Below are 458,801 nucleotides of genomic sequence, written 5' to 3'. Positions count from 1 at the left end.
CGGAGCGATCGTCGAGATCGCCGGCGAGGACGGCGTGATGCTGCGGCTGCCGCAGCTCGTCCCGTTCGCCCGCAAGCACGGCCTCACGATCATTTCCATCGAGGACCTGATCGCCTACCGCCGCTCCTCCGAGCCGACCGTCCGCCGCGAGGCCGAGGTACGGCTGCCGACGAGCTTCGGCGCGTTCACCGCGTACGGCTACCGCTCCACGGCCGACGGCGTCGAGCATGTCGCGCTCGTCCACGGCGACATCGGCAGCGGCGACGACATCCTGGTGCGGATCCACTCCGAGTGCCTGACCGGCGACATCTTCCAGTCGCAGCGCTGCGACTGCGGGCCCCAGCTCCAGGCCTCCATGCGCCGGATCACCGAGGAGGGCCGCGGTGTCGTCGTCTATCTGCGCGGCCACGAGGGCCGGGGCATCGGCCTGCTGTCGAAGCTGCGCGCCTACGAACTCCAGGAACGCGGCAGCGACACCCTCGACGCCAACCTGGAACTCGGCCTGCCCGCCGACGCCCGGGACTACGCGGCGGGCGCCCAGATCCTCAAGGACCTCGGCGTCCGGAGCCTGCGGCTGATGACCAACAACCCCGACAAGACGGCCGCGGTCCTGCGGCACGGTCTGGCCGTCACCGGCCGCGAGCCGATGCCCGTCCAGGCCGGTGAACACAATCTGCGCTACCTGCGCACCAAGCGCGACCGCATGGGGCACGACCTGCCCTGGCTCGACGCCGCCACGGCGTCGACCTGCGGCAACCAGTGAACGATCACGGAAACGAGCGGTAGGAGAACCATGAGCGGCAAGGGCGCACCCGAACTGTCCGTACGCAACTGCGGCGACCTGCGCGTGGCGGTCGTCGCCGCGCAGTGGCACGAGAAGATCATGGACGGACTCGTCGACGGCGCCCTGCGCGCCCTGCACGAGCTGGGCATCGACGAGCCGACCCTGCTCCGGGTGCCCGGCAGCTTCGAGCTCCCGGTCGTCGCCAAGGTCCTGGCAGGCCGCGGCTACGACGCGATCGTCGCCCTCGGCGTGATCATCCGCGGCGGCACCCCGCACTTCGAGTACGTGTCCCACGGCGTCACCAACGGCCTCACCCAGGTCGCCGTCGACACCGGAGTCCCGGTCGGCTTCGGCGTACTCACCTGTGACACCGAGGAGCAGGCCCTCGACCGGGCAGGTCTGGAAGGCTCCAACGAGGACAAGGGACACGAAGCGGTCACCGCGGCCGTCGCCACCGCCGCGACGCTGCGCACCGTCAGCGAGCCCTGGCGCTGATCGGAGGTCCCGGACCCCGTACTCTAAGGACCATCATGGCGAACAAAACCTTCGAAGAGCTCTTCGCCGAGCTGCAGCTCAAGGCCGCCGACGGCGATCCCTCCACCTCCCGCACCGCCGAGCTGGTGGACAAGGGGGTCCATGCCATCGGCAAGAAGGTCGTCGAGGAGGCCGCCGAAGTCTGGATGGCCGCCGAGCACGAGAGCAAGGACGCCGCCGCCGAGGAGATCTCCCAGCTGCTGTACCACGTCCAGGTGATGATGGTCGCCCGCGGAATCTCCCTCGACGACGTCTACGCCCACCTCTGAGCACGACCTCCGCACCACGTACATCCGCACACCGCACCAGACTCCCTCCTCGCAAAGGAAACCTGACCTCATGCTGCGCATCGCCGTTCCCAACAAGGGTTCACTCGCCGGGCCTGCGATGGCGATGCTCCATGAGGCCGGCTACCAGCAGCGCAAGGAGTCCAAGGAGCTCGTCCTCGTCGACCCCGAGAACGAGGTCGAGTTCTTCTACCTGCGGCCCCGCGACATCGCGATCTACGTCAGCTCCGGCCGTCTCGACATCGGCATCACCGGCCGCGACCTGCTGCTGGACTCCGGCGCCGACGCCGAGGAGATCCTCCAGCTCGGCTTCGCCCGCTCCACCTTCCGCTACGCCACCAAGCCCGGCACGGCCCAGGGCCCGCAGGACTTCGACGGCAAGACGATCGCCACCTCCTACGAGGGCATCGTCGCCAAGCACCTCGCCGACCTCGGCGTCAACGCCTCCGTCGTCCACCTCGACGGCGCGGTCGAGACCGCCATCGAGCTCGGGGTCGCCCAGATCATCGCCGACGTCGTGGAGACCGGCACCAGCCTGCGCAACGCCGGACTGGAAGTCATCGGCGAGCCGATCATGTCGTCGGAGGCCGTCGTCATCCGCCGCACCGGCGCACCGGACGACGACCCCAAGGTGCAGCAGTTCCTCCGCCGCCTCCAGGGCGTCCTGGTCGCCCGCTCCTACGTGATGATGGACTACGACTGCCGCGTCGAGCACCTGGAGCGCGCGGTCGCCCTCACCCCGGGCCTGGAGTCGCCGACCATCTCCCCGCTGCACCACGAGGGCTGGGTCGCCGTCCGCTCCATGGTCGCCGCCCGCGAGGCCCAGCGGATCATGGACGATCTGTACGACCTCGGCGCCCGCGCCATCCTCACCACCGCCATCCACGCCTGCCGCCTCTGACGGCCGGGCGACCACCCCGGAAGACAGAAGAACACCATGTCCGCCCCCGCGTCCCGGCCCGAACTCCCCACCCTCCCGGTCACGTTCCGGCCGACCCGAACCCGGGTGGTCCTGCTGACCGTGGGGGCGGCGATGTTCGTCGTCATCACCGTCATCGCCCTGACCCTGGAGCAGTTGAGCGCGGGGGAGCGGTCCAGCTTCGTCTTCACCGCGCTGCTGTTCTTCGGCGTGCTCGCGCTGCTCAGCCGCCCGAAGATCGTCGCGAACGAGGACGGGGTGACCGTGGTCAATCTCACCCGGACGCGCCAACTGTCCTGGGCGGAGATTCTCCGCGTCAACCTGCGTGTCGGCGACCCCTGGGTCTACCTCGACCTGAGCGACGGGACCAGCATGCCCGCCCTCGGCATCCAGCCGGGAATCGCCAAGCAGCAGGCCATCCGCGACGCCCATGCGCTCCGCGCCCTCGCCGAGAACCACGGCACCGGTACGGAGAACGGCTGAGCCCCTCTGCCCCGTACGGCCTCTTCTTGATTACTCTGGAGGACGGCGGCGCCCGGTGCGTGCCCCGCCCCGCACAAGAGGTCCACGAGACCGGCGGGGCTTTCCTGCGACCCAAGGAGTGACTCCTTCCAGCAATGGACGGATCGTCCGGTAGTATCTGCGCCGCCCCCTCCCCGGAGGCGGCGGCATGACCATCCCCCTGCTGCTTCTGAGCGCGGCATTCCTTCTCATCCTCGCCAACGGATTCTTCGTGGCAGCCGAGTTCGGGCTCGTCACGGTCGAGCGGCCGGACGCCGAGCGCGCCGCCGCCGAGGGCGACCGGCGGGCCCGCACCGTCGTCGAAGCCCTGCGTGAACTCTCCTTCCAGCTCTCCGGCACCCAGCTGGGCATCACCATCACCTCGCTGGTCGTCGGCATGCTCGCCGAACCGGCACTCGCCCAGCTGCTGGACGGCCCCCTCACCGTGACCGGGCTGCCCGACGGCGCGGTCCCCGGCATCAGCGTGGTCATCGGGATGATGGTGGCCTCCGCCGTCCAGATGGTCATCGGCGAACTGGTGCCCAAGAACTGGGCGGTCTCCCGGCCGCTCCAGGTCGCCCGCTTCGTCGCCGGCCCCCAGCACCGTTTCTCCGCCGCTCTCCGGCCGGTGATCAGCCTGCTGAACACCGTCGCCAACCGGCTGGTACGGCTGCTCGGCGTCGAACCCACCGACGAGCTGGCCTCCGCCCGTACCCCGGGGGAACTGGTCTCCCTGGCCCGGCACTCGGCCGAGGCCGGCACCCTCGAACAGGACACCGCGGATCTCTTCGTACGGACCCTGTCGCTCGCCGGGCTCACCGCCCAGCACGTCATGACCCCACGGGTGAAGGTCAGCGCCCTGCAGACCTCGGCGACCGCGCAGGACGTCCTCAACCTCACCCGCGCCACCGGCCTCTCCCGCTTCCCGGTCTACCGGGAGCGCATCGACGAGGTCGTCGGCATGATCCACCTCAAGGACGCGCTCGCCGTGCCCGCCCAGGACCGGCTGCGCACCCCGGCCGGGCGGATCGCCGTACCACCGCTCCTGGTGCCGGAGACCCTGCCCGTCGAACAGTTGCTCCAGCGGCTGCGCAACGAGCAGCCGATCGCCGTCGTCGTCGACGAGTACGGCGGCACCGCCGGAGTCGTCACCCTCGAGGACATCATCGAGGAACTCGTCGGCGAGGTCAGGGACGAGCACGACGCCGAAGGCGCCGACCGGCCCGAACTGGCCCCCGCCGCTCCGGAGGACGGCCGCCCGGCCTGGGACGCCGAGGGCAGCTGCCGGGTCCTGACCCTGCGCCGGATAGGGCTCGACGTCCCCGACGGCCCGTACGAGACCGTGGCCGGACTCGTCGCCGATCTGCTGGGACGCATCCCCGCTCCCGGTGACCGGGCCGAACTGCCCGGCTGGCGGATCTCCGTACGCCAGGTCGGTCACTACCGCGCCGAGAAGGTCCGCTTCGTACGCGCGGCCAAGGCGACCGACCCCCTCACCCCGGCCCCGCTGACCCAGGACGCCCTGGAGGCCGTGCGATGAGCCTGGTCCAGCTGATCTTCGCCGGACTCCTCGTGCTGGCGAACGGCTTCTTCGTCGGTGCCGAGTTCGCCCTCGTCTCCGTACGGCGCAGCCAGATCGAACCCCTTGCGGCGGCCGGGTCGGGCCGGGCCCGCCAGGTGCTGTACGGACTGGAGAACCTGCCGCAGATGATGGCCGCCGCCCAGTTCGGCATCACCGTCTGCTCGCTGACCCTCGGCGCCGTCGCCGAACCGACCGTCGCCCAGCTGCTGGAGCCGGTCTTCCACGCGGTCCATCTGCCCGAGGGGCTCGTCCATCCGCTCGGCTACGTCCTGGCGCTGGTCTTCGTGGTCTTCCTCCATCTCGTCATCGGCGAAATGGTTCCGAAGAACCTCGCGATGGCGGCGCCGGAGAAGACCGCGCTCTGGCTCAGCCCCGGCCTCGTGGGCTTCGCCCGCCTGTGCCGCCCGGTCACCGCCGCACTGGGTGCCTGCGCCGGGCTGGTGCTCCGAGTCTTCGGCGTCGAACCGAAGGACGAGGTGGAGGCCGTCTTCACCAGCGAGCAGCTCAACCGGCTCGTCGAGGACTCCGGCCAGGCGGGACTCCTGGAGCCGGAGGCCCAGGAGCGGCTGGAGGACGCACTGGAGCTGGGCAGCAGGCCCGTCACCGATGTGCTCCTCAGCCGGGCCTCACTGGTGACGGTGGACCCCTCCGTCACCCCCCACCGGATCGAGCAGCTGACCGTACGCACCGGCTACTCGCGCTTTCCCGTGTGCGCGGAGGGCGGCGGTGCGTTCATGGGCTATCTGCACGTCAAGGACGTCCTGGACCTGGAGGACGGCGAACGGGCCGTCCCCCAGCACGTCTGGCGCCCGATGGCGACCGTGCGGGCCGAGCTGCCCCTGGACGACGCCCTGACCGTGATGCGCCGCGCGGCGACGCATCTGGCCCAGGTCGCCGACGCGTCGGGCCGGATCCTCGGCCTGGTCGCCATGGAGGACGTCCTGGAGATGCTCGTCGGCGAGGTGCGCGATCCGGCCCACCGGGTCGCCGTACCGCGCCGGACGGCGGTCACGACGACCGGCACGGGCGAACTCACCGCGTCGTTCCACTGAATCCCGACCGCCGGACGGGCCGACTCCCGACTCGTCGCCCCGTCCGGCGATCGAGGACAACGGCCGGCGGGCATCCCCCCTCACAACGCCGGCGGTTCCTGTGGCCCCTGGTCCACCGGCCCCCGGCCGGACAGCACCTCGCCGTACGCCTGCATCAGATCCGGCAGCCGCAGCGTGGCCAGATCGTCCCGGCTCGGCAGAGCCGCGTAACCGGAGAGCCGCAGATCGCGGTAGGCGCAGCTCTTCTCGTACAGGGTGCGCAGGAACCGCCCGTTGCCCAGCTCGTCGATCCAGCCCTGGTCGACGACATGAGCGCTGATGGAGCGCAGCTCCTCCAGGGACTCCTCGTCCCACGCGTCGCCGTTCTCCGCGGCGAGCACCTCACCGATCGACGTGAGCTCCAGCGGCCGGTAGCTCGGGAAGTCCACCCGGGTGGTGAAGCGGGAGGAGAGCCCCGGATTGGTGGCCAGCAGCCGGTCCATGCCTTCCGGATAGCCCGCGAGGATGACGACGAGATGGTTCCGGTTGTCCTCCGCGCGCTTGAGGAGGACCTGGAGCGCCTCGTCGCCGTACGCGTCGCCCTTGCTGTAGCCGGTGTTGGAGAGGCTGTACGCCTCGTCGACGAACAGCACCCCGCCGAGCGCCGAGTCGATCAGCTCATTGGCCTTGACGGCGGTCTGGCCGAGGAACTCGCCCACCAGATCCGCCCGTTGGGCCTCGACGAGATGGTCACCGCCGAGCAGACCGAGGGCGTAGAAGACCCGGCCCAGGATGCGGGCCACCGTGGTCTTACCGGTACCGGAAGGGCCCGAGAAGACGAAATGGCGTTTCGGCGGCTGTACGGGCAGCCCCTGACCGGCGCGCAACCGTGCCATGTTCATCTGCGCGGACAGCGCCTTGACCTGGCGTTTGACGGGCTCCAGACCGACCATCCGCTCCAGCTCCGCCAGCGCCTCGGCGAGCAGGACCGGATCGCTGGGCCCGGCCGGAAAGGGGGACGCCGGCTGGCCGGGCACCGCCGTCTTGCGGCGCGCGCCGTCGGACGGCGGCGGCCCCCCGCGGCCCACGAGCCCCGGGGTCTCGCCGCCCGGGCGCAGCTCCCGGCCGTCCACCAGATCGGTGCCGAGCAGCGCGTCCCCGTCCGGCTGCGCCTCCGCCACGGCGTCCGCACCCAGCCCGGCCAGGGAGACGGCGGTGAGACCGGCGGCCTCGTCGGTGCCCTCCAGGCCGTCGTAGTCGGCGATCGCGGCGAGCCGGGCCGAGGTGTCCATGAACGCCGGGTCGATCCGGTGCACCGCCCGGTAGAGCGGCAGGGCGGCGGCGCTGCGGCCGGTGCCCTCGTGCGCGCGGGCCAGCCAGTAGCGCAGCTCCTTGCGCTGCGGCTGTTCGCTGCGGCAGCGCATCAGCGCGGTGGAGAGCAGCGGCTCGGCCTGCCCGTACATCTCCAGCCGCACCCGCGCCATCCCGCCGAACAACCCTGCCTCGATGCCGAGCAGTGGATCGTCGATCAACTGCTCGGTGTTGCGGACGAGTTGCTCCCAGTCCTTGACGAGGTAGGAGCGGCAGGCGTGCAGGAAGCGGACCTGCGGATCCGCGTCGACCGGCGGCAGGCCGGCCAGCGCGCGGTCCAGCTCGGGGACATGGCGCCCGTCCAGCCAGTGCGAGGCGTGCGCGAGAAGCAGATCGCGCGGGCTCTCCAGCACCGGCTGCACCCACCAGCCCAGCCAGTACCAGGAGTTGAGCGTACGTCGATGGCGGGTGCGCTGCTCACCGAAGCGTTCGCGATGGCGGTACATGCGCAGCAGCGCCGTCGTCGTGTCGACCCTCAGTGCGTGGAGGCCGAGCCAGCCGTCCGCCATGCCGGGATCGATCCGTACCGCGGCCCTGAACTCCTCTTCGGCCTGTGGGTAGGCGCCCATGGTGTAGGCGTCCACGCCGCGCAGCCAGGCGAGGTCGGCCGGGGCCTGTGCGCCCTGCGTGCCGATGTCCATCTGGTCCCCCACAAACCGTGCCCCCAGGATGTCCCGCCGCACGACCTGCCCGCCGAGGCGCGCCGAATCACTGTGCCACGGACGGGAATTGACCGCACCGAGAGGCATCGTACCTGCGCAAAGAGTGTGCGACTAAGAGCGCCGCAGGCAGAAGGAAGACCATTACGGAGGGTAAGGGGAATCCGGCGAGCCGACGGGGGAATGGGTGTGCGAAGACAGAACGAAGCCCCCGATCACGGGGGAACAACCGGGGGCTTCGTGTCCGCGAGGGCTCCGTAAAGCCGCACATTGAGAACGTAAGACCTGTACCGCCCTCGGGTCAAGCAGAGTTGGGGTACTTCCGTGGCGATTTCTCACCACTCAGCTCGGTGGCGCAACCTGCTCACGTTCCGTGACGGAATGGTTCGTTCCTGCTGTCGCGCCAAGCCCCTCCAGCCACTCGTACCCCATGGGCAACTGCCGTACCAGGGCGTCCGCGTGGGAGCGCGAGGGATCGGCCGAGAAGTGCGCCGCCTCGGCCGCCGTCCACTCGTCCCAGAAGGCCGAAAGAGCCGGTCCGTCCCGGCGGCGGCCCCGCTCCCAGGACTCCGCCGTACCGAGATCCATCCACAACAGCCGCGCCAGATGGGGCCGCAGCGCCCGGCGGCCCGCCCCGACCCCTTCGATCAGGACCACCGGCGCGGGCTCCAGGGCGCGCGGCGCCGCGAACGCCCGCGCGGTCCAGTCGTACGGCGCGTAGTACGCGCACTTCCCGCGCGACAACGGTTGGATCACCTGCTCCCGCAGCCGGTCCACCCAGGTGAAGAAGGATTCATGGGTGGCCAGATCGTCCAGACGCAGTACGGGGGCGCCGTCGAGCGCGGCGGCGAGGCGGGACGCGAAGGTGCTCTTCCCCGATCCGGCGTGGCCGTCGACGGAGATCAGCCGCACCGGTCCGCAGGACGGCGCCAGGGTGCGTAGCCGCGCGGCGAGGAGCGAGAGGTCGTTCATGCCCCCCAGCCTACGAGCTGGTCCGAAGCAAGCGCAGGTCACGCCAGTGGACCAGACCAATATTGGTTTGTCGGCGCGAATCGAATCGCTGGCCGAATCCGGCCACGACCCGCGATAGTTGGCGCACTGTCGTGCACCTGCAGCCTCATTCCGCTTACGACCGGGGGTCTCGCCCATGAACAGACCGACCTCGCGCAGAACCGTGCTGACCGCGGCGCTCGCGGCAGCGGCCACCGCCGGCACGGTGTCGTCCGCCGGCTCCGCGACCGCCGCCGCCCCGCCCACCGTCGGCCCGCCCGCCCCCTCCACGGCGGCCGCTTCCCTCGTGGACAACCACTCCTGGCACACGTACACCGACTGGCGCAGCGGCTCCGGCGCCGGGACGCGCGCCGTCGCGGGCCGCCGCCCCGGTCTGGTGATCGGTCGCGCCGAGGGGAGTACCGACTACACCGATCCGCACACCGGGAGGACCGCCGCCTGGGAGTACGCGACCTGGACCTCGCCGGTCCACCGGTCCGCGGTCCCGGCGACCGAGGTGATCGCCTCGTGGAACGCGGACACCCCCGCGGGCACCTGGATCCAGATCGAGCTCCAGGGCCGCTACTCGGACGCCACCTCCACACCCTGGTACGTGATGGGCCGGTGGGCGGCGGGCGACGGCGACATCCGCCGGACGTCCGTCGACGACCAGACCGACGGCAAGAGCTCCATCTGGACCGACACCTTCTCGGTGGACAACGCGGCGAGCGGCCTGCGGCTGCTCTCGTACCGGCTGCGGCTCACCCTCCACCGCGCCCCGGGCACCCGTCTCACGCCCATCGTGTGGCGGCTCGGCGCGATGGCGTCCGACATCCCGGACCGCTTCGACGTGCCTGCCAGCACCCCCGGTCTCGCCCGGGAACTTCTGGTGCCGCGCTACTCGCAGAACATCCACGCGGGGCAGTACCCGGAGTACGACAACGGCGGCGAAGCCTGGTGCAGCCCCACGTCCTCGCAGATGATCATCGAGTACTGGGGGCGCAGGCCCACCGCCGAGCAGCTCGCCTGGGTCAAGCCCGACCTGGCCGACCCGCAGGTCTGCCACGCGGCCCGGTTCACCTACGACTACCAGTACGAGGGCTGCGGCAACTGGCCGTTCAACGCCGCGTACGCCGCGACGTACGACGGCATGAGCGCGGTCGTGACCCGGCTCGGCTCGCTCACGGACCTGGAGACGCTGATCCGGGCGGGCATCCCGGTCATAACGTCGCAGTCCTTCCTCAAGGAGGAGCTGACCGGCGCGGGATACGGAACATCGGGCCACCTGATGACCGTGATCGGGTTCACCCCGGACGGCGACGTGATCGCGAACGACCCGGCCTCGCCGAACAACGAGGCCGTGCGCCGCGTCTACCGGCGCAAGGAGTGGGAGACGATCTGGCTCCGCACCAAGCGCTACGACGCGAACGGCAGGGTCAGAAGCGGTACGGGCGGCGTCTGCTACGTCTACTGGCCCGCCAAGCCGGCACCGATCCAGCGCCGCGCACTGCGGTCGCTCGGCCTGCTGTGAGCACGTACGGCCCCATGGCCGTCTCGACGACCTGACGGCAGCGCTCCTGGCCGTCCTGCGTGAGGTGGCCGTACTGGTCCACCGTGACCTTGATCGAGCGATGTCCGAGCCGGCGAGACACCTCGTGAATGGACACGCCGCTCGTCAGGGTCACGGTGGTCCACTTGTGTCGCAAGTCGTGCGGATTGTATTCGGGTGGACCGAGTCGCCTGATGGCGCGATCCCGATCCGCCTGTGGCGTACAGCGTGGGAGAACAAGGCCGAGAGGGCTATGTGGCGGGACTCGATGGTGTTGAGGGCCGCCCCCTCCCGGCGCCAGCGTGCCCGCCGCTGACGAGGGCCGCCTGGAGCCCAGCCCGCTGGGCTCCAGGCGGACCAGTCGCTTCATGGTCGACGCCACGCTCGCCGACGACCTGGCGACGGCGTTGCGGCAGGCCCCGGTACCTGAAGAGCCGCTCGCCGCCGAGCAGTTGCTCGCGGCCCTGCTCAGTACCCGGCCTTCCCGTACTCGAACAGGCACCGTTCGCCGAACGGGCGCGCGCGGCGCTGCGCCGGGTCCTGCGCGAGACCGAGCACGCGGACGACGAACCGGAAGACCCCTGGGAGCTGGGCCCGGTGGAGGAACCGGCGCAGGACGACGACGTGCCGCGGCCGCAGCCCGGAGACCTGGCCCGCGCGGTCGTGCTGCTGGCAGCGACCCGTCCACGCCTCTTCCGCGGTCGCCCCGCGTACGTCCTCGGCATCCCCGTGGACTCCATGACCGGCATCCTGGAGGAGGCCCAGCGCTACCTGGCCTGGCTCGGCGCGCAGGGCCCCCTCGGCACGGTCCACCCCTGGGTGGCCCGTCGTCGCCGGCGACCTCGCGCTGCGCACCCTCGGGGCCCGCCGCGGGGCCGGACGGCTGCGGGTTCTTCTCCTGTGCAGCAAGGTCCACTCCGGGGGTCACGATGGCATCGATGGCGTCGAGGATCTCTGCGGACAGGGTGGTGTCAGCGGCGGCCAGTTGGGAGTGCAGGTGGTCCATGGTCCTGGGGCCGATCAGGGCGCTGGTGACTGCCGGGTGGGCGGTCACGAAGCCGAGCGCCATCTGGATCATGGTGATGCCGGACTCGCGTCGGCGAGCGCGGCCAGCTTCTCGACGGCGTCCTTCTTGGCCCGGTTCTCCGGAACGGAGACGTCGAAGCGCTGAGGCATGAATGCGGACCTGCTCGTGGTGACCTCGCGGCCCTCGCGCACAGCGCCGGTCAGCCAGCCGGACGCCAGCGGGCTCCACACGAGCACCCCGAGGCCGTACTCCTCGGCGAGGGGCAGAACCTCGCTTTCCGCACCGCGTTGCAGGATCGAGTAGTTCGGCTGCTCGGTGACATAGCGTCCCAGCCGGTGCTCGCGGGCAGCCCACTGGGCCTGCACGAGCCGGTACGCGGGGAACGTCGAGGTGCCGAAGTAGCGGATCTTTCCGGCGCGCTGGAAGTCGGTGAGCGCCGCGAGTGTCTCCTCGTCGCTGGTCCACGGGTCCCAGCGGTGGATCTGGGAGAGATCGATGTGGTCGACGCCGAGCCGTCGCAGGCTGTCATCGAGGGCCTTGGCGAGCCAGCGACGCGAGGCCCCCTGGTGGTTGCGCTCCTCGCTCATGGGCAGAGCGGCCTTTGTGGCGAGCATGACGTCATCACGGCGCGCGGCGATCGCCTTGCCGACCATCTCCTCCGACTGCCCACGGCTGTACATGTCGGCGGTGTCGATGAGGTTGATCCCGGCGTCCAGGGCGGCGCGGACGATCTGGTCGACATCGTCCTGGGTGGTGCGGCCGATCGCGCCGAAGTTCATCGCGCCCAGCGCCAGCGAACTTTTCTGAACTCCGGTGCGTCCCAGTGTGCGGTACTGCATTGTCGTCCTCCGGAATCAGGTCCCGGCCCTCGGTCACCGGAGAGTGACAGGGACGGGAATATGGCAGGATCGAAGCGGAACATCGATCCGTTTTCGACAATGCGGAACATGGATCCGTTTTTGCAAGCGAACGAGACAGGGATCGCGGTATGCCGGGTGACAAGAAAGAACAGGGATCGTCCCGCCGTCGAGTGGACGTCATACGCAATGAGCAGGCCCTGCTCGGTGCGGCGGCAGCCACGTTCGCCGCGCACGGAGTGGACGCGCCTGTGCGCGCCATCGCGGCACGGGCCGGTATAGGGATCGGTACTGTCTACCGCCACTTCCCTACGCGTGCCGACCTGGTCATCGCCGTGTATCGGCACCAGGTGGACTCGTGCGCCGAAGCCGGACCGGTTCTGCTGGCCTCCGCCGGCTCGCCCCACGCCGCCCTGAAGCAGTGGATCGACATGTTCGTCGACTTCCTGGTCACCAAGCATGGGCTCGCCGAGGCACTGCAGTCCGACAGCGCGCGCTTTGAGACCCTGCACGCCTACTTCCTCGACCGCATGGTCCCCGCGTGCGCGGCGTTGCTTGAGGCAGCCGTGCAGGAAAATGAGGCGCCCGCAGACGTCACCGCGTACTCACTCCTGCGCGGCATCGGCAATCTGTGCATCGGAGCCGATTCCCAGTACGACGCGCGCCGCCTCGTCGACCTGCTGGTCATGGGACTGAGGCAGCAAGGCGCCACCTGAAGTATCCAACAGCTGCCATTACGCACTGGCCGGACATGCTGCGTGGCTTGCCGTGCAGCAGACGGTCCGGGTGGAAGTTGAGGGGCACCCGCAGCGCCGGGTCCACCGGAGGGCCCGACGCCAGTTCCGCGACATGACGAAGGGCCCTTACCTGCGGTGTCCGGGAAATTTCGGAGCTCGTCCGCGCAGTGTCCCCCAAGCGGATCAACCGGTAGCAGTTGGATTCCGCCGGCTCACGGTCCGTCGCGGGCGGCACGTACCACTGTGGTGGTCCACTGCGGCGGCGAACTCGTGCCGCGCCCCGCCGCGCGCCGGCCCCTGCCGTGCCGTGGACGATCGGTCGGGGGGAGGCGGGGGATGCGGGGGTGACCGGTGCGGGGAGACGATGGAGGGAGGCTCCGGGGGCACGCAGGACACGGCAGCGTGGGCCCGAGTCGGGACATCGAGCCGCTGCGGTAGGCGGAAGGGAGTGCCGGGATGAGTGCCTCCGAACCATCCCGGGCGGGGCCCGGCCCGGCAGGGTCTGCTTCGTCCGCGCCCGGCGGGCTGCTCGACGTGCTGGGCGTTGCCGCCGTCGTCCTCGACGCGGACGGGCGGATCGTGCTGTGGAGCCCGCAGGCCGAGGAGCTCTTCGGTTACACCCCCGACGAGGCGCTGGGCCGGTTCGCGGGTCGGCTTCTGGTCCACGAAGGCCACCTGGAGCAGGTAATTGACCTGTTCGCCCAGGTCATGGGGGGCAATGGAAGCTGGGCCGGGGTCTTTCCCATTCGGTGCAGGGACGGCGGCACGAAGCCGGTGGAGTTCCGCAACATGCGGCTGACGGATGACCGGAAGGGCCTGTACGCACTGGGGCTGGCTTCCGACCTGACCACCTTGCGGCGGGTCGAACGGGATCTGGCCCTGTCCACGGGACTGGTGTCGCAGTCCCCGATCGGTCTGGTGGTCATGGACACCGAACTGCGGTTCGCCGCGGTCAACCCGGCGCTGGAACGCATGGACGGCCTGCCCGCCGACGAGCTGATCGGCCGGCGCACCCACGATGTCCTGCCGTTCCTGGACACCGAAGCCATCGATTCCTCGATGCGTCAGGTCCTGGACACCGGCGTCCCGATCCTGGACCTGGAGGTCGTCGGACGCACTGCTGCCGATCTGGATCACGTGCGCGCCTGGTCGGCTTCGTACTACCGGCTGGAGGACCCGGTCGGCAAGGTACTGGGAGTGGCCGGGTCCATCGTGGACGTCACCGACCGTCACCGCATGGCCGCCGAGGCACACCACGCGCGCCGGCGCCTCGCCCTCCTCGCGGACGCTTCCGTACTCATCGGCACCACCCTCGATCTCCACCGGACCGCCCACGAGCTCGCCGACATCGTCGTGCCCGACCTGGCCGACGTCGCCACGGTCGACATCCTCGACACCGCCCTGCACAGCCACAGCACCCCACCGTCCCCGCCGCAGGGGCACGCCCGGTTCCGGGCGCTCGCTGTGAAGGCGGCCTACCCCACCGAGGCCGTCCGCACCGCCGACCCGACCGGCGACATCGCCGACTACGGCGCCGACCGCCTGGTCACCCAGTGCGTCACCACCAGCGACCCGATCCTCGTCCCCCACGTGGACGGCGGAGATCTGCGGCGGATCGCCCGCTGTCCCGAAGTCGCCACTGACCTGGCCCGCGCCGGTCTCCACTCCTACCTCGTGGTGCCGCTCATCGCGCGTGGCGAAGTCCTCGGCGCCCTGGACCTCAAACGTTTCCGCAACCCGCTTCCCTTCGACGACGACGACCTCATCCTGGCCAGCGAGCTGGCCGTCCGGGCCGCCGTGTCGATCGACAACGCACGCTGGTACCAGCGGGAACGCGACGCCGCTCTCACCCTCCAGCGCAGCCTGTTGCCCCAGCACCCGCCGTACCGGCCCGGCCTGGAGATCGCCTACCGCTACCAGCCGGCGGAGGCCGCCCGCGAGGTCGGCGGCGACTGGTTCGACGTCATCCCTCTTCCCGGCGACAAGACCGCCCTGGTCGTCGGCGACGTCATGGGCAGCGGTATCCCCGCCGCTGCCACCATGGGACAACTGAGCAGTGCCACCCGCGCGCTCGCGGACCTCGATCTCGACCCCAGCCGGGTCCTGCACCACCTGGACCGCAGTTCCACCGGCCTCGATCAGTCCATCGCCACCTGCGTGTACGTCGTCTACGACCCGCACCGCGCGCACTGCCGCATCGCGCTGGCCGGACACCTGCCCCCCGCCCTGGTGCGTCCCGGCCGCGCCCCCGAACTGCTCGACCTGCCGACCGGCGTGCCCCTCGGCGTCGGCGGGGTTTCCTTCCGCACCACGCACATCGACCTGGACCCCGGTGACAAGCTCGTCCTGTACACCGACGGCCTGGTCGAAACCCGCGACCAGCCCATCGACGCACGCCTGGCCACCCTCCTCGGCCTCCTCGGTCAACCGGACCGGCCCCTGGAAGCGACCTGCGACCTGCTCCTGCACGCCCTGCGCCACCCGGACGACCACGACGACACCGCCCTCCTCATCGCCCGGTCCAAGCCCGCGCGGGGGCCGGGAGCGTCCTGAACGAGGCGCGTCAGTGGTGGTCTCGTCGCACGTACGCGACGGTGCGTCAGTGGCCGCCGGTGAGTGTCTCGCCGAGCAGCGCGGACAGTTCGCCCGGCTCCACTGCGCCGAGCTCGTTGAAAGCACCGGACCGCCGCCCCAGCACGCCCCCATGACCGCCGCGACCACCATCTCGGCCCGCAGCCGGGGCCGCTCCAGGCCTCTGCCGGCGGCTGCGGGGGCCGCGGCTCGCCGGGTGGTTGGAGGCCGCGCCGGCCGACGCGGTGCCCGCGACGCCCAGCAGGGCGGCTCCAAGAGCGGCGGTACAGGCGGCTGCGGCGAGCGCCCGGAAACGGGCGCGGGAACGATGCGGTCCAGACATCTTGTCTCCTTGTGGGGGAGGGAACTCGCGAGTGGGGGGCGTACGGCCGGCCGTCCATGAACTTGGCATGAATGAGGAAAGGCTGGTTCGAGTGGAACCGCAGATGGACTAGACCAGTTGGGTTAATGGTTCGGACCAATTCCGTTGATCGTCCCGCCCGCCCCCGAGTCGCTCCGTCACCCCGTGACGGATATCGTCCGATCGGGCATACTCAAGCCCCCACAGCCACTGGTCAGCAGCTCTCGTAATCCGAGAGGCGGGCAACGGCTGCGCAGTAGTGCTCTTCCGGGCCCCGCCCGGAAGTCCCCCGGCGGCGCCGTCCACACCCCGCGCGCGCGACCGTCGCAACGCCCGACAGGGAGGAGAGCGCCGTCATGTCCGACCGTGCCCCGCAATTGGTGGAACGCCGTCTGCCCACCGAGGAGTCCAGGCAGCTCATCGCGCTCGTGCGCGACGTCGCCCAGCGAGAGATAGCGCCGCGCGCGGCCGAGGAGGAGGACGCGGGCCGGTTCCCGCGCGAAGTCTTCACACTGCTCTCGGAGTCCGGACTGCTCGGACTGCCCTACGACTCCGCCCACGGTGGCGGTGACCAGCCGTACGAGGTCTACCTCCAGGTCCTCGAAGAACTCGCGGCCGCCCGGCTCACCGTCGGGCTCGGTGTCAGCGTCCACTCCCTCGCCTGCCACGCCCTCGCCGGATTCGGGACCAAGGAGCAGCAGGCCGAACACCTTCCGGCGATGCTCGGAGGGGGCCTGCTGGGCGCCTACTGCCTCTCCGAGCCCGCCTCGGGCTCCGATGCCGCCTCGCTGCGTACGAAGGCCGTACGGGACGGCGACGACTGGGTCATCACCGGAACCAAGGCGTGGATCACCCACGGCGGCATCGCCGACTTCTACACGGTCCTGGCCCGCACCGGTGCCGAGGGCGCCCGCGGCATCACTGCCTTCCTGGTTCCCGGCGACGCCGAGGGGCTGAACGCGGCCGCCCCCGAGAAGAAGATGGGCATGAAGGGTTCGCCCACCGCCCAGCTGAACTTCGACGGCGTACGGGTCGCCGACGCGCGCCGGATCGGCGAGGAGGGCCAGGGCTTCGCGATCGCCCTGTCCGCACTCGACTCCGGCCGTCTGGGCATCGCCGCCTGCGCGATCGGCGTCGCCCAGGCCGCGCTGAGCGAGTCTGTCGCCTACGCCACCGGCCGTCGGCAGTTCGGGCGGCCCATCGCCGACTTCCAGGGCCTGCGCTTCATGCTCGCCGACATGGCCACCCAGATCGAGGCGGGCCGCGCGCTCTACCTGGAGGCGGCCCGGCTGCGCGACGAGGGCAAGCCCTTCTCGCGCCAGGCGGCCATGGCGAAGCTGTTCTGCACGGACGCGGCCATGCGGGTCACCATCGACGCCGTCCAGGTCCTCGGCGGCTACGGCTACACCCTCGACTTCCCCGTCGAGCGGCTGATGCGCGAGGCCAAGGTGCTGCAGATCGTCGAGGGGACCAACCAGATCCAGCGGATGGTCATCGCGCGCCACCTCGCGGGTCCGGAGACGCGCTGACCCGCAGCGGCCGCTTTGACCACACGGGCGTTGCCATGATCCGGTTCCACTCCTGGTCGTGGCGGCCCGGCAGGGTCCGTCCGGTGCTCTCCCAACGACGCAGCAGGGCCCGGTAGATGGGCGGATCGGTGGAGTGCGGCACCGGCCGCGGCGTCGACCGGGGAGGCACGGGCTGCGGCACCGGCTGTGAACCGGGCTGCGGAACCGATTCTTCGGCGGTCGGAGCGGTGAGACGGCGACGACCGGGACCGGCCGTTGAATGCAGCAGGGTCATGACTGGCCAACGGTGCGGGGCGGGCCCTGGTCACTGCCCGGCCGATTCGAGAGCCCGTTCGCCGGGTCCCTGGCGGCGGAGCCTCCGGGGGAACGGGCACCACGCCGGCCGGGCCGTCGTGGTGCGGCGCGGATTCGAGCGGGACGAGCCCGGACGGCGTCCGGGCGGCCTCGCGCGGGGCGTGAGCGGCCCTCAGGCGGCGTCGCGCCGCATCTGCGGCACCCGCAGCGGGCGCGAGCCCGGGCCGCCGGCGTGCGAGAACGGCTGCATTCTCCAGTCGAGCCCCTGAGGGAGCGTCAGCAGCAGGGCCGTCTCCTGCTCCTGGACATCGAGCGAATCGTCGGCGGGCCGCGTCTGCGCCGCCGCGCGGCCCGTACCGGCGCAGACGGTCAGCACGAACGGGTTCCACGGAGTCGGGCACAGTGCGTGCTCCGGCAGCACGTCCTCGTCCGCCAGCAGCGCGATCGGCTGCACGCAGTCCGGGCAGATCACCCGGTACATCTCGAACATGTCGTACGCGTCGGGAGCGGTGTCCTCGACGGGATCGACGGGATCCGGTTCGGTACGTCCGGTGAGCTTCAGGCTCTGCATGGGAAATTCCCCCCTCGGGTGGGCCGACAAGGCGCCACGGCCTCGACCACAGCAAGCACTTCCCGTCGCGCATCCGCCGTAACCGCCAAGGGAGTGGCTACTCGTCCGTAAACCTGTGGTATTCGTCACATGCCCGCCGCAGGTGCCCTCCCGGAGCCCTTGCCGCTGTGCCCGGAGGCACCAGTGGCAATAGGTTGATCCGTATGGAGGAGCTGGACCGACAGATCGTGGAGTTGCTCGTCAAGGACGGGCGGATGAGCTACACCGACCTGGGCAAGGCCACGGGCCTGTCCACCTCGGCGGTTCATCAACGCGTGCGCAGGCTGGAGCAGCGCGGGGTGATCCGGGGCTATGCCGCGGTGGTCGACCCCGAGGCCGTCGGCCTGCCGCTCACCGCGTTCATCTCGGTGAAACCCTTCGACCCGAGCGCACCGGACGACATCGCGGAGCGGCTCGCGGGCGTTCCGGAGCTGGAGGCGTGTCACAGCGTCGCCGGAGACGAGAACTACATCCTCAAGGTGCGGGTCGCGACGCCGCTGGAGCTGGAGCATCTGCTCACCCGGATCCGCTCGCTGGCCGGTGTCTCCACCCGGACCACCGTCGTGCTCTCGACGCCGTACGAGGCCCGGCCCCCGCAGATCTGAGAGGGGCCGCGGACCGCGCGGCTCCGGGCAGGCGCGAGACTGGTCCCATGACCGAGAGCACCGCCCCCCGAGGCGACCACCGCACCGTGCTGCTGCGCGGTGGAGACGTCCACAGCCCCGCCGACCCCTTCGCCACCGCCATGGTCGTCGAGCGCGGCCATGTCGCCTGGGTGGGCTCGGAAGGGGCCGCCGACGCCTTCGCGAGCGGCGTCGACGAAGTGATCGACCTCGAAGGCGCGCTGGTCACCCCCGCGTTCACCGACGCCCACGTCCACACCACCTCGACCGGCCTGGCCCTCACCGGCCTCGACCTCTCCGGTGCCCGGACGCTCGACGAGGCGCTCGGTCTGCTGCGCGCGTACGTGGCGGCGCACCCCGAGGACCGGGTCGTCCTCGGCCACGGCTGGGACGCCACACGCTGGCCGGAGCAGCGCCCTCCGGCGCGCGGCGAACTCGACGCGGCCGCCGGCGGCCGGCCGGTCTACCTGCCCCGTGTCGATGTGCACTCCGCGGTCGTCACCACCGCTTTGCTCGACCTGGTCCCGGGCGTCACCGCGCTCACCGGATACCACCCCGACGCCCCGCTGACCGGCGCCGCCCACCACGCGGTGCGCTCCGCGGCCCACGGCGCCGTCTCGGCGCGACAGCGCGCCGACGCGCAGCGCGCCGCCCTGCGCCACGCCGCGTCGCTCGGCATCGGCACCGTCCACGAGTGCGGCGGCCCGGACATCTCCGACGAGGAGGACTTCGCCGCGCTGCTGAAGCTCGCCGCGGCGGAGAGCGGACCGCGGGTCTTCGGATACTGGGCCGAGCAGGTCGCCGACGAGAAGGACGCCCGCCGCATCCGGGAACTCGGCGCGATCGGCGCGGCCGGGGACCTGTTCGTCGACGGCTCCCTCGGCTCGCACACGGCGTGCCTGCACGAGGCGTACGCCGACGGCCCGGCGGGACACACGGGCGCCGCGCACCTGGACGCGGCGCGGATCGCCGCCCATGTCACCGCCTGCACCGAGGCCGGGCTGCAGGCCGGCTTCCACGCCATCGGCGACGCGGCGGTCTCCGCCGTCGTGGAGGGCGTCAGGGCCGCCTCCGAGACGCTCGGCCTGGCCCGGATCCGGGCCGCCCGGCACCGTATCGAGCACGCCGAGATGCTCACCCCGGAGACCGTCGCCGGCTTCGCGGAGCTGGGGCTGACCGCCTCCGTCCAGCCCGCCTTCGACGCGGCCTGGGGCGGCGAGGAGGGCATGTACGCGCGGCGGCTCGGCGCCGAGCGGGCCAGGACCCTCAACCCGTACGCGGCGCTCCTGCGGGCCGGTGTGCCCCTGGCCTTCGGCTCGGACAGCCCGGTGACCCCGCTGGACCCCTGGGGGACCGTACGGGCCGCAGCCTTCCACCGCACGCCCGAACACCGGATCTCCGTGCGAGCCGGTTTCACCGCCCACACCAGGGGCGGCTGGCGAGCCGTCGGCCGCGACGACGCGGGGACCCTGGTACCCGGCGCTCCGGCCGACTACGCGGTCTGGCGCACCGATGACCTGGTGGTTCAGGCCCCGGACGACCGGGTCGCCCGCTGGTCGACCGACCCGAGGTCGGGAACGCCCGGCCTGCCGGACCTCACCCCGGGCGCGGCGCTTCCGGTCTGCCTGCGCACTGTGATCTTCGGACAAACTGTCTACGTGCGGCCGAACGAGTGACGTCCGGACATTTCGTACCGCCGATCGAAGAGTCCCCCGCTCTGCCGCGACCTGCGGATCTTCGCTACTGACCAGGCAAGTTCCGGGAACATTGCAGGTCAGGCGGCTATTGACAGAACGCGCCCACTGGCCGGTAGGTTCGGCCGAGTCCACCACAGGACGTCCGACCGGTTGAACCTCCACGCAGTCGTCGAACGCCGCTGGGTCATGGGGTGGTGCGCCGCACCGGCGCACCGCTCCTGACAGCCAGGTTCAGCGCCCGCGCCTCGGGGGCGAGGGAAGGTTTCAGCCGGACGGTAGGTGCGACCCGGGTGGGGCCCGGACGTTCAGTAGACAACGGCTCTAGGTCGACCCGCAGCCAGCGGGTCCCAGGTCGGCCCGAAGGGCGCCGGGCCCCCATTCGTAGTCCCCGTACGTTCCCGTCAGGGGGTCTGTCCGTACTTCCCTCCTTCTGTCCGTGGCGGTGCCCGTTCCCGCCCGACCGCGTCGGCATCCGGCCCCCGTCCGCTGGATATGGTGTGCACCTGCGTACGGACTTAAGGGGCAGTAAGTGAACGACGGCGGTCAGCGGCGGTACGGCCCGCTCGGCAGGACCTTGGTGATCATTCCGACCTACAACGAGGCCGAGAACATCAAGCCGATCGTCAGCCGGGTGCGCGCCGCTGTGCCGGAAGCCGACATCCTGATCGCCGACGACAACAGCCCCGACGGCACCGGCAAGGTCGCCGACGAGCTCACCTCCGCCGACGAGCAGGTGCAGGTGTTGCACCGCAAGGGCAAGGAAGGGCTGGGCGCCGCCTACCTCGCGGGCTTCCGCTGGGGCATCGAGCACGGCTACGGCGTGCTCGTGGAGATGGACGCCGACGGCTCCCACCAGCCCGAGGAACTGCCCCGGCTGCTCACCGCGCTCAAGGGCGCCGACCTGGTGCTCGGCTCCCGCTGGGTGCCCGGCGGGCGCGTGGTCAACTGGCCCAAGACCCGGGAAATGATCTCCCGCGGCGGCAGCACGTACTCCCGCCTCCTCCTCGGGCTGCGGACCAGGGACGTCACGGGCGGCTACCGGGCGTTCCGCGCCGAGACCCTGGAGGGCATCGGCCTCGACCGGGTCGCCTCGCAGGGCTACTGCTTCCAGGTCGACCTGGCCCGCCGCGCCATCGAGGCCGGATATCACGTCGTCGAGGTCCCGATCACCTTCGTGGACCGCGAGATCGGCGACTCGAAGATGAGCCGCGACATCCTGGTCGAGGCGCTCTGGCGGGTCACCTCCTGGGGCGTCACCACCCGTACTAACCGGGTCCTCGGCCGCAAGGCGATCTGACCGCGTCGTGTGCGGCGGGCTCCGGCCCGTCGCCCGTGATCACCCCCTTACGCCGCTTGGACGCCCGTACGGGCACACTGGGGACCATGACGACCGGCACACCGCCCCCGACCGCCCCCAGGCGCTCACGCGTCCGTACCCTCGTTCCGCTCGCCGTCGCCGCCTGGGCGGTGCTGGAGATCTGGCTGCTCACCGTCGTGGCGAACGCGGCGGGCGGGTTCACCGTGCTGCTGCTCCTGGTGGCGGGAATCGTGTTCGGGGCCGCCGTGATGAAGCGGGCCGGCCGCCGGGCCTTCCGCAACCTCACCGAGACGCTCCAGCGGATGCCCGGACAGCCCGGGGCGGCCGCCGCCCCGCAGGCGGCACCCTCGGGCACCGAGGGCAACGGCTTCCTGATGCTCGGCGGGCTGCTGCTGATCATCCCGGGGATGATCTCGGACGTGGCGGGGCTTCTGCTGCTCGTGCCGCCGGTCCGTTCGATGCTCGGCCGGTACGCGGAGCGGTCGCTGGAGCGCAGGATGCGTGCCGCGGGCCCCGGCAGCCTCTCCGACGCCTTCCAGCAGGCCCGCATTCACCGGCCGGACGGAAAGATCGTGCAGGGTGAGGTCATCCGTCAGGACGGCGCACAGCCGGGCCCCCGCCCCGACGAGGGCCCCCGGCCGCCGCTGACTCCCTGAGCCGGCCCCGGTACCGGGGCTGCGACCAACGCGTCACGGCCCCGGTACCGGGGCCGTGACGCGACAGAGCCGCGGGCTGTGACACACGCTCGGTGTGTCACAGCCCGCGGCTCCGTCGCACGGCGGTGTCGGGCGGTCAGGCAGACTTCCTGCTGTCCCGCGGATGCACGGCGATGTTCATGGCTCCGGAGCGCAGAACCGCCAGCCTCTCGGCCAGCACCTCCTCCAGCTCCTCGCGTGTGCGCCGCTCCATGAGCATGTCCCAGTGCGTACGCGCAGGCTTGCCCTTCTTCTCCTCGGGGCCATCCCCGTCCACCAGGAGTGCCATGGCGCCGCACGCCTTGCACTCCCACTCCGGCGGAATTTCCGCCTCTACCGAGAACGGCATCTCAAATCGATGTCCGTTCTGGCATGCGTACTCCACCGCCTGGCGCGGGGCCAGATCGATGCCGCGGTCCGTCTCGTAGCTGGTAACCACGAGTCGCGTGCCGCGGAGAGCTCGCTCACTCATGAATCGTGCCTCCCGGGCTTGTCGCCCACAGGACAGGTGTCGCTGTCGTCGTCATCCGGTCAACGTCCGGTCGGCGGTAAAGATTCCCGTTGCCGGTCATGCGTCGCCCGTCGTGCCGCTGCTTCTTCAGGGTTGGGGTACCCGCCAATGCCCGGTTTGTCACATCTGACAGAAGTTGTCACCCAACGGTTTGGCTTCTTCCGCTCGCAGTAACGGTCCTCCGGGCAGGCCAAAGGCGTACACTACCGGCCTTTCACTTCAACGTCTAAATCCGTTCGGGCACGGGATTGCCCGCGGCCGCCACGGCCCGCCGGATCGGCACCCTCGCGAGCAGCACGGAACCGACCACGAAGAAGATCACCAACGAGATGATCGCATCCCGGTAGCTCCCGGTCAGCTGATACGCGAGCCCGAACACCAGTGGCCCCAGCCAGCTCAGTCCGCGGTCGCTCATCTCGTACGCGGAGAAGTACTCGGCCTCCTTGCCGCGCGGCACCAGATGCGAGAACAACGAGCGCGAAAGCGCCTGGCTGCCGCCGAGCACCAGGCCGATCGCCGAGGCCAGCACATAGAAGAAGACCGGTGCGTCGGCGGGCAGGAAATATCCGGCGACGAGAATCAGCGTCCAGACGACGAGCGAGCCGAGAATCGTGCGCTTCGCGCCGTACACCCGCGCCAGCCGGCCCATCCCCAGCGCTCCGGCCACCGCGAGCACCTGCACCAGCAGCACGGCCGTGATCAGTGTCGTCTGGTCCAGGCCCAGTTCCTCGGAGCCGTACACCGAGGCCTGGGAGATCACCGTCTGCACACCGTCGTTGTAGACGAGGTACGCCAGCAGGAAGGAGAGCGTCAGCGGATGGCGGCGCATGTCGCGCAGGGTGTTCATCAGCTGCCGCCACCCCGAACCGACCGCCCCTTCGCCGCCCGGCGTCACCCGCCGGTCGCGCAGTCTGCGCAGCGGTACGAGCGTGAAGGCGCCCCACCAGACGCCGGCCGACGCGAGACAGATCCGCACCGCTTCGGACTCGGAGAGGCCGAAGGAGTCGTGGCCCGTGTACAGCACCAGGTTCAGGACGAGGACGAACGCGCCCGAGGTGTATCCGAACGCCCAGCCGCGCGAGGAGACCGCGTCCCGCTCGTCCGGTTCGGCGATCTGCGGCAGATAGGCGTTGTAGAGCACCATCGACACCGAGATCGAGGCGTTCGCCACGATGAGCAGGAACGCGCCCAGCAGATAACGGTGACCGTCCAGGAAGAACATGCCGGTGGTGGCGGCGGCCCCCACATAGGCGGCGGCCGCGAGCAGTGGCTTCTTCCGCCCCGTACGGTCCGCCGCGGCGCCCACGACCGGCATCACGAGCACCGCGACCACCACCGACACGGAGACCGCGTAGGCGAAGAGCGACCCGGCGCGCACGGGTATACCCAGCGGGTGCACGAAACCGTCGGCGTCGGCGGCAGCCTTGGCGACCGACGTGAGATAGGGGCCGAGGAATACCGTCAGGACACTGGTCGAGTAGACGGAGCAGGCGAAATCGTAGAAATACCAGCCGCGCTGTTCCCGTCTGCGGCTCGCGGCGTCTGCGGAACCCGTCGCGAGTTCCGTCGGCTCGGCGGTGTCCGCGGTCTCGGCGCTCAAAGCGCTCCCCCTCGTCTCTCCCCGTGGAGACCTCGCACGACCGGCGTCAGGCCCAGGCCCCGCGCTCGCTCAGCACCGTACGCAGCGTCTCGATGTGATCGGTCATGATGCCATCCACGCCGAGGTCGAGGAGCGCCGCCATCCGCTCGGGTTCGTTCACCGTCCAGACGTGCACCTGGAGTCCGCGTGCATGCGCCTCGCGTACGAAGCGGCGGTCGACCACCCGGACGCCGTTCTGGCTCTCCGGCACCTGCGCGCACACGGCGCCGGCCCGCAGTGCCGCCGGAACGCCGTACGAGCGCAGCCGCAGGCCCAGCACGCCGCGGACGCCGTAGGAGGTGGCGAGCCGGGGTCCCGCGAGACGGTGGGCCCGGGCGACCCTGGCCTCCGAGAACGAGCCGACGCAGACCCGGTCCCAGGCATTCGTCCGGCGGATCAGGTCAACCAGCGGGACCAAGGCGGAACCGGCCTTGATGTCGACGTTCCAGCGGGCTTCCGGGAACGTCTCCAGCAGCTCCTCGAACAGCGGCAGCGGCTCCCGGCCCGCCACCCTGGCCCGCCGCACCTCGTTCCACGGCAGCTCGGCTATCCGGCCCCGGGCATCCGTCACCCGGTCCAGAGTGGCGTCGTGGAAGGCCACCAGACGACCGTCCGCCGTGGTGTGCACATCGGTCTCGAAGTAGCGGTATCCGGCGTCAGCGGCCCGGCGGAACGCGGCCGTCGTGTTCTCGATCCCGTCGGCGGCGCCGCCTCGGTGGGCGAAGGGGATCGTCGCGGGATGGTCCAGATAGGGGTGGCGTACGGAGGTCACTTCGGCAGTATCGCCTGCTCCGGTGTCGGGGCGGTGACGGTGGTCTCGCCATTGTCCCGCGCGGGTGCGACGGCCGCCTCGTCGGCGGCTTTGGCGGCGGTCTTCCCGGCAGCCTCGCCGCCGATCGCGAAGAAACGCAGGAAGAACTGGGCGAGCGGGCCGATGGCCAGGGCGTAGAGGACCGTGCCCGCGCCGAGCGAGCCGCCGAGCACGAAGCCGGTCGCCACGACCGCCACCTCGATCAGGGTGCGGACCAGCCGGATGGAACGGCCGGTACGCAGATGCAGACCGGTCATGAGTCCGTCGCGCGGTCCCGGCCCGAACCGCGCCGCGATGTACAGCCCCGTCGCGACTCCGTTGACCACGACCCCCGCCACCATCACGGCGATCTCGGCGGCGAGACCGTGCACGTCGGGCACGAGCGCCAGCGTGCCGTCCATGGCGATGCCGATGGCGAAGACATTGGAGACGGTGCCGAGCCCCGGACGCTGCCTGATCGGTATCCACAGCAGCAGAACGACGGCGCCGACGATGATCGAGACGACCCCGATGGACAGCCCGGTGCGCTCCGCCAGCCCCTGATGCAGTACTCCCCAGGGCTCGAGGCCGAGGCCGGCCCGGACCAGGAGCGCCGAACTTGCTCCGTACAGCGCGAGACCGACGTACAGCTGAATCAGCCTTCGGGTGAGGTGCGCCCCGCGAGGGACGGGGGTGATGGACAAGAGGTGCCCCCTGGAGTGGTGGTGGTGGACTGCCGCATGTCACTCTGTGGCAGGGGATTGGCTGCCAACTATGGCCAATCCGAGGAAGGTGGACTGATTTCGATGGCGCAGTGGACTTCGGCAGTCAGTGCGGCACAGCTCGCCCGGCAGCTCCAGGCCCAACAGTCCCGGCCCGTCGGACCGGGCGCCCGCAGGCCGCCCGCCTATCGTGCGCTGGCCGACGGGGTCCGTCTGCTCGTCCTCGAAGGCCGGGTGCCGGTGGCCGCCCGGCTCCCCGCGGAGCGTGAACTGGCGCTCGCCCTGTCCGTCAGCCGCACCACCGTCGCCGCCGCGTATGAGGCGCTGCGCACCGAGGGCTTCCTGGAGTCCCGCCGCGGCGCCGGCAGCTGGACGGCCGTGCCCGCGGGCAACCCGCTGCCCGCACGCGGCCTGGAGCCCCTGCCGCCGGAATCGCTCGGTTCCATGATCGACCTGGGCTGCGCCTCGCTGCCCGCCCCCGAACCGTGGCTGACCCGGGCGGTCCAGGGTGCCCTGGAGGAACTGGCACCGTACGCCCACACCCACGGCGACTACCCCGCCGGACTGCCCGCGCTGCGGCAGATGATCGCCGACCGCTACACCGAGCGCGGCATCCCGACCATGCCCGAACAGATCATGGTCACCACGGGGGCGATGGGCGCGATCGACGCGATCTGTCACCTCTTCGCGGGCCGCGGTGAACGGATCGCGGTGGAGTCCCCGAGTTACGCCAACATCCTGCAGCTGATGCGGGAGGCGGGTGCCCGGCTGGTGCCGGTGGCGATGGAGGAGGGGCTCGGCGGCTGGGACATGAACCGGTGGCGGCAGGTGCTGCGGGACGCGGCGCCGCGACTCGCCTACGTCGTCGCCGACTTCCACAACCCCACCGGCGCGCTGGCCGACGAGGACCGTCGACGCGACCTGGTGGACGCCGCCCGCTCCGCCGGCACGGTTCTTGTCGTGGACGAGACCATGAACGAGCTGTACCTCGACGACGATGTGCGGATGCCGCGCCGGGTCTGCGCCTTCGACCCGGCGGGCTCCACCGTGATCACCGTCGGATCGGCGAGCAAGGCCTTCTGGGCCGGTATGCGCATCGGCTGGGTCCGTGCCGCCCCGGACGTGATCCGCAGCCTGGTGGCCGCCCGCGCCTACGCCGACATGGGTACGCCCGTCCTGGAGCAGCTCGCCGTCAACTGGCTGATGCGCACCGGCGGCTGGGAGCAGGCGGTGCAGGTCCGCCGTGAACAGGCGCGGGAGAACCGGGACTCGCTCGTCGCCGCGCTCCGCCGGGAACTGCCTGACTGGGAGTTCTCGGTGCCGCGCGGGGGGCTGACGCTCTGGGTACGCACCGGCGGCCTCTCGGGCTCCCGGCTCGCGGTGGCGGGGGAGCGGGTCGGGGTACGCGTTCCCTCCGGTCCCCGGTTCGGTGTCGACGGGGCCTTCGAGGGGTACGTACGGCTGCCGTTCACGGTCGGGGGACCGGTCGCGGACGAGGCGGCGGTACGGCTCGCGGCGGCGGCGCAGCTGGTGAGTTCGGGGGCGGGCGCGGGGGTGGAGACGCCGCGTACCTTCGTCGCCTGACCGCACGACGGTGCGGGGGCGGCGGACCGGCCGCCCCCGCACCGACCTGTTCCGTTCAGTCGCCGACCCGCAGGCCCTCGACGGCCACGGCCGCGGTCAGCGGGTGCGGCATCACCGGTTCCGGGACGCTCGGCTCGGCGGGGCCGGGCTCCTCGGCCTCCCCGGCCGGAACCGGTGCCTCGGCCGGTGCCTGCCGTTGGGGGAGCAGACCGAGGACCGCCTGCCGCTGTGCCTCGCTGGTCGCCTCGTCGTACGGATCGGGCGTGGCCGGAACCTGGAGCCGCAGCACGGGACCGGTGCCCAGCCGCGCGTACCCCCGGCCGGGCGGGACGTTCGGCGTCGGGGTGGTGTGCGGCTCCGTGCCGAGCACCGATTCGACCTGGTCGCGGGAGCAGTGGCCGAGCACGACCCGGGCCCGGGTGTGGGTCCTGAGCGTCTCACCGAGGGCGTCCAGGCTGTCGAACTGCTCGGTGACGACCACGGTGACGTTGGCCGCCCTGCCGTGCCGCAGTGGCACCTGCAGCAGCTCCTGGGGATCGGGCCTGCCGTCGGCGGCCGCCAGGTGGCCGAGGACGCTGGGCCGGTCCAGCAGCACCCAGAGCGGGCGCTTGGTGTCGTCGGGGGCGGGGTGGCCGGACTGCCGGGCCCGGTTCGCCGCGATCAGCCGCCGCTCCGTCTCGTGGGCCGCCCACTCCAGGGTCGCCAGCGCGCCGGCCAGGCCGCATTCGACCGCGAGTACGCCGTCGCGCCCGGTCAGGCAGGCGTACTCGCCGGTGCCGCTTCCTTCGATGATCAGGATGTCGCCGTGCTGGAGCGCCTGCAGGGCGATCGAGCGCATCAGCGTGGTGGTGCCGCTGCCGGGCTGCCCGACGGCCAGCAGATGCGGCTCGGTGGAGCGGGCGCCGGTCCGCCAGACGACGGGAGGGGCGTCGCGGGTCGTGTCGCCGTCGCTCACGGGAACGGTGCGCTGCACCGCGTCGCCGTCGGTGAAACCGAGCACGGTCTCGCCCGGCGCGGTGACGAAGCGCTGGGCGCCGATCGAGGTGGGCAGGGCGTCCAGCACGCTCATGACGAGCCGGTTGCCCTCCTCGTCCCAGGAGAAGTGGTACTCGCGGCCGCGGCCCGACTTGGCGTGCAGCAACTGCTCGATCCGGGCACGGGAATCCGCCTCGCTGTCGGTGAAGTAGGCGGGGTACGTCACCTGAAGACGCGTCAGGCGCCCGTCGCCGTCGAATTCGTAGTCGCTGAAGGTCTTGTCCCAGTCGCCACCGTGGGCGAACAGCGGACTGGGGTCGTCGGCCACGGAGAAGTACGGCACGAGCGCCTCGTACAGGGACCGCAGGCGTCCGGTCTCCGCTTCGTCGGGGCCGGTCTGCACGGGGGTCCGCTCCCGACCCTTCCAAGCGGCGGCGCCCATCACCGTGACCAGGGCGAGCACGGACCCGTAGGGGATGAGCGCGACCACCATGACGCAGGCCGCGACGGAGCAGAGCACCGGACCACGCTTGTCCTTGGGCGTCGCGGCCCACTTCTGCCGTCCGGCTCCGGCCAGCAGCCGCAGACCACGGGTGATCGTGATCAGCGGATGGAGGACGTCCGTGGCGTTGTCGGCGGCCGTGCGCGCGAACTCGCGGCTGCGAGTGATCGATGCGGTGCCGCTGCTCAGAATGCGGGGGAGTGGTCGCCGGGCCACGTCGGTCTCCTGAAGGGGTGGGAGCGGTCGCGGAGGGTCAGAATTTGATCCCGCCCAAGAGACCGGCGAGACTCGCGCCGCCCGCGGTGATGCTCGGTGCGATGGCGGTGCCCGCCAGATAGAAGCCGAACAGGGCAGTGACGAGAGCGTGCGATGCCTTGAGGCCGTCCTTCCTGAAGAACAGGAAGACGATGATGCCGAGGATGACGACGCCTGACATGGACAGGATCATGAGAGGTTCTCCTGGTTGGGGGGGACAGTCACCATGAGTCCTTCCAGGTTCACCGGAAGTATCTATACGATAAAAGCTGTATTCGAGTGAAAAGTCGTTATTTTCACTGGATTGGCCGACAGGGGACGCCGGAAGGGTGTCGGCGGAACACCGGGGAGACGGAACATTCGGTGTCGCGCACCGTTCCGCCGTCCTCGGACGTGATCCGCCGCGGTGGGCGGGCCGGGTCGCGGCGCGGTTGAGCAGTACCCTGTCGATTCACTCGTACGGCCCCCACGGCGTACGCCCCCGCAGGTCAACAGTGGTGAAACCGATGAATGGAAGGCGGTCCGTCCGATGAGCGAAACCCCTGATCCCGAGGTGGTCGAGCTGGCGACCAAGGTCTTCGACCTGGCCCGCCGCGGTGAGGCCGACACGCTCGCCGCGTACGTCGACGCGGGTGTCCCCGCGAATCTCACCAACGACCGGGGCGATTCGCTGTTGATGCTCGCCGCCTATCACGGCCACGCCGCCGCGGTCACCGCCCTCGTCGCCCGGGGCGCGGACCCGGACCGGGCCAACGATCGCGGGCAGACCCCTCTCGCCGGAGCCGTCTTCAAGGGTGAGGGCGCGGTGATCGAGGCGCTGCTCGCAGCGGGGGCCGACCCGGCGGCCGGAACACCCTCCGCACTGGACACTGCACGCGTGTTCGGCAAGGCCGACCTGCTGGAACTCTTCGGCGCCCGCTGACCGGGTACGTCGTAAATGTGGTCGCGGTGGCGAAATGGCTGGGTCATCATGACGTCGCGGGCCCGGTTCGGGCCACCGACGAGAGGCAGAGGAAGATGGTCTACACCAAGCAGAAGACGGCGGTCGGCCGATCATGTTGCTGCGCGGCCTAGTGCCCCACCCGGCACTTGGAACTGCACAGTCCCGGTTGCGTCGACAGCTTGATGTGAGGCTTTTTTCATGTTTGATCCGTTCATAGCGCCGAGCGGCACCCTGCTCGGCCTGCTGCAGAGGGGCCGTGGCGACGGCACGCTCCACGCGCTCGCCGCACCACGCCTCGAGGCCCTGGCGGCTCTCAACCACTGCGTCCTGAGCGACCCGCGCCACGACTGGCAGGTGGAGAACCGCTCGCTCTACTACGCACGCCTGTATCTCGACCTGGACGGCGGCATCGAAGAGATCGAGCGCCACCTGGACGCTCCCGACGACCACCTCGACACCGACGACTCACGCACCGGGCTGGCCCTCGCCGTACTCGGTCACCTCGCGTCGTACGGACGGGACGACGCCCTGGCACTGCTGCGGCGGTACGCCGCGACCGGGGCCAACTGGGCCTGGGCCCTCGACGAGCTCGCCCTGCGCGACGACGACGCGGGGCTCCGTGCCCTCGCCGCACCCGTCCTCGGCCGGTTCCCGGCCACCGAGGAGGGGGCCGCCGAGCTGGCCGCCGCCGTGCGGGACGCCTTCGAGCCACGCCCCTGGCGGCTCTGGGCCGACGACCCCCGCGACGAGGTCGGCGTCCGGGTCAGGGCCGCCTCCGAACAGGGCTCCTTCGACCGCTGGCAGCGTCAGATGCGACCCGGCGGCCCCCGCCCCGGATGGAGCGTCCAGGCCGTCTTCGACTGGGCCCAGCGGGCGCTGGAACGAGGCAGCGTCCTCCACGTCCCGGCCGCCCGCTGCCTCACCGCCGTCGCCGGCCCCGAGGACCGGTCCACCATCGTCGAGGCCGCCCGCAGCGGCCCGGACGGCGCGCGCTGCGCCGCCCTGCACTACCTGGCCGAGGCCAGGGAGCCGGCCGTGCTCGACCTGATCGAGATCGCCGTGGCCGGCACCTCCCGCACCGTCGCCGACGCGGCCGTCGCCGCCTTCGAGCGGATGTGCGGCGACGCGGCGGTGGAGCGCGCCAGGCGCTGGGCCCGGCGGCCCGACGCGCTCGGTGCCTCCGCGGCCGGCGTGCTCGCCTGCCGGGGCGGCGCCCAGGACGCCCCATTCGTCCTCGGCGCACTCCGTGAGGCCGTACGGGGCGAGGGCCCGGACGCGCCACGCCTGTGGACCCTCGTCGACGGCACGGGCAGGCTGGGCATCGCCTGCGCCGCACCTGTGCTGCGCCACGTCTACCGGGAGACGTCCTCCTCGCATCTGCGCGGCCGAGCGGCCCGCGCGCTGGCCGTTACCGATCCCTCCTTCGCCACCGGATTCGCCGTCGAATGCCTGTGGGACTGTGAGGAGACCACCCGCGAGGTCGCTGCGCTCCACGCCGAGACCGGCGACATCAGGGTCGCCGAGCGACTGCGCCGGCTCGCCGCGGACCCGGCCGAGGAGGCCGAGGTGCAGACGGCGGTACGCAGCCGCATCGGGCCCGACGCCCCGGCGGTCTGACCGGAACACGCACAGCGCCGCACGTCGGGGGGCGTGCGGAGCCGTGTGCACGGCGGCGCGCGGCGAACGGTCCGCGCCGCGCGGAGAGCACCGCTCGCCGTACCGCCGCACCGCCGCACCGTGTACGGGGAAGCCTGCCGTGCCGTCCGGCCCGTTGTCGGTGCCGCGGGTCAATATGGAGGGATGAGCGGGCGCTGGGAGTTCTGGATCGACCGTGGCGGGACGTTCACCGATGTCGTCGGCCGGGATCCCGAGGGGTACCTGGTCACCCGCAAGCTGCTCTCCCACGACCCGGACCGCTACCGCGACGCCGCCGTGGCCGGAATCCGGGGGCTGCTGGGCCTCGGCCCGGCAGACCCGGTCCCCGCCGACCGGGTCGGCACGGTGAAGATCGGTACGACGGTCGCCACGAACGCCCTGCTGGAGCGGCGCGGCGAGCCGACCGTCCTGGTCATCACGGCAGGCTTCCGGGACGCCCTGCGCATCGCCTACCAGAACAGACCGAGGCTCTTCGACCGCCGCATCCTGCTGCCCGAAGCGGTGTACGAGCGGGTGATCGAGGTCCCCGAACGGATCGACGCCCACGGCCGGGTCGTGACACCCCTGGACCGGGACGTCGTGGCCGAGCGGCTGAAGGCCGCCCGGGCCGACGGCCTGCGCAGCGCGGCAGTCGTCCTGATGCACGGCTACCGCCACCCCGCGCACGAGAGCGCCGTGGCCGCCGCGGCCCGCGAGGCCGGCTTCGCCCAGGTCAGCTGCTCGCACGAGGTGAGCCCGCTGATCAAGCTCGTGCCACGCGGCGACACCACCGTCGTCGACGCCTACCTCTCGCCGATCCTGCGCCGGTACGTCGACGAGGTCGCCCGCGAACTCGACGGCATCCGGCTGATGTTCATGCAGTCCAATGGCGGGCTGCGCGAGGCATCCCACTTCCGCGGCAAGGACGCGGTGCTCTCCGGACCCGCCGGTGGCGTGGTCGGTATGGCCCGTACGTCCGGGCAGGCCGGATTCGACCGCGTCATCGGCTTCGACATGGGCGGCACATCCACCGATGTGTCGCACTACGCGGGCGAGTTCGAGCGCGAACTGGGCACACAGGTGGCCGGGGTGCGGATGCGCGCCCCCATGATGAACATCCACACCGTCGCGGCCGGCGGCGGCTCCGTCCTGCACTTCGACGGCCACCGCTACCGCGTCGGCCCCGACTCGGCGGGCGCGATCCCCGGCCCGGCCTGCTACCGCCGCGGCGGGCCGCTGACCGTCACCGACGCCAATGTGATGCTCGGCCGGGTCCAGCCCGCCCACTTCCCCGCCGTCTTCGGACCGGACGGCGACCTCCCGCTCGACGCGGACCTCGTCCGCGACCGCTTCGACGCGCTCGCCGAGGACGTGGCGCGCGCCACCGGGACGCGCCACACGGCGGCCGAGGTCGCCGCCGGATTCCTGGAGATCGCCGTGCTCAACATGGCGAACGCGGTCAAGAAGATCTCCGTGCAGCGCGGACACGACATCACCCGCTACGCCCTGACCGGCTTCGGCGGCGCCGGAGGCCAGCACGTCTGCGCCGTCGCCGACGCCCTCGGCATCGACACCGTCCTCGTACCGCCCCTGGCCGGCGTGCTGTCCGCGTACGGCATCGGTCTTGCCGACGCCACCGCGATGCGCGAACAGTCGGTGGAGGCGGAACTGAACGAGGCGACCCGGACCGCGGTGGGTGAACTCTGCGACGAACTGGCCGCCCGGACCCGCGCCGAACTGCGCGCCGACGCCATCCCCGACAGCGCGATCAGCACGCACGTCCGCGTGCTGCTCCGCTACGCCGGTACGGACTCCAGTCTGTCCGTCGGCCTGGACACCACGGCCGCCATGACCGAGGCGTTCACCGCCCAGCACCGCGCCCGCTACGCGTTCACCATGGACCGGCCCCTGGTCGTCGAGGCGGTGTCGGTCGAGGCGACCGGGACGGCGGGACAGCACCGACCGCCCCCCGCCGACCACACGCCCCGTGGGAGTGCCGAGCCTCAACCGCACGACCTCGTAAGGATGTTCTCCGACGGCCGATGGCAGGACACCCCGCTCCACCGCCGCGAGGAGCTGCACCCCGCGGACACCGTGACCGGACCCGCCGTGATCGCCGAGGCGGATGCCACCACCGTCGTCGACCCCGGCTGGCAGGCCGCTCTCACCGGCACCGGCCATCTGCTGCTCACCCGGGCCCGCCCGCGTCCGGACCGCACGGCCGTCGGCACCCGGGTCGACCCCGTCATGCTGGAGGTCTTCAACAACCTCTTCATGTCGATCGCTGAACAGATGGGCGTGCGCCTCGAGAACACGGCCCACTCCGTCAACATCAAGGAGCGGCTCGACTTCTCCTGCGCTCTGTTCGACGCGGACGGCAATCTCATCGCCAACGCCCCGCACATTCCCGTGCACCTCGGCTCGATGGGGGAGTCCATCAAGGAGGTGCTGCGGCGCAACGGCGGAGCGATGCGGCCCGGCGACGTGTACGCCATCAACGACCCGTACCACGGGGGCACACACCTGCCCGATGTGACCGTGGTGACACCCGTGTTCGACGTCGACGAGGGGCCCGAGCTACGGTTCCTGGTCGCCTCCCGCGGACACCACGCCGAGATCGGCGGCATCACCCCGGGCTCCATGCCCGCCTTCAGCCGCACCATCGACGAGGAAGGAGTGCGGTTCGACAACTGGCTTCTGGTACGGGACGGCAGATTCCGCGAAGACGAGACGCGCGAGCTGCTCACCACCGCCACGTACCCCTCCCGCGACCCGGACACCAACCTCGCCGATCTCCGCGCCCAGATCGCCGCCAACGAGAAGGGCATCGCCGAACTCCGGCGCATGGTGGAGCAGTTCGGTCCCGACGCCGTTGCCGCATACATGGGACACGTACAGGACAACGCCGAGGAGTCCGTCCGCCGGATCATCGCCGCACTGCACGACGGTACCTACCGTTACGAGACCGACAACGGCGCGGTCATCGAGGTCGCCCTCACCGTGGACACGGTGGCCCGAAGCGCGGTCGTCGACTTCACCGGCACCTCACCGCAGCAGCCGGGGAACTTCAACGCTCCGAAATCCGTGGTCATGGCGGCCGTGCTGTACGTCTTCCGGACCCTGGTCGCCGATGACATCCCCCTCAACAGCGGCTGCCTCAAGCCCCTGGAGGTCAGAATTCCGGAAGGCTCCATGCTGGCCCCCGTCCATCCGGCGGCCACCGTCGCGGGAAACGTGGAGACGTCCCAGGCCGTCACCGGCGCCCTGTACGCGGCGCTCGGCATCCAGGCCGAGGGTTCGGGCACCATGAACAACCTCACCTTCGGCAACGAACACGTCCAGTACTACGAGACGGTGGCGAGCGGCTCGGGCGCGGGCGACGGCTTCGACGGCGCCGACGCCGTACAGACCCATATGACCAACTCCCGCCTCACCGACCCCGAAGTCCTCGAATGGCGCTACCCCGTGCTGCTGGAGAGCTTCCGGGTACGGGACGGCAGCGGGGGCGGAGGGCGTTGGCACGGCGGCTGCGGCGTGGAGCGGCGCATCCGCTTCCTCGAACCCGTCACCGTGGCCCTGCTCTCCGGCCACCGCCGGGTGAGGCCGTACGGCATGGCGGGCGGCGAACCCGGCGCGCTGGGCGACCAGCACATCGAGCGCGCGGACGGCCGGACGGTCACACCGCTGCGCGGCTGCGACACCGCCGAGCTGGAGCGGGGGGACGTCCTGGTGCTCCGCACGCCGGGTGGCGGGGGCTACGGAACCCCGGAGCCCGGCGACGGCCGTACGGAGCCCGGCGACGGCCGTACCGAGCCCGGCGACGGCCGTACGGAGCGCGGCGACGGCCTGACCGGGCGTGGCGGCGGACAGTCGTGATGCCGCGGCCGGCTTCGGGCAAGGGGTCGCTTCTGCGCCGTTTCGACCGTTGTCAGTGTGAGGACCTAATCTGTGCAACGTGACTTCGCCTGCCTACACGGACATCGCTGCGCCCCAGCTCAGCGCGGGGCCGCGCCCCGCCCCGGGCCCGGCCGCCGACGAGGGGCTCTCGCGACGGCTGCGCGCGCTCGCCTGCACGGCTCCGCTGCACGACCTCGATGTGCGCAAGGCGAATCTGGCCGGTGAGTACAGCGTCTACGCTATGGCCGAGGTCGCGCTCGCCGCCATCGACCTGGTCACGCTCAACATGGACTTCGACACAGGGGCCGACCACGACCAGATAGTGACCAGGCTCCTTCCCCGCGTCGCCGCCCAGGCCCCCGGCCGCCCGGCCGCCGAACATGAGCGGGTCGCCCGCTGGGTGCTGGAGAACCTGATCAATGTCGGCAGCGTCGACCGCGGATTCCGTGCGGTATACGGAACTTTCGGACCCGATGGGGTGTATGTCCGGCGTGATTACGACTTCAAGCTGATCGAAGAGGTCCCGGGACACGGCGGCACCGTCTATCTCCGGGCCACCGACGAAGCGGTCAACGTCCTGGTCGGCGCCCTCGACACGGACGTCACCAGCGCCCAGATCGCCGCCGAGGTGAAGCTGGAGGTCCTCATCAGCCGGGGCCGCCTCGCGGACGCGCAGCTCGCCGCCGAACAGGCCCGCTACCGCACCGTGCAGTACGCGGAGACCCTCCGCAAGACGCTGGAGGCCACCCGGCGCAACGTCCGCGCCGTCGACTGGCTCAACGCCGTCCCCGACATGATCGCCGAGGCCCTCGACCACGTCGCCGACCGCTACCGCCACGAGAACGCGATCCTCACCAACATCCGCAAGGCGCGCGACGAGGCGGAGGAGCCCGAGCGAAAGCGGCGCGCCGCCGAGCTCGTCGACATAGTCAAGGACTGCATCCGCCGCCACACCCAACTGCAGTCCCGACTGCTGGAAGCCGGACCGCTGTTCCGCGCCGAACAGGACCGCCAGGCGTTCGCAGCCCCCACGGCCCGCAGCGGCCTCGATCTGTACGGCCAGCTGGTCGCCCCGCTGCTGCCGCTCCCCGTCGAACAGGCCATCCGCGTGACCGATGCCTTCTTCGCCCACGGCACCGGGCTGCGCACCCCCACCTCGGTACGGGTCGGCGACCTCGTCGAGATGCTGCTCACCCCGCCCCTGGAGCGGGAACGCCTGGGCGCCGAAATGCCCGAACCCGACCTGATCGCCACCCCGGACGACAGCAGGTTCAGCGAGGAGCAGCTCGCGAGCGCCATGGAACTCCTCGACCTGGAGCACGACGCCCCGCGCCGGCTCTCCGGGCTCCTCGCGGAGGCCCGACGCCGCGATCCCGAACTGCCCTACCTGGTCGCGCTGCTCGCGGTGCACGCCGCGAGCCCGCCGGTCGGCACCGCCTACCGGCAGGGCGAGCAGCGCCTGTTGTTCTCCGTCGACGACGGAACCCAGCTCGACGACCCGGAGTTCGGCGGCGCGGACCTGATAGTGGGCACGGCCCTGCTGGACGCGGCGGGAATGGCCGCGGACCGCTCGGAGGCGTCATGAACGGCGCGTCTGCGCACGTACCGCAGCCGCACACCGGCCAGGGGCGCCGTCGTCCCGCCGCCGGACCGGCCGGCACCACACCGCTCAGGACGGCTGCCGCGAGCGCCGGCGCCGTCCACCCCGTACCGAAGAGTTTCCGCAACAAGGAGCGACAGTCGTGAGCGACCACCGCGCAGAGCACGCCGACGAGTGGAGCGAGCCGACCGCCGCGTACGCGACCGAGAGCACGGCGCCCGCCGACCCGTCCGGGCCCGCCGCGACGACACCCGTCACCCCGGCCGACGCAGCCGACGCCGCCCGGCTCGTCGCCTTCGGACTGCAGCCCAAACTGCTGCCCGCGCGCGACGCCGAATACGCCGAACTACTCCGCCGCTACCGGGAGGAGCCCGCTTTCGCCCGGCTTGCCGACGCCGTGGCGACCGGGCTCGGCCTGGTCGTGCTGGAGGTGTCCACCCGCGCGGGCATGGCCGTGACCGCCGGTGAGGACTCGGTCTTCGCCGTCCGCATGGGCGACTACGCCCGCCGCGCCTCGTCCGACTCCGCCGACCGCTTCCTGCACGGGCTGGCGCACCTCGCCGTAGCCGCGATGGCCTTTCCCCGCCCCGAGGACCTCGCCGACGACGCGTACATCGGCCGGATCACCGTCAACGGCGTCGACTCGTTCGTCCGCCAGGCCTGCCACCGCCTGGAGGAACGGGCCGAGGAGCACGGCGACAACACCGACCCGGCCACCGACGCCCCCGGACTGGAGGCGGCCTGGCGGACCTACGCCAGGCGCAGCTCCACCGGAGCCACGAAGGACGCCCGGAGGCTGGCCGGCTCCACCACGGGCATCGTCGGCAAGGCCGTCGCCTTCCTCACCGACTCCGGCTTCCTCCAGCGCACCGGGGACGACGCCGGAGGCGCCTTCCGCACCACCGCCCGCTACCAGCTCCAGGTCCGCGACATGGCAGGCAGCGCCGCCATGGCCGAATTCCTGGAACTCGGAGTCGTACCCGTCACCGACGGAACGGCGACGCTCCTGCCGCCGCCCGCCCCCGACGACCTGGAGCTGGCCGTCGACGCCGGTCTGCCGTTCCACGCCTGACCGTCCCGCCCCGCCACCACCGTCTCCCCCCCGCTGCCTGAACGACGAGAGTCCGCCGCCATGTACGAGCTGTCCCGGGTCCGCCTCTACTCCATCGGGCCGGCCGGTGCGCGCTACGCCGACACCGTGCTCGACCTGCGCGGAGTGGGCGAGCCCGTGCCCCGTCCCGCCCCGGCCCAGGCGGAGTTCTTCGAGGAGGAGCCGGTCGGCCCGCCGCGCCGCCCCGCCCCCGCCGGGGTGCTCTTCCTGGAGAACGGCGGCGGCAAGTCGGTGCTGCTGAAGCTGATCTTCTCCGTGATGCTGCCCGGCCACCGCAACACCCTCGGCGGCGCCAGCTCCGGCGTACTGCGCAAGTTTCTCCTCGCCGACGACTGCGGGCATGTCGCCCTGGAATGGCAGCACACCCTCACCGGCGAGTGCGTGGTCGTCGGCAAGGTCAGCGAGTGGCGTGGACGCCAGGTCTCCAACGACCCGCGGAAGTTCGCCGAGGCCTGGTACTCCTTCCGCCCCGGTCCCGGGCTCAGCCTGGACTCCCTGCCGGTCGCCGAGGCCACTTCCGTGCACCGCCCGGTCGAAGGCGTCTCCGGCGCGCAGGGCCGACGGCGCACGATGAAGGGCTTCCGCGACGCCCTGACCGAGGCGGGCAAGTTCTACCAGCACCTCGATGTGCACTGGGAAGAGATCCACGACCGCTGGAACGAGCACCTCGGAGACCTCGGCCTCGACCCCGAACTCTTCCGCTACCAGCGCGAGATGAACGCCGACGAGGGCGAGGCAGCGGGCCTCTTCGCGGTCAAGAAGGACTCCGACTTCACCGACCTGCTCCTGCGCGCCGTCACGGACACCCGCGACACGGACGGCCTCGCCGACCTGGTGAGCGGCTTCGGCAACAAGCTGGGCCGCCGCGCCGAACTGACCGCGGAGCGCGACTTCACCGCAGGCTCGGTCGATCTGCTCGGCCGGATCGTCGAGGCCACCGGCACCCGTTCCCGCGCCCGCGACATCCACGCGGGGGCCGAGCGCCGCACCCGCACGCTCGCCCGCAGGCTCTCCGCCCGCGCCGGCCAGGAGCGTGGCCGGGCCGCCGAGCTGGCCCAGCAGGTCACGGGCGCGGCCCACACCGTCACCACCGCCGAGCAGGCCCGTAGCCGCAGCGCCCTGATCGCGGCCGAACTGGCCTACCGGCACGCCTCCCTGGCCCTGACCGCGGCGGAAAAGAGCGCCGCCGCCCAGCGCCGCGAACTGGGCGATGCCCGCACCCTGTACTCCGCCTGGCAGGCCGCCGAGGCCGTACTGCGCCACCGCGCCGCCGCCGACCGCTCCGCACGGGTCGCCGTCGCCATTCGCGAGGCCGAGCGGGACGCCGCGCCCGCGCTCGCCGCCCGCGCCCGGGCAGCCGCCGATCTCGTACGGGCCCTGCACACCGCGGCGGAGGCCGGTGAGACGCTGGCCAACGAGGAGGAGGAGCGCTCCGACACGCTCCAGACGGCGGGGGAGACCGCGCACCGCGACGCCACCACCGCCGCGACCGAGGCCCAGCGCGCCCGCAGCGAGGCCGGACACCTGCGCCAGCGCCTCGCCGAGGTCGAGCAGGAGACAGCGGAGGCGGTACGGGCCGGCTGGCTCGAGAACACCGCGCCGGACGCCGACCCGGCCCGCGCGGCCCTCGCCGCGAGCGACGCCGAGCAGTCCGCCGTCGCCGCGTGGGACACGGCGCGGGAGGCCGCCCGCGCGGCAGCCGACCTGGCCAGGGACGCCACAGCCGCCGAGAGCCGCGCCGAACTGGCGGCGGCGCGCGCCGCCGATGCCGCACAGGCGGCGGAACAGTCGTACGAGGCCGAGCTCAGGGCCGCCGAGTCGATCGCCGCCGACCACCGTCTGGCCGACCTGCTCGGCCTGCCGTCCGCGCATGGCACCGGCGTACCCAGGCCCCGCCGCGGTGCGGCCGGCCCGGAGACGGCCCCCGACGCCCCGCACGGCGCGGACCACCAGGACCGGCAGCAGGATCACGCCGGTCAGCCGGGCCAGGGCGACCACGCGGGCCGGGGCGGCCGGGCAGGTCGACCCGGCCAGTCCGCGTACGGCTCGCACACCGTCACGGCCGAGCAGTCGGCCGCCCGCGAACAGCCGTTCACCGCCGAGGAGCTCGACCGGAGCGCCGACGAACTGCGTGAGCTGCTCGACCAGGGCATCGCCTCCGCCGAACGTCGCCTCTTCGAACTGCGCACCACAGCCGCCGACGACTCCCGCATCCTCGGCGCGCTCGGCGACGGCGGTCTGCTGCCGCCCGGCCCCGACGTCCTCGCCACCGTCGAGTATCTCGGCGAACACGGCATCCCGGCCCTGCCCGGCTGGCGCTACCTCGCCCAGGCCGTCGACCCCGCCGACCACGCGTCCGTGCTCGCCGCCCGTCCCGAGCTCGTCGACGGCGTGATCATCACCGACCCCGATTCGCACGCCCGCGCCCGCGAGGTCCTGAGCAGCGCCGCCCTGCTGCCGCGTTCCGCCGTCGCCGTGGGCACCGCCGCCGCGCTGCTGGCACCCGTCCCCACCACCGGCTCGGCCGCGAGCACGGAAGGGGTGTTCCTCGTCCCGCCGAACCCGGCGATGCACGACGAGCACGCCGCCGACGAGGAGCGGCAGGCCCTCAGGAGCAGGGCCGCCGCCCGCGACGAGGACATCCGTACCCTCGCGGCCCGTCTCACGGCCGACCGCTCCCTTGCCGCCCGGATCGGTTCGTGGCGCGCCGACTGCCCGCCCGGCATGCTCGCCGAACTCGCCGAGGCCGCCCGTACCGCCCGAACGGCCGCCGAGACGGCGCAGGCAGTGCTCGCCGAGGCCCGTACCGCGCGTGCCGAGGCCGACGAGGCCGCCGCGGACACCGCCCGTGTCCGCGACGAACGCCAGGAGGCCGCTCAGCGCGCCCGCCGCGCCGCCGACGCGCTCGCGGGCCTCGCCTTCCGGCTCCGCGAACGGGCGGGCTGGCAGGTGAAGCTGCGCGAACTGATCGATGAAGCAGCCGAGTCGGAGGCCCGCGCCACCGTCTGCCTGGAACGGGCCCGCGCCGCCGACGAGGACCGCCGGGCCGCCCAGCGCGCCGCCGACGACGCCCGGCGCACGGCCCGCGCGCTGCGCGCCGAACGAGCCGAGATCGCGGGCGCGCCCGAGCATCTGCCGGAGCCCGGGACGGACACCCCGCGCCCCGCGCTCCCGGCGCTGCGGGAGGCCTACCGGGCCGCGTCCCAGCTGTACGAGAAGGTGGGCGTCGGCGCCGACCTCCGCGCCGAACAGGCCCGCGCCGAGAGCGACGAGAGCGCCGCACTCGCCGAGCTGGACCGGCTCACCAACAAGGTCCGCACCCGCGCCGCCCAGCTTCTCGAAGGCACGGACGGCGCCGACGGACCCTCCCGGCAGGCGGCCGCCGCCCGCGCCGAGTCCCTGGTCCAGCTCCTGGAGACCAGGGCCTCCACCGCCAGCGAGCAGCTGGGCCGGCTGCGCGGCGAGGCCGAGCGCCTGGCCCCGGTCGACGGCGAGACCCACCACACCGAACTCCCGGACGAGCTGGTCCCGGCCGACGCCGAGCAGGCCCCGACCCTCCTGCGTACCGCCACGGCCGAACTGGCCTCCGCCACCGCGACCCTGGACACCGCCCGCGCGGCCCACGCCGAGCTGCTGCACGCCCACCGCACCGCCGAGGACTCGGCGGGCGGCTTCGACGAGACCGCGGCACTCCTGCGCGACCTCCTCAGGGACCACGGCGCGGACGACGACACCGGGGCTCCCGAGCCGTACCCGGGCAGCCTCGACGAGGCCCGGCAGTCCGCCGCCGAGGCCCGCCGTTCACTGCGTGGCTGCGCCACCGACCTGTCCGCCGCCGAAAGCGCCGTACGGGAAGCGAGCGACGTCCTCGTACGGCACGCCAACTCCACCCGTTACGAACAGGTCCGCACCCCCGCCCGCCAGCAGATCCGCGAGCTGCCGGCCGCGGCGCTGCCCGAGCACGCCGAGAAGTGGGCCGCCGCCTTCGCGCCCCGGCTCCGGGTCCTCACCGACGAACTTGTCCAGCTGGAGCGCAACCGCGACTCCATCGTCTCCCGGCTCCGCGGCCTCGTGGAGTCCGCGCTCACCACGCTGCGCTCCGCCCAGCGGCTCTCCCAGCTCCCCGAAGGACTGGGGGAGTGGTCCGGCCAGGAGTTCCTCCGGATCCGCTTCGAGGAACCCGACCAGGCGACGCTCACGGAGCGACTCGGCGAAGTCGTCGACGAGGCCACCCGCGCCGCGCTCAAGAAGAACTCCGATCTGAGGAGGGACGGCATGTCCCTTCTGCTGCGCGGTGTGCAGGCGGCGCTGGAGCCCAAGGGCATCGCCGTGGAGATCCTCAAGCCGGACGCGGTGCTCCGCGCCGAGCGCGTCCCGGTCGGACAGATGGGCGACGTCTTCTCCGGTGGCCAGCTGCTCACCGCCGCCATCGCCCTGTACTGCACGATGGCCGCACTGCGCAGCAACGACCGGGGCCGTGACCGCCATCAGCACCGGCACGCGGGCACGCTCTTCCTGGACAACCCCATCGGCCGCGCCAACGCCACCTATCTGCTGGAACTTCAGCGTGCGGTGTCGGACGCCCTCGGTGTACAGCTGCTCTACACGACCGGTCTGTTCGACACGACGGCCCTCGCCGAATTCCCGCTGGTGATCCGGTTGCGCAATGACGCGGACCTGCGGGCCGGGCTGAAATACATCAGCGTGGAGGAGCACCTTCGCCCCGGGCTTCCGCAGCAGGACCCGAACGGCGAGACGGTGCACGGCGAGATCACCGCCACCCGCATGTTCAAGCGCTCCACGACACCGCCCGACACCGCCCGGACACCCTCCCTGAACCCGTCCGACGAGTAACGACGAGCATCAGGGCGTAAGCGGCAAGAAGCGAGAGCCCCGCCCCCGGCCCGATCCACCACACGGGCCGGGCACCGGACGGGCCTGCACCGCTCAACCCGACGCCGCTCAACCCGGCACTGCTCGGGCCCGGCACTGGTCGGGCCCGGCACTGCTCAACCCGGCACTGCTCAACCCGGCACTGCTCAACCCGGCACTGCTCAACCCGGCACTGCTCAACCCGGCACTGCTCGGGCCCGGCGCCGCTCAGGCCCGCGAGAGGCTGCTCGCGCCCCGGCGGCGTATTCGTGCATCGTCCCGCTGCGCGGACCGCGCCGCTCGCCGTGCTCTGCGCCGCTCGCGACGCAACTGCCGCGCCGAACTGCTCGGCACGGAGACCACACCGTTGCGCTGGTTCCAGACCTGTCGGGTGACCCAGACATCCAGCACCGACCAGGTCGCGGCCACCGTGCTGCCCACACTGCTCAGCATCAGCGGAAAAGACAGCCAGGACTCCGTCAGCGTGCACAGGAACGCCACCATGGCCTGGATGATCGTCAGCGACATGATGAGCACGGCACGCACGGCAGCCGTACGGACCGGGTCCGGCATCCGCCGACGTGTCGCGGGCTCTTCCACCCAGAGCTGCCGACGCTCCTGACGTGGGATCTTCGCCCCGCCGGTCGCCGCCGAGGTCGCCGCCGCGACCGGTGCGGACGACACCGGGCTCCGAAGCTCTTCCGTATCCAAGGACTCTCAACTCCCCACCGCTGTCCGACTTCAGGGTTGCTGCCCGGCATGCGCCGTTTCTACGCGGGCGGATCGGACCATCCTGCCCTGAGCACTCCCCGTGTTCCCCCTGCCCCCGTACAGAGAGACGAGTGACCGGCCGAGAAGATTCCCTCGAACCGTCATCGAACGAAGAATTCCAGCCAACTGCCCTCCGGGACAGTGCGGTGCGCTGACCGGAGTCTTCTGCCGCTTTCGCGAATTTCATAGCCCGGAATACCCGGACAACTCCTGATCGACGCCAGGGAGTGAGGCTGAAAAACACCCCGGAAATCTCTTCGAGTTGGCTCGCCGTCAGTAGTAGGCTCACGCCGTTTGTTGACGGAACACGACCCCTGACCCGAGGGGTCGGTATGGGGGAGGCCATGCGCTTTCGCGGGAAGTCCATCCGCAGGAAGATCGTGGCGCTGCTGTTGGTGCCGCTCGTCTCCCTCACCGGGCTCTGGGGATTCGCCACTTTTCTGACGGGGCGTGAGGCAAGCCGCCTGATGAGCGCGAGCACCATCGTGGAGAAGGTCGGCCATCCTCTGGAGGACGTCGTCCGCGCCATTCAGGACGAGCGTCGTCAGACCCTGGTCTTTCTCGCCGACCCGAGGGCGTCCAACGCCCTCCCCCTCCTGCAGCGCCAACGAGCGGCCACCGACCGCGTCGTGGCGGACGTCCAGGACAGCGCACGGCAGAAGGACATTCGCGACGCCCTGCGGCCCGAGGACGAAACACAGCTGAACTCGGTTCTCGGCACGGTCGAGGGTCTCGGCGCGCTCCGCGATTCGGTCGAGAAACGCACCATCGACCGGCTGAAGGCGATGGAGTTCTACAACCGGCTCATAGACCCTTGTTACCGCTTTCTGACCGGGCTCCGCACGATGGAGAACGTGTCGATGGACAAGCAGGTCCGCGCGCTGGTCGGCATCTCACGAGCCCGCGAATTACTCTCCCGCGAAGACGCCCTGGTCGCCTCGGCGCTCATCACCGGCCGGCTCACCGCCTCCGAACTGCGCCAGATCTCCGACCTCGTGGCCAATCGCAAGCTGCTCTACGAGATCAATGGCGAGATGCTTCCCTCGTCGGAGCGTCAACGCGTCGCGCAGTTCTGGGCGAGCCCGGACAGCGAAGCGCTGCGGACCGCGGAGAGCACACTCATCAATGGCGGTCCCACCCAGGACCCGCGCGCGGTCGACGCCGAGCGCTGGCAGGAGGTGGCCCCGTCCGTCCTCGACCGGCTGGCCAACGACTCCACCGAGATGAGCAACCGCTTCCAGGACCGCGGCAAGCCGGCCGGCTACAGCGTCCTGATCAAGGCAGGTATCGCGGGCGTCCTCGGCTTCCTCGCCCTGATCGCCTCGGTGTTCGTCTCCGTACGCATCGGCCGAGAACTCATCCGTGACCTCTCCCGGCTCCGCAAGGACGCCCATGAGGTCTCCGGCGTACGGCTGCCGAGCGTGATGCGCCGTCTCGCCGCCGGTGAACAGGTCGACGTCGAGACCGAGGCACCACACCTCCAGTACGAACGGGACGAGATCGGCCAGGTCGGCCAGGCACTCAACACCCTGCAACGGGCCGCCGTCGAAGCCGCGGTCAAGCAGGCGGACATGCGACGCGGCGTGTCCGAGGTCTTCGTCAATCTCGCCCGCCGCAACCAGGTGTTGCTGCACCGGCAGTTGACGCTCCTGGACACCATGGAGCGCCGCACCGAGGACACCGATGAACTCGCGGACCTCTTCCGCCTCGACCACCTCACCACTCGCATGCGACGCCATGCCGAGGGGCTGGTGATCCTCTCCGGCGCCGCGCCGTCCCGCCAGTGGCGCAAGCCGATCCAGCTGATGGACGTGGTACGGGCAGCAGTCGCCGAGGTCGAGGACTACGAGCGGATCGAGGTCCGCCGACTGCCCCGCATCGGTGTGGGCGGGCCCGCCGTCGCCGACCTCACCCATCTGATCGCCGAACTCCTGGAGAACGCCACCGTGTTCTCGCCCCCGCACACCGCGGTGCAGGTGCTCGGCGAACGCGTCGCCAACGGCTTCACGCTCGAAATCCACGACCGGGGCCTCGGCATGGCTCCCGATGTCCTCCTGGACGCCAACCTGAGGCTCGCCGAAACCCCCGAGTTCGAGCTCTCCGACACCGACCGGCTCGGCCTCTTCGTGGTCAGCCGCCTCGCCCAGCGGCAGAAAGTCCGGGTCTCGCTGCAGACCTCTCCGTACGGTGGCACGACCGCCGTCGTCTTCATCCCCGCGGCGCTGCTCACCGACGCCCCGGACACCCATGGCACCGGATTCCGCCTCGACCGCCGGTCCGAGAAGGCGTTCGGCAGCGACGGCAAGGCGGCGGGCCAGGGACCGGGCAGTGACAAGGACCGCAGGGACGGCGTTCCGGACCGCCGGGCCACCGGCAGGCCCTCCGGCCTCGCCCCCGTGCCCACCGGTCTCGTGGACCCGGCCCTTCTGGACGGTCCCGTGGAGCTCGAAGGGCCCTTGGGAGGGCTGGGCTTCGAGAACGACCCCGTGGTCGATCCCCTCCTGGAACCCCTGCTGGGCGGCGCGTCCGACATCGACGACACCGAGAGCGAACGCGGCGGCAGCTTCCGGGCCCGCGACCTCCGCCGCGACGGGGACCACGAACAGCACCAGCAGGCATCCGACCAGGCGGGCCGGCCCGAGGCCGGGGTACGGACGATGCGCCCGGGCGGCCCGGCGCCGCTGCCCCGCCGTAAACCGCCGACCCTGGTCACCGACAACGGCCGCCGGGTCGACGAGGCGGGCCGCGCCCACCCCACGACCGCCGAGCACGACGGCTCACCCGGCCCCGAGGCTCCCGTTACGGACGCCGGGATCAGGCCCTCGGCCGCCGGCCCGTGGCACTCCGCCGCCGACACCGGTGGGCCCACCGGGCCCAGAGAGCCCACCGGCTTCCGGAAACCCACCGAGCCCGCCCCGGCGGCACAGTCCGCCGCACCCGACGAACCCCCGCCTCCGGCAGCCCCGAACGCGGCCCCCGAGACAGTGGGCGGCCTGCCCCGGCGCATCCGGCAGGCGAGCCTCGCCCCGCAGCTCCGCGAGGTCTCCGGCGGCCGCGATGCGGAGCCGTCCCGTTCGGAGCCGGACCAGGACTTCGAACGCGACGCGGACGAGGTACGCAGCCGTATGGCTTCGCTCCAACGTGGCTGGCAGCGCGGCCGGCGGCAGAACGCCGAGGACGTGACCGGCCCCAGTGACACAGCACAAGGAACCACTCCGGGAGGGGACGGTCGATGACCGCACCGAACGCCGCAGCACCCGACGCCGCACGCCAGGGCTCCGACCGGCTGAACTGGCTGCTCGACGAACTCGTCGAGCGCGTCGCCAGCATCCACAAGGCACTGGTGCTCTCCAGCGACGGCCTCGCCACCGGTACGTCCGAGGGCCTGACGCGCGAGGACAGTGAACATCTGGCAGCCGTCGCCTCCGGATTCCACAGCCTCGCCAAGGGAGTGGGACGCCACTTCGAGGCGGGCAGAGTTCGTCAGACCGTCGTCGAACTCGACGAGGTGTTCCTCTTCGTCACGGCGGCCGGTGACGGCAGCTGCCTGGCCGTGCTGGCCGATGCCGACTCCGACGTCGGCCAGGTGGCGTACGAGATGACGCTGATGGTCAAGCGCGTCGGTGCCCACCTGGCCAACGCTCCCCGGACGACCGGATCGGCCGCCGGGAGGTGAGTGGACGGCATGAGCGCTGACTCCTTCAGATCCCCGGCCACGCCCACGGGCCCCGCATCGCGCTGGTACGACGCCGATGCGGGGCCCGTGGTCCGTCCGTACGCGATGACCAGGGGCCGTACCAGCAGCGCCTCCCGTCATCGGCTCGACCTGATCGCGGTCGTCGTCCCCGAACCCGCGGCTGACGACCCCGGCCGGGACCAGACGCTCTCCCCGGAACATGTGGAGATCGTCGAACTCTGCAGTGACATGCCCCAGTCGATCGCCGAGCTCGCGGCCGGCCTGGACCTCCCCGTAGGGGTGGTCCGGGTACTGGTAGGTGATCTCGTCGAGGACGAGCTGGTGCACGTAACCCGTCCCGTTCCGCCGGCGGAGCTGCCGGACGTGAACATTCTTCGCGAGGTGATCAATGGCCTTCGGGCGCTCTAGCCGCAACAGGCGGCCCGTTGAGCCCGTTACCCTGAAAATCCTGGTGGCGGGCGGCTTCGGAGTGGGCAAGACGACTCTGGTCGGTGCGGTCAGTGAGATCAGGCCGCTGCGTACGGAGGAGAGACTCAGCGAGGCGGGCCGTCCGGTGGACGACCTGGCGGGCGTGGAGGCGAAGACCACCACCACCGTGGCCATGGACTTCGGCCGGATCACCCTCCGCGAGGACCTGGTGCTGTACCTCTTCGGCACCCCGGGGCAGGACCGTTTCTGGTTCCTGTGGGACGAACTGGCTCAGGGCGCGCTGGGCGCGGTCGTGCTCGCGGACACCCGGCGGCTGCAGGACTGCTTCGCGGCGGTCGACTACTTCGAGCGCCGTGCGATTCCGTTCGCCGTCGCCGTCAACTGCTTCGAGGGAGCCGGCGAGTTCGCCACCGAGACGGTACAGGCGGCACTGGACCTCGACCCCGAGGTCCCGGTTGTCATGTGCGACGCACGCGACCGCTCCTCCGCTCGGGACGTGCTGGTGACGGTCGTCGAGCATGCGCTGGCCCGCGTCGAGCACCCCCGCGAGCCCGCCACGACGTAACGGTCCGTACAGCGAGGACAGCGAGGACAGCGAGGACAGCGAGGACAGCGAGGCAACGCGGCCCGCACCCCCGCCGACCGGGGTACGGGCCGCGCGTCTCTGCCTGACCGAGCAAGGATTTTTCCGCTGGCGTGATGGGCCGTCAAGGCTGCTGACAGCAGCGGTCAGCGCTTGTCGGCGAGCGACTTGGCGGCGGTCTGAGCCAGCTCCCGGTCGCGGCCCGCCAGCATCATCCGGATCATCTGTACGTCGCCCCGCAGTGACCAGGCCGGATGCCCGAAGGTGGCCGGATTGTTCTTCTCGATCAGGAAGTGTGCGGGCCAGGCGGTCCCGTACCCGATCAGCGGCAACGCGGCCGCGTACCTCTTGCGTCCTCGCGCCAGGCCGTACGCGGTGACCGCGAGCCCGGTGAGGGTGCCGGTCAGATGGACCCAGCGGGTCGCGGCCCGGGAGTGCATCGCGACGTAGTAGGGCCAGAACTCTTCGTAGGAATCGAATGTCTGTTGTGGCATACGGGCACCGTAATGGCTCGGGCGGCAACCGGAAACGGCCGATCCGCGTCCGAGAGGGAGAACGGGCGGCCGGAACCCACGGGGGTGGTCCCGGCCGCTCTTTCTCCGTACTCGTCTCAGTGCCCCGCGACGGACCTCCTGGCCACCGGGAAGTCGAAGAAGGTCTCCGGGAACAACTCGGGCTTGAAGGTGTAGTGCCACCATTCCTCGGCCAGATTCACGAAGCCGGCGTCGGTGAGCGTCTTCTTCAGGAACTGCCGGTTGGCGCGCTGGGTTCCCTGGATCCGTGGGTCATCCGTGTGGGAGAGCGTGTCGAAGCAGTCGTACCCCGTGCCCATGTCCACCGAGTTGTCCGGGGAGCGCTCGGCCTGGGGCGCGTAACAGGGCACCTGCTTCCGGCCCGGCAGATACGGCCCGGCCGACGTGGCGGGCAGTCTCACCAGCGTCAGGTCCACCGTGCTGCCGCGGCTGTGTCCGGACTTCTCCGCAATGTAACCGTCCGCGAACAGCCGGGTCTTGTCGACGCGGGGATAGAACTCTCCCTTCATCGTCTCGTCGTCGAGATCCTTCGCCCACCGCACGAAGTGGTCGACCGCCCGCTGCGGCCGGTAGCAGTCGTACACCTTCAGCGAATACCCCTGCTCCAGCAGCCGGGTCTGTGCCCGGTGCAGGGCCAGGGCCGCGGGCCGGGTCAGGATGCAGAGCGGCTGGCGATATCCGTCCACCGGAACGCCCATGAAGTTGTGTGCGGTGTGGTAACGCATCTCCTGAATGATCGTCGGATCCACCGAGCGCAGCGCGACGAACTCCTCGGGAGCCTTCGGCTCGGGCCTCGCCTGCGCCACGGGGGCGGTGGCGGTGACGGCGAGCAGGGCGGCGGCAGCGGCGGCCAGGACACGGAAAGCGGAAGCAAGACCTGTCATGGGCACATAATCCAGTATTGCGGGGAGCCCGGCAGGCGATCGGATACAGTCCGCGCGTGTCCGCACCCATGAGCAACCCCGAGAAGCCGACGAAGGACTCCCACTGCGGCAGCTGCGGAGCACCGTACGCCGCTTCGACGTCCCCCGCCGCCTGGCCCCGCACCTGTGCCGCCTGCGGCGACAGGGCCTACCGCAACCCGCTGCCGGTCGCCGTGGCCCTGCTCCCCGTCACCGACCCGGACGGCACCGGACTCGTCGTCATCACCCGAACCATCCAGCCCCGCCGCGGCGGCCGCGCACTCCCCGGCGGCTTCATCGACCACGACGAGGACTGGAAACACGCCGTCGTACGTGAACTGCGCGAGGAGACCGGCATCGAAGCCGACGAAGGGGACGTCCGCCTCGCCGACGCCCTCAGTGGCCCGGACGGCCATCTGCTCCTTTTCGGCCTGCTCCCCGAACGCCCCGCCGGCGCGCTCCCGCCCTCCGTCCCCACCGATGAGACCTCCGGCTTCCATCTGCTCCGGGCACCCACCGAGCTCGCCTTCCCCCTGCACACCCGGGCCGTCCGCACCTGGTTCGAGGGCGGCTACCACTGACCGGTCCGGGCCCCTCGCGTCCTACAACCCCCGCACGCGCACAGGGCCGTTCACCGGCCCCTCCTCACCATCCCGCTCCACCACAACCGTCCCGTCCACCAGACGCGACGTATACCGCTCGACCTCCGCCCGCTCCCAGCCGTCGCCCGCGTCCCGGACCACAAGACCACCCCCACTGCGCCCCGCCCCCGGAGCCCACACCTCCAGCTCCACACCGCCGTCCGCGCCCCGCACGGGCAGCACCGAACCCGCTCGCGCCAGCACCGGCACCCGCGACAACGGAGCGTCGAGCAACACCTGACCCGGCCCCTCGTACACCTCACCCGTCGCCGTGTCGTACCAACGCCCCCGCGGCAACCGCACCGCCCGGCGCTCCGCACCAGGCTCCAGCACCGGCGCCACCAGCAGGGCATCACCCAGCAGGAACGTGTCCTCACAGTCCCGCAACGCCCGCTCACCGGGCGCGCCCCACCAGAGCGGCCGCACATACGGCGCACCCGTCAGCTGGGCCAGCTGCGCCAGGGTCACGAAGTACGGACGCAGCCGCTCCCGCTCCTCCAACGCGGCCCGCGCATGCTCAAGCACCCGCGGCCCGAACTCCCACGGCTCCCGCCGCCCCGCGTCGATCGCCGCATGGGTACGGAACAACGGCAGATACGCACCCAGCTGGAACCACCGCAGATACAGCTCCGGCGACGGCGACCCGCCGAACCCGCCCACATCCGGGCCCGAATACGGAACCCCGCACAACCCCATCCCCAGCACCAGTGCCAGGGAGGCCCGCAACCCGGGCCAGATGGTCTCCACATCACCGGACCAGGTCCCCCCGTACCGCTGCATCCCCGCCCAACCGGAACGCGAGAACAGAAACGGACGTTCCTCCGGCCGCAGCCGACGCAGCCCCTCGTACCCCGCACGCGCCATGGCGAGCCCGTACACATTGTGGACCTGGCGGTGATCACCCCCGCGGCCCTCCAGACAGTGCCGCGCCGACCGCGGCAACGTCGGCTCCCCGAACGCCGCGAACGACACCGGCTCGTTCATGTCGTGCCAGACGCCGGAGAACCCCTGCGCAAGCCGCTCCTCGTACAGCCCGCCCCACCACTCCCGCACCTGCGGATTGGTGAAGTCCGGATACACGCACTCACCCGGCCACACCTCCCCGCGCACCACCCGCCCCCGCGCGTCCCGGACGAACGCCCCGCCGCCACCGACCGCCCTGCCCGAGTCGAACACCGCGTTCCCCGGCTCCGCCTTCACCGCGGGATCGACGATCGACACCAGTCGCACCCCGTTCTCCCGCAGCTCCTTCGCCAGCCCCGGCAGATCGGGAAAGCGCTCGCGGTCGACGGTGAACACCCGATGCGCGTCGTAGTGGTCGATGTCCAGATGCAGCACGGACAGCGGCAGCCCCCGCTCCCGGTACCCGGCGACCACCCGCCGCACCTCCCGTTCGCTCCCGAAGCCCCAACGGGCATGCTGCGGACCCAGCGCCCAGGACGGCGGGAGCGCGGGCGCACCCGTCAGCGCCGTCCAGCCCTGCAGTACGCGCGCCGGCGTGCCGGCCATCACCCAGCAGCGCAGCGGCCCGCCATCCATCCGCACCTCGCACATTCCCGGACGGTCATGGCCCGATCCCGCGCCCTCCTCGCCCTCGCGCAGCGTCACCCGCCCCGACCAGGAGTTGTCGTGGAACACCAGATGCGTCCCCGCGTCGGAGACCACCAACTGCACCGGCATCGTCAGATACAGCGGATCATCACCCGGCCCGAAGCTCCCACCAGGATCCGTGTTCCACAGCCGGTACACGCCGTCCCGCAGCCGCGGCCCGGACGCCCGCCCGCCGAGCCCGAAGAACCGGGCATCCGCCGGCACCTCGGACCGCTGCACCCACCGGGCGGCGCCACCCGCGACCGGCTCCCACCAGCGCGGCGGCAACTCGCGCCGGAGCACCACCCCGCCCGGAGTACGCAGTTCCACGGCCCCGTGCCGCGACACCGCAACGGTCAGCCGCTCCGAGACGACCTGCCAGCCGCCGTCCTTGTCCGGTTCCAGCTCGGCCCGCGGATCCGGCTCGGGCCCCGCACCTGCCAGCGCGTACGACGGCAACGGCTCCGCCCCGTCCCAGCCCAAGAACACCGCCCCGCCCACCGCCACCCGGACCCGCAACTCCGAACGCGCGAACCGCACCACACCCCCGCCCGGCCCCGGCTCCGCCCCCACCACAAGACCCGGCACTCTCGCCCGCTCCGCACCGCGCCGGGGCAGCGCCCGCGCATCCGCATTCCGGCGCCGCCAGGAGGAGCGCACCGTGCGCAGCCCCCGCACCGAACCGACCAACTTCACCGAGCGCACCAGGTCACGACCGTCCATGCAGCTCACCCTGCCACCCGACAGGGCGGGCGCGGGCCGCGTTCAACTTCCGTTCACCCGTGGCCGGACCACATGTCCGGACACGCGACCATGGGTGGTGAACCCTGGTGCGAGAGACGATCACATGGCATCGTCCGTAAAAGCCGCCTCACGCGCACACCCCAGCACGTGTGCGCGCGTCCCACGCCCACCCCGCGTACCCGTACAGTCAGGGAGCCGCCATGACCGCAGCAGCCAACGAAGCCCCCCTCTGGCAGCCCGGCCCCGACCGCATCGCGGCCGCCGCCGTCACCCGCTTCCAGAACTGGGCGGCCGGGCGGTACGGAGCACCGGCCGAAGGCGGCTACCCGGCGCTGCACCGCTGGTCGGTCGACGAGCTCGACACCTTCTGGCAGGCCGTCGCCGACTGGTTCGACGTACGGTTCTCCACCCCGTACGAATCCGTCATCGGCGACCGCACCATGCCCGGCGCCCAGTGGTTCCCAGGCGCCACCCTCAACTACGCCGAACACGCCCTGCGCACCGCCGAGGACCCCCTGCGCGCGGACGCCCCCGCCCTGATCCACGTCGACGAGACCCACACCCAGGTCCCCATCTCCTGGTCCGAACTCCGCCGCCGGGTCGGATCGCTCGCCGCCGAACTCCGCGCGCTCGGCGTCACACCGGGCGACCGCGTCAGCGCCTACGTCCCCAACATCCCCCAGGCCGTCATCGCCTTCCTCGCCACCGCGGCCGTCGGAGGCGTCTGGACTTCCTGCGCCCCCGACTTCGGCGCCCGCAGTGTCCTCGACCGCTTCCAACAGGTCGAACCCGTCGTCCTCTTCACCGTCGACGGCTACCGCTACGGCGGCAAGGAACACGACCGCGCCGACACGGTCGCCGAGCTGCGCCGCGAACTTCCCACCCTGCGCGCCGTCGTCCACATTCCGCTGCTGGGCACCGAGGCCCCGGAGGGCACCCTCGACTGGTCCGCCCTCACGTCCGCCGACACCGAGCCCCTCTTCGAACAGGTCCCCTTCGACCATCCGCTGTGGGTGCTCTACTCCTCCGGCACCACCGGACTCCCCAAGGCCATCGTCCAGTCCCAGGGCGGCATCCTGCTCGAACACTTCAAGCAGATCGGCCTGCACTGCGACCTCGGCCCCGACGACCGGTTCTTCTGGTACACCTCCACCGGCTGGATGATGTGGAACTTCCTCGTCTCCGGCCTGCTCACCGGAACCACCCTCGTGCTGTACGACGGAAGCCCCGGCTACCCGGACGTCAGCGCCCAGTGGCGCGTCGCCGAACAGACCGGAGCGACCCTCTTCGGTACCTCCGCCGCCTACGTCATGGCCTGCCGCAAGGCCGACGTCCACCCGGGCCGCGACTTCGACCTCTCCCGCATCCAATGCGTCGCCACCACCGGCTCCCCGCTCCCGCCCGACGGATTCCGCTGGCTCCACGACGAGGTGGACGACAACCTGTGGATCGCCTCCGTCAGCGGCGGCACCGACGTCTGCAGCTGCTTCGCCGGCGCGGTCCCCACCCTCCCCGTACACATCGGCGAACTCCAGGCCCCGTGCCTCGGCACGGACCTCCAGTCCTGGGACCCCGCAGGCAAGCCCCTCATCGGCGAGGTCGGCGAACTCGTCGTCACCGCACCCCTGCCCTCCATGCCGATCCGCTTCTGGAACGACCCCGACGGCAGCCGCTACCACGACAGCTACTTCGACATGTATCCCGGCGTCTGGCGCCACGGCGACTGGATCACGATCACCGAACACGGCTCGGTCGTCATCCACGGCCGCTCCGACTCCACCCTCAACCGCCAGGGTGTACGGATGGGCTCGGCCGACATCTACGAAGCCGTCGAACGGCTCCCCGAAATCCGGGAATCCCTCGTCATCGGCATCGAAGAACCCGACGGCGGCTACTGGATGCCGATCTTCGTCCACCTCGCCGACGGCGCCGCGCTCGACGACGACCTGCGCGACAGCATCATGCGGACCATCCGGGAGAACCTCTCCCCGCGCCACGTCCCGGACGAGATCATCGAGGTCCCCGGCATTCCGCACACGCTCACCGGCAAGCGCATCGAGGTTCCGGTCAAGCGCCTCCTGCAAGGAACAGCCCTGGCCAAGGCGGTCAACCCGGGCTCGATCGACAACCTCGAACTCCTCCACTTCTACGAGGACCTCGCCCGCCAACGTCACTGACCGGCCGCGTTGTCAGTGCCCTTGATTACTCTGAGTGAGCAATGATCGACAGCGCACTGGGGGAGTCATGGCGCAGACCAGGAACACCAAGCACGGCAAGACCAGCAGGACCAGCGGGTACCTCCGGTCCGGCACATCCATGCGACGCACGCTGCGCCGCGAAGCACCCAGCACCATCGGCCTCCTGGCCGACGAGCAGGACTTCGCGGCGATGCGGCGCTACCGCACCTTCACCTTCGACGACCACACCATCTATCTCCAGCAGGTGGAGGGCCTGCTGAAGGCCCTCGCCGCACAGGGCATGCACGCCACGGTCGCCCTCTTCGACCCCGAGGAGTACGCGGAGTTCTGCACCGAATCCGGAATCGCTCCCGATGCCCCCGCCAGCCGTAGCCGCTTCACCGCCGAAATCGCCTCGGCCGGTGCCACCGTCGCGTACAGCGGCCAACCCCTCGACACCCTGATCCCGCTCCTGATCGGCCGAGCCGTCCGCCAGGCCACCTGGGAGTACGCCACGATGACCCTGGCCGACCTCGGAGCCTGCGCGGACTGCGGTCAGGACATCGGCCGCGCCGCCTTCGACCGGGCATCCCACCTCCTGCTGCGCATGCTGGAGACAGCCGGACCGGGCACCCACCACCTCGTCTGCAGCACCCCCACGGAGAACGAGCACCTGCTCGCGGTCCTGCACACCGAGCGCGACACCATGGGGCCCGCTCGCCTCGAATCGGCGGAAGGAGCCGAGTTCGTCACGGTGCTCGCCGTCGGCATCGCCCTCGAAAAGCCCGGGGGAGTCGTACTCCGAACTAGCAACCCCGGCACCCAGGACCGGGTCCACGGCTGGCGGCTGGCCCGCGGCAGCCTGGTCCCGCTCACCGCCGGCGAAGTCTTCAGCGCCTACTGCACCGATGCCGACACCGGCGAACCCGTCTCCCCGGAGTCACACGTGGAGTACTGCGCAGGCTTCGACCTCGGCGCCGACGAACCGGAGTCGCACCACTGACAGGCCGAAGGGGCTCCCTGCCACCATCGGCAGGGAGCCCCTTCACCGCAGACGCCGCGGGGCTACTCGCCCGACAGCACCGCCTGCGCCGCCACCCGCGCCTCTTCGGCGGAGTCGGCCGCACGCGCGGCGGCAGCGGCCCGCTCGCACTGCGCGAGCGTGTACTTCGCCAGGGTGGCGCGGACATAGGGAATGGACGCGGCACCCATCGACAACGACGTCACACCCAGCCCCGTCAGGACACAGGCAAGCAGCGGATCGGAGGCGGCTTCACCACAGACACCACAGCTCTTGCCCTCGGCCCCGGCCGCCTCCGCCGACAGCGCTACGAGGTCGAGCAGAGCGGGCTGCCAGGGATCCTGCAGCCGCGACACCGCACCCACCTGACGGTCGGCGGCAAAGGTGTACTGCGCCAGGTCATTCGTGCCCAGCGAAAGGAATTCGACCTCCCGCAGGATCGAGCGCGCCCGCAGGGCGGCGGACGGAATCTCCACCATCGCGCCGAACTTCGCCACCAGCCCGGCCGCACGGCAGGCATCGGCAAAGGCCTTCGCGTCCGCACGGTCCGCCACCATCGGAGCCATGACCTCGAGGTGGACGGGCAGACCTTCGGCGGCCTTCGCCAGAGCCGTCAACTGGGTTTGCAGCACCTCGGGGTGATCCAACAGGCTCCGCAGCCCACGCACGCCCAGTGCTGGGTTGGGCTCGTCCGCCGGCGTCAGGAAGTCGAGCGGCTTGTCGGCACCGGCATCCAGCACCCGCACCACGACACGCCCCTCAGGGAACGCTTCGAGCACCGCCCGGTAAGCCGCGACCTGCTTCTCCTCGGACGGCGCCCGCTTGCTGTCATCGAGGAACAGGAATTCGGTACGGAACAGTCCCACGCCCTCCGCACCTGCCTCGACGGCAGCCGGCACATCGCCCGGACCGCCCACATTGGCGAGCAGCGGGACCTTGTGACCGTCGGAGGTCGCACCCGGACCGGTCGAAGCAGACAGCGCGGCCTTGCGCGCCGCAGCGGCACGCTCCATCTCCGCACGCTTCTCGGCGCTGGGCTCGACGAAGATCTCACCGGTGCTGCCGTCCACCGCGACGACCGTGCCCTCGGCCAGCTCACCGGCCCCGGGGAGCGCCACCACGGCAGGCACACCGAGCGCACGCGCCAGAATCGCGCTGTGACTGGTCGGCCCGCCCTCCTCGGTCACGAAGCCGAGCACCAGCGCGGGGTCGAGCAGTGCCGTGTCGGCCGGCGCCAGGTCCCTGGCGATCAGGACATAGGGCTCGTCACTGTCCGGCACACCGGGCATCGGTACGCCGAGCAGGCGAGCCACGATCCGGTTACGCACATCGTCGAGGTCGGCGACCCGCCCGGCGAGGTACTCGCCGGCGTTGGCGAGCAGCGCCCGATAGGCGGCGAACGCGTCGTAGACACCGCGTTCGGCGGTGCTGCCGACGGCGATGCGCCGCTCCACATCAGCAATGAGCTCGGGGTCCTGCGCCATCATGGCTTGGGCCTCGAGCACATGCTGGGCCTCGCCACCGGCAAGATTGCCGCGCGCGATCAGATCGGCCGCCACCGCTTCCACAGCCTGGCGAGCGCGCCCCTGTTCACGCTCCGCCTCCTCGGCCGGGATCTGCTTGGCCGGCGGTTCGAGTACCGCCGTACCCATATGACGAACCTCGCCGATCGCCACTCCGTGGCTCACACCGACGCCTCGCAGCGTTGTCTCCATTGAACCCGTCTCCGGTTGTGCGGCGGTCCATGCCTCCGCGGTGGATATCCAGTCGGCTGTCATCGAGCCGCGTCCGTCACTGCCAACCGAACAACGTGTCGCCCATCTTCACGTCGCCGTCCTCGCGGACATCGGAGAGGGAGTCAGCGGTGGCTTCCAGCGCGACGATCGGGCACACGGGGGACTTGCCGGCGGCCTCGACGCCCGCGGGGTCCCACCGCACGATGCCCTGACCTCGGGTGACCGTGTCCCCCTTGTTCACGAGCAGTTCGAAGCCCTCGCCATTGAGCTGAACGGTGTCGATGCCCAGGTGGACGAGCACACCGTGCCCGTGCTCGTCCACGACGACGAACGCGTGCGGGTGTAGGGAGACAACGATGCCGTCGACCGGTGCTACGGCTTCGGACGGCTCGCGCTCGGGATCAATGGCGGTTCCAGGCCCCACCATCGCGCCGGAGAAGACCGGGTCCGGTACCGCAGCGAGCCCGATGGCACGCCCGGCAAGAGGGGACGTCACAGTGGTCATGGGGAACCTCCCAGGGGTGGAGCTCGAATGGCGCCGTCATGGCTTGCAGGCGACGGCGTGCTGTTCAGCAGAGTAAGTCATAAGAAGTTCCGGTTCCGCCCGAGTCCTGGCGGTTCGCGGCCTTAGTAGGGCACCGGGAACGATTTGCCTCGACTCCCGACTACCTGTACTGTCGTATTCCTGCCTGGCCCCAGCACGACTTTGAGTCGGGGGTCGGCAGCGACTTTTTAAGCCCCGACTCTAACCCGGATTGGCACCTGCATGTCTGCAGGAGGCTGGTCAAGGGGAAAGGAAAGGCCTGATAGAGTCGGACTCGCCGGAAAGGGAAACGCGAAAGCGAAGAACTGGAAAGCAACCCCGCTTCGACCGGGAATTGGACACGAAAGAGTCTGATAGAGTCGGAAACGCAAGACCGAAGGGAAAAGCCCGGAGGAAAGCCCGAGAGAATGTTCTGCGGGTGAGTACAAAGGAAGCGTCCGTTCCTTGAGAACTCAACAGCGTGCCAAAAGTCAACGCCAGATATGTTGATACCCCGGCCTGCTTCGGCAGGTTGGTGGTTCCTTTGAAAGTCCTACAGGGTCACTGACCCGGTGGGCAATTTACACAGCGAGGACGCTGTGGACGATCGGTCTTATTCCGGCTGATCGTTCCGCTCTCGTGTTGTGTTGTCCCGATTACGGGAAAACATTCACGGAGAGTTTGATCCTGGCTCAGGACGAACGCTGGCGGCGTGCTTAACACATGCAAGTCGAACGATGAAGCCCTTCGGGGTGGATTAGTGGCGAACGGGTGAGTAACACGTGGGCAATCTGCCCTTCACTCTGGGACAAGCCCTGGAAACGGGGTCTAATACCGGATAACACTCTGTCCCGCATGGGACGGGGTTGAAAGCTCCGGCGGTGAAGGATGAGCCCGCGGCCTATCAGCTTGTTGGTGGGGTGATGGCCTACCAAGGCGACGACGGGTAGCCGGCCTGAGAGGGCGACCGGCCACACTGGGACTGAGACACGGCCCAGACTCCTACGGGAGGCAGCAGTGGGGAATATTGCACAATGGGCGAAAGCCTGATGCAGCGACGCCGCGTGAGGGATGACGGCCTTCGGGTTGTAAACCTCTTTCAGCAGGGAAGAAGCGAAAGTGACGGTACCTGCAGAAGAAGCGCCGGCTAACTACGTGCCAGCAGCCGCGGTAATACGTAGGGCGCAAGCGTTGTCCGGAATTATTGGGCGTAAAGAGCTCGTAGGCGGCTTGTTGCGTCGGTTGTGAAAGCCCGGGGCTTAACCCCGGGTCTGCAGTCGATACGGGCAGGCTAGAGTGTGGTAGGGGAGATCGGAATTCCTGGTGTAGCGGTGAAATGCGCAGATATCAGGAGGAACACCGGTGGCGAAGGCGGATCTCTGGGCCATTACTGACGCTGAGGAGCGAAAGCGTGGGGAGCGAACAGGATTAGATACCCTGGTAGTCCACGCCGTAAACGTTGGGAACTAGGTGTTGGCGACATTCCACGTCGTCGGTGCCGCAGCTAACGCATTAAGTTCCCCGCCTGGGGAGTACGGCCGCAAGGCTAAAACTCAAAGGAATTGACGGGGGCCCGCACAAGCAGCGGAGCATGTGGCTTAATTCGACGCAACGCGAAGAACCTTACCAAGGCTTGACATACACCGGAAAGCATCAGAGATGGTGCCCCCCTTGTGGTCGGTGTACAGGTGGTGCATGGCTGTCGTCAGCTCGTGTCGTGAGATGTTGGGTTAAGTCCCGCAACGAGCGCAACCCTTGTTCTGTGTTGCCAGCATGCCCTTCGGGGTGATGGGGACTCACAGGAGACTGCCGGGGTCAACTCGGAGGAAGGTGGGGACGACGTCAAGTCATCATGCCCCTTATGTCTTGGGCTGCACACGTGCTACAATGGCCGGTACAATGAGCTGCGATGCCGCGAGGCGGAGCGAATCTCAAAAAGCCGGTCTCAGTTCGGATTGGGGTCTGCAACTCGACCCCATGAAGTCGGAGTTGCTAGTAATCGCAGATCAGCATTGCTGCGGTGAATACGTTCCCGGGCCTTGTACACACCGCCCGTCACGTCACGAAAGTCGGTAACACCCGAAGCCGGTGGCCCAACCCCTTGTGGGAGGGAGCTGTCGAAGGTGGGACTGGCGATTGGGACGAAGTCGTAACAAGGTAGCCGTACCGGAAGGTGCGGCTGGATCACCTCCTTTCTAAGGAGCATCTAGATTCCGTAAGGAATCCAGAGCCACTACGTCGGCAAATGTTCGACGGTGGTCAGCTCATGGGTGGAACGTTGACTATTCGGCACGATGGGTTGTTGTTCACTAGTACTGCTTCGGCGTGGAACGTGGGTGATGGCTTGTCGGGTCGGGCACGTTGTTGGGTATCTGAGGGTACGGCCGTGAGGTCGCCTTCAGTTGCCGGCCCCGGTAAAGCACCGCTTGTGTGGTGTGTGACGGGTGGCTGGTCGTTGTTTGAGAACTGCACAGTGGACGCGAGCATCTGTGGCCAAGTTTTTAAGGGCGCACGGTGGATGCCTTGGCACCAGGAACCGATGAAGGACGTGGGAGGCCACGATAGGCCCCGGGGAGCTGTCAACCAAGCTTTGATCCGGGGGTGTCCGAATGGGGAAACCCGGCAGTCGTCATGGGCTGTCACCCGCTGCTGAACACATAGGCAGTGTGGAGGGAACGAGGGGAAGTGAAACATCTCAGTACCCTCAGGAAGAGAAAACAACCGTGATTCCGGGAGTAGTGGCGAGCGAAACTGGATGAGGCCAAACCGTATGCGTGTGATACCCGGCAGGGGTTGCGCATGCGGGGTTGTGGGATCTCTTTTTCATAGTCTGCCGACTGTGAGACGAGTCAGAAACCGTTGATGTAGGCGAAGGACATGCGAAAGGTCCGGCGTAGAGGGTAAGACCCCCGTAGCTGAAACATTGACGGCTCGTTTAAGAGACACCCAAGTAGCACGGGGCCCGAGAAATCCCGTGTGAATCTGGCGGGACCACCCGCTAAGCCTAAATATTCCCTGGTGACCGATAGCGGATAGTACCGTGAGGGAATGGTGAAAAGTACCGCGGGAGCGGAGTGAAATAGTACCTGAAACCGTGTGCCTACAAGCCGTGGGAGCGTCGCTGTATGTGCTTGCACATGCAGTCGTGACTGCGTGCCTTTTGAAGAATGAGCCTGCGAGTTTGCGGTGTGTTGCGAGGTTAACCCGTGTGGGGAAGCCGTAGCGAAAGCGAGTCCGAATAGGGCGGTTGAGTAGCACGCTCAAGACCCGAAGCGGAGTGATCTAGCCATGGGCAGGTTGAAGCGGAGGTAAGACTTCGTGGAGGACCGAACCCACCAGGGTTGAAAACCTGGGGGATGACCTGTGGTTAGGGGTGAAAGGCCAATCAAACTCCGTGATAGCTGGTTCTCCCCGAAATGCATTTAGGTGCAGCGTCGTGTGTTTCTTACCGGAGGTAGAGCACTGGATAGGCGATGGGCCCTACCGGGTTACTGACCTTAGCCAAACTCCGAATGCCGGTAAGTGAGAGCGCGGCAGTGAGACTGTGGGGGATAAGCTCCATGGTCGAGAGGGAAACAGCCCAGAGCATCGACTAAGGCCCCTAAGCGTACGCTAAGTGGGAAAGGATGTGGAGTCGCAGAGACAACCAGGAGGTTGGCTTAGAAGCAGCCATCCTTGAAAGAGTGCGTAATAGCTCACTGGTCAAGTGATTCCGCGCCGACAATGTAGCGGGGCTCAAGCGTACCGCCGAAGTCGTGTCATTCGTACATGTATCCCCAACGGGAGTACGGATGGGTAGGGGAGCGTCGTGTGCCGGGTGAAGCAGCCGCGGAAGCGAGTTGTGGACGGTTCACGAGTGAGAATGCAGGCATGAGTAGCGATACACACGTGAGAAACGTGTGCGCCGATTGACTAAGGGTTCCTGGGTCAAGCTGATCTGCCCAGGGTAAGTCGGGACCTAAGGCGAGGCCGACAGGCGTAGTCGATGGACAACCGGTTGATATTCCGGTACCCGCTTTGAAACGCCCAATACTGAATCAGGCGATGCTAAGTCCGTGAAGCCGGCCCGATCTCTTCGGAGTTGAGGGTAGTGGTGGAGCCGACGAACCAGACTTGTATTAGGTAAGCGATGGGGTGACGCAGGAAGGTAGTCCAGCCCGGGCGGTGGTTGTCCCGGGGTAAGGGTGTAGGCCGTGTGGTAGGTAAATCCGTCACACGTTAAGGCTGAGACCTGATGCCGAGCCGATTGTGGTGAAGTGGATGATCCTATGCTGTCGAGAAAAGCCTCTAGCGAGTTTCATGGCGGCCCGTACCCTAAACCGACTCAGGTGGTCAGGTAGAGAATACCGAGGCGTTCGGGTGAACTATGGTTAAGGAACTCGGCAAAATGCCCCCGTAACTTCGGGAGAAGGGGGGCCATCACTGGTGAGGAGACTTGCTCTCCGAGCTGGGGGTGGCCGCAGAGACCAGCGAGAAGCGACTGTTTACTAAAAACACAGGTCCGTGCGAAGCCGTAAGGCGATGTATACGGACTGACGCCTGCCCGGTGCTGGAACGTTAAGGGGACCGGTTAGCCGACTTTCGGGTCGGCGAAGCTGAGAACTTAAGCGCCAGTAAACGGCGGTGGTAACTATAACCATCCTAAGGTAGCGAAATTCCTTGTCGGGTAAGTTCCGACCTGCACGAATGGCGTAACGACTTCTCGACTGTCTCAACCATAGGCCCGGTGAAATTGCACTACGAGTAAAGATGCTCGTTTCGCGCAGCAGGACGGAAAGACCCCGGGACCTTTACTACAGTTTGATATTGGTGTTCGGTTCGGCTTGTGTAGGATAGGTGGGAGACTTTGAAGCGGCCACGCCAGTGGTTGTGGAGTCGTCGTTGAAATACCACTCTGGTCGTGCTGGATGTCTAACCTGGGTCCGTGATCCGGATCAGGGACAGTGTCTGATGGGTAGTTTAACTGGGGCGGTTGCCTCCTAAAGAGTAACGGAGGCGCCCAAAGGTTCCCTCAGCCTGGTTGGCAATCAGGTGTTGAGTGTAAGTGCACAAGGGAGCTTGACTGTGAGACCGACGGGTCGAGCAGGGACGAAAGTCGGGACTAGTGATCCGGCAGTGGCTTGTGGAAGCGCTGTCGCTCAACGGATAAAAGGTACCCCGGGGATAACAGGCTGATCTTCCCCAAGAGTCCATATCGACGGGATGGTTTGGCACCTCGATGTCGGCTCGTCGCATCCTGGGGCTGGAGTCGGTCCCAAGGGTTGGGCTGTTCGCCCATTAAAGCGGTACGCGAGCTGGGTTTAGAACGTCGTGAGACAGTTCGGTCCCTATCCGCTGTGCGCGTAGGAATATTGAGAAGGGCTGTCCCTAGTACGAGAGGACCGGGACGGACGAACCTCTGGTGTGCCAGTTGTTCTGCCAAGGGCATGGCTGGTTGGCTACGTTCGGAAAGGATAACCGCTGAAAGCATCTAAGCGGGAAGCCTGCTTCGAGATGAGTATTCCCACCAACTTGATTGGTTAAGGCTCCCAGTAGACGACTGGGTTGATAGGCCAGATGTGGAAGCCCGGTAACGGGTGGAGCTGACTGGTACTAATAGGCCGAGGGCTTGTCCTCAGTTGCTCGCGTCCACTGTGTTTGTTCTGAAATAACGAACGGCCGTGTTGTTCCGGTGTTGGTTAATTTCATAGTGTTTCGGTGGTCATTGCGTTAGGGAAACGCCCGGTTACATTCCGAACCCGGAAGCTAAGCCTTTCAGCGCCGATGGTACTGCAGGGGGGACCCTGTGGGAGAGTAGGACGCCGCCGAACTCCTTTTACGGGAAAGCCCCGTGCCCTTGTGGCACGGGGCTTTTCTGCGTTCATGAGTTTTTGCGATACCCCCGTGCACCCGGTGCCGGTGGCTGAGGGTAGGGTCAGGGGGCATCATTGGCACGTTCTTCACACAGGAGGCCCCCGGGTGGAGGTCCAGGAGACTCGGGTCCAGACGGACCGGGTACTCACCATCCCCAACATCCTCAGCATGGCTCGCCTTGTCGGGGTTCCGCTCTTCCTGTGGCTGATTCTTCGCCCCGAGTTCGGCGGGCCCAAGAGCGATGGCTGGGCACTGCTGGTGCTGATGCTCAGCGGGGTCAGCGACTACCTCGACGGTAAGCTCGCTCGCCGGTGGAACCAGATCAGCAGCCTCGGCCGGCTCCTGGATCCTGCCGCGGACCGCCTCTACATTCTTTCGACCCTCGTCGGCCTGACCTGGCGGGAGATCCTGCCGCTCTGGCTCACCGCGGCACTTCTGGCCCGCGAACTGATGCTCCTCGTGATGGTGGGAATCCTTCGCCGTCATGGCTATCCGCCACCCCAGGTGAACTTCCTGGGGAAGGCCGCCACGTTCAATCTGATGTACGCGTTCCCCTTGTTGCTGCTCAGCGATGGAAGTGGTTGGCTTGCATCTCTGGCCGCCGTTTTCGGATGGGCGTTCGCAGGTTGGGGTACAACGCTCTACTGGTGGGCAGGGATCCTCTACGTGGTTCAGGTCCGCAGACTCGTCAAGGCGGATGCAGTAGCCGATTGAGCTCGTTGACGCGGTGCCGCGCAGAGTGGCCGGCCCGCCGCTGATGATTCGGATAGCGCCCCGACGGGCGAAGTCGGCCAAACCGTCGTCTGTTCAAGGAGGACGTTTCCGACATGAAGGCCGTCGTGATGGCTGGCGGCGAAGGCACTCGTCTTCGTCCCATGACCTCAAGCATGCCCAAGCCGCTTCTGCCCGTCGCCAATCGACCGATCATGGAACATGTGCTTCGGCTGCTCAAGCGACACGGGCTCAATGAGACCGTCGTAACGGTCCAGTTTCTCGCCTCGTTGGTCAAGAACTACTTCGGGGACGGCGAAGAGCTCGGGATGGAGCTCAGTTACGCCAATGAGGAGAAACCGCTCGGCACCGCGGGGAGCGTGAAGAATGCTGAGGAAGCGCTGAAGGACGACACCTTCCTCGTGATTTCCGGTGATGCACTCACCGACTTCGATCTCACCGACCTCATCGCCTTCCACAAGGAAAAGGGTGGGCTGGTGACGGTGTGCCTGACGCGGGTGCCGAATCCGTTGGAATTCGGCATCACCATCGTCGACGAAGCAGGCCAGGTCGAACGTTTCCTGGAAAAGCCCACCTGGGGTCAGGTCTTCTCGGACACCGTCAACACAGGCATCTACGTCATGGAGCCCGAGGTTTTCGACTATGTCGAGGCCGACGTCTCCGTGGACTGGTCCGGTGATGTCTTCCCGCAGCTCATGAAGGAAGGCAAGCCCATCTACGGCTATGTCGCCGAGGGCTACTGGGAGGACGTCGGCACCCACGAGAGCTATGTGAAGGCCCAAGCCGACGTTCTCGAGCGTAAGGTCGACGTTGAGATCGACGGCTTCGAGATCTCGCCGGGCGTATGGGTCGCGGAAGGCGCCGAAGTGCATCCCGACGCGGTACTGCGGGGCCCCTTGTACATCGGGGACTACGCAAAAATCGAAGCCGGCGTGGAGATTCGCGAACACACGGTCATCGGGTCCAACGTCGTTGTCAAGAGCGGCGCTTTTCTGCACAAAGCCGTGGTGCACGACAACGTCTACATCGGTCAGCACAGCAACCTGCGCGGATGCGTGATCGGTAAGAACACCGACGTCATGCGGGCCGCCCGTATCGAGGACGGCGCGGTCATCGGCGACGAGTGTCTGGTCGGTGAGGAATCGATCGTTCAGGGAAATGTTCGGGTCTACCCGTTCAAGACCATCGAGGCCGGTGCCTTTGTCAATACCTCGGTGATCTGGGAATCACGGGGGCAGGCTCATCTCTTCGGGGCCCGTGGTGTGTCCGGGATTCTGAACGTCGAGATCACGCCGGAGCTGGCGGTCCGGCTCGCCGGAGCGTATGCCACAACTCTCAAGAAGGGGTCGACGGTCACCACCGCACGTGACCACTCCCGCGGTGCCCGTGCGCTGAAGAGAGCGGTGATCTCAGCGCTTCAGGCCAGCGCCATCGACGTACGGGACCTGGAGAACGTACCGATGCCCGTCGCGCGCCAGCAGACCGCGCGTGGCAGTGCCGGCGGGATCATGATCCGTACGTCCCCCGGGGTGCCCGACTCGGTCGACATCATGTTCTTCGACGAGCGGGGCGCGGACCTCTCGCAGGCACGCCAGCGGAAGCTGGACCGGGTCTACGCACGTCAGGAGTACCGACGGGCCTTCCCGGGGGAGATCGGGGACCTGCACTTCCCGTCCAGCGTCTTCGACTCGTATACCGGCTCGCTGCTGCGGAACGTGGACACCGCCGGGATCGCCGACGCGGCTCTCAAAGTCGTCGTCGACGCCTCCAACGGCAGTGCTGGGCTCGTCCTTCCCAGCCTGCTCGGACGGCTCGGCGTGGACGCGTTGACCATCAATCCCGGCCTGGACGAATCGCGGCCCACCGAATCCGCCGAAACCCGGCGGTCCGGACTGGTGCGGCTGGGCGAGATCGTCTCCTCGGCACGGGCCGCATTCGGGGTGCGATTCGATCCGGTCGGTGAGCGGCTCTCCCTGGTCGACGAACGGGGCAGGATCGTGGAGGACGACCGGGCGCTCCTGGTGATGCTCGACCTCGTGGCCGCCGAGCGGCGCAGCGGGCGGGTGGCGTTGCCGGTGACCACCACGCGGGTCGCCGAGCAGGTCGCGGCGTACCACGGCACGCAGGTCGAATGGACGACGACATCGCCCGACGACCTGACACGTGTGGGACGTGAGGAAGGCACCATCTTCGGTGGAGACGGCCGCGGCGGCTTCATCGTTCCCGAATTCAGCAGCGTCTTCGACGGCTCCGCGGCATTCGTGAGGCTCCTCGGGCTCGTCGCCAGGACCCAGCTCACGCTCAGCCAGATCGATGCCCGCATTCCCCGTGCCCACGTCCTGCGGCGTGACCTGGCCACACCCTGGGCCGTCAAGGGCATGGTCATGCGCCGGGTCGTGGAGGCCGCCGGGGACCGCAGTGTCGACACGACGGACGGCGTGCGGGTCGTCGAGGCCGACGGGCGATGGGTGATGGTGCTTCCGGACCCGGCCGAGGCGGTCACCCATTTGTGGGCCGAGGGTCCGGACGACGCCTCCGCGCAGGCGTTGCTGGACGAATGGGCAGCGGTCGTGGACAGCGCAGGTCAATGAGGGTTCCACCGGTGTGCCCGGAGGCTTTGAGCGACGCCTCCAGGCACACCGGTGGGGCCATTCGGCGGTAGCAGTGGCGACGTGCGACGATGTGCGGCATGTCGCAGCAGCCCCCCGATCGGAGTACCGCCTCGCGCCCCGACGCGTCCATGTCGCTGCTGACCAATGTGATGGACCACAGCCTCGACGACGGGTACGCCGAGGCATCGGCGCGGCGCAAGGCCGACGGGAGCGCGGGACTGCCCCGCACACTCAAGACCAAGCTCGGCCTCGCCGCCTGTCTGGTGCTCGCTGCCCTTGTCGTCACGCTCGGCGCCGCGCAGGCACGCGTCGCCGCGCCGGTCCTCGCCAAGGAGCGCGAGGAACTGATCGACCGTATCGGTGAGGAGACCGCGGCGGCGGACAACCTCGAGGCCCAGGTCGACAAGCTCCGGGACGATGTGGGCAGTCGACAGCGCAAGGCGTTGGAGAAGCACGGCGGGGACCAGGGGGAGCTGGTGGCGTTGCTCGCCGGAGCGACACCGGTGGAAGGGCCCGGCGTAAAACTCGTCGTCGACGATGCCAAGGGCACCGACCAGGGTGGTGGCGGGCCGAGGGAGACCAGCGGCTTCTCCGACACCGGGCGAGTCCGTGACCGGGACCTGCAGCGGGTCGTCAACGGCCTGTGGCAGTCCGGTGCGGAAGCGATCGCGATCAACGGGCAGCGTCTGACCGCCCTGTCGGCGATCCGCGCGGCCGGCGACGCCATACTGGTCGACAACAGACCGCTCGTGCCGCCGTACACGGTGCTGGCGGTGGGGGACGGGAAGCCGTTGAGCAGCGCGTTCCAGGACAGTGACGACGGCCAGTATCTGCAGGCGCTCAAGGACACCTTCGACATCCGGACGAGCATGTCCGTCCAGGACAGGGTGAGCCTCCCGGTCGCGCCGAGCCTGATCGTACGAACAGCAGAGCCTTACAAGGCCGCAGACACCGGCAGTGGTGCGGCGGAGAGAGGGAAGGGCACATCGTGATCGCCGTACTGGGCCTCGTCGTGGGAGTCGTGGTCGGACTGTTGGTCCGGCCCGAGGTGCCGGCGGTGGTCGAGCCCTATCTTCCGATCGCCGTGGTGGCTGCTCTCGACGCAGTCTTCGGTGGTCTGCGGGCCATGCTCGACGGAATCTTTGTCGACAAGGTGTTCGTCGTGTCGTTCCTGTCGAATGTCGTGGTGGCCGCACTGATCGTGTTCCTGGGCGACAAGCTGGGCGTCGGCGCGCAGCTCTCCACCGGTGTGGTGGTCGTGCTCGGGATCCGGATCTTCTCCAACGCCGCGGCCATCCGCCGGCACGTCTTCCGGGCCTGAGGCCGATGAGCAACGAAGAACTTCCCAGCGGCAAGGAGCAGCCCGGCGAGCAGCCCGCCGACGCTGTCAAGGAGCTCACCGGGCGTCAGCGGCTCATCGCCGGGCTGTGGCCGCCGCGGGTGACACGGGCCCAACTCATCGTCGCGCTGCTGCTGTTCGTCCTCGGCCTGGGGCTGGCCATTCAGGTCCGCTCGAACAGCGACAACAGCGCACTGAGAGGTGCCCGCCAGGAGGACCTCGTCCGCATTCTCGACGAGCTGGACGACCGCACACAGCGCCTGGAGGACGAGAAGCAGCGTCTCGACGCTCAGCGCACGGAACTGGAGAACAGCTCCGACCAGGCCGAGGAGGCGCGCAAGCAGACGGTGGAGAAGGAACGGCAACTCGGTGTCCTCGCGGGCACCGTGGCCGCACACGGGCCCGGGATTACCCTCACCGTCAACGACCCGGGAGACGGAGTCAAGGCGGACATGCTGCTCGATGCGCTCCAGGAGTTGCGTGCGGCTGGCGCCGAGGCGATCGAGGTCAACGGCGTCAGAGTCGTGGCCAATACGTACTTCTCCGGTGACGGCGGCAAGGTCAAGGTCGACGGCCGTAAGATCACCGCGCCGTACGTGTTCAAGGTGATCGGCAAGCCCCAGGACCTGGAGCCTGCGCTGAACATCCCCGGCGGTGTGGTGCAGACACTGGAGAAGGAGCAGGCCACCGTGCGTGTTGAGCAGGCCGACGACATCGTTGTGGATGTCTTGCGACCGGCAGAGCGGCCTGACTACGCTCGGTCGTCGTCCCCGTGAGGCCGCGGCACCGAGGGAGCGAAGGACATGGGCAGGCGGTTGCGGGGGGTCGCCGCATCGTAATGGTGGTGCGTGGTGGAAACTGTCGAGTGGATACGGACGTTGTGAAGATGTCCGGGTCGGCAGGTGTGTTCATTCAGGGTTCGTCCTGCCCCACGGGCGGGTCTATTTCGGTCAAGGGGAATCGCCCGTGAAGTTGTTTGGGAAGTTGTTCGGCAAGAGCGCTCGCGATGAGGCTGCCCGCCATCGCGCACCGCGCCATGGCCAGGCAGATGAGCAGGGCTCGGAGCGCCCGCTCTTCCGCGATCAGGTGTCGGGTTCGGGCAGTGACAATTCGGGTGCTTCCGGCGCGTCGTCTGTTGACCCTGCCGGTGCCGGCCGCATAGGTTTCGGAGAACCGTCAACCTCAGGTACAGGTGGAGGGTTTACCCCGAGGCAGGAGGGTTCGTCCATGCCGGTCTGTACGAGGTGCGGGCATCGCAACGCCGAGGCCAGTCGTTTCTGCTCCAACTGCGGTGCGCCGCTGAAGGGCGGAATTCCCGAGCGTGCCTCGGAGACGACCTCGACCATTTCCATCTCAGGCCTCGAGGCGTACGAGGCGGAGGCCACCGGGCAGACGCTCGCACCGTCCCTCTCGCCCGAGGCGCAGGCCGCTGTCGACGCACTTCCGCTCGGCTCGGCGCTGCTCGTGGTGCGGCGCGGTCCGAACTCCGGCAGTCGCTTCCTGCTGGACAGCGAGCTGACCACGGCCGGCCGCCACCCGCAGAGCGACATCTTCCTCGACGACGTGACGGTGTCGAGGAGGCATGTGGAGTTCCGCAGGAGCCCCGACGGCAGCTTCACGGTCGGGGATGTGGGCAGCCTCAACGGCACCTACGTCAACCGCGAGCGCATCGACTCCGTTGCCCTGTCCAACGGCGACGAAGTGCAGATCGGCAAGTACCGGCTGGTCTTCTATGCGAGCCAGCGGGGCATCTGACCCGTCAGGGAAGGTCCATGCTGAGAACACCGACGGGCGGTGCCGGTCACGGCACCGCCAGCGCGGACGACCGCCCGATGAGCATCGGTACGGTGCTCCTGCAGCTGCGGGACGAGTTTCCCGAAGTCACGATCTCCAAGATTCGCTTCCTGGAGGCCGAGGGGCTCGTCGAGCCGCAACGGACCCCCTCCGGCTACCGCAAGTTCCGTGCGGCCGACGTGGAGCGGCTCGCGCAGGTGCTGCGTATGCAGCGGGATCACTACCTCCCGCTGAAGGTCATCCGCGAGCATCTGGACGCCCTCGCCCGCGGCGAGCAGTCCGCCCTGCCTTCCGGAGGTTGCCCCCGGGACCTGACCGGTGGCGGCTGGGACGCTGACTCCGGGAGGGCGACCGCGGCCCGGATCGGCCGTGCCGAGCTGCTCGCGGTGACCGAGGTCACCGAGAGTGACCTCGATGAGTGGGAGTCGTACGGCCTGGTCGCTCCGAGCGGCGAGGGCGGCTACGACGCCGAGATGGTCACGGTGGCCAAGCTTGTGGCGGATCTGGGCCGATTCGGTCTGGAACCGCGTCACCTCCGGGCCATCCGGGCCGCCGCCGACCGCGAGGCGGGACTGATCGAGCAGGTGGTTGCGCCCCTGCGGCGGCACCGGAATCCGCAGACCAGAGCGCATGCCGAGGCCACCGCGCGGGAGCTCGCCGAGTTGTCCGTAAGGCTTCACTCGGCCCTGGTGCAGACCGCTCTGAAGGTCCGGTTCCACTGATCTCGTCGGTGCCCGACTACCCAAACCTGCCGAGCACGTCCTAGGGTTGCTGTGTGAACGAGCTCGACGTTGTGGGTGTCCGGGTGGAAATGCCCTCGAACCAACCGATCGTGCTCCTGCGTGAAGTGGGAGGCGACCGGTACCTCCCCATTTGGATCGGTCCTGGTGAGGCGACCGCGATCGCCTTTGCCCAGCAGGGCATGGCTCCGGCCAGGCCGCTGACCCATGATCTCTTCAAGGATGTGCTCGAGGCCGTCGGCCAGGAGCTCACCGAGGTCCGCATCACGGACCTGCGCGAAGGGGTGTTCTACGCGGAGCTGGTCTTCGCCAGCGGGGTCGAGGTGAGCGCGCGGCCGTCCGACGCCATAGCGCTGGCGCTGCGCACCGGAACGCCGATCTACGGCAGCGACGGGGTGCTCGACGACGCAGGCATCGCCATCCCGGACGAACAGGAGGACGAGGTGGAGAAGTTCCGCGAGTTCCTCGATCAGATCTCACCGGAGGACTTCGGCACCAACAGTCAGTGACCGTTCTACGGGGCCGCCGTCAGCGCATTCGACAAGCCTTTCCCCCTCGCGAGTCACGGGAAACCACCCTCAGGGTGATTATCACTCGGCGTGCCGAGTGTGGCGATCGTTGACGCACCCCGAGTGACTGCCTACCTTCGAGATGGCAGGTCAAGGACGGAGGTCGGCGTGAGAAGCAGCGGCGACGGTACGGCAGCGGGTGGGCCGTATCCGCAGCAGGGGAGTACAGCCGACCACACCATCAGGCAACCGGTTCAACCGGCGGCGGTGGCGGGGGGCGGCGTGGCATCGGCCAACGACATCGGCTATCGGGGGCCGACAGCGTGTGCGGCTGCGGGGATCACCTATCGGCAGCTCGACTACTGGGCGCGCACGGGGCTCGTCGAGCCGAGCGTCCGTCCGGCATACGGCTCGGGCACACAGCGGCTCTACAGCTTCCGGGACGTCGTCCTGCTGAAGATCGTCAAGCGTTTCCTGGACACGGGCGTCGCCCTGCAGAACATTCGCACCACGGTTCAGCATCTGCGGGCCCGCGGGTTCCAGGATCTGGAGCGGATGACGCTGATGAGCGACGGGGCGACGGTCTACGAGTGCTCCTCGCCCGACGAGGTCGTCGACTTGCTCCAGGGCGGCCAGGGGGTTTTCGGCATTGCCGTGGGCGTGGTGTGGCAGGACGTCGACGTCGCCCTGTCGCAACTGCACGGAGAGCGCGTGGACACCGGCGAGACACTCGTCGGGAACAACCCCACCGATGAGCTCGCGCGACGGCGCAACCGCGCCGGCTGACCGGGGCGAGGAATCGGGCGCGGCGATTGTCAGTGCCATGCGGCAGCATCGATTGATGTGAGAGCCGCGCCCACCATCCTGCATCTCGACATGGATGCCTTCTACGCCTCTGCAGAGCAGGCGGCGAAGCCCAGCCTGCGCGGAAAGCCGGTCGTGGTCGGTGGGCTGGGGCCACGCGGAGTGGTCGCCACCGCGTCGTACGAGGCACGGCGCTTCGGAGTCCATTCGGCGATGCCCATGGCGCAGGCCCGGCGGCTGGCCCCCAACGCGGCCTATCTGGTGCCCCGCTTCCTGCTGTACCGGACGGTCAGCGACCAGGTGATGGAGCTGCTGGGGCGGCTCTCGCCGCTGGTCGAGCCGCTCAGCCTGGACGAGGCCTTCGTGGACCTGGAAGCCGGCGGGGCGGCCGATGACACGGCTTCCGCGCTGGAGATCGGCGGGCAGCTGCGTACGGCCATCAAGGCGGTCACCGGGCTGACCGGCTCGGTCGGGCTCGCCGGCTCCAAGATGCTGGCCAAGATCGCGTCGGAGCAGGCCAAACCGGACGGGCTGCGGCTCATGGAGCCGGGCACGGAGCGGGAGCTGCTCGCACCGATGCCGGTACGGATCCTCCCCGGCGTCGGGCCCGCGACGGCGGACCACCTGCGCCGCGCCGGGATGACGACCGTCAGTGACCTGGCCGAGGCGGGTGAGGCGGAGCTCGTACGCCTGCTGGGAAAGGCGCACGGCGGCTCGCTCCACCGGATGGCGTTCGGGTACGACGACCGGCCCGTCGTCGCGGAGCGGGACGCGAAATCCGTGTCGGTCGAGGACACCTTCGACGCGGACCTGCACGACCGGGTGCGGGTCAGGACGGAGGTGGAGCGGCTGGCCGGCCGATGCGTCCAGCGGCTGCGGGGTGCCGGGCGGTCCGGGCGGACGGTGGTGCTGAAGGTGCGACGGTACGACTTCTCCACGCTCACGAGGTCCGAGACGCTCCGTGGGCCCACTGACGACCCCACCGTGGTCCGGGAGGCCGCCGCGCGGCTCCTGGCGGCCGTGGACACCACCGGAGGCGTACGGCTCCTGGGGGTGGGCGTCACGGGGCTCGCCGATTACACGCAGGAGGACCTCTTTGCGCAGGCCGCCGGTGAGCGGGCCGCGACCGGGGAAGCGGCCCAGGAGGAAGCGGGTGACGAGAGGGACGAGCCGGCCGGCGGTGCGGGGGAGGAGCCCCCCGAGACCGCCGAACAGCTCGCCGCGCGGCGCTGGCCCGCCGGACACGACGTGCGCCATGACGTCTACGGCCATGGCTGGGTGCAGGGCAGCGGTGTCGGCCGGGTCACGGTGCGGTTCGAGGAACCGGAGTCGGCGCCCGGCCGGGTGCGTACCTTCCGGATCGACGACGCGCAGTTGCGGCCGGCCGATCCGCTGCCGCTGGTGCGGAACCCGGCGGACTACTCGTCCTGGCCGGCCAGTCTGCCGAAGTCCCTGTCCGGGCCGGTCTCCTCGGGCGGGGAGTCCAGACCGTAGTGCCGGTAGAGCTGGAGCTCCTGTTCCGGCGAGAGATGGCGACCGACGCCGAAGTCGGGTGCGTCCTTGATCAGTGCCCGGTCGAAGGGGACGCGGAGCGAATCCTCCACGAACTCGCTGGGCTCCAGCGGGACGAACGCGTCCCGGCTGAAAAGTCCGGTGCGTACGGCTGCCCACTCGGGCACACCGGTTGCGTCGTCGAGGTACACCTCGTCCACGGTTCCGATCTTGGTGCCCTTGCGGTCGAACGCCTTGCGGCCGATCAGGCTGCGCGGATCGATGTCGGTCTGCACGGTCCCTCCCACTGGTCGCGGCTACTCCACAAGCACTACAAAAGTGCAGATCCAGGGGGTTGGCCACTCGAGAATTCCGCCACGAACCCCGCTGGTAGGCTGGTGATGGCTGCTGACCCCGTGCGGGAGAGTCCTCCGGAGCGAATCCGGAGGCGCCGAAGGAGCAAATCCTCCCCGGAATCTCTCAGGCCCCCGTACCGCGCGGACGAGGTCACTCTGGAAAGCAGGGCGGGTTCCGTGCGGCCGAGCGCCGTCGGTTCCCTTCCTCACCGACGGTGAAAGCCGGTACGCCACAAGGCGCGCCGGTGAAGCTCTCAGGTTGAGATGACAGAGGGGGAGGCCGTCCGGGCACCCGCGCCGTGGTGCCCCTCGCAGGTCGTGACAGACCAGGAGGCCTCCATCATGACCCCCCGTCGCACTCCGCTCTCCCAGCTGGAGCAGGGTATTCCGTTCGAACAGCGCCACATCGGTCCCGATGAAGAGGCGCAGTCGAAGATGCTCGCCCAGGTCGGTTACGGCTCACTGGACGAGCTGACCGCGGCCGCGGTGCCCGATGTCATCAAGAGCGCGGAGGCACTCCGGTTGCCGGCCGCCCGCACCGAGGCCGAGGTCCTCGCCGAGCTGCGCGCCCTGGCCGACCGCAACCAGGTGCTGGCCCCGATGATCGGGCTCGGCTACTACGGCACCTTCACCCCGCCCGTGATCCTGCGTAACGTCATGGAGAACCCCGCCTGGTACACGGCCTACACGCCGTACCAGCCGGAGATCTCGCAGGGCCGCCTGGAGGCGCTCCTCAACTTCCAGACGGTGGTCGCCGAGCTGACCGGGCTGCCCACCTCCGGCGCCTCGCTGCTCGACGAGGGCACCGCGGCCGCCGAGGCCATGGCGCTCTCGCGGCGCGTAGGCAAGGTCAGGAACGGCGTCTTCCTGGTCGACGCCGACGCCCTGCCGCAGACGGTCGCCGTCATCGAGACCCGCGCCGAGCCCTCCGGCGTCGAGGTCGTCGTCGCCGACCTCTCCGACGGCATCCCGGCGGAGATCGCCGAGCGTGGCGTCTTCGGTGTGTTGGTGCAGTACCCGGGCGCCTCCGGAGCGGTGCGGAACATCCAGCCGTTGATCGAGCAGGCCCACGAACTGGGTGCGATCGTCACGGTCGCCGCCGACCTGCTGGCCCTGACCCTGCTCACCTCACCGGGCGACCTGGGCGCGGACATCGCGGTCGGCACCACGCAGCGTTTCGGCGTGCCGATGGGCTTCGGCGGACCGCATGCCGGCTTCATGGCCGTACGCGAGAAGTTCGCCCGCAGCCTGCCCGGCCGCCTCGTCGGCGTCTCCGTCGACGCGGACGGCAACAAGGCCTACCGGCTGGCGCTGCAGACCCGCGAGCAGCACATCCGCCGCGAGAAGGCCACCAGCAACATCTGCACGGCTCAGGTGCTGCTCGCCGTCATGGCCGGGATGTACGCCGTCTACCACGGCCCGGACGGGCTGCGGACGATCGCCCTGCGCACCCACCGCTACGCGACGATCCTGGCCGAGGGCCTGCGCGCCAGTGGCATCGACGTCGTGACCGGCGCCTACTTCGACACCCTCACCGTGCGCGTTCCCGGGAAGGCCGACGAAGTCGTGGCCGACGCCCGCGAGCGCGGTGTCAACCTGCGGCTCGTCGACACGGACCTCGTCTCCCTCGCCTGTGACGAGACCACCACCCGTACGCAGATCGCCGCCGTCTGGGCCGCGTTCGGCGCCGACGGGGACATCGAGGAGCTGGACGCCGCGGCTGCCGACGCGCTGCCCGAGGGCCTGCTGCGCACCGACGAGATCCTCACCCACCCGGTCTTCCACCAGCACCGTTCCGAGACGGCGATGCTGCGCTACCTGCGCAAGCTCGCCGACCGGGACTATGCCCTGGACCGCGGCATGATCCCGCTCGGCTCCTGCACCATGAAGCTGAACGCGACCACCGAGATGGAGCCGATCACCTGGCCCGAGTTCGGCGCGCTGCACCCCTTCGCGCCGGCCGACCAGGCGTCGGGCTTCCTCACCCTCATCCGTGAGCTGGAGGAGCGCCTCGCCGAGGTCACCGGCTACGACGCCGTCTCGATCCAGCCGAACGCCGGCTCGCAGGGCGAGTTCGCCGGTCTCCTGGCCGTACGGGCCTACCACCGGGCCAACGGCGACGACCAGCGGACCGTCTGCCTCATCCCGTCCTCCGCGCACGGCACCAACGCCGCCAGCGCCGTGATGGCCGGGATGAAGGTCGTCGTGGTGAAGACCGCCGACGACGGCGAGGTCGACATCGAAGACCTCCGCGCCAAGATCGAGACGCACCGCAACGAGCTCGCCGTGCTCATGATCACGTACCCGTCGACGCACGGGGTTTTCGAGGAGCACGTCGCGGACATCTGCGCAGAGGTGCACGACGCAGGCGGTCAGGTGTACGTCGACGGTGCCAACCTCAACGCGCTGGTCGGCCTCGCCAAGCCAGGCCGGTTCGGCGGCGACGTCTCGCACCTGAACCTGCACAAGACCTTCTGCATCCCGCACGGCGGCGGCGGCCCCGGCGTCGGCCCGGTCGGTGTGCGCGCGCACCTCGCGCCGTACCTGCCGAACCACCCGCTGCAGCCCGCGGCGGGTCCGGAGACCGGTGTCGGACCGATCTCGGCCGCTCCGTGGGGCTCGGCCGGCATTCTCCCCATCTCCTGGGCGTACGTACGCCTGATGGGTGGTGAGGGCCTGAAGCGGGCGACGCAGGTCGCCGTACTCGCCGCCAACTACATCGCCAAGCGCCTCGAACCGCACTACCCGATCCTGTACAACGGCCCGGCCGGGCTGGTGGCGCACGAGTGCATCGTGGACCTGCGGCCCATCTCCAAGGCCACCGGCGTCACCGTCGACGACATCGCCAAGCGTCTGATCGACTACGGTTTCCACTCGCCGACCATGTCGTTCCCGGTCGCCGGGACGCTGATGATCGAGCCGACCGAGAGCGAGAACCTCGCGGAGCTCGACCGCTTCTGCGACACGATGATCGCCATTCGCGGCGAGGTCGAGAAGGTGGCCTCCGGCGAATGGAGCGCGGACGACAACCCGCTGAGCAACGCTCCGCACACCGCGGCGATGCTGGGCGGGGAGTGGGAGCACGGCTACAGCCGTGAGGTGGCGGTCTTCCCGGCCGGTGTCTCGGCCGCCGACAAGTACTGGCCGCCGGTGCGCCGGATCGACGGCGCCTTCGGCGACCGTAACCTCGTCTGCTCCTGCCCTCCGCTGGACGAGTACGACAACTGAGGCATGAGCGGCAGGGCGTGACGCGGACATGCGTCGGGGCCGGTGCGGAGTTCTCTCCGGGCCGGCCCCAGTTCGTACAAGCCGGGTCAGGCGGCCTTCATCACCCGGCCGGTCTCCAGGGGCCGGTGCGGGGCGATGATCTGCCCGTCCGGGAGCAGCTCACCGGTGTCCTCGAAGAGCAGGACGCCGTTGCACAGCAGGCTCCAGCCCTGTTCCGGGTGGTGTGCCGTCAGGCGGGCGGCTTCCCGGTCGGCTGAGTCGGCGGTCGGACATGGTGGCTGGTGCTGGCACATGGCTGGGTTCTTTCGCTGCGGTGTAGTGAATGTCCTGCGGCTTGACGAGGTGTTCATGGCCGCTTCCCCCGTATCGATCGGTCCGGTCCCAGTGTTGCCCCACGGGCCTCAATCCGCAGGGATTTCGCAGCAGCACTTCTCCTTCCTCCGAGGACGCGTCACCCGGCCGGACGGTTCACCGCAACTGCACTGTCACTTCGGGTGGTTCGGGGTGGCCGGACCGGGCTAGTCCAGATGGGCGGGACGGGCTCCCCGCAGCGCTGTGCCCCACCACCGGAGAGGGTGGCGGGGCCCAGCGCTGCGGTGTGGGGCGCGGCCGCTGTCAGGCCGGCGATCCGAGCAGGGGGCCGGGGCCCGGGGTGATGCGCAGCGTCATCACGCGGAGCAGATCGGCGACCCGGTGCGGGCGGTGGGCCGCGATTCCCGGTGGGGCTGGGGCCAGCGGCACCAGGAGATCGGCGGGGGCGAGTGTGCCACCGGCCGCGTCGGCATCGGCGTCGCCGTGCAGCCACAGCGCGAGCATGTAGAGCTCGGGAATGGACAGCAGCCGTGGCTGGTAGTGCGGTGTCACCGTCTCGGCCTGGCGCAGGGCGAGCTCGGTCGAGGCGATGTACGGGCCCTCGAAGAAGTGCGAGAAGGTCCAGCCGTCCGGAGTGAGCACGGTGTCCGCCGCCGCGACCGCCTGCTCGGAGCTGCGGATCACGAACCGCCACGCGGTGAGCCGGGTGGTGGGTGCGAGCCCGCTCGGGCCGATCCGCTCCAGTACATGGACGGGGAGCGGAAGTTCGGGGCTCAGCGGCCCGTGGGCGGATCGCAGAGCCGGTGTGCGGGCCTCGCGGACTGCGGTGGGTGAACCGAGTGCCGCGAGAACGCTGCGGAGAGCGGGCGCGGGAGCCGGGGGAACAAGCAGCGGCATAGTGGGTCGCCTCTCACTTCGGAGACACGGTGATGCGTGGGCGGGTGCAGACGGCGCTGTCGGCATGCGGGGCCAGAGGAGGCCGGTGACTGGGCCGGTGCGTCAACTCTCTGCCTCGTCCGCGAAGTTTATACGACACGTGTTCATGCGGTGATTCCACTAGCCGTCGCAGGTATTGCCGACAAGGCGGTATCAAGACTTTATTATGCGGAGATTAAGCTGATTCGTCGTCGACGGCGCAGCCGCCGCCAGGGATATTTCCCTCGATGCGGTCGGCCGAAACGCGTCGCTGTTTTCGCCGCGTGCCTGGTGGTGGAAACAGCGAACTGTGCCATGCCGACGGAATGTGCCCCGGACGGCCGCACTCAGATTACTGGGTGCGCGGCGATCGCGGGGCGTTATGGATCACCCGGCTGGGCATTATCGACCGTGACGCGAGCGGCCTGGGCCGCGGGCCGCCCACTCGAGGGAGGGACGCTTCGATGGGGGAGAAGGTCGTTGGGGGCGCCTTTGATCTGTCCGATCCGCACAGGTACCGGAGGAAGCTCCATCAGTGCCTGGAGGGACTGGAGAGGCTCCTGAAGGAACGGAGGTTCGACCGCCCTCGCAACTTCATGGGCATGGAGATCGAACTGAATCTGGCGGGCGCCGACGGCCTGCCGAAGATGATGAATGGGGAGGTGCTCCCGCGCATCGCGAGCCGTGATTTCCAGACCGAACTCGGGATGTTCAATCTGGAAGTGAACATAGTCCCGCACCACCTGGACGGACGCGTTTTCGATCAGCTGGCCGAAGAGCTCAGGACCGGCCTCGGATATGCCCACCGGAAGGCGGGCGAGGTCGATGCCGGGATCATGATGATCGGAATTCTGCCCACCCTTGGGCAGGCGGACCTCGTTGCGGCGAACCTCTCGGACGCGGACCGCTACACACTGCTGAACGATCAAATGGTGGCTGCGCGGGGCGAGGATTTCTCCCTCGATATACGCGGCGTGGAGCGATTGGTCTGCTCCTCCTCCTCGATCACCCCCGAGGCCGCCTGCACATCGGTTCAGCTGCATCTGCAGGTGACGCCGGCGCGCTTCGCGGCCGTCTGGAACGCGGCGCAGGCCGTCGCCGGGGTCCAGATCGCCCTCGGTGCCAACTCCCCCTTCCTGTTCGGCAGGGAGCTGTGGCGGGAGTCGCGGCCGCCGCTCTTCCAGCAGGCCACGGACACCAGACCGCCCGAACTCCGGAACCAGGGGGTGCGGCCCAGGACCTGGTTCGGCGAGCGGTGGATCGGTTCGGGGTACGAGCTCTTCGAGGAGAACCTGCGCTACTTCCCCCCACTGCTGCCGATCTGCGACGAGGAGGAACCGCTGCGGGTGCTGGACGAGGGCGGGGTGCCGCAGTTGCAGGAACTGGTGCTCCACAACGGCACGGTCTACCGCTGGAACCGGCCCGTGTACGGCCTGGCCGACGGCGTACCCCATCTGCGGGTGGAGAACCGGGTCCTGCCCGCCGGCCCCACCGTCACCGATGTGATCGCCAATGCCGCGCTCTACTACGGGCTCGTACGGGCGCTCGCCGAGGAGTCCCGTCCGTTGTGGACCAGGATGCCGTTCGCAGCGGCGGCCGAGAACTTCGACGCCGCGTGCCGCCACGGCATCGACGCGGAGCTGATCTGGCCGCGTCCGGGCCGCTCGGGCGGGATGACCCGGGTGCCGGCCGTCAAGCTCGTACGGGACGAACTGCTGCCGCTGGCCGCCGCGGGGCTCGATGCCTGGAACATCGAGCCCGCGGACCGGGACCGCTATCTCGGGGTCATCGAGGAGCGCTGCAGGCGACGGGTGAACGGGGCGTCCTGGCAGGTGGACACCTACCACCGGGCGCGGGAGACCGGGCTCGAACGGCATGCCGCACTGGCCGCGACCACCCGCCGGTACGCCGAACTGATGCACAGCGGCGAGCCCGTGCACAGCTGGCCGACGGGCGTTTTGGGGCGGTGATCTCGTCGTGGCGGGTGTCGTCGTGACGGGCAGCCGTTGTGGCGGGCGTCGGCGGGCCGCCACAGCTCCCGGCCGACGTCGTCCGCCGCGGTTCACGTCCGCGCGGAGGGCTACTCCTGGGCGGCGTGGCTGCTCTGCCCGGCCGTCATGACGGCCTGCAGAATCACGGCCTGGATATCTGCGGGGTCGGTGACCTGGTAGCCCCCGCCGCCGGTCACCTTCGCTATCTCGTTCACTTCTTCGCGGTCGGCCTCCGGGCCGACCGCGATGGCGAGGAGCGGCACGGGGCGCTCCGGGTCGGCGATCCGCTTCAGTTCCGCGATCAGGGCGCTGCGGGAGATGGAGCGGTCGTCCTGGTTCGAGCCGTCGGTGAGGATCACCACCGCGTTGAACTTGCCCTTCACATACGTCGCCTGGGCGTCCTTGTACGCGGCCAGAGCGGTGTCGTACAGGCCGGTCGCGCCGCCCGGCACCGGCTGCAGCGCGGAGAAGGCCGCCGCGAGCCTCTCCCGGTGCGTACCGCCGCCCTTCGCCGGATCGCCGAGCCGGCCGGTCGGAACGAGCCTGCGGTAGTCCTTGTCGCCGTCGAGCGTGGTGGCGAACTCCCAGAGCCCGATCTCGTCGTTCGGGGTGAACTGGTTGAGGGCCTGGATCAGGGACGCTTTGGTGACATCCATCCGGGACTGGTTGCGCCCCGGCACGATCGTGGACATCGAACCCGAGGCATCGACAACCGTCGTCAGCCGCGCGCTCTGTACCGTGATCGTCCACATGCCGAGCGTCTGCTGGAGGTCCTCGGCGGACGGCGCCGCGGTGGCCGCGGTGGCGTACGGCTGGGGCTTGCTGCCGCCCGCCGATGCGACCACCGACTCCCCGGCCGTCCCGTCCGCGTTCCTGAAGCCGTGCTTCTTCAGGGTGGCTTGCGCGCCCGGCTCGTTCAGCAGCGTCATGAACCGCAGCGCTGCCCGGCCCTCGGCCGTACTCATCCTGGTCTCGTCGACCAGCGTGTACGGATAGTCGAGCAGCGGGGTGCCGTCCTTGGGGTAGAAGAGAGCGAGCCTTCCGCCGCCGGTCGACTCCGCGTTGTGGGCGAACGCGGCCTGCTCGGAGAGGAGCACCGCCTGGTTGCGGTACGGATTGCCCTGCTCGGCGCCCGAATCGCTCTGCGCCAGTGTTTCCAGCACCTGGGTGTCGCCGTCCGACATGCGTTGCGCGAGCAGCTTGGCGGTCGCCGCGACCCTGGTGTCGCTGTCACCGCCCTGTTTCTCGGAGGACGTACCGATGCTGGAGAGGGCGAGCAGCCCGGTGGCGCTGCGTGCCGGGTCCGCCGAGCCCAGGCGCACCTTGTCCGAGTCCAGGGCCGCGGCCGTCAGTTCGGCCCACGAGTACTTCTTCTTCGGCCAGCCGAGCTTCTTGGCCGCGGACAGCACCATGGCCATGGTGACGGGGGAGGAGGCGATGGAATCACCGCCGGTGATCGGAATGCCGTCGCCGGAGCCCTTGGCCCGGTCGAGCCAGAGGTCGGAGTCGGGCAGCCAGATCTGGTAGTCCGGCGTACGGGTGCCGGAGGCGATGGCGTCGGCGACCTTGTAGGAATCCCGCGCGACGACCCGTACATACAGGCAGCGGCCGTCGGATCTCAGATCGTCCTCGCGCGCCTTGTCGGCGACGGCCCGCACAGCGGGGGCGATGTCCGGAGAGGCCACCATGGTGAGATGTACGGCGGAGTCCTCGCAGGACTTCGAGAACGACAGCAGGCCGCCCCGCGCCGCGACTACCGTTCCCGCCGCCACCGCGAGGACGAGCGTGGTCGCGATCGCAACGGTGCGCCGACGGCGCTGCAGCGGGCCGTCCCCGCTTCTATCGGTCGCGTAGTCGTCGGGCAAGCTGTGACGTCCCATCTCGGTGGTGCCCCTCCTTGAGGATGAACAAGGAAAAGGGGGACCACACCATCGGCAATGGTGGTTGTCCCCCGGCCTGTCGCGCGTGATCTTCGTACCTGCATTCGAGACCCTAGCGGGGCGCGGCGGGGCATGGGGCGTGAATACACAACTCAAGGCAGGTGTACAGGTGGAGGCGGGGCGTGTGGCTGATTCTTTTCCTCAGGAGGCTGTTTCACAACGGATCTTGCGGTCCGAAACGGTGCTGGTGCTGGCTCTCTCGCTGGGGGCCAGCGGGGTGTCTGCCCTGATCAGTTTTGTCGGATCACTGACGAAACCGGGCGGTTTGAAGGAACAGGCCGCGACTCTCAACAGCTCGTACGCGCCGGGGCGCCCATGGCTGGATCTCGCCTGGCAACTCTTCGGTATCGCGACGGCCCTGGTGCCCGTCGCCCTCGTTGCGCATCTGTTGATCAGGGAGGGCACCGGTCTGCGCGCCATCGGCTTCGACCGGTCCAGGCCGTGGCCGGACCTGGGACGCGGCACGCTGGTCGCGGCGGGCATCGGAAGCGCGGGGCTCGCCTTCTATCTGGTGGCTCGGGCAGCCGGTTTCAATCTGACGGTGGTCCCGGAGTCACTGCCCGACGTGTGGTGGAGATTTCCGGTCCTGATCCTGTCCGCACTGCAGAACTCCGTAGTGGAGGAAGTGATCGTCGTCGGGTACCTGCTGCGCAGGCTCGGGCAGTTGGGGTGGACGCCGATGGCCGCCCTGGTGATGAGTTCGGTGCTGCGCGGCTCGTACCACCTGTATCAGGGCATCGGTGGCTTCATCGGCAACATGGTGATGGGCGTGGTCTTCGTGCTGCTGTACCGGCGCTGGGGGCGGGTCGGTCCGCTGGTGGCGGCGCATGCGCTGCTCGACATAGGGGCGTTCGTCGGATACGCCCTGCTGGCCGGGAAGGTGGGGTGGCTGCCTACGCCGTGAGCGGGGTGGGTGTCGGCGGGTGGTGTTCAGCGCGGGCCGTGCTGGGGCGATCCGCGGGCGGTGTTCAGAGCTGAGGGCGTACGGGAGTGGTCCGTACGCCCTCCGTCGCGTTGTCGTCGGAAGGCTCAGAGCGCCGTGAGCAGTTCGCCGTCGATGACCGTGACGGCGCTGCCGGTCAGCAGGGTGCGCTCGCCGCGCAGCGAGGTGCGGACCAGGCCGGAACGGGCGGAGGCCTGTAGTCCGGTCAGCTCGTCACGGCCGAGGCGGGCCGACCAGAAGGGGGCCAGTGCGGTGTGGGCGCTGCCGGTCACCGGGTCCTCATCGATCCCGACGCGTGGGAAGAAGCCGCGGGAGACGAAGTCGTAGCCGCGGGTGGGGTCCTCGGCGGCGGCCGTCACGACGATGCCCCGCCGGGAGAGGCGGGCCACCGCGGCGAGATCCGGAGTCAGCCCTCGTACGGTCGCCTCGTCGGCCAGCTCCACGACCAGGTCGCCGATGTGGGGGCCGGTGTCGTGGACGGAGAGGGGTTCCACGTCCAGGGCGCCGCCCAGCCCGGCCGGGACGGACTCCGGTGTCAGAGGGGCTGTGGGGAAGTCGAGGGTGACTGTGCCGTCCGGGTGGCCGGTCGCGGTGAGGATTCCGCATCGCGCCGTGAAACGTACCGTGCCGCTCGCCGCCCCAGTGGTGTGCAGGACGTGCGCGGTCGCGAGGGTGGCGTGCCCGCACATGTCCACCTCTGTCGTCGGGGTGAACCAGCGCAGTGCCCAGTCCGCTTCGCCACCCAGCGGCAGCCGGTGGGCGAAAGCGGTCTCGGAGAGGTTGACCTCCGTGGCGATCGACTGGAGCTGCGCGTCGTCGGGAAAGGTGTCGGAGTCCAGCAGCAGGACTCCTGCCGGATTCCCGCTGAAGGGGCGGTCGGTGAACGCATCGACGATTCGGATCCTCATGACGCCGACCATAAGTGCGACGGAACGTGGCGGGACAAGGCCAATTCGGTGTCACTGGACCGAAATGCCGGCCGCCGGCCGGGACTTCGAGCGCCTGTCGCCCGATTCCGGCTGCTACTCCGTCCATCAGCCGTGAGTGCCGGGCACGATGCGGCGGACCGGGGGTGTCAGAGGCGGACGGTAACGTCTTGCGCATCGGACCGAGGAGGCCCCGTGGCGACCAAGTGGAGTTTGACGATCGACTGCGCGCACCCGGCAAAGCTGGCCGAGTTCTGGGCGCTGGCACTGGGCTATACGGCGAAGCCCGCGCCCGCAGGCTTCGGGAGCTGGGCGGAATGGTTCGCTCATCACGAGATCCCGAAGGACGAGTGGGATCAGGGTGCGTACCTCTCCGATCCGGACGGGGTGGGCCCCAACCTTTCTTTCCTGCAAGTGCCGGAGTCGAAGGTCGTGAAGAACCGCTTGCATCTGGACGTGCAGGTCGGAGGTGGTCGTGACACGCCCTGGGAGGTGCGATGGCCGCGAGTGGTCCAGGCGGTGGAGCGGCTGACCGCTGCGGGGGCGAACGTGATCCGTGAGGACGAACTGCGGGGCAGACCCGATCATGTGATGCTGGCCGACCCCGAAGGAAACGAATTCTGCCTGGTCTGACGGCGACTATTTCGGTCCGTTGCGGGTCCTGAACAACGCCGAGGTCCAGAAGGCCCGTCAGGGGCCTGCGGTTGCATCGGTGCGGGGCCGCTGCGGGTCCCGTCGAACTCTCACGGATCGCAGTTCGTCTCATCGGCGATTGGGTAAGAAGCCGTTGTTGAACCGGATGCGATCGTTGAATTCCTGCTGTTCAGGCATGGTTTCAGCCGGGGTGAGGGATGGTCTCGACGTTCTGTTTCCGCTTGATCGTCGAGGGGTGCGCGATGGCGTCGATGCTGGGGTTGCTGGAGGCACGGGAAACGGCTGCCCGCGAGCGGGTGGAGGACCTGCGGGAGGAAGCGGCCCGTACGGCCGCGGCGCTGGAGGCCGCCGAGATCGAGTTGGACCGGCGAGTGATCGCGCGCGAAGAGCTCGTCGACGCCCTGGCCGCATCTGCTGAAGAGACCACCGCCGCGACAGAGGCCGAAGGCGAGGAAGCGTCTGCGCCTGTGTCCGCGTCGCTGCCGGGAGCGACCGTGCCGCCCTGGCGGGAAGGGCTGTCGGTGTCGGTGCTCTCGCTGGACAACCAGCGGATCCTGATGCTTCCAGAACACGGTGATCCACCGATCGGCGCGTGAGTCGCGTACCCAGATCCGGGAGACGTCGTAGGGGTCGAAGTGGACCTCCCACAGACCCTTCTTCGCCGTTACCCCCGAGCGCTGGCGGCGCAGTGGGTTCAATTCCGGGCTGTCGTAGGTGTGGTGCGTGATGCGGATGCCGTAGGCGTTGATCGCCTGCCAGCGCTCGGGCAGCAGCTCGACGTAGTCCTCGCCGCCGAGCGGCACTGGGACGTATCCGCAGGATTCAAGCAGCGTGGCGTACTTCTCGTTTGGCGAGAACGCCCGCGCCGGTGCGTCCGGATCGCGCAGCGAGTCGTGGGGCCTGGTCTGCCAGACGGCTTTACCGACCGCGGGAGCTCGTGTTCCGGCTCTGACCTGCGGTGATTCATAGACTACATGTCCGTGACGATGAGTTGGGTTCGTTGCTGTAGCTCGTCTGGGTGGTCTCCGGGTGTGAGTAGTTGCGGTACAGGAAGTGCCGCTGAGATTGATCATGGTCGGCTAGGCGGTGCTCCGGTGATCACCCGACAAAGGCGGTGCGGAGAATGTCGGGTGATCGGGGCCGGTGTCGCCGCACGATGGGGGCATGGATGACACGACCTTGGTATCCCGTTTCCTCCGCGACGGCTTCGTGAAGTTGGAGGGCGCTGTCGCGCCGCGCGTGGCCGCGGACTGCGCGCGGCTGCTGTGGCGAGAGACGGGCTGCGACCCGGACGACCCGTCGACGTGGACGAAGCCCGTGCACTGGGTGGGCGGCATGGCGCAGGGGCCGTTCGCCGCCGCACCCAACTCCCCGTCGCTGCAGCGCGCGTACGACCTGCTCGTCGGCGCGGGACGCTGGGAGCCGCGCTACTCGCTGGGCACGTTCCCGCTGCGCTTCCCGCACGAGGAGGAGCCGGACGACGCGGGCTGGCACATCGAGGGGAGCTATCTGCCGGAGGGCGAGAGCTGGTACTTCACGAATCTGCGCTCCCAGGGCCGGGCGCTGCTGATGCTGTTCCTGTTCAGCGAGGTCGGTGAGGAGGACGCCCCGACCCGGATCCGGGTCGGCTCGCACCTCGACGTGCCGAAGGTGCTGGAGAAGTACGGGGAGGACGGGGCGAGCGGGCTGACCCTCGCGCCCGACCTGGTGGCGGCGTCCGACCACCGGCCACTTGCCCTCGCCACCGGGTCCCCGGGCGATGTCTTCCTGTGTCATCCGTTCCTGGTGCACGCGGCGCAATCGCACCATGGGGTGCGGCCGCGCTTTATGGCCCAGCCGCCGCTGATGCCGGCCGCGCCGTACGAACTGGAGCGGGCCGACGGCGCGTACTCACCCGTGGAGATAGCGATCCGCCGGGGCCTGGGGCAGGACGCCCCCGGTCCGGACGGGGACGGCATCGACCGCAGCGCAGCGTAAACGTGCCTCACGACCATCGCTGGCAAAGTGGCCATGAGGGAATAGGAAGGAGGCCGGGCATGCTGGAGCGGCTGAACCAGGCCATGGAGCACATCGAGTGCCATCTCGACCAGGCCGTCGACGTGGAGGAGCTGGCACGCCTCGCGGCCACCTCGGAGCACCACCTGCGCCGGATGTTCTCCGCGCTGGCGGGCATGCCGCTGTCGGAGTACGTCCGGCGCCGCCGGCTCACCCTCGCAGGTGCCGAAGTACTCGCGGGGCGTGAGACGCTGCTGGAGATCGCGGTGCGCTATGGCTACAGCTCCGGCGAGGCGTTCGCGCGGGCGTTCCGTGCCATGCACGGCATCGGACCGGGCGAGGCCCGACGTACCGGCGCAGCGCTCACCTCCCAGTCCCGGATGGCTTTCCGCCTCACCATCGAAGGGAGCAGCAGTATGCGATACCGCGTTGTGGACAAGGCGGACTTCAACGTCGTCGGACTCAAGACCCGGGTACCGCTGGTGCATGCAGGGCCGAACCAGGCGATCATGGACTTTGTCCGTGGGATCGACCCGCAGACCCTGGAGCGCCTGGAGAAGCTGTCGGACCAGGAGCCGCACGGCATCGTCGCGGTCTGCGACGGCATGGACCCCAGCCGCGCCGAGGGCACTGAACTCGACTACCACCACGGCGTCATCACCTCCCCGGCCGCGCTGGAGGGCACGACCACGTTGGCCGTCCCGGCCGGCACCTGGGCGGTCTTCACCACCTCCGGGCCGGCACCGCAGGCCATCCAGGAGCTGTGGCGGGACGTGTTCACCGAGTGGTTCCCGTCGAACCCGTATCGCACCCGCACCGGCCCTGAGATCCTGCGCACCCGCCTGTCGCCGGAGAAGACTGAGGCCGACGCCGAACTGTGGCTCCCGGTGGAGCCCGAGCGCGGCTGAACACAGCGGCAAGCCCCCGGGCAGGCGTGTGCGAGCGCTTCGGTTGGCCTTTCGCGCCAACCGAACCAGTCGGACGCCGGCAAGATCAATCTCAGCGGCACTTCTTGTACCTCAACTACTCACGCCCGGTCTCGTGGGACGGCCCGTCCACCGGGACGGTGGACGGGCCGTGAGCTGGTCGGCAGGACAGGATCACGTCGCTGATCCCGGGTCGGTGAGGCGGGCTTCGAGGTCGGCGACGCGGCGGTCTTGGAAGCGGAGGTTGGAGCGGGCAGCCTTGAGCCGCTCGTCGAGCGTGCGGTTGTCGGTCGTGAGCTGGCGGACCCGCTGCTTGAGTGTGGTGTTCTCGGTGGTGATCCGCTGGATGGCTTCTTCTGTCCACTCGGCTTGCAAGTCCCGGATCTGGCCGAGGAGTTCACCAGTGCGGGCCCGTTGGGCGATGATCTCGCTGTGAGCCGCTTCGAGGGCATCTTCGGCGTTCAGGGCACGTTCGCGCCAGGTCGCCTCGCGCCCATCGTCCTCATCGGCGAGCAACTGAGTCCGGCGGTCTCCGGTCTCGGCCATCGCGGTGGCGATGGCGGCTCGGGCCTCGGCGTTGTCATAGAGGAAGGTGCGGGAGACGTCCGCGCGGCGGGCGACGGCGGTGACGCTGACCTGGGCTTTCTCGCGCCTGAGTCGGGTGATGGTTTCGCGGACCCGTTGGAGGACGGCCTCGGTCTTGTGGCGGCGGGCGGCCAGGGCAGCGGCGGTGCGGGGTTCCGGAACGGCAGCGGTCTTCATGCGATGTCCTGCTCGGGGTCGTTGTCGGTTGTGCACGTATCGCCGTACTCGCTCTGTTCGTCGGCGCCCGCGTCGGCGAGGTCGGCGGCGCGGAAGGCAGTGGACCACACGGGGTGGAAGTAGTCCTGGGGTTTGCGCAGGTCCAGGGCGAGGGCGTCGTCGAGGAGGCCGAGGCCGGCCAGGGCCTTCTCCAGGCCGTCGATGGCGCGGGCGGTGGGCTCGAAGTAGCGGTGCAGATAGTCGGCGGTGGCGTCGTCAGGGGCCCCTTCGGCCAGCAGTCGCCACTGTTCACGCTTGCGGCGCCAGTAGAGGAGGTCGGCGCCGGAGAGGACGAACTTGTCGCAGTTGTGGCAGTCGAGGTTCCAGGGACATGCGCCACCGTCGACGACCGGCTGGAAGGTGCAGAAGCCGCCCTCGGCGGGGGTGCTGCGGCGGGCCAGATCGATAGCGAGGGCTTGGGCCTGCTCGCGGGTAAGTGGGGTGGTCGGCTCGGTGAGGACTTCACCAGGGCTGGGGCTGCCGGGGCCGGCGACCCAGACGTGCTGGAGGACGTCCTCCAGATCGGATTGGGTCAGGTGGATGTAGTGCTCGGCCATTCGCTCGGAGACGTGGCCGAGGTAGCGGCGGACGTGCGTCAGGCTTGCCCCGGCCCGCAGCAGACTGGTCGCCAGACTGTGGCGGGCCTGGTGGGGAACCCAGCGGCCGATGTCGAGGTCGTCGATCCAGAGCTTGAAGCCCTTGTGGAACCACTTGTAGCTCAGCGGCCGATGGCCGTCGCGGTTACGGATGTTGGTGGGAAACAGCGCCATCTGGGCGCGTTCCTCGGTGGTGGGCGGCCGGTTGTTCCGGGCCTCGAACAGGGCCAGGGTCTTGCGCTGGCGGGCTTGAAGGAGCTGGTGGACCCGCTCCGGGATGCGCAGGGCCTGGTCGTAGTTGCCGACTTTCGTCTGGTCGTGCCAGAGCATGGGGAGTCCGCCGTAGCGGCCGAGGCAGTCCAGACGGAGCTGGAGGACTTCTCCGCAGCGGCGGCCGGTGACGATGATCGTCTCCCAGGCGTCCCGCAGGCCGCGGTCGAACGGGTCGTAAGTCTCGGAGAGGCCGCGCAGGTTGGTCTCGTCGGCGAGCGCGCGGGCGACGCCGTCGGCGAACGGCGGTCGCGAACGGCGGACTGTCCGCCCTGGCGAGGGCATGGCGGCGATGAACGCCCGGTCCAGGCCGATGCGTTCGGCCTCTCCCGACTCCATCGCCCCGCGCAGGAGGCGCCGGGTGCGGTGGAACACGCGCTGGCGGGTGTTGTCGGTCACGATCGACTGCTTGCCCGGGCGCCCTCTGGCCGCGAGCGAGACGAGGCCGTCCCGCTCGCGTTGCCGCTGGTCGGCGACGAACTGATGCATATGGTCTGCCGTCAAGGCTCGCGGGTCGTGGCCACCGGACGGCGCGTGGAGTTCCAGGAAGGTACTCAGCTCCAGACCGGCTCGGCGCATGTCGTCGAAAGTGCTTCCGCTGCGCGGACAGCCGGGAGAGCGCAGGATCGCGACGAGGTGGTCCCAGATGAGGTCGCGGAGCCATCGCTGGGAGACGCCCGTGAGGTCCATGTGAACCGAGCGGCCGGTGAGCTTCCGTCCGAAGTGCTCGGTGAGGATGTATCCGAGCTCGCGCGTATCGGCCAGCGTCACGTAGAGAGGCTGCAGCCAGCCAGCCAGCCAGCCAGCCAGCCAGCCAGCCGGCCACGGCCCGGACGATGTGGACCGCCTCGCGGCTGGCTGCCTTCTGCAGCAGCCGTTCCTCCTCGGGGCCCGCATCCGTCAGCGACCGCAGACCGTGCTCACGGGCGAAGTTCGCCAAGCCCTGCCAGGTGACCAGTTCCCAGCGGCCGTGAGCCTTCTGGGTGTAGGTGAACATGCCCCACTTGATCTCGGCCCGCAGCAGCGGATGCAGCCCCCGAAGATTGACCTGTGCAGGCCGGAGCACGGCCCCGGCACTCCCGCACCAGCGCCGGAACGTGAACTCGTCCTCGTAGCTGACCGGCGTGACCAATCCCCGGCGCCCGAAGCGGGTGCCCCACTGCGACGGCAGCGTCGCTCCTCCGTCCTTCCGCTCGATCCGCTGGACCCTCAAGTCCCCGACCACGATGTGCCGTACCACTCGTCCTCCGTACCGACTCCGGAACATGGCAGACGTTCCGGTCCCGGTCGGTAAACGAGCCCATGACGTCCATTCACAGACCCAGGCGGACATCACGGGCAGCACAACTCACGGTCGGTAAAGCCCACTTTACCGACCGTGGTTTGTGCTGTTCGTGATGTCCGTTCGAGCCTGTGGCGTGGACGTCATGGGCTTGTTTACCGACCGGGTTCAGGACGTTCGTCATGTTCTGGAGTCGGTACGGAGGACGAGTGGTACGGCAGCTTGTTGTTGGGGACTTGAGGGTCCAGCGGATCGAGCGGAAGGGCGGACGAAGGTCGTGGACCATCGTCTGGCCGGAGAGCACGCTCCACGCCGAGGCGGACCGGTTCCTGCGCGTCCATGACGGCTCAGGCACACAGAAAACCTACGCGTACTACCTGGTGGACCATCTGCGATGGCTGGAGCGCGAGTGCCTGGACTTCGCGACGGTCCAACTGCGTGACCTGGAAAGGTACATGGGCATCGTCGGCGCCGAGGTCCATATGCCGCTCGGGGAGCCGTGGCGGGTGGGTAAGCGTCCCTACGGTCGGTCCGCGCTGTCGATCGCGGCCTCCTGCCTGAAGGGCTTCTATCTGCACCAAGCCTCCCTCGGCGTCAACGTGGGCCTTGGTGAGAAGCTCGATGGCACGCGGCTGCCGTCGCGGGTGGACCGTCGCCGCTCGTTCCTCGGGCATGTGAAGTCCGCGATGCCGGCGAACCCGCTCGCGCCGAAAGGACCGCACCGCCGGCACCCGAAGATGCTGCCCGACGGGGCGAGGGAGAAGCTGCTGGAGACGGCGAACTCGGCCCGGGACCGGATGGTGGTGACCTGGCTGGCCGACGGTGGCCTGCGGATTGGCGAGCTCTGCGGGCTGCACCTGGCCGACCTGCACCTGCGCGAGAACGCGTCCTGCGGCGAGTGCCGCACCCCGCACCTGCACGTCTGCCACCGGCCCGGCAACCCGAACCGGGCCGAGGCCAAGACCAAGCACCCCTGGCAAGTCGAACACGGCACGGTCACCGGCGGGCTGATCAAACGGGTCAGCCCGGAGATGGTGCACACCTACTTCGAGTACCTCACCAGCGAGTACCCGCGCGGCGCCGGACACGGCATGCTCCTGGTCCAACTGCACGGTGCCAGCGCCGGACAGCCGTGGGCGCCGGTCGGTGCCCGGTGGATGCTCGGCCGGGCCGGGAAACGCGCCGGGCTCGGGCTGGTGAAACCCCATGCCTTCCGGCACACGTTCACCTCCGCGGTCCTCGACGCTGCCGACGGCAACCTGCTGATAGCCCGGGATGCCGGCGGCTGGGCCTCGGCCGCCACGGTCGACGAGGTCTACGGACACGTCGACATCCACGACCCCGCCTTCGACTCCGCTCTGCGCGCGGTCTGGGGTGAGACGCGGTGACCGCGCCTGTTCTGACCCCCCGGTGCGGGATAGCCGGGAGGGACGGGACCGGTTGGAGATCATGACCGCCCTGGTCAACTCTCCGTCCTTCGACCCCGTGTTCCGCTCGGAGATCGTCGAGATCCCACCGGACCACCCCGTCTACCGATGGGTCTGCCTGGTCACCGATTGCGAGCGACCGAGGGCGGGCCGGGGAGATCTCTGCGGCGCCCACGAGACTGCGTGGCGGCAGCTGCGCGCTGAGCGGTCCCGAGCGGACTTCCTGCGCACCGCCGATCTGGTCGGGCACGGCGAGGAACTGCGTGAGCGACTGTGTCGGCTTTGCCCCGAGCGGCCGTCGCGCCAGTTGACCTTGGAATTGTGTCACCACCACCAGTTCAGCTGGTATCACTACCGCGACCGACACGGAGACGCCGCCGACTTCGACACCTGGCTGGCCAAGCAACTGCCCCGGCCCGGATATGGACGCTGCAAAGCTGTGGTCTGCCCTGACCTGGCGGAATCGCCCCTGGGGCTCTGCTATCGGCACCACCGGCGCTATCTCAGGGAAGGACGGCCGGGCGGGGCGGTGCTGCCAGCGCAGTGGGGCAACCGCTACGAGCGGGTCGGTTCGCCAGTGCCAGTCTCCTACGACAACGAGTCGGACTTCCGGTGGTGGTGCTCAAGGACGGCGCCGGTATCCCGACCGGGTCAGATCAACCTCCGCGGCCTGCACTCGCTCCTGAGAGCCGAGATTCAGTGGGGACTGTTCGTCCATGCCCGTGGATCGGGCAGGCGTTGGGAACTCACCCAGATCCAGAGCCTGGCGGACTACTGCCGCGACCACGGATTTCACTCGCTCACCGACCTGGCCGCCGGCAGCGTGGACCCGGACGAGGAAGGGGGTCGGCTGACCACAGCCGGCCGGGACGCCTCCTACCTCGCCCGGATCCTCATCGACCTGCTCACCCCGCTCTATGTGACGCCGGAGCAGACCCGCGAGCAGGGTTACCTGAACACTGAGCACTTCGGCCGCAGGCTGAACAACCGGTCGCCACGCATCGACCTGACCTCGATATCTCAGCGATGGCTCCGCGACCTGGCCTGGGATCATTTCGCCGCGATACTGCGATCCCCGAGCTGCCCGCGCTCAGGTCACACCTTCGACGGCACCCGGCGAGCCTGCACCGAACTCAGCGCCTTCCTGGAGATCCAGGCCCCCGGCGGCGGTCACGACCCAAGGCTGCTTCGGCCGCACCACGTCCACGACTTCGCCGCCGACCAACGACTCCGCGAACTGGACGGACTGCCGTCCCTGGGAGTGAAAGGCCTGCACGGCAAACCGTCCATCGTGACCGCCTACACCCGCCAGATGGTCTTCACCCGCACCCGGCGGATCCTCCTGGAAGCCCTGGAATCCGGCGAAGCAGAACGGCTCGGCCTCGACCGGGGTTTCGTCACCGCCATGCCTTCTCCGGGCAGGATCATCACCCGGACACGGACCCCCTTCTCCGACGAAGTCGCCCGAGCCCTCGCCGCGGAGACGAACCTGCAGACGCTCGCCGCCTGCCACGACCCGGCCGACCGCGGACTCCGCGACGCCTGGGAGACCATCATCGTCACCGGACGGCGCTGCAGCGAGGTGATCAAACTGCGTCTGGATTGCCTGGGTCGCTACGGCGGGCTCCCCATGCTCTGGCACGACCAGACGAAGGTCGGCAACTACGACGCCGCGATCCGCATCCCTGAACAGCTCCACCAGCGGCTGGAAGCGCGACAGCGCAAGACCCTGGCGTTGTTCGCCACTCGCCACAACCGCCCGCCGACCCCGGAGGAACGCGCCCATCTGCCGCTGTTTCCCAGCAACCAGCGCAACAGCGACAGCCGTCGGCCCCTGTCCTACCAGTGGTTCCACCGGGGCTTCAAAGCATGGATCAACGGTCTCGACATCGGCCGGTGGGTGCCCCATCAAGCCCGGCACTCGCTGGCCACCAGCCTGCTGCGAGCCGGAGCGAGCCTGACCCACATCCGCCGCTACCTCGGTCAGGTATCCGAGCGCATGGCCGAGCACTACGTCCACCTCGCCCAGTCCGACCTGGAGAGCGTGCTCCAGCACGTCTGGGTGGCTGGCCCCGGCGCCGCCAACCCCGGCGAAATCCTCACCGACGACCTCACGCCACTCAACCAAGAACACGCCATGGCCATCGCGATCGACCTTGGCCGCCGCAGCACCCCCGCCGAGGGCGGCTTCTGCACCTTCCAGCCCGTCGTCGACGGCGGGGACTGCCCCTGGAGTCTCAACTGCCATTCCTGCGACAAGTTCGTCCTGTCCGGGGCCGATCTTCTCTACTGGAGGCGCAAGCGCGAGCAGTGGCGACTGCTGGCCGAGGGCGCCCCGGATGACGCCACCGCCGACTACCTGCACGCCTACTTCGAACCCACCGCCCGCGCCATCGACGGTCTGGAGAAGGCCCTGGCCGGCCTCGGCCTGCTCGACGACGCCCTCGCCCTGGACCTGCGCAAACCCCAGGACTACTTCCACCGCGTCTGGTCCACCGCCTTCCGCGCCGCCGACCTCGTCGACGCGGGCGCCGAAGGGGAGAGCGAGTACAGAAATACGTACACACCCGAGGACACCGCCCCCGAACAGGACGTCGCATGAACACCGTCCCCGAGCCCCGCACCGCCGCTGCCCTGGCAGCACGCCGCAGCAGGACCGATTCAGCCCTCCTGCGGGTTCGCGAGTCCATCACCCGGCTGCGGCGCGAGAAAGCCCAGGTCAGCGTCGCTGCTGTCGCCCGGCGGGCGAACGTCTCACGCACCTTCCTCTATGACAACCCCGAGGCCCCGGCCGCCGTCGCTATGGCGATGGCGGAGGCCGGTGACCGGCGGTCCCGGATGCTCGCCGAACAGGACGACGAGCGCGAGGCGACCTGGCGCGAGCGCGCGCTGAACGCCGAGGACGCACTCAAGGCAGCCCAGGCCGAGATCCTCGCCCAGCGCACCCGAATCGGCGAACTCCTCGGCCAGATAAGGGACTTGCAAGCCGAGTGGACCGAAGAGGCCATCCAGCGGATCACCACCGAGAACACCACCCTCAAACAAAGGGTCCGCCAACTGACCACCGACAACCGCACCCTCGACGAGCGGCTCAAAGCCGCCCGCTCTAACCTCCGCTTCCAGGGCCGACGCGTCGCCGACCTCGAAGCCCGCCTCACCGGGCCAGAACCACCGGCCTGATCGCATCCCGCTGATACCTCATGGCCCGTCCACCGCCCCGGTGGACGGGCCCATCCCGTGATCCCGCTGGCCAGGCCGAACGGGCCACCGTCAGATGAGGGGGTGGCGGCTCGTCCGTGCGGTCATTCGTGTCGCGGAAACGCGCCTCATGCCCCGGCGACTCCGTCGATGCGCTCTCGGATCAGATCGGCATGGCCATTGTGACGCGCGTACTCCTCGATCATGTGGACCATGATCCAGCGCAGCGACACGCCGTGATCGCCTACATGGCCAGCTTCCTGTTCGGACAGGCGACCGGAGTCGTCCAGTGATGCGGCGGCGATGAGCTCACGGCCGCGAGCGACTTCCGTTTGCCAGACAGTCGTCGCCTCGTCGAGTCCACGGTCCGGATGAAGACCAAAGCCATCAGCATTGCTCTCCCCGAAGACCGGGGACACGTCCTGGCCCGTGAACACGCGCTGGAACCAGTTGCGTTCCACTTCAGCCATGTGCTGGACGAGACCCAGCAGCGTCATCGACGACGGCGCCACCGAGGCCATTCGTAATTGATCATCTTTGAGGCCCGAGCACTTGAGGGCGAGGGTCGCACGGTGAAAGTCAAGCCATGCTTCCAGCATGGCGCGCTCATCAGCATGCGCGGGAGGGATGGGCCGTCCATCCGGTGTCGTAGTCATGACCGCACTCTGGCAGCAGCGGCCATGACCTGCGACCGTCTTCGCTGGCGACGAACACGCCTGATCGACGCCTCCCGAGGCAAGCCAAAACATCAAACTCACAGCGACAGCCCCATCCCATCGTCACGAACATGTAGTCTATGAATCGCCGCAGTTCAGAGCCGGTGCACGAGCTCCTGCGGTCGGTAAAGCCTGCTGGCAGAACCGCCCTCACGAGGGGCTGCGAGATCCCGACCATCCGGGCCGGCAGTTCACGCCGAACCAGAAGTACGCCGCGCTGGTCGAGGCCTGCGGCTACGTCCCTGTCGCTCTCAGCGGCCAGGACTACGTTGAACTCCTCCCTGCGGCCTGGCGGGCCGTCAACTCCTACGGCATCCGGATCAACAACCGCACCTACGACGTCCCCGAGCTGGGGCCGATGCGGCAACGCGACTCAGGGGTCACTGCCAAGCGTGGGCTCTGGGAAGTCCACCGTGACCCCTACGACGTCTCCCGCGTCTGGGTACGCAACCACCGCGGCGCAGGCGAGTGGATCCAGGCAACCTGGAAGTACTTGAACCGAGCGCCCGTTCCCTTCGGTGACCTCGCCTGGGACCACGTCAGCCACCAGCTGCCCAAGGCCACGGAGGAAGAACTCGCCGAGGCCGTCTCCGCTCTGCTTACCCGCGCCCACGCCGGTCCTGAACAGCCAGCGGCAAACAAGCGGAAGGCCAAGCGGTCCAAGGCGGACCGCCGTGTCACGGCCCGGACCAAGGCCACTGCACCGGCAGCAGCCACACCTCTGCCGCGACCGGAGACGCAACCCTCGCCGGAGCCGCCGGCGGAGGACGAGGAAACGATGGCCGAAGTGATCCCGCTGGGCATCTTCGACCCGCTTGAGGACCCCTGGAGACGTTCGTGAGCACGCCGCTGGCAGACCAGCCGGAAGACGATTTCGGCCGCTACCTGACAGCCCTGCCCGGCTGGCGCGAGTTCATCGCGGGGGCGATCAGCGAGCCGATGGCCATGGTGACGCAGGACGTGTACGACGCCCTGACCAAAGAGGACAGATACCAGTACGACGAGGACCGGCTCGACCACCATGCCCGCCTGCAGGTGGTCGCCACCTCAACCGTCCGGCACACCGTCACCTGCGGACGCCGCCTGGTCATCCTCAACCGCGGCGCCATCAGCGCCCGCCGGGGCCTCATCGTCACCGGCCCGGCCAACACCGGCAAAACGATCGCCCTGACCCAGCTCGGGCTGGCGCATGAGCTGCAGGACCGCCGCCGGCACCCTGGCCAGGACGAGCGCATACCGGTCATCTACATCACCGTCCCGCCCGCCGCGACACCCCGCATGATTGCCGCGGAGTTCGCCCGTTTCCTCGGGCTCCCGGTCCTGAGAAGCTCCAACATCACCGACCTCACCGAAGCCGTGGTCGGAGTCTGCACCAAGGCCCGCACCGGTCTCGTCCTGGTCGATGAGATCCACAACATCTCCCTGCACACCCGCACAGGAGCCGAAGCGTCGGACACACTCAAGTACTTCTCCGAGCGCATCCCCGCGACGTTTGCCTATGCCGGCATCGACATCGAGGGCAGCGGCCTGTTGTCCGGCACCCGCGGCGACCAGATCGCCGCTCGCTTCACCTCGGTGGCCACCCACCCCTTCCCCTACAACAAGGAGTGGAAGGGCCTGGTCGCGCAGATGGAGGCGAACCTCCTGCTGCACCAGCACACACGTGGCACCCTGACTCGCTTGGACCGCTTCCTGCACACCCGAACGGGCGGCATGATCGGCACCCTTTCCCATCAGCTCCGCGGAGCTGCCGTGGATGCCATCCTCACCGGCGCCGAGAAGATCACCAAGCCCGGCCTACTGGCAGTCGACCTGGACATCGCCTCCCGTCGCAGGCACCCCGGCGGGCTCTCGGACGCGGATAAGTGACCCACCCCACCGCGGACAACGAGCCGATCACCAAGCTTCCCTTCCAGGTCCGGCCGATTGCCGGTGAAGGCTGCTATCCCTTTGTCGCCCGCCTCGCCCGCGCCAACTGCCTTCCGCCCGCCTACCTGCGGCGCTTCCTCGCAGGACCGCCCAGATATCAGGGCCGTCCATCTTGGGCACGGATCGCCGCCGTCACCGGCCGTGACCCCGAACAGCTACGGAAGACGCTCGACACCGTCAAGTGCAAGAGATGCGGCTCCGAATTCGCCGTCACCCGCACGTTCGGCGTCATGCCCGTTTACTGCTCGACTCGTTGCCGCGTTCCCCAGAAGCATCACGTCATGGAACCCTGCCGAATCTGTCGGCAGCCGATGAAGATCCAGTTCGGTCAACGTCACCGGCTCTGTTCCTCTGGCTGCCGCAGAGTGGCCTACATCGAACGTCGTTCCCGCGAGGAGGACGCCGCTGACCGGCAGCCCTTCCGCGATTGCGCCGCTTGCGAAGGCCCCATGCCGCCGACCCCTCAAAGCGCCGACAAGCACACCTGCTCGGAGACATGCGAACTGCAGGTCTCCCGCTGGGACCGACTGATCGAGAGGGACGGGCTCCCCTGCCTTCCAGGACATGCGTGTTCTGCGGCATCCCGATAAAAGCGAAGTCGCTCGCCGATCCCCCTCGCCGCTGGTGCAGCCGCCGTTGCCGCACATGGTCGTCTGCGGGCGCTGACCCATCTATCTTCCTCGGGCCGGTGTCCTGCGGCCAGTGCCATAAACCGATTGACCGCCGCAAGGACGGCTGGACCCGACGCTGGTGCTCGCGCAAGTGCTACCGACTGTCCCGCGGCTGGCCTGAGCAGCCAAAGAAAGCTGCGCAGTCGAGCGGCTGATCGAGCAAACCGTCTGGCGCCTTCGCCCGAACGGCTGCCCGGCCCTCGCTCAGCTCTTCCGCTCACCCAGGACACAGAATTCGTTGCCCTCCGGGTCGAGGAGGGTCACCCAGTGCTGCTCGTCCTGCACGGTGTCGGCGCGCCGGGCACCGAGGGAGAGCAGCCGGGCGACCTCGGCCTCCTGGTCGTCGGGGCGGAAGTCGGGGTGGAGCCGGTTCTTCGATGTCTTGCCCTCGGGGACAGGCACGAAGAGCAGCCCCGGCACCTGGTCCGGCTCAGGCCGGATCTCGATGATCTCCTCGGATTCGTCGACCACTACCCAGCCGAGAGCCTCGGCCCACCAGCGCCCGAGGGCGATGGGGTCGGAGGAGTCGACGATGATCTGTTCCCATTCGAGTGCCATGGGGGTGAGCATAAACAGGGTCGGCTGGCTGCCAGGGCTGGGGGGTGACTGCCGTCGACCGCTGGTCCGGTGTGCGGATCGTGTCCCGCAGAGCGGTGAGTAGCGCGATGCGGTGGCAGCAAGTCGCGAGAAGTGATCGCTGCTACACCACTCCAGGGGACACCACCCAGACACGCAGCAAGGCAACAATCACAACGGTCAGCCTGCGCTGGCACAAACAGTCATGTGGTCACCCTTCGCTGACACAAACCAGCTTTGATCAACTCTCCCTGGCAATCGATCAACGATCGCTGTCACAGGTCAAGCAGTGACCGGTCGCGACGATTGCCAAGCGACCGGTTCCGATATATCGTTGATGCATCGTGACAGATCAGCAATGGAAGGAGCGTGGCGATGCGTTCACGTGGGCACGAGCATGACCACGGGCATGGACATGGGCACTGCGGGCCCGGGCATCACGGCCGGGGTGACTTCGAGGGGCGGCGGGCGGCCTTCGGGCAGTTCGGTCCGCCGTTCGGTGGCGGTCCCTTCGGGGGTGGCCCCTTCGGCGGCGGCCGCGGCCGGGGGGGTGGCCGGGGGAGGGCGCGCCGCGGTGACGTGCGTGCGTCGATCCTGGCGCTGCTGAAGGACCGGCCGATGCACGGGTACGAGATGATCCAGGAGATCGGCGAGCGCAGCGGCGGGGCCTGGCGGCCCAGTCCGGGCTCGGTCTACCCGACTCTCCAGCTACTGGAGGACGAGGGTCTGATCATCAGTGCCAGCGAGGGCGGCAAGAAGCTGTTCACGCTGACCGACACCGGTCGCACGGAGGCGGAGTCGGGGCCCGATGCGCCCTGGGAAGAGGCCGGTCGCGGAGTCGACTGGGAGAGCGTCAATGAGGTCAGGCAGGCCGGTTTCGGTCTGATGGAGGCGTTCGGTCAGGTCTGGAAGACCGGCTCGGCCGACCAGCGTCAGAAGGCGCTCTCGGTCATCAATGACGCCCGTAAGAAGCTCTATCTGATCCTCGCCGACGAGCGCTGAGCCCGTGGGGCGAGGTGTGAGGCGAAAGGTGCAGAGTGTCAGGGGCCTCGCGGCCGAGCCGCGAGGCCCCTTCCCCGTTCGTCCGGTGGCTGTCAGGCCGCGACCAGCCCGCCCAGTTTGCGCAGTGATTCGACGAGCGCGGCGGTCGCCGAATCCTTGAGTTTGCCCGCCATCAGGGAGACCGCCGCGCCGGTGAACTCCCCGTCGATCCGTACCGTGGTCGCGTCTCCGTCGGGAGTCAGTGAGTAGCGCATGGCCAGGTTGACGCCCATCGGCCCCTTGCCCTTGGTGGTCAGCAGGCGCGCGGTCTCCAGCTCCGCCACCGTCCAGGTCACCTCTGCGGGGAAGCCCATGAGCTTCATGTTCTCCTCGTAGGTGGCCGCGACTTCGAGTGCCGCCGGGCCTCCCTTGGGGAAGCTGGTGTGGGTGGCGTTCCACTGGCCGTACGCAGTGAAATCCGTCAGCTGGGCCCAGACCTTCTCGGCCGGCGCTTCGATGCGTGCCTCTGCGCTGACTTCGGCCATGCGACCACCCCTTCTCGGCGGGTTACGGTGTCGCGGAACGTAGCTGCAGTGACGACAACATTCAATAGTGATGAACCGTCAGATCTATGGGAGCCCGTCCTCCGGTCCCGTCCGCCAGATCAGTGCGGCATCGAACCGGTCGCAGGCGCGCGGGTGCGGGCCGTCGTCGTGGCGGTGGAACGCGGCCCAGAAGAGGTCGGCGCGCAGTGCGTCCGCTGGCGCGTGGACCCGGTAGACGTACTCCCGCCCGTCGAGCGCCGGCAGGGCGACCAACCAGGACACGTCCGCAGACTCCCTTCCGGTTGCCGTAGGGGTGGTGTGGCCTGTGGGACGTACGGGGGCGGCTCCCGGTTGCTGCGTGAGTCACTGTTGCAAGGCGGCGCGCGCGGTTCTTCCGGATCGGATCTTGAGACGGCGAGATCTCATCCGTAAGGAGGAGGAGCCGTTCGGGTGTGCCCAACTTGCGTGGGATGCCTAAATGGGCCCCTCCGGCGATGCTTCGGTGCTGTGGGACTGATGGGGTGAGAGGTGTGCAAAACCGGACGCCGCGGATCCCTCAGCAGCCCGCACCGAACCGTGCTGAGTTCGACGCCAGACTCACTGTGGAGCTGGCCGCGGTGGTGACGGGTGCCCGCAGGCGCGCACTGCGCGACGGCGACCGGCAGATCGACACGGCGCATCTGCTGCACTCCCTCATCGAATCGGACCCCGAGGTGCGGGCGGCCTTCGAGGGCGGACCCCAACTGGCCAAGGTGCTCGGGTATCTCGTCCAGCGCAGTATCGGCTACGGGCTCCGCTGGCAGAGTGCGGTGGAGGACTCCGGCGCTGTTCCGGTCGTCCGGGGCCCGGACTCCGCTGTGCGGGACACGGGCGTGGAAGGCTGGTCGCCCTCGGCCGCCACGGCGATGGCGGGAGCCCTGGAGCGGGCGGAGCTGCGGGGAGAAGTGAGGGCCGGCGGGCTCGATCTGCTCGCGGTGCTGGCCAGGGACCACGAGTGCCGGGCCGTCGAGGTGCTGGAGCGGGCCGGTGTCGACGCGGAGCAGCTTGCGGCCCGGATCGTGGGGGCGTCCGGCCAGGGGTGGCGGGGCGCCGGGGACTGACGGCCCGAGGTGCGGGCGCCGATTCAGCGTGGCGGTTCGGTCAGGGACTTGAAGGCCGGGCGGAGCAGGGCGGCGATGCGGTCGGCGGGGGCGTCGCGGAGGACGTCGAGGCCGAGGAGTTGGTGGCCGATGGTGACGCCGATCATGGTGGTGACGACCAGCGCGGCGCGCAGTTCCGGATCCTCGGCCTCCGGCAGCGCCGCCCCGATGCTGCCGATCTGTCGGCCGAGGCTCGCGCGGGCGTGATCGGCTGCGGCCGGATCGGTGAGCATGGAGCGCATCATCGCCAGCGTGCCGTCGGGGAGACCGCCGAGCTTGAGGCCGAGCGTGGCGATCAGCTGATCCACCAGGGCGTCGCCGTCGCTGTCGGTCGGCAGCGACGGCGACGCCTGCACGGCCCGGGTGAACAACTCGCGTTTCGACCCGAAGTACTGCATGACCAGAGCCGGATCGACGCCGGCAGCGGCTGCCACGGCGCGGATCGTGGTGCGATCGAAGCCCCGCTCGGCGAACAGCTCACGGGCGCCGTCGAGGATGCGTGCCTCGGTGGCTCGGCGGCGGTCGGTGCGGGAGAGGTGAGGGGCGGTCACGTATTCACTCTACAGATGTTGACCGAAGCCTTGGAGGGCTCGTACGGTCATTGAGTCAACGCGCGTTGAGTAACTGGAGTGAGCAGTGGACGGAGTGAGTTCCGTGCCGGGGCTTCGGAAACCCTCGGCCCGTACGCCCCGCGAGGTGCTGGGCCGCTACCACCAGGCCATGCTCGACAAGTCCGCGGACGGCCTCGCCGACCTGTACGCCACGGACGCGGTGCACGAGTTCCCGTTTGCGTCGCCTGGGTTTCCCTCCCGCTATGAGGGGCGCGAGGAGGTGCGTGCCGGATACCGGGCCGCCTGGGGTGCGAGTCCCGTCCGGGTGGAGGCCATCGAAGATGTGGAGATTCACGAGACCGCCGATCCGGAAGTGGTCATCGGCGAGCACATCGTGGTCGGCGCACTGCCGGACGGAGGAGACACCTTCACCGTGCCCGGTGTGCTGGTCGTCCGCGTCCATGACGGACTGATCACGCGGGTCCGTGACTACATGGACGGCCTGACCGTCGCCGGGCTGGGCGAGCTGATGGTGGGGGGCCGCGGTGGGGTCGAAGATCGGAGGAGACCGTCGGGGGTGGAGCCGAGTGTCTGACGGAGGGTGCCGCGGTGGAGCCGAGTGTCTGACGGAGGGTGCCGCGGTGGAGCCGAGTGCCTGATGGAGAGCGCACGTCAGGGGTCACCGGAGTGACGCTCCTGACTTCAGCTGTCATGATGTGCCGATGCACGCGTCTCAGGGGAGAAGCGCCAGCCTGGGACTTGCCTTGGTGTCGGCGTTCGCATTCGGTGGTTCAGGGGTGGCGGCCAAGCCGCTCATCGAGGCAGGGCTCGATCCGCTCCACGTGGTGTGGCTACGGGTGGCGGGCGCCGCGCTCGTCATGCTGCCCGTCGCCTGGCGGCACCGGGATCTCGTACGCAGCAGGCCGGTCCTGCTGCTCGGGTTCGGGCTGCTCGCCGTCGCGGGTGTGCAGGCATTCTATTTCGCCGCGATCTCTCGTATCCCCGTCGGTGTCGCGCTTCTCGTGGAGTATCTGGCGCCCGCGCTCGTTCTCGGCTGGGTCCGCTTCGTCCAGCGCCGACCGGTCACCCGGCGCGCCGCGGTCGGTGTGGTGCTCGCCGTCGGGGGGCTCGCCTGCGTGGTCGAGGTCTGGTCGGGGCTGAGTTTCGACGTGGTCGGGCTGGTGCTCGCGCTCGGTGCCGCCTGCTGTCAGGTCGGTTACTTCGTCCTGTCGGACCAGGGGAGCGCGGACAAGGCGAAAGGTGCGGAACCGCCGCATCCGGTTGGTGTCATCGCGTACGGACTGCTGATCGGCACGGTCGTTCTCACCGTGGTCGCGCGGCCGTGGAACATGGACTGGTCGGTTCTGGGCGGCACTGCGGGCATGGACGGCACGGACGTTCCGGCATGGCTTCTGCTCCTGTGGATCGTGCTGTTGGCGACGGTGCTCGCCTACGTCACCGGCGTGATCTCGGTACGGCTGCTCTCGCCCGCGGTGGCGGGTGTCGTCGCCTGTCTCGAGGCGGTCATCGCGACCGTGCTCGCCTGGGTAATGCTCGGTGAGCACCTGTCGGCACCGCAGCTCATCGGCGGTTCCATGGTGCTGATCGGTGCCTTCATCGCCCAGTCGGCGACGCCTCGTACGCCCTCCGGCCCCATCACGTCGGGGCCGGGCGGCGGACAGATCGCCGGAGCGGACGGGGGTCGTGCCGCCGCCGAGGGGGAGTTGTCCACGGGTCGCGCCACGACGTAGTGTGACGCTCATGTATACGACTGTGCTTTCGCCGCCCGCCGCCTGACACGGGCGGCGGCCAACTCCTGACGAAGACCGGGCTCGGGTAGTCCCCGGGCGGTCCGTCGCGGCCCGTGTGCGGAGCTGAGCGACCACCTTCCTGTCTTCATCCGGAGAAGCCACGTGTCGAATACTGTTTCCGGCCTGCCCATCGGGCGGAGCCTCTTCTATCTGATCGTCGCCGGTGTTGCCTGGGGTACTGCCGGGGCCGCCGCCTCGCTGATCTTCGAGGTCAGTGATCTGGGCCCGCTCGCCCTGTCGTTCTGGCGCTGCGTGGGCGGCCTCGTGCTGCTGCTCGCCGCACTGGCGCTACGGCCCCGGCGGGCGGCCGCCCCCGCCGAACCCCGCAGCCGTCGGCTGCTGCGCGTTCTCGGCACCGGCGTGGGCCTCACCGTCTTCCAGAGCGCGTACTTCGCGGCCGTCGAGGCGACCGGCCTCGCGGTCGGGACCATCGTCACCCTCGGGGCGGGACCCGTGCTCATCGCGGTCGGCGCGCGGCTGACCATGGGGGAACGGCTGGGGCGCGGCGGACTGGCCGCGGTGGTGGGCGCGTTGGCCGGGCTCGCCGTGCTGGTGCTCGGGGGCGACGGGGCCACGGTACGGCCCGCCGGAGTCGCCCTGGCGCTGCTCTCTGCGGCCGGCTACGCGGCGATCACCCTGCTGACCCGGTGGCTCGGCCGCGACGGCGGCACCACCGACTCGCTCGCCACCAGCGCCTGGGCCTTCGGGATCGGAGCCGTCGGACTGCTGCCGATGGCCGCGGCCGAAGGGCTCGTACCGTACACCGCTCAGCCCGCGCAGGTGGTGACGCTGCTGGTGTATGTGGCGGCGGTACCGACTGCGCTCGCTTACGCGCTCTACTTCGCGGGCGCCGCGGTGGTGCGTGCCGCGACGGTGTCCGTGATCATGCTGCTCGAACCGGTCAGTGCGGCGGTCATCGCCGTCGTGGTGCTTCGTGAGCAGCTCACCGCGGCGACCGTCGTCGGGACGCTGCTGCTCCTCGTGGCCGTCACCGGGCTGGCGTTCGCCGAAGCGCGCAGCGCCACGCACGCCCGCCGCCGGGCGGCCGTACCGGCCTGATTGCCGGGGCGGACGGGCCCGTTGCCACGGTGGCGGGCCCGTCCGGTCCTGGGACGGTTCAGAGTGCGGTGATGTAGCCGGGCACCTGGATCGCGGGATCGAGGTCGTCCGAGGGGAGCGGCGCCACGTAGCCGTGGGCGAGCGGGACGACGCCCGCCCAGTGGGGCAGCGTGAGGTCCCGGGGTTCGTCGTTGGGGCCGCCGGTGCGGATCTTGGCGGACACCTCCTGGAGGTCCAGCCGGATCACCGCCGTCGCCGCCAGCTCCTTCTCGTCGGCGGGCCGCGAGTCCGCGGACCGGCCCGGCACCACCTGGTCGACGATCGCGTCGAGGGCGGTCCGCCGTTCCTGCGGGTCGGTCACCGTGTGCGCAATGCCGTGGACCACCACGGAGCGGTAGTTGATCGAGTGGTGGAAGGCGGAGCGGGCCAGGACCAGCCCGTCGACATGCGTCACCGTCAGACAGACGGGCAGACCGGGGTCGGTCCGGCCGGTCTCCCGCAGCGGCCGGGAGCCGGTCGAACCGTGTACGTAGAGCCGCTCGCCGATCCGGCCGAAAAGCGTGGGCAGGACGACCGGCGCCCCGTCACGGACGAAGCCGAGGTGGCAGACGTACGCCTCGTCGAGTATCGAGTGGACCAGTTCCCGGTCGTAGGCCGCGCGGTCGCGGGAACGGGTCGGCACGGTGCGCTCGGTCGGCCGGTACCCGGCCGCGGTGTCCGGGTCCATGGTTTGCGGCGATGCGGTGTCCGACATTGCGTTCTCCATTGCACTAGTGCATAATCACGTTTGTGCTAGGAGAATATCGGATCGTTGGGCGGCGCGCATCGGAAATTGCCGCCAGTGTGGAGCGCGGGGTCGGCTCGGGGGACCTCGCGCCGGGGCAAGTGCTGCCGCCAATGCGGGAGTTGGCGGAGCTGCTGGGGGTGAATCCCAATACGGTGGCGGCCGCCTATCGCACGCTGCGCGAGCGTGGAGTGATCGAGACGGCCGGACGCCGGGGCAGCAGGGTGCGGCCGCGCCCCGCGAGTACGGCGCGCGGTTCGCTCCGGGTCGAGGCGCCGCCCGGGGTGCGGGACCTGGGGGAGGGAAACCCCGATCCGGCGCTGTTGCCCGCGTTGGGAGAGGCGTTCGCGGCGGCCGCGGGCGAGTATGCGCGACACCCCGGTCTGTACGGACAGCCGCCGGTGGACCCGGAGTTCGCCGCACTCGCGCGCGCCGCACTGGATGCCGACGGAGTGCCGGGCGGACCTGTGGTCGCGACCTCCGGATCGCTGGACGCCATCGAGCGGGTACTGGTCGCGCATCTGAAACCCGGTGACGCGGTGGCTGTCGAGGACCCGGGGTGGGGCGGCATGCTCGATCTCGTACCGGCGCTGGGACTGCGCCCCGTGCCCGTCGCACTCGACGACGAGGGACCGCTGCCCGATGACGTGGAGCGCGTGCTGAACGCCGGTGCCCGCGCGCTCGTCGTCACCGACCGGGCGCAGAATCCGACCGGGGCCGCGATCAGCGGCGGGCGCGCCTTCGAGCTACGGGGCGTCCTCGCCGGACACCGCGGCGTGCTCCTGATCGAGGACGACCACGGGCACGGCATCGTCGATCTCCCGCTGTACCCGCTGGCGGGCGCCACGGACCGGTGGGCGTTCGTGCGGTCCGTGGCCAAGGCGTACGGGCCGGATCTGCGCGTCGCCGCGCTGACCGGCGATCCGGTCACCGTCGACCGGGTGTCGGGCCGGCAGCGGCTCGGCCCCGGCTGGGTCAGCAGACTGCTGCAACGGGCCGTGGTGCATCTGTGGGCCTCGGGCGCGGTCGACCCGGGCGAGGTGGCGCGGGCGTACGCGCAGCGGCGGGACGCACTCGTGCGGGCGCTGAAGGAGCGGGGTGTGGAGGCGCACGGACGCAGCGGCATGAACGTGTGGGTGCCGGTGAGCGACGAGACCGGGGCCGTGGCACGGCTGCTGCACGCGGGCTGGGCGGTGGCGCCCGGAGCGCGGTTCCGGATGACCGCGCCCCAAGGTGTCCGTCTCACCGTCTCACCGCTCACCGAGGGTGACATCGAGCCGCTGGCCGATGCGGTGGCGGCGGCGGCCGGACCGGCGAAACCGCTGAACTACGGCTGAGTCCCGGTCCTGCCGCCGCGCGCCCTGCTCCGGGTCAGGGCGGCGCCCGCCAGGACCACGAGGGCGCCGACCGGAGTGTTCCAGCTGAGCTGCTCGCCGAGCACGAGGACTCCGGCCGCGGTGGCGATGACCGGGATGAAGTAGGTGACCATCTGCGCGGTCGTGGGTCCGACCTCCTCCACCAGGCCGTACTGGATCAGCACCGCGAGGCCCGTACCGAGTGCCCCCAGGGCGACCACGGCCAGGGTCGGGAGCAGGGGGAATCCGTCGGGGGCCGAGGTGAACAGCGGGGTCACCAGGGCGATCTGCACCGTACCGAGAAACAGTTGGCTGCCGGTCAGGGAGAGCGTGGACGACCCGGTGCCCGCCAGCGTTCTGCGGACGTAGATCCAGCCGATCGGATAGCTGAGGGAGGCGAGCAGCGCCATGGCCGTACCGCTGAAGTCCAGCCCGGAGAAGCCCTGCCAGGCGCCCAGCACGGTCAGCACACCCAGGAAACCGAGCCCGAGACCGGCGACGCGGCGACGGGTCGGCCGGTCCTCCGAGAGCGCGACGAGCGACAGTGCCATGCCCCACAGGGGCGAGGTCGCATTGCAGATTCCGGCCAGGGTCGACGGGATGGTCAGCTCGGCGTAGGCGAAGAGCGAGAACGGCAACGCGTTCAGGAAGAACGCGGCGACGGCCAGATGTCCCCACGTGCGGGCACCGCGCGGCGGCCGTTCCCGTCGTACCGCCATCGCGACGGCCAGCACGGCCGTGCCCGCCAGGAGGCGGCCGAGAGTGACCTGGAACGGTGCGTACCCCTCGGTTCCGACCTTGATCAGAAGGAAGCTGAAGCCCCAGATGAGGGAGAGCGCCCCGAAGCGGATCCGCCAGTCCAGCCCCGGCCGCGTCGCCGGAAGAACCGAAGCGGACGTCGCGCGGGGCGCCGGGGCGGTGGGTGCCGAGGTGGTGGCATGGGTGGCCGTCCCGGTCGGCCGCGACGGGGCGGAGGATGTGACAGGAAGAGGGGTTCTCGGTGTGACCGGCGCGCTCATGCCGTCAACGATGACGAAAACAATCGCGTAGGACAAGTGAGATTTTGTGCGGAAATTCGCGTAGCATTGCTTACATGTTGAACCTGGAGCGCCTGCGCACCCTGGACGCACTCGCCCGGCACGGTTCGGTCAGCGGTGCCGCCGAGGGGCTGCATGTCACCACATCGGCGGTCTCCCAGCAGATGTCGAAGCTGGAGCGGGAGGTGGGTCAGCAGCTTCTCGCCAAGAACGGCCGCGGGGTCAGGCTCACCGACGCCGGTCAGCTGCTCGCCGACCACGCGGCCCGGATCCTGTCCCAGGTCGAGCTCGCCCAGTCCGACATCGAGGCGCAGCGCGGGGAGGTGGTGGGCGAGATACGGCTCTCTGCCTTTCCGACGGCAGCGCGCGGGCTCTTCCCCGCGGCGCTCCAGGCGCTGCGCGCCGACCACCCCGAACTGCGCGTACGGACACGGGAATTGGAGCCCGAGGAAGGAATCCGTGCGGTCATCAGAGGCGATATCGACCTGGCGGTCGTGCTGGACTGGAGCAACAAGCGGCTGCCGGTGCCCGGCGGCCTGGCCAAGGCCGAACTCCTGGACGACGCGCCGGATGTCGCGATGCCGGCCGGTCATCCCCTCGCGGAGCGGGCGGAGGTGGATCTGGAGGAGTTCGCCGACGACGACTGGGTGTCCTGGCCCGAGGGCGAGTTCTGCTACGACTGGCTGATGTTCACCCTGCGCTCGAAGGGCATCGAGCCGCGCATCGCGCATCTGGCGGGCGAGCATCACACCCAACTCGCGCTGATCGCCGCTGGGATGGGCGTCTGCGTGGCGCCTCGGCTGGGCCGTGGGCCGGTGCCCGACGGCGTGCGGCTCGTGCCGGTACGGCAGAAGATGCGCCGGCACGTCCACGCCGTGTGGCGCACCGACGCGGACCGCCGTCCGTCGATCAGGGCGGCTGTGACGGCGCTGCGGACGGCCGGCCGGGAGTTGGATGCGCCGACGGTGTAGGCCGGGAGGCAGGTTTTCTCCCGTCGAGGCCGCTCACGTTCTCCTGCGGAGGCCGGTCACGAGATTCTGTCGGGGTCGGTTGTGTTCTTGTGCCGAGACCGCTCACGTCGCGGACAGCCCTGCGAGCTTCCGGAAGTCCCAGGAGGTGATGGCCTCCGGGGTGAGGCGCAGCCAGGCGTGCCGCCCGTCGTGCGGCATGGTGTCCATCCCGAAGTACTTCGCCGCGAACAGCCGCTCCGGAACGTCGAGTTCGAGGCAGGGCTCGCCGGTACGGGGTGCCTCGCCGACCGGGGCGGCCGCGCCGGAGAGTTCGATGCCGCGCAGATCCGCGTACTCCACCCCGTCGTCCACGACCACCGCGATCCTCGGGTCGTCGCGCAGCTGGGACCACCGCAGGCTGCGGGTGATCGAGTACAGCCACAGAGAGGTGCCGTCCCAGGCGAACCAGAGGGCGCCGATGTGCGGGTGGCCGTCGGCGGACACGGTGGCGACCCGGCAGGTCCGCTGCTCGGCGAGATAGGTGTCGCGTTCCGCGTCCGTCATCATGATCCGACGGCCCCGTCGCTGAATGGCGGTCATGAGCACCCCTCCTGGTAGCTGACTATGTGTCAGAAAGCATGGAGTCTCTTCCCTCGTCACGCAATGGCCGTTAGCCTCGCGCGCCCGATCCGCCACCGAAAGGGGCAGCCGTGCCGTCGAAGGAACAGCTCGCCGAGCAGCTCGATCCGGCCACCACCGTGCTTCTGACGGTCGAATGCCAGCAAGGTGTCGTGGGCCCCGGCAGTGCACTGCCGGAGCTGGCCGAGGAGGCCAGGTCCTCAGGGGTCCTCCACCGAGTCGCCCGGCTGGTGGCGGCCGCCCATGAGGCCGGGGTCCAGGTACTGCACGCGGTGGCCGAACGCCGCCCCGACGGGCGCGGAGCCAACAACAACGCCCGCCTGTTCCGGGCCGCCGGCCGACTGCCCGTACAACAGCACTCGGGCACCACGGCGGTACGGATCGCCGCGCCCATCGAGGTGGCGGACGAAGACCTCGTCGTGCGCCGGCTGCACGGTCTCTCGCCCATCGCCGGTACGGACGTGGACGCGTTGCTCCGTAACCTCGGCTGCCGGACGCTCGTCGTCACGGGTGTCTCGGCCAATGTCGCCGTCCCCAACGCCGTGTTCGACGCGGTGAATCTCGGCTATACGGCGGTGGTGCCGTCCGACGCCATCGCGGGGGTGCCGGCCGACTACACCCCCGCGGTGATCCGCAACACACTCGCCCTCGTCGCCACCATCACGACCGCCGATGATGTACTCGGCTGCTGGCTGAGCCGAGGGCGGACCGGGGCCCGTCCGGCGGATCGCGGCCGGACGGGGCAAGACGACTAGGACGTGAGGGTGATCGAATCGCCCTTGACCGTGATGGCCTTCGTGGGCAGCGGCCGGGACGCCGGCCCAGCCGTCACGCTGCCCGTCCGCAGGTCGAATTTGCTGCCGTGGCACGGGCAGTTGATGGTGCCGTCCGACACGCTCGACACAGCGCATCCCTGGTGGGTGCACTTCGACGAGAACGCCTTGAAGTCACCGGCCTCCGGCTGCGTCACCACGACGCCCTGGTCGGCGAAGATCTTTCCGCCGCCCTCAGGGATGTCGGTGGTCTTCGCCAGCGCGTCGCCGCCGCCGTCCATTCCGCCGCCGTCCATTCCGCCGCCGTCCTTTCCGCCGGTGGCCGGTTGGACCGTGTCCGAACCCGCCGAGTCCTTCTCGTTTCCGCACGCGGCGAGTACGGCAGCCACCGAGACGGCCCCGACCGCTGCGACAACGGCCCGACGTCCGGGACGGACCTCGTGGTCCTGCGATGCGCTCATTTCGGCATTCCCTTCTGCGATGTTCGCGACTGTCGATGTCTGCGACTTCTGTGGTTACGACCTCGGTGTTCACAACGTCCGTGTCCGACCAGGGGTACGCGCAGCGAGACCCCCGTGTTCAACGTGCCGGGGACTTCTTGCGGAAGTCCCGTTCCAGCAGGCACGGACTGTCCGCCGTCTCCTTCTGGGCGACCAGACGGCCGGCGCAGCACGACGGCCACATTGTCATCGGCAGGACCGCGCGCCGGCATGAGCGGGCGCGTCAGCCCCGCCGCCTGCGGAAGCAGAGAATTGCGCGCGTAATTCTCCGGAAGTACATCCGGGTGGCCGAGGAACCGTTCCTCCCAATGGGTGTCGTGGAACCGCCGGCCGGTCGGCGCCGCACCGGCGGGAGACCGGGGTCCGCCCGTAACGGATCACGTGTGACCGGTCGAGGGTGATTGTCAGAGGCGTCTGCGAGGCTGAGCGACATGACGCTGACCAACTTCAACGACCTCGAGCAGGCCATTCGCGGCGGATGGGGCGCGGACACCGCGACGCCGACCCACCGTCCGCACTGGACCCCGGACAACCCGGCACGCGACCAATGCGGTGTCACCGCCCTGGTGGTGCACGACCTGTTGGGCGGTGAGCTGATCCGCGGCGAGGTCCACGTCGAGGGTGGGCGCGTCGACTACCACTGGTGGAACCGTCTGGGCATGGGGATCGAAGTCGATCTCACGCGCGAGCAGTTCGGCCCCGACGAGACAGTTGTCGGCGGAGATGTGATCGAACGGCCTGCGGAGATCGTGCGGCTCCGTGCGGAGTACGAGCTTCTGCGCAGCCGAGTGCTGGCAGTGCTGCGTTCGTAGGCGTTACGTCGTCGGGGCGAGCGGGGCGAGCGGGGCGAGCGGGGCGAGCGGGGCGAGCGGGGCGAGTGGAGTGGCCGGAGCGAGCAGTGCGACCAGTGCGACCAGTGCGACCGAGGCGGCCGGGCAGTGACGATGTGCCGTCAGTGGGTCGCCGCCTTCCCCGCTCGGAAGACCGGCTCGCCCGCGCGCAAGCGAGCGAAGAGGAGTGTCCGGTCCAGTTGTTCTTCCTCTTCCTCCCCGTCGACGTCACCGACCCGGACGAGGTCACCGCTGCCTTCGCAACCGCTTCGGAGCAGGGCGTCATTCGCGCAGGCGTGCACTGCGCCGGCCGAGGCCGGCCGATGCGGATCCTGACGAAGGACGGGAAGGCAGCGGACCTCGCCCCCTTCGAGGCGTGACGAGTTCACCGATGGAGATCCGGCCGTCGAGGGCGAGCCTCGCGCCGTACCCGACCACGGTGATCAGCAGCCCCGGCAGCAGCACCTGGACCGCGGAGATCAGCGACCACATCCGGGCGCTGCGGACGGCCGCCTTGCGCACCTGCTGGGAGGCCTGCCGGTAGCGGCCGAGGAACAGCTCCCTCGCTGCCGATGCCGCGCAGCACGCGCAGGCCGACGACGCCCACGGCGAGGGGCGGGCCGGCGATTCCGCACTGGTTCAGCAGGCCCCAGCCGAGTGACTTCAGCTGGCCGCCGAGCTGTTGCCGGGCAAGCCACAGCAGAAAGCGGGGGCCTGACCGTACGTCGGGATCACCGGGATCGGAAAACGGAAGATCGCGAAGCTGCAAGGCGTCCCATGGATCGCTGAGGGGTGGCGAATGGGCTCAAACCGTGCAAGCTTCGCGTTTCCGTCGGCAGTCGAGGCAATTGATTTTTTCCACATAAGGGAACAGAAGGCGCCAAGATCGAACAATCGCCTCTGGCGCAGTTGTTCGTCCTGCGCTTCACTTCTGACCCATGAACAGTAAGATCACGTCCATGCTCGCCGGGCTGGCGCTGGCCGCCGGTTCGGCGCTCGGCGCGAGCCCGGCGGCTGCTGCCGAGCCGGTCCCCGCGGAGTTCGGCACCGACTGGCACGACCCGCTGACCGCGGCGCCGCCCATCGCGAAGCCCCCGACCCGCTCCTGCCAGGTCACCGTCGCCGAGGCACAGTTCCGCGACTTCACCCCGTACAGGGGCGGTTACACCCCGCCGGAGGAGTGCGGCGACCGCTGGAGCAAGGTGGTGCTGCGCCTCGACGGAAAGGTCAAGGGGCGCCAGTTCGACCGGCTCGGCTACCTCCGCATCGGCGGCGTGGAGATGTTCCGTACGTCCACGCCCGAACCCTCGGTCGACGGCATCAACTGGTCGGTGGAGAAGGACGTCACGCACTACAGCGACACGCTGCGCCGCGCGCAGGACATCGAAATGCTCATCGGCAATGTCGTCGATGAGACGTACACCGGCGTCATCGACGCCAAGGTCACGCTGACCTTCTATGCCGCCGAGGGCCGTACGAAGGCCGCCGAGACGCCCGACAAGGTGCTCCCGCTGGAGGGCGCCCGGCTCACCACGCCGCGCAACTCCGAGCGCATCGTCGCCGAGGTGTACGCCACCGGATCCGGCGGCGGCTGCGAGGAGTTCTGGTACCTGACCGTGCCGGGCTCCGCGCCCTACTCGTGCAAGGCGGACAAGGGCCCGTACCGCGAGGTGCAGGTCAAGGTCGACGGCCAACTTGCCGGAATCGCGGCGCCGTTCCCGAACGTATGGACCGGCGGCTGGTCCAACCCCTTCCTGTGGTACGTCGTTCCGGCACCGCGTGCCTTCGACGTGAAGCCGATTCAGTACGACCTGACGCCGTTCGCGGGCATTCTCAACGACGGGCGCGAGCACCGCGTCGAGGTGTCGGTCGCCGGACTGCCCGCCGGACAGAGCGGCTGGAACACGCCCGCCAATGTGCTGGTCTGGCAGGACGAGGGCAGCGAGCACGTCACCGGGGCGCTCACGAAGCACGATGAGAGCGACCTGGCCAACTCGACGACGTTCACGCCCGGTTCACTAAACCGGCTCGACACCGAGGGCGGCCACCGGCTGACTGTCGCCGGCTATGTCGACACCTCGCACGGGCGCGTCGAGACCACCGTCTCGCGGACCCTCGCCAACACCTCCGTCCACCGCTGGACGGAAGACGAGAACACCGACGGGCTCACGGCCCGCTGGGACGACGACGAGACGGTGACCGTGGACGGCCGGGGCCCGGCGCGCGTCGCGCACACCCACCGCGTCTACACCATGGACGGCGAGATCACGATCGGCACGGACAACCGGCTGCGCACCGTCCTCACGCTCGGGGACCGCGCGGACACCTCGGTCGTCCGTGCCGGCAAGCGCATCTCCTGGTCCCGGCTCGACGACACCTACACCGGCGACGCCGCCTGGACGCTGGGTGCTCCGCGTGACCAGCGGCATGCCGTCGGCACGTCGAGCGAGCACTACCGGCTGGACGGGTCGGAAGGCTGCTACGACCGCACACTGCGGACCGAGCAGGGCACCCTGACGGAGGATCGTACGGGCTGCTGAACCTGACGCGGGGCCCTGCGCGCGCAGGGCCCCGCGTACCTCGCCGGAGCTATGCCGGTACACGGTCGTCCCGCCGCAGCGCACCGCGTACGGTCAGACCGAAAAGCGGAAGAAAATGCACCAGTCGAGGGCGGCCCGGATAGGTGTTCCGGTCCGTCGGCGCGGCGGTTGCCCATTTCCCGGGGCCGAGGCGTGGCGGTGCCGTCAGTCCGCCACGCCGAACAACTCCTTCTCCACCTGGTCGAGTGCGAGCCGTGCGCCGCCGAGCGCGACCGCCTCGTCGCCCAGGGTGGACGCGGCCACCTCCACGGGGAACAGGCACAGTTCGGCGAGGCGGGCACGCAGCGGGGTCAGCAGCAGGTCCCCGAAGCGGGACAGGCCGCCGCCGATGACGACGAGCTCCGGGTCGACGGTCAGGACCATCGCCGCGACACCCTGCACCAGGTCCGCCGCGAAGTCGTCGAGGACCCGCAGTGCGTGCGCGTCCCCTTCGCGGGCGGCGGCGAACAGGGCCTCGGGATCGGCCCAGCGGTCGGGCAGCCGGCCCGGGGCGGTGTGCCAGCCGGAGCCGGGCAGGACACCGATCTCGCCCGCCGCGCCGTTGCGTCCGCCGTGCAGCCTGCCGCCCAGCAGCACGCCGGCGCTGACGCGACGCCCGACGTGCACGCAGAGCACGTCCTGGTGGCCGGCGGCCACGCCGCGCCAGTGTTCGCCGAGCGTCGCGTAGGAGGCGTCGTTCCCGGCGACGGCCGGCGCGTCGAACGCCTCGGTGAGCGCGGTGGTCAGATCCGTACCGGCCCAGTCCGCGAGGCGCGAGCTGAGCGTGACGGCGCCGTCCGTGGAGACGATGCCCGTCGTGCCCGCGCCGACCGCGCGCACATCGGCGGCGCGCATCCCGGCGCCGCGCAGCGTTCGGTGGCCGAGCGCGCGGGCGGCTGCGAGCCGTTCCTGCGCGGGCAGCGAGGGCTGGACCGAGGCGCGCCGCACCCCGAGCACCCCGCCGCGCAGGTCGGCGACGACGGCGAGGACCTTGTGCACGCCGATGTCGAGGCCGAGCACGCAGCCGGACTCGGCGCGGAAGCGGTAGCGCTTGGCGGGGCGGCCGATCTGGCGCCGCCCGCCGACGGCTTCGGGAGTCACCACCTCGACGAGCCGCTGCTCAGCCAACCCGGTCAGCGCGTTCTCCACGGTCGCCCGGGTGACAGCGGTGGCCTTGACGAGTTCGGTCAGTGTGAGTTCCTCCGCCTCGTGCAGAGCGCGCATCACAGCGGCCTGGTTGAGGCGCCGGAGCAGTGATGAGTCGCCTCCGGTGATGGACATGTTTTCCCTCGACCCTCTTGACGCGGTAGCGGACCCGATGCACTATCGAGCCACCTTATTTAAGAAGGTAGCAAAAATAAGCGGGCTTGATGCCGAAGTCCGGATCGAGGACGACCGTGGATCACATCGCCAAAGCAGCCGTACCGCTCCTTGCTCTCGGCCTGGCTGCGGGCGCCTGCTCACCCGCCGGGTCCGACAGCGCGTCCGGCTCTGCTCGTCGCGGTGGGCCGAACGGGGGTGTGCTGCACGGTACTTGCCGCGTCAGCGGCGGCACGTGCACCGCCTGATCCTGCTGCGCGGCCCGGTGTTCACGGCCGCCGTCCGGCCGGCGGTGCCGTTCACCGTACGGCTCGGGGAGTGGGCGACCGGCCTGGGGGGCCGGCCGCGCGGGCCGCCCTCCGGTGTCGAAGTCGTCCTGCTGTCTGCCCTTGGCGGGCATCGGCCTGGTGTCCCTGCCGCGCCTGAAGCGTTCGACGTCCTACCGCACCACCCCCATCCCACCCGGCAGGGACCCGCCCCGCCGGACCGTGTGCCGTGCACAGCGGCAGGAGAGGACCGACCATGAGGCACCCGAGACACCCGAGACGCCCGAGACGCCCGCAGGCGTGGCGCGCCACCGTCCTGACGGGCGCGCTCGCCCTGAGCCTTGGCATCCCGATGACCACCCCGGCAACCGGCGCGACCCCCGCCTCCCAGCTCGCCGTGGACAACGGCGTCAGCGGCGCCCTCTCGCTCTCCGCCGGCTACCTGTCCATCGGCCTGGACGGGACAGGGACCGTGACCGGCCTCCTGGACTCACGCACCGGCCTGGACTATCTGGCCCCCGGCAAGGCCGCGTCCCTCGTCAGCCTCGTCATCGACGGAAAGCAGATACGGCCCACGCGTGTGGTCCGCGACGGCGGCGTGCTCACCTTCAGCAACAGCAAGGCCGGTTACGAGGTAGACGTACGGGCCGTCGACAAGGGCACGTACACGACGCTCGAAGCCGTACGTGTCCATGCCCCGGACGGCGCCGACGTACAGACCCTGCTGTGGGGCCCGCTCGCCACGGACATCACCCGGACCGTCGGCGAGACGGTCGGCATCGTGCGCGACGACTCCTTCGCCATCGGCCTGCGCCCCCTGACCGACCGCACGGAAGGCGCGTGGCCGCAGGAGTACCAGGACTACGGCTGGGAGAGCGAGGTCGCCGACAACCCGTCGAGGCTCGAGGTCGCCCCGCACGAGGAGTGGAGCGCGGCCGGGAGGACGCCGTGGGGATCGGTGCTGCGCGCCTTCACGTACGACTACACCAAGGAGCGCGAGCGCCAGAACATCAACGGCTACCGCATTCCTGTCGGGCCGCTGCCCGACCACAGCGCGCGCGTCACCGGCTCCAAGGTGGCTCTGTTCGGCACCACGCCCGGCATGGCCCCGACCGTCCTGTCCGCCGTCGCCTCCGGCGAGGGTTTGCCGTATCCGACGCAGAACGGCCAGTGGCAGAAGGCCGCGCAGGCCAGTAGCCAGTCGTTCCTCGTGCTCGGCGACCTGAGGACGGACACGATCCCGGCCGCCGCCCGCTTCGCGAAGGCCGCGGGCATCGGCTACATCTACTCGCTGCCCAATGCCGTGGGGCCCTGGCAGAGCACCGGGCACTATCAGTTCAACTCCAGCCTCGGCGGCAGCGACGCGGGCGCCAAGGCGGCGGTGGACCTGGCCGCTTCCAACGGCGTACGCCTCGGCGTGCACACCATCTCCGACTTCATCAGCACCAACGACCCGTACGTCAGCCCCGCTCCGGCCGACTCCCGCCTCGCCCTCGGCGGCCGGGCCAAGGTCACCCGCCCCCTCGCCGCAGGCGACACCACGCTCTTCCTCGACTCGGGCGCCCTCTTCGCGGGTGGCCTGGGGTACGGCAAGATCCTGCGCATCGGCGACGAGTTCGTCTCGTACGACACCGCGCAGAAGACCGGCGACGAGTGGCAGGTCACCGGCGTCAAGCGCGCCCAGTGGGGTTCGGTCGCCGCGGCCCACGCCACGGGGAAGACGGCCGCCCGCGTCTTCGTCAACCAGTACGGCGGACCAGTCGGCGGACCCGGCATCATCAAGGAGATCTCCACCCGCCTGGCCACCGCCTGGAACGACACCGGTATCCGTTCCAACTCCTACGACGGCGTGGAGTCGGCGTCGGAGTCCGGCTGGGGCTCGTACGGGCAGGCCCTGCTCATCAACGGCGCGTACGAGCAGAACAAGGCCAAGGACGGCTTCATCACCGAGACGAGCCGCATGACCTCCAACACCTGGGACGCGCTCACCCGCGCGAGCTGGGGCGAGATCGCCTCCACCTCGATGAATCAGGTCTTCATCAACAACGAGTTCTACAAGAACAACTACCTTCCCGGGATGTTGGGTTGGATCAGCCTCAGCGGCCAGGAGGGCCTGCTGAGCATCGAGAGCAAGCTGGCGCGCGGCGCGGGACTCAACGCCGGTGTCGGATTCCAGGGGTCTGTCGCCAACCTCACCGCCGGCGGCGACAACGGCCTGAAGGTCCTCGACGCCATCAAGCAGTGGGAGACGGCCCGCAACCTGGGAGCCTTCACGGAGGCGCAGAAGGCGCGGATGCGTGACCAGTCGACCAACTGGCATCTGAGTGTCGTCACCCCCGGGCAATCCTGGTCGCTGCAGCAGCTGGACTCGGCCGGTAAGCCGATCGGCGAGCCGCAGGCTGTGAAGACTCCGACGCCGGGGTTCACCACGCCCGAGCTGCCGGACGCCCACGTCGGCAAGCTGTACGAGTTCAAGGTCGCCTCGAGTACCCCGCAGACCATCCGGTACGAGGTCACCTCGGGAGCGCTGCCGGCCGGGTTGACGTTGAACAAGGACACCGGGGGGATCACCGGTATCCCCACCGCGAATGGTCGCAGCAGGTTCACGATCACCGCCCGCAACGGTGGGGGGGTTGCGGACGCGTCGATCAGTTACGACATGAAGGTGACTCCGCCCCTGGCGCCGCCTCAGATCACCCTCACCACTCGTGTCGAGAGCAGCACGCTGACCCGGGGTGGATCCGTCGACGTTTCGGTCACCGTGCGCAATGACAGTCCTCAGTCGGCGTCGGGTGTGGTGTCGCTGGCCGGGCCTGAGTCGGTGAGCGTCGAGCCTGGCTCGGCGAAGTTCTCCGGGCTCGCGTCCGGTGAGACGGTGACCCGCTCGTTCCGGATCAGCGCCAAACCTGATTCCCCGCTCGGCGAGGCCGTGCTCACCGCCTCGGCTCGGGTGACCGGCGTCCCGGTGGCGCCGGTCCAGGTTCCGCTGAAGATCGCCAATCCGGTGGACATCACTGTCGCCCCGGCGAGCCTGGACGCGGGGCGGCCCAACCTGGTCCCGGTCAAGGTCGACAGCAACATGACCGGCACCGCGACGGTGCAGGCGGACGTCCCGTCGGGGTGGACGGCGGACAAGCAGTCGGTCACGCTGGTTGCGGGCGAGTCCAAGATCGTCAAGTTGCCGGTCACCCCGGCGGCGAATTCGCTCGGCAAGGCCACGGTCACGGTATCGGCGACCGCTCAGTCCGTCACCACCCGGACCACGCAGACGTTCGAGGTCTTGCTGCCCAACGTCGCTGTAGGCAAGCCGGCGACGCAGCAGAGCCTGGCCTGGGACGGCGTCCCGAGCCGGGCGGTCGACGGCAACACCGACGGCGCGTACGGGGCCGGGTCGGTCACCCACACCGCCGAGTCGTCGAACCAGGCATGGTGGCAGGTGGATCTCGAGGCCAATTACGCCATCGACCAGATCGAGATCTGGAACCGGACCGACTGCTGTGCCGGCCGCCTGTCGAACTACTGGGTCCTGGTGTCCGAGTCCCCGATCACCGGCGACTCGCTGGAAGCCGCACGCACCGCGCCCGGCGTCACCGCCCTGCACCAGCCGGACCAGGCCGGGCTGCCGACCCGGATCGACCTGGCCGGCCTACGTGGCCGCTACGTACGGGTCCAGCTCGAATCGGGCAGCAACCCGTTGTCGCTGGCCGAGGTGCAGGTGCGGGCCAAACCGGATGGAGGCGCCTGATGACGACGGAGGTACCCGGGTGATCGAGCGGTGAGTGTGCGAGCCCGCTACCTCGCCGAGCGCTGATCCGACGTTCACCGCCTGGCTGTACGACACCCACGATGCCGTTCCACCCGCGCTTCGGCTCGGGCGCAGCGGCGCGGCCGTGGGCACCGCCCACGGCCGCGCCGGCGGTGGCCGTGGCCACCGCGGGGCCGACGGCATCAAACCGTCCACGCTGAACGTGACACTGCCTGCCGCCAACCTGAAGGCAGGCGACAACACAGTCACCATCACCACAACCAACGGGTCGTGGATGGTCTGCGACGCGTTCGGCGTACGGCAACTGCCGTGGCCTGAACCGGCCATTGGCCAACGGCCCTCGGGGTGAGTTGCGCAGGAGGCTGATCAGCAGGACCTTGTGGCCGGCGAGCCCTTCGCCAGCGGTAGGTACAGCTGGCATGGTCTGGTCGGGGCTGTGGAGCTTGCAAGGAGGTCAAAAAGAACGTCCTGCAGACCGCACCTCATTGACGTGCCGTACTTGAGGTGCGGTCTGTGGGACGTCACGTTTCGCGGCCGGGAGGGGCGATGCCGACGAGCTTGGCCAGATTGGCCGGCCGTCTCGAGAACGGCGCCGGACCGGTCGGTCGGGTGCTGGGCGTGCCGCGGCGGTGTCGGCGCTGTGGATCTCGTGAGCTTGCGGGCGAGCACGGTGCGGGCGGCGGTCGCGCTCGGCCACCGTCCCCGGCGACGACGCGGCCACGGGCTGCTCCTGACCGTCGAGTCCGGCGAGCGCCGCCGCCCTACCGCCGCGCCGGCCCCGTCTTTATGCCCGCCCCGCACAACGGCACCACTGCCGTACGCTCCCTCAGTACGCCCTCCCGAACAGCCGCCCAGCAAGCCACGCCCGTCGACTCCACGTACAGCCCCTGCGAGGCCAGGTCCATCTGTGCGTGCCGGATCTGATCCTCCGTCACCGTAAGAAACGTGCCGCCCGACTCCCGCACCGCTCGCAGAATCTGCCGCGCCCGCGGCGGCCGGGGGATCGCGATGCCCTCGGCGAAGGTGGGCGCCATGGGCGTGACGCCGACGAGGTCGTCCGCGCCCTCGGACCAGGCATGGGCCAGCGGAGCGACCGCTGCGGACTGGACGGCGTACAGGGCGGGCCGGCGGTCGATGAGGCCCGCGCCGTGCAGTTCGGCGACCGCGAGGGCGGCGCCGAGCAGCAGCGTGCCATTGCCGACGGGCACGACGACGACATCGGGGAGCCGTCCACCGAGGTCCTCCCAGAGCTCGTGGACGTAGGTCTTCGTACCGTGCAGGAAGTACGGGTTGAAGACGTGCGAGGCGTAGAAGATGCCCTCCTCGTCCGCCGCCTCGCGCGCCGCCCGTGCCGTCGCCTCCCGGTCGCCCTCGACCACGCGCAGCCGTGCCCCGTGCGCCTCGATCTGCTCCAGCTTCTTCGGTGAGGTGCTCTCGGAGACGTACACCGTGCAGGGCAGCCCGGCCCGCGCGCAGTACGCGGCGATCGCCGTGCCCGCGTTGCCGCTGCTGTCCGCGAGCACCTGCCGGGGCTTCAGCCGCAGCGCCAGCTCGGCCAGCAGCACCGCCCCGCGGTCCTTGAACGACAGGGTCGGCATGAGGAAGTCGAGCTTGGCGAAGATGCCGTCACGGAGGGGGACAAGAGGGGTGCGGCCTTCGCCCAGGCTGACCGTGGGCGCGGCCAGCGGCAGGCACTCCGCGTAGCGCCACAGCGAATTCACCCGCCCGGCAAGGGACGTGAGGGGCGCGGGTGTCGGCGCGAAGTCCAGATCGAGCGGGCCGCGGCAGACCGGACAGCACCAGGCGAGCGAGCCGGCCGGGACGCGGGTGCCGTCCGTGGGACAGAAACAATCCGGTAGTGGTGTCATGTGCGCAGGTTATGCGCAGGTGGAGCAAGGGGTGGATGTGCCGAGTGGTGACGTTGTGTCATGACTGGTATACGGCAGCCGCGTTGCGGCGCCGATGTTTCCGCCGGAACGACCCGCGTCACCAGGCTGTCTGCGGCCCGAACGACCATTATCGGCTCCTGCAGTTGAGATACCCCACTCTTGAATGGGTGTCCCGGACAGTAGGCCGGAGACAGACGGTGAGGCGGATTACGCCCTCGCAACCAGCGTCATTGAATGACGCTGGCATCTGGGGGTTGAGGACTACACCCGCCTCACCCGGAGTTAAATATCAACTCCTCCATGGTCGAACAGCTTCACTATCGCCGCCCACAGCACCTTCGCGCCGAGAGCAACAGCTAACCGTGAGGCTGCCTTACGTAACCAGTCAGATCTCACCTGAGCGGGTTCCGCGTTGACCATCCCTGCCACCTCATCTCATGAGCCGGGGCCCACACGGATGATGTGGGCCCCCAGAGCGCACATCGGTCCGCGCATCCAAGAGCCCCGGCCCTGCCTTGAGATGAGGCTCTTTCAGCGTACTGAACGGGCGCGTCATGCTCCACCCCCACAGGACCACTCGCACGCAGATGGTGATGTGCGCCACAGCGATGTCGCCGAAATGCAAGACACCCATCGATCAGCGTTGCGAACGCAGTCATCCAGGTCCGCCTGCTCAATGGCCACACACACTCATCCGCACACGGCCTCTGCGGACACAAGGCACACCTACGCCTCGATCATGTTGGAGGCAGGCGATCCTGTCGTCACCCTGGCCCAGCGGTTGGGGCACTCATCGCCGACGAATACGCTCGGTTACTACGCGCACTTCATGCCGGAGGCCGGGAACCGGGGCCGGGCTGTGATCGACGGTTTCCTCGGAAAGCGGGTCGCCGGCCAAAACTCCCCAGATTCTCCCCAGGGCTGATCGGGGTGATCCCCCAGGCTGTACGGCCCTGACCTCGGTCCGTGGATCTCCAGGGATCTGAGCCGTATAGCCTGGGGAAATGGTCACCGAAGTCACAGCCACCCGCTATGTCACACCCCTGCGGGAGGGCGGATCGCTGCCCGGAATCGTCGAGGCCGATGACCTCGGCACCTACGTCATGAAATTCACCGGCGCCGGACAGGGCCGCAAGACGCTGGTCGCGGAGGTCATCTGCGGACAGCTCGGCCGCAGGCTCGGCCTCCGTGTTCCCGACCTCGTACAGATCCAGCTCGACCCGGTCATCGGGCTCGCCGAGCCCGACCAGGAGGTGCAGGAACTTCTGAAGGCCAGCGGCGGGCTCAATCTCGGGATGGACTTCCTGCCCGGATCGATCGGCTTCGACTCGCTCGCCTATCAGGTGGACTCCCGGGAAGCCGGCCGGGTCGTCTGGTTCGACGCGCTGATCAACAACGTCGACCGGTCCTGGCGCAATCCGAACATGCTGATCTGGCACGGCGACCTGTGGCTCATCGACCACGGCGCCACCATGATCTGGCACCACAACTGGCCCGGCGCCCTGACGTCCGCCGCCAAGCCGTACAGCGCCTCGGACCACGCGCTCGCCCCGTTCGCCCCCGATATCGCGGCGGCGGCCGCCGAACTCGCCCCGCTGGTCACCGAGGAACTGCTCACCGAGGTCGCGGCCGAGGTCCCCGACGAATGGCTGGTGGACGAGCCCGGCTTCGACTCCACGGACGAGCTGCGCCGCGCCTACGTGGAGGCGCTGCTGCCGCGCGCCGCGACGATTCATGAGCGGATCACGCTGGAGGGCCCCACCGAGCCCAAGCCGTCCCGGGTCCCGGGCTGGCTCACCGAGCACCTCACTCCGTGGCCCCACCCCACCAAGAAGAAGAACGACAAGGACGGCCAGCGGTGAGCGAGCGCGATGTCTTCGAGTACGCGGTGCTGCGCGTGGTGCCGAGGGTGCAGCGCGGCGAGTTCTTCAATGCCGGCGTGATCGTCTACTGCCGCGCGCGGGGATTCGTCGCCGCCCGCACCCATCTCGACGAGACCAAGCTGACGACCCTGGACCCGACCGCCGACGTGGTCGGTGTACGGGCCGCTCTGCACGCCGTCGAGGGTGTCTGCCGCGGTGGAACGGACGCGGGCCAGGCGGCCCGCGACGACGCGGGCCGGCGCTTCCGCTGGCTGATCGCCCCGCGTTCCACCGTCGTCCAGCCGAGCCCCGTGCACAGCGGCCTCACGAACGACCCGGAAGCCGAGGTCGAACGGCTGCTCGACCTGCTGGTGCGCTGATTCCCGCCCCGGCGGCGCCGCCCGTGACCACCCGGCAGCGGCGCCGCCGGGTGTGACATGCGCCCCTGCGGCCGTGAGCCGTTGACACCGGGTGCCAGGGCTTCTAGCGTCTCGTCTGCTGAAGGTACTAAGCGGTTGCTCAGTTATCGGGGAGGTTCCGTGCACGTGAAGGTTTCGTGCCGGGAGCGTCCCGACGTCCGCTGAGTCGCGATCCAAGGGTGAGGAGAACCAAGCATGTCCACCACCGAGCAGCGCGTCGCCATTGTGACCGGAGCGGCGCGGGGCATTGGCGCCGCCACCGCGGTACGCCTGGCGGCCGAGGGCCGCGCCGTCGCCGTACTCGACCTCGACGAGGCGGCCTGCAAGGACACCGTCGAGAAGATCGGCGCCGCCGGGGGGACCGCCCTCGCCGTCGGCTGCGATGTGTCGGACAGCGCCCAGGTGGAAGCTGCGGTCGCGCGGGTCGCCGCCGAGCTCGGCGCCCCGACGATCCTCGTCAACAACGCGGGTGTGCTCCGCGACAACCTGCTCTTCAAGATGACGGAGTCCGACTGGGACACCGTGATGAACGTGCACCTCAAGGGCGCCTTCCTCATGGCCAAGGCCGTCCAGAAGCACATGGTGGACGCCGAGTTCGGCCGTATCGTCTCGCTCTCCTCCTCCTCGGCGCTCGGCAACCGCGGCCAGGCCAACTACTCCGCCGTCAAGGCCGGACTGCAGGGCTTCACCAAGACCCTCGCCAAGGAGCTCGGCAAGTTCGGCATCACCGCCAACGCCGTCGCCCCCGGCTTCATCGTCACCGAGATGACCGCGCAGACCGCGGCCCGGATCGGCATGGGCTTCGAGGAGTTCCAGGCCGCCGCCGCCACCCAGATCCCGGTGCAGCGCGTCGGCCGGCCCGAGGACATCGCCAACGCCATCGCCTTTTTCACGGGTGACGAGGCGGGCTTCGTCTCCGGCCAGGTCATGTATGTCGCCGGCGGACCGCTCAACTGACCCGAAGGGTTGCGGACATCATGACTGTGCAGGACAGCGGGAAGGTCGCGCTGATCACCGGCGCGAGCCGGGGCATCGGCTACGGCATCGCCGAGGCGCTCGTGGCCCGCGGCGACCGGGTGTGCATCACCGGGCGCGGCGAGGGCGCTCTCAAGGAGGCCGTCGAGCGGCTCGGCTCCGACCGGGTGATCGGTGTGGTGGGCAAGGCGCACGACGAGGCGCATCAGGCGGCGGCCGTCGAGCACACCATGGAGGCGTTCGGCCGGGTCGACTTCCTGGTCAACAACGCTGGTACGAACCCGGTCTTCGGCCCGATGGCGGACCTCGACCTCAACGTCGCCCGCAAGGTCTTCGAGACGAATGTGATCTCGGCGCTCGGCTTCGCCCAGCAGACCTGGAAGGCCTGGCAGAAGGAGAACGGCGGGGCGATCGTCAACATCGCCTCGGTCGCCGGAATCTCCGCCTCGCCGTTCGTCGGCGCGTACGGCATGAGCAAGGCCGCCATGGTCAACCTGACCCTCCAGCTGGCGCACGAGTTCGCGCCGGTCGTCCGAGTCAACGCGATCGCCCCCGCGGTGGTGAAGACGAAGTTCGCCCGGGCGCTGTACGAGGGCCGTGAGGCCGAGGTCACCGCGGCCTATCCGCTCGGCCGGCTGGGAGTCCCCGAGGACATCGGCGGCGCCGCCGCGTTCCTCACGTCGAGCCAGAGCGACTGGATCACGGGACAGACCCTGGTGGTCGACGGCGGGATCTTCCTCAATGCGGGCGTGGGCTGAGAACAGCCTGAGTGGGTTTGGACCTTATTGACTCAAGTGCCCTGTCGGGCCTGTGGATTGACCCGACGGGGCACTGCGGTATGGTCTGCCGACCCATGGCTGATCGAGGAGCGTTCACGTGTTCTACCGGGCCAGTTTGCAGGCCGCTGCAGTCCTTGCTTCCCTTTCCCTGCTGGCCGGCTGCGGACTTCTTTCCGACAGCGGCTCGAACGTGGAGCAGAAGATAGTCGTCGGTACGACCAGTGAGCCCTCCACCCTCGATCCGGCGGCGGCGTGGGACAACTCCTGGGAACTGATGCGGAATGTCTTCCAGACTTTGGTGAGTTTCCCCACCGGCAGCACCAGCCCCGAGCCCGATGCCGCGGAATGGTGCAAGTTCACCGACACGACCAGCACGGCCTACCGGTGCAAAATCCGCAAGGGCCTGAAGTTCTCCAATGGCGACAAACTCGACGCCGAGGCCGTGAAGTACTCCATCGACCGGATCTCGGCCATCGAAGTCAAGGGCGGCCCCGCCGGCATGCTCGGTTCGCTGGACCAGGTCGAGACCAAGGGCGACGACATGGTCGTCTTCCATCTGTCCAAGGCGGATGCCACGTTCCCCTTCATTCTCGCCACGCCCGCGATGTCGCTGGTGGCGCCCAGCGACTATGCGAAGAACAAGATCCGCAACGACGGGAAGGTCACCGGATCCGGCCCCTACCTCCTGGATGCGTACAAGCCGGGGAACCGGGCCGAACTGGTGAAGAACCCGGACTACAAGGGCTTCGCCAACCGTAAGAACGACGCTGTGACCATCCGGTACTTCAAGGAATCCGCCCCCGTGGTCGCCGCGTTGAAGAAGAACGAGATAGACGCGATCTACCGCGGCCTCACCGCCGAGGAGGTCGTCAATCTGGAAGACAACAAGGACAAGAACAGCGATCTGCAGATTGTGGAGACCACCGGCGCGGACATCCGGTTCCTGGTCTTCAACCCCAGGGATCCGGCCGCCGGGAACGTGGCCGTACGGCGGGCCATCGCCCAACTGGTGGACCGTGACGCCCTGGTCGCCAAGGTCTACCGGGGCACGGCCGAGCCGCTGTACTCCACGGTCCCCAAGGGCATCGCCGGACACACCACCAGCTTCTTCGACGTCTACGGCGACCCCGACAAGGACAAGGCCAAGCAGATCCTCACCGAGGCGGGCATCACCAAACCCGTCGCGATGACGTTCTGGTTCACGACCGACCGGTACGGTTCCTCCACGGTCCCCGAATTCGACGAGCTGAAGCGTCAGCTGGAAGCCTCCGGACTGTTCCGGATCACGCTGAAGAGCAAGCCTTCCTGGAAGGAGTTCCAGGAGGGATTCACCAAGGGTCAGTACCCCGTCTTCGGCCGCGGCTGGTTCCCGGACTTCCCGGACCCGGACAACTTCATCGCCCCCTTCGTGGGCAAGGACAGCATCACCGGGATGCCCTACATGAAGCGTGAGATCACCGAGCAGCTGCTGCCCCAGACCCGCAAGGAGAGCGACCGGGGCGCGGTCGGTAAGCAGTTCGAACGAGCCCAGCGGATCCTGGTCGGCGATGTACGGCTGCTGCCGCTGTGGCAGGGCAAGCTGTACGTCGCTTCGGGCGAGGACATCGGTGGCGGCGAGCGCGCCCTGGACCCGCAGACGGTCATGCAGATGTGGGAGCTGTACCGCAAGGCCAGCTGGTAGGTCCCGGCCGGGCTCGCGAGGTCAGTTGTCAGTGGCCCCCGGTAGGTTCTCGGGTGAAGAACGTATTACCTACCGGAGGTTGTAGACGTGACCGACACCGACCTGCTGCCCGAGTCCTGGCGCGGCGTCCTCGGCGAAGAGCTGCAGAAGCCCTACTTCAAGGAGCTCACCGAGTTCGTCGAGGAGGAGCGGGCCAAGGGGCCGGTCTATCCGCCGCGCGACCAGGTGTTCGCCGCCCTGGAGGCCACGCCCTACGACAAGGTGAAGGTCCTCGTCCTCGGCCAGGACCCCTACCACGGAGAGGGACAGGGGCACGGCCTGTGCTTCTCTGTGCGGCCGGGTGTGAAGACGCCGCCCTCCCTGCGGAACATCTACAAGGAGATGAAGGACGAGCTCGGTCTGCCCGTCCCGGACAACGGGTATCTGATGCCCTGGGCCCAGCAGGGCGTCCTGCTGCTCAACGCGGTGCTGACGGTGCGCGCGGGCGAGGCCAACTCGCACAAGGGCAAGGGCTGGGAGAAGTTCACCGACGCGGTGATCCGCGCGGTCGCCTCGCGGCCCGATCCGGCGGTCTTCGTGCTCTGGGGCAACTACGCCCAGAAGAAGCTCCCGCTGATCGACGAGGAGCGCCACGCGGTGGTGAAGGGCGCGCACCCTTCACCGCTCTCCGCCAAGAAGTTCTTCGGCTCCCGTCCGTTCACGCAGATCAACGAGGCGGTGGCGGCGCAAGGGCACGAGGCCATCGACTGGCGCATTCCCGACCTGGGCTGACGCCGCGGTCCGGGCCGGGGCCGGTGGCGGGCGCCCGGTGGACAGGCCCGGACGCCCGCCCGAGCCTCAGCGGGATTGGCCGCGGCTGCGGCTAGCGTCGATCGTGAACGGTCGGTCGGGAACGGGTGGACAGGGACAGGGAGGCCGCAGTGACGGAGCAGCGGGAGGCGTCGAAGGACGCCGTCATGACCAGGATCGGCCAGGCCATCATGCTCCTGCACGGCGGTGACCGGGAGGAGGCCCGCAATCGCTTCGGCGACCTCTGGTCGGAGATCGGCGAGGACGGCGACGCCCTGCACCGGTGCACCCTCGCCCACTACATGGCCGACACCCAGGACGACCCTGGTGATGAACTGGCCTGGGACCTACGGGCATTGACCGCGGCCGACAGCCTGACCGACGAGCGGGCGGCGCAGCACTCCGACGCGCCCGCGGTGCGGGCGTTCTATCCGTCGCTCCATCTCAATCTTGCGGCGGACTATGTGAAGCTTCAGCGCCCCGAGGCGGCCCGGATCCATCTGGACCGGGCACTAGCCGCCTCCGGCGTGTTCGCGGAGGACGGGTCGGACGACGGATACGGGGGAGGGGTCCGGGCGGCGATCGTGCGGCTGGAGCTGAGACTGCGGGAGATGCGGGAGATGTGAGTGGTGGCCCGGCCGACATGGCCGGGCCACCACTCACTCTCCCGGCGCGGGGAGAGTGGCGTTCCGGTGCCGGGCGACGGCTTGTTTCCCCCGTGCCGGGTCCGGTGGTTGCTTCTGCGGTGCCGGGCGACCGCTCGTCCCCGCCGTGCCGGGTTCAGCGGCCGTAGGTGTTCTCGCAGATCCGGGACTGCGGGCTGCCCGCCGGCCAGTGCCCGTACCCCCGTCCCAGTGCGCAGACGTCCGTTCCGGCGACGGGGGCCGGCAGGGCCGGGACCGGGGCGGTTACGGCGGGCGGGGCGTGACGCGGCCGGGCCGCCCCGGGGCTGTTCCGTTGCCGCGGGGTGCGGGCCGCGGCGCGGCCGGTGTCCGGCGGTGCACCCGCCGGGGTGGACGCGGCGGCGGAGGGCGCGGGGACGGGTACGGCTTCCAGGCTGTCGTGGACAGGTGGCCGCGCGATCTGCGGCGCCAGGTCCCGGGCGGGGCTGCTGTTTCGGGGGCGGGGCGGAACATCCGGCTGCGGGGTCACGGACACACAGCCGGACAGCGTCGTGACCGCCACGCAGACCAGGAGCTTCACGGTGATTCTGGTTCGTTGCACCTGATCAACTCTGCTGTGCGCAACCGGTATCAGGGGAGTCGGAATGCCGGGATTGGCCCGCACGAGTGACGCCGGTCAGCGCAATGCCCACGCGGATCCCAGCATCCCGCGCAGCAGTTCGGCGAATCCGGTACGCAACTCCTCCTCCGTCGGTACGGAGCGGTGGTACGACCCCGCGGCGCACGAGAACATCAGCCCTTCGCACCAGGCCACCAGGGACAGGGTGTGCCGCTCGGGTTCGGCCGAGCCGGCCGCCGTCATCAGCGCCATCAGCGGCTCGCGGAACTGCCGCCCCGTCGCGTCGAAGAACTCCCGCAGCTCGGGGCGGCGGGTGGCCTCCAGGGCGAGCTCGTAGCGGCAGACGAGCAGTTCGGGATGGTGGGTGAGATACCGGTGCAGCGCCAGCGCGAGACCCGCGACCAGTGCCTCCGGGCCGGGTGGCTGTGCGGCGTCCGGAACCGGAAGTTCACCCGGGGCGAGTACCCGCGCCTCGCGCTCCGCCAGCCGTCGCACCGTCGCCTCCAGCAGGGACTGACGGGTGCGGGCGTAATTGGACGTCGACCCCTGGGGGAGTCCGGCGCGCTCGTCCACGGCGCGGTGGGTCAGCCCGCGCATCCCGCGTTCGGCGAGGAGCGCGAGGGCGGCATCGGTAATGAGATCGGCCCGGGAGGTGCCGGTGGTGCGTGTGGCCATGGGGCCAGCCTACCCGTGGCACTACATCTGTAGTACGGTGAGCGTGTCACTACAGATGTAGTTTCGAGGGTTCGAGGAGGAATTATGGACCATCCCCACGCCGTCGTCATCGGCAGCGGAATCGGAGGCCTCACCACGGCGGTGGCCCTGCGCAGGAGCGGTTGGCGAGTCACCGTTCTGGAGCGCGCCGCCTCCCTGGAACCCGTCGGCGCCGGTATCGCCCTCGCTCCCAACTCCCAGCGCGCTCTGGACGTCATCGGCCTCGGCGACGAGATCCGGTCCCTCGCCGCCTGGCAGGGCGCGGGCGGCATGCGTACCCCGCGCGGCCGCTGGCTCTCCCGTACGAACAGCGCCGCCGCGACCGAACGGTTCGGCGGCCCGATCGTCCTGCTGCACCGGGCTGCCCTCGTCGACCGCCTCGTGGCCCGGCTCCCCGACTCCACCATCCACACCGGTGCTGTCGCGGAACTGCTGGACCCGGGCGTCGAGGGCGGTGCGCGTGCCGTGGTGCGGACGGTGTCCGGGACCATCGAAGCCGACCTGGTGATCGGTGCCGACGGCATCAGGTCCGGCGTACGCGGCGCCCTCTTCCCGGCCCACCCCGGACCCTCGTACGCCGGATTCACCACCTGGCGCATCGTCGTCCCCGCGTCCGGGCGGCCCTTCGCCCCGCACGAGACCTGGGGGCGCGGCGCGCTCTGGGGCACCCAGCCGCTCAAGGACGGCCGGATCTACGCCTACGCGGCCGCTGTCGCCGCTGCCGGAACCCATGCCGCCGACGACGAGAAGGCGGAGCTGATGCGCCGGTTCGGGAGCTGGCACGACCCGATCCCCTCCGTCATCGCCGCCGCCGAGCCCGGCCAGGTGCTCCGCAACGACGTGCACCACCTGATCGACCCCCTGCCCTCCTTCCACCGGGGCCGCACCGTTCTCGTCGGCGACTCCGCGCATGCCATGTCCCCCAGCCTCGCCCAGGGCGGCAACCAGGCGATCGAGGACGCCATCGTGCTCGCCCACCACGTGACGCCGGACCGGGACCTCGGCGCGGGCCTGGCCGCGTACACCGCCGACCGGCTGCCCCGCACGACGGCCATCGTCCGCAAAGCGGCGAAGGCCGCCCGGCTGATGCGATGGACGGGCGCCCCGGCCGTATTGCTGCGCGACGCCCTGATCGCCGGCGTCTCGCGGATCGGGCCCACTCTCGTCCTGCGCACCTTCGACGGCATCGCGGACTGGCAGCCGCCGGAGCACACGTATGCTGCCCGGACGAAGGACGCGCACCGGCCACCGCGGTAGACACCGGCTCGAACAGCCCGACGGGCACCCTCACCCGGTGGACGCCGCGCCGGCCGGTGCCGAACAGTGAGAGGGAGACCCCCGTGAAGGTCGGCTGCATCGGGCTCGGCGACATCGCGCAGAAGGCGTATCTGCCGGTTCTGACCACACTGCCCGGGGTCGAACTGCATCTGCAGACCCGCACCCCCGCCACCCTGACGGCGGTCGCCGAGGCCCACCGGATCCCGTCCGGGCAGCGCCACACCGACCTCGGATCGCTGCTCGCCGAGGGCCTGGACGCCGCGTTCGTCCACGCGCCCACCGCCGTGCATCCGGAGATCGTGGGCCGGCTGCTGGACGCGGGCGTCGCCACCTACGTCGACAAGCCGCTGGCCTATGAACTCGCCGATTCCACGAGGCTGGTGAGCCTGGCCGAGGAGCGCGGGGCGAGCCTCGCCGTCGGATTCAACCGCAGGCTCGCGCCCGGATACGCGCAGTGCGCCGAGCACCCGCGCGAGCTGATCCTCATGCGGAAGAACCGGGTCGGCCTGCCCGAGGAACCACGCACCATGGTGCTCGACGACTTCATCCATGTCGTCGACACCCTGCGCTTCCTCGCCCCGGGGCCGATCGAGCACACCGTCGTGCAGGCCAGGATCCGGGACGGTCTGATGGGCCACGTCGTGCTGCAGCTGTCCGGTGACGGATTCACCGCGATCGGCCTGATGAACCGGCTCAGCGGCTCGACCGAGGAACGGCTGGAGGTCTCCGGCCAGGACTCCAAGCGCGAGGTCGTGAACCTCGCCGAGGTGATCGATCACAAGGGCCAGCCGAGCATACGCCGACGCGGCGACTGGGTCCCGGTGGCCCGTCAGCGCGGCATCGAACAGAGCGTGCTGTCGTTCCTGGACGCCGTACGGGCCGGAAAGGTGCTGAGCGCCAGGGACGCCCTGCAGACGCACGAGCTGTGCGAGCGCGTCCTGCGCGACCTGGACTGCGCCTAGGCGGGTCGGGAAGGTGCTGAAGTCCGGGACCGGCCAGGATTTTCAGCACCCGCCGGGGCTTTTCGCTCCGGGATGCGGCGGGACCCGCTCCGGTGCAGGCTGAGGAGATGGACCACCGGCCCGTGGAGGTGACCTCGTGAGGCCCCACGACGAGCCAAAGGGCTGGGGAGCGCTCCAGCCGCCGCCCGGCTACTACTCGGCCGACGGGCGGCCGCCAGACGCGATGCAGCGCGGGCTGATCCTCGACTGGGCGGTCAATCAGCGGATCGCCGGCGGCTGGCGGGTGGAGTCGCGGTCCGAGACGCAGGTCGTCATGGTCCGGGGCCGGCCGCTCAACCATGTGCTGCACGCCCTCCTGATGGTGTTCACCTGCTTTCTCTGGGGCGCGGTGTGGCTGGTGCTGGCCGTGACCAACAAGGTCGAGCGGGTCTCGCTCACCGTCGACGCCCAGGGGCACATCGTCTCCGTGAACGGACCGGGATAGCCCGGCGGCGGGCTCACGCCGCGGGCCCGCCGCGTGAACCGACCACCGGAGCCTGCGCGTCCCTCGCACCGCCCGGCCCGCCCCTGTCGCGCCTCCTGAGCATCCGCACCCCCTCGTACGCGAAGAACACGGCCAGCACCGCCCACGCCCCGTGCACCGGCCAGTCGCCCAGCCGCACATAGAGGGTGGTACCGGACGCCAGCGGTATGTCGAACACCTCGGCCCCACTCGTATCCGTACCGAGCGGCGCACCGATCCGCGCGCCCTGCGGGCCGTACACCGCACTGACGCCGGTGAGCGTGGCATGCACCATCGGGCGGCCGTTCTCGGCGGCTCGCAACGCCCCGAGCGAGGCGTGTTGTTCGGGAGCCCAGCTGTGCTGGAACGTCGCGGTCGAGGACTGGGCGACCAGGATTTGCGCACCGTCCCGGGTCAGCCGCCGGCTCATGTCGGGGAACGCGGACTCGAAGCAGATCAGCGGCCCGATGCGCAGCCCCTTCCCGCCGTCGGCTCCGGGGAGCCACATCGTGACCGGATGGGTGCCGCGCAGCCGGTCCTGGCCCGCCGCCCTGCCCACGGACGTCGCCCACCCGAGCACCGAACGGGCGGGGACGTACTCCCCGAACGGCACCAGGCGCATCTTGTCGTACCGCTGTCCCGTCAGCCCGTGCGGACCCACCAGCACCGCGGACTTGAAGATCCCCGTCCGCCCCGATGCGTCGGTCTGCCGGGCGTCCATGTTGACCAGCACATCCGCACCCACCCGACGCGACAGGGCCGCGATCCGGGCGGTGATGTCAGGGTGCTGGGAGAGGTCCACCCCGACACTGCTCTCGCCCCACACGACCAGATCGAGACCGCGTCCCGCCAGCGATCCGGTCAGCCGCTCACTGACGGCGAGCCGGCGCTCTACGCTCCGGGGACCCGTGAGCACACCCGGCTGCACGACGGCGACCCTGGCCACGCCCGACGGTTCGGGCCGCGGCGCCCACCCGACCATCGCCCCCACCACCAGGGCGCACGCCACGACGGAGACTACGGCGACCGTCCGGGCGGCCGCGCTCACGAACAGCAGGACGACGACGGTGTTCACGGCGACCACCAGAAGACTCACCAGCCACACCCCGCCGACCGACGCCACGCGGAGCGCCGGAGCCACCTCCCACTGGCTCGCGCCGAGCAGCCCCCAGGGACCGCCGAGCCCCTCCCAGGAGCGGACCAGCTCGATCATCAGCCAGCCGCACGGCACCACCACGACCGCCGCCGCCGCGGACGCGACACGCACCCGCCCGCGCAACGTCCGGAACACCAGCAGTCCCCACGGCGCCCACAGCAGACCGAGCAGGGCCGCCAGGATCACGATGAACACATGGAGGCTCGGCATCAGCCAGTGATGCACGGCGAGCAGATAGCCCATCCCGCCGAGCCAGCCGTCGAGCGCCGCCCGGCGCCCCGTACCGGCGGACCGTATCAGCAGCAGCCACGGCACCAGAGCGACGTAGGCGAGCCACCACAGGGAAGGGGCGGGGAACGCGAGCGCGGGCAGCGCACCGGCGAGCAGCGCGACGCAGCCACGCCACCCTCCGGACCGCGGAATCCGCTGCCACCGCTCGTGCCGACCCGTCGGAATCCGCATGCCGCGCCTCCTTGATCAGCAGTGTCGCCCCTGGGCCCCCGTTCCGCAGTTCTTCCCCGGCGCCGGCGAACGGAAGCACCCGGTGGGCGCGGTCAGCCCGCGACCCGCGAGCCCGCTGTGTCGCGCCACTTCTCGTCGACGATCACGCTACGGATCCCCCATCCGCTCCCCGTACGCGACAGGGTGAAGGCGTACCGCCCGCCGGAGACGAAGTTCGGCGCGCCCGCCGCCGTCCCGGAACCGCCCTCGCCACCCGCCGCGCGCTCCAGCCGCATCGGGTTCAGGTAGTCGGCCCGCACCTCGGCGCGGTCGCCCGGGTAGCCGCCCAGGTCCTGGAGATCGAGCCGGCGGTTGACGATCAGATGCTGGCGTACGGGGAAGAGCCGCATGGTCTGCGCAAGCCACTGCGCGACCTCGGCGGCGGGCCCTTCGATGCCGCCCGCGCTGCGGTAGTCGGCGCGGCCGTCCGGGGTGAAAAGGGCCCGGTAGTCCGCCCATGCGCCGTCGTCCACCGCCCTCGCGTATCCGGTGATCACTGCATCGATGGACAGCTGGTCCATCACGGTCGAGAGATCCACGCGCTGCGTCATCGGGTCAGTGTCTGCCCGCAGGAGTGCGACGCCAAGGGGCGTGCACGCACGGGCGGGTCGGCACAGCGGTCAGCAGGGGACCACGGCCACCGGGCCGAGCGCGTGCGTGAGCGTGGTCTGCGCGACGGGGGAGAGCCCGAGCCCGAGGGACTCACCGCCCCTGCGCCGCCCGATCACGGTCAGCGCCGCGGTCGCCGAGGCCGTGACCAGGGTGCGTGAGGCGGAGCCGCCGACCGGTTCCCTGACGACCTCGACCTGCGGGTACCTCTCATGCCGGCCCGCGGTGAGTTCGGCGAGGGTGCGCTCGGCCGCGCCTGCCGCCGCATCCCGGTCGAAGACGGGACCGCCGGACAGCATCGAGGAGAACATCGTCCAGCCGTGCACGATCCGCAGCCGCGCACCCGGCCGGGACGCGGCCGTCGCGAAGGCGAAGTCCAGCACCGCTTCACTGCTCTCGTCGGCGGCCACGCCCGCGACGATGTCGGGGTATGCCTGCGCCGCCTCCCCGCCGTCCTCCTCCGGCGGTCCGCTGTGGATGACGACCACGGGGCATTTGGCCATCGAGGCGGTCGCCAGGCTGTTGGAGCCGAGCATCAGGGACCGGAAACCGCCCAGACCGCGCGAGCCGACGACCACCAGCGACGCGTCGCGGCTCAGCGCGGTGAGCGCCGCCGCGGGGAAGTCCAGGGGTGCGAGCGTCGTCGGGTGCAGATCCGGAGCGATCTCGCCCACCCTCCGTACGGACCGGGTGAGCAGCTCCTCCGCACCACGCAGCTGCGTCTCCCGGACGTCGCGCCGGGTCGGCGTCCGGGCGTGCACGATCACCAGCGCGAGCCCCCGGCGTACGGCTTCGCGCGCGGCCCAGTCGAGTGCCTCACGGCTGTGCGACGAGCCGTCGACGGCTGCGATCACGGGACAGTCGGCGGTGGTCATGATTCCCTCCAGGTTCCGGCGGTACGAGTCCCAGGCTGGTCCGTGCACGACCCGTACGGCAGGGACTTTCGGCCCCTTCTGCCCGGGCCGGTTGTCCGGACCGGTCGACTCGTGTCCGGCCGGGGCATGCCCCGTACGCTACGGCCGGTCGTGGCCCGCCGGACGGCACCGCCGGTACTCCGCGCGGCGTAGGACAACCGCCTCCGCCGGTACGACGCCCGAGGCGGCGGACCGGGGGAGGCTTCGCCGCCGACTGCGTGCTGGAGGTCGGCGGCATCACGCTCCAGGCGTGGCGCGGCGTACCGTCCCACTTCAACATGGAGACCCCGTTCGACACCGCGGTCTCCATGTCGCTTGCTGTCGGCGGGGGACTGCTGGTCGGCATCCTTGCCACTCTCGCGATCGCCTCGTTCACCCGGCGCCCGCAGGGGCCCGCCGGTATGGCCGTCGCCCTGCGGGCGGGGTGGGCGATTCTCCTCGTCGGACTGCTGTCGGGCATGGCCATGATCGCCCGCGGCGTGTACCTCACCCGCACCGGACACCAGACGGCCGGCTACCGCTCCACCGCATCGCTCAAACCGCTGCACGGCGTGAGCCTGCACGCCATCCTGGTGCTCCCGGCGCTCGCCCAGCTCCTCGCCCGGACATCCTGGAGCGCGCGCACCCGCCGCTGTGTCGTACGGGCCGCCGCGGGGTGTTGTGCGGCGCTGGTTGTCGCGGCCCTGGCGTGGGCGGTCGTCGCGTACTGAACGGCGCTGCGGCCGCCCGCTCCGTCCCCGTCGGACGGACCCTCTATCCCGCCGACTCGCCCGCGTGCGGGCTCAGCACGCCCGCCGCCACCAAGGCGAACAGCAGCACGCCCAGCAGCACGCGGTAGATGACGAACGGCATGAAGCTCCCGCTTGGCCGCGCCCCAGGTGACCCGCTGCCGCACCCGAAGATCCCGACGAAGAACCGGAGGGCGCTCCTGGCATGGTGGGCCGACGTCAAGAGGACGTCGTCCGTACGGGACTGGCACGCCCTGTCGCAGGGCGACCCTCAGCCTGCAGAAGGCGCATTGGTGTCGCGGGACCTGCTCCGGGCGATCCGTGACGGCGTCACCCCGGTAGAGCCGCAGAAGATCGCAGTGTCCATCGACCCGTCCGGCGGCGGGCGCGACGTCGCCGGCATCATCGGCGGGTTCCTCGGCGACGACAACCGGGTCTGGATCACCCACGACGTGTCGGCCGCGATGTCGTCGGTGGAGTGGTCGAGGCGGGCCTGCCTGCTGGCGCACGAGACGAACGCTGCTGTGATCTACGTCGAATGGAACTTCGGCCGCGACATGTGCACCCTGGCGATCAGCACGGCGTGGAAGGCGTTGCAGGACGAAGGCCGGATCCCAGCGAAGAAGCTGATCGACGCCGTCCACGCCCAGCAAGGCAAGTTGCTCCGGGCCGAACCGATCGCTCAGCAGATGGTCGAGGACCGGGTCCGGCTGCGCGGCATGATGACGGACCTGGAAAACGAGTGGGCCACGTGGATGCCGACCGACGCGGCCAGCCCCGGTCGGATCGACGCGTCCTGTGTCCTCGTGTACGGCCTGATCCCGGAGGTCAACCAGGGCGCCATCGTCCACGCACCGCTGCCTCAGGTGCCGCAGCCTGGCCGCGGCGAGCAGCCGGGCGGCTCGGCGTCGATGTACGGCCGGCGGATCAGCAACTGGTGCTGTGACCGCATGGGTTCGCGGGGTTCGGTGCGCTACCGGAGGGCGATGATGCTGGCCTCGGCCGGCGGGAACCGGGTACCGGTGATCGCCCAGCTGGTGCAGGCCGACGAGGACACCGTCCGCGACGTGATCCACCGGTTCAACGAGATCGGCCTGGCCTGTCTGGACCCTCAGAGACCCATGAGTTCGTGCGAACTGAAGGGCTTTGGGGCGAACTCATTGGTCATCAGCCCTGCCCGGCGGCTCTGGCTCTTGGGTTCACGGGAACCGATGGCACGTCTTGCTCTGCGGCTGTGTCCGGGATCTCCCGGGCGGGATGCCTCGGTGTAGCGAATGCGGTCGACAATCAGCTCGCTCCGCGGGGAGAATCGGCCGCCATGCGGAAGAACAGAGCCACGGTGCTGACCCTGGTGGGCATCCTCCTGATCTCAAATGTCGTCCTGCTGACGATCCTGGTCAGTACGAACATGTCGTCCGAGGGTGATGTAGCGATAGGCAAGGCCGCCCCCCGAGGTGGGCCTGTCAACCTTCCTGTGCTCAAGGGTGGGGCAATCCTGCCCGCGAATCAGTGGCCGGACGCGTGCTCGTTCGTGGACCAGGAGGAGATCAAGGCGATCTTCCCTGGCGTCAAGAACATCGAACAGGAGAGCCGCCCGATCAATGCCTTGTCGATCAAGGAATTTGCTGCGGACTCTTCGTGGAAAGAGAGTGACAGGTCCGAGTCCGGCCAGTGCCTCTACAGCATGCGCCTTCCGGGCGAGAGCTACAGCGCTACCCAGTTCTGGTTCCGGATCGAGGCCGTGGCCGACCCCAAGTTGATTGTCAGCTACGTCGATCGTGCCGCGCTAGGAACCAATACCAACCAGGGTGCGAGGGGTGCGGATCGCTGTGTCATCACCGGGCTCCACGAGGGCAGTTGGAACTGTCGCAAAGGCCCGCTGCTGTTCACCGTAGGCGGGCAGACCACCGTGACTTTCAAGGGCACGCCGGCCCCAGCACCTTTCGTCTGGCGGGACGATGTGCTCCCTGAGTTCGTCCAGACCATCGCCGCGAAGATCAAATAGCTTCCCCAGGAACGGCAGAAACTACGTTCATCTGCGCGGGCCCGGTGTCGCCGAGTTCAAGACCAGCCACCTCTGTGCGGCGATCAATGGCTGTTTCCCGGACGAGGCCGACGGTCCCACCGGCCATCGCGCCGCGCAGGAGACGTCATCGCCGCCGGGCCGGGTCGCGGGCGGCTTACCGGCGCCTCAGTCGAGACCGGCGCCTGATGCTCGCGAGGGCCTCTTGCGACTGCCAGTGCCGCCGGCCCGAGCCTCCTTGCCTTCGCTCAGACCGTGGATCGGTCGGACAACATGAGAAAGCTTCAGGAATTCAGAAGTTCCATCACCGTCCACGGTCGGATCATCCGCATCGGCCGCGAGGCATTACGCTGCCTCCTCGCCCGCCGTGGTGCCGTAAATGGTCTGGCCCCACTTGGTGCGGTCCGGCGGCACCATCACCCACCGGTCATCCGGCAGCGGCCACACCGTGGCGCCGTCGACGCGGACCTGGCCCTTGTACAGCTCGGTCGGCGGGAGCCCGTAGTTGCCGCGCACCACGTTGACCTGCTGCGGTGTCAGGGAGGCCGTCGGCGTGGTCGACGGGTTCACCGACCCGTAGTACGCGGCCCGGTAGGCGTTGTTCTTCCCCAGGTAGGAGAAGGCGCGGCGGCTGGTGACGACCAGCTCGGGGAACGGGGCGCCGATGGTGTCGAGGTAGTCCAGCCACCCCAGCTCGTCCTTGATCGGGTCCGAGGTGGGTTCGGACCACAGGACGGGTGCGGTCGGCATGTTCGCCGCCGGCACCTGGAAGTCGACGTCCGTGGTGGGGGCGTTCTCCGCCGCCAGGGAGAACTTGCCGTCGGTGAGAACGTCACCGGCGGCCAGCTCCAGGCGGGAGTTGACGGCTTCCACGTGCCGCTCGACGTCGTCGTACAGCAGCTCGATCAGGCGGTCCTGGTCGGCGCCGCGGGACGCCTCCTGCAGCAGGATCTCCATTTCGCCGACCAGGAGCTTCTGGCCCAGGGCGGGCAGCATGCCCTGTGTGCTGGTCGTCCACGCCTGGCGGTCGGCGAGTACGACGCTGGCGTCGTAGCTGCGGTACTTCGCGGCGTTGACGTAGCGGCCCTAGTTCTTGATCCGCCACATCACGTCATGGACCTCCACCTTCGGGAAGATCGTCTGCGTGAGCAGGAAGTCAGCCGGGGTGGGGATTTCGCGGGCGAACGTGGTCAGGTCCTGAACGGTGACGCCCTTGATGAGGTCTGCGATGGTCATGTTGGGCCTCCTTCCTTACACGAAGCGGATCTGGCAGGTGGCGGACGGCACGACCGGGGCGACGACGACGGGGAGCTTCGCGGTCTTCACCGAGCCGTGCCATAGCAGCGCGGCCGGAACCTTGGTCTAGGTGGGGTTGAACAGCACCTCGGCGTACACGAACCCGGCGAGGTTCTGGCGGCCGTCGGAGGCACCGGTGGCGTACAGGCCATACAGGCCGCTCGCGGTGATCTTGCCGACGGGCACACCAGACAGGAACCGGCTGAACGGCACGGTGCTGTCCGTCGAGGCGAAGTAGTGGGTGCTCGCGGTGAACGTCGTCAGGTCGAGGGTGATGGAGTCGGTCTGGGCGGTGCCGTGCAGCGACGCCAGCCAGGACCGGTCGGCGGTCAGGTTCTGGGTCGTGGTGACCGGCTGAAACATGAGTCCTCCGTGGACACGATCAGGCGGATGATCGTCCGCTCACCAGGTGGTGGCGTCGTCCACGAAAAGGGGCGTGGTCCCCACTCCGGCCTTGTCCCGCCGGTGGGAAGTCAGGTGGTCTTGGTGGTGAAGCCGCGTCGGCGGGCCATCTCGGCGCCGGCCGCACCCCGCTTCGGGACGGTGCCGCCGCGCTGCGGGGGCCCGCCAGCAGGTGAACCACCTGGCGCCGCCGCCGAGATGGGAGTCTTGCCGAAAAGCTCCGGGCGGCGCGCCTTGAGTGCGGTGGCCGCACCGGCGACGGCCTGCTCGTCGGCGTCGTCGTCAACGGTCAGGAGACGCTCGGCATCGGCGAGATCCACGCCGTTGGCACCAAGCGCGACGAGGGCGGCACGGCGCACCGCGGCCCTCTCACGGGCGGAAGCAGCAGCCTCACGGGCGGCAGCGGCAGCAGCAGCGTCGTCGGCGGCCTTCTCCCGGCGCTGCACCTCCGTCAACTGCGCTTCCTGCGCGTCCTGCTGAGCTTTAACGAACGCAGCCAGGTCGTCGGTCTTGGCGAACCCCAGCTGCTCCACGAGCTTGCGCACCGCAGCCCGTTCGCCCTGTTGCTTCTCGCGGGCCAGCAGCCGCGTCAGCGTCTCCTGGTCCATCGCCTGCCCCGTCTGGGCCACAGGCTGCGCGGGGTCGGGGAGCTGGTCGTTGGAAGGGTCGGTGGGGTCCGCCCCCACGATCGGGAAGATCGGGCGGCCATCACGCCGGCGACCGACGGGCGTACGGGGGGCGGGCAGCAGCCTGTCCATGCGGATCTCGTCCTCCAGCAGCAGCGCCCCCGCGCCGACGATCAGTGTAACCACCCGCGCGCGACGACCCCCGGCTCGAAGGCAGCCAGCCCACGCCTCACTGGGCAATACCTGCCCCACAGTCGGGCGCTTCCTTGGTAGAGGCCAGAATGCTCCCGACCTGCCAATTCGGCCGCTTCATTGTCACCTGCCCCGGCCGCCGGAACACCCCCGCGTCGGCGGGGAGGACGAGCTGCGCGAATGGTGGGCGAAGCACGGCCGCGGAACACCCCCGCGTCGGCGGGGAGGACTGGACAGGGGAGAGTGCGATCAGACGCCGCGCCGGAACACCCCCGTGTCGGCGGGGAGGACACAAGCGTTCGAGAGCGACGCTTTGACCAATCCGGAACACCCCCGCGTCGGCGGGGAGGACCCCGAGACGGACGGCTCGGCGGACGCCTTCGACGGAACACCCCCGCGTCGGCGGGAAGGACTCGGCTCCCTGAAGGCGAACACGTCCTACAAGAGGAACACCCCCGCGTCGGCGGGGAGGACTCGATCGCGTCTCCGATCCCGGCAGAGCCCAGCGGAACACCCCCGCGTCGGCGGGGAGGACGCCGGTAGGCCCGATGAAGCTGACGTGCTCGCCGGAACACCCCCGCGTCGGCGGGGAGGACAGGCCACGATCGGCGTAGGCAACAACTACAACCGGAACACCCCCGCGTCGGCGGGGAGGACCGTCGTGCAGGCCGGTGAAGTTGAGCGTCGGAGGAACACCCCCGCGTCGGCGGGGAGAGCGAGCTCACCGGGGCAGCCGGCACCTTCGCGAACGGAACACCCCCACGTCGGCGGGGAGGACGGCCAAGCGCCCTCGACGACGGCGGCCGGGTCCGGAACACCCTGGCGTCGGTGGGGAGAACCACGCGGGCGGGATGCGCCAGGGGTACAGGTACGGAACACCCCTGCGTCGGCGGGGAGAACGGCGGAGGGTCAACGGGCGGCTTCTTGACGAGCGGAACACCCCTGCGTCGGCGGGGAGAACGGCGGAGGGTCAACGGGCGGCTTCTTGACGAGCGGAACACCCCCCGCATCGGCGGGGAGAACAGGTCGGCGAGGGTCTTCTTCCGCGCGTGGTTCGGAACACCCCTCGAGTCGGCGCGGAGAACGACTCCCGAAGGCCCCATCGAGGCGCCGTTCAACGGAACACCCCCGCGTCGGCGAGGAGAACCGGAACGTGTTTCGCGTAGACGCTGTGGTCGCAGGAACACCCCCCGTCGGCGGGGAGGACGGTGGCGCCGACGTCACCGTGGTCGGCAAGGACGGAACACCCCCGCGTCGGCGGGGAGGACCGCGGACCCTCGTCCGGTCGCGCCCAGTGCGGCGGAACACCCCCGCGTCGGCGGGGAGGACGAGACACCCACCTGTCTCATGTTCGCCGCGTTCGGAACACCCCCCGCGTCGGCGGGGAGGACGGTCGGCCGGTCTTCGTCTACCGGTGCCTGGACGGAACACCCCCGCGTCGGCGGGGGAGGACGGAGCTGTCGGACACGGCATCGGTCACAGCGTCGGAACACCCCCGCGTCGGCGGGGAGGACCCGTCCACCACGTCGTCCGCCGGGGCGGACTGCGGAACACCCCCACGTCGGCGGGGAGGACTTCGTGACCGTCCCCGTGGTCAGCGGGATGCCCGAACACCCCCACGCAGGCGGGGAGGACCTGGTTGCCTCGGACTGGCTCATCCCAGTCTCCGGAACACCCCCACGTCGGCGGGGAGGACCCACGACGGCGCGGCGGCCCCTGGACTTGTCACGGAACACCCCCACGTCGGCGGGGAGGACGAGCAGACCGAGCACAGCCAGATCTTGCCGCACGGGAACACCCCCGCGTCGGCGGGGAGGACGGCAGGGGCGGGTTGACGCCCACATCGTGGGGCGGAACACCCTCGCGTCGGCGGGGAGGACGTGGCCACCGGTCTGGCCGCGATGGGCTTTTACGGAACACTCCGCGTCGGCGGGGAGGACGAGCGGAGGTAGGAACGACTGGTCTCGGCACTCGGAACACCCCCACGTCGGCAGGGAGGACGTCGGCGGCCGCGTGCTGCGTGACGGCTCGGACGGAACGCCCCCGCGTCAGCGGGGAGGACACCCTAGCTAACAGCGTGCGAGATGCCCTCGTCGGAACACCCTCGCCTCGGCGGGGAGGACGGACCGTTCTGCTCGGCCAGGCGGGCCTGCTCCGGAACACCCCCACGTCGGCAGGGAGGACGGCGTCTCGTTGCCCGCGTACCGCCACGCCTGCGGAACACCCCCGCGTCAGCGGGGAGGACCCAGGCCGGCGGGGAGGACAGGATGTCCTGACACATGACCGGGACGTTGGTCGGAACACCCCCGCATCGGCAGGGAGGACCCGTCGGTCTTCGTGTCGTCGTACAGGCCGTACGGAACACCCCCGCGTCAGCGGGGAGGACGACGGGCGTGCACAGAGTTCACAGGGTCAGGATGGAACACCCCCGCGTCGGCGGGGAGGACCGCGGCCAGCAGGCTGCGGAGGTGGGCGAGGTCGGAGCACCCCGGCGTCGGCGTGGAGGACCCGTCGGTGTAGGTGACGGTCTTCGCGGTGAACGGAACACCCCCGCATCGGCGGGGAGGACCTGTTCGAGGTCGAGATCGACAAGGTGAAGTGCGGAACACCTCTCGCGTTGGCAGGGAGGGCCAGGGGGCTATGTTCACCAGCTTCGGTTCTGGATCGCTTTCCCGCTCGGCAAGCTGGACCACAGCCGATTCTTCCTGGGCATCGATGAGGTAGGCGTGATCTACCTCATCGAGACGTGGGTTGCCGGCTTCGGACTCCTGCCTCAGGCCATGGAGAACTTGGTTCTCGACGTGGCTCCTCGCCGGATTGATGAGGAGTACAAGACGGCGGGACAAGTGTCCTGACGCGTCGCTCACCTGTGATGCACCGCCACCAATTTGAACTAAAGTTCAACCGGCTGGCCACGGTCCGGGACCATTCCCGAAAATGTCCCGAAGGGAATCTCACTCAATCCCTTCAAAGCCGATACCACCTGAGGCCCGGCGATACTTGACAGGCATCTAAGCCCCACCAAGAGTAGTGCCTTATGTTCCGTCGTGAAAAGGTGCGCGAACGCCTTTGCTTTCCAGGCCGAATCACCCAGCAGGGCATCAAAGCATACTATTTCAGCAACCTGAAGGAGATCTCGGGCGACCTGGGGGTTCGCTCGCAGCCTCTGCACAAAGTCGAGGTAATCACTCAAGTATTCAGGGGGCGTCGCAACAGCATCTCGCAACGATGCGTATTCGATCCTAATTGCATCAGCACCAGCACCCACATACGCCTTATGTGTGCGGTCCTGGACGTGCCTAATGTATGCATCCGCCTTCTCTAGCATCGGAAGCACGTAACTTCCGTCTGGATCGCCAACCGTCAACGCGCTCTCAAGTCGACTCCGAAGCAGCCGCTCTGGGACATCGTCAAGGCGTCCCGCATCCTGAACTGCCGCCAGGATGACAGCAATAAGGCTGTGTCCAGCCAGGACACCAGCCGCAGGATCAGGAAGAACCCCTTGCTTTCCCACAGCAAGACCGAATGAATGTACAGCTTGAAGAATTGCCGGAGAATCAGCGAGCAGGGCGCCTCCGCGCAAGAATCGCGCCAACGCTGGCGAGATTTCGGGCAATCCCTTTAGTTGCGTGTCCGTCCTAGACTCGGCTCCGGAGCATGCCGCCCCATCGAGATGTGCAAAACGCTCTGGTAGCCAGGCGTGTGACTTCTCCCGCCGGGTCACGGTCGCTTCGTCCATCACGACGATTCCGAGCTTCCGCGCCAGACTCTGGCCACGCGGACTCACGGTTTGGCGAACAAGCGTCACTCGGTCCAGGTCGAGCAATTGCCTAAAGCCAGCCAACCAGACGATTGTGTTTGGCTCGCCCGTCTGCCCCTTGCCGCTCTTGCATTCCATGCTAGAGCGGGAAATCCGAAGGCGAGAGTCGATATCGATCGACAGCACATCAATATCGGTCAGGACGCTGCGTCCGCTGTCCGCATCCTCTGCCGGGAGCGGCACTCGCAGACGCACGTACGCGCCCTCGGCGAACTCAAGCCGAGCCACACGGCGCTCCAACTGTCCGCCAAGGGTATCCGCGGGCTTGGTGCCAGCCTGGGTTCGCACGGTCGAGGATCGCCGCGAACGACGCCCATCCCCTCGCCCACGATCATTCCCGTCCTCCCGAGCGGCCGTCGCCTCAGAGGTTTCGCCGGTGTTGTCAGTCACTTCCCGCCGCCCATCATCCGGTTAACAGGAACCTCCCTGAGGGCAGCGATCAGCCTAGCTTCCTCGATCTTGTCGACGTCACTAGTCAATGCCAGCCTGGCGCGCTCCTGCTCCACGTGACGATACGATCGCTGAGCTCGAAGTGCCGCCGCGTCCGCTCGCTCGGTTCCCGTGCCCTCCCTGGCGTTGAGCATCTGCAGTGCGTCCTGCGCGACCTCGGGCTGCAGAAGCTGGAGTCGGTACCGATCTGACTGGTAACCACCAACGACCTTGACGACACCGGCCTTCTCAAGCATCGGATAGTCGGTGCCGACGTTTGAGGTGTTGCCAGCCACGCCTCGATTGATAAGCGCACGCAGGAAGACCTCGGGCGAGTGCAGCTTGAACTTCGCGAACGTTGCGGCGTAGATCATGGAGCCCACGAGCTGCCGCACGTGCCCTGACGCATCGCCAGCGGTGCCGCCGAAGGGGTCGCGTCGGATGTGAGGCGTGAACAGGAAGCCACGCTCGGCATCCTCGGAAGTCTGGATCACTGACCTCTGAACGAGGTTCTGAGAGACGGCAAAGTCCACCCATTTCGCCTCAGTGGACTGAACGTGCGTTTCCGGCATTCCGGGGTTGAGCGCGATCTCTTCCAGGAGGGCAGTGACCTCGGCAGTGGCCCGGGCATCAGCGGCCTTCAGGGCCGCCTTCGCAACGGAGTCGTCTCCCTGCGTCCAAACGTTCGGGTTGTAGAGAACCTCACGGCCGTCATCAGCGATGACACGACGGATCAAACCCGTATGAGTCAGGTGCCGCAGGGCAGCATCGGCCGCCTCGTCGTGCCCCTTGACGCCATCCGCGGTCGCGGCAGCCTGCAACGCGTCCTGTTCCAGCAGTGGCTGGAGTGTTGTCGCGCGCAGCAGCGCGAGGGCCGCGAGCTCAACGGGACCGACCATGAGCACCCTGAAGAGCTTCGGGGTAGCCATAATGAGGTCACCAGCGGCCGGGATGCTCTCGGTGATGGAAACGAGCTGGCGATCTACGTCGTGGACGGTTGTGACCCAGCCCAAGGTCTCCATCGTCGCGATGACATCTCTCAGGTTTCGAGGTCCGAGACCCACGTCCAGCCCGATGGCCTTCACCCGCCCGGCGCTGCTCGTGGTGCTTCCCTGAAGCCGGAACGCGACGTCGAAGACCCACCCCGCGAACTCGAGCTGCTCCAAGGCCGCCCGCTCGGGCCCCATCTGGTACACGGAGAGGTGCCGCGACAGGCCCAAGGCCAGTTCGGCATCCGTCAGAAAGCTCAAACTTCCCCCACCTAAACAGAACTGGCGCACGACTCGCGCAGGTCTCACGAGCCACCCGATCAGGCTACCGGTCACATCGTCACGTCACCTGACAATCCAGCGCGGAGACCCACATTCGGAATCTCGGACGGGCACCTCCACACCGGAACACCCCCGCGTCGGCGGGGAGGAAGCTTGCCCAGGATCGGGGTACAGCACAGCGAACGGAACACCCCCGCGTCGGCGGGGAGGACTGCTGGCAAGGCGGACGTCGCCGGCCGCATCATCGGAACACCCCCGCGCCGGCGGGGAGGACAGCTTCGAGGCGGTGCTTGGGCTGCGCTTCATCGGAACACCCCCGCGTCGGCGGGGAGGACCCGGTCACCGTGCGCTCGCCGAGCCCCAGCCGCGGAACACCCCCGCGTCGGCGGGGAGGACACGCGCGCGCCTTCCTTGAAGGTGCGGACAGGCGGAACACCCCCGCGTCGGCGGGGAGGACATGGAGTACCAGGGAGAGTCGGTCCGCGTGTCCGGAACACCCCCGCGTCGGCGGGGAGGACCTCAGTAGTCTGGGTAGTCACGGTGACCTCGATGGAACACCCCCGCGTCGGCGGGGAGGACCGGCACCCCGGTACGGAACATCTGCTGCGGTACGGAACACCCTCGCGTCGGCGGGGAGGACCAGCACCGCGGTTTGTGCCGTTCGTGCAGGCGCGGAACACCCCCGCGTCGGCGGGGAGGACGTGCCGCCTCGGGCCTGGATTTGCGACCGGAGCGGAACACCCCCGCGTCGGCGGGGAGGACCCTGCGATGCATGGCCCATTCACCCTCCTCGACGGAACACCCCCGCGTCGGCGGGGAGGACGCGCTCGGGTGTGCCGCCGAGGACGAGGGCGACGGAACACCCCCGCGTCGGCGGGGAAGACACCACGGCTCCGACTGCTGGCGGATGGATGAGCGGAACTCCCCCGCGTCGGCGGGGAGGACGGCAGGGCGACCTTGGCGGTGCTGCTGAGCTGCGGAACACCCCCGCGTCGGCGGGGAAGACACCCCTCCACCCCTCCTCAAGGACGATCCCACCGGAACACCCCCGCGTCGGCGGGGAGGACGACTCGGTGGAGGCAACCACCCGAGTCCGGGACGGAACACCCCCGCGTCGGCGGGGAGGACGCCCGCCACATCTCGTCCATCGGCAGCACGAGCGGAACACCCCCGCGTCGGTGGGGAGGACACGGCGCATCCCCTTCGCCAGGCCCCGGCCAGCGGAACACCCCCGCGTCGGCGGGGAGGACGCTTCCCGGTCGTCGTCACTCATCTCGGCCAGCGGAACACCCCCGCGTCGGCGGGGAGGACAGGCGGTACGGATTCGTCACCTTGTGCGGGTTCGGAACACCCCCGCGTCGGCGGGGAGGACTCCGCCAGGCCGTTGAGCATCGCCGTCGTGGGCGGAACACCCCCGCGTCGGCGGGGAGGACGCCGGCGCGGCTCTGGGGTCGCGAGAGATCGACGGAACACCCCCGCGTTGGCGGGGAGGACTCTCGGCCCCATCGGTTCTCAGTGCCATGCGACGGAACACCCCCGCGTCGGCGGGGAGGACGACCAAGGAGGACGCCGCGTGATCAACCACACCGGAACACCCCCGCGTCGGCGGGGAGGACGTGGCGTCGGTGGCGAGCGGGTCGCCTGCTCGCGGAACACCCCCGTGTCGGCGGGGAGGACGGCATGGCCACCGTGAGGGCCGCGCTCGCAGCCGGAACACCCCCGCGTCGGCGGGGAGGACTGCGTCTGAAAGTACGCATCACTGGTGGCCTGCGGAACACCCCCGCGTCGGCGGGGAGGACAGGGTGCGGGAGTGGGTGGTGGGGGCGCCGCACGGAACACCCCCGCGTCGGCGGGGAGGACGCCTCCTTGATCTGCTGCGCCTGCGCCTTGGCCGGAACACCCCCGCGTCGGCGGGGAGGACGAGCACCTCCGCGGCCGTGACGTCGTCCTGGCCGGAACACCCCCGCGTCGGCGGGGAGGACGCTCCCTCAGTGAGGCCCATCTGCATGGCGTTCGGAACACCCCCGCGTCGGCGGGGAGGACTACGCCTGGTAGGCAAGGGCTTTGGCCCGGTCCGGAACACCCCCGCGTCGGCGGGGAGGACGGCGCCGTAGCGGGTGGTCTTCACTGGTCCTCCGGAACACCCCCGCGTCGGCGGGGAGGACCAGCGGGACTTGATGAAGCGCAGCCGGTTGCTCGGAACACCCCCGCGTCGGCAGGGAGGACCGGGACATCGTCATCGACCTGGACCTCATGGCCGGAACACCCCCGCGTCGGCGGGGAGGACCAGGTGGTGCGGGATCAGCGGAACCATCCGCGCGGAACACCCCCGCGTCGGCGGGGAGGACGTCGGCGAGCTGCTCTGCCGGGGCCTCGGCGGCGGAACACCCCCGCGTCGGCGGGGAGGACTCGGCGATGCACGCGTCGTGATCCGTCGACAGCGGAACACCCCCGCGTCGGCGGGGAGGACGACCACCCGCAGCCGCACAAGCAGGTGTTCGACGGAACACCCCCGCGTCGGCGGGGAGGACCCGACCGGCGTCACCGCCGCGCCGGGCGTCAACGGAACACCCCCGCGTCGGCGGGGAGGACTGGCCGAGGATCTTGACGACCGGTCCGGCGGACGGAACACCCCCGCGTCGGCGGGGAGGACTCGGTTCCGGCCATCGACCGGAAGACCGTGGCCGGAACACCCCCGCGTCGGCGGGGAGGACGACGAGGCGCGGCAGAATTTGGAAGCCCTCGGCGGAACACCCCCGCGTCGGCGGGGAGGACGATCGTGGTCACCTGAATGTCCTGTACCGCCGCGGAACACCCCCGCGTCGGCGGGGAGGACGTCGGGCGGGCCGATGAACAACCAGCGGCAGCCGGAACACCCCCGCGTCGGCGGGGAGGACTTCCGCGATCCGGGCTCGGGGCACCCGTAGCTCGGAACACCCCCGCGTCGGCGGGGAGGACCTGCGACGCTCGGCCCGGCGGACCGACCGCGGCGGAACACCCCCGCGTCGGCGGGGAGGACGCCGGCCCCGCGCTCGCCCCCGGCGGCGTGTCCGGAACACCCCCGCGTCGGCGGGGAGGACGGGACCTTGCCCCATACGGTGTCCTTGGTGACCGGAACACCCCCGCGTCGGCGGGGAGGACCGCTCGTTACAGAACAGTGCTGCCCACGGACCCGGAACACCCCCGCGTCGGCGGGGAGGACTCTGGAAGTGCTCGGAGCATTGCTCGCTCAATCGGAACACCCCCGCGTCGGCGGGGAGGACTTCGAGGCAGCAGACCTCAAGAACTACGTGAACGGAACACCCCCGCGTCGGCGGGGAGGACTTCGAGGCAGCAGACCTCAAGAACTACGTGAACGGAACACCCCCGCGTCGGCGGGGAGGACTTCGAGGCAGCAGACCTCAAGAACTACGTGAACGGAACACCCCCGCGTCGGCGGGGAGGACTTCGAGGCAGCAGACCTCAAGAACTACGTGAACGGAACACCCCCGCGTCGGCGGGGAGGACAACCTCGGGCGATCAGGTACTCCTCTGCTGGGCGGAACACCCCCGCGTCGGCGGGGAGGACTGCACCTGGTCCGGGGTGAGCGCATTGTTCGCCGGAACACCCCCGCGTCGGCGGGGAGGACAACCGGTCGGCCGCGAACCCGGTCCCGTTGTTCGGAACACCCCCGCGTCGGCGGGGAGGACCACCGCCACGATCGCCAACAACCTGGTGCGGTCGGAACACCCCCGCGTCGGCGGGGAGGACGGGCTCGCGGGCTGCTGGCCGCCGCTCTCACCCGGAACACCCCCGCGTCGGCGGGGAGGACTACAGCTCGGTGACGGTCTCGGCCACCGACATCGGAACACCCCCGCGTCGGCGGGGAGGACGAGCCATGCCAAGAGCAGGATGAGTTCGCGTGCGGAACACCCCCCGCGTCGGCGGGGAGGACTGATGCACGAAGCGCGCCTCTGTGAGGGCTTCCGGAACACCCCCGCGTCGGCGGGGAGGACCACAGGGGTGCCCACCGGGCGGCACGGCGTGACGGAACACCCCCGCGTCGGCGGGGAGGACACAGTCAAAGAGGACCCGAACGTTGCGCGGATCGGAACACCCCCGCGTCGGCGGGGAGGACCTGCCCAAGCCACATCCATGCCTATCCAGGTACGGAACACCCCCGCGTCGGCGGGGAGGACTCCGCCCCGTACTTGGCGTAGTACTTGCCGAGCGGAACACCCCCGCGTCGGCGGGGAGGACCGGTTCAGTGCGCAGGGCGTGGCAGTGGCCGCCGGAACACCCCCGCGTCGGCGGGGAGGACGAGGCGCACCGCCGCGACCTGCTCGCCCGGAACGGAACACCCCCGCGTCGGCGGGGAGGACACGCTCTACGGCGCCAATGACAATCCGGGCTACGGAACACCCCCGCGTCGGCGGGGAGGACTCCACGGGGCGCAGAGTGGTGGCGCGCCCTGGCGGAACACCCCCGCGTCGGCGGGGAGGACAGCTGGAGACCCTCTTTGGTGAACTCGATGAACGGAACACCCCCGCGTCGGCGGGGAGGACGCGAGCGTCGCCGGGTCGGTGGCATCGATCATCGGAACACCCCCGCGTCGGCGGGGAGGACCTCGGCCACCGGTCGCCGCTTCAGCTCGGCGCCGGAACACCCCCGCGTCGGCGGGGAGGACGAGGGCTTCGACGTCATCAAGCCGACACTCAACGGAACACCCCCGCGTCGGCGGGGAGGACATCCGGCGGGCGGCCGAGCCGCTGCGCGACGACGGAACACCCCCGCGTCGGCGGGGAGGACCCGGTACCCGAGACGCGAACGTAGGCGACCAGCGGAACACCCCCGCGTCGGCGGGGAGGACCTATGGGCTGACGCCGACAGCACCCCCGCCGACGGAACACCCCCGCGTCGGCGGGGAGGACTGAATGTCCTTGCCGAGGCCGCCGAACTCGCGCGGAACACCCCCGCGTCGGCGGGGAGGACCGGGTCTGCACGTCGATGTACGCGGTCGCGGTCGGAACACCCCCGCGTCGGCGGGGAGGACGTGACCCGTGCCCGGGCCTCGCCCAGCTCCTGCGGAACACCCCCGCGTCGGCGGGGAGGACGAGCAGTTCCGGCCACTGGTCCGGAGGTGGCAGGGAACACCCCCGCGTCGGCGGGGAGGACTCTCCCTCTTCGATGTACCGCGGGGCAACCAGCGGAACACCCCCGCGTCGGCGGGGAGGACTGCTGACCGACGTGCTCGCGGACACCGACACCAGGAACACCCCCGCGTCGGCGGGGAGGACTCCGTACGGTCAGCCATGAACTCGACGTCCATCGGAACACCCCCGCGTCGGCGGGGAGGACGGCTGGAAGTACTTCCGCACGGTCGGGTCCCACGGAACACCCCCGCGTCGGCGGGGAGGACAAGAGCGGGTTTTCTGGGGACCAGGGCGGGGACGGAACACCCCCGCGTCGGCGGGGAGGACCGAGCTGGCGTCCATCCCCGGTGGGTCCAGGTCGGAACACCCCCGCGTCGGCGGGGAGGACAGGCGCAGCAAGTGGCCGGCGTCCGTCAGCCGCGGAACACCCCCGCGTCGGCGGGGAGGACCCGCAGCACGTTGACCCTGCCCTGATCGACTACGGAACACCCCCGCGTCGGCGGGGAGGACTGCTGCCCGGCCAGGTAGAGGCGCTGGACGAACGGAACACCCCCGCGTCGGCGGGGAGGACCGCATGTCGGCGAGCGCGAGGACCCAGACGACCGGAACACCCCCGCGTCGGCGGGGAGGACCTCGACGAACCCGAACTGCCCGCCTTGGTTGGCGGAACACCCCCGCGTCGGCGGGGAGGACGTGGGCGTCTTGGCCCATCGGGCGGCGGTGGTCGGAACACCCCCGCGTCGGCGGGGAGGACGTGAGAGCCCCATCGGAACCCACATCCATGAACGGAACACCCCCGCGTCGGCGGGGAGGACTCACGAAGTCGATGGCCCTGTTCGGGGCGATGCGGAACACCCCCGCGTCGGCGGGGAGGACGCTTTCACGATGACCGGCCCGTCGGCTGCGAACGGAACACCCCCGCGTCGGCGGGGAGGACATGTCCTGGGCCTACCCCGTGAGAGAGGTCGACGGAACACCCCCGCGTCGGCGGGGAGGACTGGTCGACGATCTGCATATATCCGTCGAGCACCGGAACACCCCCGCGTCGGCGGGGAGGACAGAAATGCTGGTCACGGCAAGTTTGTCAAGCTCGGAACACCCCCGCGTCGGCGGGGAGGACGTTCTGACGGACCCGACCTCCGCGAGATGTGGCGGAACACCCCCGCGTCGGCGGGGAGGACGATGTCCGCGAACAGCTCGGCGGGGTCCTGTGCGGAACACCCCCGCGTCGGCGGGGAGGACTCGACCAGCCATGCAAGCACCGCTTCGTGCTGCGGAACACCCCCGCGTCGGCGGGGAGGACGGCTTCGAAGGGAGCACTGCGTGATCGCACGCCGGAACACCCCCGCGTCGGCGGGGAGGACGTGGCGGCATGAGCAGGACGCTGATGTACATCCGGAACACCCCCGCGTCGGCGGGGAGGACTCGCGGGGAGTCAGGTCGATTTGGGCGCCGCACGGAACACCCCCGCGTCGGCGGGGAGGACACGCCGACCGGACCGGCCCGAGGCGGCGCCGACGGAACACCCCCGCGTCGGCGGGGAGGACACCATGGTCGGCGGCGCCATTGCGACACCTGGCGGAACACCCCCGCGTCGGCGGGGAGGACACGTTCCGCTGCTCCCGGAAGGCGTCCCGGTCCGGAACACCCCCGCGTCGGCGGGGAGGACCTGCCAGCGCCCGCGACCAACCGGCTCTACAGCGGAACACCCCCGCGTCGGCGGGTAGGACTTCATGAACGCGACGCCGTACTTCGCCACCGACGGAACACCCCCGCGTCGGCGGGGAGGACCGGTGAGCTGCGGTACCGAGGTCGAACACGGCCGGAACACCCCCGCGTCGGCGGGGAGGACACGATGTGTTCACGGGCCGCCGCTTCCGAGAGCGGAACACCCCCGCGTCGGCGGGGAGGACGAGCTGGAGCCGACGCCCCAGCTCTCGGCAGCCGGAACACCCCCGCGTCGGCGGGGAGGACAGGTCGACGGTGATGCCCGGGTCGGCGAGCGCCGGAACACCCCCGCGTCGGCGGGGAGGACTCCGCGGCCAAGGAGTTCGCGGAGAAACACGGCGGAACACCCCCGCGTCGGCGGGGAGGACCTCGCCACCGAGACCGGAAAGCCTCGGGGGTACGGAACACCCCCGCGTCGGCGGGGAGGACACCAGCTGTGTGGACCGACCGCGGTGCCAGTTCGGAACACCCCCGCGTCGGCGGGGAGGACTGCGACGGCCCGACGGTGTAGGCCGGTCCCCACGGAACACCCCCGCGTCGGCGGGGAGGACACGGCCGCGTTCATGGTGACTGCGGTCATGGTCGGAACACCCCCGCGTCGGCGGGGAGGACTCAGATGATCGGTTTCTTGGGGTCGATCTGGCCGGAACACCCCCGCGTCGGCGGGGAGGACGCAGGCGAGACCGTCTTATTCCCGTCCTGCAACGGAACACCCCCGCGTCGGCGGGGAGGACATCACCGGAGCGAAGCCGGGGGACCTCGTGTATGGAACACCCCCGCGTCGGCGGGGAGGACGGCAGATCGTCGCCGGGTACGTCGTAGTTCACCGGAACACCCCCGCGTCGGCGGGGAGGACCGGGACGTCTTCCGGTTTCGGCCGCCTGTCGGCGGAACACCCCCGCGTCGGCGGGGAGGACTCCAGCGCCGTCTCTGTGCCGTAAGCGCCCGTCGGAACACCCCCGCGTCGGCGGGGAGGACGACCTCGGTTGGTTCTCGATACTCCTGGTCGGCGGAACACCCCCGCGTCGGCGGGGAGGACCTCCTGACCCAGCTCGAAGAGATCGACCGGGACGGAACACCCCCGCGTCGGCGGGGAGGACGGAAAAACGACAGCTTCGACAAGACACCATCCCGGAACACCCCCGCGTCGGCGGGGAGGACGGCGGGCGAGACTGTGGTGGGCAAAACTGGTCCGGAACACCCCCGCGTCGGCGGGGAGGACGTTCGCCCGTCCTCCGCCATGGCCGACAGGATCGGAACACCCCCGCGTCGGCGGGGAGGACTCCCGGAACTCGGGGAGGTCGATGACGTCGGCCGGAACACCCCCGCGTCGGCGGGGAGGACCTGTACGCCAGCCCCCACGAGGGCGGTGTCGCCGGAACACCCCCGCGTCGGCGGGGAGGACTAGCCGCGGCCAATCGTCCCGTCGGGCATGTCCGGAACACCCCCGCGTCGGCGGGGAGGACGAACATCCCCTACACCGGCTCGGGCGTGACGGCGGAACACCCCCGCGTCGGCGGGGAGGACACGCGTGCGCCCCGTGCCGACAGCAACGCGGACGGAACACCCCCGCGTCGGCGGGGAGGACGCTTCCTGACCTGCAGCTCAGCGATGGCTTTGTGATTTCTTTACCTTCGGAGCTCCTGTCATGCGGATGAGAGTAAGGCCCTCGAAGTCCATGGGCACACGGCGGCGAGCGCCAGCGGTGCGGAGGGCGTAGCCCTGTTCGGTGGGGGCAGGGTGGATGAGGAGAGCGGCGCCGTCGCCGACGGTTTCGGCGACGGCGGACCAGAGTTCGTCGCGGACGCGGGCGGAGACCGCGCCGACGAAGATCCCGGGGACGACTTCGCTGGTCCAGCGGCTGAGGGCGCCGCGCAGGTGGTCTGGGACGGCGGTAGTCGCAATGACGACCATGGACGGCATCAGTCACCGCCTTCAGTGGCGTAGTTGACGCCTGCGGGTAGGACGCCGGCCTGGGGATCCCAGAGGTGGACCATGTCGACGTCCCGTCGCTCGGAGTGGTCCTCAAGCTCGGCGCCGGGGGTGAGCAGGGTCTGGACGTCGCGGACGACGCGGGGGAGGACGCGCAGGAGACGGAGTTCTTCGCGGAAGCGGCGGCGGGCTTCTTGTTCGGGGTTGGGGGACTGGTGGAGTGCGAAGGCGACGGGGAGGGTGGTCTCGGCTTTGTAGAGGTCGGCGATGTCGTAGACGAAGGCGTGTTGGGTGCCTGCGTGGACAAAGCCGAGAGCGGGGGAACAGCCGAGGGCGAGCAGCGCGGCGTGGACGATGCCGTACAGGCAGGTGTTGGCGGCCGACAGAGCAAGGTTTACCGGGTCCTGGGCCTGCCACTGGTCAGGGTGATAGTTGCGGCGGAAGCGGCCGATGCCGTGTTGCTGGGCCATGAGCCGGTAGAGGGCTTTCATCCGCTGGCCTTCCATGCCGCGCAGTTGTGCCAGCGTCGTGCCCTCGGGGACCTCGTCGCCGAAGCGTATGCCGTACATGCGGATGGCGACGTCGAGGCGGCGCTCGGTGTCGGACCAGGCGGCGACTTGCTGTTCGAGCCAGTGAGTGGTGAGGGAGTCGGCGAGGATCCCGGAGTAGGTGCGGACGCCGCCGGCGCCGGTGCACACGACGCTGGTGCCGTGGCGGGCGAGGGTGGCAAGGGCTCGAGTGGTGATGGAGACGCCGGGTCCGAGTAGGAGGCAGGACAGGGCGGCGGTGGGGATGTAGACGGTGTCGGTGCGGTGGTCTTCGGTGGGGATCTGGGCGCAGACTCCGGTGTCGTCTTGCACGATGCGGACCATGTCCATGTAGAGGAAGGACAGGGAGTCAGCGACGCGGGGGAGCATGGCGAGGGTGGGGGCGGCGAGGCGTTTACGCGCATCGCCGCCCCTTCGCGGTGCACTCATCCGGTTCTCGCGGGGGCGAGGCTGAGGAGTCCGGCGCCGTAGGCCTTTCCACGGCCGATGCCGGTGAGGACGGCTTCGGTGAGGGCGTCGGGGTCGGTGACGGTGGCGGTGCCGTCGTAGCGGATGAGGCTGTGCCGCATCTGCGGAGCGTCGACGCCGCGGGGCTGGGCGGGGGCAAGGTTGGTGGGTGTGAGGACGTGGGGCTGGAGTCCGGCGGAGGTGGCGCGCCGTATCCACCACTGGTCGGCTTCGGACCCGGACAGCGGGATGACGCGGCCACGCTGGTTTTTCTGTTCCAGTGGGAGGCGTTCTCGTTTAACGGGGTTGACGACGATCCGGTAGTTGACGGCCAGGCCTTTACGCAGGGCGGCGAACATGGGAGCGAGGTCTTTGATCTCGGCGTGGCCGTAGTCGGCGGGGAGCCGGTGCGCATCGATGTGCTGGGCCTGGACGAGGAGGATGCTCGCAGTACTGGATTCGTCGATGCGGTAGAGCAGGCCAGCCGTGTGGCGGGGTGAGTTGCCGAGGTTGTCGGGGGCGAGCCGCATTACGGTGCGGTGCATCTGGGTGGCGTCGCGCAGGTCGCGCTGGACGGCTCGGCTGTGGGGGTTGAGACGGATGCGGGCGATCACCGCAGTGGGGCTCATGCGGCGTTCTCCTCCAGGCAGTAGGCGATCAGTCGGTCCATCAGTTGTGGGCGTGGGCTGGTCAGGGAGTGCGCAAGGTGGTGCTCGGCCCGGTACACGCGCCGGGTGCGGTGGCTGCGCTGGTGCTGGGCGAAGCTGACGGGATGGTCGTTTACGGCCAGGACGTCGACCTTGTCTTCCGGCACATCGGCCGGGGGCTGCTCATACAGGAACGTGACGGGCACAGTGTCCGGCTCGGGCCGCTCGGGTTCGCGGCTGAGCGGCACATGGTGGCGTAGTTCGCTCAGGGGGTCGGGGACGTGGGCGCGTAGCAGGAACGGCTCATCGGGGACGCACGAGCGGCGCCCGAGGTAGGGCGCCCAGTGCGGCCGGTGCAGGGCCTGGGCGATGCGCTGGGTGTCGGTGTCGGGGCCGGTGACGGCGATGGTGAACACGGCGTCGGCCAGGTAGTGGCGCCGGGTGATCACAGCGGCGCCCTTGTTGCTGCCGCCGCTGGTGGCCGCGGTCTGAGCTTTGGGGAAGCCGCCGCCGACGGTGTGGTAGTCGACCAGCCGCACCCCGGGCCGGTCCACGCGCACAGTGAAGTGGAGGCTGTCGTACCGCTCGATGCCCTGTTCGCCGCGCCCGAGGCCTTCGGCTGCGGCGAACATTCCGGTCAGCGCGGACCGGGTCGGGAACGGTGCGCTGTCCCGCACGGGGGTGAACGCTGAGCGTTCACCCCAGGACTGCAGCGGGCCGGCCAGGCGCAGCAGCAGTCCGCTCACTGCTGCTCCCCCGTCTCGGGCAGGGCTGCCTCCACGGCTGCCTCGATCAGGGCGTCGAAGGAGTCGTGGGCGGTGCCCAGCCCGGGCATCTGCTCGTCGGGGGCGATGGTGGCGTGGCCGTGGAAGGGGCGGTGGCGGTCGCCGGTGAGCCGGTTGATGTTCCCCGCGTACCCTGCCAGGGCCGCCCGCGACGGCCTGGCGTATCCCCCGGTTGCGTCGGCGGTGACCGGGGCTTCGAACGCGGCCGCGAGGGAGAGCGGGCGCTGTTCACGCACGGCCAGGTAGGCGAGGTCGGGGAGGGTGTGCGGGGCGGTGCTGTTCTTCTTCGCCTGGGGCAGCGACATCAGGAAGTGTTCGGCGAAGGACGCAAGAACGGTGCGGGCCGCCTTCCGGTCGCCCTCCAGGTTCTTCACCAGGTCGGCGACGTTGACGGTGGCGTACCGGTAGAAGACACCGGAGCTGAACTCGGCGGTGTCCAGGTGGCCGCTGCCGGTCTCGGCTTCACCCAGCCAGTCGTCGACTGCGGTGAAGTAGTCACGCTGCGGTTCGGAGGCGTGCGTGGTGAAGGCGTGCGCGACCTGGGCGGCGCCGTCGACGTTCGCGTCCGGCAGCTCGGCCAGCATGCGGCCCAGCAGACTGATCGAGGCGGTGCGCCGTTTGAGGATCTCCTCGATCCTGGCCAGCGGCAGCAGCTGCCCGGGCTTCTTCTTGCTCTGCCCCGTCTCCAGGTCGCCGCGATGCTCCTCGCACACGGCGGCAAGCTCGCCGATGGCGGTCTCGGGCAGGAACAGCAGCACCGAGGTGTGGCCGGCGCTCTCCGTGCCGATGCCCTTCTTACCCGCACTCGCTGCCACCTGGGCCCCGGCGAACGCTGCCAGCTCCTCGGGCCAGCCCGCCTTCATCAGGGCCTGGCGGAGCTTGACGGGAACCAGGCGGGTGCGGGCGGCCCGCTCACCGAGGTCCCGCTCGACCCCCTGGCGGATGACCCGCTTCCATGACTGGCTCGAGACGCGGATACGAGGCGCGCTGCCGTACTGCACCTGCTTGGGCGACCCGAGGTCGTCCCGGTTCAGGTTGGTGGCGGGAACGGACTGCAGGGCTGAGAGGTCGACGTACAGGGACATCAGTTGTTCTCCTCAGTGGAAATGGAAGGGGTTGCGGCGGGGTCGTCGTCCTTGGCGCCTGCGGTACGGAAGTAGGCCTCCAGCCAGCGGGTGGCGACCCGGTTGCGGTCGCGGTTCCACCAGGCGAGGTCTTCCAGCAGCACCGCCCAGTCCACCGCGACGCCCCCGGTGAGCAGGTGCCGGGTCAGTGCCGGCAGCCGGGGGTGGATGGCCTCGCTGCTCTGGCGGGCCATCAGGTGCAGGTCGCCTTCGGCGGAGTCCGGCTTGATGACCTGCTTGTTCACTGCCTCGGCCAGTGCGGCGCCGAGATTCGCGCGCTGGTACCAGTCCGGTCGGGGCTGCCCGTTGTCGGCAGCGTGTGCGGCGGCTTCGCGGGCGGCGCGGGGGCGGGCGGCGATCAGTGCGGCCACCGCATAGTGGGCGCGGCGGGAGTCGGTGTGCATCCGCTCCGGTAGCCGCGGGACGAGGTAGCGGTGCAGGTAGTTGCAGCGGTCGACGGGCAGGCCCAGACCGGTGCGCAGGTCGGACTGAGTTTTTTTGACCCGGCACAGGTCCAGGACGTGGGTGACGAAGGCGTCCGAGGCCCGCTCGGACTTTCCTTTCGGCGGTTGGGTCGACGCGGATACGGAAGCAGGCATAGGACATCTCCGGGTAGGGCCACTGGAAGGTAAGGGCGTGGGAGGGTCAGGCAGCCTGGGGCGGTTGGAGGAGGCTGCGGATGATCGAGCGGGCCCGGTTGCGGGCACGGGCCACGCGGATGTCCGCCCGGTTGCCCGTTCCGATCGCCGCATCCAGGGCGGCGAGGGCAGTGTTCACGAACAGCGGCTGCGGCCGGGCTCCCGACCGGCTGGGGGTGGCAAGCTGCCAGAATTCCCTCTCAGCCGCCGGCCAGTAGTGGGCCGCCGCAGCGGAGGCCCACGGCCCCGGCTTGCGCCGATCAATCTTCACCTTGCCGGAGGCGTCAGCGTTCACGTCCGTGGCGAGCTTCCACGCAACCTTCGCCGCGAAATCCAGACGCTCCCCAGCGTCCTCCGCGGCCCGGTGGCATCGCTCCACATGCGCCGCCATCTCCGGGTCCGTCTCCTGCTGCCATTGCAGGACCGGTGGGGTGGTCGCCTGGAACCAGCCGTTGTCCTTTTGCTGACCGTCTTGATCGAACCCGTAGGCCCGCACCCGCAACCGGCCACGCACCCCGTCCGGAAGGCCCTCAAGAGCAGTCGGGCGCAGCGAGTCCTGGGCACTGTCCATCAACAGCAGCGCGTCCACGTCCCGCCACAGCGCCCGCGAACTGTCCGCCTCCCTCGCCTGCAGGCCACTGTCCCGACGCCGATCCAGGATCAGGAACGGATCCCGCGCCTCGTGAGCAGGCTCGTGGGTCGACCACGTGATGTAGGCGTCGGCCACCTCGGTGCGGTCCGCAGACGGCACCAGCAGGGCGGCGTGACGCAACCGGCCCGTCAGCAGACGGCACGGCCACGACGGCGAGGGCCAGTCTCCCAACGGGTTGGGCAGTTCCTCCTCCCACGGACAGGCATCCGCCTCATCGCCCTCACCTGGGGCTGGTACCGCCAGCACCAGCGTCGTGAACAGATCCGGCGCCCACGGAAGGTACGAAATCGACTTCCGCAGCGGCCCCGCATCCCCGCTGCCCGCCCGCGTCTGCGTGATCCGCCGCGGCGTGCACTGCCCCGACGGACCGAAGTACAACTGGGCGATCAGATGCCAGGCCGCCTCCGCTGCCGGCACCGGAACCGGGTCACCGTCCGTGAAGTGCCCGAACAGCACAGCACCGTTCACGCCCGTGGGACGCCCCATCACCAGCTTGTTCACGCCAGACGTGTTCGGCTGCCCCTGGCCGTCCACACAGTCCGCGAGCAGCCGCGGATCCTGCAGAAACGGTCGCTTCTCGTCGAACAGGCCGAACCGGCCCGCGGGGACCTGCTCGTCGAAGTACGCGTCGACCGCGTCCGGATCGAACCGGCCACCGGCCAGTACGGTCCGCCGCAGGGCGTACCACTCTGCGATGTCTTCCGCGGTGTCCTCGTCGTGCAGCTGCACACCATCGTGGTGCGCGATCCGCGTCGTCATCGCCGCAAGGATCCGCATCAGGCCGGAAGCCGCCGGCGCGACCGGCAGCTCGAGATCCTCGATCTCGTGCGCCCGCTTGAACAACGCCCGGAAACCGATCCGGACAGACTCCCCCGATGCCAACCGCACCGGCACCCACGGCTTATCCCGCAGGTCAAACCCCCCACCCATCAAACTCCCCCAATCACGAAAGCGCCGTTCAGGCACGACAGTTACCCCCGAACCGGAACGCATCCGGCATGACACCCGACATTCAACCAACCACCACTGACAGCCGGGGTCCGGTTCAGAAACTCCTCCGTTCAGAATCCCTCGGAATACGGGCCTTTCACTCCCTCACGAGCCCCAACTCCGGGTCCAAACGAAGGCTCTTCGACCCCACCGGGACCGCTTGTGCCAGCCCGTCCACTACGGGCTGGGTCAGGATTCGAAGTTCGCCCAGCATCGGGTGCTTAGACCAGGAGGCCGGCGGGCGGTGTGCGTCAGCCTCGACTTGGGCGAACCAGTCGGCGCGGACCGGGATCGTGCGGCGCATCACGCTTCGTACATCGTCCGCCGTCGGCTCAGCGTCCACAGCGGGTACCTCCACCACGCCAGCAGCATCCAGCGTGATCCGTCCGTCCGGCTGCTGGTGAACGCACAACAGGCGCACCGAGTCCACGCCCAGGCGGGTAGCCGCTTCCCACTCGTCCTCAGTGCCTTCCAAGTGGTGCATCTGGTGCAGTTCCCACAGACTCCGAGCACGCGGCACGACCACGACGTCCGCCATGCTTCGCGCGGCCATCTCCCCGCCCCGGTAGGCACTCCACGCGGCGGACTTGGCCGGGTTGTCCCAGTCGAACCGGTCGGCCCGGTCACCGTGCACCCGCTCGACCAGCCTCTGCACATCGCCGGGGATCGCCACCTGTTTCCCGGCGAGCTCGGCCATCACCTCAGACGTCTCCATCAGCAAGTGCTCGTCGTAAACCTCGCCCCACTGCGCGGGCACTTTCCCACTGTCCGCCAACGGGTCGAGCACGACCAGCCGCGGTGCATCGGCCCAGCCGGGCCGGCCACGTCCGCCGGGGTAGCCGCTGCGGGACCACCAGTTCTCGTGCCGCCAGCACCGGCCCGCCCTCTGCAGCAGCAGCGCCAGCGGAGCCAGGTCGCTGATGACGATGTCCGCATCCAGGTCCAGGGACTGCTCCACCACCTGCGTCGCAACGACGATCCGCCTCGAAGGACGCGGCCCGCCGCGGCCCATCCCCTGCGTGACCTGAGCTGTCCGCTTCTCTCGTTCGTCGCCCGGGAAGCGGGCGTGCACAAGCAGCAGCTCCTCGCTGGTCAGCGACGCGTAGTGCTCCTGCAGGCGGCGGTAGGTCTTCTGAGCCTCGGGAACGGTATTGCACACCACCAGGGCGCAGCCTCCCTCGCTCCCAGCTACCGGGGCGAGGAGCCGCTGGATGACGGCCTGCCGGTCCCGTGCCCCGGTGTTCGCGCTGTGCACGACGGGCTCGACCTGGACGTGCAGGTCCATGCTCCGCACAGCCGCCTGCTCGCGCTGCCGTTCGCTGGACATGGTGGTGCACATGCCGCTCTCGGCGTCCACGTACAGCCAGCCTGGATAGGGCGCCGGGAACTCCCGCTTCTTCAGCTCGGAAACCTTCCTGCCGGCTCCTCGCAGGTACTCGGTGATCAGTCGGTTGCTGACCGACGCCGGAAGCGTCGCCGACAGCAGCACAACCGGCACCCCGAAGGACCCGAGCCAGTTCAGCAGCCGTCCCAGGAGCACCTGCATGTACGGGTCGTAGGCATGCGCCTCGTCGACGATGAACGCCTTGCCCGACAACGCCAGCAGCCGCAGCGCGTTGTGTCTTACCGGTAGCACCGACATCAACGCCTGGTCCACCGTGCCGACCGCGAACTGGGCCAGCAGCGCACGCTTCATACCCCGCAGCCACTGCCGCGGCCGCAGATCTGCCTCCGACCGCTTCGAGGACCGCCCCTCGTCCCCATCGCAGACCAGAACATCCACCCCGCCACCGAGATCCTCATCCGCGTACGCGCTGTTCAGCCACGCCATGCTGTGCGTCAGCGTCAACCCGGCCCGATGCCCTGCCTGCCGAAGCAGTGCACCCGCCACCCGGCCATACATCTGGTCACTCGTGGCCATCGTCGGCAACAAGAAGGCGAAGCCCCGCGTATGGAAAACCCGCGAGAGGACCCGCACCGCCTCCAGCGCCGTCTCGCTCTTGCCATCGCCAGGTGCGGCAGTAACCAGCATGATCCCGCCCTTGCGACCTACCTGCGCGGCCGAGGCGAGCTCCTCCATCACCGACCGCTGCAAGGGATTCGGCTTCCCATCGATGCCGTATGACTGCGAAAAGCCCTGGTACTCCAACTCCACCGGCTCCAGACCCGCATCATGCAGCAGACCCGGAGCATCGGCCACAGAGCGAGCGAAGTGATCCTCCAATGAGCCGTCCAACGCCTGCTGGCGGCTCTTGATGTAGGGAGCCTGGCTGACGAGCCAGTCCGCGAGGATCACCACACCCGTCACCAAGACGGCTGTAGACGCACAGAACGCATCCGGCGCCTTCGGCTCACCCAGCACGCGATGGACCGCCCTCGCGTGCACCTCCCGCTGAACCGCCCATGTCCGGCCGCCCAGCAGGTCCTGCACCGCGGAGTGGGCGTTGCGGCGGTAGTCGTTGCGGTGGAAGCGTCCGTGATGCCCGCCGACGATCTCCGCGATGCGCCGTACCGCGGCCGCCTCACCGGTGTCCTGGAATCCGAGGGCCTCAAGAACAGCTGAGGCAGCACGCATGCCCGCGACATCGTGGCCGACCCGCTCGGCGCCAATCTTCCCGGTGTCCGTGAGGAATGTATCGCTGAGGTGGTCTTTCCCGTGCCGTGAGCAGAACTGGAACCCGGAGATCTTCCCGATGTCGTGCAGACCGGCACACAGCGCCACAGCCCCGCGGGCCTGCTCCGGCGAGCATTTAAGGCCGTCGGCGATGGCCCGTCGCTGATTCTCCGACAGGTACGCATCCCACAGATACGCTGCCATGGCCGCCGCGTCCAGCAGATGTCGCACCAGAGGGTATGGCGGACAACTCTCGTCCAGCCCCCGCGACTTCCCCCACGCCGACTCATCCAGTTCCGGCAGTCCCATGATTCTCCTCCCCCGCCGACACGGAACGTCCGTCGGCATCCAAGATGCAAGCACGTGGCACCGACAACCGGAGGGGCCGCAGGGCTCGGGGGTGCCGAATCCAGCGGTTGTCAGGCAGGAACCTCCCACGACGCAGATGCAGGTGGCCAACGTCAGGGGGCCTTGATCGACATTTCGAGTACCGCAAAGCGTCAATACGGTGGAAACAACGCACCGGCCCGCCGCCCGGGTCATCTGCCTGGACGCTGCCCACCGTCTGCTTCTTCTGCACTGGCGGGATCCGTTCGACGGGACATGGCTCTGGGAGCCGCCCGGTGGTGGCATCGAGCCTGGCGAGACGCCGCTTGTGGCGGCACGACGCGAACTGGTCGAGGAAACCGGACTCGACCCGGCTGCCGTCCTTGACCGGTCGGTGCTCGTCGACCGTGATGCTCAGTGGAACGGCAAGCGGTACATCGGGACGGAGCATTTCTTCGTCGCTCAGTTTGCCGACGAGCAACCATCCCTGGTGCGGACCGGTCTGCTCCCCGACGAGCAGGCCAACCTGGACACGCATGCCTGGATGGCATGGTCGGATCTGGACTCACTGCCGGACCCGGTTGAGCCGCCGCAGTTGCTGACCGTGCTCGGCGCCCTGGTGCCGGACGGCCCGTGGTGTGATCGGGATTGTGTATGAGGTGCGGTCACAGCGATTGCCGTATGAGGGTGAGTTGGACGGTGGCCTCGTAGCGGACGGCGAGCTTGTCGCCGCGGGTCGCGACGCCGCGGGCCTGTTTCAGCAAGCCGATCCGGTTCTCGACTTTGTGCCTGGCCTTGCACTTCTCGCGGTCGAAGCCGGGCGCCCGCCCGCCCGCCGAGCCCAGGCGGCGCCGGTGTCCGGCCTAGTACTGCAACCGCGCTTGGCGTGACGTTGCTTCACTTTATGGGCTGTGACCTCGTCGTTTGTAGTGACTGGTGCGTGCTCGGTGTTGTGCTTGACGTCGCCAGTGGGACCAGTGCAGGACCTGGGCGACTGGGGGAAGGAGACGTGCTGCGAAGTGCGCGGTCAGGCGACGGATTTCAGGCAGGCTCAGCGGGACGAGGTGCTGTTCACCGGGTTTTGATCCCCCTTTTTGAGTTCGTTCGCGCGGACCGTTGTCAGGTAGGCGAGGGCCCGGACGCCGGCGGTTGCCGCGTTCCGGGAGCTCGGCTGGCTGCTGGCCACCAGGCCGCCCACGCCGCAGCTGTTCGGGTCGTTCCCTGCGGGGAGCGCCGTCCGACCCCGGGGGTAGCGTCGTTCTCGTTCGTGCACTGCTACTCGAACCGAACAGTGCCCCATCCTGGTGGTCCCAGGACGGGGCGCTGTCGTGTCCGGACACTGTCGCGGACAGGGTGTCCGGACAGTGTCCGCGCAGGTGGGGCGAGGTGCTGGGGGATGTCGGACGGTGAATTCGGACACGGTGTCCGTAGACGTGCCCGGACAGGGTGTCCGGGAGTGTCCGTGCTGGGCGGTCGTGGAGGTCCGCCGTCGGCGTCCGCTCCGGCGCGGACGGGGGAGCGAGGGCGGGCATCTCAACTGCGAGAGGCCGCTCTACCATTTTCGGCATGACCGACAGACCGGTACGCACCACCGTGATAGCCGCGACCCTTGGCGGCGTTGTAGGTTCGGCTCTCGCCGTGGGGGCTGCATTCTTCCTTATGCCGTCCGAGGGGCCGCGCGGGCCCGAGGGTACCAGCGGGCCCGTCGGGCTGGTCGGGCCAGCGGGTCCTCCCGGAGAGGCGGCAGCGACAACGCAGTCACTCACCGAGGCAGACGTCCGTCGGATCACGCCCGACCTCACCGGCTCCTATGTGATCAAGGGCGGTGCGGCGTGCCCGGACGGAAGTCACACGAGCCGAACCGTGACCATTCCCGGCGACGGCGTGCCCGTCGGGGAACTCTTGACGCTCTGCTACTTCGGCCCCGGAGGCCAGTAGCGGGTATCCGGCCGAGCGCCGCGCGGGCTACCTGGGTGGCGGCCCGTTGGGGTACCGGACGAACTTCTTCCAGGCATGCTCTACCTGGGCGCAGGCCGGTGGTGCGCCAGGAGGAGAGCCAGCGGCCCGGCGGGAAGCAGGAAACTCCCCTCGTGCGCAGCACTGAGGGCATCGTTCATCGGCCACCATTCGAGCTTGAAGTCCTGTTCAGTCTCCGTGAGTTCCTGCGGACCGAGGGTCAGTCCCTGGGCCTCGAAGAGGTGTACCCGCGCCGGAGAGCCGAGGGTGATGGCGTACGTGCCGAGTGAGCGCCACTGACCCGCGGTCACTCCGGCTTCCTCGCGCAGCTCGCGGGCTGCGCACTCGAGCGGGGTCTCCCCGGGCTCGAAGCGGCCGCCGGGGAGAAAGAGGTACTCGCCTCCGTGGTTGGGGAAATCGGCGCTCAGGAGGGCGACCAGGCCCTTGTTGTCGCGGGCTACAACCACGGAGGCGTCAGGCATTTCACTCATGCCTGGTGAGCGTAGCGGTCAGGTGTGATACCAGGCGGCGTACGGCACGGTCGTCACGCTTGGGTGCGCGATGCCGCGGCCGTGGAATCCGTCGTCGCCGTATGCATCGCCATGGTCGGCGCACATGATGATCAGCCACGGCCCTGTGGCGGTGAGTTGGTCTATCAGGCGGCCCAGGTGCTCGTCGGCATAGGCGAGCGCCGCCTGTTGGGAATCGGCGGTGTCCGCGCTCTGGCCGATGTAGTGGCCGTGGGGGACATGCGTCGCGCTCACGTTGACGAAGAGGTACAGCGGGCGCCCGGAGTATTGGTCGGCGAGTGTGAGGGCCTGGTCGATCTGGTGGCGGGTGGAGTCAGGCTCGGGGGAGCAGAATTTGGGGCGCCAGTGGTCCTCGTCGAACAGGTCGGGCAGTACGCTGCCGAGCGGTGTCTCCCGCGAGAAGTAGGTGACGCCGCCCACGCACACTGTGCGGTAGCCGTGGGAGGTGAGTCCCTGCAACAGGTTGGGCGCATCGAACACGAAGGTCTGCGGGTCGACGTCTTTGAAGGCGGGTGGCCGACATTCCCACAGCCGCGGCGGCTGGTGGGGCTGCGGCAGCTTGGGCAGGAAACCGGAGAAGAACGCCGTATGCGCGGGGAGCGTGAACGTGCCGGGGGTCCATCGTCGCTCCCACGTCTGTCCCGGCAGGAGCCGGGCGAGGTGCGGGGTGTCGCCGCCGGCCATCGCGGTGGCAGCGACGTCGTAGCGCAGAGAGTCGAGGGTCACGAACAGAATGGGCTGTCCGGAGCGGATGACTTGAGCCGCGTCGATCGTCTGCATCAGTGCGCATCTTCCTTCCGGTACTCGATGATGACGCCGCGGGCGGCGTCGTTGACGGGAAGCGGGACGTGGTCCTCGTCGATCAGCTTCCGGATTGCCGCTATCCCGGATTCTTCGGTGAGGGGTTTACCCTCAGCGTCGAACAAGGCCATGGAGACCTCTCCCGAGCGGTTGGTGATGTACGCGCTGGGTGCCTGACCCAGGCCGCGGGCGATGTCGAGGAGCTCGGACTCGGTCACCGGGGCGACGACAACAGTCACGTGACACCGGTAGTGCTGTGCGTTGGTGGCGCCGCGGGCGAACATGGCGGCGTACTCGGTGCTGACGGGGTCGCCGTCGTGGGCAACCGCGACTCGGGGGGCTTTCTGAGTGACGACCAGACACGCGCCGAGCCACCAGGCGACGCCTTCGTGGATCTGCACGGGGTGGATGCCGGTGGCGCGGCCGTCCCGCAGGACGGCCGCGGTGTCGATCGGGTTAAGCACGGGTGCGCTCCAGGGTTTGCGTGATCTCGTGGACGAGCTGGTCGGGTGTCTTGCCCTCGGTGTCGACCCACACGGCGCTCGGGTCGTCGGCCGCGACGGTCTCGAAGTTGAACAGGAGCTGCCTGAGGCGGCCGGGGACGCTGAACAGCTCGGTGTCGTCCTGCTTGAGGTCGCCCTTGGTGTTCATGCGGGCCCGGAGGGTCTCCTCCGAACAGCGCAGGTAGAACGTGACGGTCGGCTGTACCAGGTAGGACAGGAACGGCTCTGCGATTTGCCGTACGTGGTCGATCGGGATGCCGCGTACGGCGGCGTGGCAGGCGATCACCGAGGCCTGGTAGCGGTCGGCTATGACAGGGCTGGCCACGCGAGAGCTGCGCACACAGTCGGAGGCGTGCATCAGGCCGGACAGGTAGAACGCGATCTGCGGCAGAGACGCGAGGCGATTGTTGACGGGCTTGGACCAGTCGTTGTGCGGCTTCGGCAGCGTGTGCAGACTTGTCGCACGAAGCCGGTGGGTCAGCAGCCGGGCAATGGTTGATTTCCCGATGCCGGACACCCCTTCGAGGACGATGAACGGCTCCTCGGAACCGTCGTAGATACGCGGCTCGTATGTGACAGGCAGGCTCACAGGGTTCCCTCCGTGAAGGCTGCGATGTGGCGGGCGACGGCTGCGGTCAGGGCGTGAGGTTCGTCGAGGTGCCTGCTCAGATCCATGCGCAGGTCATCGCGCAGTAGGCACGGCTGGAGTCCGCCGGCGTGGTCGATACGCAGGGCCCAGAACCCTTCAACGCACTTGGGTCGCACGGGGCAGGTGCCGCACTGGCCGACGTGGTGCCTGCCGAGGTCGCGGTGGATGACGTCGATCTCGACGCCGTCGACACGGAACACGCGGCGTCCTTGCCCCACCCCGGCGATCTCGGTGTGTTCGTCGCTGGTGAGGTTGCGCAGGTAGCGGATCGCGCCCTCGGCTGATACCGCTGCTGAGGAACCGGACTGGTTGTAGTCGGTATCGACGAGTTCGATGAGTTGGACAGGCAGGCGTCGTTCCAGGGCGTAGTCGAGGATGGCCTCGATCTCGTGTTCGTTCTGGCGCTGCAGAAGCGTGTTCAACTCGACACGGGGGACCACTTCCCGGGCGGCCTCGATGCCGTCGAGGATCGCTCCGATGCCCTGCGGGACGCGGGCGATCTCCATCAGCGACTCGTCGGAAAAGTAGTGCAGGCTCACTTTGATCTTGTCGAGCGGCGTCTGCGCGAGCCACTCCTGATTCCGGCGGACCAAAAGGCCGTTGGTGATGAGCGTGTACGTGGAGTCCGGCGTGCTCGGGGGGAGTTGCTTCAGGACCGGACGCGCCCAGCGGGACACGAGCGGCTCCCCGCCGGTGAAGTACACCCGCTTGAGCCCTGCCTCCATGAGGCTGGTGATGGTACGCAGGAACGCGCCAGAATCGAACCGCCGCTCCCGCGGCTTGTGGCTGCGGTCTCGGTGCGTTTCGGGCGGCGGCACATCGCCCTCGTTGTGGCAGAACCAACACAGCGCGTTGCACTGCGGAGTGAAGGACACACGGAGCTGCCCGCGGAGCGCCGCGAAATTGTGTAAGGCGGTGACGTCATACGCCCCACCAGAGGGAGTGAGGGGAAGAGGAATGGGTTTCAAGGTGGCCTCCAAGGAGTCGAAACGGGTCTGCGCGAGCCTCCCCAGGAAGCAAGGGGGCCTTTCAGGGAGCCTGATCGGGAGGAAGTTGCCGGGAGCGGCGGGCATCCTGCGCCGTGAAGCGGCGTGCGTCACCACCCGGCGGCGGCGATGATCAGGACGATGGCGGTCGGGAAGACGGCTACTTGGCACACGCGTCGGAACATGGGCCCTCCGGGACGTTCAGGCAATCAAGTCGAGCGTCGTGAGGTCGTCGGGGTCGAAGACCGTGAAGTCCCTCAAGGTGCGAACGAGTTGCGAGGCCAGGAACCACTTCAGGCCCGGGTCTCGGTACGGCACGGGCACGTCGTCACCGGCCAGCGCCTTGACCCCCTGGGCGGTCCACTCGTACGGCGTTCCGATGACCCCGTAAAGAGGGGCGCTGCGCACCATCAGGGCGGTGTAGCCCTTCTGGAGGCGTGGACACTACTCAACTGCGACGCGCACGTGCGCCAGGCAAACTGGGGGCTGTGCGGTGCGGAGGATGTCCCCAGGCTGCGGAACGTCCTTGGTGGCATGCGCCAGGAACGGGTATCCCTCCGGTGTTCTGGTAGGGCTTGCGCAGATCTGACAGTGCAGCCGTGTCATCGTCTCGCGCTGCCTGGCGGGGTGGATCAGCCGCCACTGCGGCCGCCCGGACGGCAACCCGTCCAGACCGATCAACTGCGAGCACCGGCCCCACAGCACACCCCGCGGATCGCGGTCTTCTCGACTCTCGTCCCAGTAGCCCAGGGCTGACCGGCCGGCGCCGTCGAAAGTAGCGCGCAGGGCCAGGATCGATTCGGGTTCCTCGCCTTCGCGGGCTGTGATGTACGGGATCAGGCGGCTCACCGTGCTCATGCGGCTGCTCCTGTCAGCGCGGTGGGGCGGTGCGGGGGAATGATCTGGCCGTTGGGCAGCATTTCACCGGTGTCGTCGAAGAGCAGAACGCCGTTGCAAAGCAGGGCCCAGCCCAAAGCGTCGTCTCGTGCCACGGTTCTGGCCGCCTCGCGATCCGACGCGCCCGCGGCGGGGCAGGGAGTCTTGTGCTGGCACATGTGCGTCGCATTCCTCTCGGGCGTGCTGCGGTGGGACCTTCTCCGGCTGAACCTGCGAACCGCGGGGGAGCGGAGTTGGATCGCCGGAGAGGGAGTTTTTTGGGGAGGAACTGTTGGACAGGTCGGCCGCCCTACTTCATCCACAAGCAGGGCGGCCGGGGCTCACACCCGTGATCGGCGGGGGAGTGTGAGCCGGTCCTCCGTGCTGTCCGCCGATCGGCGCCCGCCGGCGCAGGGCGGGGCGATCGAGGCGGAACCGGAGGCCCCCGATGGAAGGTCGTCTCCACGGAGCGACAACACAGCTACGTGGAGACGACCGGTTCGAGGGATCACGCGACGTCCTTGATGTACCGAGCCTCGATCAGTTTCTCGACGAGGTCGGAGGTCACGAAGGCCAGGCGCCGAGCCATCCCGACGGCCTGCTTATGGTCGGCTGGCAGGCGCGCATCCTGTATGGAGCGTCCTCGCTCGATGAGCTGCGCCATTTCATCGGTGGGTGGGAACTTGGGGTCGGCTACCGCGATTGTGCTGAGCCTTGTCAGATGGCTACGCAGGCGTTCGACAAGCGCCGGGATCGCGGCCTTGGACGGCGGCTGGTTTCCAATCGTCGTGTCCAGGTCGTCGTAGATGGCCTCGACGTCGAGCGGAGACCAGGCAGTGATCCGCTTCAGGACCTGCCTCAAGCCGTCCGGGTCGAGCGGAGGTGTCCACTTGGGGACGTTGGGCGTAGGAGAGGCAACACGCTTCTCCAGGCCCGGAGCGGTGAGGGAGATCGTCATGCCGGTACCCGCCCTGGCCGCATGGTGGCGCGTACTGTTTTCCCGCCGTCAGCGGGGAACCAGGTGATGGCGGCGCCGAGGTGCTTGGCGCCCCACAGGCCGTGTCCCAGCTCTCCGGCAACCGCTTGGTCGAAGTTGGGGAACTCCGGGTCCAGGTCCGTGACGTCGATGAGGTGGTCGTGGGCCTTGGTGACACGCAACCAGACTTCGGGGCCCTGCCGCGTCTCCCCGGGCGAGAGAGCGTGCTTGAGGGTGTTGTTCACCAGGACGTACAGCACGTCGATCGCGGCGTGCTGATTACCGTGCCATCTCAGCGTCGTGAGTATCGTCCGCCCGTCGATGCGGGCAACTTTCAGCGCGCTGGGGTCGGCTGGGAGTAACAGACGCGTCTCGCGCGAGACGAACTGCGCCGTGGCGGGTTCCATAGTGGTGGGTCCTTCGGTCAGGGAGAGGGAGCACCAGGTCGTTGTGCCGTCAGGACTGACACCCCACGCATTGGCCATGGAGTTGACGAGGAAGAGGCCCCGGCCGCAGACGATGCGGCGAGGTTCCGAGAAGAGGTAACCGCGCCGCTACACAGCGCTGACAGGTAATTACGGCTTCCGGCTCAGTGCGACCGACCGGAAATTTTTACCTTGCGCCTTCGCTGGACCCCTATGGAGCTCTACCGTTGATGCATGACGGGGAATCCGCACTTAGCGGCACGGATTGAACGTGCTGGGCTGAAACAAGACGAGTTAGCGAACCGTCTGAACCAGCGGATCGAAGACCTGACCGGGCAGGTTGGCAAGCTGACTGACCGCCATGTCCGGAACTGGGTAACCGGAAAGACCCGGTGGCCGCAGGCAAGACAGCGGGTCGTACTCGAAGAAGAATTCGGAGCCACCGCGGAGGAACTGGGCTTCATCCCTCCTGCCGGGCGAACACGAGCACCTTCGGAGGACCCTTTGCGGCGACGTACCTTTACCACCACTGCTGCCGCTTCCCTGGCAGCGGCCGCCCTGCTGCCAGCCGCACCGTCGAACGGCTCCCGACGGGTGGGCATGACCGACGCCGACCGCCTTGAGCGCAACTTCGTGGACCTCGTACAGGCTGACAACGAGTCGGGCATAAGCGTGAAGCTTGAGACTCGTGCTCTGACCCATGCTCAGCACGCACTCGATCTGCAAGCCGTCGGCTACGCATCCACCCGCGTACGTCAGCGGCTGTACTACCTTGCTGCCGCGTTCACCGGCACCGCCCTCTGGGCGGCTGTCGACTCGCGGGAAGCCCAGCGTGCGAGCGGCCATCTGAATCAGGCGATGAAGCTGGCAGGTATGGCTGGGAGCAGCGAGATGCAGATGCGCTTGTGGGGCCACGCCGCGCTTCTGTCCTACCAACAACGTCACCTGCCCGACGCCTTGGCCGCGGCCGCGGCCGGGACCAGGCAGCACATCTGTCGGCAGGACCCCCTCTTCCGATCTCTCGCCAGCGCTCGCTTGGCGGGCATTCAATCCGCACTCGGTGACCCCACGCCGGCCCTGCGCAGTTTGGAGGTTGCCGAGAAGGCCTACGCGCGAGCAGACCGGGAAGAGGAACGTGCTCCCTGGATGGCGTTCTTCGACCGAGCGGAACTGGATGGCCTGTCCGCCCTGGTTTTCGGTCGGCTGGGGAAACACGCAGAGAGCGAAGCTCACCTACACCGCACTCTGGCGCGGCTACGTCCGGAGTACCGCCGAAACCGCACCTACTACGGGTTGAATCTCGCTCTCAGCCAGCTGGCCCAGGGCGAGCTTGAACAGGCCTACGCGACAGTGCTTCCCCACCTGCCTGCACCGGGCAAACGGATGACTGGGAGAACAGGCAATCTTCTGGAACAGTTTGGCCAGGGGCTGACCCGCACAGCCCCCAAATCCCGCATCGCGGTCGAGTGGGCCGACCGCCACGCCGAAGGAGAAGAACACCGGTGACGGTCGACGTAGTGCACTACACCGCCGAGGGCCTGCCCAACATCCGGCAGCACATCCTTGATACTCACGTGGAAGTGCGCCAACGTGACTTCGGGCTCACAGGCCCCTTCTACGACGTGGACCGCTTCGACGAGCGGCTGTCCGCGTACGCATCCCGGCCCAGCTGGACGGCAGTGCTGGGGTACGAAGAGGGCAACGTCGTCGGATTCTGCTTCGGCACGGCCCTGGCGCCGGACACCAAGTGGTGGGGCAGCATGCTCACGCCCCTGCCTGCCGCCTTGATGGCCGAAAACGGGAAGCGCACCGTCGCGCTGAACGAAATCGTGGTGCGCAAGGCGTGGCGGGGTCGGAGCGTCGCGTGGCAACTGCATGAGGCGTGGCTGACTCACCGCACTGAGGAGCGCGTGACGCTGCTCGTCAACCCCCTCAATGGGGACGGCGCCGTCCAAGCTGTCTATGAGGCGTGGGGCTACCGCAAGTTGGGCGACCAGCAGCCGTTTGCCGACTCGCCCGTGTTCTCGGTCATGCTGCGCTCGGTCGCTCCGGCTGAGAGTGCGGTACGTGACCTTATGCCTGGCTTGTCGTCGCTCGATGGGGTGATGTTGGGGCATCATGGCCGGTCAAGCGTTCGGGATTCGCTTGGGTGGCGGGATGGGTGATCGCAAGCCGTACTCGAGTGATGTCTCCGACGAGCAGTGGGTGTTGGTCGAGCCCGTGATCAGTGCTTGGAAGGCCGGGCACCCGTCGGTCAGTGGTCACCAGGGCAGATACGCGATGCGGGAGATCGTGAACGCGATTCTGTACCAGAACCGCACCGGCTGTCAGTGGGATCTGTTGCCCCACGATCTGCCGCCCGCCGGTGCGGTGAAGTACTACTTCTACAAATGGCGCGACGACGGTACCGACCAGACCATCCACGATCTTCTCCGATGGCAACTACGGGAGAAGAAGCGGCGATTAGCCGACCCGAGCCTCGTCGTTCTGGACACGCAGAGTATTCATGCAGCCGTCGGTGTGCCGGCCACCACGACCGGCCGGGATGCCGCGAAGAGGGTGCCGGGCCGCAAGAGGTGCCTGGCCGTGGACGTTTTGGGGCTGGTCGTCGAGGCCGTCGTGCTGCCGGCTTCCGCGCACGATAACGCCGCCGGTATCGCGCTGCTGGACGGCGTGGCCGGGCAGGCCGACACGGTGTGTAAGGCTCTGGTCGACCAGGGTTTCAAGAAGAGCGTCGTTGAGCACGGCGAACGGCACGGCATCGACGTCGAGATCGTCGAACGCAACCCGGCCGACAAGGGATTTGTCCCGCAGGCCAAGCGGTGGGTGGTGGAGCAGACGAACGGGATCTTGATGTTCTACCGGCGGCTGGTCCGTGACTACGAGCACCGTCTCGCCAGTTCCCGTTCCCGTGTCTTCTGGGCGATGACCTCTGTCATGGCCCGCCGGCTCACCGGCGCCACCGTCCCCGCCTGGAGGACAGCGTGACCGAGAACCCGCAGATCAGCGCCGTCCTGGAATATATCGAGGCCCGTGAGCGCGAACTCGGTGAGCAGGCCGGACAGCTCCGCTCCCGCGTCGAGGAACTCACCGCACGCCTCAGCGAACTCGACGCGGAGAGCGAGAACCTGCGCATTACCCGCAAGACCCTCCTCGCCATCCCCGCTCCGGCACCCGCCGATGAGACGCCCCGCCCCGACGTGCCGGACCACCCGGCCTACCAGCAGATACTCACCGCCCTCACCGACGCCGGCCGTCCGATGCGAGCCCGCGATCTGTGCGAGGCCCTCGACCTGCCGATCCTCCCGAAGAACACCGAAGGCATCCGGTGCAAGCTGAAACGCCTGGTCGCACGGGGCATCCTCACCGAACCCGAACCCGGCCTGTTCACTCAGCCCCGCACCTGACCGCCAGCCCACCCCACCGACCAGGGCCCCTCACCCAGCCCCAAGCCCGAAAGGGCATGACATCGCGTACCGCACTCTGACAGCCGCGCCTTCAGCTGCGACGCCTCCGCCTCCGCCAGCTTCCGCCCGTTCCGCTCATCCGCCAGCGCGTGCTCACCCTGCACGCGCTCCAACTCGGCGACGTCCTCATGCTCCTGGCCGTCCTCGACGCCCCCGGCCTGCGCGGCCGGGGCGTCCGGAGGGGCCGGTGCGTGCAGCCGCAGACCGGCAGCGAGCAGGTCGTCCACCGGGATCAGCCACCCGCGCTGCGGATCCTGGACTGCGCCGGGCAGGTCGGAACGATTCACCTCTTCCCCACGCGATAGCCGAAGCCAAGAGGCAAGGTTCCAGACTTGCAGTATGTAGACGATCCGCTGGGACTCTTTCAGTAAACCGATCCCGAAGGAGACGCAGATCACTCCCCCTTTCGGGAACCGGGAAGTCGATCTTGCCTGCTCTTGCCTCAGTTGCAGGCCATTTCTTCCTCGATACGTTCACATGTGCATCACACAGGTGATGCACATGTGTATGTAGAGATCGAGGAATCATGACGATTCGCATGTCTGCGCCATCGGGGCGCAGACGGCCTTGGCGTGGGAGGGTTTCCGGCTACATAGCGGGGAGCCTGGCCCTGGCCCTGTCTGTCACGCTCTTGGACGGCGCCGACGTGATGGCCGCACCGCTCCAGGCGCCGGCCACACCGGAGAAGCCGACCGTCACGCAGGCGGCGGACATTCCGTCAGCGCGTGTTGCCGCGCAGTTGTCGGGCAAGCGGGTGGAGGCGCTTTCGGAGCGCGAGGAAACCTCCACGACCTGGGCCAACAAGGACGGGTCTCTCACCACCGAGTTGACGGCTGGTCCGGTTCGCTTCAAGGATGAGGCCAACGGAGACTGGCGTGACGTCGACCTGGACCTCGTCAGCGTCTCTGATGGTGGAGTCGAGCCGAAGGCCCATCCTCATGGTCTGCGGCTTTCCGGCAAGACGGGTAAGCCTGAAGCATCCCTGAGGGCCGCGCAAGCCGCCAAGGCCACCGACCTGGTGACCCTTGGCGAGGGCGATGAGCAGATCACGTTGCAGTGGAAGGGTGGCCTGCCCTCTCCGAAGCTGGAGGGCACTCGCGCCGAGTACGTCAATGCCGTGCCCGGCGCGGACGTGGTGGTCGAGGCGACCCGTACCGGTTTCGAGCAGTTCGTCGAGATCAAGCAGAAGCCTGCCATCGACGACTACACCTACACGCTGCCGCTGAAGGCCAAGGGGCTGAAGGCCAAGCAGCAGGCCGACGGCAGCGTGGCGTTCACCGACAAGAAGAACAAGACGCAGGCAGTCATGCCGGCGCCGGTGATGTGGGACGCCACCATCGACCCCGCCTCCGGCGAGCACACCCGCCGGGTGCCGGTAGCGATGAAGGTCGTCACCACGGGCTCGACCATAGACCTGGTGGTCACCCCCGACCCGGATTTCCTCGCCGACCCCGCCACCAAGTACCCGGTCATCGTCGACCCCTCCACGTCGGCGCTCTCCAATGTCTTCGACACCTACGTCCAGCAGGGCGAGACCCGCGACTGGTCGACCGACACCGAACTCGACCTGGGCAATCCGGGGACGAAGAACGCCGATGGCACCCCGCGCACTGCCCGGTCGTTCATCTCCTGGAACACCGCCCCGATCTCCGACGCGCTGGTAATGGACGCGAAGCTGTCCCTGTGGAACTTCCACTCCGGCAACTACACCGGCACCTCCTGCCCCACCCAGCCGTGGGAGGTGTGGTCCACCGGGGCCGCGACGACCTCGTCGCGCTGGACGGCCCAACCGTCGTGGACCGCGAAGAAGGCCACCTCCTCGGAGACCCGGGGTAACGCCTCGTGCACCGCCCAGCCGGAAGGCTGGATCAACGCCAACGTCACCACCATGGTGCAGGAGTGGGCCTCCGCCAAGGCCGCCAAGTCCCACATGGGCCTGCGCGCCACCGACGAGAGCCTCACGAGCCAGTGGAAGCGGGTCAACTCCGCCAACGCCGCCACCAACGTGCCGAAACTGACGGTCACCTACAACTACCGGCCGCGCACGGGCACCAAGCAGGAGGCGGGCCCGCCGTACTTCTCCTACGGCGGCGCCTACGTGGTCAACACGGTGCGCCCCACCCTGCGTGACACGTTCGTCGACCCCAACGGCGACAAGAGCCAGGGCGCTTACCAGATCTTCGACTCGGCCACCGACACCCAGGTCGGTGACGTCCTGCGCTCCTCGTTCGTGCCTTCCGGCCAGGCCGCCTCGGTCACCGTCCCGGCCGGGGTGCTGACCAATGGCAAGACGTACAAGTTCCGCAGCTCCCCTTACGACGGCACGCATTACAACCTCGGCTGGTCGGCGTGGAAGACCTTCACGGTCGACACCGCCGCCCCTTCCGCCCCCGCGGGCATCGCCTCCACCGACTACCCGTCGAATGCGTGGGTCAAGGGCGCCGGCCAGGCCGGGACCTTCGCCGTCACCCCCAACGGCACCGACCACAACTGGGTCGAGTGGTCGCTGGACGGTCTGACGTGGACCAAGGTCGCCACCGACGGCTCCACCGCTGCCAAGGCGATCAGCCTCACTCCGCCGAAGAACGGCACCCACACCCTTCAGGTGAGGCAGGTCGACAAGGCGGACAACAAGTCCGAGGCCATCGAGTACGCCTTCCACGCCGGCCCGGGCGGCTTCGTGCAGCCCGCCGAGGGTGTGCGCGCCGCTCGACGTCTTCCGCTGGTCGCGGAGGCGGACGGCGGAAAGTACGACAAGGTCTCCTTCTCCTGGCGCCGTTCCGAGGCCGACCCGTGGGCGCGGATCCCGGCCGGGAACGTCACTTCCGGCGGAACGCCGCTCACCACCTGGCCGGTGGCCCTGCAGAACGGGCGCAACGCCGACCTTGTCTGGAACGCCGCCGACACCGTGAATCCCGACGGCACCGTCCAGATCCAGGCCGAGTTCACCGGACCGAACTCCGCCACGGGCAACACCCAGCCGCTCACCGTCGTCGTCGACCGCAACGCCCAGGGCGCCGCGCCCGGCCGTGTCGGGCCGGGCGCGTTGAACCTGCTGACCGGTGAGTACACGCTGTCCGAGTCCGAGGCTTCCCACTTCGGGATGTCGGTCAGCCGCACCGCCTCCTCGCTGACCCCCGATCTGGGGGCGGAGCAAGACGGACAGGTGCCGGTCTTCGGCAAGCAGTGGTCCGCGGGGATGAACGCGGAAACGACCGAATCCGACTACACGCACGTCCGCAGGATCTCCGACACGGCGGTGGCCGTCGTGACGGGTGCTGGCGACTCCGTCCACTTCACGGCGAACGCGGCGAAGACCGCCTGGATCGCCGAGCCGGGGTCCCCCAAGCTGACCCTGAAGGGCACCGTCACGGGCAGCTTCACGCTGACCGACACCGACGGCTCGGTCACCGAGTTCAGCAAGCTCGACGCCGCGTCCACCGTCTGGAACGTCTCGTCGACCATGCTCGACGGCAAGGACGACTCGACGGTCACCATGGTCTCGGAGACGGTGACCGTGGACGGCAAGAAGCTGGCCCGTCCGCACCGTTTGATCGCGCAGGACTCGGCCGTGACCGCGGCCACGTGCGCAACGACGCCAGCCACCAAGGGCTGCCGCGTCCTGGAGTTCGTGTACGCGACCTCCACCACGGCGACGGGCTCGGCCCTCGGTGACTACACCGGTCAGGTCAAGGAGATCCGACTGTGGGCGACCGCGCCGGGTGCCGCCTCCGCGACGGCCAAGACGGTCCAGTCGTACGCGTACGACGACCAGGGCCGACTGCGGGAGACCTGGCAGACGCAGATCTCGCCCGCGCTCAAGACGAGCTACGGGTACGACGCCGCGGGCCGGGTCACGACCTACACCGCTCCCGGACAACTGCCCTGGACCCTCACCTATGGCAAAGCGGGAACCTCTCCCACAGCGAGTGAGGGCATGCTCTTCAAGGCGTCCCGCGCCGCGCTGAAGCCCGGCACCGTCGACACCGTCGAGGGCCAGGCCGTGACGAGCATCGTCTACGAGGTGCCGCTGACCGGCTCCGCCGCTCCGCACAAGATGGGCGCCGCCGACGTGAAGGCATGGGGACAGACCCAGGCCCCCACCGACGCCACCGCCGTCTTCCCCGCCGACTCCGTGCCTGCCGGACACATCGGCAACCAGCTGACCGCGGCCGACTACCGGCGGGCCGGCATCCACTACCTGGCCGCTTCCGGCGACCTGGTCAACACGGCCGCTCCGGGCGGCCACATCTCCGCCTCGGAGAACGACCGCTTCGGCAACACCGTGCGCGGGCTGACCGCGGCCAACCGCTCCCTCGCCCTCGGCCTCACGGCTGCGGACCGGGACATCCAGGCCGGCCTCGGCATCGCCCAACTCACCAGTGCGGAGCGCGCCGAGCTGCTCTCGTCCCGGTCGGTCTACAACGCCGCCGGCACACGCAAGCTGGAGGAGTTCGGACCACTGCGCCGAGTCGAGCTGACCGCCGACCTCAAGTCGGACACCACGGTGCTGGTTCCCGCGGGTACCTCCGTGACCGCCCGGCCCTGGACGGTCAACGAGTTCGACGCGGGCCGTCCCACCGACGGGACCGCGACGATCAAGGACCAGGTCACCAAGACCAGCACCGGTGCCCAGGTCCGTGATCACCCGACCGTACACGGCGAGACCCGCCAGACGCAGACCGTCTTTGACTGGGCCAAGGGCGTCTCGGTCAAGACCATCCAGGACCCCGGTGGCGAGGCGCTCACGACCGAGACGGTCCACGACGCCCAAGGCCGGGTCGTCAAGCAGCTGATGCCCGGCTCCAACGGCACCGACGCGGCCACCCGGGTGACCACCTATTGGTCCGCGACGGGCGTCGGCGCCTGCCAGGGCCGCCCTGAATGGGCGGGCAAGGCCTGCTCCACCGGCCCGGCAGGCGCGGTCACCGGTGGCGGTTCCAACCCGGCGCAGCTCGTGACGAGCACCACCGAGTACGACTGGTGGGGCAACGCGGCGAAGACGGTGGACACCGCCAACGGCGTCACCCGTACCACCACGACCACGCACGACGCGGCGGGCCGCCCCGCCCAGGTCTCGATCACCGGTGGCGTGGGGGCGGCTGTTCCCCAGGTCACCATCGAGTACGACCCGGCCAACGGCGAGGCGGTCAAGTCCGTTTCCTCCACTGGCGGGACGATCACCCGGGTCTACGACAAGCTGATCCGTCTGATCTCCTACACGGACGCCGACGGCGGCCAGACCCAGGTGCAATTCGATGCCCTGGACCGTCCGATCAAGGCCACCGACTCCGTCCCGTCCACCGTGACCTTCTCCTACGACCACGCGGCCGAGCCGCGCGGTCTGCCGACGAAGACCAGCGACTCCGTGGCCGGCGACTTCACCGCGGCCTACGACGCCGACGGCGGCGTGGTGAGCGAGAAGGTGCCGGGCGGCTACTCGCTCGCTCAGACCAGGGACACAGCAGGTTCCGCGATCGCGCGGACCTACACGCGCGACAGCGACGGCATGGTCGTGTTCTCCGACCAGACCAGCGAGTCCGTGCACGGCCAGGTGACCGCCCAGGCGGCCTGGTCCGACCAGAAGTACACCTACGACAAGGTCGGTCGCCTCAGCACCGTCAAGGACACCGCGGACACCGTCTGCACCACCCGCTCCTACGGTTTCGACCAGCGCAGCAACCGCACCTCCCTGACAACCGCGACCGGTACGCCCGGCGCCGACTGCCCCACCACCGGAGGAACCACCAGGACCCACACCTACGACTCCGCCGACCGCGCCAGCGACGCGGGCTGGACGTACGACGCCTTCGGCCGCACCTCGACCTCGCCCGACCACGGCACGATCGGCTACTACGCCAACGACCTCGCACACCAGCAGACCGCGAACGGCAAGCGACAGACCTGGCAGCTGGACTCCGACCTCCGCTTCCGCTCCTGGAAGGCCGAGATCGGCAGCGGCAGCAGCTGGACCCAGACGGAGTCCAAGCTGAACCACTACGACAGCGACAGCGACAACCCGCGCTGGGTCGTGGAGGACACGGCAACCGGCGCGGTGACCCGCAACGTCGAGACCGTCACCGGTACGCTCGGAGCGACCACCGACAAGACCGGCAACACGGTGCTGCAGCTCACCAACATCCACGGTGACATCGCGCTGCAGCTGCCGCTCGACGCCGGCAAGGCGCCGGTAGCACTCGACAACGACGAGTACGGCAACGCGCGCTCGGGCCAGCCGCAGGCACGATACGGCTGGCTGGGCTCACAGCAGCGCCCCGCCGACACGCCCAGCGGCCTCATGCTCATGGGCGTCCGCCTCTACGACCCGTCCCGTGGCCGGTTCATGCAGACCGACCCGGTGTACGGCGGTTCCGCCAACGCCTACGACTACTCCAACGCCGACCCGTGCAACTCCACGGACACCAACGGCCTGTACCCGAACTGTGGCACCCGTCGCATCCGGAACGGCTACGGCATGCGCATCGTCACCAGTCGGCGTGGTGGCGGCATCGCGAAGAACGGCTACCGGTACATGGGTTACTACATCAATGTGCAGGTGACGGGCTTCGCCAACCGCTACCTGGCGAAGAACGCCACCCAGGCCGAGACCTGGGGCGTCAAGCCGGGACGGAGCAACAAGATGGTCAAGCTCCAGAGCAAGAAGAGCTGGTACACCCCGCTGAAGCTCCAGTGGGCGGTCCACTACAACATCCAGGTGAAGCCCGGCACCCGCATTTGGTCGGGCGGTGCGGTCGCGGTCTTCGGCTGGAACGGATACGTCGCGAGCATGACGGACAACTGCATGGCCAAGTGACCTGGCTGGCCTGGTGTTGAATGGGTGGCGCGTCCCACAGGGGCGCGCCACCTCCGTCTTTTCCGTACGGTCCGCAGGGGGCCGTACGCAGCCCGGAGGTGGGGAACGGAGAGTGATGGAAGGCAAGTCGATGAGGCGACCGCTGGCCGCAATCGCCCGGGAGGCCCTCAGCTCCGGCCCCACGGCGGCCGCCGCTACCGGCCCGGTCGTCGCGGATGTCTGGACCGAGGACGACCTCGGATTCGTCCTGCTCGTCCACCGCAGAGACGACGGGTACCTCGCGGAGGAGCTGTTCTACTCCCTGCGCGGCTCCGACGAAGACACGGAAGCGGCAGGCTGGGCCGACTGCGACCACCTCAGCGGCGGACTGCTGGGTTTCGATCCGGCGGACCCAGCGGCGCGAGAGGAGATCCTCGCCCGCCGCGCGATGGCCGTGGTCACCGAATCCGAATCCCTGGTGCACACCGGCAGGGTGCACCAGGACGACGGCGACGAACTCGTCCGTGTCGCGGAGCTCCTCGTCACCCCGGAGGCCGAAAGCCTCGAAGTGGAGAACCTGACCAGGCCCTCCCGCCACATCCGTCGTCTCTCCTTCCCATTGGCCCTGGTCGTCCTCCTCCCCGGTGACCGCCTGCGCATCCGCGCGGTCCGTGCATCCGGGACCGGGTACACAGCCCTCGGCGACGACCTCGAGCTGGCGCACCCGCCAGGTCCGGCGCCGGACGGCGGCAACCCAGACTGGTATCTGACGGGTCCGCAGTAGCCTCAGCTTGACTCTGTCGGGGTCTTGGAACTGTCGAGGTCAGGTGCCCAGGGTTCGCCAGGATTTCGGTCGGGGTAGCTCGCGCTGGTCGAGGTAGTTCTGGAAGGCAGTCGGTCGGCGGGGTGCGGGCGCGTCCTCAGCCGGTGGCAGTCCGCTGAGGCGCTCGATGTTGACGGCGATGGCCGTCAAAACATGTTGGATGTGGGCTTTTCCCTGTCCGCGGTAGCGGCAGCGTCGCATGCCGTGTCCGTGGGCGAACTCGTTGACCGTGCCCTCCACATCGGAGCGGACCGCATAGCGGCTCTTCCACTCGGGTGTCTGTTGCTCGGCGCAGACGCGGAGTTGCAGGTCGCGGAGTTCTCGTGGGGGAAAGCCCACGGTGCGGGCACTGTCGGCGGTGGTGGTGCACTGGGAGCAGGCCCGGGCAGGGCCGGCACTGGCTCTTGGTGAACCGTGCCACGATCAGCGGGGCCGCGGTGGGTGAGGAGGTCGGGTAGGGGCCGTGCCAGCCCTGGCTGACCTGGCCCTGGGGGCAGGTGACCTGCTGCTCGTCGTAGTCGATGTGGAAGTCGTCCCGGGCGAAGCCCTCGCCTCGGCGGTGTTGGCGGGTGGGGTTGCCTGGCAGTGGTCCGGTGACGGTGACCTCGTGCTGCCGGGCGGCTTGTTCCAGGTGAGGCAGGGAGGTGTAGCCGCTGTCGACCAGGTGCTCGGCGGGCAGCAGGCCACGCCGGGCCAGGCGCGTGTGGATGCCGGGCAGGACTTGGCTGTCGTGTGTGGTGGCCGCGGTGGTGGCCACGTCCGTGATCACGTTGGGGCTGTCGGGAGCACAGGTCTCGGTCAGGTGAGCGGAGAACCCCCTCCAGCTGATGATGTGTCCATGGCGTCCGTAGCGGGCCGAGGCGTCGTAGGGGGAGACGACCGCCCGGGACGAGTGCGGCAGCCCGGGCCCACCTTCCTTCTCAGCGGTGCGCCAGCACAGGTGTCCCGCGGCGTCATAGTGGTAGTTTTGCACGATGATCTGGCGCAGGGCCTGGACGCGAGGGCCGGACACGCGTTCCGATCCGTGCCGGTAGAGATGTTCCAGGAGCCGGACGGCATCGTTTCCGGTGACAAGGATCCTGGTCTTGCGTTTGGTGGGGTTCTTGCCCAGGCGGACCGCTCGGCCGTAGCGGCGCCCCCACTCCTCGTCGACCAGGCCGTCCAGCAGGTGCCCGGCGGTGCTGGCAACTTCTTCCAGCGCGGCTCGTACCGCCTCGGTGATCAGCTCCAGCCGGGTCAAGTCGCGCACCGCGGCCAGGACATGGGTGGAGTCGGTGCGCTGCGTGGTGCGTTCGCGCACCAGTCCGGCGTCCTTGAGGCAGGCCAGTGCGAGGCTCGGGTCGGCTAATCGCCGCTTCTTCTCCCGTAGTTGCCATCGTAGAAGATCGTGGATGGTCTGGTCGGTACCGTCGTCGCGCCATTTGTAGAAGTAGTACTTCACCGCACCGGCGGGCGGCAGATCGTGGGGCAACAGATCCCACTGACAGCCGGTGCGGTTCTGGTACAGAATCGCGTTCACGATCTCCCGCATCGCGTATCTGCCCTGGTGACCACTGACCGACGGGTGCCCGGCCTTCCAAGCACTGATCACGGGCTCGACCAACACCCACTGCTCGTCGGAGATATCACTCGAGTACGGCTTGCGATCACCCATCCCGTCACCCAAGCGAATCCCGAACGCTTGACCGGCCATGATGCCCCAACGTCACCCCATCGAGCGACGACAAGCCAGGCATAAGGTCACGTACCGCACTCTGAGAACTAGGCGTTACGCACCATCGTCCTTCGCCCGCGGAGCCTGCACGGGCAGACTGGCATCAGAAGCAGGGAAGGGGAGCCCCTGTGAACGACGAGCCGTTGGACGAATGGGCCGCACGCAGGGACGCCCACCGGCCGACGCCCGGCGCGCGCAGGGCTGTTCCTCTCGCCCGGCGTCCGGCGAACGGGCCGACCGGCGTCCCGCCGGTGCCGCTGACATTCGCCCCGGTCGGGGACGACGAGATCTGGATCAACGCCGACCTGGACGAGGCCGCCGAGGGCGCTGAGTGCAGCTGCTCGGCCGGTGACGACCAGCCGTACTAGCCGACGGCGGGCGGACCCCGCGCCGCCCGTTCTCCCCTCCGAATGCCGCCCCGCCCGTACCCTGGCCGGGGCGGCATTCCCTGTCCCCGAGCACCCGAGGAACCGCGCGTGTCCATGTCCCGTATCCACTTCGAGCAGCTTCCCGCCGAGGTTCGCCAGGCCGTCGCCGACAAGACCGGCGCCGTGCACCAGGCGGAGACCATGCGCGGCGGTATGAACTCCGGCATCGCCTCCGTCCTCGACACCGACAGCGGAAGCGTCTTCGTCAAGGGCATCCCGGCTGACCACCCCCAGGTCGGCGCACAGCGCCGTGAGGCGGCGGTGGCCCCGCACCTGCCGCCGTCCTGCCCACGCCTGTACTGGCACCTGGAGCTCGACGGCTGGAGCCTCCTCGGCTACGAGGTGGTCGACGGCCGCCACGCCGACTACGCGCCCGGCTCGCCGGACCTGCCGCTCGTGGAAGCGGCACTCACCGAGCTGCAAGGGATCATGGCCCCGACCGACGTCGAGATCAAGCAGGCCGTGGACCGGTGGGAGGAGTACGTACCGCCGGGCACCTTGCAGCACTTCGACGGTGACGCGCTGCTGCACACGGACTACGCCCCGGACAACGTCCTGATCGTCGGCGAGCGAGCCCGTCTCGTCGACTGGGCATGGCCGACGCGCGGCGCCGCGTGGATCGACCCGGGCGCACTGGCGCTGCGCCTCATGGACGCCGGCCACCCGGTCGAGGCGGCGGTCGACTTCGCGGGCCGCTTCCCGTCGTGGCGCAGCGCCGAGCCGGAAGCGCTAGCGACATTCGGCGCAGCGACGGCGGCCCTGTGGAGGGAGATCGCGGACCAGAACGGCACCGTATGGAAGCGGGCGATGGCTCAGCAGGCTGCCACGCTGGGGCGCGCTCTCGGTGCCCCTGTTTCTGCCGCCGGTGGCGCCGCTGCTGGTGACTGCCCCGGCCCATGTCGCTAATACGGGTGGGGAGTATTCGCGCAGGTAGCAGGGGAGCCGCAGGCCAGAAGGGGTGAGCGGAGCGGAGGAGGTTGGGGAGGTCTCCGAGGCCGTCACCGGCGCCCTCGGCGCCAACCCCCGCAAGGGCGACAGCCACGGCTGGTCGGACGTCGAGAAGGAGTTGAGCGACGTCATCGTGACCGCTGCGGTGGCCCTGGCCACGATCAGCCCGGACCCGGAGAAGGCGCTCGCTGAGCGCGTCCAGGGCCTACTGGCCCGCCCCGACCTGGACTGACCCGGACCCGGCCGCCGCATAAAAGGGCCTGCACAGCTGCTTGAGGCTGTGCAGGCCCTTCTTTCGGTCCCCGGATTTGCTGTCGCACAGCTGTTTAGCCGCGCGTCTCCCAGTCTCCCGAGTGGGAGACGAGTGGGAGAAAAGTGGGAGACGATCATGACGCATGGATGTGCGAAAGCGTCAGAATGCGCTGGATAGTGCTAGGTGTGGCGATTCGGTCAGCCCGCGGACTCGCCCGCGTGCGGGCTCAGAACCCCGGCGCCGACCAGGATGAAGAGCAGAATGCCCAGAATGATCCGGTAGATCACGAAGGGCATGAAGCTCTTGGTGGTGATGAACTTCATGAACCATGCGATGACGGCGTACCCCACCCCGAACGCGATGAACGTCGCGAAGATCGTCGGCCCCCACGACACATGCCCCTCACCCGCGTCCTTCAGCTCGAAGACACCCGAGGCCAGCACCGCCGGGATCGCCAGCAGGAAGGAGTAACGGGCCGCCGCCTCGCGGGTGTACCCCATCAGCAGACCGCCGCTGATAGTGGCGCCGGAGCGGGAGACACCCGGGATCAGGGCCATGGCCTGGCAGAAACCAAAGATCAGGCCGTCCTTGATGCCGAGTTCCTTGAGCGTCTTGCGCTCCTTGCCGGCCCGGTGCCTGCCTCCCGACTCGTCACGGGCGGCGAGGCGGTCGGCGATGCCGAGGACGATGCCCATGACGATCAGAGTGGTGGCGATCAGCCGCAGATCACGGAAGGGCCCCTCGATCTGGTCCTTGAACGTCACACCGAGCACGCCGATGGGGATGGAGCCGACGATGACCAGCCAGCCCATCTTGGCGTCGTGGTCGCCGCGCATGGACCGGTCCAACAGCGAGCGGAACCAGGCAGAGACGATCCGGACGATGTCCTTGCGGAAGTAGATGAGGACGGCCGCCTCCGTGCCGATCTGGGTGATGGCGGTGAACGCCGCACCCGGGTCGTGCCAGCCGGCGAACGCGGCGGTCAGCCGCAGATGCGCGCTGGAGGAGATCGGCAGGAACTCGGTCAGTCCCTGAACGAGGCCCAGGACGAACGATTCGAACCAGCTCATGGGGCTTTGGCCATCCCGGGGTGGTCGTGCATCGGCCGACGGTCATGGGTGCCGTCGGCCGATGTGCGGTCGAATGAGGGCAGGGCACCGTGCCGCGCCCGGAGATCTTCGGTCGGTCGCGGGCAGGGTACCGCCCTCAGATGAACAGCTTTACGCATGCCCCGCGCCGGTCCCGCCGCCCGCTCCGGCGCGTACCGGTCCACACGTCTCACTCGGCGGAGAGGCGGTGGCGCTTGCGCCAGGCGACGACGGCCGCGCCGAGCCCCGTCAGCACGATGAAGCCCATCGCCGCCAGGAACGCGGGCGATGTCGGTGACGAGGCCTCGCTGCCCGCGACGACATACGCGGCGGTGTTCGGGATCGAGCCGAGCCCGGTGGCGGCCAGGAACGGCGGATACCCCATGCGCGAGACCGCCGCGCAGTAGTTGGCCGCCGCGAACGGGACACCGGGGAACAGCCGCAGCGCCAGCATCGAGCGGAAACCGTGCCGGCTCAGCTGACCGTCCGCAGCCCTGAGCCAGCGCCCGCGCAGCAGCGTACGGAGCGCGTCCTGTCCGAGCACCCTGCCCAGCCCGAACGAGATGCCCGCGCCGAGGACCGTGCCCGCCAGCGCCGCTGCCAGACCCGCCTGCGAACCGAAGAGCGCGCCCGCGGCGACATTGAGCAGGGGCCGCGGTACGAAGGCCACGGTGCATGCCCCGTACGCGACACCGAACAGCACGAGCGCGGCGGCGCCCCCGCTCAGCCGGCCGGGCCAGTCGGCCGCGAGCAGCCGCTGGGGTTCGAGCAGCAGCATCGCCGCTGCGGCGGCCAGCAGCACCACCACGAGCAGCGAGAACCGGGACCAGGGCGACAGCAGCGCCCGGGTACAGCGCGCGGCGAGGCCGGTGGCGGGCCGGGCGGCGGGGACGGGGTCGAGCATGCGGGGAGACTAACCGACGCCCCTGGTGATCGCCGTAATGCGGACGGTACGGGACGGGCGGCCGGTACCACTTCCGGCGCCCTGCCTCCGGGGGTGGCCGGACGCCGAACTCCCGTATCCCGCCGGCGATGTCCGCCGGAAAACCATTCGACGCCGCCACGCCCCTCGGCCATGATCGGACCCATGTTCCGGTACGTCTTTCCCACAGCGCCGTCCGCAGTCGCGGACGCGCCGAAGGCTGCCGTGAACCCCGTCATCGCAGCGGCACTTGTCGCAGCGGCAGCGTTCACCGCTGCCGCCGCGCCCATCGGCGGCGCCCGAAGCTGACCCTCCCCCGACAGTCCGGCGGACCCCGTAAGGGGAGGGTCGGCAGGGCCCTGGGGTCTTCTCTCTCAGCTTCGAATCCAAGGAATGAGCCATGCCCAAGACGGCATACGTGCGCACCAAGCCGCACCTCAACATCGGCACCATGGGCCACGTCGACCACGGCAAGACCACCCTGACCGCCGCGATCACCAAGGTCCTCAGCGACCGCGGAACCGGCACGTTCGTCCCGTTCGACCGGATCGACCGGGCGCCGGAGGAGACGCAGCGCGGCATCACCATCAACATCGCCCACGTCGAGTACGAGACCGACACCCGCCACTACGCCCATGTCGACATGCCGGGTCACGCCGACTACATCAAGAACATGGTCACCGGCGCCGCCCAGCTCGACGGGGCGATCCTCGTCGTCTCCGCGCTCGACGGGATCATGCCGCAGACCGCCGAGCACGTCCTGCTCGCCCGGCAGGTGGGCGTCGACCACATCGTCGTGGCCCTCAACAAGGCCGACGCGGGCGACCCCGAGCTGACCGACCTGGTCGAGCTGGAGGTCCGCGAGCTGCTCTCCGCGCACGGCTACGGCGGTGACTCCGTCCCCGTCGTACGCGTGTCGGGCCTCAAGGCCCTGGAGGGCGACCCCCGCTGGACCGCGGCCGTCGAGGCGCTGCTGGACGCCGTCGACACGTACGTGCCGATGCCGGTCCGCTACACCGACGCGCCGTTCCTGCTGTCGGTGGAGAACGTCCTGACCATCACCGGCCGGGGCACCGTCGTCACCGGCGCCGTCGAGCGCGGCACCGTGCGGGTCGGCGACCGGGTGTCGGTGCTGGGGCCGGACATCGAGACGGTCGTCACCGGTCTGGAGACCTTCGGGAAGCCGATGGAGTCCGCGGAGGCCGGCGACAACGTGGCGCTGCTGCTGCGCGGCGTGGAGCGCGACCGGGTCCGCCGCGGCCATGTGGTCGCGGCGCCAGGCAGCGTGACACCGAGCCGCCGCTTCACCGCGCAGGTGTATGTCCTGTCGGCGCGGGAGGGCGGCCGGACCACGCCGGTCACCACCGGCTACCGGCCGCAGTTCTACATCCGCACCGCGGACGTCGTCGGCGACATCGACCTCGGCGCGGTGGCGGTGGCGCGCCCCGGCGACACGGTCGACCTGACCGTCGAACTCGGCCGTGACGTCCCACTGGAGACCGGACTCGGCTTCGCGATCCGCGAGGGCGGCCGCACCGTCGGCGCGGGCACCGTCACCGGACTGCTCTGACGCATGTCGCACCCAGGTTCTTCCGTTCGGATCAGGCCGGATCAGGGAGCGGGGTCCGGTGCCGGGGCGCGCGAGCCCGGCATCATCCGAACAAGAGGCCCTGGTGCCCGCCTCCCGTACCCGGCGGGAGGCGGGCCGATGCCCTGCGCAAGACCCACGCTCCTGCGCTACGTGGGGGGCCGTACTGACCGCCCGTACCGTTCCTGGGCAGTGAGCGGGGTGAGCCCTGTCTCACTGGCGCGCCCCGAACGGTGTTGGGTGCGCTGGTCCTCCGCTTTCGCGTCCTGGGCGGCGACGCAAATCACGTATGCGGTCCGTTCCGGGTGGGCGGGATCCCTACGACCTGGGCATGTGGGTGTGTGTGGCCAGAGACGACGGGGAGGCCCCGGACCATCACTCCGGTGATACGGGGCCCCGACTGCTGACGCACAGACCGAAGCCGTCGCCGCGGTCGTAACAGCTGATCCGGCCCCTCACAATGGGGGAGTGAACGAGTCGATACCTGTCATCCGGGACGTGGACCACGGCACCGCCAGACTCCTGCCCGACGTGGACCGGGACCGGGCCTGGCTGCTCACGGTCGACGGCGCGCCCCAGTCGTACGTCGACCTCGACGCGCCGGAGCACCTCGAATTCGAGTACGCGCGACGGCTCGCCCACGTCGTGGACTGCGCTGCGGCACCGGGCGCACCGCTGGACGTACTCCACCTCGGCGGCGGTGCGCTCACCCTGCCCCGCTACGTCGCCGCGGCCAGGCCCGGCTCCCGCCAGGACGTCGCTGAGGCCGACCTCGGGCTCCTCGCCCTGGTCGCCGAGCACCTGCCGGTCCCCGACAACAGCGGGATCACCGTGCACGGCACGGACGCGCGCAGACGGCTGGAACAGACCCCGCCCGGCTCCGTCGACCTCCTGATCGCGGACGTCTTCGGTGGCTCACGGGTGCCCGCCCACCTCACCACCGTCGAGTACGCGCGGGCCGCCCGCCGGGCGCTGCGCGACGGCGGGATCTACGCCGCCAACCTCGCCGATGGTGCGCCCTTCGGGTTCCTCCGCTCCCAACTGGCCACCTTCGCGGCCGTCTTCGAGGAGATCGCCCTGATCGCCGAACCCGCGGTGCTGCGCGGCCGGCGCTTCGGCAACGTCATCCTCGTCGCGTCCCCGCTCCCCGTCGACACCGCGACGCTGACCCGCCGCTGCGCCGCCGACGCCTTCCCCGCAAGGATCGAGTACGGCCCCGTGCTGGACCGGTTCGCCGGAGCCGCCCGGCCGGTCGGGGACAGCGAGGCGGTCGCCTCACCCGAGCCGCCCGAGGGAGCCTTCGGTATCGGCTGAGGCCGACGCCCCCGCCTTGGCCGTCACCACCTCGGTGGTGACGGTGGCCCGGGTCAGATTGCGTACCTCGGGTACGAACAGCACGGCGCCGGTGACCAGCGTGATCAGCGCCGCGCAGCCCCACAGGGCCGGACCGCGCCCGACCAGGGCCTCCACCGGACCGGCGAGCGCGGTGGCGACCGGCATCATCGCCACCGAGCCGAACCAGTCGTACGCCGAGACCCGCGACAGCTTCTCCTCCGGGATCTCCTGATGCATGGCCGTCATCCACGAGACCCCGAACACCTCGATGGCGACGCCGCTGACGAACATCACCGCGCAGAGCCCCGCCGCGGGCAACGGCACCGCGAGCCCCGCCGACGGCAGCGCCAGCGGGAAGACGCAGAGGGTCCCGGCCAGCAGCATCCGCCGGGGCCTCCAGCGCGTCATCAGGAACGCTCCGCCCAGCGTGCCGGCCCCGAACGCGGCGAGCGCGAAGCCCCAGGGGCGGGCGCCACCGAGCTCGTCCCGGGCGACCAGCGGTCCGTACACCGACTCGGCGGCCCCCACCGCGGCGACCACCACCGAGAACTGCGCCACGATGCTCCACAGCCAGGGGCGGCCGACGAACTCCTGCCAGCCGTCCCGCAGATCGGCGAGCAGACCGCCGCCCGGCGCGCGCGACGGAATGTGGCTGACGTCCAGGAAGGCGCGCAGCGCGCCCGCCAACGCGAAGGACGCGGCATCGATGGCCAGCACCCAGCCCGGGTCCATCGCGGCGATCATGGCGCCGCCGAGCGCCGCACCACCGATCGTCGCGCCCTGCATGGCCATCCGGAACAGGGCGAAGGCGCGGCTCGCCTGCTCACGGCTGACGCTCGACATCAGCATGCCCTCGGCCGCGGGGTTGAAGAACGCCTGCCCGGTGCCGCACAACGCGGTGAGCAGCATCATCTGCCACAACTTCGGATCGCCGGCCAGTACCAGCCAGGCGAAGGCGGCCTGTGAGACGCAGTTGAGGGCGTTCGCCGCGACCATCACGCGGTGGCGCGGCAGCCGGTCGGCGACGGCCCCGCCGATCAGCAGGAAGAGCACCAGCGGTGCGGCCCTGGCGGCGGCCACCAGCCCGACGTCGCCGCCGTCACCGCCCGCCTCCAGAACCGCGAACGCCGCCGCGATCAGCGCGCCATGGGTACCCAGGCCCGTGATGATCGCGGCGGCGGTCAGCAGACGATAGTTGCGGCCGGGGCGGCGGCCGGGGGAGGCGGGAGCGGCAGTCACCAAGGGACTATCGCTGCCGCGGCCCCGCCCTGCCAACTGCTTTCCCGGGCGCGGGGGAGCGGGTCAGGGGGCCGGGGCGACGTCCACCAGACGCACGGTGCTCAGGATCTTCTGGATCGTCGTGTCGGGGAGTTCGTCCTTGACGTTGTCCGCTCCGTACAGGACCCAGGACGCGAACTCGCCCTTCTTGTTCTTGAAGGTGAAGGCGATCGTCTTGCCGTCGCTGTCGCACTTCTTCCGCTTCGTGACGTTGGGAGCGGTGGCCGTGACGACCTGGCCGGTGAGCCCCGACTTGGTGGTGTACTGCTTGGCCGGGGTGAACTTGATGGTGCTCTGCGGCATGTGCTGCGCATAGGCGGCCCACGCCCAGGTGCCGGCCTCGCTGTGCGCGTTCTTCGCGGCGTCGGTGGCGCCCTGGGCGCCCCTGGTACCGGCGCTGGCCAGGCTCATGTCCTCCGTGGTGCCGTCCTTGTCGGAGTCGTCCTCGCACCACTCGCTCTGGAAGTAGGCCGGTGCGGAGAAGCCGATCAGGGGCGAGCCGTCACCCTTCTTGTCGTCCTCGAAGAACGAGAACGTGCCGGGAGAGTCGACCTCCCAGTCGCCGGGCACGTCGAACTGTGTGCCCCACTTGGGGTTGGTGACGACCTTCCAGCCTGCGATCAGCGGCTTGGCGTCCCCGTCCGTGCCGCGCGGGTTCGCCTCGGGTGAGGACGCGGATGCGGACGGTTCGGCGGGCGCCGAGGAGTTCTTGTCGTCGGCGACGTCCTTGCCCTTGTTGTCGTCCTTGTTCATCACGACGACACCGGTGACCACGGCAGCCACGACGACGGCGGTGGCCGCGACGATCGCGACAGCGGTGGTCTTCTTCTTGCCGCCGTCGGGCCGCGGACCACCGGGCGGGCCGGGCACCGCGTACTGCGGCACGGTCGGCTGCTGGTACGGGTTCGGCTGCGGGTAGCCGGGCTGCTGACCCTGCTGCGGGTACCCCGGCTGCGGCCCGGGCTGTCCTTGCTGCTGATATCCCGGCTGCTGATAGGGGTTCGGCTGCTGGTACCCCGGCTGCTGATACGGGTTCTGACTCTGGTCCTGCGGGTTTTGCTCGCCCCCGGGCGGCTGCTGTCCTGGCCACATGGCGAGTAACGATAGAGGTGCGGTGCCCGGTCGGCTACGCCCGCCCCCGCGAGCGAATTGTGAAGGAAGCGGCAGCGGTACGGGACGCGGCGGATCCCGGGATGGCCAAACAGTTCTACTCACAAGTAACATTTGGTCATGAGCGCTGAACAGGCAACCGTGGGCGAGATGCTCGCCGCGACGGTCCCGATGGCCCGTACCCTCAACCTCGAGTTCCTGGAGACGACCGCCGAGCGTGCGGTGGTCCGTCTGCCGGACCAGGCCGACTACCACAACCACGTCGGCGGACCCCATGCCGGCGCGATGTTCACGCTCGCGGAGTCCGCGAGCGGTGCGATCGTCCTCGCCGCCTTCGGCGACCAGTTGTCCCGCGCCGTTCCGCTGGCGGTGAAGGCGGAGATCGGTTACAGGAAGCTGGCCAAGGGCGTCGTCACGGCCACGGCGACCCTCGGCCGCCCGGTGGCCGAGGTCGTCGCCGAACTGGACGAGGGCAGTCGTCCCGAATTCTCCGTGGCCATCGAGATCCGGCGCGCGGACGGCGCGGTGACCGGTGAGATGACGGTCGTCTGGACGCTGCGTCCGAACGCCTGACCAGGAACGGCTCCCCGAAGGGCTGCCACGCGCCCCTTGCACTCCAGGGGCGGTGGCGGTCCTTCGCGCTGTTCGGGCGGTTGGCCGGACAGGTAGCATTCCCGCGGTGCGCCGAGGAGTTGGCCGGCGGGCAACCGGACATCAGTTGCGGGAGGAATCGGCGTTGCACATCCAGGAGTGGCTGGAGACCGTTCCGGCGGTCAGCGTGTACGTCCTGGTGGGCGTCGTCATCGGGCTGGAGAGCCTCGGCATTCCGCTGCCGGGCGAGATCGTCCTGGTCGGCGCGGCGCTTCTGGCCGCCGGACACGACGGAATCAACCCCTGGATCCTCGGCGCCTGCGCATCGGCAGGCGCGGTCATCGGCGACTCGGTCGGCTACGCCATCGGCCGCAAGGGCGGACGGCCCCTGCTCGCCTGGCTCGGCGGGAAGTTCCCCAAACACTTCGGGGAGAGCCAGATCGGCATGGCGGAACGGTCGTTCCACAAGTGGGGCGTGTGGGCGGTGTTCTTCGGCCGCTTCGTCGCACTGCTGCGGATCTTCGCGGGTCCGCTGGCCGGTGTGCTGCACATGCCGTACTGGAAGTTCCTGATCGCGAACCTGCTCGGCGGCATCGTCTGGGCCGGTGGCACCACGGCCGTCGTCTACTCGGTGGGTGTCGTCGCCGAGGCGTGGCTCAAGCGGTTCTCGTACCTCGGCCTGGTCGTCGCGGCGCTGATCGGTGTGACGTCGATGCTGGTGCTGAAGAACCGGGCCAAGAAGGCGGCGGCGCAGGCGCAGGCGTCGACCGTATCGGCGCCCGACGCGGAGACCGTGCCGGCCGTGGACTGACCGGGCCGGGCTGGAGAGTTCCGGCCGGTTCCGTACGGGGCCGGGACTGGCTGGAGTGTCCCGGCCGGGACCGTACCGGGCCGGGACTGGCTGGAGCGTTCCAACCGGGGCTGTGGGCCTGGCCCGGGGCGGAACGGTTCCGCTCCGGGTGGTCGCGTTCCGTTCAGCTCTCGTGTGCCTGGCGGTGTGCCTTGGCCAGGTCCACGTAGCCCACCGCGTTGGACTTGATGCTCTCGAGCTCTTCCTCGGTCAGCTGCCGCTTGACCTTGGCGGGGACGCCGGCGACGAGCGACCCTGGCGGTACCTGCATCCCCTGCGGAACCAGTGCCTGTGCCGCGACCAGCGAACCGGAGCCGATGCGGGCGCCGTTGAGGACCGTGGCCCCCATGCCGACCAGGACGTCGTCCTCGATGGTGCAGCCGTGGAGTACGGCGTTGTGTCCGACCGAGACCCGCTCGCCGACCGTAACCGGGAACCCGGGGTCGACATGCACGCTGCAGTTGTCCTGGATGTTGCTGTCGGCGCCGATGACGATGGGGCCGCAGTCGGCACGCAGCACGGCTTGGTACCAGACGCTGGAGCCCGCCGCCATCGTGATCTCGCCGATCACGACCGACGTCGGTGCGGTGAAGGCCTCCGCATCGATGTCCGGCTCCTTGCCGCCCATTCCCGTGATCAACGCCTGCTCTGCCATCGCCCGTTCCTCCGTGCTCAGGTGTGGTGCGGTCGCGGTCGTCCGACCGCCACGGCTCGGCCGCCGCTGTCCGATCGCGTCGGAGAAACGGTATGCGACGGGCGAGGAGCTGACGTCGAGTGGGGTGAACATCACAGGTTGCCCCGGTGATCACACCGGGCGCCGCCGACTACCGTGTGCGAGTGCCCAAGAACTGGAACGCGTTCTCTTCCCTCGCCGCCTGGCGGCGGCGCGCCCTGTCCCGGGCCGTCCATCGCGGCTGGCGCTGGGTGCAGGAGTCGGGCGCGGTCACCGCGGAACACCCCGGCGGACTGCGGTTCGGCCGGATCGGCGAAGGCACCCGGCTGGCCTTCCCGCAGGGCACGGTCTTCGGGGAGCCGTGGATCGAGCTCGGCGCCCACTGTGTGATCGGTGAACAGGTCACACTGACGGCCGGACTCATGCCCGACCTGGACCTCGGCGCCGAGCCGATCCTGACCCTGGAGGACGGAGTGGTGCTCGGCCGCGGCAGTCATGTCGTCGCCGACACCAGGGTGACCATCGGCTCGGACACGTACTGCGGACCGTATGTGTACATCACGTCCACGAACCACAGTTACGACGATCCGCACGAGCCGGTCGGCAAGCAGTGGCCCCGCATGGAGCCCGTCGCCATCGGGCCGGGCTGCTGGATCGGCACCGGAGCGGTGATCCTGCCGGGGGCCGTGCTGGGGCGCAACGTGGTGGTCGCGGCGGGCGCGGTCGTACGGGGAGCGGTGCCCGACCACGCGGTGGTGGCCGGCGCTCCCGCCCGTGTCGTGCGCAGCTGGGACCCGGAGAAGGGCTGGCAGCCGCCGCTGCGCACCCCTGCCCCGGTACCGATTCCGTCGGGCGTCACGCCCGAGCAACTGCTGTCCCTGGCGGAACCGGGCGAGGCTTCGGGCCCGTCCGGCGACTGAGGGCGGTGGCGGCCGGGAGCCCTCAGCCGGTCACCAGCAGCACCGTGCCCACCAGAGCGAGACCGGCTCCGGCCGCCTGTACCCCGCGCAGTCGTTCCTTGAGCACGCCGCGCGCGGCCAGGGCCGTGACCACCGGATAGAGCGAGGCGAGCACGGCGGCCACGGTGACCGGGCCGTGCTGTGCGGCGACCGAGTACGTGCCGTTGGCCGCCACATCCGCGAGCCCGACGAACGCCAGGGCGGGCAGCGCGGCCAGCACCACGGCGGCACCGCCCTCCTCCGGCAGTGCGCGTGCCCCGCGCCGCACCGATACGTACAGGGCCGTACCGCCCACCGCGATGTTGGTCAGGCGCTGGACGAAGAGCGCCAGGAACAGCCCGGTGACCGTGGTGGACGCCTCCGCGATCAGCGACATCACCGAACCGAAGCCGAACGCGGCCACCAGGGTCAGCAGCACCGCCCGGCGCTGCACCGGCGCCCCGCGCAACTGTGGACCGCCGGCCAGCACGATGCCCAGCACGGCTACGCCGACCCCCGCGAACTGCAGCAGCCCCGGCCGCTCCCCGACGACGATCCCGACGCTCACCGGAACGGCGACACCCAGTGACCCGAGCGGCGAGACCACGCCCATCGGGCCGAGCGCCAGGGCCTTGTAGAAGCTCAGCATCGCGACCGGTCCGACGGCACCCGCCGCGACGGCGAACCAGAGCTGCGGGCCCGCCTCGCTCCAGCCGCCGGTCGCGATCACGATGCCGCCCAGCACCACGGCGGCGGCGGCCTGTGAGACGACGACCACGGTGAGCGCGGGCGTACGCCGGGTGAGCAGCCCGCCGCCGAAGTCGGCCAACCCCCAGAGCAGGCTGGTGGCCAGGGCGAACAGTGCTGTCATGGCATGCCTCGCAGTACAGTGCGATGAACGGTGCGGTTTACCACACCGTAGTGCAGTATTTTCGACCCTGTCATCCAAAATATTGGACGGAATGTGTCTGACCTGGATCAGCTCACTCAGTCGCTGGCACGCAACCTCAAGCGCTGGCGGCGGGAACGCGGCTTCACCCTGGACGCACTCGCCGCCCGTGCCGGGGTCAGCCGCGGCATGATCATTCAGATCGAGCAGGCCCGCACCAATCCGAGCGTCGGCACCACGGTCAAGCTTGCCGACGCGCTGGGCGTCAGCATCACCACCCTGCTCGACTACGAGCAGAGCTCGCCGGTCCGCCTGGTGCCCGAGAGTCAGGCGGTGCGCATGTGGTCCACGGAGGCGGGCAGTGCCACCACCCTGCTCGTCGGTACGGAGGCCAGGGGCCCGCTCGAACTCTGGTCGTGGCACCTGATGCCCGGCGACAGCAGCACCTCCGATCCGCACCCCGAGGGCACCGTCGAACTGCTCCACGTCACGGCGGGCGAGCTCACCCTGGTCGTCGACGGCTCCTCGTACCGCGTACCCGCCGGTGGATCCGCCACCTTCGAGGCGCATCATCAGCACGCCTACCGCAACGACGGCTCCGAGCCCACCGAGGTGACCATGGCGGTCTCGATCCCGCCCGTACGGTGAGACGGCCAACCGGCCGTCTCCGGGACGCTGTTAGCGTGGTGCGCATGCGCGCACCCATCGGATCCTTCGAGAACGCCTGCCCGGCGGCCGACCGCCTCGACCTGCTCACCGAGCCCGTCGCCGCAGCCGTGACCGAGGGCTGGGGCGGCGTCCCCGCCGAGCATGTCATCCACGTCGACACCGATCCGGCCATCGCCGACACCGCGGTCTTCGTCGAGCACCACGGCGCGGAACTGCTCGACCGGTCGGCGAACTGCGTCGTGGTGGCGGGCAAGCGCGGTGGTGAAGTGACGCTGGCGGCCTGCCTCGTCCTCTCCCACTCCCGCGTCGATGTGAACGGCGCGGTCCGCAAGCACCTCGGTGCCCGCAAGGCGTCGTTCGCCCCGATGGACACTGCGGTCGGCGAGACCGGCATGGAGTACGGCGGCATCACACCGATCGGACTCCCGGCCGGATGGCCGCTGTTGATCGATCCCGCCGTCGTCGACGAGGAGTGGGTGCTGATCGGCAGCGGCAGCCGCCGGGGCAAGCTGATCGTCCCGGGCAAGGCGCTGGCCGCGCTGCCGGGCGCGGTGATCGTCGAGGGACTGGGCGTCAGGGGCTGAGGCCACCCCTCGGCCGTGCGCGCGGCAGAGGGCCCTCACCGGCACCCGCCCCGGTGCGAAGGCAGCCAGCGGGACGCGAAGTCGACGGCATCGGTGAGGCGGAAGAGCCGGCTCGTCGACGCGCCCACCGGACCGGTGCGGACGGCCGCACCGTCGTCCGAGCGGGCGAAGTCCGCTCCCAGGGCCGCGAAGTCGCCGTCGTCCAGCGCGACGTCCTCGTACTCCCACCAATGGCGCCGGCCCTCGGTCGTCACCACACAGCGGTAGCTGCGGCGGGCCGGGGCGGGCACCCGGTACTCACCGAGATGGAACGCGGTGCAGGTGTCGAACCCGGTGCCCAGCAGGAGCACTTGGGCCCGCAGGTCGTAGAGGCGGGCCAACGGGGAATCCTCGCCGAGATGGCAGTCGGACCGGTGGTTTGCCATCAGATTCCGGGCCAGCGGCCCGAGCGCGGCGAAGGACGTCTGGGGGTGTCCGCTGCGCACCGCCCCCTCGGTCAGCCGTACCGCTTCCGCGAGGCGGCCCATCGACGGCGCGGCCGAGGTCGCCGCGTCGAACGGCGGCATGCTCGCCCGTACCGCCGCCCGTGCCTGGTCGGTGAGACCCCGCACCCGGTCGAGATAGTGCGGAGAGGTGTCGGAATTCTCCGGGGTGAAAGCCGGGACGACGAGTGTGCCGTACTCGCCGAGGGCATCGCGCAACGCCCCGGCCACCGCCCCGACCCCACCGCTGACCGCGCCCACCGCCCGCATCGACGCATGCACCAGAAGGACGCCGTTCCGCTCCACTCCCAGCTCGGACAGTTGCCCGGCCAGCCCGGTCCGGCCGTGGCGGACGATCGGCGCAGTCGTAGTACCCACAGCGGGCCATTCTCCCAGCAGGGCCGTGAATGTGACACCACGCACATTCGGGCGAGGGACGGGAGGGCCGTGGCTATCGGCTCAGCGCCGGTATTTCGATGGCCGGGCAGCGGTCCATGATCATGTCGAGCCCCGCCGCGCGCGTGCGGTCGTACGCCTCGGTGTCGACCACCCCGAGCTGGAACCAGACCGCCTTCGCGCCCGCGGCCACCGCCTCGTCGGCCACGCCGCCCGCCAGTTCGCTGTTGACGAAGACGTCCACCACGTCGACCGGGAACGGTATGTCGGCCAGCGAGGCGTAGCCGTCCTCGCCGTGGACCCGCTCCGCCTTCGGATGCACCGGGACCACCCGCTTGCCGAAGCGCTGAAGCACCTCGGCGACGCCGTAGGCCGCGCGCGAGGGGTTGTTGGACAGGCCCACCACGGCCCAGGTCTCGCCCCTGTCCCGGAGAATCCTGCGGATCGTCTCTGCGTCTGCGTACATGATCCGGACAACGGACGGCGGCCCCGGACTGTTCCCGGCCGGGGCATAGGCTGGTCGGATGCAGGAGCAGTACCGGACAGTCGCCCGAGCGGGCGTGCACGAGACCGAGATCAACCGGTCACGTTTCATCTGCGCGCTCGCCCCCGCCGCCACCGAGCAGGAGGCACAGGACTTCGTCGCACGCATCCGCAGGGAACACCCGACCGCCACCCACAACTGCTTCGCCTACGTGATCGGCGCCGACGCCTCTGTACAGAAGGCGAGCGACGACGGAGAGCCCGGCGGCACCGCGGGTGTCCCCATGCTGCAGATGCTGACACGCCGTGAGATGCGGTACGTCGTGGCCGTCGTCACCCGCTACTACGGCGGTGTGAAGCTCGGCGCGGGGGGACTGATCCGGGCTTACGGGGGAGTGGTCGGCGAGGCCCTCGACGCGATCGGCACCCTCACCCGGCAGCGGTTCCGGCTCGCCACGATCACCGTCGGCCACGAGCGCGCGGGCAAGCTGGAGAACGACCTCCGGGCCACCGGACGGACGGTGCGCGAGGTCCGGTACGCGGAGGCCGTCGTCATCGAGATCGGGCTGCCGGATGCCGACGTCGAGGGATTCCGCGGCTGGCTGGCCGACGCGACGGCGGGCGAGGCCCGGCTGGAGCTGGGCGGCGAGGCGTACGGCGACGCCTGACCGGGGAGCCGGGGTCGGGAGCCGGGGTCGGGGTCGGGAGCCGGGGTCGGGGTCGGGGTCGGGTCCACGCTGTCCGGGGCCCACGCCCGGCGCGACGAGACCGGCTGAAGGCCCCGGGGCGGTCGGCGGTGGTGGGAGACTGGGGCCGGTGAGGGAACAGGGACCCACCGGTGCAGGTGTGGCCGGTACGGAGGACAGGACTCCGCGACGGCTGGTGTGATCACGGTGCGCGGCGGACCCGGGCCCGGGGGCGGAGGAAGAGAATGACGCAGGTCGGAGCCGGCTCTTGAGGATTTTGCACACATCGGATTGGCACCTGGGGCGGTCGTTCCACCGGGTCTCCCTGCGCGAAGCCCAGGCCGCCTACCTGGACCACCTGGTGGCCACGGTGCGCGCACACGAGGTGGACGTCGTCCTCGTCGCGGGTGATGTGTACGACAGGGCCGTTCCGCCGCTCTTTGCCGTCGAGCTCTTCGACGACGCGCTGCACCGGCTCGCCGCCGCCGGTGTGCCCACCGTGATGATCTCCGGAAACCACGACTCGGCACGCAGACTCGGCGTCGGCGCCGGCCTGATCGAGCTGGCCGGAATCCATCTGCGTACCGACCCCGTCCGCTGCGCCACCCCCGTCGTCCTGCGCGACGCACACGGCGACGTGGCGTTCTACGGGCTGCCCTATCTGGAACCCGCCCTGGTGAAGGACGTCTTCAAGGCGGAGCGGGCCGGGCACGAGGCGGTGCTGACCGCAGCCATGGACCGGGTGCGCGCAGATCTCGCGAGCCGCTCCGACACCACCCGGTCCGTGGTGCTCGCCCATGCGTTCGTCGCGGGCGGCGAGCCCAGCGACAGCGAACGAGACATCACCGTCGGCGGGGTGGCCGCCGTACCCGCCGGAGTCTTCGACGGCATCGACTACGTGGCGCTCGGGCATCTGCACGGCTGCCAGACCGTCACCGAGCGGGTCCGCTACTCGGGCTCGCCGCTCGCGTACTCCTTCTCCGAGTCCGCCCACCGCAAGACGATGTGGCTGATCGACCTCGACGCCTCGGGCGCGATCGCCGCCGAACGCGTCGACTGCCCGGTGCCCCGTCCGCTCGCCAGACTCCGCGGACGCCTCGACACCCTCGTCGACGACCCTGCGCTGGAGCGGCACCGGGACGCCTGGGTGGAGGCCACGCTCACCGACCCGGCGCGTCCGGTCGAGCCGATGGCCCGCCTCGTCGAGCGATTCCCGCACACCCTCAGTCTCGTATTCGAACCCGACCGGGCCCCCGACGACCCGCTCGCTTCGTACGCACAGCGCCTCCAGGGGCGCGACGACCAGCAGATCGCGGAGGACTTCGTGGCACACGTGCGGGGCGGGGCTTCGGCGGACGAGCAGGAGCGCACGGTGCTGCGCGGCGCCTTCGACCACGTACGGGTCGACGACGGTGTGCGCGAGGTGAACCGTTGAGACTCCACAGGCTCGCCATCACCGCCTTCGGGCCGTTCGGCGCCACCCAGGACATCAACTTCGACGCACTCTCCTCGGCCGGGCTCTTCCTGCTCCACGGACCGACCGGCGCAGGGAAGACCTCGGTCCTCGACGCCGTCTGCTACGGCCTGTACGGAGCTGTGCCGGGCGCCCGCCAGAGCCCCGGCACGTCGCTGCGCAGTGACCACGCCCCGGCCGGCCTCCCCACCGAGGTCACGCTCGAACTGACCGTCGGCGGCCGGCGCCTCGAAGTCACCCGGCGCCCCGCACAGCCCCGCCCCAAGAAGAAGGGCAACGGCTTCACCACGGAGAAGGCCCAGAGCTGGCTGCGGGAGTACGACCCCGACGACGGCTGGCGGCCGCTGAGCCGCTCGCACCAGGAGATCGGCGAGGAGATCACCCAGCTCATCGGGATGAGCCGGGACCAGTTCTGCCAGGTGGTCCTGTTGCCCCAGGGCGACTTCGCACGTTTCCTGCGCGCGGATGCCGAGGCGCGCGGCAAACTGCTCGGCAGGCTCTTCGACACCCGCCGGTTCGCCGCCGTCGAGGAGCGCCTCGCCGAACTGCGCCGTACCGCCGAGGCACAGGTCAGGGCCGGGGACGAACGGATCCTCGCGGTCGCCCAGCGGATCGCCCAGGCAGCCGGACCGGCTGCCCGTGAATCGCCGTTGCCCGACATCCAGCCCGGCGAACCCGGGCTCGCCGACGGCGTGCTGGCATGGGCCGCTACGGCCCGCAGCAGCGCCCGGGAAAGGCTCGACATCGCCGCGTCCGTACTGGCTGTGGCCGAAGGCCGGCAGTCGGCCGCCCGCCTGGCCCTCGACAGCGAACGCGAACGTGCCGCGCTCCAGCAGCGGTACGAGGAGACGCAGCGCCGCGCCGACGCACTCGAAGCCGGCCGTCCCGACCACGACCGGCACTGTGAACGGCTCGCGCGGGCCCGCAAGGCCGACCTCGTCGCCCCCGCCCTGGAGCTGCGTGACGCGGCCGAGCGCGCCTACCGCACGGCCCGCGAGGCCCGCGACGGCGCCCGGGCCCTGCTGCCCGCCACCCTGGCCGACGCCGGTGCCGAACAACTGGCGGACGTGGAGCGGAGACTCCGCCAGGAGCTCGGCGGGCTCGAGGCCGCGCAGCGCGCCGAGCGGCGCAGCGCGCAGATCGACGACGAGCGGGCCCGACTGGAGCGCCAGGCCCGGGCCGACGACGAGCTGATCCACGAGGCGGAGGGCTGGCTGGCCGGCTGGGCAGCCAGCCGTGACGAGTTGCGGGCCCGCATCGAGGAGGCCCAGGAGGCCGCGACCCGCACTGAACAGCTCGCCGGCCGACTGGAGTCGGCCCGGGCACGGCTGGAAGCGGCCCGCCGCCGTGACGCGCTCGCCGTCCGGGTGTCGGCTGCCGCCGAGCGGCTGGCGAAGGCCCGTGAGCGGGCCTCGGGCGCCCACGAGACATGGCTGGAGCTTCGCGAACGACGGCTCCGCGACATCGCCGCGGAACTGGCCGCCGAGCTGGTGGACGGCGAGGCCTGCAAGGTGTGCGGCTCCGCCGACCACCCCAGGCCCGCACGCGCCGGCGACGGCCATGTCGACCGGGCCACCGAGGAGCGGGCTCTCGACGCCTACCGGCGGGCCGAGGAGGCGCGCACGGAGGCGGACCGGGAGCTCGGGGTCGTACGCGAGAAACACCTGGCGGCCCGCGCCGCCGCCGCACAGCCGACGGTGCCGCAGCCGAGGGACGGCGCCGCTGCCGCCGACCCGGCCGCGTCCGGGCGGGGGGCCGGGGGCGTGGCTGCCGAGTCGACTGTGTCCGCGTCGGTGGCCGGAGGCGCTGCTGCCGCGTCGCCGCCGTCCGCGTCGGGCGCCGGGGCCGGGGCGGCCGCGACCGGTGCGGCCCGCGGCGAGCGGCCCCTTCCGGGTGCCGCGGACGAGCCCGTCACCGAGACCACCGCTGCCGAACCCACCGTCGTCGAACTCGCCGCGCTTGTCGAGAGGCTGACGCGCGGACACGCCGATGCGCACCGGACCGCTGCCGGCATGCACGCGGCGCGCGAGGCACTCGCCGCGGCCGAGCGGGAACAGGCCGAACGCCTCGAGAGCCGGCAACAGGCCGAGCGCCGGGCCGCGGCCCGTACCTCCCTGCGGGAAGGCCTGGACCGTGAACAGGCCGTCCTGGAATCAGAGCTGGCGGTCGCCCGAGGGGAATCCGGCAGCGTCGCCGAGCACGCCGAGCTGCTGGAGCGCCGGGTCGGTCTGCTCGCCGCGGCCGCCGAGGCGGTGCGCGAGGAGGAGTCGGCCGCACAGCGCCGCAAGGAGGCCGACGGCCGACTCGCGGACGCCGCGTTCCGCGCCGGGTTCGACACCCCGCAGGCCGCGTCCGCGGTCCTCCTCAGCGACGCCGAACAGCGCGGACTCCAGCGCCTGATCGACGCCTGGCAGTCCGAGGCGGCCGCCGTCGCCGACCGTCTCGCCGAGACCGCGACCCTAGCCGCCGCCGACGGCCCGCCCGCCGCGGTGGACGCCGCGCAGGCCGCGTACGACACGGCCGAACGGTTGCTCCGGGACGCCTCCACGGCACTGGCAGCCGCACGCGAGCGTCGCACCGAGCTGGGCAGGCTGTCGCGCAGCGCCACGGACGAGGTGCGCGGGCTCGGGCCGCTGCGCGAGGAGTACGACCGGGTGGCACGGCTGGCCGGGCTCACCGCGGGTACCTCCGCGGACAACGAACGCAAGATGCGGCTGGAGTCGTACGTGCTTGCCGCCCGGCTCGAACAGGTCGCGGTCGCCGCCACCGCACGGCTGCAGCGCATGTCGTCCGGCCGTTACACGCTGGTCCACTCCGACGCCCGCGCCGGAGGCCGTCGATCGGGTCTCGGCCTGCACGTCGTCGACGCGTGGACCGGATGCGAACGCGACACGGCGACGCTCTCGGGCGGCGAGACGTTCTTCGCCTCGCTCGCCCTCGCGCTCGGCCTCGCCGATGTCGTCACCGACGAGGCCGGCGGCGTACGGCTGGACACCCTCTTCATCGACGAGGGCTTCGGCAGCCTGGACGACCAGACCCTCGACGAGGTGCTCGACGTACTTGACTCGCTGCGCGAACGGGACCGCAGTGTCGGCATCGTCAGCCATGTCGCCGACCTGCGCCGCCGCATCCCCGCACAGCTCGAAGTGGTGAAGGAGCGACACGGATCGGCGGTGCGGCACCGCACCACGGGCGAGGTCAGCGGCTGATGGCGCGCCGGGGGAGCGGCGAGGAGCAGACGACGCTCGTGGTGTCGGACCCGAGGGCGCCGATCCTTCCCGAGACCCCCTCCAGATGTCGCATTGAGCGGGCGGTGACCTTCAGTACGAAGCAGTCGTCGCCGGTGACGTGGTGGGCCTCCACGATCTCGGGGGTCGTATCGAGGAGGTCGTGGAACGGCTTGTAATTGCCGTTCGGGTAGCGCAGGCGCACGAGAGCGAGAATCGGCAGCCCCAACCGCTCCGGATCGACCACCGCGGCGTACCCGCTGATCACCCCGGCCTCCTCCAGCCTGCGCACCCGCGTCCCCGTGGTCACGTACTGCTGGGGCCCCGGCTGCAACGGCGCGATACGCGCCGCGCTCGCCCTCGCCGAACTCGGCTACCAGGTCAAGGAGATGCTCGGCGGCTTCGAGTGCTGGGTGCGTGAGGGCTTCGCGTTCGAGACCCGGCAGGGGCGCGAACGGCGCGACGCCGACGTGCTCACCGCACCGGTCGACTCCGACGACTGCGGCTGCTGACCGGCCGCACCGGACGCGTGCCCCTCCCGCTCACCACTCCCTGCCGCCCTGCCGGGGCGTTCCGCGAGTGCTGCGGAGGACCGGAGGCGACGGGAGGGGGCGAGCGGCAGGTCAGAGTGTGGACACTTTGTCCACGATCAGAGCTTGAACAGCCCGTCTGGGATCAACACTGGGACAGCTCGTCCACGATCAGCACTTGGGGAGTTCGTCCAAGGTCAGAGCTTGGACAGTTCGTCCACGAGATCGTCGAGACCGAGCGGCCCCTGCGACAGCGCGGCCATGTGCCAGGCCTTGGCGTCGAACGCGTCGCCGTGCGCCTTGCGGGCGTTCTCCCGGCCGAGCAGCCAGGCACGTTCGCCCAGCTTGTAGCCGATCGCCTGCCCCGGCATCGAGAGATAGCGGGTGAGTTCGCTCTCCACGAAGTCGGCCGGACGGCCGCTGTGGTTACCGAAGAACTCCTGGGCCAGGTCCGGGGTCCACCGCTCGCCCGGGTGGAACGGGGAGTCCGCCGGAATCTCCATCTCCGAGTGCATGCCGATGTCCACGATCACCCGGCAGGCCCGCATCATCTGCGCGTCCAGATAGCCGAGGCGGCGCTCGGCGTCCGGCAGGAAGCCCAGCTCGTCCATGAGCCGCTCCGCGTACAGTGCCCAGCCCTCGGCATTGGCGCTGACCTCGCCGATCGACGCCTGGTAGCGGGAGAGACTGTCGGCGACATGCGTCCACTGGGCGATCTGCAGATGGTGGCCCGGCACACCCTCGTGGTACCAGGTGGAGACCAGGTCGTACACCGGGAAGCGGGTCTCACCCATGGTGGGCAGCCAGGTGCGGCCAGGGCGGGAGAAGTCCTCCGACGGGCCCGTGTAGTACGGGGCGGCGGCGCCGCCGGGCGGGGCGATGCGGGACTCCACCTTCCGTACCCGCTCGGCGAGTTCGAAGTGTGTACCGTCGAGCGCCTCGATCGCCTCGTCCATCAGACTCTGCAGCCAGGCTTGGACCTCGTCGACCCCCTCGATGTGCTTGCCGTGCACATCGAGATGGGCCAGCGCCTCCCAGGGACCGGCGCCGGGCAGGATCTTCTCGGCCTCGGTCCTCATCTCGGCGAGCAGCCGGTGGTACTCGGACCAGCCGTACGCGTACGCCTCGTCGAGGTCGAGATCGGTGCCGTTGAAGTAGCGCGACCAGCGCGCGTACCGCTCACGGCCCACCGTGTCCGGCGCGCCCTCGATCGCGGGGGCGTACACATCGCGCATCCAGTCGCGCAGCGCCACGACCGACTCCGTGGCGCGGCGGGCGCCGTCGTCCAGATCCGTACGCAGGGACGCCGGGCCGGTGGCCGTGAAGTCATGGAAGAAACCCGTCCCTCCGTCGCCGGCCCACTCGTCGAGCTGGCCGATGAAGGTGGCGGTGGCGCGCGGGCCGCCGTACAGCTTGCGCTCCAGGCCGAGCGCGAGCGACTCGCGGTAGCCCTCCAGCGCGGCGGGAACCGCACGCAGCCGGTCCACGACCGCCGCCCAGTCCTCGTCGGTCTCGGTCGGTGTCACCGTGAACACCTCACGGATGCTGTGCGGCGGGGAGGAGAGGTTGGAGACGGCGCGCAGTCCCTCGTCGGCCTCATGGACGGCGAGTTCCGCCGTGAGACGCTCGCGCAGAAGGCGGCCGCAACGGCGCTCGGCATCGCTGTCCGCGCCGGGCAGCTGCTCGGCGGCGTCGAGCTTCGCCAGGGTGGCACGGGCGAGTTCGGCGAGAACTTCCTGCCCAGCGGGGGAGAAGTCGGGAAGGTGGCGCGAGCTCTCCGCGACACCCAGGTAGGTGCCGGCGATCGGGTCGAGCTCGATGAATGCGTCGACGTAAGCGTCGGCGACCTGGCGGGGCAGCGCGCTGCCGGGAATCTCTGACATGCGGACATCCTCGTACGTCGGGGGCATGCGCGTCACCATCATTCGGCCTCGGTGGCCCGCCGGGCGTGCGGTCTCAGCCACCCGCCCCGGGCCGTCCGGCGGCGGGTGGCAGCAGGGGGCCGCACTCCCACTGCTGGAATATCAGCCGGGTCTCGACCCGGGCCACTTCGCGGCGTGAGGTGAATTCGTCCAGCACCAGGCGTTGCAGATCCGCGGTGCCGGTGACCGCGACATGGACCAGATAGTCGTCGGGCCCGGTCAGATGGAAGAGCGCGCGGGACTCGGGCAGTGTCCTGATGCGTTCGACGAACGGTCCGATGAGCTCTCTGCGGTGCGGACGTACCTGTACTGAGAGCAGCGCCTCCAGACCGCGGCCGAGCTTCGCCGGGTCCAGACGCAGTTGGTGGCCGAGTATGACGCCGGAGCGACGCAGCCTGGCCACCCGGTCCAGGCAGGTCGACGGAGCTACGCCGACCTCGGCGGCCAGTTCGCGGTAAGTGGTCCGGGCATCGTTCTGCAGCAGCCGCAGAATGTGCAGGTCCACCGGGTCCAGAACGACTGAATCGGCCATCTGTCGAACGTAGCACGGGACACGTTCATGATCACCCGGCGATTGTTCAGAGTGCTGTCATGGACACCGAAGCCTCGATGGCGCCCTCGACGACGAACCGGTCCAGGGCGCTGGCCACCGAAGCCGTGCACGCGGGCCGCGACGATCTCGCGGCGCTCGGCCTGCACGCCCCGCCGATCGATCTGTCCACCACCTACCCCTCGCACGATTCCAGGGGCGAGGCCGAGCGCATCGACGCCTTCGCCGTCACCGGCGCGAGACTCGAAGGGCCGCCCGTCTACGCGCGGCTGGACAACCCGACGACGGCCCGTTTCGAGACCGCCCTCGCCCGGCTCGAAGGAGCACAGAGTGCGGTGTCGTTCGCCAGCGGAATGGCGGCGCTCACCGCCGTCCTGCTGGTCAGGGCAAGCATGGGGCTGCGCCATGTGGTCGCCGTCCGCCCGCTCTACGGCTGCAGTGATCATCTGCTCGGCGCCGGTCTGCTGGGTACCGAAGTGACCTGGACCGACCCGGCGGGCATCGCGGAGGCGCTCCGTCCGGACACGGGTCTGGTGATGGTGGAGACGCCCGCCAACCCGACGCTCGCCGAGGTCGACATCCGGGCGATCGCGCACTCCTGCGGTTCCGTGCCGCTGCTCGTCGACAACACGTTCGCCACACCCGTGCTCCAGCGTCCCGTCGAGCACGGCGCGCGGATCGTGCTGCACAGCGCCACCAAATACCTCGGCGGGCACGGCGATGTGATGGGCGGGGTCGTCGCCTGCGACGAGGAGTTCGCGGCGCGCCTGCGGCAGGTCCGCTTCGCCACCGGCGGAGTGCTGCATCCGATGGCCGGGTACCTGCTGCTGCGCGGGCTGGCCACGCTCCCGGTGCGGGTGCGGGCGGCTTCCGCGAGCGCCGCCGAACTGTCCCGCCGGCTGACGGCCGATCCGCGGATCGCCCGGGTCCACTACCCGAAGCTGGGTGGGGCGATGGTCTCGTTCGAGGTTTACGGGGATCCGCACCGGGTGATTTCGGCCGTACGGCTTGTCACGCCTGCAGTCAGTCTCGGAAGTGTGGACACCCTGATCCAGCATCCGGCCTCCATCAGCCACCGCATCGTGAATGAGGGAGACCGGCAGGCGTCCGGCGTCGGGGACCGGCTGCTGCGGATGTCGGTCGGTCTGGAGGACGTCGAGGATCTGTGGGCGGACCTGTGTCAGGCACTGAGCTCACAGGAACCGGGCGGCCACGAGGAGGGCGGTCCGCACGGCGTCGGCCGGCAGGACGTCGGTCATCAGGGGGGTGTCAGCGGCCGGCCTGCTCGTACGGCGGCAGTGAACGGACGGGAGTCGCACCCAGCCGGGCGGTGATGACCAGCGTGCCCTCCTCGATCTGGTAGTCCAGCGGCAGGGACAGTGCACGCATGGCCGCGACCATGGCGGTGTTGGACGACTGGGTGACGGCGTAGACGCTCTCGCAGCCTGCCTCGATGGCGAGCGCCACCAGGCGGCCGAGGAGTTCGGAGCCGATCCCGCGACGCTGCCACTCGTCCTCGACGAGGAGGGCGGCCTCGGTCTCGTCACCGTCCCACAGGAGGTGGCCGAGGGCGACCAGCCGGCCCGAGGCCGTCTGCACCGCCAGGGTGCGGCCGAAGCGAGGACTCAGCAGGTGGTCCAGGTAACGGTCGGCGTCACGCACCGGGCCGTGGTAGCGCAGCCGCAGCGTCTGTTCGGAGCAGCGGTCGTGCATGGCGCGGGCGGCTGCGAGGTCGCTGCGGTCCGCGCGGCGCACGGTGATCTCGTTGCCCTCGGGGAGCGTGAGGACGTGCTCGCCGCGCGGGACGCGGGGGCCGAGCCGGGCGTCCAGCTCCACCAGGGCGCGGGCCCGGGCGAACTCGGTCGGGGTGAACGGAAGATAGGGCCGCTCGATGGTGATGGCACCTCCGGACGGTTCGCGCAGCCGCATCACCGTCTTCTCCAGCACACCCTCCACCGGGGCGGTCTCACCCGTTGCGCGGCCGGTGATCGAGACGGCGGGCAGCGAGTGGATCGTGCAGCGGCCGAGCAGTTGACGCAGGGCGAGGGGGAGTTCGGCCGCATCCAGGGCCGTACGCGTGGCGAGACCCAGGATGCGTGTCGGGGCGTCCACCAGGTCGTGTGCGTCTGCCCGCTCGATCCAGGTCGAGCCGCCCCCCGCTGCGGAGATCGCCCGGCTCAGCTGCTGGGCCTGGAGCACGGCGGGGGCGCGCAGCAGGAACTCGTCGACCGTGCCCTGTGCCAGCGGGTGCGTCTGCAGGGTGAGGATGTCGACCCGGTGCCGGGCCAGCGTGCTGCACAGCGCAGCCAGACTGCCCGGGACGTCCCGAACGGTCGTCCGCATCCGCCACAGCACCGTGTCCTCGGGGGAGGGGCCAGGGCCCGTGGCTGCGGACGCGGTCACGAGCGCGGTCGCGGCGGTGCAGCTGTCGTGGCCGTTGCCGGTGTTGCTGGCGGCGTTGTCGTACCGGGCTGTGCTGCCCGTATCGGTCACGAGGTCGCTGTCGGTCGGCGGCGGGGCGTGGCTGTGGCGCCGTGCCCACCAGGTGTGGAACGCGGCTGTCACAGCCAGGGCCACGGCCGAGGCGATCAGGAGATACGGTCCGTCCGGCTGGTGCCCGATCAGGTTGGCAATCGCGTCGGCCACCGCGACGGCGGTGAACAGCGCGGCCAGTTCGGTCACGTCCCGCCGCCAGCGGTGGGAGCGGCGGGCAGTCTTGGCGGAGGTCACATCAGTCATGCCTTCACTGTGACTGAGCGGTGTTGCCTGATTACGAACGCTCTGTGACTGATGGGTTAAGTGTGGTTCTAGCCCCCTATTGTCTATTTTGGCCGATTGTTGTCTTGATCGATACCCATCGGCCCTACAGGTCGCTGCGGGTTACGCCACGATGTCCTGGGCCGTCACCTCGGCCCCGAACCCCTGCTCCCAGACTGTCCTCAGGCGCACCGCTTGACGTACCAGCTGTGACGATCCGCCGCGCGCGGCCGTTTCGGCGAGCCCGGGTATCGGCTCGGCACCCACCGGGCCACAGTGCTCCACGCACTCGGCGGCCACGGAGAGCAGGTCGCTCAGGCCGCGAGGCCCCTTCTTGTGCGCCAGCAGCCCGGGCAGCACTCCCGTCAGCACGGAGAGCACAGTCCGGTACGCGCCGGTGGCGGCAGCCGTACGGGTGGCGTCCGCGAGCCGGTTGGGCTTCACCAGGTTGTGTTCGAGGAGGTTTGCCAACTCCTTGCCCAGCAACGCCGCGTCCAGCCGGTCCTGGGCCGCGAGTGTCAGAAGCGCGTCCACTGCCGACAGCCGGTCCTCCGGATACCGGGCTCCCATCGCGTACGCCACGGCCAGGTGGATGGCCTCGCCGGCCGGCCCGCCGAGCTCGACCAGCGCGGTCAGCGGCTCGGCCGCGCCCCGTATTTCATCGATTGCACAGGTCGCGAGGTTCGGCAGCAGCCATGCGGTCAGTGTCTCGCCGTCCTCCGGCAGCGTGGCGGTCCAGGACTGTGGGCTCTCGCCCCAGTGATAGCAGAGCCGACGCGGGACACGCGGATGGCCCAGCCCGTGGAAGGAACGAGGAAACTCCTGCTGGATGAACGGGCGTTCCTCGGTGGCCATCAGGACGCGCCGTGTCCAGTCCGTCGCTTGCTGCGCCCAGCCGCCGGACGAGGACCGTTGCTTCTCCGGATCGAACCGGTACACGGGCGCGAGAGGCTCGCCGTCCCGCAGCCAGGTGGCCAGCCGGTCACCCTCCGGAGTGCCGAGCAACTCGGCCGCCGCCGCTGCCTCGCGCTGACCGCCGCGTCGTACGCGCAGCAGGGCCTGGGCGAAATCGGCCTCTCCGGGCCGGATCCCGAGCTGTATGTACGTATGCAGCCGATCGACGAGCACGGCCGGGTCGAGCGAGCCGGTGTGCCATGTCGGGATGGCCAACAGGAACGGCACGCTGCCGCTCAGCACGGCTTCGGCGGCCTCCCACAGGCGGGCCTTCATCACCCCGTCGAGCGCGGCATGGACGCAGGTCCCGGTACCGGTCCAGGCGGCGCGCCCGTCCCGCACGGCCTGAACAGGAACCTGTCCGAGCACGGCCGCCGCGACGAACTCGATGCCCGCATCCGGGGTGAGCCGCCGCTGGACGTAGGGCAGTTGGCCGTCGTCGAGCCACCACTGGCCCGCCAGTGCCGCACGCAGCGCGTCGGCCAACGCCGGCCGGTCGGTGTGGGCATGGCGGATCAGTCCGTCCATGGCCCGCTCGAAGGAGGTGATCTCCGCCGACGCGGACTTTGCCAGGACCGCCACCTCCTCGACGAGCTCGGGCAGTGTCGCCAGTGCCGGTTCCAGACGCCGCAGCGCCGGAGCGGGCGGCAGCAGCTCCTCGTACGGCTCCGCCGCCGACTGCTCGTCCGGCAGCTCGCCGAACACCTCGGCCGCCATCGCGCGGTGCACCGGACTCAACAGCGCGGCGGACAGGGCGAGTTCCTGCCGCACCGGGTCACTGACGGCGGGCAGGTACCGGGCCACCAGTTTGAGTGCTCGCTCCTGAACGCCGATGTCCTCGTGCCCGAAGGTCTCCACGACGATGGGCAGCAGCTCGCCGGCCGCCGACGGCTCGCGACGCAGCGCCTTGCCGATCAGCACGAGCTGCGCCCGGACCAGCTTCTTCTCGGTGCGGAACAGCACCGATCCCGAGACATCCGCCAGGGCCCGTGCGGTCAGCTCGCCGCGCTCGTCCAGTCGACCGAGCACCTCCTGGGCGTGGCCGGCGACGGTGGAGATTCCGTCCGCGGCCATTCCGATCCAGTCGGCGACCCGCTCGGCCTCCTCCTGCTCGCTCAGCGCCAGCTGACGCAATACGGACAGGAAGAACCGGACATCGCCGGGCTTCCCGCCGCGCAGCAGCCGGGTCACACAACTGTCGACGAGCACCGACCGCTCCAGCTGGCCCTCCTCCGCGAGGACGGCCAGCGCACTGGGCCAATGGCCGGGGTTGTCCGGTTCATCGCACCAGACCACGGACGACGGCAACTCCGTCAATTCGAAGAGCCGCGGCACCAGAACCCTCAGATGCCGGTCGGCGCGGAGGGTGTCGATCAACCGTGCCGGATTCCGCCGCTGCCACTGGGACGTCTCCGCCCAGCCTCGTACGAAGCCTTCCGTGGTGGGCACGGGGCACTGGGCGATCTCCACCAGCCCGGAGATGATCTCGTAGGCGATCTCTGCCGTCGCAGTTCGCGCCGCCAGCCGATGCGCGACGTCACCGAGCCAGGCGGGATCACGGTCCGCCAGGACTTCGAGCACCCGTGGGTGGGGGGACCGCGCCCAGCCGAGCAGATCCCGGCCGCCGACCCAGCCGGCGCAGGCCGCGGCGCCCGTGTGGCAGCCCGCCCCGGCGATCAGCAGGGCTTTCCGGATGCCGTTCTGCTCGTGCCAGCTCCAGCTCCGCGCCTCCTTGCGGAGGGCCTTCAAATCCACCAGGGCCGACCTGCGCTGAGACCGGTCCAGCCGGACCACCAGGGCGGGCACATCCTCGTCGCGCCCCTCCCGTACGGCGGTGAGCAACTCCTTCATCGCACACCCCCGGCGACCGGCGTACCGCGACGGACCATCCGGACGGCCAGCGCGTGCTTGCACGGGCCGCGGCGCCCGCGGTAGTCGACCCACCACTGGCAGGTGCAGCTCAGCGTGCCGTCCTTCTCTCTCACCTGGTAACGACGCTCTCCCGAGGTCACGGCCGCCGTGTCCGCGTCGAGTACGACGGCGCCCGACCCGGCCAGCTGCCGGGCCGCCACCAGCCGCGGATTGTGCCGCTCGGCCCGGTCCGCGTCGTACGGCAGTTCGCGATGGAAGTAGGCCGCGTCGGCGAGGTCGTATCCGACCCGGCCCGCCGTTCCCAACCGAGTGAGCGCCGCTCGCACCCGCTCCACCGACAGACCCGATTGCTCCGCGAGGTCGGCGGGATCGAGCCGTGGCTCCCAGGCCAGCAGGACGGACACCAGCTCGGCGTCGCCCGCGGAATCGTCGGTGGCCAGCGCTTCGAGTACCCCGCCCTCACCGGAGAACCCGCGCGAGGCATCGGGCGACAGCGTCAGGGTGAGCCGCATGCCCGGGAGCACGACCTCCCAGGCACTCGCGGTTGCCGCGCTGTCGACCACCGGCCCGTACACCCGCAGGGACGTCGCATGGCGCAACACCCGCTGCAGGGCCACCAGCCGCTCCGGGCCCGGCAGACACACCGCTCCCGTCACCGGCCGGGTCGTCGGCCGCAGCGTCTTTCCGGCGGGGACCACCCACCGCGCGCCCCGCGAGGCAGTGCCCGACGAGCGAGGCAGCGAACGCAGGAACCGCACGGCCTCGGCGGCCGACAGCTCGGCCCGCAGATCGAACCCGGCGGACACCACCTGCGCCTCGGCGAACCCGCGCAACCACCGGTCGGGCAGGGGCACCTTCTTCTCCACCACCGGTCCGTCCAGCGTGGTGACGGCCATCTCGTCCGGACCCACGCGCAAGTGCAGCGGATCGTCTCCCGCTATCCGCGAAAGTGCCTCCCGCAGCGGATTGTTGACATCCACATTCGTCGTGCCGTGGCCCGTCTCCGCACCGTCCAGGCCGTCCCGCAGCACATCGAGGCGTGCGTACACCCCGCAGCAGCCGGAGAACGACTCGAAACGCAACCGGTCTCCGTTGCCCGTCACCACCGGGTCGAGCGACGAGGGCAGGGTGCGCTGGTAGTAGCGCGCGGATGCCACGTCCGCCACGGCCAGCAGGCCGCGGGCAGCGGTCGCCGGCGAGGTGAGAAAACCGGAGAAGAACCGGGGGTGCGGCTCGGTGCCCCGCGGCGTGAGGCCACCGGAAGTCTCCAGGCCGAGGTTCTGCCCGGCCTGCGAGAACTCCAGCGCGGACGGGCGTGAGTAGGCCAATGCCTGCACGGATTTGGTCATGCAAGAACCGTAGAACCCAGCACTGACAATCGGCTCCGGATCACCGCCCGGGGCCTTGGCGCAGCAGGCCGGTTCACTGTCCTACGCGGCCGGGTTGCAGCACCTTGCTGAACAGGACCGAGCCGCCTTGCGCCCGCAGCCGCACCGTCAACTCGCCGCTGTGGCCGTCGATGTCGACCTCGCCGAAGTACTGCGGAGTCTCCATCGGCGAAACGTTCGCGCGGTCGGGCGCCCGCACGAAGACCCGGTCGGGACCGAACGTCGCGTCGAGTGCGTTGGCCGGGAATTGACCCGCGGCCAGAGGGCCCGACACGAACTCCCAGAACGGTGCGAAATCCTTGAACGCCGCACGCTCGGGCTCGTAGTGCTGCGCCGATGTGTAGTGCACATCGGCCGTCAGCCAGACGGTGCCGGTGATCTTTCGGTGCTTGATGAACCGGAGCAGTTCCGCGATCTGGAGCTCACGTCCGAGCGGCGCTCCGGGATCGCCCTGTGCGACTGCCTCGAAGTCCGTCGCACCGTCCGTGACCACCAGCCCCAGCGGCATGTCCGCGGCAATCACCTTCCACACCGCGCGGGACCGCGACAACTCGTGCTTCAGCCAGCCGAGCTGCTCGGCGCCGAGGATGCCGGTGGTGTCGTCGGGCTGCCGGCCGGGGGAGTTGGCGTTGCGGAAGGACCGCATGTCTAGAACGAACACATCGAGAAGCGGACCGTGCCGCACCACCCGGTGCATCCGGCCCTCGCCAGCCGAGGCACGCAGCGTGGACACCGGGAAGTACTCGCGGAACGCCCGCATCGAACGGGCCGCCAGGACATCGACGTTCTTCTCGGTGTAGCGGGAGTCGTCGAGGATCTGTCCCGGGTACCAGTTGTTGCGCACCTCGTGGTCGTCCCACTGAACGATCGAAGGCACCTGTGCGTTGAACCGGCGAACGTTCTCATCGAGGAGGTTGTAACGGAAGTTCCCGCGGTATTCGGCAAGGGTCTCGGCGACCTTCGCCTTTTCCTCGGTGGTGATGTTGCGCCACACCCGCCCGTCGGGCAGGTTCACGCTGGGCTCGATCACCCCGTCCGCGTAGATGCTGTCGCCGCTGCAGAGGAAGAAGTCCGGGTCGAGGCGGCGCATCTCGTCGTAAACCACGTAGCCGCCGATGTCCGGATTGATGCCCCAGCCCTGGCCCGCGATGTCGCCGGACCACAGGAAACGCACCCCGTCCTGGCGCCGGGCGGGCGCGGTACGGAAGGTTCCGTACACCGGTTCGCCGGTGCGTCGGGGGTCCTCGGGGTCCGCGAGCGTGACCCGGTAGTGCACCTGCTCACCCGGCGGCAGCCCGTGGAGCGGTGTCATCCCGGTGAAGTCGGTGCCGGAACCGAGCAGCGGACCGTGCCAGGTGCGGGCCCGCCGGAAGGACTCCGTCGCCGACGTCTCCACGACCATCCGTGCCGGGCGGTCCGAACGAACCCACACCAGCGCCGAGGACGAGGTGACATCGCCCACCTGTACGCCCCATGCGGCACGCGGCCGGCCGGACAGAGCGAAGGCGGGGGCCGCGGCACCCATCAAGGGGAGCGTGAGCGCGGCCGACGCGGCGAGCGAACCGCGCAGCACACCACGGCGGTCGAGGGACGGAATACGCGGACGGTACGACATCGAGGCGCCTCCGGGCGGTGGTCAGCGGACGCAGCGGGGTGGCCGGTCGGCCGACCCCACCCTTGTGCCCGTCGGCGGCGCGCACACCAACCTCAGATGAACACCCGACTACGGCTCTCACCGGTGTGCGGTCCCTTCGCATCCCGCTGAGCTGCCGCCAGCAACCGCACCCCTTCGGCGATGTCCGGGGGAGGCAGATGCGCGTATCCGAGCACCAGGTTCACCGTTCGGTCCGCGCAGGGCAGGGCGCCGAAGTCGCTCAGTGGCCGCAGGGCCACTCGGACCTCGTCCGCGCGCGCCAGGAACACCGGCTCGGGCCCGTACCGTTCGGGCAGTCGGGCGATGATGTGCAGACCGGCGGCGATCCCGCTCACCTTTGTACCGGGGAAGTGCTCCGCCAACGCCGCGCTCATCGTGTCGCGGCGTTGGCGGAGCACTTCCCCGGTACTCCGCCAACGCCGCGCTCATCGTGTCGCGGCGCTCACGGTAGGCGCGCTGGCAGCGGCGCAACTGCCGGTCGTAGCCGCCGCGCGCGATGAAGTCGGCGAGGACCGCCTGGTCGACGGCCGGATTGCCCAGATCCATCGTGCGTTTGCGCGCGACGATCTCGTCGGTCATCGTCGCCGATGCGAGCAGCCAGCCCAGCCGTAGCCCCGGGGCGAGCGATTTGCTCACCGAACCGGTGTACGCGACATGTTCCGGGTCGAGACCCTGCAGCGAGCCGACGGGCGCGCGGTCATAGCGGAAGTCGCCGTCGTAGTCGTCCTCCACGATCAGCCCCCCCGTGGTGCGTGCCCAGTCCAGGAGCCTGCCCCGCCGGGCGGCAGAGTAGGCAATTCCGGTGGGGAACTGGTGTGCCGGAGTGGTCACGACCGCACGGACCCCCGAGCGTCCGAGAGCCTCGGCGGCCAGTCCCTCGCCGTCGAGCGGCAGCCCGGTGGTGGTGATGCCGGCCGATGCGAACAGCGCGGCATGCTCGGGGCTGCCGGGATCCTCGACGCCGACGGCCCGTATTCCCCGTCCGCGCAGAACGAACCCGAGCAGCGTCATCGCCTGCGCCACGCCGGAGCACACCATCAGGCGCTCCGGATCGGCGACCACGCCCCGGCGCCTGGTCAGCAGGGCGGCCAGGGCTTCGCGCAGTTCGGGCAGCCCGCGCGGATCGGGGTAGCCGAGTGCGCTGTGCGGCAGCCGGTCGAGCACCGAACGGTAGGTGGCGGCCCACGCGCTGCGCGGAAACAACGACAGATCCGGCGTACCAGGACGGAAGTCCACGCGTGCGCCGTGCGGGCGCGGAGCGCGATGGCGCGCGCTCGGGGTGGCGGCCCGAACGGTCCCGCTCACCCATGTGCCCGCACCCCGTCCACTGCGCAGGTACCCCTCCGCGGTGAGCTGTTCGTACGCCTCGGTGACCAGTCCCCGAGACACCCGCAGATCGGCGGCGAGCGCACGGCTGGACGGCACTCTCGTACCCGGAACGAGACGGCCGGAGCGGACGGCTTCGCGCAGTGCCGACTGGAGCGCGCGACCACGCCGACGTGCCGGGGCGGCGGCAGCCGGAAGCAGTAACTCCCAGGCAGCGGAGCCGAAATCCCCGGTCTCCACACGGCCCGATGGCGGATTGGTCCCGGAAGACGTCACGAAAGTGGACCTTAAACCGGACCGCGATGCTGCCTAGAAGACTGCTGAAAATCTTTTGCGTTCTGGCCCCGGACCGGCAGGTCCGGGGCCAGTCTTGTGAGCATGCAGGGGGAATGGGCCGGGGAGATGGTCGGGCCGGATGTGTGGGAGACCTGCCGGGAGTTGATCCCGGCAGGGAGTGTGTTCGCTTTCCTGGCCGAGCATCGTGAGGTGCTGTTCCCGCCAGAGTTCTTCGCGGACATGTATCCGTCGGCCAACGGACGGCCGTCGTTGCCGCCGCAGGTGCTGGCCGCGATGGTGGTACTGCAGAGCCTGCAGGGGCTGTCGGACTTCGAGACAGTCCAGGAACTGCGGTGTGACCTGCGCTGGAAGGCCGCCTGCGGGCTGGGCCTGTACGACACCGCCTTCGATCCCTCGCTGCTGACCTATTTCCGGCGCCGGCTCGCCCGCTCGGCCGACCCGACGCGGATTTTCACCAAGGTCAAAGAGGTGGTGACTGCCACCGGTGTCCTCAGAGGAAAGCAGCGCCGGGCGCTGGACTCCACCGTCCTGGACGATGCGGTGGCCACTCAGGACACCGTCACCCAGATCGTGGCCGCGATCCGCCGGGTGATCCGTGAGGTCCCCGGCGCCGGCGAGGTCGCCGGCCGGTGGTGTACTGCTCACGACTACACCGACCCCGGCAAACCCAGGATCGCCTGGAATGACGAAGCCGCCCGCGAGGCGCTGGTCGACGCCCTGGTGACCGACGCGCTCAACATGCTCGGCCGTCTTCCCGAGCGTGAGCTGGGCGAGCGGGCCGCGAACGCGGTGGGCCTTCTCGCCCTCGTCGCAGGCCAGGACGTGGAGCCGGCCGAGGACTCCGACGGCCGCGACGGACGCTGGCGCATCGCCATGCGCACCGTGCCCGACCGGACGGTGTCCACCGTCGACCCCGATGCCCGGCACATCCACAAGAACCGAACCCGCCACCAGGAGGGCTTCAAAGGGCACGTGTCCTTCGAGCCAGAGGCCGGACTGTTCACTGCCGTCGCGTTAACCAGCGGCTACGGGCCGGACAACCACGAGGCCGCCGTCGCGCTGGACCTGCTGGCCGACGAAGACCACAGCGAGGGCGAGACGCTGACCGTGCTCGGCGATTCCGCCTACGGCACCGGCGACCTGCGTGAACAACTGACCGCCCAGGGCCACGTCCTGGTGGTCAAGCCGCCGCCGTTGCGGCAGGCCGTCCCCGGAGGCTTCACCATCGACGACTTCCACGTCGACACCGACGCCGCCACCGTGACCTGCCCGGCCGGACAGACCGCGAACCTGGGCCGCACCAAGGCCGACGGAGGCCGCACCGCCCAGTTCAAACGGCTGTGCACCGGCTGCCCGCTGCGGGAACGCTGCACAACCTCCAAGACCGGACGGGTTATCAACGTCCACCCTCAGCACGAACTGCTGACCGCAGCCCGCGTCCAGGCCGCCACCGACACCGCCTGGCAGGACGAATACCGCCGATGGCGGCCCCCGGTCGAACGCGCCATCGCCTGGCTCGTCGCCCACGGCAACCGCAGAGTCCGCTACCGAGGCGTCATCGCCAACAACATCGCACTCCACCACCGCGCCGCCGCCCTCAACCTCCGCCGACTGATCAACCTCGGACTCACCCGCACCAACACCACCTGGCACCTCGCCCCGGCCACCCCATGACGAAGAAGGGGCCGCCCGGCCTACGGCCAAACAGCCCCTCAACAAGATTTTCAGCAGTCTTCTAGCGTCGGCTCCACGAACGTCACCTCTCTGCGCGGGGCGCTCCTCGCAGCCTTCGCCTGCATGCTCGTGGGCGCCTCCTTCACCGCCAACGGCGTCCTCGGCCACTACCCGTACGCGGGCGGCCAGGCGCTGTGGTACGGCCTTGCGGCGCTGTTGCTCCTGCCCCTCCTGGCCCGCGACGGACAGTCCCGCCCGGCTGCCGCGCTGCGTGCCCTCACCCTGCGCGAGTGGGGACGGCTCGCGCTGCTGGCAGCCGTCGGCATGGTCGGCTTCAATCTGGCCGTCCTCGGCGCGGAACGCTCCGCGGAACCCGCCGTTCCAGGGGTGTTCGTCGGCTGTGCTCCGATCCTCGTCGCCGTTCTCGTGCCGCTGCTGGACGGGCGTCGGCCGACGCGAACGGTCCTGTACGCGGCCGCGCTCGTCGCCGCCGGAGCGTTCACCGTCCAGGGGTGGGGTCGTACGGACCTGGCGGGCATTCTCTGCTCGGTCGGCGCGCTGGCGGGCGAGGTCGGCTTCGCCGTCCTCGCCGTACCGGTGCTGCGCCCGCTGGGGCCGAAGCTGCTGTCCGCCACGGTGTATGGACTCGCCGCTGCGGAGTCCGTGCTGCTCGGTGTACTGCTTGACGGCGGGGGTGTTCTGCGGGCGCCGACACCTGGCGAGGCCATGGCGCTCCTCTGCCAGGCGGCCGTGGTCACCGTCGTCGGTTTCGTCTGCTGGTACATGGGTATGCAGCGCATCGGCGCCGAACGCGCCACGCTCTTCTCCGGCCTGATCCCGGTCTCCGCCGCACTCACCGCACCGCTCGTCGGCACCGGTTCGTACGGCATCCCGCAGGCCGGCGGGAGCCTTCTGGTCGGTCTGGGCGTGGCGCTGGGGTCGGGATTCCTTTCGGGGCGCGACGTGGCGCCGGGCGCCGGTTCAGCGACTGGTGTCGAGGATGACGCGCGCCACGAGGGCAGGGTCGTCGTTCATCGGAACGTGCCCGCAACCGGGCAGCCGCACCAGCCGGGCACCGGGGATGGTGTGCTTGGCCCTGATTCCCTGACGGCGCAGCAGCAGCCGGTCGCGGCTTCCCCAGGCGACGGTCAGGGGCAGCTCCGGCACATCGTCGGTGAACGCGACACTCCGCCCGACGGCAAGCGTCTGGTGGAAACCGGTCGCCTCGCGCAGGGCGACGGTCTCCGCGACAACGGCACCGGGTGAACGGCGGCCCGGCCGGGCGTAGATGGTGCTGGTCAGGGACGCCCGTCCGGCCGCACTGTGCGAGAGCCGTTCGATCACCGGCATGGGCATCGACAGTGCGCCCTGCCGCATCGCGCGCAGTGTCCCGAACGCATAGCAACGCTCACCCTCCGTCCAGAAACCTGCGGGCGACAGCGCCGTCACCGATCGCACGAGTTTCTCCCGGCCCAGTTCCAGCGCCAGCAGACCGCCGAGCGAATTGCCCGCCACGTGCGGACGGTCCAGGCCGAGCTGCGCGCAGAACGCACCGAGCACCCGGAACCACGCTCGCAAGGTCGTACGGAACCCCCTCGGGCAACGCCGGGGAGGTACCGAAACCGGGAAGGTCCACGGCGATCACGTCCCGTTCCGCGGCCAGGACGGACAGCACCGGGTCCCAGGCCTGACGGTGGTGGCCAATGCCGTGGAGCAGCAGCAACGGCTCGCCGGAACCGGTCCGTTCATACGCCACGGATACGTTTCGAGGGCCTCGCGGTGAGTCGACACTGAACGAGACCGTGGTGGCCATGCTGGTGCTCCCGGATGATCCGGCATGAACAGGCCATGCCTGAGTGCCTGACGCTGTCGGGGACCTTGAAAATCGGAGTCGTTTAGCGTGATCTGAGTGCCAGTCAAGGGTTCCGTTTCTCCTGATTAGAGACTTGCAGATAGGCCGGCGAGCCGGTGCGGCCGCAGCGAATGCGTTGGTGACCGTTGAGCGAACGCTTCGTTCGTGCCTGCCGGTGTCCACGTGACTGGAGCGGCTGGAGTGTCGATGGCGTTCACCCGTTCGTGGTGGCCATGCCGGGAATTGAAGGCCCAGTGATCTGCGCGGGTGGGACGGTTGGCGCCCGCGACTCCGGAGGTTCGAGATGTGTGTTCGCCCCCGTACCGGCTGTGTGATCCCCGAGCTGACCGTGCGGGTCGCCCGGGCGAGCAACCCCAGGGGCACCACCGCCATGGCCATCCGTGACCACCTCAACGGCCTGTGGAGCGACGAGGACTTCGAGGAGTGGTATCCCAGAGACGGCAAGCCGGGCCTGTCGCCTGCCCAGTTGGCGACCGTGTCGGTCCTGCAGTTCCTGCTGGAGCTGTCCGATCGGCAGGCCGCCGAATCCGTACGGAACCGCATCGACTTCAAGTACGCCCTGGGTATGGAGCTGGAAGACCCCGGCTTCCATCACAGCGTCTTGGCTGACTTCCGCGAGCGCCTGGCCGTGGAGGGCCGGGCGGACAAACTGCTGGATCTGGCGCTGGAGAAGATCCGGGCCGTCGGTCTGGTCCGGGAACGCGGCCGGCAGCGCACCGACTCCACCCACGTCCTGGCCGCGGTGCGGGACCTGACCCGCCTGGAACTGGTCACCGAGGCCATGCGCGCCGCCCTGGAAGAACTCGCCCGCGGGCGCCGCACGAGCTGGTCGGCCTGGTGACCGAGGACTGGGGCCGGCGTTACGGCCGTGCTGCCCGGCTGGGGAAGAACCCCTCCCGGCCCAAGACCAGGATCAAGGAGACCGCCGAGGACATCCGCCTGCTCCTGCGCTACGTCCACCGCTACCTGCCTGCTCTCCGCGACGGCGAGCAGGTCCAGGCCCTGCGCCAGATCTTCGTGCAGAACTACTGCACCGACGCCCAGGACCGCCCGAAGTGGAGGGATGCGGAGGATGCCGGCCTGCCTCCCTCGGCCGTCGCCATCGTCTCGCCCTACGACGTGAGTGCTCGCTACGCGCGCCGGGGCGAGACGCGTTGGAAGGGCTTCCTGGCGCACGTCACCGAAAGCTGCGACCCGGACACGCCGAGCGTGATCACCGACGTGACCACCACCAAGGCTCCCGTCCACGACACCAAGGCCCTCGCCGGCATCCTGGCCAACCTCCAGCATCGAGACCTGCTGTCGAAGGAGCACTTCGTCGACGGCGGATATCTCTCCGTCGCACTCAAGCAGCAAGTCGCCCGCGAACACGGTGTTGGCCTGGTCGGACCGATCCGGGCCAGGAGCACCCGCCGGTCCCGCAAGGGCACCGTCTTCCACCGTGAAGCTTTCAACATCGACTGGGACGCAAAGCAGGTCACCTGCCCGCAGGGCAAGGTGAGCCGCCGGTGGTCGACGCCACCCTCCCTCGCGCCCTACGTCAACGTCGAGTTCTCCCCAGATGGCTGCCGCCAGTGCCCGGTGAAGACCGCCTGCACCCGCACCGACGCCCGGAAGGTCTCCTTCCTGCCGCGCGATCTCTACGACATCCAGTCCGAGGCCCGGACTGAGCAGCAGACCCAGGAGTGGCTGTCGCGGTACTCGCTGCGGGCTGCCATCGAGAGCACGATCAGCGAGTTCGTCAACGGCCACGGCATGCGCCAATGCCGCTACCGCAGCCAGGACAAGGCTCACGTCCAGCACGTCCTGACCGCCATCGCGGTCAACCTCGAACGCATCAGTACCCACCTGCCGCCAGCACCACCTCGGCAGCCCCGGCACCCAACCGCTCTCCAGGACTTCCTCGACTGGTAGCACATCCCGCGACCCCGGTCCTGGCGCGTTGCCACCCACCCCGCAGACTGACTTGATCACTCGGCGGTGCCCACCACCTTGCCCCGGAGCCTGCCAAAGCCGATTCCGGCGAAGGACCAGCCTCCAACCTGCGGCCGGGAGCGTGACCTCAGCTCATCTGGTCTCCGTGATCACTGGACAGGCCAGCTGCAGCCGCCCAGAAGAAGACGTGCCCGCACGTGGGGGATGGCATTCGCGAGCGTTCGGCGAGGACGATCAGCGCACGGCGCAGTTCCGTGCCCAGTCGGATGAGCTGGAGGCTGTACTGCCCACCCCTGTAGGCGTACAGCCGGAAGACCTTGACGGCCAGTTCGTCGCGGCCGTCGGCGAAGGTGTCCGGGAGTCCGGCGAGCAGCTCGAAGTCGCGTTTACCGGTCGCCGCGTCAGCCACCGCGCTCAGAGGTAGGACGTCAAGTTCTGCGGCAGATACGGAAGTGTCGATTGCGACGGCATGGGCGGCCAAGGCCGCAAATACCTCGATCAGCCGCTCGCCTTCCACGATGTTGATGCCCCAGGCCCCCAGGTGCTCGTGGCGGCGGGCCTGGCGCCACGCCTCCTGGTCCACCACAGGCAGCAGGACACGGCCCAGGTGCGCGCAGCGACGCCACAGCAGGTCGTGATCGGAGGCCACGGTCGATCCTCCCTAGGTGAGTGGAACACATGGGGCCGAGGACCAGCCCGACCGCCGCAGGCCCTCCAACTTCCCACTACGCGCAATGCACGTACAGAGCGGAAACCAAGATCCCCGACAGCGTCAGGCACTGAACTTGTCGTTTAACCCCGTCAGGGGCTGACGTAGTCGCCCCAGCCGAATGTGGCAACGTAGGCCCGCTGGAGGGCATCCCCGCCACGTCCGCCGCGGAGGCGAATGACTGCCAGCGCGAGGGCAAACCAGGCGGTGAAGCACCCGGAGACGATCAAGGTCCAGCGAGGGCCTGCGACACTGGCGATGACGACCAGGGCAATGACCGTCACGAGCAGTCCAACGTGGGCACCGCCGACGTCTGCGCGCAGTGCTTTCCGTATGGCCTGACGGTCAGCACGGATATCTTGCGTGTACTGGTCCGATGATGCTCCGGAGCCATTGTCGGACTTGCTGTCATGTGTCATGAGATCCACCCGTCGAAGTCATGTCAGCCCACGCCACGAGCAGATTACGACGCTTTGCCACCGGTGTCGGCATGGTTTCCTCGCCGGGGTTTGGTCCCCTTCTTGTGATGGGCGGGACGGCTGTATGCCTCGCCGGTGGCAAGGACCCGGCCGACGTCATGACGGGTGGCCGGTCGGCGGTTCTTCGAACCTGGCGGCCGACCGGGACCTGGGTGGGAAGGTTTCGGTGCACCGGCTGGGGAGCCGGCCTTCGCACGCAGGTTTCTGAACCCCCTGCGGACCCGGGCAGGCGTGAGCCTGTCCGGGTCGGCCGGCTTCTCCCAGGGCCTGCGGAGGTCGGTGGCCAGCGGGCGGGCGAGCCGGAGCTGGGCATAGGCGGCGATCACCAGCCATGTCCACCGGTCGGCCGCCTCCGAGCTGCGAAGCCGGGGCTTGGTCCAGCCGAGCGTCTGCTTGAACAGGCGGAACGTGTGCTCGATGTCGAAGCGCCGCAGGAAGGACTGCCAGCAGCGGTCGACGTCCGCCGCGGTGGCGTCGGTGCCCGACCACCACAGCCATACCGGCTTGTTCACCCCGCCGCTGGGCAGCTTCTCCACGACCAGGCGGACGACGGTGCCTTGATAATGGGCAGCGGGCCGTCGTGGTCGAGCCAGGCAGCCCGGCGGGTGAGCCGCGGGTGCAGCCAGTCCCACGCTTGCGCGGTCGCCTTTCCGTAGAGCCGGGTGTCCGTGGTCGTCACGGCTTGTTCGGCGCCCCAGGTACTGGGATCGCCGAAGACGAACTCGCCGCCGTGCTTGGGCGGTCGGCCACCCTTGGGGTCGTAGACCCGTGGCGGTGTCGCCCGACGCATCACGCGGTCGGACCGGAGCCGGCCGAGGATCTCGACCGGTAGCCCTGCCAGCAGATGGGCGATGCGCGGGGCGTCGTATCCGGCGTCCAGCACGACCAGGACCTCCGGGTCACCCGGTTTCCACTGGTCGGCAGCGACGAGCCGCTCGACGACCTCGCGGATCTGCAACGCGGTCACTGCGGCAACATCGGCGCCGGGCTCCAGGCGGACCGCATCCAGCACCGCCGTCCAGGACGTGCGGCCGGTCTCCAGCGCGGCCACGACCGAGTACGGCCAGCCCGGCACCATCTGGTGCTTGCCCTCGCCCCTGCCGAAGGTGTGGCAGAAGGCCCGGTCGGCACAGGTGTTGGCATCCGGTCGAAGCCATGGCGAGACGTCCACGGCCAGCACCAGCCTTCCGTCCGCCGCCCTCGGCAACGGCACCTCGGCCAGCGCGCGACGCAGCCGTCAAACGTCGATCCGTCCCTGGTTGAGCCCGCCGTACAGAGCTCCGTGACCGCGGCGGTGTTCAGGCGCGAGCGCGAGATCGACCAGCGTCCGTACCGGCGCGTCCGTGCACAACAGCGCGTCGCATAACTCGAACAACGCGTCGCCCCGCACGGTCATGCACGCGTACAGCTCCGACCGGAAGTGTGACACTTCCGCGAACGCATCCCGCGGGACTCCCTGATGCACCAAATTCACGACCACGGCCTTCGCGCTGATCCACTCTGTGACGGAGCACAGGATCAGACGAAGGCCGCTTCCATGTCCGCTGAACTGCGAAAAAACCGATCAAGTTCGAGCCGCGTTCGGCCCCGGACCATAAACGACAAGCTGAAGGCGACTTAGGCGTCTCGTCAATAACAATTACCGCCCGGTAGCTTGCAGTTCAAGAGGGCGGGGCGATTCGTGCTGGACAGGGTGCGGCGGGTCGGCTGGGATGAAGGGGTGACAGCTGACACCGTGACCGACGTCTTCGAGGAGCATCGCTCCATGCTCACCGGGGTCGCCTACCGCATGCTGGGCAGGATCACCGATGCCGAGGATGTCGTGCAGGAGGCGTGGCTGCGCTGGTCGTCGGCATCGCGCGAAGATGTGCGGGAGCCGCGCGCCTTCCTCGTGAGGATTACCACCCGGCTGGCCATCGACCGACTGCGGCAGGCGAAGTCGCAGCGCGAGGCGTATGTCGGTCCGTGGCTGCCGGAGCCCCTGGTCACCGACTTCGGGCCGACCGTGCCCGATACCGCGGAACAGGCCGTTCTCGCCGATTCCGTGTCCGTCGCCGTGCTCGTCGTTCTCGAATCGCTGTCACCTCTGGAACGGGCCGTTTTTGTTCTGCGTGAGGCCTTCGGATTCCCGTACGCGGAGATCGCCGCCACGCTGGGCCGGTCCGAAGCGGCGGTACGCCAGCTCGCGGGACGCGCGCGGCGCCATGTCGAGGAGCGCAAGCCGCGCTACGACGTCGACCCGGCCCACCGCCGTGACCTTACGGAGCGGTTCCTCGCCGCAGCGGCGGGCGGGGACATCGAGGAGCTGCTGGTCCTACTCGCACCCGATGCGCGGCTCGTCGGTGACGGCGGTGGGAAGTCCAAGGCGCCGCTCCGGGTCATCGAGAGCGCCGGCAAGGTCGGCCGCTTTCTCTTCGCGGTCGTTCACGATCAGGTCCCGGACCTCGACATCCGGTTCCTGGAGCTCAACGGCGGGCCGGGCCTGCTGGTGCTCTCGGGCGGAAAGCCCGACTCCGTCTTCCAGGTGGACGTCAGGGGCGGACTCATTCAGTGCGTATATATCGTGCGCAATCCTGACAAGCTCGCCAGTCTGGCTGGGGAGTAGCCGCACATTCCGGCCGTTGGGACGCGCGCTTCCAGCTGGCGCAAGCACCTCCGGTTCGCTCAGGGACCCCTCTGTGGCCACTGCTCGAAAGCCCCACGGTTGCCCGAAGCCCCACGGGCCTGGCCTTGGGGCCTTGTGCTGTGGGCGGCTTACGGCACCAAGAGTGTCCTGTGCGCGCTTTGCGGTAGAAGTCCGTTTCGCTGTGTGACCGAAGGAGGATTGGTCTTGACCAAGGGGGTGTCCCGTCCTATGGTCTCAACGTTAAGACAGGAACCTTTAATAAATAACGTCGCGGAATAGCCGCTGGGTGATTGCGGAGGACAGGGTGGGGACCACGCAGCTGGAAACGGTGCAGGAGCCGAAGTACTGGCACCTCAAGACCGTGCTCAGTGAGGCACTCGACTCGGACTTTGCGGTGGGCGAGATCCTGCCCAACGAGCGTGAACTAGCCGCCCGGTTCGGAGTCGCGAGGGCGACGCTCCGGCAAGCTCTGGAACAGCTCGAACTCGAAGGCAAACTGCAACGCCGTCGTGGCGTCGGGACCACTGTCGCCCCGCCGCGGGTCGGGGTCGCCGTCTCCACGGCACAGCGCGACTGGGCCGGCGGCGGTGTCGGCGAGGCATGGCAGCCCGTGGACTGCACGACTGCGATCGCACCAGCATCAGTGGTGGCCATGCTCGACGTGGAGAGCGACGAGCCGGTGCACATCGTCCGCCGGATCCGGGTCACCCAGGGGCAGGCGGTCGCCGCGGAGCTTCTGTACGTCCCGTTGTCATCCCTGCCCGAACTCTCCGCGATCGACGCTCCCTCCGGCCCCGCCCGGGCCCGCGGCGTCCTGCGCGAACTGCACCGGCTCGGCCTCGACGGCCAGGACCGTTCCGTGGAGCTCGGCTCGGCGCGTGCGGACGACGCCAAGGAACTCGACCGGCTTCCCGGCGCCCCCGTTCTCGTCGTCACCACCCGCTACCTCGCGGCCGGCGGCACCGCTGCGCTCTCCGTCGCCACTTACCGGGCCGACACCTGCCGGCTCACCTTCGGCGACTCGGGCGACCTGGAGATCAGCCATCACGGCCAGGAGCGCCAGGCTTCTTGACTCGACCGGCCCCGCCCGCCCGAGACGTTTGGTTCGCGTACGGCCCGTCGCACTCAGCGGCGGGCCGTTACCGTTCCCTCCACGGCGAAGAGCTGCTCCTCCACATGGTCGAGAGCGAGCCGAAGCGCGCCCGTCGCCACCGCCGCCTCGCCGAGCACCGACAGCGTGACCCGCGGCGGCCTGAGACAGTAGCGGGCCAGCTCACGGCGGAGCGGATCCAGCGCGCCGTCCAGTCCCGCGGCCCACCCGCCGATCACCACCACCTCGGGGTCCAGGGCCAGCACCAGCGCCGCGACATCGTGCACCAGACGCTGAATGAACCGCTCCACCGCGGCCTGTGCCAGGGCGTCGCCGTGTCGTGCCTCCGTGAACACGGCGGCGACCGCAGGCTCGTCCAACGGGTCCAACGGCGTGTCCGTCGTCGACAGAAGCCTCTCCGGCGTCGCCTCGCGGCCGAGGAGATGCAGCGCGCCGATCTCCCCCGCCGCGCCGCCGAAACCCCGGTGCAGCCTTCCGCCGATCAGCGAACCGGCGCCCGGGCTCAGCCCGGCCAGGACGAACACGATGTCGTCCGTTTCGGTGGCCGCGCCCTTCCAGTGCTCCGCGACCACCGCAGCATTGGCGTCGTTCTCCACGAGGACGGGACAGCGGAAGGAGCGCCTCAGCCGCTCGCCCAGCGCCAGACCCGTCCAGCCCGGCAGCGCGGTGCCCAGCCGAACGGTCCCGTCGGCCTCCACAATGCCTGGGCTGCCGACGCCGACCGCACGCAGACTGCTCCGGGCCACACCCGTCCTCCGAAGAACATCGGCGACCACGGCCCTGACCTTGTCGAGCCGGTCGTCGGCGCAGGCCGTCTCCGACACCTCGCGTGAGCCCGCCCCGATGATCCGGCCGTCGAGCCCCGACAGCAGAGCGGAGATCCGATGCGGGCCGATCTCGATACCGAGCAGATACCCGGCCTCGGCGCGGAACCGGAACCGGCGGGCCGGCCGACCCTGACGCCGGGTCTCGCCGCCGTCGGGCACCGACTCGACGACCAGCCCGGCCTCGAAGAGCCCCTCCATGACGCCCTCGACCGTCGGCCGGGACAGACCTGTGATCCGGGTAAGGTCCGTGAGGGTGGGGGAGTCGGCGCCCCGGAGGGCATGCAGTACCACCGCGGAATTGATCCGTCGCAGCAGCGACGGATCCCCACCGGTCAGCCGGCCCACGGAGTGTCCTCCCAGCTCGTGCGCAATGTCAGGCGGATCGTACTCGCTGCCCGGGTACAGGGCGACCGTGGGCCGGGACGGACATCCGGAGACGGCGGTCCTCAGCTCGGAGCGACGAACCCGGACTCGTACGCAGCGATCACCGCCTGGGTGCGGTCCCTCGCACCCAACTTGGCCAGCACGGCGCTGACATGGGTCTTCACCGTCTCGACACCGACCACGAGCTTGGCTGCGATCTCCGCGTTCGACAGGCCGCGGGCCATCAGCCGGAGAACTGCGGCCTCCCGCTCGGTCAGTGATGCCCGGTCCATGGCCGCCCGCGCTTTGCTGGTGCCGTACTCGGCGGCGAGCTGCCGGACCGCCGCCGGGAACAACAGCGACTCGCCCTCCGCGACCAGGCGCACCGCATGCACGATCTCTGCGGGCCGGGCACGCTTGAGGAGAAAGCCGTCCGCCCCGGCACGCAGCGCCTCGTACACGTACTCATCGTTCTCGAATGTGGTGACCACCAGGATCTTCGGCGGATCCGGCACGGTGCGCAGCACCACCCGCGTCGCCTCGATGCCGTCCATCAGCGGCATCCTGACGTCCATGGCCACCACATCGGGGCGCAGCTGACGCAGCAACGGGATCACTGCGGCGCCGTCACCCGCCTCGCCCACCACTTCGATATCGGGCTGAGCTTCCAGCACCGCGCGCAGCCCCGCGCGGACGAGGGGTTCGTCGTCGACCAGAAGAACGGTAACCGGCATCAGGTCAGCCTAGGCCGTTCAATGGAAGGCTTGCGTGCACCCTCCATTCGCCGCCGTGCGCACCTGTCTTGGCTATTCCGCCCAGCAACGCGGCCCGCTCACGAATGCCGCGCAAGCCACTCCCACCTCCAGGGGTACCCACGGACCCGGTGAGCGGATTGGTGACCTCCAACTCCAGCCGGCCGTTGGTGACGCTGATCCGCACCCGGACGGGAACCGTCCCGGAGTGACGCAGCACATTGGTGAGGGACTCCTGAAGGATGCGATATCCCTCACGGGAGACCGCCCCCGGAACCTGCTCCAGTGGACCGGACACATCCGCATCGATCTCCGCACCCGAACCACGAGCGGAGTCCAGGAGCCGGTCCGCTTCCGCAAGCGTCGGCTGCTGTCCCGCCGGAGCCCCCGATTCGCGCAGCACCCGCAGAACCCGCTCCAGATCGTCGAGCGCGTCCCGGCCGGTCTCCTCGATTGCGACAAGTGCCCGCTCGGTGAACTCCGGGTCGCGAGCCGCACGTGCCGCACCCGCCTGCACGACCGCGACCGTCAACGCGTGCCCGATCGAATCGTGCAGTTCCCGGGCGATGCGGTTGCGCTCCAGCAACTGCTCGGTGCGCTCCTCCAGAGCGGTCAACCGCTGCACCGGCGAGGGGCCGAGGAGCCGACGCGCGGTGGCGGTGACGAGCTCGCCACTCGCCACGACCACGGCCAACAGCACCAGGATGGGCAGGGGCGAGAGCAAGGCGTACCACCAGTGCGGCTCCACTGCGCGGACCAGCCACTGGCCGGATGGGCGGGTACCCGAGGCGGTGAGGAGGAGATCGACCGCAGTCGCCGACAGCCACACCGTCGCGAACCCTACGACGACGGCGAGCAGCAGGCGTATCTCCAGCCACAACACGGTCCGCCAGCGATCCGACCAAGCGCCCGCAGCGGTTGCGGAAATTGTGGCGTCGGCCCTGCCCCGCTCCGCAGGCGTGAGCAGGAGCTGCGCCTGAACGCCCTCGGCCAGCCGCATGCCAGGCAACAACCCCACCGGCACTGCGAAGATCATGGGCGCCCACGGCGTGTCCATGGAGATGAAGAGCCACACGCTGCAGGCCGCCCCCGGGATGAGGAGATGCAACCATCGGGAGTAGGTGGTTGAGGCGGCCAGCGGGCGGAGGAAACGGAACATGCCGCCATCGTGTCAGCCCGCACGGGCGCGGCGGCTCCCCCGAGCGAGGGAGATGATCCCCACCGCCGGGGGAGGCCAGGAACCCTGCACGGCCGCGAGTCTGAGGACATGACCAGCATCGACGTCCATGAGCTCACAAAGAAATACGGCAAGACCCGCGCCGTGGACAGCCTCACGTTCAGCGTGCGACCCGGTCGCGTCACCGGCTTTCTCGGCCCCAACGGCGCCGGTAAGTCCACCACCATGCGACTCGTTCTCGGCCTCGACCGGCCCACCAGCGGCACGGCCACGTTCGACGGGCAGCCCTACGCCACGCTCGACGATCCGCTGCGCCGGGTGGGCGCCCTGCTCGACGCGCAGGCCGCCCATGCTTCGCGTACCGCACGGAATCACCTGCTGGCCCTCGCGGTCAGCAACGGCATGGGGGCGCGGAGAGTGGACGAAGTCCTGGAGGAGGCAGGGCTCGGCAAAGTCATCGGGAAACGCATCAAGACATTCTCACTCGGCATGCGACAGCGGCTGGGCATAGCGGCCGCACTGCTCGGTGACCCGGAGGTGGTGATGCTCGACGAACCGTCCAACGGACTGGATCCGGAAGGCATCATCTGGATCCGTGAGCTGATGAAGCGGCTCGCCCGAGAGGGCCGCACAGTTTTGGTCTCGAGCCATCTCATGAACGAGACGTCCTCGTTCGCCGACCACTTGGTGGTCCTCGGCAGGGGCCGGCTCCTTGCCGACTTGCCGATGCAGGAATTCCTGGACTCCCGCAGCCGGCCCCGGGTGCGAGTGCGCACGACCGAATCCACACGTCTGCGCGATGTCCTGATCCGTAAGGGATACATGCCCGCGCACGATGGTGAAGGTTGTTGGACCGTCGAGGGTGCCAAGGCCGGGGAGATCGGTGCGATAGCCGCCGCAGAAGGTATTGCCGTGCTTGAACTCATGGACGAGCAGACCACGTTGGAACAGGCCTACCTCGACCTCACCGCTGACGCGATGGACTTCTCCGCCGCGGCGACCTCGTCCACGAACCGACAGGAGGCCTGACCGTGTCGACCATAGCAGTGCTGCACTCTGAGTGGATCAAGATCAGATCGGTGCGTTCCGTCATCGGATCCCTGATATCGGTCCTTCTCGTGACGCTCACCATCACCGTGCTCGTATTCGCCAGCATCGGCCAGTCCGAGGCCGACAACGCTGAAACCGAGCTGCTCTTCGGCGCCTTTTACGCGTTGAACTTCGGCCAGATTGCGGCCATCAGCTTCGGGGCGACGGCGATCTCGTCCGAGTATCTCAACGGTGCCCTGCGGATATCACTCGCCGCCGTGCCGCGCCGCGGCGTCTTCTACGCGGCCAAGATGGCCCTCGTCGGTATGCCGACTCTCGTCGTCGGCCTTGTCACCAGCTTCAGCGCCTTTCTGGTGGGGCAGATGTTCATGGGCAAATACGCGATCGGCCTGGGGGAGCCGGGTGCCCTGCGGGCAGCCTTCGGTGGTGGGATATATCTCGCCCTGATGGCTTTGTTCGCGGCCGGGCTGACGATACTGCTGCGCAGCGCTGTGGCCGTCCTCAGCCTTCTCATCCCTTTCATACTCATCGTCTCCTTCGTGGTCGGAGACGTCGCTGGTGGGGCGGCGCAGTATCTGCCCGACCGGGCAGGACAGTTGGTGCTCCACCAGAACCCCACCGGCAGTCTCGGACCCTGGAGCGGCCTCGCCGTGACTGCCGCGTGGGCGGCGGCCGCACTGCTGGCGGGCTGGTGGGCGATCCGCCGCAGAGACGCATAGTCGGCTGCCGCGACCCGCGACCCGTGTTCACGTCCATATTCGTGATCCCGCTGTTTGTGACGGCCCCGCTGCGCCCAGTGGCGGGACTCGGCAGCCGAGTTGGCCAGTTGGGGACTCGACCGTCCTATGGACGGGCTGGTCGAAAGGGGGCTGGTCATCCATCCGGCCGCCCCTGCTGTGTTCCGGCACGGAACCACAGCCTCAGCCACAACAGCAGCCTCAGCAGCAACGGCTATATGGCCATCGGTGTTGGGCTTTGTGGAGTTGCCGAGGCTGTCAGGCTTCTTCGGTGGTGAGGGTGCTGTGCTCGACGAAGGCGTGGAGACGCCCGTACTCCTCCGCCATCGTCTGAGTGGTCCAGTGGGCGTTCAGGCCGCTGGGGTTGGGCAGGGCCCAGATGCGGGCGCCGCCGATAGTGTGGTCCTGCGGACCGATCCGGGCGGTCCGTCTGCCGAAGGCCGTGCGGTACGCGGTGACCCCCACGACGGCCAGCCACTGCGGTCGCAGTTGCTCGACCTTGGCCGCGAGGATCTGCCCACCTTCCCGGAACTCCTCGGTGGACACCTCGTCCGCCCGTGTGGTGGCCCGGGCCACCACATTGGTGATGCCCAGGCCGTAACGCAGCAGCTCGGTCTGTTCCGCCGGCCTCAGCTGCCGAGGGGTGAAGCCCGATCGATGGAGTACCGGCCAGAAGCGGTTGCCGGGATGGGCGAAGTGGTGGCCCGTCGCCCCTGTCATCAGGCTCGGATTGATCCCGCAGAACAGCACACGCAGGCCGCCCGCGACCACATCGGGAACGGTGCGGTCGCGGGCGGCCTGGAGCTCTTCGGGTGTCATCCGGGTGTGGTGGCGGCCGTCAGAGGATGGAGCCCGGCGTGTAACCCGCGGCCTGGGGATGCTGCTTGGTGATCTCTTCGATGCGCGAGATCAGCGCGCCGACCTGGTCGCCCGCCGCCCCGGTGAAGGAGAGCTTGTCGGCCATCAGTGCGTCCAACTGCGCGCGGTCCAGCGGGATGCGGTCGTCGGCGGCCAGCTTGTCGAGCAGTTCGTTGCGCTCGGCGCCCTGCTCGCGCATGGCCAGGGCCGAGGCGACCGCGTTCTCCTTGATCGCCTCGTGGGCGACCTCACGGCCGACACCGGCGCGCACCGCACCCATCAGGACCTTGGTCGTGGCGAGGAACGGCAGATAGCGGTCGAGTTCACGGGCGACGACGGCCGGGAACGCTCCGAACTCGTCGAGCACCGTCAGGAAGGTCTCCAGCAGACCATCGAATGCGAAGAACGCGTCGGGGAGCGCCACGCGGCGGACCACGGAGCAGGACACGTCGCCCTCGTTCCACTGGTCGCCCGCCAGTTCACCGGTCATCGACGCGTAGCCGCGCAGGATCACCATCAGGCCGTTGACGCGCTCGCACGAGCGGGTGTTCATCTTGTGCGGCATCGCGGACGAGCCGACCTGGCCCGGCTTGAAGCCCTCGGTGACCAGCTCGTGTCCGGCCATCAGACGGATCGTCTTCGCGACCGACGAGGGCGCCGCGGCCAGCTGTACGAGCGCGGTCACCACGTCGTAGTCGAGGGAACGAGGGTAGACCTGGCCGACCGACGTGAAGGCCTGGGCGAATCCGAGGTGCGCGGCGATGCGCTGCTCGAGGTCGGCGAGCTTTCCGGCGTTGCCGCCCAGCAGGTCGAGCATGTCCTGGGCCGTGCCCACGGGCCCCTTGATGCCCCGCAGCGGGTAGCGGTCCAGCAGGTCCTCAAGCCGCCCGTAGGCCACCAGGAGCTCGTCCGCCGCGGTAGCGAAACGCTTGCCGAGCGTGGTCGCCTGGGCGGCGACGTTGTGGGAGCGGCCGGCCATGACCAGCTCGCGGTACTCGCCCGCCAGCTTGCCGAGCCGGGCCAGGACCGCCACCGTGCGGTCGCGCATCAGCTCCAGGGAGAGCCGGATCTGAAGCTGTTCGACGTTCTCGGTGAGGTCCCGAGAAGTCATTCCCTTGTGGACCTGCTCGTGGCCGGCGAGGGCGTTGAACTCCTCGATCCGCGCCTTGACGTCGTGGCGGGTGACCTTTTCGCGCTCGGCGATCGAGGCCAGGTCGACCTGGTCGATGACACGTTCGTAATCGGTGAGGGCGGCGTCCGGCACCTCGATCCCGAGGTCCTTCTGAGCGCGCAGCACCGCCAGCCACAGCCGGCGTTCCAGCTTCACCTTCTGCTCGGGGGACCAGAGGACGGCCAGCTCCGTGGAGGCGTAGCGGCCGGCCAGGACATTGGGGATGCGAGGCTTCGCAGACACAGCAGTCACGTGTCCAGAGTTTACCTGTCGTCTTCAGCGGTTCGTGAGTGGCCACAAAGTCCATAAGGTCCAGGTCAGAGGCTCGTAGGTCACTGCCTCACACACAGCGTGTGAGACACGCGTGAGACGAAACGGCCCAGGGCCGGTGATTCCAGCACCGCCGGGGCCTTGAGACGAAACTCTTCCATCAAGGGAGCCGCACCCATGCAAGACCGTAGCCTGGGCGCCGAGCTGGGCGGCCTCCTTGCGGCTGCCCTCGAAGCACTCGCCATGCCCGCGCCGGCCACATGAAGACGTCCGACCGCATCCCGACGGCGTTGTGCACGCCCGGGTCGCCCTGGAGCGGGTCCAGCAGGGCCACGACTTTGGTTGGTCTGCGGACTACCTGCGGGCCCGTCTTGACGAGCACTCTTCCTCCGGGTACTGCCACTGGGGTGCTGCGGGGAAGAAGGCAGGCAGGCCGATGAGCGCGCCGCTCACCGTCAGGGTGCCGGACCTCGACCACGGCCCAGTCGGCCGCTCCTGCCCGGTTTGGTGCACCCGCCACACCGGGCACCCGGTCGAGCTCGTCATCTCAGCACCCTCCGTGCTCTCGTCATCTCAGCACCCTCCGCGCTGCCGAGGGAACCAGTGGAGCGGATCGACGCGGTCGCCGCGCACACGACCGCGGCCGGGAGCGTCGTCCTCACCGGTGCCGGATTCGGGCTACGACGGCGCAGCGTCCGGCGCGGGCACCGTTGGGATCCGGCTCTCAGCTTTTGAGTGCGGAGAGTAATGATGCGGTGACGACCTGTGTCATGCGACCGCCTCTCCGCGCCGGCGTCAGCCTGGACGGTCCGCAGGAGCCTGTCCCGGGTCCCGTCTGCCGATCAGCGCCGATGCCGGTCGTAGGCCGTCTTCCACTTCCCGGAACGACGCGGCAGGCCCCGCCACGGAATGCCCGTCTGCTGGTGGAGGGGAATGCCGTCGATAACCCTGCGGTGGATCTTCCACCGCCCGCCACGCCCGATGTTCCGCGGCAGGTGCGGCTTCAGCCGGGCCCACTCCGCATCGGCCGCATCACACCGTTCCACGACAGTCGGAACGATCTGAACAGCCTCCGGTTACCTGACCCAACGAACGCTGCTAGGTGTATTGCCCAGTGAGGTTGGGGACGCGGCTGGCCGGTGGTTGGCCCTTGAGCGCGGTGTGTCCGCGGTGGTGATTGTAGGTGTGTAGCCACTGCGGGTATGCGTCTCGTCGTTCGGCCTCGGTGCGGTAGGGCCTGGCGTAGGCCCATTCGTCGAGGAGGGTGCGGTTGAACCGCTCGACTTTCCCGTTGGTCTGGGGCCGGTAGGGCCGCGTTCGCTTGTGTGAAATGCCTTGTTCTGCAAGGGAGTTGCGCCACATGTGGGACTTGTGGCAGGCGCCGTTGTCGGTCAGGACCCGCTGGACGGTGATCCCGGCGGCGGTGAAGAAGTCGTTTGCCCGTTGCCGGAATCCGACGGCGGTTTCCTTCTTCTCGTCGGCCAGGATCTCGCTGTAGGCGAGGCGGGAGTGGTCGTCGACGGCGTTGTGCAGGAAGCTCATCCCGGCCTTCGCGCGGTTCTTGCGGCCCGCCTGCCGGCCGAGGACCTTGTGGCCGCCGCCGTCGGGGATGTTGCCGAGTTTCTTGATGTCGACGTGTACGAGGTCGCCGGGGACGGCGTGTTCGTAGCGCCGGATGTTACGGCCGGTGGCGCGGTCGAGGTGGGACAGACGAGCCAGCTTGTACCGGGTCAGGACGCGGTGCACGGTGGCCGGGTTCAGCCCGAGCAGGTAGGCGATGCGGGCGGGCCCCCAGCCGCGCAGGACGCGGACCTTGATGATCCGCCGCTCGGTACGGGTCGGCGTTCGGCGCGGGCTGTGGTGCGGGCGGGAGGAGCGGTCGGCCATCCCGGCCTCGCCCAGTTCGCGGTAGCGGCTCGCCCACCGCTGAGCCGTGGTGGGCGAGACCTGGAAGCGTTCGGCAGCACGGCGCAGGGGCCAGCCGTCCTCGACCACGCAGCGGGCCAGACGCAAACGGCCGGTCTCGGTCAGGGGTGCATTACGGTGGGGCATGAGGGCCTTCTGATCGTCCGGTGGAGATGTCGCAATCCACACCGAACCCGGAAGGCCCTCACTCGTTCAAGATCACCCAGCCGTGATCACTGTCACCAACCTCTGTGGACAGAACACCTAGACTCGGGCCACGGACAGGACCGACCGCGCCGGCCGGGTGATCGCGGCACCACCGGCGACTGTCTACGGCGCGCTCCTCGACCGGCACTCCCTTTAGGCTTGGTTGCCGCCGGACGGCATGCGTGGGCGGGTCGAGCGGTGGGATCCCCGGCCTGGTGGCGGGTTCCGGATGGCCCTCACCTACCTCGACCCCACCGACAGCCCCGGCAAGACTTCAGATGCGACGGATGTCGTTGATATCGGGTTCGCCGACCTGGTGCCACCAGAACGCGTGGTGCAGCGGGCGGTTTTCGACGCCGACGACCCGTCGTACGCGGGCACCATGACAATGATCTGGCACCTTGCTGCCGCCGGCGACGGGACCGAGGTGACCGTCACTGCCACGGACGTGCCACCCGGCATCGACCAAGCGGTACACGAGGCCGGGATCGCCTCCTCGCTGGCCAACCTGGCGTCGTACGTCGATGTCGGCGCCACGCATCCCTGGGCTTGCCCAATCCGGACTGCTGAGCGAGTTGGGCGAAGTCAATTTCTGATCATTTGAGGTGCCAAGGAGCCGACCTGGGGGCGAAAGGATCAGTACTGCACTTTGCTGATGCCGCTTAGAACCGTCCCGCTCGTACAACGAGTCCCTCAATTTCACCAGGTACATCAACAACGTCTATTCTCATTCGAGTTACGCCGTTGACCAGGCGGGAAGATCGGGGGAGCCGCACCGTCATGAGTGCTACGAACAAGGACGGACGTAACGAGCGGGACGACAGCGTCGACGGGGGTATCAAGCCGCTCGCGGTGAGCGACCCCGCGCGCATCGGGCCGTATCTGCTGCTCGGGCGGCTTGGTGCCGGTGGCATGGGGCGGGTGTTCCTCGCACGGTCGGACAGCGGGCGGACCGTAGCCGTGAAAGTGGTGCACGAAGAGCACGTGTCCGACGAGCAGTTCAGGGCACGGTTCCGGCGGGAGATCGAGGCGGCGCGGAGGGTCGGTGAGCGGTACACGGCGCCGGTGCTGGACGCGGGTCCGGGCGACGAACCGCCGTGGGTCGCCACGGGGTACGTTCCCGGGCTTTCGCTTGAGCAAGTCGTGCGACTGTACGGGCCGTTGCCGGCCGCGTCCCTGCACGCCCTCGCCGACGGGTTGCTGAAGGCACTCAAGGACATTCATGGCGCCGGGATCGTGCACCGCGACCTGAAGCCGTCCAACGTGATGCTCACCGTGGACGGCACGAAGGTCATCGACTTCGGGATCGCGCGTGCGCTCGAGACCTCGGTCGAGTCCTTGTTGACCAGTACGGGTATGGCCATCGGCTCTCCCGGGTTCATGTCGCCCGAGCAGGTGTGCGGGCAGCGCGCGGGGGTCAAGAGCGACGTGTTCACCCTCGGGTGCGTGCTGACGTATGCGGCGACCGGGCAGCTGCCGTTCGGGCAGGGGGCAAGCAATCAGCACGCGGTGATGTTCCAGATCGTGGAGGGCGAGCCCGACCTGACGCGTGTCGAGGACGCCGCGTTGCGGGCGCTCATCACCCGGTGTCTGACGAAGGGCATCGATCAACGGCCGGGTGTAGACGAGCTGTTGGAGGAGCCCGAGCGGCCGCGTCCGCGCGCCGCGGGCGGCGCCTGGCTGCCTGCGGACGTCGTCGCGCACCTCGCGCAGCAGTCCGCGCGGCTGCTCGACGCGGAGGCGGCGCCGCTGCGGGAGGAGCCCGTGGACCTGGTAACCGTCGGGCTGCGGCCGAAGGGCGGGCCTCCCGAAGTCGTCCCGGCGGACAACGGCACCACGACGCGACGGCGGGAGCACGAACAACGGCCCCGCCGGCGCCGCAGGCTCGTCGTTCTGCCCATCGTTGCCGTCATCACCGTCGGCGGCGGCACGGTCGTCCTGCTCCAGCCCCTCGAGGGCGGCAGCGGGGGCGGAACGCACGCCCAGTCACCGGGCAGCAGCGCGAGCGCCACTCCTGGTGGCCGCAGCGTGCCGAGCGCGCCCAGCAGTTCGCCTTCCAAGGGAGGAAACGGAAAGCGTGGGGACGACGGCAGGGGCGTGGACGGCGAGAAGGGGCAGGGCGACGAGGACGGGCCGGACAGGCCGAACGTCCGGGAGAGCGGCGGCAGTTCACCAGGTGGCGAGAGCGGCACCAGCGGCGGCACCGGCACCAGCGGTGGGTCCGGCTCTACGGGGTCGTCCGGCTCCTCGGGCTCGGCCGGCGGAGATTCGTCCGGCTCCGGCGGCTTGTCCTCCGGCTCGCGACCGCCCGCCATGAAGAGCTACAAGGCTGCGTACACCAACTCCTGTGTCGGCGCGTGCGACATGCCGATCAAGGTGAGCTGGCCGGCGATCTCCAGAGCGACGAGGTACGACATCCACTACACCAACACGGGCAGCAATTTCACCAAGAAGAACGTCGACACCACCTACTCGACCGGCAGTACCAGCTACACGATCAAGGGCCCGTACTCCGGTGACAAGATCTGCGTCACGGTGCGCGCGGCCAACAAGTACGGCGCCTCTGCCTGGGCGGAGACCTTGTGCGACACGGTGCCCTACTGACGCTGGTTGGCTGGTGTTCGCCCTTGCCGACGTCCAGGCCGAGGAAGACGTCGATGTCGCCGGTGTCGATCACGTGCAGGCCCCTCCACTCACGCTTTCGTCCGGCCTGCCACGGCACCGAGCTGCCACATCCACGTTACGGAGAGCTCTTCCGGCCCGGGTGAAGCCGGTGCTCAAGCCCCTCATGAGCGGTCTGTCGATGCCTCCGGGCCCGGTGACACCACCTCGGATCATCACCAAAAGGAGGCGGAAGTCATGCCGGACCCGGAGGCCGGGGGCCCTATTGCGGAGCCAACGAAGACGGCAACAGGGGTGGCGACACGACGGGTTCAGAGCGCCGGGACAAGCGACCGGACGTGCGAGGAAGTGAGGTGGGCTGACATTGCGGCAATCGTGGATGCAGAGGATCTCGGGGAGTTCGCTGTGTGTCGCGCGAGCGAGTCGCACTCGGACGTACTGGCCCGGATCGACCCGGTCGCGGCGGAGGGCGATGACGGGCGGCACACGAAATGGCGGCGGCGACCGCCCGTGGCCGAGGTGTGGGTGCGCGTCTGCTGGCGGCCCGAAGCTGTTCACCTCGACGAACGTGCCCAACCGGCCGCTGCAGCGGCTGCTGCAGCGTGCGGGATGGAGCCCGGTCGGCCTGCTCCACTGCACGGCATCCAGGTCGCACGCCTGGAAGGTGGCGAGAGAGTGCACCCAGCGCGGCGATGCGCTCCGCCTTGGCGTTCGTCCCGCACGCTCGTGGTGAGGCCGCCTACCGGCAGGACGTGTTCACCATCGACTGGGACAAGCAGCACGTGACCTGCCCCAACGGCATCACCAGCAGGCAGTGCACCAGCGACGCTCGGAAGACGGACTGCCGACCATCCGAGTCCGGTTCTCCCCGGCTGACTGCCGCAACTCCCCCCAGTTGCGGCAGCGCGTCAACTCCCCGAAGGCCGAGCGCCGCGAGATCAACGTCAGGCCCCGCGACGAATACGAAGCACTTCAGCAGGCCGGGAAACTCCAGGCAACCGACGAGTGGAAGGACCGCTACGAGATCCGCGCCGGGGCGGAAGGGACCATCTCCCAAGCATTGCAAGCCTGATGCCTGCGCAGATACCGCTACCGTGGCCTGCCGAAGACCAGCCTCCAACACCAGCTCACCGGCGCCGCAGTCAACCTCATCGGCATCAACGCATGGCTCACCGGCACACCCCACGCACGCACCCGAACCAGCCCCCATACAGCACTTCGCCCCGTCGCATAACGAGGGGCGAAGCAACCAGGCCCGAATCAACCAACAGCGTCAAGCCATGCTCCGCCGGGCCTCGTACACAGGGTCAGATTCCGAGCTGTACGGGCAGAGTCGAGGAACTGTTCGAGAAGAGGGACGGCACCGCGATGAGGGCGTCCGGATCGACTGCCATCGCGAGATCCGGGTACCGCTCGAACACCGCGGGCAGGGCCAACGCGGCCTCCAGCCGCGCCAGCGGCGCGCCGAGGCAGAAGTGCGGGCCGTTACTGAAGGCCAGGTGCTTGCGCTGTTTCCGGGTGATGTCGAACCGGTCGGCATCCTCGCCGTGCTGGGCCGTGTCACGCCCCACAGCGCTGAACGGAGCCATGATCGCCTCACCCTTCGGGATGCGCACCCCGGCGATCTCGACGTCCTCAAGGGGATAGCGGAAGGGGAAGTTCCCGATCGGGGCGTCCCAGCGCAGCGTCTCCTCCACCACGTTCGCCCAGGTGTCCGCGTCGCCCCGTACGGCAATCTCCCGCTGGTCGGGATGGGTCAGCAGCGCGCGCACCGCATTGGTGATCAGGCTCAGGGTGGTCTCCTGCCCTGCCGACAGCATGAGCAGCAGAGTGCCGACCAGCTCCTCCTCGCTGAGCGCGTCGGGGTCTGCGGCACGGGCCGCGATCATCGCGCTGGTGAGGTCGCTTCCCGGCTCACGCCTGCGGATTTCGACCACCCGCGCCAGCAGTTCGTACTGCTCGATCTGGCTGGCGCTGACCTCCTCGGGCAGCAGATCGGAGCGGAAGATGTTGTCCATCAGCTCCTGCAGGCGGGGACGCTCGTCGGCCGGAACACCGAACAGGTCGCAGATGACCTGCATGGGCACAGGGTGCGCGAAGTGACGGCGGAGGTCGACACTGCCGTCGGCGGCGGCATGCGAAGGCAGGTCATCCAGCAGGTCGTCCACGATCTGCTGGATACGGGGACGCAGTTCCTCGACGCGGCGCGGTGTGAAGGTCTGGGTGACGAGTTTGCGCAGGCGGCGGTGTTCCTGACCGTCCGAGGTCACCATGTTGGTGACTTTCACCATGCCGATGAGGGGCCAGCCGTCCGCGATCTCGCCTCGGATGATGGCGTTCCAGTTGCGCCAGTCCTTGCTGAAGCGGGGGTCGGCGATCATCTCATTCAGCAGGGCGTGATGCGTCACGGACCAGGCCATCACGTCGCCGGGCAGCTGGACCCGCACCACGGGGCCGAGTTCACGGAGCTTGGCCGCCTCGCCGTGATGGTCCGTTCCATGAGGATCCAGAGCGATGACAGGTATATGTGGCGTCATGCCGAACTGCTCCTAATCTCAGGACCCGCCGTGCGCCGGTCCTGTCGGATACGAGGGTTCATCGACCCGTCCTGGTAGGGATACGGGCCGGTATTCGGGCCGCGGAGAACTCCGCGGGCAGTGCGACCGGCACCCTCGTCCAGGGAGAGGGACGCCAGGCCACCTCGTCCGCCGGAATGCCGAGTCTCATGTCCGGCAGCAGATGCAGAGCGGTCTGCACCGCGGTACGAGTGATCAGCCGAGCGGGCACCTGTGCGGGACACACATGCGGGCCGGCCGAAAAGGCCAGATGCGAGCGGTTTCCCCAGCGTTCGTCCGCACCGTCCGGCCGGACCTCGGGATCGTCGTTGGCGGCTGCGTGCCCGAGGATGAGGCAGTCGCCGCGCCGGATGTGCCGGCCTCCCAGCTCGGTGTCGTGAAGCGCGTACCGGGCGGGCATGTTGTTCATGGGGGGATCGCGCCACAGCGCCTCGTCGAGCGCGTCATCCACTCCGAGCCTCCCGCCGTGCAGGCGGGCGGCGAAACGTGGATCGGTGAGCATAAGCCGGAGCGTGTGCGAGATCCAGGCGGTGACCGTCTCGTTTCCTGCGGAGATCATCACGACGATGGACTGCAGGCGCTCTGCCTCGTTGCGCAGGTTGGGGTGGTTGATGAAGACCGTCGTCATGTCGTCGGTCGGATTGCTCCGCCGCTCGCGCACCGTGTCGAGCAGGATCTGCTCGAAGTTGCGGTTTCCGGCCTGGGAGTCTCCCGCGCTGCCGAACAGTGCGATGAGCGCGTCGAGCAGTTCCCGGCCCTCTTCGCTGTCCAGGCCGAACAACGAAGCGAGCGACAGCATCGGCACGATCGTGGCGTATTCGTTGACCAGATCAGCGTTGCCACGCTCGGAGAACGACGCGATCAGATCCGTGCACAACGCCTCCACCTCACGACGCACCCTGCGCTGGTCTATCCGCGCGATCCCGTCGTCGAGAGGCTTGCGCAGCCGCCGGTGTTCGGGGCCGTCGGCTCCGATGACGTTGGCACGCCATCCCATCATCGGGAGGAGCCCCGAATGCGGCGAGACGACTCCCTCGTTCAGGTCGCGCCAGTTACGGGCATCGCGGGAGTAGAGCTGCTCGTGCCGGGTGATAACCAGCAGTTCCTGGTAGCCCATCACCAGCCAGGCAGGCACGCCTGGCTCCAGCTCGACCTTCGCGACGCTGCCCCACTCCTCGCGGAGCCTGCGATAGACAGCATGCGGGTCGGACGAGCCCACGACAGCAGACAGCGGAACCAGTTCGGTGCCGTGCCCTGCGTACGACGGGCACCCCGGCGGCGGCAGAATGCTCATGAGGCTGTCTCCAGGGTGCGCGCCGCATCGATGCCTGATACGTGTTCCACCAACCTGATCAGGGAATCGACCGATGAGGCGCGGTTGCGCGCGTCGCAGGGCACAATGGGTGTCTCGGGCAGCAGATCGAGCGCACCGCGCAGTTCCTCGTCGGTGTAGCGCTCGCTGTCCGGGAACTGATTGATCGCGACCGCGAACGGGAGCCCGCGGATCTCCAATTGCTCCAATACGTCGAAACTCTCCTCCAGCCTGCGGGTATCGATCAGCACGAGCACACCGAGGGCGCCCTCGGCCAGCCCTTCCCACAGATCCCAGAACCGTTGTTGGCCGGGCGTACCGAACAGATAGAGGACCAGTTGCGAGCTGAGCGTGACACGGCCGAAGTCCATGGCGACGGTGGTGGTCGTCTTGTCGCTCAGACCGGCCAGCTCGTCGACCCCCACGCTCGCCGCCGTCATCACCTCTTCGGTGCGCAGCGGTTCGATCTCGCTGACGGATCCGACGAGCGTGGTCTTGCCTACGCCGAACGCGCCCACGACAAGGATCTTGACGGCCTGCTGCACCGTGTCGGGCAAGTAGCGGTCAGCGGAACCGACGGAGACCATCCAGTACCTCCTGTAACAGTTGCTTATCGGGCAGGGCGGCCCGTGGAACACCGGAGCGTGCGGACAGATGCCCGCTGTCGACGAGGTCGGACGCCAGCACCTTCACCAGGCTGACCGGCAGTCCGAGATGAGCGGCGGCCTCCACGAGGGACAGCAACTGCGCGCACATGCGCACGAGGGCGATCTCTTCCCTGGTCGCGGAGACAGGGAGGGCCCGTGGGGGGTCCACCGCCACGAGGAGCGTCTCGACGCCGACCGTGTTACGGGTTGGCCGGGAGCGCCCCTTCGTGATCACGTACGGGCGTAACGCACCGTCCGTGAACCCCTCTCCCGGCCCGCTCACGCGGAGCCCTGGCGCGGCGGGCTGCTGAGATTGCTCGCCCCGATCTTCATCACCTGCGCCTGCATCTGCCGGGCGACGAGCTTCGGGTCGATCACGGGGCCCGTCACGACGGCGAGATGTGCTCCGTCGGCACTGCGCATAAACAAAAATCCGCCGTTGAACTCCACCATCTGCTGGTGCACGGCGCCGCCGTCCTCGCCGTACTCCCGTCCGAGACCGCGGCCGAGGGACTGAAGTCCCGCGCAGCTCGCCGACAACCGGTCGGCGGAGTCGCGGTCCATGCCCTCCGAGTTGGCCAACAGCAGACCGTCGGAACTGAAGACGATCGCCAGCCGTACGCCGGGCACTGCGGCGACTTCGGAGATCATCCAGCCGCGCTGCTCCGGGTTCTCCACGTAATTCATGCTCACATCTGTCCTTCCGAGGAATCGGGGGTGGCGGGGGAGTCGTGTGGGGGGTCGTGCGGGTCGTGACCGGGAGCGGAGCCGGATGCGGGGGGCGTGGTCCGGCCGCCTTCGAAGAACTGCTCCATCCAGTCGCCGGCGTTCTCCGGCGAACCCGGCGGAGTGACAGCGGTCGGCGCCTCCTCCACCGCGGGGACGTATCCGTCACGTCGAGACCGGCGCTGGGGCAACCGGTGGCGACGTGCGGCCGGACCATCGGTGGCAGGCGGGAGCGAACCGGACAGGTCCGCCTCCCGGGGCGGCTCGGGCGACGGGGCGGGTTCGGCCGCCGGAGCCGGGGCTTGCGTAGGAACGGTGCGGTCGGGGGCGGCCGGGGTGACGTCGGCGGAGGGCACGGCCGGTGATGGTGACGGCGGAGCGGGCGGCGGCTTGGGATGCACCCGCCCGCCGGGCGCTCCGGCGGGCGCGAGGGTCTTCAGGAGCTCCAGCGGCACGAGGATCACCGCGCGGACACCTCCGTACGGCGACGGACCCAGATCGACGCTGAGACCGTGCCGGTGGGCGAAGCGGCCGACGACCGCGAAGCCGGTCTGCGGGATCTCGCCGACATCACCGACGCCGAGAAGGCGGCGGCCCGAGACGATGTCACGTGCTTCGGCCAGCCGGTGCTCGTCCAGGCCGAGGCCGCCGTCATCGACCTCGATGACCGCACCACGTTGCACGGTCCGCACCGTGACGGGCACGCCGGTCCTCGGCGGTGAGTACTCGGTCGCGTTGGCGAGCAGCTCCGCGACGAGATGGATCAGTGGTTCGACCACCGATGCGGTGATGCCGACATCCGGGTCACCGGTCACCTCGACCCGCTTGAACGAGACGATCCGGCCCGAGGCGGCCCGCACCACATCGACCAGCGCCAGCGGCTTCTGCCACTGCTGGCCGGGCCACTCCCCGCACAGAACCTTGAGACTCTGGGCGTGTCGCGCCTGCTGAGTTGCCGCATGGTCCACATGCATGGTGGCCTCGAGCAGGTCTGCGTCGCCCGGGTGACGCTCCGCCACACCCGTGACCGTCGCCTGAATCCGGTGTGCCGAGGTCTGGACTCTGCTCGCCAGCTCGACCAACGCGATGCGCTGCGACTCCTCGCGGTTGTCGATCGCATCGGACACATCCGTGAGCAGCCGGTCGAAGCGCTTGGAGAGCTCCCGGACGAGTGGCTCCGAACTGTCCCGCGATGCGGGAATCCCGCTCCTGCCGAGAGTGGCAGGTAGCCGCTTCTCCAGGAGGAACTCCGTCTCCTGGAGCGCCGCTTCGGACTGCTTGCGTACGTATGTGTGCCAGTCGGCATCACGGCGTGCGGCCTCCGCCTCACGCTCACGTATCTCGGTACCCAGGCGGATGGCTTCGGCCACGCTCGCCCGGTGCTGCCTGCACAGCTGGACGAGGCAGGCGAAGACCAGCAGAAAAGCCACAACGTATGCCACGGTCGCGGTCACGCCGATGTCTGCGATGGGCACCGCGGCTCCTGAGAAGGCAAGGAGCGTGAGTACGAGAGACGTCGCCCAAAGGCCATTGCCCCTACGGGGTTTGACAGTGGACGCGGGGGAACGAGCCATGGAAGACCTTTGATTCGGCAATAAGTCGATGTCTGGTGGAAGCCAGGCGTCGGACATCAAGAGACCTGCTGTGGGGGAGGACCGGGCGGGTGGCAGCACAGGAGTCCGCGGACCCGGGCGACCTGTCGGCATCGCCCCGGTTCGTCGTCGTCTTCACGGGAGGAACCACTCCTGCACCAGTAGTTGTCTGAAGATCGTATCTCCAATCCGCTTAAGCGGAAGTGCTCGCCGGGCGTGAACAGCCGTTGCTCCTCTTCCCGCTTGGATGCGCTGCGCCACAACTCACGCCTTGCAGGGCGGAAATCAGGGCTTCGGCATGGTCACCTGGCAATCCGTTCATGACGAAGTGTCAGATATGTTTGTTCCGCAAGTAAGAGCAGGCACAGGCTTCCAACTTTCGTGCGCAAGCTCGTCGCGACGAACGTCGCCCAGTACGTCAAAATCTCGTTTCAGGACAAGAAGAAGGACAGGAAGAACCGCCGACGCTAGAAGCCGTGGACCGTCGCGGAGGTCCAGAGGCTCATCGAGGGCATCGAGCGGGATCGGCTGTCCGCGCGCCTTCTGCTGAGCCTCATGGGCCTACTGCCCGCGAGGGCTACGCGGACTCCGGGTGCGTGGCGGTGGACGAACCGCTGAACACACGGCACCTCCGTGAGCACGTACCGGCTCATGCGTGAGCTGGAGATGCGACGCGTGCGGCTCTACGACGCGCGGCACTCGTGCCTCGGCTGCCTCGCCGTGAACGGGTGCCGGACATCGTCCTCGCCGCCTGGGCGGGGCACACGAACACGGCCTTCACAGAGGCCGAGTACGTCCACGTGGAAGTCGAAGACCTGCGGACGGCCGCGGCCGCGTGGGACGCTTTCCACGGGGCCGAACCGACCGGCAGCGAGAATCCGTGAGAGATGATCAGTGGTTGATCTGCCGAAAGCGCCCTTGACCTGCCTTGACCTGCGTCTATCCGTTCGCGTGTAGAACGCCGGTGTCCAGATTCTACTGGCGGTTTGTGCAGGCCGGCGCCGCGGTCCGGATTGTGGGTTGCTACGAGAACGGAGGCGCGTCCACCCGGCGCCAGGTCGCCACGGGGCCGGGGGCGCGGACATCCTCGGGAGTGACCCAGAAGGCCCTCCCTGATTCCGCGTTGTACTGCGCGCCTGTCCGCCCGTCCCCGGACGAGCGACCGGTCAGGCGGCGGCCGATCCACGGCATCAGGTGCCGGCGGGCGAAGCGGAGGTCTTCGACTCGTCGGATAGCCCATCCCGGGGGCACGGAGGCCGGGAGCGGCGTCCGCCAGTCGATTTCCGGCGGCAGCCCCAGCGTCTGCCAGACCGCCTCCGCCACCCTGTGGTGCCCGTCGGCCGTCAGATGGAGCCGGTCGACGTCCCACAGCCGGGGATCGCCCAGGGCCGGTGCCCCGTACAGATCGACGACCAATGCGCCGTGGCGGACCGCCAACTCGTCTACCAGGGAGAACAGCTCCTCCATCCGCGGCCGGAAGCGTTCCATCACGGGGCCGTTGCGACCGGGGCTGCGCATGAGCACCAGCTTCTTGCACGAGGGCGCGAGACGCTCCACGGCCTCTTCGAGCCGTCCGCGAACCATGCCCATGTCGCACTTGGGCCGCAGGGTGTCGTTGAGACCGCCGACGAGCGTGACGACATCGGCCCGCATGGCGGCCGCCGCATCGACCTGCTCGTCGACGATCTGGCCGATCAGCTTGCCCCGTACGGCGAGATTCGCGTAGCGGAATCCTGGCGTACGGACCGCGAGCCGTCCGGCGAGAACATCGGCCCAGCCCCGGTACGAGCCGTCGGGCAGCAGGTCCGACATGCCCTCGCTGAACGAGTCGCCGACCGCGACGAGACTAGTGTACGAGGCATTCATTTCCATGACGGTGCGATCGTATCGTGGTGCCCGCGGACCCATCCGGGCGACGTAGGCCGGGCACGAGGCGCGGCAGCGGGCTGCGAGCGACCGCGTCCCAGTCGCTCGGGGGCGGCGGGAAAGACCAACCCGGCGTCGACGGTCGGCGGTCCCGGAGAGACAGCCCTCCCATGACCGGAGGCCGCTCCCAAGACCGGAGGTCCCTCCCGTGGGCGGTGGTCCTTCCGCGGGACGGGGCGCGGCCGGGCCCGCTCGGACCCTCGTCGGGCCCGCTCGGAGCCCCCGCCCGGGCCCGCTCGGAGCCCGCCCGGCTCGCCCCCCACCGCCCCGCTCACCGGTCAGCGTGTCTGGGTCCGGCCCACCAGTTCCCGCAGCACGTCCTCCATCGTGACCAGCCCGGCCAGTCGATCGTCCTCGTCGAGCACTGCCGCCAGGTGCGTACGGCTGCGCCGCATCGCGGTCAGTACGTCGTCGAGCGGTGTGGCGGCCCGTACCCGGGCGATCGGCCGCATCGCTGTGACCGGGAACGGCACATCGCGCGGTGTGGCGTCCAAGGCGTCCTTCACATGGAGATAGCCAAGGATCCGCTCCTCGCTGTCCATCACCGGGAAGCGCGAGAAACCGGTCTCGTACGAGAGCTGTTCCAACTGCTCCGGCGTCGTTCCGATCCGGGCGTACACCACCCGCTCCACCGGCAGCACCACATCCCGCACCGGTCGCCGGCCGAGCTCAAGGGCGTGGCGCAGCCGTTCGGCCGCGCGGTCGTCGACCAGCCCCGCGTCCCCGGCGTCCTTCACCAGCCGGGCCAGTTCGTCGTCGGAGAACGTGGCGGACACCTCGTCCTTCGTTTCGACCCGCATGAGTTTCAGCAGTGCGTTGGCGAAGGCGTTGATCGCGAAGATCACCGGACGCAGCGCCCTGGCGAGAGTCACCAGTGGCGGTCCGAGCAGCAGCGCGGCCCGTACCGGCTCGGCCAGCGCGATGTTCTTCGGCACCATTTCGCCGAGCAGCATGTGCAGATACGTCGCCAAGGACAGCGCGATCACGAATGAGATCGGGTGGATCAGTCCGTGCGGCACACCCGCCACGTCGAAGACGGGCTCCAGCAGATGCGCGATGGCCGGTTCGGCGACGATGCCGAGGACCAGGGTGCAGAGGGTGATGCCCAGCTGCGCCGCCGCGAGCAGCGCCGATACGTGTTCGAGGCCCCACACGACGCTGCGCGCCCGCCGGTTCCCGGCCTCGGCCTCGGGCTCGACCTGGCTGCGGCGTACGGAGATCAGCGCGAATTCCGCGCCGACGAAGAAAGCGTTGACGACCAGGGTCAGCGCTCCGATGAAGAGCTGGACGGCGATCACCGGGCGTCCTCCGTCCGCTCGTCGCAGTCGCCGGGCAGCGGCGCATGCAGCAGGGCCCGCGCGGCACGGCGCCCGGAGGCGTCCACCACATCGACCCGCCAGCCGGCCAGCTCGAACGAATCACCTACGGCAGGTATGCGGCCGACCTCGGTGGCGACGAGTCCGGCGAGCGTCTCGTACGGTCCGTCCGGCACTCGCAGTCCGATCCTCTTCAGCTGGTCGATGCGGGCGGCGCCGTCGGCCGACCACAGGGTCCGACCGTCGGCGTCCTCGCCGGCCGGTGCCAGGTCCGGTGTCTCGTGCGGGTCGTGCTCGTCACGCACCTCGCCGACCACCTCCTCGACTATGTCCTCCAGGGTCACGACGCCGGCTGTGCCGCCGTACTCGTCGATGACGACGGCCATGGCGAGCTTGCCGGACAGCCGGTCCAGGAGCCGGTCCACGGTAAGGGTCTCCGGTACGAGCAGGGGTTCGCGCAGCATCTCCGAGACGCGGGTCCGGGGCCGCTGCTCGGCCGGGATGGCCAGCACGTCCTTGATGTGCGCCACACCGACGACGGTGTCGAGGCTGCCGCGGTAGACGGGGAAGCGGGACAGGCCGGTTGCCCGGGTGGCGTTCGCGACATCCTCTGCGGTCGCCTGCACCTCCAGCGCGGTGACCTGCACCCGCGGCGTCATGACGTTCTCCGCCGTCAGCTCCGCGAGGTTGAGCGTGCGGACGAACAGCTCTGCGGTGTCCGCCTCCAGCGCGCCCGCCTTCGCCGAGTGCCGGGCCAGGGCCACCAGCTCCTGCGGGCTGCGCGCCGAGGCCAGCTCCTCGGTGGGCTCCAGGCCGAGGCGGCGCAGGATCCGGTTCGCGGTGTTGTTGAGGTGGCTGATGAACGGCCTGAACAGGGCGGTGAAGGCCCGTTGCGGGGTCGCCACCGCCTTCGCTATGGCGAGCGGGGAGGAGATGGCCCAGTTCTTCGGGACGAGTTCGCCGACGACCATCAGGAACACTGTGGACAGGGCGGTTCCCAGGACGAGGGCGACGGACGACGCCACGCTCGGGGACAGGCCCACGGCCTCCACCGGACCGCGGATCAGCTTCGCGATGGACGATTCGGAGAGCATGCCGACCACCAGATTGGTGACGGTGATCCCGAGCTGTGCGCCGGAGAGCTGGAAGGTGAGGCTGCGTACGGCCTTCATCGCGCTCGCCGCGCCGCGCTCACCCCGCTCCACGGCCCGTTCGAGCTGGCCGCGCTCGACGGTGGTCAAGGAGAATTCGGCCGCGACGAAGGCGCCGCAGGCGAGCGAGAGCAGTACCGCCACGATCAGCAGAAGCACTTCGGTCATCGGTTCACCTCCGTCCCATGATCGGGCAGGGGCGGGAGGATTGCTCGGTGCCGGGACTGTCGACTACTGGGGGGCTCGCCCATGCGCGGACGCTCACACCTTTCGGAAGGATCGGTCAGGAGTCCACTTATCGTAAAGGATCGGCAAAGAAGGGTGCTCTTTTCGGGTGATCACCGCTTCAGTCCGTGAGGGGTTTCACCCAACGGCTCCACTGCGGCTCGGGCCCGTAGCCCGCGGCGCGCCAGGCATGCTGCGCCAGTTCATTGCGGTCGAGCACCATCGCGTCGCCACGTCGCCCGCCCAGCCGCACGAAGCGTTCCTCCGCGGCGGCGAGCAGCGCGCTGCCGACACCTCGGCGCCGTCGGTCGGGATGGACCGCGAGCCGGTACAGGTGGCACCGCCAGCCGTCGAACCCGGCGATCACCGTGCCGGCGAGTACGCCGTCGGACTCGGCGAGGATCAGCGCCTGCGGATCACGGGCGACCAGCCGCTCGACCCCGTCCCGGTCGTCACTGATGCTCGTTCCCTCGGCCGCCACCTTCCAGAAGGCGAGGACGGAGTCGAGGTCGGCCGGTGTCGCGGCCCGTACGACGAGGTCGTGCTTGTCGGCATAGAGGTTGTTCATGCCGGGATCCCATCACCGGGACGGCGGGAGCGACGAACGAATTCCGCCATGTGGTCACGGACGGACGGGTCGGCACGCACGGCCGCGTGGTCGTGGACGACCGGTGCGGTCCACGGCGACGGGTGCGGTCGACGCGGTGACCGGTGCGGTCACGCACGACCGGTGTACGGGGCACCGTATGGTTCCTCTTGCTGGTGCTAGCACACCCGCGCTAGCGTGATGCTGTGCCGAAGACTCAGCTGAACGTGAGAGTGGACGAGGCCACCGCCGAGGCCGCGCGACAGCGCGCGCTGCAGAGGGGGATGAGCGTGAACCGCTACATAGAGGAGCTCGTGAAGCAGGATGCGGGCGAGGTCGGACACACCTTTGTCGAAGCCGCGGCCGACTTCATGAAGCAGTACGAGTCGGTGTTCGCCGAGGAGTTCGGCCCGGAGCGCAAAGGCACGCGTTGAATCTCCAGATCGACCTTTCCTGGCTGCTCATGGTGGCCGAGCACAAGACCCCCGGCGATCCGCAGGTCGTGGACTGGGGTGCGCTCGTGGCCGCGGTGGCCCGCCATGAAGCCGAGATCTTCGGCAGCCCCGTCTACAGCGACCCGCACTCCAGGGCCGCGGCCCTTCTGCAGTTGCTGCTCCACGTCCCCGCGCTCGAACACTCCAACGCGATGTTCTCCTCGGCTGTCGCGTACGGCTACCTCGTCGCTTCCGGGCTGAAGGTCATCACCTCGCCCGAGCAGGTGCGTGACCTGGCCCGACTGGTGAAGGAGGGCAAGGCGGACGTCCGGGCGATCGCCGACGAACTGCGCCAGTGGAGTCTGTGAGGTCTCCGGCCCGGAGGTCCCCGGCCAGCGGGACGATTCCGGTGCGCGTAGTGGGCTGTACGTGCCCAGTGCGCCCAGTGGGCTGTACGTTTCCGGTGCGCGCTGTGGGATACGCGGCGGCGAACCGATGGATCAGTCCACCACGGCCGACCGCCGGGCCACGCCCAGCACGCAGTCGGACGTGGGCAGCGGGATTCCCCAGTCCGGCATCCTGACCCGCCGGTAGGCCTCGACCGTGAGCCCGGCCCTCTCGATGGCGGCCAGGGTGTCGCGCGCCGTATGACACCCGCCCATCAGCAGCGGCCAGACCGTACGGTCCAGTGCCCGCTGGGTGGCTGCCATCACCCGGTCGTCGGCTCGCACATGCTCGAAGAAGCGCAGCTCGGCGCCGGGCCGCAGCACCCGCACGATCTCCGCGAGCGATCGCTCCACATTCCGTACGGTGCACAGCACCAGCGAGGTGACCGCTCCGTCGAACGCCTCGCTCTTCACCGGCAGGGCCTCCGCCGTGCCCGGCACCACATCCACCGGAATTCCGGCACGCAGTGCCGACGCCACCGCCAACTGCCGCAGGCTGCGCTCGGGTTCGATGGCCACCACCTCCGATACCGCGGGCGGGTAGTGCGCGAAGTTCAGGCCGTTGCCCGCACCTATGTCGATGACCCGGCCGGACAGACCGGCCAACAGCTCAGAGCGCACCGCGGCCAGCCCGGCCCCGGTCTCCGCCGCCACGCTCATCCGGGCGTAGAGCCGGGCGAAGACGGGGTGGTGTACCGCGTCCTCCGGGATTTTCGTGCTGCGAAGACGCATGACGCGCATGACGGACCTCCTCGACACGGCACTCGACCCGCAAGGTACGGCTACTTCGATTCTCCCCCGTCACGCACGGCTCAGCCGCTCGTCCGGCGGTCGGTTCCCGCCCAGCTCCGCAGCCAGCCAACTCCCGGCCTGTGCACGGAAAACGGCCGGCTCCAGCGCCCCCGCACCGGCCGGGACCGCGCCCAGCAGCGGGGCACCCGCCGCCACCGGAAGGTCCGACAGATTGCAGCGCGCCGCGAGGTCCGGCTCGGCGGGCATGCTGCCCACCACCACGCCGAGGCACTCCAGCCCCCGGGCCCGCAGGGCCTCCGAGGTCAGGGCCGTGACGTTGAGCGTGCCCAGTCCCGCCTGCGTCACGACCAGGACCGGTGCGGTCAGCAGCCGGGCCGCGTCGGCGAGGGTCGCGCCCTCGTCGTCGAACCGCACGAGCAGTCCGCCCGCACCCTCGACCAGCACCAGATCGTGTTCGGCCGCCAGCTTCCCGGCGGCCTCGGCGATCTCGTACGGCCGTACCGGTGGGAGACCGGCCCTGCGGGCGGCCGTGGCCGGGGCCAACGGCTCGGGGAAACGGGCGAGTTCGACCGCGGTCACCTGGCCGCCCGCCAGCCGCACGACCTCGGCGGCATCCCCGCGCTCGCCCGGGGCCAGCCCGGTCTGCGCGGGCTTGAGCACCGCGACGCGGCGATCCCGGTAGGCCGCCGCCACGGCCGCGGTCACCACCGTCTTGCCGATCTCCGTGCCCGTACCCGTCACCACCAGAACCGTCATCTCAGCCCTCCCGCGCAGCCGCGCACACGGCGCGGCAGATCCGCGCCACATCGTCGTCACCGGTCACATACGGCGGCATCGTGTAGACGAGATCGCGGAACGGCCGCAGCCACACGCCCTCCCGCACCGCCGCCCGGGTCGCGGCAGCCATGTCCACCTCGTGGTCGAGCTGTACGACGCCGATCGCGCCCAGCACCCGCACGTCCCGCACGCCGGGCAGCTTTGCCGCCGGGGCGAGACCTTCCCGCAGCCCCGTGCCGATCCGCCGGACCTCCCGCTCCCAGTCCTGGCCGAGCAGCAGGTCGATCGAGGCGCACGCCACCGCGGAGGCGAGCGGATTGCCCATGAACGTCGGTCCGTGGGCCAGCACCGGCACGTCGCCGCGCGAGATACCTTCCGCCACCCGAGAGGTGCACAGCGTCGCCGCCATCGTCAGGTAGCCGCCGGTCAGCGCTTTGCCCACGCACATGACATCGGGCGAGATCCCCGTGTGCCCGGCGGCGAACAGCTTCCCCGTACGGCCGAACCCCGTGGCGATCTCATCGAACACCAGTAGCACGTCGTGCGCGTCGCACGCCTCGCGCAGCACCCGCAGATAGGCGGGGGAGTGGAACCGCATACCGCCCGCGCCCTGCACCACCGGCTCTACGATCACCGCGGCCAGCCGGTCGGCGTGCTCCGCGATCAGTTCGCGCAGATGACGGGCGTACGCGGCATCCGGCTCCGCGTCGAAACCGGCCGGTGGCTCGTCCGCGAAGATCTGCCGGGGCAGCACGCCCGACCACAGCTCGTGCATGCCGCCCTCGGGGTCGCACACCGACATCGGCTGCCAGGTGTCCCCGTGGTATCCGCCGCGCCAGGTCAGCAGCCGCTGCTTGGCCGGCCGCCCGGCCGAGCGCCAGTACTGCAGGCACATCTTGACCGCGACCTCGACCGACACCGAACCCGAGTCGGCGAGGAAGACGTGCCGCAGCGGCTCGGGGGTGATCTCGACCAGCCGGGTGGCCAGCCGCACGGCGGGCTCATGGGTGAGCCCGCCGAACATCACATGGCTCATCCGGTCCAACTGGCCGCGCGCCGCCTCGTTGAGCACCGGGTGGTTGTAGCCGTGCACCGCCGACCACCACGACGACATGCCGTCGACCAGTTCCTGCTGCCCGTGGGCCGGTTCGGCCAGCCGGAGCCGTACCCCGGACGCGGACTCCACGACCAGCGGCTCCTGACGTCCCGGCATGGGGCCGTACGGATGCCAGACGTGGGCCCGGTCCAGGGACCGCAGCTCGGCCGGGGCGAGGGCCTCAGGCATTGGGAGCGAGATCCGTGCCCGCACCGCGACGGCGCACCGCCACCAGATCCGTGCGCGCCGCCGGGACCTCGCCGGGTTCGGCCACGGCATCCCCGGGCGCGTCGCCGCACGGCGCGCGTCCGGCGTCATGCGAGCTGCATCCGCCGTCGTGCGCCGCACCGCGTCCGGCGTCATGCGAGCTGCATCCGCCGTCGTGCGCCGCACCGCATCCGTCGTCGTGCGCCGAGCCGCATCCGTCGTCGTGCGAACCGCAGCCGCCACCCGCCGGCGCACGGTGCGCGGGCAGCGTCGTCGTGCCCGCTCCCTCCACCTCGAAACCGGCGTCCGCGATCATGTCCAGATCCGCCTGCCCCGCCTGCCCCTCACTGGTCAGGTAGTCGCCCAGGAAGATCGAGTTGACCAGGTGCAGGGCGAGCGGCTGCATCGAGCGCAGATGCACCTCGCGTCCGCCCGCGAGCCGGACTTCCACGTCCGGGCAGACGAACCGGACCATCGCCAGAATGCGCAGGCACCGCTGCGGGGTGAGGTTCCACTCCTTGGCCAGCGGGGTTCCCTCGAACGGGATCAGGAAGTTCACCGGCACCGAGTCCGGGTCCAGCTCCCGCAGCGAGAAGACGACATCGACCAGATCGGCGTCGCTCTCGCCCATCCCGGCGATCAGCCCGGAGCACGCCGAGAGCCCGGCGGCCTGCGCCTGCTGCACGGTCTCCACCCGGTCCGCGTAGGTGTGGGTGGTGGTGATGTCCCCGTACGTCCCCTCGGACGTGTTGAGGTTGTGGTTGTACGCGTCGGCGCCCGCCGAACGCAGCCGGTCGGCCTGTCCGTCGGAGAGCAGACCGAGACAGGCGCACACCTCCACGCCCTCGTGTCGCTCCTTGATCGCCTCGATGGTCTGCGACACCCGGTCGACATCACGGTCCGTCGGTCCGCGGCCGCTCGCCACCAGACACACCCGCTTGGCGCCACCCGCCACCCCGGCCGCGGCGGCCTTCGACGCTTCATCCGGTTTCAGCCAGGTGTACTTGAGGATCTCGGCCTTCGAGCCGAGCCGCTGCGAGCAGTACGAGCAGTCCTCGGGGCAGAGCCCGGACTTGAGGTTGACCAGATAGTTCAGTTTCACGCGCCGCCCGAACCACTGACGGCGCACCCTTCCGGCCGCGGCCACCACGTCGAGCAGATCGTCGTCCGAGGTCGCCAGTACGGCGAGTGCTTCTTCGCGGGTCGGCAGCTCGCGCCGCAGCCCCTTGTCCACCAGCGTGTTCAGGAGGTCCATGACGTCGATCCTGGCCTACGGCACGGCCCGCAGCCAAGGAGGAACCGGACAGCAGAGTCCGCCGATGGTGTGTGTATTGCCACACCATGACCTGCTGCGCCCCCGGCTAGGGTCTGTGAGCTGCCTACAAAAGGGACCGCTCATGTCCTTCGCCCCGTTCGACTGGATCGACGACGAGGCGCGCCGCCGCGCGGACGCCGGACTCGTCCGTACGCTCCGCCCCCGGCCCGCCGAACCAGAACTCCTGGATCTCGCGAGCAACGACTATCTGGGCCTGACCCGGCACCCCGAGGTCACCGCTGCCGCCGCCGAGGCCGCCCGCCGGTGGGGTGCGGGTGCGACCGGATCGCGCCTCGTCACCGGCTCCACCGCCCTGCACGCCGAACTCGAACACGAACTGGCCGAATTCTGCGGGTTCGAGGCGGCCCTGGTCCTGTCATCGGGGTACGCGGCCAATCTCGCCGCCCTCACCGCGCTCACCGGCCGCGGCTCGCTGATCGTCTCCGACGCGGGCAACCACGCCTCGATCGTGGACGGTTGCCGGCTCTCCCGGGCCGAGACCGCCGTCGTGCCGCACGCCGATCCCGACGCCGTGCGCAAGGCCCTGCAGACACACGACGGCCGTGCGCTGGCGGTCACCGACTCCGTCTTCTCGGTCGACGGCGACGCCGCGCCGCTGCCCGAACTGGCCGACGCCTGCCGGACGGAGGGCGCCGCACTGCTCGTCGACGACGCGCACGGCCTGGGCGTGCTGGGGGGCGGCGGCCGGGGTGCGCTCGCTGCCGCCGGTCTCGCGGGCGGCGACGGCATCGTCACCACGCTCACCCTCTCCAAGTCCCTGGGCAGTCAGGGTGGAGCGGTCCTCGGTCCGGCCCGGGTCATCGAGCACCTCGTCAACACGGCCCGGACCTTCATCTTCGACACGGGGCTCGCGCCGGCCGCCGCGGGCGCCGCACTGGGCAGCCTGCGGCTGCTCGGCCGCGAGCCGGAGCGCGCCGAACGGGTCCGGGACGTGGCCACCGCGCTGTTCGAGCGGCTGACCGCCGCCGGCCTGACCGCGGTACGCCCCGACGCCGCCGTGGTCTCGGTACGCGCGCCCTCGGCGGACGCGGCGGTGCGCTGGGCGGCCGACTGCCGTACCGCCGGGATCGCGGTGGGATGCTTCCGGCCGCCGTCGGTGCCGGACGGCGTCTCCCGGCTGCGGCTGACCGCGCGCGCCGATCTGACCGAGGAACAGATCGCCGACGCGGTGGCGATCGTGCGGCGGACCGCTCCGGTCAGCTGACCGGACCCCGGTGCAGGCCGGAGACGAAAGAGGTCCAGGCCGCCGCCGAGAATCGCAGCGGTGGCCTGGACACATCCTTGGAGTCCCGCACGGCCAGCCGTCCGTCACCGAACGGCGCGGCATCCACGCAGTTGTTCATCCCCGTGCTGCGGCTGCTGCGCCGCCACCGTAACGAATGCTGTGCGAAGCAGTCCGACATGACGCCCTCCTCGGGCGGTCCGGGGTCACTGATCGTCGCGATCGATCGCGGCGATGAGGTCCAACGAGTGCTGCGGCGACAGCGCGTGCGCCTGCATCGTGCGGAAGGCCGAGCTGTACGCCTCAAGGTCTTCTTTCCGCTCCAGATAGAGGCTACTCGTCAAATGGTCGAGAACTACCACGTCCAGATCAGAAGTGTTCGGAAATGAGAAGATAACGAAAGGGCCGGTGAGGCCGGCATATTCACCGACCGAGAACGGAAGCAACTGAAGCTGAACGTGGGGAAGTTGAGCCACGCGGGTCAGATGGCGCAGCTGGTTTCTCATCACTCGGCGCCCGCCGACCCGGCGCCGCAGTACCGCCTCGTCGAGCACCGCGCTCAGCCGCAGTGGCGGATCGGTCCGCAGCACCCCCTGCCGGGCGAGCCGTACCTCCACCAGGGAGTCCAACTGGCCCGCGGGTAACCCGTCCAGCGACGCCCGGGTCACCGCACGGGCGTAGTCCGCCGTCTGCAGGAGCCCGGGCACCACCGAGGTCTCCAGGGTGCGCGCGGTCCGCGCCTGGGACTCCAGGCTGATGAAGTCGCGGTACTGGGGCGGAATCAGACCGCGATACGCATGCCACCAGCCGGTGCCGCCACCGCCCGCCGAACCCGCCAGGCCCTCCAGGAGCGTCCGCAGTTGCGGGTCGTCCACACCGTACGCGTCCAGCAGCCGTGCCACGTCGGCCGGCCGCACTCCACTGACACCGGTCTCGATCCGGCTCACCTTCGACTGGTGCCAGCCGAGCATCCGCCCGGCGTCCCGGCTGGTCAGCCCCGACGCCAGCCGCAGACTCCGCAACTCCTCCCCGAGCTTGCGGCGTCGTACCACGGGACCGTGCCGCATCGGCGGCCTCCCTCCCTTTTCCCGCTCCTTCTCCTGCCGAGCGGACAGTGTGACGCCCGCATACGGTTTTGCGGGGCAGGGTTCACCGCATTGAGCGACAGATATATGCATATCTTGGTGGATCGCCGCCGGAGGGGCAGCATCAATGGCAATCTGGCGCGAAGCACAACCGGGACCGATGGCGAGTCGGTCCGGGTGGAAAGGGACGGCTCGCCATGGCAGAGCACCAAGAAGCAAGCATCACTCTGCCGAGCGAGCCGGTCTCGGTCGCGGTGGCTCGGAGATATGTGGACCGGGTGCTCACCGAATGGGGCCTGGCCACCGCGACGGAGTTCGCCGACGGCATTCGGCTCATCGTCTCGGAGCTCGCGACCAACGCCGTTCAGCACACCTTCGGACAGTCGCCCACCTTCACCGTGGACCTGAGGCTGGAGCGGGAGGAACAGCTGCAGTTGGGGGTGACGGACAGTCACCCGCGCTGGCCCCGGCGGCTGCCCGCCGCCATCCAGCAGGACAACGGACGGGGCATGGTGATCATCCGCTCCCCGGCCAAGGAGTGCGGAGGCCGGCTCACCGTCGCCCTCACCGCCGACGGCGGCAAGACGGTCTGGATCGCGCTCCCGTGGAGCATCCCCGTACAGAACAGACGGGCCTCCCGATCCGTCGCGTTCCCCGGGCAGGCCGACGGCTCGCTCGCCGACCGAACACCTGGGGCAACGCGCTAGATTGACGGACCGATCCTTGTCCAAAGGCAGTTGGAGACGCACGGTGACCGAAGTCGTACTGTTTCATCATGCTCAGGGCCTTACCCCGGGCGTGACTGCCTTTGCCGACGAACTGCGCGGTGACGGGTTCACCGTGCGTACGCCCGACCTGTACGACGGCCGTACGTTCGACACCCTGGAGGCGGGGCTGGCGTATGCGGAACAGATCGGCGTCGAGGACATACTCGATCGCGGCACGCGGGCGGTGGCCGACTCACCGGCGGGGCTGGTCTGCATCGGATTTTCCCTCGGTGTGCTGCCCGCGCAGAAGCTGGCGCAGACGCGGCCCGGCGCACGCGGCGCCGTATTCGTCCACTCGTGCGTGCCGAGCTCCTTCTTCGGAACGTGGCCATCGCAGGTACCGGTCCGCATCCACGCCATGGAGGAGGACCGTCTGTTCACCACCGAGGGCGACGCGGACGCCGCCCGCGCACTCGTCGACGAGGCCCCCGACGCCGAGCTGTACCTCTACCCGGGCGACCAGCACCTGTTCGCCGACAGCTCGCTGCCCTCCTACGACGCCGAGGCTGCCACGCTGCTCCTCGACCGCACGCGGACGTTCCTCCGCTCCCGGTGAGCTGCGCCCGGCGGCCGCCCGATCACCCGCTCTCGCCACCGCGTCAGCGGACCCGACCGTAAGAGACGCGCTTCGTCCAGATCTTCTCCAGCCGGACCACCGCACCGGTCCTCGGCGAGTGCCAGATCTTGCCGTGACCGGCGTAGATCCCCACGTGGTAGACGTGGCGGCCAAAGTGGAAGAAGACCAGATCGCCGCGTTGCCTGTGCGAGGCCGGGATGTGGCGGGTCTTGTTGTACTGCTGCTGGGCCGTGCGGGGGAGCTTCTTGCCGGCCTTCTTGAACGAATAAGCCGTCAGCCCCGAGCAGTCGAAGCGGTTGGGGCCGATGGCCCCCCACCTGTACGGCGACCCCTTCTTGGACGCGGCGACCTTGAGCGCCTTCATGGAGAGAGTTGCCGCCTGGGCCTCCGTTGCGGCGCCCGGGGCGAGCATGGTGCCGCCGACGGCGGCCAGAGTCAGAACCGAGGCCGTGCCGGCCCGGGCGAGCAGAGACGGGACATGAACCTGCGCAGTCATGCGCAACCCTTCGTCAGCCGCCTGTGAAGGATGACCTGTCGGGTTCGGGCTGGCGAAGTTGCCCGGCCGCGCTCGGCGGCTTCACCCCGAGGGTCGACCGGTGATCCGGCCGACCCGTTGTGCTCGGGTCCTCCACTCCTGCCGATCCACTTCTGTCGACCAGACATCCGGACGGCGGCAGGACTCGGCGTCCGCCCGGACCGCCCCGTCGCTGTGGCGGGGGCTTGTCGTCCCAGGGATCTTGACTCACCGACTGCCGGATTTCCGAGGAGAAACGACGAATCGTGAGTCTCCTCATGGCTGACCCGTTCGGGTGGAGCCGACGATTCCGAGAGCGCCGACGGTTGTTCGGACCGGTCCCGTACCAGGGCTGGAATCCCAGATTCCGCTCATTGTCCACTCGAAGAACGCAAGTGGAGAAATCTCTCGCGAGAGGGACTTTCTACGCCGAAAGAGCTAGGAATTTCGATGCGACCACCGGGCGTGTCGCGAAGGGGAGTTGGGTGCCTCCGGCCGGGGCGGGTTGCGGGGAGCCCGGCTGGTCCCGGCCGGCCCGGCGGAAAATCGGTTGATCAACTCGTCGGATCGGGGGGTACGGTGACGCGTCCGGCCCGCCGTTCTCCGTCCAGCACCCGCAGCGCCCGGGCCAGGGTGGCGGCGTGGATCCGTGCTTCGCCGCGCTCGTGCATCAACGTGAGGGCGTCCCGCAGCGCGCCCGCCCGTGAGGCCAGTGCCTGTGCGGCCCGCAGTGCGGAGTAGGTGTCGTCGCCGCGGGCCGGGTTGATCCGGCCCAGTTGGTCGAGGACTTCGAGATAGCGGTCGATGAACTCGCCCTCGGCGCGGGTCAGCGCGGGCAGTGGTGGCAACTCCGGTGGTCGCATCGGGCGTTCACCGTGCGCCGTGCGGCGGGAGTGACGACTTCCGGTTCTCCATGATGTGGTCCACCAGGCCGTACGCCTTGGCGCCGGGGGCGTCGAGGATGAGATCGCGCTCGATGTCGGAGGCGATCTGCTCGGCGCCGCGGCCGGTATGGCGGGCCAGCAGTGAGGTGAGCATCTCGTGGACCCGTTCCAACTCCCGCGCCTCGATCTCCAGATCGGAGGGCTGGCCCTGCACCGGATCGGTGAGCGCGGGCTGCTGTACGACGACCCGCGCCCCAGGCAGCGCGTGCCGCCTGCCGGGAGCGCCCGCCGCGAGCAGCACCGACGCGCAGGAACCTGCCTGACCGAGGCAGTAGGTCTCCACCTCGCAGGTGAGGTACTCCATCGTGTCGTAGATCGCCGACATGGCCCCGAACGAGCCGCCGGGGGAGTTGATGTAGAGGGAGATGGGCCGGTCCGGGGCGGCGTGTTCCAGATACATGAACTGGGCGACCAGGTCATTGGCGGCGGTGTCGTCGACCGGGGTGCCGAGGAAGACGATCCGTTCGGCGAGCAGCTTGGAGTACGGGTCGAGGGTGCGGGTCCCGTTGGTCGTGCGCTCGGTGAACTCGGGCAGCACGTAGCGGGCGGCAGGACGGAACAGCATGAACGATGCCTCTCCTCCGGGATCTGTACGGGATTCGCGTGAGCGGACTCTGTGCGAGCACCTGTAAAAAATGTACAGGACGTACAGAAGGTTATGATGGGGAGCATGGCCTACGAGATTCCGGTGACGCAAGCCCGAGCTGAGCTCGCCGAACTGATCAACCGCGTCGTCTACGGCGGCGAGCGAGTGGTCGTGACACGGCACGGCAAGCCCCTCGTGGCGCTCGTTTCGGCCGCTGACCTGGAGCGACTCGAAAACGGAGGGGCGGCGGACGAGGAGCAGGTGATCAGCTCGGTCTCCTCGATCGGCTCCTCCGTGTCCGCTCCCGGCGAACGGAGGCGTTTCGGCATCGCGGCGGAACACCGGGGGCATTCCGAGCCCGGCGCCTGAGCGCGGCGTCCGGGCCTGACGCCTGAGCTCGCAGCCCGGGCTCGGCGCCTGAGGGTGCCGCCGACGACCCGTGACGTGGAATGCCGCAGCGCCCCCGGCCGTGGCGGGGCTTCGGGGGCGCTGCGGCATGCCTGAACGGGGGCCGGGCTGCCAGGGTGGCTCCGGGGCACCGGCCCCCGATGTGCCGCTCGGCCGGGTGCCGCGTGGGCTGTTCGAGGGCAGGGTGTGTGGTGCGGCCGCCCACGGTCTGCGTCTCAACGTCGCCGCCGGAACGGCCGTGCGCTTCGAACCCGGCATACCCGTCGACGTCGAACTCGTTCCCCTCGCCGGACGGCGCATCGTCCCCGGCCTGCCGGACCCGGGCCGGAAACGGCCCGTACGCCCGGGTCACCGTCGTCGGAGTCATGAGCGCACCGCTCGACGGCGACCGGCTCGCCATCGAGGCGTGGGTCGGGGACGGCGCCCGGCTCACCGTCGGCTCGGCGGCGGCGACCATCGCCCTGCCGGGGCCGGGGCCGGCCGCCGAACCCGCCACGTATGACATCGAGTTGAGCGTGGGGGAGCAGGGCGGGCTCTGCCAACTGCCGGAGCAACCCGTCTCGGCGCACGGCAGTGCCCTGCGCATGACCACGCGCGTCGAACTCGCCCCCACCGCAAGGCTGGTGCTGCGCGAGGAGCAGATCCTCGGCCGGCACGGCGAGAGGACCGGCACCTTCACCAGTCGCCTCACCGTGCGTCGCGCCGGCCGTCCGCTGATCGACCAGCAGGTCGCGTACGGGCCGGGAGCACCCCAAGGACGGGACGGCGCGGTCGTACTGGGCGGCCATCGAGCCGTCGGTCAACTCCTCGTCGTAGACCTGGCGTTCAGTGAGAAATGCCCCGAAGCGCGCCTGCTGGGACCAACGGCAGTCCTCACCCCGCTCGCCGGTCCGGGTGTGCTGGTGACCGCGGTCGCCCCCGACGCTCGCCTGCTGCGCAGGGCCCTGAACGAGGCTCTGAACGACGTACTCCACACCCCGGCAGGCTGAACACCGCTCAGCGGGACACGGATGTCCGGTTATGGATTCGGTAAAGAAGTGGGTGTGTGGCCTGTTCCCAGGAACCTCACAGACGACAGGATCCGCGGGAGGTCCCGAATGAACCGCGCCGCCACCGGCGGCGCTTCAGATATGGGGGAGGTTCCACTTGAGACGCACAGCAGCGCTCGGCTCGGCCGGCGCTCTGATCGCGGGCACGCTCATAGCGGGCGCGATATCCGCACCGGCGGCCACGGCCGAAAGCCGTCACCACCAAGGTTCCGAGGCGCATGGTGTCGAGCTCGCCGCGGCACGGGCGGCCAGGGCCGGCATCGACTGGAAGGACTGTCCGGCCGACTGGGCCCTGGCCAAGCCGATCCAGTGCGGCTGGGTGACCGTACCGCTCGACTACGCGAGGCCCGACGGCAAGCAGATCAAGCTCGCCGTCGACCGGCACGTCAGCACCGGCACCAAGGTCGAGCGGCAGGGCGCCCTGCTCTACAACCCGGGCGGCCCCGGCGGTTCGGGGCTGCGGTTCCCGACCCGGATCACCAACGAGAACCCCCTCTGGGCGAACACGGCGAAGGCCTACGACTTCGTGGGCTTCGACCCGCGGGGCGTCGGCCACTCCGCGCCGATCTCCTGCGTCGACCCCCAGGAGTTCGTCAAGGCCCCGAAGGCCGACCCCGTACCCGACTCCGAAGCCGACAAGCGTGCCCAGCGCAAGCTCGCAGCCGAGTACGCGGACGGCTGCGCCGAACGCAGCGGCGACATGCTGCCGCACATGACCACGCCGAACACCGCACGCGACCTGGACGTCATCCGCGCCGCCCTCGGTGAGAAGAAGCTCAACTACCTGGGCGTCTCCTACGGCACCTATCTCGGCGCGGTCTACGGCACGCTCTTCCCGACCCACGTCCGCCGCATGGTCGTCGACAGTGTCGTCGACCCGTCGAAGGACAACATCTGGTACCAGGCCAACCTCAACCAGGACATCGCCTTCCAGAAGCGCTGGGACGACTGGAAGGCATGGGTCGCCGAGAACGACTCCGCCTTCCACATCGGCAACACCCCCGCGAAGGTCGAGGAGGCGTGGCTGAAGCTGCGCGCCAGTGCCAAGAAGAACCCGATCGGTGGCGTCGTCGGCCCCGCCGAACTCATCGGTTTCTTCCAGAACGCGCCGTACTACGACTCCACCTGGGCGCTCGTCGCCCAGACCTGGAGCGACTACCTGGGCGGCGACACCCGGGCACTGGTCGACGAGGCGGCCCCGAACATGTCGGACACCGCGGGGAACATCTCCTCGGAGAACGGCAACGCCGTGTACACGGCCGTCGAGTGCACGGACGCCAAGTGGCCCACCAGCTGGCAGAAGTGGGACCGCGACAACACCAGGCTGCACAAGGACTACCCGTTCATGACCTGGGCCAACGCCTGGATGAACCTGCCCTGTGCGACCTGGTCGGCCAAGCAGCAGACCCCGGTGAACGTCAAGACCGGCAAGGGCCTGCCCCCGGTGCTGATCGTGCAGTCCACGCGTGACGCCGCCACCCCGTACCAGGGCGCCGTCGAACTGCACAAGCGCTTCGAGGGCTCGCGCCTGATCACGGAACGGGACGCCGGCTCGCACGGTGTCACCGGTCTGGTCAACCCCTGCATCAACGAGCGGGTGGACACCTACCTGCTCACGGGCAGGACCGACCGCGACGACGTGACGTGCGCCCCGCACGCCACACCCAAGCCGTAGCGGTCACACCCAGCGGTCCCGAGTAACGGGAACGGGCGGCCCCGGAACCACCGGCCGCCCGTTCTCGCGTCACCGGTTCCGCCTCATGCCTGCCGGTCGTACGCCGCAAGCCAGGCGTCCTCCGCCGCGTAGTCGAAGAGCTTCGCCCCGTACGACCGCAGCACGGCGGGATAGGCCTCCGTCCAGTCCCTGCCCGCCAGTTGCGCGGCGATCCACTCGACCGTCTCCGGAAGCGACTGAGCGTAACCCGTCACCGGCCGGTACCCGAGCTCCCGCTCGGCGGCCGCCATGTCGTACACGACGGGATGGGGGCAGCTCCACGGCGTCTCCCCGACGCCGTCCTCCCCGGGTGCGCCCGCCATCAGCGCGGTCTCGGTGCTCCGGCCGAGCACCGCGTCGACGGCCGCGCCGATCTCCGCGACCGTCGGCGCCTGCGGATCCCCGGCATTGAGCACCCGCGAACCCGGCCGCCCGGCGGCGAGCCGGATCAGCTCGGCCAGGTTGGCGGAATGAACCGGGTGGAACCGGGACGCGCCTTCGTACGAGAGCACCCGTCGCTCCCGGCCATCCAGCAGCCTCTTCACGAAGTACAGCTCGCGCGGGGAGCGGCAGTACGGCCCGTGAATCGCCCCCGCGCGCAACAGCGTGACCGGCAGCGCGTTCCCCACCGCCAGTAGATCCTGCTCCAGCTGGACCTTCCGCGTCCCGTAGGTGGCATCACGGGCCGGAACGGTGCGCCGGGTCTCCGGGATCGGCACGGGGTACCGGGGAAATCCATCGGGCTCGTCCTGCGTATCGAAGCTGCGCCCCTGATCGTCCTCGTACACCGCACCGCTGGAGATGACCACCGCCGAACCGATCCGGTCCGCGAGGCCGGTCAGCTGCCGGGCGTGGTCCGCGCCGTACGCCACCATGTCGACCAGTACGTCACAACCGTCGCCCAGGGCGGCCGCGAGCGCCCCGTCCTCGTTCCGGTCGAGAGCCTTCGTGCGCACCGCGTCGTCCCACCGCGCGTCCCGGCCGCCGCCGCGGGAAGCGGCCGTCACCTCCCAGCCGTCCTCGACGAGCGCCCGTACGGCCGCTCGCCCGATCTGTCCCGTCGCTCCCAGAACCCATGCGTTTCCCTTGGTCATGAGAGGCACGCTAGGCCCGGACCGCGGCCCGGACGAGCGGAGTTCACCCTGCGCGGATCCGCCGTCAGCGTCGCAGTTTCGGGAACTTCTTCGACTGCCCGGACTGCTTGGTCTGCCTGGTGTGCTCGTCCTGCGCGGCCTTCACCTTGGCCGCGTACTCGTCGACGTACTCCTGGCCGGAGAGCGTGAGGATCGCGTACATGATCTCGTCGGTGACGGCCCGGATCGCCGCCTTCTGGTTCTCCAGACCGGCATAGCGGGAGAAGTCCAGCGGCTCGCCGAAGCGGATGGTGACCCGCTTGATGCGCGGAACGACCTGTCCCGGCGGCTGGATCTCGAACGTGCCGACCATCGCGCACGGCACCACCGGCACCTGCGCCCTGATCGCCATCACGGCCACGCCGACCTTGCCCTTGTAGAGCCGGCCGTCGTGCGAACGGGTGCCCTCGGGATAGATCCCCAGCAGCTCGCCCCTGCTCAGCACCCCGAGCCCTGCGCGGATCGCCGCCTGCCCTGCCTCCTTGCCGGACCGGTCCACCGGAATCTGGCCGATGCTGTGGAAGAAGGCCGCCGTCAGCCGCCCCTTCACTCCCGGCCCGGTGAAGTACTCCGCCTTGGCGAGGAACGTGATGCGCCGTTTGAGGATCGCGGGCATCAGAAAATGGTCGGAGAACGACAGATGGTTACCGGCGACGATGGCCGCGCCATGCTCCGGGATGTGCTCCAGACCCTCGATCCTGGGGCGGAAGAACAGCCGGAGAAGCGGCCCGATAAAGACGTATTTGAGCACGTGATAGAACACGGGGCGGCTCCCAGCTCGGTCGGATAGGCTCCAGGGCTGCATCCCGCGAGGTCGGCGGACACCTCACAGGGGAGGACAGCCTAGAAGACTGCTGAAAATCTTGTTGAGGGGCTGTTTGGCCGTAGGCCGGGCGGCCCCTTCTTCGTCATGGGGTGGCCGGGGCGAGGTGCCAGGTGGTGTTGGTGCGGGTGAGTCCGAGGTTGATCAGTCGGCGGAGGTTGAGGGCGGCGGCGCGGTGGTGGAGTGCGATGTTGTTGGCGATGACGCCTCGGTAGCGGACTCTGCGGTTGCCGTGGGCGACGAGCCAGGCGATGGCGCGTTCGACCGGGGGCCGCCATCGGCGGTATTCGTCCTGCCAGGCGGTGTCGGTGGCGGCCTGGACGCGGGCTGCGGTCAGCAGTTCGTGCTGAGGGTGGACGTTGATAACCCGTCCGGTCTTGGAGGTTGTGCAGCGTTCCCGCAGCGGGCAGCCGGTGCACAGCCGTTTGAACTGGGCGGTGCGGCCCCGTCGGCCTTGGTGCGGCCCAGGTTCGCGGTCTGTCCGGCCGGGCAGGTCACGGTGGCGGCGTCGGTGTCGACGTGGAAGTCGTCGATGGTGAAGCCTCCGGGGACGGCCTGCCGCAACGGCGGCGGCTTGACCACCAGGACGTGGCCCTGGGCGGTCAGTTGTTCACGCAGGTCGCCGGTGCCGTAGGCGGAATCGCCGAGCACGGTCAGCGTCTCGCCCTCGCTGTGGTCTTCGTCGGCCAGCAGGTCCAGCGCGACGGCGGCCTCGTGGTTGTCCGGCCCGTAGCCGCTGGTTAACGCGACGGCAGTGAACAGTCCGGCCTCTGGCTCGAAGGACACGTGCCCTTTGAAGCCCTCCTGGTGGCGGGTTCGGTTCTTGTGGATGTGCCGGGCATCGGGGTCGACGGTGGACACCGTCCGGTCGGGCACGGTGCGCATGGCGATGCGCCAGCGTCCGTCGCGGCCGTCGGAGTCCTCGGCCGGCTCCACGTCCTGGCCTGCGACGAGGGCGAGAAGGCCCACCGCGTTCGCGGCCCGCTCGCCCAGCTCACGCTCGGGAAGACGGCCGAGCATGTTGAGCGCGTCGGTCACCAGGGCGTCGACCAGCGCCTCGCGGGCGGCTTCGTCATTCCAGGCGATCCTGGGTTTGCCGGGGTCGGTGTAGTCGTGAGCAGTACACCACCGGCCGGCGACCTCGCCGGCGCCGGGGACCTCACGGATCACCCGGCGGATCGCGGCCACGATCTGGGTGACGGTGTCCTGAGTGGCCACCGCATCGTCCAGGACGGTGGAGTCCAGCGCCCGGCGCTGCTTTCCTCTGAGGACACCGGTGGCAGTCACCACCTCTTTGACCTTGGTGAAAATCCGCGTCGGGTCGGCCGAGCGGGCGAGCCGGCGCCGGAAATAGGTCAGCAGCGAGGGATCGAAGGCGGTGTCGTACAGGCCCAGCCCGCAGGCGGCCTTCCAGCGCAGGTCACACCGCAGTTCCTGGACTGTCTCGAAGTCCGACAGCCCCTGCAGGCTCTGCAGTACCACCGTCGCGGCCAGCACCTGCGGCGGCAACGACGGCCGTCCGTTGGCCGACGGATACATGTCCGCGAAGAACTCTGGCGGGAACAGCACCTCACGATGCTCGGCCAGGAAAGCGAACACACTCCCTGCCGGGATCAACTCCCGGCAGGTCTCCCACACATCCGGCCCGACCATCTCCCCGGCCCATTCCCCCTGCATGCTCACAAGACTGGCCCCGGACCTGCCGGTCCGGGGCCAGAACGCAAAAGATTTTCAGCAGTCTTCTAGGTGCAGCTGACGTCTTGTGTATTGGTCCTCGGGCGCGTCGACGCCGGCGCTGTGCCGCCTTTGGCGACCCGGCGTCAGGCCGGGCTCTCTGTGCCGCGGCCGGTGTCGGCTGCCGACCACTGCAGGAGGAATCGGAGTGCCTCGTGGGAGGACGAGCCGGGTTCCGTGGTGTAGGCGGTGAGCTGTTGGTCGGGGTGGATGTCGACGGAGAACTGCTGGACGTCGAGGGTGAGGGCGCCGACGACCGGGTGGAGGTAGGTCTTGGTGAGCTGCCGTGGACCGCGCACCTGGTGGCCGGCCCACCATGCGCGGAAGTCCGGGTCGCGGACGCCGAGTGCGCCGACCAGTGCGTTCAGCGCGGGGTCGTGAGGCGTACGACCGGCCTCCATGCGCAGCACGGCGACGCATTTCGCGCGCGGCGCGGGGCCGGTCCGCGTACAGGGCGTGGAAGTTGTCGTCGAGTAAGCCCAGGCGGCGCGCTGTGGTCGCCACAGTGGCGGCAAGGGCGGACCTGCGCGGGGCGATCGGCTTCACTTCGTTCGGCGTGCCGGCCTACTACCCGGGCACCCCCTTGTGAGAAGTGACGAAACCGATATCGGCTTCCGATTCTTCGTCGCCCCCAGGCAATTGACCTGGCGGCTCGACGCCGTCCCGGTCCCGGCCTTGACCTTCGAGTCGATGGCGTCGGTGCTGGGTCTGATGGCAGCCGAGGCTCGGAATCGGGCCGAGCGGCCGTGGGTGGAAACCGAGCGGATCACGGCGGAGTTGACCGGCGGCTGCGGGCCGTCGGTGTCAGCGGTTGCGCGGGGTGACCAGGCCGGATTCGTAGGCGAGGACCACGAGTTGGGCGCGGTCGCGGGCGTGGAGTTGGGCCATGGCCCGATTGATGTGGGTTTTTGCGGTCAGTGGGCTGATCACCATGTGTGCGGCGATCTGGTCGTTGGTCAGGCCCTGCGCGACCAGGGCGACGGCCTCGCGTTCGCGGCTGGTCAGCCCGTCCAGCTCCGTGGCGGTGCCGGTATGGAGGGGCTGGGTGACGTACCGGTTGATGAGCTTGCGGGTGATCGACGGTGCGAGCAGGGCGTCGCCGCGTGCGGCGACACGTACGGAGTGGAGGAAGTCCTCCGGCACGATGTCTTTGACGAGGAATCCGGCAGCGCCGGCGCGCAGCGCGTCGAAGACGTACTCGTCCAAGCCGTAGTTGGTCAGGATGACGACGTGTACCCCGGCCAGGGTTGGGTCCGCGGCGATGAGCCGCGTCGCCTCGATGCCGTCGAGGACCGGCATCTGGATGTCGATGAGCGCGATGTCGGGCAGGTGCTCTTTGGCGAGGGCCAGGCCCTCGCGCCCGTCGGCGGCCTCGGCCACCACCTCGATGTCGTCTTCAAGGTCGAGGAGCGCGCGGAATCCGCTGCGCAGGAGTGGCTGGTCGTCGACCAGCAGGACGCGGATCATGATGTTCCGTCCGCGGGGAGTTCAGCGTGGACGGTGAAGCCGCCCTCGCTGCGCGGTTCCGCATGCAGGCGACCGCCGAGGGCAGTGACGCGTTCGCGCATGCCGAGCAGCCCGACGCCGGACGTCGCTGAAGATCCGGTCGATGGCTGCGCGAATACGCGCGCGTTCGTCGGTGGCCGGGCTCATGGGGGCGCTTTCGCAGCCGGTGACGCGGTCACGGCTGTGGGCTTCGGCCTGAGAACACAGGCGTGCGGAAGACTCCTGTACAGCCGCTCGGCAAGAGGCCCCGGCACCGCCTCAGAGTCCGCTTGATGCTCCAACACGGCCGTACGTTGCCGAAGTTGCTCTGGATGCTGGTCGGCGCGGGCGGCGCTGGTTGCGCCGGAACGTCTGGCGGCCCGTGGGCGTGGACCGGCTCACCGGCAGGCGGCCGACATCGTTCGGGGTTCTGGACGGCGGTCTAAACTGGGAAGGTTCGCAAGCGACCCCGGGAAATGGGAGGGACGACGGTGGCGACAGGCGTCGACAGCTTCGAGGACCCGCCTGCCGAGGTACTCGCGGAGGCGGCCGCGGCCTTCGGGCTGCTGGCGTCCTCGGCGCGGCTGCACATCATGTGGACGCTGGCCCGGGGCGAGAGTGATGTGAGCGGACTCGCGGAGCGGGTGGGCGGCGCGCTGCCCGCCGTCAGCCAGCACCTGACGAAGCTGAAGCTCGCCGGTCTCGTGCGTTCCCGTCGCGAGGGCCGACGGATGGTCTACTTCGTGGACGACCCCGATACCGTGACCGTGGTGCGGCTGATGGTCGGCCAGTTGACCGCGCGCGCCGATGCTACGTCCGCACCGGTGCGCGCGCTCCGCGGGGCCGGCGCCCGAGACCACTGAGGGGCCGGGAAGGCGGGTTTCCGCTCAGCCGTAGGAGAGGTCGGCGCCGGCAGCTGCCGACGCCGTCTCGTCCGGGGCTTTGCCGTCGGCGTCCTCGCTGTTGGCGTCCTTGCCGTCGATGGTCCGGTCGACTTTCTGCGCCGCCCACAGGGCGTGGGCGTCCGGTTCGACGACTGCGACCCGTGCCCCTGGTACCACCAGGGAACGGCCACGAACTTGGTGTTGTGCAGGTCGGTGTACCTCATCGTCATCGCGAAGGACAGCAACTGGTCGGCTGATCCCAGGCCGGGGTCGACAGTCATGGACCGGGTTGCGGCGTCCGCGAGCGGCACGAGCTTGGTGCAGGTGCCTGCCGGACACCGCTCGGGCCGTGGGAAGCCGCTCCGTAACGACGTCACCCGCTGAACCGGGCACGGCGGCGCCATCAGGGGCTGGCGCCATCGAATCCGTACCTCAGCGGCTCACTCCGCACCCGGGGATCCCGGCGATAGAGGTAGAGGGCCTCCACCCGCATGTCCCCGGGCGGGGAATCCGGTTGGCAGGGGTAGGTGACCTGCAGCACCGCGGGCCGGTCGGTGACCCGCGTCCATGCCCCGTCCGCGGGGCCGCCTTCGAGCTTCGCGCGCTCCCAGCCGGTCAAGTCGTTCGCATCCATGCTCATACTTTAGTTATTGCGCAATCTTTAAACTATTGTGAAACGCGTCACTCCGGTACTCAATCGCGGGCCCTGACGCAACTCGACCACGGGGAGAAGCAGTACACATGGGCGTCGGCCTCGCCAAGGGCCAGAACGTCTTCCTCAACCAGGTGGGCGGTCACATGGCCCGGTCAGTGGCCCGCTGTCGCCGCAGCGGTCAGGTCGCTGTGGATGACGCGGGCCGCTCCTTCGATGGTGTCGATGCCGTAGTCCATGGTGTGGTTGCCGCTGGAGAGGACGACCAGGCCGTAGTCGTGACCGTTTCCGGTGAAGGAGCCCACGCTGTGCACCCGCCATCCGTCGATGGCGCGCGGCAGCCAGCCGTTCTTGACCTGCACCCTTGCCGTGGCGGGTGAACCTGCGGGCACTCCCCACCTCTGGTCGGGGGCGACCCGGTGCATCAGATCGAGGGCGTACGCGCGCGAGGCCGGCGTGAGTACGGCGTTCTCCGTCGTCGTCAGCAGCTGCATCAGCCGGAGCTGGTCGCCGGCGGTCGTGCGGGTGAGACCCCAGCTCGCACCCGCACCGGGAACGGTGTGGAGCATGCCGGCCCGGGTGAGGAACTCCTGGAACCCGGCGGCACCGATCTGGCGCCAGAGGGCGGAGGTCGAGGCGTTGTCCGACCTGGTGATCATCGCGGTGGTCAGTTCCACCTCCCGCGGAGTCAGCTTGCGGTGTGCCTCCTCGGCCTGCTGCAGCAGTGCTCCGAGCACCGAGACCTTTACGACGCTGGCGGAGTCGAAGTGGGTGCCGGCCTTGAACTCGCAGGTGGTCCGGGTGCTCCGGTCGTAGAGGGCCAGCGACGATGTTCCCTGCCGACTGTCGAGGGCGCCGGCCACGTCGTGGGACAGCGCGGCGGCCAGGCCCGGCTTCTTCGACGTGCAGACGACCTTCGAACCGGCCGCCGTGGCACTGGCCGTGTCGGCGGAGGCCGGGGTGGCCAGGGTGAACGCGGTGAGCAATGAGCATGCGGCCAGGGCGGCGGCCAGACCGCGCCGAGCGCTGGTCGAGATGGGTGATCGGTACATGAAGGCTGTGTCCTGTCCCACGATGTGTCGGAGGTCCCGCGATGTGTCGGAGGTCGTCCCGCCGGACCTCGCCCTGGTCGGCTGAGGGGCGCGCTTCCGTCGCGTCTTGGCTCGCGACCGCGCAGTGAGGCGGGCCGCAGCAGGTTGCCGCCCTGGTGTCCGTTCGGGCCGCGGAGATGTGATGAAGGGGGTCGGGGGCAGCCGGACCAGACCGGATCCCCATTCATGGGCCAGGCCGACCCTACGCACCCGGGAGGCGGCCGTGTTGAGCATATTGGGGGATATGTCCGACATGAGGCGATATGTCTGCATGTGATATTCGTCAAACCGGCGCCTCGCCATCGACCCGCAGCCGTACGGAACCCAGCAGGCCGCTGACGCGCTGGCCCGGGAAGGCGAAGTGGGTCGGACTCGTCGCGTCCAGGCGGGGTGCCAGCGTCCCGAACACGGCGATGTCGAGGGTGTGGGCCCCGGGTCCGGCCGGCCCCGTCAGATCGAATACGTACGGGGAACACACCCGCACCCCGGCGGCCGCGCCGTCGACCCGCACCTGAGCCGTCCCGCGAACCCGTCCGAGGTCGAGCCGCACGCGCCCCGTGGCGGCTTCGGCGGGCAGGGGCACCACGCGGCGGTACCGCACGCCGCCGCTGTACTCGGCCAGGCCGCGCGTCTCCCAGTCGGCGAACGTGCTCCGGATGTCGTCGGCCAGCCGGTGGCGGCGCTCCTGGACGTCCTTGCGGCCCAGGACATCGGCCGCCTTTGCCGTGAGGCGGGCGCTGTGCGCGAAACAGGCTGTGGCGACGACGTCGCGCGGAGTGGGAGTGCCGGGGGCGAGCCAGTCCGCGAAGTGCGGACCCACCCGCCTGCGCCAGACCAGATCCGGATTATGACGGTGAATCAGGTCGATCCAGGCGCACATGCCCTCCAGCGCCCGGGCGAGGAACCACGGATCGTCGTAGCAGCGGTACAGGTGCCACGGGATGATCACTCCCGCGTCGCCCCAGCCCGGTGCGCCTTCGTCGCAGACGCCCACGAGACGCGGGGCGACGTTGGAGAAGCCGCCGTCGGGGGTGCGGGCGTCATCGATGTCGCGCAGCCACTTGGTGAAGAACGCGGCGACGTCCGCGTTGAGCGCCGCCGTCGGCAGGAACACCTGCGCATCGGCCAGCCGGCCGAGCCGCTCGTCGCGCTGCGGACAGTCCGTGGGCACACTGACGAAGTTCGAGCGCTGCCCCCACGCGACACAGTCGTGGAGCCTGCGCAGCTTCGCGTCCGAGCAGTCGAACTCCCCGGCCCACGGGGTGTCGCTGTGCAACGCCAAGGCGACGAAATCGGACTCGGGCGGCTCCGGAATCCCGCTGATTTCGACGTACCGGAAGCCGTGATACGTGAAACGCGGCTCGAACACGATGTGCGCGCGCCCGTCCCCGATGAGCACATCGGTCGCGGCGGCGGTGCGCAGATTGGCCGTGTACAGCCGGTCCGATCCGTCCAGCACCTCAGCATGGCGGATCACCACCCGCGCCCCGGCGGCGAGTTCACCGACCCGCAGCCGCACCCGCCCGGCTAGGTTCTGGCCGAAGCCGACGATGTGGGTGTCCGGAGAAATCCGCGTGACCGAGCGCGGGCGCAGCACGGCCGTCGCCCGCACGGGCTCGTCGACGGACGCCCCGAGCAGACGGTGATCGGCGTCCGTGACCAGGGCCGGCGACCAGCCGGAGTCGTCGAAGCCGGGCAGCTCCCAGCCGTCGGCGGCGTGGCGCAGGTCATGTGTTCCGTCGGGCATGGGGTCGCGCGCGTCACCGAACGGTGAGCGAACCCTTCATGTACGGATGAATGGTGCAGATGTACGGATAGGTGCCGGGTTTGGCCGGGGCGGTGAACGTGGCTGTCTTCCCGGGCGCGATATCACCGGTGTCGAAGGTCTTCCCGCTGGTGGCGCCGGTGGTGGCGGTCACCGTATGGGTCACGGCGTCCTCGTTGACGACGGTGATCCGGGCGCCCGCGGGGACCGGCAGCTGGGCCGGTGCGAACGCGAAGTTCTTGATCGTGATCCGTACCTTGCCGACCGGGGACGGCGAGGGCGACGAGGAGGTCGAGGGGGAGGCGGAGGTCGAGGGGGAAGCGGAGGCGGAGGGTGTGGCGGAGGCTGAGGGTGCGGTGCTGGTGGGCGACGAGCTGGCGCCACCATGGTGCGAACAGCCGACGAGGGCGGTCGCGCAGACGATCGCGGCGGCCGCGGTGACACCTGCCCGGCCGTGCAGAAGCGAAGCGGGCATGGTGTCAGTGACCGCCACCGGTCGAGCCCGATTGCGGTGTGCCGGACTTGGCTGCGCCCAGGACCTTGTTGCCGGACGTATCGAGTACGTACCACTTGGCGCCGGAATCGTTCACCCCTTGGCCGTTGATGTCTCCGGCCTTTCTGTCGCCCGCGAAGTAGTACAGCGGGTGCCCGTTGTACGTGACTTCCCTGCTGCCGTCACCGCGCTTCGTGGTACCCAGCAGACCGGCCTTCACGCCCTTGCCGGCGACCGGCTCACCGCTGACCGTCAGCGGCGGCCACTCCTTGGCGCATTCTCCCGAGCAATTCGACTTGGACGTGGTGTCGGCGAGCCAGAGGTAGAGGGTCCGGCCCTTGCCGTCGGCCAGGATGGTCCCGAGCGGGCTGGACGCGGAGGCCACGGTTGCCGAGGCGGAGGCCGATGCCGACGGGGAGGCCGGGGCCGCGGGGGAGGAGCTTCCCGATGCCGCCGGGGTGCTCACCGCTGTGGATTTCGACGCCGTCGACTTCGTACCGCCGCTGTTCGAACAGCCGCCGACGGCGGCGGCGAACAGCCCCACCGCGATCACGGCCGCGGCTGTCCTCGCATGGTTCCCCATCACAAGAGCTCCTCGGATCGGGCCGCCGCTCCGGCGGCACTCTGGCCCGAACGTTAGGTGCCGTTCGACCGGGGGGAAGGCAGGCGCTCGGGATGACCCGGCGGTCGAATCCATCCGGGTGCGGGTCTGCCGTCCACCGGTACTCCAGCCGGCCCCGCCGACTGCCCGGGAGGGTGGGAGTTGCGGCGCGGCGCCTTGCCCGATGCCCGAATTCCAAGATCATCTTGCGGGGTTCCCGAACGCGGGGCATCCGGGGCGGGCGGGATGTTCAGGACATGCGGGACGCCCGGGACGCGCGCCCCTGGTCCGTTGCAAGGCCGCCCCGGTCCGCCTGCCGGGACGCCCCCGGTCCGTCTGCCAGGACGCCCCGCATCCCCCGAACCCAGGAGTTCCCCCGATGCCTCTGAGCGCCGCTTCCGCCGCCGCTGCCCTGCTCACCCTCACCGCCGCGGTGCCCGCCGCGGCCGCCTGGTCCGACGACCCGGTGCCGGACCGCGGGCTCTTCCTCGCCGTCTCCGGGAGCGAGAACACCTGGATCCGTGGCCTCGCGCTGGTCTGCCCGCCCGCCCCGGACGCCCACCACCCCGAGGCGGCCGCCGCCTGCGCGGCGATCGACGAGGCGGCCGGCGATCCGGCCGCGCTGCCCGGCGAACCGCACCTGTGCAGCCAGGAATACGACCCGGTGACGGCCACCGTCACCGGTAAGTGGGACGGGCGCCCCGTCTCCTGGCAGAAGACGTTTCCCAACGCCTGTGTGATGGACGCGGCCACCGGGCCGGTCTTCCGTTTCTGAGTCCGGCCGTCCTGAGCCGGGCTGCCCGCCCGGCTCAGGATTCGCGCGTCGCGGCCATCCCCGCGGTGATCAGCCCCAGTACCACCCATCCGAACCAGAGCCAGCCACTGCTCCCCAGCGCCACCGTGTAGGCGGTGACCGCCACCAGGGCCGCCACGGTGATCACACCCATGGTCTTCGTGGATCCGGACATGCCCTCACCCTCCTCATCGGCCGGGTGGCCGTGGATGCCATCGTCACCCCGGAGGCATGCCCACCGCTACTGCCCGCGCGCTTGCAACGAGGCGAGATAGGCGTTGTACGCCTGCAGCTCCTGATCCCCGTCCCGGTCCGCCGCCCGGTCCGAGCGCCTCGCCGTCCGCTGCTCGGAGCGGTACCACTGGAAGACCAGCGCGATCAGCACCAGCACCGACGGGATCTCGCTGAAGGCCCAGGCGATACCGCCCGCCCAGTTCTGATCGCTCAGCGCGTCGATGCCGAGCGAGGCCGGCGGATTCTTGTACGTCTCCACCATCGGCGTCGTCGCCATCATCAGCGCGATACCGAAGAACGCGTGGAACGGCATCCCCGCGAACAGCTCCAGCATCCGCATCACGTAGCCGGGCCGGTGCGGCCCCGGGTCGACGCCCATGATCGGCCAGAAGAACACCAGACCCACGGCGAGGAAGTGCACCATCATCGCGATGTGTCCGGTCTTCGAGCTCATCAGGAAGTCGAAGAGCGGGGTGAAGTACAGCGCGTACAGGCTGGCGATGAAGAGCGGAATCGTGAAGACCGGGTGCGTGATGATCTTCATGTAGCGGCTGTGCAGCAGCATGAGGAGCAGTTCGCGCGGCCCGGTGCGGCCACGTCCAGCGACCGGCAGCGCACGCAGCGCCAGGGTCACCGGAGCGCCCAGCAGCAGCAGGATCGGCGACAGCATGCTGATCACCATGTGCTGCACCATGTGCACGCTAAACATGACCATGCCGTAGTCGTTCAGCTTCGTGCACATCACCAGGGCGATGGACAGCACGCCGACGACGAAGAAGACGATGCGGCCGGGCGGCCAGTCGTCCCCGCGTCGGCGCAGCCGCAGCACGGCGTACCCGTACAGGCCGATCGCGAGAACGCAACCGATGAGGAAGAACGGGTCCGCGGAGAACTGGAGTCCACGTCCCAGCGTGAACGGCGGCAGATCCATGTTCATGCCGTGCCCGCTGTGATCCATCTGTTCACTCCCGCTGGGGACGTCCCCGTTTCGTGCCGGTTGTCCCGACCAGAGTAGAACTGCCCCCGGCCGCAGCTGCGGCCGGGGGCAGTTCGTCGGACAGGGCGTCGCTCAGAGCACGCACTCCGCCTCGGCGTACCGCTCGGCCGGGACCGTCTTCAGCGTCTCCACGGCATCGCCCAGCGGCACCATCACGATGTCCGTGCCGCGCAGCGCCGTCATCATGCCGAACTCGCCGCGGTGCGCGGCCTCCACTGCGTGCCAGCCGAAACGGGTGGCGAGCACCCGGTCGTACGCGGTCGGGGTTCCGCCGCGCTGCACATGGCCGAGGATCACCGGGCGGGCCTCCTTGCCGAGGCGCTGCTCCAGCTCGGTGGAGAGCTGCGTGGCCATACCGGCGAACCGCTCGTGTCCGTAGATGTCCTTGGTGCCCTGCTCGATCTCCATGGACGAGCCCTCGCGGGGCTTGGCGCCCTCGGCGACGACGACGATCGCGAACTTCTTGCCGGCCGAGAAACGCTTGCCGACCACCTCGGTCAGTTCGTCGATGTCGAAGGGGCGTTCCGGCACGACGATGGCGTGCGCGCCGGCCGCCATGCCCGAGTGCAGGGCGATCCAGCCGGTGTGGCGGCCCATGACCTCGACGATCAGTACCCGCTGGTGCGATTCGGCGGTGGTCTTCAGTCGGTCCAGCGCCTCCGTGGCGACACCGACGGCGGTGTCGAAGCCGAAGGTCACGTCGGTGGAGGCGATGTCGTTGTCAATCGTCTTCGGTACGCCGACGATCGGCAGACCCGCCTCGGAGAGCAGATGGGCCGCCTTCAGCGTGCCCTCGCCGCCGATCGGGATGATCACGTCGAGACCGAGGTCGGCGACATGGCCCCTGGCCTGCTCGACGCCGCCCCTCAGATGGGCGGGCTGGACCCGGGAGGAGCCGAGGATCGTGCCGCCGCGGGCAAGAATGCCGCCGACCGCGTCGAGGCCGAGCTTGCGGTAGTCGCACTCGAGGAGACCCTTCCACCCGTCGTGGAAGCCGATGACCTCGTCGCCGTGGTCGACCACCGCGCGATGCACGACGGAACGGATGACGGCATTCAGGCCGGGGCAGTCGCCGCCGGAGGTGAGCACACCAATTCGCATTGCCCGGGAAACCTTTGCAACGTGGGCCGACGACCGGACCACGTCGTCCGGTTGGATCCCCGCCACCCTACCGGCGCAGGGTGGCGGGACCGAACCGGACGTCCGCCTGCTGGACTCCGCTCAGACGAGCTGAACACGCCTCATCAGGCGGGCTGGGTCGCCGAGGCGATGCGCTCGGCGCGCAGCGCCTCGTACCAGCGGTCGTCCGTCGGCGGCAGAGCGTTGACATCGAGGGCCAGCTTCAGCAGCAGATCCGCGATCAGCGGGTTGCGCGCCATGACGGGGCCGTGCATGTACGTACCGAAGACGGTGTCGTTGTACGCGCCCTCCGTGCCGTCGCCGGTGCCGTTGCCCCGTCCGAACTGCACCCGGGCGAACGGCCGTGCCGTCGGGCCGAGATGGGTGATGCCCTGGTGGTTCTCGAAACCGGTCAGCGGCGGCAGGCCGAGGCGCGGGTCGATGTCGGCCAGTACGTCTCCGACGCACCGGGCCCCCTCGCCACGGGTGGAGACCACGTCGAGCAGCCCGAGACCGGCCTCGCGCTCACCCAGGTCGTTGATGAACTCATGGCCGAGGATCTGGTACCCGGCGCAGACCGAGAAGATGATCGCGCCGTTGGACGCGGCCCGGCTGAGCCCGCCGTCGCGGCGCAGCCGCTCCGCGGCGAGCCGCTGCGGCCGGTCCTCACCGCCGCCGATCAGATAGATGTCGCCGGACGTCGGGACCGGCTGGTCGCTGCGGACGTCGACGCGCTGCACATCGAGACCGCGCTGCCGGGCCCGGCGCTCCACCACGAGCGCGTTGCCCTGGTCGCCGTAGGTGCTGAGGAGGTCGGGGTAGACCCAGACCAGACGCAGACCGTTGTTGCTCATGCTTCGTCCTCTCCGGAGGTGGCCGGGGCCGGGGTCAGTTGCCGACACGACGGCGCAGGTCCTGGAAGGCGGTGTAGTTGGCGATGACCTCGATGCGGCCTGGCGGGGCCTGCTGCACGGCCTCGTCGAGGTTCTCGCAGACCCGGAAGTCGAGACCGGCCACTTCGAGACGGACCGCGAGGTCCAGCTTGCGGTCGCCGAGCACGAAGATCGGGTGACCGGCGAGCTGGGTGTAGTCGACGTCCCACAGCCAGGAGGTGTCCGTGCCGTCCGCGCCCCGGGCGTTGACGGAGAGGATCACCGGGGTGGGCGGCGGGTCGATCAGGGAGAACGTCTCCAGCCAGCCCGCGGGGTTCTTCGCCAGCAGCAGCCGCAGCTCGCGGCCGAGGAAGCCGACCACGTCGTAGCGGCCCGCGACGGCCTGCACCTGGTACATGCGCTCCAGCGCGACCTGCGGCGGCACACCGAAGACGGCGGCCACGGCGGCGGAGCTGGTGGCGTTGGCCTTGTTGGCGCGGCCGGGAAGCTGGAGGTGGATCGGCCACGCCGAACCGTGCGGGTCCAGGACGTAGTCGCCGTGCAGCACCCAGCTCGGCGCGGGGCGGCGGAAACCGCACTCGCCGCAGAACCAGTCGTCGCCGGGGCGCTGCATCACACCGCCGCAGGACGGGCAGGACCAGGCGTCGTCCTTCCACGCCTGGCCCGCCGCGACCCACACCACATTGGGGGAGGAGGACGCCGCCCAGACGATCAGCGGGTCGTCGGCGTTCGCGACGATCACGGCCTTCGAGCCGGACAGCCCCTCGCGCCACTTCTCCGCGAGCATCCGGGTCTCCGCGGCGCGGTCCAACTGGTCGCGGGAGAGGTTGAGAAGTGCGATCACCTTGGGCGTCGTATCGCGCGCGACCCCGGCGAGGTACTTCTCGTCGACCTCTATGACGCCGTACTTCGCGTCCGAGCCGCCCGCCAGTGCCGAGGTGATGCCCGCCGGCATGTTCGCGCCGAGAGCGTTGGACACGACCGGGCCCGCGGCCCGCAGCGCCTCGGCGATCAGCCGGGTCGTCGTTGTCTTGCCGTTCGTCGCCGACACGAGGATCACGTCCAGGTGCTGCGCCAGCCGCCCCAGCAGGTCGGGGTCGAGCTTGAGTGCCACCCGGCCGCCGATCACCGATCCGCTGCCGCGCCCCGCAGCGCGCGACACCGCCGCCGCGGCCTTACCCGCCGTCACGGCCAGCTTGGCCCGCGGCGACAGCGGCTCCGTGTTGCCTGCCATCGTCCTAGATCCTCCTTGCATCGGTCCACGCCCAGCCTATCGATGTCCGGCGCGGCGGCCGCACCGCGGCACCGCCGGGAAGGCGGAGGTCACGTGGAACGTACGATTGCCGCCATGCGAAACCGCCCGATCCCCGGCAGTTCCGGACTGATTCGTGCCATGAGCCTGCTCGGTGATCCGGTGCTGCACGGCGCCTGCGAACCCGTCACGGACTTCGGCCCCTCGCTCGCCCGCCTCGTCGAGGACATGTACGCCACCATGTACGCGGCCCAGGGCGTCGGGCTCGCGGCCAATCAGGTCGGCGTTGCGCTGCGGGTGTTCGTCTACGACTGTCCGGACGACGACGACGTCCGGCACCTCGGACATCTCGTCAACCCGAAGCTGGTCGAGGCGGACGGCATCACCGTACGCGGCCCGGAGGGCTGCCTCTCGCTCCCCGGTATCGAGGCCGGCACCCCGCGCTTCGACCGGGCCGTCGTCGAGGGCGTGACCGTCGAGGGCGAGCCGGTACGGATCACCGGGACCGGCTTCTTCGCCCGCTGCCTGCAGCACGAGTGCGACCATCTCGACGGCATGGTCTACACGGACCGGCTGACCGGGCTGCGCCGGTCGAGGGCGCTGCGCGCGGCCCGCCGGGCGCCCTGGGCGCGGGGCGGCTGACCGCCCGCGCCGCAGCGGACGCCGGCGGTCACCCGCCCGGCTCTCAGAATCCCGGGCCGCCGGGCCGGTCGCCCACGTCGGCCAGTCTGCCCCACAGCAGATCTGCCAGGCTGCGCACCAACTGCTCACGGGAGCAAGGGCGTTCGCCGAGCCACCAGTCGCCCGCGGCATGCATCATGCCGACGATGCCGTGGCCCCAGATGCGGGCCATGGCCTCGCTGTCGGGCCCCAGGTCCACTCGCTCGGCGATGACCAGGGCGAGTTCCTCGCCGAGCCTGCGCAGCAGCGGCGCGGAGTGCCGTCCGACGTCGAAGCCCTGTTCGGTCGAGGGCGCGGAGTCGTCGGACGGGTGCATCAGGAAGCGGTAGACCTGTGGACGGGCCTCGATCGCCGCGAGATAGGTGTCGAGCGTCGACTCCACACGCCGACGGCGCTCGGCCGGCGCGTCCAGCGCGGCCCGCAGAGCTATCAGCAGGGCGTCGGTGTGTCGCTTGGCGAGGGCGCGGTAGAGACCGCCCTTGTCGCCGAAATGCCGGTAGAGGATGGGCTTGGTGATTCCGGCCTCCGCGGCGATGGCGTTCATCGAGGCGCCCGGCCCGTCCCTGAGCACCACGCGGTCGGCGGCTTCGAGCAGCTCGCGGCGGCGGCTCTCGGCCGCTGTCCGATGCCGCTCGGCCTGTCGTGTGGTCTCCATGTCGCCTCTCCCCGCCCTGGCCATGCACATTGCGTCCTGCCTGCGCAACGTAACACCCTGGCCCGCGGCGTGTGGATCGGCACCCGAGCGGTTGACAGAGGCTACTTGTCGGTAACAGACTGCGGTTACCGCAAGTAACCAGTGGTTTTTTTCAGGGCAGTACGTGGAGGGGAACATGGCCGAGTTCACGCTCGAACTCAACGATGACCAGAAGGAGGTCCGTGACTGGCTTCACGGCTTCGCCGCGGACGTGATCCGTCCGGCGGCTTCCGAGTGGGACGAGCGTGAGGAAACGCCCTGGCCCGTCATTCAGGAGGCGGCCAAGGTCGGCATCTACTCCCTCGACTTCTACGCCCAGCAGTTCTTCGACCCGACGGGCCTCGGCATCCCGATGGCGATGGAGGAGCTCTTCTGGGGGGATGCGGGCATAGCCCTCTCGATCGTCGGTACGGGCCTGGCGGCCGTGGGCGTCCTCGCCAACGGCACGGAGGAGCAGATCGGCACCTGGATCCCGCAGATGTACGGCGACGCCGACGACGTGAAGGTCGCGGCTTTCTGCTCCTCCGAGCCGGACGCGGGTTCCGACGTCGCCTCGATGCGCACCCGCGCGGTGTACGACCAGGCCAAGGACGAGTGGGTGCTGAACGGCACCAAGACCTGGGCGACCAACGGCGGCATCGCGGGCGTCCATGTCGTCGTCGCCGTGGTCGATCCGGAGCTCGGCTCCAAGGGGCACGCCTCGTTCATCGTGCCGCCGGACACCCCCGGTCTTTCCCAGGGCCAGAAGTTCAAGAAGCACGGCATCCGTGCCTCGCACACCGCCGAGGTCGTGCTGGAGGATGTCCGCGTCCCCGGTCACTGCCTGCTCGGCGGCAAGGAGAAGCTCGACCAGCGCCTGGCCCGGGCCCGCGAGCGCGCCGCGTCCGGTGGGGAGCGGGTGAAGAACGCGGCGATGGCCACCTTCGAGGCCTCCCGCCCCGCCGTCGGCGCCATGGCGGTCGGCACCGCCCGTGCCGCGTACGAGGTCGCGCTGGAGTACGCGAAGACCCGCACCCAGTTCGGCCGGCCGATCATCGACAACCAGGGCGTCGCCTTCCAGCTCGCCGACATGCGTACGCAGATCGACGCGGCCCGGCTGCTGGTCTGGCGCGCCTCCTGGATGGCGACCACGGGCAAGCCGTTCACCTCGGCCGAGGGCTCCATGTCCAAGCTGTACGCGAGCGAGACGGCGAAGAAGGTCACCGCGCAGGCCGTCCAGATCCTCGGCGGCAACGGCTTCACCCGTGAGTACCCGGTGGAGCGGATGCACCGGGACGCGGCGATCTACACGATCTTCGAGGGTACGAGCGAGATTCAGCGCCTGGTGATCGCCCGCACCCTCTCGGGCATGCCGATCCGCTAGCGCGGTGCCGCGGGGTGGGGGCGCTGCGCTCGATCGCGGTGCCTCTGGCCCCGCTTCTGTCGTCAATCGCCGGACGGGCTGGATATTCGGCGGGCGGGGTGGCTGCTCGGCCGGGTGGGCCGGCTGCGGTGTTCGGCCCGCCCGGCGGTGCGCATCCGTCAGGCGGGCAGCACGGCCTCGATTGCCGCCACGAGCTCCGGCGCCTCCGGTTCCGTGCGGGGGCGGATGCGGGCCAACGGCTCGCCGGACGGGGAGATCAGGAACTTCTCGAAGTTCCACTGCACGTCACCCGCCTCGCCGTCCGCGTCCGCGAGCTGCGTCAGCTCCGCATACAGCGGGTGCCGCCCGTCACCGTTGACGTCGACCTTCCGCAGGAGCGGGAAGCTGACTCCGTACGTCGTCGAGCAGAACGTCTGGATCTCCTCCGCGCTGCCCGGCTCCTGGCCCGCGAACTGGTTGCACGGAACACCGAGCACGGTGAAGCCCCGGTCCCCGTACTCCTTCTGCAGCCGCTCCAGGCCCGCGTACTGCGGGGTGAGCCCGCACTTGGAGGCGACGTTCACCAGCAGGACCGCCTGGCCGCGGTAGGCGCCGAGGGTGGTCGGCTCGCCGGCGAGTGTGTGGAGCGGAATGTCGTACAGCGTCATGAGGGTCTCCTTGTAGGTCGCTTCCGAGGCCATTCTTACGCCCACAGGCTCATCGGCACGAAGCCGACCGCCCGGCCGTCCGGATCCGGCAGCCGGCCCATGAGCCTCACCGCCCGCAGCGCGACCGCCCGGTCGGCGATGCGCAGATGGGGGAGGTGCGAGGCGAGACGTATCTCCAGGTCCTGGGCGTCGACGAGGGATGAGGTTCAGACCGTCGCGATCAGATTGGTCGGGCCGGCCAGGGCCAGGCACTGCCGGATCTCCGGCAGCTTCGCCAACTCCCTTGCGGTGGATTCCAGAAGCTCCGCCGCCACGCTGCCGAAGAGCGTCACGGCGACCGGCGAACCCGACAGTGAACGGACCTCCTGCCATCGTCCGCGCCATGAGTAGCTGGGCTGCGTCGGAACAAGCGGCGTCTCACGGTGCGCCGAAGACTCGGGCGGCCGGCGCCGTCGCGTCGACCGTGACGGCGAGGACAGCACCGGCGACACCCGTGGCCCCTGTCAGTCCGTGCCGGGCCGTGGTGATGAGCAGGCGGCCGCCTTCCGGGACCAGGCACACCGAGGTGGGTTGTGGGGTGGGCAGCGGGATGGTCGCGTCGAGTGTGCCGTCGGGCCGGTATCGATGGACGACCCCGTGGCCCCACACTGCCACCCAGAGCCGCCCGGTGTCGTCCACGGTCATGCCGTCGGGGCTGCCACCGGCAGTGACACGGGCGAACTCCTCGCGGCCCGTCGGATTTCCGTCCCTGTCGAGGGTGCAGCGGTGGATGACACCGGCAGCACTGTCGGCGACGTAGAGCAGCTCGCCGTCGGCGGAGAAGGCGGGGCCGTTGACGATGGTCATGCCGTCGAGGACGCGGTGTACGGAGCCGTCGGGATCGGTGCGGTATAGGGAGCCGGCGCCAGGTGTGCCGTCGTAAGGCATGCTGCCCGCCCAGAACCGGCCGTGCGGGTCGCACACCCCGTCGTTCATGCGGGTCGGAACGGGGGAGTGCTCCTCGGGGCGGGCCAGCCACTCGGCCCGGCCATCCGGCGTCAGCAGGGCGATGCCGGTGCCGGCGGCGGCTATCCAGTGGCCGGGGCGGCCGTACACCGGGGCGACCGCGCCGAGGGGGACGTCGAGCCGCAGCAGTTCGCGTGGTGTGCGCCTCCCATCATCCAAAACCTCCAACAGTCGTCCGGCGAGGATGTCGACGTAGACCAGACGTCCGTCGACCCAGCGGGCCCCCTCGCCGAGCTCGTGGTCGCCGTCGGCCCAGATGTCGGCTGGTGACTCATGTCGGTTCATCTGATTCCTCCGTGGATACTCCGCCCTTCAGGGCGGAGAGGAAACGGACTCCTGCGGAGCAGGGCAAGGGCTGCGATTCGCCGCCAGGGCGGATCACAGTGCTCTGACCCGCAGATTTGATTCAGGTGTTTCTTCAGACGGTGGGTCAGCGCAGGGTCGTGCCCGCCGGACTGTCCAGCAGGGCGAGTTCGGAGCGGGTGGGCAGCCCTTCCCAGTCGCCGCGGGTGGCGACTGCGAAGGCGCCCGTGGCCGTCGCCCGTTGCAGGCGTTCGACGACGTCCAGGTCGTCGAGCAGTGCGGAGAGATAACCGGCGACGAAGGCGTCGCCCGCTCCGACCACATCGCGGACGGGCACGCTGCGGACCCCGGAGTCGACCGTGCCCTCGGCTGTCGTGACGCAGGCGCCATCGCCGCCGCGAGTGATCACCACCTCACGCCTCCCCTCGGCGATCAGGGTTGCGACGGCCTCCTCCTCGGCGAGCGACGGGTCGCTTCCCACCAGGTGCAGTTCGTCGGCGGAGGCGATGAGGATGTCGGAGCGGCGGGCCAGTGGCAGCAGAGTCCGTCTGGCCTGCTCCGTCGACCACAGCCGGGCACGGTAGTTGACATCCAGACAGACTGTCGCCCCCAGCTCCCCCGCCCGCTCGGCGGCGACCAGGACGGTTTCGGCGGCGGACGCGCCGAGGGCGGGAGTGATCCCGGTCAGGTGCAGGACGCGTACCCCGGGGCGCAGCGCGGCCAGGACGTCCGGGGGCCGGAGCGTCGCTCCGGCCGAACCGGCGCGGTAGTAGCGGACTCTGGCCAGGTCGCCGATGCCGTCCTCGCGTACCAGCAGCCCGGTCGGGCGCCCCTCGGTGTCGGCACGGGCATGGGACACGTCGACCTGTTCGGCGCGCAGAGTGCGCAGGACGAGAGCCCCGAACTCGTCGTCTCCCACGGCGCCGACCCAGGAGACGTGGTGGCCCAGGCGGGCCAGGCCGATGGCGACGTTCGACTCCGCGCCGGCGACGGACAGTTCCATGGGGCGGGCGAGCTTGATCGGGCCTGTGGCTCTGAGAGCGGCCATGGTTTCGCCGACGGTGACCACGTCGGGCGCTCGGAGCGCGCTCATGCGGTCACCGCTCCGGCCAGCGCGGCGCGCCAGCGTGCCGCACGGGCACGTAGTGCGGCGAGGTCGCCGCCACTGGCCGCGTCACCGATCAGGGGGCTGCCGACACCGACCGCGACGGCGCCCGCGGAGAGGAAGGCGATTGCCTGCTCGGTGTCGATGCCGCCGACGGGGATGAACGGTACCTCTGGGAAGGGGGCTCGCAGTGCCTTGAGGTGGGCCGGCCCACCGAGGGACGCGGGGAAGAGCTTCACGGCGAGGGCGCCGGAGCGGACCGCCGCGATCACCTCGCTGGGTGTCAGCGCGCCCATCAGTACGGGGAGTTGAACCGCCCCCTCCGCAGCTAGGTCGGGGACGAACCCGGGTGTGACCAGGAAGCCGGCTCCCGCGTCGGCGGCACGGGAGGCGTCGTGCGCGGTCAGGACCGTACCCGCGCCGAGCGCGGCATCGGGGCCCAGTTCACGGCGAGCACGCTCGATCACCCACAGCGCGTCGGCGGTGGTGAGGGACACCTCGGCAGCGGTGATGCCTTCTTCGGCCAGGGTGAGCACGGTGCGCAGCGCGGCCTCGCGGTCGCGGCCGCGCACGATGGCGAGGGTGCGGTGAGACAGGTCGGTCAGTTTCATCAGGGACTTCCGGGGAGTGTCGGGGGAGGAGTGTGTGGTGTACGGGGGGCGCGGGTGGCCGATATCTCGAGTTCCCAGCACAGCTCACCGCAGGACGGGACCGTGGCTGCGTCGTCCGGTCCGGCCTCGGCTAGGTCGAAGACGGCACCGAGCATGGGTTCAACGCCGATGCTGCGGTAGGGCGCGCCGTCGGGCCAGCCGCCGAGGTTGCGCCACAGTGCGACGGACACGGGGATGTCCGCGTCGGTGTGTACGGTGAGCGTGAGGGTGTCCGGACCGTCGATGACCCGCACGCTCGGGCAGTCGGTGATGATCGCCCCGACGGCGGTGCCGTCATCGGGACCGAGCCGGTCCAGCCGCAGCCCGAACGGGGAGGGCCAAAAGCCCGTGAGGTGGGGTGCGCCGGGGGGCCAGGCACGGTCGAGCAGCGTCGCCGCCTCGGGGAAGAGCCTGGTCGCCGCGGAGCGGGGCGCGTCCAGCCGGGCGTCGCGGCCGACGTCGAGCAGGGCGTGGGCCGCCCACAGCAGACGGTATCCCGGATCGGCGGTCAGCCGGTAGCGGGCCCGCAGGGCGTCCGGACCTTGCCGGATCGTCCGGCGCAGGACGAAGTCCGGGCATTCCAGCACGTCGCCGTCGCGGGTGCGCTGCCAGGGGCGGGACCAGGCGGCGCCGTGATCGGGGGTGCCGCGCACCGTCGGAAGGCACTCCTCCAATCCGCCGGCGTCGACAAACGCGTCACCTGGGCGGACGGCGTGGCGCGCGGCATCAGGGCGGTGCCACAGCCACTCCCGGCCGCCCGTGCGCAGGGAGGTCCAGCGGCCGCCGTGGTCGGGGTCGGTCTCGGCCAGGACCGGGAGCCGTGCGGGGCGGGGCAGCGCGGGTCCGGTCACCATTCCGCGAAGGACCCGTCGCTGTGTCGCCAGACCGGGTTGCGCCAGCGGTGCCCGATGGCGTCCGCGCGTCGGACGGCGTTCTCGTCGATCTGGATGCCGAGGCCCGGTCCGGTGGGCCGGGCGGCGTGTCCGTCGGTGAAGTGGAACGGTGTGGGGTCGAGCAGGTAGTCCAGCAGGTCGTGACCGCGGTTGTAGTGGATTCCCAGGCTCTGTTCCTGGATGAGGAAGTTCGGTATCGCGAAGCCGAGTTGCATGCTCGCGGCGAGCGCGATCGGGCCGAGCGGGCAGTGGGGGGCCATGGCGACGTCGTGGACCTCGGCGAGTGCGGCGATGCGCCGGACCTCCGAGATGCCGCCGGCGTGCGAGACGTCCGGCTGGGCTACGGCGATTCCGCTGGCCAGCACGTCATGGAAGTCCCAGCGGGAGTACAGTCGTTCGCCCAGTGCCAGCGGCACCGAGGTGACGCCGACGAGTTGAGGCAGGTTGCGAGAGTGTTCCGGAAGGACGGGCTCCTCGACGAAGAGGGGGTGCAGGGGCTCCAGCAGTGGCAGGATCCGCTTCGCCGTGGCGGTGGACATCCGGCCGTGGAAGTCGATGGCCACGTCGCGGTCGTCGCCGAGTACCTCGCGGACGGCGGTGACCCGGTCCACGACGGCCCGGCTCTGCGCGAGCGTGTCGATGGGCCGTAGCTGTGCGGAGCCGTTCATCTTGACCGCGGTGAACCCGGCCTCGACCTGTTCGCGGGCGAGTTCGGCGACGTGTTCGGGGCTGTCGCCGCCGATCCAGGCGTACACCCGCAGCCGGTCGCGGACGGCGCCGCCGAGGAGTTGGTGCACGGGTACGTCGTGTGCCTTGCCGGCGATGTCCCACAGGGCCTGGTCGATGCCGGCGACGGCGCTGGAGAGGACGGGGCCGCCGCGGTAGAAGCCGCTCTTGGTGAGCACCTGCCAGTGGTGCTCGATGCGCAGCGGGTCCTCGCCGACGAGCAGGTCGGCGAGTTCGTGCACGGCGGCGCGGACCGTCTCGGCCCGGCCCTCGATCACCGGTTCGCCCCATCCGGTGATGCCCTCGTCAGTGGCGATGCGCAGAAACAGCCAGCGTGGGGCGACAAGGAACGTCTCCAGTGCTGTGATCTTCATCCGGTCTCCTCCGGGGGGCGGTTCTTCATCACGTTCCGCAGGTCGGCGCCGGCCTGGTCGAGCAGCGCGTGAACGGCGCGTTCGGCCGCGTCGGGGTCCTGCGACTGCACGGCCGCGAGGACCGCGTCGTGGGCGGGGATCGAGTCGGTCCAGTGGTCCGCGCCGTGCACGAGGTGGTCGCGCACCCGGAGACCGGCCTCGAGGACGACCTCCATGCGGGTGAGTAGTTCGTTGTGGGTAGCGGCCAGCAGCGACCGGTGGAACGCGAGGTCGGCCTCGACCATCGCGTCAGTGTCCTTGCCGGCTGTGGCCATGCGCTCCAGCGCCTCGGCCAGGGCGGCGAGGTCGTCGTCGTCGCGGCGCAGGGCCGCGAGACGGGCCCCTGCCGGTTCGACGATGCCACGGACCTCGGCGAGATTGTCCAGGAAGCCGGCGTCCGGGATGCCCTGGCCCTGCCAGCGCAGCAGGTCGCCGTCGAGCAGGTTCCAGTCGGAGCGGGGCCGGACGAAGGTGCCGCGTTTCTGCCGGGAGTCGATCAGGCCCTTGGAAGCCAGGACCCGCAGGGCCTCGCGCAGCACGGTCTTGCTGACCTGGAGTTCCTGCTCGATCCGGTCGGGGTACAGAAACGACCCGGGTGCATGGACGCCGCGGACGATGCGCTCGCCGAGGATGTCGACGATCTGCTGGTGCAGACCGCGTGTGGGCTGGTTCATGTGGGCTCCCCCCCAACGAGCGCGGGGTCGTCCCTCGGGACGTCCGGTGCGCGGATCTTGGTTCATGTCAGGAGGAAGCTTTGACGACGGACCAGCCGCCGTCGACCACGAGGGACGTGCCCGTGACGTAGGAGGCGTCGGCCGACGCCAGGAAGGCGACTGCGGACGCGACCTCCTCGGGTCTGCCGAAGCGTTTGGCCACCGTCTCGGCCATGCTGTCGGCCCGCCCGGCCTCATCCACGCGGTCCCAGGCCGCGGTCATGATCGGACCCGGCAGGACGGTGTTGACCCGTACCTGAGGCCCGTATTCGACGGCCAGTTGCCGCCCCAGAGCCACCAGCGCTCCCTTGGCGGCGGCGTAGGCGGGATGCCCCGGCAGACCGATCAGCGCGTGGACGGAGGAGGTGAGGACCACCGAGCCGTGGCTGTCGCGCAGCGCGGGGGCGAAGGCGCGCACGCCGAGCCAGGCGGCCTTGAGCGTGACTGCCAGCTGGCCGTCCCACTCCGGCTCGGTCAGCTCGTGGGCGGCCTTGACGACCACGGAGTAGGCGTTGCTGTGCAGCACGTCCAGCCGGCCGTAGCGGTCCGCCACATGCGCGGCGAGGTCGTCCCACATCCCCGCCGACGTCACGTCGCCGTGCCGGTACTCGGCCCGGCCGCCCTGTTCGGTGATCGCCGCTACCGTCTCCCGGCCCGCGGCGTCGGCGATGTCCACGACGACCACCGCCGCACCCTCTGCCGCCAGCCGTTGTGCCGTCGCGGCGCCGATCCCGGCGGCGCCGCCGGTGATCACCGCCACTCGGCCCTGGAATCGGAGGCCCGTCTGCTCTGTCATGCGGCACACCGTACCTCTGGACATTAATTATGCAAATACCTTGACAGGGGGTCCGGTCGAGCCCAGGATTCCGCAGGACGACGCGTGAGAAGGTGGCGCGGCGCACGGCCCCACCGGACCCGTGCCGCCGACTCGGGCTTCCGGTGCGGGCGCTGCGGTGCGCACGATGCGCAGGGCTCCATCGACACCGTGAGCACACACCGGCGTTCCGGACGCGGTCGACAAGGCCGCCATGGGCTCCGACGCGTCGAGACACATGACCAGCCCGAGCCGCGCGCCTCGACCGTGCCACCGCACCACCCTCACGGGCGGCACGGACCGTGGCCGACGCCCCGGCCGGAGCCCAGTGCCCCGGTCCGCTTACCTGAGTTCCGAACTCTCCCTCAATGGAGCCGACATGTTCACCACACACCAACGCCGGAACATCGCTGCCGCTACCGGCCTGTTGCTCACCCTCGGCCTGAGTACCGCTTGTTCCTCCGGCAAGGAGACGGGAGGAGGGGACTCGACGGCCAAGGCAGGGGGCAAGATCTCTCTCACCTACCTGCAGAAGCAGGGCGACCAGGAGTACTTCGTCAGCGAGGCGGCGGGAGCCAAGGCGAAGGCGAAGGCGCTCGGCATCGACCTGAAGGTCGTCAACCTGGGCAACGACGCCAACAAGACGGTGAGCGAGGTGCAGTCCGCCGTCGCGCAGAAGGCCAACGGCGTGATCATCGTCGTGCCGGACCCGGCCGTCGGTCCCCAGGTGGTGCAGACCGCGCGGGACGGCAAGGTCGCCCTGCTGACCTCGGACGACCAGATCTGCACCACCGGTCCCGACCCGGTCGCCTGCGGCAAGAGCGACCTTGTTCCGCGCATCGGTTTCAGCGGTCAGCAGATGGGTGAGCAGGTCGGCAAGCGGGCGGCGGAGGAGTTCGACAAGGCGGGCTGGAAGGCCGCCGATACCCGTGTCGTCTCGGCGTGGAAGCAGGACGTGACGGTCTGCGGCGACCGGGTCGCCGCCGCCAAGAAGGCATTCGACGCGGCCGTGCCGGGTGTGAAGGTCCTCGACGTGCCCACCGACAACACCCCGACCGGCGCCCAGGACAAGATCGCGGCGACGATCACCGCCAACGCGGGCGTGAAGAACTGGGTCGTGTGGGGCTGCAACGACGAGAACGTCATGGGCGGGGTCACCGCACTGCAGAACGCGGGCATCGGCCCGGACCACGTCATCGGTGTCGGTCTGGGCGCGTACCTGGCCTGCAAGGAGTGGCAGGCGGACAAGCCCAGCGGAATGAAGGCCGCGCTGTTCATCAACGGCAAGGACGTCGGTGCGCTGGCCGTGCAGACGATGTACGACAAGCTCAAGAACGGCAAAGACTTCCCGCAGGAGGCCTTCGCCCCCACGACCATGGTCGACGCCTCCAACTGGCAGAAGTCCGGCGTCAACTGCGGCTGACGCTGCTTCCGGCCGGCTGCCGCGGGACAAAGGCCGCAGCCGGCCCGCTGCATCCCGCCGCTTTGAACACCGACCTGCACGACACCTTTGAGGTGAACCGATACATGACCAGTCCTCACAAGAACACGGCTCGAACAGGCCCGGCGGGCAAGGAACCCGAGCCGGGGACCCCGAACGGTTCCGTCGGCGTCGCGGCGGTCACGAAGCGCTTCGGCGCTGTGCGGGCGCTCGGCGGTGTGACGCTCGAATTCCCCTGTGGTCAGGTGACCGCGCTGATGGGTGAGAACGGGGCGGGGAAGTCCACTCTCCTGAAGATCCTCACCGGCGACCATCAGCCCACCGAGGGGCACGTGCTGATCGGTGGCGAACGCGTGCTGCTGGGCTCACCGGCCGACGCGCGTGCTGCGGGGATCCGCATCATCCCGCAGGAGCCGGAGATCATCCCGCACATCTCCGTCGCGGAGAACGTCTACGCGGGCGCCCTGCCCCGCAAGGCCGGACGGCTTCTGGACCGCGCGGAGCTGCGCCGCCGGATCGAGAGCGACCTTCAGCGACTCGGCTTCGCCGACGTGCTCGACCCGGACCTCCTGGGTGCGCAACTCACGCCAGCACAACGTCAGTTGGTGGAGATCATGCGGGCGCTGACGGGCTCCGTCCCGGCGCGGCTGATCGCCTTCGACGAGCCCACATCGTCCCTGTCGGAACACGAGGTGGAGGCGCTGTTCGCACTCATCCGGCGGCTGCGCGGGCAGGGCATCGCCGTCGTCTACGTCTCGCACCGCATGCAAGAGATCTTCCGGCTCGCCGACCGGATCGCCGTACTGCGCGACGGCAACCTGGTCGGTGTTCAGCAGGCGAGCACCACCAATGAGGGCGAACTGGTGCGCCTCATGGTCGGCCGGGACCTGTCGAGCATGTTCGTCCGGCAGAAGGTCGCCACCGACCGTCTCGTGCTCGACGTCAACAACCTCACGACCGACGACGTCACCGACATCTCGTTGCGGGTCCATGCGGGGGAGGTGGTGGGGCTGGCCGGGCTGATCGGCGCGGGCCGCTCGGAGCTGGCCCTGGCGCTCGCCGGCGACCTGCCCATCCACAGCGGCACCGCCACCCTCGACGGCAAGGCGCTGCGCGCCGGCGACCCCGGCGCCGTCATCCGCGCCGGTCTCGGGCTCGCGCCCGAGGAACGCAAGGCGCAGGCACTGTTCCTGCAGCAGTCGATCCGGGAGAACACCTCCCTGGTGGTCCTGGACCGGTTGCGGCGCCTGAGGTTCATCAGGCGGTCCGCGGAGCGGGAACTCGCCCAGCAGTACACCGACCGGTTGCGCGTACGTACCCCTTCCATCAACCACGAGGTCCGCAAGCTGTCCGGCGGCAACCAGCAGAAGGTCGTCCTGGCCCGCTGGCTGGCCCGCAAGCCCAAGGTGCTGATCCTCGACGAGCCGACGCGTGGCATCGACGTCGGTGCCAAGGCCGAGATCTACCAGATCATCGCCGACCTCGCCGCCGAGGGCGTCGCCCTCCTCGTGATCTCCTCCGAACTCCCCGAACTCCTCGGCCTCGCGGACCGGGTGGTCGTGATGCAGGGCGGCCGGATCACCGGGGAACTCGACCATCACGACGCTACCGAAGAATCCATCCTCGCCCTCGCCATGGCCGACGACATCGTCGACGCCGGCGCCTCTGGAGCAAACTCATGACGACCACGACGACTTCCACAGTACTGAAGGGAAACCCTGAGGACCCGCGGCCCGCCGGGCCGAAGCGGTTCGCCGGCCTCGGCGGGCAGAACATCAGCCTCATCGGTGCTCTGGCCTTTGTGCTGATCCTGTTCGGAATCCTCAACAGCAACTACCTCAGCTGGTCGAACATGCAGGTGATCGCCGAGGCCGCCACCATCACCGGCCTGCTGGCGATCGTGCAGACCGTCGTGATCATCTGTGGCGGGCTGGACATCTCCGTCGGTTCCCAGGCAGGCGTGGCGTCCGTGGTCAGTGCCATGGTCTTCACCTCGGCCGGTTCCAACGCCTTCGTCGGCATGCTTGCCGCGGTCGGCGTCGGTCTCCTCATCGGGGTCCTGAACGGTCTGGTCATCGTCTACGGCAGGGTCAACCCCACCATCGCCACACTCGCCGGGCTCGCGGCCTACAAGGGCCTCGCCCAGCTTCTGTCCGACGGCCGGGCCCAGGGGTACGTGCTCAACAACGACGTCTTCATCTTCCTCGGCCGTGGCAAGATCGCCGGCCTGCCCGTCATGGTCTGGATCCTCGTCGTCGTCGCGGCGGCCGTGCACCTCCTGCTCAAGTACACCGACATCGGGCGCAACATCTACGCCATCGGCGGCAACGACACCGCGGCCCGCCTTGCCGGCATCAACATCAACAAGTACCTGATCGCCGTTTACGCACTCGTCGGCATCGTCGCCGCCATCGCCGGCATCCTCCTGACCGCCCGCACGGGGTCCGGTCAGCCCACCTCTGGCAGCGAGGGCCTGGAACTGAAGGCGATCACCGCCGCCGCGCTCGGTGGCGCCGCGCTGAAGGGCGGCAAGGGCGGCATCGGCGGCACCCTTCTGGCCGTGGCTCTCCTCGGCTGCCTCGAGAACGGACTCACCGTCCAGGGCATCAACAGCTTCTGGCAGAACGTCGCCCAGGGCGCGCTCCTCGTCATCGCCGTCGTCATTCAGCAACGCCGCAGCGGCGAGCGCCCCGTCGGACTGCCGCACTGACCACCGCTCACCGGATTCCACGGGTGACCCCGCACGTCAGTCGCCCCTACCCAGAGATGAGGTCTCGATGACAGACACCACCACGGCGACGGGCAGGACACCGCGCGGTGCGCACCGTCGCCCGCGTACTGCCGTACTGGCGGCGGCCTTCCTGCTCTCGCTCTGCGCGCCTGTCCCGATCGCGACGGCCGCGTCGGACGGCGCCGCCGAGACGGTCGTCGACGTCACCGACTTCGGCGCCGATCCGACCGGCAAGCAGGACAGCGCCGCGGCTGTCGCCCAAGCGATGCGGCACGCCAAGACCCTGAAGGGCCCGACGAGGATCCTGTTCCCGCACGGCACTTACCAGCTCTATCCGGAGCAGGCCGAGACCCGGGAGCTCTATCTCTCCAACACCGTGGGCGCGAACCAGACCTACCGCGACAAGCGGATCGGCATTCTGATCGAGGACATGCGTGACGTCACCATCGACGGCGACGGCTCGCACCTGCAGTTCCACGGGCTGATGAGCACGTTCGTGGCGATCCGTTCGCGGAATGTGGCCGTCACCGACTTCAGCTTCGACGTCACCGCGCCCAAGGTGGTCGATGCCGAGGTCACCGAGGCCGGCGTGGAGAACGGGCACGCGTACCGCGTGCTGTCCGTCCCGCCAACCAACGGCTTCTCGGTGGCGAACAACCATGTCACCTGGCTCGGCGAGACGAGCCCGGCCACCGGCCTGCCGTACTGGTCGGGCGTCGACAAGATGCGCTACAGCCAGACCTACGACCCGGCGGCCCAGCGCACCTGGCGCGGCGCCAATCCGTTGTTCAACAACGTGTCCGCGATGAGCGACCTCGGCGGGCAGAAGCTGCGCATCGATTACTCCACCGCCACCGCACCGGGCGATCGCGGGCTCGTCTACCAGATGCGTGAGGACACCCGGGACACGGCATCGGCCGTGTTCTGGGAGTCGAAGGACATCACCGTGCGCGGTCTCAAGGCCCGTTACCTGCACGGCTTCGGCTTCCTCGGGCAGTTCAGCAAGAACATCACCATCGACGGCAACGAGTTCCGCACCGATCCGGCCTCCGGGCGCAGCACGGCCGGATTCGCGGACTTCGTCCAGATGTCCGGAATCAAGGGCCACGTGCAGGTCACCGGGAACATCTTCGACGGCGCGCACGACGACGCGATCAACATCCACGGCACCTACGTCGAGGTCACCTCGCGGCCCGCCGACAAGAAGGTGCTCACCCTCGCCTACAAGCACCCGCAGACAGCCGGTTTCCCCCAGTTCCACCCCCGTGACTCGGTCGAGATCGTGGACAAGCGCACCATGGCGCCGGTGCCGGGTGTGACCGCGAAAGTCGTGTCGGTGGACGGCCCTTCCGGTACCGACCACGACAAGTCCCTGACCAGCATGACGGTCACGTTCGACAAGGCGATACCCGACACGGTGACGGCAGGGAACTTTGTCGTCGAGAACACCACGTACACCCCCACCGTCGACATCAGCGGCAATACCTTCCGCAACATCCCCACCCGAGGTGTCCTGGTCACCAGCCGCAAGCCGGTCGTGATCAAGGACAACGTCTTCGACGGCATGCAGATGTCCAGCATCTTCATCTCCTCCGACGCTTACCAGTGGTACGAGTCCGGCCCCGTCAATGACGTCCTGATCAGCCACAACACCTTCAAAAGGCCCGCCGGCCCGGTGATCCTCGTCGAGCCCACCAACCAGGTCGTCGATGCCGCCGAGCCGGTGCACCACAACATCCGAGTGGAGGACAACACCTTCCAGACCGGCGACGTGAAGCTGCTCGACGCCAAGAGCGTCAGCGGCATCACCTTCGTGCGCAACGACGTCTCCCGACTCGACCGGGAGTCCACCTTCACCGCCCGGGCGAAGAACCCCTGCCCGGCGCCCGGCACCACCACGGAGGTGCGTGCCACCGCCACAGCCTCGACGTACTCCACCCCGCTGTTCAGCTACCGGGGCTCGTCCGGCGCCTCGATCAACGGCAACAACTTCGACAACGGCCTCAATCTGCGCGCCGATCTGAACGCCACCGACACCGCGCAGGTCACGAGCGACGAGGTGGTCCAGGGCGCCGACCACATCCTCCCGCTGCTCCCGTCGACGACCTGGGCCAGCAGCGACACTGCGGTCGCCACTGTCGACGGGAGCGGGAAGGTCACCGCGAAGGCGGCCGGCACGGTCACCCTCACCCCGAGCGCGCCCAGCCAGCTCGGGCGCGTCACCGGCGTTCCGGTCACCCTGCACATCGGCGGGGACCCCTCCTCGTCCGGCTGCGCCAAGCCCCCCCTGAGCCTGAACACCGGCGACTGGTCGGTCGTTCGGGACCAGCCCGACCACCGCACCGTGCGACCGACGGACACGCTGGCGCTGACGCCCACCGGCCACGGATTCCTGTGGGCCGGACAGAACAGCGCCCGCAACGTCCTCCTCACCGGTGTCGGCAACGGCACGGGCACCACGACGGTGAAGATGACCGGACGTACCACCCGCGGTTACATGGAGGCCGGGCTCATCCTCTACCGCGGCGACAACGACTACATCGCCCTCCAGCGCAAGCACAACCAGGGCGCACCGACCCTCACCGTCTCGACCGAACACAGCGGGTCCCCGGCGGAGCCGGCCCGTATCCCCGATCCCGCTCAGGAGGACGTCTGGCTCCGACTGCAGCGCACCGGCACGAGCGTGACCGCCTCGTACTCCCTCGACGGCACGACCTTCACCGCTGTCGGCGGACCGCTCGACGCGTCCTGGCTCGGCGATGCCCGCTTCGGTGTACTGGCCGAGGCCGAGAACAGCTCTGCCGCGGACACGCCGTTCCTCTTCAGCGGATTCACCGCCGGGGACGTCAAGGTCCGGTTCGCTTCGGAATGGTGACCCGTCGCCTCACCGGGCGTGACGCCGAGTGATGAAGCACCGGCGGCCTTCGGATCCGAAGGCCGCCGGTGTCCGTGCCGGGTCAGTGCGACGGTGCCGCGTGGAAGTCGAACAGGTCCCGGTCCGCGTGGTCCAGGGCGTGGCGCACGGCTCCCAGGGAGACCGCCTCGACGCCGAGCGGGGAGGCGAGTACCTGGGGCGGGTCGATGCACAACTCCTCGAGGTAACGGCGCATCGGGCCGACGACACTTGCGCCGGCCCGTGAGATCCCACCGCCGATGACGACGAGGTCCGGATTAGACGGTGAGCACCGTCGCCGCCGTGTCCTGCGCGTAGGTGCGTGCGAAGCGGTCACGCCGCCTCGACGACGTCGGCCCGGACTGCGGCCGCCCACTCCACGAGCAGCCGCAAGCTGGGTGCCGTCGGCCGGAGTGCCGACGGAGAGCCGCCGTGTCACGCTGGGACGGGGGATCACGCCCGGACCGGCCTGCTCGGTCGGCCCGACGGCACAGCCACCCGAGGAGGCCGACATGGCCAGTGACACCATCGGACCCAAAGCGGGCCGCGCCAAGCCGAGCCCCACACACGCGCCAACATCCGGAATGACCGTCCTGGCAGCAGCCCTGATGATCTTCGGCGGAGCGATGGCGATCCTCGAGGGGATCGCGGCCATCGCCAAGGACGACCTGTTCCTCGCGACACGTCACTACGTGTTCGAGTTCAGCCTGTCGGGCTGGGGCTGGGTCCACCTCATTCTCGGCATCGTCATCGTCCTCGCCGGCTGCGCCGTGCTGGCCGGAGCCCTCTGGGCGCGCTACTTCGGTGTCTTCGTCGCCGGCCTCGGCGCGATCGCCAACTTCCTGTGGGTGCCCTACTACCCCCTGTGGGCCATGGTGCTGGTCGCCGTCAACATCTTCATCGTCTGGGCGCTGTGCACGGGCATGCACCGAGAGGCGGGCGAGGGTCTGACGGCGTCGTAGAGGATCACCGCCACCGCCAGGGAGACCAGGGGGGAGAAGGCGACGCCCAGCAGTTTCCCGGAGTTGACGACGTCCGTCAGCGCCCCGGTGACAAAACCGGCCGGCACGGGTCCTCCCGGGACCGTGGCCGAGATGCGTTCCGGTCCCACCGCTGCTGCAATGGCAAGGACGTGGCCTCCGGCGGAACCGGGGCAGTCGAGATGTCTGAAGGTGTGAAGGAGCTGACGTGAGCGCCGAGAGCGACGAGACAGGACCGATCGACTACCTGGTGGTCGAGTTTCCGGCGGGCAGCCGGATGACGGGAGAAGGACTGCCCCTGCTGGTCGATCTGGTCGACCGGGGCATCATCCGGATCCTGGATCTGACCTTTGTCAGGAAGAACCGGGACGGCACCGTCGACGGCGTGGAACTCTCCGAGCTGACCGGGGACGGCGGCGGCGACCTCGCCGTGTTCGAGGGGGTGTCCTCGGGCCTGATCGGACAGGACGACATCGACGAGGCCAGCGCGATCCTCGAACCCGGCAGCGCTGCCGGAATCCTCATCTACGAGAACGTGTGGGCCGCACCGTTCGCGGCGGCGCTGCGCCGCTCCGGCGGACGCCTCGTCGCCAACGGGCGGATCCCGATCCACGAGGTCCTGGCCTCGCTCGACGTGGCCGAGTCCCGGATCTGAAGACGCGGCCGAGTCCCGAGTCCCGGGTCCGAACCCGTTCGCGGCCGCGTCGGGCCGCCCGTTCCCGCAGAGCCAGTCAAAGGAGATGCACCATGCCAGGCCTTCTTCGCGGCGTCGCCCGTACGGCGGTGATCGCCGGCACTGCCACCTCGGTCTCCAACCGGGTCTCCCGGCGGCAGGCGGGCCGCTGGGCACAGCAGGACGCCGCACAGGCGCAGACGCGGTCCGCCCCCGCGGAACCTCCGCCTCTCGCGCCGGAGGACGAGATGAGCAACAAGATCGCCCAGCTCAAGGAGCTCGGCGACCTCAAGAGCCAAGGACTGCTGAGCGACAGCGAGTTCGCGGCCCAGAAGGCCCGGATCCTCGCCTCCTGACCTGTCCGCACGCGCCACCGGCGCGGCCGTCTGCTCCGTCGTGTGCCGTTGGGAAGTCGCAGGGCGGACGGGCGTCCTGAGAAGATCGATTCGTGGAGTCAGCCGAATCCTTTGAACCCTTCCCCGAATCCGGCATCGAGCCCCTGCCCGGCGACGGCACCGCCGACCGGACCACCCGCCGACGGGTGGTGCGCTGCCGCATGTGCGGCCGCCCGCTCACCGGTACGCAGTCACGCCGCACCGGCCTCGGCCCCGCCTGCGACGCCAAACTGCACCCCGAGCCCCCGGACATCCGCACCCGCCGCCACGAGGTCGAGCAGGACCCGCTCCCCGGTATCTGAGCCGGGCGCGGCTCCCCGCCCAGAGCTGCTGCAGGACCAACGGCACGTGCCTCTCCCCGTATGGTGAACGCATTCAGGCCGTTCCTCGCCTGTCGGAGGACTCCGTACTTGTCGCCCACCTCGTCGCCACCGTCCCCGCGCCGCTCGATCCGGACTCCACGGACGCTCCCGAACTGCTGCACCAGGCAGGTCGCAGGCTGCTCGTTCAGCGTGGTGACACCGAACTTGTGGCGTTCGATCCCGATGCGGGCGATGCGGCCGAGGCGGTGCGCTTCCCCGCGCCGTGGCCGCGCCGCTTCGGGACGGCCAACGTCTCCCCGGACGGCGGCACGGCCGTGTTCGCCGGGGTGCACGCGGTGCGCTGCGTGGACGCGGCGGGGGCGACGCGCTGGGAGGTGCGGCACGGGTGCTCGAGCGGTGAATGTCCGCTGATCCACGCGTCGTTCGACGAGTACGCCGCCGACGACGAGCACGCGTACCCCGACAGCGGATCGGCCGCGGTCTCGGCCGACGGCAAGCTCGTCTGGGCGCACGTCCGCGGCCCGTTCGCCGACGACGGCGAGGAGGCCGACGACGACGAGCTGTGGCTCGTCATCGATGCCGCGGACGGCCGGGTCCTCGGGCGCGCCGCCACCGGCACCGTGGCTTCCGGCTCGTTCCACACCCCGCACCCCGACCCGGCGCAGATGGGACTGAGTATCGGTGAGGGCGAGGAGGGATCGCCCGCGCTGTGGGGCACTGGGACGGGCGCGCCCTGTCGGCACGGAAGATCGACGACGAGACGGTTCTGCAGGTGGTGAGCCCGTCCGGCCTGCGTCTGCTGGCCACCGACGTCACGCAGTCGGCCCTGTATCTGCACGCCACGCGCGACGGCGCGATCCTGCGGGACCTGGACGCCGAGGGCGCGGTGCCCCCGTACGGCACCGGCGGCGGCCGGGTGCACTGGGACTTCGACGGGGCCTTCGCCGCCGAGGACACCGTCGTGGCGGGAACCTCCGGGAGCGACGCCGGTCGGGGCGCGCCCCGCCACTGGCTCGTGGCGGGGGGCGACATGACGCTGCCCGGCGAGGTAACCTACCCCTTCCCCGTCACCGGTCCGGTCCGTGGCACGGGCACCTGGTACATCGCCGAGGACGTCGATCCACCTGTGGCGCCTGGAGGACGTCGGCTGACCGGCACCTGGCGGAACCGGAACACGGAGCGGCCCGCCGGTCGATCTTGAGTTCTGATGGTCGTCGCGACACCGTTCCTAGCCAGTGGGCATGAGTGAGTCCTGGACCCCCTGATGTGTACTGGGCGCATCCCGAACGGTGTTGGATGCACTCGGTCCCCGCTTTCGCGTCCCGTTCGGCGGCACGTCTCTGGGGGCGTGGTCCGTTGTGGGTGGGCGGGTTCCGTCATGCCCCCGGTTGCCTGGTCCGGCCTGGGCGGTCCGATGCCCCGCACGATCGCTCCGGTCGTGTGGGGGCGGTGCCGTCCGACGCCGGACCGGGTGTCCGAGGGCGCGTCGTCCGATCGCGATGCCTGCGGCATCGTGACGGGACATTTGGCGGTGCGGGGTGGCCAGTGGTTTCTGCCAGTGCTGGGCACCCCACATCGAGGTGTAGGCGGGGTCGACCGCGACGATGCTCAGGCCGTGTTCGGCGGCCATGGAGACCAGCCGGGCCTTGAGTTTGCCGGTCGGGATGCCGGAGATGAGTTGCCGGAACCGTTTCCTGCGGCCGTGCTTCTCGCGGGTCTTCTCGGTCGTGAAGTCGAGGTTTTCGATGGCGATCGCGGTAACACCGGCCTGCTTGGCCCAGTGGAGCAGGCGGGTCAGGGCGTGACGGATCTGGGCGTCGCGATGAGCGGTGGTACCGGACAAGTCGTAGCCGAAGCGGCGCGGGTCGCCGACCGGATTGCCATGCCGGTCGAGCTGGTAAGCGGCGAAATGATCAGCGTTGGTATCGACACCGATCACACCCTGGGCGCGGGCCGTCTCCAGCGGGATGGTCTGGACGACGGGGCGTTGCCAGGAGGCGGTGAGGTACCAGCGGTCGCGGTCGGTGTCGAGGTGGATGCGGTAGGCGACGGCCCGGTTCGCGGCGATGCGGTCGGCCCACTCCTGACCCCGGTGCGCGAACGCCACGGTCGAGGTGAGGGTGTACCGGCCATGCTTGGCATTGGCCAGGTGCGCGAGCGGGGCAGGCAGTTTGATGCTGACCTCGCCGTCCGGGGTAACGCGGATCGTCTCGTTCCCGAACCGCTTCCCCGACTCACCGTCGGCGGCGATGAACCACCGCTCCGCCTCCCAGCGCTCCCGCCACTGCTCCTCGGTGAGGTGGGCGTCGGCGAGGTGGTGGCGAGTGTTGAGAAGGCGTTTGCCGCCCCGCACGACCCGCACGCGTCCGGCCTGCCGGTCACGGACCGCAGCAGCATGCCGCGCCTCCAACGCCGCGAGACGGCGGGACTTGTGGAACCACTCACCCTTGGAACGGTAGCCACCCGCTGCCCGCTTCGTGCCCCGCGAGCCGACCGGGAGGGACAGGCGATGCCGCAGCGTCCCGATCCCGGCCTCCAGCGTCCGGATGTGCGCCGCCTGACAACGGCGCGCCAGCGCTCACTGATCATGCGTGGCCTTCGTGATCGCACCGGCGATCCGCGACGACGACTGTGCGGTCAGGTCCCGCTTGCGCGACGCCCAGGTCTCCTTGTTGTGCTCCAGACCATCCGTACAACGGGCCCTGAGGTCACGGGAAGCGAGCGCGCCCTGATACGCGCCGACCGCCCGCAGAACCTTCTCGTCCTGGGGCGTGAGGTGCTTCAGACGGTCCCGGACCGCCACCCCGCAAGGCCCGGGCACCACGAAGGATGCCGTTAACTCCCGTACACCACCCACCACAACACCCCCTCCCACGAGACCGGACACCTGCTACCCAGTCCAACGAGCACCAGCCGCCAAGGTCACCCATTCGGCCCCAGAACCCCCGTTCCCACCCCATGAAGCCGCCGACAGGACCCACTCCTGCTCACTCCAACGCACTTCAGCTCAGCAAACCGACAGCAGCTCACAACCCCGGTTCAGGGGATGCGATGGCCTTCGCGTAGGTGGTTCCCGGACGAACACGGAGACCCTGTCCTGTGGAACGATGCCAGGCATGCCCACCGATCCCATACATGGAGATGCCGTGCAGCACCCAGCACGTCTCGTCGCCACCGTCCGGGCTCCGCTGGGCCCTGCCAGTGCCAACGCTTTGGAGATACTGCACTGGCCGGGCCGCAGGCTGCTCATCCAGCACACGGACGACGAGGTGGCCGTGGTCGACCTTGGTGAAGAAGGGGAAGCAAGGCAGGAATTCCGCTTCCCCGCGCCGTGGCCCAGGCTGTTCGGCCGGGTCACGGTGTCTCCCGCGGGCGACATCGCCGTCTTCTCGGGGGTGCACGGTGTGCGGGCCGTGGACCGCGGCGGTGATGTCCTGTGGGAGATCCCGCACGGCTGCTGGGCGACCGCCACGTGTGCCTGGACCCGTGCTCCGTTCTCCGAGTACGCGGACGACCCCCGCCATCATCATGCCGACTGCGGTTCCGCCGCGTTCTCCGCCGACGGCAAGCTGGTGTGGGCGCACGTCCGGCAGTACTCCGACAACCGGGCGGACGAGGAGTGGCTGGTCGTGAACGCCGCCGACGGAGTGGTCCTGGGGCGGGCGAAGACCATGACCGTGGGCTCCGGCTCCCTGCACTTTCCTCATCCGAGCGCCGAGTACATGGGGCTGACCGTAGGTGAAGGAGACGACGACTCCCCGGTTCTGTGGGGTCACTGGGACGGCACCACCCTCGCCGTCGAGCGGCTCGAGGGAGAGATCTTCCAGGCGGTCAGTCCGTCCGGGCGGCACTTCCTCTGTACTGATCCCGGGCAGTGGGCCCTGTACCTCCACGAGGCGGCGGGCGGGACGGAGTTGCGGCAGTTGGACGCCAGGGAGGCGGTGCCTCCCGTGCCCGGGGACGACATGGCCAGGTGGGACTACGAGGGCGCGTACCCCTACGAGGAGGGTGCTGTCGTCAGCACCGAGGGATACGCCGAGGTCCCGCGTCACTGGCTGGTGAATCCCGAGAGCATGTCGGTGCGGGGCATGGTCACCTACCCCCTGCCCGTCGCGGGCAGCCCACGTTCGGCCGGCGCCGGCATGTGGCACACGGTCGCCAAGGACACGGCCTCGGTCCACCTGTGGTGCCTCGCCGACGAAGGCTGAGCCCGTTCCCCGCACGCGAACGCCCGGCCGGGAAGGTGTCCCGGCCGGGCGTGCTCTGTGGGGCTGGTCGCGGCTTGTGGTCGGATCCGCTCGGCCAGCGCCTGTCGCCTGACCTCGCGTTGCGTCGGCTGGGCGGGGCGGCGGCGCCACTTGTAGAACCACGCCTCCGACACGCCGAGCGCTCGGCAGGAGGTCCGGTGCGGAATCTTGTACTCGGTCTTCTGGTCGCTGATTACCCCGACGACGGCCGCCGGGTCCGCCTCAGCTACTTCACCCACAAGACCATGCAGCGTTTGAGGACATCGCGCTCCATCCCCAGCTCCTTGACGTCCTTCAGCTGGGCGTTCTCTCGACGCAGCCGCTCGAGCTCCTCGCTCTCGCCCGCAGGACCGGCCCCGCCTGCCCTGCGAGCCCGCGACACCCAGCTGGCCAGTGTCGTCTCGTTGATCCCCAGGTCCTTCGCGACCTGGGCGACCGGCTTCCTGGTCTCGGTCACGATCCGCACAGCCCCCTCACGGAACTCCGCGTCGAACTTCCGCCTCTTCTCCGTCATGACTCCCAACTTCCCCTGCAGTCAGGGTCTCTACGCTACGAGGGAAGACTCACCTGCCCGCCGAAGACCCGCTGCAGGGACTCCTGGGGGCTGCGCCCACGGAAGATGTTGACCTCGATCCGCTCCAGGTCGAGCAGATCGACCAGGCGCTCGGCAGGGTTCGTCATGCGGTTCGTCTCCACTCTCGCAGGGGGGCCGGGCGTGTGAGCGCGATCACAGCTGGCCGACCGAGGTGACGCGGACGACGGCCCGGCCCTCCTCGTCGGATGCGGCCAGGTCGATCTCCGCGCTGATGCCCCAGTCGTGGTCGCCGTTCGGGTCCGCGAAGGTCTGCCGCACCCGCCACAGGCCGTGTGCGGCGTCCTCGTCGATCTTCAGCAGCTTCGGCCCGCGCGCGTCCGGACCGGTGCCCAGATCGTCGTACTCGTCCCAGTAGGCGTCCATGGCGTCGCCCCACGCGTCCTCGTCCCAGCCCGCGTCGCCGTCCAGCTCGCCGAGCTCGTGGACCTTGTCCAGCGCGGCCAGCTCCACCCGGCGGAACAACGCGTTGCGGACCAGCACCCGGAAGGCACGGGCGTTGGCCGTGACCGGCTTCACCTCGTCGGCCCGCTCCTGCGCCTCCTCGGCGGTCTCCACCTCCGGGTTGGCGAGCTGCTCCCACTCGTCGAGGAGACTGGAGTCCACCTGGCGGACCATCTCGCCGAGCCAGGCGATCAGGTCCTGAAGGTCCTCGGACTTGATGTCGTCCGGGATGGTGTGCTCAAGAGCCTTGTACGCGCTCGCCAGATAACGCAGCACGATGCCCTCGGTGCGGGCCAGCTCGTAGTTCGAGGTGAACTCCGTGAACGTCATGGCGCGTTCGTACATGTCACGGATCACGGACTTCGGCGACACCGGGTGGTCGCCCACCCACGGGTGGCTCCTGCGGTACACGTCGTAGGCGTGCCACAACAGCTCGCTGAGCGGCTTCGGATACGTGACGTCCTGGAGCAGCTCCATCCGCTCCTCGTACTCGACACCGTCCGCCTTCATCTGCCCGACCGCTTCGCCGCGCGCCTTGTTCTGCTGCGCGGCGAGGATCTGCCGTGGGTCGTCGAGCGTCGACTCGACGACGGAGACCATGTCCAGTGCGTACGACGGCGACTCGCCGTCCAGCAGGTCGAACGCGGCCAGCGCGAACGTGGACAGCGGCTGGTTCAGCGCGAAGTCCTGCTGGAGATCGACGGTGAGCCGCACGATGCGGCCCTCCGCGTCCGGCTTGTCGAGCTGTTCCACCACACCGCCGTCCAGCAGCGAGCGGTAGATCGCGATGGCCCGGCGGATGTGCCGCAGCTGCGCCCTGCGCGGCTCGTGGTTGTCCTCCAGCAGATGCCGCATCGCCGCGAAGGCGTTGCCGGGACGCGCGATCACGGACAGCAGCATCGTGTGCGTGACCCGGAAGCGGGAGGTCAGCGGTTCCGGATCGGACTGGATCAGCTTGTCGAAGGTGGTCTCCGACCAGGCGACAAAGCCCTCGGGGGCCTTCTTGCGGACCACCTTGCGCTTCTTCTTCGGGTCGTCGCCCGCCTTCTTGACGGCCTTCTCGTTCTCGATGACGTGCTCGGGCGCCTGCGCCACGACGAAGCCCGCCGTGTCGAATCCGGCCCGGCCCGCCCGGCCCGCGATCTGGTGGAACTCACGGGCGCGCAGCGTACGGACGCGGGTGCCGTCGTACTTGGTGAGCGCCGTGAACAGCACCGTTCGGATGGGTACGTTGACGCCGACGCCGAGGGTGTCCGTACCGCAGATCACCTTCAGCAGGCCGGCCTGGGCGAGCTTCTCCACCAGGCGCCGGTACTTCGGCAGCATGCCCGCGTGATGCACTCCGATGCCGTGGCGCACATAGCGGGAGAGGTTCTGGCCGAACTTGGTGGTGAAGCGGAAGTTGCCGATCAGATCGGCGATCTTCTCCTTCTCCTCCTTGGTGCACATGTTGATGCTCATGAGCGACTGCGCCCGCTCGACGGCCGCGGCCTGGGTGAAGTGCACGATGTACACCGGCGACTGCCTGGTCTCCAGGAGCTCGGTGAGGGTCTCGGTGATCGGCGTCAGCCGGTACTCGTAACTGAGCGGCACCGGCCGGGTCGCGGAGCGCACCACGGACGTGGGGCGGCCGGTGCGGCGGGTCAGGTCCTCCTCGAACATCCTGACGTCACCGAGCGTGGCCGACATCAGGACGAACTGGGCCTGCGGCAGTTCCAGGAGCGGGATCTGCCAGGCCCAGCCGCGGTCCGGCTCGGCGTAGAAGTGGAACTCGTCCATCACGACCTGGCCGATGTCCGCGTACTTCCCGTCACGCAGCGCGATGGACGCCAGGACCTCCGCCGTGCAGCAGATCACCGGCGCGTCCGCGTTGACGGAGGCGTCGCCGGTGAGCATGCCGACGTTCTCCGTACCGAACAGCTTGCACAGGTCGAAGAACTTCTCCGAGACCAGTGCCTTGATCGGCGCGGTGTAGAACGTGACCTTGTCCTGGGCCAGCGCCGTGAAGTGCGCGGCCGCCGCGACCAGGCTCTTTCCGGAGCCGGTCGGGGTGGAAAGGATCACATTCGCGCCGGAGACCACCTCGATCAGCGCCTCCTCCTGAGCGGGATAGAGGGTGATGCCCTGCGTCTTCGTCCATGACGAGAATGCCTCGAAGAGGGCGTCGGGGTCGTCGGTCGGGGGCAGCTGATCGATAAGGGTCACGCCCCTATCTTGCCTGCCTTCCGCCCGGATGAGGGAACCGGACGACTGTATGAAGATCACGGACGATACGCTGCCCACTCAACTCGGCCGTGCCTGGGCGGCAATGGCAGCAGGACGACTTTGGGGGCGGGAAGAACCATGATGGGACCGGCACATTCTCTGTCAGGGGCGGCGGCCTGGCTGGGGGTGGGCGCGGCGGCGGCGGCCGCCGGTCACGCGATGCCGTGGCCCGTCCTGGTCGTCGGCGCGCTGATCACCGCCGGAGCCGCACTCGCCCCGGACCTCGACCACAAGTCCGCGACCATCTCGCGCGCCTTCGGGCCGGTCTCCCGGGGGCTCTGCGAGATCGTCGACAAGCTCTCGCACGCCGTCTACAAGGCGACCCGGGGCTCCGGCGACCCGCGCAGGAACGGCGGCCACCGGACCCTGACGCACACCTGGCTGTGGGCGGTCCTGATCGGCGGCGGGGCCTCCGCCGCGGCGATCACCGGCGGCCGGTGGGCGGTCCTGGCGATCCTCTTCGTGCACCTGGTGCTCGCCGTCGAAGGACTGCTGTGGCGGGCCGCCCGGATGTCCAGCGACGTCCTGGTGTGGCTGCTCGGCGCGACGAGCGCCTGGATACTGGCCGGCGTCCTGGACGAGCCCGGCAACGGCTCGGACTGGCTGTTCAGCGCCCCCGGGCAGGAGTACCTGTGGCTGGGGCTGCCGATCGTGCTCGGTGCGCTCGTCCACGACATCGGCGACGCGCTGACCGTCTCCGGCTGCCCGATCCTGTGGCCCATCCCGCTGGGCCGCAAGCGCTGGTACCCGATCGGGCCGCCGAAGGGAATGCGGTTCCGTGCGGGCAGCTGGGTGGAGCTGAAGGTGCTGATGCCGGCGTTCATGGTGCTCGGCGGACTGGGCGGGGCGGCCGCGCTGAACGTCATCTGACCGACGCGTCGCGGACGAGAGCATCGCCCGGCCCGTGCGGGCCGCGCGGACGGATCGAACGTCCTCGCCACGGTCCGTCACGTGATGGCGGCCCTCGGCGCGCGGCACACACCGGTGATTTGTCGCGGGTGGTGCCCCGGGGCTGTCCGGTGCGCCGATCCACCCGAACCCGCTCGCGTGCGCGCGAACTCCGCTCAGCCGTGCCAGGACCGCCACAGCGCCCCATAAGCGCCGTCCGCCGCCACCAGCTCGTCATGGCTGCCCAGTTCACTGATCCGGCCGCTCTCGACGACCGCGATCACATCCGCGTCGTGCGCGGTGTGCAGCCGGTGGGCGATCGCCACGACCGTACGGCCGTCCAGCACCCGGGCCAGCGACCGCTCCAGGTGACGGGCGGCCCGCGGGTCCAGCAAGGACGTCGCCTCGTCCAGCACCAACGTGTGCGGATCGGCCAGGACCAGCCGGGCCAGTGCGATCTGCTGGGCCTGAGCGGGTGTCAGCGCCAGACCGCCGGAGCCGACCTCGGAGTCCAGCCCCTCCTCCAGCGCCCTCGCCCAGCTGTCCGCGTCGACCGCCGCGAGCGACGCCCACAGTTCGGCGTCCCCGGCACCGGCACGGGCCAGCAGGAGGTTGTCCCGCAGCGACCCCACGAACACATGGTGCTCCTGATTGACCAGCGCCACATGCGTACGTACCTGCTCCGCCTTCATCCGCGACAACTCCGCACCACCGAGCGTCACTTCACCCGTGCGCGGCGCATAGATCCCGGCGAGCAGCCGGCCCAGCGTGGACTTTCCGGCCCCGGACGGGCCGACCAGCGCCAGGCGCGTACCCGGCGCGACGTCCAACGACACCTGGTGCAGGACATCCAGCCCGGCGCGGTAGCCGAAGCGCACCTCCTCGGCGCGGACGTCCCGGCCGTCCGGGACCACCTCCGCGTCGCCCGCGTCCGGTTCGATGTCCCGGACGCCCACCAGCCGGGCCAGCGACACCTGAGCGACCTGCAACTCGTCGTACCAGCGCAGGATCAGGCCGATCGGATCGACCATCATCTGCGCCAGCAGCGCCCCCGTCGTCAGCTGTCCCACGGTCAGCAGGCCCTCGATGACGAACCAGCCGCCGAGCATCAGCACCGCGCCGAGAATCGTCACGTAGGTGGCGTTGATGACAGGGAAGAGCACGGAACGCAGGAAGAGCGTGTACCGCTCCCACGCGGTCCACTGCCGGATGCGCGCGTCCGACAGTGCCACCCGGCGCGCACCCAGCCGGTGCGCCTCCACGGTCCGTCCCGCGTCCACGGTCTCCGCGAGCATCGCCGCGACCGCGGCGTATCCGGCGGCCTCCGAACGGTACGCGGACGGAGCCCGTTTGAAGTACCAGCGGCAGCCGATGACCAGGACGGGCAGAGCGATCAGCACCGAGAGCGCCAGCGGCGGAGCCGTCGCGGTGAGCGCGGCCAGCAACAGCCCCGCCCACACCACACCGATCGCCAGCTGCGGCACGGCCTCGCGCATCGCGTTGGCCAGCCGGTCGATGTCCGTGGTGATCCTGGAGAGCAGATCCCCCGTCCCGGCCCGCTCCAGCACGCCCGGCGGCAGTCCGACCGACCGTACGAGGAAGTCCTCGCGCAGATCGGCCAGCATCTCCTCGCCGAGCATCGCGCTGCGCAGACGCATCAGCCGGGTGAAGACCGTCTGCACGACCACCGCGAGCGCGAACACCCCGGCGGTGCGCTCCAGATGGAGGTCGCCGGCGCCGTCGGAGAGATCCTCGACCAGCCCGCCCAGCAGATACGGGCCGGTGATCGAGGCGATCACCGCGATGGCGTTGAACGTGACGAGCGCGGCGAACGGCTTGCGGTGGCGCCGCAGCAGCTCCCGTACATAGCTCCGTACGGTGGCGGGGGTGCCGACCGGCAGGGTCGTCGCCGACTCCGGTGCGGCCGGGTCGTACGCCGGTACTGCGACGCCGATCATGCCCGTTCCTCGATTTCCTCGATCGTCCTGAGTGTGCCCTGAGCGGCCGGGACAGCGGTCTCGTCGTCCGTCTCGCGCGTCACGACCGCCCGGTAGCGGAGGTCCGTACGCAGCAGTTCACGGTGTGCGCCGACCGCGACGACCGTGCCGCCGTGCACCAGCACCACCCGGTCCGCCAGGTCGAGCAGCAGCGGCGACGAGGCGAACGCCACCGTCGTACAGCCCCGACGCAGCCCCTTGATTCCGGCGGCGACCCGGGCCTCCGTGTGCGAGTCGACGGCGGAGGTCGGCTCGTCGAGAACCAGCACCTCCGGGTCGGTCACCAAGGAGCGGGCCAGGGCGAGCCGTTGGCGCTGACCACCCGAGAGCGAACGCCCGCGTTCGGTGATGCGGGTCGTCATGGGGTCGCCGTCCGTGGCGACGGACGCCTGCGCCAACGAGTCCAGCACGTCACCGCACTGGGCGGCGGACAACGCGTCCTCGGCGGACACCCGTCCCGAGGCCGGCACATCGAGAAGATCGCGCAGCGTGCCGGAGAGCAGGACCGGGTCCTTGTCCTGGACCAGTACCGCCGTCCGGGCGGAGTCCAGCGGGAGTTCGTCCAGAGGTACGCCACCGAGCAGGACGGACGGGGGCCTTTGCTCCGGCGTGACGCCGTCCGTGGAGGCGCGCCCGCCGTTCTTTGGCCCGCCCGCCCTACGCGTCGAGTTCTTCGTCGCGTTCCTGTCCTCGTCTCCGTCCTTGCTCCCGTGCTCGTTCCCGTTCTGGCTTCCGGTCGCGTCCGTGTCCTCGTGCGCGTGGCCGCCGAGCCGCTCGGCCAGTCGGCCCGCCTCGTCCGGGTCGCCGCAGACCACCGCGGTGAACAGGCCCGCCGGGGCCATCAGTCCGGTCACCGGGTCGTACAGATCGCCGGTAGGCGCGGCGTCGACGGTCGAGGGCCGGTCCGTGCGGTGCAGCGACAGCACCCGGACCGCGCGCTTGGCGGAGGGCCGTGAGAAGGAGTACGCCATCGCGATCTCCTCGAAGTGGCGCAGCGGGAACAGCAACAGCGTCGCCGCGCTGTACACCGTGACCAGCTGACCGACCTCGATCCGGCCGTCGCGGGCCAGCGTCGCCCCGTACACGACCAGCGAGATGAGCAGCACGCCCGGCAGGAGCACCTGGATCGCCGAGATCAGCGACCACATCCGCGCACTGCGCACCGCGGCCTTGCGGACCTCCTGCGAGGCGCGCCGGTAGCGGCCGAGGAACAGCTCCTCGCCGCCGATCCCGCGCAGTACCCGCAGCCCGGCGACGGTGTCCGAGGCCAGCTCGGTGGCCTTGCCCGCCTTCTCGCGCTGGAGGTCGGCGCGCCGGGTGGCCCGGGGGAGCAGCGGCAGCACGGCCAGGGCCAGCAACGGCATGGCGAGTGTCACCAGGACGCCCAGCGAGGGCAGATAGACGATGAGCCCCGCGCAGATCAGCACCAGGGCGGCGGCGGCCGCGGCGAAACGGGAGAGCGCCTCGACGAACCAGCCGATCTTCTCCACGTCACCGGTGGAGACCGCGACGACCTCACCCGCGGCGACCCGTCGGGTCAGCGCCGAGCCGAGCTCCGCGGTCTTACGGGCCAGCAACTGCTGCACGCGCGCGGCGGCGGTGATCCAGTTGGTGATGGCGGTCCGGTGGAGCATGGTGTCGCCCAGCGCGATCAGCACACCCAGGACCGCGATCAGACCGCCCGCCCACGCGAGGCGGCTGCCGGAACGGTCGACGACGGCCTGCACGGCGAAGCCGACGGCAGGCGGCAGTCCGGCCAGGGAACACTGGTGCAACAGCCCCCAGGAAAGGGACTTGAGCTGACCGCGGAGCTGATTGCGGCCGAGCCAGAGCAGGAAGCGTGGGCCCGACCGGACATCGGGATCGCCAGGATCCGAGTACGGAAGATCGCGAATCTGCATGACGTCCCATGGGTCGGTGCGTGCCGGTTTGTTCGGTGAATGTCTCAAACCGTGCAAGGTTCACCCTGGAAGGTCCGTCGGAGCAATCGATTTTCTCCACGAACGGCACCTTTCGCGCCATGGTCATGAGCGGGCGGGAGCCAGGGAGGCACTGCGGGGCCCGGTCCGGCTGGGCCCAGCCGGACCGGGCCCCGCAATCCCTCTCGTCCCTCGCGCCGGCCGGTCAGGACTTCGCCGGACCCTCCGGATCATTCGAATCCATGCCGGAGCGGGCCTTCTTCCACTCACCGCGTGTGAAGTCCGGAATCTGCTGCGGCGCGCCCTTGGCCTTGATGGACAGATGGCTGAGCGGCACGGGCGACGTCCACGTCGCCGCGTCGTACACATCGAAGTCGGGGACGAGTCCGAGCCGCATGCACTGCATCAGCCGGAACACCAGCATGTAGTCCATGCCGCCGTGACCGCCGGGCGGATTGGCATGCTCCTTCCACAGCCAGTGGTCCCACTCCGTGTACTTCGAGAAGTCGCCCCAGCTGTCGTTGGTGTGGTCGGGCTCGATGTAGATCCGGGCCGGATAGTCCTCGAAGACCCCCTTCGTACCGCCGAGGCTGTTGATCCGCGAGTACGGATGCGGAGTGGACACGTCGTGCTCCAGCCGGATGACCCGTCCCTTGGCGGTCTGGACGAGGCTGATCGTCCGGTCGCTCTCGATATAGGTCTCCTTCCAGCTCGGATCACCGGCCGGCATGTGCTTCTTGCGGTACTCGGCGAGCCCCAGGGACGGCGAGCCCACGCTGGTGATGCTCACCGCACGGTCGCCACGGTTGATGTCCATGTAGTTGGCGACCGGGCCGAAGCCGTGGTTGGGGTAGAGATCGCCACGCAGCCGGGTGTGCCACAGCCTGCGCCAGGGCCCTTCGTAGTACCCCGGATCGAACATCAGCCCGCGCAGATCGTGGTTGTACGCGCCCGCGCCGTGCAGCAGATCACCGAAGAGCCCGGCATGCGCCATGCGCAGTACCCGCATCTCGTTGCGCCCGTAACAGCAGTTCTCCAACTGCATGCAGTGGCGCCTGGTGCGCTCCGAGAGATCGACCAACTCCCACAGTTGGTCGAGCTGGAGAGCGATGGGACACTCCACGCCGACATGCTTGCCGTTCAGCAGGGCGGTCTTCGCCATCTCGAAGTGGAAGTCCCAGGGCGTCGCCACGTAGACGAAGTCGATGTCCCCGCGCTTGCAGAGATTCTCGTAGTCGTCCTCGCCGTTGGTGTAGACGGCGGGGGCAGGCTGGCCCGCCGCGGTCACCTTTGCGGCCGCCCGTTCCGCCTTGGCCTTGACCGGGTCGCAGACGGCGACGACCTGCACGCCGCCGACGGCGAGGAAGAGGTCGATCATGCTGCCACCGCGGTTGCCGAGGCCGACCAGGCCGACCCGTACGGTGGAACGCCGGTCGAACGGCACCCCCACCATGGTGCGCCCCTGGCGCTTCGGGGCGGCCGCCTGATCCGGCTGTGCCGCGGCAGTGGCCTCCGGGCTCCGGCCGGGGGTGGCGGCGGACGCGGTGCCGCTGCCGAGACCACCGAGTCCGATCCCGGCACCGGCCACCGTGGCGGTCGTCCACAGGACCGAGCGGCGGCTCACCGAGCCGTCTTCGTCGTCCCGCGTACCGTCGTCGTTCTGCTGTGCTGCGTCGTTCATCGATCCTCCAGGAGGGGGGTCTGACGTGCGCGGCTGTTGAATGAATCTCGGTAAGGACCCTGGTAGTTGGTGTTGTTGATGCGCAAGGGGAGTGATTGGACTCCTGCTTCGAAACCATGGACTTTTGTGGCACGCAGAAGCCGGGCAGGCTCGGAATCCGAGCCCGCCCGGTGATCGGGTACAGCGGCCGATGGGGCCAGGGACGCCCGCAGTGGTCCGGGGCAGCAGCCCGTGGCAGCACGAGGCAGTCTGTGGCGCCACGAGGCAGTCCGTGGCAGCCCCTGGCAGTCCCCGGCAGTTCGGGTCAGGACGATCCGTACCGTCGGACGGCCCGAGATCAGCGCACAACGGCTCCCGGCCGCGTCGCCCGCTCCAGCTCCATCAGCACCGAGTAGTACGAATGCCCCGTGGCCCGGTCCATTCCGATTTCGCACATCCGGTTGGCCGAGAGATACGCGTCGTACTCCCGCGCGTTCACCTCGGCGGCCTCCTTCGCCGTCGCGGAGGCCGTCAACTCCTTGTGCAGCATGCCGCGGTCGCCCGCGAAGGCGCAGCACCCGGCGTCGTCGGGGATCACGACCTCCTCCGCGCAGGCCTCCGCGACCGTGCGCAACTGCTCCACGTCGTCCAGATGCTGCATGGAACACGTCGGATGCAGGACAGCCGAACTGATCTTCCGGAGGACGGTCAGCTCGGGAAGCAGTTCGTCGGCCGCCCAGACGAGGGAGTCGACAATGGTCAGCTCCCGGTGCAACTCCCGGTTGTCGTCGGTGAGATACGGCACCACCTCATGGGCGATGCCCAGCGTGCACGACGAGGCGTCGACGACCAGCGGCAGTTTGCCACCCGCCGTCCAGCCCCAGGCCGCCTCCACGATGCGGTTGGCCATCACGGCATTGCCCGCGTCGTATCCCTTGGAGTGCCAGATCGTCGCGCAGCACGTGCCCGCGACATCGTCCGGGATCCATACCGGCTTTCCGGCGCGGGCGGAGACGGCGACGACGGCCTGCGGTAGCGACGGGCCACGATGCCCCTCGGGCCCGCCGAAGATACGGTTCACACACGCCGGGTAATAGACCGCGCTCGCCCCGACACGGGAGGTGCGGGGCAGCTTCCGGGCGGCGGCACCGGGGATCTCGGGCAGCCACTCGGGCACCAGATCGGGACGTACGGCCTTGCGGGCGAGCCCGGTGATGGTCTCCAGCGGCCCGTCGCCGAGCCGGTCGCCGAGCCGGTCGGCCGCGGCGACCGCGACCCGGGCCGCCGCCTCCACCGCCTTGAAGTTCTTCGCCGTGAGTGCCGCGATGCGCTCCTCGCGCGGTGAGTGCCGCTGGTGGCGGAAGTCCTTCATCATGGCGCCGGTGTCGATGCCGACCGGACAGGCCAGCTTGCAGGTCGAGTCGCCCGCGCAGGTGTCGACGGCGTCGTAGCCGTACGCGTCGAGCAGCTGCGCCTCCACCGGGGAGCCGCCGGGCTGCCGCATCATCTCCCGGCGCAGCACGATCCGTTGGCGTGGCGAGGTGGTCAGGTCATGGCTGGGACAGGTGGGTTCGCAGAATCCGCACTCGATGCAGGGGGCGGCGATCTGCTCGATCTCGGGGATGGTCTTCAGCCCGCGCAGATGGGCCTTCGGGTCGCGGTCGAGGACGATGCGGGGCGCCAGCACCCCGTCGGGGTCGATGATCTGCTTCGTGCGCCACATCAGCTCGGTCGCCTTCGGACCCCACTCCAGCTCCAGGAAGGGGGCGATATTACGGCCGGTGGCGTGCTCCGCCTTCAGGGAGCCGTCGAAGCGGTCCACCGTCAGCTGGCAGAAGTCGTCCATGAACGCGGCGTAGCGGTCCACGTCGGACGGCTTCGCCGCGTCGAAAGCGAGCAGGAAGTGCAGATTGCCGTGGGCCGCGTGACCGGCGACCGCGGCGTCGAAGCCGTGCTCCGCCTGAAGGCCGAGCAGGGCCTCGCAGGCGTCGGCCAGCCGGGAGGGCGGCACCGCGAAGTCCTCGGTGATCAGCGTCGTACCCGAGGGCCGGGAGCCGCCGACCGCGGTGACGAACGCCTTACGGGCCTTCCAGTAGCCCGAGATGACCTTGGTGTCGCGGGTGAACTCATTGGTCACCGACGACACGGGGGTCACCAGGTCGAGACCTTCGACGACGGCTGCCGCCGCCCGCTCGTAGGCCTCCTGCCCGGCCTCGTCCGGAGCCCGGAACTCCACCAGCAGCGCCGTGGTCTCCTTGGGCAGCCCGGCCCAGTCGGCGGGCACGCCCTGGACGCTCACCGACGCGCGCAGCGTATTGCCGTCCATCAGCTCGACGGCGATCGCCCCCGCCTCGTTGAAGCCGGGTACGGCGGCCGCTGCCGCGGTCAGCGAGGGGAAGAACAGCAGGGCGGTGGAGACGCGGCGGTCCAGCGGCAGGGTGTCGAAGACGACCTCGGAGATGAAGCCGAAGGTGCCCTCGGAACCGACCATCAGACCGCGCAGGATCTGCACGGGCGTCGAGCCGTCCAGGAAGGCGTCGAGCCGGTAGCCGTTGGTGTTCTTGATCTCGTACTTGGCGCGGATCCGGGTGGTGAGCGCGGCATCGGCCTCGATCTCCGCCTTCAGCGCCAGCAGCCCCTCGCACAGCCGCGGCTCGGCACGGGCCAGGTCCTCGTCCGCCGCGGGGTCCCCGGTGTCGACGTCCGTGCCGCTCGGCAGCACGAAGGTGAGGGAGGAGACGGTGCGGTACGAATTGCGGGTCGTCCCCGCGGTCATTCCGGAGGCGTTGTTGGCGACGACTCCGCCGATCGTGCACGCGATGGCGCTGGCCGGGTCGGGGCCCAGCAGCCGGCCGTACCGGGCGAGGGTGGCGTTGGCGCGCAGGATCGTCGTCCCGGGCCGGATGCGGGCCCGCGCGCCGCCGTCCAGGATCTCGATGCCCGCCCAGTGGCGGCGTACGTCGACGAGGATGTCCTCGCCCTGGGCCTGGCCGTTCAGGCTGGTGCCGGCCGCCCGGAAGACGACCTCGCGGCCCTTGCCGTGCGCGTACGACAGGATCGCCGAGATGTCGTCGATGTCCTCCGGGACCACGACGACCTGGGGAATGAACCGGTAGGGACTGGCGTCGGAGGCGTACTTCACCAGGTCGGAGACCTTCCACAGCACCTTCTCCGGGCCCAGCAGGTCGATGAGCTCGCCGCGCAGCGGTTCGGGCGTCCCCGGAGCCTGTCGGTCGGGGACCCGGTCCACGGACGGGTTGCGCACCGCAGCGGGGCGGAGTGCTTCCGGCTTCGGCTCCAGCAGTGGCATGGCGAGCTCTCCTCGGCGGTTCTGTAATTGTGTGTGCTTGTGTGGTCTGTTCTTGTACGGTGCGGTTCTGTACAGCGTCGGTGCGCACGCGGCACCCATCGGGCGGACGCGCGTCCCCGCCGGTTCAGCAGCGGCGCTCCGGCATTCCGTTGACCAGGGCGGACAACAGCCCGCCGAGCACCTCGCGCTGGTCCGCGTTCAATGGAGCCAGGATCTCCTCTGCGGCGGCCCGGCGCGCGTCGCGCAGCGACCGGAGGGTGGCGAGACCCTCGTCGGTGATCTCGATCCGGACCACCCGCCGGCTGTCCGGATCGGGGGCGCGGCGAACCCGGCCGCTGGCCTCCAGGCCGTCGACCAGGCTGGTCACGGCGCGCGGGACGACGTCCAGCCGCTGCGCGAGATCGGCCATCCGGGGAGGGCCGTCGTAATGCGCGACGGTGCGGAGCAGCCGGAACTGTGCGGGAGTGATACCGATCGGCTCCAGCTGGCGGCTCTGAATCCGCTGGAGTCTGCGGGTCACTCGCAGCAACTGCTCGGCGAGCACGCCGTCGGCGTCGGAGGAGTCCATGGTCGAACAGTATCAGGACCTTGTGCATTGTGAGTATAGGTAACAATGAGCTATGCTCTCAAAAGCTTTGAGGTTCGAGTCCCCAGGGGTGCGACGAGTTGCCGCACGCCCGACGCATGCCTGACGAAGGAGCCCATGAAACCCGACGAAATCAACTGGACACCCCCACCCCGGGACGGCAGCGGCCCGCCCGCCGAGCTGCGCCGCATCCTGCGCCTCTTCCACCCCTACCGAGGCCGCCTGGCCCTGGTCGGACTGCTCGTCGGCGCCTCGTCGCTGGTGTCGGTCGCCTCGCCGTTCCTGCTGCGCGAAATCCTGGACACCGCCATCCCGCAGGGGCGTACAGGACTGTTGTCGCTGCTCGCCCTCGGCATGATCCTCACCGCCGTGATGAACAGCGTCTTCGGCGTCCTGCAGACCCTGATCTCCACCACGGTCGGCCAGCGCGTCATGCACGATCTGCGCACCGCCGTCTTCGCTCAGCTGCAGCGGATGCCGCTCGCCTTCTTCACCAGGACCCGCACCGGTGAGGTGCAGTCCCGCATAGCCAATGACATCGGCGGCATGCAGGCGACCGTCACCTCCACCGCGACCTCACTGGTCTCCAACCTCACCGCGGTCATCGCCACGGTCGTCGCCATGCTGGCGCTCGACTGGCGGCTCACCCTCGTCTCGCTCCTACTGCTGCCGGTCTTCGTCTGGATCAGCCGCCGGGTCGGCCGTGAGCGCAAGAAGATCACCACCCGGCGGCAGAAGCAGATGGCGGCCATGGCGGCCACGGTCACAGAATCGCTCTCCGTCAGCGGCATCCTCCTGGGCCGGACGATGGGCCGGGCGGACTCCCTCACCCAGGGTTTCGCCGAGGAATCCGAGAAGCTGGTCGATCTCGAAGTGCGCTCCAGCATGGCCGGGCGGTGGCGGATGTCGACGATCGGCATCGTCATGGCCGCCATGCCCGCCGTCATCTACTGGGCAGCGGGCCTCGCCCTGCAGTCCGGCGGCCCCGCCGTCTCCATCGGCACGCTCGTTGCCTTCGTCTCCCTCCAGCAGGGCCTCTTCCGGCCCGCCGTGAGCCTGCTCTCCACCGGCGTGCAGATGCAGACGTCCCTCGCGCTCTTCCAGCGGATCTTCGAGTACCTCGACCTCGAAGTGGACATCACCGAGCCCGAGAACCCTGTCCGACTGGACGAGATCCGCGGCGAGATCCGCTTCGAGGACGTCGACTTCAGCTACGACGAGAAGAGCGGTCCGACCCTCAGCGGCATCGATGTGACCGTTCCGGCCGGTGGCAGCCTGGCAGTCGTCGGCCCCACAGGGTCCGGCAAGTCCACGCTCAGCTATCTGGTGCCCAGGCTCTACGACGTCACGGGCGGCCGGGTCACGCTCGACGGCGTCGACGTACGCGATCTGGACTTCGATACCCTGGCCCGGGCCGTGGGCGTGGTCTCCCAGGAGACCTACCTCTTCCACGCCTCGGTCGCCGACAACCTGCGCTTTGCCAAGCCGGACGCGACCGACGCCGAAGTAGAGGCGGCCGCCCGTGCGGCGCAGATCCACGACCACATCGCCTCACTGCCCGACGGCTACGACACCCTCGTCGGTGAACGCGGTTACCGCTTCTCCGGCGGCGAGAAACAGCGCCTGGCCATCGCCCGTACGATCCTGCGCGACCCGCCCGTCCTCGTGCTCGACGAGGCGACGAGCGCCCTCGACACACGTACGGAATTCGCCGTGCAGGAAGCGATCGACGCGCTCTCCGCGGGACGCACCACCATCACCATCGCGCACCGTCTCTCCACCGTCCGCGACGCCGACCAGATCGTCGTCCTGGACGGCGGCCGCACCGCGGAGCGCGGCAGCCATGACGAACTCCTCCACCAGGACGGGCGCTACGCCGCCCTGGTCCGGCGGGACACCCAACTGGCGCCCGCGACAGGCTGATCGGCGGGTTCAGGCGTGCCCCGCCGGGGCCGTACATGCGGCGACGCCGCCGCTCCCGTGGGACGGGGAGCGACGGCGCCGGGCGAAGCGATGGTCAGACGAGCCAACCCACGAAGTGGACGATGCCGGCGAGCAGGTTGGTGATGAGGTTCATTCGGTGTATCTCCTTGTACATGGTGCATCTGTGGGACAGCGCAGTTGCGGTCTGCAGCCCGTCGCCTGCGCCCTGTAATCATCATTCGTCGCGGGGGAGTTGAGCAACGAATGGCGCAACGATCACGCGTTCCAGCGAACACCCGATCCCCTGTTCGTGTGTTCTGTTCGTGGCTGTGGGGCCGTGTCGTCCAGGTGGGCGGTCCGGACAGCGGGATAGCGTGCCCGCATGGTGAACGAGTCCCCGGACACCCCGCCCCGCCGTACTCTCCGCCTGACCCGGCGCGGCCTTCTGGCGCTGTTCATCGGCTTCGTCCTCGTCCTCGCCGTGGTGGCCGCAGTCCTCGTACCACTGCTCCTGCGGGGGCCGAAGGTCGAACGGGTTCACCCCCTGGTGGTGCCCGAGGGTCGGCGGGCGTCCCAGGTGTACGCCGCGGTCGACAAGACCCTGGCCGTCGCGCCCGGCACCACCGGGAAGGCCGTTGGCACGGCGGATCTGCCGCTCCCGGCCGCGGCGCAATGGCGTCTCCGCGTACCAGACGGTGACGATCGCGAGCATCGTGCAGGCCGAAGCGGACACCGAGCGCGACATGGGCAAGGTCGCCCGCGTCATCTACATCCGGCGAGCGTCTCGACCCGCGTAAGTCGTTCTCCGGGCACGTCCTGGACACCCCCTGGGATCCGCTGGACCGCGCCTACTTCAATGGCTACGTGCTGTGGACGTACCTGACCACACCGTTCTTCATGATCATGGACGGCATGACCGTGGAGGAAAGGGAACCATGGACCGAATCGCCGACCGAGCGCCGGTGCCATCTCCGGGTCATATTCCCGGACGGGGCATCGCAAGCCACAGTACGGTCCAGGACTTCTACTTCGGGGACGACCTTCTGCTCAGGCGGCACGACTACCACGTGGACATCGCCGGCGGCTTCGCGGCCGCCCGGTACGTCACTGACATCGAGGAAGCGGACGGCATCAAGTTCCCGACCAGGCGTCGCGCGTATCTGTGCGGGCCCGACGGAAGTCCCGACCACGATCACGTCATGGTGAGCATCGACCTCAGTGACGTGCACTTCTCATGACGTCCTCTGACGCACAGCGACGCCCACAGCGACGGCCACAGCGACGCCGATGGCGACCACGTCGACGAACTGTCCCACCGCGGCCCTCGACGCCGTCACCGCCGGCCTGCCCCTTCCGTACAGCTCTGGCGTTGTCGAAGGCCACGTCAACCGGATCAGGACCATCAAACGGCCAGATGTACGGACGAGTCTCGTTCCCATTGTCGATGTGCACGTACTCGGTGGTCTTGCTGGGCCGGTAGAAGGTCAGGCCCTTCCAACCAGTACGCGGTCCGGGACAGAATCCCGATCAGCGTGCGCTCCGGCATCCTCGCCTTGATCTCCTGCTCCAGCCGCCTCGCCGAGGGAGTGAGCCCCTCCGAGCGGTGCGGCTTCAGCGACGGGATGCCCGTCTCCGGGTCGATGACCAGACCCTCGTTGTCCGGGTACCCGGCATCAGCCGCCGCGGCTGTGCTGCGGAGCTTGTCCTCCAACTGCCGGTGGAAGAACCGCGCGTCGAACTCGGCACTCTCGCCGACCTCGCACAGCCCGCCCCCCACCAGACGGTCAGCCAGCCCCTCCTTCACGACCTCCCACTCCGAGCGGCTCCTCGGACCAGTCGGCCTACTCCTGCGAGCCGACCACCGCCACGTCGGGCCGGGCCCTTCAGGACTTCAAGATCAAATCATTGTCCCTCAGACGCGTATCCGGGTCACACCCCCGAATGCCTCGTCCGCCTTCGTTTCCGCTCCCGCTCCCGTCCCCGTTCCTGCCTCCGCACCGTTCTCGGTCCCGGTCCCGGTCCCGGTTCCGGTGCCCGTCCTGTGCAGCAGCCGTGTGATCGCGCGCACTGCGGCCCGCCCGGCCCGGTTGGCGCCGATAGTGCTCGCGGACGGCCCGTAGCCGACGAGATGGATGCGGCCGTCCCGTACGGCCCGGGTACCGTCGACGCGGATGCCGCCGCCGGGCTCGCGCAGTTTCAGCGGGGCGAGATGATCGATGGCGGCCCGGAAACCGGTCGCCCACAGGATGACGTCCGCCTCGACCGTCCGGCCGTCGTCCCAGGCGACCCCGGTCGGCGTGATCCGCTCGAACATCGGCAGCCGGTCGAGCACCCCTTCCTCGCGGGCGTGCCGGACGGTGTCGGTGAGCGGCAGCCCCGTCACGCTCACCACACTCTGCGGCGGCAGCCCGCGCCGTACCCGCTCCTCCACCATCGCCACGGCGGCCCGCCCCCGGTCCGCGTCGAACGGCCCCTCCCGGAAGACCGGCGGCCGACGGGTCACCCAGTACGTCTCGGCCGCCACCTCGGCGATCTCCATCAGGTGCTGCGTACCGGAGGCGCCCCCACCGACCACCACCACGCGCTGCCCGGCGAACTCCGCGGGCCCCGGGTAGTTCGCGGTGTGCAGCTGCCGTCCCCGGAAGCTCTCCTGACCCGGGTAACGAGGCCAGAACGGCCGGTCCCAGGTGCCGGTCGCGTTGATCAGGGCGCGGGTGGCGTACCTACCCTCGGACGTTTCGACGAGCAGCCGTCCGCCATCGCCCTCGCGCACGGCGTTCACCTCGACAGGCCGGTGAACCCGCAGGTCGAAGGTGCGCTCGTACGTGTCGAAATACGCACCGATCACCTCGGAGGAGGGTCGGCTGTCGTCGGCTCCGGTGAGTTCCATGCCGGGCAGGGCGTGCATGCCGTGCACCTTGTCGTATGTCAGCGAAGGCCAACGGAACTGCCAGGCGCCGCCGGGAAGCGGGGCATGGTCGAGCACGACGAAGTCACGGTCGGGCTCCAGGCCGGCGCGCCGCAGATGGTAAGCGCAGGACAGTCCCGCCTGTCCGGCGCCTATCACGACGACATCGACCGTGTGCGCTGCGACCACCCCAAAGTTGTTCACGCTTCTACTAACTTCTTCCGGGGTGAGGATCTTCCCGCGATCAGCTATGAAGCTCGCGCACAGGCGCACAGGCGCACAGGCGCACAGCGACCGCCCGCGACGAGCAGCGGAGCCCCGCCGGGCGCGGAGGCGGGCCGGCCGTTCGAGGCAGCCGCCCCGAGCAGCGGCGACGCCGGTACGGACGACAGCAGGCCGCGCGCCGCCAGCTCGGGCGTCACGCCCTCGCGTCGGCGACGACGCCTTGCGTAACGGCCTGGCCGCCGCGGCGAAGGCCCATCTGCCTGCCTGGGCCGACACGCTCACGCCGCACGTCCTGCGGCACTTCTGCGCGTCCGAGCTCTATCTCGGGGGCCTTGACCTACTCGGGATCCAAGAGGTCCTCGGACACTCTTGGATCGCCACCACGATGCGGTACATCCACGTCCAACAGACGGTCGAGGACGCCTGGGCGTCCGGGCAGCAGCGGGCCGCGAAGCGGCTGGAAGGACTGATGGGATGAAATGGAACCTGCGGCTGACCGCCGCGAACAAAGGGATCTGGAAGGCGTCCGAACTCCAGCGGAGCCTGGGCGAACATGGCTTGGTGATCTCGGCCGGGAAGATGTCGGGCCTGTGGTCCGGCCAGCCGGTCTCCCTCAAGCTGGAGGATCTGGACGTGATCTGCGTCGTGCTCGGCTGTGAGGTCGGCGATCTGCTGATTCCCGAGCCCGGGAAGGTCAGGCTCCCGGGACAGCAGGCTGGCGTCCAGGAGGCCACGACTGGCTCGGTGGTGGCCCCGGCGGTCGTGCCCAAACGCCGCGACGGCCGTTCCCTGCCGCCGATGTGACCTGGTCACCATCACCATGGGGAAGATCAGCGAGAACAAGCCGGCGGCCTCCTGCTCAGGATGTTTCGCCTGGAGGCAGTTGCCCGGCCGGTTCTGCCGCGGCTGCTACACCTACGGCCAGCAACACGCCGTCGGTGCATGCGTCAGCTGTCAGCGGCAGGTCCCGGTCGATGACAAGCACGGCTACTGCCGCCTCTGCCGGGCTCAGGCGACCTGGGCGATCAAGGCCAGCGGCAAGGCTTCGGTGATCGAGTCGTACCTACGGCGGGTAACCTGCCAGCAGCTGTTCTTCGCGAACCTCCAGCGGCCCAAGAACAGCGGGCCGCGAGTCGGCAAGGCCGGACGGCGCGTGCTGAAGCCGCCGCCGCTTCCCGAACCGCATCGCGTGATCACGACGTCAACGCAACTGACGCTGTTCACTGCCACTCGGGACTTCCGCCGGTTCGACCGGGAACTCCACGCCGACCTGGCCAATCCCTGGCTGGTCCGGGCCCAGCAGGCCGCTCGGGCGCTGGGAGAAGCCCGCGGCTGGAGCCGCTGGATCACCAGCGACGTGAACCGAGTCCTGGTCATCGTGCTGTCCGGCTTCCGCGAAGGTGAGTCGATCCGGTACTCCGAGCTCTCCGGCCCTACGAGTCCGTGGGCTTCCCGTCGTGCGGACCGCCGAGGTCCTCGACCGTCTCGGCCTGTTCACCGACGACCGGGCACCCGCCGTCGACCGGTGGCTGGAGCGAAAACTCGACGGGATGCCCCTGGGTATCCATCGCGCCGTCGAAGCCTGGGTCCGCACTCTCCTCGACGGTGGCCCCCGGTCGGAGCCTCGCTCCCGGCATACGACATGGGCCTACCTGGGTGAGATCCAGCCGGTGCCGGTGGAGTGGTCCAGCCGCTACGACCATCTGCGAGAGGTCACCCGGGAGGACATCATCGCGGCCCGGGATGCTGTCACGGGCAAACAGCGCGAAAGCCGGATCGTCGCACTGCGGTCACTGTTCCGGCACGCGAAGAAGAACGGCCAGATCTTCCGCAACCCGACGATCCGCATCCGTGTCCCCCGGCCGACCGGCGGCGTCCTCCAGGCCCTTGTCCAGGCGGACATCGACGAGGCCATCGCCACGGCCACCACCCCAGACATCCGGCTCATCGTCGCCCTGGCCGCCGTCCACGCGGCACGGCCGAAGATGATCCGCACCATGCAGTTGGACGACGTCGACCTGGGCAACCGGCGCATCACCGTCGGCGGCCACGTCCGCCCACTCGACGACCTCACCCACCGAGCGGTCCTGGACTGGCTCGACCACCGCCGCAACCGCTGGCCGAACACGGCCAATCCCCACCTGCTGATCACCCAGAAGACCGCCGTCGAGCTCGGCCCGGCCGACAAGCTCTGGACCACCCGGGCCACCCGCAACCTCACCGCCACCCTCGAACGGCTACGCGTCGACCGCCAGCTCGAAGAGGCCCTCACCCACGGCGCCGACCCCCTCCACCTCGCCCTCGTCTTCGGCATCGATGAGAAGACCGCCATCCGCTACGCGGACTCCGCACGGGCCCTGCTGGAACAGACAGCCGAGCACTCACCATCTGTCGACGGTCACGCAATTCCCCAGGTGGTGGCCGTAGCAGCTGACGGGTTTCGCGCGTGATGTGGAGTCCGACGGGTCAGTCCTGTCAGTCCGACTGTGGTTCGGAGATCACGATGGAGCCTGCGCGGTCCTACACCTGTCCGTGGCCTGCCAGGAAGTCACCTGGATTGAAATCCGATTGCCCCTCGTGGCCGGCTGCACATCCTGCTGAGATGCGCTTCTCCATCAACATCCCCAACTTCGGCGACTTTGCCGACCCCCGTAACGTCGCGACCGTGGCGGCCGCCGCCGAACAGACCGGCTGGGACGGACTCTTCGTCTGGGACCACGTACTGCACCGACAGCACCAGGATCGTCCCTTCGGTGACCCCTGGATGCTGCTGACCGCGGCCGCGCTTGCGACCTCCCGGATCCGACTGGGCACCCTGCTTACGCCGGTTCCCCGTTACCGTCCGCAGCAACTCGCCCGCCAAGTGGCCACCCTGGACCACCTCAGTGGCGGCCGGGTGATCTTCGCCGCTGGCCTGGGCGGTCCGATCGAGGACGAATACCGCAGCTTTGGCGACACTGCCGAGCCACGTCTCCTCGCACAGCGGCTGGACGAGGGACTGGAGTTGTTGATGCGCTTCTGGTCCGGCGAGCCGGTGAACCACCACGGTCAACACTACGAGGTCCGGGACGTGACGATGCCCCCCGCCAGCGTGCAGCGGCCGGGCCTGCCAGTGTGGATCGGCGGGTTCTGGCCGCACCGTCCGCCCATGCGGCGGGCAGCGCGGTGGGACGGTGCGGCGCCACTCTTCGAGACGGCCCGGCATGGACATGTGCCCGATGCCGCGGAGGTACGGGAACTGGTCAGCTATGTACGCAAGCACCGTACAGCCGGGGCCGAGCACCCCTTCGAGTTCGTACTCGGCGGAGCCACGCCGCCGGACGCAGCGAAGGCCAAGGACGTGATCGGCCCACTGCTCGACGCCGGCGCCACCTGGTGGGACGAACGACAGGTCCAAACTGGCCCCGACCTGGACCGCCTGCCCCCCGTACTGCGCCGCATCGAGGCGGGGCCGCCGATGGTCTGATCAGCCCTTCGAGGGTGTGCCGGACGCGGTCACCATCCCCCTGGGGAATCGTGACCGCGCGGGTGGGGAACTACGTGACGCTGATCACGCAGGCCGTGGGGAAATCCGTGACCGTCGACACCATCGCCCTCGGGAAAAGAACTTGGTCCAAATTGACGGGACTTGAAGAATGACAGTCATGCAGATTCGACAGGCATGGCCTGATGATGCTTCAGAGGTCGCTGGCGTCTACGTGCGCTCCTGGCAGGTGGCCTTTGCCGGTCTTGTTCCCCAGCACTACCTCGACGCCATGGACCCGAGCCGCGAAGAGTCCGAGTGGAAGACACGAATCGCGAAAACACGGTGGCCATCGTCGGGAGTACTGGTAGCTGAAACCAAGGCCGGGATCGTCGGATTCGCAAGTTTCGGCCCGTCTCAGGACACCCCTGTCATCGCGGAAATCGGCACGCTCTACGCGATGCCCGAGGTTTGGGGCACGAGAACCGGAAGGCAGTTGATGCTGGCCACGTTGGCGGCTCTCGGACAGGCCGACTACACGCAAGCCACCTTGTGGGTCCTGGAAGACAACGAACGCGCCCGGCGCTTCTACGAAGCCGCTGGCTGGGGCGCAGACGGCGCGGCCGTGGAGGACTCCACTGGCGGCGGATCTCTCAACAAGTTGCGCTACCGCTGCCCTCTTGGCTAGCCCGCTCCCCGTTTGTCCGTCCACGGAGCCCGGAAGCGGCGTGGTCACAAGTTGGAGTCGAACTCGCGGGTCCAATGCCGTTCAGCACGACGACGGACCCCCGGGTTCCCAGCGAGAACTCTTCAGTTTGCCTGAACCCGCGGGACTCTGCGACCCGGTGTCCTAGCTCAGACACCAGCCGCAAAGTAGCGGGGTGATCACGTGCTCGCCGCCGTGGCGGCCTGCTCGTCGTGTTCGCGCAGCATCCGCATGACGGTGGCGGGCGAGGGGTGCTGGCCCTTCTTCGCGCCTGTGGTGATGACGAGCCGCAGTCGTCGCTCGTGATCCCGGACTGTTCATGAAGGCGTTTCAGATGCCCAGCCGTTTGCAACAACTCATGAAACATGATCGCCGCAGGTGAGTGGTCGCGAGGGCGGGTGTTTCATCTGATTCCTCCGCGGATACTCCGCCCTTCAGGGCGGAGAGGAAACGGACTCCTGCGGAGCAGGGCAAGGACTGCGATTCGCCGCCAGGGCGGATCACAGTGCTCTGACCCGCAGATTTGATCTTTACGTGCGGTCGCATTAGTTTGTGAGCGTGACCACGAGCCACGTGAAGCGGGCGTTCAAATACCGCTTCTATCCGACGGATGCGCAGGCAGCTGAGCTGTCGCGCACGTTCGGATGCGTGCGGAAGGTCTACAACCTGGCGCTTGCGGCCCGCACGGAGGCGTGGACGCGGCAGGAGCGGGTCAACTACAACCAGACCTCGGCCCTGCTGACGGCGTGGAAGAAAACCGAGGAACTGGCCTTCCTCAACGACGTGTCGTCGGTGCCGTTGCAGCAGACGCTGCGGCACTTGCAGACCGCGTTCACTAACTTCTTCAGCAAGCGGGCCAAGTACCCGCGCTTCAAGGCCCGCAAGAAGTCCCGCAAGTCCGCCGAGTACACCACCAGCGGTTTCCGCTTCCGGGACGGCAGGCTGACTCTGGCGAAGATGGCCGAGCCGCTGGACATCGTGTGGTCGCGCCCGCTCCCGGAGGGGGCGAAGCCGTCCACTGTGACGGTTTCCCAGGACAGCGCCGGTCGCTGGTTCGTCTCCATGCTGTGCGACGACCCCACCGTCAAGCTGCTCCCCGCCACGGATGCGGCGGTCGGTGTCGATGTCGGTCTGAACCACCTCCTGACGCTGTCCACCGGTGAGAAGATCGCTAACCCGAGGCATGAGCGCACGGACCGTGCCCGGCTCGCGAAGGCCCAACGCGCCCTTGCGCGCAAGGCCAAGGGTGACGGCGCCAACCGCAGGAAGGCCCGGCTGAAGGTCGCGAAGATCCACGCCCGGATCGCCGACCGGCGCCGTGACGGCCTGCACAAGCTGACCACTCGGCTCGTTCGTGAAAACCAAACGATCGTGATCGAGGACCTGACCGTGCGCAACATGGTCAAGAACCGGAGCCTGGCCCGCGCCATCAGCGACGCGGCATGGGCCGAGTTCCGCAGCCTGCTGGAGTACAAAGCCCAGTGGCATGGGCGGGAAGTGATCGCGGTCGACCGCTTCTTCCCCTCCTCCAGGCTGTGCTCCGTCTGCGGCACCTTGCAGGACAAGATGCTGCTGCACGTCCGTACCTGGACGTGCGCCTGCGGCACGACCCACGACCGGGACGTGAACGCCGCACGCAACCTGCTGGCCGCCGGACGGGCGGTGTCGGCCTGTGGAGCTGGTGTAAGACCTCAACGGAGAACTCCGGGCGGGCAGTCGGCGATGAAACAGGAAGTCTCACGGCGCGAGCCGTAGGAATCTCCCTCCTTCAGGAGGGAGAGCGTCAAGAGCGACCACCTACGAAACGCGGGCGCTGCGCCTGGCCGCGGTCGGCGTCGGGTCACCACTGGGTGATGAGCGGCGTGTCCGGTCCGTGCTGCCGCCAGGCTTCGGTGAGGCGGACGAGGCGGGTGGGGGCGGCGATGCCGCGCACGGTTGCGATCTTGCCGTCGGTGACGTCGAACGTCACGGCGCCGATGACCTGGTCGCCGAGCACGAAGAGGATGGCGGGGGCGCCGTTGACGAGCGCGTAGTGGACGGCAGGCGTGCCGCCGGCGAGTCGCCGTTTTGCGGGTGTGGGCTTGAAACCGGCCCGTGCGATGGCGGCGATGCGCTCCGGAGTGTCGTACCGCAGCAGCGTCTTGGCCAGGCCGGCGCCGTTGGAGTCGGCGATCGCGATCGCGTCGTCGGTGAGCAGCGCCACCAGCCGTTCGGTGCGGCCCGAGGAGGCAGCGGCGAGGAATTCCTCGACGATCTTGCGGGCGGATGCCGAGTCGACTTCGCCGCTGCCGCGGCGGCCCGCGGCGGTGATGCGGTGCCGGGCCCGGTGGAGGTGCTGCTGGCTTGCGGACTCGGTGATGTCGAGTATCTCGGCGATCTCGGTGTGGCTGTAGGAGAACGCTTCGCGCAGGAGGTAGACGGCTCGCTCGAGGGGTGACAGACGCTCCATGAGGGTCAGCACGGCCAGGGAGACCGATTCGCGCTGCTCGAACGTGTCGGCCGGGCCGAGCATCGGGTCGCCGTCGAGGAGCGGTTCGGGCAGCCAGGCGCCGGCGGTGCGTTCGCGGCGGGCTTGTGCCGAGCGGAGCCGGTCGAGGCACAGGTTGGTGACGACCTTGGTCAGCCATGCTTCCGGCACCTTGATCTGCTGCCGGTCGGCGGCCTGCCAGCGCAGGAACGCGTCCTGCACGGCGTCTTCGGCGTCGGCGGCGGAGCCCAGCAGCCGGTACGCCAGCGAGGCCAGCCGGTTCCGGCTGGCCTCGAACCGACTGGTGTCGAAGCAATCAATGGCGGTGCTGTCCACGCGGACCACCCTAGGCGGCTACGCGACCGCCTTCTCGGCGGACGCATCCGGCGAGGCGGCCAGGTGGCGCTTGCGCTTGGGCAGGCCGAAGGTCGGGTGCGAGTTGGCCCACAGCGACATCTTGAGGATGCCCGCCTTGATCCGCGCGGCCTTCCAACCGCCCACATACTTCGGCTTTGCCTGCCCTTCGTCATCGACCATCTGCAGGATCCCATCCCGCCGCCCGAGGCTGATGTGGTTGCCCAGGTACTCCAGCTTGGTGTTCGCGATCTTGCGGCCGGTCAGGCGTCCCACGATCGCGGCCGTGGCCTGCATGCCGGTGTAACCGGCCGAGGCGCAGGACATCGGCAGCGGTCGGCCGTTGTCGCCGATGGCGTAGGCGCTGTCGCCGGCGGCGTAGACGTTCGGATGCGAGACCGACCGCATGGTGCGATCGACGACGATCCGACCGTTCTCGGTGACCTCCAGCCCGCCGGCGGCGGCGATGGGGTTGACCGCGAACCCGGCCGTCCACACGGTTGCGTCGGACGCCAGGGCGGTGCCGTCGGCGCACAGCGCCCGCGCTGCTTCGACGGCTTCGACGCCGGTGTGCTCCAGCACTGTGATGCCCAGCCGGTCGCAGGTCTGGCGCAGGTGGCTGCGGGCTCCGGCGGAGAGCTGTGCGCCCAGCTCTCCGCGCGCGACCAGCGTCACCGACAGGCCGGGCCGGGATTCGGCGATCTCGGCGGCGGTCTCGATGCCGGTCAACCCGTCGCCGACGACCAGCACACTCCCGCCTTCGTCCCGCCTGCTCAGGCTGTCCAGGCGCTCGCGCAGGCGCAGCGCCGAGGGCCGGCCGGCGACGTCGAAGGCGTGCTCGGCCACGCCGGGGACGCCGTGGTTGGTGACGTGGCTGCCGAGCGCGTAGAGAAGCGTGTCGTAGCCGAGCTCGCCGCCGCCGTCGGCGTCGGCCACGGCGACGACCTGGCGCTCGGGGTCGACGGCGGTGACACGGGCCACGCGCAGCCGTATCCCCGTGCCCACGAAGACGTCGGCGAGCTGTGGAGCCTCGATCTCCTGGCCGACCGCGAGCTGGTGCAGCCGCAGCCGCTGGACGAAGTCCGGCTCGGCGTTGACCACGGTGATCTCGGTGTCCGCCGGGGACAGCCGGCGGGCCAGGGTCCCGGCCACGTAGGACCCGGCGTAGCCGGCACCGAGGACGACGATGCGGTGCTTCATGTGATGCTCCTGTCGGTTCGCTTGGCTCTCGGTGACTTGAGCGGAACAGCGCCCCGATTGCTGACAGGAACTGCATGTGGCATGGGTCACAGATCGGCAGGAGCGCCGCCAGGCGATGCTCGCGACGCCGAGGCGGCGCAGATGCAGGCCGAGCTGACGTCATGCTCGCCAAGCAGAAGATGTCCTTGGGCGAACTCGCCGAACGCGCGTCGGCATCACACCCGCCAACCTGGCCGTGCTGAAGAAAGCCGCGCCAAGGCCGTCCGATTCACCACCCGTGCCCGTATCAGGAACGGCTGTCACCGGGTGGGTCCACCACGGCGCCATCCTCTTCGCCGCACACCCCGGCTGCCGCATCGAGGCGGGACCGGCCCACGCGTACGGCCCCCGTGCCGCCGTCCTGCGTGCCGCCGTCCTGGAAACCGTCCGCCACTCGCTGCGCCTGCCGCAGGCCCCGGCAGCACCATCTGACCGCACCACCCCGCCTATCACATGGGGTGATGCTCTGAGCTGGAATCGTTGATCGCCTCACGCCCCGTCAGATCGCCTGGCACCGTCGCGCGAATCATGCCGACGGATCAAGGAGCGGGCGGTGCCCACCAACTTTCTGAGCGACGAACAGCGCAGGCGCTTCGGTCACTTCGCCGAGCACCCGGATGAGGGCCGGCTCGCCGGGTCGTCTCTGCTGGATCAGACCGCACGTCGCAGGGCGATGGCCGCGTGGGGTGCCCGGAATCGGATCGGCTGGGCCGTCCAGCTCGGAACCATCCGCTGCCTGGGCACCTCCTGAACAACCCCGAAGTGGTCCCCGCCGTCGTGGTCGGCTACGTCGCCGAACAGCTCGGCCTGGAGCCGGCCGCGTTGGCCGGGTACGGAACAGCCGAAGCCCGCTGGGATCACCAGGAGCAGATCCGGGACGGCTACGGCTACACGAAGTTCGAGTTCGACCAGTGGTTCACCCTCGCCCGCTGGATGTACCAGCGGGCCTGGATCGGCTCCGAGCGGCCCACCCTGCTGTTCGACCTGGCGACCAAGCGCCTGGTGGACAAGAAGGTGGTGCTGCCCGGGGTGACCGTGCTGGAACGCCTGGTCTCCGGCACCCGCGAGCGGGTCGAAAGACGCCTGTGGGCGACCCTGGCGGCAGCGCCGACTGCCGGCGGCATCGAGCTGATCGTTCACGACGGCGTCGACGCGCTCAATCGAGACCGGCTGTTCTGGGTCGAGCAGAACTACGTACGCGCGGCGACTCTCTCGATGGCCAACGCCCGCCTGGTCGACTACCACATGCGCCTGCCGCTGGTGCAGGCGTGGGGCGGCGGCGAGCCGGCCTCCGCCGACGGGCTCCGCTTCGTCGCCCCGATCCGCACCCTCAACTCAGGGCCCAACCCGAAGTACTTCGGCACCCGCCGGCGTGGGGTGGCGTTCTACAATTTCCTCTCGGACCAGTTCAGCGGCCTGCACGGCATCCTGATCCCCGGCACCCAGCGCGACTCCTTCTACATCCTGGACGGCCTGCTGGAGCAGGAGACCGCACTGCGCCCGGTTGAGATCACCTCGGACACGCACGGCGCCAGTGAGATCGTCTTCGGCCTCTTCCGTCTCATGGGCTACCAGTTCTCCCCGCGCTTGGCCGACGTCGGTAGAGCCATCCTCTACCGCGCCGAAGGTTTACCGGAATCAGGCGATATATTCGGTGGGGTGAAGGCGTGGCCGATGGTCATGAGGGCTCCACGAGCAGTCCACGGTCAGGGAGAGGTGCACCTCGGACGCACGGGTACGCGAACCGTTGCCGCCATTGCGGCGCGGGCTACGACACGCGGTCGACGAGGTGGGGTACGCCGAGGCACATGCCAACAGGTACGTACGGCAGCGGGAACGGGCGAGTGGATCGACCGGTCACCGTAGGCAGATGCGCTGAGAGGACGTCAGCAGCCGCAGTGCCACGCGGCGGAAGCCACCCGCAGCAGGTCGATGTGACCGCGCGAAGTGAGCAGAGCTGAACGGAACATGGCGCTGAACGTAGCGATCCAGGACTGAAACGGTCAATGGTGTCTCGGCACGTGGACGCGCGATCTCGCGGCACGAACGAGAAGATGGAGCCATGCCCCGTACCTTCACCACCAGCGTCCTGCACATCACCACCGGAGCGAGGGAGACCGTCACCGACCTGACGCACGACTGCGAACAATTCCTCGCCCGGACGGCCCCCACCGGCGACGGCCTGCTCAACATCTTCGTACCGCACGCGACCGCCGGTATCGCCATCCTCGAAACCGGCTCGGGCAGCGACGACGACCTCCTGGCCGCCCTCCACGTACTGCTCCCCGCCGACGACCGCTGGCAACACCGCCACGGCAGCCCTGGCCACGGCCGCGACCACGTACTCCCCGCCCTCGTCCCACCGCACGCCACACTGCCGGTGATCGGCGGCCGGCTGGAAATCGGTATGTGGCAGTCGGTGTGCCTGGTCGACACGAACATCTCTAAAGACAACCGTCAGGTTCGTCTGAGCTTCCTGGGCTGATCAAGATCACTCCCAGGGGTCGTGCCGCCGATTCTCCGTACCATGCGTGCGCGAACGGAGAGAATCTTGCACGGTACGGACCTACATGGGATTCGAGCGTCCCTACGACGGATGCGGTAAATGCCTGCTCGCCACCGGGAGGTAGTCCTCCTGGCCGTCGTCGGTGATGAACGCCGTGCCGTCCCGGACGACGACCTCCGCCCCCAGGTGGTGCGCGAAGGTAACAGCGCAGGACAACCTTCCCCTTGAGCCCGCCGACCTCAAGGCGGTCTACCAGTCCACCGCGGAGGGCTGTTCCACCTGTAGGTGATTGGCTCCTCCGGCCGGCAGTTCTCTGCCGACCGGAGGTAGCGCTCCCGGTCTCGCGTTCCGGGGTCCGCGGCGTTGTTCGCTACAGGTCCAGGACCAATCGGGCCCCCAGACAACGGGAGACGCAGATCATCATCGTTTCCCCCGCTGCCCTCTCCTCTGCTGTGAGGAGCGAGTCCCGATGCTCCGGGGTTCCCTCCACCACGTCGGTCTCGCACGTGCCGCAGGTTCCCTCTGCGCAGGAGAAGAGCACGTCCACTCCGGCCGCACGAACGGTGTCCAGGACCGAGGCGTCCTGCGGGACGGTCAGCGTCATCCCGGTTCTCGCGAGGACGAGTTCGAAGGCGGTGTCGGCAACGCCGGGGCCGGGGGCTTCGGCTGAAAGCGTTCAGTACGCGGCTGCGGCCACCCGGCGTTCGCGCAGTGCCGTTCGACCGCGTCCAGGAGCGGGCCCGGTCCACAGCAGTAGACCAGGGTGTCCGGCTCCGGGGTGCCGAGGTACCCGGCGAGGTCCAGCAGCCCGGATTCGCCCTGCGGGCGAAGCAGCACGCGATTGCCGTAGCGGCGGGCGAGTTGGTCCCGGAAGGCCATCGAGGCGAGGGTGCGGCCGCCGTAGAGGAGAGTCCAGTCGGCCCCGGCTGCCTCCGCCGCAGCGAGCATGGGCAGGATCGGGGTGATCCCGATGCCGCCGGCGACGAACCGGTAGTGCGCGGCCGGCCTCAGCGCGAAGTGGTTGCGTGGCCCTCGCACCCGTAGTGACGTGCCGGGGGAGAGCTCGTCGTGGATCCGGAGCGATCCGCCGCGGCCGCCGGGCTCGCGGAGGACCGCGATGTGCCAGGCATGACGGTCGGATGGGTTGCCGCACAGTGAGTACTGACGTTCCGGACCATCGACCAGCATGACGTCGATGTGTGCGCCGGGCTCCCAGGCGGGCAGGTCGCCGCCGTCCGGGCGGTGCAGGGTGAGCGAGACGATACCCTCCGCCTCAACGCACCGGGCGCCAACGACCACGGTGATATACGGCTCTGTCATGGTCGTCCCCTCCTGTGCCCTTCAGGATGACCGAGCATCCACGTCCACATCTCGACGGGGTCCTCGCCGGTGTGCTCGGCCCCGCAGTGGCAGGTGCCGTGCAAGGAGTCGGTGCCCGGAAGCCACTCGACTCGGTAGAGCTGCGTACGGCTGCCGGAGCCAGGAGTCCCGCCGCTCATCCTGCCGCCAAGGCGGCGAGAATCCGTCGGGCCGCGAGGCCGCCGGTGTCGATGTTGACGCTCAGTTCCTGGAAGCCGGCGGGCTCCTGGTCCAGAGCGCGCTGAAGGAGATTGAGCGCGTCGACGTCCTGCATGACCACCTGGTGGTTGAAGTCCCGAAGGAACTCGGTGACCTCGGCGTCGTCGCGGGCGAAGTCACGGGAGACGGCCCAGAAGTCGTAGACCTTGCCCGGTGCGGCCGGGGTGATGGCATACGTGATCTCGGTGCGGAAGAGCGGAGACTGCTGCCCCACCGGGGTGATCGTGCTGTGCAGCAAGTACAGACAGGGCGCGAAGTACTCGATGTCCTGGAGCCGGGTGATGCGGCCCTCGATGCCGGTGGAGCGGGCGTAGAAGGGCGGGCACGCCGCATCCATCATGTGCCGGGACACGCGCACCACACCTGCGGCTTCGTCGACCTCGGTGGTGATCGGGGTCTCGGCGACCTCTGGGGTGCCGATGTAGCCACCGTGCAGATAGGTCTCGTGCGACAGGTCGAGCAGGTTGTCGACGAGGAGTCCGTAGTCGGCATCGATCGGCTCCATGCCACTGACTCGCCCCCCTCGCCGTGGTCGGGTGTGGCAGTCAGAAGCCCGGCGCCGACGCGGTGCCCCCGGGAAGCAGCGTGCGCGCAGGAAGCGGCCCGACTGCCATGGACAACAGCGCGGCCATGAAGCGGTTCTCGAAGCTCGTGCGCACCATCAACGCGGAGTGCAGGGAGGACCAGCCGGCCGACGCGAACGGCAAGAAGCCCCCCCGGCCGGAGGATGTTCCCGGGTACGAGGAGCAGCCGGTGGACGGATACGGGCCGGACAACCCGCCGCCGACGATCGACGGCATCGGCCCGGACCCGAACTCCTCCGAAGGCCCTCCGGAGTACTACACCTCCGAGCTCAAGCCCAGGGACTTCGAAGCGATCCCGCTGGACACGGAGGATCAGTGCATCGCCGACAAACACGCGGACCGCATCCGCGAGGGGTTCGGCGGCAAGGGCACCAGCAGCGCCAAGGGTCTACGCAGCAAGCTGATGGAGCTGGACTACCCGGTGTCGGGTATCCATGCCATGCCCGCCCAGGGCGGCCCGCCGCGTGTCCGCCTGGACCTGCGGATCGATTCCCAGGCCGCACTGGAGATCGTCGGCACCTCCAGCACCCTGATTGTCGAGCCGTTCGGGGCGGTGGCAGCCGCGAGCCTGAAGATCACAGACGTCAAGCGCAAGCCGGGTCTTGACGCCCCGTCATCCTGACGAGGCGGCTTCGCTCACTTAGCCTGAATCCACCGCCTTGGATTGAAATGGATCTTCTAACGGTTTTCTGAGCTGGTGCCGGGTCGGTGCTCGGTTTGGGGCAGGTGGTATCTGCTGGTCTGCCCAGCTTTCCACGGGTTCGGTTCCGGTCGGGCCTTGAGGGCGGGGTGGACGGGGATGTCAGGTCAGTCCCGGTGGGCCGTGCGTGATGGCGAACATATGCGTCCAGGCCTGCTGCCAGGGCCAGTTGTGGGGCAGGTGCAGGGTGATGCGCCGTGCGGAGCGGGCGATCCGGGCCGGGACGTGGACCAGGTGGGCCCGGAGTGTGGCGGTGGTTGCCTTCGCGTGGAAGGCCGAGGTGTGTGCTCCGACGGCCCGCAGCAGGTTGTAGGCCATCGCCCACAGCGTGAGCCAGGCCGAGTTGGCGTGGAAGTGCCCGGAGGGCAGGTGGGCCAGAGCGCCGGCTTTGCTGTCCGCGATGACCTGTTCCACCACCGCGTGGTGGCGGTGTTCCCGTTCGGCCTGGAGTGTCCCGGCGGGGTTGTCGGTGAAGAAGGGGTGGTAGCGCCAGACGGGAAACAGCTCGCCCTGTTCTCCCACGACGGCGGGTTTGGCCAGGTCACGGACCCGGCGCACGATCAGCCGGGCCGTGACGCGCTCGCTCTTCTTGCGGCTGGCGAACGCGGTGTATGCGGGGGTCTCGGCGACCTCGGCGTCCGAGATGAGATCACCGGTGTCTGGATCTTCCACCGCGTTCGGGTAACTGATCTTCTGCCAGGCATCGTTGGGGATGCTGAGGACGGCCCGTTTGATGGACGGGTTCATGCCAGTGGTGATGGAGAAGCGGGCTCCGGCCCGGCGGCAGGCTGCGATCACACCGGCGTTGTAGAACTGGGAGTCCGCCCGCAGGATCCGCATGCCGGTGCAGCCCGCCTCGGCGGCGGTGGCCAGGGCCTCGCTCACGAGTTTCGGGGCGCCGCGGGCGTCGGCTGCCTTGCCGCGGCGCATCCGGACCGCGGCGATCACCGGCCGGGAGTGCGGGGTGCAGATCGTGGCGAGCAACGGGTGCAGAGTGCGGATGCCCTTGAACCGGCCGCACTCGGTGCCCTGCTTGGCCCGCCCGTAAACCCGTTTATGAGTGGAGTCGACGTCGATGAACGCCATCACACCGGCGCCGGGCAGCAGCGGCGTGTGTGCGGCCAGCGCGCCGAGGAACCTGCGGTGCACGGCGTGGAGTTGGAGCGCATGACCGTGGGTGAACGCGCGTAGGAACGTGCCCAGCGTGGACGGGGCCCGGATACCGTCGAACACGGCCGGCATCGCACCGTGCCGCAGCAGGTGAAGGTTGTTGATGCTGTCCGCGCCTGAGGCCATACCGCCCACGATGCTGGTGACCTTGGCGTCCGCCGCCGCACCCGTGCCGTTGCCCGCCCCGGGCAGTTTCACCTTCTCGGCCACCAGGCGCGAAAGACCGCACCGTTCGGCCAGCTGCATCACCGGGACAAGCCCCGCATACGCGATCAGATTCCGGTCATCGAACGCAGCGGAGACCGCCGCCGGGGTGTGGGAAACTTTCATCTACGAGGTGCCTTGCTGATAGTGCGTGATGGTGGTGTGGTAACTCCCATCTTCGCAGGTCAGCAGGCACCTCTCTTCATTTCTCTATCCACAGGACCCGGGACAGCCGGTGGATCCAGGCTGAGCGACGTCGAACTACGCGAGGAGGAGGCCTGGTGGCGGGAGGGATGCGGGCGGCTCGACACCGAGTAATTCCGGACCTGTCTTTTGCGGAAATGAATCTAGATAATTCGAGTCGAGAGGTACGATCTACTTTGCTCGAGCAAGGGGAGGGTTATGGAGGCCAGGTTCTCGTCGCTGGAGACGATGAGTTCTCATTGGTCACATCTTGGGTAATCTGAAAATTCACCTTCCGCATGCACTCAAGTTGGCGCCGGCTGATATATCGATCCGGTGCCGCCGCGAGGCTGAGGCTTTACTTCACGGGCGAAAGTAGTTCGGATGCCCCTGCCGTGCTAGACTTAACTGGTAGTTGCAGTTTTGGCTCCCGAAACTTCAAATGCCTTGGCGGCTGTATGTCGTTGGGCATTTTTGTATCTCCGGTGCTTATCCGGACGGGGTTCATTGTGGCAACGCAGGGGTTCACGCGGCGTGGGCCCGCGGGCACTGCCCCCAAGGAGATGTGACATGGCTACTGGCACCGTCAAGTGGTTCAACTCGGAAAAGGGCTTCGGCTTCATTGAGCAGGACGGTGGCGGCCCGGATGTCTTCGCCCACTACTCGAACATCGCCACGCAGGGCTTCCGTGAGCTTCAGGAAGGCCAGAAGGTGAATTTCGACGTCGTGCAGGGTCAGAAGGGTCCGCAGGCGGAGAACATCACTCCCGCCTGACGCCGAAGCGTATGGGATAGCTGGGGCCCCGCCTTGCGTTGGGGCCCCAGCTATCTGCTTTCTGCATTCCGGTGGAATTCTTTTAGTCTCACATTCGGCTCGTTCTTGCAATTCATCCGGCTCATCCTGTCGGGAATTCCTCGATGCGCGCCCTGTCGAGGAAGGTCCTCCATGAGCCGTTCGGCTCGCACGAACGATTGTTTCCACCCACAGGACCAGAGGCGTCCTGGCGTCAGTCCAGGCGATGCCGGGCGCCGCTCCCCCGCACCACGGGGGGAGTTCGCACTGCCGGTCACCGTCACCCCGGCCCTCCCCGCGGCCGCGACCTTCGGCGAACTGGACATGCCAGTCGAGTTGCTGAAGATGCTCACCAGCCTCGGCCTGAACGAGCCGTTCCCGATCCAGGCCGCCACGTTGCCGAACTCCCTCGCAGGGCGTGACGTCCTGGGCCGCGGGCGCACCGGATCGGGCAAGACGCTCGCCTTCGGTCTGGCGCTCCTCGTGCGCACGGCCGGGCAGCGTGCCGAGTCGCGGAAGCCACTGGCCCTGATCCTCGTCCCCACGCGCGAGCTGGCCCAGCAGGTCACCGATGCGCTCGCCCCGTACGCCCGGTTGCTGAAGCTGCGACTGGCCACTGTGGTCGGCGGCATGTCGATCGGCAGGCAGGCCGGCGCACTGCGTGCCGGGGCCGAGGTGGTCGTTGCGACTCCTGGCCGCCTCGCGGATCTCGTCGAGCGCAAGGGCTGCCGCCTGGACCGGGTGAACATCACCGTCCTGGACGAGGCCGACCAGATGGCGGACATGGGCTTCATGCCGCAGGTCACCGAATTGCTGGATCAGGTACGTTCCGACGGCCAGCGCATGCTGTTCTCGGCCACGCTGGACCGCAACATCGACCTTCTTGTCCGACGTTACCTCCATGACCCAGTGGTCCACTCGGTCGATCCGTCGGCGGGTGCGGTCACCACGATGGAGCATCACGTGCTGCAGGTGCACGGCGCCGACAAGTACGCCACCGCCACCGAGATCGCTGCCCGCGACGGGCGCGTGATCATGTTCCTGGACACCAAGCATGCTGTCGACCAGTTCACCAAGCACCTGCTGAGCAGCGGCGTGAAGGCCGCGGCGCTGCACGGCGGCAAGTCGCAGCCCCAGCGCACCCGCACCCTGGCACAGTTCAAGACCGGCGACGTCACGGCGCTCGTGGCCACCAACGTCGCGGCTCGGGGCATCCATATCGACGACCTCGATCTCGTCGTCAACGTCGACCCGCCCGGCGACCACAAGGACTACCTGCACCGCGGCGGCCGTACAGCCCGCGCAGGCGCGTCCGGAAGTGTCGTCACGCTGGTCCTCCCCGGCCAGCGCCGGGACATGGCGCGTCTCATGTCCGACGCGGGCATCAGGCCGCAGATCACGCAGGTCCGCTCCGGCGAGGCCGAGCTGAGCCGCATCACTGGCGCCCAGGCTCCCTCCAGTGTCCCCGTCGGCGGCAGCGGGCCGGCCGCGGAGCGCCCGAAGCGCGGCGGCGCCCCCTTCCGCGGTCTGGGCACCCGCCCGGGGCGAGCCGGCGGCGAGTCTCGCCGGTCTGCTGAGGCCCGCCAGATTGCCGAGGCCCGCATGGCCGCTCGGGTTCGTCGTGGCGCATAGCTCGGCAACGGTGCCCTCGTACGCTGTGTGCGTGACTCAAGCCGACTTGCGCCACACGGAGAGGTGCTTCGCGGAGTCCTGGGTGAACGGCGCCCCGTCCCAGTCCGTGAGGGGGAAGCCTTCCGTGCTTCCCGGGCTGCTGCAGCCGTTGCCCCACGAGGCCACGGAGCTGGTGTTTCTGTGCGAGGACCCGGACGCGCCGGGGACGACCTTCCTGCACTGGCTGGTGACCGACATCGATCCTGGGGCCACTGGGGCGGCGGAGGGCCAGAAGCCCCTCAGCCGCGCGGTGTGCCGGCCGTATCCGGTTCGGCACGTTCCGCGCGCGGCGCGATCCGGGGCGGTCGGGTGCAAGGGGTGGCCCGTGATCCGGGAGGCGCAGCAGCGCCGGCGTCAGGACAGGGTCCCCGGGTCGGTGTACCGCAACAGGGCGCCCACGCCCTCGTACAGCCTCAGCCCGCTCTCCGGTACGACGACCAGCTCGGCACCGGTGCCGACGAGAGCCCGGACGAGGGCGTCGTCGGCGCGTTCCTCGCGCGGGGCCCGCACGCCGAAGGACACCAGCTCCGCCTCGGTCAGGGCGAGCTGAGTGGGCTGGGAGCCCGCCCAGAGCCGCAGCGAAGACCCTGGCGGCCGGTTCAGCAGCAGTGCCGCGACCTGGCCGCGCTGGAGGGCGGCGACGGTGGCGGCCAGCCCCTCCGCCATGGGTCCGTCCAGGGCACGTCGGCCGATGAAGATGTCCACGAGTTCCCGGTCGTGCGCGGCCATGCGGCCGCGGAAGACGCCGTCGAGCTGCGGCTCCAACAGGGCCCGTCCGGTGTCGGTGGGGGTCCGGCCGCCCACGCGTATGACCTTGTCCCGCAGGGTGTGCGGCAGGCGGCGGATCAGTACGTTGCACGCCCACTCGTCCCCACCCACGACGACGGCGTCGGCATGGGCGCGCCGCGCCCGTTCGTCCAGCCGGTGGCCGAGCCGGAGGGAGGTGCGGTGCCAGGTCGCCACCGCGACTCTGCGGTGCAGCCGCTCACCCGGGGTGACGGTGGACGCGGGCCAGGTGCCGGTCTCCGCCTCCAGAGTTACCCAGCCGTGGGTCTCGGCGGTCGGAAGGCCGCCGTAGTGGACGACTACGGCCATGTAGGGGATCTCCGGAACGTGCTGGGTGACCAGGGGCATCGCGTCCGGCAGGGTGCTGTAGCGCGCGGAGTCGTGCTCGGGCGGCCTGGGCAGCTCCCCGTGCAGGACGAGCGTGCCGTGGGCGGCGAAGATGGCCTGGCCGTGGACCCCCGGCACTTCTGTGTCGGCGCCGACCACCTTCTCCAGTACGTTCAGCAGCGCCCGGTCCGAGCCCTCGCGGGACAGGCTCTCGCGCAGCCGCCGCCAGCGCAGCGCGATCGCCCGCTCGGGATGCTCGACGTCTCGGGAGGTGTCCAGGTACACGGAGGCGAACGGGCCCGGCTCCGCGTAGAGGGGTTCAAGGAACGACAACCTCATCGCCACTCCTCGTCGATGGTCTCCCCTCCTTTGATGATGCGCGCCCCGGGGGGCGATGGAGCTCGACGAGCGCAAAGCGGTGCGGAACGCGGCTTCGCCGGCACCCCAGCGGACGCCCTGGACTGCGCGTGCAACCTCTACCTCGTGCCCTTCCGGGCACCCGGCCGTCGCTCCCGTGCCCAGGACCGCCGGGTGCTCGCGCTGACGGCGACGGGATAGTCACAGGCCATGAGCGGGTGCACCGCCGTCGACGAGTGACGGCCGGGAGCTCGGCTGCCGCCCGGCTTCCCCGTCGTGGCCCTGGGACGCGCCTCTGGACGCGTCCACTCGGAGGTGCTCGGAGAGCCAGGTGTGGATGGCGAGGGCGGTCGTGCGGGAATGATCCTCCAGAACGGTGAAGTGGTCACCGGGCACGGTGATCTCGGAGTGCGGCAGGCTCCATGGCTCGGCCGCCTCGATGCCGGGCAAGCGGTCTCCGGCCCGGACGAAGAGGGTGGGGGCCGTCAGGGCCGTCGGCTTCCAGCCGGCGTAGAGCTCCAGGTAGCCGGCCGTCGCAGTGAGCCGGTCGGTCTCGGCTGAGGCGAACTGCACGGAGTCGTCCAGCATGCCTGCGGTCATCGCCGAGAGCGCGGGTCCGTCGCCACCGCTGCCGCCGAGGCCGCTGTCCTCACCGGGGTAGGTGTCGATCAGGACGGCGGCGGACGGAATCAGGCCCGTGCTCTCAAGCTTTTCGGCGACCACGTGTGCCACCCATCCGCCGGCCGAGCGCCCCAGCAGGACGAACGGTTCGTCGCCCGCACACGCGCGCACGGCGGCGGCCTGTGCCGCCACGAAGGCGTCCAGTGTGGCGGGCAGCAGCTCCTGCGGGCGGTGTTCGCCGGGGATCTGCTGCACAGTCCACTGCAGATCGTGGAGCCGGACGACTGCCCCTGCTTCGACGAGGACGAGCCCCGGGCACGCGACAGCCGGCGCCGGGTGCTGGGGGAGGCCGCGGACCGCGACGCTCTGCTGTTCCCCGCACACTTCCCCGGGCCGGGCGCTGCCGAAGTACGGCGCGCGGGCGACCGGTTCGCGGTGAAGAAGTGGGCGGCATGGCGCTGAGGGCATGCCGCGGCCTGCCGTCTGCGGTGGATCGCCGACGGTTCGGCGGGCTCCAGTTGCGCCCTGGTCGTGCGTATCACAGGCTGCTTCTATGGACCGCACCCCAGAAACCAGTGTGCTACCCATTCTGGTGACAGGCGCGGCGGGCAGTGTCGGCGCCGTCGGGCGGTCCGTGGTCGAAGGCCTTCGGCGTCGGGGCCTACCCGTCCGGGCCATGGTGCGCCGCGATGACGAGCGGGCGGAGGCGCTGCGTGCGACGGGCGCCGAGGTCGTTGTCGGGGACCTGACGCGTGCGGGTGACGTCGTTGACGCCCTGGCCGGTTGTGGACGTATGTACTTCGGCATGGGCGTTTCGGCGCAGTATCTGGAGGCTGCCGTGACGGTAGCGGCCGTCACGCGGGCGTACGGGTCCCTGGAAGTGTTCGTGAACATGTCGCAGCTGACTGTGTCCGAGATGGGCCTCACCAGCACCTCCGAGTCCGTGCAGCAGCGGCAGCAGTGGCTGGTGGAGCAGGTTCTCGGCTGGTCGGGCCTGCCCGTTGTCCAGATCAGGCCCACCGCGTTCATGGAGAACCCGCTGTTCCGTGTGGGCTTTTCCTCGATCGCGAAGTACGGAAGCATCAGGCTGCCCTTCGGCCGGGCGAAGACTTCTCCTGTAGCGGCCGGCGACGTCGCCGCGGTCGTGGAGGAGATCCTGGCCGATCCTGTCCCACACGTCGGCCGGATTTATGAGCTGACCGGCCCGCGTTCGGAGACCTCCGCCGCCATGGCGGCGGAGGTCTCCGCAGCCCTGGGCCGACAGGTCGATTACATCGACGTCCCCTTGCAGGATTGGATCGACGACGATCTCAGGCCGTTGGGGCTGCCCGACCACGTCTTCCAACACATCTCCACCATGGCTCGCCTTCACGCGGAGAATCGGTACGACCGCAAGGCGGACGGGGTCGAGCAGGTCATCGGGCGGCCCCCTTCGGGAGTGGCCGATTACGTCCGTGAAAACCCCGGCCTGTTCAGCCCCTGAAGCCACCTCGTCGTCGTTCGTCGTCGAGCGTGTTGCGGGCTGACCGCTGGGGGCGCCGATCGGCCGTCGTGCACGGGGGCGGCCGCCACACGGACGCCGGATCGAGTTCTCACCCCGACACCGCCCCCGAAAGGACCCGGCCCGTGAGTGTCGAACTGCTTGACCTGGCAATCACCACGAACCGACGGCAAGGACCGCCCGTACGACGCAGGCCGCGTGCACCACGAAACCCTTGTTCCGGAGTGCACTCAGCGGAATGCAACTGGGGCCGCAGGACATCGGTCGATGCCCAGGCCAGGACCTACACGTACCAGCGCGTAGGAGAAGAACCATGAACCGTCGTGTTGTCTATGCCCGTGGAGGGTTGCCTGCCGACGTCCTGACCGTGATCGAGGAGCCGGGGCCGGCAGCGCCCGAGCGCGGCCAGATTCTCATCCGCACCACGGCCTTCACGGTGCACCCCGGTGATCTCCAGGCTGTCGAGGCCTATCCGGGGAAGGCCGCACAGCCGGTTCCGGCCGGCCTGGAGGCCACCGGCGTGGTGGAGGCCATCGGCCCGGGAACGCGCGTGGCGCCGGATGTCAAGGTCGACGGCCGCGTAACGGTCTTCCCCCAGCCTGGGGCGTGGTCCCAGTGGATCGTGGCGGACGTCGGGACGGTCGTCGCCGTACCGGACGAGTTGTCGGACGAGGTCGCCGCGCAGATGCTGGCGAATCCGCTCACCACGGTGATGCTGCGCCGTGAGGCGCAGGAGCACCTGGCCTTCGGTTACGACGGTCTTCTGGTGCAGACCGCCGCGGGCTCGTCGGTCGGGCGGCTGGTGACTGGCGTGTGTCAGTTCCACAACCTGGCGCTCGTCAACGTCGTCCGCAGTGACCGCGGTGCCGCCGAGCTGCGCCGGCGGTTCCCGGACGTGCCGGTCGTGTCGACAGAGCATCCGGGTTGGGCCGACGAGGTTCGAAAGGCAGCCGACGGTCGTCCGGTGAGTGTGGCCTTCGACCCGATCGGCGGGAAGCTGACAGAGAGCCTTCTGGATCTGTTGACGCCGGGCGGGAAACTGGTCAGTTACGGGCAAATTGCCGAAGAGGCGATCCCGGTGCACGCGTCGACACTGCTCAACAAGTCGTTGACGCTGCGGGGCAAGAACATCGGCCGGTGGCTGTCCGAGGCCTCCGCCGAGAGACGGGCATCCGACGTCGCGGCTGCGAAGCAGATCGCGCTGGGGCTCAAGGACCAGTTCGAGGTGGCCGCTACGTACGGCCTTGGCGAGCTGGCCAACGCCGTGGAGCACGCGGTACGGCCCGGCAAGGTCGGCCTCGTCCTCGTCCGCCCCTGATGGCTGCCGGAAGACCTGGTGGTCCCCGGAATCGGTGACCGCCATACGCATCGAGACGGAAAGTACCCGGCTCATGAGTGACGAACTCCTCGATCTGGCCATCGCCACCGCCGGCGGCCGAGAACCCTGGGACACCCTGCGTGGTCTGAACGTCGACCTCTCCATCGGCGGTCCGATCTGGGCGATGAAGGGCTGGCCGCCGGACGAGACGTTCGACCAGATTCTGACGCTCGACACGGTCAGAGAGCACATCGTATTCACCCCGTTCACCCGCCCCGACCAGCGGATGGTCTTCGACGCCGCCGCCGACAGCGTCACCATGCAGACCCTCGACGGCGAACCGGTCGAGACCCTCGCCCCCGCACGCGCCGGCTTCAAGGGAATGCTGCGCAACAGCGCCTGGGACGCTCTACACCTCGGCTACTTCCTGGGCTACGCGTGCTGGAACTACTTCACCACCCCGTTCCTCTTCACTCATCCGGACGTGCGAGTCCACGAGATCGAACCGTGGCGCGAGGCCGGGCAGACCTGGCGACGCCTGCAGGTGCGCTTCCCGCCCGAGATCGCCACGCACAACCCCGACCAAGTGTTCTACTTCGACGCCCTCGGAATGCAACGCCGCATGGACTACATCGCCGAAGTCAACGGCAGCACACTCGTCGGCCACTACACCAGCCGCCACAAGAGCTTCGACGGCCTGCTAGTGGCCACACGCCGACGAGTCTTCCGCCGCAACCCCGACAACAGCGTCAACCTCAACCTCCCCTCCATCACGCTCGACATCCACGATGTGGAACTCGTTCACTCCGGCGACGAACAGGCACAGTCATGACCAAGGACACCGCCGTCATCGACCACCCCGCCCGGCGGCTCGTCGTGGCGCTCCCGTGCTCCTACGACGTAGCCCGCGAGCGCTACGAAACCCTCGTCCCCGAGGTCGATCTCGACCGCTTCTTCCAGATGGCCTCCTGGCAGGCCACGCTCGAACTCGCCGAGATCAACGCCCCGCACGGGTTCATGCGCTACTTCCGCAGCGACATCACCGCTGTCATGGCGGGATCACCGTCCTTCTGGAAGGCCACGCAGTACCTGATGGGCAACCACACCATCGCCGAACGCATGTTCCGCCACGACCCGTCGGTCATGCTGCACGCACCGCTTCGGACCCTGCTCTACGCGGACCCCGACGGCGACACGAAACTCGCCTTCGAACAGCCCAGCTTCCTGTTTGCCGGCTACGGCAACCCGGGGATCGCGGATGTCGGCCGCGAACTCGACGCCCTCCTCGCCCAGTTGATCACCCTCCTCGGCGGTGACGCACCTTCCCAACTGTGACTCCACATGGCGGCGGTCGACCGGTACGGCACGGCCGGGGCGACGGGACCGCACCAGCGGGCCAGTTCGCCGTAGGGCCCTGACCCCGGGTTTTGGACACCGGAGGGACTTGGATCTTGGTGGTCCAGGAGAACGGAGTCCCTGTGGGGATGAAGCACTGCCCCGCCGAGTTCAAGGCGGACGCGGTCGCGTTGTACCGGTCGCGTCCGGGTGCGACGATCAAGTCGGTCGCCATCGACCTCGGGGTGAACACCGAGACGCTGCGGAACTGGATCAGGGCCGCTGACGGACGTCGGTCCGGTGCTCACTCCACGCCCGCGGCGTCGCCGCGGTCTGGTGGTGACGCGGTTCAGGCGGAGCCGGCGGCCGCGGAAGAGGATCCGCGAGTTGGAGGAGGAGCGGGACATCCTCCGCAAGGCGGCCCGGTTTTTCGCAGGGGAGACGCGCTGGTGAACCGCTGCCAGTTCGTTGAGGATCACCAGCGCCGTTTCGGCGTCAAGCGGCTCTGCGGCATCTTGGGCATTGCCCGCTCGAGTTTCTATTACTGGCGCCGGACCGCTCCGGCCCGCGCGGCGCGACAGGCCGCCGGATGAGCGGCTCGCGGCCCGGATACGCAAGGCCCACCGGGACTCCGGCGGCACCTACGGAGCCCCGAGGGTCACCGTCGAGCTCCGCGACGAGGGCGGCCCCGTGGTCAATCGCAAGCGCGTTGCCAGGATCATGCGGGCCATCGGCCTTCAGGGAGTGCGTCTGCGGCGCCGGCACCGCACCACCGTCCCGGATGCGGCAGCGGTGAAGGCGCCGGACCTGATCGGCCGCGACTTCACCGCCGAGGCCCCGAACACCAAGTACGTCGGCGACATCGCCTACCTGAGCGTCGGCAGCGGGAAGTTCTGCTACCTCGCGACCGTCATCGATCTGTATTCACGACGTCTGGCCGGATGGTCGATCGCCGACCACATGCGCACAGAGCTCGTCACCGACGCCCTGGCTGCCGCGATCCGGACCCGGCAGCCTCGCCGCCGGGTCGGTGAACCGTGTCAACAGGTCGACATGTCGGGAGCCGGGGATGTGCGCCTGGCTCCAGGCGGAGGCGCCGGACTGTGCGCGGTTGTCGCCGTCGTGTGCGGGGCGGGCCGGCAGCACGGTGGTGTCGAGGACCAGGATGCCGCGCGCTGTGGCCGTGTCCTGGGGGTGAGCATCGCGGCGAGCGCAGTCCGCGACCGGTGAGACAGGCGTGCGAGCCTCGCTCGCCACCTCGACGTGCCGCCCGCGATGCGCTCGGAGGCCGCTGCGTGAAAGTTCGGCGGCGGACGAGTTCGCCATTCCGCCACGATCTTGCCCAAAGCCCTTCTAAGATCGCTGGCAAGGCGGTTCTCCGTATCTCTATGTACTCCCCCACGAACAGGGCATCAGGCCCTTCTGAACGCTGAGAGCAGGAGATGGCATCTACGAATGAACAAGCGAAGGGAGCCGCGCCCCAGCAGCGTCGGCGGAGGCCGGGCATGCTCGGCCGCCGCACCGTTGGCTGTCTGGCCGCGCTCGCCTTGGGAATCGGTAGTGGCTCGTTAGCCGTGGCGCCTGCGGCGCACTCGCAGGCGGGGGACGGATCGGTGACGGTCCGGGTGATCCGGGCCGTGGACAACAGCGGCGTGTGGACACCCGCGCTGGAACCGGGCATCGCGGGCGTCAAGGTGACCCTCACCGACGACGCCGGGACGGGCATCGAGGGGGTCACGGCGGCCGACGGCACCGTGACACTGACTCCGACGGTGGGCAGGACCACCAGCGGCAAGTACCGGGTCCAGGTGGCGAATCCGAAGCCGGGCGTGCTGTTTCCGGCCTTCGCCTCGCGTCAGGGACTGGACGGTGCGCCCAACCAGTTGAGCAGCAATGAGGAGTTCGTCGACCTCTCCGGCGACAAGAACGTGGCGTACACCACCGGGCTGTGGAGTCCGGGTGACTACTGCCAGAAGAACGCACCACTGATGACGACTTGTCAGCCCACCACGCGCGAGGGCGGGACCCAGCGCACGCTGGTCTCCTTCCCGTACGACGCGCGCGGCCAGGACGGCGTCGACGTCAACGTCACGAACATCGCCACCAACGCCGACACCGGCACACTGTTCGGTATCGCGTGGAACAAGGCCGACAAGCGGGTGTTCTCCTCGGCGGTGGCCAAGCGCTCCACGGACTACGGTCCGGGTGGCGCCGGTGGAATCTACGTGACCGACCTCGCGCAGAAGAAAACCACGCTGTTCACCGTCGTCCCGGACGCGGGGACGACGGCGCACGGGTCGGGTACCGACGACGCCTTCCTTGCCGTACCGGGCAAGGAGAGCCTGGGCGGCATCAAGATCACCGATGACGGCAAGGACCTGTTCGTCGTCAACCTCAACAACCGCAAGCTCTACCGCTACGACGCCACGGCGGCGACCGCTTCGGCGCCGAAGGCCGTCTACGCCATCCCGGACCCGGGCTGTCCGGCGGCCGGGGACTGGCGCCCCTTCGGCCTCGGCCTGCAGGACGACGTCGGCTACCTCGGCGGCGTGTGCTCCGGCGAGTCCACCGGGAAGCTCTCGGACCTGCGCGCGGTGGTCATGCCCTTCGACCTCGCCACCGGAGCGTTCCGGGAGCCGGTGCTGGACCAGCCGCTGGACTATCCGCGCCAGTCCACGGTCGGCGGACCCCCATGCGACGGCGCGGGCTGGTTCCCCTGGACCAACACCTTCCCGACCTCCCAGAACGGACAGACCTGCCAGAGCTATCTGGCCCAACCCGAACCGGAGTTGGGCGAGATCGGCTTCGAGGCCGACGGCTCCATGCTGCTGGCCTTCCGCGACCGCTTCAGCGACCGCGCCCCGGCTGGCCCCACGCCCAACACACCCGCCAACGTCATGTCAGGCGGCGACCTGGACAAGGCGTGCCTGGCGGGCGGGGTGTACGTGATGGACACCAACAACGGCTGCGGGCTGTCCCCTCGGGGCACCCGGTTCTTCGACACCAGATGGGGTGGTCACCACAACACGGCGTTCGCCGGCATGGCGCTATCCAAGGTCGAGAACACCATCGCGACCTCCGGCTTCGACCCCAACCACACCGCCTTCGGGTACGGCACCTCCTTCGTCCAGCGCGACGGCAAGCAGGACCCGGAGTTCGGCCTGCGCCTCAACCCGCCCGGGACCGTGGCCCCGTTCGGCAAGGGCGCCTCCATGGGTGACCTGGAGGTGCTCTGCGACCAGGCCCCGCTGCAGATCGGCAACCGGGTCTGGTACGACCCCGAGCGCAAGGGCATCCAGAACCCCGGCCAGCGCCCGGTCGTGGGCGCGACCGTCCACCTCTACGACGAGTCGGGCAAGCTGGTCGGCACGACCACGACGTCAGAGCGCGGCGAGTACTACTTCGACGACTCCAATGTCACCGGCGGCCTCCAGCCGAGGGCCAAATACACCATCCGCCTCGACAATCCGACCGACTACGCCAAGGACGGCCCGCTCTACCAGTGGGTGCCCACGGACGCAGATGTCGGCGACAACCACTTCATCGACTCCAAGGGCATCGTCCCGCACGGCGCGAAGTTCCCGGAGCGGGCGCTGACCACCGGCGGGCCGGGAGAGAACGACCACACCTACGACTTCGGCTTCCGGCAACAGGAGGGTGTGCTGCGCCTGGTCAAGCACGACCAGGACGGCAAACCGCTGGCCCGGGCGAAGTTTCAGCTGTGGAAGGAGACGAATGGTGCCGGTGGCCTGCAGGCCACCGGAACGGAACCGGACACGCCGGTCGACAAGCCCTGCATGACCGGTACCGACGGCATCTGCCAGGGAGCCGGCGAGCCGGGGACCTACTACTGGCAGGAGGTCAGCCCGCCCGAAGGTTACGCCGTACCCGACGAGGCGGTGTTCGGGCCGCTGGTGCTGACCTCCGACAACCTTGACGACGGTGCCTCGGTGACAGCGGTCAACCAACGGCTTCCCGTCACCGAGCCGACGCCGACGCCGACGCCGACGCCGACGACGCCGGCACCGGATACACCGGATACACCGGGTAAACCGGGTTCGCCGGGGGCTCCAGGTGCACCGGGTGCACCCGGCCACGCATCCAACTCGGGCCTGGCGTCCACCGGCATGAGCCAGTTGGTTTCGCTGGCCCTGGCCGGCTGCGCCGCGCTCACAGTCCTCGGCGCGGCGCTGGTCGTGCTGATGCGCAGGCGAAGGGCACAGCACCGCTAGCCCCGAAGTGGGGCGACCGGCACCGGTGACCGTCCGGGCCGGCTCGGGCGGGTTCGCGGACCAGCGGTTCGCGAACCCGCCCTCCTGTGTGACCGACCGACGAGAGAAGGCGACTGCATGGCTCGGAAGAGGAAGACCGACGGCCGTACGCTGCGTCGGGCCCTCTGGTTGAGAACACTGATCGCGATCACGGCGTGCGGCGCGGCAGCGGGAGGCCTGGCCGCCTACCGGACCTTCTCCGACGACACCGCCACCGAGCGGCCGGTGACGATGGAGGAGGCGTCCAGGCTGGCGCTGTCGCGGCTGAATCTGTACCAGGCCAGTCCCGCGGCGGTGACCCTCACCGCCACCGAGGGCGGCGGAGTGGTGGTGCGGGTCAAGGGGGTCGTGGACTACCGAACCCACCGGGCCGTGGGGAGCTACCAGGTCACCGGGGCCTCCGGAGCTTCCGGGCCCTCCACCGGGCAGCTCGATCACGGGCTGATCGTCTGGGACACCGGCGGCCTCGGCCTGGCCCCCGCGCCCAAGGGAGACAACAGCCCGGCCTGGCAGCAGGCCGAGCACATCCCGCGCTCGGGCTGGTCCGCGCGCTCCTACACGACCGATCCTCTGGACGCCGGACTCCAGTTGCTCATCGGGCTCGGCGCTGACCGCCCCGACAACCCACTGTTGCTGGCACAGTCCGGGGCTCGCCGGCTGGAGCGCGAACGCATCGACGGCCGCACCTACGACCGGTTCGCCGGGCCGCGAGCCCAGGGCGCCACGCCCGGTGCGGGGCCCGACGGCGGACGGTCACCGCTGACGTACTGGGTCGACGGTGACGGCGGCCTGCGGCGGGTGACGATGCGGATGCCGGGCCTGGGGACCCCGACCACCCTGGAGTTCTCCGGACGCGACGGCCGCGCGAAGCTCCCTGAGGCGCCGTGGGCCACCGGCTGACATCTCCGTGCCGACGCGCCCCGGCCTCCGTGGGTGCCGACGTCCCTCCTCAACTCATTCTTCATAGCGGCATGATGATCGGGGACGAGCCCACCGCAGCACCGTGTTCAGCGCGATTGCGGTACGGCGTCGACGTCCTTCGGGAGCGGATACGCGGCCGCGTCGACGGCCCCCGGCAGGCCGGTCGCCGGGCTGCCCGGGGCCGTCGGGTCCGGCATGGACGGCTGGGCGGGTGGGGCCGGCACCTGGCTGAAGGGGACGCCGGGCGGCGCCTGCACCGGCGCCGTCCGGCCGGTGGGCAGCGCGCCCAGGCCGCGGGTGCCGCAGCCCGCGCGACCCTCCAGGCCGTTCGGGCTCTGCGTGTCTGGCCGGTTGTCCGCGAAACAGTTGCCGGGGTCGGCCGAGGCCAGCACGAGGTCGATGCCGTTGCCGGTGGCGCGGTTGCCTTCCACGCGATTGCCGCTCGCCGGATGCCCCGGCGGGTCGGTGACGACCACTCCGGCCGCCCGGTTGCCCCGGACCAGGTTGCGCTGGACGCGGTTCGCGGTGCCGCCGCCGATGCCGATGCCGATGCCGAAGCCTCCGTCCGCCTGCTCGGGTGTGTCGGCGGCGTTGTTGTCGGCGACCACGTTGCCCGCGATCACCGCGCCGTGCTGCGGGGCGAGGGCTTCCAGGTCGTTGGAGTTGACTGTGACGCCGACCCGGTTGCGGGCGACGCGATTGCCCAGCACCGACAGGCTGTCCGAGGCATTGGTCAGTTCGATGCCGACCGCGTTGCGCTCCACGGTGTTGCCGCGGACGACGGTGCTGCAGGGCTTGCACTGGCCGACGTAGATTCCGGAGTCGGCGTGCCCGGAGGCGTAGGAGTCCTCGATCACGCCGTCGCGCGCGTCAAAGGCGTAGATGCCGTACAGGCCGTTGTTGTATGCCGTGACCCGGGTCGCGCGGAAGCCCCGGACGGGAGGGAAGCGGGTGGTGTCCAGCGGGTCGTAGGCGGAGCCGCCGGCGCCGCGCTGCTGCAACCGCTCGTCGGTGACGCCGGTGAACAGCACGCCGTTGGCAAGGTAGCCGTGCACGGTGAGGTTCTCGACCACCGAGCCGGCGCCGGTCACGGTGATGCCGTTGGCCAGATGTACACCGCCGTCGAAGACCACCTTGTTGCGGTCCGTTCCGCGCAGCACCAAGCGGTGCTTGGTGACGCGCACGCTCTCCCGGTACACGCCCGGGCCGATCAGCACCGTCTCGCCCTCACGAGCGGCGTCCACCGCCTGCTGCACCGAGGGGAAATCCTGCGGAACGCGCAGCACGCTTCCCGCCGGATGCCGCGCATCGCCGGACGTCGACCCCGTACCGGAGCACCCGGTGGCCGCCAACGCGACCGAGACGACCAGTACCGACAGACGCAGCGCCGCCCGGAACACCGCAGTCGGGGCTGCCGAGCGGTTCAACAGGCGTTCTGCAGAGAGGGTTTGCATGGCAGATGTTTTATCGTCTCCAATAGGCCTATGCCCACTGAACAGGGAATTGCGCAGGATCCATCCCGACCCGCGGCAACCGGTTTCGGGCGGCGCCGGGCACTGCTCGCAGCCGGAGCGGTGCTCGCTGCCGGGGTCGGCGCGGCGGCCGACGAACTGGCGAGAGACGACCGGGCAGCCGGCCGTGCCACCGCCGGCCCCCCGCCGACCGAGGCCGCGATTCCCTTCCACGGCGCCCGACAGGCAGGTGTTACGGCGCCCCAGCAACCGGCGACGCACCTGCTCTCCTTCGACCTCCCGCAGACTGCGGCCGCCACCGACCGGAAGGTCCTTCGCAGTGTCCTCGGCGCGCTGACCAGCACGCTGGCCACCGCAGCCTCCGACGCCCCGCCGGACCCGCGGCTCCAGGGCGGTGGCGCGACCCGGCTCGCCTCGCTGGTCGGCATCGGCCCCGCTCTCGCCGCTCGGCTGGACCTCAACGTCCCCACCTCACTGGGGGAGTTGCCGTCATTCCCCGGCGACCGCCTCGACCCGCGCCGCAGTAACGGTGATCTTCTGGTCCAACTGTGCGCAGCCGACCGCTGGACGCTCACAGTCGTTGCCGAACTCGTCGGCACGGCCGCACACGCCGCCGGCGCCGTGCCGCGCTGGACCCAGTCCGGCTTCCTGCCCCATACGGCCCCGGGCACCACCCCGCGCAACTTGTTCGGCTCCAAGGACGGCACCGCCAACCCCGATCACGTGGCGGCCGAGCAGTGGGTCTGGGGCCCACCCGGAGCACACGGGGACGGCACCGTTCTGGTCTACCGCAGGATCCGCATGGACGTCACCGGCTTCGCGGCCCTCTCCGAGGGCCGGCGCGACCGGGTGATCGGCCGCCGTGCCCGCGACGGCGTCGCCCTCAGTGGCACCGCCGAGCATGACGAGCCGGACATCTACGCCAAGAACCCCGACGGTTCCTACGTCATCCCCGCCACCGCCCACGTGCGTCTCGCCAGCCCCCGCTTCGACGGCGGTGCCCGTATGCTCCGCCGCAGTTACAGCTACGACGACGGCCCGATCGACCGCGGCCTTCTCTTCTGTGCCTTCATGCGCGACCCCGCCCAGTTCACCCGCGTCCAGAACCGCCTGGCCGCCCGCGACGCCCTCACCCCGTTCCTCCAACACCGGGCCTCGGCCGTGGCCTACGTCCTGCCCGGCGCCGCATCCGCCGGGACTCTCGGCGAACAGCTCTGGACATGAAGTCCGCCTCGCTCCCTCCGCCGGGAAATGCCCCGGAACGGCTGGCCAGAGGTGGGACGTGCCTGGGCGGAGTCGGGAGCTGGGCCGGATTTCGACACGCTGCGTCAGGAGAGCCGGGCAAGGGCGCCTGCCAGACGTCTTTCCTCGTCACAGTGGGCACTGGACTGACCAGGTGGTGCCCAGCCCCGTCCCACGAGGTTGGTCGACGCCGTTCGCCCACTCACCGTCTCCTCGTTCGCCACGTCGGCTGAAGGCCGGGGCGCGCGTGCAGCCATGACGTACAGCGGTACAGCAGCGCAACACCCACGCTTCGGCGGGGCGGACAAGCAGGTAGAGCCGATCAGTACGGCCGAGTGCGGATTACCCCGTATCGGCAGGAACGACAGGGGGAGAGGTACAGCCGGGCCGCGATGTCGCGGTTGGTGAGGCCCTGCGCGGCCAGTTCGGCAATCTGCGAGGCATCCGGCGACATGATCTCCGTCCTTCGGCCGGTGCACTTTCCGGACACACCGTCCCAGCGCGGCCTGTTCGCCACATCGCGTGAATCCGTGAGATCCGGGGGCGGCATTGCTCGCCGTGTGCGCTCGTGCGCGCGGCCCGGCGAGCCGGTCGTCGCCGGACGGCCGGTTCAGCCGGCGCTCGCCCAGGTCCGCTGCGCCCAGTCGGCGAAGCTGGTCCAGTGGATCTCCGGGTGGGCGGCATGGAGGGCGGGGATGTCGACGCGGTAGCCGGGCCCGTTCAAGAACGACCACATCGCGTGCATGTCCGGATTGCCGATGGCCGCGAGCGGTACGTACTCGTGGCGGACCTCGCGTCCCAGCGCCGTACCGAGCGCGGCCGCCATCTGCGTGGGCGTGGGCGCGTCGCCGGCCAGTTCGATGCGCCGCCCGACGTACGGAGCGGGGTTGAGCAGCACTTCCGCCGCGAACGCGCCGAGGTCGGGCCGGGCGAGCTGCTGCAACGGCCGGTCGGGCGGCAGCGGCAGAGCGAGCACGCCGTCGAGGATGCCCCGCCCTCCGCCGAGCGCGTTGTCGAAGAAGTACGTCGGACCCAGGATCGTGTACGGCACATCGCCCGCGGCCAGTTCCGCCTCGATGCGAGCCTTGCTCTCGAAATGCGGTACTCCGCTGTCCTGATCGGCCCCGGCGACCGAACTGAACACGAGATGCGCAACGCGTTCCCGCGCCGCAGCCGCGAGGATGGCCCGCCCCTGCTCCACCTCCGCCTCGACACCGGCCTCGAAGGGCGTGGTGAACGCGAAGACACCGGCCACCCCCTTCATGGCCGCGGCGAGCGACCCGGGATCGCTCAGGGAACCCGCCACCACGTCGACACCCTGATCGGCCAGTTGCTGCGCGGCACTTTGACCGGGGTCGCGGACCAGCGCCCTGATCCGGGTCCCGCGGGCCAGCAGCGCGCCGGTCACGGCACCGCCCTGCCCGCCCGTCGCGGCCAACACCAGGATCGGCTCCTGCACCATGGATGAACTCCCTCTTCTGCAGCGGGGCACCGGATCTGAAGTCGGCCCCGACGGCAATCATCCGTCACGGACGACAGCGCACGACGCGGACTCGCCCGAGATGGGCGCTGGAGGACTCGACCCCGTGCACGCACAGTCATGACGCTCGTCCGACCGGCGCCCAGCGTTCCCCTCTTCATATGATTGCCGGAAAGAAGAGAGTCCCATGCAGTTCGGCATCTTCACAGTCGGAGACGTGACGTCCGATCCGACCACCGGCCGCACTCCGTCGGAGCACGAGTGCATCAAGGCGATGGTCGCTATCGCGCTCAAGGCGGAGGAGGGGGGCCTGGACGTCTTCGCGACCGGCGAGCACCACAACCCGCCGTTTGTACCGTCGTCCCCGACGACCTGCTCGGCTACGTCGCCGCGCGCACCGAGAAGCTGATCCTGTCCACCGCCACGACACTGATCACCACCGACGACCCGGTGAAGATCGCGGAGGACTTCGCGATGCTCCAGCACCTGGCGGACGGCCGGGTGGACCTGATGCTGGGGCGGAGAAACACCGGACCCGTCCATCCCTGGTTCGGGCAGGACATCCGGCAGGGCATTCCGCTCGCCCGGGAGAACTACGCGCTGCTGCGCCGACTGTGGCGCGAGGACGTCGTGGACTGGGAGGGCACGTTCCGCACGCCCCTTCAAGGCTTCACCGCGACGCCCCGGCCGCTGGACGGCGTACCGCCGTTCGTCTGGCACGGCTCGATTCGCTCGCCGGAGATCGCCGAGCAGGCCGCGTTCTACGGCGACGGCTTCTTCCACAACAACATCTTCTGGCCTGCCGAGCACACGAGGCGGATGGTCCAGCTGTACCGGCGGCGGTACGCGCACCACGGGCACGGCACGCCCGAGCAGGCGATCGTCGGGCTCGGCGGGCAGGTCTTCATGCGCAAGAACTCGCAGGACGCCGTACGGGAGTTCCGCCCCTACTTCGACAACGCGCCCCGGTCTACGGCCACGGACCCTCCCTGGAGCTTCACTCAGCAGACACCGCTCACGGTGGGCTCCCCGCAGCAGGTCATCGAGCAGACCCTCGCCTTCCGGGAGACCGTCGGCGACTACCAGCGCCAGCTGTTCCTGATGGATCACGCGGGCCTGCCCCTGAAGACCGTGCTGGAGCAACTCGACATCCTCGGCGAAGAGGTGGTGCCCGTCCTGCGCGAAGAGTTCGCGAAGGGGCGCCCCGCCGAGGTACCGGACGCGCCGACGCACGCGTCGCTGCTCAAGGTCCAGGAAGAGGTGAACGCCGCATGAAGCTCGTCGCCGTCTCCGCGGGGCTGAGCCCCCCGTCCTCGACCCGCCTGGTCGCGGACCGTCTCGCCGAGGCGGTCCAGGGCGAACTCGCCCCCGGGGCCTCGACGTGCAGACCGAGGTCGTCGAACTGCGTGAACTGGCCGTCGCTGTCGCCAACAACCTCGTGACCGGGTTCCCGCCGCCCCCGCTGGCCGCCGCGATCGACTCGGTGGCGGGCGCCGCAGGACTGATCGCGGTCACACCCGTGTTCACCGCCTCCTACAGCGGTCTGTTCAAGTCCTTTTTCGACCTCATCGACCCGGACGCCCTGACCGGCAAGCCGGTCCTGATCGCGGCTACCTGAGGTACGGCCCGCCACTCCCCGGTCCTGGAGCACGCGCTGCGCCCGCTGTTCTCCTTATCTGCGCGCGGCCGTTGCCCCCACCGCCGTGTACGCGGCGTCCGAGGACCGGGGGCCGGGCGGTGACGCGTACACCGAGGGGCTGCCCGCGCGCATCCGGCGGGCGGGCGCCGAGCTGTCCGCCCTCATGGCCGCGTGCCCGGATGAACCGGCACCCGAGGGCGAGGACGAGGTCACCGCGCTCGAACGGCAGCTGTCCGACCTGCACTTCGACTGAGCCCGGCCCCGACGAGCGCCGCCGGACCGCCGACGGCGGTCCGGCCCAGGCGGACGACCGCGGACGGTTGCCGGGTCGGCAGGCCGAGGTCCTGTTCCTGCACGGCGATCACCACCGAGGTCTCGGGCGGCGCCTGGAACAGCGCCTCCAGCAGCGCCTCGGCGGTCGGGCGGTCCACACCGGCGGTGGGCTCGTCCAGCAGCACCGGGGGGCGCCGCAGTACGGCGCGAGCGGTGGCCAGGCGTCTGCGCTGCCCCTGGGACAGCAGGCGCCCGGCGGGGCCGACCGGGGCCAGGAGAAGGTTCTCGTGCAGGGTGCCGGGCACCTGGTGCGCGGCACCCAGGAGACCCGGCCGGGATCGGCGGGACGGCCTGTCCGTCCACCACGTGGAGCGCGCGTCCCTCGTGCGGGGCGAACAGCCCGCCGCCGCGGCCAGCAGGCTGGACTTGCCCGCCCCGCTCGGTCCGGTGACAGTCTGCTGAGCCGCGGCCCAGGTTCGCCACGAGCGGGCGGAGCGCTGACTTCTCCGTCCGCGCCATCTTCTTGCCCGGGAGCGCACAGTACGCTTCTCGTCGGACGTGGTGAAGGAGACAGCACCGATACTTATGATCCGTCACCGCTGCAAGCGGCAGCTGGTGCAGCCCGGAACTCAGAGAGGCACCGGACCCGCTCGCGGGGCCACGGTCAGACCGACGGAGTGCACGGACGTGGTTGGCTCAAGAACTGGCGGACGGACCGAGCCCCCGAGGATGCGCCGCGACGGAAATCGCCCGCATCGGACACGAGTCAAGAACTTCAGGAGCCACCTTGTCCCGTACCTACCCTCGCAAGTTCTCTCGTTCCGAGACCACACGGGCCGAGGCCTTCAGTGACGGTGTGTTTGCCATTGCAGTCACGCTCCTGGTCCTCAACCTCGCTGATCCGCCGCACATGCCTGGCGGCCTTGGCCGGGCTTTGCTGGCTCAGTGGCCTGCCTACCTCGGCTACCTGGCGTCATTCGGCTATGTTGCGGTGATCTGGCTCAACCACCACCAGGCCTTCGTCCGCATCAGGGCCATGGACAGCGGACTACATGCTGACGCCTGCCGCGGCGACCGCGTCAGCATCGACAATCCCAAGCCGGGCGACCTGGTGTTCAACCCCGGCAGCGACGGATCGGACGCACGCCCGGGGCACGTCCGGCCTCGGGACTGGTGGGCTCGCATGTTCAGGTGTCGCGTATTCGCGGCCGAGCCCAGATGGGGCTCGCGCGGAGTGATCTGCGCGAGCTCGGCGGCACCCGGCAGTCTGCTGGTCGGCGATTGACATGATGGGCAGCGGCAAGTCTCAGGTGTCTCTAGAGGAGCGACTATGGCGTTCAAGACCGGAGTCGCCGAACGGGATGAGTGGTCCTATTCGCCGGCTGTCGGCGTCGGACCGCTCCGGTTTGGTATGACCGTCGACGAAGTGGTCGAGGCGGCTGAGATACTCGGCCAGACGAAGGTCAGCGATTGTGCGCGGGACCACGCGATCTTCTCGCCGACTTGGAAGGTCGAAGTCCACCGTCGCGGGGTGGCTCCTTCACCGCCTGCCGTCACGGCCTATGTGAGCCAAGTTGTGGGGCTGTTCTGCATCGCTGCCGACGCCGTGCACGGTCCCCAGGTCGCGTACGACGGACTCCCGCTGGTCGGGAGAGACCTGTCGGAGCTGGAGAGCGACGCAATCGCGTATGCCGAGGCAATGGACGTGCACTTTCGCTACACGGGGTACGGCCGAGATACGGGTCAAAGGGGCAACGAGATGATCTTGAAGCCCTGATCTGCTCGGATTTACGTGCGGCGACGTGCGGCGGGGTCGCGTTCGGCGACGTGCCGAGCGACCGAGTCGACGCCGGGGCGGGCGTACCGCTCCGGGGAGCGGACGGAGGCATGGCGGGAGCGGGCCAGCAGCATCGGGGTGGAGGTGCCGTCTTCCGCGTCATGCGTCAGGGCGCTGTGCCGGAGCCGGTGCAGGGTCCAGCCGTCCAGGTCCTCGATGTCCTCGGGCGAGGCGAGCGGGTTGGCCAGCAGCCGGGTGTTCTCCTCGAAGATCTCCTCAGCCCGGCGGTACGAGAGCCGGGCGCGGCCGGTCTCCGGGCATACGTCGAGCGTCGGCGTTCCGGCCGGGGCCTTGCGGTCGGTGAGGAACAGCGGGCCGCGGGTGCGCCGGGCGATGAGTCGGGGCAGGAGCTGGGCGGTTCCGGACTGCCAGTGAATCCACTCGGTCGCCCCGCCCTTGGCGGTGATCTTCCCGCGTTTGTCCTGCGGGTACAGGGGTTCCACGTTCAGGCAAAGCACCTCATCGGCCCGTGCGGCGGACTCGTAGAGCATCTTCCACTGCGTCTTCTCCCGCAGGGCGACGTCCAGGCGCCACAGGGCGGCGATCTGGTTCTGCGCCAGGGCCTTGGTGCGGTCGGGCGGTGCCGGCCGCCGCTCGATGCCGACGTCGGGTCGCCTTCGATCCAGCCCTGGCGCCGTCACCAGCCGATCGCCTTGCGGGTGATGGACAGTTCCCGGTTGACGGTGTCGGCGTCCATCTCGTCCGCCCGCGCCGCCGCCAGCTCGGCCAGCATCTTTGGCAGTGCCGGGTCGTCGATCGCGGCGACGGGGAAGACGGGCGGCTTCGCGCCCCGGCGGGCGGGCCCGGTCGGCGCCGGCTCGCCGACGAGCATCCACCCCCACGTCGTCAGCGAGATCCGGTAGATCCGCGCGGAGGACTTCGCGATGCCCGCGCCGGTGAGGTACCGCTCGACCGCCGCGGTGTACGTGGCCGGAGGGGCGGACATGGGCACGACGCGGGCGCGCGGCAGCCGGAGCGCGCCCCCTGTTCCGAGTTCGGTCACTGGTTCGACTGTCACGCCCGCCCCACCCCCCGGCACTGCCGCAGTAAATGCGTACACCTCGCCCCGGCGGCCGGAATGACCCACCGCAGGTCGCGGTGATCACGATAGAGGCTCTGCCGCAGTAAATCCGGCATTTACTGCGGCATCACCCGGCGAACCGTCAGGGTGGCAGAAGTCCCGATAAGCCGCCTCGAAGCGGAACGGCCGCTACCGCCAACCGCTGCACCGCCAACCGCTGCACCGCCGACCCCCGCGCCCGACCCAGCCCCGAGCATCACCCTGCGCTACATGTCCGTCCGCCGTAGCTATACGAGAACAGGGCCATAACGAGGTCCCCGCCACCCTGCGCATCGAGGGCAACAACCTCATCCAGACCGTCCAGACCAACGCGGGCACCCGCTATCCCGTCACCGCCGACCCCGCCTGGTTCATCCCCGCTGCGGTGATCCTCTCCCGCGTCATGCTCAAACAAGCAGTGAAGAAGGCCAAACCCCGCAAAGCCACCCGCAAGACCGGCAAGGAAAAGGCCAACGACGTTCCTCGATTCGTCCGCGGAGAGCGCCGCAGGCCCGACGAGTCCCTCGGCAAAGCCATCGACCGCGTCATGCGCAAGGGAGGCTACAAGCCTCCCTACAAGACGGGTCCGACCTCGGACTACAACAAGGTAAAGAAGTACCTTTCACGGAACTGATGGAATAGGCAGTCGCGCCCATGCGCTTGACGTACTTGACAGTTTCGCCCCTGCTGACTGCAGGAGAGTGCAACTCATCGGAAACCTAAGGAAGTGCAGCATGGGAGTCGATGACGCCGAGGCAGCGACGGACGACGAGCTGTTCCAGAGAGCGCTGTTCGAGGTCAGCACGGAGGAGACAGACGACGACCGCCTTCCGGCGCTGGAAGCGTTGCAGGACCGGCCGACCTCCCATGTTTTTGAACGCGCGGTTCGTCTGCTGGCACACGAATCGCCGGATGAACGAGAGCTGGGAGCACGGATTCTGCGCGAGTTGGGCCCCGACGATGGAACGGGTCACCGGCCGTTCACCACGAAGACCATCAAGGCCATCGTGGCGGAGATGCCCGACGAGCCGGACCCTTGGGTTCTGGGATGGCTGATCTCCGCACTGGGTTACCACAATGCCCAGGAGGCCCTCGATCTGGTACTCAGCTACCAGGTGCACACAGCACAGCCCGTCCGGTTCTCGGTAGCTGCCGCGCTTCCTGCGCTGGCCGACCAGGAACACACCGAGGCCAGAGTTGTCGAGGCTCTCCTGACGCTGTCCGAGGACGAGAACGACTCAGTGCGCTGGTATGCCTTGTATGCACTGTTCAACGAGACGGTCGGAATCACCGACGCGCAAAAGACAGCGTGGGCTAACACTCTGACCGAAAGAGGCAGCACGGAACGACGTGCCGAGCTGCGCAAGATCGCTACAACCCTCGACGACCATGCTGATAGCACCTTGCGAAATGCTCTCGAACAGGCATAGCGCAGAAGCCTGACCAGAAGTCGCGCAAGCCCTCAGGATCATCTCATTGCCCCTTGGGCGCATCTCCCCAGGACCGTCCCGCACTTTGACCTTGACGGCCAACAGGGCTACCACCTGGCGCTGGGGTAGCCGGCGGCGGTCGTACACCGATCAGTTCCCGACCGCCGTTACGTTTCCCGGCGCCCTGCACTCGATCGGCGTGCCGTCGGCAGCACGAGCCGTGGTCTCGGAATCGCGGAAGGCGTACGGGATGCGCCCAGGGAAGGCGTGCCCGTTCGGGTAGGTGTGCCAGGTCTGCTTGTCAGCGGGCTCAGGCGGCCTGTCCAAGGACGGCAGTGCTGAGGTCGTGTTCGCGCAGCGGGGTGAAGTCGACGTCGAGTTTCGGGTCGTAGGCGTCGGGCTGGATGCCGAGTTCGTGGGTGCTGTACTCGCCGAACCGGTTGATGTGTTCGGTCAGGTATGGCGAGATGTGGGCCAGGTCCTCGGGGTCGATCTCCCACCCTTCCTCCAGCAGCTGACGGACGATCTCCGCGATGTCCGGGGCGTTGTGGAAGATCACCGCGTTCGTGAGCAGCGCGTTGAACTTCATTGCCTTCTCCTGCTCGATGGGGTCGTTGTCGGCGATGACGCCGCGGTTGCCGAAACCGATCCACTGGGAGAATCGGTTGAACGACTCCACCTTGTTGGTTGCCGCGGTCACCCGCCGGCGAAGCAGCGCGTCGGAAAGGTAGCGCAACAGCTGGACGGTGCGGATGACACGGCCGACCTCGCGGAAGGCGGCGTAGGTTGCGTTCTTCCTCGACCCCGACCGCAGCCGCTTGAGCAGTGTGGAGGAGGAGATGGTGCCCTCGCGTACGGAAACGGCCACCCGCATCAGGTGGCGGAACTGGGACTCGATCAGGTCGAAGTCGATTGTGTTCTTGCCCGGCTCGCCGAAGAGGGCGTCGATGTGCACGTACTCGGTCTGCTTGGAGGGCCGGTAGAAGGTCAGTTCCTTCCAGTTCCTGATCCTGGGCATCAAGTCGAAGCCCAGCAGGTGGGCGAGCGCAAAGACCGGGAAGCTCTGGCCTTGGGTATCGGCGTGCACTGTGGTCGGCTGCACCTCGCTGGTGTTCTTCAGCAGGCCCTCGATGATGTAGACGGCCTCCCACACACCGCACGGGATGAAGTGCGTGAACAGCGCGATGTACGTGTCCGAGACGTGGTGGTAGGCGATCCCGCCCGGCTTGCCGTACCTGACGGAAGTCTCGGAGAGCAGGTTGTCGAGATAGGTGTCCATGTGGGTGCCGTCCGCCGCCACCCCGGTCCCGTCGCCCCACGCCTGCGAGATGTCCAGGCGGGCGTGCGCGTTCACCAGGTCGGCGACTGCCTCGTTCAGCAGCACGATCGAGAAGTGTTTGTTGGCGACGTACGACAGCTCGTGCCCGCTCACGCCGGAGATGTGCCGGGCGGCCTCGTATGGGCCCATGTTGGTGCCCTTGACGAAGGTGACGATCACGTACCGGCCCAGGGGATCGGTGAGCTTGGGCTCGTTCCCCGACGGCGGGCCGAAGCGGCGCCACCCACTCCACCCAGTACGCGGTCCGGGCCACGATCCCCATCAGGGAACGCTCCGGCATCCTCGCCTTGATCTCCTGCTCCAGCCGCTTCGCCGACGGCCGCTGACCGTCAGCCCTAAACGCCTTCAGCGACGGGATGCCCGTCTCCGGATCGATGACCAGACCCTCGTTCTCCGGATACCCGGCATCCGCCGCGGCGGCGGCGCCGCGCAGTTTGTCCTCCAGCTGCCGGCGAAAGAACTTTGCGTCGAATTCGGCGCTCTCGCCCGGCTCGGCGAGGCCGACCTCCACCAGGTAGGACCCCAGCATCTCCTGGACGATCTCCCAGGCCAGCAGCTGCTCGGACCAGTCGGCGTACTCCTCCGAGCCGACCACCGCGACGTCGCCGGTGCGCAGTTCCTCGGCGAGCGCGGTGAAGACCATCGCCTCGAAGTGCTTGCGCACGAACTGCCCGGTACGGGACTTGTCGACCACCGCCTTGCGCCAGTTCTGGGTGGCGAAGGAGATGTCGACCTGCTTGCCTTCCTCGTTGAAGGCGGTGATGTACTCGCCGCGGGCCGCCTGGTGCCGCTGGGCGTGCGCGAGGGCGTCCAGCACCCGACTGTCCTCGCTGATCGCGGTGAACTTCAACTTGTCGTTATCGGCCAGGTCGAACATCACCGCTCGGTCCCGGCCGATCTGGCCGTACAGCAGCACTTCCCAGAAGTTGCCGTGGTGGGCGGAGACCTTCTCGATCTGCTCGTACTGCTTCGCGAACCCTCCGAAGCCGTCCACCGCGAGGGTAATCGCGCCGAACCCGCCGGCCTGCACCACCTGGGCCTTCGCCAGGGCGAGGACCGCCAGGGAGACCCTGCCCTCCAGCCGCGTCGCGACCTCGTCCACCGACGCCTCTTCGTCCAGGCCATCCAGGGCCTGGCGGGCTTCGGCGGTCATGGCCGCGGCCTTCGTGAGCGCCTCCTGGGCCGGGCCGCCCTCGTCGATGTGCTTGAGCACCGTGCGGTAGTTCCCGATCAGGGACTCGACGATCTCCCGCTCGGCGAGCCGGATCTCCTCCAGCTCCGCCTTGGCCTTCTTGATCTTCGTCGCCACGCGCTTGCAGAACATCGTCGCCAGGTCGTCCCGCACCCGCATCCGCGCCTTGTGCGTCAGAGCGGCGACCAGCGCGATGCGCTTGACGGGGACGAAGTCCCGCAGCTCCGAGGCGTCCGCCGCGTCCGCCTCTCCAGCGAAGTCGGTGACCTTCCCCGCGGCGACTCCGTCCATCCACACGTCGGTGTCGCCGAGCTCGTCCAGCCAGTCCAGACGCCTGGTCAGGTGTTTGAAGTGCGACCAGGTCGGGCCCTTGGCGGACTTCTTCAGCCGGTTGAACAGCGTCGTCCCGTCGCTGTCACGGTCTTCCAGCAGCCGCATGAGCCCCGCCCGCTGAGCGGCGCTCATGCGGTCGTGGATGCCCGTGCAGATCGAGGCGTTGACCTCGGTGCGGATTTTCGAGGCCATCTTGTCGAAGGTCGAGAACCCGGGCAGCTCCAGCCCGGCCTCCACCACCTTCTCCAGCGCGATGTTGATCAGATCCGCCGGGCGGTTCTTCGCCGCGGCCTCCTTGCGGATCGACCGCTCGACGATCCCCCGGGCCTTGGCCTGGTCGTACGTCACGCCGGCCTGCTTGCGGACCAGGCCCCGGTGATGCTTGGCGGTCCGCTCCGCCCGGTACACCGGCAGCGTGCCCTCCGGCAGCTCCACCGCCCGCCGTACGAAGTCCACCACCATCTCCGGGACGTCCTCAAGCGCGGGGAAACACCCCATACGCCGGTACGACTTCAGCATCAGCATCAGCAGCAGCGCCAGCAGATGCTCATCGCAGTCCGTGGCATCGGCCGCCCACTCCAGCTCATCGCGGCTCGGGGAGAAGAACAGATGCAGCTCATGCGCGGTGATCAGCCGCTTGAACCGCGGATACGCGGTCCGTTCAATCGATGTCACAACCCACCCCAGGCCCCAGACGACGCTCAACACCACCACCAACGACACTGCGCCGAATGGGTGACGGGCGACGAGCACTCAGGGCTTCAAGATCATCCCGTTGCCCCTTTGCCGCGTATCTCGGTCACACACGCCCGAGGGCTACGCAGGACCGGATGATTCCGGGGTCGTGATGCGCGGGCAACTAGTCGGGCAGGTCCTCCGATCGCGTCCGTTGTTCATGGTGACGCGCGACGGCGCGAATACTGAATGGGACTCGATGCCCTCCGAGGAGTACCGCGTCAACGGCCAGTCCACGGCCTGACGTGGTGTGACTCATGACGTGGGGTGGAGGAGATACGCCCGAATACGCCAGCTCACCAGTCGAGGCCGCGTTCGGGGCGCCCGTTAATGCACGAAGGCGAGTTCCTTGATCACATCCGTCGCTGCGTTGTCCGCTTCATGGAGACGGGCGCAACCGGCGACCTGTAGCGATCACTGGCTGTGGTCGCCAGGGGCGTATCGGCTCCAGGTTCCGCCGGCCTCCGTGACGAGGTGGGTGGTGGTCTTGTCGTGGTAGCCGAGGGCCCGGGCGACCACAGGTGCGGGGGCTTGGAGGACCAGTTGGCGGATCGCTGAGGCCCGGCCGCGCTGGGCGGGAACTCCGGCGGCTCGGAGCTGGTCGAGCAGGCTGGTCGGGTCCATCGGATGCCCGGGCTGCCGGCCGGGGAACAGCCAGGCCGTGCTGCGGCTGCTGGCGCGGGCGAGCCGGGGCTGTTCAGCCAGGTAGGCGCGCACGAGACTGGCGACGGGTCCGGGCAGCGGCGACGGAGGGTCTCCGAGCCGGAGCATGAGGGCATCACCATCGTCGATGACGTCCTCGGTGGTCAACCGGACGATGCGACTGATGGGTTGGGCATAGAGCAGGACGAGCGAGGCCGCGGTTCGAGTTCGCAGCGGCAGGGTCTCGTCGTGCAGAACGCGGCGGAGGACGGCGAGGCGGCGGTGCTGGTGCATCGGGGCCTGGTCCTGCTTGATCACGTGGGGCGGCAGGGCGAGTCGGGGCATGGCGCCGTTGCCCATGCACCAGCGCAGGAAGGGCTGGGCGGGTCGGCGGGTGGCGTAGTTGTCCGCGTGCCAGGCGTCGAGGTCGGCCTGTCGGCACTGGTCAAGGGTCCGGTTGCGGGCTGCGAGCCAGGTGAGGAAGGCGTCGCCCTGGGTGATCTGCTGCCGGGCCTCGTGGGTGGGGGAGCGTCCGAGCGGCCCGGCTTCGGCCTTCGCTCGTAGGCGCCGCAGCTGGTGCCAGGTGGCGAATCGGTGCAGGAGCTGGTGTCGCGCGGGATCCTCGACCGCCGTGAGGCGCTCGGCGAGCCAGCGTTCGTAGAGCAGGAGCCGCCGGTCCGCGTGGGGCAGGATGTTGCTCTCCATGAGCAGGTCGCGCAGGTGGGCGGCCGTGCGCCAGTGCTCCTGCTGCTGCAGGCCCTCGTGGCTGATCGGGACGCGACCGCTCGCCAGGTCCTGCAGGAGGCGAATGACGTTGGGGCGGCGGAGCCAGATCAACCTGCTCTTGGGGCGGTCAAGCTCCAGGAGCAGGTCCATGAGGGGCACCAGCTGGGGGCGAACCTGGCCGGTGCCGTCGTCGAGGAGGCTGGCGAGCCGGTCGGCCAGGGTGCAGCGTTCGCAGAGCCGGCGACCGAGCAGCATCCCCTCGAAGCCGCAGCGGTCGCAGAAGAAGTCGCGGCTGATCCCCGCGCAGTCGCGGCAGACCGAGACGCCATCCGGATCGCGGCCGGGCAGCAGCCGGTCCGTGCCGCAGCCCGGACAGCGGCCCCGGACGCGCAGGGCGCGCTCGTAGCAGGTGCGGCAGATCGGCCCGTCAGACCACTCGGCCGACTTCGCCCCTCGTCGGCTACAGCGCGAGCACGTGCGGACGTGCCAGCGTTCGTACTCCTCCGGCGTCATGATCAGTCCTCCGTCAGCCTGACCCGCTTGGGTCGGCGGGCGGCCAGGTCGACCGGCGCATCCTGGCCGACGGCCCGCCGGGCGGTCAGATTCTCGGCCGAGGTGGCGATCAAGTCGGTGGCCGTGCAGCCGAGGATGTCGCAGAGCGCCGCCAGCACCGGCAGCGATAGCCGTTCCGGGGTTCCGGAGACCAAGCGGTGGACCTGGGAGGCGGACAGGGTGATGCCCCGCTCGGACAAGTGGGGCATCAGCTCGGTGACCGTGAACATGCCGCGCGAGCCCATCAGCTCGCGCAGGCGCCACCGGTAGCTGATCTGGCGGGGCATCAGGAGATCCTTCCCGGCCGCAAGGCGGCCTCGACGGTGGCGTCCAGGACGCGGCGCAGGGTACGGGTGCGGAAGTCGGAGGAGACGCAGGTGTAGATCGCGGTGGTGGACGCGTGGTCGTGGCCGACCTGGTGCTGGACGAACAGCGGGTCGAAGCCGGCTTCGATCAGGTGGGTGATGTAGGACCTGCGCAGGGAGTGGAACTCCAGGGCTGGGTCGAGGCCGAGGGCATCGCGGTAGGCCGCGAAGCGTGAGTCCAGGCGCTGCAGTCCGACCCGCGGTCCCCGCTCGGAGGGCCAGAGGGCTGGGCCGGTGGCGTGCCGCATGCCCGGCCGGACCTCGCTGATCCACTCGTCGACGGTGTCGGGTGTCCAACGCCAGACGGTCAGCACGCTGCGGCGCTTGGGCGGTGAGCCCTTCTTCGCCTTGCCGTAGCGGACCTGAAGGGTGCCGTACTCTCCGAACTCGCGCCCTTCGGGGTTGCGGCCGAAATCGGTGAGGTCGAGCATGCGGGTCTCGTTGCGCCGAAGGCCGTAGGCGTAGGCGGTCTTGAACAGGGCGGCGTCGCGGAAGGCCGGCAGCCAGCCTTTGCGGCCCTTGCCGCGGACCCGCAGGACCTGGTCGTCGGCGTAGTCGAAGAACGCCTCCAGCTCGGGCTTGGTGAACGCTCGGCGTTCCGGCTCGCCCTCGGCCTCGTCTGCGTGCACCGCCGCGTTCCAGTCGTGGACCACCTGGACCGGGTGCGTGCCGAACAGGCGCAGGCACTCCTCCGTCCACCCGTAGGCCGGGTTGGTCAGGAAGTCGCAGAACTGCCGTACCGCACCTTGGCAGTTGCGCAGGGTGGAGCGGACGCAGCCGTGGACCGAGCGGAGATCCGCCGACCACTCGTCGACGTGCTGCGGCGTCCACTGCCACGGCAGGACATCGGCGTGCCGGGTGAAGGCCCGAACCGTCCTCTCCTGGTCGGAGACGTACCCGGGCGACAGGTTTCGTGCGAGTTGCTGATTGCGCCAGCCCTGGAGCATCGCCTCGAAGACTGCTCGTCCGGCCGCAGCATCGGCAGGCCGTCGACCAGGTGGAGGCGCGCAGACCCCGGTGCGAGGCCGTCCTGACCCATCCGCCATCACTCTCCGTCTATCGCATTGGACGCGAGTTTTTCGCATCTGATGCGAGCCGGCGGCGTATCCCCAGCTCAATCGCTCGATGGAGTGAAGGAGTCAGCGCCAGGCCGACACAGTCGCTACCGTGATCTCATGCGCAGCCAGGTGCAACGTCCCTGGCAGACCTGGCAACAGCCGACGGTCGGCGAGTCCCAGGACTGCTGTCGCCTATTCGCATCCGATGCGATTGGCGTCGGTAGGAACATCGGTACAGCGGTTAACGCTAAGCCGGTGATCTTGTTCAGTCCGGAACTCCGAGGCCGGTGACGCGGTTCTCGTACTCGCGCCGGGCTTTGCGCTGGGCAGGGACGGTAGGGACACCCTGGCCGCCGTCGAGCGGTTGGCAGCGGGCGAGTAGCTGGCGGTGGACCCCTGGCACGGCCGTGATGCGCAGGCTGTAGCCCTGGCCGCGCCGTACGGTCACCCCTTGGTCGAGCGCGGCCCGCTCGGCGGGCTCCAGGTCGGACGCGCGGAGGAAGTCCGCGACCTTGCCCGGCATGTCGAGGGTGACCGGCAGTTCCGGAGCGGGGGTGTCCTCCTGCGAGATGGCGTTGTGGTCGGGCATGAGGTCGGCGACCGCCGTGCGGATCGCGTCGCGGCTGACGCCGTGGTCGCGGGCGAGGGCAGTGATCGAGCGGCCCTCCAGGTACGCGGTGCGGACGTCGTCGGTCTTCTCGGCCGCCACGGCGGGGCGGCGCCCGCCCTTGCTGCCCTTGGCCTCGGCGGCTCGCAGTCCGTCGTAGGTCAGCTCGCGCTGGAGGTCGCGCTGGAGTTCGCCGGCAGCGGCGAGGGTCTGCACCATGAACTTCACGGTGGACAGCAACTCCCCGGTGCGCGGGTGACGGGCGGTGAGGTCCATCGCGGAGAACGCGCCGTCGTGGATGCGCAGCGCCACCTGGTCGCGGTGGAGGACGTCGAGCACGTCGAGGATGTGCCCGGTGCCGCGTACGAGGCGGAACATCTCGGAGATGTGCACGGTGTCGCCCGGCCGCGCGTAGGTGAGCAGTTCGCGGAACTTCGGGCGCTGAAGGGGGTGGAGGCGGCTGGAGGTTCCCGGGTCCTCCTCGAAGACGACCGGGTCCTCGATCCCGGCCTCGTCCAGGACGAGGTTCTGCCGGGAGGTCGACTGCTGGTCGGTCGAGACCCGCTTGTAGACCAGGTTCGCCACCGAGTGAGACTGAGTTCTTGAGCTGGCCCGTGAGCGGCTGAGTTGGCCCCTCTGAGCGCCGCGATTGGCCCGTGGGGTCAGCGGACGAGTTCGTCGAGGTCGTGCGCGGTGTGTACGAAGTCGTCGATGAAGAGGTGGTAGCGGAGTGTGCCGGGGTAGTCGGCGATGCGCCTGTCGGCAATGACAGCAGCATGCTCTGCGGTCCCGAAGTGGATGACGGAGCCGTCGGCAGTCATGCGGACGAGGGCGTAGACCGCGTGAGCGTCCAGGTGCCCAGCGAGTGCGTGTAGGGTCTCGCCGCTCGTGACATGTCGATCTTGCGTGACCTGGGCGTTCTTGGCTGTCTCACGGCCTTGTCACCCATGATCAGTCTCAAATCCGTGGCATTTCCTCGCGAGGGCGAGGTCGAGATCAGGCGGCTTGCCCGAGTCGGCCGAGTACACCAAGCTGAGCCCCGAGCACGAGGACTACCGGCGAGCCCAGATCGCGCACCGATGAGTTTCCCGCGCCGCGCTGGTCTATACGCCGGACACCCACGGACGGAAGGCTGCGCCATGCGGAAACTGATCTACGGCATGAACCTGACCCTGGACGGCTACATCGCCGCGGCCGGCGACGACATCGGCTGGAGCGGACCGCCGAGCGACGAGCTGTTCCAGTGGTGGCTCGACCACGAGCAGGCGAGCGGCCTGTCGCTGTATGGGCGCAAGCTGTGGGAGACGATGAGCTCCTACTGGCCAACCGGCGACCAGCAGCCCAACGCCACCCCGGCGGAGATCGAGTTCGCGCGGAACTGGCGGGACACGCCGAAGGTGGTGTTCTCCTCGACGATCGACAAGGTCGACTGGAACACCCGCCTGGTCACCGGCGACGCAATCGCCGAGATCACCCGGCTCAAGGCCGAGGACGGCGGCCCAATGAACATCGGCGGCGCAACGCTCGCCGGGGCGGCCATGCGCGCCGGGCTGATCGACGAGTACGCGATCGCCGCCCATCCGGTCCTGGTGGGCAGCGGCACGCCGTTCTTCACCGCGCTGGACAGCTGGGTGAACCTGAACCTGGTGGAGACGCGGACGTTTCCCGGCGGCGTGGTCCTGACCAGGTACGAGACGAGGCGCTGAGCAGCAGCACCCACGCGCTAGTCTCACGGTGATGTCGTATACGACATCGGTACGACACGGCCCGTGAGATTACGACATCAGCCACGAGACCCTGCAGTGCGTGCAGGGCTCGCGCAGGTTCGGGCTGTGCTCCGAACTTCCCCTCGTCGGTCGTCGTGCCTTTGACCTGCACCAGGAGTCGTGTGGACCCGCGTTTTGCGAGGAGGTCGGCGAAGCGGAAGTTCCTCGCGAGTCTGTTCAAGTTGATCACTTCCCAGCCTGCCGCGGTGAGAACGGCCTCTGCGGCATCCTCTGCTTGCTCGCCGATCTTCATCTTCTCGACTGCCTGCATCCGGGTTCTCCTTGCCTGCGGTGGGGCTGACGAGTCTTTCGCGCTCGCCAAGTGTGAACCAGGGCACTGACATCACAGCCGCTCTGGCAGCGGAGCGTGGGTGAGTGGATCTCCAGCGTCGATCTCCTGGGCCAGCTTGTGTGCGTACTCGGTGAGGATCCGTCGCAGAGCGGCATAGTGGGGGCCCGGATCCGGGCGCCCGGCGAGCTGGTGCCAGGTAGTGGGGCGCCGTGCGGCCCATGCCCGGCGGATCTGCTCGGGTTGGGCCTGTTCGAGGGGCCGGGGCGCGAAGAGGTGCTCGCCGGCGGTGACGCGCGTCCAGATGAAGATGGAGGCGATCTGGCGTTTCCGGTCGTCGAGGACGGGGCGTTTCCCAGGGATTTCGGGGAGGCTGGCGGCCAGTTCCCTCCACGTTTCCTCGGGGAGTGCCCAGTCGCTCAGGATGTCGCGGCGCCGCTGGTAGTCGGGAGGGTGGTCGGCGATCTCGGGTAGATGCGTGCCCAGGCGAAGCGGAAGTTGATCGGGGCGTCCTTGGCTCCCTTCCAAAAGGCGTCGTCGTTGACATCGTCACGGACGGATCCTGGAGGGATGCCCAGCATGAGTGTGGCTTCGCGGAGGGGGCACTGGGCGGGCCGGCAGACGAGGTGCGCGGCCGCGGTGCGGCGGACGCGCCGCTCGTCGACGGGGAACTTGGTAGGCCGGATGAAACGCTCGTACCAGTCCTGCTTCAGGAACGTGGGGATCTGGTGCGGCGCGAAGCCCATGCCCGAGCCGCGGAACGTGGGAATGCCTCGGCCGATAATTCCGGGATATGCGCTGATCAGGGATCGCATGATCTCCCGCAGCCGAGTGGAGCACGTGCGTTCGTGATGCGCGAAGAACCGCGCCCAGGAGGTGCGGCTTTCACGGGTGTGGAAAGCGGCGTCGAACAGGCCGGTGATCCGCTGCCGGGTGTTGTCGGCGAGCAGCAGCTTGTCGGCGATGCCCATCAGCGCGCCGAAGACCACGGCATCGGGCGGAGCCTTGTCCAGGGAGTTCACATGGTGGCCGCGGAGCTTGCCCGGATGGTTCTCCTTGTTCGCCTGAAAGTACGCGTTCACGGTGTCGACGAGGTGGGAGTCGAGCAGGTGACGGGGCTGAGGCCAGGCGGCCGCGATGAAACCCGTGACCAGCCGCAGGTCGGTCAAGCTCTCGGCAGTGCGGGCCTGAGGCAGGTTCGGGTCGAGTTCGTTCAAGATGTCGCGCTGGACGTCGAGGAGGTTATGGCCGGGCCGGATGGGGTTTTCGGCGAGCTCGATCCGGGCGCCGCAGGCCCTGCCGTGCATGCCGCGTCCGGAATCGGGGGCGGGGAAGCGGCACTGGGTGGGGTGCAGGTGACGGGCTCCGGGCCGGATCACCAGGGGGCCGCCGGCGAGACGTTGGTCGCCACCAAGTCGCCGGGCAGCGCCGGGTCCGCCCGCCGCGCGGCCCCCGCGACCGTGGCGTGCAGCCGCTTCTCCGCGACCTTCCGCGCCTCCGACACCTGTCGGGCCAGCACCGACACCCCAGGCAGCAGCACCCGGTGACGGCGCAGCCAGCCCACCGCCTGGTTGAACAGTGCCACCGGCCCCTCGGCGTGCGTCCACGCCCGCCCGTGCAGGAACGTGCGGAACCGACGTGACCACTCCGCATCCTCGTACTCGTGGTACTCGTAGGCGTCCCGGATCTCCCACGCGTGCTCGTACGCCGTCGGCTTGCGCTCGGTGCAGCGCTGGATGGCCCGCCGATGCCATCTGACTGGTGAATTCGAGACGCTTGCTCGATGGGAGGCGGCCCAGTAGGACCGCCGCACGATGGTGCTCCCCGCGCACGGGACAAGCGGCAGCGGGGGCGCCCGCCCGGGGCCGCTTCGATGAATCGGGCCAACTGGTCGACGGGTTGCAGCCGTCCCGGGGCGCCCTGCCTGCTCCGGACTCCCTCTGCGCCGAGGTTTCCGTCCTTCCGGCCCGCGCGCTCTCATACCAACTGCGGGCATCTTTCGAGGGGAGGTCGAGGCTGCGCGTGGCAACGACCGGGGAGGAAGGACCTGAAGCCATGGCCGGCCAGAAGAAGCACAAGGATGACGTGATAATGCGGCTTCGTCGCATCGAGGGCCAAGTGCGTGGCCTGCAGCGGTTGGTGGAGGAGGAGACCTACTGCATCGACATTCTTACCCAGGTGTCGGCGACGACGCGCGCCCTGCAGTCGTTCGCTCTGCAGTTGCTCGACGAGCACATGGCCACCTGCGTGAGCGACGCCGTTGCCGAGGGCGGCGAGGCGAAGGAGAAGAAGCTCACGGAGGCGTCCAACGCGATCGCACGGCTGGTGCGTTCGTGAAGGCCGAGTGTCGAGCCGAGCGCACCCGACGGGCTTGACCTGGTCATCCACGAGGGAGTTCCGCCTGGGAAACCTCTCGGCTGGCGTGCGGATCAGTGCTGATCGTGGCCTTCGGGGTTTTCGGATTCCTCGCTCCCGGTGTGGTCCTGGGCCGTGCGGCCGACTTCGACCGTGAAACGCGCAGTGCGCACCACTCCCTCGTGCTGGAAGTCGAGGAAGAGCCGGTATGAGCCAGGGCTCGGGGCCGTGGCGGTGAAGGATATGTCTGGACCGGACTTGGTCCTGCCGTCGCCGGGGGTGCCGTTGGGGTGGACATGCAGGTAGGCCAGGTCTCCTGAGCGCAGGGCCACCAAGTGGCCGTAGGCGCCGAGATACGGGTCGAGGTCAGTGACGGGGCGCCCGTTCTTGGCGACCTTCAGGCCGAGTTCGCCCGCCGCACCCGGACGCAGCCGGCTCTCCAGAGTGACGGTGTAGCCATCGACCTTGGCGACCGTAGCGGGGGAGGGCAGTGGGGCGGGACGGTAGTTGCCGGAGGCGGCGAGGTCCGCGCCCAGGGTCAGATTCTTGGCACCCTTGGCGGCGGGAGTGAAGTCCGCGAAGAGCCGGTACGTGCCGGCGGCCGGAAGCTCGGCGTCGACGTTCCACGTGCCGTCCGACGACCGGGTCGGGTGCAGGTGCCTGTAGGTGCCCAGATCCCGTGAGGCAAGGATCAGGTGAAGTTCCTTGTTGTGCTCGCGCTGGTAGGCCGTGACCTCCCGGCCCGCACTGTCACGGATGACGAAACGGAGTGGGGACTTCTCGGCCGCGCGAACGCTCGGGGTCTTGAGGTCCAGGCTGTAGCCACTCTCCGAGATCTGCAGGCCACCCGGCGTCATGTCGTGGCCACCTTCCGGGTGTTCCCCTCCCCCTTCCCCTTCCCTTTCCTCATCCGGTGCGTCGGTGCGGTCGTGACCTGCGTGAGTGGAGGGCTCGGCTGAGGCGCCGATCGGGACAACGGCATAGCCCACTCCGTAAGCGGCACCGAAGGCGGCAGCGAGCACGGCGGCGAAGGCGGTGATCCTCAAAGGGGTGTTCATCAGGTTCTCCTCGGAGCGTCGACCTGGCGTCTGACACGGGGAGCATATACCCCTCAGGGGTATATGCAAGATGGGATTCGCTACTTGCCGCAGATACCGGGTGAGGGTATACGCGCAAAGGGGCCGGATACCCCTAAGGGGTATAGTTGAACCTCGTGACTTCCGGAGGAGCCATGTCCGACTGCTGCACGCCCGACGGCAGCTGCTCAAGCAGCACGACGCAGAACACGGCGACCGCGGTGGGATACCTTCTCGACGGTCTACACGGTGGCAGGCATGACCTGCGGCCACTGCAGGTCCGCTCTCACCGAGGCCATCAGTGGGGTCGGCGGCGTACTGAGCGTCGAGGCCGGCCGTGTCGCCGTGACCACCAGCGGGGAACCCGACGACGCCGAGCTTGCGAAAGTGGTCGACGACGCCGGCTATGAGCTCACGGGCCGAGTCGCCTGATTTCTCGACGATGTTGCAGGGCCCGCAGCTGTACGTGCGGGCCCGGCGCCCGACTTGAGAAGCAGCGATGGCGAACCTCGTGGAAACCACCGAGGTCGAACTGGCCATCGGTGGCATGACCTGCGCCTCGTGCGCAGCCGGGTTCGAGAAGAGGCTCAACCGCATGGACGGTGTCGAGGCGGCCGTCAACTACACGACCGAGAAGGCAAGGTCAGATACCGCGGCGAGAGTGTCGCCGTCGGCGATCTGATCGCCACTGTGGAAGCGACCGGCTGCACCGCGCGGGGGCCGGCTCCCGTCCGCGCGGAGGGAGCCCCGGAGCCCGGGACGGCGGACGGTTCGGACGATCTCCGGTCTCTGCGCCGGCGCCTGGTCACCACCGTGGTGCTCGCCGTGCCGGTGATCGCGATGACCATGGTCACCGCGCTCCAGATCGACTATTGGCAGTGGCTGTCCCTCGCCCTGACCGCTCCGGTGGTCGCCTACGCGGCTTGGCCATTTCGCCGTGCCGCCTGGACCGACGCCAGACACGGCGCCGCGACGATGGAAACCCTGATCTCGGTCGATACCACGAACGCCTTTCTCTGGTCCAGGTATTCGCGGCTGCGGGCCCCAAAACACCCGGCCGATCCCGTCCGATCCGATTGATCGGGCGGGATCTCGTTGATTCCGGGGCCGGTTCGATTCTGCGAGCGTCGACGCGCTCGTTACGGCGAAGGTGCTCACGTCCGAGTCGGCAGCACCTGCAATGGCGGCGCGCAATTGCAGGTGCTGCCCCTGGTACGTCTCCCACTTCGCAATCAGGGGAGCTCACTTCCGGAACGGGATGCCGCACCGCAACCGGTGGACTCGACGGCGGAGCGGCCAGGCCGCTCCAGCCTGGCGGCGGCTGCCTGGAGGAGCGCCACAGCACGGGCGTAGTTGAGGCATGGCACCGACGGCGGAGCGGTGTAGCCGAACAGTGCGGCGACGACGATCAATTCGACGACTTCCGCGCTGCAGCCTCGCTCAGGAGGCGCTGCAACTCCTCCGCCTCGCCGGGCTGCAGTTGCTCAGGTGGTGACGCGGGGGTGGGCGGTACCGATGATCGAGGGGGAGGCGGGGTTGGCCCGCCCGTTGATGAGGAAGTCGAAGCGGCGGATCTCCTTGACGGCGAACCCTGCGTCAGTGATCGCGCGCTCCGTGTCGCGGGTGAGGTTGCAGCCGCCGCCGACCAGTCGCCACGGCGGATTCAAGATCCGCTGCCGCCGGAAGGCGCGGGGCTTCTGGGACCGGACGTGTTCGTAAAAGCGCAGCTCCCCGCTGGATTTGAGAACGCGTGCGACCTCGGCAAGCGCGCTCGGTACGTCGGCGATGGTGCACAGCACGAGCGAGAGCACGGCCACATCGAAACTGCCGTCCGGCACGGGAAGCTCCTCGGCCCGGCCGGGCAGCACCTGAACCGGCACGACGGCGCTGCTGACGGCTTGCTCCGCCAGGGTGCGCAGCCGGCGCTCCGGCTCCAGCGCGACAACCTCGTCCACGCCGGGCGGATAGTGCCGGAAATTCGCCCCCGTACCCGCCCCGATCTCGATCACCCGGCCGCGCACACCCGCGAGGAGTTCCTGACGGTGCCCGATCGAGCCGTGCGCCTCGGCGCAGGCATTGATGCGGGGATAGATCCGGGCGAACAGCGGATGCGAGACCGTCTTGGCCATGCTGGGCTCCTCCGGTACGGCGGAAGGGGCCCCTCCCGCATCACCTAATCATCCGCCCGTGAGTGCTGCTCCGTCCGGCGTTTCCACCATGCCGGTGGCGTACGTACGCGGGCAGTGCTCTGCTCGCCCACCAGGAGCTGCTCAGCCGGATCCTGGGATCGATGACCATAGTGCTGGGCCTGCATTTCCTGGGTGCCTTCGAGCGCATCGCCGATTTGTCGTGGTCACTCCGGCCAGGCCGCGCCAAGGTCCCGGCCGCAACCCGGACGGTGACCGGAGTGGGTCCGCCGGGCGTCTGGTACCCCCACCAGGTATAGTTCCGCGGTGTCACTTGGGGCCGCACCAGCGCCGACCTCACGGATCCCGTGCCGGTCGGGACCTCACCACTGCGGCAAGGCCCGGACGTCGGCACGAGGGCGTCGACGAAGGCATCCCGTTCGGCCATGGTCGACGGCCGCCTTCGACGCCCGGCCGGGTCTGCCACGACGGGTCGGTCTACCATCTGGCGGATGCTGGATGGACGGATCAACGATGTGAGAGGCCGCACCCGCGGTGCCTCGTCGGTCTGGCGGGCGCCGGGAATGCCGGCCCTGCTCGGATCGACCGCGCTCGGTTTCGCCGGTGTCGCGCTCCTGATGCCGGTCGCTCCCCTCTGGGTGCTCGACGGCGGGGCCGACGAACTGGGCGCGGGCGTGGTCAACGCCGTGATGATGCTCTGCACGGTGATTGCCCAGTTGCTCGTGGGAAGAGTGCTGGGACGCCTCGGCTGGCGCTGGACACTCACGCTCGGAGCGTGCCTGCTCGGAGCTCCCGCACCGGTGCACCTCCTCACCGACGACGTGCGGGCGGTGACGGCACTCGCGGCGGTGCGCGGCCTCGGCTTCGGGATCATCACCGTCTGCGGCGCCATGGGGGTCGCCGTGCTCGTCGAGCCCGCGCGTCGCGGCCGCGCGGTCGGGGCCTACGGACTGGCGATCGCGGCCCCGCAGTTCCTGCTCGTCCCCGTCGCACCCTGGCTCGCCGAGCGGGTCGGGTACTGGCTGGTGTTCACGCTCGCCGTCGTTCCGCTGCTCGCAATACCCCTCGCCCTGCCTGTGGCCCGCGCCCTGCGCATCTTCGACCGGCCGACCGCCGACCCCGCCCGGCCCGTCGGGCGGCGCGATGCCGCCGGACTCCGCCGCGTCCTGACGGGGCCGATCGCCGCGTTGCTCGCGATCACCTCGGCCGGCGGCGCCGTGCTCACGTTCACGCCGCGCCTGGACCCCGACCCGACCACGGTGTATCTGGCGCTCCTGGTGTTCACCGGGACCTCGGCACTGTGCCGCTGGGCCTTCGGAGGCTTCGCGGACCGCAGGGGGGCCGCCCCGGCGATCGCACCGCTCCTCTTCGTCGGCGCCGCGGGACTCGCTGCCATCGGCGTGGGGACGGCGAGCGGTCCTGACACGGCCGGGAGAGTCCTTCTGGTCGTCGGCATGTTCGCCGTGGGTGTCGCGTACGGCGGTCTGCAGAACCTGACCCTTGTGCACGCCTTCGCCGCCGCGGGGGAGGAGGCGCGATCGTCCGTCGGCACGGCGTGGAACGTCGGCTTCGACGCGGGTACGGGGCTCGGTGCCCTTGCGGCCGGTGCGGTCGCCACCTCGACCTCCTACCCGGTCTCGTACGCCGTTCTCGCAGTCGTCACCGCGCTGGTGGGTGTCGGGTGGGCGGCCTCCCGGTGGCGGGGCACGAAGGGACGCCGGGAGCCCGCCGGTTGACGACCGGGAGGCTCCCGGCCGGCGCCCGCCGTCAGCTGCTGCCGGGCGGGCCCACTGGAGGCCGGACACCACCGCAGCCGTTCGGATGCTCTGCTCAGTCGTGGGGGCCGGGCCAGTGCGCCAGGCCGTCGAGCGGTGGTGCCTGGTACGTCGCCTCCTGTGGTGAGTTGTAGAACTCGTACGCCTTGCCGAGTCCGCCAAGTTCAAAGACCTTGATCATCCGGGCGGAGGAGCACGCGATCCGCAGAGATCCTTCGTGCTCCCGGATGCGCTTGGTGATGGCCACGACCGCGCCGAGGCACATCGAGTCGATGAAGGGCACGAAGCACAGGTCCAGGACGAAGTGCCGATGTCCTTCACTGAGCAGCGCGATCACTGCCTCGCGGATCCCGCAATGGGTACGGACGTCCACCTCGCCGTCGACCTCGAGAACGGTCCAGCCGTTCACCGTGTCATAGCTGACGGCGACGTGCTCGGTACGGATGATGGTCGTTCGCATGGCCGGCCCCTTCGCGGCTCTGGACGGCACGGGAACCCCCAGCGACGCATTGCAAGGCTGCCCGGGCGTGGTCGAGCTGCCTGCAGATGCCGCCTGATTCCAGCAAAGGCACCCGCTCCTTGATCGCAAGCCGGGACGGCCGGGTCACACAGACATCGCCGCGGTCACGTCGGCGCTGAACGAGGTCGTCGCCGCTCGGGGAAGGCGAGACGCCGACGAGTACGGCGAGCATGCGAGCTGGTCGGCCGACCGCGCTGTGGCGCGACGGCCGACATTGCCGTGGCGGTGCCGAACGCTCAGGCGCCCGCCGACGACTGGGCCTCGGCCGCCGCCCGGTACAGCCGGCGCAGCCGGACCACGCCCAGGTCGTGCTGGTACAGGTTCTCCCGCTGGTCGGCGTCGGTGGGCATGGTCTCCAGCATCACGCGGTCCTGCTCCAGGACCTCCCAATGACGCTTCTCGATCAGCGTCTTGTACAGGAAGCGCCAGGACGCGTGCTGCCAGTCCTCGACGCGGCGGTAGCGCCAGAAGCCGCGCCCGGCCGGCGCCTGTCGCCGGGGCCGGCCGACGGCGGGTACGGGATGGACAGGTCGACCCAGTCCACCCCGGTGCGGCACAGCTCCCCCCAGTCGAAGTTGGTCAGCTCGACGGACGGGACGGTGACGTCGCGCGCCACGACCGCCTCGCGGGGAAGCGCGGCGCGGATCGCGGCCTGCGGGCCGATGCTGTCGTGCAGGGCCGCCCGCACCTCGGCGCGTACGGCGGCGACGCGGTCGGTCCAGCCGGACTCGGCGGGCCGGGCGTGCGGCAGCAGACCGGCCGGGGTGGCGGCCTCATCGCCGTGGAGGCGTGCGCGGCTGGGTACACGCGGCGGGGCGCGGCCTCGTCGATGTCGATCTGGATGTGCGCCGCAGGAGTTTCAGGGTGGAGTCGGCGTTCTCGTTCGAGCGGAAGTGCGAGCCGATGGTGAGCAGGGCACGTCCAGCGGGGGTGGTGACGTAGTTGCCGATGACCTGCTCGTGGTCCTCGGGCACTGCTCCGCGCCCGGAGTTCGAGGTGAGCAGTCCTGCTCCGGTCGCCGCCAGCAGCCGGGCCAGTTCGCCGCGGGCGGTGACGGCGCCGCCACCGGCCCGGATCAGCGGACGGCGCGCCGAGGCCAGGAGGGCTCCGGCGGCCCGATGCGATCTCTGAACTCGTCGCCGAGTTCGGCCCGTTGCGGCCTCAGGCCGGCTTTCGCCACACGGAGATGTGCTTCGCGGAGTCCTGGGTGAACGGCGCCCTGTCCCAGTCCGCGACGCGCAGCTCCAGCTCCAGCCCCGCGAGCCGTGCCATGAGGTCGAGCTCCGCCGGCCATGCGTACCGGTGCCGGGAGTTCGTGCGGCGGTAGTGGCCGTCGTCGCCGTCGCGGGCGAAGTGGTGCGAGACGAGGATCTGTTCAACGAGGTCGAAGGTGTCGAAGCCGAGGTGCCGCTCGGAGACGTCGAACGGCACCGCGACCTGCCCGGGCGGCAGAAACCGCAGCGGCGGCACGCCCAGCTCGATGACGAACCGGCCGCCAGGTGCCAGGTGCCGTGCGGCGTTGCGGAAGCACTCGACCTGCTCGTCCTGCGTGAGCAGATTCGTGATGGTGTTGTAGACGAGATACGCCAGGGTGAACTTGCCGGGGACGACGGTCGTGGCCATGTCCCCGATGGCGACCGGGAGCGTGTCCTCGTCGATCTTGCGCCGCAGGACCGCTGCCATGTGTTCGGACAGTTCGATGCCCACTACCGGCACGCCGCGTTTTTGGAGCGGGACGCCCACGCGTCCGGTACCGATGGCGAATTCCAGTGCCCGGCCGTCTCCGGCGAGTCCGGCGAGGAAGTCGAGAGTCGGCCCGAGAGCGGTCGCCGAGGAGTTATCGCTCTCCTCGGCGTCGTAGCGCTCGGCGGTCGCACGGGTCCACAGCTCACTGCTCGTCATGGGCGATCACTCTGCCAGGGTTGGCGCGGCGCTGTCGACGCATTTGCGCGCCCCCGAGGTCGCGGGCCCCGGCAAGGACTGGGCGGAGAACATCGGCGCCGACCGCCGGCACCAGGCATGGCCCCTGCGTAGCCTGCACACGACCGGGGCGGTGCTGGCGCTTTCCAGTGACTGGAACGTGGCCGAGATGGACCCGTTGATCGGCATCTACACCGCCGTCACTCGGCGTCCGCTGGGCGGCGGTGAGCCCTGGATGCCACAGGAGACAATCAGCGTGGAGACGCCGTCCACTCACCCGACGGGGAGTGGCGACCTGCCCGGTCGCGACGCAGGACCGAAGTCCGGTCTTGAGGCGTCAGGAGCGGGCGTAGCCCGTGAGGGGCGGGGTGCGCAGGGCGATGACCGCTATGTCGTCGTGGCCGTCGCTGGGATGGTGGTCGGCCAGTGCCCGGCACAGCTCCTCCGGGGGCAGGCCCGCGTGCTGGGAGGCGGTGACCGCCAGTGCGTCCAGGCCCTGGTCCAGCGGCTGGCCGGGGAATTCCACCAGGCCGTCGGTGTAGAGGACGACGGTGCTGTCGACCGGCAGCACCTGGCATTGGTCGGGACGCGGCAGCTCGGTGGCAACCCCGAGGGGAACCCCGGGATCGGTGTCCAGGTAGCGCACGCGGCCGTCGGGCAGCAGCAACAGCGGCGGCGGGTGTCCGGCGCTGCTCCAGTGCAGCCGCCAGCCGCCGCCGGCGGGTTCCAGGCGGGCTACCAGGACGGTGGTGATGGGGGTCTCGTCCCAAGCGTCCATGATGTGGTCGAGCTGGGTGAGGGCGGTGCTGGGCGGGGTGCGCCCGTCGTGGCACAGGGCCCGCAGCATGCTGCGAATCTGCGACATTTCGGCCGCCGCCCGCAGGTCGTGCCCGACCACATCTCCGATCAGCACCGCGCAGGAGCCGTCGGGCAGCAGCATGGCGTCGTACCAGTCCCCGCCCAGTGCGGCGGGGGCGCTGGCGGGGCGGTAGACCGCTCCCGCCGTGAAGGGGTGCAGGTCCGGCAGCCGGGGCAGCAGCATCCGCTGGAACTGTTCGGCGCTGTGGCGGACCTGCTGGTAGAGACGGGCGTTCTCGATGGCCACCCCGGCTGTGCCGGCGAGCGCCAGGATCACGCCCTCGTCGTGCCGGTCGAAGGGCCGCCCGTCCTTGCGTTCGGAAAGGTAGAGGTTGCCGTAGATCCGTCCGCGTACGCTGATGGCGACACCGAGCAGGGAGTGCATGGCCGGGTGGCCGGGCGGGAAGCCGGCCGACTCCGGGTGCGTGGCGATGTCCTTCACCCGCAGCGGCTCGGGGTGGTGGATCAGGTGGCCCAGCAGACCCCGTCCGCGGGGGAGCTCGACTCCTTCCAGGGCCGCCAGCTCCTTCGCGGTGAGTCCCAGCGGGATGAACTCGGCCAGGAACCTGCCCTCCTCGTCGAGCACTCCCATGGCTCCGTAGCGGGCACCCGCCAGGTCCATCGCGGTGCTGACGATGCGACGCAGGACCGCGGCCAGTTCCAGTTCACCGGTGATGCTCAGCACCGCCTGGAGCAACCCCTGGAGGGTGCCCTGGGCGCGAGCCAGGGCGTGCAGTTGTTCGCCGATACGGTCGAGGTCCGAGCTGAGCGGCAGGTTCAGCAGTGACATGTAGGACGCCCCGGCGGCGTCCCGGTCCTGCGGGGCATCGCCACCCGGGCCTCCCGGTTCCTGCCGGTCCTGCGCCATCGACACCGCCTCGCTTCCGCGTCCACTCCGGGTATCCCCGTTCCTCATCTGATCCGCGGTCCGGCCCCACCGCCCAGCGACTGGCCGCACAGTGCCCGCAGACACCCATTCGGCGCACATGCCGCCCCCGCCGGGCTCAGCGCTCCTGGCTCGCCGGTCTTGAAGCCAAGGCACATCGACAGCGATGCGGTGTCCTGCCGGACGCCCCGGGCCGGTGTTGTACGGCCGGGGAGGCCCGGCAGGACGCCGATGGGTTCAGACTGCTGTACGGCCGCCGTCCACGGGCAGCACGGCGCCGTGGACGAAGCTCGCCGCGTCGCTGGCCAGGTAGGCGATCTCCACCGGCTCGGCCGGTCGGCCGGCCGGGGCCTGGGCGGCCAGGGCGTCGAGGTCCTCGCCCATGCGGACCGTGCCCTCCGTGCGCGCCGGGCCGGAACGGACCGCGTTCACCCGCACCCCGCGCGGGCCGTACTCCGCGGCCCATGCCTTGGTCAGCAACTCCACGGCGGCCTTGCTCGACCCGTACAGGGCCATGCCCGCAGCCCCGTACGCGGCGACGATGGTGCTCACGTTGACGATCGCACCGCCGCCGCGCTCGGCCATCGCCGGCGCGAGTTCCGCCACCAGGTGGAACGGCGCCTTCACATTCAGCGCGTAGACGGTGTCGACCTCGCCCTCCGCCGCCTCCTCGGTGGGCCCGAACGGGTAGATGCCGACGTTGTTCACCAGGATGTCGACCCGGCCCCCGCCCAGGTCCACGGCCCGCCGCGCCAACTGCCGCACCGACTGCGCCTCCCGCAGATCGGCGGCTACGAAATCGGCCTTGCCGGCGCGGGCGAACTGAGCGTCGTGCTGGCTGCGTTGGGTAAGGAGTCGAGGGAGCCGATCACCCCGGGCAATCTCGCGGCCCGGCAGGAGCGGGATGCCGTCAGCCGACCCAGGCCGACGGCCGAGGACCTGCGCACCGGCGGCCGTTTCGAGTGACGGAGTTCTGCGTGCCGGGTCCGCCGGACGGACCGGACGTCACGCTCGTGAGCGCGCGGCCGGCCGGGCTCGTCGGGCCGCTGCCCCTGCTGTACTACATGCACGGAGGCGCAATGGTCATGGGCAACGCGTGGTCCGTGCTTCCGCGGATTCTTCGCGAGTGGGCCCTCCCGCTCGAACTGGCCGTCATCTCGGTCGAGTACCGGCTGGCGCCGCAGGCGAAGTACCCGGGACCGCTGGAGGACTGCTACGCCGGACTCGTCCGGGCGGCCGGTCACGCAGCCGAACTGGGCATCGACGCGGACCGCATCATCATCGGAGGGAAGAGCGCCGGCGGCGGGCTCGCCGCGGCCCTCGCCCTGCTGGCCCGTGACCGCGGCGGTCCTGAGGTACTGGGGCAACTGCTGCTGTGCCCGATGCTCGACGACCGCGACAGCACCTTCTCCAGCCATCAGATGACGGACCTCGGCGTGTGGGACCTCACGTCCAACACCACCGCGTGGAAGGCGCTGCTGGGTGACCGCTACGGTGCTGCGGACCTGCCGTCCTACGCGGCTCCCTCCCGCGCCACGGACCTTTCCGGACTCCCCCCGGCCTATATCGATGTCGGGTCGGCCGAGATGTTCCGGGACGAGGACGTGGCCTACGCGAACGCGATCTGGCAGGCCGGTGGCCAGGCTGAACTGCATGTATGGCCCGGTGCCTACCACGGCTTCGACGGCTTGGCACCGCAGGCGGCCCTCAGCCAGGACGCACGCAACGCCCGTACCCGCTGGCTCCAGCGCCTCCTCGCACAGTCCCGCACGAGGGCCCCGGGCGTCCCGACCGTCGATCCGCCCGTCCAGCCGGTGCAACGCGACCCGGTCAGCGGTGTGAGAAGCCGGGGGACTACCCCCACGCAGCCGACTCGTGGCGGATAGCGGCGTCGGCCAACCGTCCCGGTTCGTCGGCCGCCGTCCTGCCACCGCGGCTACGGCGCGCGCCCCGAACCAGGCAACCCGCCCCGAGCACAGCTCCGCGGCCACGGTGATCCGAGGCGTGAAGCTCGGCGGATCAGGTTCGTACTCCAGCCCGTCGAGAGTCGCGCCGCGTCATCCGATCGGATGCGCGTCGGACTCCGATCACGCCCCCGCCAACAGCCATGGTTTGCCGTTCTGGCAATCACACCGACGAGCGGCAGCCGGCGGCCGCGAGTCGCCGTCATGGGTTCGCGGTGGCCCACCGCGTTCCCGTTCCCGGGCGCACCCTGCCGTGGCGCGACGATGCCCGATTCGGCCGTCGACCCTACGGTGGATGCATGGCGGTGATCAACGGTTTGAGGCCGGGAGCGCAAACCCGGAGCCGCGTGGTGGACGCGATGTGCGCGGCGGTGTTGTTCGTGCTGTCGGTCGTGGCTGCCTCGGTCGTACCGCACCAGCATCAATTCTTGGTGCGTTGGCCCGCGGTACTGGTGGCAGCCATCGGCTGCTCCGCGTTGGTGTGGCGGCGTCGTAACCCGTTCGGCGTACTGGTCATCACCATTGGCTGCGGGGTGGTCTTTCAGATACTCGGGATCCGGGACAGCCCGTTGGTGGCAAGCCCGGTTCTGGTGTCCGTCTACAACGTGGCGGTGCGGACCGACCGGCGTACCGCCTGGACCGCGGCGTCCGTCTCGGCTGGCGTCCTGATTAGCGCCGCTTCGGTGTTCACCGCGAAGTCGTGGCTGGACCCGGACACGGTCGCGATGCTGGCCTGGACGGCTCTGCCGGCCGCCGTCGGGGACGGGGTGCGCTCACGCCGCGCCTATGTGGCGGCCGTGGAGGAACGGGCGGAGCACGCCGAGCGCACCCGCGAGCAGGAGGCACGGCAGCGAGTGGCGGCCGAACGGGTCCGGATCGCACGCGAACTGCACGACATCGTCGCGCACCACATCGCCTTGATCAACGCGCAGGCAGGCGTCGCCGTCCACCTGGTGGACCAGCGACCGGAACAAATCCTCACGGCTCTGGAGGACATCCGGGACACCAGCCGCTCCGCCCTGGACGAACTGCGGGTGACCGTGGGCCTGCTCAGGCAGTCCGACGATCCGGTGGCGTTGCGCGATCCGATGCCGGGCCTGGCGCAGGTGCCGGCCCTGCTGGCGTCGTTCGAACGCGCCGGGCTGGCCGTGAGCCACACCCGGTGCGGCGACAGCGAACCGCTGGAGCCTGCGGTCGACCTGGCCGCGTACCGCATCGTGCAGGAGTCCCTGACCAATGTGCGCAAGCACGCCGGAGCCGACTGTGCCCGGCTGTTCCTGCACTACCACCGTGAACGGCTTACGATCACCGTCGAGGACGACGGGTCCGCCGGACCGCACCATCCTGAGCCAGGGGTCGGTCACGGGCTGATCGGCATGCGTGAGCGGGCTGCCACGATCGGGGGCAGGCTGCACGCGGGACCACGCCCCGAGGGCGGATTCACCGTGACGGCCGAACTGCCGCTGCGCCCCAGTCGTCCCGACCCGGCATGGGATCGGAGAGATGGGCATGACGATTCGCGTACTGCTTGCCGATGATCAGGCGCTGCTGCGGGGCACCTTCAGAATGCTGTTCGACGCCACGGACGACATGGAGACCGTGGCGGAGGCGTCCAACGGACGCGAGGCGGTCGAGCTGGCCGGCGCACAGCACCCGGATGTGGTCCTGATGGACATCCGCATGCCGGAGATGGACGGCCTGGAGGCGACACAGCTCATCAGTGAGTCCGAGGATCTCGCAGGTGTGAAGGTGCTCATCCTGACCACCTTCGAGGACGACGAGCACGTCGCCGAGGCGTTGCGTGCGGGTGCGAGCGGCTTTCTCGGCAAGGGGGCGCGACCTGAGGAGCTCATCGAAGCCGTCCGCACCGTCGCGGGCGGCGAGGCGTTGCTGTCCCCGACGGCGACACGGGCGTTGATCACCCGGTTTCTGGCCCAGCCGGATCCATGTCCGGTGGCCGTGCACGAGCGGCTGGAATGCTTGACGCCGCGGGAGCGCGACGTCACGATCCTCGTCGCACTGGGCCTGTCGAACGATGAGATCGCCGATCGGCTGTTCGTCAGCCCGCTCACCGCCAAGACCCACGTCAACCGGGCGATGACCAAGCTCGCGGCTCGTGACCGTGCCCAGCTCGTGGTCGTCGCCTATCAGTGCGGGCTGGTCTGTCCGTCGGCCGAGCCGAATCCCCCAGAGGTGCCCGCGTAAGCGTTCACACGCTGTTCCGCGTGGGGACCCGGAAGTAGTCGGGCGTACCGGATACCGCAGCCGTGGTAGTCGGGAATCACTGTGTGGGGACGACGCGCCAGGGGCCGTCGCTGGGCGAAGGTGGGACCAAGAACGGAGGTTTCGCCATGATCGAAGCCCACTGCTTGACCAAGATGTCCGGTGAGAAGCCCGTCGTCGAGGACTGCCGCAGGATCCGTGAACTACTGGCCGGACTCGGACTCGGGATGCTCGCACCCGATGAGGCGAGCGCCGTGGGGGCTCACCTGGCGACCTGCGCCACGTGCCGGGACGAGCGCGACTGCCGTGCGGCGGTGCCCGCACACCTGACCCTGCTGCGTGACGCCCTGGCTTCCGGCCAGGGCCGGAACAGGCGGGCGTGCGCGGCCACCCGGGCCGAACGCGGCCACGCGTCCCCTGGTCACGCCGGGCCGTACCGGGCCGCCCCGACGACGCAGATCACACTGTCCCAGTGGGTCAGCAAGACCACGTCGTGCATCAGGTGAACAGCCCTGGCGGCAGCGGCGACGTATCCCGGGACACAACGGCACCGGCCCCGACGGGTCTCTCGCGGACCTGGACGGGCCGGCCGCCGTCCCCGCCGCGGCAGCCCGCCCATGCCGCCCACGGGCGGGCCGCGTCCGGATCAGCCGGCGGTGAGGATGCGCCAGTCGCGCGAGCCGATGTCGGCGGGTGTGCCGTCGAGGATCCTGGCGGAGCGCGTCGCCGGTTCGAGGGCGACGGTCGCGAGACTCGCCCAGCGCTGGCCGAGCGGTTTGTCCATGTCGGGCAGGCAGGTCACTGGCGGCTCACCGTCCCCGGTCACGAGGTGGCCCGTGAGGTCGTCGAGCGTGGCCGGCGGTTGTGCGCGCGTGAGACGTGCGCGGACGAAGTCGTAGCGTTCGCCCGAATCGGGCTGGTAGAGCCACGTCTTCTCGTCCGCGGCGGGGGTCGGCGTCAGGAAGTGGTTGGTGCGCACGAGCGTGTCGTGTTCGGGCTCCATCGAGAACACGCCGACCGGGCTCAGGTCGAGGAGGACCGCGTCCGTCTCGTCGAAGAGGGCGAACGAACCGGACGAGGTGAGGGGTGCGCCGCGCACGATCTCGACGGCCTCGACGACGCTGCCCGCCTCTTCGAGGACGATCGCCGCGAGCACGTGCACGGGGATGCCGCCGATGCCGTCCTGGACGTGCCCGAGGATGTTGAAGTGCAGGGCGAGTCCGGCGCTGTTGATGCCGATCTTGCCGAGGATGCCGTCCTCGGTGAGGCCGACGAAGTCGTGACGGCCGCCGCGGACCTCCAGCGTGTGCCACAGGGCGCTCAGCTCGATGTGCCAGTCCCATGTCTGGACGCCGAACGTGCGTGGCGCCGACCCGCCGGCGCCGGTGACGCGGCGCACGATCGTGGTGCATTCGCCGGGCGGCACGGTGGCGCTGCGTGCCAGGATCTCGGTGCGCGCGTTGAGGGCGCCGATGCGCCACGGCTCGATGCCGGACCCGCGGGCGATGCCTTCGATCTCGGCACGCGTTCTGGGGTGGAACCGCCCGATGACGTCGAGGGCGCGCTCGGCGTCCTCGCGTACCTGGGCGGGGACGATGGAACCGAGGGCGAAGAGCCGGTCGTACGCCTCGATCGCGGCGGGGATGCCGTCGCGCATTTGCTTCCCGCGGGCGATGCCGCGGGCGTGCGGGTCGGCGTCGGCGGCCTTGACGTGGCGGCGGTGTTCGGGGCGGGGGATCGACGTCGTGGTCACGAGCATCCTTTCGCGGTATTCGTGTGGAGCTGTACGGCACCGCCGACGATCGTCGAGAGGACGGCGTTGCCGGGCTGTGCTTCAGGGGCGAGTTCGAGCGGGTTGGTCGCGAAGACGGTGAGGTCGGCGAGGCAGCCGGGCGCGATCCGCCCGAGTTCGGCGGACGCGCCGGCGGCGTACGCCGCGGCGGCGGTCATGCCGGTGTACGCCTCGCGCGCGGAGACCGCCTGGCCGGGCTGCACGGGCGCCGCGTCGGACTCCTCGACCGGGCGGCGGTGCGAGCGCCCGCCCGAGGAGCGGCTATCCCCAGACGGCCTGGGCGAGCGCCGTGCCGGTGAACGCGGCTCCGAGCCCGGCCACCACACTCACCGCGATGTTCGCCGCGGCGTAGAGCCGGGCACCGTCCTGGGTCAGGCGCAGCGTTTCGTAGGAGAAGGTGGAGTACGTCGAGAGCGCCCCGCACAGGCCGGTGCCGAGAAGCAGTTGTACGTCGGAGGAGGCGGCTTTGGCCGCGACCGCGCCGGTGAGCAGCCCGAGGACCAGGCAGCCGACGACGTTGACCGTGAAGGTGCCCCACGGGAAGAGGCTGTCGTGCCTGGACTGGACCGTGCGGTCGGTCAGATAGCGCAGGGGGGCTCCGACCATGGCGCCCGCGATCACGAGCAGCCAGTTCACTGCCCCTCCTCGGCACGGGCGTGGCGGCCCGTGTAGCGGATGACCTCGCAGTCGTCGAGGACGACGAGCCCCTCGGTGACGAGTTCGTCCAGTTGCGGCAGGAAGGCGCGGATCCGGTCATCGGTGTCGACGATCACGATCGCGACCGGCAGGTCCTCGCTCAGGGACAGCAACCGCGTCGTGTGGATCAGGGAGGAGGCGCCGAAGCCTTCGATTCCGCGGAAGACGGAGGCGCCGGCCAGGCCGGCCCTGCGGGCCCGGTGGACGATCTCGGTGAACACGGGTTTGTGGTGCCACATGTCGTTCTCGCCGATGAAGATGGTGACGCGCAGCGCGGAACCGGTGAGCCTCATGGCTGCCTCCATTCGATGACACGTCGCGTCACGGTGACCGCGATCCACACGGAGGCCATGGCGGCGAGCAGCGTGAGTGCCAGGTAGGCCAGGGCGGTGCGTGCTTCGCGCCCCTCCACCAGGCGTTGGATGTCGGTGGCGTACGTGGAGAAGGTGGTGAAGCCGCCGAGGACGCCGGTGCCGAAGAAGGGGCGTACGAGCCGGTGGGCCGCCCAGACGTCGGTGATCACGACCATGAAGACGCCGATGACCGCGCAGCCGATGGTGTTGACGGCCAGGGTCGTCCACGGGAAGGCATCGGCCGCGGTGGGCCACAGGAGCGAGGCTCCGTACCGTGCGGCCGCCCCCACCCCGCCGCCGAGCGCGACAGCGGCCACCACCGGGCCCTGGCGCAGCCGGAGTTCTCCGTGCTGCGCGGCACCGTGGAGATCGACATCGGGGTCGACGGGTTCGTTCACCATCGGGGGGATCGGGCTCCGGGACTCTTCCACGTACGTCTCCTACTCGCCGGGCACGGGCATGCGTGAAGTGCGCGTCGCAAGTAGGGACCGTTGGCGGCGTCGTTGCCGCGGTTCGGGTACGGCGGGCCCCACCGCCGTGCGGTGCGTACGGGACCACCGCCTCGGGCAAGCCTAGCGGGTGCCGGGAACGTTCTCCTGTCCGAGCGGTGCGGTGGGGGGTGCCTCTATGTTCTTCGTCAGGTTCGTGCTGCCGGTTTTGAGGGTTTTCATCTTGGTCATGCGGCGAGTGTGACAGTGGGGGTTCGGGACTCGTAGAAGGTGCCGTCTCGGAGCATGGCGAACAGGACGCTGGTGCGTTGGCGGGCGAGGCGGAGGAGGGCCTGGGTGTGGGTTTTGCCGCGGGCGCGCTGCTTGTCGTATTAGGTGTGGGAGGCGGGATCGGCGTTCATGCAGGCGAAGGCGGAGTGGAACATGGCGCGTTTGAGTTGCCGGTTGCCGCCTCGGGGTGCGTGCTCGCCGTGGATCGATGTGCCGGACGATTTCGTGGTGGGGGCGAGGCCGGCGTAGGAGGCGAGGTGGGCGGCGGTGGGGAAGTTGGTGCCGTCTTGGACGGTGACCAGCAGGACGGCGGCGGTCCTGACGCCGACGCCGGGCATCGACGTCAGGACCAGGGAAAGAGGGTGAGCCTCCAGCGGGGTGTTGATCTGGGCTTCCAGGGTCCGGCGCTGTTCCTGGACGGCCGCGAGCGAGCGGGCCAGGGAGGGAACGACGATGTCGAGGGTGCTGGTCCCTGGCGCGACGACGGTCTGCTCGTCGAGCGCGTCGAAGACGTCGTCGATCAGCCGGGTGGTCATGCGCGCGGCCTTGGGCCGGACGAGTTCGACGAGGCGGCGGCGTCCGGCCTTTCGCAGTGCGGCCGGGGATCCGTGGCGTTCAATCAGCCAGGTGACGGCCTGGTGGTCGAGATGGGGGCCCAGGACACGCTCGAGGCTTGGGTGGAACTGGGTGAGCAGGCCGCGTATCCGGTTGGACGTGCGGGTGGCCTCGGCGGCCAGGTCCTGGTCGAAGCCGACGAGCACGGTCAGCTCGGCGGTGATCTCGTCGGTCAGTTCCAGAGAGCGCAGGGTGTGCGGCAGGGTGCGGGCCGCGTCCGCGATCACCGCCGTGTCACGCGCGTCGGTCTTCGCCTCGCCCGGATACAGGTCGGCGATCCGGCGCATCGCCAGGCCGGGCAGGTAGGCGACCTTGCAGCCCGCGTCGCGGGCCACGGCCAGCGGGAGGGCGCCGATCGAGGCGGGCTGGTCCACGATCACCAGGACGGTGCCGAACTTCGCGGTCGACGGTGACGCCGTCCATGCCCGCAGTCCGGGCCCCCTCGTTACCTGCGACCCGGTAGAACGCGTAACGCAGCGTCATCGGGTCGTGCACGAAATTGAACAGGTCGTCGAACCTGAGGCCGGGATCGGCCGCCGCCCAACGGTGAAGCTTGGCCTGCATCCCCGATACCCGCCCACCAGACTCTTCCGGGTCCTCGACAGGTGGGGCACCGCCGTTCAGCGGTGCGTCTTTCGGCATTGCAGCCTCCTTCCCTTCTCGATACCGCTGCCGCCCTTCCCCATGTACGCGCCTCTCGCGTGCTCGGAGTACTACGGCGACTCCGCCCCGTCCCGGCCCGATCGGCTGACGATGAACCCAGCCCGTCCACCAGGACGGATCCTTGACAGAGGGCGTGAGCCGGAACGGTTCCCGTGTTCACTGCAACTCGCTCGACGAAGTAGGAGCCCAGCTCTGTCCCTGCGGCATCGCCACGGCTACCCCGCAGCACTTCACCGTGGCCTCCCGACAGGCATGTCAAAGCCCGCCCAGGAGTTCCCCGCTCCGGTCACCCGGTTCGAGGACGCACCGCACCCGGCCCATATCCACCAGATTTGAGCCGGTGTCACGCTTACGGAGCTTTACCACTGATTCCTCTCGTATGCCCTCTGATCTCGCTTGCCGGACCCGGCCCGTCTGGTAGTTCCGAGCAGTCCCGGCTTTGTCAGCGCTGCTTCCCGCCCTCCCCGGCGTCTCCCGGGTCGGACTGCGCTCAGCTCCCACCAGGCTGCTGCGACAACCCGGCGAGGAGGTCTTGCACCTCCCTCGATTCATCGCGCCTCACGGCGCACCAGCGCCTCACGGCGCACTGACACCACCCCCCCCAGGTCATCCGTTCGACAGGGGGACACAGTCATGCCGGGCCCGGAGGCCAGCGGCCCTCTTGCAGGACCGCGAAAAACCTAACGGGGGGAAGGGTCGTCGTCTGCTCCTGCTCCTCCACGGCGGTCACACAGCCGGCTTCCAGGCCGGGGCGTCGCGGCTTAGCCACGCGCCGCCGGGGCGGTGCCCGCCTTCGCGGCGGAAAGGAGTCGCCGCCGGCTCCTCGTCGTCGGCGTGGGCGGCTGCGTGTTCACGCGAGCGTGCGACGGTGAGCAGGACCACGGCCACAGCCGCCAGTTCGGCCGCGTCGGCTGCTCCCCGTACGACACGTATGACCGGCCCGGGAACCGGCTCGGCAGCGGTCACTGCGGCTGGTTCCCGTGCTTGCGGCTGGGCTGCGCCGCGTACTTGGTCCGCAGCATGGTCAGCGCGCCGATCAGCCGGGAGCGGGTCTCGGCCGGGTGGATCACATCGTCGACGAGGCCGCGTTCGGCGGCGTAGAAGGGGTGCATCAGCTCGGTCCGGTACTCCTTGACCAGTTGGGCGCGGATCGCGTCGGGGTCCTCGGCCGCGGCGATCTCCCGCCGGAAGATGACGTTCGCCGCTCCCTCCGCACCCATCACGGCGATCTCGTTGGTCGGCCACGCCAGCGACACATCGGTGCCGATCGACCGGGAGTCCATGACGATGTATGCGCCGCCGTAGGCCTTGCGCAGGATCAGCTGGACGCGGGGAACCGTCGCATTGCAGTACGCGTACAGCAGCTTCGCACCGTGCCGGATGATCCCGCCATGCTCCTGGTCCACGCCGGGCAGGAAGCCGGGGACGTCCACCAGGGTGACCAACGGGATATTGAAGGCGTCACACAACTGCACGAAGCGCGCGGCTTTTTCGGAGGCGTGGATGTCGAGCACGCCAGCCAGGGAAGCCGGCTGGTTGGCGACGATGCCGGTCACCTGCCCGCCCAGCCGGGTCAGCGCGCAGACCATGTTGACCGCCCAGTTCTCGTGCACCTCGAAGACGTCGCCGTCGTCGACGATTTCCTCGATCACCTTGCGCATGTCGTACGCGCGGTTGGGGTCGGCCGGCACCAGATCCAGCAGCGCTTCCGTGCGCCGGTCGGCGGGGTCGTCGGACACGGCGAAGGGCGGCAGTTCGCGGTTGTTCGACGGCAGCAGGGACAGGAGGAAGCGCACGTCCTCCAGGCAGCTCTCCTCGTCGTCGTACGCGAAACCTGCCACGCCCGAGACCGAGGCGTGGGCGTCCGCGCCGCCCAGCGCGTCCATCGAGATCACCTCGCCGGTGACCGCTTGCACCACGTCGGGCCCGGTGATGAACATCTGTGCCGTGCCGCGCACCATGAACACGAAGTCGGTCAGCGCGGGGGAGTACGCGGCGCCGCCGGCGCACGGGCCCAGGACCACGCTGATCTGGGGCAGTACCCCGGAGTTGCGGACGTTGCGCTGGAAGATCCCGCCGTAGCCGGCCAGCGCAGTGACACCTTCCTGGATCCGCGCGCCGGCGCCGTCGCACAGGCCCACGATCGGCGCCCCGGCCGCCTCTGCCAGGTCCATCAACTTGTGGATCTTCTCGGCGTGGGCCTCTCCCAGCGCTCCGCCGAAGATCCGGAAGTCATGGGCGTAGGCGAAGACCGTGCGGCCGTTCACGAGTCCCCACGCGGTCACCACGCCGTCGGTGTGGGGCCGCTTGTCCTCCATGCCGAAGCCGGTCGCCCGGTGCCGGCGCAGTCCTTCCAGCTCGGTGAATCCGCCCTCGTCGAAAAGTAACCCGAGGCGTTCACGCGCTGTCAGCTTGCCTTTGGAGTGCTGCGCCTCGGTCGCTCGCTCGCTGGGACCGCGCAGCACGCTGTCGCGCAGCACGGTGAGTTCCAGCACCCGGTCCCGTAGATGCGGTGTGGCCGTGGCTTCCTCGGCGGTGCTCATGGCTGCCCTTCCCTTCCTCGGAGGTAGTCGGGCTTGCAACCAGCCGACGGTGCAGCCTGCCGCTCAAGGCGAACTGGAAGGTCCCCGGACGCGGGCGGCGCGACTGCCGGGGCTTCCTCCGGCCCCGAGGCGGCCTTGAGCGCCGGTCGAGCCCGGGGGAGGACGTTGTGCGGGACACCGGGAGCAGGGAGCCGCTGGTATGAGTCGATGGGGACAGTTCTTCACCGTGCGGCGGCTGGTGGGCTCCCTGCTGCGGCCCGTGGGGCGGGCTCTGGTGCAGGCGGGTGCCATGTGGGTGATCGTGCCATCGGTCGATCCGGGTCCTGTACGAGGCGCGGACCCGCCGCCGTCGCATCCGGAGCGCCTGCGGCCCGACGTCCCGCTGACCGAGGCCGAACGCGCGCTGCAGGAACAGCTCCAGGACCTCGACCGGCTGCTGCCCGGGGACCAGTTGTAGCCAGGGGGCCGGTTGCTGCAGTTTGTCGTGCCGTGAGCGGCACCGGGCATTTTGAAAGCTTCGACCAGGGCTCGAGCGGGACCCCCCAGGCTTGGGCCCGGAAGCACACCGGGAAGCCCGACAGTTCACAGGCGGGAAGAGATGGACGACCCCAGACACTTCATCGAACTGACGTGCGCAACTGTGGAGGAGCGAGCGAACCATGACGCCTATCTGTTCGTGCACGAGTCAGCCGACGGCGGCCTCGACGCCGGACGGATGACGTATCGCGAACTTGGCCTTGCCGCCCGCCGAATCGCCTCGTGGCTCCAGGAACGGGGCGCCGCGGGGCAGCGGGTGCTCGTCCTGAACAGCGATACGGGGCTTCATGTGACGAGCTTCCTCGGCTGTCTCTACGCGGGTGCCGTCGCCGTCCCGGCACCGTCGCCGCTCGGCGCGCGGAAGAACGCCGAACGCTTCGTCGGAATGGTCAAGGACGCCGCCGCCTCTTTCGTGCTCACCGATGCGGCGACGGCACCGGCGGTCTCACAGCTGCTCGCCTGCGCGGGCCATGCCGATGTCGTGTGCCTCGCCGCCGACCGGCCGGGACTCGCGGAGCCCGACGCCTGGCGGATGCCGGACCTCGCCCCGGACGACACCGCGTTCCTCCAGTACACCTCCGGCTCGGTCAGCGAACCGAAAGGCGTGATGGTCTCCCACCGCAATCTGCTTGCCAACCAGCGGGCCATCGCCGGGGCCCTGGCGACCACCGCGGACTCCGTCGTCGGCGGCTGGCTGCCCTCCCACCACGACATGGGGCTCACCGGGCAGATCCTGCACCCACTGTGGCTCGGCGCCACGGGAGTGCTGATGCCGGCCGTCACCTTCGCCAAGCATCCTGTCCGCTGGCTCGAGATGATCGGGCGCTACGACGTCACCGTCGGCGGCGGCCCCAACTTCGCCTACGACCTGTGCCTGCGCCGGATCGATGACGAACAGATCGCCACCCTGGACCTGTCGTCCTGGCGGACGGCGGTCAACGGCGGCGAACCGGTGCAAGCTCAGACCTTGGACGCATTCGCCGACCGGTTCGCCCCGGCCGGACTGAGACCGGAGGCGATGTATCCCGCGTACGGGATGGCCGAGGCGACGCTCATGGTCGCCGGCGGTGTCCCCGGACAGCGGGCAGCCCGGCACACCGTGGACGCCGGAGAGCTCCTGCACGACCGGCTGTTGTCGCCCCGCGGCGGCAGGAAGCCTGCCAGGACCTTGATCAGTTCCGGGCGGGTGCGCGGCGCAGATGTGCGCATCGTCGACCCCGACAGCGCCCATGTGCTGCCCGAGGGGTGCATCGGCGAGATCTGGATACGCGGCGAGGGCGTGTCCCGGGGCTACTGGAAGCGGCCGCACGAGACCGCCGAGGTCTTCCAGGCCAGGACCGCGACCGTGGGCGAGGGCGGCTTCTTCCGTACTGGCGACCGGGGATTCCTCGACGAGAACGGGGAGCTGTATGTCACGGGGCGACGGAAGGATGTGATGATCGTCTCCGGGCGGAACGTCTACCCCCAGGACGTGGAGCGCTGCGTGCAGAAGGTCAGCGTGCTGTTCGGCTCCGCCGCGGCCTTCTCCGTGGAGGCCGAACGGGACCACGTCGTCATCGTCCAGGAGGTTCGTACCGGCCGCGGCTACGACGCCGAGCTGCCCGCCCTTGCCGCGGCGATCCAGTCGTGTGTGGCCGAGGAGTTCGAGGTGTCGGCCGACACGGTGCTGCTGGTACGGCCTGGGACCGTCCGCCGCACCACCAGCGGAAAACTGCAACGCTCCGTGATGCGGAACCTGTTCCTCACCGGCGGCATCCAGCCGCTGCACGGGGTCATCGCTCCCGCGGTGCAGGGGCTGGTCGGCGCCGGCTCCCGGCAGACAGTTGGCTCCGCGGCCGTGCCCACGGCCGGATCCGCGGCGGGGCTGCCGTGACCGGACCGGGTGTCGAGGAGACCGCGGTGCGGGAGCGCATCGCGGACCTGGAGAGCCGCTTCGGTGCTCCGGCCGATGCCGGGAACCCGCTGAACACGGAACGGTTCTTTGCCGCCGATACCGGCCGCAGACTCCTGTCCGATGCCGAGCGCATGCTCGACGACTTCGGTCCCTGAACGCCTGGTTCGTGCCAGGGAACCGGTCGGGCGCCGCGACCGGATGGACACCCTCGGCGGGCCATGAGAACGGTCTAGGCGGGCCGCAGGTCGAATACGGCCTGAGTGAGGATCATCTGCCCGGTTCGGCGGAACGGGCTGATCCTGCGCCGGTGCCCCACGTGCGCCTCACTGCGTTCGAAGTCACGGAAGCTGGACTCGTCGTGCCAGTCGGTGAGCACGTAGTAGACGTCCTCCTCCTTCGCCGCGCGCATCAGCGTCTGGCCGAGGTTGGCCGGCTGCTCCGCGATGACCTTGCCCACTTCCAGCCAGACGCGTTCGAACTCCGGCCCCTTACCGGGGAAGATCTCCATCCGCAGGATCACACGGAATGGAAGGGTCTCGGCCATCTCGTCCGCCTCCAATACCAAAGGGCTACCAGCCCGGACCTGTTGGGCTCCAGGTCCATGGTCGGCACCGCACTCGACGGACGATCGAGACCGGCTGCACCCACGGGGCGCCGTCCGTCGCCCACGGAACGGCGACCATCGGCGCTCGAGCGCGCTTCGAGCCCCATACCGAAGCATCCGGACCACGCAACCGAAAGATCTTCTGGCATTCAGGAGAAAGGAACCCGTCGGTGACGACTCATGCTTCCACTACGGACGTTTCCAGCCCGGAGAGCCTCATCCGGCTAGGCACCGCCTTCTGCGACGCCAAGATTCTCCTGAGCGCGCTGGAGCTGGACGTCTTCTCCACCCTGGCGGAGAAACCGATGACCGAGGGCGAGCTGTCCGCAGCGGTCGGTCTGCACCCTCGCGGAGCCCGTGACTTCATCACCGCGCTGGTCACGCTGGGCCTCCTCGAACTCGACGGCGGCCGGTACCGCAACAGCCCGTCGACCGGCCGGTTCCTGGACCGCGGCAAGCCCTCCTACGCGGGCGGCTTCCTCGAGCGTGCCAACTCCATGCTCTACCCGGCCTGGACCCGGCTCACCGACGCGCTGCGCACCGGGGAAGCACAGGTGTCCAGTAAGGACGGGGACATCGTCGGGCAGATGGCGGACGACCCGCAGCACCTGCGGCAGTTCCTCGCCATGATGGACTCGCTCAACAGCCAGGTCGGTCCGAAGCTGGCCGCCGCCTTCGACTGGGCACCCCACTCCACGTTCGTCGACGTCGGGGGCGCCCGCGGCAATCTGTCCGCCCTCATCATGAAGGACCAGCCACATCTGACGGCCACGGTCTTCGACCTGCCGCACGTCTCGCCGGCCTTCGACGAGCACATGAAGAGCCTGGGCACCGAGGGCCGCATCTCCTTCACCGGCGGCGACTTCTTCACCGACCCGATGCCCCGCGGCGAAATCCTGATCATGGGCCATGTCCTGCACAACTGGTCGACGGAGCAGCGCCGCGGCCTGATCGCCAAGGCGTACGAGGCCGTCCAGCCGGGCGGCGCGCTGCTGGTGTACGACCGGATGGTGGCCGAACAGCCCACCGACCTGGTGAACCTGCTGATCAGCCTGGACATGCTGCTGGTCACCCACGGTGGTTCCGAGTACAGCGCCGAGGACTGCCAGGGCTGGATGACCGAGGCCGGATTCACCCGCACCGAGGCCAAGGTCCTGAGCAACACCGACTCCCTGGTCATCGGATACAAGGGGCGTTGATTCCCCGGACGTACCTGATGTCCGGTGGACGCCATGCGGTCCTGTCCGGGTGGACAGGACCTGGGCGGCCCGCCGGACGGCCATGTTGAAAACCTCTCGGAAGGGAACCTGCCATGCGGCTCGGGATCAATCTCGTACCCGAGGGATGCGCGGAGACCGCGCAGGCCGCCGAGCGACTCGGATTCGACGTCGCCGCGGCCCCGGAGGGCTACCGCTCCGACGCGATCTCCGTGCTCAGCTGGGTCGCCGCCAGGACCAGTCGTATCCACCTGCTGTCCACGGTCATCCAGATCCCCGCGCGGACACCCGTCAGCATGGCACTCACCGCGGCGACCCTGAACGGGCTGTCGCGCGGCAGGTTCCGGCTGGGACTGGGCATATCCAACGCTCATGTCACCGAGGGCTGGCACGGCGCCCCGTTCGCCAAGCCCCTGGCCCGCACCCGCGAGTACGTCGACATCGTGCGGCTGACGCTGGCCCGGGAAGTGGTGGCGTACCAGGGTGAGCACTTCGCGCTGCCGCTGCCCGGGAGCAAGGGCGGCGCGTACCGGCTCGCCGGCCAGGGCGTCGGGTCCCGGCTTCCGGTCTATCTGGCGGCGGTCGGGCCGCGCAGCCTCGAACTCACCGGCGAGATCGCCGACGGCTGGGTCGGCGTCTTCTGCTCCCCCGAGCACGCCAAGCAGGCGCTGGACTCGCTGGGTACGGGACGCCGTCGGGCGGGCGCGGACCTGGACGGTTTCGACGCGTTCGTGTCAGCTCCCGCGGTGGTCGGTGACGACGTGGCCGCGGCGGCGGAACCCATCAGCCACTACGTGGCCCGGTTCATGAGCTTCGGCGACCGGGAGAACAACTTCTACTTCCGGCTGGCCGCACAGATGGGCCACGGAGCGGCGGCGGAAGAGGTGCAGGAGCGTTACCAGGCGGGTGACGCCCTGGGGGCGGCGGCCGCGGTGCCGCTGGAGTTCATCGACAGCACCTCACTGCTGGGGCCCGCGGACCGCATCACCCGGCGGCTGACGGAGTACGCCGCAGCCGGCGTCACCACGCTCGGGATCTCCCCCTACGCCCGCACCCTGGACGAGCGGATCGACACGATGCGGGCGATCGCCCAGGCACACCGCTGTGCCGGGCTCAGCAGTGCGGGACAGTGACTCCACATTCCACGGAAGGGGTGTGAGGAGAGTATGCGGGTACTTTTCACCAGCTGGGCCTGGCCGACCCACTACTACCAGATGGTTCCGCTGGGCTGGGCACTACGGGCGGCGGGCCATGACGTGAGGGTCGCCGGCCCTCCCGCGCTGGCCGGGGTGATCGCCGCCTCCGGGCTGCCCGCCGTCGAGGTGGGCACCGACAGGATCGACGCGGTCGACCGCATCCGGGCCTACATCCCCGGAGGGACCGTGCCGGAGCGGCCCAGCGGGCTGCCGGCACCCCGGGCGAAGGGCCCGCGCGCCGTCTCGCTGTTCGCCGAGCTGGCCGAGGCGATGGCGGACGACCTGGTCGCGTTCGGCAGGGCCTGGCGACCCGACCTCGTCGTCCACGAACCGACCGCGTACGCGGGCCCGTTGGCCGCATCGGTCCTCGGCGTGCCCGCCGTGCGCTTTCCGTGGGGCGCGGACCTGATGCACCGGGCGGCGACAGCCGAGCTGGAACGCGAGGTACTGGCCCCGTTGTACGCGCGCTTCGGACTGGACGGAACCGACCTGTCCGGCGCGCTGACCGTGGACGTCTGCCCCGCCGCCATGCAGGTGCCCGACGATGCGCGGCCCGGCCCGGTCCGCAGCCAACTGATGCGCTACGTCCCGTACAACGGTTCGGGGCGGGTGCCGACGCCGGTTCCGCCGGCCCGCCGCCGCAGGCCGCGGGTATGTGTTACCTGGGGCACGACGATCGGCAGGCTCGACGGGAGCAGGTATCTCGCCGGGAACCTCGTCGCGGCGCTCGACGCCGCCGACGTGGGGATCGTGGTGGCGGTGGCGCGCGAGCAGCGGCACCTCCTCGGAGCGGTGCCCGCCCGGGTGAAGGTGCTGGAATCCGTGCCGCTGCACACCGTGCTGCCGCACTGCGACCTGGTCGTCGGGCACGGCGGAGCGGGAACGATTCTGACCGGGCTGGCCCAGGGCCTGCCGCAGTTGGTGGTGCCGCAGCTGATCGACCACACGTTCAACGCGCAGCGGTTCACCGCAACCGGTGCGGGCCTCTCGTTGTCCCGGCAGGAAGCCGGCCCGGAGCGTGTCCGGGACGCCGTCCTGGAGTTGCTGGAGCAACCGGGCTACCGGAAGGCCGCGGAGGCCGTCCGGCAGGAGATCGCGTCGCGGCCCGCGCCCGCCGATGTTGCGGGGGTCCTGGCGGATCTCGCCGGCGGCGCAGGCGCGACGGGAACCGAGCACGAAGGAGGACGCTGATGCGGATCGGGGTGGGGCTGCCCTCCACCGTGCCCGGTGTGGAAGGCCCTGAGATCACCGCATGGGCGCGCCGTGCCGAAGAGCGCGGGTTCAGCACCCTCGGCGTCCTCGACCGCCTGGTGTACGACAACTACGAGCCGCTCGTCACGCTCGCCGCCGCGGCCGCGGTCACCCGGCGCATCGGCCTGGCGACCACGGTCCTGACGGCCCCTTACCGGAACAACACGCCGTTGCTGGCCAAGCAGCTCGCCTCGGTCGACCGGCTCTCCAGTGGCCGGTTGACGCTGGGGCTCGCGGCGGGGAACCGGGACGACGACTTCACGGTGTCCGGCGTGCCTCCCGCCCTCCGCGGCCGGCTGCTGGACGCGATGATCGAGGAGTTGCAGGGGATCTGGTCGGGCGACGCGTCCGGCGACCCGGTACCTGTCGGCCCGGTGCCCCGGGGTCCGCTGCCGCTGATGTTCGGCGGGACCTCCGAGGCCGCGTTCCGGCGGGCGGCGACGCACGGCCGCGGCTGGATCGCGGGTGGAAGTTCACCCAGCGGGTTCCGGGCCAACGCGGAGCGCGTCGAGGCGACCTGGAGCAGATACGGCCGGGTCGACCGGCCACATCTGATGACGCTGCTCTACTTCGCGCTCGGCCCGCAGGCGGACAAGTACGCCAAGGACTACCTACTCGACTACTACGCGTTCTCCGGCCGCGCGGAGTCGATCGTACGGATGGCATTCACCGATGCGGGGCGGCTGCGGTCGGCGGTGCGGGAGTACGAGGCGGCCGGCTGCGACGAGATCGTCTTCATGCCGTGCGACGCCGGGCTGGAGCAGCTCGACCGGCTCGCGGACGCCGTCTTTCAGGGCGTGTCCCGGCCCGGCCGGCGCCGCTGAAATACGCCCCGGGATCCGTCACTTCGAGCTGAGGAGTTCCACGATGTCGTCGTCACGCCGTACCGCACTGGTGACCGGGGCCAATCGGGGCCTCGGGCTGGCGGTCAGCACCCTGCTGCACGAACGAGGCCACTGCGTGGTGCTGGCGGCCCGGGACGGGGCGGCCGCCCGGGAGGCCGCCGAACGGGTCGGGGAGCGCGCCACGGGTGTGGCCCTGGACGTCACCGACGACGCCTCCGTCAAGGAGGCCGCCGAGCGGGTGGGACCGGTCGATGTCCTGGTCAACAACGCCGGGATCCTCCTCGACGCGGGACAGCCTCCCTCAGAAGTCGCCGTCCACGCGGTCGAGGAGACGCTGTCGGTGAACCTGCTGGGCGCCTGGCGGGTCTCCCAGGCGTTTCTGCCGAGCATGGTGCGCAACGGTTGGGGACGGGTCGTCATGGTCTCAAGCGGCACGGGGTCGTTCACCAACGGACTGTTCGTCAGGACTCCGGCGTACGCGGTGTCCAAGGCCGCGCTCAACGCACTCACCGTGCTGCTGGCTCAGGAAACGGGCGGCAGCGGGGTGCTGGTGAACGCGGTCAACCCCGGTCTGGTCCGTACCCGGATGCGCCCGGACGCCGAGCGGCTGCCGCAGGAGGCCGCCACCGACATCGTGTGGGCGGCGACGCTGCCGGACGGTGCGCAGTCGGGTGTCTTCTTCCGCAGCGGGGCCGTCGTCGGCTGGTGACCCGGCCTGGACCGCCGGGCGGCGCACGGCAGGGGCGCCACTCCTTTCCGGGAGTGGCGCCTTTGGCATGGTGTGCCCAGCATGGGCGATGGCTTGGGGGTGAAAGTCCTCTGGGGGAAGAGGTGGTGCTGACCCCGAGCCGGAGGCAGGGGCGTCATCGCGAGGTGGGTCTGGAGGAAGCCCGAGGCGAGACCTGGGTTCCTAGCGCCCAACTCCTACTGGGACGACCTGGGCCTGAAAACGCTCAAGCCGATCTGGCAACGGTTGAGATCAGCTGGATGAACCGCCGGATGCGTGACCCGCATGTCCGGTGGTGTGAGAGGAGGGCCTGGCGACCTGGCCCTCCTACTCGATTACCGGGAGTTCGCACGGTTCACGACTCCAGGCGCCGCCGCAGCGGGCCCGCGAACGCCGCGAGAGCCGTGCCGAGGGAGATCGCGACCAGCCCCATGCCCAGGAAGTAGCCAGGGCCCGGGGTGTGCTTCTCGGAGAACCGGGCGATCTGGCTGCCGAGTCCGGCTCCCAGCGCCGCCGCGAGCCAGAACACCCCGATCATCTGGCTGACGAAGGCGGCCGGTGCCACCCGTGTGGTGACGCTCATCCCCACGGGCGCGAAGACGATCTCGCCGCAGGCCATCAGGAAGTAGGCCGCCAGCAGCCAGAGCGGGGTGACCCTGGCCCCGTCCGCGGCGGCGATCGTCGCCCCCGCCATCACCAGCAGGCTGAGGCCCATGAACCACAGTCCCATGGCGAATTTCACCGGTGCGCCGATCCGGTTGCCGAGCCGTACCCACAGCCGGGCGAAGAGCGGTGCGACGAGGAGCATGCACAGGGGCGCCGTCGACTGGAACCAGCTGGCCGGCAAGGTGAATCCGCCCAGCGAGCGATCGGTGGACACCTTTGCGAACAGGCTGAACACCGAACCGCCCTGAACGAAGATCATCCAGAACATGGAGGCGGTCAGGAAGACCCAGATGTACGCCCTGATCTGCCCTCGTTCCACCGGCGACAGCTCGGGGTGGCGCAGCAGGTAGCTGAAGTAGGCGATGGGGGCGATGAGCGAGCACAGCCCGGCGAGCATCAGGGCGTGGCGCAGCTGGAAGGTGCCGAGCAGCGTGTCGGTGCCAAGGATCGCGATGACGGCTCCGACCAGGGTGGCGGCCAGCAGCAGCACCCGTTTCCGCTCCTGCCCGGTGGCGGGCCGCTCGGGCTGCTCGCCGACTCCCCGGAAGTGGGCGCGGCCGCGCACGTACTGGAGGAGGCCGAGCGCCATGCCGAGGGCCGCGACACCGAAGCCCAGGTGCCAGTTGACGAGTTCGCCGACCAGACCGGTGACGATGGGGGCGATCACGGCGCTGATCTGGATGCTCATGTAGAAGATGGAGAAGCCGGCGTCCCGCTCGGCGCGCTTCTCCTTGGGGTAGAAGGCGCTGAGCATGGTGGCCAGGTTGGGCTTGAGGAGGCCGGTGCCCGCGGCGAGCAGCAGCAGACCGGTGAAGAAGGTCGGTGTGGTGGGCAGCGCCATGGTGAGGTGGCCCAGGGCGATGAGGACGCCGCCGTAGAGCGTCGCTCTGCGCGCCCCGAAGACCCGGTCGCCGAGCCAGCCTCCGGGCAGGGAAGCCATGAAGACGGTGGACAGGTAGACGCCGAACAGGGCCGCGGCCGTGCTGTTGCCCAGGCCCAGTCCGCCTGATGCCTTCGGCTCCGCCGCGAAGAGGAACAGCAGCGCTGCCATGCCGTAGAAGCTGAAGCGCTCCCACAGATCGGTACCGAACAGGGTGACGAACCAGCGCGGCCATCCCAGGAGGCCCCGGTCATCGGGGTCCGCGGTTTTGTCGGCCACCTTCGTGGCGCCGTCGGATGTCATGCAGTCCTCCTCGTCCTCGGGCCGGTCCGGCGATTCTCGGCCGGACCGGCCGCGTCGTCTGGTGCGGTGGGCCACGCCCGCCGTAGGCAGGGGGCCGCGGACCGGGCGCGCGCCGCCGGGCAGGTCCTGGGCCGGTACGGAGTCGGGGAGTCCCTGGGCCCGGAGACACTGCCGCGCGCTCGCGTGCGCGTGCAGGGTGACAGCGGCGGCTTGACGAGGCCTCGAGCGAAGCTGCAGCGGCGCGGTATCTCCAGCCGCTCTCCATCGGGGGTCTAACGGGTGCTGTCAGCATCCCCAGGACCGGCGCGTCCGATCAGGCGGGCCGTACGCATCAGAAGGAGTCATGCGATGACCGCTGAGAATCCGCCGCGGGCCTTCCCCCTCTCGGTGCCCGATCCGCTGGAACCCGCTCCGGAGTACGCCACGTTGCGCGAGTCGGAGCCCGTGGCGCCGCTGACGCTGCCCACCGGCCACCGGGCCTGGGTGGTCACCCGCTATGACGACGTGCGCCTGGTGCTGGCGGATCCGAGGTTCAGCAAGTCGGCGCTCACCGCCCCCGACGCGCCGCGGCTGCTGCCGGTCGCCAAGGGCTCGAAGTCGCTGTTCACCATGGATCCGCCGGAGCACACGCGGCTGCGCAAGCTGGTCACGAAGGCGTTCACGGTGCGCCATATGGAGCAGCTGCGTCCGCGCGTGCAGAAGATCACTGACGAACTGCTCGATGGGATGGCCGCGGACGGGCCGCCGGCCGACCTGATCGCGCATCTGGCCCAGCCGCTGCCGATCACCGTCATCTGCGAGATGCTGGGCGTTCCACTGGCGGACCAGGAGCGGTTCCGGGTGTGGTCGGACGTCATGCTGAGTATCTCCGCGCACTCCCCCGATGACGTCATGGCGGCGCGTACCGGGCTGAACAGCTACCTCGGGGAGCTCATCGCAGCCAAGGCCGCGGCGCCCGCCGACGATCTACTCACGCAGCTCATCGAGGCGCGTGAGGAGGGCGACCGGCTGTCCGAGGAGGAGTTGCTGGCCTTCGGTCACACACTGCTCGTCGCCGGGTATCACGCGACGACCGGTGAGGTCGTCGGAGCGCTGATCACCCTGTTGCGCAAGCCCGGGCTGTGGGAGCGGCTGCGTGCGGACCACGATCTGGTGCCGAGTGCGGTCGAGGAGCTGCTGCGATACTCGGTGGCCGGTGGCGGGGCCGGTGCGATGCGGATCGCGACCGAGGACGTCGAGCTCGGCGGGGCCCTGGTCCGCAAGGGTGAGGCCGTGCTGCCGGCGATCACCTCGGCCAACCGGGACGGGCGGGTGTTCGCCGATCCGGAGGAGGTCGATCTGGACCGCGAGTCCAACCCGCATCTGACGTTCGGTCATGGTCTGCACCACTGCCTGGGCGCGCAGCTCGGCAGGATCGAGCTCCAGGTGGCACTGCGCTCGCTGCTGGAACGGTTCCCCGAGCTGCGGCTGGCGGTGGCGGCCGACGAGCTGAAGTGGGTGGCCGGTATGGCGTTCCGCCGGCCACTGGAGTTGCCGGTGGCCTGGTAGCCGCCGGAGAGTGTGGCCGCGCCCCCACCCCGGTTCACTTCACGGGTGGGGGCGCGGCCATGGGGGGACACGCAGGTTCGGTACCGGCCGGGCTCAGATGTCGAGCTCCAGCCGGTAGGCGGACAGCCACTCGTTGATGTGCAGGGCGTTGTCGATCTCGATCCGGGTCAGCTGCCCCGCCGCGGTGGGGTCCCGGCGGACGTGTTCGACGACCGTGGGGTTGAGCAGAGGCATCACCGGAGCCTCGCCGACGGCGATCATCTTGCCGAACTGCTCCTGCACATAAGTGTCGTAAGCGACATCGTTGGAGATGGGATATCCGGTCTTGGGGCGGGACAGCACGGAGTCCGGCAGCAGGTCCTTCACCGCGGCCCGCAGTAGGCTCTTCCACTGGCCGTCGAAGGTCTTGAACGCCTGCGGGGCGTTGAAGACGTACTCCTGCAGGCGGTGGTCGCAGAACGGCACCCGCACCTCGAGGCCGAGCGCCATGCTGAGCCGGTCCTTGCGGTCCAGCAGTGTACGCATGAAGCGGGTGAGGAAGAAGTAGGTGCATGCGCGGAACTGCTTCTCCCGGCTGCTCTCACCCGGCAGCCGGGGCACCATGGCTGCCGCCTGACGGTACTGGTCGGCCTGGTGGCCGCGCACGTCGACCCGGGTGGCGACGGGACCGAAGAGCGTCGGCATGCCCAGGTTGTGGGCCAGGCTCCAGGGCAGGGTCCCGGGCTGGCCGTACTCGGGGTGGTGGAACCACGGGTAGCCGCCGAACAGTTCGTCCGCGGACTCCCCGGTGATGGCCACGGTCGACTGTCCCCGGATCGCGCGGAACAGCAGGTAGAGGGAGATGTCCATGCTGCCGGGCCCGGCGATCAGGACGGGCCAGTCCATGGCGTGCACGACCTTGCGGCGTATCTCCGCCTCGGTCATCTCGGCGTTGCCGAGGACGATGTGGCTGTGGTCGGCGCCCACGTGCTCGACGACCTGGCGGACGTACGGCGAGTCGGGGGTGGGGTGGGTCAGGTCCGGCTCGAAGTTGTCCAGGTATCCCGCGAAGTCCACGTCGAACGAGCGGACCTTGCCGCTGCCGTCCTGGCGCTTGGCGATGGCCGCCAAAGCGGTCAGTGTGCTGGAGTCGAGGCCGCCGGAGAGCATGGTGCACAGCGGCACGTCGGACACGATCTGCCGGGAGACGATGTCCTCCAGCAACTCCCGCACGGTGCGGATCGTCGTCGGCAGGTCGTCCTCGTGGTCGTGGGCCTCCAACTGCCAGTAGCGGCGCAGGCTGTGCCCGGTGCGGCCGACGGTGAGCACATGCCCGGGGGCCAGCTCCGGCATGCCCTTGATCACGCCGGCGCCGGGGGCCTTGACGCCCGCGAACAGCTCGCGCAGGCCCTCGGCGTCAACGGTCCGGCCGGCCAAGGGGTTGGCGAGGATGGCTTTGGGCTCGGAGCCGAACAGAACCCCGCCGCCGGGCAGCGGATGGTAGTAGAGCGGCTTGATGCCGACCCGGTCGCGGACCAGCAGCAGTTGTTCGGTGCGTACGTCCCAGATCGCGAAGGCGAACATGCCGTTGAGCCGTTCGACGAACCGGTCGCCCCACTCCAGATAGGCGTGCAGCACCACCTCGGTGTCGCTGCGGGTGCGAAACCGGTGGCCTTTGAGGGCCAGTTCCTCGCGCAGTTCCCGGAAGTTGTACACCTCGCCGCTGTAGGTCAGCGAGGCGATGACCTCGCCGTCCTCCTCGACGAGCATCGGCTGACGGCCGCCCTCGAGGTCGATGACGGAGAGCCTGCGATGGCCGAAGGCGGCGTGCGGGGAGATCCACACATCACCGGCGTCCGGCCCGCGCAGTGCCATGGTCTCGGTCATCGCCTCTACGACGGCGACGTCCTGGCGCAGATCACGTTCGAAGTCCACCCAGCCGGCGATGCCGCACATGCCAGCACTCTCCTTTGCTCTGGCCCGGCCCTGGGGCCGGTCAGTAGTCGATACCGAACCGGGAGCCGGACGCGGTGGCCTGTAGTTCCATCAGGACGTTGCCGCCGGCGTCGACGGCTCTGGCCGTTCCCTGCGAGACGAAGGCGCCCGCGGAGGTGAACCGCGCCTCCTGGCGGATCCGGATCTCGAAGAGGAACTTTCCGTCGTCGCCCACCCGCAGGTGGCGCAGCGCGTACACGAACCCGCCGCGGCTGGCCCGCCAGGAGCCGATACCGGTGCCGGTGGTCCCGTCCCGGATCCCCTGCATGACGAGCTGCCCGTCCGCGGTGAACGAGAAGTGCGCCCGCTCGGCCTCCGGCTGGCCCTCGACCTCGACGGTGACGGACCAGCTGCCGGCCGGGGAGCCGGCGTCGGCGTGTGCGGTGGTGTCCGTGACCGCGGCGGTCAGGCCGGCCGCGCCGACGACACCGACCTGTTTGAGCAGGCCGCGGCGGCTGCGGAGCCCGCCGTACGCCTGGCCGATTCTGGTACGCATCCCGGTCACCCTCTTCGTTCCGGGACCCCGTTGTCGGGGTCCGTCGGTACAGGCCGGCCGGTCTCCCGGTCGACGATGGATATGGCTTCCGCGGGGCACGCGGCGACCACGTCGAGCAGTTCGGGGTCCGGGTCCACAGGTCCCTCGGCCACCCGGGTCCGGTGGTCGGCGTCCACGCTGAAGTACTGGGGAGCGACCGCGGAGCAGATACCGCTGCGGCGGCAGCTGCGGTCGAGGACGATCTGCCACGTGCTGGTCATCGCGGGCCTCCTCGCCGTTTCACCGGGTTCACCAGGTGACCGGGAGGCTGACCAGCGCGCGGGCGGTCAGACCCGTCTTCCAGGTCAGCCAGTCCACAGGCACGGCGAGGCGCAGAGTTTCCGGCACCTTGTCGATGAGGGTGCGCAGGCCGATCTGCATCTCGAGCCGGGCGAGCTGGGCACCGAGGCAGTGGTGTACGCCGTATCCGAAGGACAGGTGCACATTGGGCGTGCGGGTCACATCGAAGCGGCCGGGGTCCTCGAAGGTCTCCGCGTCGTGGTTGGCCGAGCCGAGCGAGGCGATGACGGCCTCGCCGGCCCGTACGGTCACGTCGCCGATGACCAGGTCCTCGGTGGCGACGCGCAGCTGGGTGCCGGTGAAGACGAAGGGGTTGAAGCGCAGCAGTTCCTCGACGGCGCCGGGGACCAGTTCCGGCTTGTCGCGCAGCAGAGTCAGTTGCTCGGGGTGCTGGAGGAGGGTGAAGAGCGCGGTCCCCAGGGAGTTGGCGGTGGACTGGTGGCCGACCGTCATGAGGATCATGGCGAAGTCGAGCAGTTCCTCCTCCGAGAGCTGCTGTCCCGCGTCGCGGGCGTGGACCAGCACGCTGAGCAGATCGTCGGTCGCGGTCTTGCGCCGCAGCTCGATCAGGTCCCGCAGATAGCCGACGATGTTGCCGCGGGCCTCCTGGACCTCTTCCCGGGTGTGGCCGCCGAGGCTGAAGATGACCTCGCTCCAGGCGTGCAACCGGTCGACGTCCTCGTAGGGCACGCCCAGCAGCTCGAAGATGACCTTGATAGGCAGGCTGAGGGCGAAGCAGGACATCAGGTCCACCGGCTTCGGGGCAACCAGGACCAGGCGTACCTGCTCCTCGGCGAGCTGCTCGACACGGGGGCGGAGGGCTTCGACGCGGCGGGCGGTGAACGCCTGCATCACCAGGCGGCGCAGGCGGGAGTGGTCGGGCGGGTCCATGCCCAGGATGGTCCTGGGACCGGGGGTGGTGTTGCCCATCCGCGGCGATTCGGGATGTTCGGCCGCGGCCCGGCTGAGCCGCGGGTCGACCAGCGCCTGGCGGACGTCGGCGTAGCGGGTGAGCAGCCAGGCGCGGTCACCGGTCGGGAGCGTCACCCGGGCCACCGGGGCCTGTTCGCGCAACCGGCGGAACTCCTCGGGAGGCTCGAACTTCTCCGGCGCCGGGAACGGAAAGGTCAGGAGTTCCTCATCAATCGACATCGATACCCCTTCTTCTTTGTGCGTGCGAGCGCCGGGCCTGCCGGCGCTATTCGCGGAGGCGCCGCGGGCCGCCCCCCGCGGGGGGCGGCACACCCGGCGCGTCCTCACTTCTTCAGGCCCACCACGAGGATGTCGTTGGTGGCCAGGAGCTCCGCGGAGGTCTCCGCGAAGCCTGCTTCGCTCATCCACGTCCGGCAGTCGTCGACGTGGTACTCGGAACCGCCGTGGGTGACGACGAGCATGGTGAGGCTGGTGAGCAGGTTGGTCAGCGGGCTGAGCTCGTCGTCGAGCATGGGGTCGTAGACGAGCAGCGAGCCGCCGGGCTTCAGCGCGTCGTAGGCCTTCTTGATGAGAAGCTGCCGGCGCTCGGGGGCCCAGTCCTCGAGCACGTGACCGATGATGACGACATCGGCCTCCGGGACGGGGTCGGCGAAGAAGTCACCGCCGTGAAAGCCGATCCTGTCCTTCAGACCGAGCCCGCCGATGTGGTCCTCGTAGGCCGGGCGCACGGCGGGCAGGTCGAATACGGTGGCGTTCAGGTGCGGGTGGGCCTCGACCAGGGTTGCCGCCAGGTTGCCCCGCGCTCCGCCGACGTCGGTGACCGTCTTGACCGTGCCCCAGTCGAAGGCCCTGGCCAGCTCGGGGCCGACCGTCCAGTTCAGGGCGTCCATCATGGCGACGAAATCCCGCATCTGCTCTTCGCTCTTGTACAGGTGCTTGAACATGTTGTCGTCGCCGTGGCCCTCGATCTGCGATTCACCGGTCTTCAGCGACTCGGTGAAACCGCCCCAGGCCTTGTACAGGACGCTGTTGGACCGGTCGAGGAAGCGTCCGACGTAGGTTCGCTTGCCCTTGACCAGGTAGGTCGAGGCGGACTCGGTGTTGCCGTACTTGCCGTCCTTGCGCTCCAGAAGTCCGAGCTTCACCAGGGCATTGAGGAATTCGCGGGAGCCGCGCGGGTGGAGTCCGAGCTTCGCGCGCACCTCCTCCTCAGTGGCCGGTCCGCTCTCGTGCAGCACGGTGAAGAGCTGGAGTTCGGTGGCGGTGAGCAGGATCTTGGCGCTCCCGAAGGCCATGCCCAGCTGAACGATGGCGTTGAGGTCGGGCGAACTCTGCTCTTCACGGTTCTTGGTCATGCGCCAGTTCCTTTCCCGGTGTCTCGGCGAAGTCGTGGCTGCGTCCCGCCTGGTGAGGACGCCGGGTGAACTATCAGGACGTGCCCTCGAAGCACTCTGGAGGTCGGATGGACCGCCGGGAGCGGGTCGGACCGGGGCTTCGCGAGTCCAGCGGCGCTCCAGTGTCCCTTGCTAGGCATGGCGCAGCCCGTGCTCGTGACCATGGGCACGGTCCGGGACTGGTACCGAGCCGGCCGGCGGCCGGGAAAACGGAGCTGTCATGGAACTGGGACTCAAGGGCAAGGTCGTGCTGCTCACGGGCGGCAGTGGTGGCATCGGCCGCCCACTGGCGCGTGCGTTCGGCCGTGAGGGGGCACGGGTCGCGCTCACCTACCTGCGCCGCGCGGACACCGCGAAGGAGGTGGCTGCGGACATCGAGGCAGCCGGCGGCGCGGCACTGCCGGTGCGACTGGATCTGAAGGACCGGGCCTCGGTTCAGGGCGCGGTCGCGGAGGTCGTCCGGCAGTGGGGCGGCATCGATGTGCTCGTGGTCAACGCGTCGGCGACCGGTGGCCCGAATCCGCGTCCCGTCCCGTTTGAGCAGATCTCCCCCGACAGCTGGCTGCCGCATCTCCGCTCGGAGGTCGAGGGCGCCTTCCACACCGTCCAGGCGGCCCTGCCGTCGATGAAGTCCCGAGGCTGGGGGCGCATCGTCTTCATGTCAGCGAGCATCGTCAATCGCGGGCGCAAGGGTGAGGAGGCGTACACCGCCGGCAAGTCGGCGCTGCACGGCTTGAGCCGCACACTGTCCACGGAGCTGTTCGAGCACGGCATCTTGTCGAACGTCGTCGCGCCGGGGCCGACGGTGACCGAGGGGTTGCTCGAGAAGCTCCCCGAGGCGCTGCGCGGCAAGATCTCTGGACTCGCGCCGGAGGAGGCGAAGCGGGTGCTCAACGAGAGCATGCCGCATCTGCGGTTCTCCAGCGTCGACGACGTCAACGGCGTCGTGCTGTTCCTCGCCTCCGCCACCAACGGAAACGTCACCGGAAACGTCATCAACGTCGACGGCGGGCACTGACCACCGCCCTGCGGCGTGTTGTCGAAGTCTGCCTGGTTCGCGGCGCCTGGCCCGCCCCAGTGGTTCACGACCGGGCCGGGGCAGTCTGCGCCGGTCCACCGGCACGGCGTGCCGTCATTCGTCCTCGGAACATGCCGTCGCCACCGCCCCCCGACATGGAGGTCGCACATTCCATGCCAGCCACGACCGGGAACCCGCAGGAACCCTTTCTTCCGTTGCGGGCGCTCCAACAGCTCAAGCCCTACCACTGGTCCGCCGGGCTCGTCATCCGCGGGATGGCGGAACTGCGGATCGCCGACCATCTGGCCGCCGGCCCCCGTTCCGCAGCCGCACTGGCGTGCCTGATCGACGCACATGCGCCGAGCCTGGCCCGCTTCCTGCGGGTGTGCGAGCTGCACGAACTGATCGCCCCCGCCGGGGAGGATCTCTGGAAGCTTACTGACGCCGGCGAACTGCTCCGGTCCGACGTCCCGTCCCTGCGAGGCTTCTCGATCGCGGTCAACGCGCCCGGGATGACCCGTCCGTGGGAGCTGGTGGCCGATGTCGTCCGTACCGGCAGACCGGCCACCCGCGCGGCGTGGGGAATGGACCACTGGGAGTATTACGCCGCCCATCCGGCGGAGGCGCGCAGCTACGCCGAGGCCTGCGCCTCGCTGTCGGTGGAAGCGGCCGAGGCCCTGGTGGCGAGTTATGACTTCACCGGCGTCCGGAGGATCGTCGACGTCGGCGGCGCTCCGGGTACGGTGCTGGCCCGGCTGCTCGACGAGGTACCGGACGCCCAGGGCGTCCTGATCGATCTGGACTGGGCGGTGCCGCTCGCCGGTGAGACCTTCGAGAGCCGCCGGCAGACCCGCAGGGTGGAGCTCGCGGCCGGTGACTTCCTGAGCGCCGTGCCCGCCGGCGGTGACCTGTACCTGTTGAAGAACATCCTGTGCGATCTGGATGACGACGCGGCGGCGCGGCTGCTGACGAACTGCGCGAAGGCGGCCCCGCCGGACGGCCGGCTGCTGCTGCTGGACTGGGAGTACACCGAGCATTCCTCGCACGTGCACGCCAATGACGTGGAGTTCATGGTGCTCACCGGCGGGCGTGCCCGTACCCAGGACGAGTACGAGGGCCTGTTGTCCGCCGCCGGCTTCCACCGGTGCCGGCGGCTCCCGCTGGTCGGTCACGAGCGGGCCCCCATCGCATTGATCGAATCCGTCCGGGCCTGACAAGGCCGGGTGAATCTGAGGTGATTGCTGATGACCAGTGATGTGACGGCAGGACGAGTGCCGGCGTGCGAGGGCGCTCCCGTGATCGGGCCGCCCGCCGCGCAGGCGGTCGCCGAGCTCGGCTGGGGCATGTGGGCCAGCGCGGTGGTGCAGGCGGCGGCGCAGCTGAGGCTCGCGGACGCGGTGGACGACCAGCCGGCGTCGGTGGGAGAGATCGCGAAGAGCGTGGGCGCCGACGTATCGGCGCTCACGCGTCTGATGCGGGCCCTGGTGGGCTTCGGGATCTTCCGGCAGGCGGGGCCCGGGCGGTATGAGCACACGGAGGCGTCCCGGGCGCTGCGCTCGGACGCCTCGGTGTCGCTGACGGACATCATGCTGACGGGCTCGGACTGGGGCTGGGCGATGTGGGGGAAGCTCGCGGAGAGCGTCCGCTCCGGCAACTGCGCCTTCCAGGAGACGTACGGCAAGGATCTGTTCACGTACTTCCACGAGGACGACAACGCGTCGGGGGCCGCCTGTCTGAAGGGGTACGCCGCCCAGTCACGGGCGATGAACCCGGGCGTCGTGCGGGCTCTGGACCTGAGCCGGGCGAAGACATTCTGCGATGTGGGCGGCGGGCACGGCAGTCTCGTGCTGTCCCTGCTCGAAGGCAATCCCCATATCCGGGGAGTGCTGTTCGACCGCAAGCACGCGATCGACTCGGTCGTGCCGGAACTGCGGGAGGGGCCGGTCTCCGAGCGGGTCGAGCTGGTGGTCGGTGACTGCTTCGAGAGTGTTCCCGGGGCCGATGTGCACCTGATCCGCCAGGTGCTGCACATGTGGGACGACGACGCCTGCCATCAGGTGCTGTCCAACTGTGTGGCGGCAGGGCATCCGGGCGGTCGCGTGGTGCTGCTGGAGCAGTTGGTCGCCGATCCTCCCGAGACTCCCTGGGACGCGCTGATGGACCTTCACATGCTGCTGGTGATGGGCGGCTGGGAGCGTACCGAGGAAGAGTACGGGGCGATGTTCGAACGGGCCGGTATGGAGTTCGCCGGAGTCACCCCGACGGGCACCCCGCTGCGGCTGATCGAGGGCCGAATCCCCGGGTGACGGGCTACCTCCGCCGCCCGTGGTGCGCCGGGGCGGCCGGGGGGCCGAGAGGGCTCACCGGCCGCCCCGGCCGCTCTTCGAGGAGTCTCCCGCGCGGAGCTTCACGGCCTCCTCATGGGTGATGGGGGCTGCGGCCCGCATGAAGCCGAGGACCGTCTCCAGCTCCTCGTCGCTGTACTGCTCGCACAGCCGGCCGATCGAGGCGCCGAGAGATGCGAAGAGCGGGAAGATCTGTGCTTCGAGGTTGGGCAGTGGTGTGACGAGTACCCGGCGGCGGTCCTTGGGGTCCCGGTCCCGGCGCACGTGTCCGGCCGCTTCGAGCCGGTCGATCACGCCGGTGATGGCTCCGGTGGTGACGCCGTTTTCCTCGGCGAGCTGACCGGCCGCCATCGAACCGCGCGTCACGAGGGCGCCCAGGCAGTTCAGGTCGAGCACATTCAGGCCAAGTCGGTCTGCCACTGCTTGATGAAAGAGCACAGATCGGGACACCAGACTGCGCAGCTCCTGGTCCAGAGCTGTGGCCAGTTCCGCGCGGTCACCACTTGACATGAGTCCATCCTTCCGGTTCTCTGGGGTCGTCATTATCTTAGTGGCTAAGATAATGAGCTAGGAAGTTTCCCAGTAAGTCGCTGTCTCAGTTGAGTTTAGATCACCGAAAGGTCGTGCCATGTCGAAGCCCTCCGCGGTTGCGGCACCCGTCCACGGAGCCGATCCCAAACGCAAGGCAGCGCTCATCGTGGTGCTCTTCGCCGCGTTCATGGACCTTCTCGACTCCACCATCGTCAACATCGCCATCCCCTCGATCCAGCGGGACCTGGGCACCGGCTACGCGGCCATCCAGTGGGTCGTGGCCGCCTACCTGCTGTCGTTCGCGGTCCTGCTGATCATCGGCGGCCGGCTCGGCGACATGTACGGCCGCAAGCGGCTCTTCCTCGTCGGGGTCGCGAGCTTCACAGTGGCCTCCGCCTTGTGCGGCCTCGTACAGGACCCGCAGGCACTGATCGTCGCGCGTGCCCTGCAGGGTGCGTCCGCGGCCATGATGGTGCCGCAGGTGCTGTCCATCATCACCGCCGCCTTTCCGCCGAAGGAGCGCGGTGCCGCACTCGGCGCGTTCGGCGGCGTCGCCGGCCTGGCCACGGTCGGCGGCCCAGTGGCCGGCGCGCTGCTGATCAACGCCAACCTGTTCGACCTCGGCTGGCGGATCATCTTCCTGATCAACATCCCGGTCGGCATTGCCCTGTTCATCTCCGCGCTGATCGTGATCCGCGAGTCCCGCTCGGAGTACCCGATCAAGCTGGACCTGGTCGGCACCGGGCTGCTCACCGTCGGCCTCCTGCTGCTGCTCTACCCCCTGGTGCAGGGCCGCGAGCTGTCCTGGCCCACCTGGACGTTCGTCACCCTGGCCGCCTCCGTACCGGTGCTGGCCCTCTTCGCCCTCCACCAGAAGCGGCGCAGCGCGCGGGGTGGCTCCGCGCTGATCGTGCCAGACCTGTTCCGCAGCCGGTCGTTCTCCGCGGGCCTGATCGCCAACATGGTCTTCTTCGGCGTGGTCATCGGGCACTTCCTGATCTTCATCATCTTCCTGCAGACGGGCCTCGGGTTCTCCGTTCTGCGAGCCGGCCTCACCGGACTCCCGTGGTCCTTCGGCGTGAGCTTCGGCGCGGCGTTCTCCGCCACCGTGCTCACCGTCAAGATCGGCCGGAAGGTCATGGTCATCGGCGCTGTGCTGCTGGCTACCGGTATGGCGGGCATCGCACTCACCGTCCAGCTGCGCGGAGACCAGATCGGCTCCTGGTCGCTGCTGCCGACCCTGCTCGTCGGCGGTCTCGGAATGGGCATGATCATCGCCCCGATCCTGGACTTCATCCTGTCCGACGTGCCGCCGGAGCACGCCGGCGCCGGCTCCGGAGTCCTCAACGCGTCCCAGCAGGTCGGCGGAGCCATCGGCATCGCGGTGATCGGGGCGTTGTTCCTCGGCTTCCTCGGCGGCGCGGCCGACGAAGCCGCGAAGGACGTCACCCCGCAGCTGCGGGCCGGCCTGACGAAGGCATCGGTGACCCAGAGCCGGCAGCAGGAGATCATCGGCACCTTCGCCCGCTGCTTGACCGACCGCACATCCTCGACGGATCCGGCCGTGTCGCCGGCGAGCTGCCGGCCGCTCGACACCCTGGACAACCCACGGGCCGGTGCGGCCGTCGGTGCCGCCGCGGACAACGCCCGCAGGATCGTGTTCAGCACCGCGCTGCAGCGCACCATCATCGCGCAGATCGGCCTGACCGCCCTGGTCCTGCTCCTCATCCTGCTCCTGCCCCGCCAGGCCCGTCACCACGAAGACTTCCTCCTGGAGGACGAGACCGGCCAGGTGCCCGGACAGGAACCGACCACTCCCAGCATCAGCATCTGACCAACCAACACACCAGGAGGGTTCTCCATGACGCGCAACGCAACCGAACAGACTCCGGTACTGATCGTCGGCGGCGCGGTCGTCGGGCTGTCCACCGCTCTGTTTCTCGCCCGCCGCGGCGTCCGCCCGATCCTCGTCGAACGCCACCCCAGCGCCCTGCTGCACCCCCGGGCCAGGGTCATCAACCCCCGCACCGTCGAGGTCTACCGCGCGGCGGGCCTCGAGGAGGCGATCTTCGCGGACCGCTCGCTCACCTCGGAGCTCAGCGAGAAGCTCATGGTCCGCGCGGACAACCTCGCCGGGCCGGAGATGTTCTCCGCGCCGATGCAGGACGAGGCTCCCGAACTGACCTCCGAGGTGACGCCCTGCACCTGGTGCTCGATCGACCAGGACCGGCTCGAGCGGCTGACGGCCGAGCGGGCTGCCGAACTCGGCGCGGACATCCGCTGGTCCACCGAGCTCGAGACCTTCGAGGAGACGGCGGACGGAATCACCGCGACCATCCGTGACACCGTCACCGGCGAGGAGACCACCGTCTCGGCGCAGTACCTCGTCGGCGCGGACGGCAGCAACAGCCCGGTGCGCGAAGCCCTGGGCATCGCCGCCGAGGGACCGGGCACCTTCGTGCACACCGTGAGCGTGGTCTTCAAGGCCGACCTCAGCGGACCGCTGCGCGGCCGCGACCTGGGGCTCGGCTACTTCGACCAGCCCGACAACGGCACCCTGCTGATGCCCATGGACGGCTCCCGCTGGGTCTTCTACACCCCGTACCACCCGGAGCGGGGCGAGAAGATCGACGACTTCGACGAGGCACGGTGCGTCGAGGCGATCCGGGCTGCGGTCGGCGTCCCGGACCTGGTGGTCGACGAACTCGAGGTACAGATCGCCGCGACGGGCGACAAGATCCTCGGCTTCGAGATCGCCGCCCAGCTCGCCGAGCACTACCGCCGGGGCCGGGTCTTCCTTGTCGGCGACGCGGCCCACGCCATGCCGCCGACCGGGGCGTTCGGCGCCAGCACCGGAATCCAGGACGCGGACAACCTCGCCTGGAAACTCGCCGCGGTGCTGGACCGTACGGCGGGGCCAGGACTCCTCGACAGCTACGAAGCGGAACGCCGGCCGGTGGCCCGCTTCACCATCGAATACGCGATGGCCGAGATGCAGGAACGCTCCCACGACGGCCAGGACGAGAACGGGGTGAGCTACGCGGCGGCGATCCTCGGATACCGCTACCTCTCCGGGGCTCTCATTCCGGAGGACGGAGCCGGCCTCCCGCCCGCTCTCGCCCCCCGGGAACTGGGCCGCCCTGGCACCCGGGCCCCGCACCTCACACTGCGCAACGACGGCAAGGAGCTGTCCACCCTCGATCTCTTCGGCACGGCTCCTGTACTGCTCACCGGCGCCGACGGAACCGGCTGGGAACACGCCGCAGGCCCGGCTGCACAACGGCTCGGCATCGATCTCGACGCACACCGCATCGACGGCGGCACGCTCACCGACCCGAACGGCACCTGGGAAGAGACCTACGGCGTGGGCCCGGAGGGCGCGGTCCTGATCCGGCCGGACGGATTCGTCGCCTGGCGCTCCGTCGGCGCCTGCGCGGAGCCCCAGCACGAGCTGGAGAAGGTCCTCACCCAGGTCTTCGACCGCACGCATGACTACGGAAAGGCCTGACCGGATGGCCAAGAGCCTGGAACAGGAATTCACCGAACCGCTGGGATCAGTCACGGTCGGCCTGCTGAAGGTCGTCAACGGAGCGTCGGAGCTGACTCTCGCCACCGAGGAGAAGGACAGCGAGAGCCTCTACCACGCACGCTTCTCCGGGCTCGTCCCGGACGTGCACGCCGCTCACGGTGTCGTCACACTTTGCTACCCGCGCCGACTGCACCCCCTGCCGGTACGTCGGCACAGCGGACACCTGACGGTGAACGCCACGATCCCCTGGGCCGTCGAGATCGACGGCGGAGCCGGCCGGGTCACCGCCGATCTGTCGCCGGTCGTCCTCACTCGGCTGGAGCTGGGCGGCGGCGCAAGCCACGCGTCGGTCGTCCTTCCCCGGCCCCGGGGAACGGTGCGCATCCGGATCGTCGGCGGCGCCAGCAACGTCACCCTCCGGCGGCCGCACGACGTGTCCGCCCAGATCAAGATCACCGGCGGCGCCTCCCAGCTGACCTTCGACAACCAGCACCTGGACGCCGTCGGCGGCGGCGTCCAGCTCTCTTCCCCCACCTTCGAGTCCGAGGAGAACCGCTACGACATCGAAGTCGTGGGCGGAGCCAGCTCGCTCACCGTCGACCGTTCCTAGTGCCACTTCCGGCAATGTTTGCCGGTCGCGGCACCAGGGCCTGTCCGGGCGATCTCGTCGGGTCCGCGACGACAGCTTCGGCACTCTCCCCTGGGCTCCGCCATGGGGTCCCACCTGGGCTCCGCCATGGGGTCCCACCTGGGCTCCGCCATGGTGGGACCCCACCAGCCTTCGGTCGGGGGTGCCCCCATCGGGCTGATCCTCGAAGACCGCCCGTACAGACCTCAGCTCCTCACCGCGCGTCCCACCACCCAGGCGCACCCCGGGGCCGTTCGCCCCGAATGCGTCTCCCCGACCGGAGTACTGCCATGTATCTGACGCTCTCCAGGCTGGACTTCATCCTCTCCCTCGTTCTCTTTCCGGCCTGGCTGGCTGCCGCGCTCACCGTGCGAAGGCTGGCCTCCCTGCCCACCGCGGGACGGCTGCGACGCGGGGCCCGTATCGCTCTCGTCGTCACCGCCCTGGCCTCACTCCTGGCCCTCGCCAGGCTGTTCGCGTTCAGCCGGATCGCCGCCTTCGGCTGGGTGTTCGTCGGCGACCGCAGGATGTACACGACGCTGCTGCTGCTCCTGCCCGGGTTCCTCGCGACCCTCGGCTGGAGCTTCCCGCACCTATGGGCGACGGCCCGGCGGCGCGTCACGGACCGTACGGCCGCCGTCCCTGCTGCGGAACGGGCCCGCTTCGCGGCACCGCGGCGCGCGTTCCCGCCGCAGCTCGCCGCGTTCGGTTCGCTCGGCGGGTTCTTCGAGAAGTTCCTCCCGCCGAACCGGCCGGTGTGGCTGAACCTGCTGGTGTACGGCGCGATTCTCGTCGTCGGCGCCGCGCTGCTGGCCCGGCGGGCCCGGATCAGGGCGTCCCGCGTCTCCGGGACGGCCGGGGCGCCGCAGCGCTCCCGGGGCCGCACGCTGGCCGTACGGCTCGGAACCACGGTCGTGGTGTCCGGCGCGATCGCCGCCCTGGTCGCCACCGGCATCCAGAGCAGCACGTTCCCGGACACATTCTCCATGATGCAGGGCCCGGCGGACTACGGCGGGGGCCCGTCGGCCTCCCACGGCGGCCACCCGGCCGGCCACCACGGCATGGCGGCGATGCCCGGCGCGTCCTCGGTCGGTACCGTCAGCGTGAACGACCTGAAGACACGCGGCGGCATTCCCGACCGGCGGTTCACCCTCACCGCCCAGGAAAAGAAGATCAGGCTGGCCTCCGGCCGGACCGTGGACGCCTGGGCGTTCAACGGGCAGATCCCCGGCCCCGAGCTGCGGGTGAAGCAGGGCGAGCTGGTGGCGGTCACGCTCGTCAACCGGCTCTCGAAAGACCCGGTCAGCATCCACTGGCACGGGATGGACGTACCCAACGGAGAGGACGGGGTGGCCGGCGTCACGCAGAACGCGGTCCAGCCCGGCGCCTCGTACACCTACCGCTTCAAGGTCGGTGAGTCCGGCAGCCGCTGGTACCACTCGCATCAGCAGGGGTCGGAGCAGATCAGCAGGGGGCTGTTCGGTCCGCTGGTGATCGACCCGGCCGCGCCTCGGTCCGCCGTCGACCAGGACGTCACCGTCATCGCGCACGACTGGAAGGCCTCGCCGGGTGTTCTCCGCCCGTCGTTCGGCACCTCGGACGTTCTGGACCGCCGCCGGGTACGTCCCGGGGACAGGGTCCGGCTGCGGCTGATGAACACCAGCAACCTGACCAGGACGTTCACCCTCACCGGGACACCGTTCCGGGTCACCGCACTCGACGGCACGGACCTCAACGAGCCGGGCGAACTCAACGACCGCCGGCTCGTCCTCGCCGCGGCCGGCCGGATGGACCTGGAGTTCACCATGCCGGCCACACCGGTGCGGCTGGTGGACCTGCAGGCACCCGAGGCGGGCATCGCGTTCTCGGCCGACGGCAAGGGATCGGCCGAACCGAAGCTCGACGGGCCCGAGTTCGACAAGACCTCTTACGGAGAGTCGGCCGCCACCTCGTTCGGCCCGGACAGCAAGTTCGACCGGAACTTCACCCTGGTCACCGATGACTGGCTGGGCTTCTACGACGGGGTGTTCGGCCTGCGGCAGACCGTGAACGGCCGGGTCTTCCCCGACACCCCGATGCTGATGGTCAGGGAAGGCGACATGGTCCGCACCCGGTTCGTCAACCGCGGCGAGGAGGACCACCCGATGCATCTGCACGGGCATCACATGCTGCTCCTCCGCCACAACGGCAAGACGCTCACCGGCAGCCCCGTCTGGCAGGACACCGTCCTGGTCCGGCCCGGCGAGGAGTGGGAGGTCGCGTTCAAGGCCGACAACCCCGGCATCTGGATGGACCACTGCCACAACTTCGTCCACACGGCCCTGGGCATGATGCTGCACCTGTCCTACGAAGGGGTCACCACACCGTACCGAATCGGCGGCACCGCCGGAAACCTGCCGGAATAGCAGTCCGCGGCCCGCAATCGAAGAGGAGGGCCGGGTCGCCCGGCCCTCCTCTCACATGACGCCCTTGCCACCGGCTCGGAGTTGGCACCACCTCTTCCCCCAGGGGACTTCCACCTTCAAACAACCGCCCAGGCAGGCCACACCATGCCAAGGGCCCTGTCCCAGGGACTGGGACAGAGCCCTTGGCATGTCATCGGGTCAGTACGCCGCATCGACCTCGTACACGGCGAAAGCGACCGGCGTCCTCGTGTCCCGGAACGGCCTCAGCGGCGCCGTGTCGTCCCGGTGCTGCGCCCCCGACTCCCACACGCGGAACGCGTCGAGGCTCTCCCACCGGCTCATCACAGCCAGCGATGTGGGGTCGAAGGGGTTGCGCAGCAGCTCGTTGCCGAGCATCCCGGGTGCCTCGGCGAGCCGGGCACTGACCAGATGGTAGGCATCGCGTACGGCGTCGAGCTGCTCCTCGTCGTGGGCGGCCTGGTAGACCATGACCCGGACCTCACCCGGCATCGCCCGCCGCCCGCCCTCCGATGTGCGCAACGATCTCCATGGTGTGGAAGGAACCCCCGGACCGGAACGGATGCAGCTTCGCCCGGTGTTCGAGATGCTCGGGACTGTTCTCGAACTTCCGGAAGCGGGGTTCGTCCAGCCAGTCGCTGACGATGTAGTACGTACTGTCCTCGTCGGTCGCCCGGGAGAGCCATTGCCCCAGATTCGCGGGGTGGCCGGTGACGGCGTCGGTGCCCTCGTGCCACGCCTGCTCGAACTCCTTCTCCAGCCCCGCCCGGACCTCCATGCGGAGCATCACCCGAAATGCCGTCATGAGATACCCCCGTCGACACCGATTGTGGCACCGGTCACGTAACGGGACAGGTCGCTGGCGAGCCACAGCACCGCGCCCGCCACCTCGTCGGGCTTACCCAGCCGGCCGAGCGCGGTCTTCGCGCTGTACCGCTCGGTCATCAGGGTCCGCTGCTCCTCGGGCATGTTGTGGAAGTTCTCGGTCTCGACGACGCCGAGGGCGAGTACGTTGAAGCGGATGTTCTGCGCACCGAACTCCTTGGCGAGGGAGCGGTTCAGGCCGACGAGCGCTGCCTTCGTGGCGGTGTAGTGGGCGCGCAGCGGAATCCCGGCCTCGACAGCCTTGGAGCCGATGGAGACCACGGACGACCCGTCGTCGAGCAGCGGCAGCGCGTGCTGAATGACGAGGTGGGCGCCGGTGACGTTGGTGGCGAGGACCCGCTGCCACTCCTCGAAGGGTAGGTCCGCGTAGGGGATGTGGCTGATCGCCCCGGCGTTGTTGACCAGCAGGTCGAGACGGCCGTACAGCTCGCGGACACGCTGCAGCAGGCCCGCGATCTCGGCGGGTTCGGCGATGTCGGCGCGCAGCACATGGTGCTCGCCGCCGATCTCCTTCAGCTCTCTTTCCAGCGAGTCGACGTAGTCCCCCTCCTGCCGGTAGCAGGTGATGACGTCCACGCCCGCACGGGCGAGCGCCAGGACGATGCCGCGCCCGACACCGCGGGTGCCACCGGTGACCAGGGCCTTCTTGCCTTTGAGTTCGAGATCCATGAGTTCCTCCACACAGGTGGACACGCGGGACACGCGTTCACAAAAGGACGACGAGGGCTGTGCAGTTGAGCAGGAAGGAGAGTGCGGTCAGGACGCTGCGCCGGAGGTTCCAGGCGCCCCACGCGCGGCGGGGGTCGAGTTCGGCGAAGTTCTCGGGCAACGCGTCCGGGTCGAGGGTCTGCACCCACTTGTTGACCGGGACGTTCTTGGTGAGCGAGATGACGACGGTGACCGCCGCGGACGCGGCACCGGCGGTGAACAGGGCGCGCGAGACCGGGTCCGGCGCCAGGACCGCCAGGGCGATGTCGCCGAGTACGGTGCCCAGCAGGCAGAGCGGCATCGCCGGGTCGTAGCGGGTGGCGAAGAACGCGTGCGCGTGGACGTAGCGGTCCGCCGGAAGGGCCATGAGCAGCGGCCAGCCGCCGAGCTGGGTGCCGAACAGCACCCCGGCTGCGAGGCCGCTGAGCAGCACCACCAGCGGAGCGAGGTAGGCCAGCACCGGAGTACCTCCAACGGTGTTCGGATCAGGCGGTGACGTCGAGGGCCGCGGCGGCCTCGACCTTGTCCTTGATCAACTTCATCTGGACGGCCGTGTTGCGGTTCAGGTGTTCGGTCATGGCCGCGTCCGTCACCGGGGCCTGCGGCTTCATGTGGAAGTCCTGGACCCAGCGCATCCGTACGCCGCCCGCGGGCTCCTGGGTGTACTCCCAGAAGATCCGCATGAACTCGAACGGACCGGTCTCCACCCGGTGGGCGTGGACCGTCCTCGACGCCGGGTCGGGGGTGCGCTCGGAGACCCAGCTCCAGACGTTGCCGTCCTCATCGGGGTGCATGGTCAGCCGGAACGTGACGCTCGCGCCCTCCTGCTTCAGCACCTCCACCGAGGCGTACTCGCTGAACAGCCGGGGCCAGCTCTCCAGGTCGTTCGTCATCTCCCACACGGTGTCGAGCTGTGCGTCGATGACGATCGAGTTGTCGGTGTGTCCCGCCATCGCGGGCCTCCTTCACTGAGGATCGGAACCGCCGTTCACCGGCGGATTACGTCAACCGCCCACGACGAGAGCCGACGTGAAACCGCCGTGGCCGCGGGCCAGGATCAGGGCGTGGTGCAGTGGCTGCTGCCGGGGCTCCCCCACGACCAGGTCGATCTCGTATCCGGGTGCGGGCACGGCTGTACCGGGGGTGTGCGGGATCACGCCGTCGCGCAGCGACAGCAGAGCGGTGGCGACGTCCAGCGGGGCGCCGCCGCCGTAGAGCCGGCCGGTGAGGGCCTTCGGCGCGGTGACCGGGACCGCCCGGGGCCCGAAGACCTCGGTGATGGCCTGGGCCTCGGCCCGGTCCTCCTCGGGCAGGCCTGCGGCGTCGGCGAACACCACGTCGATGTCGCCCGGCAGGAGGCCGGCGTCGGCGATGGCCTGCGCGGCGGTGCGGCGCAGGGCGCGCGGCCGGCCGGTCTCCGGCGCCGGGTCGAATCCCGCGGCATAGCCGAGGACCCTGCCGTAGCCGTCGCCCGCGCCGCGTTCGGCCGCGGCCGACGCGTTCTCCAGGACGATGATCGCCCCGCCCTCGCCGGGCAGGTACCCGCTGGCGTCAGCGTCGAACGGGAGGTACGCGCGGGCCGGGTCCTGGACCGTGGACAGCTTGCCGGTGGACAGCTGCGCGGTCAGGCCGTACGGGCACAGCGAGGCGTCGGTGCCGCCGGTGACGACGAGCCGGGAACCCTTGCGGGTGAGCCTCCTGGCCTGGCCGATGGCATCTAGGCCGCCCGCCTGTTCGCAGGCCATGACCCCGCACGGGCCGCGCATGCCGTGCTGGATGGATACCTGTCCGGTGGTGGCCGCGTAGAACCACGCGATGGACTGATAGGCGCCGACCCAGGAGGGGGCCTTGGTGTAGAGCGCCTCCATTTCCCGCTGTCCGAACTCGGTCCCGCCCGACGACGAGGAGGTCACAACGGCCATCTCGTACTCGGGCAGGTCCTTGGGGTTCACCTTCGCGTCGGCCAGGGCGGCTTCGGCGGTGTGCAGCGCGAGGTGCGTCCAGTGGTCCGTCTGCGCGATGAGTCGGCTGGGCACCCGTTCCCGCGCGATGAAGCCGGGTACCTCCCCTGCCAGGCGCACCGGATAGGGCGAGGGGTCGAAGCGGCCGATGCGGCCGATCCCCGACTTCCCGGCGAGTACCGACGCCCAGTGTTCCTCGGTTCCGATGCCGGTGGGCGCGGTGATGCCGAGCCCGGTGACGACCGGAGGCCTGGTGCCCGTGTCCGTCTGCCTCACGATCAGTTCCTCCCGTACTCGACCGCGCCGGGACGGGCCAGGAGCATCGCGGTCTGGAAGCCGCCGAATCCGCTGCCGACGCTGAGCACGACGTCCATGGAATGCTCACGAGCGGTCAGCGGCACATAGTCGAGGTCGCACGCGGGGTCCGGGTTGTGTAGGTTCGCGGTCGGCGGCACGACCTGACGTTCCAGCGCGAGGGCGCAGGCGGCGACCTCGATGGAGCCGATCGCACCGAGGGAGTGCCCGACCATGGACTTGATGGAGCTCACCGGTACGTCGTAGGCGTGCTGCCCCAGGCTCCGCTTGAAGGCGGCGGTCTCGTGCCGGTCGTTCTGCTTGGTGCCGGAGCCATGGGCGTTGATGTAGCCGACGGCGGTGGGGTCGAGCCCCGCCTGGTCCAGGGAGACCCGGATGGCCTCCGCCATCTCCCGGCCGTCCGGCTTGAGACCGGTCATGTGGAACGCGTTGCTGCGGCCGGCGAAGCCCACGATCTCGCCGTAGATCCGCGCCCCGCGGCGTTCGGCGGCCTCCTTCTCCTCCAGGACCATGACCGCCGAGCCCTCGCCGAGTACGAAACCGTCCCGGTCCCGGTCGAACGGGCGCGAGGCGTGCTCGGGGTCGGCGTTGTTCGCCGTGGTGGCCTTGATCGCGTCGAAGCAGGCCGAGGTGATGGGGGACAGCGGCGCGTCGGTGGCGCCGGCCAGCGCGACGTCCGCGCTGCCCTCCTCGATGAGCTGCACGGCGTGCCCGATGGAGTCCAGACCCGAGGTGCAGCCGGTCGAGATCAGCGCGACCGGGCCCTCCGCTCCCGCGTCCCGCGCCACCTCCACGGCGAGGGTGCTCGGGACCATGTAGCCGTACAGGTGCGGGACCCCGTACGTGTGGTCGAGGAGCCACTGTTTGCCACCGTCGCTGAGGACGGCGTACTCCTCCTCCAGGCCCATGGTGCAGCCGACCGCGCTGCCGACGCTGACCGCCAGCCGCTCGGGGTTCAGGCCCGCGAGGTCCAGGCCGCTGTCGGCGACCGCCTCGCGCGCGGACACGACGGCGAACTGCGCGGCCCTGTCCATCCGCCGTATCTGCCGCGCCTCCAGCCCCGCCGAGATGGGGTCGAAATCCACCTCGGCGCCGACCTGGGAGCGGAACGGCCCGATGTCGAAGAGGGAGATCCGCCGGGTCGCCGTACGGCCCTCGGACAGCAGCTCCCAGAACGCCTCACGGCCGATTCCGCCCGGCGCGACGACACCGATGCCCGTGATGACGGCGCGTCGGCTCACGGGGCTCCACCCACCTGCGGGTTCTCCAGCTCGGGGCTCTGCGCCTCCTCGGTGTCCACATGGCCGAGGTCGGGCCGGGGGGCGAGCGGGGAAAGATGGAAGGCGCAGGTGGCGGTCGACTCGCCGGCGTTGACCAGCCGGTGCCGTACCCCGATGGGGACGTACAGCGAGTCGCCCGGGCCGAGAGCGATCTTCTCGCCGTCCAGGGTCATCTCGAGCCGGCCGGTGACGACATGCAGGAATTCTTCGGAGTACGGGTGGTAGTGCTCGGTGATGAAGTCGCCCGCCTCCAGACTCATCACACCGCCGAAGCCCGAGGTGCAGGCCACGGTCCTGGGGCTGAGGGTGACCCGGATGTCGCCGCCCCGGCGGGTGTTGGCCGCGACTTCGCCGGCGGCCACCTTCACGGTCCTGGTGATCGCCGTGGTCACTGGATCCGCCCTCCGTCCTTGGTCCACACGTAGAAGGCCTGCGCCATGGCGTCCTTCGGTTCCTGCCAGTTGGGGTCGTACGGCTCCACGCACTGCGCGAGACGCTTGTTGATGTCGTCGTAGAGCGGGTGGCTCCGGGCCTTGTACAGATTCGGGGTGATGTCCTCGTCGGCCTCGACGAGGTGGAAGTACAGCTCGTGGAAGCGGAAGAGGGTCCGCCGGCTGACGCCGACCATGTGCGGCAGGTCGGTCGAGTCGGACTCCTCGAAGATCTCGGCGATGTCCTTGGTCTTGCCCGGTTTCAACCTCGCCACGATGAGCGTTCTGTGCACTGTGGGCCTCCTACGAATGCCTGCTGACGACAGGAGACGGACACCGTCGCACCGGGTTCTAAAGACACACTCGAGTCGGCCTGCAGCACCGGTGCCGTCCGGACCGGCCCGCGCCCCCTGCACGGAACCTCGAGGACGCCGCGAGCGGCCTGTTCTGCGATAGGGCGGCAGCACACCGTCAGCCGACCGAGCACAGGAGCAGCCATGCCGTTCGCCGCCATCACCTACGACATCAAGCCCGGCTTCGAGAAGGAACTGACCGCGATCTTCAGCGATTTCCGGCGGGTGCGGTCCAGCGATGCGAAGGACGCCGAGGGCCGGACCGCCGGCACGATCCTGGCCACCGCCGTCTTCCTGCGGGACGACACAATGGTCCGCGTGATCGAGTACACCGGGGACCTGGAGACGGTCGCCCGCCATATGGCCACGCAGCCCGGGGTGCGTGAGGTGGAGGCGAAGCTCAAGCCGTATCTGAGCAGGCCACGGGAGACCGATACGGTCGAAGGCTTCGTCGCCACCTTCAAGCGGAGCCTGCTGACGACCGTCACCCAGATCTCGGTGCGCGATCTGGCGGCCCGGGCCTGAGCGTGGGTACGGCAGAGCCGCAACCGGCCGGGCCGGTTGCGGCTCTCTCCTGCCTTCAGACCCTGATGCCAGCTCAGAAAGCCATCGAAGCAACGGCGTTGAGCGCCAGGACGATCAGCGCGAGTGCGGTGCGCAGCAGGTGCCAGCGCCGCCACAGGGGGCGCGGGTCCTGCCAGCCGGCGGGCAGCACCGTGGGGTCTTCGATCTCCTTGACCCGGCGGTTGATCGGCACATTGGCCAGGTGGGAAACCGCCGAGACGCCCAGCATCAAGACGGCGGCGAGGGCGAGCAGGACCCGGGTGGAGCCGCCGGTCATCGCCGCGAGCACGCCGTCGAGCAGGGTGGTGCCCAGGACGATGACAGGCATCGTCGGGTCCCAGTTGCGGCCGAGCAGCTGGTGCGCGTAGACGTACGTGCCGGTGGGCATCGCGAAGAGCGCGGGCAGCACGCTCAGGGCGACGGCGAAGAGGACACCGGCGGTGATCCCGCTGCCGAGCAGCGCGGCAACGCCCAGCAGTTCCTCCATGGTCGCGCCCTCCTTCAGACCTTCGCGGGGTGCGTGTCCATGGTCAGCTGGGAGATGGAGCGCATGGTCGCGTCGCGGAAGTAGGCGGCGAAGCCCTCGGCGCTGTCGGTCTCGCGCTGCTCGGCGAGGTAGGGCGCGAGCTGCTGTTCGAGCATGTGGACGCCCTTCTGGGCGGCCATGTGCTTGCCGACCGCGGCGAAGTCGCCCTCGTAGTGGATGACCCGGACTATCACGTCATCCTTGATGAACACGCCCGTGCCGAGCAGCCGGCCCGCGGCCTCGCCGTCGTCACCGGTGAAGTCCGGTGTGTCGGCCCGCTGGAAGCCGGCGAATATCTCGGCGATGTCGTCCTCGTGGCCGGGCTTGACCCGGTAGGTGATCGCTGCGTACGGCATCAGATTCCTCCATCGACTTCGATCGTGGTGCCAGTGACATAGGTCGCGGTGTCACCGGCGAGGTAGAGCACCGCACCGGCGACGTCGTCGGGTGTGCCGAGTCGTCCCAGGGCCGTCATCCCGGCGAGTCGCTGCGCGATCTGCGGTGGCAGGCCCGCGCCGGGCTCGGTCTCGGTGACACCCGGTGCGACGGTGTTGACCCGGATGCCGCGGCCGCCGAGTTCCTTGCCCAGGGCCCGGCCGAAGCCGACCAGGGCGGCTTTCGAAGCGCTGTAGTGGACGCCGAACGCCCGTCCCCGCAGGGCCACCGAGGCGCCGACGTTGACCACCGACGCCCCGTCGGCGAGCAGGCCGAGGAGGGCGCGGGTGACCAGGTAGGCCGAGGTGACGTTGTGGTCGATGACGCGGTGCCACTCCTCCGCGTCCAGGTCGTCGAACTTCACATGGCCGTCGACGCCGACGTTGTTCACCAGCACGTCGAGGCCGCCCAGGTGTTCGCGGACCGCGTCGGCCAGGGCCGCGGTCCCTTCGGCGCTCGTGACGTCCGCCTGGACGAGGACGTGGTCCGGCCCGGTTCCGGCCAGATCGCGGGCCAGCTCCTGGGCGGGCTCGCCGGCGGTTCGGTGACCCACGACGACCCGCGCGCCGGCCCGGGCGAAGGCGAGTGCCGTCGCCCGGCCGATGCCCCGGGTCCCGCCGGTGACCAGCACCCGCTTGCCGGTCAGGCCGGTGTCCGAAGGCGCCGTCATCAGTGGGCCTCGGCGGGCAGGCCGACGTTGACCAACCGGAGCAGCATGCGGGGGGTCTCCGCTTCGGCGATGGCGTCGTCCGACAGTTCCACGCCGCGCTCCCGGTTGATCACGTTGGTGATCTGGAGCAGGGCGAGGGAGTCGTAACCGAGGTCGAAGAAGGAGACGTCGAGGACGCCGTCGTCGGTCAGGTCCACCCCCTCGTCGGGGTCCCCGGCGCACACGCGCAGCAGATCGGTCAGCTCGCGCAAGGTGAACTCACTCATCACGGAAGGTCCTTTCGAGGTGTTCATCTCGGTTTTGTGGTTCGTCCGGCTCAGATGGCCCTGACCAGCCGCCCCGCTGCGGGCGGAAAGTGCCCGCCCAGGTCGAGTTCGGGTGCGGAGTCGAGCACGGCGCGCTGCATGTTCCGCAGGCTCTGCGAGGGGCCGAGTCCCAGTTCCCGGCCGAGGACGGCGCGCAGCCGTTGGTACACGTCCAGGGAGCTGCCGCGCCGACCGGCGCGGTACAGGGCCAGCATCAGCTGTTCGTGGAGGCCCTCGTGGAGCGGATAGCGGGCGGCAAGTCCTGACAGTTCGCCGATGAGCTCGTGGTGCCTGCCGAGGTACAGATCGGCCTCGATGCGCCGGCCGAGGATACTCAGCCGGCACTCCTCGAGCCGGGTGGCCTCCACTTCGAGCAACGCGCCGCACTGCACGTCGATGAGAGCGGGCCCGCGCCAGAGTGCGAGTGCCTGCCGGAACAGCGCGGACGCGGCGGTGCAGTCCCCCGCCTCCAAGGCCCGGTGGCCGGCTCCGGAGAGCCGGTCGAACTCCGCCACGTCGACGTCGCCGCCCTGGGTGTCCAGCAGATAGCCGCCGGATTCGGTGACGAGGACGCTCTTCGCGCCGAGCGGCAGATCGGCGCTGTGGCCGCCGACGGCGGACGAGATCAGGTTGCGCAGTTGCAGGATGTACGTCTGCAACGTTGTCTGCACGCTGCGCGGCGGAGATTCTCCCCACAGTTCCTCGACCAGTGCGTTCACGGAGACCACCTGGTCGGGGTGGAGTGCGAGCAGGGCGAGGACCTTGCGGGGTTTGACAGCCGTGGGCACCACCGATGCCCCTGCCTGCATCACCCAGCACGGACCGAGTACGCCTATGTCCATTTTCGGGCTTCCCTTCGCGTCAGGTGTTGAGCCCGGCGAGCCGCGACGGCGAGCCGGAGCCCAGGGCCGAGGCGAGAAGCTGTGACAGCTCACCGCCACGGACGAAGAAATGGCCGCCGGCAATGGTTCGCAGCTCGAATGCGGCAGTGGTGTACTGGTCCCAGGAACGCATTTCGCCGGCCGGGGCGACCGTGTCGTCCCGGCCGGCGAAGGCCCGCAAGGGACACGGCAGGGCATCCCCCGATCCGTCCCGGAGACTGCGCGCGAGCTGCAGATCGTCCCGCAGGGTGGCGAGTAGGGTGCGCAGCCGCTCGGGCCGTTGCACCAGGTATTCGGGCAGGTCACCGCAGCGGGACAGCAGCCCGAGCAGCTCCTGGTCGGGTAGTTCGTCGCCGTCGGTGAACCGGCCGGGCAGATGGGGCGGACTGCACGCGCCCACCAGGACCGAGTCCGGCGCGCGGTGGCCTTCACGCACCCGGTGCAGGGCGAACCGGTAGGCGACGAGGGCGCCCATGCTGTGCCCGTAGAAAGCGTGCGGCTGATCCAGCAAGCTGCCCAGGGCTTCGGCCAGTTCCCGCATGAGCCGGTTCCCGTCGGTGATCCGGGCCTCGCGCAGCCGTGTCTCCCGGCCAGGGAGCCGGACCGGCAGGACGCGCACCTGCGGGCCCAGCCGTTGCCGCCAGCGGGCGAAGGTCATCGCCCCCGCGCCGGCGTGGTGGAAACAGAACAGACTCAGCGGTGCCTCGCTCTGCGGATGACCTACCACGTAGCGGTTCACGCAGTTCCCCTCTGCCGGTTCCGGCCTCCCCTTGGCTTGGCCAGGGGATCCCGCTGGACTCGCCAGCGACGTCGAGGTGCAGATCGTTACCGCGTGGCCTGGAGAAACACTCGACAGGGGGTGGAAAGGCCTGGGACGGGGGACGTCCGGGATCCAGTGGCCTACGAGCCTCACCCGACGGTCCGGGCATACAAAGACCGGCATCCGGTACAGCCGAGGAGGGCCGAAGTGACGCATGCCGAAGTCCATTGGGAGATCCAGACCCTGTACGCCCACCAGATGCGGCTCTACGACGACGGGGCCTATGAGAAATGGGCGGCGACCTTCACCCCGGACGCGACCTTCGAGATCGATCTGCTGCCGGGACCGCTCGCCGGCCGACGGGCGATCGGGGAGGCGGCGCTGCACATCCGCGACCGGCTGGACCGGGAGGACGTGCAGCACCGCACCTGGATCGGGATGCTGACGGTGGAACCCCGTCACGACGGGACGGTGTGCGCCCGGTCGTACGCGCTGGTGCTGGCGATCCCCCGCGGCGGGAAGCCGGAGCTGCGGCACACCGCCGTCTGCGAGGATCTGCTGGTCCGGGACGGTGCAGGCGGGTGGCTGGTCCACGACCGCCAGGTGGTCCGGGACGCGGTGGGCTGAGAGCGTTTCAGCCCACCAGTGCACCGCCGTAGGGCCGGATCGGTTCCTCCCGCAAGTCCAGGGCCGGGTCGGAGCGCAGGATCGCCCGCTGGAGACGTCGTACTGGGGAAGAGGGCTCCAGGCCCAGGTCTTCGACGAGGCTGTCGCGCAGGCGTTGATACGTGTCCAGGGCATCGGCGGTACGGCCGGCCCGGTACAGGGCGAGCATGAGTTGGCCGTGCAGGTTCTCGTGCATGGGGCAGCGGCCTGCCAGCCCGGTCAGTTCACCGATGAGCTCGTGGTGCCGGCCGAGTTGCAGGTCGGCGTCGATACGCCGCTCCAGGGCTCCCATCCGGCACTCGGTGAGCCGGGTCACCTCGATGGATATCTGGGTCCCGTGCGTCACGTCGACCAGGACCGGCCCGTGCCACAGTTCGAGCGCCGAGCTCAGCAGGATGGAGGCGCGCGCCATGGATCCGGCCTCGAACGCGGCATAGCCCGCGGTGATCAGGCGGTGGAACTCCAGGGCATCGACACACGCCGGATCCACCTCGAGCAGGTATCCGCCGTACCGGGTGACCAGGATCCCGTTGACATCCCGTGCTCCGTCCTTGAGTGCGGCGCGCAGTTTGCGTCTCAGTTGCAGGATGTACGTCTGCAGGGTGGTGGGGGCGCTCCGCGGGGGAGAAGTTCCCCACAGTTCCTCCATCAGGTCCTGCACGGTGACGATGTGGTTCGCGTTGAGTGCGAGCAGAGAGAGTAGCTGCCGGGGTTTGGCAGCCGTCGGCACGATGGACACGCCGGCCTCGTGTGCCGCCAGAGGCCCCAGAATGCTGAACTGCATGGCAAGTCCTTTCCTTGAACTTCCCTCCCACATCAGGGCTTGGTCGTTGAGGCTGGCATGTGCCGGGGCCCAGCACCAGGGAGGTAATCACGAATCAGATCACCGGCCCTGGCAGGAAGAGACCATGAGATTTTCACAGGAAGCACATGACGTGTGCCACTGTCAATAAGCCGGCCGGCACAGCAGGCTTCCCCACAGCAACAGTTCGCCGATGCGTACACGAAATCCTTGGGAGCAGATCCATGCCTGAACGGATCGATCAGGACCGTGGCGTTTCGCGGAACTCGTTGCGCAGAGCTTTTTCCAGCCGGAGCTGAGCGACCGGTACACGGCCGATCGTCACTCGGTCCTTGCGGACTTCGGCCTTCAGCTGACCGAAGGCGGCATCGCGCCGCGGCTTCTCGCCGCGGCGGAGAAGGACGCCATGCTGGTGTCCTCGACCCGTGGTCCCTGGACAACGCCGCGGAAGTGCAACCCTTCGTCATCACGTACACCAGTCCGGTCCGGATCGAAGGAACGGACCGCATCCCGGCATGAGCGACCCGGTGCTTTCCCGCTCGCCACGGGTGGGATTCCGCAAGTACCTGAAGCCCGTGGTGGTGCCCGGGGATGCCAACTGCCTCATCTACGAGCGTGGGTGACGGCCGTACGAGGGAAACAGCCGGCTCCCGTCGCCCCCTGCTTACGGGAGCCGTGACTTCCCGGCTCTGCTCCGGGACGCTCAGGGCGCCGTGACCGCGGCCGAACTCGGCAGCGTGGTCGGCCGGCTGGCCCGTGAGAACGTCGCGGGTCTCTCCGCGACCGCCGCCCCGGCCGACGCCTACTGGGAAGCGGCCGGCCTGGATTCCGCACAAGCCCGGAGCGGCACGGGCGCAGCACACCGGATCCGCTTGATCAGCCTCGCCGGCGCGGGCGCCGACGAGAAGCCCGTCCACGATGCACTGTCCGCCGCCGGACTCGGCCTCGTCCCGGACGACGCCGGGCCGGGGGACGAGGCGCTCACCATCGTACTGTGCGACACCTACCTGGACCCGATGCCGCAGGCACCACACCCGAAAGGCAGTCTACCTGATCGGTAGTCACTCGCGTACGCTCTGCCAAACCAAGGGGCAGGGGAGACGGGTGATGGCGGAGCAACACGAGTGGTCGGCCTCGCGTGGTCCGGGAGTACCGCAAGGGGCTCGTGCCTGGCCCTGGTTGGCGGACGCGCCGACGCCCACGCTTTCCGTCGCCATCCTTCTGGTGCCGTTGGTCTGTATGTCCGCGGCTTCCGTTCTGAACCTGGTAGCCACCGGCCACAGCCATGGCGAGGTCGTGTTGCAAGGCACGTTCCTGCTGGGAATTCTGAGCGTGCAGATTCTGCACTGTGCGCCGTCCCGGTACCGCTGGAGTCTGCGGAACAGACGCTGGATTCTCATCGTGCAGTGCGGACTCACCTATGTGCCATTTCTCTATCTGGGTGACTCCTGGGTGGGCATGCCCGGCTTTCTGGCCGGGTCTCTGCTCCTTACCCCCAGCGGCCCGCTGTCCTGGGTGTTATCGGCTCTCGTTCCGGGAAGCATGCTGGTCATCTCGACCGCGTTCGGCCATACACCGCTGCAGACCGCGCACTACGTCCTCTGCACCCTCCTGACCGGAATGATCGTCTTCGGTCTGACCCGGCTCTCCGACATGGTGGAGGCCGTCCAGGCCGTCCAGGCCGCCCAGGCCGAGATGGCCCGGATGGCCGTCGCCCGGGAGCGGCTGAGGTTCGCCCGGGATCTTCACGATCTGCTGGGCTACAGCCTGTCCGCCATCATCCTGCGCAGCGAGCTGACCTTCCGTCTGGTGGACACGTTCCCCGACCGCGCCCGCGATGAGATCGCCGCTGTCCTGGAGATCTCCCGGCGGGCCCTCGCGGATGTCCGGCAAGTCGCCCGCGGCTACCGGAACATGTCCCTGACCGACGAAGCCGCCTCGGCGAAGTCGGTTCTGGAGGCCGTCGGCGTCGCGGCCACCATCAAGCTCTCCTGCGACGAACTGCCGGGCCAGGTGAGTACCGTGCTCGCCACCGTGCTGCGGGAGGGCATGACCAACGTGCTCCGGCACAGCAAGGTCAGACATTGCGGGATCTGGATATGGGCGAAGGACGAAAGCGTGCGAATGGCGATCGTCAACGACGGCGTGACGGCGGGCTTGAACCCCCGCGACGGGGCCATGCACAGCGGCAGCGGACTGGGGAACCTCAGCCTGCGGCTCTCCGAGATCGGCGGACGGTTGGAGGCCGGCGTGGGGGACGACGGGCAGTTCCATCTGGTCGCCGTGGTTCCGTTACGGCTCGGCGAGGTCGGCCGGGAGGCCGTGGCAGGGCGGGTGGAGCGAAGAGGCCGCCTGGTGGAGGAGAAGGGTTCCGCCGCGTGACTCGGGCCGTCCGCCGAACACGATCGCGTGGCCTGCGCGGATGCTGCCGGCGAGGCCGTAGTGGCACCGACATCGTGCTGCCACGCCGAGGCGGCTGCCGGCCACGATCCGACCCCGACCGGGTTGAAGAACAAGCTCAGACCCAGCCGGCTTCCTGGGCTATGCGAATGGCGTCCAGCCGGTTGCGAGCGTTGATCTTCGCCACGATGGTGGTCAGGTAGTTCCGCACTGTCCCCGCCGACAGGCTCAGCCGGGAGGCTATCTCCATGGCCTCCGCGCCCTCCGCGGCGTATCTGAGCACTTCGACCTCACGCCGCGTCAGCGGGTTCGCCCGTGCGTCCCAGGCTGCCAGTGCCAGATGGGGGTCGATGACCCGTTCCCCTGCCACCACCCTGCGGATGGCGTCCGCGAGCTGCGGCGGCGGGGCGTCCTTGAGGATGAAGCCGGAAACGTGCGCGTCGAGCGCCCGCCGCAGTGTTCCGGGGCGCCCCAGGCTGGTCAGCATCAGTGTCCGACAGGACGGAGCCCGATCGTGGATCAGACCGGCGGCGGTAAGACCGTCCATCCCGGGCAGGCCGATGTCGATGACAGCGACGTCGGGGCGCCAGCGGATCACGGCAGGGAGGATGTCCGGGCCGGAGCCGACCTCGTCCACAACGTCGATGTCGGCCTCCAGGTCCAATAGGGCGACCAGCGCGCCGCGGACCATGTGCATGTCCTCGGCCAGCACGATACTGATCATGAGGCTCCCCGCCGCCATGGCCGCCATGGGATCGCTGGCTGCCGACCAGTGAAAACATGGCAGAGGATACCCGCACTCGAACGATTCAAGACAAATATTCAGCGTGACCGCGTTGGGTGACGGTTTCGGGTATGGGGTGACGGTCGGTGACCGGTGGTAAGCGGCTGGTCGGGCGGGGTGGTCAGGCCGGGGCGGTAGCAGCTGGGGGAGCCGGGTTCTGCCGGTGAAGGCATTGCGGAGCACGGTCAGCGGGTTGACCGGGTGTTCGACGGCGGCGGAGTCCGGCCGGCTCCGGCACCCTCGGGCCGGACCGCGGCGTGCACCTTCCCACCGCCACCGGCCACCGCGTGCTGGTCGAACTGCGTCACCGCCACCGACACCAAAGGGATTTCCTGCTGCTGGTACCGGTCCACCACGCACCCACACCCGCACCCACACACCCCCTGCGGGAAGCGGTCCGGACGGGCATCGAGCTCATCCTCCTGGCGCCAACGCAACGCGAGCCCGGTAGTGCTGGGCCGCCGGCTGCCGTCGGGGCCGAGCATCTTTCGACAGCGGCTCGAGGACCGGCGGTGAGGCTGGCGGAGCTGACACCACGTGCCGACGATCCCGAAGATTGAGGACACCGTGAACACTGAGCATCTGGCAGTCGTAGGCCTCGGCAACATGGGTGCGGGAATGGCCCAGCGCCTGCTTGACTCCGGCTTCGGCGTGACGGTCCACAACCGGACCGCGCGGAAGGCGGAGCCCCTGGTGGCCGCGGGGGCCGTCTTCGCCGATACGCCGGATGAGGCGGCGAAGGGTCAGTCCGTCGTCCTACTCAGCCTGAGCGACGAGGCCGCCGTGGAGCAGGTGCTGTTCGGCCGGGTCGTGCCGCAGTTGGAACCCGGCAGCATGGTGATCGACACCTCCACGGTCTCCCCCGAGTACGCGAGGAATGCGGCGGCCAGGCTGTTCCACCGGGGACTGCGGCGGGTCGAGGCGTGCGTCGTCGGCAATCCGCTGCAGGCCCGCCAGGGCGCTCTGCGGGTCTTCGTCTCCGGCGAATCGGCCGACATCGGCGAGGTGCAGAACATCCTGGACACCATCGGCTCGGAGGTCGTTCCGCTCGGTGCCATGGGCACCGCGGCCACCATGAAGCTCATCTTCAATCTGCTGCTGGGTGCCCAGGTCGCCTCGCTCGCCGAAGCCGTCAGTTACGGCGTGGAGGCGGGCCTGGACCGGGACCGGCTGCTGTCCTCCATCGCCGGGAGCGGGTTCAGTTCCGCCGTCATGCGGTTCCGCGCCGAGCTGATGCGCAAGGCCGCCTACGAACCTGCCTTCTTCCGGGCCCGGCTGATGGAGAAGGACCTGCGACTGGCGCTCGGCGACGCGGCCGGGTCCGGGCTGGCCCTCCCCGTGCTGGACACCGTACGGGCCCGCTTCGCAGCGGTCGTTGAGGCCGGCGACGGAGACAAGGACGCATCGGTCGTGATCGACCACCCGGCAGCCCACTGAGCGCAGCCGCTCCGCACCCGGGCCCCGCCCGCACCGGCGGTCGGGCGGTCCGGAGCGACCGCAGTCCCCACCACTTGCCCTGTGACGTGCAGGGATCCCGACGCCTTGCCCCCCGGCGGCGACGGGATGATTCCCAGCCCCAGACCATGGAGGATTCGTGTCCCGTCGTCTGTTCACCTCGGAGTCCGTGACCGAGGGTCACCCCGACAAGATCGCTGACCAGATCAGCGACACCATTCTCGACGCGCTGCTCCGTGAGGACCCCCGGTCCCGCGTCGCCGTCGAGACCTTGATCACCACCGGTCTGGTGCATGTTGCGGGTGAGGTCACGACCAAGGCCTACGCCGACATCCCGACCCTCGTGCGCAACAAGGTTCTCGACATCGGCTACGACTCCTCCAAGAAGGGCTTCGACGGCGCCTCCTGCGGTGTCTCGGTGTCCATCGGTTCGCAGTCGCCCGACATCGCGCAGGGTGTCGACACCGCGTACGAGAACCGGGTCGAGGGTGATGAGGACGAGCTCGACAAGCAGGGTGCCGGCGACCAGGGCCTGATGTTCGGCTACGCCTGCGACGAGACGCCCGAGCTCATGCCGCTCCCGATTTACCTCGCGCACCGGCTCTCGCGACGGCTCTCCGAGGTCCGCAAGAACGGGACCATCCCGTACCTGCGCCCGGACGGCAAGACGCAGGTCACCATCGAGTACGACGGCGACAAGGCCGTCCGTCTCGACACGGTCGTCGTCTCCTCGCAGCACGCCAGCGACATCGACCTCGACTCGCTGCTCGCGCCGGACATCCGCGAGTTCGTCGTCGAGCACGTGCTCGGGCAGCTGATCGAGGACGGCATCAAGCTGGACACCGACGGCTACCGGCTGCTGGTCAACCCGACCGGTCGTTTCGAGATCGGCGGCCCGATGGGCGACGCCGGTCTGACCGGCCGCAAGATCATCATCGACACCTACGGCGGCATGGCGCGACACGGCGGCGGCGCGTTCTCCGGCAAGGATCCGTCCAAGGTGGACCGTTCGGCGGCGTACGCGATGCGCTGGGTCGCCAAGAACGTCGTCGCCGCGGGCCTCGCCGCCCGCTGCGAGGTACAGGTCGCCTACGCCATCGGCAAGGCCGAGCCCGTCGGCCTGTTCGTCGAGACGTTCGGCACCAACACCGTCGACACCGAGAAGATCGAGAGCGCGATCGGTGAGGTCTTCGACCTGCGTCCGGCGGCGATCATCCGGGACCTCGACCTGCTGCGTCCGATCTACGCCGAGACCGCCGCGTACGGCCACTTCGGCCGTGAGCTGCCCGACTTCACCTGGGAGCGCACCGACCGTGCCGACAAGCTCCGCGCTGCAACCCGCTGACGACCGAGGAGCTGCAGCCATGCGCATCGCCGTCACCGGCTCGATCGCCACCGACCACCTGATGGTCTTCCCCGGCAGTTTCAAGGAACAACTCATCGAGGGCCAACTCGAAAAGGTGTCGCTGTCCTTCCTCGCCGACTCCCTGGAGATCCGGCGTGGGGGAGTGGCGGCGAACATCACCTTCGGACTCGGACGGCTCGGTCTCCGGCCGCTCCTGGTGGGCGCGGCCGGCACCGACTTCGACTCCTACCGGATCTGGCTCAAGGGCCACCACGTCGACACCGACTCCGTCTGGATCAGCGACACCCGGCACACCGCCCGGTTCGTCTGCACCACGGACCGCGAGCACAACCAGATCGCCACGTTCTACCCCGGCGCCATGGCCGAGGCGGGGAACATCTCGATCGGCGAGGTCGCCGACCGAGCCGGCGGCCTCGACCTGGTCCTGATCTCCCCCGACGACCCGGCGGCGATGCTCCGCCACACGCGGGAGAGCCGGAGCCGGGAACTGCCCTTCGCCGCCGACCCGTCCCAGCAACTGGCCACCCTCGGGAAGGAGGACGCCCGGCAACTCCTCAGCGGTGCGCGCTACCTGTTCACCAACGAGTACGAGGCCGCGCTGTTGCAGGAGCGAACCGAATGGCGGGCGGCGGACATCCTCGACCGCGTCGGCTTCTGGGTGACGACGCTCGGCGCCGACGGCGTGCGTATCGACAGCGCCTTGAACGGCACTCCGTCGCGACTGGTGGTCCCCGCGGTCCCGGTGGATGAGGCGGCCGACCCCACAGGTGTCGGTGACGCCTTCCGCGCCGGCTTCCTCGCCGGAGTCTCCTGGAAGCTCGGCGTCGAGCGCTCCGCCCAACTCGGCTGCACACTCGCCGCCGCGGCGCTCCGGTCCGTGGGCACCCAGACCTATGAGCTGAGCCGACAGTTCCTGCTCGACACCGTACGTGGCGTCTACGGCACAAAGGCGGCCGATGACATCGCGCCCCAGCTGGCGAGTGTGGCATGACAAACCGCCCGGACGCTCTGCGTGAGGCGCTTGCCTCGCGGGTGGTGGTGGCTGATGGTGCGATGGGCACGATGTTGCAGGCGCAGGATCCGACTCTTGACGATTTCGAGGAGCGTGAGGGTTGTAACGAGATTTTGAATGTGACGCGGCCGGATATTGTCCGTTCGGTGCACGCGGAGTATTTCGCGGCGGGCGTGGACTGTGTGGAGACCAATACGTTCGGTGCGAATTTCGCGGCACTGAGCGAGTACGAGATCCCGGACCGTGTCTTCGAACTGTCGAGGTCGGGTGCGCAGCTGGCCCGGGAGGTGGCGGATGAGTTCTCCGCCGATGGCCGGGCGCGGTGGGTGCTGGGGTCGATGGGCCCGGGGACGAAGTTGCCGACGTTGGGGCATGCTCCGTTCGCGGTGCTGCGTGACGCGTATGAGGAGAATGCGGCGGGTCTGATCGCGGGTGGCGCGGACGCGTTGCTGGTGGAGACGACGCAGGATCTGTTGCAGACGAAGGCGTCGTTGATCGGTGCGCGGCGGGCGCTGGAGGCGGCGGGTGTGGATCTGCCGTTGATCTGTTCGGTCACGGTGGAGACGACGGGGACGATGCTGCTGGGTTCGGAGATCGGTGCGGCGCTGACGGCGTTGGAGCCGTTGGGGATCGATCTGATCGGTCTGAACTGTGCGACGGGTCCGGCGGAGATGAGTGAGCATCTGCGCTATCTGTCCCGGCATGCGCGGGCGCGGTTGTCAGCGATGCCGAATGCGGGTCTGCCTGTGCTGGGTAACGACGGTGCGCATTATCCGTTGTCACCACAGGAGTTGGCGGACGCACATGAAGTGTTCGTGCGTGACTATGGATTGTCGTTGGTCGGCGGGTGTTGTGGGACGACGCCGGAACATCTGCGGCAGGTAGTGGAGCGGGTGCGGGACATGCGCCCGGCTGACCGGTTCCCCCGGCCGGAGCCGGGTGCGTCGTCGTTGTACCAGTCGGTGCCGTTCCGGCAGGACACGGCGTATTTGGCGATTGGCGAACGGACGAACGCGAATGGGTCGCGAAAGTTCCGGTCGGCGATGCTTGAGGGTCGTCTGGATGACTGTGTGGAGATGGCGCGGGAGCAGATCCGTGAGGGCGCGCATCTGCTGGATGTGTGTGTGGACTATGTGGGTCGTGACGGTGTGGCCGATATGGCGGAGATCGCGGGCCGGTTCGCGACGGCGTCGACCTTGCCGGTGGTGCTGGACTCGACGGAGCCTGCGGTGATCCAGGCGGGGTTGGAGAAGCTCGGTGGCCGGGCGGTCATCAACTCGGTGAACTACGAGGACGGTGATGGCCCGGAGTCACGGTTCGCGCGCATGACGCGGCTGGCGGTGGAGCACGGCGCGGCGTTGATCGCGTTGACCATCGACGAGGAGGGCCAGGCGCGGACGCCGGAGCGGAAGGTGGCGGTCGCGGAGCGGATCATCAGGGATCTGTCGTCGAATTGGGGTATTCACGAGTCGGACATTCTGGTGGACTGCCTGACGTTCACGATCTGCACGGGTCAGGAGGAGTCCCGTAGGGATGGAGTGGCGACGATCGAGGCCATTCGGGAGTTGAAACGCCGTCATCCCGCGGTGCAGACCGTGCTGGGGTTGTCGAACATCTCGTTCGGGTTGAATCCCGCGGCGCGGATGGTGCTGAATTCGGTGTTCCTGGACGAGTGCGTGAAGGCCGGGCTGGATTCGGCGATCGTGCACGCATCCAAGATCCTGCCGATCGCCCGGCTGGACGAGGAACAGCGCACGGTGGCGCTGGATCTGATCTATGACCGGCGGCGTGAGGGCTATGACCCGTTGCAGCGGTTTCTGGAGCTCTTCGAGGGGGTGGACGCGGGGTCGATAAAGGAGGAGAAGGCGCGGGAGCTGCTGGGCCTGCCCCTGGACGATCGGTTGCAGCGTCGGATCACCGACGGGGAGAAGAACGGCCTGGAGGCCGACCTCGATGAGGCACTGGTGACCCGGTCGGCGCTGGAGATCGTCAACGACACACTGTTGGCCGGTATGAAGGTCGTGGGCGAGCTGTTCGGCTCGGGGCAGATGCAGTTGCCGTTCGTGCTGCAGTCCGCCGAGGTGATGAAGAACGCGGTGACCTATCTGGAGCCGCACATGGAAAAGACCGATGACGAGGGCAAGGGCACGATCGTGCTGGCCACCGTCCGTGGTGACGTGCACGACATCGGCAAGAACCTCGTGGACATCATTTTGTCCAACAACGGCTACAACGTGGTCAACCTGGGGATCAAACAGCCCGTCGCGGCGATCCTGGACGCGGCACAGGAACACAAGGCCGACGTGATCGGCATGTCGGGTCTGCTGGTGAAATCCACGGTGATCATGAAGGAGAACCTGGAAGAGCTCAACCAGCGCAAGATGGCCGCGGACTACCCCGTGATCCTCGGCGGCGCCGCGCTGACCCGCGCCTATGTCGAACAGGACCTCCACGCCGTCTACGAGGGCGAGGTCCGCTACGCGCGGGACGCCTTCGAGGGCCTGCGGCTGATGGACGCGTTGATCGCGGTCAAACGTGGGGTGCCCGGAGCGGTCCTGCCCGGGCTCAGACAACGCCGTGTGGCCCAGAGTGAGATGCCCGCCGAGTCCGACGGGCCCGTCGAGGGCGAGGGCACGGTCCGTTCCGATGTCACCATCGACCATCCGGTGCCCACACCCCCGTTCTGGGGTACCCGGGTCGTCAAGGGTATCCAGCTGGCCGACTACGCCTCCTGGCTGGATGAGGGAGCCTTGTTCAAGGGCCAGTGGGGCCTGAAGCAGGCCCGCAGCGGGCAGGGCCCCTCCTACGAGGAGCTCCTCGAGCGGGAGGGCCGGCCGCGGCTGCGGGGCTGGCTCGACCAGCTCCACACCGAGAACATGCTGGAAGCCGCGGTGGTCCAGGGCTACTTCCCCTGCCACTCCAAGGGCGATGACCTGATCCTGCTGCACGAGGACGGCACCGAGCGTACCCGGTTCTCCTTCCCCCGCCAGCGACGCGGACGCCGCTTGTGTCTAGCCGACTTCTTCCGCCCCGAGGAATCGGGGGAAACCGATGTCGTGGGCCTGCAGGTCGTCACCATCGGCTCGAAGATCGGCCAGGCCACCGCGAAACTCTTCGCCGCCAACGCCTACCGCGATTACCTCGAACTCCACGGCCTGTCCGTCCAACTCGCCGAAGCCCTCGCCGAGTACTGGCATGCCCGCGTCCGCGCCGAACTCGGCTTCGGCGGCGAAGACCCCACCGATATCGAAGACATGTTCGCCCTCAAATACCGGGGCGCACGCTTCTCCCTCGGCTACGGCGCCTGCCCCAATCTCGAGGACCGCGCCAAAATCGCCGACCTTCTCCAACCCGAACGCATCGGCGTCGAACTCTCCGAAGAATTCCAGCTCCACCCCGAACAATCCACCGACGCCTTCATCATCCACCACCCCCAAGCAAAATATTTCAACACCTGACAGGGAGTCCGAATGAAGATGTCCAAAAACCTCGACTTCAACGTTGCCGATCTCTCTCTGGCTGCTTTCGGCCGTAAGGAAATCACGCTCGCCGAGCACGAGATGCCCGGTCTGGTGTCGATTCGTGAGGAGTTCGCCGCCGCTCAGCCCCTGGCAGGGGCGCGGATCACCGGTTCGTTGCACATGACGGTGCAGACCGCGGTGCTCATCGAGACGCTGGTCGCGCTCGGTGCCGAGGTGCGGTGGGCTTCGTGCAATATCTTCTCCACGCAGGATCACGCCGCGGCGGCGGTCGCGGTGGGTCCGGCCGGTACGCCGGAGGACCCGCAGGGCGTTCCCGTGTTCGCCTGGAAGGGGGAGACGCTGCAGGAGTACTGGTGGTGCACGGAGCAGGCGCTGACCTGGCCCGGCACGGCGACCGGCGGCCCGAACATGATCCTTGATGACGGCGGCGACGCCACGCTGCTGGTGCACAAGGGCGTGGAGTTCGAGAAGACGGGCGCCGCTCCGGACCCGGCCACGGCGGACAGCGAAGAGTTCCGGATCATCCTCGAGGTGTTGAACCGGACCCTGGGGGAGAATCCACAGAAGTGGACCCAGCTGGCGTCGGAGATCCGTGGTGTCACGGAGGAGACGACCACGGGCGTGCACCGGCTGTACGAGATGCAGCAGGAGGGCGCGCTGCTGTTCCCGGCGATCAATGTCAACGACGCCGTGACGAAGTCGAAGTTCGACAACAAGTACGGCTGCCGGCATTCGCTGATCGATGGCATCAACCGGGCCACCGATGTGCTCATCGGCGGCAAGGTCGCCGTCGTGTGCGGATACGGCGATGTGGGGAAGGGCTGCGCGGAGTCGCTGCGGGGCCAGGGCGCCCGGGTGATCATCACTGAGATCGACCCGATCTGCGCGCTGCAGGCCGCGATGGACGGCTACGAGGTGGCCATGCTGGACGACGTGGTGGAGACGGCCGACATCTTCGTCACCACCACCGGCAACAAGGACATCATCATGGCCGGCGACATGGCCCGGATGAAGCACCAGGCGATCGTCGGGAACATCGGTCACTTCGACAACGAGATCGACATGGCGGGTCTGGCCGCGATTCCCGGGATCGTCAAGGACGAGGTCAAGCCGCAGGTCCACACCTGGACGTTCGCCGACGGCAAGAAACTGATCGTGCTGTCCGAGGGCCGACTGCTGAACCTCGGCAACGCCACCGGTCACCCCTCGTTCGTGATGTCCAACTCCTTCGCGAACCAGACGATCGCGCAGATCGAACTGTTCACCAAGCCCGAGTCGTACCCCACCGACGTCTACGTCCTGCCCAAGCACCTGGACGAGAAGGTCGCCCGGCTCCACCTCGACGCTCTCGGCGTCAAACTGACCGAGCTGCGCCCGGAACAGGCGGCGTACATCGGTGTCCCGGTCGAGGGCCCGTACAAGCCCGACCACTACCGCTACTGAGGAGGCCGACGTGGACGTGGCCACCGCTCTGAGGGGCAATGTGCCGGCCCGGCTGGCAACCGGACGCCGCTCCTATTCCTTCGAGTTCTTCCCCGCCAAGACGGATGCCGGGGAAAGCCGGTTGTGGGAGTCGATCCGCAGACTGGAAACGCTGAACCCCAGCTTTGTCTCGGTCACCTACGGGGCCGGCGGATCATCGCGGGACAGGACGGTCCGCATGACCGAGCGGATAGCCACGGAGACCACCCTCACCCCGGTCGCCCACCTCACCGCGGTGGCGCACTCCCGCGCCGAACTACGCCGGGTGATCGGGGAGTACGCGGACGCCGGCGTCAAGGACATCCTCGCGCTCCGGGGCGACCCGCCGGGGGACCCCCGGGCAGCATGGGTGCCCCACCCCCGGGGGCTGGACTACGCCGAGGACCTGGTGCGGCTGATCCGGGAGTCGGGGCGGTTCAGCGTGGGTGTGGCCGCCTTCCCCGAAGGCCATCCCCGGTCCCCGGACTGGGAGAGCGACACCCGGTACTTCCTGCGCAAGTGCCGGGCCGGTGCCGAGTACGCCATCACCCAGATGTTCTTCCACGTCGACGACTATCTGCGGCTGCGTGACCGGATCCATGCAGCGGCCTGTGATGTGCCGATCATCCCCGGCATCATGCCGGTCACCAACGTGCAGCAGATCGAACGCTTCGCGGTACTGAGCAACGCGGCCTTTCCCACCGGTCTAGCAGCCCAGTTGCACGCCGTGGAAGCCGACCCGGAGGCCGTCCGGCGTATCGGAGTGGACTACGCGGGGGCCATGTGCCAGCGGCTGCTGGCCGAGGGAGCCCCCGGACTGCACTTCATCACGCTCAACAACTCCACGGCCGCCCTCGAGATCTACCGGGGCCTCACCCTTCCGCTGGAGCAGGAACTGGGGTGACGGGCAGACGCCGGCTCTCCGTACTCGTGGCCGGTGGGGGGCGGGGAGAGGCACGGCGGTTGTGGCGCCCGCCTCCCGCGCGGGACACTGGACATCCGGCGACGAGGCTCGCCGTAACCGCGTCGGATGGCGCCGATGGCCTCTGTGTGATCCGGCCCCATCGACATGCCGCCTCGCCACGGAGGCCGACCCGCAGGAAGGGGGTGCGTACGGCTTTGGCTGACCGGACCGTAGCCCGGCCTGCGACGCAGGCGTCGGCGAGGCTGATCGTGCTGCGGCACGCCAAGTCGGCCTGGCCGGAGGGTGTACCCGATCACGAACGCCCGCTCGCGGGCCGGGGCCGTCGGGATGCCCCGGCGGCCGGCCGGTGGCTGTACGAGGCGCGGTGCTTGCCCGACCTGGTCATCTGCTCGACCGCCCGGCGTACCCGACAGACCTGGGAACTGGTCGCGGCGGAACTGGGCGCCACGCCGGAGGTGGTGTTCGAGCCGCGGGTGTACGAGGCGAGCGTGTCCGCCTTGGTCTCCGTCGTGCGCGAGGTCCCGGAGCGGCGGCGGACGGTGCTGTTGATCGGCCACCAGCCAGGAGTGCAGGACATGGTCCTGTCCCTGGCGGGAGACGGGGACGACGAGGCGCTCGGGCGGGCCCGTGTGAAGTTCCCGACCGCCGCGGTCGCGGTGCTGATGCTGCCCGGCGCGTGGGCCCGGCTCGCTCCGGGTACGGCGGCGCTCACCGATTTCGCCGTGCCGCGCGGCGTCCGCGCCAGGCGTTCGAAGGACGCCGAGGGAGGCTGACTGCCGCGCGGATCAGCTCCGGATCAGCCCGGGTGATGCCGTGCCCGTGCCGGAGACGGGACCAGTTCACCCGGACGGCCCGAGGTGGTCACGAGGGCTCTTTGGTGCTCGCGGCGACGGCGCGTTCGCGGGATGCCTCGATCTCCGCGTACGCCGGGTCCCGTCCTTCCCAGTGGGATCCCTCGACGGACTTGCCGGGTTCGAGGTCCTTGTAGACCTCGAAGAAGTGGGTGATCTCCAGTTTGTCGAAGGTGGGAATATCGCCGATGTCCTGCAGGGAGGCGTAGCGCGGATCATGGGCGGGCACGCAGAGTACCTTCTCGTCGGGCCCCTTCTCGTCCTTCATGACGAACATGCCGACAGCCCGGCACTCGATGGTGCAGCCGGGAAACGTCGGTTCTCCGACCAGCACGAGAGCGTCCAGCGGATCGCCGTCGCGGCCCAGAGTTCCGTCGATGTAGCCGTAGTCCGCCGGATACTTGGTGGACGTGAACAGCATGCGGTCCAGGCGGATGCGGTGCAGTGTGTGGTCCATCTCGTACTTGTTGCGGGACCCCCGGGGGATCTCCACCGTCACGTCGAACTCCATAGCGGCCTCCTGGCGATGGGGGTGTCGGGGTGTTGGTTCCTGGGCAGGTCATCGGAGCGCGCCGGGGCGCCTTCGACCTGGAGACGGGTGCGCCGGTCCTGCTCGCTCGGCAGGGCAGGGACGTGATGCGGTCAGATGCCTTGCGGGCACATGGGCCGCGCGTGCGGTGCGGGTCGCAGCATGCGTGGACATGGTCGCCGGCACGCTCGGCGCACGCCTCCAGTGTGCGCCTGCCTTATGCATTCAGCAGCGTGGAGGGGCCGCGGTGCGGCCGAGCGGGGACGGAGGAGTCGTACAGGGCCCCGGTCGGGGTTCCGCCTGCCGGGCGGCGGCGCCCCGGAACGCGGCACCTCGGTGGGCGCTCCGATCGCGCGGACGCGCAGGAGCGGGCGTCGGACGCTACTGGATGAACCGCGGCAGCCACTTGGCCCGGTAGTCGGGGTGGCCGGCGTGTTCCGCGGCCATCTGCCGGACGGCGAAGCCGAGTCCGACGGCACGGCCGGATGAGAAGTCGTGCTCGGGGCGGTCGGTGTCCCTGTCGGCGACCTCCGCGTACTCATTGAGCAGAACCCTGCTCGTCTCGATGCGACGGCAGGTATGCGCAGGGGCCTGGTGAGCGATGTGCTGGTCGAACCCGCGATTGCGCACGATGAACGCGATGGCTCCGGACCGGTCGTGGACTTCGCCGGGCACGTCGGCCGGACACCGCCAGTTCTCCCCGCCCGCCGCGCGCGCGATCTGTTCCTCCTCGGCGAGGCGCGCCCGAACAAAGTCGATCATGTCGGAGTTCTCTGTCATCGGGATCGCGAGTCCTTCACCGTCTTGGCTCCCTGGCGGGAACTGCACCTACTGTCCGACCGTCCGCGCGAGTGCTGTTCGTACGCCTCGTTCACCGGGGCTGCCGGACGACGATACCGATTCGGAGACCGGCACGAGGTTCGCGACGGCGTGCCCCGGCCGCGGCCGGGCAACCGGCCGAAAGATCAACGACCGTCTACGATCGCTGACCGCAACCGCACACCTCCCGCCTCCGGGCACGGAGGAGTGCCCGACGAGAGAAGAGAACCCGCCCATGTCCTCCGTGCGCGGAACATCCGTGGACATCCCCACCCAGGACGGCGCTGCCGACGCCTACCTGGCCCATCCCGATGACGGCAGTCCGCACCCCGCGGTCCTGCTCTACATGGACGCCTTCGGGCTCCGTCCCCAGCTGAAGAAGATGGCCGACCGCCTTGCCGGAGACGGTTACACGGTCCTGGTCCCCAACGTCTTCTACCGCCATGGGCGGACGCCGGTGGTCGAACTGCCCGAATTCATCGATTCGGCCCGACGGCCGGACATCTTCGAGCGTCTCGGTCCGATCCTGCGGTCATTGACACCCGATCTGGCGATGCGCGATGCCGACGCCTATCTGAACTGGCTCGCGGACTGCCCCCAGGCCGCCGACGGGCCGGTCGGTCTGACGGGCTACTGCATGGGCGCCGGTCTCGCTCTGCGCACCGCAGGCACGTACCCGGAGCGGATCGCGGCCGCAGCCGGCTTCCACGGCGCGAACCTGGCCACAGAATCCGCCGACAGCCCGCACCTGCTCGCCGACCGGATCACCGCGGAGCTGTACTTCGGCCACGCCGACCAGGATCCTTCGATGCCTCCCGAGCAGATCGACCGCCTCGACGAGGCGCTCACCGCATCGGGTGTGCGCCACCACGGTGAGGTCTACACCGGGGCGCACCACGGTTTCACCCAGGCGGACACCGTCAGGTACGACAGCGCGGCGGATGATCGCCACTGGGCGGCACTGACCGCACTCCTGGACCGCACCATCGGACCGGCACGCGTGTGAACCGCGGCCCCCTCCGCCCCCCGGCCCGCTGACTCACGGCCCCCTCGCTGAATCGCGGCCCCCGCGCCATGGACATACCGTCGGCAGGGGGCCGCAGACGCCGCGTGTGGTCTGTGCGACCGCGGCCCGCGAGCCGGCGGCGGTCGCACACCCGGATCACAACGCCCGGATCGAACGCACGGAGTGAACCCCCGGATCAGAAGGCAGGACACGAGAGGAGGCCGCGATGACGGCCCAGAACACCCACACTGTCTCCCTCGGGCCGGACAGCGGCCTCGACGAGGTCTTCCAACTGGCGCAGCAGCTGCGAGTGGACTCCGTCCGCGCCAGCACCGCCGCCGGTTCGGGCCACCCCACCTCCAGCCTGTCCGCCGCGGATCTGATGGCCGTCCTCATGACGCGCCAACTCCGCTACGACTGGCAGAACCCGAAGAACCCGGCCAATGATCACCTGATCTTCTCCAAGGGCCATGCCTCCCCCTTGCTGTACGCGATGTTCCTGGCCGCCGGTGCGATCGGCGAAGAGGAACTGATGACCACCTACCGCCGCAACGGCGCTCGTCTGCAGGGCCATCCGACCCCGGTCCTGCCCTGGGTGGACGCGGCCACCGGTTCGCTGGGCCAGGGCATCGCGTACGGCGTCGGCATCGCGCTCGCCGGACGCGACCTGGAACACCTGCCGTACCGGGTGTGGGTGCTGTGCGGCGACAGCGAAATGACCGAAGGGTCGGTGTGGGAGGCCCTGGACAAGGCGGGCCGCCACCGCTTGGCCAATTTCGTCGCGATCATCGACGTGAACCGTCTCGGCCAGCGGGGACCCACGGAACTGGGCTGGGACACCGGCGCCTACGCCCGCCGGGCCGAAGCCTTCGGCTGCCGTGCCCTCGTCGTCGACGGCCACGATCTCGCGGACGTCGAGCAGGCCCTGGCCGTCGCGGGAGACGGGCAGGCCCCCACAGTCGTCGTCGCCAGGACCGTCAAGGGCCAGGGCGTTTTTGAGGTCGCGGACGCCGAGGGCTGGCACGGCAAGGCGCTGCCCGAGGACCTCGCCGCGCGCGCCGTCACCGAACTGGGCGGCGTACGCCACCTCACCGTTCGGGGCCACCGGCCGCCCGCCGCCCCCGCAGCCACCCCGGCCGCCCCCGTGCAGGTGAAGCTGCCGCAATTCCGGATCGGCGAATCCGTCGCCACCCGCGTCGCCTTCGGCAAGGCGCTCGCCGCGATCGGTGCCAGGCCCGACATCGTGGCCCTGGACGCCGAAGTGGGCAACTCCACCCATGCGGAGGACTTCGGCAAGGCGCACCCCGAGCGGTACTTCCAGACCTACATCGCCGAGCAGCAGATGATCGCCAGCGCCGTCGGTATGGCCGCACGCGGCTACCGCCCGTACGCCACCACCTTCGCGGCCTTCCTCACCCGGGCCCATGACTTCATCCGCATGGCGGCCGTCTCCCAGATCTCCATGAGCCTGTGCGGGACCCATTGCGGTGTCGAGATCGGCGCGGACGGCCCGTCGCAGATGGGCCTGGAGGACCTTGCCATGATGCGGGCCGTCCACGGTTCCACCGTGCTCTACCCCAGCGACGCCACATCCGCCGCCGCACTGACCGCCGCCATGGCCTACCTGGACGGCATTTCCTACCTCCGCACCACCCGGGGCGCCTACCCCGTCCTCTACGGCCCCGACGAGACGTTTCCCGTCGGCGGGTCCAAGACGCTGCGCGCGAGCGACCGTGACCGGGTCACTCTCATCGGCGCGGGCGTCACCGTCCACGAATGCCTCGCAGCCGCCGACCAGTTGGCCGCCGACGGCATCCCCGCCCGGGTGGTCGACCTGTACTCCGTCAAGCCGCTGGACCTCGACATGCTCGTCCACGCCGTCCAGGAAACGGGCGCACTGCTCGTCGTCGAGGACCACCACCCGGAAGGCGGCATCGGGGAGGCCGTGCTGTCCTCACTCGCCGCGCAGCGACTCGCTCCCGCATATGCGCACCTCGCCGTACGCAATCTGCCGGGCTCCGGAACCACCTCCGAACTCCTCGACGCCGCGGGCATCTCACGCACCCACATCATCCGAACCGCCCACGACCTCGTCGGCCGCTGAGCGCTGCTGATCCGGGGCCCGTGCGTCTTTGCGAGGGAGGCCCGGAGCGGATGCGCACGAGTCGGCGATCGACCGGATCCGCCTCCCACCCCCGTACTTCAGAACTACGCGCAAGGTTCACTCCCCGGCGGGACGCCGACTACGAGGTGTGATCCATAGCTTCGTACCGGAATCGAGAACGACATCCGGTACGAAAGGAACCACCTGTGGCCCGCCCACGCAGAAGACGCCTGTGCCGTGCCCTGCTCACCGCACTGGTCGTCGCGTCGGTGGCCGTGCCGGTATCGGGTGCGGTCAGGCCCGCCGACGTGCCGGCGCCCGTACCGAGCGTCCGGGGGCCGCTGCCCGCCGCCACCCCGGGCGCCCTCGCCGCGCGGTACGCCGCGACCCGCGCGGACATCGAAGCGGCCGCGCGGACGGCCCACGACCACGGCGACGACAAGCGCGCCGAGGCGCTGTACGCCCTGGGCGGCCCCGCACGCCACCTCCTCTCCTTCGACGGACGCCACGGAGGCCGCGCCGTCGAGGTGGTCGGCGATCTGTCCCGGGCCGACCGGATCGCCGTGCTGGTCCCGGGCGCGGGCATGAGCGTCGACAACTACTGGCGCCTGCAAGGGGGCGCCCAGGCGCTGCGGAGGCAGCTGGGCGACCGGGCCGCCGTCGTTGTCTGGCTCGGTTACGAGACGCCGGCGACGGTGAGCCTGGCCGCCGCGACCTCACGCCGCGCCCAGGACGCCGCTCATGAACTAAGGAAATTTCTGGGGGATTTGAGGAGGGTCAAACCCGCCGCCCGGACGTCCCTGCTCTGCCACTCCTACGGTTCCGCCGTCTGCGCACGGGCCGTGACCGGACTACGGATCGCGGATATCGTCCTGTACGGCAGCCCCGGCGTCGGAGTCGACGACGTGGCCGGCCTGCACACCCCGGCCGCCGTGTGGGCGGGCCGGGGCGGCGACGACTGGATCGCCGACGTGCCGCACGTACGCCTGCAACTCCCGTACATGGACGTCGGTTTCGGTACGGACCCGGTGTCCGAACGCTTCGGCGCCCGGATCTTCGACGCGGGCTCCGGTGGCCACAGCGACTATCTCGCGCCCGGTTCCGTACCCCTGAAGAACATCGCCCGGATCGTGGACGGACAGATCCCCGATGCCCCTCGTGCCTGATCCGGTGGCTGCACGAGGACCCCTGAAGGTGTTGCCGACGCGGGGCCCCGTACGGTGGCGCCCGGGTGCGTGGCACTCTGGCTTTCGGCGCCGTCCCGATGGAGGATACGAGGTGATCGCGATGCTGCCCGCCGAACCCGTCGAACCCGCCGACCCTGCCGAGGACAACCAGTGACGACCACGCGCGTGCTGATCGCCGACGACCAGATGATGGTCCGTCAGGGCTTCACGGTGCTGCTCGACGCCGAACCCGGCATCGAGGTAGTCGGCCAGGCCGTGGACGGCATCGACGCCGTCGCCAAGGTCGCCGAACTGACCCCCGACGTCGTACTGATGGACATCAGGATGCCCGGGGTCGGCGGCATCGAGGCGACACGCCGCATCATGGCGTCACCCGCCGACACCACCAAGGTCCTCGTCCTGACTACGTTCGACCTCGACGAGTACGTCTACGAGGCGTTGCGCGCCGGGGCGTCCGGATTTCTGCTGAAGGACGCGTCCGCCGCCGAACTCGCCCATGCGGTAAGGGTGGTGGCGTCCGGTGAGGCCCTGCTCGCCCCGAACATCACGAAGCGTCTCATCGCCGAGTTCTCCCGGATGGCCGACGTCCCCCGCAGCCCGGTCAAGGGCCGCAGCGGCAACCTCACGGAGCGGGAGACCGAGGTCCTGTCGCTGATCGCGCAGGGCCTGTCGAACGCGGAGATCGCCGAGCGGCTGGTGGTGGCGGAACAGACCATCAAGACCCATGTGAGCCGGATCCTGGTCAAGTTGAGCCTGCGTGACCGCACCCAGGCGGCCATCCACGCGTACGAGACGGGCCTGGTGCGCCCCGGCGGATACTGAGGTCCACCGGGAACAACGACCGTTGTGTCCGCCGAAGCCGAAGGAAGTGCCTGCTCGCTCGGCCGGGGCGTGAAGCCCTGGTCTGTGTTCCTTCATTACGGTTTCGGGCCCTCGTCTCCACACCTGATATCTACATCTCAGGTTTGATGCGCGGGTGAATCTGCTTCTGAAGAAGGATGGGATCACCCCGCATTCGATGATGCGATGGAACGCCGACCGCGTGTGGCGTCGCTCCGGCAACAGAACCCGTGCGCCCGTGCAGGCTGAAAGGCGTTTGATGAGCGGCAGGTTGACCCGTCGGCCGGATCCCTCGGCCCCCGGTC

Annotated in this window: 401 protein-coding genes, 3 rRNA genes, 36 pseudogenes, 1 CRISPR repeat array and 3 riboswitches (1 of these 444 cut by a window edge); of the genes and pseudogenes, 216 read left to right on the top strand and 224 right to left on the bottom strand. The window is 69.4% G+C overall.

Annotation, left to right across the window (positions count from 1 at the left end):
• The 7 genes from OH735_RS05690 to OH735_RS05660 all read left to right on the top strand — a co-directional run.
• Positions 1-763, top strand: the 3' portion of a protein-coding gene (locus OH735_RS05690) for a bifunctional 3,4-dihydroxy-2-butanone-4-phosphate synthase/GTP cyclohydrolase II (protein ID WP_406379998.1). The gene continues 536 nt to the left of window position 1, outside the view; only the last 763 of its 1,299 coding nucleotides appear in the window; the start codon falls outside the window, past its left edge; the stop codon is at positions 761-763.
• Between the two features lie 30 nt (positions 764-793).
• Positions 794-1,279: a 6,7-dimethyl-8-ribityllumazine synthase gene (ribH, locus tag OH735_RS05685; RefSeq protein WP_266745064.1), complete on the top strand. Its 486-nt coding sequence runs from the start codon at positions 794-796 to the stop codon at positions 1,277-1,279.
• 35 nt (positions 1,280-1,314) lie between these two features.
• Positions 1,315-1,587 (top strand): phosphoribosyl-ATP diphosphatase, encoded by a 273-nt coding sequence (locus OH735_RS05680; protein ID WP_073739434.1) that lies wholly within the window; start codon positions 1,315-1,317, stop codon positions 1,585-1,587.
• Positions 1,588-1,657: 70 nt separating this feature from the next.
• The gene (hisG, locus tag OH735_RS05675; protein ID WP_406379996.1) at positions 1,658-2,506 is read left to right on the top strand and encodes an ATP phosphoribosyltransferase; all 849 of its coding nucleotides are present in this window, start codon (positions 1,658-1,660) and stop codon (positions 2,504-2,506) included.
• 36 nt (positions 2,507-2,542) lie between these two features.
• Positions 2,543-3,007: a PH domain-containing protein gene (locus OH735_RS05670; protein WP_406379994.1), complete on the top strand. Its 465-nt coding sequence runs from the start codon at positions 2,543-2,545 to the stop codon at positions 3,005-3,007.
• 187 nt (positions 3,008-3,194) lie between these two features.
• Positions 3,195-4,565, top strand: coding sequence for a hemolysin family protein (locus OH735_RS05665; protein WP_406379992.1), 1,371 nt, complete (start codon positions 3,195-3,197; stop codon positions 4,563-4,565).
• Positions 4,562-5,659 (top strand): hemolysin family protein, encoded by a 1,098-nt coding sequence (locus OH735_RS05660; protein WP_406379990.1) that lies wholly within the window; start codon positions 4,562-4,564, stop codon positions 5,657-5,659. The genes OH735_RS05665 and OH735_RS05660 overlap by 4 nt, the downstream gene beginning before the upstream one ends.
• A gap of 80 nt (positions 5,660-5,739) precedes the next feature.
• Here OH735_RS05660 and OH735_RS05655 read toward each other — a convergent pair whose 3' ends face one another.
• Positions 5,740-7,650 (bottom strand): AAA family ATPase, encoded by a 1,911-nt coding sequence (locus tag OH735_RS05655; protein WP_406379988.1) that lies wholly within the window; start codon positions 7,648-7,650, stop codon positions 5,740-5,742.
• Between the two features lie 360 nt (positions 7,651-8,010).
• On the bottom strand, positions 8,011-8,640 hold the full coding sequence (locus OH735_RS05650; RefSeq protein ID WP_406379987.1) for a uridine kinase: 630 nt from the start codon (positions 8,638-8,640) through the stop codon (positions 8,011-8,013).
• Between the two features lie 175 nt (positions 8,641-8,815).
• On the opposite strand from OH735_RS05650, the gene OH735_RS05645 reads away from it, so the two are divergent.
• Positions 8,816-10,189: a peptidase C39 family protein gene (locus tag OH735_RS05645; RefSeq protein WP_406379985.1), complete on the top strand. Its 1,374-nt coding sequence runs from the start codon at positions 8,816-8,818 to the stop codon at positions 10,187-10,189.
• On the opposite strand, the pseudogene OH735_RS05640 reads toward OH735_RS05645, so the two are convergent.
• From OH735_RS05640 to OH735_RS05630, 3 genes and pseudogenes are all read right to left on the bottom strand, one after another.
• A pseudogene (locus tag OH735_RS05640) lies at positions 10,095-10,373 on the bottom strand (tyrosine-type recombinase/integrase); the annotation flags it as partial. The gene OH735_RS05645 and the pseudogene OH735_RS05640 overlap by 95 nt on opposite strands.
• Positions 10,374-10,675: 302 nt before the next feature.
• The gene (locus tag OH735_RS05635) at positions 10,676-11,020 is read right to left on the bottom strand and encodes a hypothetical protein (RefSeq protein WP_406386944.1); all 345 of its coding nucleotides are present in this window, start codon (positions 11,018-11,020) and stop codon (positions 10,676-10,678) included.
• Positions 11,021-11,087: 67 nt separating this feature from the next.
• Positions 11,088-12,073 (bottom strand): annotated as a pseudogene (locus tag OH735_RS05630) (aldo/keto reductase); the annotation flags it as partial.
• A 149-nt stretch (positions 12,074-12,222) separates the two neighbouring features.
• Between OH735_RS05630 and OH735_RS05625 the strand changes: the two are divergent.
• Together OH735_RS05625 and OH735_RS05620 are read left to right on the top strand one after the other, a co-directional pair.
• Positions 12,223-12,807, top strand: coding sequence for a TetR/AcrR family transcriptional regulator (locus tag OH735_RS05625; protein ID WP_406379983.1), 585 nt, complete (start codon positions 12,223-12,225; stop codon positions 12,805-12,807).
• 477 nt (positions 12,808-13,284) lie between these two features.
• The gene (locus tag OH735_RS05620; protein WP_406379982.1) at positions 13,285-15,381 is read left to right on the top strand and encodes a SpoIIE family protein phosphatase; all 2,097 of its coding nucleotides are present in this window, start codon (positions 13,285-13,287) and stop codon (positions 15,379-15,381) included.
• A 46-nt stretch (positions 15,382-15,427) separates the two neighbouring features.
• Here OH735_RS05620 and OH735_RS05615 read toward each other — a convergent pair whose 3' ends face one another.
• Entirely contained in the window at positions 15,428-15,742 is a 315-nt protein-coding gene (locus OH735_RS05615; protein WP_406379981.1) for a hypothetical protein, read from the bottom strand.
• Between the two features lie 374 nt (positions 15,743-16,116).
• Here OH735_RS05615 and OH735_RS05610 point away from each other — a divergent pair, with 374 nt between their 5' ends.
• On the top strand, positions 16,117-17,289 hold the full coding sequence (locus OH735_RS05610) for an acyl-CoA dehydrogenase family protein (RefSeq protein WP_406379979.1): 1,173 nt from the start codon (positions 16,117-16,119) through the stop codon (positions 17,287-17,289).
• A 466-nt stretch (positions 17,290-17,755) separates the two neighbouring features.
• Here OH735_RS05610 and OH735_RS05605 read toward each other — a convergent pair whose 3' ends face one another.
• Entirely contained in the window at positions 17,756-18,154 is a 399-nt protein-coding gene (locus tag OH735_RS05605; RefSeq protein ID WP_406379977.1) for a hypothetical protein, read from the bottom strand.
• Between the two features lie 203 nt (positions 18,155-18,357).
• On the opposite strand from OH735_RS05605, the gene OH735_RS05600 reads away from it, so the two are divergent.
• The 4 genes from OH735_RS05600 (at position 18,358) to fxsA (ending at position 22,487) form a co-directional block, all read left to right on the top strand.
• Positions 18,358-18,798 carry an Lrp/AsnC family transcriptional regulator gene (locus tag OH735_RS05600; RefSeq protein ID WP_024493538.1) on the top strand — a complete coding sequence of 147 codons (441 nt, stop codon included), beginning with the start codon at positions 18,358-18,360 and terminating at the stop codon, positions 18,796-18,798.
• A 47-nt stretch (positions 18,799-18,845) separates the two neighbouring features.
• On the top strand, positions 18,846-20,492 hold the full coding sequence (locus tag OH735_RS05595) for an amidohydrolase (RefSeq protein WP_406379975.1): 1,647 nt from the start codon (positions 18,846-18,848) through the stop codon (positions 20,490-20,492).
• 550 nt (positions 20,493-21,042) lie between these two features.
• Positions 21,043-21,810 carry a polyprenol monophosphomannose synthase gene (locus tag OH735_RS05590; RefSeq protein WP_406379973.1) on the top strand — a complete coding sequence of 256 codons (768 nt, stop codon included), beginning with the start codon at positions 21,043-21,045 and terminating at the stop codon, positions 21,808-21,810.
• Between the two features lie 86 nt (positions 21,811-21,896).
• Positions 21,897-22,487, top strand: a complete 591-nt coding sequence (gene fxsA / locus OH735_RS05585) for an FxsA family membrane protein (protein ID WP_406379971.1) — start codon at positions 21,897-21,899, stop codon at positions 22,485-22,487.
• Between the two features lie 136 nt (positions 22,488-22,623).
• On the opposite strand, the gene OH735_RS05580 is transcribed toward fxsA, so the two are convergent.
• The 4 genes from OH735_RS05580 to OH735_RS05565 form a co-directional block, all read right to left on the bottom strand.
• Positions 22,624-22,998 (bottom strand): RNA polymerase-binding protein RbpA, encoded by a 375-nt coding sequence (locus OH735_RS05580; RefSeq protein ID WP_007262928.1) that lies wholly within the window; start codon positions 22,996-22,998, stop codon positions 22,624-22,626.
• A 265-nt stretch (positions 22,999-23,263) separates the two neighbouring features.
• Positions 23,264-24,637 (bottom strand): MFS transporter, encoded by a 1,374-nt coding sequence (locus tag OH735_RS05575; RefSeq protein WP_406379969.1) that lies wholly within the window; start codon positions 24,635-24,637, stop codon positions 23,264-23,266.
• Positions 24,638-24,683: 46 nt separating this feature from the next.
• Entirely contained in the window at positions 24,684-25,448 is a 765-nt protein-coding gene (locus OH735_RS05570) for a glycerophosphodiester phosphodiesterase (protein WP_406379967.1), read from the bottom strand.
• The gene (locus OH735_RS05565) at positions 25,445-26,170 is read right to left on the bottom strand and encodes a YitT family protein (RefSeq protein ID WP_406379966.1); all 726 of its coding nucleotides are present in this window, start codon (positions 26,168-26,170) and stop codon (positions 25,445-25,447) included. Before OH735_RS05565 ends, OH735_RS05570 begins: the two co-directional genes overlap by 4 nt.
• 102 nt (positions 26,171-26,272) lie before the next feature.
• On the opposite strand from OH735_RS05565, the gene OH735_RS05560 reads away from it, so the two are divergent.
• Entirely contained in the window at positions 26,273-27,772 is a 1,500-nt protein-coding gene (locus OH735_RS05560; RefSeq protein WP_406379964.1) for a PLP-dependent aminotransferase family protein, read from the top strand.
• Positions 27,773-27,827: 55 nt separating this feature from the next.
• Here OH735_RS05560 and OH735_RS05555 read toward each other — a convergent pair whose 3' ends face one another.
• Positions 27,828-29,465, bottom strand: coding sequence for a hypothetical protein (locus tag OH735_RS05555; RefSeq protein ID WP_406379962.1), 1,638 nt, complete (start codon positions 29,463-29,465; stop codon positions 27,828-27,830).
• 37 nt (positions 29,466-29,502) lie between these two features.
• A complete protein-coding gene (locus OH735_RS05550; RefSeq protein WP_018103962.1) occupies positions 29,503-29,697 on the bottom strand; it encodes a hypothetical protein in 195 nt (64 codons plus the stop codon).
• Between the two features lie 336 nt (positions 29,698-30,033).
• Between OH735_RS05550 and OH735_RS05545 the strand changes: the two genes are divergently transcribed.
• The 7 genes from OH735_RS05545 (at position 30,034) to OH735_RS05515 (ending at position 43,544) form a co-directional block, all read left to right on the top strand.
• On the top strand, positions 30,034-30,426 hold the full coding sequence (locus OH735_RS05545; protein WP_406379960.1) for an ankyrin repeat domain-containing protein: 393 nt from the start codon (positions 30,034-30,036) through the stop codon (positions 30,424-30,426).
• A 219-nt stretch (positions 30,427-30,645) separates the two neighbouring features.
• Complete coding sequence (locus OH735_RS05540; protein ID WP_406379958.1) at positions 30,646-32,064, top strand: HEAT repeat domain-containing protein; 1,419 nt, start codon at positions 30,646-30,648, stop codon at positions 32,062-32,064.
• A 183-nt stretch (positions 32,065-32,247) separates the two neighbouring features.
• Positions 32,248-35,958 carry a hydantoinase B/oxoprolinase family protein gene (locus OH735_RS05535; protein WP_406379956.1) on the top strand — a complete coding sequence of 1,237 codons (3,711 nt, stop codon included), beginning with the start codon at positions 32,248-32,250 and terminating at the stop codon, positions 35,956-35,958.
• A gap of 79 nt (positions 35,959-36,037) precedes the next feature.
• Positions 36,038-37,564, top strand: a complete 1,527-nt coding sequence (locus tag OH735_RS05530; RefSeq protein WP_406379954.1) for a hypothetical protein — start codon at positions 36,038-36,040, stop codon at positions 37,562-37,564.
• Positions 37,561-37,725, top strand: coding sequence for a hypothetical protein (locus tag OH735_RS05525; RefSeq protein WP_406379953.1), 165 nt, complete (start codon positions 37,561-37,563; stop codon positions 37,723-37,725). Before OH735_RS05530 ends, OH735_RS05525 begins: the two co-directional genes overlap by 4 nt.
• The gene (locus OH735_RS05520; RefSeq protein ID WP_406379951.1) at positions 37,722-38,651 is read left to right on the top strand and encodes a hypothetical protein; all 930 of its coding nucleotides are present in this window, start codon (positions 37,722-37,724) and stop codon (positions 38,649-38,651) included. Before OH735_RS05525 ends, OH735_RS05520 begins: the two co-directional genes overlap by 4 nt.
• Positions 38,652-38,711: 60 nt before the next feature.
• Positions 38,712-43,544 carry a hypothetical protein gene (locus OH735_RS05515; protein WP_406379949.1) on the top strand — a complete coding sequence of 1,611 codons (4,833 nt, stop codon included), beginning with the start codon at positions 38,712-38,714 and terminating at the stop codon, positions 43,542-43,544.
• 246 nt (positions 43,545-43,790) lie between these two features.
• Here OH735_RS05515 and OH735_RS05510 read toward each other — a convergent pair whose 3' ends face one another.
• Positions 43,791-44,246: a hypothetical protein gene (locus OH735_RS05510; RefSeq protein WP_406379947.1), complete on the bottom strand. Its 456-nt coding sequence runs from the start codon at positions 44,244-44,246 to the stop codon at positions 43,791-43,793.
• A gap of 431 nt (positions 44,247-44,677) precedes the next feature.
• Between OH735_RS05510 and OH735_RS05505 the strand changes: the two genes are divergently transcribed.
• From OH735_RS05505 to OH735_RS05490, 4 genes are read left to right on the top strand one after another with little or no spacing between them, the layout of a single operon-like run.
• A complete protein-coding gene (locus OH735_RS05505; RefSeq protein WP_406379945.1) occupies positions 44,678-47,569 on the top strand; it encodes a nitrate- and nitrite sensing domain-containing protein in 2,892 nt (963 codons plus the stop codon).
• Positions 47,566-48,009: a roadblock/LC7 domain-containing protein gene (locus tag OH735_RS05500; RefSeq protein ID WP_406379943.1), complete on the top strand. Its 444-nt coding sequence runs from the start codon at positions 47,566-47,568 to the stop codon at positions 48,007-48,009. Before OH735_RS05505 ends, OH735_RS05500 begins: the two co-directional genes overlap by 4 nt.
• A 9-nt stretch (positions 48,010-48,018) precedes the next feature.
• Positions 48,019-48,438 (top strand): DUF742 domain-containing protein, encoded by a 420-nt coding sequence (locus tag OH735_RS05495; RefSeq protein ID WP_406379941.1) that lies wholly within the window; start codon positions 48,019-48,021, stop codon positions 48,436-48,438.
• On the top strand, positions 48,419-49,024 hold the full coding sequence (locus OH735_RS05490; protein ID WP_406379939.1) for a GTP-binding protein: 606 nt from the start codon (positions 48,419-48,421) through the stop codon (positions 49,022-49,024). Before OH735_RS05495 ends, OH735_RS05490 begins: the two co-directional genes overlap by 20 nt.
• Positions 49,025-49,188: 164 nt before the next feature.
• Here the strand turns inward: OH735_RS05490 and OH735_RS05485 are convergent, their stop codons facing one another.
• Positions 49,189-49,536, bottom strand: a complete 348-nt coding sequence (locus OH735_RS05485; protein WP_406379937.1) for an Mpo1-like protein — start codon at positions 49,534-49,536, stop codon at positions 49,189-49,191.
• Between the two features lie 116 nt (positions 49,537-49,652).
• Positions 49,653-50,459 carry a M15 family metallopeptidase gene (locus OH735_RS05480; protein WP_406379935.1) on the bottom strand — a complete coding sequence of 269 codons (807 nt, stop codon included), beginning with the start codon at positions 50,457-50,459 and terminating at the stop codon, positions 49,653-49,655.
• Positions 50,460-50,527: 68 nt separating this feature from the next.
• Between OH735_RS05480 and OH735_RS05475 the strand changes: the two genes are divergently transcribed.
• Complete coding sequence (locus OH735_RS05475; RefSeq protein WP_406386425.1) at positions 50,528-51,058, top strand: NUDIX domain-containing protein; 531 nt, start codon at positions 50,528-50,530, stop codon at positions 51,056-51,058.
• A gap of 21 nt (positions 51,059-51,079) precedes the next feature.
• On the opposite strand, the gene OH735_RS05470 is transcribed toward OH735_RS05475, so the two are convergent.
• Positions 51,080-53,431 (bottom strand): glycoside hydrolase family 31 protein, encoded by a 2,352-nt coding sequence (locus OH735_RS05470; RefSeq protein ID WP_406379933.1) that lies wholly within the window; start codon positions 53,429-53,431, stop codon positions 51,080-51,082.
• A gap of 221 nt (positions 53,432-53,652) precedes the next feature.
• On the opposite strand from OH735_RS05470, the gene OH735_RS05465 reads away from it, so the two are divergent.
• Positions 53,653-55,629, top strand: a complete 1,977-nt coding sequence (locus OH735_RS05465) for an acetoacetate--CoA ligase (protein ID WP_406379931.1) — start codon at positions 53,653-53,655, stop codon at positions 55,627-55,629.
• A 67-nt stretch (positions 55,630-55,696) separates the two neighbouring features.
• The gene (locus OH735_RS05460; protein ID WP_406379929.1) at positions 55,697-56,632 is read left to right on the top strand and encodes a hypothetical protein; all 936 of its coding nucleotides are present in this window, start codon (positions 55,697-55,699) and stop codon (positions 56,630-56,632) included.
• A 62-nt stretch (positions 56,633-56,694) separates the two neighbouring features.
• Here OH735_RS05460 and ptsP read toward each other — a convergent pair whose 3' ends face one another.
• Together ptsP and OH735_RS05450 are read right to left on the bottom strand one after the other, a co-directional pair.
• Positions 56,695-58,365 carry a phosphoenolpyruvate--protein phosphotransferase gene (ptsP, locus tag OH735_RS05455; protein WP_406379927.1) on the bottom strand — a complete coding sequence of 557 codons (1,671 nt, stop codon included), beginning with the start codon at positions 58,363-58,365 and terminating at the stop codon, positions 56,695-56,697.
• 76 nt (positions 58,366-58,441) lie between these two features.
• Entirely contained in the window at positions 58,442-58,891 is a 450-nt protein-coding gene (locus tag OH735_RS05450) for a PTS glucose transporter subunit IIA (RefSeq protein WP_406379926.1), read from the bottom strand.
• A gap of 687 nt (positions 58,892-59,578) precedes the next feature.
• Between OH735_RS05450 and OH735_RS05445 the strand changes: the two genes are divergently transcribed.
• The 13 genes from OH735_RS05445 to OH735_RS05385 all read left to right on the top strand — a co-directional run bounded on the left by OH735_RS05445 (position 59,579) and on the right by OH735_RS05385 (position 74,786).
• A 16S ribosomal RNA gene (locus tag OH735_RS05445) occupies positions 59,579-61,104 on the top strand.
• A gap of 296 nt (positions 61,105-61,400) precedes the next feature.
• Positions 61,401-64,525, top strand: a 23S ribosomal RNA gene (locus OH735_RS05440).
• Positions 64,526-64,602: 77 nt separating this feature from the next.
• Positions 64,603-64,719 (top strand): 5S ribosomal RNA (rrf, locus tag OH735_RS05435).
• Together the 16S, 23S and 5S rRNA genes form the textbook arrangement of a ribosomal RNA operon.
• A 148-nt stretch (positions 64,720-64,867) precedes the next feature.
• Positions 64,868-65,476: a CDP-alcohol phosphatidyltransferase family protein gene (locus OH735_RS05430; protein WP_362207353.1), complete on the top strand. Its 609-nt coding sequence runs from the start codon at positions 64,868-64,870 to the stop codon at positions 65,474-65,476.
• Between the two features lie 113 nt (positions 65,477-65,589).
• Positions 65,590-68,085 carry a sugar phosphate nucleotidyltransferase gene (locus OH735_RS05425; protein WP_406379924.1) on the top strand — a complete coding sequence of 832 codons (2,496 nt, stop codon included), beginning with the start codon at positions 65,590-65,592 and terminating at the stop codon, positions 68,083-68,085.
• Between the two features lie 149 nt (positions 68,086-68,234).
• Positions 68,235-69,098 carry a DUF881 domain-containing protein gene (locus OH735_RS05420; RefSeq protein WP_406386423.1) on the top strand — a complete coding sequence of 288 codons (864 nt, stop codon included), beginning with the start codon at positions 68,235-68,237 and terminating at the stop codon, positions 69,096-69,098.
• Positions 69,095-69,427, top strand: coding sequence for a small basic family protein (locus OH735_RS05415; RefSeq protein ID WP_003970459.1), 333 nt, complete (start codon positions 69,095-69,097; stop codon positions 69,425-69,427). The genes OH735_RS05420 and OH735_RS05415 overlap by 4 nt, the downstream gene beginning before the upstream one ends.
• Positions 69,428-69,432: 5 nt before the next feature.
• Positions 69,433-70,221: a DUF881 domain-containing protein gene (locus OH735_RS05410; RefSeq protein WP_406379922.1), complete on the top strand. Its 789-nt coding sequence runs from the start codon at positions 69,433-69,435 to the stop codon at positions 70,219-70,221.
• Positions 70,222-70,411: 190 nt separating this feature from the next.
• The gene (locus tag OH735_RS05405; RefSeq protein ID WP_406379920.1) at positions 70,412-71,200 is read left to right on the top strand and encodes an FHA domain-containing protein; all 789 of its coding nucleotides are present in this window, start codon (positions 70,412-70,414) and stop codon (positions 71,198-71,200) included.
• Between the two features lie 17 nt (positions 71,201-71,217).
• Positions 71,218-71,961 carry a MerR family transcriptional regulator gene (locus tag OH735_RS05400; RefSeq protein WP_406379918.1) on the top strand — a complete coding sequence of 248 codons (744 nt, stop codon included), beginning with the start codon at positions 71,218-71,220 and terminating at the stop codon, positions 71,959-71,961.
• Positions 71,962-72,014: 53 nt separating this feature from the next.
• Positions 72,015-72,488, top strand: a complete 474-nt coding sequence (locus OH735_RS05395; RefSeq protein ID WP_006123076.1) for a bifunctional nuclease family protein — start codon at positions 72,015-72,017, stop codon at positions 72,486-72,488.
• A 168-nt stretch (positions 72,489-72,656) separates the two neighbouring features.
• A complete protein-coding gene (locus OH735_RS05390) occupies positions 72,657-73,274 on the top strand; it encodes a MerR family transcriptional regulator (RefSeq protein WP_384458310.1) in 618 nt (205 codons plus the stop codon).
• 57 nt (positions 73,275-73,331) lie between these two features.
• Positions 73,332-74,786, top strand: a complete 1,455-nt coding sequence (locus tag OH735_RS05385) for a DNA polymerase IV (RefSeq protein ID WP_406379916.1) — start codon at positions 73,332-73,334, stop codon at positions 74,784-74,786.
• On the opposite strand, the gene OH735_RS05380 is transcribed toward OH735_RS05385, so the two are convergent.
• Positions 74,711-75,079 (bottom strand): PRC-barrel domain-containing protein, encoded by a 369-nt coding sequence (locus OH735_RS05380; RefSeq protein ID WP_327276384.1) that lies wholly within the window; start codon positions 75,077-75,079, stop codon positions 74,711-74,713. The genes OH735_RS05385 and OH735_RS05380 overlap by 76 nt on opposite strands.
• A gap of 113 nt (positions 75,080-75,192) precedes the next feature.
• Positions 75,193-75,289: riboswitch (glycine riboswitch) on the top strand.
• Between the two features lie 192 nt (positions 75,290-75,481).
• On the opposite strand from OH735_RS05380, the gene gcvP reads away from it, so the two are divergent.
• Complete coding sequence (gene gcvP / locus OH735_RS05375; protein ID WP_406379914.1) at positions 75,482-78,367, top strand: aminomethyl-transferring glycine dehydrogenase; 2,886 nt, start codon at positions 75,482-75,484, stop codon at positions 78,365-78,367.
• A gap of 86 nt (positions 78,368-78,453) precedes the next feature.
• Here the strand turns inward: gcvP and OH735_RS05370 are convergent, their stop codons facing one another.
• The gene (locus tag OH735_RS05370; protein ID WP_093897298.1) at positions 78,454-78,660 is read right to left on the bottom strand and encodes a DUF5999 family protein; all 207 of its coding nucleotides are present in this window, start codon (positions 78,658-78,660) and stop codon (positions 78,454-78,456) included.
• Positions 78,661-78,982: 322 nt separating this feature from the next.
• The gene (locus tag OH735_RS05365; protein ID WP_406379912.1) at positions 78,983-79,576 is read right to left on the bottom strand and encodes a hypothetical protein; all 594 of its coding nucleotides are present in this window, start codon (positions 79,574-79,576) and stop codon (positions 78,983-78,985) included.
• Between the two features lie 482 nt (positions 79,577-80,058).
• Between OH735_RS05365 and OH735_RS05360 the strand changes: the two genes are divergently transcribed.
• Positions 80,059-81,564, top strand: coding sequence for a glutamate-cysteine ligase family protein (locus tag OH735_RS05360; protein ID WP_406379910.1), 1,506 nt, complete (start codon positions 80,059-80,061; stop codon positions 81,562-81,564).
• Between the two features lie 110 nt (positions 81,565-81,674).
• Here the strand turns inward: OH735_RS05360 and OH735_RS05355 are convergent, their stop codons facing one another.
• The gene (locus OH735_RS05355; protein WP_406379908.1) at positions 81,675-83,465 is read right to left on the bottom strand and encodes a substrate-binding and VWA domain-containing protein; all 1,791 of its coding nucleotides are present in this window, start codon (positions 83,463-83,465) and stop codon (positions 81,675-81,677) included.
• 184 nt (positions 83,466-83,649) lie between these two features.
• On the opposite strand from OH735_RS05355, the gene OH735_RS05350 reads away from it, so the two are divergent.
• Complete coding sequence (locus OH735_RS05350; RefSeq protein WP_406386421.1) at positions 83,650-84,429, top strand: CPBP family intramembrane glutamic endopeptidase; 780 nt, start codon at positions 83,650-83,652, stop codon at positions 84,427-84,429.
• 125 nt (positions 84,430-84,554) lie between these two features.
• On the opposite strand, the gene OH735_RS05345 is transcribed toward OH735_RS05350, so the two are convergent.
• Positions 84,555-85,376 (bottom strand): PhzF family phenazine biosynthesis protein, encoded by an 822-nt coding sequence (locus OH735_RS05345; RefSeq protein WP_406379906.1) that lies wholly within the window; start codon positions 85,374-85,376, stop codon positions 84,555-84,557.
• Positions 85,377-85,589: 213 nt separating this feature from the next.
• Between OH735_RS05345 and OH735_RS05340 the strand changes: the two genes are divergently transcribed.
• Both OH735_RS05340 and OH735_RS05335 read left to right on the top strand, forming a co-directional pair.
• Complete coding sequence (locus OH735_RS05340) at positions 85,590-86,027, top strand: VOC family protein (protein ID WP_406379904.1); 438 nt, start codon at positions 85,590-85,592, stop codon at positions 86,025-86,027.
• A gap of 263 nt (positions 86,028-86,290) precedes the next feature.
• Positions 86,291-86,644, top strand: a complete 354-nt coding sequence (locus tag OH735_RS05335) for a hypothetical protein (protein ID WP_406386943.1) — start codon at positions 86,291-86,293, stop codon at positions 86,642-86,644.
• Positions 86,645-86,683: 39 nt separating this feature from the next.
• On the opposite strand, the pseudogene OH735_RS05330 reads toward OH735_RS05335, so the two are convergent.
• Positions 86,684-87,121: pseudogene (locus OH735_RS05330) on the bottom strand (hypothetical protein); the annotation flags it as partial.
• A 91-nt stretch (positions 87,122-87,212) separates the two neighbouring features.
• On the opposite strand from OH735_RS05330, the gene OH735_RS05325 reads away from it, so the two are divergent.
• Positions 87,213-88,025, top strand: a complete 813-nt coding sequence (locus OH735_RS05325; RefSeq protein WP_406379902.1) for a phytanoyl-CoA dioxygenase family protein — start codon at positions 87,213-87,215, stop codon at positions 88,023-88,025.
• Between the two features lie 59 nt (positions 88,026-88,084).
• Positions 88,085-88,951: a GyrI-like domain-containing protein gene (locus tag OH735_RS05320; protein WP_406379900.1), complete on the top strand. Its 867-nt coding sequence runs from the start codon at positions 88,085-88,087 to the stop codon at positions 88,949-88,951.
• A 192-nt stretch (positions 88,952-89,143) separates the two neighbouring features.
• On the opposite strand, the gene OH735_RS05315 is transcribed toward OH735_RS05320, so the two are convergent.
• On the bottom strand, positions 89,144-89,731 hold the full coding sequence (locus OH735_RS05315) for a DUF6262 family protein (RefSeq protein WP_406379898.1): 588 nt from the start codon (positions 89,729-89,731) through the stop codon (positions 89,144-89,146).
• Complete coding sequence (locus OH735_RS05310) at positions 89,728-91,407, bottom strand: tyrosine-type recombinase/integrase (protein ID WP_406379896.1); 1,680 nt, start codon at positions 91,405-91,407, stop codon at positions 89,728-89,730. Before OH735_RS05310 ends, OH735_RS05315 begins: the two co-directional genes overlap by 4 nt.
• 747 nt (positions 91,408-92,154) lie before the next feature.
• Here OH735_RS05310 and OH735_RS05305 point away from each other — a divergent pair.
• From OH735_RS05305 to OH735_RS05295, 3 genes are all read left to right on the top strand, one after another.
• Complete coding sequence (locus OH735_RS05305; protein ID WP_406379895.1) at positions 92,155-93,306, top strand: tyrosine-type recombinase/integrase; 1,152 nt, start codon at positions 92,155-92,157, stop codon at positions 93,304-93,306.
• Positions 93,307-93,367: 61 nt separating this feature from the next.
• The gene (locus OH735_RS05300; RefSeq protein ID WP_406386419.1) at positions 93,368-95,947 is read left to right on the top strand and encodes a tyrosine-type recombinase/integrase; all 2,580 of its coding nucleotides are present in this window, start codon (positions 93,368-93,370) and stop codon (positions 95,945-95,947) included.
• On the top strand, positions 95,944-96,525 hold the full coding sequence (locus OH735_RS05295) for a DUF6262 family protein (RefSeq protein ID WP_406379893.1): 582 nt from the start codon (positions 95,944-95,946) through the stop codon (positions 96,523-96,525). The genes OH735_RS05300 and OH735_RS05295 overlap by 4 nt, the downstream gene beginning before the upstream one ends.
• 146 nt (positions 96,526-96,671) lie before the next feature.
• On the opposite strand, the gene OH735_RS05290 is transcribed toward OH735_RS05295, so the two are convergent.
• Complete coding sequence (locus OH735_RS05290) at positions 96,672-97,199, bottom strand: DinB family protein (RefSeq protein ID WP_406379892.1); 528 nt, start codon at positions 97,197-97,199, stop codon at positions 96,672-96,674.
• A 91-nt stretch (positions 97,200-97,290) separates the two neighbouring features.
• Between OH735_RS05290 and OH735_RS05285 the strand changes: the two genes are divergently transcribed.
• Positions 97,291-98,100 carry a Mu transposase C-terminal domain-containing protein gene (locus tag OH735_RS05285; protein WP_406386417.1) on the top strand — a complete coding sequence of 270 codons (810 nt, stop codon included), beginning with the start codon at positions 97,291-97,293 and terminating at the stop codon, positions 98,098-98,100.
• Positions 98,097-99,128: a TniB family NTP-binding protein gene (locus OH735_RS05280; RefSeq protein ID WP_406379890.1), complete on the top strand. Its 1,032-nt coding sequence runs from the start codon at positions 98,097-98,099 to the stop codon at positions 99,126-99,128. The genes OH735_RS05285 and OH735_RS05280 overlap by 4 nt, the downstream gene beginning before the upstream one ends.
• Before the next feature lie 935 nt (positions 99,129-100,063).
• Here the strand turns inward: OH735_RS05280 and OH735_RS05275 are convergent.
• Positions 100,064-100,417, bottom strand: coding sequence for a VOC family protein (locus OH735_RS05275; RefSeq protein ID WP_197287773.1), 354 nt, complete (start codon positions 100,415-100,417; stop codon positions 100,064-100,066).
• A 393-nt stretch (positions 100,418-100,810) separates the two neighbouring features.
• Here OH735_RS05275 and OH735_RS05270 point away from each other — a divergent pair, with 393 nt between their 5' ends.
• A complete protein-coding gene (locus OH735_RS05270) occupies positions 100,811-101,437 on the top strand; it encodes a PadR family transcriptional regulator (RefSeq protein ID WP_406379888.1) in 627 nt (208 codons plus the stop codon).
• 92 nt (positions 101,438-101,529) lie between these two features.
• Here OH735_RS05270 and OH735_RS05265 read toward each other — a convergent pair whose 3' ends face one another.
• On the bottom strand, positions 101,530-101,961 hold the full coding sequence (locus OH735_RS05265) for an SRPBCC family protein (RefSeq protein ID WP_406379886.1): 432 nt from the start codon (positions 101,959-101,961) through the stop codon (positions 101,530-101,532).
• Between the two features lie 84 nt (positions 101,962-102,045).
• Positions 102,046-102,243 carry a hypothetical protein gene (locus OH735_RS05260; RefSeq protein ID WP_406379885.1) on the bottom strand — a complete coding sequence of 66 codons (198 nt, stop codon included), beginning with the start codon at positions 102,241-102,243 and terminating at the stop codon, positions 102,046-102,048.
• 248 nt (positions 102,244-102,491) lie between these two features.
• Between OH735_RS05260 and OH735_RS05255 the strand changes: the two genes are divergently transcribed.
• Positions 102,492-103,061 carry a Clp protease N-terminal domain-containing protein gene (locus OH735_RS05255; protein WP_406379884.1) on the top strand — a complete coding sequence of 190 codons (570 nt, stop codon included), beginning with the start codon at positions 102,492-102,494 and terminating at the stop codon, positions 103,059-103,061.
• 23 nt (positions 103,062-103,084) lie between these two features.
• On the opposite strand, the gene OH735_RS05250 is transcribed toward OH735_RS05255, so the two are convergent.
• A complete protein-coding gene (locus OH735_RS05250) occupies positions 103,085-103,651 on the bottom strand; it encodes a TetR/AcrR family transcriptional regulator (protein ID WP_406379882.1) in 567 nt (188 codons plus the stop codon).
• Positions 103,652-103,754: 103 nt separating this feature from the next.
• Here OH735_RS05250 and OH735_RS05245 point away from each other — a divergent pair, with 103 nt between their 5' ends.
• The 3 genes from OH735_RS05245 to OH735_RS05235 all read left to right on the top strand — a co-directional run bounded on the left by OH735_RS05245 (position 103,755) and on the right by OH735_RS05235 (position 106,521).
• A complete protein-coding gene (locus OH735_RS05245; protein ID WP_406379880.1) occupies positions 103,755-104,246 on the top strand; it encodes a nuclear transport factor 2 family protein in 492 nt (163 codons plus the stop codon).
• Between the two features lie 127 nt (positions 104,247-104,373).
• Entirely contained in the window at positions 104,374-105,402 is a 1,029-nt protein-coding gene (locus OH735_RS05240) for an EamA family transporter (protein WP_406379878.1), read from the top strand.
• Between the two features lie 162 nt (positions 105,403-105,564).
• A complete protein-coding gene (locus tag OH735_RS05235) occupies positions 105,565-106,521 on the top strand; it encodes a DMT family transporter (protein WP_406379876.1) in 957 nt (318 codons plus the stop codon).
• Between the two features lie 58 nt (positions 106,522-106,579).
• On the opposite strand, the gene OH735_RS05230 is transcribed toward OH735_RS05235, so the two are convergent.
• A complete protein-coding gene (locus OH735_RS05230; RefSeq protein WP_406379874.1) occupies positions 106,580-107,275 on the bottom strand; it encodes a pyridoxamine 5'-phosphate oxidase family protein in 696 nt (231 codons plus the stop codon).
• 35 nt (positions 107,276-107,310) lie between these two features.
• Between OH735_RS05230 and OH735_RS05225 the strand changes: the two genes are divergently transcribed.
• Positions 107,311-108,642: an aminotransferase class I/II-fold pyridoxal phosphate-dependent enzyme gene (locus OH735_RS05225; RefSeq protein WP_406379872.1), complete on the top strand. Its 1,332-nt coding sequence runs from the start codon at positions 107,311-107,313 to the stop codon at positions 108,640-108,642.
• Here OH735_RS05225 and OH735_RS05220 read toward each other — a convergent pair.
• A complete protein-coding gene (locus OH735_RS05220) occupies positions 108,633-109,679 on the bottom strand; it encodes a DMT family transporter (RefSeq protein ID WP_406379871.1) in 1,047 nt (348 codons plus the stop codon). The two genes, OH735_RS05225 and OH735_RS05220, sit on opposite strands and share 10 nt — an antisense overlap.
• A 74-nt stretch (positions 109,680-109,753) precedes the next feature.
• On the opposite strand from OH735_RS05220, the gene OH735_RS05215 reads away from it, so the two are divergent.
• Positions 109,754-110,668, top strand: coding sequence for a LysR family transcriptional regulator (locus OH735_RS05215; protein ID WP_406379869.1), 915 nt, complete (start codon positions 109,754-109,756; stop codon positions 110,666-110,668).
• 102 nt (positions 110,669-110,770) lie between these two features.
• Here OH735_RS05215 and OH735_RS05210 read toward each other — a convergent pair whose 3' ends face one another.
• The gene (locus tag OH735_RS05210; RefSeq protein ID WP_406379867.1) at positions 110,771-111,247 is read right to left on the bottom strand and encodes a pyridoxamine 5'-phosphate oxidase family protein; all 477 of its coding nucleotides are present in this window, start codon (positions 111,245-111,247) and stop codon (positions 110,771-110,773) included.
• A gap of 110 nt (positions 111,248-111,357) precedes the next feature.
• Here OH735_RS05210 and OH735_RS05205 point away from each other — a divergent pair, with 110 nt between their 5' ends.
• Positions 111,358-112,041 carry a cysteine hydrolase gene (locus OH735_RS05205; protein ID WP_406379865.1) on the top strand — a complete coding sequence of 228 codons (684 nt, stop codon included), beginning with the start codon at positions 111,358-111,360 and terminating at the stop codon, positions 112,039-112,041.
• On the opposite strand, the gene OH735_RS05200 is transcribed toward OH735_RS05205, so the two are convergent.
• Positions 112,038-112,520: a Rieske (2Fe-2S) protein gene (locus OH735_RS05200; protein WP_406379863.1), complete on the bottom strand. Its 483-nt coding sequence runs from the start codon at positions 112,518-112,520 to the stop codon at positions 112,038-112,040. The genes OH735_RS05205 and OH735_RS05200 overlap by 4 nt on opposite strands.
• Before the next feature lie 470 nt (positions 112,521-112,990).
• Here OH735_RS05200 and OH735_RS05195 point away from each other — a divergent pair, with 470 nt between their 5' ends.
• Together OH735_RS05195 and OH735_RS05190 are read left to right on the top strand one after the other, a co-directional pair.
• Entirely contained in the window at positions 112,991-113,371 is a 381-nt protein-coding gene (locus OH735_RS05195) for a hypothetical protein (protein ID WP_406379861.1), read from the top strand.
• Between the two features lie 218 nt (positions 113,372-113,589).
• On the top strand, positions 113,590-113,769 hold the full coding sequence (locus tag OH735_RS05190; RefSeq protein WP_406386942.1) for a hypothetical protein: 180 nt from the start codon (positions 113,590-113,592) through the stop codon (positions 113,767-113,769).
• Here the strand turns inward: OH735_RS05190 and OH735_RS05185 are convergent.
• Positions 113,765-114,158 (bottom strand): annotated as a pseudogene (locus OH735_RS05185) (hypothetical protein); the annotation flags it as partial. The gene OH735_RS05190 and the pseudogene OH735_RS05185 overlap by 5 nt on opposite strands.
• Before the next feature lie 169 nt (positions 114,159-114,327).
• Here OH735_RS05185 and OH735_RS05180 point away from each other — a divergent pair.
• Positions 114,328-115,929 carry a peptide-N4-asparagine amidase gene (locus OH735_RS05180; RefSeq protein ID WP_406379859.1) on the top strand — a complete coding sequence of 534 codons (1,602 nt, stop codon included), beginning with the start codon at positions 114,328-114,330 and terminating at the stop codon, positions 115,927-115,929.
• 204 nt (positions 115,930-116,133) lie between these two features.
• On the opposite strand, the gene OH735_RS05175 is transcribed toward OH735_RS05180, so the two are convergent.
• A complete protein-coding gene (locus OH735_RS05175) occupies positions 116,134-117,249 on the bottom strand; it encodes an ROK family protein (RefSeq protein ID WP_406379857.1) in 1,116 nt (371 codons plus the stop codon).
• 561 nt (positions 117,250-117,810) lie between these two features.
• Between OH735_RS05175 and OH735_RS05170 the strand changes: the two genes are divergently transcribed.
• Positions 117,811-121,299 (top strand): putative Ig domain-containing protein, encoded by a 3,489-nt coding sequence (locus OH735_RS05170; RefSeq protein WP_406379855.1) that lies wholly within the window; start codon positions 117,811-117,813, stop codon positions 121,297-121,299.
• Between the two features lie 34 nt (positions 121,300-121,333).
• Complete coding sequence (locus tag OH735_RS05165; RefSeq protein WP_406379853.1) at positions 121,334-121,669, top strand: hypothetical protein; 336 nt, start codon at positions 121,334-121,336, stop codon at positions 121,667-121,669.
• 412 nt (positions 121,670-122,081) lie between these two features.
• Here the strand turns inward: OH735_RS05165 and OH735_RS05160 are convergent, their stop codons facing one another.
• Positions 122,082-123,188 (bottom strand): threonine synthase, encoded by a 1,107-nt coding sequence (locus tag OH735_RS05160; RefSeq protein WP_406379851.1) that lies wholly within the window; start codon positions 123,186-123,188, stop codon positions 122,082-122,084.
• Between the two features lie 1,025 nt (positions 123,189-124,213).
• On the opposite strand from OH735_RS05160, the gene OH735_RS05155 reads away from it, so the two are divergent.
• From OH735_RS05155 to OH735_RS05125, 7 genes are all read left to right on the top strand, one after another.
• On the top strand, positions 124,214-125,071 hold the full coding sequence (locus OH735_RS05155) for a HipA family kinase (RefSeq protein WP_406379849.1): 858 nt from the start codon (positions 124,214-124,216) through the stop codon (positions 125,069-125,071).
• The gene (locus tag OH735_RS05150) at positions 125,068-125,451 is read left to right on the top strand and encodes a DUF3037 domain-containing protein (protein ID WP_406379847.1); all 384 of its coding nucleotides are present in this window, start codon (positions 125,068-125,070) and stop codon (positions 125,449-125,451) included. The genes OH735_RS05155 and OH735_RS05150 overlap by 4 nt, the downstream gene beginning before the upstream one ends.
• Before the next feature lie 234 nt (positions 125,452-125,685).
• On the top strand, positions 125,686-126,447 hold the full coding sequence (fabG, locus tag OH735_RS05145; protein WP_406379845.1) for a 3-oxoacyl-ACP reductase FabG: 762 nt from the start codon (positions 125,686-125,688) through the stop codon (positions 126,445-126,447).
• A 20-nt stretch (positions 126,448-126,467) separates the two neighbouring features.
• Positions 126,468-127,223, top strand: coding sequence for an SDR family oxidoreductase (locus OH735_RS05140; RefSeq protein WP_406379843.1), 756 nt, complete (start codon positions 126,468-126,470; stop codon positions 127,221-127,223).
• Positions 127,224-127,341: 118 nt separating this feature from the next.
• Positions 127,342-128,925, top strand: a complete 1,584-nt coding sequence (locus OH735_RS05135; RefSeq protein ID WP_406379841.1) for an ABC transporter substrate-binding protein — start codon at positions 127,342-127,344, stop codon at positions 128,923-128,925.
• 87 nt (positions 128,926-129,012) lie between these two features.
• Positions 129,013-129,696: a uracil-DNA glycosylase gene (locus OH735_RS05130; RefSeq protein WP_406379839.1), complete on the top strand. Its 684-nt coding sequence runs from the start codon at positions 129,013-129,015 to the stop codon at positions 129,694-129,696.
• Positions 129,697-129,845: 149 nt separating this feature from the next.
• A complete protein-coding gene (locus OH735_RS05125; RefSeq protein ID WP_406379837.1) occupies positions 129,846-130,340 on the top strand; it encodes a hypothetical protein in 495 nt (164 codons plus the stop codon).
• 154 nt (positions 130,341-130,494) lie between these two features.
• On the opposite strand, the gene OH735_RS05120 is transcribed toward OH735_RS05125, so the two are convergent.
• Together OH735_RS05120 and OH735_RS05115 are read right to left on the bottom strand one after the other, a co-directional pair.
• Entirely contained in the window at positions 130,495-130,938 is a 444-nt protein-coding gene (locus tag OH735_RS05120; RefSeq protein ID WP_406379835.1) for a hypothetical protein, read from the bottom strand.
• Between the two features lie 75 nt (positions 130,939-131,013).
• A complete protein-coding gene (locus OH735_RS05115; RefSeq protein WP_406379833.1) occupies positions 131,014-131,631 on the bottom strand; it encodes a TetR/AcrR family transcriptional regulator in 618 nt (205 codons plus the stop codon).
• An 84-nt stretch (positions 131,632-131,715) separates the two neighbouring features.
• On the opposite strand from OH735_RS05115, the gene OH735_RS05110 reads away from it, so the two are divergent.
• The 3 genes from OH735_RS05110 (at position 131,716) to OH735_RS05100 (ending at position 134,394) form a co-directional block, all read left to right on the top strand.
• The gene (locus OH735_RS05110; protein ID WP_406379831.1) at positions 131,716-132,927 is read left to right on the top strand and encodes an FAD-dependent monooxygenase; all 1,212 of its coding nucleotides are present in this window, start codon (positions 131,716-131,718) and stop codon (positions 132,925-132,927) included.
• An 83-nt stretch (positions 132,928-133,010) separates the two neighbouring features.
• Complete coding sequence (locus OH735_RS05105) at positions 133,011-133,910, top strand: Gfo/Idh/MocA family protein (protein WP_406379829.1); 900 nt, start codon at positions 133,011-133,013, stop codon at positions 133,908-133,910.
• A 136-nt stretch (positions 133,911-134,046) separates the two neighbouring features.
• The gene (locus tag OH735_RS05100; RefSeq protein WP_406379827.1) at positions 134,047-134,394 is read left to right on the top strand and encodes a hypothetical protein; all 348 of its coding nucleotides are present in this window, start codon (positions 134,047-134,049) and stop codon (positions 134,392-134,394) included.
• Positions 134,395-134,407: 13 nt separating this feature from the next.
• Here the strand turns inward: OH735_RS05100 and lnt are convergent, their stop codons facing one another.
• The 3 genes from lnt to OH735_RS05085 form a co-directional block, all read right to left on the bottom strand.
• Positions 134,408-136,030, bottom strand: a complete 1,623-nt coding sequence (gene lnt / locus OH735_RS05095) for an apolipoprotein N-acyltransferase (RefSeq protein WP_406379825.1) — start codon at positions 136,028-136,030, stop codon at positions 134,408-134,410.
• A 92-nt stretch (positions 136,031-136,122) separates the two neighbouring features.
• The gene (locus OH735_RS05090; RefSeq protein ID WP_406379823.1) at positions 136,123-136,620 is read right to left on the bottom strand and encodes a nuclear transport factor 2 family protein; all 498 of its coding nucleotides are present in this window, start codon (positions 136,618-136,620) and stop codon (positions 136,123-136,125) included.
• A gap of 69 nt (positions 136,621-136,689) precedes the next feature.
• Positions 136,690-137,553 carry a universal stress protein gene (locus OH735_RS05085; protein ID WP_406379821.1) on the bottom strand — a complete coding sequence of 288 codons (864 nt, stop codon included), beginning with the start codon at positions 137,551-137,553 and terminating at the stop codon, positions 136,690-136,692.
• Positions 137,554-137,789: 236 nt separating this feature from the next.
• On the opposite strand from OH735_RS05085, the pseudogene OH735_RS05080 reads away from it, so the two are divergent.
• Positions 137,790-138,302 (top strand): annotated as a pseudogene (locus OH735_RS05080) (hypothetical protein); the annotation flags it as partial.
• A 43-nt stretch (positions 138,303-138,345) separates the two neighbouring features.
• On the opposite strand, the pseudogene OH735_RS05075 reads toward OH735_RS05080, so the two are convergent.
• Positions 138,346-138,450: pseudogene (locus OH735_RS05075) on the bottom strand (undecaprenyl-diphosphatase); the annotation flags it as partial.
• 781 nt (positions 138,451-139,231) lie between these two features.
• Here OH735_RS05075 and OH735_RS05070 point away from each other — a divergent pair.
• Positions 139,232-139,435 (top strand): annotated as a pseudogene (locus tag OH735_RS05070) (helix-turn-helix domain-containing protein); the annotation flags it as partial.
• Between the two features lie 203 nt (positions 139,436-139,638).
• Entirely contained in the window at positions 139,639-140,325 is a 687-nt protein-coding gene (locus tag OH735_RS05065) for a hypothetical protein (RefSeq protein ID WP_406379819.1), read from the top strand.
• Between the two features lie 363 nt (positions 140,326-140,688).
• Here OH735_RS05065 and OH735_RS05060 read toward each other — a convergent pair.
• The 4 genes and pseudogenes from OH735_RS05060 to OH735_RS05045 form a co-directional block, all read right to left on the bottom strand.
• A pseudogene (locus tag OH735_RS05060) lies at positions 140,689-141,360 on the bottom strand (major capsid protein); the annotation flags it as partial.
• A 69-nt stretch (positions 141,361-141,429) separates the two neighbouring features.
• Positions 141,430-141,579: a hypothetical protein gene (locus OH735_RS05055; protein ID WP_406379817.1), complete on the bottom strand. Its 150-nt coding sequence runs from the start codon at positions 141,577-141,579 to the stop codon at positions 141,430-141,432.
• A gap of 126 nt (positions 141,580-141,705) precedes the next feature.
• The gene (locus tag OH735_RS05050; protein WP_406379815.1) at positions 141,706-142,002 is read right to left on the bottom strand and encodes a head decoration protein; all 297 of its coding nucleotides are present in this window, start codon (positions 142,000-142,002) and stop codon (positions 141,706-141,708) included.
• Positions 142,003-142,112: 110 nt separating this feature from the next.
• Positions 142,113-142,853, bottom strand: coding sequence for a hypothetical protein (locus tag OH735_RS05045; RefSeq protein WP_406379813.1), 741 nt, complete (start codon positions 142,851-142,853; stop codon positions 142,113-142,115).
• A 2,732-nt stretch (positions 142,854-145,585) separates the two neighbouring features.
• Here OH735_RS05045 and OH735_RS05040 point away from each other — a divergent pair.
• A complete protein-coding gene (locus OH735_RS05040) occupies positions 145,586-145,714 on the top strand; it encodes a hypothetical protein (RefSeq protein ID WP_406379811.1) in 129 nt (42 codons plus the stop codon).
• 38 nt (positions 145,715-145,752) lie between these two features.
• Here the strand turns inward: OH735_RS05040 and OH735_RS05035 are convergent, their stop codons facing one another.
• From OH735_RS05035 to cas3, 10 genes are all read right to left on the bottom strand, one after another.
• Positions 145,753-146,907, bottom strand: a complete 1,155-nt coding sequence (locus OH735_RS05035; protein ID WP_406379809.1) for a hypothetical protein — start codon at positions 146,905-146,907, stop codon at positions 145,753-145,755.
• A gap of 158 nt (positions 146,908-147,065) precedes the next feature.
• Positions 147,066-148,358 carry a hypothetical protein gene (locus tag OH735_RS05030; protein WP_406379807.1) on the bottom strand — a complete coding sequence of 431 codons (1,293 nt, stop codon included), beginning with the start codon at positions 148,356-148,358 and terminating at the stop codon, positions 147,066-147,068.
• 143 nt (positions 148,359-148,501) lie between these two features.
• A CRISPR array of direct repeats spans positions 148,502-156,828; the repeat unit is 29 nt; unit sequence CGGAACACCCCCGCGTCGGCGGGGAGGAC.
• A 17-nt stretch (positions 156,829-156,845) separates the two neighbouring features.
• Positions 156,846-157,163 carry a type I-E CRISPR-associated endoribonuclease Cas2e gene (gene cas2e, locus OH735_RS05025; RefSeq protein WP_406379805.1) on the bottom strand — a complete coding sequence of 106 codons (318 nt, stop codon included), beginning with the start codon at positions 157,161-157,163 and terminating at the stop codon, positions 156,846-156,848.
• On the bottom strand, positions 157,163-158,089 hold the full coding sequence (cas1e, locus tag OH735_RS05020) for a type I-E CRISPR-associated endonuclease Cas1e (protein WP_406386415.1): 927 nt from the start codon (positions 158,087-158,089) through the stop codon (positions 157,163-157,165). Before cas1e ends, cas2e begins: the two co-directional genes overlap by 1 nt.
• 56 nt (positions 158,090-158,145) lie before the next feature.
• Positions 158,146-158,796 (bottom strand): type I-E CRISPR-associated protein Cas6/Cse3/CasE, encoded by a 651-nt coding sequence (cas6e, locus tag OH735_RS05015; protein WP_406379803.1) that lies wholly within the window; start codon positions 158,794-158,796, stop codon positions 158,146-158,148.
• Positions 158,793-159,560 (bottom strand): type I-E CRISPR-associated protein Cas5/CasD, encoded by a 768-nt coding sequence (gene cas5e, locus OH735_RS05010; RefSeq protein ID WP_406379801.1) that lies wholly within the window; start codon positions 159,558-159,560, stop codon positions 158,793-158,795. Before cas5e ends, cas6e begins: the two co-directional genes overlap by 4 nt.
• Positions 159,557-160,684: a type I-E CRISPR-associated protein Cas7/Cse4/CasC gene (cas7e, locus tag OH735_RS05005; protein ID WP_406379799.1), complete on the bottom strand. Its 1,128-nt coding sequence runs from the start codon at positions 160,682-160,684 to the stop codon at positions 159,557-159,559. Before cas7e ends, cas5e begins: the two co-directional genes overlap by 4 nt.
• Positions 160,684-161,322 carry a type I-E CRISPR-associated protein Cse2/CasB gene (gene casB / locus OH735_RS05000; RefSeq protein WP_406379797.1) on the bottom strand — a complete coding sequence of 213 codons (639 nt, stop codon included), beginning with the start codon at positions 161,320-161,322 and terminating at the stop codon, positions 160,684-160,686. The genes cas7e and casB overlap by 1 nt, the downstream gene beginning before the upstream one ends.
• 46 nt (positions 161,323-161,368) lie before the next feature.
• Positions 161,369-162,979: a type I-E CRISPR-associated protein Cse1/CasA gene (gene casA, locus OH735_RS04995; protein WP_406379795.1), complete on the bottom strand. Its 1,611-nt coding sequence runs from the start codon at positions 162,977-162,979 to the stop codon at positions 161,369-161,371.
• Positions 162,980-163,100: 121 nt separating this feature from the next.
• The gene (gene cas3, locus OH735_RS04990; protein WP_406379793.1) at positions 163,101-165,926 is read right to left on the bottom strand and encodes a CRISPR-associated helicase Cas3'; all 2,826 of its coding nucleotides are present in this window, start codon (positions 165,924-165,926) and stop codon (positions 163,101-163,103) included.
• 199 nt (positions 165,927-166,125) lie between these two features.
• Here cas3 and OH735_RS04985 point away from each other — a divergent pair, with 199 nt between their 5' ends.
• Positions 166,126-166,602, top strand: coding sequence for an NUDIX hydrolase (locus OH735_RS04985; RefSeq protein WP_406379791.1), 477 nt, complete (start codon positions 166,126-166,128; stop codon positions 166,600-166,602).
• A gap of 1,360 nt (positions 166,603-167,962) precedes the next feature.
• Here OH735_RS04985 and OH735_RS04980 read toward each other — a convergent pair.
• The 10 genes from OH735_RS04980 to OH735_RS04935 form a co-directional block, all read right to left on the bottom strand.
• Complete coding sequence (locus tag OH735_RS04980; RefSeq protein WP_406386413.1) at positions 167,963-168,382, bottom strand: NUDIX hydrolase; 420 nt, start codon at positions 168,380-168,382, stop codon at positions 167,963-167,965.
• Between the two features lie 27 nt (positions 168,383-168,409).
• The gene (locus tag OH735_RS04975) at positions 168,410-169,210 is read right to left on the bottom strand and encodes an STM4013/SEN3800 family hydrolase (protein ID WP_406379789.1); all 801 of its coding nucleotides are present in this window, start codon (positions 169,208-169,210) and stop codon (positions 168,410-168,412) included.
• Positions 169,210-169,695 carry a hypothetical protein gene (locus OH735_RS04970; RefSeq protein WP_406379787.1) on the bottom strand — a complete coding sequence of 162 codons (486 nt, stop codon included), beginning with the start codon at positions 169,693-169,695 and terminating at the stop codon, positions 169,210-169,212. The genes OH735_RS04975 and OH735_RS04970 overlap by 1 nt, the downstream gene beginning before the upstream one ends.
• Complete coding sequence (locus OH735_RS04965) at positions 169,688-170,323, bottom strand: dTMP kinase (RefSeq protein ID WP_406379786.1); 636 nt, start codon at positions 170,321-170,323, stop codon at positions 169,688-169,690. Before OH735_RS04965 ends, OH735_RS04970 begins: the two co-directional genes overlap by 8 nt.
• On the bottom strand, positions 170,320-171,456 hold the full coding sequence (locus OH735_RS04960; RefSeq protein ID WP_406379784.1) for a radical SAM protein: 1,137 nt from the start codon (positions 171,454-171,456) through the stop codon (positions 170,320-170,322). Before OH735_RS04960 ends, OH735_RS04965 begins: the two co-directional genes overlap by 4 nt.
• A gap of 114 nt (positions 171,457-171,570) precedes the next feature.
• Positions 171,571-171,780 carry a hypothetical protein gene (locus OH735_RS04955; RefSeq protein WP_406379782.1) on the bottom strand — a complete coding sequence of 70 codons (210 nt, stop codon included), beginning with the start codon at positions 171,778-171,780 and terminating at the stop codon, positions 171,571-171,573.
• A gap of 33 nt (positions 171,781-171,813) precedes the next feature.
• Entirely contained in the window at positions 171,814-172,227 is a 414-nt protein-coding gene (locus OH735_RS04950; protein ID WP_406379780.1) for a hypothetical protein, read from the bottom strand.
• On the bottom strand, positions 172,224-172,424 hold the full coding sequence (locus OH735_RS04945) for a DUF5999 family protein (protein WP_406379778.1): 201 nt from the start codon (positions 172,422-172,424) through the stop codon (positions 172,224-172,226). The genes OH735_RS04950 and OH735_RS04945 overlap by 4 nt, the downstream gene beginning before the upstream one ends.
• Before the next feature lie 329 nt (positions 172,425-172,753).
• Positions 172,754-173,203: a DUF6415 family natural product biosynthesis protein gene (locus tag OH735_RS04940; protein WP_406379776.1), complete on the bottom strand. Its 450-nt coding sequence runs from the start codon at positions 173,201-173,203 to the stop codon at positions 172,754-172,756.
• Positions 173,200-173,628, bottom strand: coding sequence for an ATP-binding protein (locus tag OH735_RS04935; protein ID WP_406379774.1), 429 nt, complete (start codon positions 173,626-173,628; stop codon positions 173,200-173,202). Before OH735_RS04935 ends, OH735_RS04940 begins: the two co-directional genes overlap by 4 nt.
• 252 nt (positions 173,629-173,880) lie before the next feature.
• Here OH735_RS04935 and OH735_RS04930 point away from each other — a divergent pair, with 252 nt between their 5' ends.
• The 7 genes from OH735_RS04930 (at position 173,881) to OH735_RS04900 (ending at position 184,690) form a co-directional block, all read left to right on the top strand.
• Positions 173,881-175,152 (top strand): Tat pathway signal protein, encoded by a 1,272-nt coding sequence (locus tag OH735_RS04930; RefSeq protein WP_406379772.1) that lies wholly within the window; start codon positions 173,881-173,883, stop codon positions 175,150-175,152.
• On the top strand, positions 175,149-175,811 hold the full coding sequence (locus tag OH735_RS04925; protein WP_406379770.1) for a GNAT family N-acetyltransferase: 663 nt from the start codon (positions 175,149-175,151) through the stop codon (positions 175,809-175,811). Before OH735_RS04930 ends, OH735_RS04925 begins: the two co-directional genes overlap by 4 nt.
• Positions 175,804-176,634, top strand: coding sequence for an IS5 family transposase (locus OH735_RS04920; RefSeq protein ID WP_406379768.1), 831 nt, complete (start codon positions 175,804-175,806; stop codon positions 176,632-176,634). The genes OH735_RS04925 and OH735_RS04920 overlap by 8 nt, the downstream gene beginning before the upstream one ends.
• A complete protein-coding gene (locus OH735_RS04915; RefSeq protein ID WP_406379766.1) occupies positions 176,631-177,053 on the top strand; it encodes a hypothetical protein in 423 nt (140 codons plus the stop codon). Before OH735_RS04920 ends, OH735_RS04915 begins: the two co-directional genes overlap by 4 nt.
• A 149-nt stretch (positions 177,054-177,202) precedes the next feature.
• Complete coding sequence (locus tag OH735_RS04910) at positions 177,203-177,418, top strand: hypothetical protein (protein ID WP_406379764.1); 216 nt, start codon at positions 177,203-177,205, stop codon at positions 177,416-177,418.
• A 344-nt stretch (positions 177,419-177,762) separates the two neighbouring features.
• Positions 177,763-183,927 (top strand): RHS repeat-associated core domain-containing protein, encoded by a 6,165-nt coding sequence (locus tag OH735_RS04905; RefSeq protein ID WP_406386411.1) that lies wholly within the window; start codon positions 177,763-177,765, stop codon positions 183,925-183,927.
• Positions 183,928-184,057: 130 nt separating this feature from the next.
• Positions 184,058-184,690, top strand: coding sequence for a hypothetical protein (locus OH735_RS04900; RefSeq protein ID WP_406379762.1), 633 nt, complete (start codon positions 184,058-184,060; stop codon positions 184,688-184,690).
• Positions 184,691-184,729: 39 nt separating this feature from the next.
• Here the strand turns inward: OH735_RS04900 and OH735_RS04895 are convergent, their stop codons facing one another.
• Positions 184,730-185,068 carry a transposase gene (locus OH735_RS04895; protein ID WP_406379760.1) on the bottom strand — a complete coding sequence of 113 codons (339 nt, stop codon included), beginning with the start codon at positions 185,066-185,068 and terminating at the stop codon, positions 184,730-184,732.
• Positions 185,069-186,128: 1,060 nt separating this feature from the next.
• Positions 186,129-186,383, bottom strand: a pseudogene (locus OH735_RS04890) (transposase); the annotation flags it as partial.
• Positions 186,384-186,571: 188 nt separating this feature from the next.
• Here OH735_RS04890 and OH735_RS04885 point away from each other — a divergent pair.
• From OH735_RS04885 to OH735_RS04875, 3 genes are all read left to right on the top strand, one after another.
• Positions 186,572-186,811 carry a DUF6087 family protein gene (locus tag OH735_RS04885; protein WP_406379758.1) on the top strand — a complete coding sequence of 80 codons (240 nt, stop codon included), beginning with the start codon at positions 186,572-186,574 and terminating at the stop codon, positions 186,809-186,811.
• 114 nt (positions 186,812-186,925) lie between these two features.
• Positions 186,926-187,777 (top strand): aminoglycoside phosphotransferase, encoded by an 852-nt coding sequence (locus tag OH735_RS04880; protein ID WP_406386410.1) that lies wholly within the window; start codon positions 186,926-186,928, stop codon positions 187,775-187,777.
• Positions 187,778-187,829: 52 nt separating this feature from the next.
• Positions 187,830-188,051, top strand: coding sequence for a MazG-like family protein (locus tag OH735_RS04875; RefSeq protein WP_406379756.1), 222 nt, complete (start codon positions 187,830-187,832; stop codon positions 188,049-188,051).
• A gap of 218 nt (positions 188,052-188,269) precedes the next feature.
• Here OH735_RS04875 and OH735_RS04870 read toward each other — a convergent pair whose 3' ends face one another.
• Together OH735_RS04870 and OH735_RS04865 are read right to left on the bottom strand one after the other, a co-directional pair.
• Positions 188,270-189,142: an undecaprenyl-diphosphate phosphatase gene (locus OH735_RS04870; protein ID WP_406379754.1), complete on the bottom strand. Its 873-nt coding sequence runs from the start codon at positions 189,140-189,142 to the stop codon at positions 188,270-188,272.
• Between the two features lie 208 nt (positions 189,143-189,350).
• Positions 189,351-190,064 carry a TVP38/TMEM64 family protein gene (locus OH735_RS04865; RefSeq protein WP_406379752.1) on the bottom strand — a complete coding sequence of 238 codons (714 nt, stop codon included), beginning with the start codon at positions 190,062-190,064 and terminating at the stop codon, positions 189,351-189,353.
• Positions 190,065-190,482: 418 nt separating this feature from the next.
• Between OH735_RS04865 and tuf the strand changes: the two genes are divergently transcribed.
• Complete coding sequence (gene tuf, locus OH735_RS04860; RefSeq protein WP_406379750.1) at positions 190,483-191,652, top strand: elongation factor Tu; 1,170 nt, start codon at positions 190,483-190,485, stop codon at positions 191,650-191,652.
• A 486-nt stretch (positions 191,653-192,138) separates the two neighbouring features.
• Positions 192,139-192,984: a spermidine synthase gene (locus OH735_RS04855; protein ID WP_406379749.1), complete on the top strand. Its 846-nt coding sequence runs from the start codon at positions 192,139-192,141 to the stop codon at positions 192,982-192,984.
• Here OH735_RS04855 and OH735_RS04850 read toward each other — a convergent pair.
• Positions 192,946-194,244: an MFS transporter gene (locus tag OH735_RS04850; RefSeq protein ID WP_406379747.1), complete on the bottom strand. Its 1,299-nt coding sequence runs from the start codon at positions 194,242-194,244 to the stop codon at positions 192,946-192,948. The two genes, OH735_RS04855 and OH735_RS04850, sit on opposite strands and share 39 nt — an antisense overlap.
• 63 nt (positions 194,245-194,307) lie before the next feature.
• Positions 194,308-195,375, bottom strand: coding sequence for a hypothetical protein (locus OH735_RS04845; RefSeq protein ID WP_406379745.1), 1,068 nt, complete (start codon positions 195,373-195,375; stop codon positions 194,308-194,310).
• Between the two features lie 138 nt (positions 195,376-195,513).
• Here OH735_RS04845 and OH735_RS04840 point away from each other — a divergent pair, with 138 nt between their 5' ends.
• Both OH735_RS04840 and OH735_RS04835 read left to right on the top strand, forming a co-directional pair.
• Positions 195,514-195,966 (top strand): DUF4442 domain-containing protein, encoded by a 453-nt coding sequence (locus tag OH735_RS04840; RefSeq protein ID WP_406379743.1) that lies wholly within the window; start codon positions 195,514-195,516, stop codon positions 195,964-195,966.
• Between the two features lie 163 nt (positions 195,967-196,129).
• Positions 196,130-196,795, top strand: coding sequence for a DedA family protein (locus OH735_RS04835; RefSeq protein WP_406386408.1), 666 nt, complete (start codon positions 196,130-196,132; stop codon positions 196,793-196,795).
• Between the two features lie 163 nt (positions 196,796-196,958).
• Here the strand turns inward: OH735_RS04835 and OH735_RS04830 are convergent, their stop codons facing one another.
• Complete coding sequence (locus OH735_RS04830; protein WP_406379741.1) at positions 196,959-197,489, bottom strand: gamma carbonic anhydrase family protein; 531 nt, start codon at positions 197,487-197,489, stop codon at positions 196,959-196,961.
• Between the two features lie 182 nt (positions 197,490-197,671).
• Between OH735_RS04830 and OH735_RS04825 the strand changes: the two genes are divergently transcribed.
• Positions 197,672-198,427 (top strand): acyltransferase, encoded by a 756-nt coding sequence (locus OH735_RS04825; protein WP_406379739.1) that lies wholly within the window; start codon positions 197,672-197,674, stop codon positions 198,425-198,427.
• Positions 198,428-198,449: 22 nt separating this feature from the next.
• Here OH735_RS04825 and OH735_RS04820 read toward each other — a convergent pair whose 3' ends face one another.
• Entirely contained in the window at positions 198,450-199,316 is an 867-nt protein-coding gene (locus OH735_RS04820) for an EamA family transporter (RefSeq protein WP_406379737.1), read from the bottom strand.
• Positions 199,317-199,409: 93 nt separating this feature from the next.
• On the opposite strand from OH735_RS04820, the gene OH735_RS04815 reads away from it, so the two are divergent.
• The gene (locus OH735_RS04815) at positions 199,410-199,982 is read left to right on the top strand and encodes a helix-turn-helix domain-containing protein (RefSeq protein WP_406379735.1); all 573 of its coding nucleotides are present in this window, start codon (positions 199,410-199,412) and stop codon (positions 199,980-199,982) included.
• A 44-nt stretch (positions 199,983-200,026) separates the two neighbouring features.
• Positions 200,027-200,587: a YbaK/EbsC family protein gene (locus OH735_RS04810; RefSeq protein WP_406379734.1), complete on the top strand. Its 561-nt coding sequence runs from the start codon at positions 200,027-200,029 to the stop codon at positions 200,585-200,587.
• Between the two features lie 35 nt (positions 200,588-200,622).
• On the opposite strand, the gene OH735_RS04805 is transcribed toward OH735_RS04810, so the two are convergent.
• Together OH735_RS04805 and OH735_RS04800 are read right to left on the bottom strand one after the other, a co-directional pair.
• A complete protein-coding gene (locus OH735_RS04805; RefSeq protein ID WP_406379732.1) occupies positions 200,623-201,447 on the bottom strand; it encodes an aminoglycoside N(3)-acetyltransferase in 825 nt (274 codons plus the stop codon).
• A gap of 73 nt (positions 201,448-201,520) precedes the next feature.
• Positions 201,521-201,931: a CoA-binding protein gene (locus OH735_RS04800; RefSeq protein WP_406379730.1), complete on the bottom strand. Its 411-nt coding sequence runs from the start codon at positions 201,929-201,931 to the stop codon at positions 201,521-201,523.
• Positions 201,932-201,989: 58 nt separating this feature from the next.
• Between OH735_RS04800 and OH735_RS04795 the strand changes: the two genes are divergently transcribed.
• The 3 genes from OH735_RS04795 (at position 201,990) to OH735_RS04785 (ending at position 207,317) form a co-directional block, all read left to right on the top strand.
• A complete protein-coding gene (locus OH735_RS04795) occupies positions 201,990-202,616 on the top strand; it encodes a YigZ family protein (RefSeq protein WP_406379729.1) in 627 nt (208 codons plus the stop codon).
• A 286-nt stretch (positions 202,617-202,902) separates the two neighbouring features.
• Positions 202,903-204,069 (top strand): exonuclease SbcCD subunit D, encoded by a 1,167-nt coding sequence (locus tag OH735_RS04790; RefSeq protein WP_406379727.1) that lies wholly within the window; start codon positions 202,903-202,905, stop codon positions 204,067-204,069.
• A complete protein-coding gene (locus OH735_RS04785) occupies positions 204,066-207,317 on the top strand; it encodes an AAA family ATPase (RefSeq protein WP_406379725.1) in 3,252 nt (1,083 codons plus the stop codon). Before OH735_RS04790 ends, OH735_RS04785 begins: the two co-directional genes overlap by 4 nt.
• Here the strand turns inward: OH735_RS04785 and OH735_RS04780 are convergent.
• Positions 207,307-207,630: pseudogene (locus tag OH735_RS04780) on the bottom strand (Lrp/AsnC family transcriptional regulator); the annotation flags it as partial. The gene OH735_RS04785 and the pseudogene OH735_RS04780 sit on opposite strands and share 11 nt — an antisense overlap.
• Between OH735_RS04780 and OH735_RS04775 the strand changes: the two are divergent.
• Positions 207,626-207,847, top strand: a pseudogene (locus tag OH735_RS04775) (rhodanese-like domain-containing protein); the annotation flags it as partial. The pseudogenes OH735_RS04780 and OH735_RS04775 overlap by 5 nt on opposite strands.
• 215 nt (positions 207,848-208,062) lie before the next feature.
• Here the strand turns inward: OH735_RS04775 and OH735_RS04770 are convergent.
• Positions 208,063-209,748 (bottom strand): DUF885 domain-containing protein, encoded by a 1,686-nt coding sequence (locus tag OH735_RS04770; RefSeq protein WP_406379724.1) that lies wholly within the window; start codon positions 209,746-209,748, stop codon positions 208,063-208,065.
• A 73-nt stretch (positions 209,749-209,821) separates the two neighbouring features.
• Positions 209,822-210,319 (bottom strand): Lrp/AsnC family transcriptional regulator, encoded by a 498-nt coding sequence (locus OH735_RS04765; protein ID WP_406379722.1) that lies wholly within the window; start codon positions 210,317-210,319, stop codon positions 209,822-209,824.
• 59 nt (positions 210,320-210,378) lie between these two features.
• Between OH735_RS04765 and OH735_RS04760 the strand changes: the two genes are divergently transcribed.
• Positions 210,379-211,671: a trans-sulfuration enzyme family protein gene (locus tag OH735_RS04760; protein WP_406379720.1), complete on the top strand. Its 1,293-nt coding sequence runs from the start codon at positions 210,379-210,381 to the stop codon at positions 211,669-211,671.
• On the opposite strand, the gene OH735_RS04755 is transcribed toward OH735_RS04760, so the two are convergent.
• From OH735_RS04755 to OH735_RS04735, 5 genes and pseudogenes are all read right to left on the bottom strand, one after another.
• Positions 211,607-213,076 (bottom strand): GNAT family N-acetyltransferase, encoded by a 1,470-nt coding sequence (locus OH735_RS04755; protein ID WP_406379718.1) that lies wholly within the window; start codon positions 213,074-213,076, stop codon positions 211,607-211,609. The genes OH735_RS04760 and OH735_RS04755 overlap by 65 nt on opposite strands.
• A 141-nt stretch (positions 213,077-213,217) precedes the next feature.
• Positions 213,218-215,899 carry a DUF6493 family protein gene (locus OH735_RS04750; protein WP_406379716.1) on the bottom strand — a complete coding sequence of 894 codons (2,682 nt, stop codon included), beginning with the start codon at positions 215,897-215,899 and terminating at the stop codon, positions 213,218-213,220.
• Positions 215,896-217,269, bottom strand: coding sequence for an SWIM zinc finger family protein (locus OH735_RS04745; protein ID WP_406379714.1), 1,374 nt, complete (start codon positions 217,267-217,269; stop codon positions 215,896-215,898). The genes OH735_RS04750 and OH735_RS04745 overlap by 4 nt, the downstream gene beginning before the upstream one ends.
• A 73-nt stretch (positions 217,270-217,342) precedes the next feature.
• Entirely contained in the window at positions 217,343-218,923 is a 1,581-nt protein-coding gene (locus tag OH735_RS04740) for an alkaline phosphatase D family protein (RefSeq protein WP_406379712.1), read from the bottom strand.
• Between the two features lie 92 nt (positions 218,924-219,015).
• Positions 219,016-220,528 (bottom strand): annotated as a pseudogene (locus tag OH735_RS04735) (PLP-dependent aminotransferase family protein).
• A gap of 138 nt (positions 220,529-220,666) precedes the next feature.
• Here OH735_RS04735 and OH735_RS04730 point away from each other — a divergent pair.
• A complete protein-coding gene (locus tag OH735_RS04730) occupies positions 220,667-222,259 on the top strand; it encodes an IS1182 family transposase (protein ID WP_406378983.1) in 1,593 nt (530 codons plus the stop codon).
• A 90-nt stretch (positions 222,260-222,349) separates the two neighbouring features.
• Positions 222,350-223,183: pseudogene (locus tag OH735_RS04725) on the top strand (EamA family transporter); the annotation flags it as partial.
• Between the two features lie 57 nt (positions 223,184-223,240).
• On the opposite strand, the pseudogene OH735_RS04720 reads toward OH735_RS04725, so the two are convergent.
• Positions 223,241-224,072, bottom strand: a pseudogene (locus tag OH735_RS04720) (alpha/beta fold hydrolase).
• Between the two features lie 343 nt (positions 224,073-224,415).
• Between OH735_RS04720 and OH735_RS04715 the strand changes: the two are divergent.
• Positions 224,416-224,973, top strand: coding sequence for a transposase (locus OH735_RS04715; protein ID WP_406379710.1), 558 nt, complete (start codon positions 224,416-224,418; stop codon positions 224,971-224,973).
• On the top strand, positions 224,970-226,046 hold the full coding sequence (locus tag OH735_RS04710; RefSeq protein ID WP_406379708.1) for a transposase: 1,077 nt from the start codon (positions 224,970-224,972) through the stop codon (positions 226,044-226,046). The genes OH735_RS04715 and OH735_RS04710 overlap by 4 nt, the downstream gene beginning before the upstream one ends.
• 148 nt (positions 226,047-226,194) lie before the next feature.
• Here OH735_RS04710 and OH735_RS04705 read toward each other — a convergent pair whose 3' ends face one another.
• From OH735_RS04705 to OH735_RS04695, 3 genes and pseudogenes are all read right to left on the bottom strand, one after another.
• Positions 226,195-226,716: a hypothetical protein gene (locus OH735_RS04705; protein WP_327272014.1), complete on the bottom strand. Its 522-nt coding sequence runs from the start codon at positions 226,714-226,716 to the stop codon at positions 226,195-226,197.
• Between the two features lie 152 nt (positions 226,717-226,868).
• Positions 226,869-227,195 (bottom strand): hypothetical protein, encoded by a 327-nt coding sequence (locus OH735_RS04700; RefSeq protein ID WP_406379706.1) that lies wholly within the window; start codon positions 227,193-227,195, stop codon positions 226,869-226,871.
• Between the two features lie 44 nt (positions 227,196-227,239).
• Positions 227,240-228,729: pseudogene (locus OH735_RS04695) on the bottom strand (NF041680 family putative transposase).
• Positions 228,730-228,975: 246 nt separating this feature from the next.
• Here OH735_RS04695 and OH735_RS04690 point away from each other — a divergent pair.
• On the top strand, positions 228,976-229,860 hold the full coding sequence (locus OH735_RS04690) for an RNA polymerase sigma-70 factor (RefSeq protein ID WP_406379704.1): 885 nt from the start codon (positions 228,976-228,978) through the stop codon (positions 229,858-229,860).
• Between the two features lie 325 nt (positions 229,861-230,185).
• The gene (locus OH735_RS04685) at positions 230,186-230,953 is read left to right on the top strand and encodes a GntR family transcriptional regulator (RefSeq protein ID WP_406379703.1); all 768 of its coding nucleotides are present in this window, start codon (positions 230,186-230,188) and stop codon (positions 230,951-230,953) included.
• A gap of 53 nt (positions 230,954-231,006) precedes the next feature.
• Here the strand turns inward: OH735_RS04685 and OH735_RS04680 are convergent, their stop codons facing one another.
• The 3 genes from OH735_RS04680 to OH735_RS04670 form a co-directional block, all read right to left on the bottom strand.
• Positions 231,007-232,164: an ROK family protein gene (locus OH735_RS04680; RefSeq protein WP_406379701.1), complete on the bottom strand. Its 1,158-nt coding sequence runs from the start codon at positions 232,162-232,164 to the stop codon at positions 231,007-231,009.
• A gap of 101 nt (positions 232,165-232,265) precedes the next feature.
• Complete coding sequence (locus OH735_RS04675; RefSeq protein WP_384449854.1) at positions 232,266-232,916, bottom strand: response regulator; 651 nt, start codon at positions 232,914-232,916, stop codon at positions 232,266-232,268.
• A 4-nt stretch (positions 232,917-232,920) separates the two neighbouring features.
• Positions 232,921-234,093: a histidine kinase gene (locus OH735_RS04670; RefSeq protein ID WP_406379699.1), complete on the bottom strand. Its 1,173-nt coding sequence runs from the start codon at positions 234,091-234,093 to the stop codon at positions 232,921-232,923.
• Positions 234,094-234,201: 108 nt separating this feature from the next.
• Here OH735_RS04670 and OH735_RS04665 point away from each other — a divergent pair, with 108 nt between their 5' ends.
• Positions 234,202-235,140: an ABC transporter ATP-binding protein gene (locus OH735_RS04665; protein ID WP_406379697.1), complete on the top strand. Its 939-nt coding sequence runs from the start codon at positions 234,202-234,204 to the stop codon at positions 235,138-235,140.
• Positions 235,137-235,880, top strand: coding sequence for an ABC transporter permease (locus tag OH735_RS04660; protein WP_406386407.1), 744 nt, complete (start codon positions 235,137-235,139; stop codon positions 235,878-235,880). The genes OH735_RS04665 and OH735_RS04660 overlap by 4 nt, the downstream gene beginning before the upstream one ends.
• A gap of 276 nt (positions 235,881-236,156) precedes the next feature.
• Here OH735_RS04660 and mug read toward each other — a convergent pair whose 3' ends face one another.
• The 4 genes and pseudogenes from mug to OH735_RS04640 all read right to left on the bottom strand — a co-directional run bounded on the left by mug (position 236,157) and on the right by OH735_RS04640 (position 240,249).
• Entirely contained in the window at positions 236,157-236,717 is a 561-nt protein-coding gene (mug, locus tag OH735_RS04655) for a G/U mismatch-specific DNA glycosylase (RefSeq protein WP_406379695.1), read from the bottom strand.
• A gap of 19 nt (positions 236,718-236,736) precedes the next feature.
• Entirely contained in the window at positions 236,737-238,179 is a 1,443-nt protein-coding gene (gene purB / locus OH735_RS04650) for an adenylosuccinate lyase (RefSeq protein ID WP_406379693.1), read from the bottom strand.
• An 863-nt stretch (positions 238,180-239,042) separates the two neighbouring features.
• Positions 239,043-239,243 (bottom strand): annotated as a pseudogene (locus tag OH735_RS04645) (transposase); the annotation flags it as partial.
• A 52-nt stretch (positions 239,244-239,295) separates the two neighbouring features.
• A complete protein-coding gene (locus tag OH735_RS04640) occupies positions 239,296-240,249 on the bottom strand; it encodes an IS481 family transposase (RefSeq protein WP_406379691.1) in 954 nt (317 codons plus the stop codon).
• Positions 240,250-240,472: 223 nt separating this feature from the next.
• Between OH735_RS04640 and OH735_RS04635 the strand changes: the two genes are divergently transcribed.
• The 3 genes from OH735_RS04635 (at position 240,473) to OH735_RS04625 (ending at position 244,003) form a co-directional block, all read left to right on the top strand.
• Entirely contained in the window at positions 240,473-240,913 is a 441-nt protein-coding gene (locus OH735_RS04635) for an SRPBCC domain-containing protein (RefSeq protein WP_406379689.1), read from the top strand.
• A 176-nt stretch (positions 240,914-241,089) separates the two neighbouring features.
• Complete coding sequence (locus tag OH735_RS04630; RefSeq protein ID WP_406379687.1) at positions 241,090-242,913, top strand: protein kinase domain-containing protein; 1,824 nt, start codon at positions 241,090-241,092, stop codon at positions 242,911-242,913.
• 784 nt (positions 242,914-243,697) lie between these two features.
• Positions 243,698-244,003 carry a transposase gene (locus tag OH735_RS04625; RefSeq protein ID WP_406386405.1) on the top strand — a complete coding sequence of 102 codons (306 nt, stop codon included), beginning with the start codon at positions 243,698-243,700 and terminating at the stop codon, positions 244,001-244,003.
• Between the two features lie 235 nt (positions 244,004-244,238).
• Here OH735_RS04625 and OH735_RS04620 read toward each other — a convergent pair whose 3' ends face one another.
• Genes OH735_RS04620 through OH735_RS04595 form a run of 6 tightly spaced genes read right to left on the bottom strand, consistent with a single transcriptional unit; the run spans position 244,239 to position 249,766 of the window.
• Entirely contained in the window at positions 244,239-245,468 is a 1,230-nt protein-coding gene (locus OH735_RS04620) for a cytochrome P450 (protein WP_406379685.1), read from the bottom strand.
• Between the two features lie 58 nt (positions 245,469-245,526).
• Positions 245,527-246,801, bottom strand: a complete 1,275-nt coding sequence (locus tag OH735_RS04615) for a cytochrome P450 (RefSeq protein WP_406379683.1) — start codon at positions 246,799-246,801, stop codon at positions 245,527-245,529.
• Entirely contained in the window at positions 246,798-247,406 is a 609-nt protein-coding gene (locus OH735_RS04610) for a GTP-binding protein (protein WP_406379682.1), read from the bottom strand. The genes OH735_RS04615 and OH735_RS04610 overlap by 4 nt, the downstream gene beginning before the upstream one ends.
• On the bottom strand, positions 247,384-247,749 hold the full coding sequence (locus tag OH735_RS04605) for a DUF742 domain-containing protein (RefSeq protein ID WP_406379680.1): 366 nt from the start codon (positions 247,747-247,749) through the stop codon (positions 247,384-247,386). Before OH735_RS04605 ends, OH735_RS04610 begins: the two co-directional genes overlap by 23 nt.
• Positions 247,746-248,153, bottom strand: a complete 408-nt coding sequence (locus OH735_RS04600; RefSeq protein ID WP_266744855.1) for a roadblock/LC7 domain-containing protein — start codon at positions 248,151-248,153, stop codon at positions 247,746-247,748. The genes OH735_RS04605 and OH735_RS04600 overlap by 4 nt, the downstream gene beginning before the upstream one ends.
• A 2-nt stretch (positions 248,154-248,155) precedes the next feature.
• On the bottom strand, positions 248,156-249,766 hold the full coding sequence (locus OH735_RS04595; RefSeq protein ID WP_406379678.1) for an ATP-binding protein: 1,611 nt from the start codon (positions 249,764-249,766) through the stop codon (positions 248,156-248,158).
• 746 nt (positions 249,767-250,512) lie between these two features.
• Here OH735_RS04595 and OH735_RS04590 point away from each other — a divergent pair.
• Positions 250,513-250,668 (top strand): hypothetical protein, encoded by a 156-nt coding sequence (locus OH735_RS04590; protein ID WP_406379677.1) that lies wholly within the window; start codon positions 250,513-250,515, stop codon positions 250,666-250,668.
• 139 nt (positions 250,669-250,807) lie between these two features.
• Here the strand turns inward: OH735_RS04590 and OH735_RS04585 are convergent, their stop codons facing one another.
• The 4 genes from OH735_RS04585 to OH735_RS04570 form a co-directional block, all read right to left on the bottom strand.
• A complete protein-coding gene (locus tag OH735_RS04585; RefSeq protein WP_406379675.1) occupies positions 250,808-251,656 on the bottom strand; it encodes an SGNH/GDSL hydrolase family protein in 849 nt (282 codons plus the stop codon).
• A 332-nt stretch (positions 251,657-251,988) separates the two neighbouring features.
• Positions 251,989-253,008, bottom strand: a complete 1,020-nt coding sequence (locus OH735_RS04580; protein WP_406379673.1) for a hemolysin family protein — start codon at positions 253,006-253,008, stop codon at positions 251,989-251,991.
• Entirely contained in the window at positions 253,005-254,345 is a 1,341-nt protein-coding gene (locus tag OH735_RS04575; RefSeq protein WP_406379671.1) for a hemolysin family protein, read from the bottom strand. The genes OH735_RS04580 and OH735_RS04575 overlap by 4 nt, the downstream gene beginning before the upstream one ends.
• Positions 254,346-254,523: 178 nt before the next feature.
• Positions 254,524-254,970 carry a GNAT family N-acetyltransferase gene (locus tag OH735_RS04570; protein WP_406379669.1) on the bottom strand — a complete coding sequence of 149 codons (447 nt, stop codon included), beginning with the start codon at positions 254,968-254,970 and terminating at the stop codon, positions 254,524-254,526.
• Between the two features lie 224 nt (positions 254,971-255,194).
• On the opposite strand from OH735_RS04570, the gene OH735_RS04565 reads away from it, so the two are divergent.
• Together OH735_RS04565 and OH735_RS04560 are read left to right on the top strand one after the other, a co-directional pair.
• A complete protein-coding gene (locus OH735_RS04565; protein ID WP_030921856.1) occupies positions 255,195-255,422 on the top strand; it encodes a hypothetical protein in 228 nt (75 codons plus the stop codon).
• The gene (locus tag OH735_RS04560; protein ID WP_093551070.1) at positions 255,419-255,790 is read left to right on the top strand and encodes a fic family toxin-antitoxin system, toxin component; all 372 of its coding nucleotides are present in this window, start codon (positions 255,419-255,421) and stop codon (positions 255,788-255,790) included. The genes OH735_RS04565 and OH735_RS04560 overlap by 4 nt, the downstream gene beginning before the upstream one ends.
• A 132-nt stretch (positions 255,791-255,922) precedes the next feature.
• Here the strand turns inward: OH735_RS04560 and OH735_RS04555 are convergent, their stop codons facing one another.
• From OH735_RS04555 to bioB, 4 genes are all read right to left on the bottom strand, one after another.
• Positions 255,923-256,600, bottom strand: coding sequence for a class I SAM-dependent methyltransferase (locus OH735_RS04555; protein WP_406386404.1), 678 nt, complete (start codon positions 256,598-256,600; stop codon positions 255,923-255,925).
• A gap of 69 nt (positions 256,601-256,669) precedes the next feature.
• Positions 256,670-257,377: a dethiobiotin synthase gene (bioD, locus tag OH735_RS04550; RefSeq protein WP_406379667.1), complete on the bottom strand. Its 708-nt coding sequence runs from the start codon at positions 257,375-257,377 to the stop codon at positions 256,670-256,672.
• Position 257,378: 1 nt separating this feature from the next.
• Entirely contained in the window at positions 257,379-258,683 is a 1,305-nt protein-coding gene (locus OH735_RS04545; protein ID WP_406379666.1) for an adenosylmethionine--8-amino-7-oxononanoate transaminase, read from the bottom strand.
• Entirely contained in the window at positions 258,676-259,956 is a 1,281-nt protein-coding gene (bioB, locus tag OH735_RS04540; RefSeq protein WP_406379664.1) for a biotin synthase BioB, read from the bottom strand. The genes OH735_RS04545 and bioB overlap by 8 nt, the downstream gene beginning before the upstream one ends.
• Before the next feature lie 142 nt (positions 259,957-260,098).
• On the opposite strand from bioB, the gene OH735_RS04535 reads away from it, so the two are divergent.
• Complete coding sequence (locus tag OH735_RS04535) at positions 260,099-261,241, top strand: 8-amino-7-oxononanoate synthase (RefSeq protein WP_406379662.1); 1,143 nt, start codon at positions 260,099-260,101, stop codon at positions 261,239-261,241.
• Here OH735_RS04535 and OH735_RS04530 read toward each other — a convergent pair.
• Together OH735_RS04530 and OH735_RS04525 are read right to left on the bottom strand one after the other, a co-directional pair.
• Entirely contained in the window at positions 261,234-261,440 is a 207-nt protein-coding gene (locus OH735_RS04530) for a DUF397 domain-containing protein (protein ID WP_406379661.1), read from the bottom strand. The two genes, OH735_RS04535 and OH735_RS04530, sit on opposite strands and share 8 nt — an antisense overlap.
• 25 nt (positions 261,441-261,465) lie before the next feature.
• Complete coding sequence (locus OH735_RS04525; protein ID WP_406379659.1) at positions 261,466-262,326, bottom strand: helix-turn-helix domain-containing protein; 861 nt, start codon at positions 262,324-262,326, stop codon at positions 261,466-261,468.
• A 215-nt stretch (positions 262,327-262,541) separates the two neighbouring features.
• Here OH735_RS04525 and OH735_RS04520 point away from each other — a divergent pair, with 215 nt between their 5' ends.
• Positions 262,542-263,051 (top strand): ATP-binding protein, encoded by a 510-nt coding sequence (locus OH735_RS04520; RefSeq protein WP_406379657.1) that lies wholly within the window; start codon positions 262,542-262,544, stop codon positions 263,049-263,051.
• A 43-nt stretch (positions 263,052-263,094) separates the two neighbouring features.
• Positions 263,095-263,667: a dienelactone hydrolase family protein gene (locus OH735_RS04515; RefSeq protein ID WP_406379655.1), complete on the top strand. Its 573-nt coding sequence runs from the start codon at positions 263,095-263,097 to the stop codon at positions 263,665-263,667.
• Positions 263,668-263,710: 43 nt separating this feature from the next.
• On the opposite strand, the gene OH735_RS04510 is transcribed toward OH735_RS04515, so the two are convergent.
• The 3 genes from OH735_RS04510 to OH735_RS04500 form a co-directional block, all read right to left on the bottom strand.
• Positions 263,711-264,184 carry a C40 family peptidase gene (locus OH735_RS04510; protein ID WP_406379653.1) on the bottom strand — a complete coding sequence of 158 codons (474 nt, stop codon included), beginning with the start codon at positions 264,182-264,184 and terminating at the stop codon, positions 263,711-263,713.
• Between the two features lie 3 nt (positions 264,185-264,187).
• Positions 264,188-264,371: riboswitch (cyclic di-AMP (ydaO/yuaA leader) on the bottom strand.
• A gap of 385 nt (positions 264,372-264,756) precedes the next feature.
• Positions 264,757-265,065, bottom strand: coding sequence for a hypothetical protein (locus OH735_RS04505; RefSeq protein WP_406379651.1), 309 nt, complete (start codon positions 265,063-265,065; stop codon positions 264,757-264,759).
• Between the two features lie 7 nt (positions 265,066-265,072).
• On the bottom strand, positions 265,073-265,708 hold the full coding sequence (locus OH735_RS04500) for an ATP-dependent Clp protease proteolytic subunit (RefSeq protein ID WP_406386402.1): 636 nt from the start codon (positions 265,706-265,708) through the stop codon (positions 265,073-265,075).
• 108 nt (positions 265,709-265,816) lie between these two features.
• On the opposite strand from OH735_RS04500, the gene OH735_RS04495 reads away from it, so the two are divergent.
• The 4 genes and pseudogenes from OH735_RS04495 to OH735_RS04480 all read left to right on the top strand — a co-directional run bounded on the left by OH735_RS04495 (position 265,817) and on the right by OH735_RS04480 (position 268,864).
• The gene (locus OH735_RS04495; protein WP_406379649.1) at positions 265,817-266,101 is read left to right on the top strand and encodes a type II toxin-antitoxin system Phd/YefM family antitoxin; all 285 of its coding nucleotides are present in this window, start codon (positions 265,817-265,819) and stop codon (positions 266,099-266,101) included.
• 232 nt (positions 266,102-266,333) lie between these two features.
• Positions 266,334-266,453, top strand: a pseudogene (locus OH735_RS04490) (urease subunit beta); the annotation flags it as partial.
• Between the two features lie 52 nt (positions 266,454-266,505).
• Complete coding sequence (locus OH735_RS04485) at positions 266,506-267,129, top strand: urease accessory protein UreD (protein WP_406379647.1); 624 nt, start codon at positions 266,506-266,508, stop codon at positions 267,127-267,129.
• Between the two features lie 157 nt (positions 267,130-267,286).
• The gene (locus OH735_RS04480) at positions 267,287-268,864 is read left to right on the top strand and encodes an alpha/beta hydrolase (RefSeq protein ID WP_406379645.1); all 1,578 of its coding nucleotides are present in this window, start codon (positions 267,287-267,289) and stop codon (positions 268,862-268,864) included.
• A gap of 83 nt (positions 268,865-268,947) precedes the next feature.
• On the opposite strand, the gene OH735_RS04475 is transcribed toward OH735_RS04480, so the two are convergent.
• The 6 genes and pseudogenes from OH735_RS04475 to OH735_RS04450 form a co-directional block, all read right to left on the bottom strand.
• Positions 268,948-269,997 carry an NAD-dependent epimerase/dehydratase family protein gene (locus OH735_RS04475; RefSeq protein WP_406379643.1) on the bottom strand — a complete coding sequence of 350 codons (1,050 nt, stop codon included), beginning with the start codon at positions 269,995-269,997 and terminating at the stop codon, positions 268,948-268,950.
• 64 nt (positions 269,998-270,061) lie between these two features.
• Positions 270,062-270,799 carry a lysophospholipid acyltransferase family protein gene (locus tag OH735_RS04470; protein ID WP_406379641.1) on the bottom strand — a complete coding sequence of 246 codons (738 nt, stop codon included), beginning with the start codon at positions 270,797-270,799 and terminating at the stop codon, positions 270,062-270,064.
• Between the two features lie 145 nt (positions 270,800-270,944).
• Positions 270,945-272,536 (bottom strand): annotated as a pseudogene (locus OH735_RS04465) (IS1182 family transposase).
• A gap of 143 nt (positions 272,537-272,679) precedes the next feature.
• Entirely contained in the window at positions 272,680-272,994 is a 315-nt protein-coding gene (locus OH735_RS04460) for a hypothetical protein (RefSeq protein WP_406386401.1), read from the bottom strand.
• A gap of 403 nt (positions 272,995-273,397) precedes the next feature.
• Positions 273,398-274,060 carry a response regulator gene (locus tag OH735_RS04455; protein ID WP_406379639.1) on the bottom strand — a complete coding sequence of 221 codons (663 nt, stop codon included), beginning with the start codon at positions 274,058-274,060 and terminating at the stop codon, positions 273,398-273,400.
• Positions 274,057-274,185, bottom strand: a pseudogene (locus OH735_RS04450) (sensor histidine kinase); the annotation flags it as partial. The gene OH735_RS04455 and the pseudogene OH735_RS04450, both read right to left, overlap by 4 nt.
• A 369-nt stretch (positions 274,186-274,554) precedes the next feature.
• On the opposite strand from OH735_RS04450, the gene OH735_RS04445 reads away from it, so the two are divergent.
• Positions 274,555-274,941, top strand: coding sequence for an ArsR/SmtB family transcription factor (locus OH735_RS04445; protein ID WP_406379637.1), 387 nt, complete (start codon positions 274,555-274,557; stop codon positions 274,939-274,941).
• Between the two features lie 39 nt (positions 274,942-274,980).
• Here OH735_RS04445 and OH735_RS04440 read toward each other — a convergent pair.
• From OH735_RS04440 to OH735_RS04415, 6 genes and pseudogenes are all read right to left on the bottom strand, one after another.
• A pseudogene (locus OH735_RS04440) lies at positions 274,981-275,288 on the bottom strand (LytR family transcriptional regulator); the annotation flags it as partial.
• A 77-nt stretch (positions 275,289-275,365) separates the two neighbouring features.
• On the bottom strand, positions 275,366-275,596 hold the full coding sequence (locus OH735_RS04435) for a hypothetical protein (protein WP_406379636.1): 231 nt from the start codon (positions 275,594-275,596) through the stop codon (positions 275,366-275,368).
• 173 nt (positions 275,597-275,769) lie between these two features.
• The gene (locus tag OH735_RS04430; RefSeq protein ID WP_406379635.1) at positions 275,770-276,666 is read right to left on the bottom strand and encodes a serine hydrolase; all 897 of its coding nucleotides are present in this window, start codon (positions 276,664-276,666) and stop codon (positions 275,770-275,772) included.
• Between the two features lie 322 nt (positions 276,667-276,988).
• The gene (locus OH735_RS04425; protein WP_406379633.1) at positions 276,989-278,452 is read right to left on the bottom strand and encodes a family 78 glycoside hydrolase catalytic domain; all 1,464 of its coding nucleotides are present in this window, start codon (positions 278,450-278,452) and stop codon (positions 276,989-276,991) included.
• 13 nt (positions 278,453-278,465) lie between these two features.
• Entirely contained in the window at positions 278,466-278,945 is a 480-nt protein-coding gene (locus tag OH735_RS04420) for a cupredoxin domain-containing protein (protein WP_406379631.1), read from the bottom strand.
• Between the two features lie 4 nt (positions 278,946-278,949).
• Complete coding sequence (locus OH735_RS04415) at positions 278,950-279,546, bottom strand: hypothetical protein (RefSeq protein WP_406379629.1); 597 nt, start codon at positions 279,544-279,546, stop codon at positions 278,950-278,952.
• Between the two features lie 397 nt (positions 279,547-279,943).
• Between OH735_RS04415 and OH735_RS04410 the strand changes: the two genes are divergently transcribed.
• Positions 279,944-280,339: an SSI family serine proteinase inhibitor gene (locus OH735_RS04410; RefSeq protein WP_406379627.1), complete on the top strand. Its 396-nt coding sequence runs from the start codon at positions 279,944-279,946 to the stop codon at positions 280,337-280,339.
• Positions 280,340-280,373: 34 nt separating this feature from the next.
• Here the strand turns inward: OH735_RS04410 and OH735_RS04405 are convergent, their stop codons facing one another.
• The 5 genes from OH735_RS04405 to OH735_RS04385 form a co-directional block, all read right to left on the bottom strand.
• Positions 280,374-280,532 carry a hypothetical protein gene (locus tag OH735_RS04405; RefSeq protein WP_389994347.1) on the bottom strand — a complete coding sequence of 53 codons (159 nt, stop codon included), beginning with the start codon at positions 280,530-280,532 and terminating at the stop codon, positions 280,374-280,376.
• A 66-nt stretch (positions 280,533-280,598) separates the two neighbouring features.
• Complete coding sequence (locus tag OH735_RS04400) at positions 280,599-281,549, bottom strand: cytochrome c oxidase assembly protein (protein WP_406379625.1); 951 nt, start codon at positions 281,547-281,549, stop codon at positions 280,599-280,601.
• 111 nt (positions 281,550-281,660) lie between these two features.
• Positions 281,661-282,689, bottom strand: a complete 1,029-nt coding sequence (locus OH735_RS04395; protein WP_406379623.1) for a 6-phosphofructokinase — start codon at positions 282,687-282,689, stop codon at positions 281,661-281,663.
• Positions 282,690-282,832: 143 nt separating this feature from the next.
• On the bottom strand, positions 282,833-283,561 hold the full coding sequence (locus OH735_RS04390; RefSeq protein ID WP_406379621.1) for a type 1 glutamine amidotransferase: 729 nt from the start codon (positions 283,559-283,561) through the stop codon (positions 282,833-282,835).
• 34 nt (positions 283,562-283,595) lie between these two features.
• On the bottom strand, positions 283,596-284,834 hold the full coding sequence (locus OH735_RS04385; protein ID WP_351084807.1) for a MurT ligase domain-containing protein: 1,239 nt from the start codon (positions 284,832-284,834) through the stop codon (positions 283,596-283,598).
• Positions 284,835-284,948: 114 nt separating this feature from the next.
• Here OH735_RS04385 and def point away from each other — a divergent pair, with 114 nt between their 5' ends.
• Entirely contained in the window at positions 284,949-285,494 is a 546-nt protein-coding gene (gene def, locus OH735_RS04380; protein WP_406379620.1) for a peptide deformylase, read from the top strand.
• A 43-nt stretch (positions 285,495-285,537) separates the two neighbouring features.
• Here the strand turns inward: def and OH735_RS04375 are convergent, their stop codons facing one another.
• Positions 285,538-286,188: a TetR family transcriptional regulator gene (locus OH735_RS04375; RefSeq protein ID WP_406379618.1), complete on the bottom strand. Its 651-nt coding sequence runs from the start codon at positions 286,186-286,188 to the stop codon at positions 285,538-285,540.
• A 175-nt stretch (positions 286,189-286,363) separates the two neighbouring features.
• On the opposite strand from OH735_RS04375, the gene OH735_RS04370 reads away from it, so the two are divergent.
• A complete protein-coding gene (locus tag OH735_RS04370) occupies positions 286,364-287,590 on the top strand; it encodes an acyl-CoA dehydrogenase family protein (protein WP_406379617.1) in 1,227 nt (408 codons plus the stop codon).
• 158 nt (positions 287,591-287,748) lie between these two features.
• Here OH735_RS04370 and OH735_RS04365 read toward each other — a convergent pair whose 3' ends face one another.
• The 9 genes from OH735_RS04365 to OH735_RS04325 all read right to left on the bottom strand — a co-directional run bounded on the left by OH735_RS04365 (position 287,749) and on the right by OH735_RS04325 (position 294,841).
• A complete protein-coding gene (locus OH735_RS04365; RefSeq protein ID WP_406379616.1) occupies positions 287,749-288,237 on the bottom strand; it encodes a glutathione peroxidase in 489 nt (162 codons plus the stop codon).
• Between the two features lie 206 nt (positions 288,238-288,443).
• A complete protein-coding gene (locus tag OH735_RS04360) occupies positions 288,444-288,569 on the bottom strand; it encodes a hypothetical protein (RefSeq protein WP_406379614.1) in 126 nt (41 codons plus the stop codon).
• Between the two features lie 85 nt (positions 288,570-288,654).
• Positions 288,655-289,527 carry an SMP-30/gluconolactonase/LRE family protein gene (locus tag OH735_RS04355; protein WP_406379613.1) on the bottom strand — a complete coding sequence of 291 codons (873 nt, stop codon included), beginning with the start codon at positions 289,525-289,527 and terminating at the stop codon, positions 288,655-288,657.
• Between the two features lie 145 nt (positions 289,528-289,672).
• Entirely contained in the window at positions 289,673-290,638 is a 966-nt protein-coding gene (locus OH735_RS04350; protein ID WP_406379611.1) for a sugar kinase, read from the bottom strand.
• Positions 290,635-291,261, bottom strand: a complete 627-nt coding sequence (locus OH735_RS04345) for a bifunctional 4-hydroxy-2-oxoglutarate aldolase/2-dehydro-3-deoxy-phosphogluconate aldolase (protein ID WP_406379609.1) — start codon at positions 291,259-291,261, stop codon at positions 290,635-290,637. The genes OH735_RS04350 and OH735_RS04345 overlap by 4 nt, the downstream gene beginning before the upstream one ends.
• Entirely contained in the window at positions 291,261-292,154 is an 894-nt protein-coding gene (locus tag OH735_RS04340) for a hypothetical protein (RefSeq protein ID WP_406379607.1), read from the bottom strand. Before OH735_RS04340 ends, OH735_RS04345 begins: the two co-directional genes overlap by 1 nt.
• Positions 292,148-293,293 carry a galactonate dehydratase gene (dgoD, locus tag OH735_RS04335; RefSeq protein WP_383763693.1) on the bottom strand — a complete coding sequence of 382 codons (1,146 nt, stop codon included), beginning with the start codon at positions 293,291-293,293 and terminating at the stop codon, positions 292,148-292,150. The genes OH735_RS04340 and dgoD overlap by 7 nt, the downstream gene beginning before the upstream one ends.
• On the bottom strand, positions 293,290-294,006 hold the full coding sequence (locus tag OH735_RS04330; protein ID WP_406379605.1) for a FadR/GntR family transcriptional regulator: 717 nt from the start codon (positions 294,004-294,006) through the stop codon (positions 293,290-293,292). Before OH735_RS04330 ends, dgoD begins: the two co-directional genes overlap by 4 nt.
• 67 nt (positions 294,007-294,073) lie before the next feature.
• Positions 294,074-294,841 carry an SDR family NAD(P)-dependent oxidoreductase gene (locus tag OH735_RS04325; RefSeq protein WP_406379603.1) on the bottom strand — a complete coding sequence of 256 codons (768 nt, stop codon included), beginning with the start codon at positions 294,839-294,841 and terminating at the stop codon, positions 294,074-294,076.
• A gap of 397 nt (positions 294,842-295,238) precedes the next feature.
• Here OH735_RS04325 and OH735_RS04320 point away from each other — a divergent pair, with 397 nt between their 5' ends.
• The 4 genes from OH735_RS04320 (at position 295,239) to OH735_RS04305 (ending at position 301,906) form a co-directional block, all read left to right on the top strand.
• Entirely contained in the window at positions 295,239-296,282 is a 1,044-nt protein-coding gene (locus OH735_RS04320; protein ID WP_406379601.1) for a substrate-binding domain-containing protein, read from the top strand.
• Between the two features lie 104 nt (positions 296,283-296,386).
• Positions 296,387-297,982 carry a sugar ABC transporter ATP-binding protein gene (locus OH735_RS04315; RefSeq protein ID WP_406379599.1) on the top strand — a complete coding sequence of 532 codons (1,596 nt, stop codon included), beginning with the start codon at positions 296,387-296,389 and terminating at the stop codon, positions 297,980-297,982.
• Positions 297,979-299,010: an ABC transporter permease gene (locus OH735_RS04310; protein WP_406379597.1), complete on the top strand. Its 1,032-nt coding sequence runs from the start codon at positions 297,979-297,981 to the stop codon at positions 299,008-299,010. The genes OH735_RS04315 and OH735_RS04310 overlap by 4 nt, the downstream gene beginning before the upstream one ends.
• 67 nt (positions 299,011-299,077) lie before the next feature.
• Positions 299,078-301,906: a DUF1349 domain-containing protein gene (locus OH735_RS04305; protein WP_406379596.1), complete on the top strand. Its 2,829-nt coding sequence runs from the start codon at positions 299,078-299,080 to the stop codon at positions 301,904-301,906.
• Between the two features lie 82 nt (positions 301,907-301,988).
• Here OH735_RS04305 and OH735_RS04300 read toward each other — a convergent pair whose 3' ends face one another.
• The gene (locus OH735_RS04300; protein ID WP_406379594.1) at positions 301,989-302,141 is read right to left on the bottom strand and encodes a hypothetical protein; all 153 of its coding nucleotides are present in this window, start codon (positions 302,139-302,141) and stop codon (positions 301,989-301,991) included.
• A 367-nt stretch (positions 302,142-302,508) separates the two neighbouring features.
• Between OH735_RS04300 and OH735_RS04295 the strand changes: the two genes are divergently transcribed.
• From OH735_RS04295 to OH735_RS04270, 6 genes are all read left to right on the top strand, one after another.
• Complete coding sequence (locus OH735_RS04295; RefSeq protein ID WP_406386400.1) at positions 302,509-302,886, top strand: hypothetical protein; 378 nt, start codon at positions 302,509-302,511, stop codon at positions 302,884-302,886.
• Between the two features lie 226 nt (positions 302,887-303,112).
• Positions 303,113-303,559 (top strand): DUF6325 family protein, encoded by a 447-nt coding sequence (locus OH735_RS04290; protein WP_406379592.1) that lies wholly within the window; start codon positions 303,113-303,115, stop codon positions 303,557-303,559.
• Between the two features lie 92 nt (positions 303,560-303,651).
• Positions 303,652-303,933 (top strand): SHOCT domain-containing protein, encoded by a 282-nt coding sequence (locus OH735_RS04285; protein ID WP_406379590.1) that lies wholly within the window; start codon positions 303,652-303,654, stop codon positions 303,931-303,933.
• Positions 303,934-304,025: 92 nt separating this feature from the next.
• The gene (locus tag OH735_RS04280) at positions 304,026-304,274 is read left to right on the top strand and encodes a DUF6011 domain-containing protein (protein ID WP_406379589.1); all 249 of its coding nucleotides are present in this window, start codon (positions 304,026-304,028) and stop codon (positions 304,272-304,274) included.
• A gap of 227 nt (positions 304,275-304,501) precedes the next feature.
• Positions 304,502-305,074: a hypothetical protein gene (locus tag OH735_RS04275; protein ID WP_406379587.1), complete on the top strand. Its 573-nt coding sequence runs from the start codon at positions 304,502-304,504 to the stop codon at positions 305,072-305,074.
• Positions 305,068-305,496 (top strand): hypothetical protein, encoded by a 429-nt coding sequence (locus tag OH735_RS04270; RefSeq protein ID WP_406379586.1) that lies wholly within the window; start codon positions 305,068-305,070, stop codon positions 305,494-305,496. Before OH735_RS04275 ends, OH735_RS04270 begins: the two co-directional genes overlap by 7 nt.
• 27 nt (positions 305,497-305,523) lie before the next feature.
• Here the strand turns inward: OH735_RS04270 and OH735_RS04265 are convergent.
• Positions 305,524-307,152 (bottom strand): annotated as a pseudogene (locus tag OH735_RS04265) (IS200/IS605 family accessory protein TnpB-related protein).
• A 289-nt stretch (positions 307,153-307,441) separates the two neighbouring features.
• Here OH735_RS04265 and OH735_RS04260 point away from each other — a divergent pair.
• A complete protein-coding gene (locus OH735_RS04260; RefSeq protein WP_406379584.1) occupies positions 307,442-308,503 on the top strand; it encodes a hypothetical protein in 1,062 nt (353 codons plus the stop codon).
• Between the two features lie 265 nt (positions 308,504-308,768).
• On the opposite strand, the gene OH735_RS04255 is transcribed toward OH735_RS04260, so the two are convergent.
• The 3 genes and pseudogenes from OH735_RS04255 to OH735_RS04245 form a co-directional block, all read right to left on the bottom strand.
• Complete coding sequence (locus OH735_RS04255) at positions 308,769-309,056, bottom strand: transposase (RefSeq protein WP_406379582.1); 288 nt, start codon at positions 309,054-309,056, stop codon at positions 308,769-308,771.
• A 47-nt stretch (positions 309,057-309,103) separates the two neighbouring features.
• Positions 309,104-309,223 (bottom strand): annotated as a pseudogene (locus tag OH735_RS04250) (acyl-CoA thioesterase II); the annotation flags it as partial.
• 46 nt (positions 309,224-309,269) lie between these two features.
• Complete coding sequence (locus tag OH735_RS04245; protein ID WP_406379580.1) at positions 309,270-311,843, bottom strand: DEAD/DEAH box helicase; 2,574 nt, start codon at positions 311,841-311,843, stop codon at positions 309,270-309,272.
• A 78-nt stretch (positions 311,844-311,921) separates the two neighbouring features.
• Here OH735_RS04245 and OH735_RS04240 point away from each other — a divergent pair, with 78 nt between their 5' ends.
• Positions 311,922-312,713 carry a metal-dependent hydrolase gene (locus tag OH735_RS04240; RefSeq protein ID WP_406379579.1) on the top strand — a complete coding sequence of 264 codons (792 nt, stop codon included), beginning with the start codon at positions 311,922-311,924 and terminating at the stop codon, positions 312,711-312,713.
• A 194-nt stretch (positions 312,714-312,907) separates the two neighbouring features.
• On the opposite strand, the gene OH735_RS04235 is transcribed toward OH735_RS04240, so the two are convergent.
• From OH735_RS04235 to OH735_RS04215, 5 genes are all read right to left on the bottom strand, one after another.
• Complete coding sequence (locus OH735_RS04235; RefSeq protein WP_406379578.1) at positions 312,908-314,689, bottom strand: ABC transporter ATP-binding protein; 1,782 nt, start codon at positions 314,687-314,689, stop codon at positions 312,908-312,910.
• A complete protein-coding gene (locus tag OH735_RS04230; RefSeq protein WP_406379576.1) occupies positions 314,686-316,629 on the bottom strand; it encodes an ABC transporter transmembrane domain-containing protein in 1,944 nt (647 codons plus the stop codon). The genes OH735_RS04235 and OH735_RS04230 overlap by 4 nt, the downstream gene beginning before the upstream one ends.
• A 223-nt stretch (positions 316,630-316,852) precedes the next feature.
• Positions 316,853-318,328 (bottom strand): Gfo/Idh/MocA family protein, encoded by a 1,476-nt coding sequence (locus tag OH735_RS04225; protein WP_406379574.1) that lies wholly within the window; start codon positions 318,326-318,328, stop codon positions 316,853-316,855.
• 337 nt (positions 318,329-318,665) lie between these two features.
• Positions 318,666-321,617, bottom strand: coding sequence for an FAD-binding and (Fe-S)-binding domain-containing protein (locus OH735_RS04220; RefSeq protein ID WP_406379573.1), 2,952 nt, complete (start codon positions 321,615-321,617; stop codon positions 318,666-318,668).
• 124 nt (positions 321,618-321,741) lie between these two features.
• On the bottom strand, positions 321,742-322,185 hold the full coding sequence (locus OH735_RS04215) for a MarR family winged helix-turn-helix transcriptional regulator (protein WP_406379571.1): 444 nt from the start codon (positions 322,183-322,185) through the stop codon (positions 321,742-321,744).
• A 135-nt stretch (positions 322,186-322,320) separates the two neighbouring features.
• On the opposite strand from OH735_RS04215, the gene OH735_RS04210 reads away from it, so the two are divergent.
• The 3 genes and pseudogenes from OH735_RS04210 (at position 322,321) to OH735_RS04200 (ending at position 325,364) form a co-directional block, all read left to right on the top strand.
• Entirely contained in the window at positions 322,321-324,126 is a 1,806-nt protein-coding gene (locus tag OH735_RS04210) for an ABC transporter ATP-binding protein (RefSeq protein ID WP_406379569.1), read from the top strand.
• Between the two features lie 382 nt (positions 324,127-324,508).
• Positions 324,509-324,902, top strand: a pseudogene (locus OH735_RS04205) (endolytic transglycosylase MltG); the annotation flags it as partial.
• A 159-nt stretch (positions 324,903-325,061) separates the two neighbouring features.
• On the top strand, positions 325,062-325,364 hold the full coding sequence (locus OH735_RS04200; protein ID WP_406379567.1) for a hypothetical protein: 303 nt from the start codon (positions 325,062-325,064) through the stop codon (positions 325,362-325,364).
• A 164-nt stretch (positions 325,365-325,528) separates the two neighbouring features.
• Here OH735_RS04200 and OH735_RS04195 read toward each other — a convergent pair whose 3' ends face one another.
• Both OH735_RS04195 and OH735_RS04190 read right to left on the bottom strand, forming a co-directional pair.
• Positions 325,529-325,930, bottom strand: coding sequence for a hypothetical protein (locus OH735_RS04195; protein ID WP_406379566.1), 402 nt, complete (start codon positions 325,928-325,930; stop codon positions 325,529-325,531).
• Positions 325,931-326,038: 108 nt separating this feature from the next.
• Entirely contained in the window at positions 326,039-327,238 is a 1,200-nt protein-coding gene (locus OH735_RS04190; protein WP_406379564.1) for an NAD(P)-binding domain-containing protein, read from the bottom strand.
• Between the two features lie 241 nt (positions 327,239-327,479).
• On the opposite strand from OH735_RS04190, the gene OH735_RS04185 reads away from it, so the two are divergent.
• Positions 327,480-327,737 (top strand): tyrosine-type recombinase/integrase, encoded by a 258-nt coding sequence (locus tag OH735_RS04185; RefSeq protein WP_406379562.1) that lies wholly within the window; start codon positions 327,480-327,482, stop codon positions 327,735-327,737.
• Positions 327,734-328,063 (top strand): helix-turn-helix domain-containing protein, encoded by a 330-nt coding sequence (locus OH735_RS04180; protein ID WP_406379560.1) that lies wholly within the window; start codon positions 327,734-327,736, stop codon positions 328,061-328,063. The genes OH735_RS04185 and OH735_RS04180 overlap by 4 nt, the downstream gene beginning before the upstream one ends.
• Before the next feature lie 204 nt (positions 328,064-328,267).
• Here the strand turns inward: OH735_RS04180 and OH735_RS04175 are convergent, their stop codons facing one another.
• Complete coding sequence (locus OH735_RS04175; RefSeq protein ID WP_406379558.1) at positions 328,268-328,489, bottom strand: hypothetical protein; 222 nt, start codon at positions 328,487-328,489, stop codon at positions 328,268-328,270.
• A 227-nt stretch (positions 328,490-328,716) separates the two neighbouring features.
• Here OH735_RS04175 and OH735_RS04170 point away from each other — a divergent pair, with 227 nt between their 5' ends.
• The 4 genes from OH735_RS04170 (at position 328,717) to OH735_RS04155 (ending at position 333,183) form a co-directional block, all read left to right on the top strand.
• Positions 328,717-329,709, top strand: a complete 993-nt coding sequence (locus tag OH735_RS04170; RefSeq protein WP_406379556.1) for a hypothetical protein — start codon at positions 328,717-328,719, stop codon at positions 329,707-329,709.
• A 152-nt stretch (positions 329,710-329,861) separates the two neighbouring features.
• Positions 329,862-330,725 carry an LLM class flavin-dependent oxidoreductase gene (locus tag OH735_RS04165; RefSeq protein ID WP_406379554.1) on the top strand — a complete coding sequence of 288 codons (864 nt, stop codon included), beginning with the start codon at positions 329,862-329,864 and terminating at the stop codon, positions 330,723-330,725.
• A gap of 178 nt (positions 330,726-330,903) precedes the next feature.
• Complete coding sequence (locus tag OH735_RS04160) at positions 330,904-331,410, top strand: GNAT family N-acetyltransferase (RefSeq protein ID WP_406379552.1); 507 nt, start codon at positions 330,904-330,906, stop codon at positions 331,408-331,410.
• A gap of 576 nt (positions 331,411-331,986) precedes the next feature.
• Positions 331,987-333,183, top strand: coding sequence for an RNA-guided endonuclease InsQ/TnpB family protein (locus OH735_RS04155; RefSeq protein ID WP_406379550.1), 1,197 nt, complete (start codon positions 331,987-331,989; stop codon positions 333,181-333,183).
• Between the two features lie 85 nt (positions 333,184-333,268).
• On the opposite strand, the gene OH735_RS04150 is transcribed toward OH735_RS04155, so the two are convergent.
• Together OH735_RS04150 and OH735_RS04145 are read right to left on the bottom strand one after the other, a co-directional pair.
• Positions 333,269-334,231 carry a sigma-70 family RNA polymerase sigma factor gene (locus tag OH735_RS04150; RefSeq protein ID WP_406379548.1) on the bottom strand — a complete coding sequence of 321 codons (963 nt, stop codon included), beginning with the start codon at positions 334,229-334,231 and terminating at the stop codon, positions 333,269-333,271.
• Positions 334,232-334,249: 18 nt separating this feature from the next.
• The gene (locus OH735_RS04145; RefSeq protein ID WP_406379546.1) at positions 334,250-335,449 is read right to left on the bottom strand and encodes an NAD(P)/FAD-dependent oxidoreductase; all 1,200 of its coding nucleotides are present in this window, start codon (positions 335,447-335,449) and stop codon (positions 334,250-334,252) included.
• Between the two features lie 592 nt (positions 335,450-336,041).
• Between OH735_RS04145 and OH735_RS04140 the strand changes: the two are divergent.
• The 3 genes and pseudogenes from OH735_RS04140 to OH735_RS04130 form a co-directional block, all read left to right on the top strand.
• Positions 336,042-336,484 (top strand): annotated as a pseudogene (locus OH735_RS04140) (DUF4158 domain-containing protein); the annotation flags it as partial.
• 6 nt (positions 336,485-336,490) lie between these two features.
• Positions 336,491-337,114: pseudogene (locus OH735_RS04135) on the top strand (Tn3 family transposase); the annotation flags it as partial.
• Between the two features lie 436 nt (positions 337,115-337,550).
• Positions 337,551-337,973 carry a YjbQ family protein gene (locus tag OH735_RS04130; protein ID WP_406379545.1) on the top strand — a complete coding sequence of 141 codons (423 nt, stop codon included), beginning with the start codon at positions 337,551-337,553 and terminating at the stop codon, positions 337,971-337,973.
• 102 nt (positions 337,974-338,075) lie between these two features.
• Here the strand turns inward: OH735_RS04130 and OH735_RS04125 are convergent, their stop codons facing one another.
• From OH735_RS04125 to OH735_RS04110, 4 genes and pseudogenes are all read right to left on the bottom strand, one after another.
• On the bottom strand, positions 338,076-338,210 hold the full coding sequence (locus tag OH735_RS04125; RefSeq protein WP_406379543.1) for a hypothetical protein: 135 nt from the start codon (positions 338,208-338,210) through the stop codon (positions 338,076-338,078).
• Between the two features lie 154 nt (positions 338,211-338,364).
• Positions 338,365-339,314, bottom strand: a pseudogene (locus OH735_RS04120) (PDR/VanB family oxidoreductase).
• On the bottom strand, positions 339,311-339,493 hold the full coding sequence (locus OH735_RS04115; RefSeq protein WP_406379541.1) for a hypothetical protein: 183 nt from the start codon (positions 339,491-339,493) through the stop codon (positions 339,311-339,313). Before OH735_RS04115 ends, OH735_RS04120 begins: the two are co-directional and overlap by 4 nt.
• Positions 339,490-340,086 (bottom strand): annotated as a pseudogene (locus OH735_RS04110) (aromatic ring-hydroxylating dioxygenase subunit alpha); the annotation flags it as partial. The gene OH735_RS04115 and the pseudogene OH735_RS04110, both read right to left, overlap by 4 nt.
• A 98-nt stretch (positions 340,087-340,184) precedes the next feature.
• Here OH735_RS04110 and OH735_RS04105 point away from each other — a divergent pair.
• Positions 340,185-340,778 carry a hypothetical protein gene (locus tag OH735_RS04105; protein WP_406379539.1) on the top strand — a complete coding sequence of 198 codons (594 nt, stop codon included), beginning with the start codon at positions 340,185-340,187 and terminating at the stop codon, positions 340,776-340,778.
• 180 nt (positions 340,779-340,958) lie between these two features.
• Here OH735_RS04105 and OH735_RS04100 read toward each other — a convergent pair whose 3' ends face one another.
• Positions 340,959-342,356 carry an IS1380 family transposase gene (locus OH735_RS04100; protein WP_406379538.1) on the bottom strand — a complete coding sequence of 466 codons (1,398 nt, stop codon included), beginning with the start codon at positions 342,354-342,356 and terminating at the stop codon, positions 340,959-340,961.
• Positions 342,357-342,983: 627 nt separating this feature from the next.
• Here OH735_RS04100 and OH735_RS04095 point away from each other — a divergent pair.
• The 3 genes and pseudogenes from OH735_RS04095 to OH735_RS04085 form a co-directional block, all read left to right on the top strand.
• Positions 342,984-343,187 carry a cold-shock protein gene (locus OH735_RS04095; RefSeq protein ID WP_361458513.1) on the top strand — a complete coding sequence of 68 codons (204 nt, stop codon included), beginning with the start codon at positions 342,984-342,986 and terminating at the stop codon, positions 343,185-343,187.
• Positions 343,188-343,358: 171 nt separating this feature from the next.
• Positions 343,359-344,837 (top strand): DEAD/DEAH box helicase, encoded by a 1,479-nt coding sequence (locus OH735_RS04090; protein ID WP_406379536.1) that lies wholly within the window; start codon positions 343,359-343,361, stop codon positions 344,835-344,837.
• Positions 344,827-345,051 (top strand): annotated as a pseudogene (locus OH735_RS04085) (hypothetical protein); the annotation flags it as partial. The gene OH735_RS04090 and the pseudogene OH735_RS04085, both read left to right, overlap by 11 nt.
• 179 nt (positions 345,052-345,230) lie before the next feature.
• Here the strand turns inward: OH735_RS04085 and OH735_RS04080 are convergent.
• A complete protein-coding gene (locus tag OH735_RS04080) occupies positions 345,231-346,328 on the bottom strand; it encodes a hypothetical protein (RefSeq protein WP_406379534.1) in 1,098 nt (365 codons plus the stop codon).
• A gap of 219 nt (positions 346,329-346,547) precedes the next feature.
• On the bottom strand, positions 346,548-347,222 hold the full coding sequence (locus tag OH735_RS04075; protein WP_406379532.1) for a thioesterase domain-containing protein: 675 nt from the start codon (positions 347,220-347,222) through the stop codon (positions 346,548-346,550).
• 15 nt (positions 347,223-347,237) lie between these two features.
• Here OH735_RS04075 and OH735_RS04070 point away from each other — a divergent pair, with 15 nt between their 5' ends.
• From OH735_RS04070 to OH735_RS04035, 8 genes and pseudogenes are all read left to right on the top strand, one after another.
• Positions 347,238-347,429, top strand: coding sequence for a hypothetical protein (locus OH735_RS04070; protein ID WP_406379530.1), 192 nt, complete (start codon positions 347,238-347,240; stop codon positions 347,427-347,429).
• A 91-nt stretch (positions 347,430-347,520) separates the two neighbouring features.
• The gene (locus OH735_RS04065) at positions 347,521-348,450 is read left to right on the top strand and encodes an NAD(P)H-binding protein (protein ID WP_406386399.1); all 930 of its coding nucleotides are present in this window, start codon (positions 347,521-347,523) and stop codon (positions 348,448-348,450) included.
• Between the two features lie 331 nt (positions 348,451-348,781).
• Positions 348,782-349,786 carry a zinc-binding dehydrogenase gene (locus tag OH735_RS04060; RefSeq protein WP_406379529.1) on the top strand — a complete coding sequence of 335 codons (1,005 nt, stop codon included), beginning with the start codon at positions 348,782-348,784 and terminating at the stop codon, positions 349,784-349,786.
• 73 nt (positions 349,787-349,859) lie between these two features.
• Positions 349,860-350,618: a hypothetical protein gene (locus tag OH735_RS04055; protein ID WP_406379527.1), complete on the top strand. Its 759-nt coding sequence runs from the start codon at positions 349,860-349,862 to the stop codon at positions 350,616-350,618.
• Positions 350,615-351,121 (top strand): DUF302 domain-containing protein, encoded by a 507-nt coding sequence (locus OH735_RS04050; RefSeq protein ID WP_406379525.1) that lies wholly within the window; start codon positions 350,615-350,617, stop codon positions 351,119-351,121. Before OH735_RS04055 ends, OH735_RS04050 begins: the two co-directional genes overlap by 4 nt.
• A gap of 143 nt (positions 351,122-351,264) precedes the next feature.
• A pseudogene (locus OH735_RS04045) lies at positions 351,265-352,132 on the top strand (IS3 family transposase); the annotation flags it as partial.
• A gap of 494 nt (positions 352,133-352,626) precedes the next feature.
• Positions 352,627-355,353: an SdrD B-like domain-containing protein gene (locus OH735_RS04040; RefSeq protein WP_406379524.1), complete on the top strand. Its 2,727-nt coding sequence runs from the start codon at positions 352,627-352,629 to the stop codon at positions 355,351-355,353.
• Positions 355,354-355,470: 117 nt separating this feature from the next.
• A complete protein-coding gene (locus OH735_RS04035) occupies positions 355,471-356,292 on the top strand; it encodes a hypothetical protein (protein ID WP_406379522.1) in 822 nt (273 codons plus the stop codon).
• A 107-nt stretch (positions 356,293-356,399) separates the two neighbouring features.
• On the opposite strand, the gene OH735_RS04030 is transcribed toward OH735_RS04035, so the two are convergent.
• Positions 356,400-357,767 carry a right-handed parallel beta-helix repeat-containing protein gene (locus OH735_RS04030; protein ID WP_406379520.1) on the bottom strand — a complete coding sequence of 456 codons (1,368 nt, stop codon included), beginning with the start codon at positions 357,765-357,767 and terminating at the stop codon, positions 356,400-356,402.
• Between the two features lie 30 nt (positions 357,768-357,797).
• On the opposite strand from OH735_RS04030, the gene OH735_RS04025 reads away from it, so the two are divergent.
• Positions 357,798-359,009 carry a Dyp-type peroxidase gene (locus OH735_RS04025; RefSeq protein ID WP_406379519.1) on the top strand — a complete coding sequence of 404 codons (1,212 nt, stop codon included), beginning with the start codon at positions 357,798-357,800 and terminating at the stop codon, positions 359,007-359,009.
• 340 nt (positions 359,010-359,349) lie between these two features.
• On the opposite strand, the gene OH735_RS04020 is transcribed toward OH735_RS04025, so the two are convergent.
• Together OH735_RS04020 and OH735_RS04015 are read right to left on the bottom strand one after the other, a co-directional pair.
• Entirely contained in the window at positions 359,350-359,481 is a 132-nt protein-coding gene (locus OH735_RS04020; protein WP_406379517.1) for a hypothetical protein, read from the bottom strand.
• 156 nt (positions 359,482-359,637) lie between these two features.
• On the bottom strand, positions 359,638-360,489 hold the full coding sequence (locus tag OH735_RS04015) for an NmrA/HSCARG family protein (protein WP_406379515.1): 852 nt from the start codon (positions 360,487-360,489) through the stop codon (positions 359,638-359,640).
• 205 nt (positions 360,490-360,694) lie between these two features.
• Between OH735_RS04015 and OH735_RS04010 the strand changes: the two genes are divergently transcribed.
• From OH735_RS04010 to OH735_RS04000, 3 genes and pseudogenes are all read left to right on the top strand, one after another.
• Positions 360,695-360,916 (top strand): LLM class flavin-dependent oxidoreductase, encoded by a 222-nt coding sequence (locus OH735_RS04010; protein ID WP_406379513.1) that lies wholly within the window; start codon positions 360,695-360,697, stop codon positions 360,914-360,916.
• Positions 360,880-361,782 (top strand): CE1758 family FMN-dependent luciferase-like monooxygenase, encoded by a 903-nt coding sequence (locus OH735_RS04005; RefSeq protein ID WP_406386398.1) that lies wholly within the window; start codon positions 360,880-360,882, stop codon positions 361,780-361,782. The genes OH735_RS04010 and OH735_RS04005 overlap by 37 nt, the downstream gene beginning before the upstream one ends.
• Positions 361,779-362,399, top strand: a pseudogene (locus OH735_RS04000) (FMN reductase). Before OH735_RS04005 ends, OH735_RS04000 begins: the two are co-directional and overlap by 4 nt.
• Here OH735_RS04000 and OH735_RS03995 read toward each other — a convergent pair.
• Positions 362,356-362,724 (bottom strand): ATP-binding cassette domain-containing protein, encoded by a 369-nt coding sequence (locus tag OH735_RS03995; RefSeq protein ID WP_406379511.1) that lies wholly within the window; start codon positions 362,722-362,724, stop codon positions 362,356-362,358. The pseudogene OH735_RS04000 and the gene OH735_RS03995 sit on opposite strands and share 44 nt — an antisense overlap.
• Before the next feature lie 482 nt (positions 362,725-363,206).
• Between OH735_RS03995 and OH735_RS03990 the strand changes: the two genes are divergently transcribed.
• Positions 363,207-363,704: a TMEM175 family protein gene (locus tag OH735_RS03990; RefSeq protein WP_406379510.1), complete on the top strand. Its 498-nt coding sequence runs from the start codon at positions 363,207-363,209 to the stop codon at positions 363,702-363,704.
• A gap of 45 nt (positions 363,705-363,749) precedes the next feature.
• Entirely contained in the window at positions 363,750-364,196 is a 447-nt protein-coding gene (locus tag OH735_RS03985; RefSeq protein WP_406379509.1) for a hypothetical protein, read from the top strand.
• An 11-nt stretch (positions 364,197-364,207) separates the two neighbouring features.
• On the opposite strand, the gene OH735_RS03980 is transcribed toward OH735_RS03985, so the two are convergent.
• The gene (locus tag OH735_RS03980; protein WP_406379507.1) at positions 364,208-364,897 is read right to left on the bottom strand and encodes a tyrosine-type recombinase/integrase; all 690 of its coding nucleotides are present in this window, start codon (positions 364,895-364,897) and stop codon (positions 364,208-364,210) included.
• Positions 364,894-365,274, bottom strand: coding sequence for a hypothetical protein (locus OH735_RS03975; RefSeq protein WP_406379506.1), 381 nt, complete (start codon positions 365,272-365,274; stop codon positions 364,894-364,896). The genes OH735_RS03980 and OH735_RS03975 overlap by 4 nt, the downstream gene beginning before the upstream one ends.
• Positions 365,275-365,701: 427 nt before the next feature.
• Here OH735_RS03975 and OH735_RS03970 point away from each other — a divergent pair, with 427 nt between their 5' ends.
• Both OH735_RS03970 and OH735_RS03965 read left to right on the top strand, forming a co-directional pair.
• A complete protein-coding gene (locus tag OH735_RS03970) occupies positions 365,702-365,950 on the top strand; it encodes a hypothetical protein (RefSeq protein WP_406379505.1) in 249 nt (82 codons plus the stop codon).
• A gap of 100 nt (positions 365,951-366,050) precedes the next feature.
• Positions 366,051-366,746, top strand: coding sequence for a HEAT repeat domain-containing protein (locus OH735_RS03965; RefSeq protein WP_406379503.1), 696 nt, complete (start codon positions 366,051-366,053; stop codon positions 366,744-366,746).
• A gap of 310 nt (positions 366,747-367,056) precedes the next feature.
• Here the strand turns inward: OH735_RS03965 and OH735_RS03960 are convergent, their stop codons facing one another.
• The 7 genes and pseudogenes from OH735_RS03960 to OH735_RS03930 all read right to left on the bottom strand — a co-directional run bounded on the left by OH735_RS03960 (position 367,057) and on the right by OH735_RS03930 (position 375,116).
• A complete protein-coding gene (locus OH735_RS03960; RefSeq protein WP_406379502.1) occupies positions 367,057-368,244 on the bottom strand; it encodes a transposase in 1,188 nt (395 codons plus the stop codon).
• A gap of 1,606 nt (positions 368,245-369,850) precedes the next feature.
• Positions 369,851-370,285, bottom strand: a pseudogene (locus tag OH735_RS03955) (DUF4158 domain-containing protein); the annotation flags it as partial.
• 474 nt (positions 370,286-370,759) lie between these two features.
• Positions 370,760-372,226, bottom strand: coding sequence for a hypothetical protein (locus OH735_RS03950; RefSeq protein WP_406379501.1), 1,467 nt, complete (start codon positions 372,224-372,226; stop codon positions 370,760-370,762).
• Between the two features lie 2 nt (positions 372,227-372,228).
• Entirely contained in the window at positions 372,229-372,552 is a 324-nt protein-coding gene (locus OH735_RS03945; protein WP_406379499.1) for a helix-turn-helix domain-containing protein, read from the bottom strand.
• Positions 372,552-373,577, bottom strand: coding sequence for a tyrosine-type recombinase/integrase (locus tag OH735_RS03940; RefSeq protein WP_406379498.1), 1,026 nt, complete (start codon positions 373,575-373,577; stop codon positions 372,552-372,554). The genes OH735_RS03945 and OH735_RS03940 overlap by 1 nt, the downstream gene beginning before the upstream one ends.
• Positions 373,578-373,953: 376 nt before the next feature.
• Positions 373,954-374,880 carry a recombinase family protein gene (locus OH735_RS03935; RefSeq protein ID WP_406379496.1) on the bottom strand — a complete coding sequence of 309 codons (927 nt, stop codon included), beginning with the start codon at positions 374,878-374,880 and terminating at the stop codon, positions 373,954-373,956.
• A 77-nt stretch (positions 374,881-374,957) separates the two neighbouring features.
• On the bottom strand, positions 374,958-375,116 hold the full coding sequence (locus OH735_RS03930) for a hypothetical protein (RefSeq protein ID WP_406379495.1): 159 nt from the start codon (positions 375,114-375,116) through the stop codon (positions 374,958-374,960).
• Between the two features lie 318 nt (positions 375,117-375,434).
• Between OH735_RS03930 and OH735_RS03925 the strand changes: the two genes are divergently transcribed.
• On the top strand, positions 375,435-376,001 hold the full coding sequence (locus tag OH735_RS03925; RefSeq protein WP_403856740.1) for a dihydrofolate reductase family protein: 567 nt from the start codon (positions 375,435-375,437) through the stop codon (positions 375,999-376,001).
• Between the two features lie 768 nt (positions 376,002-376,769).
• On the opposite strand, the gene OH735_RS03920 is transcribed toward OH735_RS03925, so the two are convergent.
• Together OH735_RS03920 and OH735_RS03915 are read right to left on the bottom strand one after the other, a co-directional pair.
• The gene (locus OH735_RS03920; protein ID WP_406379494.1) at positions 376,770-377,729 is read right to left on the bottom strand and encodes a hypothetical protein; all 960 of its coding nucleotides are present in this window, start codon (positions 377,727-377,729) and stop codon (positions 376,770-376,772) included.
• 11 nt (positions 377,730-377,740) lie between these two features.
• A pseudogene (locus OH735_RS03915) lies at positions 377,741-378,088 on the bottom strand (DUF4158 domain-containing protein); the annotation flags it as partial.
• 317 nt (positions 378,089-378,405) lie between these two features.
• Between OH735_RS03915 and OH735_RS03910 the strand changes: the two are divergent.
• Positions 378,406-378,687 (top strand): metal-sensitive transcriptional regulator, encoded by a 282-nt coding sequence (locus OH735_RS03910; protein WP_406379492.1) that lies wholly within the window; start codon positions 378,406-378,408, stop codon positions 378,685-378,687.
• Between the two features lie 92 nt (positions 378,688-378,779).
• On the opposite strand, the gene OH735_RS03905 is transcribed toward OH735_RS03910, so the two are convergent.
• Complete coding sequence (locus tag OH735_RS03905; RefSeq protein ID WP_406379490.1) at positions 378,780-379,763, bottom strand: hypothetical protein; 984 nt, start codon at positions 379,761-379,763, stop codon at positions 378,780-378,782.
• A 276-nt stretch (positions 379,764-380,039) separates the two neighbouring features.
• Between OH735_RS03905 and OH735_RS03900 the strand changes: the two genes are divergently transcribed.
• Both OH735_RS03900 and OH735_RS03895 read left to right on the top strand, forming a co-directional pair.
• Complete coding sequence (locus OH735_RS03900; protein ID WP_406379488.1) at positions 380,040-380,213, top strand: heavy-metal-associated domain-containing protein; 174 nt, start codon at positions 380,040-380,042, stop codon at positions 380,211-380,213.
• A gap of 67 nt (positions 380,214-380,280) precedes the next feature.
• Positions 380,281-380,813: pseudogene (locus tag OH735_RS03895) on the top strand (cation transporter); the annotation flags it as partial.
• Positions 380,814-381,265: 452 nt separating this feature from the next.
• Here OH735_RS03895 and OH735_RS03890 read toward each other — a convergent pair.
• Positions 381,266-381,910 (bottom strand): class I SAM-dependent methyltransferase, encoded by a 645-nt coding sequence (locus tag OH735_RS03890; RefSeq protein ID WP_406379487.1) that lies wholly within the window; start codon positions 381,908-381,910, stop codon positions 381,266-381,268.
• Between the two features lie 509 nt (positions 381,911-382,419).
• On the opposite strand from OH735_RS03890, the gene OH735_RS03885 reads away from it, so the two are divergent.
• A complete protein-coding gene (locus OH735_RS03885) occupies positions 382,420-383,664 on the top strand; it encodes an MFS transporter (protein ID WP_406379485.1) in 1,245 nt (414 codons plus the stop codon).
• 94 nt (positions 383,665-383,758) lie between these two features.
• On the opposite strand, the gene OH735_RS03880 is transcribed toward OH735_RS03885, so the two are convergent.
• The 4 genes and pseudogenes from OH735_RS03880 to OH735_RS03865 all read right to left on the bottom strand — a co-directional run bounded on the left by OH735_RS03880 (position 383,759) and on the right by OH735_RS03865 (position 386,125).
• Positions 383,759-384,163 carry an STAS domain-containing protein gene (locus tag OH735_RS03880; RefSeq protein WP_406379483.1) on the bottom strand — a complete coding sequence of 135 codons (405 nt, stop codon included), beginning with the start codon at positions 384,161-384,163 and terminating at the stop codon, positions 383,759-383,761.
• A 296-nt stretch (positions 384,164-384,459) separates the two neighbouring features.
• Positions 384,460-384,800 (bottom strand): annotated as a pseudogene (locus OH735_RS03875) (3-phenylpropionate dioxygenase); the annotation flags it as partial.
• 196 nt (positions 384,801-384,996) lie between these two features.
• Positions 384,997-385,299: a hypothetical protein gene (locus tag OH735_RS03870; protein ID WP_406386397.1), complete on the bottom strand. Its 303-nt coding sequence runs from the start codon at positions 385,297-385,299 to the stop codon at positions 384,997-384,999.
• An 85-nt stretch (positions 385,300-385,384) separates the two neighbouring features.
• On the bottom strand, positions 385,385-386,125 hold the full coding sequence (locus tag OH735_RS03865; protein WP_406379482.1) for a class I SAM-dependent DNA methyltransferase: 741 nt from the start codon (positions 386,123-386,125) through the stop codon (positions 385,385-385,387).
• Here OH735_RS03865 and OH735_RS03860 point away from each other — a divergent pair.
• Positions 386,124-386,345 (top strand): annotated as a pseudogene (locus OH735_RS03860) (amidohydrolase); the annotation flags it as partial. The gene OH735_RS03865 and the pseudogene OH735_RS03860 overlap by 2 nt on opposite strands.
• 135 nt (positions 386,346-386,480) lie before the next feature.
• Here the strand turns inward: OH735_RS03860 and OH735_RS03855 are convergent.
• Both OH735_RS03855 and OH735_RS03850 read right to left on the bottom strand, forming a co-directional pair.
• Positions 386,481-387,869, bottom strand: coding sequence for a PP2C family protein-serine/threonine phosphatase (locus OH735_RS03855; protein ID WP_406379480.1), 1,389 nt, complete (start codon positions 387,867-387,869; stop codon positions 386,481-386,483).
• 255 nt (positions 387,870-388,124) lie between these two features.
• Entirely contained in the window at positions 388,125-388,769 is a 645-nt protein-coding gene (locus OH735_RS03850) for an SDR family NAD(P)-dependent oxidoreductase (RefSeq protein ID WP_406386396.1), read from the bottom strand.
• Here OH735_RS03850 and OH735_RS03845 point away from each other — a divergent pair.
• From OH735_RS03845 to OH735_RS03825, 5 genes are all read left to right on the top strand, one after another.
• Positions 388,719-388,853 carry a hypothetical protein gene (locus tag OH735_RS03845; RefSeq protein ID WP_406379478.1) on the top strand — a complete coding sequence of 45 codons (135 nt, stop codon included), beginning with the start codon at positions 388,719-388,721 and terminating at the stop codon, positions 388,851-388,853. The two genes, OH735_RS03850 and OH735_RS03845, sit on opposite strands and share 51 nt — an antisense overlap.
• Positions 388,854-388,864: 11 nt before the next feature.
• A complete protein-coding gene (locus OH735_RS03840; protein ID WP_406379476.1) occupies positions 388,865-389,773 on the top strand; it encodes an alpha/beta hydrolase in 909 nt (302 codons plus the stop codon).
• A 377-nt stretch (positions 389,774-390,150) separates the two neighbouring features.
• Positions 390,151-391,389: a sensor histidine kinase gene (locus OH735_RS03835; RefSeq protein ID WP_406379475.1), complete on the top strand. Its 1,239-nt coding sequence runs from the start codon at positions 390,151-390,153 to the stop codon at positions 391,387-391,389.
• The gene (locus OH735_RS03830; RefSeq protein WP_406379473.1) at positions 391,361-392,056 is read left to right on the top strand and encodes a response regulator; all 696 of its coding nucleotides are present in this window, start codon (positions 391,361-391,363) and stop codon (positions 392,054-392,056) included. The genes OH735_RS03835 and OH735_RS03830 overlap by 29 nt, the downstream gene beginning before the upstream one ends.
• A gap of 146 nt (positions 392,057-392,202) precedes the next feature.
• Entirely contained in the window at positions 392,203-392,580 is a 378-nt protein-coding gene (locus OH735_RS03825) for a zf-HC2 domain-containing protein (RefSeq protein WP_406379471.1), read from the top strand.
• A gap of 140 nt (positions 392,581-392,720) precedes the next feature.
• Here OH735_RS03825 and OH735_RS03820 read toward each other — a convergent pair whose 3' ends face one another.
• From OH735_RS03820 to OH735_RS03785, 8 genes and pseudogenes are all read right to left on the bottom strand, one after another.
• Positions 392,721-393,827, bottom strand: a complete 1,107-nt coding sequence (locus OH735_RS03820) for a C45 family autoproteolytic acyltransferase/hydolase (RefSeq protein ID WP_406379469.1) — start codon at positions 393,825-393,827, stop codon at positions 392,721-392,723.
• Positions 393,824-394,069 carry an amidohydrolase family protein gene (locus OH735_RS03815; protein WP_406379467.1) on the bottom strand — a complete coding sequence of 82 codons (246 nt, stop codon included), beginning with the start codon at positions 394,067-394,069 and terminating at the stop codon, positions 393,824-393,826. The genes OH735_RS03820 and OH735_RS03815 overlap by 4 nt, the downstream gene beginning before the upstream one ends.
• A 58-nt stretch (positions 394,070-394,127) precedes the next feature.
• Entirely contained in the window at positions 394,128-394,502 is a 375-nt protein-coding gene (gene crcB, locus OH735_RS03810; RefSeq protein ID WP_406379465.1) for a fluoride efflux transporter CrcB, read from the bottom strand.
• Positions 394,499-394,855, bottom strand: a complete 357-nt coding sequence (locus OH735_RS03805; RefSeq protein ID WP_406379464.1) for a DUF190 domain-containing protein — start codon at positions 394,853-394,855, stop codon at positions 394,499-394,501. Before OH735_RS03805 ends, crcB (OH735_RS03810) begins: the two co-directional genes overlap by 4 nt.
• On the bottom strand, positions 394,852-395,316 hold the full coding sequence (gene crcB / locus OH735_RS03800) for a fluoride efflux transporter CrcB (RefSeq protein WP_406379462.1): 465 nt from the start codon (positions 395,314-395,316) through the stop codon (positions 394,852-394,854). The genes OH735_RS03805 and crcB (OH735_RS03800) overlap by 4 nt, the downstream gene beginning before the upstream one ends.
• A 275-nt stretch (positions 395,317-395,591) precedes the next feature.
• Positions 395,592-396,653 (bottom strand): annotated as a pseudogene (locus tag OH735_RS03795) (IS110 family transposase); the annotation flags it as partial.
• Positions 396,654-397,638: 985 nt separating this feature from the next.
• The gene (locus OH735_RS03790) at positions 397,639-397,878 is read right to left on the bottom strand and encodes an acyl-CoA carboxylase epsilon subunit (RefSeq protein WP_406379460.1); all 240 of its coding nucleotides are present in this window, start codon (positions 397,876-397,878) and stop codon (positions 397,639-397,641) included.
• The gene (locus OH735_RS03785; protein WP_406379458.1) at positions 397,875-399,455 is read right to left on the bottom strand and encodes an acyl-CoA carboxylase subunit beta; all 1,581 of its coding nucleotides are present in this window, start codon (positions 399,453-399,455) and stop codon (positions 397,875-397,877) included. Before OH735_RS03785 ends, OH735_RS03790 begins: the two co-directional genes overlap by 4 nt.
• 199 nt (positions 399,456-399,654) lie before the next feature.
• On the opposite strand from OH735_RS03785, the gene OH735_RS03780 reads away from it, so the two are divergent.
• From OH735_RS03780 to OH735_RS03770, 3 genes are all read left to right on the top strand, one after another.
• The gene (locus OH735_RS03780) at positions 399,655-399,912 is read left to right on the top strand and encodes a DUF6059 family protein (RefSeq protein WP_406379456.1); all 258 of its coding nucleotides are present in this window, start codon (positions 399,655-399,657) and stop codon (positions 399,910-399,912) included.
• Between the two features lie 141 nt (positions 399,913-400,053).
• Complete coding sequence (locus OH735_RS03775; RefSeq protein WP_406379454.1) at positions 400,054-401,865, top strand: fatty acyl-AMP ligase; 1,812 nt, start codon at positions 400,054-400,056, stop codon at positions 401,863-401,865.
• Entirely contained in the window at positions 401,862-402,041 is a 180-nt protein-coding gene (locus OH735_RS03770; protein WP_406379453.1) for a hypothetical protein, read from the top strand. Before OH735_RS03775 ends, OH735_RS03770 begins: the two co-directional genes overlap by 4 nt.
• Positions 402,042-402,115: 74 nt before the next feature.
• Here OH735_RS03770 and OH735_RS03765 read toward each other — a convergent pair whose 3' ends face one another.
• Complete coding sequence (locus OH735_RS03765) at positions 402,116-402,430, bottom strand: antibiotic biosynthesis monooxygenase family protein (RefSeq protein WP_406379451.1); 315 nt, start codon at positions 402,428-402,430, stop codon at positions 402,116-402,118.
• 230 nt (positions 402,431-402,660) lie between these two features.
• Here OH735_RS03765 and OH735_RS03760 point away from each other — a divergent pair, with 230 nt between their 5' ends.
• From OH735_RS03760 to OH735_RS03740, 5 genes are all read left to right on the top strand, one after another.
• Positions 402,661-403,689 carry a methyltransferase gene (locus OH735_RS03760; RefSeq protein ID WP_406379449.1) on the top strand — a complete coding sequence of 343 codons (1,029 nt, stop codon included), beginning with the start codon at positions 402,661-402,663 and terminating at the stop codon, positions 403,687-403,689.
• Between the two features lie 113 nt (positions 403,690-403,802).
• On the top strand, positions 403,803-404,840 hold the full coding sequence (locus OH735_RS03755) for an LLM class flavin-dependent oxidoreductase (protein WP_406379447.1): 1,038 nt from the start codon (positions 403,803-403,805) through the stop codon (positions 404,838-404,840).
• 33 nt (positions 404,841-404,873) lie between these two features.
• Positions 404,874-406,094, top strand: coding sequence for a nucleotide disphospho-sugar-binding domain-containing protein (locus OH735_RS03750; RefSeq protein ID WP_406379446.1), 1,221 nt, complete (start codon positions 404,874-404,876; stop codon positions 406,092-406,094).
• Entirely contained in the window at positions 406,094-406,978 is an 885-nt protein-coding gene (locus OH735_RS03745; protein WP_406379444.1) for an LLM class flavin-dependent oxidoreductase, read from the top strand. The genes OH735_RS03750 and OH735_RS03745 overlap by 1 nt, the downstream gene beginning before the upstream one ends.
• A 43-nt stretch (positions 406,979-407,021) precedes the next feature.
• On the top strand, positions 407,022-407,708 hold the full coding sequence (locus tag OH735_RS03740) for an SDR family NAD(P)-dependent oxidoreductase (protein ID WP_406379443.1): 687 nt from the start codon (positions 407,022-407,024) through the stop codon (positions 407,706-407,708).
• Between the two features lie 373 nt (positions 407,709-408,081).
• Here OH735_RS03740 and OH735_RS03735 read toward each other — a convergent pair whose 3' ends face one another.
• Entirely contained in the window at positions 408,082-409,575 is a 1,494-nt protein-coding gene (locus tag OH735_RS03735; protein WP_406379441.1) for a peptide MFS transporter, read from the bottom strand.
• Positions 409,576-409,923: 348 nt separating this feature from the next.
• Here OH735_RS03735 and OH735_RS03730 point away from each other — a divergent pair, with 348 nt between their 5' ends.
• On the top strand, positions 409,924-411,123 hold the full coding sequence (locus tag OH735_RS03730; protein ID WP_406379439.1) for a cytochrome P450: 1,200 nt from the start codon (positions 409,924-409,926) through the stop codon (positions 411,121-411,123).
• Positions 411,124-411,216: 93 nt separating this feature from the next.
• Here the strand turns inward: OH735_RS03730 and asnB are convergent, their stop codons facing one another.
• The 5 genes from asnB to OH735_RS03705 form a co-directional block, all read right to left on the bottom strand.
• Positions 411,217-413,058, bottom strand: a complete 1,842-nt coding sequence (gene asnB, locus OH735_RS03725; protein WP_406379437.1) for an asparagine synthase (glutamine-hydrolyzing) — start codon at positions 413,056-413,058, stop codon at positions 411,217-411,219.
• A 40-nt stretch (positions 413,059-413,098) separates the two neighbouring features.
• Positions 413,099-413,593 (bottom strand): twin-arginine translocation signal domain-containing protein, encoded by a 495-nt coding sequence (locus tag OH735_RS03720; protein WP_406379435.1) that lies wholly within the window; start codon positions 413,591-413,593, stop codon positions 413,099-413,101.
• A gap of 5 nt (positions 413,594-413,598) precedes the next feature.
• Complete coding sequence (locus tag OH735_RS03715) at positions 413,599-413,853, bottom strand: ferredoxin (protein WP_406379433.1); 255 nt, start codon at positions 413,851-413,853, stop codon at positions 413,599-413,601.
• A gap of 28 nt (positions 413,854-413,881) precedes the next feature.
• Positions 413,882-415,084 carry a cytochrome P450 gene (locus OH735_RS03710; RefSeq protein WP_406379432.1) on the bottom strand — a complete coding sequence of 401 codons (1,203 nt, stop codon included), beginning with the start codon at positions 415,082-415,084 and terminating at the stop codon, positions 413,882-413,884.
• A gap of 104 nt (positions 415,085-415,188) precedes the next feature.
• Entirely contained in the window at positions 415,189-416,220 is a 1,032-nt protein-coding gene (locus OH735_RS03705; protein ID WP_406379431.1) for a methyltransferase, read from the bottom strand.
• A gap of 259 nt (positions 416,221-416,479) precedes the next feature.
• Here OH735_RS03705 and OH735_RS03700 point away from each other — a divergent pair, with 259 nt between their 5' ends.
• The 3 genes from OH735_RS03700 (at position 416,480) to OH735_RS03690 (ending at position 419,583) form a co-directional block, all read left to right on the top strand.
• A complete protein-coding gene (locus OH735_RS03700) occupies positions 416,480-417,277 on the top strand; it encodes an SDR family NAD(P)-dependent oxidoreductase (RefSeq protein ID WP_406379429.1) in 798 nt (265 codons plus the stop codon).
• A 173-nt stretch (positions 417,278-417,450) separates the two neighbouring features.
• Complete coding sequence (locus OH735_RS03695) at positions 417,451-418,491, top strand: methyltransferase (protein WP_406379427.1); 1,041 nt, start codon at positions 417,451-417,453, stop codon at positions 418,489-418,491.
• A gap of 30 nt (positions 418,492-418,521) precedes the next feature.
• Positions 418,522-419,583: a methyltransferase gene (locus OH735_RS03690; RefSeq protein WP_406379426.1), complete on the top strand. Its 1,062-nt coding sequence runs from the start codon at positions 418,522-418,524 to the stop codon at positions 419,581-419,583.
• Between the two features lie 54 nt (positions 419,584-419,637).
• On the opposite strand, the gene OH735_RS03685 is transcribed toward OH735_RS03690, so the two are convergent.
• Complete coding sequence (locus tag OH735_RS03685) at positions 419,638-420,132, bottom strand: MarR family winged helix-turn-helix transcriptional regulator (protein WP_406379424.1); 495 nt, start codon at positions 420,130-420,132, stop codon at positions 419,638-419,640.
• Positions 420,133-420,250: 118 nt separating this feature from the next.
• On the opposite strand from OH735_RS03685, the gene OH735_RS03680 reads away from it, so the two are divergent.
• From OH735_RS03680 to OH735_RS03665, 4 genes are all read left to right on the top strand, one after another.
• Positions 420,251-421,987 (top strand): MFS transporter, encoded by a 1,737-nt coding sequence (locus OH735_RS03680; protein ID WP_406379422.1) that lies wholly within the window; start codon positions 420,251-420,253, stop codon positions 421,985-421,987.
• Positions 421,988-422,014: 27 nt separating this feature from the next.
• Positions 422,015-423,661 (top strand): FAD-dependent monooxygenase, encoded by a 1,647-nt coding sequence (locus OH735_RS03675; protein WP_406379420.1) that lies wholly within the window; start codon positions 422,015-422,017, stop codon positions 423,659-423,661.
• Positions 423,642-424,292, top strand: coding sequence for a hypothetical protein (locus OH735_RS03670; RefSeq protein ID WP_406379418.1), 651 nt, complete (start codon positions 423,642-423,644; stop codon positions 424,290-424,292). Before OH735_RS03675 ends, OH735_RS03670 begins: the two co-directional genes overlap by 20 nt.
• Positions 424,293-424,600: 308 nt before the next feature.
• Positions 424,601-426,715: a multicopper oxidase family protein gene (locus tag OH735_RS03665; RefSeq protein ID WP_406379416.1), complete on the top strand. Its 2,115-nt coding sequence runs from the start codon at positions 424,601-424,603 to the stop codon at positions 426,713-426,715.
• A 198-nt stretch (positions 426,716-426,913) separates the two neighbouring features.
• Here the strand turns inward: OH735_RS03665 and OH735_RS03660 are convergent, their stop codons facing one another.
• Genes OH735_RS03660 through OH735_RS03620 form a run of 9 tightly spaced genes read right to left on the bottom strand, consistent with a single transcriptional unit; the run spans position 426,914 to position 432,606 of the window.
• On the bottom strand, positions 426,914-427,255 hold the full coding sequence (locus tag OH735_RS03660) for an antibiotic biosynthesis monooxygenase family protein (RefSeq protein ID WP_406379415.1): 342 nt from the start codon (positions 427,253-427,255) through the stop codon (positions 426,914-426,916).
• A complete protein-coding gene (locus OH735_RS03655) occupies positions 427,215-427,538 on the bottom strand; it encodes an antibiotic biosynthesis monooxygenase family protein (protein WP_406379414.1) in 324 nt (107 codons plus the stop codon). The genes OH735_RS03660 and OH735_RS03655 overlap by 41 nt, the downstream gene beginning before the upstream one ends.
• Entirely contained in the window at positions 427,535-428,287 is a 753-nt protein-coding gene (locus OH735_RS03650; protein WP_406379413.1) for an SDR family NAD(P)-dependent oxidoreductase, read from the bottom strand. The genes OH735_RS03655 and OH735_RS03650 overlap by 4 nt, the downstream gene beginning before the upstream one ends.
• A gap of 37 nt (positions 428,288-428,324) precedes the next feature.
• The gene (locus OH735_RS03645; RefSeq protein ID WP_406379411.1) at positions 428,325-428,786 is read right to left on the bottom strand and encodes a DUF1772 domain-containing protein; all 462 of its coding nucleotides are present in this window, start codon (positions 428,784-428,786) and stop codon (positions 428,325-428,327) included.
• Positions 428,787-428,811: 25 nt separating this feature from the next.
• Positions 428,812-429,279, bottom strand: a complete 468-nt coding sequence (locus tag OH735_RS03640; protein ID WP_406379409.1) for an SRPBCC family protein — start codon at positions 429,277-429,279, stop codon at positions 428,812-428,814.
• Positions 429,280-429,330: 51 nt separating this feature from the next.
• Positions 429,331-430,563 (bottom strand): ketosynthase chain-length factor, encoded by a 1,233-nt coding sequence (locus OH735_RS03635; RefSeq protein WP_406379407.1) that lies wholly within the window; start codon positions 430,561-430,563, stop codon positions 429,331-429,333.
• A 2-nt stretch (positions 430,564-430,565) separates the two neighbouring features.
• Entirely contained in the window at positions 430,566-431,843 is a 1,278-nt protein-coding gene (locus OH735_RS03630; protein ID WP_406379406.1) for a beta-ketoacyl-[acyl-carrier-protein] synthase family protein, read from the bottom strand.
• Positions 431,840-432,274 carry a cupin domain-containing protein gene (locus OH735_RS03625; RefSeq protein WP_406379404.1) on the bottom strand — a complete coding sequence of 145 codons (435 nt, stop codon included), beginning with the start codon at positions 432,272-432,274 and terminating at the stop codon, positions 431,840-431,842. The genes OH735_RS03630 and OH735_RS03625 overlap by 4 nt, the downstream gene beginning before the upstream one ends.
• Positions 432,271-432,606: a TcmI family type II polyketide cyclase gene (locus tag OH735_RS03620; RefSeq protein WP_406379402.1), complete on the bottom strand. Its 336-nt coding sequence runs from the start codon at positions 432,604-432,606 to the stop codon at positions 432,271-432,273. Before OH735_RS03620 ends, OH735_RS03625 begins: the two co-directional genes overlap by 4 nt.
• Positions 432,607-432,810: 204 nt before the next feature.
• On the opposite strand from OH735_RS03620, the gene OH735_RS03615 reads away from it, so the two are divergent.
• Positions 432,811-433,191 carry a SchA/CurD-like domain-containing protein gene (locus OH735_RS03615; protein ID WP_406379400.1) on the top strand — a complete coding sequence of 127 codons (381 nt, stop codon included), beginning with the start codon at positions 432,811-432,813 and terminating at the stop codon, positions 433,189-433,191.
• Positions 433,192-433,264: 73 nt separating this feature from the next.
• Here the strand turns inward: OH735_RS03615 and OH735_RS03610 are convergent, their stop codons facing one another.
• The 6 genes from OH735_RS03610 to OH735_RS03585 are packed head-to-tail and all read right to left on the bottom strand — an operon-like array spanning position 433,265 to position 436,786.
• On the bottom strand, positions 433,265-433,717 hold the full coding sequence (locus OH735_RS03610) for a DUF1772 domain-containing protein (RefSeq protein WP_406379398.1): 453 nt from the start codon (positions 433,715-433,717) through the stop codon (positions 433,265-433,267).
• Between the two features lie 14 nt (positions 433,718-433,731).
• Entirely contained in the window at positions 433,732-434,112 is a 381-nt protein-coding gene (locus tag OH735_RS03605; RefSeq protein WP_406379396.1) for a SchA/CurD-like domain-containing protein, read from the bottom strand.
• Positions 434,112-434,861 (bottom strand): SDR family NAD(P)-dependent oxidoreductase, encoded by a 750-nt coding sequence (locus OH735_RS03600; RefSeq protein ID WP_406379394.1) that lies wholly within the window; start codon positions 434,859-434,861, stop codon positions 434,112-434,114. The genes OH735_RS03605 and OH735_RS03600 overlap by 1 nt, the downstream gene beginning before the upstream one ends.
• Complete coding sequence (locus OH735_RS03595; RefSeq protein WP_406379393.1) at positions 434,861-435,127, bottom strand: acyl carrier protein; 267 nt, start codon at positions 435,125-435,127, stop codon at positions 434,861-434,863. The genes OH735_RS03600 and OH735_RS03595 overlap by 1 nt, the downstream gene beginning before the upstream one ends.
• 50 nt (positions 435,128-435,177) lie before the next feature.
• Positions 435,178-436,008, bottom strand: a complete 831-nt coding sequence (locus OH735_RS03590; protein ID WP_406379392.1) for a BTAD domain-containing putative transcriptional regulator — start codon at positions 436,006-436,008, stop codon at positions 435,178-435,180.
• Positions 436,009-436,027: 19 nt separating this feature from the next.
• On the bottom strand, positions 436,028-436,786 hold the full coding sequence (locus OH735_RS03585; protein WP_406379390.1) for a thioesterase II family protein: 759 nt from the start codon (positions 436,784-436,786) through the stop codon (positions 436,028-436,030).
• 228 nt (positions 436,787-437,014) lie between these two features.
• Between OH735_RS03585 and OH735_RS03580 the strand changes: the two genes are divergently transcribed.
• Positions 437,015-437,434 carry a nuclear transport factor 2 family protein gene (locus OH735_RS03580; protein ID WP_406379389.1) on the top strand — a complete coding sequence of 140 codons (420 nt, stop codon included), beginning with the start codon at positions 437,015-437,017 and terminating at the stop codon, positions 437,432-437,434.
• Between the two features lie 7 nt (positions 437,435-437,441).
• Here the strand turns inward: OH735_RS03580 and OH735_RS03575 are convergent, their stop codons facing one another.
• Positions 437,442-438,257: a BTAD domain-containing putative transcriptional regulator gene (locus OH735_RS03575; RefSeq protein ID WP_406379388.1), complete on the bottom strand. Its 816-nt coding sequence runs from the start codon at positions 438,255-438,257 to the stop codon at positions 437,442-437,444.
• Positions 438,258-438,988: 731 nt separating this feature from the next.
• Between OH735_RS03575 and OH735_RS03570 the strand changes: the two genes are divergently transcribed.
• Positions 438,989-439,336: a hypothetical protein gene (locus OH735_RS03570; RefSeq protein ID WP_406379386.1), complete on the top strand. Its 348-nt coding sequence runs from the start codon at positions 438,989-438,991 to the stop codon at positions 439,334-439,336.
• Between the two features lie 178 nt (positions 439,337-439,514).
• Entirely contained in the window at positions 439,515-440,657 is a 1,143-nt protein-coding gene (locus OH735_RS03565) for a sensor histidine kinase (RefSeq protein WP_406379384.1), read from the top strand.
• A 136-nt stretch (positions 440,658-440,793) separates the two neighbouring features.
• Here the strand turns inward: OH735_RS03565 and OH735_RS03560 are convergent, their stop codons facing one another.
• Positions 440,794-441,399, bottom strand: coding sequence for a DNA-binding response regulator (locus OH735_RS03560; protein WP_406379382.1), 606 nt, complete (start codon positions 441,397-441,399; stop codon positions 440,794-440,796).
• A gap of 627 nt (positions 441,400-442,026) precedes the next feature.
• Here OH735_RS03560 and OH735_RS03555 point away from each other — a divergent pair.
• The 7 genes from OH735_RS03555 (at position 442,027) to OH735_RS03525 (ending at position 451,933) form a co-directional block, all read left to right on the top strand.
• Positions 442,027-442,896 (top strand): NAD(P)-dependent oxidoreductase, encoded by an 870-nt coding sequence (locus OH735_RS03555; RefSeq protein WP_406379380.1) that lies wholly within the window; start codon positions 442,027-442,029, stop codon positions 442,894-442,896.
• Positions 442,897-443,053: 157 nt separating this feature from the next.
• The gene (metK, locus tag OH735_RS03550) at positions 443,054-444,259 is read left to right on the top strand and encodes a methionine adenosyltransferase (RefSeq protein ID WP_406379378.1); all 1,206 of its coding nucleotides are present in this window, start codon (positions 443,054-443,056) and stop codon (positions 444,257-444,259) included.
• Positions 444,260-444,278: 19 nt separating this feature from the next.
• Complete coding sequence (locus OH735_RS03545) at positions 444,279-445,271, top strand: carbohydrate kinase family protein (RefSeq protein WP_406379377.1); 993 nt, start codon at positions 444,279-444,281, stop codon at positions 445,269-445,271.
• A complete protein-coding gene (metH, locus tag OH735_RS03540; RefSeq protein WP_406379375.1) occupies positions 445,268-448,750 on the top strand; it encodes a methionine synthase in 3,483 nt (1,160 codons plus the stop codon). Before OH735_RS03545 ends, metH begins: the two co-directional genes overlap by 4 nt.
• A gap of 12 nt (positions 448,751-448,762) precedes the next feature.
• Positions 448,763-450,217 (top strand): adenosylhomocysteinase, encoded by a 1,455-nt coding sequence (gene ahcY / locus OH735_RS03535; RefSeq protein ID WP_406379373.1) that lies wholly within the window; start codon positions 448,763-448,765, stop codon positions 450,215-450,217.
• Positions 450,218-450,227: 10 nt separating this feature from the next.
• Positions 450,228-451,139: a methylenetetrahydrofolate reductase [NAD(P)H] gene (gene metF, locus OH735_RS03530; RefSeq protein ID WP_406379372.1), complete on the top strand. Its 912-nt coding sequence runs from the start codon at positions 450,228-450,230 to the stop codon at positions 451,137-451,139.
• Positions 451,140-451,227: 88 nt separating this feature from the next.
• Positions 451,228-451,291: riboswitch (Fluoride riboswitch) on the top strand.
• A 63-nt stretch (positions 451,292-451,354) separates the two neighbouring features.
• On the top strand, positions 451,355-451,933 hold the full coding sequence (locus OH735_RS03525) for a SixA phosphatase family protein (protein ID WP_406379371.1): 579 nt from the start codon (positions 451,355-451,357) through the stop codon (positions 451,931-451,933).
• A gap of 88 nt (positions 451,934-452,021) precedes the next feature.
• On the opposite strand, the gene OH735_RS03520 is transcribed toward OH735_RS03525, so the two are convergent.
• Both OH735_RS03520 and OH735_RS03515 read right to left on the bottom strand, forming a co-directional pair.
• Entirely contained in the window at positions 452,022-452,522 is a 501-nt protein-coding gene (locus OH735_RS03520) for an inorganic diphosphatase (RefSeq protein ID WP_406379369.1), read from the bottom strand.
• Positions 452,523-452,921: 399 nt separating this feature from the next.
• Positions 452,922-453,320, bottom strand: coding sequence for a DUF6221 family protein (locus OH735_RS03515; protein ID WP_406379367.1), 399 nt, complete (start codon positions 453,318-453,320; stop codon positions 452,922-452,924).
• A gap of 274 nt (positions 453,321-453,594) precedes the next feature.
• Between OH735_RS03515 and OH735_RS03510 the strand changes: the two genes are divergently transcribed.
• From OH735_RS03510 to OH735_RS03495, 4 genes are all read left to right on the top strand, one after another.
• Positions 453,595-454,365, top strand: a complete 771-nt coding sequence (locus OH735_RS03510) for a dienelactone hydrolase family protein (RefSeq protein WP_406379365.1) — start codon at positions 453,595-453,597, stop codon at positions 454,363-454,365.
• Positions 454,366-454,591: 226 nt separating this feature from the next.
• Positions 454,592-456,469, top strand: coding sequence for a transketolase (locus OH735_RS03505; RefSeq protein ID WP_406379363.1), 1,878 nt, complete (start codon positions 454,592-454,594; stop codon positions 456,467-456,469).
• Between the two features lie 206 nt (positions 456,470-456,675).
• Positions 456,676-457,635: an alpha/beta hydrolase gene (locus OH735_RS03500; RefSeq protein WP_406379361.1), complete on the top strand. Its 960-nt coding sequence runs from the start codon at positions 456,676-456,678 to the stop codon at positions 457,633-457,635.
• A gap of 171 nt (positions 457,636-457,806) precedes the next feature.
• Positions 457,807-458,478, top strand: coding sequence for a response regulator (locus tag OH735_RS03495; protein ID WP_406379360.1), 672 nt, complete (start codon positions 457,807-457,809; stop codon positions 458,476-458,478).
• Positions 458,479-458,801 lie beyond the last annotated feature (323 nt).

It is taken from the genome of Streptomyces sp. NBC_01618, from assembly GCF_045209435.1.
GTDB lineage: Bacteria > Actinomycetota > Actinomycetes > Streptomycetales > Streptomycetaceae > Streptomyces.
Note: the sequence above shows the minus strand (reverse complement) of the source record. Positions and strands in the feature narration are given on the sequence as shown.

What these genes read in the sequence shown, in the direction of transcription:
- OH735_RS04445 (WP_406379637.1), top strand. Translation starts at nt 274,555, where the DNA reads ATGGGAGGGACGACGGTGGCGACAGGCGTCGACAGCTTCGAGGACCCG.
- OH735_RS05195 (WP_406379861.1), top strand. Translation starts at nt 112,991, where the DNA reads ATGACGCTGACCAACTTCAACGACCTCGAGCAGGCCATTCGCGGCGGA.
- OH735_RS04670 (WP_406379699.1), bottom strand. Translation starts at nt 234,093, where the DNA reads ATGTTCCGTTTCCTCCGCCCGCTGGCCGCCTCAACCACCTACTCCCGA.
- OH735_RS04505 (WP_406379651.1), bottom strand. Translation starts at nt 265,065, where the DNA reads ATGCGACCACCGGAGTTGCCACCACTGCCCGCGCTGACCCGCGCCGAG.
- OH735_RS05545 (WP_406379960.1), top strand. Translation starts at nt 30,034, where the DNA reads ATGAGCGAAACCCCTGATCCCGAGGTGGTCGAGCTGGCGACCAAGGTC.
- OH735_RS04410 (WP_406379627.1), top strand. Translation starts at nt 279,944, where the DNA reads ATGCCTCTGAGCGCCGCTTCCGCCGCCGCTGCCCTGCTCACCCTCACC.
- OH735_RS03785 (WP_406379458.1), bottom strand. Translation starts at nt 399,455, where the DNA reads ATGAGCACCGCCGAGGAAGCCACGGCCACACCGCATCTACGGGACCGG.
- cas6e (WP_406379803.1), bottom strand. Translation starts at nt 158,796, where the DNA reads ATGAGCCCCACTGCGGTGATCGCCCGCATCCGTCTCAACCCCCACAGC.
- OH735_RS04840 (WP_406379743.1), top strand. Translation starts at nt 195,514, where the DNA reads ATGAGCGCTGAACAGGCAACCGTGGGCGAGATGCTCGCCGCGACGGTC.
- ahcY (WP_406379373.1), top strand. Translation starts at nt 448,763, where the DNA reads ATGAAGATGTCCAAAAACCTCGACTTCAACGTTGCCGATCTCTCTCTG.
- OH735_RS04220 (WP_406379573.1), bottom strand. Translation starts at nt 321,617, where the DNA reads ATGCCACTGCTGGAGCCGAAGCCGGAAGCACTCCGCCCCGCTGCGGTG.
- OH735_RS03520 (WP_406379369.1), bottom strand. Translation starts at nt 452,522, where the DNA reads ATGGAGTTCGACGTGACGGTGGAGATCCCCCGGGGGTCCCGCAACAAG.
- asnB (WP_406379437.1), bottom strand. Translation starts at nt 413,058, where the DNA reads ATGTGCGGCATCGCCGGCTGGGTGGACTTCGAACGTGATCTGCGCCAG.
- OH735_RS05605 (WP_406379977.1), bottom strand. Translation starts at nt 18,154, where the DNA reads ATGCAGAGCCTGAAGCTCACCGGACGTACCGAACCGGATCCCGTCGAT.
- OH735_RS04020 (WP_406379517.1), bottom strand. Translation starts at nt 359,481, where the DNA reads ATGTCGCCGGATGCCTCGCAGATTGCCGAACTGGCCGCGCAGGGCCTC.
- OH735_RS04620 (WP_406379685.1), bottom strand. Translation starts at nt 245,468, where the DNA reads ATGACGCCACATATACCTGTCATCGCTCTGGATCCTCATGGAACGGAC.
- OH735_RS05315 (WP_406379898.1), bottom strand. Translation starts at nt 89,731, where the DNA reads ATGAAGACCGCTGCCGTTCCGGAACCCCGCACCGCCGCTGCCCTGGCC.
- OH735_RS05420 (WP_406386423.1), top strand. Translation starts at nt 68,235, where the DNA reads ATGTCGCTGCTGACCAATGTGATGGACCACAGCCTCGACGACGGGTAC.
- OH735_RS05210 (WP_406379867.1), bottom strand. Translation starts at nt 111,247, where the DNA reads ATGACCGCCATTCAGCGACGGGGCCGTCGGATCATGATGACGGACGCG.
- OH735_RS05485 (WP_406379937.1), bottom strand. Translation starts at nt 49,536, where the DNA reads ATGCCACAACAGACATTCGATTCCTACGAAGAGTTCTGGCCCTACTAC.
- OH735_RS04905 (WP_406386411.1), top strand. Translation starts at nt 177,763, where the DNA reads ATGGCCGCACCGCTCCAGGCGCCGGCCACACCGGAGAAGCCGACCGTC.
- OH735_RS03900 (WP_406379488.1), top strand. Translation starts at nt 380,040, where the DNA reads ATGACCTGCGGCCACTGCAGGTCCGCTCTCACCGAGGCCATCAGTGGG.
- OH735_RS03515 (WP_406379367.1), bottom strand. Translation starts at nt 453,320, where the DNA reads ATGACAGAGAACTCCGACATGATCGACTTTGTTCGGGCGCGCCTCGCC.
- OH735_RS04770 (WP_406379724.1), bottom strand. Translation starts at nt 209,748, where the DNA reads ATGTCAGAGATTCCCGGCAGCGCGCTGCCCCGCCAGGTCGCCGACGCT.
- OH735_RS05200 (WP_406379863.1), bottom strand. Translation starts at nt 112,520, where the DNA reads ATGAGCGCATCGCAGGACCACGAGGTCCGTCCCGGACGTCGGGCCGTT.
- OH735_RS04210 (WP_406379569.1), top strand. Translation starts at nt 322,321, where the DNA reads ATGAAACCCGACGAAATCAACTGGACACCCCCACCCCGGGACGGCAGC.
- OH735_RS04405 (WP_389994347.1), bottom strand. Translation starts at nt 280,532, where the DNA reads ATGTCCGGATCCACGAAGACCATGGGTGTGATCACCGTGGCGGCCCTG.
- OH735_RS04675 (WP_384449854.1), bottom strand. Translation starts at nt 232,916, where the DNA reads ATGCCGGTTACCGTTCTTCTGGTCGACGACGAACCCCTCGTCCGCGCG.
- cas3 (WP_406379793.1), bottom strand. Translation starts at nt 165,926, where the DNA reads ATGGGACTGCCGGAACTGGATGAGTCGGCGTGGGGGAAGTCGCGGGGG.
- OH735_RS04315 (WP_406379599.1), top strand. Translation starts at nt 296,387, where the DNA reads ATGACCAGTCCTCACAAGAACACGGCTCGAACAGGCCCGGCGGGCAAG.
- OH735_RS04040 (WP_406379524.1), top strand. Translation starts at nt 352,627, where the DNA reads ATGCTCGGCCGCCGCACCGTTGGCTGTCTGGCCGCGCTCGCCTTGGGA.
- OH735_RS04240 (WP_406379579.1), top strand. Translation starts at nt 311,922, where the DNA reads ATGATGGGACCGGCACATTCTCTGTCAGGGGCGGCGGCCTGGCTGGGG.
- OH735_RS03890 (WP_406379487.1), bottom strand. Translation starts at nt 381,910, where the DNA reads ATGGCCAAGACGGTCTCGCATCCGCTGTTCGCCCGGATCTATCCCCGC.
- OH735_RS03685 (WP_406379424.1), bottom strand. Translation starts at nt 420,132, where the DNA reads ATGTCAAGTGGTGACCGCGCGGAACTGGCCACAGCTCTGGACCAGGAG.
- OH735_RS04800 (WP_406379730.1), bottom strand. Translation starts at nt 201,931, where the DNA reads ATGTACGCAGACGCAGAGACGATCCGCAGGATTCTCCGGGACAGGGGC.
- OH735_RS05525 (WP_406379953.1), top strand. Translation starts at nt 37,561, where the DNA reads ATGAACGGCGCGTCTGCGCACGTACCGCAGCCGCACACCGGCCAGGGG.
- OH735_RS05670 (WP_406379994.1), top strand. Translation starts at nt 2,543, where the DNA reads ATGTCCGCCCCCGCGTCCCGGCCCGAACTCCCCACCCTCCCGGTCACG.
- OH735_RS05460 (WP_406379929.1), top strand. Translation starts at nt 55,697, where the DNA reads ATGGCGCAGACCAGGAACACCAAGCACGGCAAGACCAGCAGGACCAGC.
- OH735_RS05410 (WP_406379922.1), top strand. Translation starts at nt 69,433, where the DNA reads ATGAGCAACGAAGAACTTCCCAGCGGCAAGGAGCAGCCCGGCGAGCAG.
- OH735_RS05155 (WP_406379849.1), top strand. Translation starts at nt 124,214, where the DNA reads ATGGTCACCGAAGTCACAGCCACCCGCTATGTCACACCCCTGCGGGAG.
- OH735_RS04055 (WP_406379527.1), top strand. Translation starts at nt 349,860, where the DNA reads ATGAGTGACGAACTCCTCGATCTGGCCATCGCCACCGCCGGCGGCCGA.
- OH735_RS05295 (WP_406379893.1), top strand. Translation starts at nt 95,944, where the DNA reads ATGAACACCGTCCCCGAGCCCCGCACCGCCGCTGCCCTGGCAGCACGC.
- OH735_RS03735 (WP_406379441.1), bottom strand. Translation starts at nt 409,575, where the DNA reads ATGACATCCGACGGCGCCACGAAGGTGGCCGACAAAACCGCGGACCCC.
- OH735_RS04495 (WP_406379649.1), top strand. Translation starts at nt 265,817, where the DNA reads ATGGCCTACGAGATTCCGGTGACGCAAGCCCGAGCTGAGCTCGCCGAA.
- OH735_RS05610 (WP_406379979.1), top strand. Translation starts at nt 16,117, where the DNA reads ATGTCCGACCGTGCCCCGCAATTGGTGGAACGCCGTCTGCCCACCGAG.
- OH735_RS03775 (WP_406379454.1), top strand. Translation starts at nt 400,054, where the DNA reads ATGGACGACCCCAGACACTTCATCGAACTGACGTGCGCAACTGTGGAG.
- ribH (WP_266745064.1), top strand. Translation starts at nt 794, where the DNA reads ATGAGCGGCAAGGGCGCACCCGAACTGTCCGTACGCAACTGCGGCGAC.
- OH735_RS05535 (WP_406379956.1), top strand. Translation starts at nt 32,248, where the DNA reads ATGAGCGGGCGCTGGGAGTTCTGGATCGACCGTGGCGGGACGTTCACC.
- OH735_RS03640 (WP_406379409.1), bottom strand. Translation starts at nt 429,279, where the DNA reads ATGGCGGGACACACCGACAACTCGATCGTCATCGACGCACAGCTCGAC.
- OH735_RS05215 (WP_406379869.1), top strand. Translation starts at nt 109,754, where the DNA reads ATGTTGAACCTGGAGCGCCTGCGCACCCTGGACGCACTCGCCCGGCAC.
- OH735_RS05515 (WP_406379949.1), top strand. Translation starts at nt 38,712, where the DNA reads ATGTACGAGCTGTCCCGGGTCCGCCTCTACTCCATCGGGCCGGCCGGT.
- OH735_RS04830 (WP_406379741.1), bottom strand. Translation starts at nt 197,489, where the DNA reads ATGGCAGAGCAGGCGTTGATCACGGGAATGGGCGGCAAGGAGCCGGAC.
- OH735_RS05480 (WP_406379935.1), bottom strand. Translation starts at nt 50,459, where the DNA reads ATGACAGGTCTTGCTTCCGCTTTCCGTGTCCTGGCCGCCGCTGCCGCC.
- OH735_RS05680 (WP_073739434.1), top strand. Translation starts at nt 1,315, where the DNA reads ATGGCGAACAAAACCTTCGAAGAGCTCTTCGCCGAGCTGCAGCTCAAG.
- cas2e (WP_406379805.1), bottom strand. Translation starts at nt 157,163, where the DNA reads ATGCCGTCCATGGTCGTCATTGCGACTACCGCCGTCCCAGACCACCTG.
- OH735_RS04475 (WP_406379643.1), bottom strand. Translation starts at nt 269,997, where the DNA reads ATGACCAAGGGAAACGCATGGGTTCTGGGAGCGACGGGACAGATCGGG.
- OH735_RS04930 (WP_406379772.1), top strand. Translation starts at nt 173,881, where the DNA reads ATGACGGGGAATCCGCACTTAGCGGCACGGATTGAACGTGCTGGGCTG.
- OH735_RS04060 (WP_406379529.1), top strand. Translation starts at nt 348,782, where the DNA reads ATGAACCGTCGTGTTGTCTATGCCCGTGGAGGGTTGCCTGCCGACGTC.
- OH735_RS03755 (WP_406379447.1), top strand. Translation starts at nt 403,803, where the DNA reads ATGCGGCTCGGGATCAATCTCGTACCCGAGGGATGCGCGGAGACCGCG.
- OH735_RS05450 (WP_406379926.1), bottom strand. Translation starts at nt 58,891, where the DNA reads ATGACCACTGTGACGTCCCCTCTTGCCGGGCGTGCCATCGGGCTCGCT.
- OH735_RS05615 (WP_406379981.1), bottom strand. Translation starts at nt 15,742, where the DNA reads ATGTCTGGACCGCATCGTTCCCGCGCCCGTTTCCGGGCGCTCGCCGCA.
- OH735_RS05050 (WP_406379815.1), bottom strand. Translation starts at nt 142,002, where the DNA reads ATGTTTCAGCCGGTCACCACGACCCAGAACCTGACCGCCGACCGGTCC.
- OH735_RS05595 (WP_406379975.1), top strand. Translation starts at nt 18,846, where the DNA reads ATGACCGAGAGCACCGCCCCCCGAGGCGACCACCGCACCGTGCTGCTG.
- OH735_RS05665 (WP_406379992.1), top strand. Translation starts at nt 3,195, where the DNA reads ATGACCATCCCCCTGCTGCTTCTGAGCGCGGCATTCCTTCTCATCCTC.
- OH735_RS05240 (WP_406379878.1), top strand. Translation starts at nt 104,374, where the DNA reads ATGCACGCGTCTCAGGGGAGAAGCGCCAGCCTGGGACTTGCCTTGGTG.
- OH735_RS05270 (WP_406379888.1), top strand. Translation starts at nt 100,811, where the DNA reads ATGCGTTCACGTGGGCACGAGCATGACCACGGGCATGGACATGGGCAC.
- lnt (WP_406379825.1), bottom strand. Translation starts at nt 136,030, where the DNA reads ATGCGGATTCCGACGGGTCGGCACGAGCGGTGGCAGCGGATTCCGCGG.
- OH735_RS05110 (WP_406379831.1), top strand. Translation starts at nt 131,716, where the DNA reads ATGGACCATCCCCACGCCGTCGTCATCGGCAGCGGAATCGGAGGCCTC.
- OH735_RS04975 (WP_406379789.1), bottom strand. Translation starts at nt 169,210, where the DNA reads ATGCAGACGATCGACGCGGCTCAAGTCATCCGCTCCGGACAGCCCATT.
- OH735_RS03665 (WP_406379416.1), top strand. Translation starts at nt 424,601, where the DNA reads ATGTATCTGACGCTCTCCAGGCTGGACTTCATCCTCTCCCTCGTTCTC.
- OH735_RS05300 (WP_406386419.1), top strand. Translation starts at nt 93,368, where the DNA reads ATGACCGCCCTGGTCAACTCTCCGTCCTTCGACCCCGTGTTCCGCTCG.
- OH735_RS04300 (WP_406379594.1), bottom strand. Translation starts at nt 302,141, where the DNA reads ATGCGCCGTTACCTCGAGGAGTTGTGCATCGACCCGCCCCAGGTACTC.
- OH735_RS05620 (WP_406379982.1), top strand. Translation starts at nt 13,285, where the DNA reads ATGAGTGCCTCCGAACCATCCCGGGCGGGGCCCGGCCCGGCAGGGTCT.
- OH735_RS04165 (WP_406379554.1), top strand. Translation starts at nt 329,862, where the DNA reads ATGCGCTTCTCCATCAACATCCCCAACTTCGGCGACTTTGCCGACCCC.
- OH735_RS03865 (WP_406379482.1), bottom strand. Translation starts at nt 386,125, where the DNA reads ATGACGAGCAGTGAGCTGTGGACCCGTGCGACCGCCGAGCGCTACGAC.
- OH735_RS05265 (WP_406379886.1), bottom strand. Translation starts at nt 101,961, where the DNA reads ATGGCCGAAGTCAGCGCAGAGGCACGCATCGAAGCGCCGGCCGAGAAG.
- OH735_RS04010 (WP_406379513.1), top strand. Translation starts at nt 360,695, where the DNA reads ATGCAGTTCGGCATCTTCACAGTCGGAGACGTGACGTCCGATCCGACC.
- OH735_RS05650 (WP_406379987.1), bottom strand. Translation starts at nt 8,640, where the DNA reads ATGAACGACCTCTCGCTCCTCGCCGCGCGGCTACGCACCCTGGCGCCG.
- OH735_RS04870 (WP_406379754.1), bottom strand. Translation starts at nt 189,142, where the DNA reads ATGAGCTGGTTCGAATCGTTCGTCCTGGGCCTCGTTCAGGGACTGACC.
- OH735_RS05660 (WP_406379990.1), top strand. Translation starts at nt 4,562, where the DNA reads ATGAGCCTGGTCCAGCTGATCTTCGCCGGACTCCTCGTGCTGGCGAAC.
- OH735_RS05655 (WP_406379988.1), bottom strand. Translation starts at nt 7,650, where the DNA reads ATGGACATCGGCACGCAGGGCGCACAGGCCCCGGCCGACCTCGCCTGG.
- OH735_RS04385 (WP_351084807.1), bottom strand. Translation starts at nt 284,834, where the DNA reads ATGGCAGGCAACACGGAGCCGCTGTCGCCGCGGGCCAAGCTGGCCGTG.
- OH735_RS05290 (WP_406379892.1), bottom strand. Translation starts at nt 97,199, where the DNA reads ATGACTACGACACCGGATGGACGGCCCATCCCTCCCGCGCATGCTGAT.
- mug (WP_406379695.1), bottom strand. Translation starts at nt 236,717, where the DNA reads ATGACACCCGAAGAGCTCCAGGCCGCCCGCGACCGCACCGTTCCCGAT.
- OH735_RS03885 (WP_406379485.1), top strand. Translation starts at nt 382,420, where the DNA reads ATGCTGGATGGACGGATCAACGATGTGAGAGGCCGCACCCGCGGTGCC.
- OH735_RS04900 (WP_406379762.1), top strand. Translation starts at nt 184,058, where the DNA reads ATGAGGCGACCGCTGGCCGCAATCGCCCGGGAGGCCCTCAGCTCCGGC.
- gcvP (WP_406379914.1), top strand. Translation starts at nt 75,482, where the DNA reads ATGACCCCCCGTCGCACTCCGCTCTCCCAGCTGGAGCAGGGTATTCCG.
- OH735_RS04035 (WP_406379522.1), top strand. Translation starts at nt 355,471, where the DNA reads ATGGCTCGGAAGAGGAAGACCGACGGCCGTACGCTGCGTCGGGCCCTC.
- OH735_RS03745 (WP_406379444.1), top strand. Translation starts at nt 406,094, where the DNA reads ATGCGGATCGGGGTGGGGCTGCCCTCCACCGTGCCCGGTGTGGAAGGC.
- cas1e (WP_406386415.1), bottom strand. Translation starts at nt 158,089, where the DNA reads ATGCTCCCCCGCGTCGCTGACTCCCTGTCCTTCCTCTACATGGACATG.
- OH735_RS04865 (WP_406379752.1), bottom strand. Translation starts at nt 190,064, where the DNA reads ATGCTCGACCCCGTCCCCGCCGCCCGGCCCGCCACCGGCCTCGCCGCG.
- OH735_RS04935 (WP_406379774.1), bottom strand. Translation starts at nt 173,628, where the DNA reads ATGGAACCCGCCACGGCGCAGTTCGTCTCGCGCGAGACGCGTCTGTTA.
- OH735_RS03710 (WP_406379432.1), bottom strand. Translation starts at nt 415,084, where the DNA reads ATGTCGATTGATGAGGAACTCCTGACCTTTCCGTTCCCGGCGCCGGAG.
- OH735_RS03690 (WP_406379426.1), top strand. Translation starts at nt 418,522, where the DNA reads ATGACCAGTGATGTGACGGCAGGACGAGTGCCGGCGTGCGAGGGCGCT.
- OH735_RS05490 (WP_406379939.1), top strand. Translation starts at nt 48,419, where the DNA reads ATGGCCTTCGGGCGCTCTAGCCGCAACAGGCGGCCCGTTGAGCCCGTT.
- OH735_RS04615 (WP_406379683.1), bottom strand. Translation starts at nt 246,801, where the DNA reads ATGAGCATTCTGCCGCCGCCGGGGTGCCCGTCGTACGCAGGGCACGGC.
- OH735_RS03780 (WP_406379456.1), top strand. Translation starts at nt 399,655, where the DNA reads ATGAGTCGATGGGGACAGTTCTTCACCGTGCGGCGGCTGGTGGGCTCC.
- OH735_RS05560 (WP_406379964.1), top strand. Translation starts at nt 26,273, where the DNA reads ATGGCGCAGTGGACTTCGGCAGTCAGTGCGGCACAGCTCGCCCGGCAG.
- OH735_RS04520 (WP_406379657.1), top strand. Translation starts at nt 262,542, where the DNA reads ATGGCAGAGCACCAAGAAGCAAGCATCACTCTGCCGAGCGAGCCGGTC.
- OH735_RS03655 (WP_406379414.1), bottom strand. Translation starts at nt 427,538, where the DNA reads ATGACGGCATTTCGGGTGATGCTCCGCATGGAGGTCCGGGCGGGGCTG.
- OH735_RS04585 (WP_406379675.1), bottom strand. Translation starts at nt 251,656, where the DNA reads ATGGAAATGAATGCCTCGTACACTAGTCTCGTCGCGGTCGGCGACTCG.
- OH735_RS03650 (WP_406379413.1), bottom strand. Translation starts at nt 428,287, where the DNA reads ATGGATCTCGAACTCAAAGGCAAGAAGGCCCTGGTCACCGGTGGCACC.
- OH735_RS05140 (WP_406379843.1), top strand. Translation starts at nt 126,468, where the DNA reads ATGACTGTGCAGGACAGCGGGAAGGTCGCGCTGATCACCGGCGCGAGC.
- OH735_RS04460 (WP_406386401.1), bottom strand. Translation starts at nt 272,994, where the DNA reads ATGGAGGCCGGTCGTACGCCTCACGACCCCGCGCTGAACGCACTGGTC.
- def (WP_406379620.1), top strand. Translation starts at nt 284,949, where the DNA reads ATGCGAAACCGCCCGATCCCCGGCAGTTCCGGACTGATTCGTGCCATG.
- OH735_RS04740 (WP_406379712.1), bottom strand. Translation starts at nt 218,923, where the DNA reads ATGTCGTACCGTCCGCGTATTCCGTCCCTCGACCGCCGTGGTGTGCTG.
- OH735_RS04600 (WP_266744855.1), bottom strand. Translation starts at nt 248,153, where the DNA reads ATGAATTACGTGGAGAACCCGGAGCAGCGCGGCTGGATGATCTCCGAA.
- OH735_RS05170 (WP_406379855.1), top strand. Translation starts at nt 117,811, where the DNA reads ATGAGGCACCCGAGACACCCGAGACGCCCGAGACGCCCGCAGGCGTGG.
- OH735_RS04570 (WP_406379669.1), bottom strand. Translation starts at nt 254,970, where the DNA reads ATGAACAACCTCTATGCCGACAAGCACGACCTCGTCGTACGGGCCGCG.
- OH735_RS04920 (WP_406379768.1), top strand. Translation starts at nt 175,804, where the DNA reads ATGGGTGATCGCAAGCCGTACTCGAGTGATGTCTCCGACGAGCAGTGG.
- OH735_RS03715 (WP_406379433.1), bottom strand. Translation starts at nt 413,853, where the DNA reads ATGACCAGCACGTGGCAGATCGTCCTCGACCGCAGCTGCCGCCGCAGC.
- OH735_RS05400 (WP_406379918.1), top strand. Translation starts at nt 71,218, where the DNA reads ATGCTGAGAACACCGACGGGCGGTGCCGGTCACGGCACCGCCAGCGCG.
- OH735_RS04435 (WP_406379636.1), bottom strand. Translation starts at nt 275,596, where the DNA reads ATGGATGCGAACGACTTGACCGGCTGGGAGCGCGCGAAGCTCGAAGGC.
- OH735_RS03575 (WP_406379388.1), bottom strand. Translation starts at nt 438,257, where the DNA reads ATGCAGTTCAGCATTCTGGGGCCTCTGGCGGCACACGAGGCCGGCGTG.
- OH735_RS03695 (WP_406379427.1), top strand. Translation starts at nt 417,451, where the DNA reads ATGCCAGCCACGACCGGGAACCCGCAGGAACCCTTTCTTCCGTTGCGG.
- OH735_RS04525 (WP_406379659.1), bottom strand. Translation starts at nt 262,326, where the DNA reads ATGCGGCACGGTCCCGTGGTACGACGCCGCAAGCTCGGGGAGGAGTTG.
- OH735_RS04320 (WP_406379601.1), top strand. Translation starts at nt 295,239, where the DNA reads ATGTTCACCACACACCAACGCCGGAACATCGCTGCCGCTACCGGCCTG.
- OH735_RS03965 (WP_406379503.1), top strand. Translation starts at nt 366,051, where the DNA reads ATGGGAGTCGATGACGCCGAGGCAGCGACGGACGACGAGCTGTTCCAG.
- OH735_RS04025 (WP_406379519.1), top strand. Translation starts at nt 357,798, where the DNA reads ATGCCCACTGAACAGGGAATTGCGCAGGATCCATCCCGACCCGCGGCA.
- OH735_RS04940 (WP_406379776.1), bottom strand. Translation starts at nt 173,203, where the DNA reads ATGACGATCTCCCTCACCGCTCCGGGCCTGGAGAAGCGTGTTGCCTCT.
- tuf (WP_406379750.1), top strand. Translation starts at nt 190,483, where the DNA reads ATGCCCAAGACGGCATACGTGCGCACCAAGCCGCACCTCAACATCGGC.
- OH735_RS05085 (WP_406379821.1), bottom strand. Translation starts at nt 137,553, where the DNA reads ATGACCACCGCCGACTGTCCCGTGATCGCAGCCGTCGACGGCTCGTCG.
- OH735_RS03985 (WP_406379509.1), top strand. Translation starts at nt 363,750, where the DNA reads ATGGCGTTCAAGACCGGAGTCGCCGAACGGGATGAGTGGTCCTATTCG.
- OH735_RS03700 (WP_406379429.1), top strand. Translation starts at nt 416,480, where the DNA reads ATGGAACTGGGACTCAAGGGCAAGGTCGTGCTGCTCACGGGCGGCAGT.
- OH735_RS05360 (WP_406379910.1), top strand. Translation starts at nt 80,059, where the DNA reads ATGGGGGAGAAGGTCGTTGGGGGCGCCTTTGATCTGTCCGATCCGCAC.
- fabG (WP_406379845.1), top strand. Translation starts at nt 125,686, where the DNA reads ATGTCCACCACCGAGCAGCGCGTCGCCATTGTGACCGGAGCGGCGCGG.
- OH735_RS04630 (WP_406379687.1), top strand. Translation starts at nt 241,090, where the DNA reads ATGAGTGCTACGAACAAGGACGGACGTAACGAGCGGGACGACAGCGTC.
- OH735_RS03720 (WP_406379435.1), bottom strand. Translation starts at nt 413,593, where the DNA reads ATGCGTACCAGAATCGGCCAGGCGTACGGCGGGCTCCGCAGCCGCCGC.
- OH735_RS03505 (WP_406379363.1), top strand. Translation starts at nt 454,592, where the DNA reads ATGACGGCCCAGAACACCCACACTGTCTCCCTCGGGCCGGACAGCGGC.
- OH735_RS04765 (WP_406379722.1), bottom strand. Translation starts at nt 210,319, where the DNA reads ATGGCCGATTCAGTCGTTCTGGACCCGGTGGACCTGCACATTCTGCGG.
- ptsP (WP_406379927.1), bottom strand. Translation starts at nt 58,365, where the DNA reads ATGGAGACAACGCTGCGAGGCGTCGGTGTGAGCCACGGAGTGGCGATC.
- OH735_RS04340 (WP_406379607.1), bottom strand. Translation starts at nt 292,154, where the DNA reads ATGGTGACCGGACCCGCGCTGCCCCGCCCCGCACGGCTCCCGGTCCTG.
- OH735_RS03600 (WP_406379394.1), bottom strand. Translation starts at nt 434,861, where the DNA reads ATGACGGCGCCTTCGGACACCGGCCTGACCGGCAAGCGGGTGCTGGTC.
- OH735_RS05370 (WP_093897298.1), bottom strand. Translation starts at nt 78,660, where the DNA reads ATGTGCCAGCACCAGCCACCATGTCCGACCGCCGACTCAGCCGACCGG.
- OH735_RS04180 (WP_406379560.1), top strand. Translation starts at nt 327,734, where the DNA reads ATGAAATGGAACCTGCGGCTGACCGCCGCGAACAAAGGGATCTGGAAG.
- OH735_RS03565 (WP_406379384.1), top strand. Translation starts at nt 439,515, where the DNA reads ATGTCCGCGGCTTCCGTTCTGAACCTGGTAGCCACCGGCCACAGCCAT.
- OH735_RS04065 (WP_406386399.1), top strand. Translation starts at nt 347,521, where the DNA reads ATGGACCGCACCCCAGAAACCAGTGTGCTACCCATTCTGGTGACAGGC.
- OH735_RS03605 (WP_406379396.1), bottom strand. Translation starts at nt 434,112, where the DNA reads ATGCCGTACGCAGCGATCACCTACCGGGTCAAGCCCGGCCACGAGGAC.
- OH735_RS05600 (WP_024493538.1), top strand. Translation starts at nt 18,358, where the DNA reads ATGGAGGAGCTGGACCGACAGATCGTGGAGTTGCTCGTCAAGGACGGG.
- OH735_RS03830 (WP_406379473.1), top strand. Translation starts at nt 391,361, where the DNA reads ATGACGATTCGCGTACTGCTTGCCGATGATCAGGCGCTGCTGCGGGGC.
- OH735_RS04375 (WP_406379618.1), bottom strand. Translation starts at nt 286,188, where the DNA reads ATGGAGACCACACGACAGGCCGAGCGGCATCGGACAGCGGCCGAGAGC.
- OH735_RS05475 (WP_406386425.1), top strand. Translation starts at nt 50,528, where the DNA reads ATGAGCAACCCCGAGAAGCCGACGAAGGACTCCCACTGCGGCAGCTGC.
- OH735_RS04160 (WP_406379552.1), top strand. Translation starts at nt 330,904, where the DNA reads ATGCAGATTCGACAGGCATGGCCTGATGATGCTTCAGAGGTCGCTGGC.
- OH735_RS04295 (WP_406386400.1), top strand. Translation starts at nt 302,509, where the DNA reads ATGACCGTCCTGGCAGCAGCCCTGATGATCTTCGGCGGAGCGATGGCG.
- OH735_RS04425 (WP_406379633.1), bottom strand. Translation starts at nt 278,452, where the DNA reads ATGCCCGACGGAACACATGACCTGCGCCACGCCGCCGACGGCTGGGAG.
- OH735_RS04090 (WP_406379536.1), top strand. Translation starts at nt 343,359, where the DNA reads ATGAGCCGTTCGGCTCGCACGAACGATTGTTTCCACCCACAGGACCAG.
- OH735_RS04050 (WP_406379525.1), top strand. Translation starts at nt 350,615, where the DNA reads ATGACCAAGGACACCGCCGTCATCGACCACCCCGCCCGGCGGCTCGTC.
- OH735_RS03765 (WP_406379451.1), bottom strand. Translation starts at nt 402,430, where the DNA reads ATGGCCGAGACCCTTCCATTCCGTGTGATCCTGCGGATGGAGATCTTC.
- OH735_RS04955 (WP_406379782.1), bottom strand. Translation starts at nt 171,780, where the DNA reads ATGGTGCGCAGCGCCCCTCTTTACGGGGTCATCGGAACGCCGTACGAG.
- OH735_RS04080 (WP_406379534.1), bottom strand. Translation starts at nt 346,328, where the DNA reads ATGAGGTTGTCGTTCCTTGAACCCCTCTACGCGGAGCCGGGCCCGTTC.
- OH735_RS04130 (WP_406379545.1), top strand. Translation starts at nt 337,551, where the DNA reads ATGCCCCGTACCTTCACCACCAGCGTCCTGCACATCACCACCGGAGCG.
- OH735_RS04610 (WP_406379682.1), bottom strand. Translation starts at nt 247,406, where the DNA reads ATGGTCTCCGTCGGTTCCGCTGACCGCTACTTGCCCGACACGGTGCAG.
- OH735_RS05355 (WP_406379908.1), bottom strand. Translation starts at nt 83,465, where the DNA reads ATGGGACGTCACAGCTTGCCCGACGACTACGCGACCGATAGAAGCGGG.
- OH735_RS05220 (WP_406379871.1), bottom strand. Translation starts at nt 109,679, where the DNA reads ATGAGCGCGCCGGTCACACCGAGAACCCCTCTTCCTGTCACATCCTCC.
- OH735_RS04795 (WP_406379729.1), top strand. Translation starts at nt 201,990, where the DNA reads ATGCAGGAGCAGTACCGGACAGTCGCCCGAGCGGGCGTGCACGAGACC.
- OH735_RS05365 (WP_406379912.1), bottom strand. Translation starts at nt 79,576, where the DNA reads ATGCCGCTGCTTGTTCCCCCGGCTCCCGCGCCCGCTCTCCGCAGCGTT.
- hisG (WP_406379996.1), top strand. Translation starts at nt 1,658, where the DNA reads ATGCTGCGCATCGCCGTTCCCAACAAGGGTTCACTCGCCGGGCCTGCG.
- OH735_RS04845 (WP_406379745.1), bottom strand. Translation starts at nt 195,375, where the DNA reads ATGTGGCCAGGACAGCAGCCGCCCGGGGGCGAGCAAAACCCGCAGGAC.
- OH735_RS04105 (WP_406379539.1), top strand. Translation starts at nt 340,185, where the DNA reads ATGGACAACAGCGCGGCCATGAAGCGGTTCTCGAAGCTCGTGCGCACC.
- OH735_RS03670 (WP_406379418.1), top strand. Translation starts at nt 423,642, where the DNA reads ATGACTACGGAAAGGCCTGACCGGATGGCCAAGAGCCTGGAACAGGAA.
- OH735_RS05275 (WP_197287773.1), bottom strand. Translation starts at nt 100,417, where the DNA reads ATGGCACTCGAATGGGAACAGATCATCGTCGACTCCTCCGACCCCATC.
- OH735_RS04665 (WP_406379697.1), top strand. Translation starts at nt 234,202, where the DNA reads ATGACCAGCATCGACGTCCATGAGCTCACAAAGAAATACGGCAAGACC.
- OH735_RS03615 (WP_406379400.1), top strand. Translation starts at nt 432,811, where the DNA reads ATGCCGTTCGCCGCCATCACCTACGACATCAAGCCCGGCTTCGAGAAG.
- OH735_RS04535 (WP_406379662.1), top strand. Translation starts at nt 260,099, where the DNA reads ATGTCCTTCGCCCCGTTCGACTGGATCGACGACGAGGCGCGCCGCCGC.
- OH735_RS04455 (WP_406379639.1), bottom strand. Translation starts at nt 274,060, where the DNA reads ATGATCCGCGTCCTGCTGGTCGACGACCAGCCACTCCTGCGCAGCGGA.
- OH735_RS05465 (WP_406379931.1), top strand. Translation starts at nt 53,653, where the DNA reads ATGACCGCAGCAGCCAACGAAGCCCCCCTCTGGCAGCCCGGCCCCGAC.
- OH735_RS04980 (WP_406386413.1), bottom strand. Translation starts at nt 168,382, where the DNA reads ATGCCTGACGCCTCCGTGGTTGTAGCCCGCGACAACAAGGGCCTGGTC.
- OH735_RS04575 (WP_406379671.1), bottom strand. Translation starts at nt 254,345, where the DNA reads ATGACCGAAGTGCTTCTGCTGATCGTGGCGGTACTGCTCTCGCTCGCC.
- OH735_RS04285 (WP_406379590.1), top strand. Translation starts at nt 303,652, where the DNA reads ATGCCAGGCCTTCTTCGCGGCGTCGCCCGTACGGCGGTGATCGCCGGC.
- OH735_RS04030 (WP_406379520.1), bottom strand. Translation starts at nt 357,767, where the DNA reads ATGCAAACCCTCTCTGCAGAACGCCTGTTGAACCGCTCGGCAGCCCCG.
- OH735_RS04820 (WP_406379737.1), bottom strand. Translation starts at nt 199,316, where the DNA reads ATGACAGCACTGTTCGCCCTGGCCACCAGCCTGCTCTGGGGGTTGGCC.
- OH735_RS04305 (WP_406379596.1), top strand. Translation starts at nt 299,078, where the DNA reads ATGACAGACACCACCACGGCGACGGGCAGGACACCGCGCGGTGCGCAC.
- OH735_RS05540 (WP_406379958.1), top strand. Translation starts at nt 30,646, where the DNA reads ATGTTTGATCCGTTCATAGCGCCGAGCGGCACCCTGCTCGGCCTGCTG.
- OH735_RS04595 (WP_406379678.1), bottom strand. Translation starts at nt 249,766, where the DNA reads ATGGCTCGTTCCCCCGCGTCCACTGTCAAACCCCGTAGGGGCAATGGC.
- OH735_RS03740 (WP_406379443.1), top strand. Translation starts at nt 407,022, where the DNA reads ATGTCGTCGTCACGCCGTACCGCACTGGTGACCGGGGCCAATCGGGGC.
- OH735_RS04555 (WP_406386404.1), bottom strand. Translation starts at nt 256,600, where the DNA reads ATGCGTCTTCGCAGCACGAAAATCCCGGAGGACGCGGTACACCACCCC.
- OH735_RS04100 (WP_406379538.1), bottom strand. Translation starts at nt 342,356, where the DNA reads ATGAAAGTTTCCCACACCCCGGCGGCGGTCTCCGCTGCGTTCGATGAC.
- OH735_RS04255 (WP_406379582.1), bottom strand. Translation starts at nt 309,056, where the DNA reads ATGACGGAGAAGAGGCGGAAGTTCGACGCGGAGTTCCGTGAGGGGGCT.
- OH735_RS03560 (WP_406379382.1), bottom strand. Translation starts at nt 441,399, where the DNA reads ATGATCAGTATCGTGCTGGCCGAGGACATGCACATGGTCCGCGGCGCG.
- OH735_RS03610 (WP_406379398.1), bottom strand. Translation starts at nt 433,717, where the DNA reads ATGGAGGAACTGCTGGGCGTTGCCGCGCTGCTCGGCAGCGGGATCACC.
- OH735_RS04640 (WP_406379691.1), bottom strand. Translation starts at nt 240,249, where the DNA reads ATGCCCCACCGTAATGCACCCCTGACCGAGACCGGCCGTTTGCGTCTG.
- OH735_RS04430 (WP_406379635.1), bottom strand. Translation starts at nt 276,666, where the DNA reads ATGTACCGATCACCCATCTCGACCAGCGCTCGGCGCGGTCTGGCCGCC.
- OH735_RS03680 (WP_406379422.1), top strand. Translation starts at nt 420,251, where the DNA reads ATGTCGAAGCCCTCCGCGGTTGCGGCACCCGTCCACGGAGCCGATCCC.
- OH735_RS05335 (WP_406386943.1), top strand. Translation starts at nt 86,291, where the DNA reads ATGGCGTCGATGCTGGGGTTGCTGGAGGCACGGGAAACGGCTGCCCGC.
- OH735_RS03925 (WP_403856740.1), top strand. Translation starts at nt 375,435, where the DNA reads ATGCGGAAACTGATCTACGGCATGAACCTGACCCTGGACGGCTACATC.
- OH735_RS05625 (WP_406379983.1), top strand. Translation starts at nt 12,223, where the DNA reads ATGCCGGGTGACAAGAAAGAACAGGGATCGTCCCGCCGTCGAGTGGAC.
- OH735_RS04730 (WP_406378983.1), top strand. Translation starts at nt 220,667, where the DNA reads ATGCAGGGGGAATGGGCCGGGGAGATGGTCGGGCCGGATGTGTGGGAG.
- OH735_RS04395 (WP_406379623.1), bottom strand. Translation starts at nt 282,689, where the DNA reads ATGCGAATTGGTGTGCTCACCTCCGGCGGCGACTGCCCCGGCCTGAAT.
- OH735_RS04365 (WP_406379616.1), bottom strand. Translation starts at nt 288,237, where the DNA reads ATGACGCTGTACGACATTCCGCTCCACACACTCGCCGGCGAGCCGACC.
- metH (WP_406379375.1), top strand. Translation starts at nt 445,268, where the DNA reads ATGACAAACCGCCCGGACGCTCTGCGTGAGGCGCTTGCCTCGCGGGTG.
- OH735_RS04945 (WP_406379778.1), bottom strand. Translation starts at nt 172,424, where the DNA reads ATGTGCCAGCACAAGACTCCCTGCCCCGCCGCGGGCGCGTCGGATCGC.
- OH735_RS04200 (WP_406379567.1), top strand. Translation starts at nt 325,062, where the DNA reads ATGGACCGAATCGCCGACCGAGCGCCGGTGCCATCTCCGGGTCATATT.
- OH735_RS03905 (WP_406379490.1), bottom strand. Translation starts at nt 379,763, where the DNA reads ATGAACACCCCTTTGAGGATCACCGCCTTCGCCGCCGTGCTCGCTGCC.
- OH735_RS05160 (WP_406379851.1), bottom strand. Translation starts at nt 123,188, where the DNA reads ATGACACCACTACCGGATTGTTTCTGTCCCACGGACGGCACCCGCGTC.
- OH735_RS04960 (WP_406379784.1), bottom strand. Translation starts at nt 171,456, where the DNA reads ATGCCCGCCGCTCCCGGCAACTTCCTCCCGATCAGGCTCCCTGAAAGG.
- OH735_RS03910 (WP_406379492.1), top strand. Translation starts at nt 378,406, where the DNA reads ATGGCCGGCCAGAAGAAGCACAAGGATGACGTGATAATGCGGCTTCGT.
- OH735_RS04485 (WP_406379647.1), top strand. Translation starts at nt 266,506, where the DNA reads ATGAGCGCACCGCTCGACGGCGACCGGCTCGCCATCGAGGCGTGGGTC.
- OH735_RS03750 (WP_406379446.1), top strand. Translation starts at nt 404,874, where the DNA reads ATGCGGGTACTTTTCACCAGCTGGGCCTGGCCGACCCACTACTACCAG.
- OH735_RS05090 (WP_406379823.1), bottom strand. Translation starts at nt 136,620, where the DNA reads ATGACGCAGCGCGTGGATCTCTCGACCGTGATGGACCAGCTGTCCATC.
- OH735_RS03835 (WP_406379475.1), top strand. Translation starts at nt 390,151, where the DNA reads ATGGCGGTGATCAACGGTTTGAGGCCGGGAGCGCAAACCCGGAGCCGC.
- OH735_RS04880 (WP_406386410.1), top strand. Translation starts at nt 186,926, where the DNA reads ATGTCCCGTATCCACTTCGAGCAGCTTCCCGCCGAGGTTCGCCAGGCC.
- OH735_RS04325 (WP_406379603.1), bottom strand. Translation starts at nt 294,841, where the DNA reads ATGACAGAGCAGACGGGCCTCCGATTCCAGGGCCGAGTGGCGGTGATC.
- OH735_RS05505 (WP_406379945.1), top strand. Translation starts at nt 44,678, where the DNA reads ATGCGCTTTCGCGGGAAGTCCATCCGCAGGAAGATCGTGGCGCTGCTG.
- OH735_RS04530 (WP_406379661.1), bottom strand. Translation starts at nt 261,440, where the DNA reads ATGTCGGACTGCTTCGCACAGCATTCGTTACGGTGGCGGCGCAGCAGC.
- OH735_RS04950 (WP_406379780.1), bottom strand. Translation starts at nt 172,227, where the DNA reads ATGAGCACGGTGAGCCGCCTGATCCCGTACATCACAGCCCGCGAAGGC.
- OH735_RS03510 (WP_406379365.1), top strand. Translation starts at nt 453,595, where the DNA reads ATGTCCTCCGTGCGCGGAACATCCGTGGACATCCCCACCCAGGACGGC.
- OH735_RS04390 (WP_406379621.1), bottom strand. Translation starts at nt 283,561, where the DNA reads ATGAGCAACAACGGTCTGCGTCTGGTCTGGGTCTACCCCGACCTCCTC.
- OH735_RS03705 (WP_406379431.1), bottom strand. Translation starts at nt 416,220, where the DNA reads ATGACCAAGAACCGTGAAGAGCAGAGTTCGCCCGACCTCAACGCCATC.
- OH735_RS03945 (WP_406379499.1), bottom strand. Translation starts at nt 372,552, where the DNA reads ATGCCCCGCCAGATCAGCTACCGGTGGCGCCTGCGCGAGCTGATGGGC.
- OH735_RS04745 (WP_406379714.1), bottom strand. Translation starts at nt 217,269, where the DNA reads ATGACCAAATCCGTGCAGGCATTGGCCTACTCACGCCCGTCCGCGCTG.
- OH735_RS05470 (WP_406379933.1), bottom strand. Translation starts at nt 53,431, where the DNA reads ATGGACGGTCGTGACCTGGTGCGCTCGGTGAAGTTGGTCGGTTCGGTG.
- OH735_RS05180 (WP_406379859.1), top strand. Translation starts at nt 114,328, where the DNA reads ATGAACAGTAAGATCACGTCCATGCTCGCCGGGCTGGCGCTGGCCGCC.
- OH735_RS04215 (WP_406379571.1), bottom strand. Translation starts at nt 322,185, where the DNA reads ATGGACTCCTCCGACGCCGACGGCGTGCTCGCCGAGCAGTTGCTGCGA.
- OH735_RS04355 (WP_406379613.1), bottom strand. Translation starts at nt 289,527, where the DNA reads ATGAACCGACATGAGTCACCAGCCGACATCTGGGCCGACGGCGACCAC.
- OH735_RS04115 (WP_406379541.1), bottom strand. Translation starts at nt 339,493, where the DNA reads ATGAGCGGCGGGACTCCTGGCTCCGGCAGCCGTACGCAGCTCTACCGA.
- OH735_RS04400 (WP_406379625.1), bottom strand. Translation starts at nt 281,549, where the DNA reads ATGGATCACAGCGGGCACGGCATGAACATGGATCTGCCGCCGTTCACG.
- OH735_RS04350 (WP_406379611.1), bottom strand. Translation starts at nt 290,638, where the DNA reads ATGAGCGCGCTCCGAGCGCCCGACGTGGTCACCGTCGGCGAAACCATG.
- OH735_RS05550 (WP_018103962.1), bottom strand. Translation starts at nt 29,697, where the DNA reads ATGATCCTGTCCATGTCAGGCGTCGTCATCCTCGGCATCATCGTCTTC.
- OH735_RS03855 (WP_406379480.1), bottom strand. Translation starts at nt 387,869, where the DNA reads ATGGCGCAGGACCGGCAGGAACCGGGAGGCCCGGGTGGCGATGCCCCG.
- OH735_RS05230 (WP_406379874.1), bottom strand. Translation starts at nt 107,275, where the DNA reads ATGTCGGACACCGCATCGCCGCAAACCATGGACCCGGACACCGCGGCC.
- crcB (WP_406379462.1), bottom strand. Translation starts at nt 395,316, where the DNA reads ATGGTGAACGAACCCGTCGACCCCGATGTCGATCTCCACGGTGCCGCG.
- OH735_RS04015 (WP_406379515.1), bottom strand. Translation starts at nt 360,489, where the DNA reads ATGGTGCAGGAGCCGATCCTGGTGTTGGCCGCGACGGGCGGGCAGGGC.
- cas7e (WP_406379799.1), bottom strand. Translation starts at nt 160,684, where the DNA reads ATGTCCCTGTACGTCGACCTCTCAGCCCTGCAGTCCGTTCCCGCCACC.
- OH735_RS04715 (WP_406379710.1), top strand. Translation starts at nt 224,416, where the DNA reads ATGTGTGTTCGCCCCCGTACCGGCTGTGTGATCCCCGAGCTGACCGTG.
- OH735_RS04545 (WP_406379666.1), bottom strand. Translation starts at nt 258,683, where the DNA reads ATGCCTGAGGCCCTCGCCCCGGCCGAGCTGCGGTCCCTGGACCGGGCC.
- OH735_RS04420 (WP_406379631.1), bottom strand. Translation starts at nt 278,945, where the DNA reads ATGCCCGCTTCGCTTCTGCACGGCCGGGCAGGTGTCACCGCGGCCGCC.
- OH735_RS04345 (WP_406379609.1), bottom strand. Translation starts at nt 291,261, where the DNA reads ATGAAACTGACCGACCTGTCTCACCGCACCCTCGCCATCGTGCGCGGC.
- OH735_RS03930 (WP_406379495.1), bottom strand. Translation starts at nt 375,116, where the DNA reads ATGACTGCCGACGGCTCCGTCATCCACTTCGGGACCGCAGAGCATGCT.
- OH735_RS04235 (WP_406379578.1), bottom strand. Translation starts at nt 314,689, where the DNA reads ATGATCGGCGTCGCAGTACCGGCGTACGACCCGGCCGCACCGGAGTCG.
- OH735_RS03675 (WP_406379420.1), top strand. Translation starts at nt 422,015, where the DNA reads ATGACGCGCAACGCAACCGAACAGACTCCGGTACTGATCGTCGGCGGC.
- OH735_RS04415 (WP_406379629.1), bottom strand. Translation starts at nt 279,546, where the DNA reads ATGGGGAACCATGCGAGGACAGCCGCGGCCGTGATCGCGGTGGGGCTG.
- OH735_RS03590 (WP_406379392.1), bottom strand. Translation starts at nt 436,008, where the DNA reads ATGGACATAGGCGTACTCGGTCCGTGCTGGGTGATGCAGGCAGGGGCA.
- OH735_RS05345 (WP_406379906.1), bottom strand. Translation starts at nt 85,376, where the DNA reads ATGAGGATCCGAATCGTCGATGCGTTCACCGACCGCCCCTTCAGCGGG.
- OH735_RS04755 (WP_406379718.1), bottom strand. Translation starts at nt 213,076, where the DNA reads ATGACTGATGTGACCTCCGCCAAGACTGCCCGCCGCTCCCACCGCTGG.
- OH735_RS04225 (WP_406379574.1), bottom strand. Translation starts at nt 318,328, where the DNA reads ATGAACGACGCAGCACAGCAGAACGACGACGGTACGCGGGACGACGAA.
- OH735_RS03940 (WP_406379498.1), bottom strand. Translation starts at nt 373,577, where the DNA reads ATGCTCCAGGGCTGGCGCAATCAGCAACTCGCACGAAACCTGTCGCCC.
- OH735_RS03730 (WP_406379439.1), top strand. Translation starts at nt 409,924, where the DNA reads ATGACCGCTGAGAATCCGCCGCGGGCCTTCCCCCTCTCGGTGCCCGAT.
- OH735_RS05115 (WP_406379833.1), bottom strand. Translation starts at nt 131,631, where the DNA reads ATGGCCACACGCACCACCGGCACCTCCCGGGCCGATCTCATTACCGAT.
- OH735_RS05055 (WP_406379817.1), bottom strand. Translation starts at nt 141,579, where the DNA reads ATGACCATCGCAGACCTCATCAAGGGCGTCACCGTTCAGGACCTGACC.
- OH735_RS05425 (WP_406379924.1), top strand. Translation starts at nt 65,590, where the DNA reads ATGAAGGCCGTCGTGATGGCTGGCGGCGAAGGCACTCGTCTTCGTCCC.
- OH735_RS04700 (WP_406379706.1), bottom strand. Translation starts at nt 227,195, where the DNA reads ATGACACATGACAGCAAGTCCGACAATGGCTCCGGAGCATCATCGGAC.
- OH735_RS03950 (WP_406379501.1), bottom strand. Translation starts at nt 372,226, where the DNA reads ATGACGCCGGAGGAGTACGAACGCTGGCACGTCCGCACGTGCTCGCGC.
- OH735_RS04750 (WP_406379716.1), bottom strand. Translation starts at nt 215,899, where the DNA reads ATGAAGGAGTTGCTCACCGCCGTACGGGAGGGGCGCGACGAGGATGTG.
- OH735_RS04330 (WP_406379605.1), bottom strand. Translation starts at nt 294,006, where the DNA reads ATGAACCAGCCCACACGCGGTCTGCACCAGCAGATCGTCGACATCCTC.
- OH735_RS04310 (WP_406379597.1), top strand. Translation starts at nt 297,979, where the DNA reads ATGACGACCACGACGACTTCCACAGTACTGAAGGGAAACCCTGAGGAC.
- OH735_RS05580 (WP_007262928.1), bottom strand. Translation starts at nt 22,998, where the DNA reads ATGAGTGAGCGAGCTCTCCGCGGCACGCGACTCGTGGTTACCAGCTAC.
- OH735_RS04810 (WP_406379734.1), top strand. Translation starts at nt 200,027, where the DNA reads ATGCGCGCACCCATCGGATCCTTCGAGAACGCCTGCCCGGCGGCCGAC.
- OH735_RS05325 (WP_406379902.1), top strand. Translation starts at nt 87,213, where the DNA reads ATGGATGACACGACCTTGGTATCCCGTTTCCTCCGCGACGGCTTCGTG.
- OH735_RS04230 (WP_406379576.1), bottom strand. Translation starts at nt 316,629, where the DNA reads ATGCAGATTCGCGATCTTCCGTACTCGGATCCTGGCGATCCCGATGTC.
- OH735_RS04510 (WP_406379653.1), bottom strand. Translation starts at nt 264,184, where the DNA reads ATGACTGCGCAGGTTCATGTCCCGTCTCTGCTCGCCCGGGCCGGCACG.
- dgoD (WP_383763693.1), bottom strand. Translation starts at nt 293,293, where the DNA reads ATGAAGATCACAGCACTGGAGACGTTCCTTGTCGCCCCACGCTGGCTG.
- OH735_RS04095 (WP_361458513.1), top strand. Translation starts at nt 342,984, where the DNA reads ATGGCTACTGGCACCGTCAAGTGGTTCAACTCGGAAAAGGGCTTCGGC.
- OH735_RS05065 (WP_406379819.1), top strand. Translation starts at nt 139,639, where the DNA reads ATGCGGAAGAACAGAGCCACGGTGCTGACCCTGGTGGGCATCCTCCTG.
- bioD (WP_406379667.1), bottom strand. Translation starts at nt 257,377, where the DNA reads ATGACGGTTCTGGTGGTGACGGGTACGGGCACGGAGATCGGCAAGACG.
- OH735_RS05175 (WP_406379857.1), bottom strand. Translation starts at nt 117,249, where the DNA reads ATGTCCATCACCGGAGGCGACTCATCACTGCTCCGGCGCCTCAACCAG.
- OH735_RS05500 (WP_406379943.1), top strand. Translation starts at nt 47,566, where the DNA reads ATGACCGCACCGAACGCCGCAGCACCCGACGCCGCACGCCAGGGCTCC.
- OH735_RS03880 (WP_406379483.1), bottom strand. Translation starts at nt 384,163, where the DNA reads ATGCGAACGACCATCATCCGTACCGAGCACGTCGCCGTCAGCTATGAC.
- OH735_RS03805 (WP_406379464.1), bottom strand. Translation starts at nt 394,855, where the DNA reads ATGAGGCTCACCGGTTCCGCGCTGCGCGTCACCATCTTCATCGGCGAG.
- casB (WP_406379797.1), bottom strand. Translation starts at nt 161,322, where the DNA reads ATGCCTGCTTCCGTATCCGCGTCGACCCAACCGCCGAAAGGAAAGTCC.
- OH735_RS05645 (WP_406379985.1), top strand. Translation starts at nt 8,816, where the DNA reads ATGAACAGACCGACCTCGCGCAGAACCGTGCTGACCGCGGCGCTCGCG.
- OH735_RS03545 (WP_406379377.1), top strand. Translation starts at nt 444,279, where the DNA reads ATGCGCATCGCCGTCACCGGCTCGATCGCCACCGACCACCTGATGGTC.
- OH735_RS05495 (WP_406379941.1), top strand. Translation starts at nt 48,019, where the DNA reads ATGAGCGCTGACTCCTTCAGATCCCCGGCCACGCCCACGGGCCCCGCA.
- OH735_RS04145 (WP_406379546.1), bottom strand. Translation starts at nt 335,449, where the DNA reads ATGAAGCACCGCATCGTCGTCCTCGGTGCCGGCTACGCCGGGTCCTAC.
- fxsA (WP_406379971.1), top strand. Translation starts at nt 21,897, where the DNA reads ATGACGACCGGCACACCGCCCCCGACCGCCCCCAGGCGCTCACGCGTC.
- OH735_RS03825 (WP_406379471.1), top strand. Translation starts at nt 392,203, where the DNA reads ATGATCGAAGCCCACTGCTTGACCAAGATGTCCGGTGAGAAGCCCGTC.
- OH735_RS04370 (WP_406379617.1), top strand. Translation starts at nt 286,364, where the DNA reads ATGGCCGAGTTCACGCTCGAACTCAACGATGACCAGAAGGAGGTCCGT.
- OH735_RS05320 (WP_406379900.1), top strand. Translation starts at nt 88,085, where the DNA reads ATGCTGGAGCGGCTGAACCAGGCCATGGAGCACATCGAGTGCCATCTC.
- OH735_RS03595 (WP_406379393.1), bottom strand. Translation starts at nt 435,127, where the DNA reads ATGAGTGAGTTCACCTTGCGCGAGCTGACCGATCTGCTGCGCGTGTGC.
- OH735_RS04760 (WP_406379720.1), top strand. Translation starts at nt 210,379, where the DNA reads ATGGACACCGAAGCCTCGATGGCGCCCTCGACGACGAACCGGTCCAGG.
- bioB (WP_406379664.1), bottom strand. Translation starts at nt 259,956, where the DNA reads ATGGACCTCCTGAACACGCTGGTGGACAAGGGGCTGCGGCGCGAGCTG.